Raw genomic sequence first — 461,373 nt, 5'->3', positions numbered from 1 at the left:
GGCTTTGACGCAGCGGCCAGCGGCTTTGCGTCCAACGGCTTTGGCGAACACTCTCCGGGCGGCTACTCAATGCTTTCGGCGATTGTCATCGAAATTGTGCTGACCTGCGGCTTCCTGCTGGTTATTCACGGCGCAACGGATAAAAACGCCCCGGCGGGCTTTGCGCCGATCGCTATCGGCCTCGCGCTGACCTTAATTCATCTCATCAGCATTCCGGTAACCAATACCTCCGTCAACCCGGCGCGTAGCACCGCGGTCGCTATCTTCCAGGGCGACTGGGCGCTGCAGCAGCTGTGGCTGTTCTGGGTTATGCCAATCATCGGCGGGATCCTCGGCGGCGTGCTCTACCGCACGCTGCTGGAAAAACGCAGCTAGTCTCAGCTTAGACTCGCGCTCAGGCCCGGCGATGCCGGGCCTTTCTTTTTGGTGACGGCTTTACTCGCTACAATGATTTGGGTAGTGTCAGTGGCGCTATTTTCATTCTGCAAGGACCAGGCCGTTCATGTTTTCGGGATTATTAATCATTCTGCTGCCGTTGATTATCGGCTATATCATTCCACTTCGTCAGCCGGTAGCGCTTAAAGTCATCGCGCGACTTTTAAGCTGGATTGTCTACGTTATCCTCTTTTTCATGGGGATCAGCCTCGCCTTCCTCGACAATTTAGCCAGCAACCTGCTTGCCATTCTTCATTACGCTGCGGTAAGCGTCGTCGTTATTATGCTGTGTAATATTGCGGCATTAATGTGGCTCGAGCAGAAGATGCCGTGGCGCAGCCAGCATCGGCAGGAGAAATTACCTTCGCGCGTGGCGATGGCAATGGAATCACTGCAGCTGTGCGGCGTGGTGCTTATTGGTTTTCTGATTGGCTTAAGCGGTCTGTCATTTCTGCAGCACGCCACCGAAGCCAGCGAATATACGCTGATCTTCCTGCTGTTCCTGATTGGTATTCAGCTGCGCAATAACGGCATGACCCTGCGGCAAATAGTGCTTAATCGTCGCGGAATGATTGTGGCGGTCGTCGTCATGGCCAGCTCATTACTCGGCGGGATGATCAACGCCTTTATTCTTGACCTGCCGCTAAAGACCGGCCTGGCAATGGCTTCAGGTTTTGGCTGGTATTCGCTATCAGGGATCCTGCTGACCGAATCCTACGGGCCGGTTATTGGCAGCGCCGCGTTCTTTAACGATCTTGCCCGTGAGCTGCTGGCGATTATGCTTATTCCCGGCCTGCTTCGCCGCAGCCGCTCAACGGCCTTAGGCCTCTGCGGCGCGACCTCTATGGACTTTACGCTGCCGGTATTACAGCGCTCCGGCGGCGTTGAAATCGTGCCGGCGGCGATTGTTCATGGTTTTATTCTCAGCCTGCTGGTGCCCGTGCTGATGGCCTTTTTCTCCGCTTAATACCCCCGTGGCGGTAGTCATCTACCGCCAAAATTGCGCTAAATCAATCTCCCTGTAAATTGTATTAGAAATACCTTTAATCCCTGCGCGCCCGGGCATAACCTTAAACATGTATCTAAAATATAACTTTAAAAAAGGTGTGACCATGTTTTGTGTGCAATGTGAACAAACCATCCGTACCCCGGCGGGGAACGGCTGCTCTTACGCGCAGGGTATGTGCGGTAAAACGGCCGAAACCTCCGATCTGCAGGATCTGCTGATTGCCTCCCTGCAGGGCCTCTCCGCCTGGGCCGTTAAGGCTCGTGAATATGGCATCGTTGACCATGAAATTGATAACTTTGCGCCGCGTGCCTTCTTCTCCACGCTGACCAACGTTAACTTCGACTCCCCGCGCATCGTTGGCTACGCGCGTGAGGCCATCGCGATGCGCGAGGCGCTGAAGGCCCAGTGCCTGAACGTTGACGCCGGCGCGGCGGTGGACAACCCGATGGCCAGCCTGCAGCTGGTTAGCGACGATTTGGGCGACCTGCAGCGTCAGGCGGCAGAATTTACCCCGAATAAAGACAAACCGGACATCGGCGAAAACATTCTCGGCCTGCGTCTTCTGTGCCTGTACGGCCTGAAAGGCGCCGCGGCTTATATGGAGCACGCTCACGTTCTGGGTCAGTACGACAACGATATCTACGCTCAGTACCACAAAATTATGGCGTGGCTGGGCACCTGGCCTGCCGACCTGAACGCTCTGCTGGAGTGCTCAATGGAAATCGGCCAGATGAACTTCAAAGTGATGAGCATTCTGGACGCCGGTGAAACCACCAAATACGGTCACCCGACCCCGACCCAGGTCAACGTGAAATCGGTTGAAGGTAAGTGCATCCTGATCTCCGGCCACGACCTGAAAGATCTGTATAACCTGCTGGAACAAACCGAAGGCACCGGCGTTAACGTCTATACCCACGGTGAAATGCTGCCGGCGCACGGCTACCCTGAGCTGCGTAAATTCAAACACCTGGTCGGTAACTACGGCAGCGGCTGGCAGAATCAGCAGGTTGAATTTGCCCGCTTCCCTGGCCCTATTGTGATGACCTCTAACTGCATCATCGATCCGACCGTTGGCGCCTATGACGACCGTATCTGGACCCGCAGCATCGTCGGCTGGCCGGGAGTGAGCCACCTTGAAGGCGAAAACTTCGCGCCGGTGATCGCCCAGGCGCAGCAGATGGCCGGCTTCCCGTATAGCGAAATTCCGCACCTGATTACCGTTGGCTTTGGCCGTCAGACCCTGCTGGGCGCGGCGGATACGCTGATCGACCTGGTCAGCCGCGAAAAACTGCGCCATATCTTCCTCGTCGGCGGCTGCGACGGCGCGCGCGGCGAGCGTAACTACTTCACCGACTTTGCCACCAGCGTTCCGGACGACTGCCTGATCCTGACCCTGGCCTGCGGTAAATATCGCTTCAACAAGCTGGACTTCGGCGACATCGAAGGCCTGCCGCGCCTGGTGGATGCCGGTCAATGCAACGACGCCTACTCGGCGATTATTCTGGCCGTCACCCTGGCTGAAAAACTGGGCTGCGGCGTGAACGACCTGCCGCTGTCGCTGGTGCTCTCCTGGTTCGAACAGAAAGCGATCGTGATCCTGCTGACCCTGCTCTCACTCGGCGTGAAAAACATCGTCACCGGCCCAACCGCTCCGGGCTTCTTCACCCCGGATCTGCTGGCTATTCTCAATGAGAAATTTGGCCTGCGCTCTGTGACTACCGTTGAACAAGACATGCAGCAACTGTTGAGCGCGTAAGGAGCGAACGAATGACTATGCCAACCAATCAGTGCCCGTGGCGGATGCAGGTACACCACATCCATCAGGAAACCCCGGACGTCTGGACGGTATCGCTGCTGTGCCACGACTACTATCCCTATCAGGCCGGGCAGTATGCGCTGGTCAGCGTACGCAACTCGGCGGATACGCTGCGCGCCTACACTATTTCCTCTACGCCGGGCGTCAGCGAGTACATTACGCTGACCGTGCGGCGTATTGATGACGGTGCCGGCTCTCAGTGGTTAACCCGTGACGTCAAGCGCGGTGACTACATCTGGCTGTCCGATGCGATGGGTGATTTTACCTGTGCAGATAAGCCGGCGGACCGTTTCCTGATGCTGGCAGCCGGCTGCGGCGTGACGCCGATTATGTCGATGCGTCGCTGGTTGGCGAAGTACCGCCCCGAGGCGGATGTGCAGGTCATTTTCAACGTGCGTTCGCCTGAGGACGTCATTTTCGCGGAAGAGTGGCGCCAGTATGCGGTCACCCTGGTGGCGGAAAACAACGCCACCCACGGCTTTGTTGCCGGCCGCCTGACCGCCGATCTGCTGAAAAGCGTGCCGGACCTGGCCTCGCGTACCGTGATGACCTGCGGGCCTGCGCCTTATATGGAAATGGTTGAGCGGGAGGTCAGCGCGCTGGGCGTCACGCGCTTCTTTAAAGAGAAGTTCTTTACGCCAGTTGCTCAGGCGGCCACCAGCGGGCTGAAGTTTACCAAACTGCAGCCGGCGCAGGAGTTCTATGCGCCGGTAGGCACCACCCTGCTGGAGGCGCTGGAAAGCAACAAGGTTCCGGTTACCGTCGCCTGCCGTGCCGGCGTCTGCGGCTGCTGCAAAACCAAAGTCGTTGCCGGCGACTATACGGTCAGCAGCACCATGACGCTGACCGGGCAGGAGATCGCCGACGGCTACGTGCTGGCCTGCTCCTGCCACCCGCAGGGCGATCTGGTTCTGGCCTAGCGGGGAACAATCCTTAACGGCAAGCCCCGCCCCGGCGGGGCTTTTTTTATTTCCACGCCGGGTCTTTTACCAGCGAGTAGCGACCGGCGCCCATAAAGGCAATCGCCAGCGCGCCGACAAAGAAGTAGACCAGGCTCTCAATCGCCCAGGCGCCGGTTTTATCCAGCTGCCAGGTTTCTCCCGTACCGACCATCAGCCACGCCACCACCATAGTAAAAGCCAGCACCAGCGCCGCCGGCCGGGTGAGGATCCCTAGTATCAGCAGGCACGGTGCCAGCACTTCCCCCACCAGCACGCCGTAGGCAATAAACCCCGGCAATCCCTTCGCCACCAGCATCCCGCTGATGCCCGCCACGCCGTCAAACAGCTTATGCAGCCCGTGGAACAGCATCAGCCCGCCCACGGCAAGTCGTAACAAGAGTTTGCCAAAATCGTCGTGAGTCAGCATTTTATTAACAGCATTTAACAGAGATTTAACCATTTGAAATGATTCCTGTTTACTCTTTTAGTGGTAACAGATTATGCGGAATTTTCGCGCAATAATACCAGCTGAAAATAGGAGGGGAATGCGGGCGTAACGATGAGTTTCATCTAAGCTTGTAAGCGTTATCACATAAAGGAGATGGAGAACCATGAAACAGACCGTGGCCGCATACGTAGCGAAAACTCTTGAACAGGCCGGCGTGAAGCGCATCTGGGGCGTCACCGGCGATTCACTCAACGGATTGAGCGACAGCCTGAACCGCATGGGTACGATTGCCTGGATGCCAACGCGTCACGAAGAAGTTGCCGCGTTTGCCGCGGGCGCCGAAGCCCAGCTTACCGGTGAACTGGCGGTATGCGCAGGCTCCTGTGGCCCGGGCAACCTCCATCTGATCAACGGTCTTTTTGACTGTCACCGCAATCACGTTCCCGTTCTTGCCATTGCCGCCCATATCCCCTCCAGCGAAATCGGCAGCGGCTATTTTCAGGAAACCCATCCGCAGGAGCTGTTCCGCGAATGCAGCCACTATTGTGAGCTGGTCTCCACCCCGGAACAGATCCCGCAGGTGCTGGCCATCGCCATGCGCAAAGCGGTCCTCAACCGCGGCGTTTCGGTGGTGGTACTGCCGGGAGACGTGGCGCTGAAAGCCGCCCCGGAAGGCGCCAGCAGCCACTGGTACTCCGCCCCGCTGCCGGAGGTGACGCCACCGGCGGAAGAAATAGCCAGCCTGGCGCAGCTGCTGCGCTACTCCAGCAACATTGCCCTGATGTGCGGCAGCGGCTGTGCCGGAGCCCATGAAGAGCTGGTAGAGTTCGCCGCCAGGCTCAAGGCGCCCATCGTCCACGCCCTGCGCGGCAAGGAGCACGTTGAGTACGACAACCCTTATGACGTCGGGATGACCGGGCTGATCGGCTTCTCGTCCGGCTTCCACACGATGATGAACGCCGATACCCTGGTGCTTCTCGGCACCCAGTTCCCCTACCGGCCTTTCTACCCCAGCAGCGCAAAAATTATTCAGATTGATATCAATCCCGGCAGCATCGGCGCGCACAGCAAAGTCGATATGGCGCTGATCGGCGATATCAAATCGACCCTAAAAGCGCTGCTGCCGCATCTGGAAGAGAAGACGGATCGCCGCTTCCTCGATAAAGCGCTTGAGCACTACCGCGAGGCGCGCAAGGGGCTCGACGATCTGGCTAAGCCCAGCGATAAGGCCATTCACCCCCAGTATCTGGCGCAGCAGATTAGCCGCTTCGCCGCTGACGACGCCATTTTCACCTGCGACGTCGGCACGCCAACCGTCTGGGCCGCCCGCTATCTGAAGATGAACGGCAGGCGCCGGCTGATCGGCTCGTTTAACCACGGCTCAATGGCCAACGCCATGCCGCAGGCGATTGGCGCCAAGGCAACGGCGCCGGAGCGTCAGGTGGTGGCGATGTGCGGCGACGGCGGCTTCAGCATGCTGATGGGCGACTTCCTCTCGCTGGCGCAGATGAAGCTGCCGGTAAAAATCGTGATCTTTAACAACAGCGTGCTGGGATTTGTGGCGATGGAGATGAAAGCCGGGGGCTATCTGACCGACGGCACCGAACTGCACGACACTAATTTCGCCCGCATTGCAAAAGCCTGCGGCATTAAAGGCATTCGCGTCGAAAAAGCCTCTGAGGTTGACGAGGCGCTGCAAACCGCGTTTAGCACCGACGGCCCGGTGCTGGTCGACGTGGTGGTCGCTAAGGAAGAGCTGGCGATCCCGCCGCAAATCAAGCTGGATCAGGCTAAGGGTTTCAGCCTGTATATGCTGCGCGCCATCATCAGCGGACGCGGGGATGAAGTTATCGAACTGGCGAAAACCAACTGGCTCAGGTAAAACATCCTTTTAAGCCCACACAACATCATTCATGATGCATCGAAGGCCCCGCTGGGGTGGTTTATGCGGCTAACGCGGATACAGCGTGAAGGATGAAACATTAACAAGGAAATGCCGTGATAGATCTCCGCAGTGATACCGTAACCCGTCCGGGGCGCGCCATGCTGGATGCCATGCTGTCAGCCCCGGTCGGCGACGACGTTTATGGCGACGACCCGACCGTTAACGCGCTCCAGCGCTACGCCGCAGAGCTGGCCGGCAAAGAGGCGGCGCTGTTCCTGCCGTCCGGCACCCAGGCGAATCTGGTGGGCCTGCTGAGCCACTGCCAGCGCGGCGAAGAGTATATCGTCGGCCAGGGCGCACATAACTATCTGTACGAAGCCGGCGGCGCGGCGGTGCTCGGCAGCATTCAGCCGCAGCCCATCGACGCGGCTGCGGACGGCACCCTGCCGCTGGATAAGGTCGCGGCAAAGATTAAGCCTGACGATGTCCATTTTGCCCCCACTCGCCTGCTGAGCCTCGAAAATACCCATAACGGCAAGGTGCTGCCGCGCGAATACCTCAAAGAGGCGTGGGAGTTTACCCGCGAACGCGGCCTGGCGCTGCACGTTGACGGCGCGCGCATCTTTAACGCGGTGGTGGATTACGGCTGCGAGCTGCGCGATATCGCCCAATACTGCGACTCCTTCACCATCTGCCTCTCGAAGGGGCTGGGAACGCCGGTGGGCTCGCTGCTGCTCGGCAGCCACGACTACATTCACCGCGCCACCCGCTGGCGTAAAATGGTCGGCGGCGGCATGCGCCAGGCCGGAATTCTGGCGGCTGCGGGCCTGTACGCTCTGCAAAATAACGTCGCGCGCCTGCAGGAGGATCACGACAACGCCGCGTGGCTGGCCGGGGAGCTGCGCGCCATCGGCGCTGACGTAACCCGTCACGACACCAATATGCTGTTCATCCGCGTTGGCGAAGAGCAGTCCCGGGCGCTGGGCGCGTTTATGCAGCAGCGCGGCGTGCTGATCAACGCCTCGCCGGTTGTGCGCCTGGTCACCCATATCGACGTCAATCGTCAGCAGCTGGCGGAAGTGGTTGGCCACTGGCAGGAATTTTTGAACCGCTAAGGAGTCAGGCGTGTCGCAACGAATTCTGGTGCTCGGCGCCAGCGGCTATATCGGCCAGCATCTGGTGCAGGCATTGAGCGATCGGGGCTATTGCGTGCTGGCGGCGGCGCGCCACGTTGAGCGGCTAAAGAAACGCAATCTCCCGGGGGTAAGCTGTCATCCCATCGACCTGACCCGGCCCCAGGGGCTCTCTGATCTGCTGGCGCAGGCGGACACCGTTTACTATCTGGTGCACGGCATGGGCGAAGGCGGCGACTTTATTCGGCACGAGCGCGAGGTGGCGCAAAACGTGCGCGACGCGCTGCGCGCGACGCCGGTAAAGCAGCTGATATTCCTCAGCTCGCTGCAGGTGCCGGCGGCGGAACAGTCTGACCATCTGCGCGCCAGGCAGGTTACCGCCGACGTTCTGCGCGAATCCGGCGTGCCGGTCACCGAGCTGCGGGCGGGTATCATCGTGGGCGCCGGCTCCGCTGCGTTCGAGGTGATGCGCGATATGGTCTACAACCTGCCGGTTTTAACCCCTCCGCGCTGGGTGCGCTCGCGCACCACGCCGATCGATCTCGAAAATCTGCTCTATTATCTGGTGCAGTTGCTCAATCACCCGGCCAGCGAACATCGCGTCTTCGAAGCCGCCGGACCGGAAGTGTTAAGCTATCAGCAGCAGTTCACCCGCTTTATGGCGGTCAGCGGCAAGCATCGCCTGCTGATCCCGATCCCTTTTCCCACCCGCTGGATTTCGGTGTGGTTCCTCAACGTGATTACTTCGGTTCCGCCCACCATCGCGAAGGCGCTGATTCAGGGGCTGAAGCACGATCTGATCGCCGACGATCGCGCGCTGCGGGCGCTGATCCCCCAGCCGCTAATCTCCTTTGACGAAGCCGTGCGCCGCACGCTGAAAGAAGAGGAGCAGCTCGTGAACTCCAGCGACTGGGGCTACGACGCCCAGGCCTTCGCCCGCTGGCGGCCGGAATATGGCTACTACCCTAAGCAGGCCGGCTGTACGGTCAGCACGTCCGCCAGCGCGGCGGCAATCTGGCAGGTCGTCAACCAGATTGGCGGCAAAGAGGGCTACTTCTTCGGCAACGCGTTGTGGAAAATTCGCGGCGCCATGGACCTGCTGGTGGGCCATCGCCTGGCGAAAGGCCGGCCGTCGCACGACCTTCTGCAGACCGGCGACGCGGTAGACAGCTGGAAGGTGATTATTGTCGAACCGGAAAAGCAGCTCACCCTACTCTTTGGCATGAAGGCGCCCGGCCTGGGGCGCCTGAGCTTTACCCTCAGCGATAAAGGCGACCACCGCGAGCTCGACGTCCGGGCCTGGTGGCACCCTCACGGTATGCCGGGGCTGTTCTACTGGCTGCTGATGATCCCCGCCCATCTGTTTATCTTTCGCGGCATGGCGCGGCGTATTGCCCGGCTGGCAGAGCAAATCACAGGCAAATAGGAAGTATCTACGTCATTCTGCTATCATTCTCATTGCATCGTGAGGAGAATCACGGAAAAATGCGCACGAAATTCTTTTCTGGGACAGTAGGTTGATATGAAGGTACTGGTTACCGGTGCGACCAGCGGCTTAGGCCGCAACGCGGTGGAATATCTGCGTAACAAAGGCATCAGCGTCAGAGCGACCGGGCGAAACGAAGCGATGGGCAAGCTTCTGAGCAAAATGGGCGCCGAATTTGTCCCCGCAGATTTAACCGAACTGGTTTCATCTCAGGCCAAGGTGATGCTCGCCGGTATCGATACCCTCTGGCACTGCTCAAGCTTCACCTCGCCGTGGGGCACGCAGCAGGCCTTCGATTTAGCCAACGTCCGCGCCACCCGTCGCCTTGGCGAATGGGCCGTGGCCTGGGGCGTTCGCAACTTCGTTCATATCTCCTCTCCTTCGCTCTATTTTGACTATCACCACCACCACGAGGTGCGGGAGGATTTCCGCCCTCAGCGCTTTGCCAACGAATTTGCCCGCAGCAAGGCGGCGAGCGAAGAGGTGATTAATCTACTGGCACAGGCGAACCCCAATACCCGCTTTGCCATCCTGCGCCCCCAGGGTCTGTTCGGCGCTCACGACAAAGTGTTCATCCCCCGCCTTGCGCAGATGATGCAGCATTACGGCAGCGTGCTGTTGCCCCGCGGCGGCAGCGCGCTGGTTGATATGACCTACTATGAGAATGCGGTGCACGCGATGTGGCTAGCCAGCCAGCCGCAGTGCGACCACCTGCCCTCCGCCCGGGCGTGGAATATCACCAACGGCGAACCGCGTACCCTGCGCAGCATTGTGCAAAAGCTGATTGATGAGCTGGGAATAAGGTGCCGTATCCGCTCGGTCCCCTATCCGATGCTGGATATCATCGCCCGCAGCATGGAGCATTTTGGCAATAAGTCAGCCAGGGAGCCGGCCTTTACCCACTACGGCGTCTCCAAGCTGAACTTTGATTTTACCCTTGATATTTCCCGCGCCCAGGAAGAGCTGGGCTACCGCCCGGTGGTGACGCTGGATGAGGGAATTATCCGCACCGCCGCCTGGCTGAAAGATCACGGCAAGCTGCACCGCTAGCGTCGAATTAACCCTGGCCGTATTTTTCCAGCAGCGCCTCGGCGATGGCCTGGGTTTCCGCATCGGCGACGCCGTCCCAGCGCGCCGGCCGGAAATGCATCTGAAAGGCCATAATCACCCGTTTCTGCTGCGCTGGCGTCATCTCTGGCGTCACCTGATAGCCGTAGCGGGCGAGTAGATCCAGCAGCTCCGCGCTATCGACCGGCTGCCAGGTCGGGCGATCGTTGAGATAAAACGCGACCCGGTCGCCATCCGGCCAGGCGCCAATGCCCTGTTCGGCCAGCTGGCGCCAGGGGAACAGCGGCCCAGGGTCGTCCTTGCGCTGCGGGGCAATATCGGCATGAGCCACCACGTTTTGCGCCGCAATGTGGTAGCGGGCGATAATATCCTTCGCCAGGGGGATCAGGGCATTAATCTGCGCCGGACTAAACGGCGTAAAGCTTTTCACCCCCGCCTCTTTCTGCCAGCCGCGGTTCTCCAGCTCAATGCCGATGGAGGTGTCGTTTATGCGCGTACTGCCGCGCCAGAAGCTAATCCCCGCATGCCAGGCCAAATCCTCTTCCGGCACCAGCTGCCAGATGCGCGGCTTGCCGCGGTGCAGAGGCGGTCGTTCAGGGATCAGGTAGTGGGAGCTCACCTGGTTGTCGGTTAAGGTCGCCAGCGAGACGTCAAAATCATCGGCGGTATAGTGAATGACCAGCACCTTCACCCGCGGGTAGGCGGCCTGCGCCGGATGGCGGGTATCCAGCTGATAGCCGTCACGATCGATAATCCCCTTTTCCGTTGCGCAGCCGGCCAGCAGCAGCGCAACGAGAACCATCCCTGCGCTGAGCTTCATCGGGAGGCCCTCCCGGCGCGTGCGGTGAAACATGCCATCAAAAAATCCTTCCTTTTGGCCTAAGAGAGCCTGAGCGTTCCGACATAAGGCGGGGCGAAGCGCTCAAAGGCGGCGTCAGCCAGCTCTCCCGCATTCGGTAAAAGATGCAACCGTTAACACGAAATTATAATAATTACGGACGGCAACAAAAACGTTTCCCCATTCGCGGCGGCGTTAATAACAACCTGTTTTATGATAAACGATAAGCGCGGCGCTGTCTGCCAACGGCGATTCAACGATCGGAACGGCCATTTTATATAAGATAAATTTATACTAACGACAGTTATAAAATGATGATAAGACGATGCTCAACCACGGGCATCATGCAGGTCGCCGCCTGCAATGAAGTCGGGTTCATCTTTTCCTTACGAATTCGCGAGTTAGCGGTCATGGTTTTGTAGTATTTTGCTTGAAATTTTTCCTTAGTTAATTCAGTCTTAATTCGCTCATGAGCAGTTAAAATAAGAGCATGATGATAGCAAGATAAACAATGGAGTTTAAAAAATGAAATATGCAGCTTTAGTAGCAGGTGCAGCATTGTTTTTGACCGCAAACGCTTTCTCCGCAGAAATCTTATCTAAAGAAGATTTTGCCAAGGTTGAGACTCAATATCAGAAAGTCGGTACGATCTCTTCTACCGGCCAGACCGCACCAAGCGATGCGCGCGCTGAGCTGATTAAGAAAGCCGATGAAAAAGGCGCAGACGTTATCGTTCTGTCCTCCGGCAACACTGATAAAAAGCTGCACGTCAGCGCCAATATCTATAAGAAGAAGTAATTAATTCTTCGCGAAAGAAACATTATCATCGGCAGATGATAATGTTTCCCATCCAGAACCGTGCGAGCAATATTTATTTTTAGATAGCATGGCTATTTACCGCTATCGCATTCTGTCATCAAATACCCGCAACGTCCCCGAATAAAACACTCAAACGTCACGCAGGAAGTAAATCGCTGCGCCGGCGTGTTCATGTTTTTCAGCAAACTCATATTTAAAAGCATAAGCCCCTGGCGGTGAGTCAATGCTCTCTATACTTCTGGCTATAAAAATGAGACTCAATTTTAAACATTGCAGGTAGAAAATGAAAAGAATCGCGTTAATTATCTCTGGGCTCCTCTACTCCGGTCTTTCGCAGGCAAGCGCGCTCTATTTTTATGAAATAGGCACAGAAGATGTCGGCCTCGCCGGCGCAGGCCAGGCCGCCAGGGCGCAGGATGCGTCAACGATCGTTACTAACCCCGCAGGAATGACCCGCCTGCCGGATCATATGTTCACCGGCGGGATGCAGGCGATGGGCGGGGATATCTCGTATCAGCTTAAAGATGAGAACGGCAGAAGCAGCCCCGGCAACGTGATGAACGTCTTTCCCAACGCCAGCGGCTTCTATATGCAAAAAATCAATGATGACCTTTACGCCGGCATTGGTCTCTACGGCAACTACGGCTTAGGGATCGATTTTGGCAACTGGGCGGGCGATCGGCTGATCAAGAAAAGCACCATGGTCGCGATGACGCTGAGCCCGTCGCTGGCCTACAAGCTCAACGACCGTCTCTCCATTGGCGCGTCCGCTAACCTTAACTACGGCTTCCTTTCCCTGACCCGCAGCGTTGATGGAACCGAGCAAAAGGACAAGGATCGCGACTGGGCCATGAGCTATCGTCTGGGCCTGCTGATGCAGCTGACGGAGCAAACCCGCGCCGGTATCACCTGGACCAGCAAGACGGACTACAGCTTCAATATTGACGGTAAGGCTCGCTTACCCAATCTGCCGAATACCGAGTACGACCTGCCGATTTCAGCCCAGGTTCGCGCACCGCAGCAGATCATGCTGAGCCTTGTGCACGACATCAACAAGCAGTGGTCGGTGATGGGGGATTTGGGCTGGCAGGACTGGAGCCAGTTCGGTAGCCCGCAAATCACCGTTGTCGGCAAGGAGAGCAACAAACAAAACCGCCTGAAGGACTCCTGGCATACCGCGGTGGGCGTCCAGTACCGGCCAACCGAGCAGTGGCGTTTGAACGCCGGGGTAGGTTTTGATAGCACGGTATACGATTCGCAGAGCGACGTGGCGCTCACTCTTCCGACCGGCGACGAATGGCGCTTTGCCACCGGCGCGCAGTATCAAATTACGCCGGCAAGCAATATCGGCGTCGCGGTCTCCTACCTGCACATGCAGTCGTCGCATGTGAAAACGCCGGAAATTATCGCCGGGGATTACGATCATCCGTACCTGTGGTTCGCCAGCGTCGACTACAGCTACCAGTTTTGATAGCGAATCTCGCCCGATGCTCCATCGCGCATCGGGCAATATTTGCATGGGCTTAAATCAGTTTGAATAGAAATCTCACCGGTTTTATCTGCAGAATATCCTGCCAGATTTTATGTAAATCAATCACTCCCGCCAGCCCCAGCAGTGCCAGCGTAATCAGTACCGTCGCGGCGGTAACGATCGGCATCAGGCGCACCATATTACGCTGAATTTTATCCTGCTGCTTCGCGCGGCGCTCATCCTTCTCATGCTCGACCAGGGTGGCAATGGCGTTTCCCTGGACTCTATATACGTTATTCTCTACCGCCAGCTCGCCGGAAAAAACCAGTGACGCCATTAACAACGTCACCTTTCGGCGAAACTGCTCGTTGCGAATATGCTGATACCACAGCTTGCCGTATAAAATATCGATAACTTCATCGACCGTAATCCCGGATGAGAGCCTTGAAGGCCGCTGGTGCACAAACTCGTTAACGATCAGACCGAGCAGATATATACGGTCCTGACTCCTCACCTCACGCTCGCGGAAAAAAGCGGACACCACCGCAGCCTTACCCCTTAAGAGGGCTGTTTTTATATTTAAAATAGGTAGATAGCAGTTAACAAAATAGCCAAAAACGTTAGCGAAGGTTATCTTCGCCATATTTTTTATAGCTAACAATCTCACTCTCCATTGCGGCCAGGCGGGCAACAGGAAAAGAAATATCGCAATTGGCAGCAGCCTCTGATGAATTTAAACAGCGTATGCTAACATCGCTGCCGTTAAAACCCGTTAACTGATAGCGGTTACGCTCAACGTCGGCAAAATAGACCGCGTAATAATCGTAAGGATCGCCGCCGCGTTCATTTTTGGCCACCAGCTTTGGTAAATGCGCGCCCAGATCCTGGCCTTCAGGCTGGCCAGCGTTTTTCTTAACATAATATGTTCCGTCGAGGTAGGTTTCATACTGCCTATAAATATAGCCTGAGATTGACTCAATCTTTTAGCATTAAGCCCGATCGCTGGTTTATTTTTAGCTAAGAATAGGTTTTACAAATCGGCATTTATCAATATAAAAATTGCGCTCTGGTTCCAGAAAATTGCGCGCGCTGAGCCAGATGCATTAATTCAATCTGATAACGGCGATAACTTAATAGCTTAGCTCTTAGAGTCAAGCGCATTCTGGAGCCAGTGCGCTATGCTTGAACAGAAACTAATAACGTAGTGAGCTTATAAGGAAATCATCATGCGCTACAAAATCATGGCCTTTATTATCCCCTGCGCGCTGGTACTTAGCGCCTGTACCACCGTTACGCCGGCCTATAAAGATAACGGTACCCGCAGCGGTCCCTGCATCGAAGGCGGCCCGGACGCGGTTGCGCAGAAATTTTATGATTATCAGATCCAGCACCGCAATAACGACCTGACGGCGCTGCGTCCCTACCTGAGCGACGATCTGGCGAAGCTGCTCAACGACGCGCGCCAGGATCCGTCCCGCAGCGCCGTGCTGCAGTCCAACCCGTTCTCCAGCTCGGCCACCCCGGCCGATAGCGCGGATGTCGCCAGCGCCTCCACCATCCCGAACAGCGATGCGCGCAATATTCCGCTGCGCGTTGAGTTCAGGCAGGGCAGCAAAGTCTGGAAAGATGAGGTGCTGATGATTCAGGAAGGCCAGTGCTGGGCGGTAGATGACGTTCGCTACCTCGGCATTAACGCCCACGCGCCGGCGGGTTCACTGCAACAGAGTCTCGAAAAACGCGGATAAGGGCGCTGAACCTGCTCTACAAAACCGATAACCCCGGTAAAATGTCGGTATTTCATGCGGTAATGCCGACATTTGCTCCCGCCTCCCCCACGAACCCATATTTTGTGCTAAGTTTAGAGGTAAATGCGGGTTACATTTAACTTTTAACGCATAAATATTGCATAACTATTCTGTCAAAGGTAGTATTTGCGGCCTCAATAGCTATTCGTATCAGACTGCCCAGATGAGTATTAAACTAAACGGCATTAACTGCTTCTACGGCGCGCACCAGGCGCTGTTCGACATCACGCTGGATTGCCCGCAGGGGGAAACGCTGGTGCTGCTCGGCCCAAGCGGCGCCGGGAAAAGCTCGCTGCTTCGCGTACTCAACCTGCTGGAGATGCCGCGTTCCGGTACGCTACATATCGCCGGTAACCACTTCGACTTTACCAAAGCGCCGTCTGACAAAGCCATCCGTGAGCTGCGCCAGAACGTCGGTATGGTTTTCCAGCAGTACAATCTGTGGCCGCACCTGACCGTGCAGCAAAACCTGATTGAAGCTCCCTGCCGCGTGCTGGGACTCAGCAAAGATAGCGCTCTGGCCCGCGCCGAGAAGCTGCTGGAACGTTTGCGCCTGAAACCCTACAGCGATCGCTATCCGCTGCACCTTTCCGGCGGCCAGCAGCAGCGCGTCGCCATTGCGCGAGCGCTGATGATGGAGCCGCAGGTGCTGCTGTTTGATGAGCCAACGGCGGCGCTCGATCCGGAAATTACCGCCCAGATCGTCAGCATTATCCGCGAGCTGGCGGGCACCGGCATTACGCAGGTCATCGTCACCCACGAAGTGGAAGTGGCGCGTAAAACGGCCAGCCGCGTGGTGTATATGGAAAATGGCCATATCGTTGAACAAGGGAATGCTGACTGCTTCGCGCATCCGCAGACCGACGCGTTTAAAAACTATCTTTCACATTGATGTTTTTCGGGGAAATGACGATGAAAAAAGTACTGATTGCCGCGCTTCTGGCCAGCATGAGCCTTTCTGCTACCGCAGCCCAGACCATCCGTTTTGCCACCGAGGCGTCCTATCCTCCGTTTGAAACGACCGACGCCAACAACAAAATCGTCGGCTTCGACGTCGATCTGGCTAACGCGCTGTGCAAAGAGATCGATGCCACCTGCACCTTTACCAACCAGGCTTTCGACAGCCTGATCCCAGGTCTGAAATTCCGCCGCTTCGACGCGGTGATGGCCGGGATGGACATTACGCCTGAGCGCGAAAAGCAGGTGCTGTTTACCGCCCCTTACTATGAAAACTCCGCGCTGTTCGTTGGCCAGCAGGGCAAATTTACCAGCATCGAGCAGCTGAAGGGCAAAAAGGTCGGCGTCCAGAACGGCACCACCCATCAGAAGTTCATTAACGACAAGCATCCGGAAATCACCACCGTTCCGTACGACAGCTACCAGAATGCGAAGCTGGATCTGCAAAACGGCCGCATCGATGCCGTATTTGGCGACAACGCCGTGGTCACCGAATGGCTGAAGAGCAATCCGAAGCTGGCAGCGGTGGGCGATAAGGTGACGGACAAAGACTACTTCGGTACCGGCCTTGGCATTGCGCTTCGTCAGGGCAATACCGAGCTGCAGCAGAAATTTAACGCTGCGCTGGAAAAAGTGAAAAAAGATGGGACTTACCAGACCATCTATAGCAAATGGTTTCAGAAGTAATCCTCAATGAACGAATTTTTTCCATTAGCAAGCGCCGCCGGGATGACCGTCGGCCTTGCGGTCTGCGCGCTGATTATCGGCCTCGCCCTGGCGATGCTTTTTGCCGTGCTGGAGTCAGTCAAATGGCGCCCGCTGGCGTGGCTGACCACCGGCGTGGTAACGATCCTGCGCGGGCTGCCGGAAATCCTGGTGGTCCTGTTTATCTATTTTGGATCGTCGCAGCTGCTGCTCACGCTCTCTGACGGCTTTACCATCAATCTCGGCTTTGCGCAGATCCCGGTGCAGATGCAGATTGAGAACTTCGACGTCAGCCCGTTTCTGTGCGGCGCGGTGGCGCTCTCTCTGCTGTACGCCGCCTACGCCTCGCAAACCCTGCGCGGCGCGCTGAAAGCGGTGCCGCAGGGACAGTGGGAGTCGGGCCAGGCGCTGGGGCTGTCGCAAAGCGCGATTTTCTTCCGTCTGGTGATGCCGCAAATGTGGCGCCACGCTCTGCCGGGACTCGGCAACCAGTGGCTGGTGCTGCTAAAAGATACCGCCCTGGTGAGCTTAATCAGCGTTAACGATCTGATGCTGCAAACCAAGAGCATTGCCACCCGCACCCAGGAGCCGTTTAACTGGTACATCATCGCGGCGGCAATCTACCTGGTGATCACTCTGCTCAGTCAGTACATCCTCAAGCGTATTGACCAGCGTGCGACGCGCTTTGAACGGAGACCCGGCTGATGCTTGACTACTTACCAGAACTGCTCAAAGGGCTGCATACCAGCCTGACGCTGACGGCGGCCTCGATCGTCGCCGCGCTGATTCTGTCGCTGATCTTTACCATCATCCTGACGCTGAAAACGCCGGTGCTGGTATGGATTGTGCGGGCGTATATCACGCTCTTTACCGGTACGCCGCTGCTGGTGCAGATCTTCCTGATTTACTACGGTCCGGGGCAGTTTCCGTCGCTGCAGGAGTACCCGGTGCTGTGGCATCTGATTTCCGAGCCGTGGCTGTGCGCCCTGATTGCCCTGTCGCTCAACAGCGCCGCCTATACCACCCAGCTGTTTTATGGCGCGATCCGCGCCATTCCCGAGGGTCAGTGGCAGTCCTGCGGCGCGCTGGGGATGAGCAAGAAGGACACGCTGGCGATCCTGCTGCCGTACGCCTTTAAGCGCGCCCTCTCCTCCTACTCCAACGAGGTGGTGCTGGTGTTCAAAAGTACCTCCCTGGCTTATACCATTACGCTGATGGAGGTGATGGGCCACAGCCAGCTGCTGTACGGACGAACCTACGACGTGATGGTCTTCGGCGCGGCCGGTATCGTGTACCTGATCGTCAACGGCCTGCTGACGCTGCTCATGCGTCTGGTGGAGCACAGGGCGCTGGCATTTGAGCGTCGAAGCTAACGTTCGAAAATGCATAAATAGTAAATAGAAAGGCGGGTAATGTTGATGACTTACCCGCCTTTTTTATATAAATAAAAAATACTTATACATCTTTATTGAATATAAATTCATTTGATGGCATTGTGAAACCCGGCCGCAAGCACGGCACAACATCATAAGATTGACCGACGGGAGTTCGACGATGAAAAAGTTAGTTCTGGCTGCACTGCTTTCCACTTTCGCTTTTGGCGCCGTTGGCGCAGAAAAAATCAGCTTTGGCGTCTCCGCTACCTATCCACCGTTTGAATCCATGGATGCCAATAATCAGATCGTTGGCTTCGATCTCGACCTGGCGAAAGCGCTGTGCAAACAGATGCAGGCGGAGTGTACCTTTACCAACCATGCCTTCGACAGCCTGATCCCGGCGCTAAAATTTAAAAAATATGATGCGGTGATTTCCGGCATGGACATTACCCCGGAGCGCAGCAAGCAGGTGTCGTTTACCGACCCGTACTACGCTAACTCCGCGCTGGTTATCGCCAAAAAAGACGCCTTCCACTCCTTTGCCGATCTGAAAGGCAAACGTATCGGCATGGAAAACGGCACTACCCATCAGAAATACCTGCAGGATAAGCATCCTGAAGTGAAAACCGTCGCCTATGACAGCTACCAGAATGCGTTTATCGACCTGAAAAACGGCCGTATTGATGGCGTATTTGGCGACACCGCGGTGGTTAACGAGTGGCTGAAAACCAACCCGCAGCTCGGCGCCGCCACGCCGAAAGTGACCGATGCGCAGTACTTCGGTACCGGCCTTGGGATCGCGGTTCGTCCGGATAACAAAGCGCTGCTGGAGAAGCTGAACGGCGCCCTGAAAGCGATTAAAGCGGACGGCACCTATCAGAAAATCAGCAGCCAGTGGTTCCCTGAGTAAGCGCAGGCCCTTCCCGGCCCCGGGCGTGAGCGCCGAAACGGACCGCCGGGAAAATCTTACAGCGGCAGGGTAAAGCGGAAGCTGGCACCTGCCGCCGCCTCCTGCAGGTGAATATCGCCCCCGTGCAGCTGCAGCATGCGGCGCACGATCATCAGTCCTAATCCCCCCGTAGACTCCCGGCGCTGGCCAGGCTCAAGTACCGAAGGTCGTTCAAAGAGGGTTGCCCGCAGCTCGCTGGCGACGCCGGGGCCGCTGTCCGCCACCTCAACGACTATCTGCGACGCCTGCTGGCGCGCCGTCAGGCGAATCACTCCTCCTTCCGGCGTGTGGCGAATGGCGTTATCGAGCAAATTGGTCAGCACCCGCTCCATCATCGATAAATCGGCCACCACCGGCGGCAATCCCTCGGCCAGCGACAGCTGTAAACCGATGCCGCGGGTGGCAATCGCCAAATCGAATTTCTGCGCCACGTCCTGAACCAGCTCGGCGAAGATAAACTTCTCCGGCTGCGGTTTGATGCCGCCATGTTCGAGCCGGGCCAGCTCAAACAGCTGCTGCGACAGATGGCGAACCTTATTGCCCTGGCGCAGCGCGATATTCAGATACTGCTGGCGATCCTCGGCGTTGAGCCGGTCGGCCTTCAGCGTCAGCGTCTCCAGATAGCCAAGCAGCGAGGTCAGCGGCGTGCGCAGATCGTGGGAGATATTGGCGATAAACTCGCGCCGCTGGCGGTCGCTATCGGCCAGACGATCCCACTGATCGGCAATCTGGCGGGCCAGCTCAATAAAGCGATTATGCAGGATCGCCACCTCATTCCCGGGATGCGGGTCGGGCGTCTGCGCCGCCAGGGCTTTGATCGCCACCATGCTGTCCGGGCCGGAGATCGCGACCTGGGCGGTCAACTGACGCACCGGGCGCGTGACCCAGAACCACGCCAGCCCGCCCGCCAGCAGGCCAAACAGCGCCACCAGCAGCAGCGTCCACAGCAGCAGGCTCCACAGCGTCTTCTGCCAGGCGGTGGCCGCCAGTTCGTTAAAGGTTTCGCCCTGCAGAATGATATAGAGATAGCCACGCAGCTGGCCCTCGAGGCGCAGCGGCGCAACGCTAAAGACTTTCTGCTGTCCGAGGCTGCGGGGATCGTCGCCGTAAACCGGCCACGCGGCGCCGGAGAGGAACGCCTGCACCGGCGCCAGATCGATGCGCTGGCGTTTGATATGGCCCGGCGGCGCGGCATCGGCTAACAGCTCGCCGTCGGGAGAAACCAGATAGAGCTCAACGCTGGGATTAAAAATCATCAGCCGGTCGAACAGCGGCTTCAGCGCCTGGCGATCGACCTCCCCCTGCGCATCCAGCAGCGGCTCGCGGGCAACAATTTGCTGCGCCAGGCCGGCGGAAAGACGCTGCACCATCGCGTTACCGTACTGCGCGCTGGTATAGAGCTGAACGAGGCACACCGCCGCCGCGCACAGCAGCAGCAGCGAGGTGAAGACCAGCGCCAGGCGCTGGCTCAGGCTGAGACGGCGCATCATTGCCCCACCTCCTTGCGCTCCACGGCAAACTTATAGCCCTTTCCCCACACGGTGAGGATAATTTCAGGCTCCGTCGGCTCGTGCTCGATTTTGCTACGCAGGCGGTTGATATGGGTATTGACCGTATGCTCATAGCCTTCGTGCTGGTAGCCCCAAACGCTGTCGAGCAGGGAGAGGCGAGAGAAGACCTCTCCCGGATGGCGGGCGAAGTAGTACAGCAGATCGAACTCGCGCGGGGTCAAATCGACAGGCTCGCCGCGCAGTCTGACCTCGCGCGACAGCGGGTCGATATTGAGGCCGTGGCAGGCGATGCGCCCGGCATCCATCAGCAGATTTATCCCCATCGCCTCCTGGCGGCGGAACACCGCTTTGACGCGGGCGATAAGCTCCAGAACGGAGAAGGGTTTGGCCAGATAATCATCCGCCCCCATCTCCAGCCCCTGCACGCGCTGGGTTTCGCTGGATCGGGCGCTGATGATGATCACCGGCAGATAGCGGGTCATCTGGCGGATGCGCCGGCAAATCTCCAGACCGTCAACGTTCGGCAGCATCAGGTCAAGGATCACCGCATCCCAGGGGCTTTTTTCCAGCAGCCTCAGGGCCTCTGCGCCGTCCGCTACGTGGGCAATCTGATACCCCTCGTCCTGCAAATTCAGGCGCAGCAGGGCGGCAATATCATCGTCATCTTCAACTAACAGGATTTTCTTCGCCACCGGTGTCGCTCCGCTAATATCATGCTCTTATTAGCAAAGCTTACCCGATTTTGGCCGGCAGAAGAGTTCACATTTTGTTTAAACTTCGCGGACCAGCAGCGTCAGCACCTCATAGTGCGCGGTGTGGGGGAACATATCGAACAGCTGCACCCGCTCGGTGCGATAGCCCGCCAGCTGAGCAATATCTTTCGCCATCGTGCGGGCATTGCAGCTGGAATAGATAATATAGGGCGGCGCCATGCGGCTTAAATAGTCGCACAGCTCGCTGCCAATTCCACGACGCGGCGGGTTCACCAGCACCAGCTGCGGAACTTCGCCCTCGCCGGTAGCAAAACGGGTGGAGTCCAGCGCCTGGAAACGGAGGTTGCTGAGGCCAAGCTCGGCGGCGGACTGCCGCGCGCAGGCGATGGCCTCTGGTGCAATCTCAATGCCGGTCAGCCGCATCTGCGGGGTGGCGCAGTGCAGGCCGAAACCGCCGACGCCGCAGAACAGATCCCACATATGGTCTACCGGCAGCTGGCGCACCCACTCCCGGGCGGTGGCGTACAGCCGGCTGGCGACTTCGGGGTTGGTTTGAAAGAAGCTTTGCGGGCGGATCCACAGCGGTACCTCGTTGAAGCGCTCCGCCAGCGCCTGCTGCGGGGTGAGGAAAATCTCCTGCTCCCCTTCCATAATCGCCATATGCACCGGCTGAATATTGGCGGTAATCACCTTCAGCTGCGGCAGCTGCGCCTGCAGCCACGGCAGCGCGGCGCGCAGCTGGGCGAGCTTCGCCTCAGAGCGCAGCACAAAGCGCAGCATCATGCCGCCGTCGAGGCGGCTTTCTGTGAGCAGCAGATACTTCAGCTCTCCGCGTCGGCGGGCCACCTGATAGGGCGTGAGGCCGGCGCGGGCAATAAACGGCTTCAGCAGGGCGAAGACCGGCGCAAAGCTTGCCGGGTAGAGCGGACAATCGGTGAGGTCTTCAGGATTGCCGTCGCGATGCAGCATGCCGAGCAGCGGGCGCTCAACGCTGCCGCTGACCACCATTTTGGCCTTATTGCGAAAGCCGGTTTCCGGACCGGAGACCGGTTCGCACCACGTCGCCACCGGGCGTTCTGCCAGCAGCGACCGCAGATCGGCCATTTTATCGGCGAGCTGTTGTGCTGGCGGCAGTTCCAGCCACTGACAGGAGCGGCAGCGGCCCGCGTCATAGAGTGCGCAGTGCATAAAAAGACCTTCAAAAAATCAGGGGCGGGGATTGTATCACCGTTACTGCAGTTGGAAAAAGCGTCGGCACGATGCCGGGATAAACAGCAGCGCCAGCACCAGCAGGTCCGGCAGCTTCTGCATCACCAGCGAACGGAAAATTTCCCGCTTCGATTCGCCGGCAATGCTAAAGAGTTCCGGGTAGCCGTAGCCCAGCGAGGCGGCCCACAGATAGCCGCTGACGATAATCTGCGTCAGCAGATAGATCCAGCGCGCCCGGTTCTGCCCTTTGACCAGTGAAAACGCGCACCAGATTTCAATAAATACCAGCAGCAGGCTTGAGAAGAAGACCAGCGTCAGGGGCCACGTCTGCACGCTGCGGTGGATAAACTCGCCGATCCCCCGCACGCCAAGCTGATTGAGGATCATCAGCAGGTCGAGGGCGCGGATTAAAATAATGGCGAACGCCGCCACCTGCACCAGCGCAGGGACGTTCAGGCGAGCATGAGATGAGCGAGCTTTAGTAAACAATCCCAACGGTTGAGTCTTCCATGAAAACGGCGTCGCACAATCGCGACGCCGGCACCAGGTCTTGCTATCGATTTTAGGGGCTTCAGCCGCGTCTTGCACGCTGGATATCGCGTACTCGCTGCTTTTCTGCGCGGGCCATCAAATACCAGGCGATAAAACCAACAATCCCGACCACGCCGAGGATAAGCGTCGCCAGGGCGTTGATTTCTGGATTGACGCCCATGCGCACGCTGGAGAAAACCAGCATCGGCAGCGTGGTGGCGCCAGGACCGGAAACAAAGCTGGCAATCACCAGATCGTCCAGCGACAGGGTGAATGCCAGCAGCCAGCCGGAAATCACCGCCGGCATGATCATCGGCAGCGTGATGATGAAAAATACCTTCAGCGGCGCGGCGCCCAGATCCATCGCCGCCTCCTCGATGGAGTGATCCAGCTCGCGCAGACGCGACGAAATCACCACCGCGACGTAGGCGGTACAGAAGGTCACGTGCGCCAGCCAGATGGTCAGCATCCCGCGATCCGACGGCCAGCCAATCGCGTGCCCCAGCGCGACGAAAAGCAGCAGCAGCGACAGCCCGGTGATCACGTCCGGCATCACCAGCGGCGCGGTAATCATAAACGCAAAGCCGCTCGACCCGCGGAAGCGGCCAAAGCGCACCAGCACCACCGCAGCGATAGTGCCGAGGATCGCCGCCGCCGTCGCCGCGCAGGTGGCGATAGTCAGGCTCAGACCCACGGCGCTCATCATCGCATCGTCGTGGAACAGCTCGCTGTACCAGCGCGTCGACCAGCCGGCCCACACCGTCACCAGCTTCGAGCTGTTGAACGAGTAGATAACCAGCATCAGCATCGGCGCATACAGGAAGGTAAACCCAATCACGAGGATTAATATTCGCCACGGCGAACGCACTACCGGCAAATCACTCATCCGTGTTCCCCTATCTGTTTTTGCTGATGCTTGTGGAACCACATAATCGGTACGATCAGCAGCAGCAGCATCACGATGGCCACCGCCGACGCTACCGGCCAGTCGCGGTTGTTAAAGAACTCCTGCCACAGCACGCGGCCGATCATGATGCTGTCCGGACCGCCGAGCAGCTCAGGGATAACGAACTCGCCCACGGCCGGAATGAAGACCAGCATCGAGCCGGCGATAATGCCGCCTTTGGTTAACGGTACGATCACCTGGAAGAAGGTTTTCAGCGGGCGGGCGCCCAGATCCAGCGAGGCCTCCACCAGCGAGTAGTCGATGCGCGTCAGCGCGGTATAAATAGGCAGCACCATAAACGGCAGGTAGGCGTAAACGATGCCGATATAGACCGCCAGGTTGGTGTGCAGGATCTCCAGCGGCTGATCAATGACCCCCAGCCACAGCAGAAAGTTATTCAGCACGCCGTTGCTTTTCAGCAGCCCCATCCACGCGTATACGCGGATTAAGAACGAGGTCCACGACGGCAGGATCACCAGCAGCAGCAGGATATTGCGCGTTGAGGGCTTGCTGTGCGCCACCGCCCACGCCAGCGGGTAGCCCAGCAGCAGGCAGCAAAACGTGGAGATCCCGGCCACCTGCAGCGACTGCAGATAGGCCTCAAAGTAGAGCGGATCGTCGGTGAGCTGCAGGAAGTTCGCCAGATTAAGGGTAATCGTCAGCTGACCGTCGGCCCACTCCAGCAGATCGGTATAGGGCGGAATAGCCCGCGCCATCTCCGCGAGGCTGATTTTAAAGACGATCAGGAACGGCAGCAGAAACAGCAGCGTCATCCACAGATACGGCAGCGCAATCACCAGCTTGCGGCCGTGGGCCATTTGCAGGCGCGTCAGCCACGGCGTCGCGGCGTCCGGCTTTTTCGCCCCTGCCGGTGGTTCTAATATACTCATCGCCCTCTCCTTACACCGTCAGAACGACGCAGCTGTCCGCGTCCCAGCATAAACGGACTTCATCACCCCAGGTTGGCGCGCCTTTGCGATGACGATGTTCGTTCTGCAGCTGGGCGCTGAGCATCTGCCCACTTTGCAGTCGCACGTGGTAGATAGACAGATCGCCGAGGTAGGCAATGTGGATCACTTCCCCGACGGCAAAGTTGTAGCCATCCGCCGGCGGCTCGTCGCAGAGCATGATCTTCTCCGGACGCAGGGCAACCCACACCGGCACGTTATCGACAACGGAAGCGTCGGGGTCAACCTTGAGCGGATGCACCAGCCCCGGAGACTTCAGCACCAGGCCGTCCTCCAGCCGCTCCTGCACCAGCCCTTCAAAGACGTTGACCGAGCCGATGAACTCCGCGCTGTAGCGGGTCGTCGGGTGCTCGTAGATCTCCTCCGGTTCGCCGATTTGCACGAACTTACCGCGATTCATGATCGCAATGCGCCCCGCCATGGTCATCGCCTCTTCCTGATCGTGGGTCACCATGACGCAGGTCGCCCCCACGCGCTCGAGGATGTCCACCACCTCCAGCTGCATTCGGTCACGCAGCTTTTTATCCAGCGCGCCCATCGGTTCGTCGAGCAGCAGCAGTTTCGGCCTTTTTGCCAGGCTACGGGCCAGGGCCACGCGCTGACGCTGGCCGCCGGAAAGCTGGTGCGGCTTGCGTTTGGCAAACTCCTGCATATGCACCAGCGCCAGCATCTCCTGCACCCTACTGGCGATTTCGGCTTTCGGCAGCTTGTCCTGCTTCAGGCCAAAGGCGATGTTCTGCTCTACCGTCATATGGGGGAACAGCGCGTAGGACTGAAACATCATGTTAATAGGCCGCTGGTACGGCGGGACGCGCGACAGGTCGACGCCATCGAGCATAATCTGTCCGGCTGTCGGCTGCTCAAAGCCCGCCAGCATGCGCAGCAGCGTTGATTTCCCGCAGCCGGATGCGCCCAGCAGGGCGAAGATTTCACCTTTATAAATCGTGAGATTGACGTCATCGACGGCGTGCTGACCATCGAACGATTTGGTCAGGTTACGGATTTCCAGCAGCGGGGTCAGCGCTTTGGGGGCTTTCATTTGTGGGCGGGAAATTAGGTCATTCACTTAAGCGCTCTCCGGCAAAAACTCACCACCGTATGGCCCGGTTGCCATACATCATTCTTTATCGTGCAGTCGCACCATCCTGGTGCGTTTTTTTAGCCGGGCATACTGCAATACTCCGGCTATTTATACCCTTTTCAGGCCCGGCGAACCGGGCCATCGGGTTTTATTTCCCGCTTTTTACCTTGGTCCACGCGCGGGTGCGCACGCGGTCGATTTTCGGCTCCTGAACCTTCAGGGTGAACAGCTTGGCGAACACGTCGGCCGGCGGATAAATTGCCGGATTGCTGCGGATGGCTTCGCTGACCAGCGGCGTTGAGGCCTTGTTGCCGTTGGCGTAGTACACCTGATCGCTAATCTTAGCGATGACTTCAGGGCGCATCAGATAGTTAAGGAACTGATAGGCTTCATCTTTATTCTTAGCATCTGCCGGCATCGCAAAGACGTCAAAGAACGCCATCGCCCCCTCTTTCGGAATAAAGTAGGAGACGTTGACGCCATTTTTCGCCTCTTTGGCGCGGTTTGCGGCCTGCCATACGTCGCCCGCCCAGCCGATCGCGACGCAGATATCGCCGTTGGCCAGGTCGTTAATGTACTGCGAGGAGTGGAAGTAGCGGATGTTCGGCCGCAGCTTGAGCAGCAGATCGGTCGCCGGACCGGTATAGTCATCGGCCTTCATGCTGTTCGGGTCTTTGCCGAGGTAGTTAAGCACGGTGGCAAAAATCTCTTCCGGTGCGTCAAGGAAGGAGACGCCGCAGCTTTTCAGCTTTTCGAGGTTTTCCGGCTTCAGCACCAGATCCCAGCTATCCAGCGGCGCGTCTTTACCCAGCACGGCCTTCACTTTATCGACGTTATAGCCAATCCCGGTGGTGGCCCACAGATACGGCATCGCGTATTTATTTTCCGGGTCGTGCTTAGCGACCAGCTTTAAGACTTCCGGGTCGAGGTTTTTCCAGTTGGGCAGCTTGCTTTTATCCAGCGGCTGGAACACGCCCGCCGCCAGCTGGCGCTCGAGGAAGCTGGCTGAGGGTACCACCAGGTCAAAACCGGTGCTGCCCGCCATTAGTTTGCCTTCCAGTACTTCGTTGGAATCAAAAACGTCGTACACCACTTTAATCCCGGTCTCTTTTTCAAAATCAGCCACCGTGTCCGGGGCAATATAATCAGACCAGTTATAAACGTGCAGGGTTTTCTGTTCAGCGGCAAGCGAACCGGCAGAGACGGCCATCAGCGCGCCGGTAACCAAGCCTGTTAACCATTTTTTACCAAAGGCGGTCATATCTCTTATTCCTTCTCAATGCCCGTTAAGCACGGACTTAATATACGCAATTATCCGCATGCAAAAATCATGCATATTTTTTCATTGTCTAAGAAAAGGAGAGAGGACCTCTCCCGGAATGGTTGCCCGCAACTGGAAGCAGCGTCAGAATAACTGTAGCCAGAATAAGAGGCTATAGCCCAGGTAAAATAACGGCTTTTATCAATTTTTTATGCAATATGGGTCTACGTGATAAGCCGAAAGCGGCAGAATGGCGGTGAAAAATTCTTTAATGGCGGGTTAATAGCAGAATAAAAGCGTGTAATACGCAGCCGCTCTGGCAGTGGCTGCGCTATTCACCGGCGAGGCTAGTGAAGAAAATGGTGCTGAACCTCCTGCACCGCGAGATCCTCTTCCTCATCGGCCTTATACAGCAGCTGGTTGGCCGCGGCTTCGAGGATAACCATCGAGATCTGCTCCTCGCCCTGGCGGAAGAACCAGCCGAACTGCTCGAGGGTAATGCCAACGCCCACCGGCAGCGCCTGACAAACCACCAGCTTGGGCAGATTGTCGTCCTGGATATCGAGGAAGGCTTTGGCGGTCAGCGAGCTGGCGTTAATCGCCGAGAGATCCGCCGCCAGAGGCAGCAGCGCGGACGGCTTCACCTCCGCCAGCGCGGAAAAGAGCACCACGTTATCCACCAGATCGAGCTTGGCGTCAAAAATGCCGTCGAAGTTCTGCATGTGCGGCAGGTGCAATGCCTGGCAGGAATCACACTCAAAAAAGCTGATGCCTAATTCGTCGAGCCAGTGACGTAACGTATCCAGACCCGGAACGACCAGAGAATCCATATGACCTGTAACCTCTTGCTGTGGAAAAACGACGTCATAGCTTACGCAAAAAACGCGGCGCATACCATGAAAGTGTCATCAATGCGCGCTATCCGCCCATTTTCAGGCAGAATTCCGGCGTCGCCTGGCGCTCAATCCAGGCAATCATGTGCCCGGCGATATCAACCCCGGTAGTGGTTTCAATGCCCTCAAGGCCCGGCGAGGCGTTAACCTCCATCACCAGCGGCCCGCGGTTGGCGCGCAGAATATCGACCCCGGCAACGTCCAGACCGAGCGTTTTCGCCGCCTTAATGGCGATCGCTCTCTCCTGCTCGCTAATCGTCGCCACCGTTGCTACCCCGCCGCGGTGCAGGTTGGAGCGGAAATCGCCCTCTTTCGCCCGTCGCTCAATGGCCGCCACGACCTCATCCCCCACCACCAGGCAGCGAATATCCCGCCCTTTCGCTTCGGCGATATACTCCTGCACCAGAATATGGGCGTTGAGCACGCGGAAGGCGTCAATCACGCTCTCCGCCGCCTGGCGGGTCTCTGCCAGCACCACACCTATCCCCTGCGTGCCCTCGACCAGCTTGACCACCAGCGGCGCGCCGCCGACCATGGCGATCAGATCGCTGGTGTCGTCCGGGGAGTGGGCAATACCGGTCAGCGGCAGATCGATCCCCTGACGCGCCAGCAGCTGCAGAGAGCGCAGCTTGTCACGTGCGCGGGTAATGGCGACGGATTCATTCAGCGGATAGCTGCCCAGCAGCTCGAACTGGCGCAGCGCGGCGGTACCGTAATAGGTGATGGCCGAGCCGATGCGCGGGATCACCGCATCGAAATGCGGCAGCTGGCGGCCTTTATAGTGAATCGATGAGGCCACCGGACTGACGTTCATATAGCAGGAGAGCGGATCGAGGATTTCCACCTGGTGGCCGCATTTGTGCGCGGCTTCAGTCAGGCGGCGACATGAATAGAGCGTCCCGTCCCGGGATAATATGGCAATTTTCACCCTGCACCTCGGCAAAAAGGCCCGTTCAGACGGGCCGTTGATAGCTGACAAGTCTCAACATTCGCGCTGGCCTGGCGCAACGCCCGGATGCCAGTCCGGCTGCAGTTTACACGCAATCAGCGCGTTGCCCAGCCCTGCTTATGCAGATAGTCGAGAATAAACGGGCGGCTCTCTTTAATGATGGTGCGGCGGATATGGTCGCTCCAGGTATCCCGGCGCGCGTTGCTGCTGCGCGACAGGTAGTACTGCGCCAGCTGCTCATCATACTGGGCCAGCACGTCGTCATCGACCGGCTGATAGCCGTTTTCATGGACCAGCATCGCCGCCGGCATGCGCGGCTTAACATCCGGATTATCGGCCGGCCAGCCGAGGCACATGCCAAACAGCGGCAGAACGTGCTGCGGCAGGTTCAGCAGCTCGGTCACCGCCTCAATGCTGTTGCGAATGCCGCCGATATAGACCCCGCCAAGGCCCAGCGACTCCGCGGCCACCAGCGCGTTCTGCGCCAGCATCGCGGTATCGACGGCGCCAAGCAGGAGCTGCTCCGCGAGACCCAACTGGGCGTCCGGGCAAATCTGCAGCAGGCGGTTAAAGTCGGCGCAGAATAGCCAAAACTCCGCCGCCTGCACCACGTGCTGCTGGCCGCCGCTCATCGCCGCCAGCTGCTCGCGCAGGCGCGGGTCGGTAATACGGATAATCGAAGTACACTGTAAAAAGCTGGAGCTGGAGGCTCCCTGCGCGCTGGCAATAATCGCCGCGCGCTGCTCATCGCTGACCGGTGCGTCGGTAAAGTGGCGAATGGAGCGGTGGCTACACAGCAGCTCAATGGTCGGCGTCATCTCGTTTTTCTCTGTCTGACAATGAAGAAGGTGTTTTTTTGCTTTCGGTTAGCTGGGGCGCAACGATCTTCGCCATCCGCCACACCAGCGCGATGGCGGCCGGGATCATGAGCAGGACGCCGGCAAAGATCATTATTAGCGCAGCGGCTGGGCTGGCAAAAGGCGCCGGCAGCTGCAGGTACTGATTAAGCGAGAGCCAGGCCAGCGTCAGCAGTACGATGCCGACGATCTCTATCACCAGAACGCTTTTGGGTAACACAGCGGGCGATCGCATCGCTCTCCTCCGGTCCGTGGGCTTAGCGCGGCGAAGTAAAAATCGTCGCGCAACGAGGTTAGTATAACGGTTTAAAAGCAAAGTCATTTATCAAACATAGCCTTAAACCATCGAAGCAAAAGGCAGAACCTTCTTTTACTCGCCGGCAGAACGCGGCATCATAGCGGTCATTCGCCATCCGGCTGAGATTTAAGGAGAGAAATAATGTTTACCGTAATTTTTGGTCGTCCAGGTTGCCCCTATTGCGTCCGTGCCAAAGAGCTGGCTGAAAAGCTGACCAACGAGCGCGACGATTTTAACTACCGCTACGTTGATATTCACGCTGAGGGCATCAGCAAAAGCGATCTGGAAAAGACCGTAGGTAAACCCGTTGAAACCGTGCCGCAGATTTTTGTCGATCAGAAGCACATCGGCGGCTGCACCGACTTTGAAGCCTGGGCCAAAGAGAACCTCGGCCTGTTTGCCTGAGACGGTTTAATGCTCCGATGAGTTGCTGCGTCTGGTATCGATCCAGGCGCAGATAAACATAAAGCACAGCGCGCCGAGCGCGCACCAGAATACCGCGCTAAACAGCCACGCCAGCTCCTGCCAGAACGTCCGTTGAGTAACAAAGAAAATCCGCATCATCGCCAGGCAAACCGGCGCCGCCAGAATTGCGCCAACCAGCGGCTGCATCACGCGTCGTCCCGGAGAGAGAGAGCTCGCCAGCGCGCCGGGCAGCAAAAAAAGCAGCAGCCCGAGCTCGGGGTTACCGCCGGCCCGAAAGGCGCCTTTCATATGCAACAACAGCGATAAACAGACCACGATAAACAGAAAAAATCCGCAGACGGCACCCGTCCAGGCACGCTCAGCTTTCACAACATCCTCCTGATTCTGCCTCTAACCCACTTCCAATTAGCCCAGTCAGATAAAGCATTCTGGCAATCCATGCCAATAAAGGCTCCCGCCGGAGTAAATACGATTGTGACTAGCCGCAGCATCCAGGAAGGATTAAACTATCGACTATATTTTTACCGGTTATAACGGGATGCCAAAATAGGGTTCGGGACAACGCGAACACTGGAGCAACCTTAGACCAAATAACCATTTCCTTCAACAACTTACTAGTAAATGAGAAGTTGGTTTTCGTGAATATAAACGTCGCAGATTTGTTAAACGGGAATTACATCCTGTTATTATTCGTTGTCCTTGCACTCGGTCTCTGTCTCGGGAAACTGCGCCTCGGGTCAGTACAACTTGGTAATTCCATTGGCGTTTTAGTGGTTTCCTTATTATTAGGCCAGCAGCATTTCAGTATTAACACTGATGCACTGAATCTGGGCTTTATGTTGTTTATTTTTTGCGTCGGCGTCGAAGCCGGCCCCAACTTTTTTTCTATTTTTTTCCGCGACGGGAAAAACTATTTGATGCTCGCCCTGGTGATGGTCGGCAGCGCGATGCTGCTGGCCTTAGGGCTGGGTAAACTCTTCGGCTGGGATATCGGCCTGACCGCCGGGATGCTCGCCGGCGCCATGACCTCCACGCCGGTGCTGGTGGGCGCTGGCGATACGCTGCGCCACTTCGGCCTGCCCGCCGACCAGCTGGCGCTTTCGCTCGATCATCTGAGCCTCGGCTATGCCCTGACCTACCTGGTTGGCCTGGTGAGCCTGATCGTCGGCGCGCGCTATATGCCCAAGCTGCAGCACCAGGATCTGCAAACCAGCGCCCAGCAGATTGCCCGCGAGCGCGGGCTGGATACCGACTCCAAGCGCAAGGTCTATCTGCCGGTGATCCGCGCCTATCGCGTTGGCCCGGAGCTGGTGGCCTGGGCGGACGGTAAAAATCTGCGCGAGCTGGGCATCTACCGTCAGACCGGCTGCTATATCGAACGCATTCGGCGTAACGGTATTCTGGCCAACCCGGACGGCGATGCGGTGCTGCAGAAAGGGGATGATATCGCGCTGGTGGGCTATCCGGACGCCCACGCCCGCCTCGACCCCAGCTTTCGCAACGGCAAAGAGGTCTTCGACCGCGACCTGCTGGATATGCGCATCGTCACCGAAGAGATTGTGGTGAAAAACCACAATGCGGTGGGCCGCCGTCTCGCCCAGCTGAAGCTGACCGATCACGGCTGTTTCTTAAACCGCGTGATCCGCAGCCAGATTGAGATGCCGATTGACGACAACGTGGTGCTCAACAAAGGCGACGTTCTGCAGGTCAGCGGCGACGCGCGGCGGGTAAAAACCGTGGCCGACCGCATCGGCTTTATCTCCATCCACAGCCAGGTCACCGACCTGCTCGCCTTCTGCGCCTTTTTCATCGTCGGCCTGATGATCGGGATGATCACCTTCCAGTTCAGCTCGTTCAGCTTCGGCATCGGCAACGCCGCGGGGCTGCTGTTCGCCGGGATCATGCTTGGCTTCCTGCGGGCCAACCACCCTACTTTCGGCTACATCCCGCAGGGGGCGCTGAATATGGTGAAAGAGTTCGGCCTGATGGTCTTTATGGCCGGGGTCGGCCTGAGCGCCGGCGCCGGGATTGGCCACGGCCTCGGCGCCGTCGGCGGACAGATGCTGGCGGCGGGCCTGGTGGTCAGCCTGGTACCGGTAGTTATCTGCTTCCTGTTCGGCGCCTACGTTCTGCGCATGAACCGCGCAATGCTGTTTGGCGCGATGATGGGGGCGCGAACCTGCGCGCCGGCGATGGAGATTATCAGCGACACCGCGCGCAGCAACATTCCGGCGCTGGGATATGCGGGAACCTACGCAATAGCCAACGTGCTGCTGACCCTCGCCGGGACGCTGATTGTCATCATCTGGCCAGGGCTTCAGTAATTTTTTGAGAAAAAAATGCACATCGGCAGAACTTTTCTTACGGGCATCAGTCATAAGTAGTGCCACTGCTTTTCTTTGATGTCCCCATTTTGTGGAGCCCATCAACCCCGCCACTTAGGTTCAAGGTTGATGGGTTTTTTGTTGCCTGAATTTTGGGAGTTTTGAAATCATAAAGTTAGAGCAAGATATGAATATGAGTGCAGACAAAATGGCGACAACGCTACGACAACCAAGGTAGCTCTAACCCGGAGGGCCCGTAGATATAGCCAGCGCTGATCCGACACTTCCCACCATACCTGGGACCATAAATATGATTACCGCTTATCCAGTATTTTCCGGAATTTCTCGGTCCATAAATGTAACCTCCTGAAATCCAGAAGCGGCCTGACTCTTTCGGGCCATAAATGTAGTTATTACTGATCCAATACTTACCAGAGCTCATAGTCTCATCCTTCTCGCTCGAGTTACCGACAGATGAGAAGAAAGCATGCTTTGTTTGCCTGAAATGATTTGCAAATAGCAAATTGACGTTCAGTCTTTCCGTTTACATGTCGGTCATGAATCATAAAAATCGTCCGCGGTGGATCAGAATCAGGAAGCGAATTGTTAACGGGATAGTTACAGGGAAGGCAACTATACTGGAAACAATCAGGCCATTCACAAAGTCAAAAACCACCTACACTATAAATAACCTGCATAGTATATAATCAGAATTTGGAGGTTTCTTTGTCTATTGCAATTTTCAACACTGTAGGCGCCGTTGCTGGTATCGGAGGCATTGCTTTTGCTGTTTTATACCTAACCTTTAAAGCAATCATTAAGAACCCAGCACTTTTTCCACAACTCCCCCCAGAATATGCATTTCGTATTTTGCGATTATTAATAATATTGACATTCTTTTCATTAGCCATAGGGGTATCAGCCTGGCTCATCTCTATCGCGATACCTTATTGGATTAATAACCACCCCGTGGTCGCGAGTGAAAAACGTTACTTAAATCAATACGGGGAAAATAATTCAGGAGTAGAGATCGTATATCCTGCAGATTGGATTGAGAAAGACGGAGGTACGGGTGTCCCCAGTCTTGTTCCCCCAACAAATTCAAGCGAAAAAAATCTTGGCTTAAATATAGACATAGCGGTTTACAGCATTCCCCGGTCCAGACTTGAGTCATACTCAGGAGCCGATTTGGCTGACCCTAAAAGAGATGCTGCAACGTTAAATGATGATGAGTTTATTGCTTATATTAAAAAATCTACCCAAGATATGATACCAGGTTCTGTAACATGGAAAGGCGAACGACTTGCTAGTGTCCCAGTGAACTCGGACACTAGCCCATCGCATGAATCCACATCAAGTAACGCATGGATTGTTGACTATATATCTGAGAACACTCACTTTAGAGAGTTCTATTTTCTTGAACAACCAGAACGTTACGCCGAACTTCCTGAAGATTATCCTGTAATTGTCATTACCTGTTCGGCACCAGAAGTTAATTTCAGACTAATCAGCGCGTCCTGTGATAAAATTTTTTCTGATACCACCATCATATCAAAAAGCTATTTTTCCGATTAAAAAATCACTTTCCCTAACACTCAGCATTAAATATTAATCTCGACCGAAACCCAGCAAATAATGATTTAAAAAAACTATACATGAAAGAAATTTCATCCGTATTCAATATCACTACATTCTCTTACAAGCGCTGATTTCGACAAAGTTCAGCCCCTGATGGAATACTGTCATCTCGCAGAAGTAGATCGTTCTCAGATTCACGATCATCAAACTCTCTAAAACTCTGTTCTTCCTCAATCTGCTGGCGCCACTGTGCTGAAATGTTCACTTTGTAGGGTTTTTCCGCCTCGGTTTGTTACACTCACCTTGCATAAAAAAGCCCTGCGCAGCCATGAATCAGGAATCTTTAGATGCTGGTGGCATGCGCACCTGGTAGTAGAGTAGTAATATGATGAATGTCCTTTTAATCGGGTAAATATGTTTATGAACGAACTGCAGCAGCTGGGATTTGAACTTCGTGTTAAAGCTAAAGAATTAGCTCTTTCAGCTTTGGCAAAGCATCCGGATGGACGCAGAAATGGCAAGGGAGTTAAGCAGGCTGAAGTGTTTAGACTCTGCGGTCTCGACTGGGGAGATTACCCTAAAGCCCCCAGTACCCAGCAACAATATTGGGCTGTAGCGTTGCTGCGAGAGCTTGAATCTGAAGGAATGGTCGAACAAGTCGAAGAAAAAGGGCCCTGGCGCTTGAGGTGACACGCTGTGTATGAAGTGGCAACAACGATTAGTACCGCCCCGTAATCGCCACTTTTTATTAATAAATTAATTCATTGATAAAATTACAATATTTTTTCATTAATTTTTCTCACCCTCTCCGCGGCCCGTTTGATGGCGCCAGCGGCGGCGTTCGCCATGACATTTGTTCCCCATAGTTTTGCACTAATGAGGCACAAGCTATCTTATTTAAAGACAGATCTTCGGCGCGCTACGCCTCCCCGGCCAGGCGGCCGACCATCAGGCGAATCGCCTCTTTTGACAGCGGCGCGCTGTCGGTGACGAAATGCAGGGTCATGCCCTCAATAAACGCATCCAGACCTCGGGCGGTCTGCGGTTCGAACCACTGCTCCAGCGTCTGCTGGCTGCGCTGCATCCAGCTCTGCATCACCGCCTTGAGCGCCGGGCGGCTGCTGCAGAAGGCATACAGCTGGTACATCAGCTCCATGTTGCGCGCGGTGGTCACCTGGGCGCTAAAAATAAGTTCGGCGATGGCGTCGCAGGCCTCATCGCGGCTGCTCACCTCGGCAAAAAACTGCTGATACTGGGCGGACATCTCAACGGTAAAAATGCAAAATGCCTCCTCAATCAGCGCGTCTATGCCGCTGAAATAGTAGGTCAGCGAACCCAGCGGGACTTCGGCGCAGCAGGCAATCTTACGGTGCGTAACCGCATGAATACCGTGGGCGGCAATCGTGTCCAGGGTCGCGTTCAAAATGCGCTCCCGACGCTGGGGGTCGTTCGGTCGACGGGCCATATTTATCTCTTTCCATTGCGCCCCATTCACAGATCATGATGGGAATAACGATAGCCAACTATTTGCTAACCTGAAGGCTATCCGGTGTATGTACAAATGTACACAAACTTGCTAGTGTTGTCTGCATCTTCTCTTTCACTGGCGTTTACGGATGACAGCGCAAAACTCCCGCAGAGCCCTCCAGCTTCGGCTATGGGCGCTATTTATGTTCTTCTTTATCCCCGGATTACTGATGGCCTCATGGGCCACGCGCACGCCGGCAATCCGCGATCTGCTGGCGCTATCGACGGCAGAAATGGGTATCGTCCTGTTTGGCCTGTCGATTGGCTCCATGAGCGGCATTCTCTGCTCGGCGTGGCTGGTTAAGCGCTTCGGCACCCGCAAGGTTATTCGTACCACCATGTCCTGCGCGGTGGTGGGTATGGCGGTGCTGAGCGTCGCGCTGTGGTTCGCTTCGGCGACCCTGTTTGCCATCGGGCTGGCGATTTTTGGCGCCAGCTTCGGTTCCGCAGAGGTGGCCATTAACGTCGAAGGCGCCGCCGTCGAACGCGAAATGAATAAAACCGTGCTGCCGATGATGCACGGCTTCTACAGCTTCGGCACCCTGATCGGCGCCGGTATCGGCATGGCGGTCACCGGCTTTGGCCTGCCCGCCGCGCCGCACATTCTGCTGGCCGCGCTGGTCGCCATCGCGCCCATTGCGATCGCCATTCGCGCGATCCCCGATGGCACCGGGAAAAATGCCGCCGAGGCCGCTCAGCAGGGGGAAAAAGGCCTGCCGGTCTGGCGCGACGCTCAGCTACTGCTGATTGGCGTCGTGGTGCTGGCAATGGCGTTTGCCGAAGGCTCCGCCAACGACTGGCTGCCGCTGCTGATGGTGGACGGGCACGGCTTTAGCCCAACCTCCGGCTCCTTAATTTACGCCGGATTCACCCTCGGCATGACCGTTGGCCGCTTTACCGGCGGCTGGTTCATTGACCGCTACAGCCGGGTAACGGTGGTGCGCGCCAGCGCGGTAATGGGCGCGCTGGGTATTGGTCTGATTATTTTTGTGGATAACCCATGGGTCGCCGGGATCTCCGTGCTGCTCTGGGGGCTTGGCGCTTCGCTCGGTTTCCCGCTGACCATTTCGGCGGCCAGCGACACCGGGCCGGATGCGCCGAAGCGCGTCAGCGTAGTGGCCATCACCGGCTACCTCGCCTTCCTCGTCGGGCCGCCGCTGCTGGGCTTCCTCGGCGAACATTTCGGCCTGCGCAGCGCCATGATGGTGGTGCTGGGGCTGGTCATGGTGGCGGCGCTGGTCGCTCGTGCGGTGGCTAAGCCGCAGCCTGAACCTGTCATGGAGAACAGCTAATGAGCATCAAACTGATTGCGGTAGATATGGACGGTACCTTTTTAAGCGATGCCAAAACCTATAATCGCCAGCGCTTCCTCAGCCAGTATCGGCGGATGCGCGAGCAGGATATCCGCTTCGTTGTCGCCAGCGGCAACCAGTACTACCAGCTGATTTCGTTTTTCCCCGAAGTGGCGGATGAGATTGCCTTCGTCGCCGAAAACGGCGGCTGGGTGGTCAACGCCGGAGATGACGTATTTAACTGCCAGATGCCGAAAGATCACTTTCACGCGGTCATCGAGTTTCTGCAGACGCTGCCGGAAATTGAAATTATCGCCTGCGGCAAGCGCAGCGCCTATACGCTCAATCGATACAACGATGAGCTAAAAGCGGTCGCGGCAAAGTATTATCACCGCCTTGAGCTGGTAGATGACTTCAATAACCTCGACGATGCGATCCTTAAGTTTGGCCTTAACGTGCCCGATAATCTGATCCCCGAGATGCAGCCTAAGCTGCATGCGGCGCTCGGCGAGATGGTCAATGCCGTCGCCACCGGCTACGGCAGCATCGACCTGATTATGCCCGGCGTGCACAAGGCCAACGGCCTGCGCATCCTGCAGGAACGCTGGGGAATTGAAAATCATCAGGTCGTCGCCTTTGGCGACAGCGGGAACGATATTGAAATGCTGCAACACGCCGGATTCGGCTACGCCATGGCCAACGCCGCCGCGCCGGTAAAAGCCGTCGCCGGTTACGATGCGCCGCATAACAATGAGGAAGGGGTGCTGCATATTATCGATAAGGTGCTGAATCGCGAAGCGCCGTTCGCCTGACGCGCTCCCGGGTGAGGCGCCGCGCCGCACCCGGGGTTGTTAGCATGCGCTACTGCGGATCGTGGCCGCTGCCGACGCTTTTATCGTGCAGGAAATAGATAATCATCGCCAGCCACAGCACGCCGCTTAGCAGGTTGAACAGGCTGAATATTCCGCTGCCCCCCAGCTCATAGGCATGTTTGCTGACTTCAATCCCGACGGTGAAAATCAGCATTTGCAGCATCCCCATCGCCGCCGACACCGTCCCTTTGCTCATATCACTGGCAAACAGCGTCAGGCGAACCAGGCCGGCGTTAGCCAGACCAATTCCGAAGGCGTAGACGCTCAGCCCGGCGGTCATCCACAGATAGGCGTGGGTCGACACCACCGTCGCCACCGCGGACAGCAGCAGGCCAAACATAATCGGCCAGCCGCCGAGGATAATCAGCGAGCGCACCGTGCGGCGGGAGGTCAGCCGCGCCAGCACCAGATTACCGGCAATCAGCGCGCCAAAGATAGGCACCTGCAGCAGGCCGTACTCATAGCTGGTCGCCTGCTCACCGCTGATAATAATGACCGGCGACTGGGCAATCCATGCCAGCAGCGGCAGGCTGACAAAACCGGTGGCCAGCGCCCCGGCGACAAAGCGCAGGTTCTTCAGCACCAGGCCGTAGTCGCGGCCCAGCTCTTTCATCGACAGCTTCTCACCCATGCGGGTGGCGGTTTCCGGCATCGCCCGCTGCAGCCCGAAGAAGGCGATGGCCGCCAGCACGGCAAACAGCACGAACATCATTTCCCACGGCAGGATGTGGACCCATGCCGCGCCGACCAGCGGCCCGAGCAGCGGCGCAATCAGCGCGACGTTAGCCATCAGGGCGGTGATTTTGATACACATCGCCTCATCAAACGACTCCTGAATCGCCGCGTAGCCAACCGCACCGATAAAGCAGAGGCTGATGCCCTGTAAAAAACGCAGCAGCGTGAACTGCTCGATGGACTGGGCCAGCAGCGTCGCCAGGCAGGTGACGATAAACCATACGACGCCGGTCAGCATCACCGGGCGGCGACCAATACGGTCCGACAGCGGGCCGAGCAGCCACTGTAAAAACATCCCGCCCGCAAGGTAGGCGGTCATGGACGTTGGAACCCACTCATTACCGACCTGAAACTCGGCGACCACCGAGAGCATGCCCGGCTGGATCATATCGTTGGCGATATAGGTGGAGAATTCGTATAAAACCAGGCACAGCGGGAAAAGTAGCGCCTGCCGTCCGAGGCGTTTGCCTGAAAGCGAATAATTCTGCATGAAATCTCTTATTTATAAAAAATCGCGCAAAGTTTAATGAAAGTCTTGTCGGGGAGATAGTGAATTGTGAGTGACAGTTAAAAAAATAGCACAACCTTTCTTCTGTCCCCCGCCCCGCGCAATTTTTATTATCCCTGTCTATATTTCGTTTATATTTCAATTAGGTTACAGGCCTTATACTCATTGCAGCCGGCGTGTTAGCAAAGGCGCCAGCCCAAAAATGAATCATAACAAGCTGATAATTAAGACAATACTGCTTTATTTCATCGCCATCGTCTCATAAGGTGGGCGGCTTATTGTTATCGGACCCCAAGAGCCTGAAAGAATGCTGGAAAATATCAACTACGCGCTGTTCGCCGCGATCAACGCCACGCCCGCCTCACCTTCGTGGGCAATTACGCTGGCCACCCTGATCGCCAAAGATTTGATTTTGATTGTTCCTCTACTGACGACCGCACTGTGGCTCTGGAGACCGAACCGGCGCCAGCTGGTATTTAAGGTGATGCTGGCCCTGGCAATAAGCCTGGCGCTGTCGTGGATATTCGGCCTTCTCTTCCCCCACGAGCGCCCCTTTGCCGCCGACGTCGGCTATCAGTTCCTGCACCATTCGCCGAATAACTCGTTCCCAAGCAACCACGGCACCATCAGCTTTACCTTCGCGCTGGCCTTCTTATTCTGGCATCGGCTGGGCTCCGGGGTCGCGCTGCTGGCCGCGGCGGCGGCTATCGCCTGGTCTCGGGTCTATCTCGGCGTGCACTGGCCGCTGGACATGCTCGGCGGCCTGCTGACCGCCATGTGCGGCTGCCTGGCCGCGCAGCTGCTGTGGCACAGCGGCGGCCGTCCGCTCTATCAATACCTGCAGCGCCTGTACCGCCTCTGTTTCTCCCTGCCAATCCGCAAAGGCTGGGTCCGCGAATAGCCCATGCCGGGCGGCCCCTCGTTCGGCGCGAATTGTAGACGCGTGACTAACCCCCTTCCGGCAGGTAAAATTGCCCACTGACGCCCTGCCAACGCAGGGCGATTTCAGCTTAGAGGGATTATGGAAACACGTCGTGATGAACGCATCAGCCAGCTTATTCAGGCACTCAAGCGCAGCGATAAGCTTCACTTAAAAGAAGCCGCAGCGCTGCTTGGCGTTTCTGAAATGACCATCCGTCGCGACCTGAACGGCCATAATGGCCCCGTTGTCCTGCTGGGCGGTTACATCGTCCTCGAGCCGCGCAGCGCCACGCACTACCTGCTTAGCGACCAGAAGACGCGCCTGGTGGATGAAAAACGCCGCGCCGCCCGCCACGCAGCCGGCCTGCTTGAAGCCCACCAGATGGCCTTTTTTGACTGCGGGACCACCACGCCGTGGATCATTGACGCGATTGATAACGCCCTGCCGTTTACCGGCGTCTGCTATTCGCTGAATACCTTTCTTGCGCTGCAGGAAAAGCCCCACTGTCGGGCCATCCTCTGCGGCGGAGAGTTTCACGCCAGCAACGCGATTTTTAAACCGCTGAGCCTGCAGGATACCCTGAGCCATCTGTGCCCGGACATCGCCTTCTACTCGGCGGCGGGAATTGACTGCGAGCAGGGAGCGACCTGCTACAACCTCGAGGAGCTGCCGGTTAAGCACTGGGCGATGAGCAGCGCGCGCTACCACGTGCTGGTGGTGGATCACAGCAAATTCGGTAAGGTCAGGCCGGCGAGGATGGGCGATTTATCGCGTTTTGACGTGATTGCCAGCGACGTCTGTCCGGACGACGACCTGCTGGCGCTGGCGAAGCAAAAACAGATTTCACTGCTGTACTGATCGCGCCCCGCAGGGCGCGACCGGCGGATTACGAGAACCAGCCGCCGAACCAGCCGTGCAGTTTCATCAGCACGAAGTCCATCATTCGGCTAAAGAAGCCGCCTTCGTTGACCGCTTCCATCACGATAAGCGGGCGCTGCTCAATGGTTTTGTCATTGAGCTTAAAGTCGATAGTCCCTACCACCTGCCCTTTGGTCAGCGGCGCCGTCAGCTGCGTATCCTTCAGGGCATAGCTGGCCTTCAGGTTCTTCATCTGGCCGCGCGGAATGGTAATCGAGCCGGCTTCACCCGCGCCGAGCTTCGCTTCGCTGCTGTCGCCAAACCACACGCGCTGGGTGATAAAGGTGGCGTCCGGCTTAATTGGCGTCACGGTTTCATAGAAGCGGAAGCCCCAGGTCAGCAGCTTTTCTGACTCGTTAAAGCGAATACGGTCGGTTTTGGTCCCCAGCACCACGGCAATCAGGCGCATATCGCCCTGCTTTGCCGAGGAGACCAGGTTATAGCCCGCGCCGGCGGTGGTGCCGGTTTTCACGCCGTCGGCGTTGAGGCTGGCGTTCCACAGCAGGCGGTTGCGGTTCGGCTGGCGAATCTTATTGAAGGTAAACTCTTTCTCTTTATGGATGGCGTACTCTTCCGGCACGTCGTGGATCATCGCTTTGGTCAGCAGCGCCATATCGCGGGCGGTACTGAACTGGCCCGGCGCATCAAGGCCGTGGACGGTCATAAAGGTGGTATTGGTCAGGCCCATTTTTTGCGCATAGCCGTTCATCAGGCTAACAAACGCGTCCTGGCTGCCCGCGACGTAGTCAGCAATCGCGATGCTGGCATCGTTGCCGGACTGAATGATGACGCCTTTATTGAGGTCCTCAACCGAGACCTGCATACCCGGCTTGAGGAACATCACCGACGAGCCGCGCAGCGCCGGGTTACCGGTGGCCCAGGCATCGCGGCCGACGGTCACCATATCGGTAGATTTAATCTTGCCCGCTTTCAGCGCCTGCCCGACGACATAGCTGGTCATAATTTTGGTCAGGCTTGCCGGATCGAGTTTTTCATCGGCATTGCCTTCGCTGAGCACCTTGCCGCTGGCGTAGTCCATCAGGACCCAGGCTCGCGCATCAATCGACGGGGCGTCGGGGAGTTGGTCTGCAGCCTGTACCGCAGGTGCAACGAGAACGAGAAGAGCACAGCCTGCCGCGAGGCCGCGAAGGGAAAAAGCATCATGCGTCATAAGAGCCACCCAAGTATCCTTTCCAAACAAAATATGCCGCAGCACTCTATCGGCGCAGCAGCAGCCGGTGAGTAAAGCGTACAAATGACCTTAAAGAAACAGCGAGTTGGTAAAGTTTTTAAAGTTTACGCAATAACCTCGCGTCTTGCTGAAAACAGAGCAATTTTTTTGATCGCGATTGCCTATATATTAACTTTATTCCAACATGATGACTCACCTTGCTGCAACGACGGCTCAATAACTAACGGGAACCGATATGATTACGCTATGGGGCAGAAACAATTCAACTAACGTGAAAAAAGTACGCTGGGTGCTGGAAGAGCTGGACCTTCCCTATCAGCAGATTTTGGCGGGGCTGGAGTTTGGTGTGAATCACGACGCGGAGTATCTGGCGATGAACCCGAACGGCCTGGTGCCGCTGCTGAAGGACGACGGCCTTGTGCTGTGGGAGTCGAACGCCATTATTCGCTATCTGGCGGCGCAGTATGGGCAAAACCGCCTGTGGGTCGACGATCCGGTACGGCGGGCGCAGGGCGACAAATGGATGGACTGGGCCAACGGCTCGCTCTCTCCCGCCCACCGTCCGGTATTGATGGGGCTGGTGAGAACGCCGGAGGAGAAACGCGATCCCGCAGCGATTGCCGCCGGTATTGCCGCCTGTGAAGCGCTCTTCGCCATCCTCGACGACGAGCTGGCGGCGTTCCCGTGGCTCTCCGGCGAATCATTCGGCCTCGGCGATATCGCCGTTGCGCCGTTCGTCTACAACCTGATGAGCATCGTCACGACCTGGCAACCGCGCCCGCACCTGCAGCGCTGGTATCAGCAGATTAGCGAACGCCAGGCCTGGCGCAGCGTGGTGGCGATCCCGGTCACCTGAGGCTAGCCCTGCGGGCTAACCTTCAGCAGTTCGCCGTTGGATTCGTCGGTCAGGACGTACAGATAGCCGTCGGGTCCGACGCGAACGTCGCGGATACGCTGGCCGCGATCGCGCAGAATCCTCGCCTCTTCGCTGACGCTATTGCCCTTGACGTCGAGGACAATCAGCGACTGGTCCTTCAGCGCGCCAATAAACAGCTTGTGCCGCCACTGGGGGAAGGTTGCCGAGTCGTAGAAGGCCATGCCGCTGACGGCGGGCGACGTTTTCCAGACAAACAGCGGCGCTTCGGTTCCGTCCACCGCCGTCCCCTTAGCTTCCGGAATAGGCAGGCCGCTATAATTTATGCCGTGCGTCGCCAGCGGCCAGCCGTAGTTCTTACCTTTCTGCGGGATGTTTATCTCATCCCCGCCGCGCGGACCGTGCTCGTTGAGCCACAGGGTATCGCTCCACGGATTGATCGCCATCCCCTGCGGGTTACGAATACCGTAGGCCCAAATCTCCGGCCTGGCGTCGGCGCGACCGACAAACGGATTGTCCGCCGGAACCTCCCCGGTCTCGGTCAAACGCACCACCTTTCCCTGCAGCTTATCGAGATCCTGGGCCGTTGCGCGCTGGTTATTCTCGCCTAAGCCGATAAACAAATGCCCCTTACCGTCAAATACCAGACGTCCGCCAAAGTGGTTGCCGGTGGAGAGCTTCGGCTGCTGGCGAAATACCACCCTGAAATTCTCCAGCCGCCGGCGATCCTCACTCAGGCGACCGTATCCTGCCGCGGTTCCCGCTTTGCCATCCTCCCCGGCCTCCGCGTAGCTCAGCCACACCCTGCGCGAGTGGGCAAAGTCCGGCGCCAGCGCCACGTCCAGCAATCCGCCCTGCCCGCTGGCCCACACCTGCGGTACGCCGGAAATAGCCGGCGAAAGCCCCTCTCCCTGACGCCAAAGCCTGAGCTCACCGCCGCGCAGGGTGATCAGTATCCCCTGCTGGTCGGGGAGAAACGCCAGCGCCCACGGATGGTCGAGCTTATTTTGCAGGACCTCGACGCGCACCTTCTCGGCGGCGACAGCGGCGGCAGGTAACAGCAGAGCGGCAAGGGTTATCAGGGCTACGGTCTGGCGCATGGCGAACTCCTTTTATCAGCAATGGGATAAGGGTAGCCAGCGCAGGGGATCGGCAGGAGGAGTTTTACATAACATTAAGCAGGGGGGCGTGCCCCCCTGAGTTCAGACGCGGGTCGTTGGCGCTGATGCATTCAGTTTATGAATGTTTAGCGACAAGCCCGCCAGGCAGCGTTCTAGCGTCTCTACGTTAACCGCAATGTAAGACGGACAATCGTGATGCCCGCTCATCAGGCAAACCGCCGCGGAAGCAACGGCTTCACCCGCAAGACGAAGAGCTTCCCTTTCCTCCGGCGTAACGGCGTGCTGCAATCGCGGCGCGCCTTCACGCAGTTCACGACAAAGCTCAAACAGGTTATCACGCAGATGCTCATTCTCGCTGACTGACATATAGCCTTTAGCTTTGCGAAGCTGCAGATAAGCGTCGAGATCAATGTTGGCATTAATCAGCTTATTCAAAAGGTTACGATACAGTCTGTCAACGGTCATCAGGGTTCCTCCTCTGTCATCCATTACCCTAATTATAATATGGTCGTTTTTTGCGCAAAATCATGCGCGAGGTCAATAATTCCCGGTTAATTAACATCATTTACAATGTTACAGCAATGTTTGACACTGCCCGCGCCCGACGCGCTGCTTCCGCGGTCACACAACCAACAAAAAACAATAATTTGTTATACGCTCTCATTATGAGCGTGATTATCATCGGTTGATAAAGTTGGAGTTAAAGCCATTTTTTGCAGTAAAGATCACAAATAACACTTATTAATGTTGCTCGTTAGTGCCGGCGGGTGTCATATCACCCCTCTAAATGTAATACGTATAACAAACAAATAAAAAACGCGAACATCTCCGCTTCGCGGCACTAACCTCTACCCGTTTGAAGGAACTGAAATGATTACGCCCGGCAAAAGAAACTATATCTTGTTGAGTCTTTTCGATTTCCTCTACCTGTTCGCCTGGTCATCTACCATGGCGTTCTTCGTTATCTGGACAACCCAGCATCTGGGCATCAGCGCCACCAAAACCGGCCTGCTGTACTCGGTAAACGCCTTTATCGCCCTGTTGATGCAGCCTTTCTTCGGCTTTATTTCTGATAAGTTCGGCCTGAAAAAGCGGCTGATCTGGATTCTGGTTGCCATGCTGCTGCCGGTTGGCCCGTTCTTTATCTATCTGTACGCCCCGCTGCTGGTCCACAGCTTCTGGCTGGGGGCGCTGCTGGGCGGGGTCTACCTGGGGATTATCTTTAACTCCGGCTGCGGGGTTATCGATTCCTATATCGATAAAATCTCCCGCCGCTATCACTTTGAGTATGGCCGGGTGCGGATGTGGGGCTCTTTAGGCTGGGCAGCGGCGGCATGGATCGTCGGAAAATATATCGATAGCAACCCCAACCTCGCCTTCTGGCTGGCCAGCACTGCCATCGTTATTGCCGCCCTGTGCTTCATGCTGACCAAAGTCGAGCTGACCGAGGCCGAGATTGAAAAAACCAGCGCCCTGAAGGTGAGCCACGCGCTGGAGCTCGCGAAGAATAGTCAGTTCTGGATGCTGCTAATCTTTACCCTGTTCGTTACGCAAATCTACGACACCTACGATCAGCAGTTCGCCCAGTACTTTTCCCTGCAATTTGCCACCCCGGAAGAAGGTAACCGCTGGTACGGCATCCTCGCCTCCATTCAGGTCTGCGGCGAAACGCTCTTTTTATGCCTGATGCCGTGGTTCGTGAACCGTACCGGCGCGAAATGGGTGCTGATTATCGCCGGAATGATTATGTCGGTCAGGATCGTCGGCTCCGCGATCCCGCTCGGCCCGGTGTGGATTGGCGCGGTGAAAATGATGCACGCCCTTGAAAAGCCGCTTATCCTGGTATCCGTGTTCAAGTTTATCGCCGCCAACTTTGATAATAAGCTGTCGTCCACGGTCTATTTACTGGTGCTGTTTGTCGCCTCTATTGCCACCGCCATCTACTCTCCGCTGGCGGGCTATCTGTACGACACCATCGGCTTCGCCCGCACCTATTATATCCTCGGCGGCATCGCCGGCCTGTTCACGCTGATCTCTGTTTTCACGCTGCGTGATAAGCGAGAGCCCCGCGCGCCGGGCACGGCGCCTGCGGGAGACGCCGCCCAATCCTAAAGTCTCATCGCGCCCGGGAGTCTTTCCCGGGCTTTTTCATCATCTGACGCACCATTGCTATACTTTTTTTGATAAACACCTGTAAAATCCCGCCCTGACACCTTCCTTTATGATGAATTTTTAAGCTATGAGCAATGTAACGCACCAGCCGAAGATCGGCTTCGTCTCCCTTGGCTGTCCGAAAAACCTTGTAGACTCAGAACGCATTCTGACCGAACTGCGCACCGAAGGGTATGACGTGGTTCCTACCTACGAGAACGCCGATATGGTTATCGTCAACACCTGCGGCTTTATCGATAGCGCCGTTCAGGAGTCGCTGGAAGCGATTGGTGAAGCTTTAAAAGAAAACGGCAAAGTGATCGTTACCGGCTGCCTGGGCGCAAAAGTCGACCAGATCCGCGAAGTTCACCCGAAAGTGCTGGAGATCACCGGCCCGCACAGCTACGAGCAGGTTCTTGAGCACGTCCACCACTACACGCCGAAGCCGAAGCACAACCCGTTCCTGAGCCTGGTGCCGGAACAGGGCGTTAAGCTAACGCCGCGCCACTACGCTTACCTGAAAATTTCCGAAGGCTGTAACCACCGCTGCACGTTCTGCATCATTCCGTCCATGCGCGGCGATCTGGTGAGCCGTCCAATCGGCGAAGTGCTGTCGGAAGCCAAGCGCCTGGCCGACGCCGGGGTGAAAGAGCTGCTGGTTATCTCTCAGGACACCTCCGCCTACGGCGTTGACGTGAAGCATCGCACCGGTTTCCACAACGGTATGCCGGTGAAAACCAGCATGGTCAGCCTGTGCGAAGAGCTGGCGAAACTGGGTATCTGGGTGCGCCTGCACTACGTTTACCCCTACCCGCACGTTGACGACGTGATCCCGCTGATGGCGGAAGGTAAAATCCTGCCGTATCTCGATATCCCGCTGCAGCACGCCAGCCCGCGGATCCTCAAGATGATGAAACGCCCGGGCTCCGCCGATCGCCAGCTGGCGCGCATCAAGCAGTGGCGCGAAGTCTGCCCTGACCTGACCCTGCGCTCGACCTTTATCGTCGGCTTCCCTGGCGAAACGGAAGAAGATTTCCAGATGCTGCTCGACTTCCTGAAAGAAGCCCGCCTTGACCGCGTAGGCTGCTTTAAATACAGCCCGGTCGATGGCGCAACCGCCAACGAGCTGGCGGATCAGGTAGAAGAAGAGGTGAAAGAGGAGCGCTGGAACCGCTTTATGCAGCTGCAGCAGCAGATCTCCGCCGAACGTCTGCAGGAGAAGGTCGGCCGCGAAATCATGGTACTGATCGACGAAGTTGACGAAGAAGGCGCCATTGGCCGCAGCATGGCCGACGCCCCGGAAATCGACGGCGCGGTGTACCTGAACGGCGAAACCAAAGTGAAACCGGGCGACGTGCTGCGGGTTAAAGTCGAGCACGCCGACGAGTACGACCTGTGGGGAAGCCGGGTTTAATCCGCTTCTTACTCCGGCTACGCGTCAGCGCCAGCCGGAGCCTTCCGGAGGCGGCGCGGCGCGCCCTCTCCGGACGTCTTCTCAGCCTATCCCTTTATTTTCGGATCCAGCGCATCGCGCAGGCCGTCCCCCAGTAGGTTAAACGCCAGCACCGTCAGAAAAATAGCGATCGCCGGGAACAGCGCCACGTGCGGCGCCATCACCATATCCGCCCGCGCTTCGTTCAGCATCGCTCCCCACTCCGGGGTCGGCGGCTGCGCGCCGAGGCCGAGGAATGAGAGGCTGGCGGCGGAGATTATCGACACCCCGATCCGCATGGTGAAATAGACCACAATCGACGACACCGTGCCGGGCAGAATATGGCTGAAGAGGATCGTCGCGTCGCTGGCGCCGATGCTGCGCGCCGACTCGATAAAGGTCTGCTGCTTGAGCACCAGCGTATTGCCGCGCACCAGGCGAGCAAACGCCGGAATGGAGAAGATCGCCACCGCGATGATCACATTCGACATCCCGCTCCCCATGACCGCCACCACGGCGATCGCCAGCAGGATCCCCGGGAACGCAAACAGCACGTCGCAGATGCGCATTATTATCCGGTCCCACCAGCCTTCATAGTAGCCGGCCAGCAGCCCGAGCACGGTGCCGATTGCCGCGCCGATCAGCACCGCCAGCACCCCGGCCGCCAGCGAAATCTGCGCCCCGACCAGCACCCGGCTGAAGATATCCCGGCCCAGCGAATCGACGCCGAACCAGTGCAGCGCCGACGGGCCGTCGTTGAGGCGATCGTAGTCAAAGTAGTTTTCCGCATCGAACGGCGCTACCCACGGCGCCACGACGGCTACCGCGATCAGCAGCAGCACAAACACGCCGGCGCCCATCGCCACCGGCTGACGGCGAAAGCGCCGCCAGAACTCGTGCCACGGCGTACGTATCTGACCGGGTTTTATCCCGGGCATGGCGTTAATAACCGCCTGCCTTCTCCAGTTGAGCAATCGCACCTTACTTGTACCTGATAGCCGGGTTAATGGCGGCGTACAGCACGTCCACCACTAAATTGATAAGAATAAATTCCAGCGAAAACAGCAGGACTTCCGCCTGAATCACCGGATAGTCGCGCATCTCGACCGAATCCACCAGCAGCCGGCCAAGCCCCGGCCAGTTGAAGACTTTCTCCACCACGATCGAGCCGCCGAGCAGGAAGCCAAACTGCAGCCCCATCATCGTCACCACCGGGATCATCGCATTGCGCAGGCCGTGCTTAAGCACCACCAGCGTCTCGCTGACCCCTTTCGCCCGCGCGGTACGCATATAGTCCTCGTGCAGCACATCGACGAAAGAGGCGCGGGTGAAGCGCGCCATCACCGCCGCAACCGCCGCCCCGAGGGTCACGGAGGGCAGAATATAGTGCCGCCAGCTATCGGCGCCCACCGTCGGCAGCCAGCCAAGTTCGACGGAGAAGACCTGCATCAGCAGCATCCCGAGGGCAAACGCCGGAAAGGAGATCCCGGTCACCGCCAGCGCCATCCCCAGCCTGTCCGGCCAGCGGTTGCGCCACACCGCGGCGGCAATCCCCGCCGCCATACCAAACACCACCGCCCAGCTCATGCTGGCCAGCGTCAGCCACAGCGTCGGCATAAAGCGGCTGGCGATCTCGCTGCTCACCGGGCGTCGCGAGGCCATCGAGATGCCAAAATCTCCCTGCAGCACGCTGGTGATATAGTGCCAGAACTGGACGTGCAGCGGCCGATCGAGCCCCAGCTGCTCGCGCACCATCGCGACAACCTGCGCATCGGCTTCCGGTCCGGCAATCAGCCGCGCCGGGTCGCCGGGCAGCATATGCACAAACAGAAAAACCAGCACCGCCACGATCAGCAGGGTGGGAATCAGCCCCAGCAGGCGTTTAAGCACATAATTTAGCATCGCCCCTCCTCACCCGCCCCCTCTGCGCGAACGGCAGAGGGAGCAAGGCCCGGCACCCTCTCTCCGGGAGAGAGGGTTGGGATAAAGGTAACCACCGTCACTGGGCTAAATCCGCCTGCTCAAAGCTGAATCCGGTATCCGGCTGGATATAAAAACCGCTCAGGTTCTTACTGTGTGCGGAGACCAGTTTTTCCACCACCAGCGGCACCCACGGCGACTCTTTCCAGATAATCTCCTGGGCCTGCTTGTAGAGCCGCGTTTTTTCCTGCGCGTCGGTCGTCTTCAGGGCGTCGGTGAGGTCTTTATCCACCTGCGGATTGCCGTAGAAGGCGGTATTAAACAGGGTTGGCGGCCAGTTTTGCGAGGCGAACAGCGGCGACAGCGCCCAGTCGGCTTCACCGGTCGAGGCCGACCAGCCGGTGTAGAACATGCGCACCCCGCTCTCTTTCTGTCCTTTACCTTCCACTTCCGCCGCGCGCTGGCCGGCATCCATCGCCGTCAGCTGCGCCTTAATGCCCACCTGCGCCAGCTGCTGCTGGGTAAACTGCAGCACCTTCTGGGCGGTGCTGTGGTTATGCGATGACCACAGCGTGGTGCTGAATCCGTTAGGGAAACCGGCCTCTTTGAGCAGCTCGCGGGCCTTAGCCGGATCGTACGGCCAGGGTTTAAAGGTCTCGGCATAGGCGATGGACGGCGGCACGACGCCGGTCGCCGGGGTGGCGTACCCGGCGAAGGCAACCTTCACCAGCGCCTGGCGGTTGATGGCGTAGTTAATCGCCTCGCGCACCTTCGGATTATCAAACGGCTTCTGCGTGACGTTCATGCTGATATAACGCTGCATGATCGACGGGCTGGCAACCAGCTCCAGCTTGTCGTTTTTCGCCAGCAGCGGCGCCTGCTCGTAGGGGATCGGGAAGGCAAACTGCGCTTCGCCGGTTTGCAGCATCGCGGCGCGGGTGTTGTTATCCACCACCGGACGCCAGGTAATAGAGTCCAGTTTCGGCAGGCCCGGCTGCCAGTAGCCGGCAAACTTCGTCACCTTCACAAAATCGGTCTGGTTCCAGGTATCGAGCTGATACGGCCCGGTACCGACGGGATGGAAGCCAATCTCTTTACCATATTTTTTCAGCGCCGCCGGAGAGATCATCGCCGTAGCCGGGTGGGCCAGGACGTTGATAAACGCCGAGAAAGGCTGCTTAAGGGTGATTTTCACCGTCGCCGGGTCAACCGCTTCGGTGCTGGCGATATTTTTGTACAGGTTATAGCGCTTGAGATGGTTTTCCGGATTGCTGGCGCGGTCGAGGTTGGCCTTCACCGCCTCGGCGTTAAAGTCGGTGCCGTCCTGGAACTTGACGCCCGGGTGCAGCTTAATAGTGTAGACCAGGCCGTCGGGCGAAACGGTATAGCTCTGCGCAAGAACGTTTTCCAGCTTCATCTCTTTATCAAGGCCGAACAGCCCCTGATAGAACGATTTGGCCACGGCCTGGGATAAGGTGTCGTTGGCATCATAGGGGTCGAGGGTCGTGAAGTTAGAGCCGACCGCCACCACCACATCTTTTGCGGCCAGCGCCGGCGCCGTCGCCAGCGCCGAAGCGACGCCCAGCGCCAGCAACCATTTGCGTGATACGCGTTGTGTCATGTTGTTCTCCTGAAATGCTGCGTTATTGGTGTCGTTGTTATCTGCCCAGCACGTCGGCGGCAGGTTCCCTGGCAACGAAATGCCCGGGCCCTACCTCTTGTAGCGGCGCGCTGGCTACCTCTTCCCCTCGCTTATAGATGTTGCCCGGCAGCTCGTCTGAAAGCAGAACGCGCTGCGGATGACGATGCGCCGGGTCGGCCACCGGTACGGCGGCCATCAGCTTGCGGGTATAGGGATGCTGCGGGTTTTCAAATACGGCGCGGCGCGGGCCAATCTCAACGATCCGCCCGCGATACATCACCGCAACGCGATGGCTGATGCGCTCAACCACCGCCATATCGTGGGAAATAAACAAAAAGGCGATGCCCATTTCACGCTGTAAATCGAGCATCAGGTTAATAATCTGCGCGCGAATAGAGACGTCGAGCGCCGAAACCGACTCATCGGCAATCACCACTTTGGGATTCAGCGCCAGCGCCCGCGCAATGCATACGCGCTGGCGCTGGCCGCCGGAAAACTCGTGCGGATAGCGCCAGGCGTGCTCCGGCTGCAGGCCGACGCGTTCAAGCAGCCAGGCCACGCGCTGACGGGCCGCTTCGCCTGCCAGCAGGCCGTGTACGCTCAGCGGCTCCATGATCGAGTAGCCCACCGTTTGCCGCGGATCGAGCGAGGCGTACGGGTCCTGGAAAATAAACTGTATATCGCGGCGCAGCGCCTGCAGCTTACCGCTTGCCAGGGTATCGATACGCTCGCCGTTAAACACGATAGTCCCGCTCTCGGTCGCCACCAGCCGCAGCAGCGCCCGACCGGTGGTGGATTTACCGCAGCCGGACTCACCGACCAGCGCCAGGGTTTCCCCCGGCCAGAGGTCAAAGCTGACTTTTTCAACCGCATGCACCTCGCGGGTCACCCGGTTCAAAATGCCGCTGCGCAGCGGGAAGCGCGCCACCAGGTCGCGCACCTGCAGAATCGGCTCGCCGGCGACAACGGTATCCTGTTCGCCGTCATCGGGCGCACTCTGGTTGAGCAGCGGGAAGCGGCGCGGCAGGTCGCTGCCGCGCATCGAGCCTAAGCGCGGAACGGCTGCCAGCAGCACCTGGGTGTAAGGATGCGCAGGCGCGCGGAAAATATCCTCCACCGTTCCGCTCTCCACCGCTTCGCCGCGGTACATCACCAGCACGCGGTCGGCAATATCGGCCACCACGCCCATATCGTGAGTAATAAAAATAACCCCCATCTCCATCTCTTTTTGCAGCACGGCAATCAGCTGGAGGATCTGCGCCTGGATGGTGACATCCAGCGCGGTGGTGGGCTCGTCGGCAATCAGCACCGCCGGACGGCAGGAGAGCGCCATGGCGATCATCACCCGCTGGCGCATCCCGCCGGAGAGCTGATGCGGATAGCGCGACAGCATCGCTTCCGCCTCCGGTATCCGCACCTGATCGAGCATTTTCTTCGCTTCGCGCAGGGCCTCGTCATGGCCCAGATTCTGGTGCAGGCGAATGGACTCGGCGATCTGTTCCCCGATGGTAAATACCGGATTCAGCGAGGTCATCGGCTCCTGGAAAATCATCGCGATATCCGCCCCGCGCACGTGGCGCATTGCCGAAGCGGACTGTTCGCTCAGCGCAATGACCTGACGATTGCGCCGGCGCAGCCACAGCGCGTCGCTGCTGACCTGGCTGGCGGCGTCATCGAGCAGGCGCATCAGCGCCAGCGCGGTGACCGACTTCCCCGAGCCCGACTCGCCCACGATGGCTAACGTTTCGCCGCGCCGCAGGTTGAACGAAAGATGCCGCACCGCAGAAAAGGTCTGCTGCTCCTGGCTGAACGCCACGTTCAGATCGCGCACCAGCAGCACATCATTGGCGTCGATTTCTTGACTATGCGGCAACGTCCCTACCCCCTTATTCCCGATAAATTCCAATAGTGGGCGTATCGCCCGCGTAGCACCAGGCCCGATACATGCCTTCGCTGTTAAACGGCAGCACCACGTTACCTTCTCTGTCGATGGCAATCAGGCCGCCGCTGCCGCCGAGGGCCGGCAGCTTCTCCATCACCACCCGCTCGCAGGCCTCATGCAGGCTCAGGTTCGCGTACTCCATCAGGGCGGCGATATCGTAGGCCGCCAGGGTGCGGATAAACACCTCGCCGGTGCCGGTACAGGAGACCGCCACGCTGGCGTTATTGGCGTAGCAGCCGGCGCCGGGCAGCGGGCTATCGCCAACGCGTCCAGGAAGCTTGTTGGTCATCCCGCCGGTGGAGGTCGCGGCGGCGAGGTTGCCGGCAATATCCAGCGCCACCGCGCCGACGGTGCCCATTTTATGCCGCTCGTCCAGCGGCGCGGCGCCGTGGTCGAGGAGTATCTCATCGTCCGCCTGCGCCTGCTGCAGCTGCAGGCGGCGCTCGGTCGTCGAGAAGAGATCGTTTTCCACCCGCGCCATCCCGTGAGAGGCGGCGAACGCCTCCGCCCCTTCACCAATCAGCAGCACGTGCGGGCTCTCCTCCAGCACCAGCCGCGCCGCCAGGATCGGGTTGCGCAGATGCTTAACGCCGGCAACCGCCCCGGCGTGCAGGCTGTTGCCGTCCATTACGCAGGCGTCGAGCTCATGGGTGGCGTCCCGGGTAAATACCGACCCGATGCCGGCGTTAAACAGCGGACACTCCTCCAGCTGGCGCACCGCCTCGGTTACCGTATCCAGCGCGCTGGCGCCCGCCGCCAGCATTTTCTGCCCGCTATCGACAATCGCCGACAGCGCCGCCACGAACTGCCGCTCGCGCTCCGGCGTCAGCTGCGAGCGGCTAATTGCCCCCGCGCCGCCGTGAATTGCTATCACCGCCTTGCTCATTCCGCTATTCCTTCCTGCTGCGCCGATCCGCCGTGGGTTGCGCTATTGATTCACGCCGCATCAGGTCTCTGCCCTCGCAAAGCGAGCTTAAATAATAAAGTGTATAGATATCATTATCGTGCTGACTGTCCTATACAATTTTTGAATATAGAAAGAGCGGACGGTGATGTAAAGCCTGTACCCAGGTGGCATATAGCCGCCCGCACTTTTCTGCCATAATAGGCGTTTTCGATGTTTGCCCGCAGGAGAAACCCATGGATTTTACCGCCGGACTGATGCCTCTCGACACAGCCCTGACCCAGATGCTCAACCGTATTACGCCGCTGAATGCGGTGGAAACCGTGCCGCTGTTGCAGGCCTTTTCGCGCGTCACCGCCCATGATCTCGTTTCGCCGCTGGACGTCCCCGGGTTTGATAACTCGGCCATGGACGGCTACGCCGTACGCCTTGCCGATCTTGCCGACGGCGCGGCGCTGCCGATCGCCGGGAAAGCGTTCGCCGGCCAGCCGTTCCACGCTGCCTGGCCCGCAGGCACCTGCATTCGCATTATGACCGGTGCGCCGGTGCCGCAGGGCTGCGATGCGGTGGTGATGCAGGAAGAGACCGAGCAAACCGCCGACGGCGTTCGCTTCATCGCCGCGGTAAAACCCGGCCAGAATATTCGTCGGCGCGGGGAAGATATCGCTCACGGCGCGGTGGTATTCCCGGCCGGTACGCCGCTGACCGTCGCGGAGCTGCCGGTGCTGGCGTCGTTGGGCATCGCCGACGTCGAGGTGGTGCGCAAAGTTCGCGTGGCGGTCTTCTCTACCGGCGACGAGCTGCAGCTGCCGGGCCAGCCGCTTGGCGACGGGCAAATCTACGATACCAACCGCCTGGCGGTGCACCTGATGCTCCAGCAGCTGGGCTGCGAGGTGATCAACCTCGGCATTATTGCCGACGACCCGGCAAAACTGCGGGCGGCGTTTATCGCCGCCGACCAGCAGGCCGACGTGGTGATTAGCTCGGGCGGCGTCTCGGTCGGCGAAGCGGATTACACCAAAGAGATCCTCGAAGAGCTCGGCGAAATCGGCTTCTGGAAGCTGGCGATCAAGCCCGGTAAACCTTTTGCTTTCGGCAAGCTCAGCAACAGCTGGTTCTGCGGCCTGCCGGGCAATCCGGTTTCCGCCACCCTCACCTTCTATCAGCTGGTGCTGCCGCTGCTGGCAAAACTGAGCGGCAGCGCGGCCAGCGCGCAGCCAATGCGCCTGCGCGTGCGGGCGGCGACGCGACTGAAAAAGTCTCCGGGGCGCCTCGACTTCCAGCGCGGCGTGCTGCAGCGTAACCCGGACGGCGAGCTGGTGGTGACGTCCACCGGCCATCAGGGTTCGCACATCTTCAGCTCCTTCAGCCAGGGTAACTGCTTTATCGTGCTGGAGCGCGAGCGCGGTCACGTGGAAGCGGGCGAGTGGGTCGAAGTCGAACCCTTTAACCACCTCCTCGGAGGGCTGTAATGGACGTTGAGCTGAGCGATGAGGAGATGCTGCGCTACAACCGGCAGATAATCCTGCGCAATTTCGATTTTGACGGTCAGGAGCGGCTGAAGGGCGCCCGGGTGCTGGTGGTCGGCCTCGGCGGTCTGGGCTGCGCTGCCGCCCAGTATCTGGCGGCGGCCGGCGTCGGCGAGCTTACCCTGCTCGATTTCGATAGCGTCTCGCTCTCCAATCTACAGCGCCAGACGCTGCACAGCGATGCCGCTATTGGTTTGCCGAAGGTGGACTCCGCCCGCAACTCGCTGGCGCGAATCAACCCTCACGTGCGGCTCACCCCGCTTAATGCGCTGCTCGACCAGCCGGCGCTGGCGGCGCAGATCGCCGCCCACGACCTGGTGCTCGACTGTACCGATAACGTGACGATACGCAATCAGCTTAACGCCGGCTGTTTTCAGCATAAAACGCCGCTGGTCTCCGGCGCCGCGATCCGCATGGAGGGGCAAATCAGCGTCTTTATGTATCAGGATAACGAGCCCTGCTATCGCTGCCTGAGCCGGCTGTTCGGCGAGAACGCCCTCACCTGCGTTGAGGCCGGGGTGATGGCGCCGCTGGTCGGCGTCATTGGCTCCCTGCAGGCGATGGAGGCCATTAAAGTCTTAACTCAGTACGGCACGCCTGCCGCAGGCAGGCTGGTCATGTACGACGCCATGACCTGCCAGTTCCGCGAAATGAAGCTAATGCGCGACCCGCAGTGCGAGGTTTGCGCCAGCCGCTAGCCCTTCTCCGGCGGCGGCCGTCGCCGGAAAATTTGTGACCGACCGCGACTTTCCCCTCTTCGCCTCAGCGGCCCGCCCCGCTTGTTGATTTGCATCAATGTAAGTTTCATTCGAAAGTAATTTAATCTTCATATGCAAAACAGGGGGGTCTCATGATTTTCAACATTCAGCGCTACTCAACCCATGACGGCCCAGGGATCCGCACCGTCGTATTCCTCAAAGGCTGCTCGCTGGGCTGCCGCTGGTGTCAGAACCCGGAAAGCCGCTCCCGCACCGCGGATCTGCTGTACGACCCCCGCCTGTGCCTTGCCGGCTGCAATCTGTGCCAGCAGGCGGCGCCGGATGCAATAACCCGCAGCCTCGACGGCCTGATTATCCACCGCCAGAAGCTCACCGCCGAAGGCTATGAGTCGCTGCGCGACTGCTGCCCGACCACCGCCCTCAGCGTATGCGGCGAAGAAAAAGAGGTGGCGCAGATTATGGCCACGGTGCTGCGCGATAAGCCTTTTTACGATCGCAGCGGCGGCGGGGTCACCCTTTCCGGCGGCGAGCCGTTTATGAATCCCGAGCTGGCGCAGCAGCTGCTGCAGGCCAGCCGCGCGGCGGGAATTCACACCGCGGTCGAAACCTGCCTGCACGTGCCGTGGAAATACGTTGAGCCCTCGCTGCCCTGGGTTGACCTGTTCCTCGCCGACCTCAAGCACGTCAACGAAGCCATTTTCAAAGAGTGGACCGACGGCAGCGCCGGTCGGGTGCTCGATAACCTGCAGCGCGTGGCGCAGGCGGGGAAAAAAATCATCATCCGCGTCCCGCTGATTCAGGGCTTTAACGCCGATGAGGCGACGATCGCCGCGATTACCGACTTTGCCGCCGACCGCCTGCGGGTTGGCGAGATCCACTTCCTGCCGTACCACACGCTGGGAATGAACAAATATCAGCTACTCAGTCAGCCCTATACCGCTCCGGACAAACCCCTTGCTGCCCCCGAGCTGCTCGCCTTCGCGCAGACCTACGCTCAGAGCAAAGGTTTAACGGCTACTCTACGAGGATAAAATGATGACCACTCTGAAACTGGATACGCTAAGCCCCCGCATTCAGGCGCATAAAACCGCGCTGGTACATATCGTTAAGCCGCCGGTATGCACCGAGCGCGCCCGTCACTATACCGCCGCCTGTCAGCAGCATCTGGATAAGCCGGTCCCGGTACGCCGCGCGCTGGCGCTGGCTCACCATCTGGCAGAGCGCACCATCTGGATCAAACACGACGAGCTGATCGTCGGCAACCAGGCCAGCGAAGTGCGCGCGGCGCCCATCTTCCCGGAGTACACCGTCAGTTGGATTGAGAAGGAGATTGACGATCTCGCCGATCGCCCAGGCGCCGGCTTTGCGGTCAGCGAAGAGAATAAGCGCATCCTGCATGACATCTGCCCGTGGTGGCGCGGTCAGACCGTGCAGGACCGCTGCTACGGGATGTTCACCGACGAGCAAAAAGCGCTGCTCGCCACCGGGATTATTAAGGCGGAAGGCAACATGACTTCCGGCGATGCTCACCTCGCGGTGAACTATCCGCTGCTGCTGGAAAAAGGCCTCGACGGCATGCGCGCTAAGGTCGCCGAACGCCGCTCGCGTATTAACCTGACCGTGCTGGAAGATCTGCACGGCGAGCAGTTCCTGAAGGCCATTGATATCGTGCTAGAGGCGGTCAGCGATCACAGCCGACGCTTTGCCGAACTGGCGCGCACCATGGCGGCGGAAGAAACCCGCGCCTCCCGCCGCGACGAGCTGCTGACTATCGCCGAAGGCTGCGAAATCATCGCCCACGAGCCGCCGAAAACCTTCTGGCAGGCGCTGCAGCTGTGCTACTTCATTCAGCTGATCCTGCAGATTGAATCCAACGGCCACTCGGTCTCCTTCGGCCGTATGGACCAGTACCTGTACCCGTACTACCGTCGCGACGTTGAGCTCCAGCAGTCGCTGGACCGCGAGCACGCCATCGAGCTGCTGCACAGCTGCTGGCTGAAGCTGCTGGAAGTGAACAAGATCCGCTCCGGCTCGCACTCCAAAGCCTCCGCGGGCAGCCCGCTGTATCAGAACGTCACCATCGGCGGCCAGACCCTGCACAACGGCCAGCCGCAGGATGCGGTAAACCCGCTCTCGTACGCGATCCTCGAATCCTGCGGGCGCCTGCGCTCGACCCAGCCTAACCTCAGCGTGCGCTACCACGCCGGGATGAGCAACGACTTCCTCGACGCCTGCGTGCAGGTCATTCGCTGCGGCTTCGGCATGCCGGCGTTCAATAACGATGAGATAGTGATCCCGGAGTTTATCAAGCTCGGGATTGAGCCGCAGGACGCCTACGACTACGCGGCGATCGGCTGCATCGAAACCGCCGTGGGCGGCAAATGGGGCTATCGCTGCACCGGGATGAGCTTTATCAACTTCGCCCGCGTGATGCTGGCCACGCTGGAAGGCGGCCGCGACGCCACCAGCGGCCAGGTGTTTCTGCCGCAGGAGCACGCGCTATCGAAAGGCAACTTCGGCAGCTTCGAACAGGTGCTGGCCGACTGGGATACCCAGATCCGCTACTACACGCGTAAGTCGATCGAAATTGAGTACGTCGTCGATACCATGCTGGAGGAGAACGTGCACGATATTCTCTGCTCCGCGCTGGTGGATGACTGCATCGAGCGGGCGAAAAGCATCAAGCAGGGCGGCGCGAAGTATGACTGGGTTTCCGGTCTGCAGGTCGGGATCGCCAACCTCGGCAACAGTCTGGCGGCGGTGAAAAAACTGGTCTTTGACCAGGGCGCCATTGGTCAGCAGCAGCTGGCGGAAGCCCTCGCGGAGGACTTCGAAGGGCTGACCCACGAGCAGCTGCGCCAGCGCCTGATCAACGGCGCGCCGAAGTACGGCAACGATGACGATAGCGTCGATACCCTGCTCGCCCGCGCCTACCAGACCTATATCGACGAGCTGAAGAATTATCATAACCCGCGCTACGGCCGCGGCCCGATTGGCGGCAACTACTACGCCGGGACCTCGTCGATTTCCGCCAACGTGCCGTTTGGCGCCCAGACGATGGCCACGCCGGACGGACGTAAAGCCCACTCTCCGCTGGCCGAAGGCGCGAGTCCGGCTTCCGGCACCGACCACCTCGGGCCAACCGCGGTCATCAACTCGGTCGGTAAGCTGCCCACCGGGGCGATTCTCGGCGGCGTGCTGCTGAATCAGAAGCTCAACCCGGCAACGCTTGAGAACGAGTCCGATAAGCAGAAGCTGATGGTGCTGCTGCGGACCTTCTTCGAGGTGCACAAAGGCTGGCATATCCAGTACAACATCGTCTCGCGCGAAACGCTGCTGGACGCGAAGAAACACCCTGACCAGTATCGTGATTTAGTGGTTCGCGTCGCCGGCTACTCGGCGTTCTTTACCGCCCTGTCGCCGGATGCCCAGGACGATATTATCGCCCGCACCGAGCATACGCTGTAGAGCGGACCCCGCATCACACAACACCCGGCTGGCACGATGCCCGGCCGGGCTACCCGCTTCCCCAGCGGGTTTGGCCGATAGGTTTTGAGCGGCAGTAAGCCGCAGAAGCCGGCGGATAAACTTTCATTCGAAATAAATTTGTGCTTTAGGTCACATTGTAATTAGAATGTTACTGGTCGCAGTTAAGCCAGGAGCACAGGTATGACCGTTAAAGTTATCGTCACTGATATGGACGGAACTTTTCTCAATGACGCCAAGCAGTATGACCGCTCGCGTTTTCTCGCGCAGTTCGCGCAGCTCAACAAGCAGGGTATTGAATTCGTTGTCGCCAGCGGCAACCAGTACTACCAGCTGATCTCCTTTTTCCCGGAAATTCGCGAGCAGATCTCTTTCGTCGCCGAGAACGGCGCGCTGGTCTACGAGCACGGCCAGCAGCTGTTTCACGGCGAGCTGACCCGCCATGAGTCGCAGATTGTGATCGGCGAGCTGCTCAAAGACCCGCAGCTCAACTTCGTCGCCTGCGGCCTTGAAAGCGCCTACGTCAGCGACCGCGCGCCCGACAGCTTCGTCGCGCTGATGTCAAAGCACTACCACCGTCTGCAGCGCATCGCGAACTACCATGATATCGACGACACGCTGTTTAAGTTCTCGCTTAACCTGCCGGACAGCGATATTCCCCAGCTCATTGATAAGCTGCACGTCTCGCTGGACGGCATCATGAAGCCGGTGACCAGCGGCTTTGGCTTCGTCGATTTAATTATCCCCGGCCTGCATAAGGCCAACGGCATCAGCCGCCTGCTGAAACGCTGGCAGATCTCGCCCCAGGAGTGCGTGGCGATTGGCGACAGCGGCAACGACGCCGAAATGCTTAAGCTGGTGAAGTACTCTTTCGCCATGGCCAACGCCGCCGATAGCATCAAGGCCATCTCCCGCTTTGCCACCGATGATAATAACCACCACGGCGCGCTGAATGTGATTCAGGCCGTGCTGGACCACGCCGCCCCCTTCAACGAATAGCCTGCCGCCGGGGCCCCCTGCCCCGGATTTTTCCATTTTGTGCACCTCATCCAATTTTTAAACTTGCATTAACTTAAATTTAACTTAAATTAACGTTTGTAAGATTTAATACTTTCGAATGAAAGAAAAGTGAGGTCATCATGACGGTTATCCATACCAGCGAAACGCTCCCCGCCGACCACAAAGCGGCGATTCGACAAATAAAACAGGATCTGCGCGCGCAAATTGGCGACGTGCAGGCCGTGTTCGATCGGCTGACGGCGCGAATTAGCGCGCGCCTCGACGAAATTGACGCCGTTAAGGCCCGCGGGGAAGAGGTCTGGCCGATAGTCCCGTTCAGCGATATTGCGCAGGGCAAAGTGAGCGATGCCCAGCGCGAGGCCATCAGGCGCCGCGGCTGCGCGGTGATCAGAGGCCACTTCTCCCGCGAGCGGGCGCTGGCGTGGGACAACTCGATGCTGGAATACCTCGACCTCAACCGCTTCGACGACGTCTACAAAGGACCGGGCGATACCTTCTTCGGCTCCCTCGACGCCTCGCGTCCGGAGATCTACCCGATTTACTGGTCGCAGGCGCAGATGCAGGCGCGGCAGAGCGACGAGATGGCCGCGGTGCAGTCGTTCCTTAACCGCCTGTGGACCTTCAGCCATGACGGCAAGCAGTGGTTCGACCCGGACGTCAGCGTTATCTATCCTGACCGCATCCGCCGCCGCCCGCCGGGCACCACCTCGAAGGGGCTGGGAGCGCATACCGATTCAGGCGCCCTCGAGCGCTGGCTGCTGCCCGCCTATCAGCAGGTGTTCGCCAACGTCTTTAACGGCAATATCGACGCTTACGACCCGTGGGATGCGGCGCACCGCACCGAGGTGGAAGAGTACACCGTCGACAACACCACCAAATGCTCGGTATTCCGCACCTTCCAGGGCTGGACGGCGCTCTCCGATATGATCCCGGACCAGGGCCTGCTGCACGTGGTGCCGATTCCGGAGGCGATGGCCTACGTTCTGCTGCGTCCGCTGCTCGATGACGTCCCTGACGACGAGCTGTGCGGCGTGGCGCCGGGTAAAGTGCTGCCGATTTCCGAGAAATGGCACCCGCTGCTGATTAAAGCGCTGAGCGCGATCCCGGCCATCAGCGCCGGCGATTCGGTGTGGTGGCACTGCGACGTGATCCACTCGGTGGCGCCGGTCGAAAACCAGCAGGGCTGGGGCAACGTGATGTATATCCCCGCCGCGCCGCTGTGCGAGAAGAATCTCGCCTACGCGCACAAGGTTAAAATCGCGCTGGAGAAAGGCGCGTCGCCGGGTGATTTTCCGCGTGAAGACTACGAAGCCGACTGGCAGGCGCGCTTTACCCTCGACGATCTCAACGTCCACGGCAAACGCGCGCTGGGCATCGAGGTTTAATCGTCGTACAGCCCCTGTTGCTCAACGGCGGTGCGGCGGCTGCCGGGCCGTATCCGCCGTACCGAATCCCGCACCGCCAGCGTGCCGTTTAGCAGCAGCGAGCCGCTCGGGGCCTGGGGGCGGATCAGCCGCTGCTGCAGAAGCTGCACCGCCTCCGTGCCGAGCTCATCGCGCGGGACGTGAACGGCGGTAAGCGGCACATCCTGGATGGCGGCGAGGTTAAACCCGTCGATGCTCATGACCGAGATGTCCTGAGGCACCCGCAGGCCGCGCTTTTGCAGCGCATTCACCGCCCCCACCGCCATATAGTCTCCGCCGACCAGAAAAGCCGTCGGCAGCGGCTTCCCGGCCTGAGCGTCAAGCCACTCCCCCACCTGCTCTTCCGTCTCCCTGGCGCTGAAGTTCGCCACGCCGATCAGATCCCGCCCGTCGGTGAAGCGCAGGTTGCGCGCGCGCCAGGCCTCCTTGATGCCCACCAGCCGCAGCTCCATGGTGTAGCGGCGCAGGCACATCACGTTCATGACCGCCCGATGCCCCATCTCAAACAGATAGCGCGCGGCAAACTGGCCGATCAGCCGGTGATCCGGGGCGATCGACGACAGGCGCATGCCCTCATCCCGGCAGTTGATCAGCACGCAGGGTTTGGCAAAATCGGCGGCCAGATCGTGAATATGCGGATCGTCAATGCCCAGCAGAATAGCCGCCTCGGTCTCCGCCTCGTTCATGCGGGCCAAAAACAGGTTGGCATCGCTGTCGTTCTCTTCCAGCGCGCAGGTCCGCAGGCGGACCTCATGCGGCGCCAGCGCATTATTAATGCTCTGAATCACGCGGTAGTAATAGATATCGGAGCGCTCATCAAACGCCCGGGAAGGGGCGAAAACCACCAGGCTGTTCAGCAGCATGCGCCCGGCGGCGAGCCCCTCCATCACCCCCATTTCGCGGGCGCACTGCAGGACCCGCTGACGCGCCTTTTCGCTAGTGTTCGCTTTACCCGCCAGCACCCGGGAAACGGTACTCGCCGACATCCCCGTGCGGGCCGCGATTTCGGCAATTCTCAGCTTTTTATCCATTTTGTGATCCAGCTCCATCTTACAAATGAAAGAATTTTCATGGCACCAAAAAGCAGTTTATCAAGCCAGATTCGCTATCTGTCGTGAGCATCTCCCCATCTCATGAAAAAACTTGCATAAATAAGGCTATTGGCCGCTCATTTTCTATCTTAACCTGAATTGGTCCGATAACTTCCATACTAGTTATACGGAAAAACAAATAAATAAAACAATAATATTCATAGTGTTAATAAAACAGGTATGACAACTCAGGGATTGAGCATCGGTCATTTCCCCCTACAAAGTTCTTGTGGAGAGTTCTATGAGCCAAGGCCTCAACAACGATATGGCGGTCAGCAAATCTCGCCGCGTGGTCAAAAACCTGCGCTGGTGGATGCTGACCCTGTTTCTGCTCGGCGTCACCGTTAACTACATTACCCGCAACTCTTTAGGCATTATTGCCCCCGAGCTGAAGACAACGCTGGGCATCACCACCGAGCAGTACTCATGGATCGTCGGCGCTTTTCAGCTGGCCTACACCCTCTTCCAGCCTCTCTGCGGCTGGCTGATTGACGTGATTGGCCTGAAGCTCGGCTTTATGATCTGCGCCACCCTGTGGGCCGTCGCCTGTATCGCCCACGCCGGTGCTGGCAGCTGGCTGCATCTGGCGATCCTGCGTTTTTTCATGGGCGGAGCAGAAGCCGCCGCCACCCCGGCCAACGCCAAAACCATCGGCGAATGGTTTCCAAAATCTGAACGCCCGATAGCCGCCGGCTGGGCCGGCGTCGGTTTCTCCATCGGCGCGATGCTGGCGCCGCCGATCATCTATTTTGCTCACGCCTCTTTCGGCTGGCAGGGCGCGTTTATGTTCACCGGGGTGCTGGCGCTGCTGTGGGTGATCCTGTGGTGGGCGTTTTACCACAATCCGGAGAAGCATCCGAATCTGGGCAAGTCGGAGCTGGAGTTCATCCGCCAGGACAACGAGCCGCCGGCGGTGAAGCTGCCGTTCTTTACCGCGCTGAAAACCGTGTCGAAAAATAAGCGTTTCTACGGTATTGCGATCCCGGCCTTTATGGCGGAGCCGGCCTGGGCGGTCCTGAGCTTTTGGGTGCCGCTGTACCTCGCCAAAGAGCACGGCATGGATCTCAAGCAAATAGCCATGTTCGCCTGGCTGCCGTTCCTCGCCGCCGATCTCGGCAGCGTGGTCAGCGGCTATCTGACCAAACTCTATACCCGCTGGTTCGGCTGTTCACGGGTTAATTCCGTGGTAGCAAGCTCGCTGACCGGCGCTTTCCTGATGATTTCTCTGGCCCTCGTCGCCATTACCCGCGACCCCTACATCACCATCATCCTGATCTCCATCGGCGGCTTCGGCCACCAGATTATCTCCTGCATGCTGAGCGCGCTGGTGGTGGAGTCGTTCGATAAGGGCCAGATGGCGACCGTCAACGGCATGCGCGGCTCCGCCGCCTGGATCGCCAGCTTCCTGTTCTCCTTATTAATCGGGGTGACCGCCGACAAGATTGGCTTCAACCCGCTATTCGTCGCCATGGGCTTCTTTGACCTGATTGGCGCGGTTTTCCTGGTGGCTTTTATTGCTGAACGTCGCGCCAAACGCGCCTGAGAGTGGATGTAAAAATGAAAACGTTGAAACACTGGAAATTACAACAGCAGCTGGCCCACTACGTCGAGCTGACGGTCGACGGGCAGCACACCCTGTGCCTGTACGTACTGGAAGAAAACCTGTTCCGCGTCCTGCTTAAGCGCAGAGGGGAGCTGGCGCTGGATCGTACCTGGAGCATCGCTCCGCAGCAGGACGTTCCCTGGGAGGGACGCAGCCGCGACGACGTCAGCGGATTTACCCTTCCCGCCTGGAGCCTGGAGCAGCAGCAGGAGACCCTGACGGTTGCCACCGAACGGCTGCGCGTCACCGTCCACCAGCCGCTGTGGCTGGAGTGGAGCTACCGCGACGATGCCGGAGAGTGGCAGCCGCTGGTTAACGACCGTCCGACCAGCGCCTATCTGGTCAACGCCCACGGCGACGGCGTCGCGCACTACCAGAGCCGACGTCAAGATGAACGCTTCTACGGTCTGGGCGAAAAGGCGGGCAACCTGCAGCGCAACGGGAATCGCTACGAGATGCGCAACCTGGATGCGATGGGCTATAACGCCGTCAGCACCGATCCGCTGTATAAGCACATCCCCTTCACCATCGCCCAGCGCAGCGATATCAGCTACGGCCTGTTCTACGATAACCTCAGCAGCTGCTGGCTGGATCTGGGCAACGAAATCGACAACTACCACACCGCCTATCGCCGCTGGCAGGCCGAAGCGGGCGATATTGATTACTACATGTTTACCGGCAAACGCGTGCTGGACGTCACCAAAGCCTTTGTCCGCCTGACCGGGAAAACGCTGTTCGGGCCAAAGTGGAGCCTGGGCTACAGCGGCTCGACGATGCACTACACCGACGCGCCGGATGCGCAAAACCAGCTGATGAACTTTATCCGCCTTTGCGAAGAGCACGCCATTCCGTGCGACTCCTTCCAGCTCTCCTCCGGCTATACCTCGATCGGCGGTAAGCGCTACGTCTTTAACTGGAATTACGACAAGGTTCCGCAGCCGAAGGTGATGAGCCAGCGCTTCCACGACGCGGGCATCAAGCTGGCGGCCAACATCAAGCCCTGCCTGCTGCAGGATCACCCGCGCTATAGCGAGGTGGCGGAGCGCGGGCTGTTTATTCAGGACTCCGAAAGCGAATCCCCGGAGCGCTCCAGCTTCTGGGATGACGAAGGGTCGCACCTCGACTTCACCAACCCACAAACCGTCGCCTGGTGGCAGGAGGGGGTCACCGCTCAACTGCTGGAGATGGGGATTGATTCGACGTGGAACGACAATAACGAATTTGAAGTCTGGGACGGCGAGGCGCGCTGCCACGGTTTTGGCCAGGAGATTGCCATCAAGCATATCCGTCCGGTGATGCCGCTGCTGATGATGCGCGCGTCGCTGGAGGCCCAGCAGCGCTTTGCCCCGGAGAAACGCCCGTACCTGATCTCGCGCTCCGGCTGCGCCGGGATGCAGCGCTACGTGCAAACCTGGAGCGGCGATAACCGCACCAATTGGGATACCCTGCGCTACAACACCCGCATGGGGCTGGGGATGAGCCTCTCCGGCCTCTATAACGTCGGTCACGACGTCGGCGGTTTCTCCGGCGATAAGCCGGATGCCGAACTGTTCGTGCGCTGGGTGCAGAACGGGGTGATGCATCCGCGCTTCACGATCCACTCATGGAACGACGATCGCACGGTTAACGAGGCGTGGATGTATCCGGCGGTCCTGCCGGCGATTCGCGGCGCGATTGAGCTGCGCTATCGCCTGCTGCCCTACCTCTACACCCTGCTGTGGCAGGCGCACGCTGACGATGAGCCGATGCTGCGCCCGACCTTCCTCGATCATCAGCATGACCCGCAGACCTTCGAGGAGTGCGACGACTTCCTGCTCGGCCGCGATCTCCTCGTCGCCAGCGTCGTGGAGCCCGGCCAGCGCCAGCGCCCGACGTGGCTGCCGGAAAACGAGTCCGGCTGGTACGACTTTTATAGCGGGGAGTGGTTCGCCGGCGGCCAGTGGATAACGCTCGATGCGCCGCTGGAGAAACTGCCGCTGATGGTGCGCGCCGGGGCGGGCCTGCCGCTCAGCGAGAGGATCGTCCACGTTGACGCCAAAAAAGACGACAGCCGCGAGCTGAAGCTGTTTCCGCTCAAGGGGGCGGGCTCGACGAGCGGCCTGATCTTTGAAGATGACGGCGAGAGCTGGGGCTATCGCGACGGCGATGCGCTGTGGCTGGGGTGGGAGATGACCTGCAGCGCCAGCTGCATCAGCCTGCAGGTGAACGCGCGCGGCCGCTACCGCCCGGCGTGGAAGGCACTGAAGATAACGCTCCCCGCCGGTGAAAAGCGCCGGCTGTCGGTGAATGGTAAAGACGTCGGCGAGTGGCTGCTGGACTAAGGGCAATAAAAAACTCCGGTCGCGCGAGGCTGACCGGGGCTTCTGTTTCACTCCCGGTAGCGCCGGGGCGGCGGACGGTTAGCCGTCGATGCCTTTGCTGCGCAGATAATCTTCGTAATTACCGCTAAAGTCGACGACGCGCTCCGGCGTAATTTCAATCACGCGGGTGGCCAGCGAGCTAACGAACTCGCGGTCGTGGGAGACGAAAATCAGGGTGCCCTGATACATCTCCAGCGCCATGTTCAGCGATTCGATAGATTCCATATCCAGGTGGTTGGTCGGTTCGTCCATCACCAGAATGTTGGGTTTCTGCATCATCAGCTTACCGAACAGCATGCGGCCCTTTTCGCCACCTGAGAGCACTTTTGCCGGCTTTTTGATATCGTCCTGGCTGAACAGCAGGCGGCCGAGGAAGCTGCGCACAACCTGCTCATCGTCACCATCCTGCTTCCACTGGCTCATCCAGTCGAAAACGCTCAGATCGTTATCGAAGTCTTCGGCGTGATCCTGCGCGTAGTAACCAATCTGCGCATTCTCAGACCATTTAACGCTACCGTTATCCGGCGTCAGTTCACCCACCAGGGTTTTCAGCATGGTGGTTTTACCCACGCCGTTGGCACCCAGAATGGCAATCTTCTCGCCCACTTCCAGCAGCAGATTGAATTTTTTAAACAGCGGGCCGTTATCAAAACCTTTCGCCAGCTCTTCAACAGCCAGCGCGTTACGGAACAGCTTCTTGTCCTGCTCGAAGCGGATGAACGGGTTCTGACGGCTGGAGGCTTTCACTTCGTCGAGCTTGATTTTATCAATCTGACGCGCGCGTGAGGTCGCCTGACGGGATTTAGAGGCGTTGGCGCTAAAGCGGCTGACGAAAGACTGCAGATCGGCAATCTGCGCCTTTTTCTTGGCGTTATCAGACAGCAGACGCTCGCGGGCCTGGGTGGCCGCGGTCATGTATTCGTCGTAGTTACCGGCGTAGACGCGCAGTTCACCGTAGTCGAGATCCGCCATGTGGGTACACACCATGTTGAGGAAATGACGGTCGTGCGAAATGATGATCATGGTACTGTCACGTTCGTTGAGCGTCTGCTCCAGCCAGCGAATGGTGTCGATGTCGAGGTTGTTCGTCGGTTCATCGAGCAGCAGGATATCCGGGTTAGAGAACAGCGCCTGGGCCAGCAGGACACGCAGCTTCCAGCCGGGAGCGACTTCGCTCATCGGGCCATAATGCTGTTCAACCGGGATGCCGACGCCGAGCAGCAGCTCGCCAGCGCGGGCTTCGGCGGAGTAGCCGTCCATCTCGCCGTAGGTCACTTCCAGATCCGCCACCTTATAGCCGTCGGCTTCGCTCATTTCCGCCAGGCCGTAGATGCGATCGCGCTCCTGCTTCACTTCCCACAGCTCGCCGTGGCCCATGATGACCGTATCCAGCACGGTGAACTCTTCGAACGCGAACTGGTCCTGACGCAGCTTACCGATACGCTCGTTCGGATCGAGGGACACGTTGCCCAGCGTTGGCTCCAGATCGTTGCCGAGGATCTTCATAAAGGTAGATTTACCGCTACCGTTGGCGCCAATCAGGCCGTAACGGTTGCCGCCGCCAAATTTGACGGAGATGTTTTCGAACAGCGGCTTACTGCCAAACTGCATGGTGACGTTGCTGGATACTAGCACGGGGTTATCCTGAAAAAAGAGAATGAGAAGTGTGACACATCGGACATTATGCCAGCAAAACCATCTCTTTTCACGGTCTGCGGTGAATTCCCTTACCGCTGGCGCCGCGTTCGGCGCCTTTAGCCCCCCGCCGCCGGCGTCCGGCAGGCCTCAGCGGCGGCCCGGCGGCACCAGGTATGCCGTGCGATCGCCCCTGCGACGGCGCGGCTTCGCCGGTTAAAGGACGACACTTGAAACAAGCGGCAAAAAAGTGTGATTTCGTACACATCTCATTTCCCTGTTGGCGGGAATGCACATATAATGCGCTCCCATCTACTCCCTGAAAAATCTAACAAAGGCCTGTGTGGCTTTAACATCGCACACGACATGATGAATATGAAATTATCGACACTCCTTGCGGCAGCCTTCGCCATCGTGGGCTTTTGCAACACAGCATCCGCTGTAACCTATCCTCTGCCGACCGACGGTAGCCGACTGATTGGCCAGAACCAGGTTGTCACGGTTCCGGACGACAACAAGCAGCCGCTGGAATACTTCGCCGCCAAATACCAGATGGGTCTCTCCAACATGCTGGAAGCGAACCCGGGCGTCGATACCTACCTGCCGAAAGGCGGTACCGTGCTGAATATCCCGCAGCAGCTGATTCTGCCGGACACCGTGCATGAAGGTATCGTGATCAACAGCGCGGAAATGCGTCTTTACTACTACCCGAAAGGCACCAACACCGTGATCGTGCTGCCGATTGGTATCGGCCAGCTGGGCAAAGATACGCCGATCAACTGGGTGACCAAGGTTGAGCGTAAGAAAGCCGGCCCGACCTGGACGCCGACGGCGAAAATGCACGCCGAATACGTCGCAGCCGGTAACCCGCTGCCGGCCGTAGTACCGGCCGGCCCTGACAACCCGATGGGCCTGTACGCGCTCTACATCGGTCGTCTGTACGCGATCCACGGCACCAACGCCAACTTCGGTATCGGCCTGCGCGTCAGCCACGGCTGCGTCCGTCTGCGCAACGACGATATCAAATTCCTGTTTGAGAACGTGCCGGTCGGCACCCGCGTCGAATTTATCGATGAGCCGGTGAAAGCCACCAGCGAGCCGGACGGCAGCCGCTATGTTGAAGTCCACAACCCGCTGTCGACCACCGAAGCCCAGTTCCAGGGCGGTGAAATCGTCCCGATTACGCTAAACAAATCCGTCCAGGCCGTTACCGGCCAGTCCGACGTCGATCAGAGCGTGGTTGAGCAGGCGGTGCAGAACCGTTCCGGTATGCCGGTTCGTCTGAACTGATCCTGAGCGCCATGCACAAAAAAGGGCGAGGTGAAAACCTCGCCCTTTTCTTTTTGCCTGACGTCAGCCGTTGTTCACGATAACGATGCCGCCGTGATCGTAGCGGTAGTGACAGTGGGCATACTCCAGCGGCGTACCGTCCTCCAGGTAGATAACCTGCTCAACTTCCAGCACCGGATCGCCGGCTTCGCACACCAGGTGCTGCTGTTCGAGCTCGCCGGGCTTAATGGCGCGCACCACGCGGTACGACCCCATTATCTTCAGCCCAAGCGTCTCAACATACTGGAATACGGAGCTTTCGAGGTGGCTTTTATTCAGACCGGGTACCAGATTCACCGGCATCACCGTGGCGTCCAGCGACATCGGCTCGTCGTTGAGCAGCCGCAGGCGCACGAAGTCATAAACCGGCGAATCGGCATTAATCAGCAGCGAAGTCTGCTCCTTCTCGCTGGGAAAGCGCAGCTCGAAGCGCACCACCTTGCTGCTAACCGCCCCCAGATGGGCCCAGGTTTTGGTGGCGCCAAAATAGTCGCTTCCCGGAAGATCCCACTGAGAAAGCTGAAGAAAGTTTTTACGCACGAAGGTGCCCTGCCCCTTGCGGGTATAAATCAATCCTTCAACAATAAGCTGGCGCATCGCCTGCTGGATGGTCATCCTGCTGGTGTTAAACTCCGCCGCCAGCGCAAACTGGTCGGGTAATGGCATGCTGGCGGGGTACTGCTGGCTGATAATCCGCTTTTTAATTTCCCGCGCGATCAAAAGATACTTCGCCGCCATCGTCCTTCCTTATTATTCATTTATCCCATTGTTTTTTAAGGCCACTCTCTCAGATATTTTGAGAAATGGCAGGTAGAAGAATACACCAAAGATGATGATTATCAACTGCACCACCACCGCCCGCCAGTCCCCCGCCGTTGCCAGCCAGGCGCTGAGTACCGGCGGCGTGGTCCACGGGATCATCACCACGCAGCGCGACATCAGCCCGAGCGTGGTACACACCCAGGCGAAAAAGATGCCGATGGCGGGCAGCAGCACGAACGGGATCATCAGCGGCACGTTGAAAACGATCGGCAGACCGAAAATCACCGGTTCGTTGATATTGAACAGCCCCGGGGTAATAGCCAGGCGCGCCACCTGCTTCGAGGCCTGCTGACGCGAGAAAAGAAAGATGGCGATCAGCAGAGAGATGGTGCTGCCGGTGCCGCCCACCATGCCGAAGGTCGGCACGAAAATATTGTTAATAATATGCGGAATCGGCTGGCCGCTGGCGTAGGCCAGCATATTCTCATTGGTATTAATCAGCAGGAACGGTTCCAGTACCACGCTATTCACAACCGATTGATGAATACCCAGCGTAAACAGGAAGTTGCCGAAGCTGTAGATAAAAATAGTTCCCGGCAGGCTGGTATTAATCAAGCGCAGCGGCTGCTGGATAAGCGTGGTGATCAGATGGATAAGATCGGTGTGCAGCAGGTTATTCAGCAGCGCCGCCAGCGCCGCAAACAGCGACAGCGTAAGAATGGCCGGGATGAGCGATGAAAACGATTGGCCCACCGCCGGCGGCACGTTCTCGCCAAGGTTGATGGTCAGGCGCTTGATCCCGGCGATGCGCATAAAGAGTTCCGTCGCCACCAGGCCGATGAGCACGCCGGCGAAAATGCCGGTAGAGCCGATATTGGCGAAGGTCAGTACCGACGTCAGGCTGACCGTCGCCTTCCCGCCAACCGGCACCAGATCCACCTGCATCGGCATCATAATAATAAAGCTGCAAATAGCGATAACGACGGTCGAAACCGGGTTAGCGAAGTTTTTGTTACGCGCCAGCGACCACGCGATCATCGGCGCAATCAGCAGCGCGGCGATATTCAACGTCCCGTTGATAATCGCATCGCCCCATACCTTAAAGCGCACCAGCGTCTCGCCCTCCAGGATCCAGGGAAACACCACGTTGTTCACCAGCACCGCCAGCCCTGCCAGAATGAAAATCGGCATTACCCCGGCAAACGCATCGCGCAGCGAACGCAGGTGTACCTGGTTGGCGATACGCGCGGAAAACTCAACAAAGCGATCGGTCAAAGACTGCATACTGGACGTTGTATTATCAGACATTTTGCAGAATCCTCTTCATCACTTACCCGTATTCCCCGTCAGGATGCAGGTGCTGCCTGACGGGGATAACCCGGTGCGGCCCGCGCGAACTACATCTCTTCGCCGTTGCTGTGGATCGCGCGTTTCAGCCATGCATAGCTTTTCTTCGGCACGCGGTTAAGGTCTTTCAGATCGTGGTTTTCACGGTTGACGTACACCACCCCGTAGCGTTTACGCATATCGCCCTGCGAGCTGAGAATGTCGATAAGCCCCCAGCCGAGATAGCCGATCACCTCCGCGCCATCCTCAAAAATCGCCTCTTTCATGGCGTTGATATGGTCGCGGTGATAGGCGATACGATAGTCGTCGGCAATCATGTTTTCGCCATCCCAGGACTCAATCACCCCGATACCGTTTTCAATCGGGAATACCGGCAGGCGCCAGTCGTTGTAGTAGCGGGTGATGATGGTACGAAAGCCGAGCGGATCGATTTGCCAGTTCCATTCCGTAGACTTCAGGTACGGGTTGTCCTTATCGCCGAACTGCATGTAGTAGTTCACCTCGGTGCCTTCCGGGATCGGATCGCTGCTCAGCGTGCGGCTGGCATAGTAGCTAAAGGCCATGTAGTCATTTTTATTCTGCGCAATCAGGGCTAAATCCTCTGCGCCGTAGATATCCTCGAAGCCTTCGCGGGCGACCACGGCCATGACCTCGGGGCTGTAGCCCTGGCCGGCATAGACGCGCAGCAGGTTCTGGTTGAGAAACTCATCATGCTGCTGAGCGCAGAAAATATCGCGCGGCCGGCAGGTCGCCGGGTAGATAAGCTGATGCGCCAGCATCCCCCCCATCAGCCTGCCGGGCTGGGTTTCATGCAGGTAAGCGGTCAGATGGACGTGCGCCATCATGGTGTAATGCTGGATCTCGTACAGCTCGCGGAGCGTTTCGTCGCCATGCATATAGCCCGCAATGCGGAACGCAATCGGCATGTGGAAAATATTCTGCTCATTGAAGGTCAGCCAGTACTTCACCTTGTCGCCGTAGCAGTCGATCATTTTCTTGCCGTAGCGCACAAACGCCTCCATCACGCGGCGATCGATAAAGCCGTTGTACTCATTCGCCAGCGCCAGCGGCATGTCAAAATGGTACAGGCAAATCATCGGCTCAATGCCGCGGGCAATCAGAGCGTCGATAAAGCGGTGGTAGAAGGCGATACCTTCTTCGTTGAACTCGCCATCGCCGGTCGGGCAAATGCGGCTCCACGAAATCTGGAAGCGGTAGCAGTTCATCCCTAGATCCTGCATTAAATCAAAGTCTTCCTCATAGCGATGGTAGGAGTCGGTCGCCACCTTCCAGTCAGAGGCAAACTCTGAGGGCTCGCGAATGTCGTATACCGACATCCCCTTTCCGCCTTCATTCCACGCCCCTTCCGTCTGCATGCTGGAAACCGAGTTGCCCCATAAAAAATCCTTTGCCAGTGTCTTCATCGTTCGCTCCGTTACTATGACTAGTCATTAAAAATTCATGACTAGTCATATAGAATGAAATGATAAATCACGCAAAGGGGTTGTGTCGTTTTTGTGAGCGATTTCGAAAAGAGAGGGCAGAAAGCGGCGGGACAGCGCCCGCCGTTGAGGAAAGGACAGGATTAATCGTTAAGCTGATTGCGGCGATATTCGCCCTGACGCTCGAGCATCCAGCCGGGATATTCGCGCGGCAGCGCGCTCACCGCATCCAGCCGCCTGAGATCCTCTTCGCCGAGCTGGATGTGAGTGGCGGCAATATTATCCGCCAGCTGATCCGCGCGTTTGGCGCCGATAATCACGCTGGTCACCGCCTGCTGATGGAGCAGCCACGCGAGCGCGACCTGCGCGACCGTCGCGCCTTTGGCGTCCGCCACCTCGCGCATCGCGTCCACGCAATCAAAGGCGCGATCCTTATTCACCGGCGGAAAATCAAATTCCAGCCGGCGGCCGCCCGCTTCTCCCTGGCCGTCGCGGGTGTATTTGCCGCTCAGCAATCCGCCCGCCAGCGGGCTCCAGACCATTAGCCCCAGCCCTTCGCTCTGCATCATCGGCACCAGCTCACGCTCGAGGTCGCGCCCGGCGATGGTGTAGTAAGCCTGCAGGGAGGCAAAGCGGGCCAGCCCGAGGCGTTCGGCAATCCCCAGCGCCTTGACGATTTGCCAGGCCGCCCAGTTCGATATGCCGATATAGCGGACGTGCCCCTGACGGACCAGGGTATCCAGGGCGTAGAGGGTCTCTTCGACGGGCGTCGCCGGATCGAAGCCGTGCAGCTGGTAGAGATCGATATGATCGAGCTGCAGGCGCCGCAGGCTCTCTTTGACGCTGCTGAGAATGTGGTAGCGGGAGCTACCGCGGGAGTTAACGCCGGCGGTGCCGGTTTCACCGAACACCTTGGTGGCGACCACCACGTTTTCGCGCGGGATCTTGAGATTTTTTAGCGCCTGGCCGGTTATCTCTTCCGAACGCCCTTCCGAATAGACGTTTGCGGTGTCGATAAAGTTAATGCCGGCATCCAGGGCGCTGCCCACCAGCTGCTCGGCTTCCGCCTGGCGCAGCTGGCCAATTTTGCCCCACATCCCCTCTTCACCGCCAAAGGTCATGGTGCCAAGGCACAGTTCAGAGACAAACAGACCGGTATTTCCGAGTTTTTTATAACGCATCGGACTCTCCTCATCAGGATAATTAACGTCAGCGCTATAGTTATACTCCCGCCTGCACGAGCGCGAATGGGGAGATCCTGTCCGTTTCTTGCCCAATCCTCCGAATATCAGAACCCGAAGTGCAGGATGGCGTAGCCCACCAGCGCCGCCCACAGCAGCATCGGCAGTGAGTAAAGATGAAAGCGCCACCAGATGCGCCGGTCCGCCGCCATGCGCAGGGCAATCAGGTTGGCCAGCGAGCCGGGCAGCAGGCCAAAGCCGCCGACGTTCACCGCCCAGGCCAGCAGCGTTGACGGCGGAACGTAGTTGAGCAGCAGAATGGTTGCCGGGACGTTGCTGATGAACTGCGACAGACCGATCGCCGTCAGCCACAGGCCGCCGGGGGAGAGCTGGCCGACGCTGCTCAGCAGCTGATGCAGCGCCGGCAGCTGGATCAGCAGGTGAACGTCAATAAACATCACCATAAAGACCAGCAGCAGGGACCAGTCAACGTTGATAATCACCGCCCGCGCCAGCAGCAAAAAGCCGATGACGATCAGCGCGAGGCCCCAAAGACCCTGCTTCATCTCTAACGCCGTGAGGAAAACCAGATACAGCGCCAGGCAGCCCCAGACCAGCTTTGGCTGCCAGGAGGGCACCCGCTCGCCGCTATGATAAGTGAGGCGTACGGCGGAAAAACAGCACCAGCACAGCGCCAGCAGCGTTACCATCATCGCCATCGCCAGCGGCAGCATCTGCCCGATAAATGCCGGGAAGCTGAGGCCGGAGCGTCCCCACAGCAGAATGTTTTGCGGATTGCCGATCGGCGTCAGCAGCGAGCCGGCGTTCACCGCCAGCGCCTCGAAAATAATCAGCCGGTTAACCGGAATGGCGCACCATTTTTTTAACGTCAGAGTGAGCGGAACGACGATAAAAAGCGCCACATCGTTGGTTAAGAAGGTGGAAAGCAGCGCCGCCGCCAGCACCATAAAGATGGCCAGCTGCCGTTCGGTCACAAACCGCCGCGCCATTTTGCGGCCCAGCACGTCAAAATAGCCGCTCAGCTCGACCCCTTTGGTCAGCAGCATCAGCCCGCTGAGGGTAATAATCGTCTGCCAGTCGATAGCCTGAGGCCAGCTGGCAGGGGCAAAGGGGACAAAAATGCTTAATACGCCGGCAATTATCAGCAGTAAATGGAGGAAGCGGTCACCCGCCAGCGCCTGAATAAAGGGCAGGTTCATTCTCCGTGCTGCCCGTACTTGAGCGTGAACTGGCTAAAAGCCTCCAGCGTCTCCTGACTCACGTGATGCTCCATCCCTTCGGCATCGCGACGGGCAATCTCCGGGCTGACGCCGATCACCAGCAGGAAGTTTTCCACAATCTGATGACGTTCGCGGCTTTCGTGCGCCAGCTTCTCGCCTTCCGGAGTTAAAAAGACGCCGCGCCACGGGATCTGCTCGATCAATCCTACGCTGGCCAGGCGCTTGAGCATTTTCGCGACCGTCGGCTGCGAAACGCCCAGACGCGCGGCCATATCGACCTGACGCGCTTCGCCCACCTCGCGGATCAGATCGGAAATCAGCTCAACGTAGTCGTCAATCAGCTCGCGACGATGCGCCTCGCGCACCTGACGAAACCCCTCAACGTGCTCTTCAACATTCACTAGCTGCGTCACTTTTTTTGTTATTTGTTTGCCTGCGCGACGGTTCATTGTGCTTCCTCAAATACGTGTGACGCAGCAAGCGTCATCTCAAAGAGGGCCATTGTAAATGATTGGGCCCGTAGCACAAAAAATTAACTTTTTAGCCATAGCTATAAAATATAGCCTGTGCTATATCTGTATGTAATGCAGACATCCTTCACCGAGCGAAGGACGAAAGCGCAGGAGGTTACGATGAACGAACTCAAGAGGTGCTTACAAGTGTTTACCCACTCTCCATTTAAAGTACGCTTAATGCTAATCGGCATGCTGTGCGATCTGCTCAACGGCAAAAAAGAGCAGGACAAACCGGGCAACTAACGCGGCGTCGCGGTACGCCGCTTCATTTTTTCGTCATAATTCCTCGTCATACTGGCCCGTTTGCCCTCCTTTCCCGGACTTTTTTCAAGTTTTGTAAGCTTTCTCCCAAAACAATCCGTTATGGCTAGTTGACCTTAGCATTTGCAAGCCCTATCTTTTGTCAGCCCTGCCACTACTGCGGCTCGCAGAGACCCTCTTCCGGCACTGTCCAGCAGGTTTTACCCCTTGATGCCAGGGGATGCACATGGCGTCTTTTTGATTGTTAACTATGAACCTCACCCTGAAAGAAACGCTGGTCGCTCGTGGGCTGGTCCTGAACCCGTGGACCGGATTCTACTTTTTACAGTCCCTGCTGATTAACCTGGCCCTTGGCTACGATTTTAGCCTGCTCTACGCCGTTGCCTTTACATGCGTGCTACATCTGCTGTGGCGCAGCTTCCCGCGCGCGCAGAAGGTGGTGGTCGGCGGCTACTCGCTGCTTGCCGCGCTCTATTATCCGTTTGGCCAGGCCTACGGTGCGCCCAATTTCAATACGCTGCTGGCGCTGCACGCCACCAACGTCGAAGAATCCACCGAAATTTTGACCATCTTCCCGTGGTACAGCTATCTGCTGGCGGTGTTTATTTTTGCGCTGGGCGTCATTGCCGTACGCCGCAAGCCGGACGAACGCAAGCGCTGGAGCAAAATGGAGAGCCTGGGACTGCTGTTCAGCGTCGGCATCTTCTTCCTGCAGCCGGTGCAGAATCTGGCGTGGGGCGGCGTCTTCAAAGTGATTGATACCGGCTACCCGGCCCTGCGCTTCGTCAAAGACGTGGTGGTCAATAACAATGAGGTGCTGGATGAGCAGGCGCGCATGGCGCAGCTGGCGAATATGAAAGATAGCTGGCACGTCGTGGCGGTGAAGCCCAAATATCACCTGTACGTGGTGGTGATTGGCGAAAGCGCGCGCCGCGACGCGCTCGGCGCCTTCGGCGGCCACTGGGACAACACCCCTTTCGCCAGCTCGGTGAACGGCTATCTGTTCAACGACTACATTGCGGCGAGCGGTTCAACGCAAAAGTCGCTGGGCCTGACGCTTAACCGCGTCGTTGACGGCAAGCCGCAGTACCAGGATAACTTCGTCACGCTGGCCAACCGCGCGGGCTTCCAGACCTGGTGGTTCTCGAATCAGGGGCAAATCGGCGAGTACGATACGGCGATTGCCAGTATTGCCAAGCGCGCCGACGAGGTGCAGTTCCTCAAAAACGGTGATTTTGAGGCCAATAAAAACACCCAGGATGAGCAGCTGCTGAAGCTAACCGAGCAGGTGCTCTCCACCCAGCGGACTCAGCCGCAGCTGATCGTCCTGCACCTGATGGGCTCGCACCCGCAGGCCTGCGACCGCACCAGGGGAAAATATACGGTATTCGTGCAGTCGAAGGAGACCTCGTGCTACCTCTACAGCATGACGCAAACCGACGCCCTGCTGGGCAAACTCTATAGCCAGCTGCAGAACTCCGGCGACAGCTTCTCGATGACCTATTTCTCCGATCACGGCCTGGCCTTCAAGGAGCGCGGGAAAGAGGTGCAGTATCTGGCGCACGACGATAAGTTCCAGCAGAACTTCCAGGTGCCGTTCATGGTGCTGTCCAGCGATGATAAAGCGCACAAGGTTATCAAAGCCCGCCGCTCGGCCAACGATTTCCTCGGCTTCTTCTCGCAGTGGACCGGGATCAGCGCCGAGGAGATAAAGCCGCGCTATCGCTTTATCTCTGAGCAAAAGGCCGGACCGGTTTTCATCACCAACTTCCAGCTGCAGAAAGTGGACTATACCCATCTGGGCAGCGACCTGTTCACCACCCAGTAGGCCACCTCATGCGCCATCGGGATGCTGATGGCGACGGGTTTGTCGAGTGACAGGCAAAAAAAATCCGCCCCTGTGAGGCGGATTTTTTATATCACCGAAGTGATTAGAAGCGGTAACCAACGCCCGCGATCCAGGTACCAACGTCAACGTTACGAATGCGAGACTGCTCGTAAGAGAAGTCCAGAGCAACGTTTTCGATCGGGTTGAACTGCAGACCAGCGCCGTAGGAGAAACCGTAGTCGCTCATGTCAGCTTTGTTCGGGTAGCTGTTGTCCTGGAATTTACCGTAACCAACACCCACTACGCCGTAGATGCTTGCCCAGTCGTTGATGCGGTAAGCCGGACCAGCGGTGATGCCGTAGTACTGGCCTTTTTCGTATACGCCAGATTCGGTGCGATCTTTTTCAGTGTAGGTGAAGGAACCGATAACACCCAGCGGGCTATTGTCTTGCTCGTAACGGTACTTCAGGTTGAAACCGCCTGCTTTATTCGCTTCGCCCTGCATGTCGCTCTGAGCATAACCACCGGTAACGGTAGAAGTTGCAGCGAACGCGGTACCTACGGATGCAGCCAGTACAACAGCCAGTGCTGAAAAACGTGCAATTTTATTCATAACCACCTCAAATGTGTTTCTAATAAGTCCTAAGTCTTAAATATATCAAAAACTTTCAGGAAACTCTTTCCGCTTTACACTGTCTAACATACTTTTTCATGTAACCAAAAGTTTCCACAAAACTATAACAAACTGGAAAACAACCGTTTTTAGCGGATACAATCATATTTATGCGCGTAGCTTGCCGGAGATGCATCCAGATTATTCCTAATCACCAGACGAGTGTTTCAGCGGCGCGCTTCTGATTGTACTCCCCTCGCCGAGGATTTTTTCAACATTAGCTCAACTGCGGTTGGGTAATTCATTTACACTGGAACCTTTACCGGTTTTGACAAATTTTGACAGGAGAAAGGATGCCCGGCTCGTCCCGAAAGGTCCCGGCGTGGTTGCCGACGGCAGTTATTTTAATCGCCATGATCTCTATTCAGAGCGGCGCGTCGCTGGCGAAATCGCTCTTTCCGCTGGTTGGCGCGCCCGGCGTGACGGCCCTGCGCCTGGCGCTAGGCACCCTGATTCTGGTGGTCATTTTCAAGCCCTGGAGGCTGCGCTTCGCCCGCGAACAGCGCCTGCCGCTGCTCTTTTACGGCCTCGCGCTGGGGGCGATGAACTATCTGTTCTATCTCTCAATTCAGCGCATACCGCTGGGCATTGCGGTGGCCCTCGAGTTTACCGGCCCGCTGGCGGTGGCCCTCTTTGGCTCGCGGCGTCCGCTCGACTTCGTATGGGTGGTTCTGGCGGTTCTGGGGCTATGGTATCTCCTGCCGCTGGGGCAGGACGTGGCGCAGGTCGATCTCACCGGCGCGCTGCTGGCGCTGGGCGCCGGGGCCTGCTGGGCGGTCTATATACTTACCGGCCAGCGCGCGGGCGAAGAGCACGGCCCGGCAACGGTGGCGATGGGCTCGCTCATTGCCGCGGTGATTTTTGTGCCGCTGGGTATGCTGCAGGCAACCGATACGCTATTCCAGTGGTCGCTGCTGCCGCTGGGCCTGGCGATCGCCGTGCTCTCTACCGCGCTCCCCTACTCGCTGGAAATGATCGCCCTCACCCGCATGCCGACCAAAACATTCGGCACGCTGATGAGCATGGAGCCCGCCCTTGCCGCGCTGTCGGGAATGGTGTTCCTTGGCGAGACGCTGACCTTCACGCAGACCCTGGCGCTGGGGGCGATTATCCTTGCCTCGATGGGTTCGACGCTGACGATGCGACGGGAAACGAAGCTGAAAAAAGTCGATATCGGCTAAATTGTCAGACGGTTCTGTACGGCCAACGCGCCGTACAGCGCTCACGCACAAATGCGCTCAACCCATTGAGTTAAATGCCTTTTCAAATTATCAACAAGCCTGCGCTATCAAACCGATAGAGACTACCGACACCGCCTTCTGCGTATCCGTTGCTATACTTGTTCCCATGAGTTACCGGGGACAAGCGCTCCATATAATTCGATTTGAAGTATGACGAGTATAAATATCAAGAGGATATGAAACTATGAGTACCGCAAAACTGGTTAAAACTAAAGCATCTAACCTGCTCTATACCCGCAACGATGTGACCGACAGCGAAAAGAAAGCCACCGTTGAGCTGCTCAATCGTCAGGTTATCCAGTTCATCGACCTGTCGCTGATCACCAAACAGGCTCACTGGAATATGCGCGGTGCCAACTTTATTGCCGTTCATGAAATGCTGGACGGCTTCCGCACGGCGCTGACCGAGCACCTCGATACGATGGCCGAACGCGCCGTCCAGCTCGGCGGCGTTGCGCTGGGCACCACTCAGGTTATCAACAGCAAAACTCCGCTGAAAAGCTACCCGCTGGACATTCACACCGTCCAGGACCACCTGAAAGAGCTGGCCGACCGCTACGCGATCGTGGCGAACGACGTGCGCAAAGCGATTAGCGAGGCAAAAGACGAAGATACGGCCGACATCTTCACCGCCGCTTCTCGCGATCTGGATAAATTCCTGTGGTTTATCGAATCTAATATCGAATAATCGCCACGCCGACTGCCGTCAGCCCCGCTGGCGGCATTTCCCTCCCTCCTCGCCTCACGTTTCCCGCTTTTTTTATCACCGCGCGCCATCGCACTCTTTTAGTGCATCACAATGGTCAAAATGCGTACTAAAGTAAATCAAATGTAATAATCACCTCACACAATCGTTACAGCAAGATTGTTTTCCCATCGGTGTTTGCGTTAAAAATGCTCTTGTTATTCGGCATATTTATGACGCACCAAAACAGCGCCCCGTTATGGTGCAGATTCCGTTTGCCAGACCCGAAAGCGTGCAACAGGAACCACCCTGGTTGTTATAAAACAACAAGTTGTAAAACTGGCACGATTTTTTCATAGGGTTACTCGTTCTCGCAGGGGATCGTCCCGTGGATATAAAAGGAAATGCTATGAAGTCTGTATTAAAAGTTTCACTGGCTGCACTGACCCTGGCTTTTGCGGTTTCTTCCCAGGCCGCTGAAAAACAACTGATTGTTGCGACCGATACGGCGTTTGTTCCGTTTGAATTTAAGCAAGGCGATAAGTACGTTGGCTTCGATGTCGACCTGTGGGCCGCCATCGCTAAAGAGCTGAAACTGGACTATACCCTGAAGCCAATGGATTTCAGCGGCATCATCCCGGCGCTGCAAACGAAAAACATCGACCTCGCGCTGGCGGGGATTACCATTACCGAAGAGCGTAAAAAAGCGATCGACTTCTCCGATGGCTACTATAAAAGCGGCCTGCTGGTGATGGTGAAAGCGAACAACAACGACATCAAAGACGTGAAGGATCTGAACGGCAAAGTGGTCGCGGTTAAAGGCGGCACCGGCTCCGTTGACTACGCTAAGGCCAACATCAAAACCAAAGACCTGCGCCAGTTCCCGAACATCGATAACGCCTACATGGAGCTGGGCACCGGCCGCGCCGATGCCGTGCTGCACGATACGCCAAACATCCTCTACTTCATCAAAACCGCCGGCCACGGCCAGTTCAAAGCGGTGGGCGACTCGCTGGAAGCGCAGAGCTACGGCATCGCGTTCCCGAAAGGCAGCGACGATCTGCGTGAAAAAGTGAACGGCGCGCTGAAAACCCTGCGCGAAAACGGTACCTACAACGAAATTTATAAAAAATGGTTCGGTACTGAGCCAAAATAATAATCAGACCGTATCCGCACGGATATATCTCTTACAGGCCTGCTGAGGTCTGGTAGCCCGGCACCGGCGCTTGCGCCCTCTGCCGGGGATCGCCTCGCAGCAGGCCTGAGTCATTTTTTCTCAGAGGACCATCCTCTGCTTTCGACACGGTAACAGGAACGAATTATGCAGTTTGACTGGAGTGCCATCTGGCCCGCCATTCCAATTTTGCTGGAAGGCGCCAAAATGACGCTGTGGATCTCGGTCCTCGGCCTGGCTGGCGGTCTGATAATCGGCCTCGTCGCCGGTTTCGCCCGCTGCTTTGGCGGCTGGATAGCGAACCACATCGCGCTGGTCTTTATTGAAATTATTCGCGGCACCCCGATCGTGGTGCAGGTCATGTTTATCTACTTCGCCCTGCCGATGGCGTTTAATGATTTACGCATCGATCCGTTCTCCGCCGCGGTAGTGACCATCATGATCAACTCCGGCGCCTACATCGCGGAAATTACCCGCGGCGCGGTGCTCTCTATCCACAAGGGCTTCCGCGAAGCCGGCCTGGCGCTCGGACTGTCACGAAGCGAAACGATTCGCCACGTGATCCTGCCGCTGGCGCTGCGCCGCATGCTGCCGCCGCTGGGCAACCAGTGGATCATCAGCATCAAAGATACCTCGCTCTTTATCGTCATCGGCGTTGCCGAACTGACCCGCCAGGGACAGGAGATTATTGCCGGTAACTTCCGCGCGCTGGAGATCTGGAGCGCCGTTGCCGTTATCTATCTCATTATCACCCTGGTTCTGAGCTTTATTCTGCGCCGTCTTGAAAGAAGGATGAAAATCCTGTGATTGAATTTAAAAACGTTTCCAAGCACTTTGGCCCAACCAAGGTGCTGCACGATATCGATCTGAAGATTAACAAAGGTGAAGTCGTGGTGATTATCGGGCCTTCCGGCTCAGGTAAATCAACCCTGCTGCGCTGCATCAACAAGCTGGAAGAGATAACCAGCGGCGAGCTGATCGTCGACGGCCTGAAGGTCAACGATCCGAAGGTAGACGATCGCCTGATCCGCCAGGAAGCCGGCATGGTGTTCCAGCAGTTCTATCTCTTCCCGCACCTGACGGCGCTGGAGAACGTCATGTTCGGGCCGCTGCGCGTGCGCGGCGCGAAGAAAGAGGCGGCCGAGAAGCTGGCGAAAGATCTGCTGGAAAAAGTGGGGCTGGCGGAACGCGCGCACCACTATCCTTCAGAGCTCTCCGGCGGCCAGCAGCAGCGTGTAGCCATCGCCCGCGCGCTGGCGGTGAAGCCGAAAATGATGCTGTTCGATGAGCCCACCTCCGCGCTGGATCCGGAGCTGCGCCATGAAGTGCTGAAGGTAATGCAGGATCTGGCAGAGGAAGGGATGACGATGGTTATCGTGACCCACGAAATCGGCTTCGCCGAAAAAGTGGCCTCGCGCCTGATCTTCATCGACAAAGGGCGTATCGCGGAGGATGGCGATCCGCAGGTTCTGGTCAAGAACCCGCCCAGCCCGCGCCTGCGCGAATTCCTGCAGCACGTTGCCTGATAGCCAACGGCTCCCCCGTCGCGGGGAGCCGCTTTCCAGATTCATCCCACCCCCGTCCTCCCGATATCGTCTTCTATACTTACTGGTTTGAGACGCAATGGAGGTGCTCGTGCCGTGGATCCTGTTACTGCTTGCCGCTCTATTTACCGCCCCGCTTTCGGCCGCAGCCCTGCCCGGCGTCCCGACCGCCGCCCCGCAGCAGTCCGCCAGCAACGAACCCGACCTTGAGAAGAAAAAGGCCGCCTACGCGGCGCTGGCCGACGTGCTGGATAACGACGCCGCTCGCCAGGAGCTCATCGACCAGCTGCGCACCGCCGCCGCCACGCCGCCGCCGGCCAGCGCGCCCACGCTGACGCCGCCGAAAGAGGAAGAGCAGCCGACGGTGCTGGAAAACGTCACCCACATCAGCCGCGAATACGGCGAGCGCTTCTCGTCGCGTTTCTCGCAGCTGTGGCGCAATATTACCGGCGCGCCGCATAAGCCTTTCCATGCCGATACCTTCCGCCACGCTGCGAGCACCTTCCTGATGCTGGCGGCGCTGGTCTTTGCCTTCTGGTGGCTGGTGCGGCTGGCCGCGCTGCCGCTGTATCGCAAAATGGGCCAGTGGGGGCGGCATAAAAACCACGATCGCAGCAACTGGCTGCAGCTGCCGGCCACGATTGCCGGGGCCTTTATCTTCGACCTGATCCTGCTGGCGCTCACGCTGTTCGTTGGCCAGCTGCTCAGCGACAGGCTCAACGGCGGCAACCGCACCATCGCCTTCCAGCAAAGTCTGTTCCTGAACGCCTTCGCGCTGATCGAGTTCTTCAAAGCTATTCTGCGGCTGATTTTCTGCCCACGGGTGGCGGAGCTGCGGCCGTTTAACCTCAGCGACGACGGTGCGAAATACTGGAACCTGCGCCTGAGCGCGCTCAGCAGCCTGATTGGCTACGGCCTGATCGTCGCCGTACCGATTATCTCTAACCAGGTCAACGTCCAGGTCGGCGCGCTGGCCAACGTGGCCATTATGCTGTGCATCACCCTGTGGGCGCTGTACCTGATTTTTCATAACAAACACGTGATTACCGAAGGGCTGATTCATCTGGCGGACCGCTCGCTGGCCTTCTTCAGCCTGTTTATCCGCGCCTTCGCGCTGGTCTGGCACTGGCTGGCCTGCGCCTATTTCATCGTGCTGTTTTTCTTCTCGCTTTTCGACCCGGGCAACAGCCTGAAGTTTATGATGGGCGCCACGGTGCGCAGCCTGGCGATCGTCGGCGCCGCGGCGCTGATCTCCGGCATTTTGTCGCGCTGGATAGCCAAAACCATCACCCTGTCGCCGCAAACCCAGCGCAGCTATCCTGAGCTGCAGAAGCGGCTCAACGGCTGGATCTCCGTGGCGCTGAAGGTGGCGCGCATTTTGGTGGTCGCCGTCGCCATTATGCTGCTGCTCAGCGCCTGGGGGCTGTTCGATTTCTGGAACTGGATACATAACGGCGCCGGGCAGAAGGCGGTGGATGTGATTATCCGCATCGCGCTGATCCTGTTCTTTTCCGCCATCGGCTGGACGCTGCTCGCCAGCCTGATAGAGAACCGCCTCGCCTCGGATATTCACGGCCGTCCGCTGCCCGGCGCCCGGGCGAGAACGCTGCTGACGCTGTTTCGCAACGCGCTGGCGGTGATCATCAGCACCATCACCGTGATGATCCTGCTCTCGGAAGTGGGGGTCAATATCGCTCCGCTGCTGGCGGGCGCGGGGGCGCTGGGGCTGGCAATCTCCTTCGGCGCGCAAACGCTGGTAAAAGATATTATCACCGGCATTTTTATTCAGTTTGAAAACGGGATGAACACCGGCGATCTGGTGACGATCGGGCCGTTAACCGGCACGGTGGAGCGGATGTCGATTCGCTCGGTCGGGGTGCGCCAGGATACCGGCGCCTACCATATTATTCCGTGGTCTTCGATCACCACCTTCGCCAACTTCGTGCGCGGGATCGGCTCGGTGGTGGCTAACTACGACGTCGACCGCCATGAGGATCTGGATAAGGCCAATCAGGCGCTGAAGGATGCGGTGGCGGACGTGATGGCCCAGGAGGAGGTGCGCGGGCTGGTGATTGGCGAGCCGTCGTTCGCCGGGCTTGTCGGCCTGAGCAATACCGCCTTTACCCTGCGGGTGACCTTTACCACGCTGCCGCTGAAGCAGTGGACGGTGCGTTTTGCGCTGGATACGCAGGTCAAAAGGCATTTCGACCTTGCCGGCGTGCGCGCCCCGGTGCAAACCTACCAGGTGCTGCCGATGACGCCCGCCGCCGTTGACGGGCCGCCGGCCCCGGCGGAGCCAACGCTATAGCGCCCCGGCTGCACGGAGCAGACCGGGGCGCCAGCAACGCTAAGCGGAGGTGCGGCCGGCGAACGGCTTAAAACGCGCGTCGGCGCTTTGCCTCATCCATAAAGGTCCAGGCGATAAAGCGGCTCTGCTTCTGCCCCTGCGCCATCTCTTTTTTCACCACCTTCACCGCGCCGACTTCTGTCAGGGCGCGATACAGCGGCGGCAGGTTGTCGCCGCGGGAGACCAGCGACGTAAACCATTTCACCTGGCGCCCAAACTGCTGGCTCTCCTCAATCATTCGGGTGATGAAGGCCACTTCGCCGCCTTCACACCACAGCTCCTGCTGCTGGCCACCAAAGTTCATCACGCTATCGGCGCCCAGGCCCAGGTTACGGCGTTTGCGCTCGCCGCCCGCCTGCGCGCTGGCGGCAGAGTCGTGGAACGGCGGGTTGCACAGCGTCGCGTCAAAGCATTCATTTTTATGGATCACGCCGGTAAAGATCGCCGTGGCGTCTTTTTGACGACGCAGGCGAATCTGGCGGCTCATTCCCGGGTTGCCGGCGATAATGGCCTGAGCGCTGGAGATCGCTTCCTGGCTGATTTCGCTGCCGGTAAAGCGCCAGCCGTATTCATGTGCGCCGATCAGCGGGTAGATACAGTTTGCGCCGGTGCCGACATCGAGAATGCTCGCGTTCTCAGGAATAGTGCCGGTATCCAGCGCCAGCAGGTCGGCGAGATGGTGGATATAATCCGCCCTTCCCGGCACCGGCGGACACAGGAAGCCATCCGGAATATCCCAGTGTTTCACCGCGTAAAAGTGCGCCAGCAGCGCCTTATTCAGCGCCTTCACCGCGAGTGGGTTGGCAAAGTCAACGGTCTGCTCGCCCGCCGGATTCAGGGTGATAAAACCCTCGAGCTCGGGATGAGCCAGGCAGAGCTCGGGCAAATCATAACGTTGATGGTGACGGTTACGCGGGTGTAACCCCGGTTTCTGGGCTTTCATGGCAATCTCCTTTGAACAGCCGCGTAAGATACCCGTTGACGGCGGCGCGGTAAATAAGGGAGTCTGGATATCTCCTCTTCGGTTACGGGTATTCTATGTATTTCTATCAACCTTCGCAGGGACACGGTCTGCCACACGACCCGCTCAACGCCATTATCGGGCCGCGCCCTATCGGCTGGATCGCCTCGCTGGATGCGGCAGGACAGCGTAATCTCGCGCCCTACAGTTTCTTTAACTGCTTCAACTATCGGCCACCAATTATCGGCTTTGCCAGCAGCGGTTGGAAGGATAGCGTACAGAATATTGTCGAAACGAAAGAATTTGTCTGGAACCTGGCGACCCGCCCGCTGGCCGAAGCCATGAACGAGACCTCTGCCAGCCTCCCGCGCCACGAAGATGAATTCACTCGCGCCGGGCTGACCGCCGCCGCCAGCCGGATCGTCGCCGCTCCGCGGGTTGCACAAAGCCCGGTGAACTTTGAGTGTCGCCTCTCGCAGTGTATCCGCCTGACCGCCGCCGACGGCACCCCCGTCGATAGCTGGCTGGTACTTGGCGAGGTTGTCGCGGTTCATATCGACGAGTCGCTGCTGGAAGAGGGCATCTATCAGACCGCCAAAGCCCAGCCGATCCTGCGCGCCGGTGGCCCGAGCGCCTACTACGGTATTGATGAAAGCCAGCGTTTTGACCTGATCCGCCCCGACGCCCGCTAGCGCCATCCCGGCGCCGACTCGCCGTCCGTCCGCCACGACGTTATTCGCGCGGGCGAGCGGCGTTTGCGCAAAAAAAATCGTTGTTTAGCCTCAATTTTTTATCCTGCTTATCCTCCGGCAAAGGCCTAAACTTAGAGTATGTCCCATGCCGTTAATGAGGATATGCTCATGAGAAAATCTCTGCTGCTACTCGCGACTGTCGCCCTTGCCGCCGCCTCCTTTACTGCCCAGCCCGCAGCCCCCCTCTCCGCTCCCGCCGATACCGGCCCGCTGCGGCCTTCAGGCACCGTCTCCGCCTCCGGCGCCAGCAATCTCGACGATCTGCAGGCCCAGCTGGCGCAAAAAGCGCATCAGCAGGGGGCGATAGCCTGGCGAATCAACTCTGCCGGCGGCACAAACAGGATGGCAGGCACCGCCATCATCTATAAATAACGTCCCGACGGCCCGGGCAGGGAGCGGACTTCCCACCGCCCTGGCCCACGTTCGCCCTGTTCTCTGCTGACAAAATCGGTTTATGTAGAAAAAATGCAGCGAATGTAAATAAATGTATTTATTTTTTTATAAATGAGTGATAGAAAATCTGCCGTTGTTTGATAATGCTTATCACAATCATTATCAAAAGCATTGTTGTTGTAACAAACACCTGCAGTGGTCGGGGGCACGGCATCGCTTTGCCTGCGGTCTTAATGGCTCAAATTAAAACTATAAGTTGCTCATTGAAATGGATAAAAAACACAATTTACCGTTCAGCAGTTTTGGCTCGCTGACGATCTTTACCGGCCTGTGTCTGAGCCTGTCGCCGACAGGCCAGGTGCTGGCAGCCGATAGCACTGAAAAAAACGGCGGTGAAACGCTGGTGGTAGAGGCGCAGGCGCCCTCGCTGTATGCCCCAACCCAATCCGCTGACCCCAAGTTTTCCCGCCCGCTGGCAGATACCACGCGGACGATAACGGTGGTTTCCGATCAGGTGATGAAAGATCAGGGCGTCACCAACCTCACCGATGCGTTGAAAAACGTCCCGGGCGTGGGGGCCTTTTATGCCGGTGAAAACGGTAGCTCATCAACCGGCGACTCCGTTTATATGCGCGGTGTCGATACGTCAAACAGCATCTACGTTGATGGCGTTCGCGATATCGGCAGCGTGACCCGCGATACCTTTAACACCGAACAGGTCGAAGTCATCAAGGGCCCATCGGGTTCTGACTACGGCCGCAGCGCGCCAAGCGGCTCGATCAATATGATCAGCAAGCAGCCGCGCCTGGACTCCGGCATTGACGCCTCCGCCAGCGTCGGCAGCGCCTGGTTCCGCCGCGGCACGCTCGACATCAACCAGGCGGTCGGCGAAACCAGCGCGGTGCGTCTGAACCTGATGGGGGAGAAAACCCACGACGCCGGTCGCGATAACGTTAAAAATGAACGCTACGGGATTGCGCCGTCGGCCGCCTTCGGCCTCGGCACGGAGAACCGTCTCTATCTCAACTATCTGCACGTGACCCAGCACAACACGCCGGACGGCGGTATTCCGACCATCGGCCTGCCGGGATACTCCGCGCCGAGCGCGGGAACCGCGGCCCTGAACCACTCCGGTAAAGTCGCGACCAGCAACTTCTACGGCACCGATTCGGATTACGACGATTCCACCACCGATACGGTGACCATGCGCTTCGAGCACGACCTGAGCGATACCACGACCATCCGTAACACCACCCGCTGGTCGCGCGTGAAGCAGGATTATTTGCTCACCGCGGTGATGGGCGGCGCGTCGAACATTACCCAGCCGGACCCAAACGACGTCGGCACCTGGACCTGGTCGCGCCTGGCGAACACCAAGGACGTCAGCAACAAAATTCTGACCAACCAGACTAACCTGACCTCAAAGTTCTATACCGGATCGATCGGTCATGACATCAGCGCCGGTTTCGAGCTGACCCGCGAAACGCAGACCAACTACGGCGTTTATCCCATCACGCCGCCGGCGGTGAATATTTACCACCCGAACAGCGCGGTCTCCATCGGCGGCCTGGATCGCAGCGGCGCCAACGCCAACGGCCAGACCGACACCTTCGGGGTATACGCCTTTGATACCCTGCAGATTACCCGTGATTTCGAGCTGAACGGCGGCATTCGCCTGGATAACTACCAGACCAAATACGACAGCGCCAGCCTGTGCGGCGGTACCGGACGCGGCGCCATTGCCTGCCCGGACGGCGTAGCCAAAAACAGCCCGGTGACCACCGTTGATACCTCCACCAGCGGCAATCTGGTGAACTGGAAAGCCGGCGCGCTGTATCACCTGACCGACAACGGCAACGTCTACGTCAACTACGCCATCTCCCAGCAGCCTCCGGGCGGCAACAACTTTGCCCTGGCGCAGAGCGGAACGGGAAATAGCGCTAACCGCACCGATTTCCAGCCGCAGAAAGCGAAAACCAGCGAAGTCGGCACCAAGTGGGAGCTGATGGACAAGCGCCTGCTGCTGACGGCGGCCCTGTTCCGTACCGATATTGAGAACGAAGTCGAGCAAAACGACGACGGCACCTATTCGCAGTATGGTAAGAAGCGCGTCGAAGGCTACGAGCTGTCGCTGGCCGGCAATATCACCCAGAACTGGCAGGTTATCGGCGGCTATACCCAGCAGCACGCCAGCGTTCGTGAGGGCAAAAACATCGCCCAGGACGGTACCAGCTCGCTGCCGTACACCCCTGAGCACGCCTTTACCGTCTGGAGCCAGTATCAGGCCACCGACGCCCTCGCCCTTGGCGCCGGCGCGCGCTATGTCGGCAGTATGCACCGCGGCAGCGACGGCGCCGTCGGCACGCCGTCCTATACCGAAGGCTACTGGGTGGCAGATGCGAAGGTCGGCTATCGCATTAACCGTAATCTCGATCTGCAGCTGAACGTCTATAACCTGTTTGATACCAACTATGTCGCCTCAATCAACAAGAGCGGCTACCGCTATCATCCGGGCGAACCGCGTACGTTCCTGCTGACCGCCAACGTGCACTTCTAATCCACACGCGGGGCGGCAACGCCCCGCTTGTTCAGGAGAAACAACCATGATGTACCATATCCCCGCCGTTCTCAGCCCGCAGGAAGTTGACGATTTTCGCGGGCAGCTGCAGCAGGCCGAGTGGGTTGACGGACGCGCAACCACCGGCGATCAGGGCGCGCAGGTAAAAAATAATCAGCAGGTCGACACCCGCAGCGCGCTGTACGACGAGCTGCAGGGTAAAGTGCTGGCGGCGCTCAACCGCAGCTCGCTGTTTTTCGCCGCCGCGCTGCCAAAAACCCTCTCCAGCCCGCTTTTCAACCGTTACCAGCAGAGCGAAACCTACGGTTTTCACGTTGACGGCGCGGTCCGCAGTCAGGCCCAGGGCGGCTGGATGCGGACCGACCTTTCCGCCACCCTGTTTCTGAGCGCCCCGGAGGAGTATATCGGCGGCGAGCTGGTCATCAACGATACCTACGGACAGCACGCGGTTAAGCTCCCGGCGGGCGATCTGGTGCTCTACCCTTCCAGCAGCCTGCACTGCGTGACCCCGGTAACCCAGGGCGCCCGCGTCGCCTCCTTCCTGTGGGTTCAGTCGATGATCCGCGATGATAAACGGCGCGCGATGCTGTTTGAGCTGGACGGCACTATCCAGGCGCTGAAGAGCCGCCACGGCGAGAGTGAAGAGGTCCTGTCACTGCTCAACCTGTACCATAACCTGCTGCGGGAATGGTCAGAGATCTAAGCCTTGTCTGACCCTTTTCTGCCCCCATCTTATCTATACTCTTCTTATTTCCGGCGGCCGTCGCGCGGATAAAGCGCGCTCACGCCGCGCCGTTTTCCACATACCGGGAAAGCGCGGACCCCGCCGCCGGGCGGCAGAGTGAACGACTTAGATTCTCTGTTAATTGATACAGCATCAGATGGGAGGTACATCATGGCATCAGGCTGGGCAAATGATGACGCGGTGCAGCAGCAGATCGACAGCACGATTGACGATGCGGTTGCGCGGGCGCGAAGCGAGCTGCCGGGCGGCGAGAGCCACAAATTTTGTGATGAATGCGGAGAGCCCATTCCTGAGGCCCGACGCAGGGCGATTGCCGGGGTCAGGTACTGCGTGAAATGCCAACAGGATAAAGACTTACATAACAATACATTTTCAGGATATAATCGCCGTGGTTCCAAGGATAGCCAGCTACGTTGACCTTCCTTTACCGTTCATTACCACAGATCGCATTATCTTTTCGCGCACGTTTTTTGGCGAATAAAGTAGCAAAATGTGCCCTAAAAGCCCGCAGCACTTCTTTGCCGAAGCCGGTGCCCCGTTTCTGATAAATAATTTATTAATAATCAATAAATTAATAATCATTCAAAAAATTCGATGGAGACTGTTAATTTCCTTCGATTTTATATCTCGCAAAAAAACGTGATACTTATCACATCGACGGAACATCGTCACCCTAACAGAACAACCTGCGAGAGATTAACTATGAAAACCATCAAATATGCTGCCGCTGCTATCGCCCTGTCCGCTCTGTCCTTTGGTGCCTTCGCCGCTCAGTCGGTCACCCCGGCTCAGGCAGAAAGCATGAACAAAATCGGCGTCGTTTCTGCTGAAGGCGCAACGACTCTGGATGGCCTGGAGGCCAAACTGGCTGCTAAAGCGGATGCCGCTGGCGCGACCGGTTACAGCATCACCTCCGCTAACACCAACAACAAAGTTAGCGGTACCGCGGTTATCTATAAATAATCGCCGCCCGACCCTGTAGTGCCACTGTATTACCCCTGAAATACCCTTTAATACCCTTGTTTTGCCCGTCCGTGCCACCGGACGGGCTTTTTTTTTGGGTTCTCGCAGGGCAGAGTGATACCTTCAGGCGGCGGTTTTGCGCAGCCTTATCGCGTGATTGACTTCTGTACATGCTCGCGCAGGGGGAATATTCCGTTCACTATGACCCCGCGCTCCCTGATGATCCCACAGCGTTGAGCTGTCCGCGCGCTACCAGCGCTCCGCAACCTTAGCCAGCCCCTCCTCCAGGGATGCCACCTCTCCGGTCGCCAGCAGACAGCACGCCAGCTGGATCCGCAGCGGCTGCGGCAGCGGCTCAAGCCCCGCCGCGCAGCGCTCGGTCCAGCGCGCGGTCACCGCAGGATCTTTTGACTCCGGCAGCGCTGGGACCTGCGCCGGCGTATCATTCTGCCGCTCGTACAGCGCCCGCGTTCCGCTCCCGTCAATCAGGCTAATTTGCGGACAGCGCTGAGGGTTGGCATACACCTCGCCTTCGGTACCGTGCATCAGCAGCGCGCGACCGCCGGTTTCGCTAAAGAATTTTGCCACCTTGCCGATGTATTCCGGATGCGACACGCTCGACAATCGCAGGGCCGCGTCTTCGGCAAACGGCGTCGCCAGCTTAGCCAGGGTATGCGCGCTGTTGCGAACGCCCAGCCGCCAGCGCAGAGCCAGCTGCTTCTCCAGCGGCGGACAGAGGGCACCCACGGGGATATAGACCGGCTCGTGGCCGTCCAGACGCGCCTGGGCCTGGCCGGCGTGCTGCGTAGTCGGGATCCCCATCAGCTCAAAAATCGTCTCCGTCAGCACCCGGGTTGGATCGTGGCTGACGCCGTGCACCAGCACCGGGAAGCCGAGCTTATGCAGCAGGACGGCAAGCAGCGGCGTCAGGTTAGCCTGCTTACGCGCGCCGTTGTAGCTGGGGATCACAATCGGCATCGGCCGCGCCACCGGCGGCGTCAGGCGCAGCGTTTGCTGCTGCATCGCCTCATAGAAGCCCCTCATCTCCGCTTCGCCTTCACCCTTAATGCGCAGGGCAATCAGAATCGCACCCAGCTCCAGCTCGGCAACCTCACCGTTGAGCATCCGCACGTACAGCGCGCGGGCGGTCTCCACATCCAGGTCGCGGGCGTGATTTTTCCCCCGCCCGACTTCTTTAACGATCTTGGTGTAATCCATCGAAGATTCCTCTTATCCGCCCTGCTTCACGCGATAAACGGCTGGCCGCAGTACCCTTGCGGCTGCTCTTTACCGATGCGCGAAGGAGGACGAGTCGTGCTGCTCACATTGCCGACCTGCGCCGCTAGCGACGTTTGCGACGCGTCTGTTTAGTTTTACTTTTTACTATAACCTCCGGGACGGCAGGCTGCTCTATCGGAAACACGGGTAATGCATTCAGTAAACGCTTGCCGTAATTTTTGGTCAACAAACGCTTATCGTAAATCACCACCTCCCCCCAGCAGCTGTGGCTGCGGATCAGACGGCCGACCTGCTGAATCAGGTTAAAGGAGGCGCTCGGCAGGCTTTGTACCTCGAAGGGGTAGCGGTTCAGGCTTTTAAGCCACTCGCCTTCGGTGATCACCACCGGGCTGTCTATCGGCGGGAAGGCTATTTTGTGGATATGGACCTGGCTCAGCAGCTCGCCCTTGAGGTCCAGCCCCTCGGCAAACGACTGCAGCCCGACCAGCACGCTACGCTCGCCGCTCTCCACCTTTTTACGGTGCAGCTCCACCAGCCGATAGCGGGGCTTATCGCCCTGAACCAGCAGCATCAGGCGCAGATCGGTGACGTGCTCGAGAAAACGCTGCATCGCCCGCCCGCTGGCAAACAGCACCAGCATCCCGAGGTGCTTTTTGCTCTCAACGTGCTCGCGAAAGCAGGCCGCCATTTCAGCAATATGCTGCTCTTCGTTGTCGATGACCGGCTCATAGTGCATCTGCGGGATGATAATTTTTCCCTGCTCGACGTGGTTGAAGGGCGAATCCAGGGCGACAAAGCGATCCCCGGCCTTCTCCTTGAGGCCGCTCATCTCCTGCAGGCGAGAAAAGCTGTTCAGCGAACGCAGGGTGGCGGAGGTGACGACAATATGCGGCACGCTGCGCCACAGCAGCCTTTCCAGCTGTTCACTGACGCGGATCCCGACGCAGTGGAACCAGATGTGCGCCTGGCCATCGCGCAGAACGCGGGAGGCCCATTTAGTGACCGGCGCGCCGGATGACTGCGCCAGCGACGCCAGTCGCCACAGCTTGCTCTGGCTTTCAAACATGCCCAGCGCGCGGTTCATTTGCAGCAGCACCCGGTGCAGGCGAACCACGTCATGGCTGCCGGTTTTTTCGCTGAGATCGTTAAGAAACAGCTCCGCCAGGCCGCGCAGCGTCTCGGTCAGTTTGGCCAGCCGCTGGCAGATATCCATCACCTCCTGCGGCAGCTCCCCCATCGGGAAACGATGCTCGGCTTCCTGAGCGGCGGGCATATACAGATTCAAAATGTTATTCAGCGAGGAGATGAGCTCGGACAGCTCCTCGCAGTGGGCGTTCAGGCGCTCGGGGTTCGCCAGCGGCGGCGTCGTTTTGGGGCGAAACTGCTCCATGCAGGTCGCCACCAGGCGGGTGAAAAGATCGAGCTGTAGCCGATACCAGGGGGCGGTAATTTCGGCGCTCATCTCCAGCGCATCCCGGGCGACGTCGGGCAGGTGGTGGCCCTCATCGAGCACCAGCAGCAGGTTTTTCGGCTCCGGCAGCACCGCTTCGCTCTCCATCGCCGCCATCACCAGCGCGTGGTTTGCCACCACTACTTCGGCCTCCTGAATCTCACGCCGGGCAACGAAGAACGGACATTCGCGATAGTAGTGGCAGTTGCGGTTCAGGCAGCTTGCCTTATCGGTGCTCAGACGGCCCCACAGCGCGTCATCGATGGCCTTGTCGCTGTGATCGCGCAGGCCGTCCCATTTATAGCTATCAAGATCGCTCTTCAGCGTGGCGCACAGCTTCTGCTCCGCCTGATTATTCGGCGTGAGATCGTCGTCTAGAAACGCCAGCAGGTCCTGCTGCGTGGGCTCGGTGCTGGCCATCGCGTTGAGGTTGCGCGGGCAAACGTAGCGCCCGCGGCCAAAGGCGGCGGTGAAGCGCAGGTCGGGAATAATTTTACGCAGCAGCGGCAGGTCTTTGCTGAAGATCTGGTCCTGCAGCGCAACGTTGGCGGTGCTGACCACCAGCGTTTTTTGCTCTTCGCGGGCGATGGCGATACCGGGGATCAGGTACGACAGGGTTTTCCCGACGCCGGTCGGCGCCTCAATCGCCAGGTGCCTTCCCTCTTCCCCGGCGAGCGTTTTCGCCACGTCAGCAATCATCTGCCGCTGCGGAGTACGGGGAATAAAGTCAGGAATCTGTTCCTGGAGCGCCTTATACCAGGCGGCGATTTGCGTTTTTAGCGCAGTGGTCAAAGCCATGAGAAAACCTGAATACTGTATAAACAGCCACTATTGTGACACTTTTTGCCTGGCTGGAGGAATTTCTTTCTGAGCAAACGGGGATCGTGCTCGAGGTTTAGCATCAGGCGGAAGAGTTCCGGGCAGGGAGACCCGCCCGGAGAAGCAAACCGATACCCTCGGGCAGCGCCGGGCTGCCGCGGGGATAGCGGGCTTGCGGAAGTGCTGTTACTCAGCGGCCGCTGGCTTGCGGGAGCGACGACGCTGCGGCTTGCCGTCCTGAGTACGCGCTTTCGGCGCGTCGCCGTCGCTGCGGCGCGGCGAAGACTGCTGACCACGACCCTGGCTCTGACCGCTGCGACCCTGACTCTGGCCGCCGCGACCCTGGCCCTGACCGCGACCGCCGCCACCGCCGCTGCGCTGCTGACGACCGTTTTGAATCGGCTCCGCGCGGATGGACGGATCCGGCTCATAGCCGGCAACGCTAATGCGTGGGATCTCTTTTTTCAGCAGGCGTTCGATATCGTGCAGCAGCTTATGCTCATCAACGCAGACCAGCGACAGCGCTTCGCCGGTAGCGGCGGCGCGGCCGGTACGGCCAATACGGTGGACATAATCTTCCGGCACGTTCGGCAGCTCGTAGTTCACCACGTGCGGCAGCTCTTCGATATCCAGGCCGCGCGCGGCAATGTCGGTCGCCACCAGCACGCGAATGCCGCCGGATTTAAAATCAGCTAATGCGCGGGTACGCGCGCCCTGGCTTTTGTTGCCGTGGATAGCGGCGCTGCGAATGCCGTCTTTGTTCAGCTGTTCCGCCAGGTGGTTGGCGCCATGCTTGGTACGGGTAAAGACCAGCACCTGCTGCCAGTTGCCTTCGCCGATCATCTGCGACAGCAGTTCGCGCTTGCGCTTCTTATCAACGAAATGCACGTACTGGCTGACCTGCTCGGAGGCCGTGTTGCGACGGGCGACTTCGATTTCCAGCGGGTTATGCAGCAGCTTTTCCGCCAGCGATTTAATCTCGTCGGAGAAGGTTGCCGAGAACAGCAGGTTCTGGCGCTTCGCCGGCAGCTTCGCCAGCACGCGGCGAATATCATGGATAAAGCCCATGTCCAGCATGCGGTCGGCTTCATCCAGCACCAGCACTTCAACCTTATCCAGGCTGACGGCGTTCTGGTGTTCCAGATCCAGCAGGCGACCCGGCGTTGCCACCAGGATATCGACGCCGCTGCGCAGTTTCATCATCTGCGGGTTAATGCTCACGCCGCCGAATACCACCAGCGAGCGAACGTTCAGATACTTGCTGTAATCACGGACGTTTTCGCCAATCTGAGCGGCCAGCTCACGCGTAGGGGTGAGGATCAGCGCGCGCACCGGGCGACGGCCCTTCGCGTGCGGTTCCTGCTGGATCAGATGCTGAAGCAGCGGCAGGGTAAAGCCCGCCGTTTTGCCGGTGCCGGTCTGGGCGCTGGCCATCAGATCGCGCCCCTGCAACACCGCAGGGATAGCCTGCTGCTGAATGGGGGTTGGCTCAACATAACCCTGCTCGGCTACGGCACGCAGGATTTCAGGATTAAGGCCAAGGGAATCAAAAGACATAACAACTCCAAACCGCCCCGGCCTTTTACAGGCGTAGTTTTCGGGGAGATTATTGCGAAAGAGATGGCAAAAACCACAATGCCATGAAGGGGCGCAGTCTAGCAGGTTTTGTGACGTATCGCATAAAAATCCCCTCGGTTTTTTCTGCGAAATCAAGCTCCTCTATTTTGGCGATAAATAGAGTATTCACCATTCTGGACAGTTCTGCGAATTGGTCATACTCTTAATCAATCGATTGATTAATTTTTTCAGGTGCGATGAATACCACTCCCGCGACCAGCAAAGGCGAACAGGCAAAAAGCCAGTTGATTAGCGCAGCCATCGCCCAGTTTGGCGAATATGGCCTGCATGCCACCACCCGCGATATTGCCGCCCAGGCCGGGCAAAACATCGCCGCAATCCCCTACTACTTCGGCTCAAAGGACGATCTCTATCTCGCCTGCGCCCAGTGGATAGCCGACTTTATTGGCCACAATTTTCGCCCTCACGCCGAAGCGGCGGAGCGGCTGCTTGCCGAACCGCACCCGGATAAAGAGGCCATGCGGACGCTGATCCTCGGCGCCTGCCGGAACATGATCCTGCTGCTCACCCAGGATGACACGGTCAACCTGAGCAAATTTATCTCCCGGGAGCAGCTGTCGCCCACCCCGGCGTACCAGTTAATCCATGACCAGGTGATCGCTCCGCTACACTGCTACCTGACGCGATTAATCGCCGCCTTTACCGGGCTTGAGGCGGACGACACGCGGATGGTCCTGCATACCCACGCGCTGCTGGGGGAGATCCTCGCCTTTCGCCTTGGCCGAGAAACCATTTTGCTGCGCACCGGATGGGCGCAGTTTGATACCGAAAAAACCGAGCAAATTTATCAGGTTATTACCTGCCATATCGATTTTGTTCTGCAAGGATTATCGCAAAGGAGTTTGGGATCATGAAAAAACCGCTCATCGTTGTCCTGGTGGTGCTGCTGCTGATCGTTGCTACGGGCGGCGGCTGGTGGTGGTATCAAAGCAGCCAGCCGAAGGGGCTGACCCTGTATGGCAACGTCGATATTCGTACCGTAAATATGAGCTTTCGCGTCGGCGGGCGGCTGGCCTCGCTGAGCGTGGACGAGGGCGATGCTATCAAGGCCGGGCAAACCCTGGGCCAGCTCGACCGCGCTCCTTACGAAAACGCGCTGCAGCAGGCGCAGGCCAACGTCTCAACCGCCCAGGCGCAGTATGACCTGATGATGGCCGGCTACCGGGCGGAAGAGATTGCCCAGGCCGCGGCGGCGGTCAACCAGGCGCAGGCCGCTTATGAATACGCGCAGAACTTCTACCAGCGCCAGCTGGGGCTGCGCAAAAGCAGCGCCATTTCCGTCAACGATCTCGACAACGCGCGATCCGCCCGCGACCAGGCTCAGGCAACGCTGAAATCGGCGCAGGATAAGCTGCGCCAGTATCGCGCGGGCAACCGTCCGCAGGAGATAGCCCAGGCCAAAGCCAACCTTGAACAGGCGCAGGCCGCCCTGGCGCAGGCGAAGCTCGACCTGCACGATACCACGCTGGCCGCCCCTTCCGACGGCACGCTGATGACCCGCGCCGTTGAGCCGGGCAGCATGCTCAGCGCCGGAGCCACCGTCATGACGCTATCGTTAACCCGCCCGGTATGGGTTCGCGCCTACATTGATGAAAAAAATCTCGGCAACGCGCAGCCAGGACGCGAGGTGCTGCTGTATACCGATAGCCGCCCCAATCAGCCCTGGCGCGGCAGGATTGGCTTCGTTTCGCCGACGGCTGAATTTACGCCGAAGACCGTAGAGACGCCGGACCTGCGAACCGACCTGGTCTACCGCCTGCGTATCGTGGTGACCGACCCCGACGACTCGCTGCGCCAGGGGATGCCGGTTACCGTCACCTTCAGCAGCGGAAACGAACATGAGTGAAGAGCTCATCACCCTTGACGGGCTGACCCGCAGCTTCGCCGGCATGACGCGGCCCGCCGTTGCCCCGCTGAGCTGCACCGTTCGCTCGGGCTACGTCACCGGGCTGGTCGGGCCCGACGGCGCGGGGAAAACCACCCTGATGCGCATGCTCGCCGGGCTGCTCAAGGCGGATAGCGGCAGCGCCAGCGTCATCGGCTTCGATCCGATTCGCGACGATAGCGCCCTGCACGCGGTGCTCGGCTATATGCCGCAAAAGTTCGGCCTGTATGAAGATCTGACGGTGATGGAGAACCTGACGCTGTATGCCGATCTGCGCAGCGTGACCGGCGAAGCGCGGCGGAAAATTTTCGACCGCCTGCTCGAGTTTACCTCCCTCGGCCCCTTCACCGACCGGCTAGCCGGTAAGCTCTCTGGCGGCATGAAGCAGAAGCTGGGGCTGGCCTGTACGCTGGTGGGCGAGCCGAAGGTGCTGCTGCTTGACGAACCGGGCGTCGGCGTTGACCCCATCTCGCGCCGCGAGCTGTGGCAAATGGTCCACGAGCTGGCGGGGGACGGAATGCTGATCCTCTGGAGCACATCGTACCTTGATGAAGCGGAGCAGTGCCGCGAGGTGCTGCTGATGAACGAAGGCCAGCTGCTGTATCAGGGGGAACCCCGCTCCCTGACCCAAACGATGGCCGGACGCAGCTTTTTGGTCTCCAGCCGGGAAGAGAACAACCGCCGTCTCCTGCAGCGGGCGCTGAAGCTGCCGCAAATCAGCGACGGCGTCATTCAGGGAAAATCGGTGCGCCTGATCCTCAAGAAGGAAGCCAGCATCGAGGAGGTGCGCAGCCACGCCAGCCTGCCGCCGCTGGAGATCGCCGAAACCTCGCCGCGCTTTGAGGATGCGTTTATCGACCTGCTGGGCGGCGCCGGGACCGCAGAGTCGCCGCTGGGGGCGATTATTCACAGCGTCGAAGGCTCCCATGATGAAACGGTTATCGAAGCGCAAACCCTAACCAAAAAATTTGGCGATTTCGCCGCCACCGACCACGTTGATTTCAAGGTTAAGCGCGGGGAAATTTTCGGCCTCCTCGGCCCCAACGGCGCGGGTAAATCAACCACCTTTAAAATGATGTGCGGCCTGCTGGTGCCCACCTCCGGTAAGGCGCTGGTGCTGGGCATGGATCTGAAGGTCAGCTCCGGCAAGGCCCGTCAGCATCTCGGCTATATGGCGCAGAAGTTTTCGCTCTACGGCAACCTGAGCGTTGAGCAGAACCTGCGCTTCTTCTCCGGCGTTTACGGCCTGCGCGGCCGGGTGCAGAACGAAAAAATTGAGCGCATGAGCGAAGCCTTCGGCCTGAAGGAGATAGCCAATCACGCCGCCGACGAGCTGCCGCTGGGCTACAAGCAGCGGCTGGCCCTGGCCTGCTCGCTGATGCACGAGCCGGATATCCTGTTTCTCGACGAGCCGACCTCCGGCGTCGACCCCCTCACCCGCCGCGAGTTCTGGCTGCATATCAATAGCATGGTCGATAAAGGCGTGACGGTGATGGTTACCACCCACTTTATGGACGAGGCCGAATACTGCGACCGAATCGGCCTCGTTTATCGCGGCAAGCTTATCGCCAGCGGCACCCCGGATGCGCTAAAAGCGCTGGCGGCCAGCGACGAGCAGCCGGACCCCACCATGGAGCAGGCGTTTATCACCCTGATTCACGACTGGGATAAGGAGAATAGCAGTGAGCGCTAAAATGCTGTCATGGCGGCGCGTGCGCGCCCTGTGCGTCAAGGAGACGCGGCAGATCGTGCGCGATCCCAGCAGCTGGCTGATTGCGGTGGTGATCCCGCTGATGCTGCTGTTTATCTTTGGCTACGGCATCAACCTCGACTCCAGCCGGCTGCGGGTCGGCGTGCTGCTGGAGCAGCAGAGCGAAGAGGCGCTGGATTTCGTCCACACTATGACCGGCTCGCCCTACATTGACGCCACCATCAGCGATAATCGCCAGCAGCTGATTCAGCTTATGCAGGCCGGGCGGATCCGCGCGCTGGTGACCATTCCGGTGGATTTTGACCAGAAGATGGCCCGCCCCGGCGACGATGCCCCCATTCAGCTCATTACCGACGGCAGCGAGCCCAATACCGCCAACTTTGCCCAGGGCTATATCGAAGGTATCTGGCAGATCTGGCAGCAGCAGCGGGCGGAGGATCGCGGTGAAACCTTTGAGCCGCTGATCGATGTACAAACCCGCTACTGGTTTAACCCGGCGGCGATCAGCCAGCATTTTATTATTCCCGGCGCGATCACCATCATTATGACGGTCATTGGGGCGATCCTCACCTCGCTGGTTATCGCCCGCGAATGGGAGCGCGGCACCATGGAGGCGCTGCTCTCCACCGAAATTACCCGCGTCGAGCTGCTGCTGTGCAAGCTGATCCCCTACTATTTTCTCGGCATGCTGGCGATGCTGCTGTGCATGCTGGTGGCGGTGTTTATTCTCGATGTACCCTACCGCGGCTCGCTGTTAATTCTGTTTTTCATCACCAGCCTGTTTTTGCTCAGCACTCTCGGGATGGGGCTGCTGATTTCGACCATTACCCGCAACCAGTTTAACGCCGCCCAGGTGGCGCTCAACGCCGCCTTTCTGCCGTCGATTATGCTGTCCGGATTTATTTTCCAGATAGACAGCATGCCGGCGATCATCCGCGCGGTGACCTACGTCATCCCGGCGCGCTATTTTGTCAGCACCCTGCAAAGCCTGTTCCTGGCAGGCAATATTCCGGTGGTGCTGCTGGTAAACGTGATGTTTCTGATCGCCTCGGCGGTGATGTTTATCGGCCTGACGTGGCTGAAAACCAAACGGCGGCTCGATTAGGGCATTAACCATTCCCCCCTGAGGTGGCTATCCGGGGCAGCGTAAAGAGAGAACTGAAGATGTTTCATCGCTTATGGACGTTGATTCGCAAAGAACTGCAGTCGCTGCTGCGCGAGCCGCAAACGCGGGCGATTTTGATTATGCCGGTGCTGATTCAGGTGCTGCTGTTCCCCTTCGCCGCGACGCTGGAGGTGACCAATGCCACCATTGCTATCTACAACGAAGACAATGGCAGGCACGCGGTTGAGCTGACGCAGCGCTTTGCCCGCGCCAGGGCCTTCACCCATATTCTGATCCTCAAAAGCCCGCAGGAGATCCAGCCCACCATTGATGAACAGAAGGCGCTGCTGCTGATCCGCTTCCCGGCGGATTTCTCGCGCAACCTCGATAGCTATCAGACCGCCCCGCTCCAGCTGCTGCTGGACGGCCGCAACTCGAACAGCGCGCAAATCGCCGCCAACTACCTGCAGCAAATCGTCAAAGAGTATCAGCAGGAGCTGCTGGAGGGGAAAGCGAAGCCCAACAACAGCGAGCTGGTCGTGCGCAACTGGTATAACCCCAATCTCGACTATAAGTGGTTCGTGGTGCCGTCGCTGATCGCCATGATCACCACTATCGGCGTGATGATCGTCACCTCGCTATCGGTTGCCCGCGAGCGCGAACAGGGCACCCTCGATCAGCTGCTGGTCTCGCCGCTGGCGACCTGGCAAATTTTCGTCGGTAAAGCGATACCGGCGCTGATCGTGGCCACCCTGCAGGCCAGCATCGTGCTGGGGGTCGGGATCTGGGCCTATCAGATCCCCTTCGCCGGCTCGCTGCTGCTGTTTTACTTTACGATGCTGATTTACGGGCTTTCGCTGGTGGGATTTGGCCTGCTGATTTCGTCGCTGTGCTCCACTCAGCAGCAGGCGTTTATTGGCGTATTTGTCTTTATGATGCCGGCAATCCTGCTCTCAGGCTACGTTTCACCAGTCGAAAACATGCCGCAATGGCTGCAGGACGTGACGTGGATAAACCCCATTCGTCACTTTACCGATATTACCAAGCAGATTTATTTGAAGGACGCGAGTCTGGAGATTGTGTGGGGAAGTTTGTGGCCGCTACTGGTCATAGCGGCCACCACGGGGTCAGCGGCGTATGCGATGTTTCGCAGAAAGATCGCCTGATCCCCGGATCCCCGTCATCGTTCAGGCTGCCTCGGCGTTGGCTTTCCTTACTCACCCCGGTCACATAGCTATCTATGCTCCCGGGGATTCGCTGCGTCGCCGCCTTGATGCAACCCGAACGCTTTAGGGGATCCCCGCCATTGCTCAGGCTGCCTCGGCGTTGGCTTTCCTTACTCACCCCGGTCACATAGCTATCTATGCTCCCGGGGATTCGCTGCGTCGCCGCCTTGATGCAACCCGAACGCTTTAGGGGATCCCCGCCATTGCTCAGGCTGCCTCGGCGTTGGCTTGCCTTTCTTTGCCCCCGGCCACATAGCTATTATCTATGCTTCGGCGGGTTCGCGGCGCTGCCGCCCTGATGCAGTCCAAACGCTTTAGGGTAGCGGTTTTTATCTTTCGCCAGCAGCGATACCACCGCCGGACCGGCCAGAATAACCAGCCCGGCGAGCGCCAGCAGCAGATTATTGTGCAGCACCCGTGACAGCAGCCACAGCACGATAACCGCGGCGCCAAAGTACCAGGTGGTGGTGAGTTCCTCAAGGAAATCACCGACATCGCGCCAGCGCTCTTCGTGGTGACGCTGTAAAAACAGCATCGACAGCAGCGTAACGCCGTACAGCACGCACAGCCCTAATCCGACACGAACCAGCGCGCCGCCCATCCAACCCATCACCAGTACTGCCACGACCAGTAGATGCAACATAATCTGCCAGCAACTGAGGCCAGTTGCGACGCGTACACGTTGTTGCCACTTCATGGCTTCTCTCCTGAAGGATCTTTATCTGTAACTCAGAGTACCGCACTTTACGGAAAATTCCGTATCACCGCATCTTTTTGTGACAGCTACTACACTATTTCATTCAGGAAAGAGATGTTAACCGGGGAAATATGGCCGAGAAAAACCCTTTATTCTCAGTAAACGTGCTGACAATTAACACCCATAAAGGCTTTACGACGTTTAACCGACGCTTCATTCTGCCCGAACTCCGCGACGCGGTACGCAGCATCGGCGCCGACATTGTTTGCCTCCAGGAGGTGATGGGCGCGCATGAGATTCACCCCCTGCATATCGAAAACTGGCCGGATACCACCCACTATGAGTTTCTCGCCGATGCGATGTGGAGCGATTACGCCTACGGGCGCAACGCGGTGTACCCGCAGGGACATCACGGCAACGCCGTGCTCTCCCGCTTCCCCATTGAATATTATGAGAATCTCGATATTTCCGTCGGCCAGAGCGAAAAGCGCGGCCTGCTCTACTGTCGGATCGTGGTGCCGGAAAGCGGCGTGAATCTGCATCTGATTTGCGCCCATTTAGGGCTCAGCGCGGGGCAGCGACGGGCCCAGCTAGCGATGCTGGCCAAGCGGGTTAACAGCCTGCCGGAGGGGGAGCCGGTGGTGGTCGCGGGTGATTTTAACGACTGGCGCCAGCAGGCTAACCGTCCGCTCAAGGCGCTGGCCGGACTGGAGGAGATCTTCACCCGCGCCCGCGGTCGCCCGGCGCGCACGTTCCCGGCGCGCTTTCCGCTGCTGCGCCTTGACCGCATCTATGTCAAAAACGTCCACGCCGGTCAGCCACGGGCGTTGGATCTTCAGCAATGGCGTCATCTTTCCGATCACGCCCCGCTCAGCGTGGAGCTTCATCTGTGAAATGCAGCTGGCAGAATGGAAACCGGATCCAGCTTCTGGAGAACGGCGATAGCTACTATCCGGCGCTGTTTCGCGCCGTCGACCGCGCAAAGCGCAAGGTGACCCTTGAAACCTTCATCTGGTTCGAGGACGACGTGGGCTGGCAGCTCCATGCGGTGCTGCTGAAGGCCGCGCGCCGCGGCGTCGAGGTGGAGGTTCTGCTCGACGGCTACGGCTCCCCTGACCTGAGCGATGGCTTCGTTAACGAACTCATCTCGGCGGGAGTGATATTTCGCTACTACGACCCGCGCCCGCGCCTGCTGGGGATGCGCACCAATCTGTTTCGCCGCATGCACCGTAAAATTGTCGTCGTGGATGACACCACGGCGTTTGTCGGCGGGATTAACTACTCCGCGGAGCATATGACCAACTACGGCCCGGAGGCTAAGCAGGACTATGCCGTGCAGGTGGAGGGGCCGGTGGTGCTGGATATTGCGCAGTTTGTGCAGCAAAACCTGCCCGCCAGCGAAGGCGGACGCCGTCGCTGGCGTCGACGTCGCCACCAGCCGGAGGTTAACCAGCATCCCGGCGAAGCGCAGGCGCTGTTCGTCTGGCGGGACAATCTCGAACATCGGGACGATATCGAACGTCACTACCTGAAAATGCTGGCCAACGCGCGGCGGGAGGTCATTATCGCCAACGCCTATTTCTTCCCCGGCTACCGGCTGCTGCACGCGATGCGCAGCGCCGCCCGGCGCGGCGTGCGGGTGAAGCTTATCGTGCAGGGCGAACCCGATATTCCCATCGTCAAGGTTGGCGCGCGGCTGCTGTACAACTATCTGGTGAAGGGCGGCGTGCAGGTTTTTGAGTATCGCCGCCGCCCGCTGCACGGCAAGGTCGCCCTCGCGGACGACCACTGGGCTACCGTCGGCTCCAGCAACCTCGACCCGCTCAGCCTGTCATTAAACCTCGAGGCCAACCTGATCGTGCACGACCGGGATTTCAACCAAACCCTGCGCGATAATCTGAATACGCTTATCCGGCAGGACTGCAAGCAGGTAGACCGCTCCATGCTGCCCAGGCGCAGCTGGTGGAATCTGGGCCGCAGCGTGCTGGCCTTCCACTTCCTGCGCCACTTCCCGGCGTGGGTAGGCTGGCTGCCCGCCCATACGCCGAAGATGGCGCAGGTCAAACCGCCGGCTCAGCCGGAAATAGAAACTCAGGATCGAACGCAGGCGCAGAGCCCGGAGGTAAAATCCTGATGGCCAAATCACACCCCCGCTGGCGGCTGGTCAAACGTATCCTCAGCGGACTTTTTTTTATCGCCGTTGCCGTACTGCTGGTGGTCTATGCGCAAAAAATAGACTGGCCAGAGGTATGGAAAGTGATTCGCGGCTACAACCGCGCGGCGCTGCTCGGCGCCTTTGGCCTGGTTATCGTCAGCTATCTGATCTACGGCTGCTATGACCTGCTCGGACGCGCCTACTGCGGGCACCGGCTGGCTAAGCGCCAGGTGATGCTGGTGTCGTTTATCTGCTACGCCTTCAACCTGACCCTCAGCACCTGGATCGGCGGGATTGGGATGCGCTATCGCCTCTACTCCCGCCTCGGCCTGCGCGGCGCAACCATTACCCGCATCTTTTCGCTGAGCATTACCACCAACTGGCTCGGCTACGTGGTGCTTGGCGGGGTGATTTTCAGCGCTAATCTGGTGCAGCTTCCCGCGCGCTGGTATATCAGCCAGGAGTCGCTGCGCATCATCGGTATTGCGATGCTGCTGGTTTCGGCACTCTATCTGTGGGCCTGCGCGTTCGCTAAACGCCGCCATCTGACGATAAAGGGGCAGCGGCTGGTGCTTCCCTCCTGGCGCTTCGCGCTGCTGCAGGCCGCGCTTTCCTGCGCCAACTGGCTGGTGATGGGGGTCATTATCTGGCTGCTGCTGGGTCAGGAGGTGAGCTACTTCCTCGTGCTGGGGGCGCTGCTGGTGAGCAGCATCGTCGGGGTGGTCGTTCATATCCCCGCCGGTATTGGCGTGCTGGAGGCGGTGTTTATCGCGATGCTCTCAGCGGAGCCTCTCTCCCGGGGAGCGGTGATTGCCGCCCTGCTCGCGTACCGCCTGCTCTATTACTTCCTGCCGCTGGCGATCGCCACGATGGGCTATCTGATTCTGGAAAGTCAGGCCAAAAAGCTGCGGGAGAAAAATCAGCGCAAGCTGGCGGGCGGATGAAAAGAGAGAAGAAGGGAGAAGAAGGGAAAAGAAGAGAGAACAAGAAAACCCCGGCGGCATAAGGCCTGCCGGGTTTTTTAGATCTTAACGGCGGTTGCCGAAAATACGCAGCAGCATCAGGAACAGGTTGATAAAGTCCAGATACAGCGTCAGCGCGCCGAGGATCGAATATTTGCGCAGCGTCGAGGTATCGCGGGTATCGATCTGCTCGCCGATATTTTTCAGCTTCTGGGTGTCATAGGCGGTGAGGCCCACGAACACAATCACCCCGATATAGGTCACCGCCCACATCAGCGCTTCGCTTTTCAGCCAGAAGTTCACCAGCGAGGCCAAAACGATACCTATCAGCGCCATAAACAGCATATTACCAAAGCCGCTGAGATCGCGTTTAGTGGTATAGCCGTAGAGGCTCATCGCGCCAAACATCCCGCCGCTGACCACAAAGGTGCTGGCAATCGACGAATAGGTGTAGACGATGAAAATGCTGGATAGCGTGAGCCCGGTTAGCGCCGAATAGAGCATAAATAGCGTCGTCGCCATGCCCGCGCTCAGGCGCTGCACCATCCCGGAGAGCACGAAGACCAGCGCCAGCTGGGCGATAATCAGCCCGAAGAAGGTAATTTTGCTGGAAAAGACAAACATCATCACCGCCGGCGTGTTGGCGGCAAACCAGGCGATAAACGCCGTTAGCAGCAGGCCGACCGTCATCCAGCCGTACACCTGGGCCATATAGGTTTGCAGGCCGCTGCGCGCCTGGACGATGGAATCGGAACGGGGGAATCTGTCCATGACTATCTCCTGATTAACGAAATTAACCCTTTAAGCGTATCATACTACCAGCGCTCTGCCGCCTGACGATCGCTGTCGCGCGCGTCAACCCAGCGTTCGCCTTCCGGCGTAGCCTCACGCTTCCAGAACGGCGCGCGGGTTTTCAGATAGTCCATAATGAATTCGCCGGCGGCAAAGGCGCTGCTGCGGTGCGCGCTGGTGACGCCGACAAACACAATCTCTTCGCCCGGCCACATTTCACCGATGCGGTGAATCACCGTGACCCGCCCCAGCGGCCAGCGCTCGCGCGCCAGGTCGACAATCTCCGCCAGCGATTTTTCGGTCATTCCCGGATAGTGTTCGAGGGTCAGCGCCTTCACGCTCTCGCCAAGATTGTGGTTACGCACTTTACCGGTGAAGGTGACGACGGCGCCGTCCTCATCGCGCTCGGCAAGCCACGGATATTCGTCGCCAACGCGAAAGCGCGCCGGGCTGACGATAATACGGGTTTGCGTCATCTTAGCCTCCGGTGACCGGTGGAAAAAACGCCACTTCGTCACCGGCGGTAACCGGATGGTCAAAGGCGGTCAGCGTCTGGTTCACCGCCGCCAGCAGCTTGCCCTCCTCCAGCGCCAGCGCCCAGCGGTCACCGCGGGTGATAAGCTGGCGGCGAACCGCCTCCACCGTCGAGGCTTCGCTCGCCTCGAGGGTTAACGCATCGGTACCCACCAGCTCGCGCACCTGGGCAAAAAACAGAACCTTAATCATGAGCCTCGTCCGCCTTAAAGTCGCCGGATTTGCCGCCGCTCTTCGCCAGCAGGCGCAGCGGGCCAATCACCATATCTTTCTGCACGGCTTTGCACATATCGTAAATCGTCAGCGCCGCCACGGAGGCCGCGGTCAGCGCCTCCATCTCCACGCCGGTTTTCCCGGTCAGCCGACAGAGGGATTCGATCCGCACCCGGCTATGTTCCGGCTGCGCCTGCAGGTTAACCTCCACCTTGCTCAGCATCAGCGGATGGCACAGCGGGATCAGCTCCCAGGTCCGCTTCGCCGCCTGGATCCCGGCAATGCGGGCGGTGGCGAAAACGTCACCCTTGTGGTGGCTGCCGTCGATAATCATCGCCAGCGTGGTCGCCTGCATGTCGACAAAAACTTCAGCCCGCGCCTCGCGAACCGTTTCGGCCTTCGCCGAGACGTCAACCATGTGCGCCTCGCCGGCGGCGTTAATATGGGTCAGTTGTGACATAAGTTATTTCTTCAAATGAGGGATAAAGTTACACGGGCGGGTGCGGGCATCGAGCTGGGGCGCAATGATATTTGCCCACGCGGTGCGGCAGGCTTTGGTCGAACCGGGCATCGCAAAAATAAGCGTGCCGTTGGCCACGCCGGCAACGGCGCGGGACTGCAGCGTCGAGGTGCCGATCTCTTCAAAAGAGAGCATGCGGAACACCTCGCCGAAGCCTTCAACTTCCCGGTCAAACAGCGGCAGCAGCGCTTCCGGGGCCTGGTCGCCTTCGGTAAAGCCGGTCCCGCCGGTAATGAGCACCACCTGAACGTCGTCACTGGCAATCCACGCCGAAACCCGGGCGCGAATGGCGTAGCGGTTCTCTTTCACAATCGCCTTATCCACAACCGCATGCCCCGCGTCCTGAGCCGCGTCGCGCAGCCAGTGGCCAGAGGTATCGTCCTCTTCGCCACGGCGGCTGGAAACGGTGAGAATAGCAATACGGGTCGGGATAAACTCAGCGCTGGCCTGACTCATCTGTTCGCTCCTTTAGAATCAATTATCCGCCAATATACGACAGGTTTTGCGTAATACCGGTGTTGCCCTGATGCAGGAAATGGGTTTGTTTTTTATGGGTTAACGCTTCGGAGATGCGCGCTTCCAGCACCGCCTGCTGGCAGTCCTCGGCCAGCAGATCGCGTAAATCTACCCCGCCGTCGCCGAACAGGCACAAATGCAGCTTGCCCACGGAGGAGACGCGCAGGCGGTTGCAGGTGGCGCAGAAGTCTTTTTCATAGGGCATGATCAGGCCGATCTCTCCGGCGTAGTCCGGATGGCAGAAGACCTGCGCCGGGCCGTCGCTGCGCTGGCTGATCTGGTGGATCCAGCCGCGTCGGAGCAGCTCGTCGCGCAGCACCATGCCGGAGATATGGTGCCGGCGGAACAGGTCGCTGCCCTCTCCGGTTTCCATCAGTTCAATAAAGCGCAGCTGGATGCGGCGCGGCTGGATCCAGGCGAGGAAGGTGTCGAGCTGGTGGTGGTTCACATCGCGCATCAGCACGGTGTTGACCTTCACTTTCTCAAAGCCGGCGGCGAAGGCGGCATCGATGCCGTCCATCACCTGCTGAAACTTATCCTGCCCGGTGATGGCGTGAAACTGGCGGGCGTCGAGGCTGTCCACGCTGACGTTGATGGCCGTCAGCCCGGCGTCGCGCCAGCGTTCGACGTCCCGCGCCAGGCGATAGCCGTTGGTGGTGACCGCAATCTGGCGAATGGCGCTGTTTTCACGCACGGCGGCGATAACGTCGGCGAAATCGCGGCGCAGCGAGGGTTCACCGCCGGTCAGGCGCACCTTTTCGGTGCCGAGGGCGGAAAAGGCACGCGTCACGCGACGCACTTCATCTACGCTGAGAAAGCCTTTGTTGGTCACCGGGCCGGGCTTATAGCCGTCCGGGAGACAGTAGGTGCAACGAAAGTTACACACGTCGGTAATCGACAGGCGCAAGTAGTAAAACTTACGCGCAAATGCATCGGTAAGCTGTGAGGCCATATACACCTTTCCAAATACGGGAGACGCGGTCATTTCTTCCCACGCCCTGGTGACAAGCTGAGCTGCCACGGCCAAAGCACCATATCTTGCGACACAGGCACAGAGGCTAGAGTGTTAACTGGTTTATGCCGATAGTAGCGCGGAAACGACCGTTTCGCCATTTTCGATTTCGCTATATAATTATGTATATATCGCTACAATCGTGCATTTTCGTAACAGAATAGCCAAAATTCAGGGTTTTGCATTGATGTCGGTCAGTTTGTCAGGATCGGAGCATCGTCTTTTAGGGGTAGATCGGTTACTGTGAGCCCGTTCATTTGAGATAAGGAATTAGTATGCGCAATCGGACTTTCGCCGACCTCGATCGGGTAGTGGCTCTTGGCGGAGGGCATGGTTTGGGCCGGGTGATGTCGTCACTCTCATCGCTCGGATCGCGCCTGACCGGCATCGTCACCACCACCGATAACGGCGGATCGACGGGGCGTATTCGCCGTGCCGAAGGCGGTATTGCCTGGGGGGATATGCGCAACTGTATTAACCAGCTGATCGCCGAACCCAGCGTAGCATCCGCCATGTTTGAGTACCGTTTTGCCGGTAACGGCGAACTTTCCGGGCATAACCTCGGAAACCTAATGTTAAAGGCCCTCGATCACCTTAGCGTCAGGCCTTTAGAGGCGATTAATTTAATCAGAAACCTGCTAAAAGTTGACGCATTCCTGATACCGATGTCCGAACAACCGGTGGACCTGATGGCGATTGACGACGAAGGACACGAAGTTTATGGCGAAGTCAATATCGACCAGCTTCCCCGCGTGCCGCGCGAGCTGATGCTGACCCCGCCGGTTCCCGCGACCCGCGAAGCGGTTGCGGCGATCGCTGAAGCCGATCTCATTCTGATCGGCCCCGGCAGCTTCTACACCAGCCTGCTGCCTATTTTGCTGCTCGACGATATGGCGCAGGCGCTGCGCCGCACGCCGGCGCCGATGGTTTTTATCGACAACCTCGGCAAAGAGCACAGCCCGGCCGCTACCCTGACGCTGGCGGACCGCATCGCGATTATGGAGCACCACGTGGGCAAGCGGGTGATTGACGCCGTGGTCGTCGGACCAAAGGCCGATATCCGCGGCCTTGAGGACCGGATGGTCATCCAGACGCCGCTGGATGCCAGCGACGTGCCCTATCGCCACGATCGCCTGCTGCTGCGCAACGCGCTGGAAAAAGCGATTCAGATACCCGGCTAATTCCGAATGGCTTCATAGCGTGGGGAGCGTCGACTCCCCACATTAAAATCTTAAGGTTGTCTTAAAAAAGAAGTGGCAGCATAGCGAGCATGTTTTCACCTGGACTTTTGCTATGTCGTTATTTCCACTGCGTCGACCGGTAGTGAGCCGCACGGTTTACCTGATTATCTTTGCCGCCTACGTCGGTCTGTTCCTCAATATTGCCTTCTACCGCCAGGTCTTCACCCTGCTGCCGGTCAATAACCTGCATAGCTGGCTGGTGTTCCTCAGCATGCCGCTGGTCGCCTTCAGCGTGATGAATATTCTCACCACCCTGGCCTCTTTCCTCAGGCTCGACCGCATCGTTATCAGCCTGTTTATTCTGCTTAGCGCCGCGGCGCAGTACTTTATCTGGACCTTTGGGATCATTATCGACCGGGCGATGATCACCAACATTCTGGATACCACGCCGGCGGAGAGCTTCGCCCTGATGTCGGGCAGCATGGTGCTGACGCTCGGGATTTCCGGCGTGCTGGCGGTACTGGCGGCCTGGTGGATTAAGGTGCGTAAGCCGAAAACCTTCGCCCGCGGCGTCGCCGTGCGGCTGCTCAACGTGGCGCTCTCGGCGCTCCTTATCATGCTGATTGCCGCCCTGTTTTATAAAGATTACGCCTCGGTGTTCCGCAATAATAAAGAGCTGGTGAAGTCGCTGAGCCCGTCAAACAGCATCGTGGCGATCAATTCGTGGTATGCACACAATAAGATGGACAATCTGCCGCTGGTCAAAATTGGCGAAGATGCGCAGCAGAAGCCGCAAATGCGCGACGGGCCGCGAAAAAACCTGACCATTCTGGTGCTGGGTGAGACCTCGCGGGCGCAAAATTTCTCCCTCGGCGGCTATCCCCGCGAAACCAACCCGCGCCTGCAGCAGGATAACGTTATCTATTTTCCCGACACCACCTCCTGCGGTACCGCCACCGCCGTTTCCGTGCCGTGCATGTTCTCCAACATGCCGCGCGAGCGCTATGATGAAGAGCTGGCGCATCACCAGGAGGGCGTGCTGGACATTCTGCAGCGCGCCGGTATTCAGGTATTGTGGAACGACAACGACGGCGGCTGTAAAGGCGCCTGCGATCGCGTGCCGCATCAGAACGTCACCGATCTCAAGCTGACGGGTCAGTGCATCGACGGCGAGTGCTACGATGAGGTCTTATTCCATAATCTGGAAAGCTACATCGACGGTTTGCAACAGGACGGCATTATCGTTCTGCACACTATCGGCAGCCACGGCCCGACGTACTACAATCGCTACCCGGCTGAATTCAAAAAATTCACCCCAACCTGCGATACCAATGAAATTCAGGGCTGCACGCAGCAGCAGTTGACCAACACCTACGACAACACCATTTTGTACGTCGATTACGTGGTGGATAAGGCCATCAAGCTGCTGCAGTCGAAGCAGGATAAATTTACCACCAGCCTGGTCTATCTTTCCGACCACGGCGAGTCGCTGGGCGAAGACGGCGTTTATCTGCACGGGCTGCCGTGGTCCATCGCGCCGGATACGCAAAAGCATGTCCCGATGCTGATGTGGCTGTCGCAGGATTACCAGCAGCGCTACGGTATTTCCAGCGAATGCTTGCAGCAAAAGGCAAAAACGGCGCCCTATTCGCAGGATAACTTGTTCTCTACCCTGCTCGGCCTGTTCGGGGTCAATACCCGTGAATACCAGGCGACAGACGATATTTTAACGCCATGCATAAGCGAGGCCGGCAGATGAAAATCTTAGTCATTGAAGACGACGCGCTCCTGTTACAGGGATTAATTCTGGCCATGCAGAGCGAAGGATACGCCTGCGACGGCGTCGCCAGCGCGCATGAGGCCGCGCTGTCGCTGGCCAGCAACCACTACAGCCTGGTGGTCCTCGACCTCGGGCTGCCGGATGAGGACGGCCTGCACTTCCTCGCGCGAATGCGGCGGGAGAAATTCAGCCAGCCGGTGCTTATCCTCACCGCCCGCGATACCGTCGAAGACCGCATCGACGGTCTCGATACCGGCGCCGACGACTATCTGGTGAAGCCCTTTGCGCTGGAGGAGCTTAACGCCCGCATCCGCGCGCTGCTCCGCCGCCACAATAACCAGGGCGACAGCGAAATGGTGGTCGGCAACCTGCGCCTCAATATCACCCGCCGGCAGGTGTGGCTGGGCGGGGATTCGCTGGAGCTGACGCCAAAAGAGTACTCCCTGCTGTCGCGCCTGATGATGAAGGCGGGCAGTCCGGTACATAGGGAAATTCTCTATAACGATATCTACAGCTGGGATAACGAGCCGGCGACCAATACCCTGGAGGTGCATATCCACAACCTGCGCGATAAGGTCGGTAAAGCGCGGATCCGTACCGTCAGGGGCTTTGGCTATATGCTGGTGAACAATACCGAATCGGAGTCATAAAGAGATGCCGCTGTTAGCCACCGAAAAATGGACCATGCGCTTTCGCCTGCTGCTGACCATCGGCACGATTCTGGCGGTCTGCCAGATTATCAGCGTGTTCTGGCTGTGGCATGAAAGCAAAGAGCAGATTCAGCTGCTGGTGGCCAGCGCCATCGAGGGGCACAACAACCAGAAGCACGTTGAGCACGAGGTGCGGGAAGCGGTCGCCAGCCTGCTGATCCCAAGCCTGCTGATTATCGGCCTCGCGCTCTATATCAGCCTGCTGGCGGTGAAAAAGATAACCCGCCCGCTCTCTCGCCTGCAGAGCGAGCTGGAGAACCGCACCCCGGATAATCTCCAGCCTATCGAGCTCAGCGAGTCGGTGCCGGAAGTGACCGCCGTAACCACCGCGCTGAATCAGCTGGTATCGCGCCTGAACCTGACGCTCGACCGCGAGCGCCTGTTTACCGCCGACGTGGCCCACGAGCTGCGCACGCCGCTGGCCGGGCTGCGCCTGCACCTCGAGCTGCTGGCCAAAGTGCACGGGGTGGGGGTCGACCCGCTTATTCAGCGCCTCGATCAGATGACCAACAGCATCTCCCAGCTCCTGCAGCTGGCCCGCGTAGGGCAGTCGTTTTCCGCCGGTAGCTACCAGCAGGTGCAGCTGATGGAGGATGTCGTTGAACCGCTCGAGGAGGAGCTGGAAGCGATGCTGGCGCCGCGCCGGCAAAAGCTTGAGATAGCCGGTGCGGACGAGGAGGTGATGGTGTCCGGCGACGCCACGCTGCTGCGCGTGGTGCTGCGCAATCTGGTGGAGAATGCGCACCGCTATAGCCCAACGGACTCTACGATCCGCGTCTCGATTCAGGCGGGGTCAACGCCGATTCTGGCGGTGGAGGATGAAGGGCCGGGAATTGATGAAGCGAAAAGCGGCGAGCTGAGCAAAGCGTTTGTTCGCATGGACAGCCGCTACGGCGGCATTGGTCTGGGATTAAGCATCGTCACCCGTATCGCCCAGCTGCACGATACCCAGTTCTTTTTGCATAACCGCCAGCCGGGCCCCGGCGTTCGCGCCTGGGTGCTCTTCCCGAGGCCTTCGCGTCAGAAGGTCAGCACCCAGTGATGGAAGAAGGCGACGACGATAATAAAGGCGCAGGTAATGGCCAGGTATTGGCGAAAGTGTAGTTTTTGCATGGCGCTATCCTCATTAGAATGAAGATAGTGTCCCTGAACAAGATTAAGCGGATATTAAGAGCCGGCCCCACCGGCTATTTTATTTGCCATTGTGACGCCGGGCAGCCCTCGCATCCGCAGGCGCTGCCCGTACGTTACGAGCGTTCCACACGGCCAGAGGCCAGTCTGGCCGCGGCATAGACGCCCGACGCGACGGGCGCCGGTCTACGACGCGGCGATAAACAGATCCCGCAGCTTATGCAGCTGGTCGCGGATCTGGGCCGCCTCTTCGAACTCCAGGTTCTGCGCGTGCTGCATCATCTGCCCTTCCAGCTCGTGAATTCGCTGCTGCAGCGCTTTTGGCGTCAGCACCGGCGTATCCGCCTCGACCGGTGAACGCGACTTGCCGCGCCCTTTGGCCTTGGTCTTCGCCAGGCCGCTGCCCAGCGCCAGGATATCGACCACCTTCTTATTCAGGCCCTGCGGGGTGATGCCGTGCTCTTCGTTATAGCGCTGCTGCTTCTCGCGACGGCGTTCGGTTTCGCTGATGGCCTTCGCCATCGAGGCGGTGATCCTGTCGCCGTAGAGAATCGCCTTACCGTTGATGTTACGCGCCGCGCGGCCGATGGTCTGGATCAGCGAGCGCTCGGAGCGCAGGAAGCCCTCTTTGTCGGCATCAAGGATTGCCACCAGCGAGACCTCCGGCATATCCAGCCCTTCACGCAGCAGGTTGATCCCAACCAGCACGTCAAACTCGCCGAGGCGCAGATCGCGGATAATCTCCATACGTTCGACGGTATCGATATCCGAATGCAGGTAGCGCACGCGCTCGCCGTGCTCTTCGAGGTACTCGGTGAGGTCTTCGGCCATCCGCTTGGTGAGGGTCGTCACCAGCACGCGCTCGTTGATGGCGGAGCGCAGGCGAATCTCCGACAGCAGATCGTCGACCTGGGTCCCCACCGGGCGCACTTCGATAACCGGGTCAAGCAGGCCGGTCGGACGGACCACCTGATCGACCACCTCATCGCCGGATTTATCCAGCTCGTAGGCACCGGGCGTCGCCGAAACGTAGATGGTCTGCGGCGCCAGCGCCTCAAACTCCTCAAACTTCATCGGGCGGTTATCGAGCGCCGACGGCAGGCGGAAACCGTACTCCACCAGCGTCTCTTTACGCGCCCGGTCGCCGCGATACATCCCGCCGATTTGCGGAATGGTCACGTGGGATTCATCGATAACCAGCAGGCCATCCGCCGGCAGATAGTCGAACAGCGTCGGCGGCGGCTCGCCCGGCCCGCGCCCGGAAAGATAGCGCGAGTAGTTTTCAATCCCCGAGCAGTAGCCCAGCTCGTTCATCATTTCGAGGTCGAACTGGGTACGCTGGCTCAGGCGCTGCTCTTCCAGCAGCTTGTTGTTTTCCAGCAGCACTTTACGCCGCTCCGCCAGCTCGACTTTTATCTCTTCCATCGCCTGAACGATCCGCTCGCGCGGGGTAACGTAGTGCGTTTTCGGGTAGATGGTGTAGCGCGGGATGGACGATTCAACCTGCCCGGTAAGCGGGTCAAAGAGCGACAGGCGCTCAACCTCTTCGTCAAACAGCTCAATACGCAGGGCAATATCGTCCGATTCCGCCGGGAAGACGTCAATGACCTCGCCGCGAACGCGGAAGGTCCCGCGCTGGAAAGCCTGATCGTTACGGGTGTACTGCAGCTCCGCGAGGCGACGCAGAATGGCCCGCTGGTCAATCAGCATGCCGGTGGTCAGGTGCAGCATCATCTTCAGGTACAGGTCAGGATCGCCGAGGCCATAAATAGCCGAGACCGAGGCCACCACGATGACGTCGCGGCGCTCCAGCAGCGCCTTGGTTGCCGACAGGCGCATCTGCTCAATATGTTCGTTGACCGAGGCGTCCTTCTCGATGAAGGTGTCCGAGCTCGGCACGTAGGCTTCAGGCTGGTAGTAGTCGTAGTAGGAGACGAAATACTCGACGGCATTCTCCGGGAAAAACTCCTTCATTTCGCCATACAGCTGCGCCGCCAGGGTCTTGTTGGGCGCGAGGACCATCGTCGGGCGCTGCAGGTCGGCAATGACGTTAGCGATGGTGAAGGTTTTACCCGACCCGGTTACCCCCAGCAGCGTTTGGTGCGCCAGACCATCTTCCAGCCCCTCTTCAAGGCGACGAATGGCTTCTGGCTGATCGCCAGAGGGACGGAAAGCGGAATGCAGCGTGAACGTTTTACTCATATGTCTGACCCTGAAGGAGGATGAAGCGCCCGGCGCGAAACGGCAGGTGTTTAATTCTACCCGTCGCCGGCGCTTTTGCCAATAAATAATACTGGATATAAAACCAGTATCGTATTACTGTTCGCTCTGTAAACCTTGCCCCGGGCGGCCGCATTTGGGCAAAAAAAGCGCGCCATGCGGAATAATCCGCCACTGTGTAAGGTTATCCCCAGAAAATTTTGTCATTTAACATTTGTCAAGCAAGGCGATGAATCTTTTATGGCAGCAGGTGACACTTTCCTTACAGCCATTGATTTTATACAACCAATTGATATTAAATAAAATTTAATAAAAGACGGGTTTCGCGCCAATTCAGCCGCAGGCCGCGTAATCTCTAGCTTACCGCAAGTTCTCTAACTCTAATACACAAGGTTATCCACAGGAATAGTGGATAACTCGCTGCAGGCCATGACCTCTGCCACCCGGCCGAAATTGCCCGCCGGCAAAAATCACGCGGCTAAAAAATATTATTGAATTATTTTTGATATTTATCAGCTAAGGACGCCCGCCTTTTTGCTGCTTTCTGCACCACGTTTCACGTCGTTTAGCACCGGGAAAGTGCAGCCGCTTCGCTGTTCCCCGCCGGCGGTGGCCGCCGCGACCTGCGCTGGCGAAAAAATGCCGTCACTTCTTTTTCCTGGCAAGAGATTTGCAGAATGTTTGTCTCGCTCGCCGTCGTCAAAAAGGAGAAAACGTCTATGTTGAGTCTACGCGCCGTCAATCAGTACTATGGAAGCCAGCACACGCTGTGGAACGTCGATCTTGAGCTCAGGTCAGGAGAGTGTACCTGCGTGATGGGAAGTCAGGGAATGGGGAAAACCACGCTGGTCAACTGCATTACCGGGAACCTCCCGGTCGCCAGCGGCAGCATCACCTGGCAGGAGCGCGGAGCGCCGCCCTGCGACCTGATGCCGCTCTCCGCCCATTCACGTAGCGTCATCGGGATCGGCTACGTGCCGCAGGACCGGCGCATCTTTTCGCAGCTCAGCGTAGAGGAGAATCTGCATATTGCGCTGGCGGCCGGAGGCACGCCCGGCGCGGTGGTGAATAGCGAGATTTACGATCTCTTTCCGCAGCTCTACGCCCTGCGCCAGAGCAAAGGCGCCGCGCTCTCGGAAGACGACAGGTACCAGCTGGCGCTGGCAAGAGCGCTGATCGTCCGACCGCGCCTGCTGATACTCGATGAGCCGTCGCGCGGCAGCGGGCAGCACTTTATGCATAAGCTGGGGGATCTGCTGGTGCGCCTGAACCGGGATATCGGTTTAACGGTGCTGCTCGCCGAGCAGCACCTGCCGTTCATTCGCCGGGTGGCCGACCGCTTCTGCCTGCTGCACCGCGGGCGCAGCGTGGCGCAGGGCGACGTTATACAGCTGGATGAGCCGCTGCTGGCGCAGTGGATGACGCCCGATCCAGCGCGCTAAGATCGAGGTACTGGCCGAGGTCTTCCCGCTGCGACGCCTCCTCCAGCCACGGGATCTCGCCCAGCATGGGCGCGGGCAGCAGCCGTTTGAGGGTCGCGAGGTATTCGCTATGCCGCTTCCCCGGCGGCTGGACGTCGTTGGCAATCCAGCCCACCAGCGGCAGCCCTGCCTGGCGCACCGCCTGAGCCGTCAGCAGGGCATGATTAATGCAGCCCAGCTTTATTCCCACCACCAGAATCACCGGCAGCCGCTCTTCCTGCACCCAGTCGGCAAAGCTCAGGGTTTCGGACAGCGGCGTAAACCAGCCCCCTGCCCCTTCCACCAGCAGCCAGTCGGTCAGCGGCTCCAGCTCGCGCAGCCCGGCGGAGAGCGCGGCGGCGGTAATGGGGCGCCCCTCATCGGCGCTGATAATATGCGGCGAAGTGGGTTCCGCAAAGGTTAACGGGTTAACCTGCTGATAGCTCAGCGCCACGCGGCTGTTGCGCTGCAGGGCCAGGGCGTCGTCGTTGCGCAGGCCCTGCTCCGTGTACTCACTACCGGAGGCCACCGGCTTATAGCCGGCGCTGTTCCGACCCCGCAGATTCGCCGCCTGCAGCAGGGCGCAGCTGCTCACCGTTTTGCCGACTTCAGTATCGGTTCCGGTGACGAAATAACGCTCAATCACGTTCAATTACTCCTGTAAAAAGATGGTAGGTCAGCGGGCACTGCCCGTGCCGTTTCGGCCACGCCAGCTGAAGCTGCTGCAGCTTTGTGCGGCTCAGGGGCGCCGCGCTGCGCCCCTGGTGTAAATGGGTGGCGCCGATGCCCTTTAGCGAACGCATGGCGCAGAGGGCGTCGGGGAACGGCAGCGTTACGGCATGTACCTGCGCCTCGCCCCGCCAGCCGCTCATCACGCTGCGTACCGCCTGCTCGCTGAGGAAACGATTGGCGTGCGGATGCCGGTCAATCGTCGCCCAGGCCTGGTTGAGCTCGGGGAGCGAACCGGCCAACAGGGTGCTGAAGGCCACCCGCCCGCCGGGACGCACGACCCGGTGCAGCTCAGCAAGCGCGGCGCCGAGGTCGTCGCACCACTGCACCGCCAGATTACTCCACGCCAGGTCTACGCAGGCCGCCGGCAGCGGCAGGGATTCAATATCGCCCTCGACGTAGCCGTGCGCGACCTGTTGGCGCCGGGCCTCCGCCAGCATATCAACGGAGATATCCAGCGCGGTGACGCGGCTGCCCGCCTCGCGCCAGTAGCGGCTCATGCTGCCGGGACCGCAGCCCGCATCCAAAACCTCGGCAAAGCGCCGGTCACCAAGCTGGCGCAGCAGCAGCCCGGCGCTGCGGCGCTGCAGCTCATCGTGCTGCGTATAGCGGCTCGCCGCCCGGCCGAAGGCGGCGGCCACCGCGCGTTTATTCACCGCCGTCATGCAGGACCTCCAGCAGACGCTCGATATCCGCAGATTCATGGGCCGCGCTCAGGGTCAGCCGCAGACGGGCGCTGCCGACAGGCACCGTCGGCGGGCGGATCGCCGTCGCCCAGCAGCCCTGCTCGCGCAGGCGCGCCGCCAGGCGCAGAGCCCGGGCGTTGTCTCCGACGATCAGCGGCTGAATGGCGCTGGTCGATTCGGTGAGCTGCCCCGGATAGTCGCGCATCCCGTCCCTGAACTGGGCAATCCGGCAGGCCAGCGCCTCCCGCCGCTGCTGGCCCTCATCGCCGCGGATAGTCCGCAGCGCGGCGCTGAGCGCAACGGCCTGGGCCGGCGGCATGGCGGTGCTGTAAATCAGGTGGCGGGCAAACTGCAATAGGTAGTCCGCCAGCGCATCGCTGCACAATACCGCCGCGCCGCTGACGCCAAAGGCCTTGCCGAAGGTCACCACCAGCAGCTCAGGGTGGACGTTTTGCGCATAGCAGCTGCCCCGCCCTTCGTCGCCGAGCACGCCAATGCCGTGGGCATCATCGACCAGCAGCCAGCCGCCGGCTTCAGCGGTCACCTGGTGGATCGGGCCGAGGGGCGCGCTATCGCCGTCCATGCTGAAGACGCCTTCGGTGATCGTCAGCTGCTGGCCCGCCAGCGGTTTCTCCAGCAGCGTTTTCAGCTGCTGAACGTCGTTGTGCTGAAAGCGCCGCAGCTGCGCCGGGCTGAGGCTGGCCGCCTCCAGCAGCGAGGCGTGGCTCAGACGGTCCGCTACCGCGCGATCGTCCTTGCCGAGCAGGGCGGCAATCAGCGCCTGATTAGCGGCAAAGCCGGAGATAAACAGCAGCGCGCGCGGATAGCCCAGCCAGTCGGCCAGCGCCTCCTCCAGCTCGCGATGCGCGTCGCTGTAGCCGCTGACGTGAGCCGAACCGCCGCTGCCGACGCCGTAACGTTCGGCGCCCTGCTGCCAGCCGGCAACGATCTGCGGATGCTGGCTCAGGCCGAGATAATCGTTGCTGGAAAAGTTGAGCCAGCGCTGCCCCTCGCGGGTCAGCCAGCGCCCGGCCCCCTGCGTCACCGGCTGGCGAGAGCGGAAAGCATCCGCCTGCCGTCGTTCGCTCAGCGCCTGCTCGATGCGTTGCTGCCAGCTCATAGCACCGCCGCGTTGTAATATTCCTCGGTATCCGGGTTATTCAGCGCGTGCTCCAGGCGCTGCTGCTGCTCGTTATCGCCTTCCAGCACCGCCGTCTGCTGCGGATTAAGCCCCAGCTTGCGGAAAAGCTGCAGGTCCTTATCCTCTTCCGGGTTCGGCGTCGTCAGCAGCTTGCAGCCGTAGAAAATGGAGTTGGCCCCGGCCATAAAGCACATCGCCTGGGTCTGTTCGTTCATCTGCTCGCGGCCGGCGGAGAGGCGCACGTAGGAGGTCGGCATCATGATCCGCGCCACCGCGATGGTGCGGATAAACTCAAACGCGTCGACGTCGTCGTTGTCCGCCAGCGGCGTGCCCTTCACCTTCACCAGCATGTTGATGGGCACGCTTTCCGGCGGCGTCGGCAGGTTGGCCAGCTGCAGCAGCAGTCCGGCGCGATCTTTTACCGTTTCGCCCAGCCCGACGATACCGCCGGAGCACACCTTAATTCCCGCGCCGCGCACTTTACCAAGGGTATCGAGGCGTTCCTGGTAGGTACGGGTGGTGATGATATTGCCGTAGAACTCCGGCGAGGTATCGAGGTTGTGGTTGTAGTAGTCGAGGCCGGCACCGGCGAGGCGCTGCGCCTGGCTATCGGTGAGAGTGCCGAGGGTCATACAGGACTCCAGCCCCAGCTCCTTAACCCCTTTGACCATCTGCTCAAGATACGGCATATCGCGTTCGTGCGGATTCTTCCACGCCGCGCCCATGCAGAAACGGGTCGAACCGGCATTTTTAGCCTGTCGCGCCGACTCCAGCACCTGTTCAACTTCCATCAGGCGCTCGGACTCCAGGCCGGTTTTATAGCGCGCGCTCTGCGGGCAGTATTTACAATCTTCCGGACAGGCGCCGGTCTTAATCGACAGCAGCGTGCTGACCTGAACCTGGCGCGGGTCAAAGTGCTGGCGGTGGACCTGCTGGGCTTCAAACAGCAGATCCAGCAATGGTTTATTAAATAACTCAGTGACTTGCGACATTGTCCAGCGTGCGTGGTGAGCCATTGGCTTCTCCAAAGGGTTTTGTTAACTGTCGGTTCGGTTTATACTCGTAAACCTAAATGTTTTCAAAATGGTTTACAAGTCGCTTATGACAATGGACGATCTCGCCTTCGATCGGCGCCACATCTGGCACCCCTACACTTCCATGATCTCTCCCCTGCCGGTTTACCCGGTGGCGGCCGCTCACGGCTGCGAGCTTTCACTGGCCGGCGGCGAACGGCTGATTGACGGCATGTCGTCATGGTGGGCGGCGATCCACGGCTACAACCATCCGCGGCTGAATGCGGCGATGAAAGCGCAGATCGACCAGATGTCGCACGTGATGTTTGGCGGCATAACCCACCCGTCGGCGGTCGCGCTCTGCCGCCAGCTGGTGGCGATGACGCCGGAATCGCTGGAGTGCGTGTTCCTTGCCGACTCCGGTTCCGTGGCGGTCGAAGTGGCGATGAAAATGGCTCTGCAGTACTGGCAGGCAAAGGGCGAACCGCGCCGGCGTTTTCTCACCTTCCGCAACGGCTATCACGGCGACACCTTCGGCGCGATGTCGGTGTGCGACCCGGACAACTCCATGCACAGCCTGTGGCAGGGCTATCTGCCGGACAACCTCTTCGCGCCAGCGCCGCAAAGCCGCTTTGACGGCGAGTGGGACGAGCTTGACATGGTGCCCTTTGCCCGCCTGATGGCCGCCCATCGCCATGAAATTGCCGCGGTGATCCTCGAACCCATCGTGCAGGGCGCCGGCGGGATGCGGATGTACCATCCGGAGTGGTTAAGGCGCATCCGTAAGATGTGCGATCGCGAAGGTATCCTGCTGATTGCCGATGAGATTGCCACCGGCTTTGGCCGTACCGGCAAGCTGTTTGCCTGCGAACATGCGGGCATTGCGGCGGATATACTGTGTCTCGGCAAAGCGCTGACCGGCGGGACCATGACGCTCTCCGCGACGCTGACGACCCGCTCTGTCGCGGAAACCATCAGCAACGGCGAGGCCGGCTGCTTTATGCACGGCCCGACCTTTATGGGCAACCCGCTGGCCTGCGCGGTGGCCGCAGAGAGCCTGAACCTGCTGGCAAGCGGCGAGTGGCAGGCCCAGGTTGCCGCCATCGAAGCGCAGCTGAAGGCCGAGCTGGCGCCGGCGCGCGACTCCGCGCTGGTGGCCGACGTGCGCGTGCTCGGCGCCATTGGGGTGGTGGAAACCCGCCGTCCGGTAAACATGGCCGCCCTGCAGCGCTTCTTCGTGGAGCAAGGCGTGTGGGTGCGCCCGTTCGGCAAGCTTATCTACCTGATGCCGCCGTATATCATTAGCGCCGAACAGCTGACGCGCCTGACCCGGGCGGTTAACGCCGCGGTGCTGGAAGAAACATTTTTTAGCGATTAAGAGACGGTAATGCCGCGCCCCGCGCGCTACACTTCTTTGCCAATCAGGCGATTAACTTGAGGAGAGACGATGAAACTCATCAGTCATGATTTGCAGGATGGCGAGAAGCTGCCCAACCGTCATGTATTCAACGGCATGGGTTACGCGGGGGACAATATTTCACCGCATCTGGCGTGGGATGATGTGCCGGCGGGCTGCAAAAGCTTTGTGGTGACCTGCTACGACCCCGACGCGCCGACCGGCTCCGGCTGGTGGCACTGGATTGTGGCGAACCTTCCTGCCGATACCCGCGTGCTGCCCCAGGGCGCCGGTTCCGGCCTGGCTCCGCTGCCGGAAGAGGCGGTTCAGACCCGGACCGATTTCGGTCAGACGGGCTACGGCGGCGCGGCGCCGCCGAAGGGTGAAAGCCATCGCTACATCTTTACGGTGCACGCGCTGGACGTTGATAAAATTGAGGTCGATGAAGGCGCAAGCGGCGCGATGGTCGGTTTTAACGTCCATTTCCACAGCCTCGGCAGCGCCTCAATCACCGCCCTGTTTAGCTAACTTCGGAACATCCCCGGGCCAGCGCTCACGCCTGACCCGGGCCTATCTGATTACTGCTCCGTCACCGCGACGACCGCGTTTTTACGCACCCGCGCATACCACACCACCGTCAGCAGACCCAGCCAGACCAGGCCGGCGATCAGCGCAATCCGCGTCTCTTCCACCATTCCCAGCACCGCAATCACCAGCCCCATAAACAGCAGGGTCAGCAGCGGCGCAACCGGCCAGAACGGCACCGGGAACGCGATATTACGCCGTTCTTCCGCCGACAGGCCGCGGCGCATCGCAAAGTGGGCCAGCAGGATCATCAGCCAGACCCACACCGTGGCAAACGCCGCCAGCGAGGCGATGAGCACGAAGATCTGCTCCGGCATCAGGTAGTTCAGCACCACCGCCGCCAGCAGCGCCACGCCCATCACCACCACCGTCATCCACGGCACGCCGTTGCTGGCGATACGCTGGAAGCTTTTCGGCGCCATGCCCTCTTTCGCCATGCCGTACATCATGCGCCCCGCGCCAAATATATCGCTGTTGATGGCCGAAATGCTGGCGCTAATGACGATAATATTGAGGATGGTCGCCGCCGCCGGAATCCCCAGCCCGCTGAAGATCAGCACGAACGGGCTGCCCTGCTCGCCAAAGCTGTTCCACGGGAAAATAGCCATCAGGATCGCCAGGGTGCAGACGTAGAACAGCACGATGCGCAGCGGGATGGTATTGATTGCCTGCGGGATCACCTTTTTCGGGTCCTGCGCCTCTGCGGCGGTGACGCCAATGATTTCGACCCCGCCGAAGGCAAACATCACAATCCCCAGCGAAGCGATAATCCCCTGCCAGCCGTTCGGCGCAAACCCGCCGTGGCTCCACAGATTCTCCAGCCCCGTCGCCGGAAACGCGTGGCCGAAGCCAAAGAAGATGATGCTGCCACCGGCAACGATCATCGCCATAATGGCCACTACTTTAATCAGCGAGAGCCAAAACTCCATCTCACCAAAAATTCGCACGTGGCACAGGTTCATCGCGCCGATGAAAAAGATAATGCTCAGCACCCAGATCCAGCGCGGAACGTCGGGATACCACAGCCCCATATAGATCCCAAACGCGGTCACGTCGGCGAGGGCCACAATGACCATTTCGAAGGTGTAGGTCCAGCCGGTGATAAACCCGGCCAGCGGACCGAGATACTGGCGCGCGTAGCTGCCGAAGGAGCCGGAGACGGGGTTGCGCACCGCCATTTCTCCCAGCGCCCGCATCACGATAAAGACCGCCGCGCCGCCGATAAGATAGGCCAGCAGCACCGCCGGACCGGCGGCCTTGATGGCCGCGGCCGAGCCGTAGAACAGCCCGGTGCCGATGGCGGAACCGAGCGCGATAAAGCGAATATGGCGAGCGTTCAGCCCGCGCAGCAGATGTGGCTTTTGTTGCGATTGTTGTTGCATATGCAAGTGTCCTGATAATTTTTATACGACGACAAATATGCGTGTAGGACGGCCGGGGGGAAGGCATCCCCCCGACGCGGGTACAGAGAACAGCGAATGGTTAGTTGTGATCGGGCAGTACGGCAGGCAGCAGTCGCGTCAGGTGACGCGCGGCCAAAAGCTCAATAGCGTGTTCAATATCCGGCGCGAAGAAGCGGTCTTCGGTGTAGTGCGGCACGCGTTCGCGCAGCAGATGGCGCGCCTTTTCCAGCAGCGGGCTGCTGGCAAGACCCTCGCGCATATCCAGCCCCTGAACGGAGGCCAGCCACTCGACCGCCAGCACGCCGCGGGTGTTTTCCGCCATCGCCCACAGGCGGCGACCGGCGGCCGGCGCCATCGAGACGTGATCCTCCTGGTTCGCGGAGGTCGGCAGGCTATCAACGCTATGCGGGTGCGAAAGCGCTTTGTTTTCGCTGGCTAACGCTGCCGCGGTCACCTGGGCAATCATAAAGCCGGAGTTGACGCCGCCGTTTTTCACGAGGAACGGCGGCAGCTGCGACATATGGCTGTCCATCATCAGCGCGATGCGACGCTCCGACAGCGAGCCGATTTCGGCTATCGCCAGGGCGATGTTGTCCGCCGCCATCGCCACCGGTTCGGCGTGGAAGTTGCCGCCGGAAATCACCTCATTCTCGCTGGCGAACACCAGCGGGTTGTCGGAGACCGCGTTGGCTTCAACCAATAACACTTCCGCTGCCTGGCGGATCTGCGTCAGGCAGGCGCCCATCACCTGCGGCTGACAGCGCAGAGAGTACGGGTCCTGCACCTTGGTGCAGCCGTGGTGCGACTGAGAAATCGCGCTATCGTCGGTCAGCACGTGGCGATAGAGCGCGGCGGCGTCAATCTGTCCGCGCTGGCCGCGAGCCTCGTGGATACGCGAGTCAAACGGACGACGCGAGCCCAGCGCCGCTTCGGTCGTCAGCGCGCCGCACACCACCGCCGAGGTAAACAGGTCTTCGGCTTCAAACAGGCCGCGCAGCGCGAACGCCGTCGAAGCCTGGGTGCCGTTAAGCAGCGCCAGCCCCTCTTTGGCCGCCAGCGTAATCGGCCTGAGGCCGGCTTTTTCCAGCGCCTGCGCGGCCGGCATCCACTCACCCTGCCAGCGGGCTTTCCCTTCCCCCAGCAGCGTCAGCGACATATGCGCCAGCGGCGCCAGGTCGCCGGATGCTCCCACCGAGCCTTTCGCCGGGATCCACGGCGTAACGCCTTTGTTCACCAGCTCCGCCAGCGCCTGGATCACGCTCAGACGAATGCCGGAAAAGCCGCGGGAGAGGCTGTTAATCTTCAGCACCATAATCAGCCGCGCCATCGCCTCATCCAGCGGCTCGCCGATGCCGGCGGCATGGGACAGCACCAGCGAGCGCTGGAGGTTTTCCAGATCTTCGGTCGAGATGCGGGTTTGCGCCAGCAGGCCAAAACCGGTGTTGATGCCGTAAGCGGTGCGCCCTTCCGCGAGGATCGCGTTGACGCAGGCCACGCTCTCGTCAATCGCCGCAAAGGCGCTCTCATCGAGCGCGACGTTTAGCGGGTGGCTATAGATATCGCGCAGCTGCGTCAGGCTCAGCTGGCCGGGAATAAGAGTTAAAGTTTTCATTTCAGCGTTGCCCCTGCGTTGCTGACACCATAGGAAGATTCAGTCCTTGTTCCGCTGCGCATTCAATCGCAATCTCATAGCCCGCATCCGCGTGACGCATCACGCCGGTTGCCGGGTCGTTATGCAGAACGCGAGCAATTCGCGCGGCCGCTTCGTCGGTTCCGTCGCAGACGATAACCATTCCGGAGTGCTGAGAGAAGCCCATGCCAACGCCGCCGCCGTGGTGCAGCGAAACCCAGGTCGCGCCGCTGGCCGTATTCAGCAGGGCGTTGAGCAGCGGCCAGTCGGACACCGCGTCGGAGCCATCGCGCATCGATTCGGTTTCGCGGTTCGGGCTGGCAACCGATCCGGAATCCAGGTGGTCGCGACCGATAACGATCGGCGCGGAGACTTCGCCGCTGCGGACCATTTCGTTAAAGGCCAGGCCCAGCTTCTGGCGCCACTCGAGGCCAACCCAGCAGATACGCGCCGGCAGGCCCTGGAAGCTGATGCGCTCGCGCGCCATATCCAGCCAGTGGTGCAGATGCTTGTCGTCTTTGACAATCTCTTTCACTTTGGCATCGGTCTTATAAATATCCTGCGGGTCGCCGGAAAGCGCCACCCAGCGGAACGGGCCGATACCGCGGCAGAACAGCGGGCGAATATAGGCGGGCACGAAGCCCGGGAAATCGAAGGCCTTGTCGACGCCCATTTCCTGAGCCATCTGGCGAATGTTGTTGCCGTAGTCGAAGGTCGGAATGCCCATCTCATGGAAGGCCAGCATGGCCTGAACGTGGTCGGCCATCGAGCGTTTGGCGGCCTGAATAGTGCCCTGCGGGTCGGAGACCGCTTTTTCCTGATACTCTTCCCAGCTCCAGCCTTTCGGCAGATAGCCGTGCAGCGGGTCGTGGGCGCTGGTCTGGTCGGTGACCATGTCCGGGCGCACGCCGCGTTTCACCATTTCCGGCACGATGTCGGCGGCGTTGCCGCACAGCGCGATAGAGACGGCGCGGCCTTCGGCGGTATATTTCTTGATGCGGGCCAGGGCGTCATCCAGCGACGTCGCCTGCTCGTCAACGTAGCGGGTACGCAGGCGGAAATCGATACGGCTCTGCTGGCACTCAATGTTCAGCGAGCAGGCGCCCGCCAGGGTCGCGGCCAGCGGCTGCGCGCCGCCCATGCCGCCCAGGCCGGCGGTCAGGACCCAGCGGCCTTTCAGACTGCCTTCATAGTGCTGGCGCCCGGCTTCGACGAAGGTTTCGTAGGTTCCCTGCACGATGCCCTGGCTGCCGATATAAATCCAGCTCCCGGCGGTCATCTGGCCGTACATGGCCAGGCCTTTGGCGTCGAGTTCGTTGAAGTGTTCCCAGGTTGCCCAGTGCGGGACCAGGTTAGAGTTGGCGATCAGCACGCGGGGTGAGTTTTCATGGGTTTTAAATACCCCCACCGGCTTGCCGGACTGCACCAGCAGGGTCTCATCGTTCTCCAGGTTTTTCAGCGCCTTCACGATAGCGTCATAGCATTCCCAGTTACGCGCCGCGCGCCCAATGCCGCCGTAAACCACCAGCTCATGCGGGTTTTCGGCGACGTCCGGATCGAGGTTATTCATTAACATACGCAGCGGCGCTTCGGTCAACCAGCTCTTCGCACTCAGCGTGGTGCCTCGCGGTGCACGTACGTCCAGCTGGCGGTATTTGCTTTGCGACATCGGGGTTTCTCCTGACAATTAACGTTGTTTACGTAGATACATATACTTGTCTATACAACTCTACGCAAGCCAGGATTTAACAGAAATGATACAATTTTGTTATATTGCGTCAGCAATCACGCTTTTGCCGACGCGCGGAGGATCAGGATCCGAAACGCCCCTGCAGGCGATAGCGGCTGCCGGGAAACAGCAGGCGGGCGTGGGAAACAATGTGCGTCGTCGACCAGGTGCGGCGACGAATCATCAGGCAGGGATCCTGGGCATGAATGTGCAGCAGCTCGCACTCCTTCGCGCTCGCCTGCACCGCTTCGACAATATGCTCCCCCTCGGTTAGCGGGGCAATCAGCGACAGGTAGTCGTGCGGCGTGGTGGCGGTGTAGTCCTGGCGCAAATAGTCCGGCACCACGGTGGCGTTGACGCAGCGGTCCTCAATTTGTACCGGTACGTCGTTTTCGAAATGCACCATCAGGGAGTGAAATATCCGCGTGCCTTCGGCGACGTTGAGCGCCGCCGCCTGGATAAGGTCGGCCCGGGTCTCCTCCAGCAGCAGCACCTCACAGCGGTGCTGGTGCTGGCGGGAGACGATTTCATCGGCGATGCTGCGGACTTCAAACAGCGCCGACTGCCCCTTCGGCTCCGCCACGAAGGTCCCCACGCCCTGCAGGCGCACCAGCAGGCCTTCGTCGGTGAGCTCGCGAAGCGCGCGGTTAATGGTCATCCGGCTAAAACCAAACTGCGCCACCAGCTCCGCCTCCGAAGGGATGCGATCGTGCGGGCGCCAGACGCCGCTTTGGATCTTTTCGCTGATCGCCTGCTTCACCTTTTCATAGAACGGTGCCGGCGCGGAGCGAGATTGCTGTGAAAACATAGCCTGGCTTTCCTTATTCTCAATGGGCGGCGAAACGAGCAGAATATACTGAATCGTCAGCGCCACCAATGGGCGATTTGCCATGCCAGCCGGGCCGCCGTGCGGGCGCCCTGGCTATCGATGTCAAACTGCGGATTAAACTCCACCAGATCCACCGCCTGCAGCTTGCCGCTGCGGCACAGCGGCTCAACGATGCGCAGCAGCGCGGTCAGCGGCACGCCCAGCGCTGCGGGAGCCGAGACCGCCGGCATTTCGCGGGCCGGCATGACGTCAAGGTCGATGGTCAGGTAGAGGCGATCGTAGAGGGCTATCTGGCGCGCGATTTCCGGCGCAACCCGTTCTTCATAGGCCTGCAGCACGTCCAGATCCTCAATGACCCGCACCTCGCGACGCGCCGCCTCATCCCACAGGGCCTGGGTATTCGCCGCCCGGCTGGCGCCGATGCAGGCGTAGTGAAAACCGCGCCCCTGCGCCTCGCACTCCAGCGCCAGCTGGCGGAACGGCGTCCCCGAGCTGGCCCGTTCGGCAAAGCGTAAATCGAGATGGGCATCGAGGTTGATAATGCCGACCTTTTCATCGGGGAACGCGTCCAGCACGCCGGCGCCGTGGCCAAAGGCGGTTTCGTGGCCCCCGCCCAGCACCAGGGTGCGTTTGCCGGCGCGCTGGCAGGCGGCCACCGCCTCGCGCAGCGCCCGCTGCGCCTCTTCCAGCGCCTCGCCCACCACGCTAATGCTGCCCATATCCACGCAGCGGTCGTGGCCGCTGTGGCTGGCCATATTCGCCAGCGCCCGCCGCAGCGTCTCGGGCCCCTTTTCTGCCCCCGTGCGCCCGAGGTTGCGCCGTACGCCCTCGTCGCAGGCGAAGCCCAGCAGGGCAATCTCGCCCGGCTGCTCGTCGGGGGCGAAGCGGTCCGCCCGCGCTATCGTCTGAAACAGGCGCAGCGCGTTGGCGGCTTCGCCGCTGTCGTCGCGCCCTTGCCACAGCCCGGCGGGCGTCGGTTGCCACAGCTTCATTGCATTTCTCCTCGTACCACGCGATGCCAGAGCGGACTGCGCCCTGGTTCATACACCATCTCTACCGGATGTTCGGCGTCCCAAATGGCAAAATCGGCGACAAATCCCGCCGCCAGCTGGCCGTGGCTCGCCTGACGCCCCAGCGCCCTCGCCGCGTGGCGGGTCACGCCGGCCCACGCCTCCTCCGGCGTCAGGCCAAACTTGACGCAGGCCATATTCATCGCCAGATGCAGGCTGGCGAACGGGCTGGTGCCCGGGTTGTAGTCCGTCGCCACCGCCATCGGGACCTGATACTGCCGCAGCAGCTCTACCGGCGGCCGGCGGGTCTCGTTGAGGAAATAGAAGGCGCCGGGCAGCAGCACCGCGACCGTCCCGCTGCGGCTCATCGCCGCCACGCCCTCTTCCGTCAGATATTCGATATGGTCGGCAGAGAGCCCGCGATAGCGGCTGACCAGCTCGGCGCCGCCGAGGGAGGAGAGCTGTTCGACGTGGCCCTTCACCGGGATTCCGCGAGCCTGCGCCGCCTGGAATACCCGTTCGGTCTGCTGCGGGCTGAAGCCGACGTTTTCACAGAACACGTCGACGCTTTCAAACAGCCCCTCTTCCCACAGCGTCGGCAGCAGGGTTTCGCAGACCAGGGTGATATAGCCGTCGGGATCGCCTTTATACTCCGGCGGCGTGGCGTGGGCGGAGAGCAGCGTGGCCGACAGCTCAAACGCATTGCTTTCGCTCAGCCGTCGCGCCACGCGCAGCATCTTGCGTTCGCTTTCCAGATCCAGCCCGTAGCCGGACTTAATTTCAACCGTCGTGACCCCTTCACGCAGCAGGCGATCGAGGCGCTGCTGCGCCAGCGCCAGCAGCTGCGCTTCGCTGCTTTCGCGGGTGGCGCGCACCGTCGAGTTAATGCCGCCGCCGTTAGCGCTGATGGTCTGGTAAGAGACGCCGTTGAGCCGCTGCTCCCACTCCTGCGCCCGGCTGCCGCCGAAGATCAGGTGGGTATGGCAATCAATCAGCCCCGGCGTCACCAGCCTGCCGCCAAGGTCAACGCTGCGCCCTGCCGGGGCGTCGCTTTCGGGGATTGCGGCCTCAATCCGGCCATTGCGCACCAGCAGCGCGTGGCGATCCAGCAGGCCATAAGGCCGCGAGTCCTGTGGGTTCAAGGTGGCGAGGCGGGCGTTTCGCCAGATAACGAGATCGGAAGTGGCTTCAGTCATAGCGGTCAACTTGTCATGGGTTGTATAGACATTTATTTTCATTCCATCGAAAATGTCAATAAAAGCAGGGATTATTGTTATTTTTTTGTGACTACGAGCGGCCCCGCCTGCGGGTGCAAAACAGCATAACGCTAACTTTTTAGCTCAGCGTCTTCCCGTTTTGCTCAACTTAGTATAAAAAAGCAGGTTTTAAAGAGCTTATCTATTCACACACCCCAAATAATTCGGCCCGTATCGAGGTGGCAGGCGCACGCTGCCAGCAAAGAAGCGGCTTGAAGTATGGCGGGTATAGCTAATTGATTCTTGCCCGGAGCAACATGAACACATTTTCAGTTTCCCGACTGACGCTGGCGCTGGCCTTCGGCGTGACGTTATCCGCCTGCAGCTCAACCCCTGCCGATCAGCAACCCTCTACCCAGGCAGCGCCGGGTACCGCCTCTCGCCCCGTTTTAAGCGCCGATGAAGCGAAGAATTTCCTGCCGGCGAGCTATTTCCAGTCGCTCAATCCGAACGCCGCAGCGTGGACGCCGGCGGCGATTGCCGCGCCGGCCCAGCCTGACTTCGTCGTCGGGCCTGCGGGGACTCAGGGCGTGACCCACACCACGATCCAGGCCGCCGTCGATGCGGCAATTGCCCGTCACTCCGACCGCCGTCTGTTCATTGCGATTATGCCGGGTGAATATACCGGTACCGTGTATGTCCCGGCCGCCCCCGGCGCACTGACCCTTTACGGTACCGGCGAGAAGCCGCTGGATGTGAAAATTAGCCAGGCGATCGATTCGGAAATGGACGTCACCAGCTGGCGTCACCTGGTCAACCCGGCCGGGAAATACATGCCAGGCAAACCGGCGTGGTATATGTTCGACAGCTGCCAGAGCAAGCGTACGGCCACCGTCGGCGTGCTGTGCTCCGCGGTCTTCTGGTCGCAGAATAACGGCCTGCAGCTGCAGAACCTGACCATCGCTAACAATCTCGGCGATAGCGTTGATGCCGGCACCCACCAGGCCGTCGCGCTGCGCAGCGATGGCGACCAGGTGCAGATTAACAACGTCAATATTCTCGGCCGTCAGAACACCTTCTTCGTGACCAACAGCGGCGTGCAGAACCGTCTGCAGAACGATCGCCAGACCCGCACGCTGGTCAGCAACAGCTATATTGAAGGCGACGTCGATATCGTTGCCGGCCGCGGCGCCGTTGTCTTTGATAACACCGATTTCCGCGTCGTGAATTCCCGCACGCAGAAAGAGGGCTACGTCTTCGCCCCGGCGACGCTGAAGAGCGTCACCTACGGCTTCCTCGCCATCAACAGCCGCTTCACCGCTTCCGGCGATGGCGTCGCGCAGCTGGGCCGCTCTCTGGACGTTGACGGCAACACCAACGGTCAGGTGGTTATCCGCGATAGCGTGATTAACGAAGGCTTTAATATCGCGAAGCCGTGGGCCGATGCGGCAGCCTCTAACCGCGCCTTCAGCGGTAATACCGGCGCGGTAGACGCCAAAGGCGTTGTGCAGCGTAACCTCAACGACGACGGCTTCAACCGCATGTGGGAATACAACAACCGCGGCGTGGGAAGCGTTATCGTGGCGGAACCTAAGCAGTAATCGTCCTGCCTAAAGGGGGGAGCCGCTCCCCCCTTTGTCCCCCCTCTTCCCGCCCGGCTTTCCCCTGCGCAAAAAAACGTTTTTTAGGCGAATAAAAACGCCCGCTGGCGCGTTTACACCATGCAAGACCATGACGGCGCTTAACCCCTGCGGTTCGCCTGTACGCCCGGTCGCGCATTCGCCCATTCTGGAGACTAAAATGAACGTACTTTCATCCGTATTACGCCCCGCCTCGCGCCGCATGGCCGTTCCGGCACTGCTATTTTTCCTGTCCGTGCCGCCGGTGTTTGCCATGGGCGATAATAGTACCGAGAGTAAAACCCCTGACTGCCCGAGCGGACAGGTTTATGACAGCGCCACCAAACAGTGCGTGCCGGAGAAAACCAGCAGCCTCAGCGACCAGGATAAAACCAACTACGCCTACCATCTGGCGAAAAAAGGCGAATACCAGACGGCGCTGAACCTGCTGGATTCGTTAAAAAACAGCAATACGGCCGAGGCCTGGAACTACCGCGGCTACGCGACCCGCAAGCTCGGACGTACGGACGAAGGCATTGGTTACTATCAGCGTTCGCTGGCGCTTGAGCCGAACTATGCCAAAGCCCGGGAGTATCTGGGTGAAGCGTGGATGATAAAAGGTCGTGCGGATCTGGCGAAGGAGCAGCTGAAGGTGATTGCCGGGATCTGCGGCCAGGGCTGCGAGGAGTATCGCGATCTGCAGGCGGCCATTAACGGGCATCCTGAATCCTGATAATCGTCACGAGGGTAAGAAAATCACAACCAGTGAAGTTCGCTCACAGCTTGCCGCCCATCTCTCGCGCCTTTGGCGCTACGGGCTGGTCCTGTCGCGCAGCCGCGATGTCGCCGAGGAGCTGGTACAGTCCACCTGCGTACGCGCGCTCGAAAGGAGCGCGCAGTATACGCCGGGCACGCGTATCGACAGATGGCTGTTTTCTATTCTCCACTCCATCTGGATTTCAGAGCTGCGCGCGCGCCACGTGCGGATGGGGCAAGGATTCGTCGACAGCGAAGAGCTGGTCGCGCCGGATTCTCGTGAAATGGCGGAAGATAGCCTGCAGTACCGGCAAATTATGCGCCGCGTGGGCGCGCTGGCGGAAGCCCAGCGCAACGCCGTATTTTTGGTGTATGTCGAAGGCTTTACCTATCAGGAGGCGGCTGACACCCTGTCGGTGCCGGTCGGTACCATTATGAGCCGGCTGGCGGCGGCAAGGCTGACGCTGGCAAAATCGATAGCTACCCCGCCCTCAGCGAAGGAGAAACGCTCTTGAAATCGTTAAGTTTTACGCCTCCCTATAACGATGAGGCTATCGTTGCCTGGCTGGACGGTGAGATGAGCGACGCCGACGCCCGCAGCTTCGAGGCGGCGTTCAAGAGCGATGGGCAGCTTGCCGCCCGCACCGCCGAGCTGATGAGCAGCAATCAGAACTATCGCCAGGCCTTTGCGCCCCTGCTCGATGAGGCGCCGCTGGAGCGCATGCAGGCAAGGCTCGACGCGCAGCTGGCGCAGCTGGCGCAGGCCGAGGATAGCCGTGCGCCCGCGCCGCGCCCGTCGTTCAGCCGCCGCGCAATGATTGCCGCCTCGCTCAGCTTTTTGCTGATAGGCAGCGGATTAGGCTACCTGGCGCGCCCGGCGGCGGAAGAGCAGGATGAGAGCGAAAATATTCGCGATCTTGAGGCCCGCTACATGTCGCTCTACAGCGCCGAAACGCTGCTCGATCTCGACAGCTCGCCGCCGCTGCTGCAGCGCGGGCTGGCGCGCACCGCCGAGGATCTTGGCCTGCATCTCAATGAACAGCAGCTCAGGCTGCAGGGCGCGGAGCTTAAAATGGTCCGCATGCTGCGCTACGACAGCACCTCCATCGCGCAGATTGCCTGGATGCACGCCGAGTATGGCCCCATGGCGCTGTGCATCTCCCCCCAGCGTCAGCCGGGCAGCGCGGAGATTAGCGGCGAGCGGCGCCACGGGATGAATCTCGCCTGGTGGAACGATCGGGGATATCAGTTCGTATTAATTGGCCGCAATCCCGGCGCAGAGCTGCAAAACAGCGCCCGCACGCTGCAGACGGCGCTGTCATAAGCGCAGCGCGGCCCCGATCGCAAGGCGGCGCCTGCCGCCTCGCTCGACGCATAAAAAAACCTCGCCGCAGCGAGGTTTTGTCGGCCGCTTTGGCTTAGTGAGCGTTAACAACGACCCACATCGGCCCCTGGCCGACGGCATAGCGCCCTTTCTCCTGCAGCAGACCCTGCTCGCCGCTGATTTCATACACCGCGACGTGGTGGGATTTCTGCCCAGCGGCAATCAGGTATTTGCCGCTGTGATCGAGGTTAAAGCCGCGCGGCTGGGCCTCGGTCGGCTGGTAGCCTTCAATCGCCAGCACGCTGCCGTCTTCGGAGACGCTGAAGATGGTGATAATACTGGCGGTACGATCGCAGGCGTAGAGATGACGGCCGTTGGCGGTCAGGTGGATATCCGCCGCCCAGCGCACGCCGGTAAAGTCGGCAGGCATCATATCCAGCGTCTGCACGCACTCAATTTTGCCGTGCGGATCCTTCAGCTCCCAGACGTCAACGGAGCTGTTCAGCTCGTTCACGCAGTAGCCGTACTGCTGGTTCGGATGGAACACCATATGACGCGGGCCCGCGCCTTCGACGGTGGTCACTTCCGCCGGATCCTGTGCGGCCAGGAAACCGTCATCGCTGAGGGTAAACAGGCAGATGCGGTCCTGCTTGAGCGCCGGAACCCACAGCGTGCGGTTATCCGGAGAGATATTGGCAGAGTGGCAGCCTTCCAGGCCTTCAACCACCGCCACCGTTTCACCCGGCAGACCGTCGGTCAGCGGAGTGACGCTCACGCAGCCCGAATTATACGAGGCGCTGAACACAAAGCGGCCCAGCTGGTCGGTGGAGATATGCGTCGGGCTTCCCGGCAGCGCGGCTTCACCGGCAAAGGTCAGCGCCCCGTTATCTGGCGCAATGCGGTAGGCCAGTACGCGAAACTCCGGACGCACGCCGACGTAGAGATACTCTTTATTCGGGCTCACCACCATCGGCTGCACCTGGCCCGGGGCGTCGACAACCTGCACCAGGGTCAGCTTTCCCTCAAGATCCAGGCTCCAGACGTGGATCTGCTGGCTTTCCGGGCTGGCGGTATAAACGGTTTGTTTCATGACTGCTCCTTTCCTCACTGCACGTGGAAAACTTATACATTTCATTCATCAAACTGCTGGTTCGATGCAATGTATAGACTCTTTTAACGGTAGATGCTGAAAAATTTGCCCCTGAGGCACAGCGGTGTACCATCATGGCCTGCTCACTTTTCACCATTAACCGGAAACAACACATGACCTCACGCGTGATTGCCCTGGATTTAGACGGCACCCTACTGACCTCCAGCAAGACCATTCTGCCCGCCTCGCTTGAGGCGCTGGCGCGTGCCCGCGCGGCCGGTTACCGGGTGATCGTCGTCACGGGTCGACATCACGTCGCGATCCATCCTTTTTATCAGGCACTGGCTCTGGATACACCTGCAATTTGTTGTAATGGCACTTATTTGTATGATTATCAGGCAAAAAAGGTTCTGCAGGCCGATCCGATGGCGGTCGATAAGGCGCTGAGCCTCACCGGGATGCTCGCCGACCACGACGTTCACGGCCTGATGTACGTCGACGACGCCATGCTCTACGAGCACCCGACCGGACACGTCATCCGTACCGCCCGCTGGGCAGAGTCGCTGCCGCCGGAGCAGCGCCCGGTCTTCACCCAGGTTGACTCCCTGGCGCAGGCGGCGCGCGAGGTGAAGGCAGTGTGGAAGTTCGCCCTCACCGACGAAAACATTCCTAAACTGCAGCAGTTCGCACAGCACGTCGGCCAGACGCTGGGGCTGGAGTGCGAGTGGTCGTGGCACGATCAGGTCGATATCGCCCGCGCCGGCAACAGCAAAGGCAAGCGCCTGGCGCAGTGGGTTGAGGCCCAGGGGCTATCAATGCAGGACGTAGTGGCCTTCGGCGACAACTATAACGACCTCAGCATGCTGGAAGCCGCCGGTACCGGCGTGGCGATGGGTAACGCGGTCGACGAAGTCAAAGCGCGTGCGAACGTGGTGATTGGCGAGAACGAAAGCAACAGCATTGCCGACTTTATCAACCGCAACCTGCTGTAATCAGGCGCTAATCGACACGCTCTTGATTTGCGCATACAGCCACTGACCTGGCTTCACCCCCAGGTCATCTCTGGCCCACGGGCTGATGCGCGCCCACAGCGTACGGCCGCTGACCTCCAGCTGCACCTCAATCTGTCCGTTGGTTTCAATACACTGCACGACCTGCGCGCGTAAAATATTGCGAATGCTGGTCCGCTGCGGTTGCTCCAGCACCAGCGATACGTCGGAGGCCTGAACGCGAATGCGCGCCGACTCGCCCGCAGGCCGCTCAAGCTGATTAACCCACAGCCGCTGCTCGCCGAGGGCCAGAGCGGTCATCGCATACTGCGGATGCTGGGCAACAACCGAAACCGTCAGAATCGTGCTCTGCTGGTCCTGCGGCAGCCACGGGTGCATCACGCTGCTGCTCCACACCTCTTCGAGATCGCCAAACGCCTTCACGCTGCCGTTTTCCAGCACCAGCACCTTATCCGCCAGATGCTGGATCTCATCCAGCGAATGGCTGACGTACAGCATCGGGATATTGATTTCGCGCGCCAGCCGCTGCAGGTAGGGCAGCAGCTCGCGCTTGCGCGGAATGTCCAGCGAGGCCAGCGGCTCATCAAGCAGCAGCAGCTCGGGGGCGGTCAGCAGCGCCCGACCGATGGCCACCCGCTGCTTCTCGCCGCCGGAGAGCCCGCCCGGCAGACGATCGAGCAGCGGCTCAATCCCCAGCAGCGCCACCAGCTTATCGAACTGCCCGGCCATACTCTTCGCCATGCCGTACTGCAAATTGCCGCGCACTTTGTAGTGCGGGAACAGGCGGGCGTCCTGGAAAACGTAGCCAATGCGCCGTTTTTCCGGCGCCAGGCAGATGCGCTTTTCGACATCGTTCAGCACCCTGCCGTTGAGCACGATGCGCCCTTTCTGCGGCCGGGTCAGGCCGCTGATTGCGTTGATAAGCGAGGTTTTACCGGCGCCGGATACGCCAAACACCGCGGTAATACCGCTGGCGGGCAGCGTCTCCTGAATGCTCAGGCAATGGGTTCCCAGCGTCTGGGTAAAATCGAGTTCAAGCATCGTTATTTGCCCATTCGCGCGCGGCTGAGGCGCGCCAGCCATTCGGAAACCAGCAGCGAGATCAGCGCCAGCACGATGGAAATTAAGCATAAGCGCGCGGCGGCGCCCTCCCCGCCCGGGGTTTGGATCAGGGTATACATGGCGGAGGGGATGGTGCGCGTTTCGCCGGGAATATTGGAAACGAAGGTAATGGTCGCGCCAAACTCGCCCAGCGAGCGGGCGAAGGCCAGCACGGTGCCGACGATAATGCCCGGCAGCGTCAGCGGCAGGGTGATGGTAAAGAACACCCGCCAGCGCCCGGCGCCCAGGGTGCGCGCCGCCTGCTCCAGCTTGATATCGACCCCTTCAAGCGCCAGGCGAATCGCCCGCACCATCAAGGGAAACGACATCACCGCCGCCGCCAGCACCGCGCCGCGCCAGCTAAAGGCAAACGTCAGACCAAACCAGTCATACAGCCAGCTGCCGATAAAGCCGCGCCTGCCCATTGCAATCAGCAGCAGGTAGCCAACCACCACCGGCGGCAGCACCAGCGGCAGGTGGAGAAGGCTGTCGAGCAGCGCTTTTCCGGGGAAGCTGCGCCTGACCAGCAGCCAGGAAAAGAAGATCCCGAAAGGTAAGCTAAACACCACCGCCAGGGATGATACTTTGAGGCTCAGCAGCACCGCCTGCCATTCGGGATCGCTTAAAATCATTGGCGCGTAGTAAATCCGTATTGTTTGAAGATGGCTGACGCCTCGGGCCCTTTCAGGTAGTCATAGAATGCGCTGACGGTTGCATTTTTATGTCCATCAACGATAGCCAGCGGATACTCAACCTTCTTATGCGAATCTTCCGGGAAGGTGCCCACGACTTTAACCCCTTTGCTGGCAACCGCATCCGAGCCGTAAACAATGCCCAGCGGCGCTTCGTCACGTTCAACCAGCGCCAGCGCCCCGCGCACGTCTTCCGCCGGAGCCAGCTTCGCTGACAGGGTATCCCACGCGCCCAGCTTCTGCAGCGCTTCTTTAGCATAAATCCCGGCCGGCACGTGCTCCGGATCGCCCACCGCCAGACGACCGCCCTTCAGCAGGCTGGTCCAGTCGGTCTTGCTGCTGATGGTAATATCGCCCTGCGCGCTGGCCTTAGGCGCGACGACGACCAGGCTGTTACCCAGCAGCGTTGCGCGCGTGGCGGTATCAATCGCTTTTTTCTCGACCGCGTAATCCATCCACTTCTGGTCTGCGGAGATAAACAGGTCAGCAGGCGCGCCCGCTTCAATTTGCCGTGCCAGCGTTGAAGAGGAGGCGAAGGATGAAACCACATCAACCTTTTTCTCCTGCTTATAGGCCTTCGCGATATCCTGCATCGCGTTGGTTAATGAAGCCGCCGCGAAGACCGTTATCTTCCCCTCTTCTGCCAGCGCCTGCCCGGCGACGGAGAGCGTTAACGTTGCTCCAACAAAAAAACGTAACCATTGACGTGCCATCTGAAACTCCTTTGCATGCGTTATGTACGGGCTAATATAACGACAAGGTTGGGGTTTTCCCAGTGCGAATTGGTGGTAACCAGATGAGGATCAAAAGGAAGGGATAAAAAAACGCCCGGAGGAACCGGGCGTCAGGAAATCAGTTTTTTTGCTGGCCGCGATCTTTATGACCGACGCCGGAGAAGATGTTGAACACTTCGCCCAGACCGTAAATCAGACCGAGGATGATAGCCATCACCACCGGGACCATGACCACGGCAAAAACCAGACTTTTCAATAGCTCTAACATAGTGGGCTCCAGAAAGTACGAATGCTTAAGTGTAACCGTTTCAGCAGGAAAAACACGCCCCATTTGTGCGATGCCTCGCCGGCTACGGTCATAGATCTATCTTGCAAGATGCTCGCTATCGGTCACAATACCCTTTTTGCCAGGATATTATTATGCAGGCCGAAATTCTCCTCACCCTGAAATTACAGCAGCGCCTGTTCGCCGACCCTCGCCGCATCTCCCTGCTAAAGCAGATTGACCAGACGGGTTCCATTAGCCAGGGCGCGAAAAATGCCGGCATCAGCTATAAAAGCGCGTGGGATGCTATTAACGAAATGAATCAGCTCAGCGAGCAGGCGCTGGTTGACCGCGCCACCGGCGGTAAAGGCGGCGGCGGCGCGGTGCTGACCCGCTACGGCCAGCGGCTGATTCAGCTTTACGACCTGCTGGCGCAGATTCAACAGAAAGCGTTTGACGTCCTGAGCGACGACGACGCGCTGCCCCTCGACAGCCTGCTCGCCGCCATCTCCCGCTTCTCCCTGCAAACCAGCGCCCGTAACCAGTGGTTTGGCACCATCACCGGCCGCGACCATCAGCAGGTGCAGCAGCACGTTGAGGTTTTGCTGGCCGACGGACAGACCCGCTTTAAAGTCGCGATCACCGCCCGGAGCGCCGAACGGCTCGGCCTGGATGAAGGCCAGGAGGTGCTGGTTTTGCTGAAAGCGCCGTGGGTCGGTATGACCCAGGACCCGACTGTGGCGGCAGAGGCCGACAACCAGCTGACGGGACGGATCGGCCATATTGAATACGGGCCGGAGCAGTGCGAAGTGCTGATGACGCTGCCGGACGGTCAGAACCTGTGCGCGACCCTGCCGCGGGAGCAGACCGCAGGGCTGGCTGAAGGTGCCGAGGCGATCGCCTATTTCAATGCCGACCGCATCATTCTTGCCACCTTGTGCTGACGGGATTGACATTGCCCGCCTGAAGACGTATCCCTGAAGTATATTGCTGCAAAAAGTGGGATACACAATGTCATCATTGCAAATATCGCAAGGCACGTTCCGCCTGAGCGACACAAAAACGTTAAATATTGAACACCTCACCGTTGGCGCCGGCGAAAGCTGGGCATTCGTCGGTAGCAACGGCAGCGGTAAATCCGCGCTGGCCCGCGCGCTATCCGGCGAACTCACCCTGCTCTCCGGCGAGCGTGAAAGTGATTTTACCCGCATCACCCGCCTCTCCTTTGAACAGCTACAGAAGCTGGTCAGCGACGAGTGGCAGCGCAACAACACCGATCTGCTCAGCCCGGGTGAAGACGACACCGGCCGCTTTACCCATGAGATAATCCAGGATGAGTATAAGGATGCCTCCCGCTGCGCGCATCTTGCCGGGCTGTTTGGCATTTCCGGCCTGCTACAGCGCCGTTTTAAATATCTCTCTACCGGCGAGACGCGCAAAACGCTGCTGTGCCAGGCGCTGATGGCGAAGCCGGATTTGCTGATCCTCGATGAGCCCTTCGACGGTCTTGACGTGGCCTCCCGCCACCAGCTGGCCGAGCTGCTGGCTACCCTGCACGGCGAGGGCATCGCCCTCGTGCTGGTGCTCAACCGGTTCGACGAGATCCCCGCCTTCGTCCAGTTTGCCGGCGTGCTGGCGGACTGTACGCTAAGCGAAATCGGGGAGAAGCAGACCCTGCTGCAGCAGGCGCTGATCGCTCAGCTGGCCCACAGCGAGCGGCTTGACGGGATCGCACTGCCGGAGCCGGATGCTCCCGCCGCCCGCCACTCTCTGGTCGCCGATACGCCGCGCATTATCCTCAACGACGGGGTGGTGTCCTATAACGACCGGCCAATCCTCAATCACCTTAGCTGGCAGGTCAATCCCGGCGAACACTGGCAGATAGTCGGGCCCAACGGCGCCGGGAAATCAACCCTGCTCAGCCTGATAACCGGCGATCATCCGCAGGGATACAGCAACGATCTGACCCTGTTTGGCCGCCGTCGCGGCAGCGGCGAAACCATCTGGGATATCAAAAAGCATATCGGCTACGTCAGCAGCAGCCTGCACCTGGAGTACCGCGTCAGCACCACCGTGCGCAACGTCATTCTGTCGGGCTATTTCGACTCGATAGGCATCTATCAGGCCGTTTCCGATAAGCAGCGCAAGCTGGTGCAGACCTGGCTGGATATTCTGGGTATCGACGGCCGCACCGCCGACGCCCCGTTCCACAGCCTGTCGTGGGGCCAGCAGCGCCTGGCGCTGATTGTGCGCGCGCTGGTGAAACACCCGACGCTGCTGATCCTCGACGAGCCGCTGCAGGGGCTCGACCCTCTCAACCGCCAGCTGGTACGCCGCTTTGTTGACGTGCTGATTAGCGAAGGGGCAACCCAGCTGCTGTTCGTCTCCCACCACGCTGAAGATGCTCCGGACTGCATCACCCACCGCCTTGAGTTTATCCCTAGTGGAGGCGGTTACACTTATCAAATCGGTCCGCTGGCAAAATAGGCCAATTCAGGGGTCTGCAGATCCCTGAATTTTTTCAGAAAAAGTTCACAAAAAACAATTAAGCTCATGTTTTAAAATGATAATTATTTAAATATAGCGTTTATGTATTTTAGTGTAAGCGATACCACCAATTTGGTCTGTGTCACACTTTTTCGTTCTTTGATATGCTATCGTCTTCACATACGATAAGCCTATTGGAGCGAGTCATGAAAGTATTGGTTACAGGTGGTAGCGGTTACATTGGAAGTCATACCTGCGTGCAGCTGCTGCTGCAGGGGCATGAGGTGATTATCCTCGACAACCTCTGCAACAGTAAGCGCAGCGTGCTGCCGGTGATTGAGCGTCTTGGCGGGAAAAAAGCGACCTTTGTTGAGGGCGATATCCGCAATGAAGCGTTGATGACCGAGATCCTGCACGATCACGCCATTGAGGCGGTGATCCACTTTGCCGGACTGAAAGCCGTCGGCGAATCCGTCGCCAAACCGCTGGAATACTACGACAATAATGTGACCGGCACGTTAAAGTTAGTTTCCGCCATGCGCGCCGCCGGCGTCAAAAACTTTATTTTCAGCTCCTCCGCCACCGTCTACGGCGACCAGCCAAAGATCCCTTACGTTGAAAGCTTCCCGACCGGCACGCCGCAAAGCCCGTACGGCAAAAGCAAGCTGATGGTCGAGCAAATTCTTACCGACCTGCAGAAAGCCCAACCGGACTGGAGCATTGCGCTGCTGCGCTACTTCAACCCGGTTGGTGCTCACCAGTCCGGCGATATGGGCGAAGACCCGCAGGGCATCCCTAACAACCTGATGCCGTACATTGCGCAGGTGGCGGTGGGTCGTCGCGAATCGCTGGCGGTATTCGGTAACGACTATCCGACCGAGGATGGCACCGGCGTGCGCGACTATATCCACGTCATGGACCTCGCGGACGGGCACGTTGCGGCGATGGAAAAACTGGCCGGTAAGTCAGGCGTGCATATTTATAACCTTGGTGCAGGCGTGGGCAGCAGCGTCCTGGACGTCATTAATGCCTTCAGCAAAGCCTGCGGCAAACCGATTAACTACCACTTCGCGCCGCGCCGTGAAGGCGATCTCCCGGCCTACTGGGCTGACGCCGAAAAGGCCGACCGTGAACTGAACTGGCGCGTCACGCGCAACCTTGACGAGATGGCACAGGACACCTGGCACTGGCAGTCCCGTCATCCGCAGGGTTACCCAGACTAAGGAATCGTCATGAGCGTATTTAACCCCGTCGACCATCCGCACCGTCGCTATAACCCGTTAACCGGGCAGTGGATTTTGGTTTCCCCGCATCGCGCCAAGCGCCCCTGGCAGGGGGCGCAGGAAACGCCGGCAAAACTGACCTTGCCCGCGCACGATCCGGACTGTTTCCTGTGCCCGGGTAACACCCGCGTCACCGGTGATACCAACCCGAACTACGCCGGCACGTACGTGTTTACTAACGACTTTGCGGCCTTGATGACCGATACCCCGGACGCGCCGGAAAGCGACGATCCCCTGATGCGCTGTCAAAGCGCGCGCGGGACCAGCCGGGTCATCTGCTTCTCGCCAGACCACAGCAAAACGCTGCCTGAGCTGAGCGTTGAAGCCCTGGAAGGCGTGGTTAAAGCGTGGCAGGAACAGACGGCCGATCTCGGCCAGCACTACCCGTGGGTGCAGGTGTTTGAGAATAAAGGCGCCGCGATGGGCTGCTCCAACCCGCATCCGCACGGCCAGGTCTGGGCCAACAGCTTCCTGCCGAACGAAGCCGAACGCGAAGATCGCCTGCAGAAAGCGCACTACGCCGACTACGGCACGCCGATGCTGGTGGATTACGCCCGGCGTGAGCTCGCCGACGGCAGCCGCACGGTGGTCGAAACTGAACACTGGCTGGCCGTCGTTCCCTACTGGGCGGCCTGGCCATTTGAGACCCTGCTGCTGCCGAAGGCGCACGTCCTGCGCCTGACCGACTTAACCGACGCGCAGCGCACCGATCTTGCGCTGGCGCTGAAAAAGCTGACCAGCCGTTACGACAACCTGTTCCAGTGCTCATTCCCCTACTCGATGGGCTGGCACGGCGCGCCGTTTAACGGTGAAGACAATAATCACTGGCAGCTTCACGCCCACTTTTATCCGCCGCTGCTGCGTTCCGCTACGGTACGCAAATTTATGGTCGGCTACGAAATGCTGGCCGAAACCCAGCGTGACCTGACGGCGGAACAAGCCGCCGAGCGTCTGCGCGCGGTCAGCGACGTTCATTTTCGCGAATCCGGAGAGTAACAATGAGTCTGAAAGAGAAAACCCAAGCCCTGTTTGCCGAGAAATTTGGCTACCCTGCCAGCCACACCATTCAGGCTCCGGGCCGCGTGAATTTGATCGGCGAACATACCGACTATAACGACGGTTTCGTGCTGCCCTGCGCCATTGATTATCAAACGGTCATCAGCTGTGCGCCGCGCGCGGACCGCGTGGTACGCGTGATCGCCGCCGATTATGAAAATCAGTCCGACGAGTTTTCGCTGGATGCGAAAATTGTCAGCCACGATACCCAGCAGTGGTCCAACTACGTGCGCGGCGTGGTGAAGCATCTGCAGAAGCGCAACAGCCATTTCGGCGGCGCGGATCTGGTTATTGCCGGAGACGTTCCCCAGGGCGCCGGCCTAAGCTCCTCGGCTTCGCTGGAGGTTGCCGTCGGCACCGTATTCCAGCAGCTCTATCATCTGCCGCTGGACGGCGCGCAAATCGCGCTGAACGGTCAGGAGGCGGAAAACCAGTTCGTCGGCTGTAACTGCGGCATAATGGACCAGCTGATCTCCGCGCTGGGCAAGAAGGATCACGCCCTGCTGATTGACTGCCGCACGCTGGGCACCAGGGCCGTCTCAATGCCAAAAGGCGTGGCGGTGGTGATCATCAACAGTAACTTTAAACGCACCCTGGTCGGCAGCGAATACAATACCCGCCGCGAACAGTGCGAAACCGGCGCGCGCTTCTTCCAGCAGCCGGCGCTACGTGACGTCACCCTTGCCGAGTTCAACGCCGTGGCCGCGGAGCTGGATCCGGTCGTTGCTCAGCGCGTTCGCCACGTGCTGACCGAAAACGCCCGTACCGTCGAAGCGGCAACCGCACTGGAGAAAGGCGACCTGAAGCGGATGGGCGAGCTGATGGCGGAATCTCACGCCTCGATGCGCGATGATTTTGAAATCACCGTTCCGCAAATTGACGCTCTGGTTGAGATCGTTAAAGCCACCATCGGCGACAAAGGCGGCGTACGCATGACCGGCGGCGGCTTCGGCGGCTGCATCGTCGCGCTGGTGCCGGAAGAGCTGGTGGATACCGTTCAGCAGGCCGTTGCCGCGCAGTATGAAGCGAAAACCGGGATTAAAGAGACCTTCTACGTTTGCAAACCTTCCCAGGGAGCCGGCCAGTGCTAAATCAAACCACAGAACGCGCGCCGGATGGCCAGCCGTGGCAGCTCATTACCCTGCGCAACGATGCCGGGATGGTGGTCACGCTGATGGACTGGGGCGCGACGCTGCTCTCCGCCAGGGTCACTCTGGCCGACGGCAGCGTCCGCGAAGCCCTGCTCGGCTGCGCTTCGCCGGAACAGTATACCCGCCAGGCGGCCTATTTCGGCGCCTCGGTCGGCCGCTATGCCAACCGCATCGCCAACAGCCGGTTTATGCTCGATGGCCATACCGTCAACCTGGTGCCGTCTACTGACGCCGGCCACCAGCTGCACGGCGGGCCGGACGGATTTGATAAGCGTCGCTGGCAGATCGTCAGCGCCGACGAGCGTCAGGCGCTGTTTTCACTCTCTTCCGCCGACGGCGACCAGGGATTCCCGGGGGCTTTGCAGGCGACGGCGCACTATCGCCTGACCGACGATAACCGTATTGCCATTGAGTACCGCGCCACCGTCGATCGGCCCTGCCCGGTGAATCTGACCAACCACGTCTACTTCAACCTCGATGGCCAGCAGACCGACGTTCGCCAGCATCGGCTGCAGCTCTTCGCCGACCGCTACCTGCCGGTAGAGAGCGACGGGATCCCCGGCGGCGATCTGCGCGACGTTGCCGAAACCAGCTTTGACTTCCGCGAGCCTCGGGTGCTGGCGGAGCGCTTCCTGAGCGATGACGATCAGCGCAAGGTGAAAGGCTACGATCATGCGTTCCTGCTGCAGGCGCAGGGCGACGCCGGCCGGCCGGCGGCTCACCTGTGGTCGCAGGATGAGAAGCTGCAGATGACGGTCTACACCTCCGCCCCGGCGCTGCAGTTCTATTCCGGCAACTACCTTGACGGCACGCCGTCGCGCACGGAGCAGGACTACGCGGCCTGGCAGGGCCTGGCGCTGGAGAGCGAATTCCTGCCCGACTCGCCAAACCACCCGCACTGGCCGCAGCCGGATTGCGTATTGCGCCCGGGCGAGGAGTACGTCAGCCTGACGGAATACCAGTTCATCGCCAGATAATGCCCCCGCCCTCCTGATGGAGGGCTTTTTTTCGCCACTTTGGCGTAAATTGCGCCACCCGCCGACAAAAATATAACCGCTGATTTACAAGCATCTTACACTGAGCCACTATTTTCGCTATGGTTAGGGATAAGCGTTGCCGTGAGGCAAATCACGGCAATATAATGAGAATAGTTATCAATCAATAAACGCATACACCGCAGCATTCGGGTTGTATCGATTCGGCTACTGAGTGAGTCCCGCAAAACATAGTCTCGCTATGCTCGCAGGGGGAACGAAGGCGGCCGCTGAGCCACAGCGCGAAGGACGGCGTGTTGTATTGAGGAGTGAGAGAATGGCTGTAACTAAGCTGGTACTGGTCCGTCACGGCGAAAGCCAATGGAACAACGAAAACCGCTTCACCGGTTGGTACGATGTCGATCTGTCCGAGAAAGGCGTGGGTGAAGCAAAAGCGGCAGGCAAACTGCTGAAAGAGGAAGGCTTCAGCTTCGACTTTGCTTATACCTCTGTGCTGAAACGTGCCATCCATACCCTGTGGAACGTGCTGGACGAACTGGATCAGGCCTGGCTGCCGGTTGAAAAATCCTGGAAACTGAACGAACGCCACTACGGCGCGCTGCAGGGTCTGAACAAAGCTGAAACCGCTGAAAAATACGGTGACGAGCAGGTTAAGCAGTGGCGCCGTGGTTTTGCCATTACGCCGCCGGAGCTGACCAAAGACGACGAGCGCTTCCCGGGCCACGACCCGCGTTACGCGAAGCTGACCGATGCCGAGCTGCCGGTAACTGAAAGCCTGGCGCTGACCATCGAGCGCGTGGTGCCTTACTGGAATGAAACTATTCTGCCGCGTCTGAAAAGCGGCGAGCGCGTTATCATTGCCGCTCACGGCAACTCCCTGCGTGCGCTGGTTAAATACCTCGACAACATGGGTGAAGAAGAGATCCTCGAACTGAACATCCCGACCGGCGTACCGCTGGTTTATGAGTTCGACGAAAACTTCAAGCCGATCAAACACTACTATCTGGGCAACGCTGACGAAATCGCGGCCAAAGCGGCGGCAGTAGCGAACCAGGGTAAAGCGAAGTAATTTTCGCTGGCATTAAAAAAGCGTGGATTGCTCCACGCTTTTTTTTGTTCTTAATTCCGCCCGCGCTTCGCGCAAGGACAGCGAACGGCGCTATCCGCGGCGGGCTTTCACCGCATCCGCCAGCTGGCGCAGGATGATATCCGTGTCTTCCCAACCAATGCAGGCATCGGTCACGCTCTTACCGTAGGTCAGCGGCTCTCCGCTCTCCAGGCTCTGGCTCCCTTCCACCAGATGGCTTTCAATCATCACGCCCATGATCGCCTGCTCGCCGCCGGCAATCTGCTGGCAAACGTCGCTACCCACGTCCATTTGTCTTTTAAACTGTTTGCTGGAGTTGGCGTGGCTGAAATCAATCATGATCTGCGCCGGCAGACCCGCTTTCGCCAGCCCGACCTTCACTTCGGCAACGTGCTTCGCGCTGTAGTTCGGCTCTTTGCCCCCGCGCAGGATGATATGGCAGTCGCTGTTGCCGCTGGTGTTCACAATCGCTGAATGACCCCACTTGGTCACCGACAGGAAGCAGTGCGGCGCCCCGGCGGCGTTAATCGCATCAATCGCGACTTTAATCGTCCCGTCGGTGCCGTTTTTAAAGCCAACCGGGCAGGAGAGGCCTGAGGAGAGCTCGCGGTGAACCTGAGATTCGGTGGTGCGCGCGCCGATTGCGCCCCAGCTCATCAGGTCAGCCACGTACTGAGGCGTGATCATATCAAGGAATTCGCCCGCCGCCGGCAGCCCGCTGTCGTTAATCTCCAGCAGCAGCTTACGCGCAATGCGCAGGCCGTCGTTGATGCGGAAGCTGTTATCCATGTGCGGATCGTTGATCAGCCCCTTCCAGCCGACGGTAGTGCGCGGTTTCTCGAAATAGACGCGCATCACCACTTCCAGCTCGCCTTTCAGCTCTTCTCGCAGGGTCAGCAGGCGCTCAGCGTACTCTTTCGCCGCCGCCGTATCGTGAATTGAGCAGGGCCCAATCACAACCAGCAGGCGATCGTCGTTGCCCTTGAGGATCTGGTGGATCGCTTTACGAGCATGCGCCACGGTATTAGCAGCATTTTCGGTCGCGGGGAATTTTTCGAGGAGCGCAACGGGAGGGAGTAATTCGTTGATCTCTTTAATGCGTAAATCGTCGTTCTGATAATTCATTTTCTTTCCAGCTCTGCCATCTTATCTATTTAAATGCAATCCCTCCAATCTATCTCTTCGCTCAAAAAGTGTAAACATGATTTTACAGTGACAACAGATTAATCCTGAAAATAGATTAAAATTCGCAATAAAGAAGCGAAAAACAGGCCATGAGCTACAATTTTTAACTGTTAAGACCAATCTTCACGCTGCTAATCAGTATTCCGTGCTGATGTAACTTATTGATGTGAAGCTTTTAACCATAGAGCGCGAGCGAGCGCTGGCACATGCACTGTTGGAAGAGGTTATCCGACATATCGACCATAACAGGAGCATCCTATGAAAATGACCATCCTCACCCCACTCTTTTTAGCCGCCACCCTTGGCCTGAGCAGCGCCGCCGCGCTGGCTGCAGATACCGGTGCCCAATCCAACAACGGGCAGGCCAACGCCTCCGCCGATGCCGGGCAGGTCGCACCTGATGCCCGCGCCAACGTCGCGCCAAACAAGGTTGATAACGACAAGATCAACTCTGGCGACAAGATGCTTAACTCCGACGGTTCAACCATGAACCATGATGGGATGACCAGCGACGAAGCGCATAAAAACGCGATGTGCAAGGACGGCCGCTGCCCTGAAAGCACCCCGAGCGATAACGGCAGCAAAACGGACGGCACGACACAGTAGTATCCACGCCAGAAATAAGGGCTGAAAATAAGGGGAGCCGCGGCTCTCCTTTTTTATTTTATTCACCGAAAATCGGTATGATGTCATACAGTAATAATGATAATAATCAGGGGATGACACCATGGCGCACTCGCATACTTCAGCTCAGCAGCCGCAGGATAATAACGCTCGCCGCCTGCTGCTGGCCTTTATCATCACCGCCGGCTTTATGGTGGTTGAAGCCATTGGCGGTGTGCTCTCAGGCTCTCTGGCGCTGCTGGCCGACGCCGGCCATATGCTCACCGACTCCGCCGCCCTGCTCTTCGCCCTGCTGGCCGTCCGTTTTGCCCGTCGCCCGCCCAACACCCGCCATACCTTCGGCTGGCTGCGTCTGACGACCCTCGCCGCCTTCGTCAACGCCATCGCGCTGGTGGTGATTACCATTCTTATCGTATGGGAAGCGATTCAGCGTTTTAATCATCCACAGCCCGTCGCCGGGGCGCCGATGATGGCGATAGCCGTTGCCGGGCTGCTGGCCAATATTATGGCCTTCTGGATCCTTCACCGCGGCGGCGAGGAGCGCAACCTTAACGTTCGCGCCGCGGCGCTGCACGTGCTGGGTGATTTACTCGGTTCGGTAGGGGCGATCGTCGCCGCAATAGTGATTTTAACCACCGGCTGGACGCCGATTGACCCGATTCTGTCGGTGCTGGTCTCATGCCTGGTGCTGCGCAGCGCCTGGCGCCTGCTGCAGGAGAGCCTGAACGAGCTGCTGGAAGGCGCGCCGCGTTCGCTGGATGTTGAAGTCCTGAAGCGTGACTTACGCCGCTCGGTGGCCGAAGTCCGCGACGTGCATCATGTCCACGTCTGGCTGGTCGGAGAAAAAACGGTGATGACGCTGCACGTCCAGGTTATCCCGCCGCACGATCACGACGCCCTGCTGAATCGTATTCAGGAATTTTTACACCACAAGTATGACGTTGAGCACGCGACCGTGCAGATGGAGTATCAGCCCTGCAGCGGCCCGGAGTGCCGCCTTAACATGGCTCACTCCGGACACGCCCATCAGCATCATCATTAACGAGAAAACGCGTGAGAACCCCGCTCACGCGCGCTGTTGATCCACATCCGGCTACCGTTGAGGGCAATAAAGGTCAGCAGCAGGTATTCCAGCGACATCGCATAGACGCCCTGGCGCGCAAAAATGACCACGCTGATCACGTTAATGATCACCCACAGCAGCCAGTTCTCAACGTATTTGCGGGTCATCAGGATCATGGCGGCTATCGACAGCACCATCATGCAGGAGTCCCAGAACGGGAAGGCATCCGGCTGTAGCTCCGGCATCGTCACCTGCAGCCCCAGCCCCTGCATCAGCGTCACCGCCACCCGCGTCAGGAACGCGAATACCGGATCGATAAATACCGTCATCAGGCCAATCGCCACCGCGCATGCCGCCAGCCAGCCCAGCGCTTTTGGCAGCGGTAGCCAGCGGATTTGCAGCGCGGCCTCATGGCTGCTGGTCTGCCGCGACCAGGCGTACCAGCCGTAGACGTTGGCTACGAAGAAAAATACCTGCAGCAGCAGGCTGGCATAGAGCTGGATCTGAAAGAAGATAATGGCGAACAGGGTGACGTTAATCAGCCCAAAGGCATAGTTGCCGATCTTTTCCAGACTCGCCAGCCAGATGCACAGCAGTCCGGCAATCGTCCCGACGGCCTCAATCCAGGAGAGGTCGTATCCCCCGGCGCCAATGGGTATATGTACCAAAATATTCTGCGTACTTAAAAAATCCATCTTATCCCCAGAGCGTATTGCACGCGTTGTCGGTTATCCCCGTAGTGTAGCCGCAAAATCCAGCATTCTGTTAAGCGGGATTAATGCGCCGGTCCGCAGCTGCTCGTCAACCTGAATCTCGTGCGCCGCGCCGCCGTGCTCGAGACCTTCGGCAATCGCCTTCAGGCCGTTCATCGCCATCCACGGGCAGTGGGCGCAGCTGCGGCAGGTAGCGCCTTCACCGGCCGTCGGCGCTTCCAGCAGCTCTTTCTCCGGTACCGCCTGCTGCATTTTATAGAAGATACCGCGATCGGTGGCGACAATCAGCTGGCGCTGAGGCAGCGTTCTCGCCGCATTGATGAGCTGGCTGGTAGAACCGACGGCATCGGCCATATCAACTATCGACTGCGGCGATTCCGGATGCACCAGCACCGCGGCGTCGGGGTACAGCGCCTTCATTCGGGTCAGCGCCTGGGTTTTAAACTCATCGTGAACAATACAGGCGCCCTGCCAGCACAGAACGTCTGCGCCGGTCTGTTTCTGCACGTAGTTGCCCAGATGGCGGTCCGGCGCCCAAATGATTTTTTCGCCCAGGCTATCAAGGTGCTCAATCAGCTCAACCGCAATGCTGGAGGTCACCACCCAGTCAGCGCGGGCCTTAACCGCCGCGGAGGTATTGGCGTAGACCACCACGGTGCGATCAGGATGCGCATCGCAAAATTGACTGAACTCATCAATGGGGCAGCCGAGATCGAGGGAGCACTCGGCGTGGAGCGTCGGCATCAGGATCGTTTTTTCCGGGCTAAGGATTTTTGCCGTTTCCCCCATGAAACGCACGCCGGCGACCAGCAGCGTGGACGCCGGGTGCCGGGCGCCAAAGCGCGCCATTTCAAGAGAGTCAGAGATGCACCCGCCGGTCTCTTCCGCCAACTGCTGAATTTCTGGGTCGGTATAGTAGTGGGCAACCATGACCGCATCGCGTTCGCGCAGCAGGCGCTTTATCTTTTCGCGATAAAAGTGCTTTTCATCGCGGCTTAACGGCATCGGCTTGGGGGGAAAAGGATAAATCGCCGTTTCAGGGTCAAACATTACGCTCATCTTGCAATCTCGTTTTACTGGCTTAACTCAAAGACCGTTAAAATGCCTTCACGCGGCACCGGGACGGCCGTAGTGTTTTATATGCTAAACAAGATAGCCGATTGTACAGAAAATGTCGTGGGGAATTTATCCGCAGAAAAAGGGGTAACGCGGCGGGCTGAAGCTTGTCTATCGCAGATAGCAAAAAGGCGCCCTTTTACATTGGTGGGTCGTGCAGGATATCACTCGTCTCATCCTGAGACTCGCCCTGTGGGTCGCCACAAGTGGCTATGCAAAATCGCTCCCGCCGATTTTGTCGAACCTGCACGGTTGAGCATAGTGCGCAGAAACGAAAAAAGCGCCTGAAGGCGCTTTTTTCTAAATTTGGTGGGTCGTGCAGGATATCACTCGTCTCATCCTGAGACTCGCCCTGCGGGTCGCCACAAGTGACTATGCAAAATCGCTCCCGGCGATTTTGTCGAACCTGCTGCAGGTTCTCATCCTGCACGGTTGAGCATAGTGCGCAGAAACGAAAAAAGCGCCTGAAGGCGCTTTTTTCTAAATTTGGTGGGTCGTGCAGGATTCGAACCTGCGACCAATTGATTAAAAGTCAACTGCTCTACCAACTGAGCTAACGACCCCTTGCGGGTTTACTACTTTAATCATTCAGGCTGGTGGGTCGTGCAGGATGACTCGGCTTTGCCTCGCCCTACGGGCCGTTGCTGCGCAACGTTATCCTTCACTGTCTCTACCGGTAAATACCTTAAGCGTTGGTGGGTCGTGCAGGATTCGAACCTGCGACCAATTGATTAAAAGTCAACTGCTCTACCAACTGAGCTAACGACCCGCTCGGGTACTACCTGAATCATTTTTTACTCGTCACCAACAAAGTTGGTGGGTCGTGCAGGATGACTCGCTTGCGCTCGCCCTACGGGCCGTTGCTAATGCAACGTTATCCTTCACGCTTAACATCTGAGTTAGACGTTAAAATTGGTGGGTCGTGCAGGATTCGAACCTGCGACCAATTGATTAAAAGTCAACTGCTCTACCAACTGAGCTAACGACCCGAGTGGTGGGTGATGACGGGATCGAACCGCCGACCCCCTCCTTGTAAGGGAGGTGCTCTCCCAGCTGAGCTAATCACCCGATACTACGCTGGATACTGCTACTAATTAACTTAGTAATTAGCAAGTGGTGGGTCGTGCAGGATGACTCGGCTTCGCCTCGCCCTACGGGCCGTTGCTAATGCAACGTTATCCTTCACGTTTTACTATCGCGTTCCACCAGAACGATTGGTGGGTCGTGCAGGATTCGAACCTGCGACCAATTGATTAAAAGTCAACTGCTCTACCAACTGAGCTAACGACCCACTTTTTTCGTCGCTTCAGGCTTATTCGATATCCCTTGGCAACGGCGGCATATATTACTGATTTAAGAATTCAGCGCAACAAGTATTTCGATAAAAAACATCTGACTGCTTAGGATTCACGCGACACGACCAGAAATACTGCAATTTCTGGTCATGGCATAATCATCCAAGCGCGTTAAGACGTTTCTGCGCTTGTTTCGCGCCGTCGGTACCGGGAAATTTACCGACCACCTGCTGGTAAACTGCCTTCGCTTTTGCGGTATCACCTTTGTCCTGCATGATCACGCCGACTTTAAACATCGCATCCGGCGCTTTTGGGGATTTAGGGTAATTCTTCACCACCGAAGCAAAATAGTAGGCCGCATCGTCCTTTTTCCCCTTGTTGTAATTCAACTGACCGAGCCAGTAGTTGGCGTTCGGTTGATACGTTGAATCCGGGTACTTTTTAACGAAATTCTGAAACGCAGCCATGGCATCATCCTGGCGGGACGAATCCTTCACCAGCGCAATCGCGGCGTTGTAATCGGTGTTGGCATCTCCGGTCAGCGCCGGAGCGCCGGAGTTCGCCGCTGGAGCCGCCGTAGCGGCCGCTGCGCCCTGCGCGTCGCCGGACGATGCCGCCGGCGTCTGCGCACCCGCCGCCGCCCCGCCGCTGCTTAGACCGTCAATCTGCAGCAGGATCTGTTTCTGGCGCTCAACAACCTGATTAAGCTGATACTGACTTTCCTGAATCTGGCCGCGCAGGGAATCAATATCGTTCTGGTTATCGGAGAGCTGTTGCTGAAGCTGAGTTAAAAGCTGACTGTGAGCGTTAGAAATACGCTCGAGTTGAGTGACGCGGTCTTCGACCGAGCCTGAGCCGACACTACTGATTGGCGCCTGAGCAAAAGCGGCCCAGGGGGCCGCTATGCCAACCAGTAACGACAGACTCAACAGATGATGTCTGAAGTTACTGCTCATGCAATTCTCTTAGTAAACCAGTACGGCGCGACGGTTTTTAGCGTAAGCCGCTTCGTCGTGACCCAGTACTGCAGGTTTTTCTTTACCGTAAGAAACGATGGAGATCTGGTCAGCAGAAACACCTTTGCCCTGCAGATACATCTTAACGGCGTTAGCACGACGCTCACCCAGAGCGATGTTGTATTCCGGAGTACCGCGCTCATCCGCGTGACCTTCAACGGTCACTTTATAGGACGGGTTGCTACGCAGGAAGTTAGCGTGCGCATCCAGCATTGCAGCGAAGTCAGAACGGATATCGTACTTGTCCAGATCGAAGTAAACGATGTTGTTCTGCTGCAGCTGCTGCATCTGCAGACGAGCCTGCTCTTCGGAAGACATGTTGCCGCCGTTAGCGTTAGCATCCATACCAGTGCCGGCACCCAGCATGCCTTCACCGCTCTGGTCGTTGCTGGCGTTCTTGTTGGAAGAACACGCCGCGATTGCCATAACCGGCAGAGCGATCATCAGCCCTTTCAGCACTTTGTTCAGTTGCATTTCTTTGATTCCTTTAATAATCAATTATTTATTATCACAGATACGGAGACCAGGCAGGGAATTTGACCTGTCCATCAGTCGCCGGAAGACGCGCTTTGAAACGCCCATCTGTAGAAACCAGATTCAGCACGGATCCCATCCCCTGAGAAGAGCTGTAGATTACCATAGTGCCGTTAGGTGCCAGACTTGGCGTTTCATCCAGGAACGTTGACGACAGAACTTGTACGCCACCCGCTACCAGATCTTGTTTGGCAATGTGCTGCTGGCCGCTGGCCGAGCTCACCATTACCATAAATTTACCGTCACTGCTGACGTCCGCATCCTGGTTTTGCGAACCTTCCCAGGAAATACGCTGCGGAGTACCGCCGCCAACGCTGACTTTGTACACCTGCGGACGACCGGCCTGGTCAGAAGTAAAGGCCAGGTTCTGACTGTCCGGGAACCAGGTTGGTTCGGTGTTGTTGCTGCGACCGTTGGTCACCTGACGAATCTGACCAGAGCCCAGATCCATCACGTACAGGTTCAGGCTACCGGTTTTCGACAGCGCGAAGGCCAGCTTGCTGCCGTCCGGCGAGAACGCCGGCGCGCCGTTATGCTGCGGGAACGAGGCAATCTGACGCACCGCGCCGTTAGCCAGGGTCTGAACGACCAGCGCAGAACGACCGCTTTCGAAGGTGACGTAAGCCAGCTTAGAGCCGTCCGGAGACCATGCCGGAGACATCAGCGGCTGCGGCGAACGGTGGACAACAAACTGGTTGTAGCCATCGTAGTCGGAAACGCGCAGCTCATACGGGAACTGGCCGCCGTTGGTCTGTACAACGTAAGCAATACGGGTACGGAACGCGCCCTTAATAGAGGTCAGCTTCTCAAATACCGCATCGCTGGCGGTGTGACCCGCATAGCGAAGGTACTGTTTAGTCACCTTATAAGAGTTTTGTGCCAGAATCGTACCCGGCGCACCGCCGGTGTCGACCAGCTGGTAGGCAACGTTGTAAGAACCGTCCGGGTTTGGCGTGACCTGACCTACGACCACGGCGTCAATACCCAGCGCGGACCATGCGGCAGGTTGAACTTCCTGCGCGGTTCCCGGCTGTTGAGGCAGACGCGAGCGATCCAGCGGGTTGAATTTACCGCTGTTGCGCAGGTCGGCCGCCACCACACCGCCAATATCCTCAGGTGCAGCACCCGGTCCGGCCCACTGGAACGGGACAACGCCGATCGGGCGTGCCGAGTCCACCCCTTGGGTGATCTCGATACGTACTTCTGCGTGCAGCACAGCCGCCCACAGCATTAAAAAACCAAATGCTACTCGTAATGCCTGCTTCATCATATCTCCCTTATCCGGGCGGAAAGCCCACGATAATTTAGCAGAATGTTAACAAACTCAAATACACAAAACTACCAAAACCCGGTGACAACCATAGATTGTTTTGCCCCGTTTTCACGGGGAAAACATCATTATGGTTTAAAGTCCAGAGGCGCGTTTTTGAATGTCTCATAAACAGCCTGCGACGGCGGTTTCGGGAACTTGCTCATCCGGCTGGTTGCCGCCAGCATCTGCTGACAGAAAGCAGGATCGCCTCCCTCTGACTTCACGTTCAATAACGTCCCGTCCTGGGCTATGTTCACGCGTAACGTACATGTTTTACCTTTGTACGTGTCCCAGTCATAGAGATGCCCTTTAATCGCCGCCTGAACCTGCGAAATATAGCTGGCAATTTCAGCCTGAGACGCGCCCCCCTGCCCCGGTTTACTTCCTTTAGCAGGAGATGAGCCTCCATTGCTACCGCTGGTGTTACCTTTCGGCGCATTCTTACCCGAGCTCAGGTCGCCGAGCAGGTCGTCAACGCCGTCAGCTTCTTTAGCCGCCGCGGCCTTCTTCGCGGCAGCGGCTTTACCGGCTGCGGCTTTCGCTGCGGCGGCCTTAGCCGCTTTTTCTGCGGCAGCTTTTTCGGCGGCCTCGGCTTTGGCTGCTGCTGCCTTCTCTGCAGCCGCTGCGGCTTTATCAGCCGCGGCCTTTTCAGAGGCGGCTTTGGCTGCAGCCGCTTTCTCTGCGGCTTTCTCTGCCGCAGCCTTCTCGGCGGCGGCCTGTTTAGCCGCGTCCTGCTGGGCTTTCTTCTCAGCCTGCTGCTGCGCTTTTTTAGCCGCATCGGCCTCAGCTTTCTTCTGCGCGTCTGCCGCAGCTTTCGCCTCGGCCTTCTTCTGCGCGTCAGCTGCGGCTTTCGCCGCTTCAGCTTCCGCCTGCTTTTTCGCATCTGCTGCGGCCTTAGCTGCCGCAGCTTCTGCTACTTTAGCCTGGGCATCAGCCTTCGCTTTTGCATCGGCAGCGGCTTTCGCCGCCGCTTCCTGCGCTTCTTTAGCCTGAGCGTCAGCTTGCGCTTTCGCCGCTGCAGCCGCTTTCTCTGCGGCCTCTTCAGCCTGCTTCTGCTGTTCTTTCGCTTCTTTAGCCGCTTCCTGAGCCTGCAGACGATCCTGCTCCAGCTGCTTCAGGCGCTCCTGCTCTGCGGCTTGTTTTTCACGCAGCTCTTCGGCCTGCTGCTGAGCCTGCTTTTCGCGTTGCTCAGCGGCGCGGCGCGAACTGGCCTGCTGCTGCTGCTGACGGTTGTAGTTGTTAACGACCGCCCCAGGATCGACCATCACCGCATCAATGGAAGAACCTCCTCCTCCACCGGCCGAAGTATCCAGATGCTCATCGAACGAACTCCAGATCAGCAGCGCGATCAGAAAGATGTGCAGCACGACTGAAACTATGATGGCTCGTTTAAGCTTGTCGTTTTGTTCGGTTGCCTTTGACACTATCGGTTCCCAAAAACTGTTCGCCTGTTCCCGCTGTTCTCGCAGGCGACGAGCCTGTTTCTCTCGTCGCCTGCGTCCTGCGGGCGCACATATCTGAAGCGATTAAATAGGCTTGGTCATTAAGCCAACCGATTTAACCCCTGCGCTATGCAACAGGTTAAGCGCTTTAATAATTTCATCGTAAGGTACGTCCTTCGCACCGCCGATCAGGAACACCGTTTTCTCATTGGCCTCGAGTCGGCGCTTCGCTTCGGCAATAACCTGCTCCGGCGGCAGCTGCGACAGCGTTTCCTGGCCAACTTTCACGCTGTACTGCCCGACGCCTGAAACTTCAACGATCACCGGCGGTTCGTCGTTGCTTTTAACCGCCTGCGATTCGGTAGCATCCGGCAGGTCGACCTCTACGCTCTGCGTAATGATCGGCGCTGTTGCCATAAAGATCAGCAGCAGCACCAACAAGACATCCAGCAGCGGAACGATGTTGATCTCGGACTTCAGTTCGCGACGTCCGCGTCCACGTGCTCTGGCCATGGCTTACCCCTTATTGCTTTCGCTGCTGGTAAACGCCTGACGGTGCAGAATCGCGGTGAACTCTTCCATAAAGTTGTCGTAGTTCAGTTCAAGTTTGTTCACCCGCTGGTTCAAACGGTTGTAGGCCATTACCGCCGGGATTGCGGCAAACAGACCGATTGCCGTGGCGATAAGCGCTTCGGCGATACCCGGCGCAACCATCTGCAGAGTCGCCTGTTTCACCGCCCCGAGGGCGATGAAGGCATGCATAATCCCCCAAACGGTACCAAACAGGCCGATATACGGGCTGATGGAGCCGACGGTTCCGAGGAACGGGATATGCGTTTCCAGGGTTTCCAGCTCGCGGTTCATGGAGATACGCATGGCGCGCGACGCCCCTTCAACCACCGCCTCTGGCGCATGGTGGTTTGCGCGATGCAGGCGGGCAAACTCTTTGAAACCACTATAGAAAATCTGTTCCGAACCGGCCAGGTTATCGCGACGCCCCTGGCTTTCCTGATACAGGCGAGAAAGCTCAATACCCGACCAGAACTTGTCTTCAAAGGCCTCAGCCTCGCGGGTTGCGGTATTGAGGATACGCGTTCTCTGAATAATGATAGCCCAGGAAGCGATAGAAAAACCAATCAAAATCAACATGATAAGTTTAACCAGAAGGCTGGCCTTCAGGAACAAATCAAGGATATTCATGTCAGTCACTGCTTAAACTCCGCGACAATAGACTTGGGAAGCGCACGAGGCTTCATTAAGAGTGGATCAACGCACACAATGAGAACCTCAGCTTCGTTTAACACTGTATTCTCGGCGTTGACGATTCGCTGCGTGAAGACCAATGAGGTGCCTCGCATCGAAGATATTTCCGTCTGGATTTCGAGCATGTCGTCGAGTCTGGCGGGCGCAAAATATTCAAGCGTCATTTTGCGAACCACGAAGGCAACTCGCTCAGCCAACAAAACCTGCTGACTGAAGTGATGGTGACGCAGCATCTCCGTACGTGCTCTTTCATAAAAAGCGACGTAGCTGGCGTGGTAAACCACACCACCGGCATCGGTATCTTCGTAGTAGACCCGAACCGGCCATCGAAACATATACTTATTCATTCCTGCTGCCTCTTTGTTGGCTTCGTCCGCTCACGCCAGTCACTTACTCTTGTAAGCTCCCGGTGAGTTGCGTACCTGCCGCCGCGATGCATTGAGAATGCCGTTGTATATCGCGTTGTGTTCACTTTACATCCCGGTAATGCAAAAAAAGATTAGTGCTTTCAAACTTCGCTACTATACGCGCGGGAATCGTGGTTTGGAATGGGAGAAAGTAAACGGCGAGTAAATTTTTATGGGCTTATGCAAGCCCATGAGGTTACCAGAGTTCTCTTATACTTTTATCGTTCAAAAGAAGAAAAAGAAAAGCCCGGTAATGAGGACAATATCAGCGATAAGTGGACAGAAAATCCCCTGCCAGAAGACGGCGCGCGGACGAAAGCCCACGCCGTGGATAACGCCGGCACAAACGGCCCACATCAGCAGGAAACCATGCCAGATTTCAAGCTCGCTGGTTTTCGCCGCAAAGCGCGACGGATCCCAGAAAATGCAGCCCGCCAGCAGCAGCGCCATCACCAGAGAAAGCGCCCTGAGCGGGCGCTTATCCATTATCGCATAGATATATTTTATCATTCGTGTTGCCTCCTTGTTGGCTGCGCCCGCTTACCCCAGTCGCTTACCTCCGTAAGCTCCCGGGGATTCCCAGGCTTGCCGCCTCGATGCAACCCGACTGATTTCGTATATCGCGTTGCGATAACTATCATCAGTGTTCTTCTTTACCTGCTTTGGTGGCTTCCACGTGCTCAAGCGCCAGCGCGGTGATAACCCCAAAAGCACAGGCAAGAAGCGTTCCCAAAATCCATGCGAAATACCACATATATATAGCTCCTTACCTTAGTACAGCGAGTGGGTGTTCTTTTCGATGTCTTCTCTGGTGATGCGGCCAAACATTTTCCAGTAACACCAGCTGGTGTAGCCCAGAATAATCGGCACGAAGACAATCGCCACATAGGTCATCAGGTTCAGCGTCAGCTGGCTGGAGGTCGCATCCCACATGGTCAGGCTAACGTTCATCATCGAGCTGGACGGCATGATGAACGGGAACATAGCGATACCCGCAGTCAGGATGATACACGCCAGGGTAATGGAGGAAGAGACAAACGCCAGGGCGCCCTTCTCCAGACGTGAAGTCAGAATAGTCAACAGCGGCAGCACGACGCCCAGCGCAGGGATTGCCCACAGCGACGGCATGTTGTTGAAGTTAACCATCCACGCGCCGGCCTGACGCGCCACTTCTTTGGTCAGCGGGTTAGACGGCGCCGCACGGTCGATAACCGAGGTCACCACGTAACCATCGATACCGTAGACCACCCAAACGCCCGCCAGCAGGAAGCAGACCAGCGTGACCAGTGCCGCAACCTGTGAGGTGACGCGAGCGCGCAGGTGCAGTTCACCGACGGTACGCATCTGCAGATAGGTCGCGCCCTGGGTCAGGATCATCGCCACGCTCACTACGCCGGCCAGCAGGCCAAACGGATTCAGCAGCTGGAAGAAGTTACCCGTGTAGTACAGGCGCATGTATTCATCCATGTGGAACGGCACGCCCTGCAGCAGGTTACCGAACGCCACGCCGATCACCAGCGGCGGCACGAAGCTACCGATGAAGATGCCCCAGTCCCACATGTTACGCCAGCGGGTGTCCTCAATCTTCGAGCGGTAGTCGAAACCAACCGGACGGAAGAACAGAGACGCCAGCACCAGAATCATTGCCACATAGAAGCCGGAAAACGCCGCGGCATAGACCGTCGGCCAGGCGGCAAACAGCGCGCCGCCCGCGGTAATCAGCCATACCTGGTTTCCGTCCCAGTGTGGAGCAATGGAGTTGATCATGATTCGACGCTCGGTGTCGTTACGACCGAGGAAGCGGGTGAGCATGCCCACCCCCATGTCGAAGCCATCGGTGACGGCAAAACCAATCAGCAGAATGCCGATCAGCAGCCACCAGATTAAACGCAATACTTCATAATCGATCATTTGACGACTCCTGTCTTAGCGTGCCGGCTGAGTAGTCGCGGAAGACTGCTCAAAATGGTAGCGACCGGTTTTCAGGCTGCTTGGGCCACGGCGTGCGAATTTGAACATCAGGTACAGCTCCGCCACCAGGAACAGGGTGTACAGACCGCAAATCAGCAACATCGAGAAGATCAGGTCAGCGGCGGTCAGCGAGGAGTTCGCCACCGCGGTCGGCAAGACCTCACCTATCGCCCACGGCTGACGGCCATATTCAGCAACGAACCAGCCGGATTCGATGGCAATCCACGGCAGAGGAATCGCGTAAAGCGCGATGCGCAGCAGCCATTTTTTCTCGCCAACCTGATTACGGATAACCGTCCAGAAGGAGGCCGCAATGATACCCAGCATCAGGATGCCGCAGGCAACCATGATACGGAAGGCAAAGTACAGCGGAGCCACGCGAGGGATCGAGTCCTTCGTTGCCAGCGCAATCTGAGCTTCCGTCGCGTCGGAGACGTTAGGCGTATAACGTTTCAACAGCAGCCCGTAGCCAAGGTCTTTCTTGACGCTGTTGAATTGGTCGCGAACGGCCTGATCTTTCGAACCGGCGCGCAGCTCTTCAAGCAGGGTGTAGGCTTTCATGCCGTTGCGGATACGCGCTTCGTGCTGAACGAGCAGCTCTTTCAGACCGGTAACCTGCTTATCCACGGAGCGGGTGGCAATAATCCCCAACGCATACGGAATTTGAATCGCGAAGCGGTTTTTTTGCGCATCCTGATCGGGAATACCAAACAGGGTGAAGGCGGCCGGTGCCGGCTGAGTTTCCCATTCGGCTTCGATAGCCGCGAGTTTGGTCTTCTGCACGTCGCCCATTTCGTAACCGGACTCATCACCGAGAACGATAACGGAGAGAATAGCGGCCATACCGAAGCTTGCCGCGATGGCAAAGGAGCGTTTAGCGAAGGCGAAGTCGCGACCGCGCAGCATATAGTAGGAGCTGATGCCCAGAACGAACATCGCGCCGCAGACGTAACCAGAGGCGACGGTGTGGACAAACTTCACCTGAGCTACCGGGTTCAGCACCAGCTCGGAGAAGCTGACCATCTCCATACGCATGGTTTCGAAGTTGAAGTCCGAGGCGATCGGGTTTTGCATCCAGCCGTTAGCAACGAGGATCCACAGTGCGGAAAGGTTGGACCCCAGAGCCACCAGCCAGGTCACCGCCATGTGCTGTACTTTGCCCAGACGATCCCAGCCGAAGAAGAACAGACCGACAAAGGTAGATTCGAGGAAGAAGGCCATCAGCCCTTCAATGGCCAGCGGCGCACCGAAGATATCGCCCACGTAGTGCGAGTAATAAGACCAGTTTGTCCCGAACTGGAACTCCATGGTCAAACCGGTTGCTACACCCAGCGCAAAGTTGATACCAAACAACTTGCCCCAGAATTTGGTCATATCTTTATAAATCTGTTTGCCGGAAAGGACGTAAACCGTTTCCATGATGGCCAGCAGGAACGCCATACCGAGCGTCAGTGGCACAAAAAGGAAGTGGTACATCGCGGTCAAGGCAAACTGTAAGCGCGACAGTTCGACTATATCTAACATCATGACTCCTTGCTCATCGCATGAAGACTCCGAGAGTGAACCCCGTTAGAAAGGGTCACACACATGCCCCAATACAAATTTATTTGCGCCCTTTCGCCGTACCCTTTCTTCCGGAGAGGAAACGGTAATGGAGAAAAGTTACAAACATGTTAAAAAAACACCCAAATTGATCCCGTGGTTATATTACGCTGCAAATCCCTTACAATAAATAGGTTTTTATTGAGATAAATTTGCGCTTTTCGACAGCGATCAATTTATAGCGAAAATACCGGTTTTCGGCCAATTTGATCGGCGACAATTTAACTCCATTTCTCATTTTTTTCCAACAGTTAAACATTGATTTAAATCAATTTTCATTTTGAATGTTAATTATGTTTACTATGTGCAACGCTAGTAAACGATAGGTTAAGGATATGTTTTGCGAAGGTGTCATCAGTTACTGAAAATGATAGTCGATTTATTTAAAGCCGGATCCTCTTTTAAGCTGAAGGAACAATGCCGGGACGAGAGACTATCGGCAAATAATGTCGCATAGCTCACGGATTTTTTTTATCAAGTTATTAGCCGTTTATTTTCAACTTATTTTATTTATCATTGTTTTTACCAACACTTAACACCGCTGGGGAACTATCCCACAATCAACGAAGCAGGGATGCCGCTCCGCTACCGCTACGAAGTTCTGGCCATGCCTCGCGCCACAACGCTGACGGCGTAAGAATAATGCTCAATGCTGGTCAGCCCTCCCCTCTCCCGCCCTACAAAAAATAAATATATAACAAAGGGTTCCGCCATCACCTCCGGCGTTTAAAAAAACATATGCAGAAAACCGCCCTCGCCCAGGCACTGTTTTATACCCGTTGAGAATTAATTTAAAAACGATTTAATAACGTCATTAAATAGTTATTTTACATCGCCGATAAAAATAACAGTCCGCGTGTAAATATAAACCCGGGCTTATTTAAGCCGCTGTTCATAGCCCTTACCCTGTAAACGAAATGAAAGTAACCCCTTGATTAACATTGATTTAAATGAGGTTATTAAACCTTCAGGTGGTCCTGCATTGATAGTCAATGCTCCTGAGGAGAGCGCGTAAAAAAACGGCCCGAGTCACGGGCGTTATTGAGCACCGTAGTCGGCGCAACGGAAAAGATCGGAAATATCAGCGGGAGCGGCATAAAAAAGGCCACCGGAAGGTGGCCAACCATGTCGAAACTGGACCGGCCCCGGTCTATTCAATAGCAAGCATCAAATAGCAGGGGCCGTTTTATTACATTTACTTAATGATAGATTTCAGCGCTTCGCCGATGTCTGCCAGGCTACGGACGGTTTTCACACCGGCCGCTTCCAGGGCAGCAAACTTCTCGTCAGCCGTGCCTTTACCGCCGGCGATGATGGCGCCAGCGTGGCCCATACGCTTGCCTTTCGGCGCGGTCACACCGGCGATATAACCCACTACCGGCTTGGTCACGTGCTCTTTGATGTAGGCTGCCGCTTCTTCTTCAGCGCTGCCGCCGATCTCACCGATCATCACGATCGCTTCGGTCTGCGGGTCTTCCTGGAACAGCTTCAGGATATCGATGAAGTTAGAACCCGGGATCGGGTCACCGCCGATACCGACGCAGGTAGACTGGCCGAAGCCGTAGTCAGTAGTCTGCTTAACCGCTTCATAGGTCAGCGTACCGGAACGGGAAACGATGCCCACTTTACCCGGCTGATGAATGTGGCCCGGCATGATGCCGATTTTGCATGCGCCTGGGGTGATAACGCCCGGACAGTTAGGGCCGATCATGCGTACGCCGGCTTCATCAAGCTTCACCTTCACGGTCAGCATATCCAGCGTCGGGATACCTTCGGTGATGGTGATGATCAGCTTAATGCCCGCATCGATAGCTTCCAGAATGGAGTCTTTGCAGAACGGAGCCGGTACGTAGATAACGGTCGCGGTAGCGCCGGTTGCGTCAACGGCTTCGCGCACGGTGTTGAACACCGGCAGGCCCAGATGCGTGGTGCCGCCTTTGCCCGGCGTCACGCCGCCGACCATTTGCGTACCGTAAGCGATCGCTTGTTCAGAGTGGAAAGTCCCCTGGCTACCGGTGAAGCCCTGGCAGATAACCTTGGTGTTTTTATCAATTAAAATGGACATTATTTCCCCTCCACTGCAGCAACAACCTGCTGCGCTGCGTCCGTCAGACTTTTCGCTGCAATAATATTCAGGCCGCTGTCAGCCAGTTTCTTCGCGCCCAGTTCGGCGTTGTTACCTTCCAGACGAACGACCACCGGAACGTTAACGCCCACTTCCTCTACCGCGCCGATAATGCCGTCAGCGATCAGGTCGCAACGCACGATACCGCCGAAGATGTTAACCAGTACGGCTTTAACATTGCTGTCGGAAAGGATGATTTTGAACGCTTCGGTAACGCGCTCTTTGGTTGCGCCGCCGCCAACGTCAAGGAAGTTAGCCGGTTCGCCGCCGTGCAGCTTAACGATGTCCATGGTACCCATCGCCAGGCCTGCGCCGTTAACCATACAGCCGATGTTGCCGTCCAGCGCAACGTAGTTCAGCTCCCACTGTGCAGCCTGGGCTTCACGCGGATCTTCCTGAGACTGGTCGCGCATTTCACGCAGGTCCGGCTGACGGAACAGGGCGTTGCCATCAGCGCCCAGCTTGCCGTCGAGGCAGATCAGGTCGCCCTGTTTGGTGATAACCAGCGGGTTGATTTCGATCAGTGCCAGATCGCGCTCCAGGAAAATGTTCGCCAGGCCCATGAAGATTTTGGTGAACTGCTGAACCTGCTTACCTTCCAGACCCAGTTTGAACGCCAGCTCACGGCCCTGGTAAGGCATCGGGCCCGCCAGCGGGTCGATAGCAATTTTGTGGATCAGGTGCGGCGTCTCTTCCGCCACTTTTTCGATTTCCACGCCGCCTTCGGTGGAAGCCATGAACACAACGCGACGGGAGCTACGGTCAACCACGGCGCCAAGATAGAGCTCTTTGGCGATATCGGTCGCCGCTTCAACCAGGATTTGGTTAACCGGCTGGCCGTGCGCATCCGTCTGGTAGGTCACCAGGCGTTTGCCCAGCCAATGTTCAGCAAATGCGCGAATGTCTTCTTTGCTGTTAACTACTTTCACACCGCCCGCTTTACCGCGGCCGCCAGCGTGAACCTGACATTTCACTACCCACGGACCCGCACCGATTTTTGAAGCGGCTTCTTCTGCTTCGCGCGGAGTAGTACAGGCATAACCCACCGGCGCCGGTAAGCCATAGCGGGCAAACAGTTGTTTTGCCTGATATTCATGTAAGTTCATGTGTTCAGTCCATCCTTCAGGTAATCGTTATCATTGAGTCTGTAAGGCGATAAATCGCGGTTTACAGCGCTGATGATGTTTTTATTGGCCCGGCACGCTGAACGCTGCCGGGCCATGTTCGCTACACGTCCAGCAGCAGACGAGTCGGGTCTTCCAGCAGCTCTTTAATCGCTACCAGGAAGCCTACCGATTCACGTCCATCGATCAGACGGTGGTCGTAGGAGAGCGCGAGGTACATCATCGGCAGAATTTCTACCTTGCCATTGACCGCCATCGGACGATCTTTAATAGCGTGCATACCCAGAATTGCGCTCTGCGGTGGGTTGATGATTGGCGTAGACATCAGAGACCCGAAGACGCCGCCGTTGGTAATGGTGAAGTTACCGCCGATCAGATCGTCTACGGTCAGCTTGCCGTCGCGACCTTTCAGTGCCAGCTCTTTAATATTCTTTTCGATATCCGCCATACCCAGCAGATCCACATCGCGCAGAACCGGCGTTACCAGGCCACGCGGCGTCGATACGGCCATGCTGACGTCGAAGTAGTTGTGATAAACCACGTCGTCGCCATCGATGGAGGCGTTCACTTCCGGATAGCGCTTCAGCGCTTCCACGACCGCTTTCACGTAGAAGGACATAAAGCCCAGGCGGATGCCGTGACGTTTTTCGAACGCGTCGCCGTACTGCTTACGCAGATCCATAATCGGCTTCATGTTGACTTCGTTGAAGGTCGTCAGCATGGCGGTAGAGTTTTTCGCTTCCAGCAGACGCTCGGCTACGCGTTTGCGCAGGCGGGTCATCGGAACGCGTTTTTCAGAGCGGTGGCCCAGCTGAGCAACCGGAGCTGCGGCCGCAGCCGGCGCCTTGGTTTCCGCTTTAGCCGGCGCTGCCGCCAGATGTTTTTCAACATCTTCACGGGTCAGACGGCCGCCAACGCCGGAGCCTTTGATCGCGCTCGCATCGAGGTTATGTTCAGCCAGCAGGCGACGGATCGCCGGGCTGAGCGCATCGTTACTCTGCTCTTCCAGGGAAGCCTGCTGACGCTGAGCCGGGGTGGACTCTTTCGCATCGGCCTTCGCACCGGACTCTTTGCCCGCGCTGTTGCCTTCACGCAGGCGGCCCAGAATCTGACGAGAAAGCACGGTTGCGCCTTCGTCTTCCAGCACTGCTTCCAGAATGCCGTCCGCTGATGCCGGTACTTCCAGTACCACTTTGTCAGTTTCGATTTCCACCAGCACTTCATCACGCTGGACGCTATCGCCCGGTTTTTTATGCCAGGTCGCAACGGTCGCGTCAGCTACGGACTCAGGCAGGTCGGGAACCAGAATATCTACGCTACTCATTATGTATCCTTTAATTAATCGACGTTCAGCGCGTCATTGACCAGATCTTGTTGCTGTTTCTGGTGAACGGACATATATCCTACCGCCGGAGAGGCGGAGGCCGGGCGGCCTGCATAACGCAGAGAGGCCCCAAACGGAATCACTTCGCGGAAGTGATGCTGGCTGCAGTACCACGCGCCCTGGTTGAGCGGTTCTTCCTGACACCAGACAAAATCATGCACCTGCGCATAAGGCTTCAGCGCTTCCTGTACCGCCTGATGCGGGAACGGATAGAGCTGCTCTACGCGCACGATAGCGACATCTTTTTGGTCGTTCTTACGACGCTGCTCCAGCAGGTCGTAATAAACTTTACCAGAGCACAGTACCACGCGCTTCACGGCTTTCGGGTCGAGGTCGTCCACTTCGCCAATCGCCGGCAGGAAGGTGCCGTTTGCCAGTTCGTCGAGGCTGGACACCGCCAGCGGGTGGCGCAGCAGCGACTTCGGTGACATCACCACCAGCGGACGGCGCATACCGCGCAGCGCCTGACGACGCAGCATGTGGTAAACCTGTGCCGGGGTAGACGGGACGCAAACCTGCATGTTCTGCTCGGCGCAGAGCTGCAGATAGCGCTCCAGACGCGCGGAGGAGTGCTCCGGGCCCTGACCTTCGTAGCCGTGCGGCAGCAGCATCACCAGGCCACACATCCGGCCCCATTTCTGCTCGCCGGAGCTGATGAACTGGTCAATAACAACCTGGGCGCCGTTGGCGAAGTCGCCGAACTGTGCTTCCCAGATAGTCAGAGTGCGCGGCTCAGCGGTGGCATAGCCGTATTCAAACGCCAGTACCGCTTCTTCAGAGAGCACGGAGTCCCAGACTTTGAAATGCTCCTGGCCGTTGTGCACGTGCTGCAGCGGAATATAGGTTGAGCCGTTCACCTGGTTATGAATAACCGAGTGGCGGTGGAAGAAGGTGCCGCGACCGGAGTCCTCACCGGACAGACGAATCGGAATGCCTTCATCGACCAGCGTCGCGTAGGCCAGGTTTTCCGCCCCGCCCCAGTCAAACAGCTTCTCGCCGGCCGCCATCGCCTGACGATCGCCGTAAATTTTGGCGACGCGAGACTGCATTTCAATGCTTTCAGGCACGGTGCTGATGCGCTTAGCCAGTTCCTGCAGGCGCTTCATCTCTACCTTGCTCGGGTAGCTCTCATCCCACTCGTGGTTGAGGTACGGCGACCAGGTAAAGGAGTGCAGGTTCATCGGGCGCCACTCTTCTACCACGCATTCGCCGGCATCCAGCGCGTCGCGGTAGAGGTTGACCTGCTCGGTGGCGTCTTCCAGCGTCGAAACTTTGTCCTGCTCGAGTTTGTCAGCATAGATTTTGCGCGGAGTCGGATGCTTTTTGATTTTCTGATACATCAGCGGCTGGGTTGCGCTCGGCTCGTCGGCTTCGTTATGGCCGTGACGGCGGTAGCACACCAGGTCGATCAGAACATCGCGTTTGAAGGTATTGCGGAAATCCAGCGCCAGGCGGGTAACGAAAGCCACGGCTTCCGGGTCATCCGCGTTAACGTGGAAGATAGGCGCCTGAACCATCTTACCGATATCGGTGCAGTACGGCGTAGAGCGCGCGTCCAGCGGGTTCGAGGTCGTGAAGCCCACCTGGTTGTTGATAACAATACGTACGGTACCGCCCACTTCGTAACCGCGGGCTTTCGACATGTTCAGGGTTTCCTGAACTACGCCCTGACCGGTGATCGCGGCGTCGCCGTGAATGGTAATTGGCAGCACTTTATTGCTGCTTGGCTCGTCCAAACGATCCAGACGGGCGCGCACGGAACCGATAACCACCGGGCTGACGATTTCGAGGTGCGACGGGTTAAACGCCAACGCCAGGTGCACCAGACCGCCTTCGGTTTCCATATCGGAAGAGAAGCCCATGTGGTACTTCACGTCGCCGGTGCCGAGGTGTTCTTTATGCTTGCCGGCGAACTCGTCAAACAGATCCTGCGGCTTTTTACCGAGGACGTTGACCAGCACGTTCAGACGGCCGCGGTGCGCCATGCCCAGCACCACTTCGCGGGTGCCGCTTTTGCCAGCGTGGCGGATCATCTCTTTGAGCATCGGGATCAGCGCATCGCCGCCTTCCAGCGAGAAGCGTTTCGCACCCGGGAATTTCGCGCCGAGGTAGCGTTCCAGACCTTCAGCGGCGGTCAGTTCGCTTAGGAAGCGTTTTTTCTCTTCAGCGGTAAAGCTGGCTTTCCCTGCTACCGATTCAATACGCTGCTGGATCCAGCGCTTCTCTTCGGTAGAGGTGATATGCATGTATTCCGCGCCGATAGCGCCGCAGTAGGTCTGTTTGAGCGCTGACAGCAGCTCGCCCAGCTTCATCGTATCTTTCCCGATGGCAAAGGAACCTACGTTATAACTTTCCTGGAAATCGGCCTCGGTCAAATCGTGGTATGCCGGGTCTAAATCCGCCACTCTATCCTGTTTCCACAGTCCCAGCGGATCGAGATTCGCATGCTGGTGACCGCGGAAGCGATAGGCGTTGATGAGCTGCAGGACTTTAACCTGCTTCACATTGGTGTCAGGGTCGGAAATCGAAGAAGTGTAACGTGAGGCATCCTTCGCCAATCGACGGAAATAATCACGCGTTTTGGAATGAAATTGATCCGGTTTGACTCCGGTGCCAGGTAACTGCTGGAACATAGAACGCCAGTTGGCGTCAACAGAGTCAGGATCGGTTAAGAAGTCTTCATAGAGCTGTTCTATCCAGCTCTGGTTCGAACCAGAGAGGTAAGAAGAGTCCAGCCAGGCTTTCATTGCGCCGTTCTGCATCGTGATCCCTTAAGCATTTATATGCTTATTTCGCCGTAGAAACTACCACGCACATGGATTGTACGTGCCGGGGTTCACTCATTACGGACGAGTTGTGGCTTCTGCGTCCGCTAAGGAACCTTTAAAAACTGCCATTAATCTTCGGCGTTCAGGCTGCGGTTGCGTTAGCTGCCTTCACTTACCCCGGTCACATAGTTCACTATGCTCCCGGGGATGCGTTCAGTTGCCGCCTTACCTCGCTCTGAACGCCTTGATTACTGGTACATATTTGGCGGTTTTTAAAGATTTCCTGCCATCCCCTTCATACTTCAAGTTACATGTGCGTTGGCTTTCCTCACTCACCCCAGTCACTTACTTGAGTAAGCTCCTGGGGATTCGCGGCGTCGCCGCCTTCCTGTAACTCGAATTATTTAGGGTATTCATTTCCCGGCGGCACAAACGCTGCCGGGGCTACTGCTTCGGATAGCCCGGATAAGCGATAGCGCCATCCGGGACAGACCGGGTTACTTACGCACTGCGCTGCAGCAGCATCGACTTAATATGGCCGATGGCGCGCGTCGGGTTCAATCCCTTAGGACAAACACTGACGCAGTTCATAATGCTATGACAGCGGAATACGCTGAAAGCATCGCTTAACCCTTCCAGGCGGCTGTCGGTTTCGGTATCGCGGCTGTCGATCAGGAAGCGATACGCCGCCAGTAAGCCCGCCGGGCCGACAAATTTGTCCGGATTCCACCAGAACGACGGGCAGGACGTTGAACAACATGCGCACAGAATACACTCGTACAGCCCGTCGAGTTTCTCACGCTGTGCCGGCGACTGCAGATGCTCACGAGCCGGAGGATTTTGCCCATTATTCAACAAGTAAGGCTTAATCTTCTCATATTGTGCATAGAATTGCCCCATGTCTACAACCAAATCGCGGATAACCGGTAAACCTGGCAGCGGACGGATAACAATTTTCTTGCCCGGCTGATTCAGCGCGGAGATCGGCGTGATGCACGCCAGACCGTTTTTACCATTCATGTTCAGACCGTCGGAGCCACAGACCCCTTCACGGCAGGAACGACGAAATGAGAGCGACGGGTCTTTTTCCTTCAGCTGCATCAGCGCATCAAGCAGCATCATGTCGCGACCTTCTTCCGCTTCCAGGGTGTAATCCTGCATATGCGGAGCATCGTCAACGTCCGGGTTATAACGATAAATTGAAAACTCGAGTTTCATTTTCCTGTCTCCGCATTAATAAGTACGAATCTTCGGCGGGAATGCCGGGCGCAGTTTCGGTTGCATGTTGACGCTACGACGCGTCATCGCTTCCGACTCTGGCAGGTACAGGGAATGGCACAGCCAGTTTTCATCGTCACGTTCCGGGAAGTCGAAGCGGCTATGCGCGCCACGGCTTTCGGTACGGAAGTTTGCCGACACCGCGGTGGCGTAAGCAGTTTCCATCAGGTTATCCAGCTCCAGGCACTCGACGCGCTGGGTGTTGAACTCGCTGGAGGTATCGTCCAGACGCGCATTTTTCAGACGCTCGCGGATCGCCTTCAGCTGCTCAAGCCCTTTTGCCATCGCATCACCTTCGCGAAACACCGAGAAGTTGTGCTGCATACATTCCTGCAGCGCTTTGCGGATCTCGGCCGGGTCTTCACCGTTACGGTTGCCGTTCCAGCGGTTGAGGCGCGCCAGGGAAGCGTCGATCTCTTCTTCCGTAGCGTCGCGCAGATCGCCCTGTTCGGCGATAGATTCCTGCAGATGCACGCCGACCGCGCGGCCGAACACCACCAGGTCAAGCAGCGAGTTGCCGCCCAGGCGGTTAGCGCCGTGGACCGATACGCAGGCGATTTCACCGACGGCGAACAGCCCAGGAATAACCACATCTTCGCCCTGCTCATTAACGGTCAGCGCCTGGCCGCTTACGCGGGTCGGAATACCGCCCATCATGTAGTGGCAGGTTGGGATAACCGGAATCGGCTCTTTCACCGGGTCAACGTGCGCAAAGGTGCGGGACAGTTCGAGGATACCCGGCAGGCGGGATTCGAGAACCTCTTTACCCAGGTGGTCAAGCTTGAGCTTGGCGTGCGGGCCCCACGGACCGTCGCAGCCGCGACCTTCGCGGATTTCGATCATGATGGAACGCGCCACCACGTCACGACCCGCCAGGTCTTTCGCATTCGGCGCATAGCGCTCCATGAAGCGCTCGCCGTGTTTATTCAGCAGATAGCCGCCTTCACCGCGGCAGCCTTCGGTGACCAGAACCCCTGCCCCGGCGATACCGGTTGGGTGGAACTGCCACATTTCCATATCCTGCACCGGCACGCCGGCGCGGATCGCCATCCCAACGCCGTCACCGGTATTGATGTGGGCGTTAGTGGTGGATTGATAAATACGACCTGCACCACCGGTAGCCAGCACGGTTGCGCGGGCCTTGAAGTACACCACTTCACCGGTTTCGATACACAGCGCGGTACAGCCAACGATGGCACCGTCGGCGTTTTTCACCAGATCCAGCGCGTACCATTCGGAGAAGATAGTGGTGTGGTTTTTCAGGTTTTGCTGATACAGCGTATGCAGCAGGGCGTGGCCGGTACGGTCAGCTGCCGCCGCGGTACGTGCCGCCTGCTCGCCGCCGAAGTTTTTCGACTGGCCGCCAAACGGACGTTGATAAATGGTGCCATCTTCGAGACGCGAGAACGGCAGGCCCATATGATCCAGTTCGAGAATCGCTTCCGGACCGGTTTTGCACATATATTCGATGGCGTCCTGATCGCCAATGTAGTCCGACCCTTTAACGGTGTCGTACATGTGCCATTCCCAGTTATCTTCATGGGTATTACCGAGCGCAACGGTGATGCCACCCTGCGCGGAAACGGTATGGGAACGAGTAGGGAACACTTTGGAGAGCAGCGCACAGGACTGGCCGCTCTGGGAAATCTGCAGCGCCGCGCGCATACCTGCGCCACCGGCACCAATCACAACAGCATCAAATTCTCTGACAGGCAATTTCATTACACACCCCACACCACAACAAATCCATAAAGAACGTAAGCCACCAGCGCAACAACGATAAGCAGTTGCAGAACCAGGCGCACAGCCAGTGGTTTAACGTAGTCTGTCAGTACCTGCCACATACCGATCCAGGCGTGGATCAGGATGGAGACGAGGGCCAACAGGGTGAAGACTTTAGTGAACGCGGAGGAGAAAAAACCCGTCCAGACTTCCCATGAGATTTCACCCGTGGTGGCAAAAAAGCCGACCATATAGATGATGTAGAGGGTCAGAACGATAGCGGTGGCACGAACCAGAATGAAGTCATGTACGCCGTTGCGTCCCAGTGCTGAGGCGTTGCTTACCATACGAGGACTCCTGCGAGAAGTGAAAGCACGACAGTAATAACAAAAGAAATCTTGGCGGAGCGTGTCCCTACTTCGAGGGTTTCTTCCAGGTAGCCAAAGTCCATCATCAGGTGGCGGATACCGACCACGGCGTGATAAGCCAATGCGGTCAGAATGCCCCACATAATGAATTTCACGAAGAAGCTATCCATAATGGATGCCGCAGTGAGGAAACCTTCAGGAGAGGAAAGGCTGGTGCCCAGCAGCCAAAGCAGAATCCCGACCGCCACGAAGGTGATCACACCGGATACGCGATGGAGAATGGACGCTATCGCCGTGATTGGGAACCGGATCGTTTGCAGATCCAGATTGACAGGTCTTTGTTTTTTCACATTTCTTACCATGAATAACGCCCACATGCTGTTCTTATTGTTTCCTTCCTCCGGTCTGCTTGCGGGTCAGACAGCGTCCTTTCTATAACCTGTAGTCATGAATAAACTCCTTTTCAGGAGCGAAAACGTGACCAAACAACGCTGGGTGGCTCGGGATTGCAGGGTGTTCCGGAGACCTGGCGGCAGTATAGGCCGTTCACAAAATCATTACAATTAACCTACATATAGTTTGTCGGGTTTTGTCCCGAACAGTGATCAAAGTCACGATAACAACATTATTTTAAAATTTAATCACCTGATTTGACAAATATTAAACATTCTTGTTACAACCATTACCAGATAAATGCAATAATGCTCAAAAGTTATGGGGTCACTCTTTCACCTGAGAATAAGTTATGCAACAGTGTGACGGTATTGACCAATGTAATCAGGACGGTTATTAGTGGTATAACGATTTTTAAATTCGGGCTGCTAAAACGCTGATTTGCTGTTATTTCGTCGTAAACTGAAAACGTTCCATCAAGCGCCTTTGCTCTGTACCCTGCCAATTCCGCTGTCGCAGAGCTGTGTGCAACATAACAAACTGGTAACGTAATCAGGCACGAGCCGAAGGCAAATCCCCCCCGGCAGTCTTAAGCAATAAAGGCGCTAAGGAGACCATAAATGTCTGATGCAAAAGCAAAAATCACCCTAGGTGGTGATACTGCTATCGAACTGGATGTGCTAAAAGGCACGCTAGGCCAGGATGTTATTGATATTCGTAGTCTTGGTTCAAAAGGCGTATTTACCTTTGACCCTGGTTTCACTTCAACCGCATCGTGTGAATCTAAAATCACCTTTATCGACGGTGATGAAGGTATTCTGCTCCACCGTGGTTTCCCGATCGATCAGTTAGCGACCGAGTCCAACTACCTTGAAGTCTGCTACATCCTGCTGAACGGCGAAAAGCCGAATCAGGCCCAGTACGAAGAGTTCAAAACCACCGTTACCCGCCACACCATGATCCACGAGCAGATTACCCGTCTGTTCCACGCGTTTCGTCGCGACTCGCACCCGATGGCGGTGATGTGCGGTATTACCGGCGCGCTGGCTGCGTTCTATCACGACTCCCTGGACGTGAATAATCCACGCCACCGTGATATCGCGGCGTTCCGCCTGCTGTCCAAAATGCCGACAATGGCAGCGATGTGTTACAAATATTCAATCGGCCAGCCTTTTGTTTATCCGCGCAACGACCTCTCCTACGCGGGTAACTTCCTGAATATGATGTTCTCCACGCCGTGTGAAACCTACGAGGTTAATCCGGTACTGGAACGCGCCATGGACCGTATTCTGATCCTGCACGCTGACCACGAGCAGAACGCTTCAACCTCAACCGTCCGTACCGCAGGCTCCTCAGGCGCGAACCCGTTCGCCTGTATCGCTGCGGGCATCGCCTCCCTGTGGGGACCGGCGCACGGCGGCGCGAACGAAGCGGCGCTGAAGATGCTGGAAGAGATCAGCTCCGTTGAGCACATTCCGGAATTCGTTCGTCGCGCGAAAGATAAAAATGACTCTTTCCGCCTGATGGGCTTTGGCCACCGCGTGTACAAAAACTACGACCCGCGCGCCACCGTCATGCGTGAAACCTGCCATGAAGTGCTGAAAGAGCTGGGCACCAAAGACGATCTGCTGGAAGTGGCGATGGAGCTTGAGCACATTGCGCTCAACGACCCGTACTTCATCGAGAAGAAACTCTATCCGAACGTCGATTTCTACTCCGGTATCATCCTGAAAGCGATGGGTATTCCGTCCTCCATGTTTACCGTTATCTTCGCGATGGCACGTACCGTAGGCTGGATTGCCCACTGGAACGAAATGCACAGCGACGGCATGAAAATTGCCCGTCCGCGTCAGCTGTACACCGGCTACGACAAGCGTGATTTCAAGTGCGACATCAAGCACTAAGCCAGATTTCGGCAACAAAAAACGCGCCTTCAGGGCGCGTTTTTTTATGGCTGCTGTCGTCGATAAGCCCGCACACTCCGCCCCTTTTCCCGCAGGATTCGCGTACAGGGCGCGCGCTTTAATGCTGGCAGCCGGGGCACCAGTAGAACGGCCTGGAGGAGAGCATGGTTCTCTCGATAAGCGTGCCGCAGCGTTCGCAGGGCTCGCCGTCGCGGTGGAAAACCTTAAAGCGAAACAGCGCCCCGTGGTGCCGATTTTCATCCACCTGGCCGCGGGTAGTGTAGGAGAGACGCGGGATCGCCAGCAGCGCCTGCGCCAGGGCATCGAGCTGGCTGTCCGTCAGCGCCGAGGCCTTGTGCCGCCCGGTCAATCCCACCTGCCAGAGGATCTCAACGCGCAGATAGTTGCCCAGCCCGGCGAGGAATGCCTGGTCCAGCAGCAGGCCGGAAAACTGACGCTGGCGGAATTTTGCCGACAGCAGACGGGCCTTTACCTCTTCAGGCGTCAGGGTCATATCCAGCACGTCGGGGCCCACCCGGAGTAAGAAAGGGTGTACCGCCAGCTGCGCCGGGGTCAATATTTCAATATCCGAAGCGCTGTAGAGCAGCACCGCCTTCTCCGCCGTCTGCAGCCTGACGCGCAGAATGCGGTTGGTCGACGGCTGCTCTCCTGCCGCGACCACACGCCACACTCCGTACAGCTGATTGTGGCTGTACAGCGTCAGCCCGCCGGAGAAATGCGTCAACAGCGCTTTACCGCGCGTCTCAATGTGCGTCACCTGCTGGCCCACCAGCTCAGACTGCCAGGGCTGCAGCTGCGGGAAGGCAAACCAGACCTCGGTCAGAGGTTTGCCTTTAATCGCCAATTCCAGGCTATCCGCCGCGCGGCGGATTTCCGGACCTTCCGGCATAATATCGTCCTTCTGTTAGTGCGTCGCGCCGCCGGTAACGCTGAGATCGTCGTCGTGAGTCAAGGATACGGCAATCGCCGTTTCCAGCGCCGCTCGTATCGTTTCCAGCGCCATACTCGCCTCGCCGGGATGGGCCGCAGCCTGCTCCGGCAGATACGGAATATGGATAAAACCGCCTTTTACGCCCGCCTGACCCTGCAGCTTGTGCAGCAGACCGTACATAACGTGATTACACACGAAGGTCCCCGCCGTCTGTGATACCGAAGCGGGAATGCCCTGCTGGCGCAGCGCGGCGACGATCGCTTTGATCGGCAGGCTGCTAAACCAGGCGGCCGGACCATCGGCCACGATCGGCCGATCGATCGGCTGCTGGCCCTTGTTATCCGGGATCCGCGCATCGTCGACGTTGATCGCCACGCGTTCAACGGTAATATCAGCCCGCCCTCCCGCCTGACCAATAGCAAGGGTTAACGCGGGCCTGAATTCATCCAGCGCGGCGTGAAGCGCCGTCAGCGCCTCATTAAAAACGCAGGGCAGCTGCCGCGCCACGACGCGCTCTCCGGCAATGATAGCGCCATCGAGTCGCTTTACCACTTCCCACGAAGGGTTAACCGCTTCGCCGTCAAACGGTTCGAAACCGGTGATCAATACGCCAGCCATGCTCCCTTCTCCTCTCCCGGCATCGTTATGGTATGTTGTAACTAACTACTTGACTAGTCTTCCACCGCCGCGCTGACCTGAACGTGACGTCCGGCAAACGCCGCCCGTAGACGGCGGGCAAACTCCAGCGCGTGCTCCCCGTCGCCGTGCAGGCAGACGGTTTCCGCCATAACGTGTGCCCACTCGCCGGTGATGCTACGCACCCGGTGGTGCTGCACCATTTCCAGGGTCTGCGCCAGCGCCTGCTCCTCATCGGCAATCAGCGCGCCGGGCTGTGAACGCGGCACCAGGCTGCCGTCGGCCAGGTATCCCCGGTCGGCAAACACCTCCTGGCGGGTGGGTAGCCGGTAATGCTGGCCCGCCCGAATCAGCTCGCTCCCCGCCAGCCCCACCAGCACCAGCTCGGGGTTAAAATCGCGAACGGCTCTGGCAATCGCATCCGCCAGCGGAGCCTCTTTTGCCGCCTGGTTGTACAGCATGCCGTGCGGCTTGACGTGCCGCAGCTCGCCGCCCTCGGCGCGAACTATCGCCGCCAGGGCGCCAATCTGGTATAGCGTCTGGACGTAAACCGTCTCCGGCGGCAGCTGCATCGCGGTGCGGCCGAAGTTTTCCCGGTCCGGGAAGCTGGGGTGCGCCCCGACGGCAACGCCGTATTTTAGCGCCTCGCGCACGCACTGGTGCATCAGCAGCGCACCGCCGGCGTGAAAACCGCAGGCGATATTGGCGGAAGAGACCAGCTGCAAAAGAGCGCTGTCGTTGGCACAGCCTTCGCCAAGATCGGCATTAAGATCAATTATCATCGTTAAGCCTCCACGCCAGCTGGTCCAGGTAGCGCTGGCGGTCGGCGCGCGCTTTCAGCGCCTCCTCCAGCGAGCAGGGAACAAAGTGAATGGGCTGACCCAAAGGAATTTGCGCCAGCTGGTACATATCCGCCTCAATGATGCTCGCAATCCGCGGATAGCCGCCGGTGGTTTGCGCATCGTTCATCAGCACAATCGGCTGACCGCTATGCGGCACCTGCACCACGCCGGGCAGCAGGCCGTGAGAGAGCATTTCGCGATCGGTGGTGCGTACGAGCGGCTGTCCCTGCAGGCGGTAGCCCATTCGGTTGCTCTGCGCGCTCAGCTGCCACGGCGAGCGCCAGAAGGAGGCCTGCGAGGCGCTGTCGAACTCATGATATTCCGGCCCCGGCAGCGCGCGAATGCGGTTGCCGATCGGCAGCTGCCTGACACCCTGCGGCCCGCTGAACTCACGGGACGCTTTGCCCAGTTTCAGCCGATCGCCGTCCTGCAGACGTCGCCCTTCCAGCCCGCCAATGCCGACCTTCAGGTCCGTACTGCGCGATCCCAGCACCACCGGTACGTCGATGCCCCCCGCCACCGCCAGATAGCTGCGGATACCGTACTGAGGGTTTTTTAGCACCAGATGCTGGCCGGCTTTCGCCGCCGTCCGCCAGCCGACCCATACCGGCCTGCCGTCCACCGTCGCCTCACAGGCGGCGCCGGTCAGCGCAAACCAGCAGTCGCGTTCAAACTCAATATCCACCTGCCCAAGGGTGATCTCCAGGGCGGCCGCATTGGCGTCATTCCCCACCAGCAGGTTAGCGATCGTCAGCGACGGCTTATCCAGCGCGCCGCAGCGGCTGATGGCCGACCGACGCTGACCTTCCCGTCCGCCGTCCTGCACCGAGGTGTACATTCCGGCGCGGATCATCTTCAACATAGGCCCTCCTTTTGCGGCACAAAGCGCACCCGGTCGCCAGAGCGCAGCAGCGCCGGCTCTTTACGCTGCGCATCAAATAGCGCCAGCGGCGTGCGCCCCAGCAGCTGCCAGCCGCCCGGCGTTGCCAGCGGATAGACGCCGGTCTGCGCGCCGCCAATGCCGACTGACCCCGCAGCAACCTGCAGGCGCGGCTCCGCGCGGCGCGGCATTGCCAGCTGCTCCGGCAGGCCGCCGAGATAGGGGAAGCCCGGCTGGAAGCCGAGGAACCACACCACGTACTCCACCGACGAGTGCAGCTCGACCACCTGCTTCTCCGTCAGCCCGCAGTGGCGCGCCACCTCGCCGAGGTCGGGGCCCGCTTCTCCGCCGTAGATGACCGGGATCGCAATCTCCCGCGACTCAGGCTCAAGGGCTTCACTCTCTTCCCACCAGCGCTGTAAACGTTCAATCGCATCCCACGCCATGAGCTGCGGATGGCGCAGCACCACGGTGATATTGTTCATCCCCGGTATCACATCCACCGCATCTTCATGGTCCGCCAACCGCTGGGCCAGGCGCCAGATGCGCTTTTGGCTTTCCAGCGTCACCGGGGGCTCGAGCTCCAGCACTACCGCCGTTTCGCCTAGCAGATAACAACGCGCTCGCTGCACTTTTCTCTCTCCCTTAGGCCGGGTTGGGGATATCAATAAACGTGACGTCCAGATCGGTATTTTCCGTCAGCCATTCGCTGAGGGCGCGAATACCGCCGCGCTCGGTGGCATGGTGCCCGGCGGCATAAAAATGCAGCGACTGCTCGCGCGCAGAGTGGATGGTTTGCTCCGACACTTCGCCAGTAATAAAAGCATCGACGCCAAAGCGCGCCGCGCTGTCGATAAAGCCCTGACCGCCGCCGGTGCACCACGCCACCCGGGAGACTTTTTCCGGCCCGGTATCGCCGCACCACAGCGGTTTACGTCCCAGACGCGCTTCAACCCACGAGGCCAGCTCGAGGCCGGAGACCGGCATCGACAGTTCGCCCCACGGCACCAGGGGCTCAATTTCCCCCATAATGGTGATACCCAGCAGCTGGGCCAGCTGCGCGTTATTGCCCAGTTCAGGGTGAGCATCCAGCGGCAGGTGCCAGCCGTAGAGGTTGATATCGTTGGCCAGCAGGGTTTTCAGGCGCTGGCGCTTGATGCCGCGGATAGCCGGCGCCTCGCCCTTCCAGAAATAGCCATGATGGACAATTACCGCATCCGCCTGCAGGCGCACGGCCTCATCCAGCAGCGCCTGGCTGGCGGTTACGCCGGTAACGATTCTTTGCACCGTCTCGCGTCCTTCCACCTGCAGGCCGTTCGGCGCATAGTCGCTGAAGGCCGCACTATTGAGCTTTTCGTTAATGAGTTGTTCCAGTTCGCTATTTTTCATTGCCGCTCCATCAGGTCGTCAGGTTATCTGCGAAGATAACATAACGATAACCTCGCTGACCGTCGATAGCACGCTCGCAGCGCGCTCTATTTTGACTTTTAGCTTAAAGCCGCAATTTGTCTACCCTCCCCTTCGCGCATTCGTGTATATTTATGCACTATTACAGCATATTAAATAATCAGAAAGCCTTTTAGACCATGAATCTCACTACTAAATAGCCATTCATGCAGGAAGATCGACTTTCGTTTTACGGCAGGAACTGAGCGTTACATGAACACACAATCATCGCAGCCGCGCGCTATCTACTACGTCGTCGCGCTGCAAATCTGGGAATATTTCAGTTTTTACGGTATGCGGGCGCTGCTGATTTTGTACCTCACCAATCAGCTTAAGTATGATGATAACCACGCCTACGCCCTCTTCAGCGCCTACTGTTCCCTGGTTTACGTTACGCCGATCCTCGGCGGTTTTCTGGCTGATAAGCTGTTAGGCAACCGCATGGCGGTGATGATCGGCGCGCTGCTGATGGCCGTTGGCCACCTGGTGCTCGGCGCCAGCGAAATCGCCCCCGCCTTCCTCTACCTGTCGCTGGCCATTATCGTTTGCGGCTACGGGCTGTTTAAGTCCAACGTCAGCTGCCTGCTCGGCGAGCTATACGAGCCGACCGATCCGCGCCGCGACGGCGGCTTCTCGCTGATGTACGCCGCGGGCAACATCGGCTCGATTATCGCGCCTATCGCCTGCGGATACGTGCAGGAAGAGTACAGCTGGGCGATGGGCTTCGCGCTGGCGGCCATCGGCATGATCGCCGGGCTGGTGATTTTCCTCTGCGGCAGCCGTCATTTCCGCCACACCTCCGGCGTCAATCGCGAGGCGCTGCGCTCCCGCCGCTTTCTGCTGCCGAACTGGGGCTGGCTGCTGGTGCTGCTGGTGGCTACGCCGCTGCTGATTACGGTGCTGTTCTGGCAGGAGTGGTCGGTCTATGCGCTGATTGTCGCCACCGTCATTGGCCTGGCGGTGCTGGCAAGGATCTATCTGCGGGCGGAAACCGCCAAACAGCGCCGGGATCTGCGGCTGATTATTATCCTGACCGGCTTCAGCCTGCTGTTCTGGGCCTTTGCCCAGCAGGGCGGCAGCTCCATTAGCCTGTACATCGACCGCTTCGTTAACCGCCACGTGATGAGCTACGAAGTCCCGACCGCAATGTTCCAGTCGGTGAACGCCTTTGCGGTGATGCTCTGCGGAATGGTGCTGGCGTGGCTGGTCAAAGAGAATATCAGCGGCAACCGCACCGTGCGCATCTGGGGCAAATTTGCGCTGGGCCTTGGCCTGATGAGCGCCGGCTTTTGTATCCTGACGCTAAGCGCCCTCTGGTCGGCAACCTACGGCCACTCCTCAATGCCGCTGATGGTGCTGGGGCTGGCGGTCATGGGCTTTGCCGAGCTGTTTATCGATCCGGTGGCGATGTCGCAGATTACGCGGATTGAAATACCCGGCGTCACCGGCGTGCTGACCGGCATCTACATGCTGCTCTCCGGTGCCATCGCCAACTATCTGGCGGGGGTTATCGCCGATCAGACGTCGCAGGCTTCGTTCGATTCGGCCGGGGCGGCACACTACGCGATTGAGGCCTACGTCGACGTGTTCAGCCAGATTACCTGGGGCTCGCTGGCCTGCGTCGGCCTGGTGCTGGCAATCTGGCTCTATCACTCCCTGCGGGTCAGGACCCGCCGCCTGGCGCTGGAGTAGCGCCTTTGCTGGCGGCTTCCCAGGCGGCCAGCGTCTCCAGCCGCGCCTGCTTGTGATCGACCAGCGGGCGCGGGTACGCCAGGGTTACACCCTGCTTATCGGCCCAGACCCACGGCTGGTGCAGGGCCTTTTCCGGCACCGCTGCCAGCTCCGGCAGCCATTGGCGAATAAACCCTCCCGCTTTATCAAACTTCTCGCCCTGAGTCGTGGGGTTGAAGATGCGGAAATAGGGCGCCGCATCGGTGCCGGTAGACGCCGCCCACTGCCAGCCGCCGTTATTGGCGGCTAAATCGCCGTCGATCAGCTGGCTGATGAAATAGCGCTCGCCGGCGCGCCAGTCGACGCGCAGATCCTTCACCAGAAAGCTGGCGACAATCATCCGCAGGCGGTTGTGCATCCAGCCCGTCGCGGTGAGCTGACGCATCGCGGCATCGACAATCGGAAAGCCGGTGCGCCCCTCCTGCCACGCCTGCAGCCCCGGCGCATCGTCGCGCCACGCCACCCTGTCGGTCCAGGCGATAAACGGCCGCCCCTTGCACAGCCCCGGGTAGTAAACCATCAGGTGGCGATAAAACTCGCGCCAGATAAGCTCGTTGAGCCACACCGACCCGCCCTCGCCATCCAGCGCGCCGGGCAGCTCCGCCAGCAGACGATGCAGGCACTGGCGCGGCGAGAGCGCGCCAATCGCCAGGCACGGCGAAAGCCGGCTGGTGCCCTCCAGCGCCGGGAAGTCGCGCTGCTGGTCATAACCGGCGGCCTTATGCTGGCAAAAGGCGCGCAGGCCAGCGATGGCCGCTTTTTCGTCGGCGGCAAACAGCAGCGGATCGAACGCCGTCTGGGGGTAGTCAATCTCCGGCAGGGCGGCGGGCGTCAATGGCCCGCTTTTACGCACCTTCGGCGCCGCCACGCACTCCGGCAGCGTCTCGCGCAGGCGGCGGATGAAGGCGTTTTTGAAGGGCGTGAACACCTTATACATTTCACGACTGCCGGTCAGCACGCTGCCGGGCGGCAGCAGCAGACTATCGTCAAACCCCTGGCACACCGCGCGGCTCAGCGTTTTCTCCGCAGCCGCGTCGCGCTGGCGCTCGTTAATTTCATACTGGTAGTTGTAAAACAGGTGGCTGACCTGCTGCTCCTCGCAGAAGCGGGCCAGCAGGTCGACGCTGGCGGAGAAATCTGTCGCCTGCGCCACCTGCAGGGCGATACCGCGCTCGGCCAGCGCGGCCTGCAGGCTGCGCAGATGGCTGACGATAAACGCCGCCTGACGCGGCGCCATCCCGTGCTGACGCCACTGTTCGGGCGTGGCGATAAACAGCGCCAGAACCCTGGCGTCGGGATCGCGGCAGGCCGCAGCCAGCGCCAGATTATCGTGAATGCGCAGATCCGCGCGAAACCAGACCAGATGGGTGGCCATAAAACTCCTGCTCTTATGCTCTAAATAACGTCTCGTTAGCCCTGCGCCTCGGGCCAGGGATTGAAATAGCGCTGGTCGGCGAGCCAGGGATCGGGAAATTCGCTCATATAGTGTTGGAGGAGGCTCACCGGCGCAAGCAGCGGCTGCTGACCGCGGCGATATTCATCGATCAGCGACGTTAGCTCCTGCTTCTGCTGCGCGGTTAAATGTTCGCGGAAGTAGCCCTGAACGTGCATCAGCACGTTGGTGTGGTTGGCGCGGGTAGAGGGATGGGCCAGCAGCTTCACCAGCCGCTCGCGGTAGGCCACAAAAAACGCCTCCAGTGACGGCCAGCGGGCGATCTCCGCCACGAAGGGACCAATCTGGCGGTATTCAGGCTGTGAATGGGCCAGCAGCAGCAGCTTATAGCGGCTGTGAAAATCCATCAGCCGGCCGCGGGTCAGTCCGTCACGGTGCAAATTATCCAGCTCGCGCAGGGTGTAAATACGAGTTTGCTCATCGTCCTCTAGCCAGTGATCGCTCATGACGGCTCCTTTATCGTTAAGAGCTTTCAGTGTAAGCCACTACGGGCGAAAAAAAACCGCCGGTTTTCCGGCGGTTGCTTTATCAGTCGACAGGCTGGCTATCAGTAAAAATCAGCAGCGGCCTTTTCGGCCTGCGCCATCCATACCGGCTGTTCGCTGGTCTTAGCCCATACGCGGTGCAGCCAGCTGTAGTAGCGGGCTCTGTCTTTCCAGAACAGCATCACCGGAAGTGCCGCAACGCCGGCCACGACGGCGAAAGCACGACGTAAGAAGACGACGTGAGCAGGATAGGTTTTGTATAACGCCATAATTTCTCTCCCTTATGTCAGGCCGGCAATCAGCGCCGGTAAAGTTTCAATGTTTCTCTGTGCAAAATAATAGCGCTTTGGCTGTAATTTTACTACTCATCCGACCACTAAAAACGGCCTATTTAGCCTTTATTTACATTCATCCGGTAATTGAGTTACATAAAAGTTAAATTAATACTAACCATTAGTTAAATAATGGTCTTTGCATTTTTATACTTTTTTTACACCGCCCCCGCCGATTTTTGCAAAATCTTTGCGCCGTAATTCCTATCCTGCAGATAAATCGTAAATACACCCGGAGGTGGATTGTGAGTGCAGGCGTAATCGCTGGCGTGGCGCTGGTGTTCCTGTTGCTGGCTTACTTGGTTTATGCCCTGATCAACGCGGAGGCATTCTGATGGCCGCTCAAGGATTTTTACTTATCGCCAGTTTTATTCTGCTGCTGATGGTTCTGGCCCGCCCGCTGGGAACGGTGCTTGCCAGAATGATCGCCGACACCCCGCTGCCCGGCCTCGCCGGGATAGAGCGCGGGATCTGGCGCGTCGCAGGTATTCGTTCGCAGGAGATGAACTGGTATCAGTATCTCTTCGCCATTCTGCTGTTTAACGCTCTCGGGCTGGTGGCGCTGTTTGTTCTGCTGATGCTGCAGGGATCGCTGCCGCTTAACCCTCAGCATCTGCCCGGCCTCTCCTGGGACCTGGCGCTGAACACCGCGGTGAGCTTTGTCAGCAACACCAACTGGCAGGCCTACGCCGGTGAAACCACCATGAGCTATCTCAGCCAGATGGTGGGCCTGGCGGTGCAGAACTTCCTCTCGGCGGCAACCGGCATTGCGGTGATCTTCGCCTTCACCCGCGCCTGGTCACGCCAGCAGGTGAGCACCCTCGGCAACGCCTGGGTCGACCTCACCCGCATCACGCTCTGGCTGCTGCTGCCGATCTCGCTGCTGATCGCCCTGTTCTTTATTCAGCAGGGGGTGCCGCAAAATCTGCTGCCGTACCAGGCGTTCACCTCCCTGGAGGGCGTGCGCCAGTCGCTGCCGATGGGGCCGGTGGCGTCGCAGGAGGCGATTAAAATGCTGGGGACCAACGGCGGCGGATTCTTTAACGCCAACTCGGCGCACCCGTTCGAAAACCCGACGGCGCTAAGCAATATGGTGCAGATGCTGGCGATCTTCCTGATCCCGGCGGCGCTGTGCTTTGCCTTCGGTGAAGCGGTGGGCGATCGCCGTCAGGGCCGGGCAATTTTGTGGGCCATGACGCTTATCTTCATCGTCTGCGCGGCGGTAGTGATGTGGGCGGAAACCCACGGCAACCCTCACCTGCTGGCGCTTGGCGCCGATAGCAGCGTCAATATGGAGGGTAAAGAGAGCCGCTTTGGCATTTTAGCCAGCAGCCTGTTTGCGGTGGTGACCACCGCCGCCTCCTGCGGCGCGGTGAACGCGATGCATGACTCCTTTACCGCCCTCGGTGGCATGGTGCCGATGTGGCTGATGCAGATCGGCGAGGTGGTCTTCGGCGGCGTCGGATCGGGCCTGTACGGCATGCTGCTGTTCGTCATGCTGGCGGTGTTTATCGCCGGACTGATGATCGGCCGGACGCCGGAGTATCTGGGTAAAAAGATCGACGTGCGCGAGATGAAAATGATCGCCCTGGCGATCCTCGTCACCCCGACCCTGGTTCTGCTCGGCACCGCGCTGGCGATGATGACCGATGCCGGACGGGCGGCGATGTTTAACCCCGGTCCGCACGGCTTTAGCGAGGTGCTGTACGCCGTCACCTCGGCGGCCAATAACAACGGCAGCGCCTTCGGCGGCCTGAGCGCGGCCACCCCGTTCTGGAACCTGCTGCTGGCGTTCTGCATGCTGGTCGGTCGTTTCGCGGTCATCATTCCGGTGATGGCGATTGCCGGCTCGCTGGTCGGCAAGAAAATTCAGCCCGCCAGCACCGGCACGCTCGCCACCCATGACGTGCTGTTTATCGGCCTGCTGATCGGTACCGTGCTGCTGGTTGGCGCCCTGACCTTTATCCCCGCGCTGGCGCTCGGCCCGCTGGCGGAACACTTATCCTTACTTTAAGCGATGCGGAGCAACCTGTTATGAGTCGCAAACAATTAGCCCTGCTGGAGCCGACGCTGGTGCGCCAGGCGCTGCTGGACGCGGTGAAAAAACTCAACCCTGCGGTGCAGTGGCGTAACCCGGTGATGTTCATTGTCTGGATCGGCAGCCTGGTCACCACCCTGCTCGCCGTCGGCATGACCAGCGGACATATCGCCGGCAGCGCCGGTTTTACCGCCGCCGTGAGCGTCTGGCTGTGGTTTACCGTGCTGTTCGCCAACTTTGCCGAAGCAATGGCCGAGGGGCGCAGTAAGGCCCAGGCCAACAGCCTGAAAGGCGTGAAAAAGACCTCCTTCGCCCGCAAGCTGCGCGCCCCGCAGCACGATGCCCGGATCGACCATATTCCGGCCGAGGACCTGCGCAAAGGCGACGTGGTGCTGGTGGAAGCCGGGGATATCATTCCCTGCGATGGCGAGGTGATCGAAGGCGGCGCGTCGGTGGATGAGAGCGCCATCACCGGCGAATCGGCGCCGGTGATCCGCGAATCCGGCGGCGACTTCGCGTCGGTCACCGGCGGGACGCGCATTCTCTCCGACTGGCTGGTGATCCGCTGCAGCGTTAACCCCGGCGAAACCTTTCTTGACCGGATGATCGCGATGGTGGAAGGCGCCCAGCGGCGCAAAACGCCGAACGAGATCGCGCTGACGATCCTGCTCATCGCCCTGACGCTGGTGTTCTTGCTGGCCACCGCCACTATCTGGCCCTTCTCCGCGTGGAGCGGCAGCGCGGTCAGCGTAACGGTGCTGGTGGCGCTGCTGGTATGCCTGATCCCGACGACCATCGGCGGCCTGCTGTCGGCCATCGGCGTCGCCGGGATGAGCCGCATGCTCGGCGCGAACGTTATCGCCACCAGCGGGCGCGCGGTTGAAGCCGCCGGCGACGTTGACGTCCTGCTGCTGGATAAAACCGGCACCATTACCCTCGGCAACCGTCAGGCCTCGGCCTTCCTGCCAGCCCGCGGCGTGGAGGAGCGAACCCTCGCCGATGCGGCGCAGCTCTCATCCCTGGCCGATGAGACCCCCGAAGGCCGCAGCATCGTGGTGCTGGCTAAACAGCGGTTCAATCTCCGCGAACGCGACCTGCAGTCGCTGCAGGCGACCTTCGTGCCCTTCACCGCCCAGACGCGGATGAGCGGCATCAACATCGACCAGCGCATGATCCGCAAAGGCTCGGTCGATGCCATTCGTCGCCACGTCGAGGCCAACGGCGGCCACTTCCCGGCGGACGTCGATAAGCAGGTGGAAGAGGTCGCCCGCCAGGGCGCCACGCCGCTGGTGGTGGCCGAAGGCGAGCGCGTGCTGGGGGTTATTTCGCTGAAAGACATCGTCAAGGGCGGGATCAAAGAGCGCTTTGCCCAGCTGCGCAAGATGGGCATCAAAACGGTGATGATCACCGGCGATAACCGCCTGACCGCGGCGGCGATTGCCGCCGAAGCGGGGGTCGATGATTTTCTCGCCGAAGCCACGCCGGAAGCCAAGCTGGCGCTGATTCGCCAGTACCAGTCAGAGGGCCGGCTGGTGGCGATGACCGGCGACGGCACCAACGATGCCCCGGCGCTGGCCCAGGCCGACGTCGCGGTGGCGATGAACTCCGGCACCCAGGCGGCAAAAGAGGCCGGAAATATGGTCGACCTCGACTCCAACCCGACCAAATTAATTGAGGTGGTGCATATCGGTAAGCAGATGCTGATGACCCGGGGTTCGTTAACCACCTTCAGCATCGCCAACGACGTGGCGAAATACTTTGCCATTATTCCTGCCGCCTTTGCCGCCGTTTACCCGCAGCTCGCCATGCTCAACGTGATGCGCCTGCACTCGCCGTCATCGGCGATCCTCAGCGCGGTTATCTTTAACGCGCTGATTATCGTCTTCCTGATCCCGCTGGCGCTGAAGGGCGTGAGCTATCGCCCGCTGTCGGCATCGGCCATGCTGCGCCGTAACCTGTGGGTCTACGGTCTTGGCGGGCTGCTGGTGCCGTTTGTCGGCATCAAAATCATCGATCTGCTGCTGACCCTGACCGGGTTGGTGTGAGGAAAATACCATGTCATTCATTCGTCCGGCCGTTGTGCTATTTATCCTGTTAACGCTGCTCACCGGCGGGCTCTATCCGCTGCTCACCACCGCTCTGGGGCAGTGGTGGTTCCCCCAGCAGGCGAACGGTTCGCCGATCCGCATTGATGGCGAAGTGCGCGGCTCCAGCCTGATTGGGCAAAATTTTACCGCCGCAGGCTATTTCCAGGGACGTCCTTCGGCCATCGCCCAGACGGCGGACAGTCCGCTGGCGTCCGGCGGAAGCAACCTCGCCGCCAGCAACCCGGCGCTGGATAAAGCCATCAGCGAACGGGTCGCGGCGCTGCGCCGCGCCAACCCGGACGCCAGCCCGCGGGTGCCGGTGGAGCTGGTCACCGCCTCGGCGAGCGGGCTGGATAACGGCCTGACTCCGGCGGCGGCGCTGTGGCAGGTTCCGCGCATCGCCAAAGCCCGCAATCTGAGCGCGGAGCAGGTCACCCGGCTGGTGAATGAGGCGACGCAAAAACCGCTGGTCAGTTTTCTCGGCCAACCTGTGGTAAATATACTGCAGCTGAATATGGCGCTGGATGCCCTGAAGGATAACTAAAAATGAGTGACGAGCCGCTGCGCCCGGACCCTGACCGTCTGTTGCAACACGCCGCCGAGCCGCATCGCGGGAAGCTGAAGGTGTTCTTTGGCGCCTGCGCGGGCGTCGGTAAAACCTGGGCGATGCTGGCGGAGGCGCAGCGGCTGCGCGCTCAGGGGCTCGATATTCTGATTGGCGTGGCGGAAACCCACGGGCGTAAAGAGACGGCGGCGATGCTGGAGGGGCTGAGCACCCTCCCCCCGCGCCGTTTCTCCCACCGCGGGCGCTACGTTCACGAATTCGATCTCGACGCCGCCCTGGCCCGCCGCCCGGCGCTGATTCTGGTCGATGAGCTGGCGCACAGCAACGCCCCCGGCTCACGCCACCCTAAGCGCTGGCAGGACGTCGAAGAGCTGCTTGAAGCCGGAATCGACGTCTTTACCACCGTTAACGTCCAGCATCTGGAAAGCCTGAACGACGTGGTCAGCGGCATCACCGGCGTGCAGGTCCGCGAAACCGTCCCCGACCCGTTCTTTGATGCCGCCGATGACGTGGTGCTGGTCGATCTCCCGCCCGACGATCTTCGCCAGCGCCTTAATGAAGGGAAGGTGTATATCGGCGGCCAGGCCGAACGCGCCATCGAGAACTTCTTTCGCAAAGGTAACCTGATTGCCCTGCGCGAGCTGGCGCTGCGCCGCACCGCCGACCGGGTCGATGAGCAGATGCGCGCCTGGCGCGACCGCCAGGGCCAGGAAAAAGTCTGGCACACCCGCGACGCTATCCTGCTGTGCATCGGCCACAATACCGGCAGCGAGAAGCTGGTCCGCGCCGCCGCCCGCCTCGCCGCCAGGCTCGGCAGCGTCTGGCACGCGGTCTACGTTGAAACCCCCTCGCTGCATCGCCTGCCGGAAGCCAGGCGGCGGGCGATCCTCGCGGCGCTCAGGCTCGCCCAGGAGCTGGGCGCGGAGACCGCCACCTTGTCCGATCCTTCGGAAGAGAAAGCGGTTTTGCACTATGCGCGAGAACATAACCTCGGCAAGATCGTTATTGGCCGTCAGCGTCAGCGCCGCTGGTGGGATCGGCAGGGTTTTGCCGACCGCCTGGCCCGCCACGCGCCGGACCTCGACCTGGTAGTGATCGCCCTTGATGAAAAGAGCTCCCCCCTACCCACCCGCGCCGGCGATAGCCGCACCACGATGGATAAGTGGCGGCTGCAGCTGCAGGGCTGCTGCGTCGCGGTGGCCATCTGCGCGGTGATTACGCTCGTCGCCATGCAGTGGCTGGTGGCCTTTGAGGCCGCTAACCTGGTGATGATCTACCTGCTCGGGGTGGTGGTTATCGCCCTGCTGTACGGCCGCTGGCCGTCGGTGCTGGCGACGGTTATCAACGTTGTCAGCTTCGATCTGTTCTTTATCGCCCCGCGCGGGACGCTGGCGGTTTCCGACGTCCAGTATCTCCTGACCTTCGGGGTCATGCTCACCGTTGGCCTGGTGATCGGTAACCTCACCGCCGGCGTGCGCTACCAGGCCCGCGTGGCCCGCTACCGCGAGCAGCGCACCCGTCATCTGTATGAGATGTCAAAAGCGTTGGCGGTCGGGCGCAGCCGGGAAGATATTGCGCTGACCAGCGAGCGCTTTATCGCCTCTACTTTCCACGCCCGCGGCCAGCTCCTGCTGCCCGACGAGAGCGGAGCTCTGCGGCCGCTGACCCAGCAGACGGGGCTCACCTCGTGGGATGATGCGATTGCGCGCTGGAGTTTCGATAAAGGCCAGCCCGCCGGCGCGGGCACCGATACGCTGCCCGGCGTTCCCTACCAGATCCTGCCGCTGAAAAGCGCCGCCCGCAGCTGGGGGCTGCTGGTGGTTGAGCCGGATAACCTGCGCCAGCTGATGATCCCCGAGCAGCAGCGGCTGCTGGAGACCTTTACCCTGCTGGTGGCCAGCGCCCTTGAGCGGCTGACGCTCACCGCCAGCGAAGAGCAGGCCCGGCTCAACAGCGAACGCGAAAGCCTGCGTAACTCCCTGCTGGCGGCGCTGTCGCATGATTTACGCACCCCGCTGACTATCCTCTTCGGTCAGGCGGAGATTCTGACCCTCGACCTGGCGAGTGAAGGATCGAAGCACGCGCCGCAGGCCAACGAAATTCGCCAGCACGTGCTCAACACCACCCGGCTGGTGAATAATCTGCTGGATATGGCGCGGATCCAGTCCGGCGGCTTTAATTTACACAAAGAGTGGCTCACCCTCGAAGAGGTGGTCGGCAGCGCGCTGCGGATGCTGGAGCCGGGTCTCGGCGGCCAGCATATTCAGCTGGCGCTACCCGACCCGCTGCTGCTGGTTCACGTTGACGGGCCGCTGTTTGAGCGGGTGCTGATCAATCTGCTGGAGAATGCGCTGAAGTACGCCGGCCCGCAGGCGCAAATCGGCATTACGGCGCAGGCCGACGATCGCCAGCTGCAGCTCGACGTGTGGGATAGCGGCCCGGGGATCCCCCAGGGCCAGGAACAGGCTATCTTTGATAAGTTCGCCCGCGGTCATAAAGAGTCAGCCATCCCAGGCGTAGGGCTGGGGCTGGCGATCTGCCAGGCGATCGTCGAGGTCCACGGCGGCACCATCGGTGCGCAAACGCGCCCTGAGGGCGGCGCCTGCTTCCGTGTTACACTGCCGCGAGAGGCGCCGCCGGAGCTGGATGAGTGGTGCGGCGACGCGCGAACTGACTGAAAGCACTAGCCGAGGAACCGTGATCAACGTTCTTATTATTGAAGATGAACATGCTATTCGTCGCTTTCTGCGCACCGCGCTGGAAGCCGACGGCATGCGCGTATTTGAAGCCGAAACTCTGCAGCGCGGTCTTCTCGAAGCCGCAACCCGCAAGCCTGACCTGACGATCCTTGATCTTGGCCTGCCCGATGGCGACGGCAGCGATTTTATTCGCGAAGTGCGCCAGTGGAGCCAGATGCCGATTATCGTGCTGTCGGCGCGCACGGAAGAACAGGATAAAATTGCCGCCCTCGATGCCGGCGCCGATGACTACCTGAGCAAGCCGTTTGGCATTGGCGAGCTGCAGGCGCGGCTGCGGGTCGCGCTGCGCCGTCACGCCGGTGCCCAGGCCGATGAGCCCATCGTCCGCTTCTCCACTATTCAGGTTGATATTCCGGCGCGGCGGATCCTGCGCGGCGAGGAGGAGATTCATCTTACCCCGATTGAGTTCCGCCTGCTGGCTGCGCTGCTGAATAACGCCGGCAAGGTGCTGACCCAGCGCCATCTGCTGAATCACGTCTGGGGGCCGAATGCGGTGGAGCACAGCCACTATCTGCGAATCTATATGGGGCATCTGCGACAAAAGCTGGAGGTTGATCCTGCGCGACCGCAGCATCTGCTGACCGAGACCGGCATTGGCTATCGCTTTATGCCTTAGGTTCGGTTGGAAGAGCGTCGGGCCGCGGCGAAAGCGCCGGGCCCGAGCGGGAGCGTCCCCTCTTCCCGGCTAGCGTTGCGCAATCGGGAGAGGGAACACCAGGCTATCAGGCGTTTTTCAGCACTTCGCTGACAATTTCTACCGCCTCTTTCTCAATCTGCTTGCGATGTTCTTCGCCGAGGAAGCTTTCGCAGTAGATCTTGTAGGCGTCTTCCGTGCCTGACGGACGAGCGGCAAACCAGCCGTTGTCGGTCATCACCTTCAGACCACCGATCGACGCACCGTTACCCGGCGCGGCGGTCAGGCGAGCGGTGATCGGATCGCCCGCCAGCGTGCTTGCGCTAACCATCTCCGGCGACAGCTTCGACAGCGCCGCTTTCTGCGCGGAGGTTGCCGATGCCTGCAGGCGGTTATAGCTCGGCGCGCCGAAGCGTGCGGCCAGCTCGTCATAGTGCTGCTGCGGGTTTTTACCGGTGACGGCGGTGATTTCCGCGGCCAGCAGGCACATGATGATCCCGTCTTTATCTGTAGACCACGGCGTGCCGTCAAAACGCAGGAACGAAGCGCCCGCGCTCTCTTCACCGCCAAAGCCAAAGCTGCCGTCAAACAGGCCGTCAACGAACCACTTAAAGCCCACCGGCACTTCCACCAGCTTACGGCCAAGATCGCCGACCACGCGGTCGATCATCGCCGAAGAGACCAGCGTTTTGCCGACGGCAACCTCTTTGCCCCACTGCGGACGGTGCTGGAACAGATAGTTAATCGCCACCGCCAGATAGTGGTTCGGGTTCATCAGCCCGGCCGGGGTTACGATGCCGTGACGGTCGTAATCCGGATCGTTAGCGAAGGCCAGATCAAACTTGTCGCGCAGCGCCAGCAGGCCGGCCATCGCGCACTCGGACGAGCAGTCCATGCGGATGGCGCCGTCTTTATCCAGGTGCATAAAGCGGAAGGTTTGATCGACATGATCGTTAACGATGGTCAGATTCAGCTTGTAGTACTCGGCGATGCGCTTCCAGTATTCAATCCCGGAGCCGCCCAGCGGATCGACGCCAAGCTTAAGGCCCGCTTTTTGAATCGCCGCCATATCGACGATATCCGCCAGACCTTCAATAAACGGCTGAACCAGATCCTGCTCTTTCACGTGGCCGGAGGCCAGAGCGGCATCGAGAGAGATGCGCTTCACGCCCTGCAGGCCGGAAGCCAGCAGTTCGTTAGCCCGGTTCTCCACCACCTTGGTGACGTTGGTATCAGCCGGACCGCCGTTCGGCGGGTTGTACTTGATACCGCCATCTTCCGGCGGGTTATGCGACGGCGTAATTACGATGCCATCCGCCAGCGGGCCACCCTTTTTGTTGTGCACCAGAATGGCGTTGGAAATCGCCGGCGTCGGGGTGAAGCCGTTGTTTTCCTGCACGATCACATCAACACCGTTAGCCGCCAGTACTTCCAGTACGGAAATAAAGGCCGGCTCGGAGAGCGCGTGGGTATCCTTACCGACGTAGCATGGACCGGTAATCCCGTTCTTCGCGCGATCTTCCGCAATCGCCTGAGCAATCGCCAGAATATGCTGCTCGTTGAAGTTATGGCGACCTGCGCTGCCGCGATGGCCAGAGGTCCCGAACTTCACCGCATGCTCCGCGTTGCCTGCTTCTGGCTTCAGTACGTAGTACTGGGCAGTCAGCTGGGCGACGTTAATCAAATCACTCTGTTGTGCAGGCTGACCCGCACGCTTATCGATTGCCATTGCCTGATCCTTCTGATGCAAAGGTGAATAAAGCTAGATCGTGCCGCAAACCTTCTCAATCAACTCCGCAGGGAATTGCATTGACTGCATGATATGTTCAATCATGCTGCATTTGCGGCCAGTGTTGGTATTGGTGATCACCCACCACGGCGTGCCGGGGACCTGCTTAGGCTTGGTCTGATTGCCGCTTTTCAGCAGAATGCGGGCATCTTCAGCAAAATAGGTCCGCGTACGCCCGTGCAGAGACTCGGTGGCCGCAGCAAACGCTTTGCTGTCCAGCGAGTACAGCGTCGTCAGCACCAGCATAAAGCGGTTTACCGCGCGCTTTTGCTCGGCGTATTCATCAGATAACAGCAGTTCGCGCACGGCGCGGACTTTATCCTTCACCGGGTTAGCAGGCCTGGCCTCAACAACGGCGGTCGGAGCCGGGGCCGGCGCGGCTTTCGCAACGGCGGTGGCAGTCTGGGAAGCGGCGGAAAATTTCAGCATGCGCCGTAAAATGTCGGATGCACTCTCACCAATATGCTGGGTGTGGCTGGCAATATAGCGATAGAGATCATCATCAACTTCAATTGTTTTCATCTTAATCCAGTGCGATATCTTATTCTGAATACAAGTTGTCAGGATTATAAGGACAAATCCTAACCGCGGATAGCGTCAAACCAGGATGGCGGTAAAACTCAGATAGCTCTGGGTCTTGCAGCCGGATGGCAGAATGTCCAACATAATACCCTAACCCGACGGAGCGAAAAAAAGAACTTTGCCATGAAATTAAATAGCCGCGCGCAATCTGCACAAAATCCGCACAATAATTCCCCTGTGGTCCTGGTTCACGGTCTGTTTGGCAGCCTTGATAACCTGGGTATCCTCGCACGCGACCTGGTCGCCGACTACGATATCCTGCAGGTCGATATGCGCAATCACGGTCTTTCCCCGCGCGATCCGCAGATGACCTACGCCGCGATGGCTCAGGATCTGCTTGACACCCTTGACGACCTGCAGCTGGAAAAAGCGACCTTTATCGGCCACTCAATGGGCGGTAAAGCGGTGATGGCGCTGAGCGCCCTCGCGCCGGAACGCATCGATGGCCTGGTGGCTATCGATATCGCGCCGGTGGATTATCACGTGCGCCGCCACGACGAAATCTTTGCCGCCATCAACGCCGTGACCGCCGCCGGCGCCGCAACCCGTCAGCAGGCGGCGGCAATTATGCGCGAGCATCTGCAGGAAGAGGGCGTGATTCAGTTTCTGCTGAAGTCCTTCGTTGACGGCCAGTGGCGGTTTAACGTGCCGGTCCTGTGGGATCAATATAGCCATATCGTTGGCTGGCAGCCGGTTCCCGCCTGGCCGCATCCGGTCCTGTTTATCCCGGGCGGCAACTCCCCCTACGTGACCGATGAGTATCGCGACGCGCTGCTGGCGCAGTTCCCGCAGGCCCGCGCGCACGTGATTGCCGGCGCGGGCCATTGGGTCCATGCGGAGAAACCGGAGGCGGTACTGCGCGCAATTCGCCGATATCTCTCCTCTTTAGCGGCATAACTGGCTAAAAACTGCCCGACCGCGCCGCAGAATGCCCGCGGTCGTTGGCGCAGCGGTTCGCCTGATGTATTATGGCGCGCTATCTGTGTCGGCAATGGCCCGACAACTCGTTTCCCCGAAGTCACTCTGAATCATGGCAAAAGAACAAACGGACCGTACGACATTAGATTTGTTCGCAACCGAGCGTCGCCCGGGTAGACCAAAGACCAATCCGCTTTCGCGCGACGAGCAACTGCGCATCAATAAACGCAACCAGCTTAAACGCGACAAAGTTCGCGGCTTAAAGCGCGTGGAGCTCAAGCTCAACGCTGAAGCGGTTGATGCGCTCAATGAGCTAGCTGATGCCCGCAATATGAACCGTAGCGATCTGATTGAAGAGATGTTGATGAACCAGCTTGCAGCCCTACATAGCCAGGGTAAAGTCTGAGAAACCTCAAAAACAGCACTTTCGTGTAGCAGAGTGTGCAGTCGGGCATGATTGCTGTTTCCGCGCCCTTCCCTGTTCTGCTATGATTGCCGTTATCTGCGGGCATTACGCCACTACCACATCATTAAGTTTCAAGAGGTTATTTTACTCATGGCAATCATCGGCATCTTTTTTGGCAGCGACACCGGCAACACCGAAAATATTGCAAAAATGATCCAAAAGCAGCTCGGTAAAGACGTTGCTGATGTTCACGACATTGCCAAAAGCAGCAAAGAAGACCTGCAGGGTCATGACATTCTGCTGCTGGGCATCCCAACCTGGTACTACGGTGAAGCGCAGTGTGACTGGGATGATTTCTTCCCGACGCTGGAAGAGGTCGACTTCAACGGTAAGCTCGTCGCCCTATTTGGCTGCGGCGACCAGGAAGACTACGCTGAATACTTCTGTGACGCGCTGGGGACCATTCGCGACATCATCGAACCGCGCGGTGCAACCATCGTCGGCCACTGGCCAACGGCGGGCTACCATTTCGAAGCCTCTAAAGGTCTCGCCGATGACGACCATTTCGTCGGTCTCGCTATCGATGAAGACCGTCAGCCTGAGCTGACCAACGAGCGCGTTGAGAAATGGGTTAAGCAGATTTCTGAAGAACTTCATCTCGAAGAAATCAAAAATGCCTGATGGTTAAACGACGATGCCTTCGGGTATCGTCGTATTAATAGGTAAAAGCAATAAAACTAATAGCTACAAGTTTTTAACTTTTAATCACATATCTGTACAATGTCCTCTGATTTAACGAGGAGACGTGACACAGTTTGTAGCCTGTGCCTCGTTTTTGACAGCATACAAGGCTCGATGCTTGCGGTTTTCATTTCATCATGGCAGTTCTATAATGAGACGCGTTACATCGGGTGATTCTCTGTATTACTTCCGCTAATGGAAGTAGATCGTTTAGCAACAGGACAGATTCCGCATGACTGACAACAATACCGCATTGAAGAAGGCTGGCCTGAAAGTCACACTTCCACGATTAAAAATTCTGGAAGTGCTGCAGGGGCCGGATAACCATCACGTCAGCGCGGAAGATTTATACAAACGCCTGATCGACATGGGGGAAGAGATCGGTCTGGCTACCGTTTATCGCGTACTGAACCAGTTTGATGATGCCGGCATTGTTACCCGCCATAATTTTGAAGGCGGTAAATCCGTTTTCGAACTGACGCAGCAGCATCATCACGATCACCTGATTTGCCTAGATTGTGGCAAAGTGATCGAATTCAGCGATGACTCCATCGAAGCGCGTCAGCGTGAAATTGCCCACCGTCACGGTATCCGCCTGACCAACCACAGCCTGTACCTGTACGGTCACTGTGCTGAAGGCGACTGCCGCGAAAATGAACACGCGCACGACGCGGTGGAAAAGTAGTTTCCCACAGCGTAAGCAGCAAAAAGCCAACCTGAAGGTTGGCTTTTTTTATGCCCGCAAATACGGAGTACGAGGGAAATCAGGGCCGGGTATTGTTGCTGCGGATCTCTTTCCAGATCTGGTCGCAGCGGGCTTTGACCGCCTGATCGTTGCCGGTGCGGGTCGCCAGGATACACTGCTGATAATCCAGCACCCGTACGCTTTCCTGGGTGGCGAACTGCTGGTGCTGCTTATCCTCTTTAAGAACGTTCAGCACGCTCTGGCAGGCCTGAACTTTATCCGGATTCCCTTCTGCCGTATTGATGCAGGCGCTGTAGGCATCCTTCAACTTAGTATCTTCTTTTGGCGCCGGTGACTGCGCACAGGCCACCAGACCCGATGCCATGATGGCGATGAGCAATAGCTTTTTCATAATCAACCTCACAGGCTGGCGGCAGGCTTACGCCCGCCGCTGCGGCATCAGAAAATAGTGAACGGGGCAATAACCATAAACTTCACGTCGCGCTCATCCTGGAAGATGTTGCCGTAACCGCCGCTCCAGCTTGGAATATCGGAGTGGTTGTCGTACTGGGTGAAGTGGAGTTTGAACAGCGTTCCTTTTGCCCGGCCGTCCTGTACGGTATACATGGCGTCGAGGCTGTAGGCCGACTCTTCCAGACGTTTGTCGGCGTTGTAGTACGCGTCAGGCGTCGCCATTTTGCCCGGTTTCGCATCCCATGCGTAAACGTAAGATGCACCAAACGCCCAGCCCGGCATATTCCAGTTTTTCATGTCGTACATCGCGCCAAAGAACACGGCCTTTTCGCCGTTGGCGTTAAAGTCGGAGCGGTTATCCCACCACACGTCCAGGCGGCCGTTAGAGGAGGCGTAGGTTGGGGTCATGCGCTGCAGGAAGTAGCCCTGCTGGCCCTCGGCCTTAACCCAGGTACCTTCCAGACGCAGGTCCAGCACGTCGGCAACCTTGTAGCCAAAGGTCAGCGCCTGCAGCCAGGCAGTGCCGTCGTAAATATCGTTGGCGCCGCCGTTGCTGACCTTATCGCGGGTGCCGTAGAACTGATAGCTGGTGTTTAACGGGGTACCGGCAACGTCAAATTTATAGCTGGCCTTGGCAAAATACTGGTCGATATACCCCTGGGCCTGGCCAAACGCGGCCTCCAGCACGAGGTCGTTTTTAAAATCATATTTGGCGCCCAGCGAGTGCAGATAATCGACTTTCGTCTTCTTATCGTTCTGGTAGAACTCATCCATCTCAATGTGCCACGGCGCTTTGTATTCGTTCGTCCACATGTAGGAGAAACTCAGCGCGCCGGAATCACCGTAATCAAAGTTTGCTCCGGCTTCAGCACCTTGATAAGTGCCCGGCATAAAGCTCCAGTGCGGAGCCAGCAGCGTTTGCCCGGTTGGCTGAATGTAGCCAGCGCGCGCCCACGTCGGGCCATACTTAAATTTTGCCGCCGCTTTATAGAGGCTGATCCCGCTCTTATCGCCGGAGTAATCTTCGTCGTAGGCTTTATTTCTGGAGGAGAAGGCAATTTCGTTCGGGTGACCGCTTTCGCTGCTTTCCGCCATTTCAATGGCGGTAAAGGCCGCCACGTCGATACCAAACATATCGGCGGCATAGCCGGACTGGAAGTCCAGGTTGGCGTTCCAGGTTGAATGCGAAAGGTTGGTTTTGTACTTATCGCCGTCGGTGACGTCTTTACGGTCGCGCTCACGCTGCCAGTAATAGATACCGCCGGTTAATGTGGAATCATCAATAAAACCTGCTGCGCTGGCCTGCGGAACAACGATCCAGCTCGACATCGCGGTGACGGCGGCAATAGCCAGCGCCAGCGTACTACGTTTGCCACTAAACGTACGCATGTGCATATCCTCTTTGACGTTTTAAAACGCGGAGCCAAAGGCAAGCCGCGAAAAATAAATAAAACTGCTAAAAAGCGGTGCGGAAAAAAGTCCGCAAATCCACTCTGGATAGACTATTTTTCGTGACGCGAATTATCAATCTCTTTCGCCGATCAAAGCTTAAGATTATGACAAAGCGCACATATTCTATGTCTTTTTGTTACAGCCTTAAATTTCGTAGATTTAGCACTGAAGTGTTTGAAAAATCAGGATAAAACTGGAAATGGAAACGCTTACAGCGGTTTTTTACGCGAAAATCTCCGACGGGCCCGACGGGATATATTACAGGTTGTAAACAAGATTAATTCGCATCGCGAAAATAACCAGATTCGGCCACGAAAGACGGAAATAAAAAACGCCGCGGAGGCGGCGTTTTTGCTGACGAGGCGGGGACGCGGGCTTATGCGCCGGTCTTCGCCCAGGTATCGCGCAGGCCAACGGTGCGGTTAAACACCAGACGGTCAGCGGTAGCATAGCGGCTGTCGAGGCAGAAGTAGCCTTCGCGCTCGAACTGCAGCGCCTTGCCGACCTGCGCCTGCGCCAGGCTCGGCTCGGCAAAGCCGTGCTTGATAACCAGCGATTCAGGGTTCATTACGGCCAGGAAGTCCTCTTCGGCGCCCGGATTCGGCACGCTGAACAGACGGTCGTACAGGCGAATTTCTACCGGCAGCGCGTGCGCCGCGCTCACCCAGTGGATAACGCCCTTGACCTTGCGGCCGTCAGCAGGATCTTTGCTCAGCGTATCGGCATCATAGGTGCAGAAGATGGTGGTGATATTGCCCTCTGCATCCTTCTCTACGCGCTCGGCTTTGATCACGTAGGCATTGCGCAGGCGAACCTCTTTGCCCAGCACCAGACGCTTGTACTGCTTGTTGGCTTCCTCACGGAAGTCAGCGCGATCGATCCAGATCTCACCGCTGAACGGCACGTCGCGGCTGCCCATTTCCGGCTTGCTCGGATGGTTCGGCATGGTCACATTTTCACTGCCGCCCTGCGGATAGTTTTCGATAACCAGTCTTACCGGATCGATAACGGCCATTGCGCGCGGGGCGTTTTCGTTAAGATCTTCACGAATGCAGGACTCCAGCGACGCCATTTCAATGGTGTTGTCCTGTTTGGTCACGCCGATGCGCTTACAGAACTCGCGAATCGATTCGGCGGTGTAGCCGCGGCGACGCAGGCCGGAAATCGTCGGCATACGCGGATCGTCCCAGCCCTCAACGTGCTTATCGGTGACCAGCAGGTTGAGCTTGCGCTTGGACATCACGGTATATTCGAGATTCAGGCGCGAGAATTCGTACTGGCGCGGGTGAACCGGGATGCTGATGTTATCCAGCACCCAATCGTACAGGCGACGGTTATCCTGGAACTCCAGGGTACACAGAGAGTGTGTAATACCTTCCAGCGCATCGCTGATGCAGTGGGTAAAGTCATACATCGGGTAGATGCACCACTTGCTGCCGGTCTGATGGTGATCGGCGAACTTAATGCGGTACAGCACCGGATCGCGCATGACGATAAACGGCGAAGCCATATCGATTTTCGCACGCAGGCAGGCTTTACCTTCCGCAAAACCACCGGCGCGCATTTTTTCAAACAGCGCCAGGTTCTCTTCTACGCTGCGATCGCGGTACGGGCTGTTTTTGCCCGGCGCTTTCAGCGAGCCGCGGTATTCGCGGATCTCTTCAGCCGACAGCTCGTCAACGTAGGCCAGACCTTTATTGATCAGCTCAACGGCGTAGCTGTGCAGCTGATCGAAATAATCAGACGAGTAGCAAACTTTCCCGGACCAGTGGAAACCTAACCACTGCACGTCGTTTTTAATCGACTCAACGTATTCGATATCTTCTTTCACCGGATTGGTGTCATCGAAGCGCAGGTTGCATTGGCCTTGATAATCCTGAGCAATGCCGAAGTTCAGGCAAATTGATTTCGCGTGGCCAATGTGCAGATAGCCGTTCGGCTCCGGCGGGAAGCGCGTATGAACGGTGGTGTGCTTACCAGTAGCCAGATCTTCATCGATGATCTGACGAATAAAGTTAGTTGGGCGGGCTTCTGCCTCACTCATCGTGGGTTCCTCAAAGCGTAAACAACGTATAACGGGACATGATCTTACAAGCAGGACGTGGAGACAACTATTAGTTACTGAAAATACGTATCTGAAGGAGATTATGGGGTCATTTGCTGCAAAAAAAAGCGGCGGAGGTTTCCCCCCGCCGCACAGGCATAAACTCTACTCAGGAGCCCTACTTGCCTTTAATCTCATACAGTGGCGTCTGGCCGGCGACAACTTTACCGCTCGCCTGAATCACCAGCGCGCTGTAATCGTCGCTGTTGCTGCAGACTACCGGGCTAATCATCGAGCGGGCGTTCGCGTTGAGGAAGTCCAGATCCATTTCCAGAATCGGCTGGCCTGCCTTCACTTCCGCGCCCTCTTCGACCAGGCGCTTGAAGCCCTGGCCGTTCAGCGCGACGGTATCAATGCCCATATGGACAACGATTTCCGCGCCGTTTTCCGTTTCCAGACAGAACGCGTGGTTGGTATTGAAGATCTTAACGATGGTGCCCGCAGCCGGGGAGACCACAATCTTATCCGTCGGTTTCACCGCCACGCCGTCACCGACGGCTTTGCTGGCGAACGCTTCGTCCGGAACCTGCTCCAGCGCCACGATATCACCGGTAATCGGCGACACCAGCGCGGCGATGGTTTTCGCGTTAGCCACGGCCTGCGGTTTTGCAGCCGCAGCGGCGACAGGCGCGCTGTCGGTTGTGGTGGCCGTGGCGGCTACCGGGCCGCGCGCAACCACTTTTTTCATCTCATCACCGACCGACTCTGCTTTCGCACCGACGATAACCTGGATGGTTTGTTTGTTCAGCTTAACCACGCCGGAAGCGCCAAGGCGTTTACAGGCCGCATCGTTAACGCGCGCGGAATCCGCAACGGTCAGACGCAGACGGGTAATACAGGCATCAATCGCTTTCAGGTTGTCAGTCCCGCCGACGGCCGCAATGTACTGCGTAGCCAGCTGGGTCAAACCCTCTTCGGTGTTGCTGTTGGCTTCCGAAGTTACCACGTCGTCAGTTTTATCTTCACGACCCGGCGTTTTCAGGTTGAACATGCGGATTACTGCGGTGAACAGCAGGAAGTAGATGAAGAAGAACACCACGCCCATGACAATCAGCATCCAGACGTTTTTGCTGGCTGCCGGCAGGCTGTACATCAGAACGTAGTCAATGGCCCCTGCGGAGAAGGAGAAGCCCGCATGGATACCCAGCGACGTGGCCACAAACAGGCTGATGCCGGTCAGGACGGCGTGCAGGAGGTACAGCAGCGGAGCCAGGAACATGAACAGGAATTCCAGCGGCTCGGTCACACCGGTCAGGAAGGCGGTGATAGCGACCGACAGCAGCATACCGCCAACCATCGGACGACGCTCTTTCGGCGCAGCGAAGTACATCGCCAGCGCCGCACCCGGCAGACCGAACATCATGATCGGGAAGAAGCCGGACATGAACATCCCCGCGGTGCCGTCACCGGCGTAGAAGCGGTTGATGTCGCCGTGGAACACCGCGCCTGCGGCGTTGGTGAACTCACCGATCTGGAACCAGGCAATGGTGTTCAGCACCTGATGCAGGCCGGTTGGGATCAGCAGACGGTTGATGAAACCGAAGATACCGGAACCCAGCGCGCCCTCGGCCACGATCCACTCGCCGCCGGCGTGAATAGCGTGCTGTACCGGAGGCCAGACGTAGCCGAAGATGGCCGCCAGCACCAGACAGAAGAAGCCGGTCGCGATAGGAACAAAACGTTTCCCGCCGAAGAAGCTCAGGAAGTCAGGCAGCTTGATGCCAGACCAGCGGTTATAAACGGCACCGGCAACCAGACCGGTAATGATCCCCGCCAGCACGCCCATGTTAATTTCTGGGTTGATGGTGACCATGGCTTTGGTTAATACGAAATAACCTACCGCACCGGCCAGCGCCGCCGCGCCGGCGCTGTCTTTAGACCAGCTGGACGCCACGCCGATCGCAAAAATCAGCGCCAGATTATCAAAGATTGCCCCGCCTGCCTGCGCGATGAACGCCACGTTAAGCAGATCGGGTTGACCGAATCGCAGCAGCAGCGCTGCGACGGGCAGCACGGCGATAGGGAGCTGTAACGCCCTACCTAGCCGCTGAAAAAAACCTAAAATATTCATCTTATTCCCCCTATGAGACCCCGATGAGGCTCACTCAAAGCCATTTTTTTATTGTGTAAAAAGGTCAGTTTTTTAACTTACCCGCAAAGTGTGTGAAAATTTAATTCGTATCGCAAATTAAACGCGTATTTTTTGTGACTATAATCACCAAATATCGTATTAACCCCTCCCCTGGACTGGCTAACAACGAAAACTTATTTTATCATTCAAAAAATCAACACGGATTGAGCCGGTCGGCGTAGTTACTGCAATACTCTTCATAGAGTACTGGCGCCAATCCGCCAGGTTATAATTTAACTATAGAGGTGAAGAATGAGACTGATTCCCCTGGTAACAGCTGAACAAGTAGGTAAATGGGCTGCTCGCCACATCGTTAACCGCATCAATGCGTTCAAACCGACTGCGGACCGTCCGTTTGTACTGGGTCTGCCTACCGGTGGTACACCTCTTACCGCCTACAAAGCTCTGGTTGAGATGCACAAAGCGGGCCAGGTTAGCTTCGAACACGTTGTCACTTTCAACATGGATGAGTACGTTGGCCTGCCGAAGGAGCATCCGGAGAGCTATCATAGCTTTATGCACCGCAACTTCTTTGATCACGTTGATATTCAGGCAGAAAACATTAACCTGCTCAACGGTAATGCGCCAGACATCGATGCAGAATGTCGCCGCTATGAAGAGAAAATCCGCTCCTACGGCAAAATTAACCTGTTTATGGGCGGCGTGGGTAACGACGGCCACATCGCGTTCAACGAGCCGGCCTCTTCTCTGGCTTCCCGTACCCGCATTAAAACCCTGACCCATGATACCCGCGTGGCAAACTCCCGCTTCTTCGACGGCGACGTTGACCTGGTACCGAAATATGCGCTGACCGTGGGCGTTGGCACCCTGCTGGATGCCGAAGAGGTGATGATTCTGGTGCTGGGCCATCAGAAAGCGCTGGCGCTGCAGGCGGCGGTAGAAGGCAACGTCAACCACATGTGGACCATTACCTGTCTGCAGCTGCACCCGAAAGCAGTGATCGTTTGCGACGAGCCGTCCACCATGGAACTGAAAGTGAAGACGCTGAAATACTTCAACGAATTAGAAGCCGAAAACGTCAAAGGGCTGTAATCTGGTCCCGTCCTGCGGCTACCCCCGCGGGACATTTCTTTTTTTCTGATGCACAAAATCATTCAGGCGGCAGTAAAACGGTCAGTTAACGGTCTGCTAAAGAGGCTGGCTTGAAGGATAGCGTGCGTAAACCGGGGGTCGTATGTATGCATTAACCCAAGGCCGGATCTATACCGGTCATGAAATTCTGGATGACCATGCGATAGTTATCGCTGATGGCCTTATCGAACGAATCTGTTCCCTGGCTGATTTACCGTCCGAGATTGAGCAACGCTCGGTCAATGGCGCCATTCTCGCCCCCGGTTTTATCGACGTCCAGCTGAACGGCTGCGGCGGCGTGCAGTTTAACGACAGCCCGGATGCGGTGACCGTCGAAACGCTGGAAATCATGCAGAAGGCCAACGAACGATCCGGCTGTACCAGCTATCTGCCAACGCTGATTACCTCCAGCGACGATCTGATGAAACAGGGCGTGCGCGTCATGCGTGAGTACCTGCAAAAATATCCTAACCAGGCGCTGGGCCTGCATCTTGAAGGCCCGTGGCTGAACATCGTCAAAAAAGGGACCCACAACCCGGACTACGTGCGTAAACCGGACGCCGCGCTGGTAGAGTTCCTGTGCGAAAATGCCGATGTCATCACCAAGGTGACCCTTGCGCCGGAGCGCGTCGGGCCAGAAGTGATTCGCCAACTGGTCAACGCCGGGATTGTCGTCTCCGCAGGGCACTCCAACGCCACCCTTAAGGAAGCCAAAATCGGTTTCCGCGCGGGCATCACCTTTGCGACCCATCTGTACAACGCCATGCCGTATATTACCGGACGCGAGCCGGGCCTGGCGGGCGCTATTTTTGACGAGCCGGACGTTTACTGCGGTATTATCGTCGACGGTATGCACGTTGATTATGCTAACGTACGCAATGCGAAGCGCCTGAAGGGCGACAAGCTGTGCCTCGTGACCGACGCCACCGCGCCGGCGGGTGCCAATATTGAGCAGTTCATTTTTGCTGGTAAAACAATATACTACCGTAACGGACTGTGCGTAGATGAAAACGGTACCCTCAGTGGTTCTTCGCTGACCATGATTGAAGGCGTGCGTAATCTCGTTGAACATTGCGGTATCGCGCTGGAAGAAGTGTTGCGAATGGCAACCCTCTACCCTGCGCGCGCCATTGGCGTGGAAAAGCAGCTCGGCAGCATTGCGCCGGGAATGGTCGCTAACCTGACCGCCTTTACCCGCGACTATAAAATCATCAAGACCATCGTTAATGGTAACGAGGTCGTCACTGAGTAAGTAAAAGTATGACAGCAGGCGGACATGCTCAAATTGGTAACGTTGATCTCGTAAAACAGCTGAACAGCGCGGCCGTATACCGCCTGATTGACCAGCATGGCCCCATCTCGCGCATTCAGATCGCGGAACAAAGCCAGCTTGCCCCTGCCAGCGTGACTAAAATCACGCGTCAACTGATTGAACGCGGGCTGATCAAAGAAGTCGATCAGCAGGCCTCCACCGGAGGCCGCCGCGCTATCTCCATTATTGCCGAGACCCGCAGCTTCCAGGCCATTGGCATACGCCTCGGCCGCCACGACGCCACCCTGACCCTGTACGATTTAAGCAGCAAGACGCTGGAAGAGGAGCACTTCCCGCTGCCGGAGCGCACCCAGGAAACCCTCGAGCACGCGCTGCTGAACATCATTGCCGCCTTTAGCGAACGCTGCCAGCGCAAGATCCGCGAACTCATCGCCATCTCGGTGATTTTACCCGGCCTTGTCGATCCGGAAAGCGGCGTTATCCGCTACATGCCGCACATTCAGGTAGAGAACTGGGGTCTGGTAGAGGCGCTGGAAAAACGCTTTAAAGTCACCTGTTTTGTCGGCCATGATATCCGCAGCCTGGCGCTGGCTGAGCACTACTTTGGGGCAAGTCAGGACTGCGAGGACTCTATTCTGGTGCGCGTCCACCGCGGCACCGGGGCGGGAATCATCTCCAACGGACGCATTTTTATCGGCCGCAACGGTAACGTGGGCGAGATCGGCCATATCCAGGTCGACCCGCTCGGCGAACGCTGCCACTGCGGCAACTTCGGCTGCCTGGAGACCGTTGCCGCCAATGCGGCCATCGAACAGCGGGTGCGCCACCTGCTGGAACAGGGCTATCAGAGTCGCCTTAGCGTCGATGAGTGCAATATAAAAGCCATCTGCAAAGCCGCCAATAAGGGCGATACCCTGGCCTGCGAGGTTATCGAACACGTCGGTCGCCACCTGGGGAAAACCATTGCCATCGCCATTAACCTGTTCAACCCGCAGAAAGTGGTGATCGCCGGTGAAATCATCGAAGCCGAAAAGGTTTTGCTCCCGGCCATCGAAGGCTGTATTAACGCTCAGGCGCTAAAAGCGTTTCGTAAAAATCTGCCGGTGGTGCGTTCCACGCTCGATCATCGTTCGGCGATCGGCGCCTTTGCGCTGGTGAAGCGCGCGATGCTCAACGGGATCCTGCTCCAGCGCCTGCTGGAAAGTTAGCGTATTCTGGTTCACGAATTTCTGCTTTTCTTCAACGATGTCGGACTGTCCATGACCATTCAAAACGTAATTTGTGATATTGACGGCGTGCTGATGCACGACAATGTGGCCGTACCGGGCGCTGCTGAATTTATCAAACGCATTCTCGAAAAAGATATGCCGCTGGTGATGTTGACCAACTATCCGTCCCAGACCGGCCAGGATCTGGCAAACCGCTTCTCCACGGCGGGCATTGACGTCCCGGATAGCGCCTTTTATACCTCAGCTATGGCGACCGCCGACTTTCTGCGCCGTCAGGAAGGCAAAAAAGCCTACGTTGTGGGTGAAGGCGCGCTGATCCACGAGCTTTATAAGGCTGGCTTCACCATCACCGACGTCAACCCGGATTTTGTCATCGTCGGCGAGACCCGCTCCTTCAACTGGGAGATGATGCACAAAGCGGCCTTCTTCGTGGCAAACGGCGCGCGCTTTATTGCCACCAATCCGGACACCCACGGCCGCGGCTTCTACCCGGCATGCGGCGCGCTGTGCGCGGGGATTGAGAAGATCTCCGGCCGCAAGCCGTTTTACGTCGGCAAGCCGAGCCCGTGGATTATCCGCTCCGCGCTGAACAAGATGCAGGCGCACTCCGAGCAAACCGTGATTGTCGGCGATAACCTGCGTACCGATATTCTGGCGGGCTTCCAGGCCGGGCTGGAAACGATCCTCGTGCTGTCCGGCGTCTCGACGCTCGACGATATCGACAGCCTGCCGTTCCGACCGTCGTGGATCTATCCGTCGGTGGCCGAAATCGATATTTTCTAAGCCAAACCACGTCCCAGGACGTGGTTTTTCATTTTTCACTCATAATGAAAAGCCTTCATCTAATAAAAGCGGCTTATTTTTGAATATCCGTCAATAAAGTCGCTCAAAACATATTCTTTTTTTAATATTCAACAATCGCCATTGCGTTTTTTCCTGTTGCCCCCGTAAAAGCCTTGCACCGCCCTCTCCTTTGCGGCATTTTCTTAAGCACGCACTAAGACCTCGCAACAAGACGACGTCTGCACAACATCAAATACGACAGGGTAACGGAGAAGGCTATGTGTTCAATTTTCGGCGTACTGGATATTAAAACTGACGCGGTAGAACTGCGTAAAAAGGCACTGGAGCTTTCCCGCCTGATGCGCCACCGCGGGCCGGACTGGTCCGGCGTCTACGCCAGCGATAAAGCCATTCTGGTACATGAACGTTTGTCTATCGTTGACGTTAACGCCGGCGCTCAGCCGCTGTATAACCAACAAAAAACTCACGCCCTGGCGGTAAACGGCGAAATTTATAACCACCAGGCGCTGCGCGCAGAATACGGCGACCGCTATACCTTCCAGACCGGTTCGGACTGCGAAGTCATCCTCGCGCTGTATCAGGAAAAAGGTCCGGCCTTCCTCGACGATCTGCAGGGAATGTTTGCCTTCGCGCTGTACGACAGCGAGAAGGATGCTTATCTGATCGGCCGCGACCATATCGGTATTATTCCGCTGTATATGGGTCACGACGAACACGGTAACTTCTACGTCGCATCAGAAATGAAGGCGCTGGTTCCGGTGTGCCGCACCATTAAAGAGTTCCCGGCCGGCAGCTACCTGTGGAGCAAAGATGGCGAAATCCGCGAATACTACCAGCGCGACTGGTTTGATTACGACGCGGTAAAAGACAACGTTACCGATAAAAACGAACTGCGTCAGGCTCTGGAAGAGTCGGTGAAAAGCCACCTGATGTCCGACGTTCCTTACGGCGTGCTGCTTTCCGGCGGTCTGGACTCTTCGGTCATTTCCGCAATCACCAAAAAGTTCGCCGCCCGTCGCGTTGAAGATCAGGAGCGTAGCGAAGCCTGGTGGCCGCAGCTGCACTCCTTTGCCGTCGGCCTGGTCGGATCGCCGGATCTGAAAGCCGCGCAGGAAGTGGCAAACCACCTGGGCACCGTGCACCACGAGATCCACTTCACCGTGCAGGAAGGCCTCGACGCCATTCGCGACGTGATTTATCACATCGAAACTTACGACGTGACCACCATCCGCGCGTCGACGCCGATGTACCTGATGTCACGTAAAATCAAAGCGATGGGCATCAAAATGGTGCTGTCAGGCGAAGGTTCTGATGAGGTCTTTGGCGGCTATCTCTATTTCCACAAAGCGCCAAACGCCAAAGAGCTGCATGAAGAAACCGTGCGCAAGCTGCAGGCGCTGCATATGTTTGACTGCGCCCGTGCGAACAAAGCGATGTCCGCGTGGGGCGTGGAAGCCCGCGTGCCGTTCCTCGACAAGCAGTTCCTCGACGTCGCCATGCGCATCAACCCGCAGGATAAAATGTGCGGCAACGGCAAAATGGAAAAGCATATCCTGCGCGAATGCTTTGAATCCTACCTGCCGGCAAGCGTGGCGTGGCGCCAGAAGGAGCAGTTCTCAGACGGCGTCGGCTACAGCTGGATTGATACGCTGAAAGAAGTGGCGGCCGGGCAGGTTTCCGACCAGCAGCTGGAAACCGCCGCCTTCCGCTTCCCGTACAACACGCCGTCGTCGAAAGAGGCGTATCTGTACCGTGAAATCTTCGAAGAGCTGTTCCCGCTGCCGAGCGCCGCGGAGTGCGTCCCCGGTGGCCCGTCGGTCGCCTGCTCTTCGGCTAAAGCGATCGAATGGGATGAAACGTTCAAAACCATGAACGATCCGTCAGGACGCGCGGTAGGCGTGCACCAGTCGGCCTATAAATAATCACGCCAGACGACAAACGGACCCCGCGGGGTCCGTTTTTTTATGCCTTTATTTACGGCTTAAAAGCGATAAATAACCAATAATTGCCGATTATTACACCACGCTGCTCGCAACCTAACCAAACAGTCACATTCCAGCGATTTTCCTTGAAAAAGAGGTTGACGCTCGCAGGCCCAATACGCATAATGCGCCCCGCAACGCCGATAAGGTAACGCGAAAAAAAAGATGGCTACGTAGCTCAGCTGGTTAGAGCACATCACTCATAATGATGGGGTCACAGGTTCGAATCCCGTCGTAGCCACCATCTTTTTTTTGCGGGAGTGGCGAAATTGGTAGACGCACCAGATTTAGGTTCTGGCGCCGCAAGGTGTGCGAGTTCAAGTCTCGCCTCCCGCACCATTCACCGAAAGCGTTGCACGGATGGGGTATCGCCAAGCGGTAAGGCACCGGTTTTTGATACCGGCATTCCCTGGTTCGAATCCAGGTACCCCAGCCATATTTCTTCGAGGTTAGCGGTTCACCGCGACGGTTATTGGGGTATCGCCAAGCGGTAAGGCACCGGTTTTTGATACCGGCATTCCCTGGTTCGAATCCAGGTACCCCAGCCATAGAAGAATGTGATAAGATTTGGCTACGTAGCTCAGCTGGTTAGAGCACATCACTCATAATGATGGGGTCACAGGTTCGAATCCCGTCGTAGCCACCAGATAGGGAATTATTGATTCAGTTCGATAAATCCAAAAAAATTGTTGGGGTATCGCCAAGCGGTAAGGCTCTGGTTTCTGATACCAGCATTCCGAGGTTCGAATCCTCGTACCCCAGCCAATTTAAAAAAGTCGTTCACTTGTGAGCGCACCCGTTGGGGTATCGCCAAGCGGTAAGGCTCTGGTTTCTGATACCAGCATTCCGAGGTTCGAATCCTCGTACCCCAGCCACTTAGTAACAAAAAAGCTCGCTTCGGCGAGCTTTTTTGTTTTTGTCGTCCGCCGCGTTCAGCGCACGATGATAGCAACGCGGCTCCCCGGCTTTGCATCGCGCAGGCCGGGGAGCCTCTTCGCTACAGCCCCAGCGCGTACTTCAGCGCCTGACGCTTTAAAATACCCGCCCGCGCCGCCGCCATCAGGCCGATATTGCGCAGCGCGCGCACCGGCGCCAGATCGTTGCTGAAGCCAACGTAAAACAGATCCATCCCCGACTGCATAATGAAATTATCGGTTCTGCGCCGCGTCTGATAGCGTTTAAGCACCGGCAGGCTGTCCCACTCCTCACCGCGATCCCGCGCGCGCGTTAAGACATCCAGCATCGCATCGACGTCGCGATAGCCGAGATTCACTCCCTGCCCCGCCAGCGGATGAATGGTGTGCGCCGCGTCGCCCACCAGCGCCAGCCCCGGCTGCACGTACTGCAGCGCGTGGCGGCGGGTCAGCGGAAACGCGCCGGCGCTTAGCGGCGTGACCTCACCGCAGCGCGACGGAAAGTGGCGCCCGATCTCCTGCTGGAGCTGCGCCATGCTCATCCCCTGCAGCTGACGAATTCGCGCGGGGGTGTCGTACCAGACCAGCGAGGCCCAGCGATCGAACAGCGGCAGAAACGCGCGCGGCCCGGAGGGCGTAAACTGCTGCCAGGTGCTGTCGCCGGGATCGTCGGCGCACTGGACGCTAATCAACATGCAGGATTGCTGGTACTGCCATGCCTGTACGCCAATCCCGGCCAGCCGACGCACCTCGGAGTTTGCGCCGTCGGCGCCAATAACCAGCCGGGCCGCGCACTCGCTGCCGTCGCTCAGGCGCAACAGCGTATGCGCAGATTCACGCTGCAGCGCCTGCAGCGAAACGCCAACCCGCAGCGTAACCTGATCATGCGCCTCCAGCGCCTGCCACAGAGCCAGCTGCAGCACGTTATTCTCCACCATATAGCCCAGCTCAGAGAGCGCCAGCTCCGCGGCGTCGAAGGAGACGTGAGCCGCTTCCCACTCCCAGGTCTCCAGCCGACGATACGGATGCACGCGCATCGCGCGTATCGTCTCCCAGACGCCGAGGCTTTTTAATAGCCCGACGGAAGAAGAGCCGATCGCCGAAATGCGCACGTCCGGCGGCTGCGTCGGGTCAAAAGCCGCCGGCGCGGCCTTCTCGATGACCGTTACCGTAAAACCGTGCTGTGCCAGCCCTAGCGCCAGGGCGCCGCCGACCATTCCACCGCCAATAATGGCGACATCCGTTGCGTGAGTTGTCATGGCAATTATCCTTAAAACCTCAATCCATTCAGTTTACCGGATTTTCAGGCGCCTGCGGTGATTACGCTCGCGCTGGTCAGGGCCCCCCCAAAGCATTACAATGTGCCCCCTGCAATCCTGGCTATACTCGTCGTTTTTCAAATTGCAGGTGCCCTGGCTGCACCCGCTCGCCCCAGTCGCATAGCGACCTATGATGCTGGGACCTCCCGGGCCTGCCGCCTGCAATTCGAAATTCATAGAGCGTCTGTACCCGTCATTTTGGATATCTATAATTGAGCATGAGCATGTCGATGACAAAAAAACTCCATATTAAAACCTGGGGCTGTCAGATGAACGAATACGATTCATCAAAGATGGCCGATCTGCTGGATGCCACGCACGGGTATCAGCTCACTGAAATCGCGGAAGAAGCGGACGTTCTGCTGCTCAATACCTGCTCAATTCGCGAGAAGGCCCAGGAAAAAGTCTTCCACCAGCTGGGCCGCTGGAAATTACTGAAAGAAAAAAATCCCAACCTGATTATCGGCGTCGGCGGCTGCGTCGCCTCGCAGGAGGGCAAGCTCATCCGTCAGCGCGCCCACTATGTCGATATTATTTTTGGTCCGCAGACGCTCCATCGTCTGCCGGAAATGATTAACTCGGTGCGCGGCAACCGCCGGCCGGTGGTTGACGTCAGCTTCCCGGAGATCGAAAAGTTTGACCGCCTGCCGGAACCCCGCGCCGACGGGCCAACCGCGTTCGTCTCGATTATGGAAGGCTGCAACAAATACTGTACCTACTGCGTGGTGCCCTATACCCGCGGTGAAGAGGTCAGCCGTCCTTCGGACGATATCCTGTTCGAGATTGCCCAGCTGGCGGCTCAGGGCGTCCGCGAGGTCAACCTGCTGGGGCAGAACGTTAACGCCTGGCGCGGCGAAAACTACGACGGCACCACCGGCAGCTTTGCCGATCTGCTGCGTCTGGTGGCGGCGATCGACGGGATCGATCGCATTCGCTTCACCACCAGCCACCCGATTGAATTTACCGATGACATTATCGAGGTCTATCGCGACACTCCGGAGCTGGTAAGCTTCCTGCATCTGCCGGTACAGAGCGGCTCTGACCGCGTGCTGAACCTGATGGGGCGCACCCACACGGCGCTGGAATATAAAGGCATCGTGCGCAAGCTGTACGAAGCGCGGCCGAATATCCAGATAAGCTCCGACTTTATCGTCGGCTTCCCCGGTGAAACCAACGACGATTTCGAGAAGACCATGAAGCTGATTGCTGACGTGAATCTCGACGTCAGCTACAGCTTTGTCTTCTCCGCGCGCCCGGGCACGCCGGCGGCGGATATGGTCGACGATGTCCCGGAAAAAGATAAAAAACAGCGCCTCTATATTCTGCAGGAGCGCATCAACCAGCAGGCGATGGCCTGGAGCCGCCGGATGCTCGGCACCACCCAGCGTATTCTGGTCGAAGGCACCTCCCGCAAGAGCATTATGGAGCTCACCGGGCGCACCGAAAATAACCGGGTCGTCAACTTCGAAGGGACGCCGGATATGGTCGGCAAGTTTGTCGACGTTGAGATCGTCGACGTCTATACCAACTCGCTGCGCGGAAAAATCGTGCGTACCGAAGAGGAGATGGGCCTGCGCATTGTGGAATCACCGCAATCCGTTATCGCGCGGACCCGCAAAGAAAACGATTCGGGCGCCACGCTTTATCAGCCTTAATCCGTTCAGGCCTGCCGGCTCCGGCAGGCCTTGTATTTCCTCTCCCGGACCCAATATTCATAGCAATGCTTGCGCCATATTCCCGTGACGTGAATAATTTCCTTACCCGCCGGGGTATCGCCTGCAAGATGGCGGCTATACCCGTTTATCGCCCGGCAAAACGCAGATAAGAGGAACAGCTTGAACACAGAAACTCGCGAAATCACCCTGGAACCAGCGGACAACGCACGCCTGCTTGGACTGTGCGGCCCGTTTGACGACAACATCAAACAGCTTGAGCGCCGGTTGGGCATCGAAATCAGCCGCCGCGACAACCACTTTAAGCTGACCGGACGCCCAATATGCGTCAACGCGGCGGCGGATATTCTGCGCAGCCTGTACGTCGATACCGCCCCCATGCGCGGGCAGATTAACGATATCGAGCCGGAGCAGATTCACCTTGCTATCAAAGAGGCCCGCGTGCTCGAGCAGAGCGCCGAGAGCGTCCCGGAGTACGGCAAGGCCATTAATATCAAGACCAAGCGCGGCGTGATTAAGCCCCGCACGCCAAACCAGGCGCAGTACGTCGCCAACATCCTCGACCACGATATCACCTTCGGGGTCGGTCCTGCCGGCACCGGGAAAACCTATCTGGCGGTTGCCGCCGCGGTCGATGCCCTGGAGCGTCAGGACGTGCGCCGTATTTTGCTGACCCGCCCCGCCGTTGAGGCCGGTGAGAAGCTGGGCTTCCTGCCGGGGGATCTGAGCCAGAAGGTCGATCCCTACCTGCGCCCGCTGTACGACGCGCTGTTCGAAATGATGGGCTTTGAGAAAGTTGAGAAGCTGATCGAGCGCAACGTGATTGAAGTCGCGCCGCTGGCCTATATGCGCGGCCGTACGCTGAACGACGCCTTTATCATTCTCGATGAGAGCCAGAACACCACCATCGAGCAGATGAAGATGTTCCTGACCCGTATCGGTTTTAACTCTAAAGCGGTGATTACCGGCGACGTCACCCAGATTGACCTGCCGCGCAGCACCAAATCCGGCCTCCGCCACGCCATCGAAGTTCTGGCGGAAGTCGATGAAATCAGCTTCAACTTCTTCAATAGCGAAGACGTCGTGCGCCACCCGGTGGTGGCCCGCATCGTTAACGCCTATGAGGCGTGGGAAGAAGCGGATCAAAAACGTAAAGCAGAACTGGCCGCCGAGCGCAAACGCGAAGCCCAGGAACAGGAGCAAAAATGAGTCAGGTTATTCTCGATTTACAGCTGGCTTGCGAAGAGAACGGCGGGCTGCCGGATGAAGCGCAGTTTCAGCGCTGGCTGGATGCCGTGATCCCGCAGTTCCAGGAAGAGTCGGAGGTGACCGTTCGCCTGGTAGACGAAGCCGAGAGCCACGAGCTAAATCTGACCTATCGCGGCAAGGATAAGCCGACTAACGTGCTGTCATTCCCCTTCGAAGCGCCACCGGGCATCGAACTGCCGCTGCTCGGCGATTTGATCATCTGCCGCCAGGTGGTTGAGCAGGAAGCGAAAGAGCAGGAAAAACCGCTGGAAGCGCACTGGGCGCATATGGTGATTCACGGCAGTCTGCACCTGCTGGGCTATGACCATATCGTTGATGAAGAAGCGGAAGAGATGGAAAGCCTCGAAACAGAGATAATGCTTGCTCTGGGCTATGAGGATCCGTACATTGCCGAGAAGGAATAACCTGCCGCCGGCTTTGCCGGCGACTGGCCGCTATGCCGGGCGCTGAGTATACGCGCGACGGGCGACGATTTAACTAACATGAGAACCCACACGACGCCATGAGCGACGACAACTCACACAGTAGTGACACAGTAAACAGCAAAAAGGGATTCTTCTCCCTGTTACTCAGCCAGCTCTTTCACGGAGAACCCAAAAACCGTGATGAACTGCTGGCGCTGATCCGTGATTCCGGGCAAAACGACCTTATCGACGAAGATACGCGCGATATGCTCGAAGGGGTAATGGATATCGCCGACCAGCGCGTCCGCGATATTATGATCCCCCGCTCGCAGATGATTACCCTGAAACGCAACCAGACCCTGGACGAGTGCCTCGATGTCATCATCGAATCCGCCCACTCGCGTTTCCCGGTGATCAGCGAAGACAAAGATCACATCGAAGGGATTCTGATGGCCAAAGATCTGCTGCCGTTTATGCGCAGCAATTCCGAAGCCTTCAGCATGGAACAAGTGTTACGCCCGGCGGTTGTCGTGCCTGAAAGCAAGCGGGTTGACCGCATGCTGAAAGAGTTCCGCTCCCAGCGTTATCATATGGCTATCGTTATCGATGAGTTTGGCGGCGTCTCCGGTCTGGTGACCATTGAAGACATCCTTGAGCTTATCGTCGGTGAAATCGAAGACGAATACGATGAAGAAGAAGATATCGATTTTCGTCAGCTGAGCCGCCACACCTGGACGGTCCGCGCGCTGGCCTCGATTGAAGACTTCAACGAAGCCTACGGCACCCACTTCAGCGATGAAGAGGTTGATACCATTGGCGGGCTGGTGATGCAGGCCTTTGGCCATCTGCCGGCTCGCGGCGAGTCTATCGACATTGATGGTTACCAATTCAAGGTCGCAATGGCCGATAGCCGACGTATTATCCAGGTACATGTCAAACTTCCTGACGACGCGCCGCAGCCGAAGCTGGAAGACTAATCACACGGGACGATTAACCTAAATGGTATTTGCCTCTCTTCTCGAACGCCAGCGCGTACGTCTGCTGCTGGCGCTGTTATTCGGAGCCAGCGGAACGCTGGCTTTTTCTCCTTATGACATCTGGCCCGCGGCGATTATTTCGCTCATCGGCCTGCAGGGCTTAACCCTTAACCGTCGTCCTTTGCAGAGCGCCTGGATTGGTTTCTTCTGGGGCATGGGGCTGTTCGGCTCGGGGATCAACTGGGTCTACGTCAGCATCGCGCAGTTTGGCGGCATGCCTGGCCCGGTCAACGTGTTCCTCGTGGTGCTGCTGGCGGCGTATATGTCGCTGTACACCGGGCTGTTCGCCGGCCTGCTCTCCCGCCTGTGGCCTAAAACCAGCTGGCTGCGCGTCGCCATCGCCGCGCCGGTAGTCTGGCAAATCACCGAGTTCCTGCGCGGCTGGGTGCTGACCGGCTTCCCGTGGCTGCAGTTTGGCTACAGCCAGATTGACGGCCCGCTGAAGGGCTTAGCCCCGATCGTGGGCGTCGAGGCGATTAACTTCCTGCTGATGGTGGTCAGCGGCCTGCTGGCGCTGGCCGCCGTCGAGCGTCGCTGGAAACCGCTGATTATCGCCGCGGTGCTCTTCGCCCTGCCCTTCCCGCTGCGCTACATTCAGTGGTATCAGCTGCTGCCCGAGCGCGCGACCGAAGTGTCGCTGGTGCAGGGGGATATTCCGCAGGCCCTGAAGTGGGATGAAAAGCAGCTGTTCAACACGCTGAAGACCTATCTGGATCTGACCCAGCCGCATATGGGCTCATCCCAGCTGATTATCTGGCCCGAATCCGCCATTCCGGATCTGGAGATCAATCAGCAGAATTTCCTCACCATGATGGATGACCTGCTGCGGTCGAAAAACAGTTCGCTGGTCACCGGCATCGTCGATGCCCGACTGAACAAGCAGAACCGATACGACACCTACAACACCATCATTACGCTGGGCAAGGATAACCCTTACAGCTACAACTCCACGGATCGCTATAACAAGAACCATCTGGTTCCGTTTGGTGAATTTGTGCCGCTGGAATCGATTCTGCGCCCGCTGGCGCCGTTCTTCGATCTGCCGATGTCCTCCTTTAGCCGCGGCCCGTACGTTCAGCCGCAGCTGGTGGCGCATAACCTGAAGCTAACGGCCGCAATCTGCTACGAGATAATCCTCGGCGAGCAGGTGCGCGATAATTTCCGCCCGGATACCGACTTCCTGCTGACCATCTCCAACGACGCCTGGTTTGGCAAGTCGATAGGCCCGTGGCAGCACTTCCAGATGGCGCGCATGCGCGCGCTGGAGCTGGCGCGTCCGCTGCTGCGCAGCACCAATAACGGCATTACCGCCGTCATTGGCCCACGGGGTGAAATTCAGGACATGATCCCGCAGTTCACCCGCGCCGTGCTCACCGCTAAGGTCACTCCGACGACGGGCCTGACGCCGTACGCCCGCACCGGCAACTGGCCGCTGTGGGCGCTGACCGCGCTGTTTGGCTTTGGCGCCCTGCTGATGAGCCTGCGTCAGCGCCGCCGCTAATCCCTGCTTAGCGGATACTCTCCGCCTGCCCCGGTGATGCCCGTCACCGGGGAATTCTCCCCCTCCCGCCCAATCTGGCACGCTCATTGCTTAATATACTTACGTCGCGCCGCTATGGCTGCTGGTACAACCGGGTTGCACCACAGGCAGACCTGCCGCGCGCCATTTTGGTGCAATGAGCGATTTTTGCCTTTAAATGGTGCGGAGCACTTCGCAAAAATAAACAATATCACAGCAAAATCTTTACATTAAGCCAAACTAAATGCTAACAAACACATACAAACGCTGCACTTAAAGGCGGCAGCGATAATAAAGCTCACACACAATCACAATGGGCATCAATGGCGTCCCTGGCGCTGCGGATAAGGAGTTGGATATGCAATTACGTAAACTGGCCACAGCTATGCTGGTCATGGGTATGACCGCCGGCCTGGCGCACGCGGAAGATGCCGCACCGGCTACAGGCCAGAGCACTCTGGATAAAATTGCCAAAAACGGCGTGATCGTCGTTGGCCATCGCGAATCATCCGTACCGTTCTCCTACTACGATAACCAGCAGCAGGTCGTCGGCTACTCGCAGGATTACTCCAACGCCATCGTCGATGCTATCAAGAAGAAGCTGAACAAACCTGACCTGCAGGTAAAACTGATTCCGGTCACCTCGCAGAACCGTATTCCGCTGCTGCAAAACGGCACCTACGATTTCGAATGCGGCTCCACCACCAACAACCTGGAGCGGCAGAAACAGGCGGCTTTCTCTGACACCATTTTTGTCGTCGGCACCCGCCTGCTGGCGAAAAAGGGCGGCGCGATCAAAGACTTTGCTGACCTGAAAGATAAAGCCGTGGTGGTGACTTCCGGGACCACCTCAGAAATTCTGCTGCACAAGCTGAACGATGAGAAAAAAATGAATATGCGCATCATCAGCGCCAAGGATCACGGCGACTCCTTCCGTACCCTGGAAAGCGGCCGCGCGGTGGCCTTTATGATGGATGACGCGCTGCTGGCCGGCGAACGTGCCAAGGCCAAGAAGCCGGACAACTGGGAAATCATCGGCACGCCGCAGTCCAAAGAGGCCTACGGCTGTATGCTGCGTAAAGATGACCCGCAGTTCAAAACCCTGGTAGACGACACCGTTGCCAAGGCGCAGACCTCTGGCGAAGCGGCAAAATGGTTCGACAAGTGGTTCAAAAACCCAATCCCGCCGAAGAACCTGAATATGAACTTCGAACTCTCTGAAGATATGAAGGCGCTGTTCAAATCACCAAATGACAAGGCTCTTAACTAATTAAAACAACAAGGGGCGGGAAATCCTGCCCTCCCGATTGTTGTCACAGCACGGACAGACTATACGGCGGCTGGTCGTTCCCCAGCCGCCGCGAATACCGAAGTACGCTGGGCAAGGATCTTCGAGGGTAGCGCTGCTACCCTTTTTTTTCCAGGAGTCATTTATGTCAATAGACTGGAACTGGGGGATATTCCTGCAACAGGCCCCGTTCGGCAACACCACCTATCTGGGCTGGCTATGGAGCGGCTTTCAGGTCACCGTCGCCCTGTCGGTTACCGCCTGGATCATCGCTTTTTTCGTCGGCTCGCTATTCGGTATTTTACGTACCGCGCCTAATCGACTGTTATCCAGCATCGGCACCTGCTACGTCGAACTGTTCCGTAACGTTCCGCTGATCGTGCAGTTCTTTACCTGGTACCTGGTGGTGCCGGAGCTGCTGCCGGAAAATATCGGCATGTGGTTTAAATCCGAGCTGGACCCAAATATTCAGTTCTTTATCTCCTCCATGCTCTGCCTCGGGCTGTTTACCGCCGCACGCGTGTGTGAGCAGGTGCGGGCGGCAATCCAGTCGCTGCCGCGCGGGCAGAAAAACGCCGGGCTGGCAATGGGCCTCACCCTTCCGCAAACCTACCGCTACGTGCTGCTGCCCAACGCCTATCGGGTTATCGTCCCGCCGATGACGTCGGAAATGATGAACCTGGTAAAAAACTCGGCCATCGCCTCCACCATCGGGCTGGCGGACATGGCGGCGCAGGCGGGCAAGCTGCTGGACTACTCCGCCCACGCCTGGGAGTCGTTTACCGCCATTACCCTCGCCTATGTGTTCATTAACGCGGTGATTATGCTGATTATGTATGTGGTTGAGCGCAAAGTTCGCCTGCCGGGCAATTTGGGGGGCAAATAGCTATGTATGATTTTGACTGGAGTTCTATCGTTCCATCCATGCCGTATCTGCTGGCGGGACTGGTTATCACCCTGAAAATCACCGTTATCGCCATCGTTATCGGTATCGTCTGGGGCACCCTGCTGGCGGTCATGCGTCTGTCGAGCTTTTTACCGCTGGCGTGGTTTGCCAAAACCTACGTCAACGTCTTCCGCTCCATTCCGCTGGTGATGGTGCTGCTGTGGTTTTATCTGATTGTTCCCGGCTTTTTACAGAACGTGCTTGGCCTGTCGCCGAAGACCGATATCCGGCTTATCTCAGCCATGATTGCGTTCTCCATGTTTGAAGCAGCGTACTATTCGGAAATTATCCGCGCCGGCATCCAGAGTATCTCCCGCGGCCAGTCCAGCGCCGCGCTGGCGCTGGGGATGACCCACTGGCAGTCGATGAAGCTGATTATCCTGCCGCAGGCCTTTCGCGCGATGGTGCCGCTGCTGTTAACCCAGGGGATCGTCCTGTTCCAGGATACCTCGCTGGTCTATGTTCTGAGCCTGGCAGATTTCTTCCGCACCGCGTCCACTATCGGCGAGCGTGACGGAACCCAGGTCGAAATGATCCTGTTCGCAGGTGCCGTTTATTTTGCAATTAGTCTCAGCGCATCGCTGTTGGTCAGCTGGTTGAAGAAAAGGACTGTGTAATGATTACCCTGAAAAACGTTTCAAAATGGTATGGTCACTTTCAGGTGCTGACCGACTGCTCCACGGAAGTGAAAAAAGGTGAAGTGGTGGTGGTTTGCGGGCCGTCCGGCTCGGGAAAATCAACGCTGATTAAAACCGTTAACGGCCTGGAGCCGATTCAACAGGGCGAGATAACCGTTGACGGCACTCAGGTGAACGATAAAAAGACCAACCTCGCGAAGCTGCGCTCCCGCGTCGGGATGGTATTCCAGCACTTTGAGCTGTTTCCGCATCTGTCGATTATCGACAACCTGACGCTGGCGCAGGTAAAAGTGCTCAACCGCGATAAGGCCGCTTCCCGCGCCAAAGGCCTGAAGCTGCTGGAGCGCGTGGGGCTTTCCGCCCATGCGGAAAAATATCCGGCGCAGCTTTCAGGCGGCCAGCAGCAGCGCGTCGCCATCGCCCGCGCGCTGTGCATGGACCCGATTGCCATGCTGTTTGACGAACCAACGTCGGCGCTGGATCCGGAGATGATCAACGAAGTGCTCGACGTCATGGTCGAACTGGCAAACGAAGGCATGACCATGATGGTCGTCACCCACGAAATGGGCTTCGCGCGCAAGGTGGCCAACCGGGTGATCTTTATGGATGAAGGGAAGATCGTCGAAGATGCTGACAAGGAAGCATTTTTTGCCAACCCGCAGTCCGATCGCGCCAAAGACTTCCTCGCCAAAATCCTTCACTAACGGTCAGGCGCGCACGGGCTCTCGTGCGCGCTGTTTACGGCTATACTCAACGCGGAATATCAAGGCTCAAACGGCCGGCGCTGGAACTGATCGTGGCCGCACTTCGGGCAGCGCGGCAGCACGTCCGGGGTGTAAACCGCCAGATGGTGGTGGCACTTCTCGCACACCAGATTGCCCAGCCCGACCACCTCGCCGCTCTGGTACACGCCGTGGTGATTCAGGTCCTGAAACACCTCGCGCCACTCAAGCTGGGTTTTATCGGTAATATCGGCCAGCTCCTGCCACAGGCTCTCCTTTATAACCCGCATAAATACGCTGTCCGTTAGCTCATCATGGCTCTCTTCATAACTGCGGGCGAACTCTTCCAGATCGCGCCTTACCGCCTTAGTCAGCGTCTCAACTTCGCGATGCGTTAACTCACCGGACTGGCTGATTCTCACCCGCGCCTGCTCCACCAGCGCGTCTATATCACGCTCTCCACTGCGTAACCGTTCGCTGAGCGTTGACACCAGCTCGCGGTAGAATTGAGCAACCTTGTTCATCATTTCGCCTCCTGTGTGGTTAACTTATTCTAATAATAGACGTTATCTGCCGGTTGCTTTGCCATTCAGGCCACAGAGTCGCTAAATATTCTGCGTCGCTTTTGCCGATGTTAATGTGCGAAAGGCTGTTTTGACGTGGGCGTTTGGGCTATGCTATGCCGATCTGAGATAACACATCCATTGGCTACATTTGTAGCTGTATTGAAAACAGGACCACTGGCTGCCATGCAAGAGCAATACCGCCCGGAAGAGATAGAATCGAAAGTCCAGCTTCACTGGGACGATAATCGTACATTTGAAGTCACTGAAGACGAGAGCAAAGAGAAGTACTACTGCCTGTCGATGCTACCTTATCCTTCTGGCCGACTACACATGGGCCACGTGCGTAACTACACCATCGGCGATGTGATTGCCCGCTACCAGCGTATGCTCGGTAAAAACGTCCTGCAGCCCATCGGCTGGGATGCGTTCGGCCTGCCTGCAGAAGGCGCGGCGGTGAAAAACAATACGGCGCCGGCGCCGTGGACCTATGACAACATCGCCTACATGAAAAACCAGCTGAAAAAGCTGGGCTTCGGCTACGACTGGAGCCGTGAAGTGGCGACCTGCACCCCGGAATACTACCGCTGGGAGCAGAAGTTCTTCACCGAACTGTATAAAAAAGGCCTGGTATATAAGAAAACCTCCGCGGTGAACTGGTGCCCTAACGACCAGACCGTGCTCGCCAACGAACAGGTTATCGACGGCTGCTGCTGGCGCTGCGATACCAAAGTTGAGCGTAAAGAGATCCCACAGTGGTTTATCAAAATTACCGCCTACGCCGACGAGCTGCTGAGAGATCTGGATAATCTGGATCACTGGCCGGATACCGTCAAGACCATGCAGCGCAACTGGATCGGCCGTTCTGAAGGGGTCGAAATCTCCTTCAACGTTAACGACTACGCCGACAAGCTGACCGTCTACACCACGCGTCCTGATACCTTTATGGGCTGCTCCTACCTGGCCGTAGCCGCGGGCCACCCGCTGGCGCAGCAGGCGGCGGCCAATAATCCGGCGCTGGCTGCGTTTATCGACGAATGCCGCAACACCAAAGTCGCAGAAGCTGAAATGGCGACGATGGAGAAAAAAGGCGTCGATACCGGCTTTAAAGCCATTCACCCGCTGACCGGCGAAGCTATTCCGGTATGGGCGGCCAACTTCGTGCTGATGGAGTACGGTACCGGCGCGGTGATGGCGGTTCCAGGCCACGACCAGCGCGACTATGAGTTTGCCACAAAATATGGCCTCAACATCAAGCCGGTTATCCTCGCGGCAGACGGCTCTGAGCCAGATCTCTCCGAACAGGCGATGACGGAAAAAGGCGTGCTGTTCAACTCCGGCGAATTCAGCGGGCTGAGCTTTGAAGCGGGCTTCAACGCCATCGCCGACAAGCTGGCGCAGATGGGCGTCGGCGAGCGTAAGGTGAACTACCGTCTGCGCGACTGGGGCGTATCCCGTCAGCGCTACTGGGGCGCACCGATCCCGATGGTTACCCTGGAAGACGGCACCGTAATGCCGACCCCGGAAGATCAGCTGCCGGTTATTCTGCCGGAAGATGTGGTGATGGATGGCATCACCAGCCCGATTAAGGCCGACCCTGAGTGGGCTAAAACCACCGTCAACGGCCAGCCTGCGCTGCGTGAAACCGACACCTTTGATACCTTTATGGAATCCTCCTGGTACTACGCGCGCTACACCTGCCCGCAGTACGACCAGGGCATGCTGGACCCGGAAGCGGCGAACTACTGGCTGCCGGTTGATATCTATATCGGCGGTATTGAACATGCGATCATGCACCTGCTGTACTTCCGCTTCTTCCACAAGCTGATGCGCGACGCGGGCATGGTTAACTCTGACGAGCCGGCTAAGCAGCTGCTGTGTCAGGGGATGGTTCTGGCGGACGCGTTCTACTACGTCGGCGAAAACGGCGAGCGTAACTGGGTCTCCCCGGTTGATGCCACCGTCGAGCGCGACGAGAAAGGCCGTATCGTTAAGGCCTTCGATCCGCAGGGCCGCGAGCTGGTGTATACCGGCATGAGCAAAATGTCCAAGTCGAAGAACAACGGCATCGACCCGCAGGTGATGGTTGAGCGCTACGGCGCGGACACCGTGCGTCTGTTCATGATGTTCGCCTCTCCGGCGGATATGACTCTCGAATGGCAGGAGTCCGGCGTTGAAGGGGCAAACCGCTTCCTCAAGCGCGTCTGGAAGCTGGTGTACGAGCACACGACTCAGGGCCCGGCCATCGCCCTCGACGCTGCCAGCCTGAGCGAAGATCAGCAGGCGCTGCGCCGCGACGTGCACAAAACCATCGCGAAAGTGACCGATGATATCGGCCGCCGTCAGACCTTCAACACCGCGATCGCGGCGATCATGGAGCTGATGAACAAGCTGGCGAAAGCGCCGCAGGAAGGCGAGCAGGATCGCGCGCTGATGCGTGAAGCGCTGCTGGCGGTGGTGCGTATGCTCAACCCGTTCACCCCGCACGCGAGCTTCACCTTATGGCAGGAGCTGGGCGGTGAAGGCGATATCGACAGCGCACCGTGGCCGGTCGCCGACGAGCGCGCCATGGTTGAAAATACTACCCTGGTCGTCGTCCAGGTTAATGGTAAGGTTCGTGGTAAAATTACCGTACCGGTCGATGCCACCGAAGATCAGGTCCGCGCCCGCGCGGGTCAGGAACATCTGGTCGCGAAGTATCTCGACGGCGTCACCGTACGTAAAGTGATCTACGTTCCGGGCAAACTGCTCAATCTGGTCGTTGGCTAAGCGCAGGAGGAAGCGTGCGATATCTGGCAACATTGTTGTTATCTCTGGCGGTGTTAATCACCGCCGGATGCGGCTGGCACCTGCGCAGTACTACCCAGGTCCCAACCGCAATGAAAACCATGATCTTCCAGTCGGGCGATCCGAACGGGCCGCTGAGCCGTTCGGTGCGTAACCAGCTGCGTCTGAACGGGGTTGAACTGATCGATGGCAGCACGCTGCGTAAGGATGTTCCTTCTCTGCGTCTGGAATCATCGTCTATTCAGAAAGATACGGCCTCCATTTTCCAGGACGGACGTACCGCTGAGTACCAGATGGTGATGACGGTTCACGCCAGCGTGCTGATCCCGGGTCATGATATCTATCCGATCACGACGAAAGTCTACCGCTCGTTCTTCGATAACCCGCAGGCGGCGTTAGCGAAGGATGCCGAGCAGGATATGATTATCCAGGAGATGTACGACAAAGCGGCAGAGCAGCTGATTCGTAAGCTGCCAAGCGTTCACGTTGCGGATGTCGAAGCCACCAAAGGCGAGGAGAAGCCGGTCACCACGACCCCCGCCTCCTCCACCTCCGGTGGTCGCGTTTCCACCACGCTGGGTAACTGATGATTCGGTTGTACCCGGAACAGCTCCGCGCGCAGCTCAATGAAGGGCTGCGCGCGGCCTATTTACTGCTGGGTAGCGATCCTCTGCTGCTGCAGGAGAGTCAGGATGCGATTCGCGAAGCCGCTGCCGTTCAGGGCTTTATCGAACACCATACCGCGACGATTGACGCCAGCACCGACTGGCACGCTCTCTTCTCGCTGAGTCAGGCAATGAGCCTGTTCTCCAGCCGCCAAACGCTGCTCCTGATCCTGCCTGAAAATGGCCCCAATGCGGCCATTAACGAACAGCTGGCAACCCTTATCGGCATGCTGCATGACGATTTGCTGCTGATTGTGCGCGGCAATAAGTTGACCAAAGCGCAGGAGAACGCCGCCTGGGTCACCGCCCTCGCCAGCCGTGCGGTGCAGGTAAGCTGCCAGACGCCGGAATATGCTCAGCTGCCGCGCTGGCTGGCCGCGCGCGCTAAGCACAATAGCCTGCAGCTTGACGACGCGGCCAGCCAGCTGCTGTGCTACTGCTACGAAGGCAACCTGCTGGCGCTATCTCAGGCGCTGGAACGGCTGTCACTGCTGTGGCCGGACGGCAAGCTCACGCTGCCGCGCGTAGAGCAGGCGGTAAACGATGCCGCCCACTTTACGCCGTATCACTGGGTCGATGCGCTGCTGGCGGGCAAAAGCAAGCGCGTGCTGCATATTCTGCAGCAGCTGCGCCTGGAGGGGAGCGAACCCGCGATCCTCCTGCGCACGCTGCAGCGAGAGCTGCTGCTGCTGGTAAACCTGAAGCGCCAGTCGGCCCATACGCCGCTGCGCTCGCTGTTCGATAAGCATCGCGTGTGGCAAAACCGCCGACCGCTGTTAACCGACGCGCTCACCCGCCTCGGCAGCGATCAGCTGCGTCAGGCCGTTACCCTGCTTACCCGAGCGGAGCTCACCTTCAAGCAGGACTACGGAACCAGTATCTGGCCCGAATTAGAGAGCCTTTCTTTACTGCTCTGCCACAAAGCGCTGGCGGACGTGTTTATCGATGGTTGATATGACTCAGCTGCAGGCCATGTACGGAGGCACCTTCGATCCGGTGCATTACGGTCACCTCAAACCGGTCGAAATTCTGGCGAATCAGATAGGCCTGGGAAAAGTGATTATCGTTCCTAACAACGTGCCGCCGCATCGTCCCCAGCCCGAGGCAACCAGCGCCCAGCGCTGGCATATGCTCGAACTGGCTATTGCTGATAAGCCGCTGTTCGTGCTCGACGATCGCGAGCTGCAGCGCCAGACGCCGTCCTGGTCGGCGCAAACGCTGCAGGAGTGGCGCCAGGAGCAGGGGCCAAAGCCGTCGCTCTCATTTATCATCGGCCAGGACTCTTTGCTCACCTTCCCCACCTGGCACAACTACGCCAGCATTCTGGATAACGTGCATCTGATCGTCTGCCGGCGTCCGGGCTATCCGCTGGTGATGCAGCGCCCGGAGGACCAGCAGTGGCTCGATAAGCATTTGACCCACGATGTCGAGCAGCTGCGCCGCCGCCCCGCCGGGGCTATCTATCTGGCGGAAACCCCGTGGTTTGATATTTCGGCCACCCTCATTCGCCAGCGCCTTGAACGCGGCGAATCCTGTGCCGATATGCTGCCGGCGGCCGTCCTGGACTACATTCATCAGCAAAAGCTTTATTGCTAATCCTCGGCGCCGCCGGGTAATTTAGCGTCTCACCTTTCGGCTCAGTGAGGATAATCATGAAACTATGGTTAGTTCGTCATGGCGAAACCCAGGCTAACGCAGCCGGTCTGTACAGCGGACGCGCGCCCACTCCCCTCACCGAACGCGGCGAGGCCCAGGCCCTCCGGCTTGGTCAGCAGCTGCAGGCGGTGGCGTTTGACCGCGTTCTTTGCAGCGAGCTTGAGCGTACCCAGCGCACCGCCGACCTGCTGCTGGGCGAGCGGGCGATCCCCCGCGAAATTATTCCCGACCTCAACGAGATGTTCTTCGGCGACTGGGAAATGCGCCACCATCGGGATTTGCAGCATGAAGATGCGGAAAACTATGCCGCCTGGTGCGCGGACTGGCAGCACGCGGCGCCCACCAACGGCGAAAGTTTTCAGAGTTTTTCCCGGCGGATCGCGGCATTTAGCGAGGCGCTGGCGCAGTATCAGCATCTTGACCATCTGCTCATCGTCGGCCATCAGGGAGCGCTTAGCCTGTTAATCGCCCTGCTGCTGGAGATGCCGGCGGCGGCGATGTGGCGTTTCCCCATCGAGCACGGCGCGTGGAGCATGCTCGATCTGCGCGCAGATTTCGCCGCGCTGCGGGTACTAAATAGCCGGGCCGTCTGGCGGGCGGAAGAAGAATTCAGTCCAGACCATTGACAGGTCGGAGCAGGCTGCTATTCTCCGCAGCCTGAAGGTATCCGCCATACAGATGTTTTACAAAAATGGCGATGCAATCAGCGGCGATGGATGGGATGATAGCCGCCTCCAACGCCGGTTGGCAGACATTTATCCCGACTTTTTTATGAGTTCAGGTATACTGCCGGGCTGTTTATTATTTTCACTCTTCACTCACCCAGGGGGAACTCTTGCAGGGTAAAGCACTCCAGGATTTTGTTATCGACAAAATTGATGACCTGAAAGGTCAGGACATCGTAGCCATTGACGTTCATGGCAAATCCAGCATTACAGATTGCATGATTATCTGCACCGGCACGTCTACGCGCCACGTAATGTCCATCGCCGACCACGTGGTACAAGAGTCTCGCGCCGCCGGCATGCTGCCGCTGGGCGTCGAAGGTGAAAGCGCCGCCGACTGGATTGTTGTCGATCTTGGCGACGTCATGGTTCACGTCATGCAGGAAGAGAGCCGTCGTCTTTACGAGCTGGAAAAACTCTGGAGTTAATGCGTGAAGCTGCAGCTGGTGGCCGTTGGCACCAAAATGCCGGACTGGGTTCAGACCGGCTTTAGTGAATATCTGCGTCGTTTTCCAAAAGATATGCCGTTCGAGCTGTTGGAAATCCCCGCCGGTAAGCGCGGTAAAAATGCCGATATCAAGCGTATCCTCGAAAAAGAAGGGGAGATGATGCTGGCAGCCGCGGGTAAAAACCGCATCGTGACCCTGGATATTCCGGGGAAACCCTGGGATACGCCGCAGGTAGCGCGTGAGCTGGAGCGCTGGAAGCAAGATGGCCGCGACGTCAGCCTGCTGATCGGCGGCCCCGAGGGGCTTTCTCCGGCGTGTAAAGCCGCGGCGGAACAGAGCTGGTCGCTCTCCACCCTGACCTTGCCTCACCCGCTGGTTCGCGTACTGGTTGCGGAGAGTCTGTATCGGGCGTGGAGCATTACAACCAACCACCCTTACCACCGTGAATGATGATGACCAGGGTAGACTAAGCAGCGAATGAAATTACAGAATTCTTTCCGCGACTATACGGCTGAATCCTCGCTGTTTGTGCGCCGGGCGCTGGTCGCTTTTTTGGGGATTTTGCTGCTTACCGGCATACTGGTTGCCAATCTTTATAACGTACAGATAGTCCGTTACACGGACTACCAGACGCGCTCGAACGAAAACCGCATCAAGCTGGTTCCCATCCCGCCAAGCCGCGGCATTATCTATGACCGTAACGGCACGCCGCTGGCGCTGAACCGCACCATCTATCAGCTGGAAATGATGCCGGAGAAGGTCGATAACGTGCAGCAGACGCTGGACGCGCTGCGTGACGTCATTGACCTCACGGATGATGATATTGCCGGTTTTAAAAAGGAGCGCTCGCGTTCCCACCGCTTCACCTCTATTCCGGTCAAGGTTAACCTGACCGAAGTGCAGGTTGCCCGCTTCGCGGTCAATCAGTACCGCTTTCCCGGCGTCGAAGTGAAAGGCTATAAGCGCCGCTATTATCCCTACAACTCCGCCCTCACCCACGTTATCGGCTATGTCTCAAAAATTAACGATAAAGACGTCGATCGCCTGGATAAAGAGGGCAAGCTGGCTAACTACGCTTCAACCCACGATATCGGCAAGCTGGGTATCGAACGCTACTATGAGGACGTCCTGCACGGGCAGACCGGCTACGAAGAGGTCGAGGTCAACAACCGCGGCCGCGTCATTCGCCAGCTCAAAGAGGTGCCGCCGCAGGCCGGGCGCGATATCTATTTAACCCTCGATCTCAAGCTGCAGCAGTATATTGAAACGCTGCTGGCCGGCAGCCGCGCCGCGGTGGTAGTCACCGACCCGCGCACCGGCAGCGTTCTGGCGCTGGTTTCCACCCCGAGCTACGATCCAAACCTGTTCGTGGACGGGATCTCCAGCAAGGACTACTCCGGGCTGCTCAACGATCCGAATACGCCGCTGGTCAACCGCGCCACGCAGGGGGTCTATCCGCCGGCCTCGACGGTGAAACCTTACGTTGCCGTCTCGGCGCTGAGCGCCAACGTCATCACCCGCAATACCAGCCTGTTCGATCCCGGCTGGTGGCAGCTGCCCGGTTCGGACAAACGCTATCGCGACTGGAAAAAATGGGGCCACGGGCACCTGAACGTGACCAAAGCGCTGGAAGAGTCTGCGGATACCTATTTCTATCAGGTTGCCTATGATATGGGCATCGACCGCCTGTCGGAATGGATGAATAAATTCGGCTACGGCCACTATACCGGCATCGATCTGTCAGAAGAGCGCTCCGGGAATATGCCCACTCGTGAATGGAAGCTGAAGCGCTTTAAAAAGCCCTGGTATCAGGGGGACACCATTCCGGTCGGTATCGGCCAGGGCTACTGGACCGCCACGCCGATTCAGATGAACAAGGCGCTGATGATCCTGATTAACGACGGCGTGGTAAAAGTGCCCCATCTGCTGCAAAGCACCGTCGAAGACGGCAAGCAGGTACCCTGGGTTCAGCCGCACGAGCCGCCGGTGGGCGATATTCACTCCGGCTTCTGGGAGATAGCCAAAGACGGCATGTTCGGCGTGGCCAACCGCGGCAACGGTACCGCGCATAAGTACTTCGCCAGCGCGCCTTACAAAATCGCGGCGAAATCCGGTACGGCCCAGGTATTCGGCCTGAAGGCCAATGAAACCTATAACGCGCACAGAATCGCTGAGCGCCTGCGTGACCATAAGCTCATGACGGCGTTTGCTCCTTACAACAACCCCCAGGTTGCCGTGGCGATCATTCTCGAGAACGGCGGCGCAGGCCCGGCGGTCGGGACGATTATGCGTCAGATTCTCGATCACATAATGCTGGGTGATAACAATACGAATCTGCCGAGTGAAAATCCGGCGGTGACGGCGGGGGAGGATCAATAATGACCGATAATCCAAACAAAAAATCGCTGTGGGATAAAATCCATCTCGATCCCACCATGGTGCTGATACTGCTGGCGCTGCTGACCTATAGCGCGCTGGTTATCTGGAGCGCAAGCGGCCAGGATATCGGGATGATGGAACGTAAAATTGGCCAGATCGCGATGGGTATCGTGATTATGATCGTCATGGCGCAAATCCCGCCGCGCGTGTATGAAGGCTGGGCGCCCTATCTCTATATCTTCTGTATTATTTTACTGGTGGCGGTGGATGCCTTCGGCGCTATCTCGAAAGGCGCCCAGCGCTGGCTGGATCTCGGCGTCGTCCGTTTTCAGCCCTCGGAAATTGCTAAAATCGCCGTTCCGCTGATGGTGGCGCGCTTTATTAACCGCGACGTCTGCCCGCCCTCGCTGAAAAATACCGCCATTGCGCTGGTGCTGATTTTCCTGCCGACCCTGCTGGTTGCGGCGCAGCCTGACCTTGGGACCTCAATCCTTATCGCCCTGTCCGGCCTGTTTGTGCTGTTCCTTTCCGGGCTGAGCTGGCGCCTGATCGGCGTTGCGGTGGTGCTGGTCGCCGCGTTTATCCCGATTCTGTGGTTTTTCCTGATGCACGACTACCAGCGTCAGCGCGTTATGATGCTGCTCGATCCGGAAACTGACCCGCTGGGCGCCGGCTATCACATTATCCAGTCTAAAATTGCTATTGGCTCCGGCGGACTGCGGGGGAAAGGCTGGCTACACGGCACCCAGTCGCAGCTGGAGTTTCTGCCGGAGCGCCACACCGACTTTATCTTCGCGGTCCTGGCCGAAGAGCTTGGGCTGATTGGCGTGCTGGTTCTGCTGGCGCTCTATATCCTGCTCATAATGCGCGGGCTGTGGATCGCCGCCCAGGCGCAAACCACCTTTGGCCGGGTCATGGCCGGTGGTTTAATGTTGATTTTATTCGTTTATGTCTTCGTAAATATTGGTATGGTGAGTGGTATTTTGCCAGTGGTGGGGGTACCGTTGCCGCTGGTCAGCTACGGGGGCTCAGCCCTGATCGTATTGATGGCCGGGTTTGGTATCGTAATGTCGATCCACACCCACAGAAAAATGTTGTCGAAAAGCGTTTAAGGGGTTCGCAATGCGTAAGCAATGGCTGGGGATCTGCATAGCAGCAGGGCTGCTGGCGGCATGTTCGGGTGAAGACGTTCAACAAAAAACCGTCAGCACACCGCAGCCGGCGGTTTGTAATGGCCCAAGCGTAGAAATCAGCGGCGCCGATCCGCACTATGAAGCGCCGAATCCGACGGCAAATCAGGATTACGAACGCGACGGTAAAAGCTATAAAATCGTGCAGGACCCGTCTAATTTTACCCAGACCGGCCTGGCGGCGATTTATGACGCTGAGCCCAACAGCAATCTGACCGCATCCGGCGAGGCCTTCGATCCTACCCAGCTCACCGCCGCGCACCCTACGCTGCCGATCCCCAGCTACGCGCGTATTACCAACGTCGCAAACGGCCGCATGATCGTGGTGCGTATCAACGATCGCGGCCCGTACGGCAACGATCGCGTGATATCGCTTTCACGCGCCTCCGCCGACCGGCTGAACACCTCGAATAATACCAAGGTGCGCATCGATCCTATTATCGTCGCGCAGGACGGTTCGCTCTCGGGTCCGGGAATGGCCTGTACCACCGTGGCGAAACAAACTTATGCCTTGCCGGCGCGTCCGGACCTGGACGGCGGTAGCGGTGCCTCGACCGATCAGCCGGTGCAAACCGACGTGCGCGCTATCAGTAACTCAACGCTGAAATCCGACGATAGCGTCGGCGCGCCGGTCAACAGCAGCGGCTTCCTCGGCGCCCCAACGCCGTTGAATAACGGCGTGCTGGAGGGCAGTGAGCCCGTCGCTCAGGCCGCCGCGTCAACCGCACCGGTCACCGCGCCGGGATCCATCCAGGGCAGCGTTGCGCCGGCCGCCGCCGCGACGACTGCGGTTGCCGCCGCCTCTACCTCGACCAGCGCTGCTGCCAGCGGCGACTATGTGGTACAGGTTGGCGCCGTTAGCGACCAGGCCCGCGCTCAGCAGTACCAGCAGCGCCTGAGCCAGCAGTTCTCCGTTCCCGGCCGCGTGGTGCAAAACGGCGCGGTGTGGCGTATTCAGCTGGGCCCGTTCGCCAGCAAGCCACAGGCCAGCACCGTACAGCAGCGCCTGCAGAGCGAGGCTCAGCTGCAGTCATTTATTACTCACGCCAACTAAACGCGTCGGACCGCCGTCCGTATCGCATTGCGCATGACAAAATCGTTAACAAAGTCATGCGCAATGTCGGATGCCGGTCCGTAGAGCATTTGTTATAGTAAGGCACTTTTTTAACTCCATCACGGATGCCGTTGTTCAGACCATGAAGATCTCTTTCACCGCACGTTTACTCGTTACGGCCCTCTCCGTTGCCGCGCTCTCCTCCGCAGCCCACGCCGATGACCTGAATCTTAAAACCATGATCCCAGGCGCGCCGCAGATTGACGCCGAATCCTGGATACTTATCGATTACAATTCAGGCAAAGTGCTGGCGGAAAATAACGCCGATTCCCGCCGCGACCCGGCGAGTCTGACCAAAATGATGACCAGCTACGTCATTGGTCAGGCCATGAAAGCGGGTAAATTCAAAGAGTCCGATCTGGTCACCGTGGGCAACGACGCGTGGGCAACCGGTAACCCGGTATTTAAAGGCTCCTCCCTGATGTTCCTCAAGCCAGGCATGCAGGTGCCGGTTTCTCAGCTGATTCGCGGTATCAACCTGCAGTCAGGCAACGACGCCTGCGTCGCGATGGCGGACTTCGTTGCCGGTAGCCAGGACGCTTTCGTCAGCCTGATGAACAGCTACGTCAACGCCCTCGGCCTGAAAAACAGCCACTTCCAGACCGTTCACGGCCTGGATGCCGAAGGTCAGTTCAGCTCCGCGCGCGATATGGCGCTGATTGGCCAGGCGCTGATCCGCGACGTGCCGAACGAATACACCATCTACAAAGAAAAAGAGTTCACCTTTAACGGCATCCGCCAGCTCAACCGTAACGGGCTGCTGTGGGATAACAGCCTCAACGTCGACGGCATAAAAACCGGCCACACGGATAAAGCGGGCTATAACCTCGTCGCTTCGGCAACCGAAGGCCAGATGCGCCTGATCTCCGCCGTGATGGGGGGGCGCACCTATAAGGGTCGTGAATCCGAAAGCAAAAAGCTGCTGACCTGGGGCTTCCGCTTCTTTGAAACCGTCAATCCGCTGAAAGCGGGCAAAGAGTTTTCCTCCGAGCCGGCCTGGTTTGGCGATAGCGATCGCGCATCGCTGGGCGTCGATAAAGACGTGTATCTGACCATTCCGCGCGGCCGCATGAAAGATCTGAAGGCCAGCTACGTACTGAACAATACCGAACTGCACGCACCGCTGCAGAAAAACCAGGTTGTCGGCACCATTAACTTCCAGCTGGACGGCAAAACTATCGATCAGCGCCCGCTGGTGGTGCTGCAGGAAATCCCGGAAGGTAATTTCTTCGGCAAAATGATTGATTACATTAAGTTAATGTTCCACCACTGGTTTGGTTAAAAATCGAACGCTTGAAAGTGTGATTTACATCCCCATATACTAACTATCAAAGTAACCTGATAACTCCCGCATCTTGTGGGAGTTATTATTTTTTGTCGTAACACCGGAGCTGACATGAAAACCAAACTTAACGAACTGCTTGAATTCCCTACTCCATTTACTTACAAAGTAATGGGGCAGGCGTTGCCTGAGCTGGTTGATCAGGTGGTGGAAGTGGTACAGCGCCATGCGCCTGGTGATTACTCTCCGCAGGTAAAGCCGAGCAGCAAAGGTAACTACCATTCGGTTTCTATCACCATCAACGCTACCCATATCGAGCAGGTAGAAACCCTGTACGAAGAGCTGGGTAATATTGAGATCGTCCGGATGGTGCTGTAACCCATTCTGCTACCCGGCCTCGCGCCGGGTCATCCCCTTCCCCCCTGTGATATACTCGCTGCCTTAAATCACTTCTCTGTGCGGAGACGTTGTTTTGCAGCACAATAAAATCCTCATTCGGCAACTCGGCCTGCAGCCTTACGCCCCTGTCTCGCAGGCAATGCACGACTTTACCGACTCGCGCGATGAAACAACCCTCGATGAAATCTGGCTGGTTGAACATCATCCGGTCTTTACCCAGGGCCAGGCGGGAAAAGCGGAACACGTTCTGGTGGCGGGCGATATTCCGGTCATTCAAAGCGATCGCGGCGGCCAGGTGACCTACCACGGGCCGGGGCAGCAGGTGATGTACGTCCTGCTCAATCTCAAACGCCGCAAGCTTGGCGTACGCGAACTGGTGACGCTGCTCGAGCAGACCGTGGTTAATACCCTGGCGGAGTACGCTATTGAGTCGCACCCGCGCGCCGATGCGCCCGGCGTTTACGTCGGTGAGCAAAAGATCTGCTCCCTGGGCCTGCGCATTCGCAAAGGATGCTCGTTCCACGGCCTGGCGCTCAATATCGCGATGGACCTTTCGCCGTTCCTGCGGATTAATCCCTGCGGCTACGCCGGAATGGAGATGGCGCAAATGCGCCAGTGGCAGCCCGAAGCGGCGCCGCAAATCGTCGCACCACGACTGGTTGCCAACCTGCTGGCGCTGCTCGACAACCCGCCGCACGAGTTCATTTCCGCAAAGTAAATCCGAGCGTCCCGGCTTCCCGGGGCGCGTTTTGCGCCTGACTTCTGTTAAGCCATTCTATTTGCAATTAATTGCCACAAACGGCGGCGTCGCTGACCGCTATACTTGCGCTATTCGCTATGACAGGAGGCGCAGAGTGGAAAAAAATCATCCGCAACCGGAGCCCACTGAACGGCTCGACGATCGCCAGGTATTCCGCATTCTGCGTAATATTGACCTCAACTTACTGACCATTTTCGAAGCCGTGTACGTACACAAGGGCATCGTGAATGCGGCTAAGGTGCTGAATATCACCCCCTCGGCCATTAGCCAGTCGATTAACAAACTCCGCGCGCTTTTTCCCGACCCGCTGTTTATTCGCAAGGGCCAGGGCGTGACGCCGACCGCCTACGCGACGCACCTCCATCAGTACATCAGTCAGGGAATGGAAGCCTTTCTCAGCGCGCTGGATTTAACCGGCAGCCCGCATCAGCAGCGGGTCATGACCATCGCCACCTCGCCCACCGTCGGCGCGCTGGTCATGCCGACGATTGCGCAGGCGCTGAAGCCTCGCTTCCCCCAGGTGCTGCTGCACAATATCGCCATTACCGATGCCCCCAGCCAGCTTAACCAGCGCCAGGTGGACCTGCTGATCGACAGCTACGCGCACAGCGGCCAGTCTATCGTGCACCATGTTCTGTTCCAGGATCGGGTGATGATGTACTGCCGTGAGGCGCATCCGGCGCTGGCTATGCCGCACAGCGAAGAGCATCTTCGTCAGTACGAGTTTGCCCTGCTGCTGCCCGAGGGCCAGCGCTATCCGGCGCTGCACCGCCGGCTGCAGGAGCAGCTAGGGGAGCGGCGCTGCGGCTTTAGCAGCTACAACCTGTTAACTCAGGCCGCGCTGGTGAGCGCCAGCGATATGCTTGGGCTGATGCCGAACCGGATGTTTTCGCTGTTGGCCAAAACCTGGCCGCTGGCGGCGCTGGACTACCCGCCTCTCGCCGATGAAACCATCGACATTTCGCTGCATTACAACAAGCTCAGCGCCCAGGAACCGCTGCTCCATGAGGTGATTGAGGCGGTTCGTCAGGCTTTTTAAGTCATACCGCACGTGAGGGAAAGCATAAAACAACAACTATTTTACAATTTGCCGAACAGGCAGGCTGCTTTCTGGTCCGTATCAATGGTATACTGCCTATCCTTGATTCAAAAATAGTTGATAAATACAACATTTACTTGAATTAATTCGTTTTCCTTCGTACTCGCAACTGGAACACGCACGCTATGAGTAAACCCATTGTGATGGAACGCGGTGTTAAATATCGCGACGCCGATAAAATGGCCCTTATCCCGGTGAAAAACGTGGCAACTGAGCGTGAAGCTCTGCTCAGAAAACCGGAATGGATGAAAATCAAACTTCCGGCTGACTCGTCCCGTATCCAGGGTATCAAAGCAGCGATGCGTAAGAACGGTTTGCACTCCGTGTGCGAAGAAGCTTCTTGCCCGAATCTTGCGGAATGCTTCAACCACGGAACGGCAACCTTTATGATCCTCGGTGCTATCTGCACCCGCCGCTGCCCGTTCTGCGATGTCGCCCACGGTCGTCCGGTGACGCCGGATGCTAATGAACCGCAGAAGCTCGCGCAAACCATCGCCGACATGGGTCTGAAGTACGTCGTTGTCACCTCCGTCGACCGCGATGACCTTCGCGACGGCGGTGCTCAGCATTTCGCCGACTGCATCAGCGCCATCCGTGAGAAAAACCCGTCGATTAAGATTGAAACCCTGGTTCCGGACTTCCGCGGCCGTATGGATCGCGCCCTGGATATCCTCAAGGTGACGCCGCCGGACGTCTTTAACCACAACCTGGAAAACGTGCCGCGTCTCTATCGCCAGGTACGCCCAGGCGCCGATTACAACTGGTCGTTAAAGCTGCTGGAAAGCTTCAAAGAAGCGCATCCGGAGATCCCAACCAAATCGGGTCTGATGGTCGGCCTCGGTGAAACCAACGCTGAAATCGTTGAAGTTATGCGCGACCTGCGTCGCCACGGCGTGACGATGCTGACCCTCGGTCAGTATCTGCAGCCGAGCCGTCACCACCTGCCGGTACAGCGCTACGTTAGCCCGGACGAGTTCGAAGAGATGAAAGCCGAAGCGATGGCCATGGGCTTCACCCATGCTGCCTGCGGCCCGTTCGTCCGCTCGTCCTATCATGCCGACCTGCAGGCCAAAGGGATGGAAGTGAAGTAGTTCACGCCGTCCTCGACCGCTGCGCGTTTCCCGCGTGCAGCGGTCAGCTCTCCTTGCGCTACCTCATCTTTTTCCCCTCAATAAATCCGCCGGCGCGGTTACAGTCGGTTGCATTTTTTCAGCCAATGACCTTGCAGGATACAAAAAGAGGCCGCAACGATAATCGCTGCGGCCTCTTATCCGTGCAGGCGGATAGCCTGCCGGCAGCCTGCTCCCGCTGTCGGGGAGCAGGCGTTTAATTACTCTTTATGAGAGAGCTTCTGTGCCGGAGTTTCTTCTTCCGCACTGGTTTTCTTCACGCTATCGTCGTCGTTCATGGCCTTCTTAAAGCCTTTGATAGCCGAACCCAGGTCTCCACCCAGCGTACGTAGTTTTTTGGTACCAAACACTAAAATAATCAGTGCTGCGACAACCAGCAGTTTGGTAATACTAATCTCACCCATAGCTAACCTTCTTCTCTAAAACAATCTGCGAATACGCCATCATACACGCGAACAATTAACGGCTATTTGACGCGCGGACACAATAGCAATCTGTAACAAGGTGAATCAAGCTCTGTTTAAAAAAACGTCACAATAATTGCGGTGGCGCAAAGCGGCGGTTCTGCAGCACCGGCAAGCGCTCGCGCACCTGGCGTAGATAATCCACGGAAACGTCGGCAAAAATCATCTGCGGCCGATCCGCCGCGCCGGCCAGCGTCGTGCCGAGGGGATCGATAATTCGACTCTGGCCAATATTACGGTTGCCGCACTCTCCCGCCGCCACGATATAGCAGGTCGTGTCCAGCGCGCGGGCGGCCAGCAGCGTCGCCCAGTGATGCTCCTTCATCGGCCCTCTCACCCACGCGGTCGGGAGAACGAGGATCTCAGCGCCGCTCAGCGCGAGACTTAACGCCAGCTCCGGGAAGCGCAAATCATAGCAGGTCATCAGGCCAACCCGAACCCCGTCGACGTCAATCAGCGCCGGGATCTGCAGGCCGGCATCAACGCGCCGTGACTCCTGTATATTAAACGCATCGTATAAGTGTAGCTTCTGGTATTGTGCGATAACCTCGCCGCGGCGTATCGCCACCAGCGTATTAGCCGCGCGTCCCTCGCCGGAAGGCACGTGAATCGTCAGCACGGTGGTTAAGCCGTTATTACGGCTCTCCTCACGCAGCAGCCGCAGGAAGCCGCCGTCTATCTCCTGCGCCGATTTAACCGAGAGATCCGGGTCACTATCGTCGCGCGCCAGCAGCGCCTCGGGCAGCACCAGCAGCGACGCGCCCTGCTCAGCGGCCTGGGCCATCAGCGCTACGCAGGTCCGCGCATTCGCCCGCCAGTCAGGGGTGACGGCAAATTGTCCAGCAGCAACTAGCATCTTAATCTCCCGTTCGCGAATTCATAGCCAGCGATGCATTTTGCGCGCTACACTCATTCCCAGTATTAACCAAATAGCAGGGAATGAGAGTGTCACAACTACTTTTAGCCGTTTTTCTTGGCGGCGGTACCGGCAGCGTATTGCGCTGGTGGCTAGGAATGAAGTTTAACCCCATGCACCATGCCATTCCCATTGGCACGCTAACGGCCAACCTGCTGGGCGCATTTATCATTGGCGCCGGCCTGGCCTGGTTTAACCGCCTGACCGATATCGACCCAATGTGGAAGCTGCTCATCACCACCGGCTTTTGCGGCGGATTGACGACCTTCTCCACCTTCTCAGCGGAAGTGGTATTTCTGCTGCAGCAGGGGCGCTTCAGCTGGGCGCTGCTCAATATTCTGGTCAACCTGCTGGGCTCATTCGCCATGACGGCGGCAGCATTCTGGCTCTTCTCTCATGCCGCCAGCCGTTAAAAACAGGCAAAAAAAAACCCGCAAATTGCGGGTTTTTATATTCTACTGACGCGTTGCTTAGATAGCGTTTACGTTTGCAGCAGAAGGGCCTTTGGCACCGTTAGTGATTTCGAACTCTACGCGCTGACCTTCAGCCAGAGTTTTGAAACCGTTGGACTGGATTGCAGAGAAATGTACGAATACATCTTTGCTGCCATCTTCCGGAGTAATGAAACCGAATCCTTTGGACTCATTAAACCACTTAACGTTACCTTTAATCTTAGACATCAAAATTACCTTTATATGAAAAAAAGACACTGATACTGTGTCGCGTTCCAGTACATCAATTGTGGTGCCTTTTGTCCAGTCGAACTTTGCTAAAAAGTGACAAAAGTCGCTATCTTTTTTAGTGGTTGCGCTTTAGTTATTGTTTTTCCACATAACATAATGCTCAGCTCTTTTATCACTAAGCTAGTGCGGATTAAAACTGAAAGCGGGCCCAGGCAAAGTAAACGTTACCGTTGTTATAGGTACCGGGGATGTAGGTCATCTGGAACGTCGCCGGACCGTAGCCGATAGACGCCATCGGCAGTACCACCGGCAGCGGAATATAGTTCCAGTTATCGCGCGCGGTTACCCCGAGCGTATAGCCGAGCCCAAGATGAAAGTTATCGTCGGCCAGCGGACGCCAGGTTTTCTCCCAGCCGTAGCCAGCGATAGGTTCCCACTTGTTAAATGAGTCCTTAAACGCCATCAGGTAGAGACCGTGCCAGTTACCTTTATCATCCCAGCGCGACACGCCGAAACCGGCCCCCCAGGGACGCTCGTTATACGCATCGGTTTTTTCTTTGTCATAGGCAAATCGGGCGTGCCAGGTGATCGCGGGAACATACAGGTCGTAGTGTTCTGGCTCCTGCCAGGTCTCAGCAACGTTATCGCTTAAGGTGTTATAGCCGTCGCGAATCGTCGAGCTGAATGACGCATTTGCTATCCCGCTGGAGAGCAGCAGCCCGGAAAAACTGAGCAAAAACAGTACAACATAACGTAGTCTTAACACTTCTCAATTACCAACATCTATTTTAATAGCGTAATAAAGTAGCAAATATAATCTTAATATTACCTTAACGAAATACGGCAAAGTCTTGATTTTCCGCCCACCAAATCGCAACAACCCTGCCTGTCGACTTTGTGATAGCGCCCGCGCGCCGGGCGCTGATTAGGCAATTCTCATCGGTTTATTGATTTGCATCAGCATGTTTCGTCGATTTATTCGGCACATTCCCTCCCTTAATTTTTGCACAACCTTATTTATCAGCAGATTCTTTGGGTTAATGGTTCAGGGGTAAAATAATGCTTACGCTAGTTGAGATCCTTATTGGGGTCGTGGTCATTGTGGGCGTCGCCCGCTATATCATCAAAGGGTACTCCGCCACCGGCGTGCTCTTTGTTGGCGGTCTGACGCTGCTTATCGTCAGCGCGCTGATGGGACATAAAATTTTACCCGGCGAGGCGAAAAGCACGGGCTATTCCGCAACCGACATCATCGAATACATCAAAATTCTGCTGATGAGCCGCGGCGGCGACCTCGGCATGATGATCATGATGCTCTGCGGATTTGCCACCTACATGACGCATATCGGCGCCAACGATATGGTGGTCAAACTGGCCTCGAAGCCCCTGCGCTACATTAACTCCCCCTACCTGCTGATGATCGCCGCCTATTTTGTCGCCTGCCTGATGTCGCTGGCCGTCTCTTCGGCGACCGGACTCGGCGTCCTGCTGATGGCAACGCTGTTCCCGGTGATGGTCAACGTCGGGATCAGCCGCGGCGCGGCGGCGGCCATTTGCGCCTCCCCGGCGGCGATTATCCTCTCCCCGACCTCCGGCGATGTCGTTCTCGCGGCGAAGGCCGCCGAAATGCCGCTCATCGATTTTGCCTTTAAAACCACGCTGCCGATCTCCATCGCGGCGATTATCGCCATGGCGATCGCCCACTTTTTCTGGCAGCGCTATCTGGATAAGAAAGAGAACGTCGCCCACGAAATGCTCGACGTCAACGAGATAACCACCACCGCCCCTTCCTTCTATGCCATTCTGCCCTTCACGCCCATTATCGGCGTGCTTATCTTCGACGGGAAATGGGGCCCGGAGCTGCATATTATTGCCATCCTGGTGATGTGCATGCTGCTGGCAGCGGTGCTGGAATTCTGCCGCGGCTTTAACACCAAAAACGTCTTCAGCGGGCTAGAAGCCGCCTATCGCGGGATGGCCGACGCCTTTGCCGGCGTGGTCATGCTGCTGGTCGCCGCCGGCGTGTTTGCCCAGGGCCTGAGCACCATCGGCTTTATCAATAGCCTGATTTCGATTGCGACCTCGTTTGGCTCCGCCAGCATCATTCTGATGCTGGTGCTGGTCGTGCTGACGATGCTGGCAGCCATGACGACCGGTTCAGGTAACGCCCCGTTTTACGCCTTCGTTGAGATGATCCCCAAGCTGGCGCACTCGTCGGGTATTAACCCGGCCTATCTGTCGATCCCGATGCTGCAGGCATCCAACCTTGGCCGGACCATTTCCCCGGTATCGGGCGTGGTGGTTGCCGTGGCCGGGATGGCAAAAATCTCGCCGTTTGAGGTGGTGAAACGGACCTCGGTACCGGTTCTTGTCGGCCTGCTGGTGGTGATTATCGCCACCGAAATTCTGGTGCCCGGAACCACCGTTCAATAAACGTGAAAAGGCGCCAGCAGGCGCCTTTTTTATGCTTTAATAATTCGAGGAACTCATGACCATCCACTATCAGGAATAAAAATGTTCAGGAAGGATTTCGTCGCCATTGCCCTCTTGCTAACGGCAACTCAGGTCGGCGCTGAACCGCTCACCGCAACACAATACGGCGATTTCGACCGCTACGTACTGGCCTTATCCTGGCAAACCGGTTTCTGCCAGAGCATGCATGACCGGAACCGCGGCGAACCGGAAGAGTGCCGCCTGCAGCAGGAAACGGCCAACAAAACCGATTATCTCACCGTGCACGGCCTGTGGCCGGGTCTGCCGAAATCCATCGCCGCTCGCGGCGTGGACGATCGCCGCTGGATGCGTTTTGGCTGCGCCACGCGCCCGGTACCCAATATGCCGGAGGTCAAAGCCGGGCGGAAATGCCAGGCAGCAGAAACCGGCCTGTCGCTGGAGATGGCCAATAAGCTCAACAGTGTGATGCCCGGCTCCGGCGGCAACTCCTGCCTTGAGCGCTACGAATACGCAAAACACGGCGTCTGTTTTGGCTTCGATCCTGACAGCTACTTCGGCACCATGGTCCGCCTCGGCGGCGAAGTGAAGCATAGCGCCATCGGGACATTCCTCGCGAAGCACTACGGACAGAGCGTCAGCCGCGACGACTTCGATGCGGCCATCGCCGAGGCCTGGGGAAAACAGAGCGTTAAGGCGTTCAAGCTGACCTGCAGCGGCAATCCGGCCTATTTAACCGAAATACAAATAGCCATCAAGGCCGCGGCCATCAATACGCCGCTCTCCGCCGACGCCTTCCTGCCCCAGCCCCATCCGGGCAACTGCGCTAAGCAGTTTGTTCTCGATAAGGTCGGCAGTTAATCATGCGGCGGTGCCAGCCGCCGCAGGGGCTTCATTCGCGAATAAACGCCAGTAAATCCTGATTAATCTGATGCTTGTGGGTCGTGCAAATCCCGTGCGACCCGCCTTTGTAGACGGTTAATCTGGCGTCAGGCAATATTTGCGCCGCCGCTTTACCGCAGGTTTCGAAAGGCACGATCTGGTCGTCATCGCCGTGGATAACCAGGGTTGGGATAGTCATCTTGCGCAGATCCTCGCGCAGATCGGTTTCCGAGAAGGCTTTGATACAGTCATAAAGCGCCTTAATCGACCCCTGCAGCCCCTGCTCGACGAACCCTTCGCGCACCGCTTTTGACTCTTTGGCCCCATCGCGGTTGTAGCCGTAGAACGCGGCGGTCAGCTCATAGAAGAACGCGCCGCGGTCCTCGATAACGCCCTCTCTGATGCCGTCAAATACCTCTTTGGGCACGCCGTCCGGGTTGAAATCCGTGCGGATCATTATCGGCGTCACGGCGCTGATAAGCACCGCTTTGGCCACCCTTTCGGTCCCGTGGCGCCCGATATAGCGCGCCACCTCGCCACCGCCGGTGGAGTGGCCCACGTGCACCGCATCGCGCAGGTCGAGGTGCGCCGTCAGCTGAGCCAGGTCATCAGCATAGGTATCCATGTTGTGGCCGTCCCAGGGCTGAGCCGATCGGCCATGGCCACGGCGATCGTGGGCTATCGCCCGAAATCCGTTATCGGCCAGAAACAGCATCTGGTCTTCGAAAGCGTCAGCCGTTAGCGGCCAGCCGTGGCTAAATACAACCGGCTGCCCGCTCCCCCAGTCTTTGAAATAGAGATAGCTGCCGTCATCGAGAGTAAGTTTGTCAAAACCGCTCATAGAGTCCTCCTGCATGTATTGGAAAGGACGTGCCTGATACCGCCTAAAAAGGATAAGACAATTTTTCTGGCTGTGACGGCAGCAGCATAAATTTCATCTGGCTCCTTTGGCGATCGTTGCTGAATGTGCGTTTAATCACTTCAAACCACCGACAAGTCTCAGTATGATGGGAAGACATTAACCCTTGCCCTTTTCGGTGAGGGTTTTCTTTTACGGACAGGTTCCTGGATAACATGGAGTATGCAATGACCAGACCCACAATCATCATTAACGAGTTCGATGCCGAACGCATCGACAGGCTGCTCGAGCAGCCGGCGTTCGCCAGTTCTCCGGTCGCCGATGCGCTGAACGACGAGCTGGATCGCGCGCAAATGCTGGCGCCGGAAGCGATGCCACATGATGTTGTCAGCATGAACAGCACCGTCAGATTCCGTGATTTATCCAACGGCGAAGAGCGCGTGCGCACCCTGGTTTTCCCCTCCCAGGTCACCGATAGCGCCACTCAGCTTTCGGTACTCGCCCCCGTCGGTGCCGCACTGCTCGGCCTGAAGGTCGGCAGCGCCATTCACTGGGAATTACCGGGCGGCGCCTCTGCGCACCTCGAAGTCCTCGAGCTGCTGTACCAGCCGGAAGCCGCGGGTGAATTTCACCGCTAACTCTCCCGCCGCCTGAGGCGTTCTGCGCTTTATCAGAGGGTGTCTTTGCATCCTCTTTCTGCCCTCCCCGCCCTGACAAACTTTTACGCCTCCCTGAACCCGATCTGACAGTTTTGCGACCTGAATGGCACAATGTATTTGTATAATATGTTGATATAGAAACAGTCGAACAAGGAGGAATGCATATGTATAAAACAATCATTATGCCGGTTGACGTTTTTGAGATGGAGTTAAGCGACAAAGCCGTCCGCCACGCGGAGTTTTTGGCCCAGCAGGACGGAATTATTCACCTGCTCCACGTATTGCCAGGCTCATCCAGCTTCACCATGAGTCGATTCACCGCCGACCTGCGCCGCTTTGAAGAGCATCTGCAGCATGAGGCGGAAACGCGGCTAACCACCATGGCCGGGCACTTCAGCATCGATCCCTCACGCATTAAAAAGCACGTACGCTTCGGCAACGTACGGGATATGGTGAACGAGCTGGCTAACGAAATTAACGCCGACGTGGTCGTCATTGGCTCACGCAATCCGTCTATCAGCACCCATTTGCTCGGTTCTAATGCCTCGAGCGTCATTCGCCACGCGCATATCCCGGTAATGGTTGTCCGATAAGCGGGAGACGCCGCTTCGCCTGCGACGACGTGAAGAAAGGCGATAAAAAAAGAGGCTACCGGTGGGTAGCCTCTTTGCTGTGCAGGTCGCTCTTACTTTCTTTTATTATGCGGTTTTGGTACGAATCAGATAATCGAACGAGCTCAGAGACGCTTTTGCCCCTTCGCCGGCGGCGATAATAATCTGCTTGTACGGTACGGTGGTGCAGTCGCCCGCGGCAAACACGCCCTTGACGTTAGTTTCGCACTTCGCATCGATGATAATTTCACCCATCCGGTTACGCTCAATCGCGCCTTCCAGCCAGGTGGTATTAGGCAGCAGGCCAATCTGTACGAAGATCCCCGCCAGCTCGACGTGATGCTCATCACCGCTCAGCCGATCGCGATACTGCAGTCCGGTCACCTTGCTGCCATCGCCGACCACTTCCGTCGTCTGCGCGTTAAGAATAATGTCGACGTTTTTCAGGCTGCGAACTTTGTCCTGCAGCACCTGGTCCGCCTTCATTTCAGGGGCGAATTCCAGCAGCGTCACGTGTTCAACCACGCCCGCCAGATCGATTGCCGCCTCGACGCCGGAGTTGCCGCCGCCGATCACCGCCACGCGCTTGCCTTTAAACAGCGGGCCGTCGCAGTGTGGGCAATAGGTCACCCCTTTCGTCCGGTACTGGTCTTCACCCGGCACGTTCATGTTGCGCCATTTAGCGCCGGTAGCGATGATGATACTGCGCGCCTTCAGCACCGCGCCGGAGGCGGTTTCAATCTGATGCAGGCCGCCTTCTACCGCCGCCGGAACCAGTTTCGACGCGCTCTGGGAGTCAATGACGTCCACATCATATTCACTGACGTGAGCCTTCAGCGCCCCGGCCAGCTTCTGACCTTCGGTTTTCGGTACCGAAATGTAGTTTTCGATATCTACGGTATCCAGCACCTGGCCGCCGAAGCGTTCGCCCATCAGGCCGGTACGAATCCCTTTACGCGCCGAGTAAACCGCCGCCGCCGCGCCGGACGGGCCGGAGCCGACGATCAGCACGTCGTAAGCGTCGCGCTTGTTCAGCTCTTCCGCGGCACGTTTCTCCGCACCGGTGTCAACTTTCGCGACGATCTCCGCCAGCGTCATGCGCCCCTGGCCAAACTCCTTGCCGTTGACAAAGACCGCCGGAACGCCCATCACGTTACGATCGGTAATCTCATTCTGGAACGTCCCGCCATCAATCGCCGTATGCTTAATACGCGGGTTCAGCACCGCCATCAGGTTCAGCGCCTGCACCACGTCCGGGCAGTTATGGCAGGTGAGCGAGTAGTAGGTTTCAAACTCAAAATCACCGTCAAGGTCGCGGATCTGTTCCAGCAGGGCCTGGGCCTCTTTCGACGGATGACCGCCGGTCCACAGCAGCGCCAGAACCAGAGAGGTAAACTCGTGCCCCAGCGGAGAGCCGGCAAAGCGCGGCCCCTGGTTAGAACCTGGATTCGTAATCAGGAAAGACGGTTTGCGCACGGCGAGCGTGTTGTCTTCTTTAAACGTCACTTTCTCAGACAGCTCGGCGATTTCTGCCAGCAGCTCTTTGATTTCTGCCGATTTAGCGCTGTCGTCCAGCGTAGCAATCAGCTCAACGGGCTTAGTCAGTTTCTCAAGGTAGGCCCTGAGCTGGGTTTTCATGTTTGCTTCGAGCATCTCGTTATCCCTCTCTTAAAACGTCATCATGCAAGCGGCCTCGCGGCTGCCTGAATGCGGCTTGCATCATGGGGTTTGGAAGAAAAACGGGCGTAATAAAACACCCGTTATTCGGTATCAATTTCCCTTTGGATTTCGCGTCAGGGCAAGGCGGCTAGCCTGGGAATCCCCGGGAGCTTACATACGTAAGTGACCGGGGTGATCAGGTGTCGCCAACGCCGCCATGGCGTGAAAAACATGGAAATTTTAGATTTTACCGACCAGATCTAAGGACGGAGCCAGAGTCGCATCGCCTTCTTTCCATTTCGCCGGGCAAACTTCGCCTGGGTGGGAAGCAACGTACTGCGCCGCTTTGATTTTACGCAGCAGGTCAGACGCATCGCGGCCGATACCTTCAGCGGTAACTTCGATAGCCTGAATGATGCCCTGCGGGTCAACGATAAAGGTGCCGCGGTCGGCCAGGCCTTCGTCTTCACGCATGTTTTCGAAGTTACGGGTCAGGGCGCCAGTCGGGTCACCAATCATCGCATACTTGATTTTAGCGATGGTGTCAGAGCTGCTGTGCCATGCTTTGTGAGTAAAGTGGGTATCGGTGGAAACAGAGTAGACGTCTACGCCCAGCTTCTGCAGCTCTTCGTGATGGTCAGCAACGTCGCCCAGTTCAGTCGGGCATACGAAGGTGAAGTCAGCCGGATAGAAGAAGAAAACGCTCCAGCGGCCTTCGGTGTCTTTCTCGGTAACTTCGATGAACTCACCGTTTTTGAACGCCTGGTTTTTGAAAGGTTTGATTTTAGTGTTAATTAAGGACATCTATACTTCCTCCGTGTTTTCGTTGAGGTCTAAGGTAACGAATTTTTCCTGACCCGACCAATGCGTTTGCATTATCAAATCAATAAGCAATATCTAACAACCGCAACAAGACAGCTTTGTGAACCCGTCGAGACAAGTCGCGCAATCGGCCGTACTCGCCTGGCCGATAAAGTAAAAAGGCCGCCCTTTCAGGCGGCCCTATTACCTGAAATACCCGAGGGTAGATTCAGGGCCAGGCAGGCTGGCTATGCGTTGCGCTCTACATTACCTTAATGTAACAGCATGGGCGATTACACCATCCGCCCTGGCAAAGGGCAATCTGTCCGGGCGCAGGTCTTGCCTATAGCTGCGATAGGTTCCATCATCTGCCGTACCTTCTCCATTGATTTTACAAGGAATAATCATGTTAAAACGTCTGCTTTTCCTGGGTCTTTTACCCTTATGCAGCTATGCAGAAGAGCTCCCTGCCCCCGTAAAAGCGATAGAAAAACAGGGTATTACCATCATTAAACCCTTCGAAGCGCCGGGCGGAGTGAAAGGCTGGCTGGGTAAATATCAGGACATGGGCGTCGCTATCTATCTCACCCCCGACGGCAAGCACGCCATTTCCGGCTACATGTATGACGAAAACGGCGCCAACCTTAGCGAACAGCTGTTCCAGAAGGAGCTCTATACGCCGGCAGGCCAGCAGATGTGGAAGCAGATGGAGGCCGCCAGCTGGCTGCTTGACGGGAAAAAAGAGGCGCCGATCATTCTCTACGTCTTCGCCGACCCCTTCTGCCCGTACTGCAAGCAGTTCTGGCAGCAGGCTCGGCCCTGGGTAGAGTCGGGGAAAGTGCAGATTCGCACGCTGCTGGTCGGGGTTATCAAACCGGAGAGTACGCCGGTGGCCGCCGCCATTCTCGCCAGCCGCGACCCGGCAAAAACCTGGCACGATTACGAAAAATCGGCCGGAAAAATGGACATTGCGATCCCGGCGAACCTCCCCGAGGACAAAATACGCACCCTCAACCAGAACCAGCAGCTGATGGACCAGCTGGGGGCGAACGCCACGCCGGCTATTTACTATATGAATAAAGAAAATATGCTGCAGCAGGTTGTCGGCCTGCCGGAAGCGGATAAGCTGCAGGTGATGATGGGCGAAAAATAAAGCGTCCCGTCATATTTCGCATAGCCAGACTATTCGCCACAAAAGGGTCTGGCTAAATCACTTTTGGTCATATACATTCAGAGTCACCAATAAACCCGACCTTAAATAATTCAGCCCATCAATCACCGCACAAATTAAATACAATAGACAAATAAAATAAAAATAATAATTCGCACCGGACACAGCAACGGAAAGGATGCTAGCCATGGCTAAACTTTACGAACTCAAAAAGTTCGATCTTAACCTACTGGTTATTTTTGAATGTATTTACCAGCATTTAAGTATCAGCCAGGCCGCGGGAACCTTATTTATTACCCCTTCCGCCGTCAGCCAGTCGCTGCAGCGCCTGCGCAATCAGCTCAACGATCCGCTGTTTATCCGCTCCGGTAAAGGGATGAGCCCCACCACCCTGGCGGTGAACCTTCATCGCCATCTCGAGCAAAACCTCAACCAGCTGGAGCAGACGATTAATATCGTCCACGGCGCCGAGCTGAGTAAACGCTTTGTTATTTACAGCCCGCAGTTTTTCCTCTCGCCCTGCTCGGCAACGCTTATCAGCGCGCTCTACGGCGACCCCAACCTGCAGGTGGAGCACCACGACCTTCAGCTCGCCTCGGAGTCGGCGGAGAGCCTGCTCGCCTACCGCAAAGCCGACCTGATTTTTAGCCTCTCGCCGCTTGCCACTCCCACTACCCTGTGCCTGCCGTTTGCGGAAATAGAGATGGTGCTGGTCTGCCGGCGCAATCATCCGCGCATAGCCGACCTCACCTCTGCGAAAGCCATTGCTCGCGAGCGCTTTACCGACTATCTGACCAAAGAAGCCGGAATGCAGGCGGTTGACTACCGGCTTGAAAAACTGTTCCCCGAGCGGAATATCGCCTTCAGCAGCGACTCACACATTGCCATCCTCAATATTATTAGCCAGACTGATTTTATCGGTTTTATTCCCAAAGTCGCCTCAGGCCCACCGCTATTTGACCACCGGCTGAAAGTGCTCCCTGCGCCGGCGGATATTCCCCGGGCGATGATTCATATGATTTATAATCGGGTGCAAATGGCCCACCCGGTTTTAGCTTCGCTGATTGAAAAGGCGGCATTGCGATAATAGCGGCCGCCGTTAATTATCGGCCATGTAAATATCTGTCAATAAAGCGGAAAAATTAAAATAATGAAAGCGGTAATAAGCGAGAATTAACGATCGACCTATCACGCCCGGCGATCGTTAATTCTCTCAGCGACCTGATTTCCGCGCGCTACAGCTGGCGCAGACGCTCCGCGGCGGCCAGCAGGGTTGCCGGCTGCTTGGCAAAGCACAGCCGAATCAGCCTGTGCGGGAACGGATCGGCGCAGAACACCGACAGCGGGATCGCCGCCACGCCGATTTCCGTCGTCAGCCAGCGGCAAAAGCTGACGTCGTCGAGATCGGAAACCGCGCTGTAGTCTGCCAGCAGGAAGTAGGTGCCCTCGCAGGGTAATATCTCCAGGCGACTGGCGCGCAGGGCCTCGATAAACAGGTCGCGACGCTGCTGATAGAACGCAGGCAGCTGACGATAGTGCTCCGGTTCGTGACGCAGCATATCGGCGATGGCCAGCTGCGCCGGCGTGTTCACCGAGAACGTCAGATACTGATGCACTTTACGCAGCTCGGCGCTGATCGCCGCAGGCGCGACGCAGTAGCCGACCTTCCAGCCGGTCATATGGAAAGTTTTACCAAAGGAAGAGACCGCTACCGCCCGCTCGCGCAGCTGCGGATGGGCCAGCACGCTGGCGTGTCCCTGCGCCGCAAAGCAGATATGCTCGTAGACTTCATCGCTGACCACGTAAATCTCACGCTCGGCAATCGCCTGCCACAGCGCGGCGAAATCCTCATGCTGCCAGACCGTCGCCGACGGGTTGTGCGGGGTATTGAGGATCACCAGCCGGGTACGCTCGCTCAGCGCGGCGGCAAACTCCTGCCAGTCAACGCGAAAATGCGGCGGCTGCAGGGCAATGCGCTTCAGCACGCCACCGGACAGCTCAACCGCCGGGGCATAGCTGTCGTAGCTCGGGTCAAAGCAGATCACCTCATCCCCGCTACGCACCAGGGCGGTAATGGCCGCATACAGGGCCTCGGTTGCGCCCGCCGTAACGGTCACATCGCTGTTGGCGTCCGGTCGGTAGCCGTAAAGCTCGGCGGTTTTATCGGCGATGGCTTCGCGCAGCGCCGGTACGCCGGTCATCGGGGCGTACTGGTTGGCGCCCTGGGCGACATGAAAAGCCAGTCGCTCCTGCAGGTAGCGCGGCCCGTCAAAATCCGGGAAGCCCTGCGAAAGATTTATCGCCTGATGCTGCTGCGCAAGCGCGCTCATCTGGCTAAAAATAGTGGTGCCCAGTGAAGGGAGTTTACTCTCAGGAATCAGTGGCTTATTGCTCATTTTGTTATTACCGATTGTAATGCCGTTGTTGAAGCCACTATAACACGATGTTAATATTTGGCAATCGAGACGCTTAGACGTCTATATGCGCCGTTATGCAAAAAAGCCGCAGCGCGCTTTGCACAATGCCGTGTATAAATAATGAGGTCTGGCCGGCTACCGTCTGCCGCCACCGTCAATGCGGCGTAACGCCCACTCTGGAGAAACCATGATCCGCGCCATCGTGACCGATATTGAAGGTACCACCAGCGACATTCGCTTCGTACACAACATTTTGTTTCCGTACGCCCGTGAACGGTTAGCAGGCTTCGTGACCGCCCAGCAGTACGCTGAGCCGGTCAAAACGATCCTTGATAACCTGCGTCACGAAATCGCCGCCCCCGCTGCCAGCACCGCCGAGCTTGTCGAGACGCTGTTTGCCTTTATGCAGGAGGATCGCAAATCCACCGCGCTGAAGGCGCTGCAGGGGATTATCTGGCGCGATGGCTACCTGAACGGCGACTTTACCGGCCATCTGTACCCTGATGTTCTGCCGGCGCTGGAAAAGTGGAAGTCACAGGGGATTGATTTATATGTATATTCCTCAGGCTCGGTCGCTGCGCAGAAATTGTTATTTGGCTACAGCGACGAAGGTGATATTACTCATCTGTTCAGCGGCTATTTCGATACCCTGGTAGGGGCGAAGCGTGAAGCGCAGTCCTACCGCAACATTGCTGAACAGCTGGGTCATCACCCCGCCGCCATCCTGTTCCTTTCCGATATCCATCAGGAGCTGGATGCCGCCGAGGAGGCCGGTTTTCGCACCCTGCAGCTGGTACGCGGCGATCGCGACCCCGCCAGCCATCATCCGCAGATTCAGCGTTTTGACGACATTCATCCGGAGCAGATACCTGCATGAGCGCATTAACGATTTTTTCTGACCACGACGCCGCAACCGCCATCTGGCACAGCACCGACGGCGAAGAGATTCAGCAGCAGCTAAACGCCAAAGGCGTCCGCTTTGAACGCTGGCAGGCCGACCGCGACCTGGGCATCGCGCCAGCGCCGGAAACGGTGATTGAAGCCTACCAGCACGCCATTGACAGGCTGGTTGCCGAAAAGGGTTACCAGAGCTGGGACGTTATCAGCCTGCGCGCGGACAACCCGCAGAAAGAGGCGCTGCGCGCGAAGTTTCTCAACGAACATACCCACGGTGAAGACGAAGTGCGTTTCTTCGTCGAGGGCGCCGGGCTGTTTTGCCTGCATATCGGCAATGAGGTGTTCCAGGTACTGTGCGAGAAGAACGATTTAATCTCCGTCCCCGCCGACACGCCGCACTGGTTTGATATGGGCTCGGAACCGAACTTCACCGCCATCCGCATTTTCGATAATCCGGAAGGCTGGGTGGCGAAGTTTACCGGGGATGATATTGCCGACGCCTACCCGCGCCTGGCGTAGTCGTCTTCGTCCAGCCCGGCGGCTCTGCGCCGCCGGGCTGCCGTTCAGGACAGCGCGTCCGCGCTGATAAACGCCGGCGGATCGAACGCGGTAATGGGCGGCAGCGCCTCACGCCACGGGACAATCTCAACCCAGCAGCTCTGCGCGCTACAGCCCTGACCCAGTCGCGAGCTGCCGCGATCTTCGGTCAGCACGTTCGGATTACCGTGCTTATCCAGGGAGCCTTTTTCGCTGGGGTTCAGCGGATCGTACCAGGCGCCGGTGGCCATCTGCACTACCCCCTGACGGATCCCTTCGCTGAGATGCACCCCGGCCAGAATCGCGCCGCGGGCGTTATGCACCTTCACCACGCTGCCTTCGGTTACACCCCGCGCCTGCGCATCCTGGGGATGCATCCACAGCGGCTCGCGCCCCTGAATTTTGGTCGCCCGGCTGACGCTACCGTGATCGTACTGGCTGTGCAGACGCGTGCGCGGCTGGCTGGAGAGCAGATGCAGCGGCCAGCGGCTGGCCTCTTCCCGCTGCCAGCTCGCCTCTTCTTCGTCCCACCACGGATGGCCCGGGCACTCGCGGTAGCCGAAGTCGGCGACGGTTTGCGAGAAGAGCTCAATCTTGCCGGACGGCGTGGAGAGCGGCGAGCCCAGCGGGTCGGCGCGAAAGTCGGCCAGAAAGACCTGCGGCTGCTCCGGCGCGCTGTACTCCAGCACCCCCTGCTGCCAGAAATCATCAAACGACGGCAGCTCAATGCCCTCTTCCCGGGCCCGCGGGCGCGACTCATCATAAATATGCCGCAGCCACTCCTCGACGCTGCGCCCTTCGCTGAAGCGCTCGCCGCAGCCTAAGCGGGCGGCAAGATCGCAGAGAATCGCGTAGTCGTCGCGGGCTTCCGCCACCGGCGGGATCTGCGCGCTCATGGCAATCATAAATCCGTCGTGCCCGCCGCTGCCGATATCCTCCCGCTCGAGGGAGGTGGTCACCGGCAGCACAATGTCGGAAAACTTGGCCTGCGCGGTCCAGTACTGCTCGTGCACCACTACCGTTTCCGGCCGTCGCCACGCCTCGCAGAGCTGGTTAAGGTCCTGATGGTGGTGAAAGGCGTTGCCTCCCGCCCAGTAGACCAGGCGGATATCGGGGTAGCGCAGATGCTGGCCGTCAAACTCATATTCGCCGCCGGGATGCAGCAGCATATCCGCCAGCCGGGCCACTGGGATCGCGCTGTTAACCGCATTTTTCCCCGCCGGCAGACGAGGGCCGGAAAAGGCTTTGCGCGCCGCGCCCGCCAGGTTGGTACAGGCGTAGCCGAAGCCCAACCCGCCGCCCGGGGTGCCTATCTGTCCCAGCAGCGCGGTCAGGGCGACCGTTGCCCAGTAGGCCTGCTCCCCCTGGCGGGCGCGCTGGATGGACCAGGAGATATTAACCATCGTGCGCTGGCTGGCCATCTCGCGCGCCAGGGAGATAATCTGCTGCTCGGAAATCCCCACGATTTCCGCCGCCCAGCGCGGCGTTTTTGCCACCCCGTCGCGCTCTCCCAGCAGATAGGCGCGGTAGGGAGCAAAGCCCACCGTGTGGCTGGCCACAAAGCCGCTGTCGTACAGGGATTCGGTAACCAGGACGTAGCACAGCGCCAGCAGCAGCGCGGTATCGGTCCCCGGATGCACCGGCAGCCACTGCGCCGAGCTCACGGCGCTCAGATCGTTGCTGACCGGGCTGATATTGACGAAGCGCGTGCCGTTGGCCTGCATCTTCTCCAGCCAGTGCTTCAGCATATGATCGTTGGCGCCGCCGCCGCTCACCTGAGAGTTGCGCAGCGGCAGGCCGCCAATCGCCACGAACAGCTGACACTCCCGCGCCAGCTCAGAGAAGTGCGTATGCTGACGATGCAGCGGGCTAAGGGGCCCCAGCACGTGCGGCAAAATACGCTCGCCGGCGGCGCTGCTGTAGGTATTGGTACTGGCGGTGTAGCCGCCGAAAGATTTCAGGAAACGATGCAGCTGGCTCTGGGCATGGTGGAAGCGCCCGGCGCTGGCCCAGCCGTAGGAGCCGCCGTATATGGCTTCGTTCCCGCAGCGCGCCTTCACCGAAGTGAGTTCACGGGCCAGCAGGTCGAGGGCGACCTCCCAGCTCACCTCGACAAAGGGCTCTTTGCCGCGACCTTCTCGCGACGCGGGGCCGTTTTTCAGATAGCCGGCCCGCACCGCCGGACGACGAATGCGCGTATTGCCGGTGACCGCATCGGTGAGGGACTGACCGATGCGCGAGGGATTTTTATCCCAGGCGACCGGCACGACGGCGTCAATGGCGCCATCGCGGGTTTGCACCTGCCAGGTCCCCCAGTGCATCACCGCCAGATTATGTTGTTTATTCATGTTGCCCGTTTTGTTGTCACCCGATAAAGGCCGCTATAATAAGTCGGGAGCTGGCTGAAGATAAAATGCCGATGACACTATAATATCCTGTCACTTTAGCCGATAACCATCCGCATGACGCGAGCCCTGGGTTATATTCACCATATCCCACCATAAATATAGCCATCATTAAGCAGCAATTACCGTTTGCAATAAAAGTCGGCGCTTTTACCTTATACCCACAATATAAACATGCCTTAATTTCAGCATCATGAAATATTTTCAGGTTATAGCGGGTAAAATTAAGTTTTCCTGCCCTATTCCGTCGATATACCATTATTGGTATAACTTAGACATATTTTGTATTTGAGGTTGCGTGGTCGTTATTGTCATGCTACGAATCCGCAAACACCTTCATCACAGGACTATAATAAGAATGTCGCAGAGAAAAAAATTACTGCCCGCCGCCCTGGGTCTGATGACGCTCGTCTCCGTCAGCGCCTCCGCCGCAGAACCCTTGTCGCTACAGGGGAAAACCATCGGCGTCGCCGTTGTCGGTACCCAGCACTTCTGGGATCGTGAAGCCTATAAAGGCGCCACCGAAGAGGTTGAAAAACTGGGCGGTAAAGTCATCGGCGTTGACGGCGGTCGTGATAATCAGGTACACGCCAATAACCACGATATTTTATTATCACGCAAGGTTGATGCCGTAATTAGTATTCTCGGTGACAGCGCCGTTGAACCTAAATTTAAAGCGCTGCGCGATGCCGGCATCCCGGTATTTACCGTGGACCACGTGTCTAAATACTCCGTCAATAACACGACCTCCGACAACTACACCCTGGGTTCAACCATTGGCCGCTATATGGCCGATGAATTAGGCGGCAAAGGCAACGTTGCGGTATTTAATGCGTTCTCCAGCTCGCTGCGAATTTGCGGCATCCGCTACGACCAGTGGAAATATGTCCTTAAGGATTATCCGGATATTCATATTATTCAGCCGGAGCTGGCCGAACAGTTTGCCAACTCCCCGGAAGATGCGCGTAAGAAAACCCTCGAACTGCTCAGCCAGTATCCGAAAGGCAAACTGGACGCTATCCACGTCGCCTGCTGGGATCAGCCGGCCATCGGGATCGTGCAGGCTCTGGAAGAGACCGGCCGCGATAAGGACGTGAAGGTCACCGCCATCGACGCCGGTCCGGAAACCCTGGAGATTATGGCCGAGCCCGGCAGCCCGTTCGTCGCTAACGTCGCCCAGCAGCCGCATCTGATTGGCCAGACGTCGGCCGACAACGTCGCGCACTACTTCGCTAAGCAGGCTCTGCCGCTGCAAACCTTTATTCCGGTGGTCCCGGTGAAGGGCCCGCAGGAAGCGAAAGCGGTCTACAAACAGCTGGGATATGGCGAACTGCAGTGATTAATCAACCCCTCGGCGGGGAGCGCCCCGCCGCTGGTCTGGTCATGAGCCAGATCGGCAAAAGCTTTGCCAACGTGACTGCATTAAATGCGGTCACGCTGCTTCTTAACCCCGGTGAAATTCACGGTCTGATCGGTGAAAACGGGGCCGGAAAATCCACCCTGATCAAGATCCTTGCCGGCGTGTACCAGGCCGATAGCGGCAGCGCCACCCTCGACGGCGCGCCGATCCCGTTCGGCAACCCTGCCGCCATTGAAGCGATGGGCATCCGGGTTATCCACCAGGAGCTCAACCTGATCGCCCATTTCACCGTGGCGGAGTCCGTTTTTCTCGGCCAGGAGTATCGCCACCGCTGGGGCGCGCTGGACAGAAAGCGCATGAACGCCGCCACCGAGGCCTTTTTCCGCGATAGCTGGCAGCTGAGCATTAACCCGCGGCGGCTGATTCGCGATCTCAGCCTTGCCGAACGTAAGCTGGTGCAAATCGCCCGGGCGCTGATCGACGGCGCCGCGAAGCTGGTGGTGTTTGACGAGCCTACCGCGCCGCTGGAAGCGCAGGAGGCCAGCCTGGTCTCCTCGGCGATCCTACGCCTGCGCGAGCAGGGGATCGCCATTCTCTATATTTCCCACTATCTGAACGAAATCGCCGCCCTCTGCGATCGCGGAACCGTGCTGCGCAACGGCGAGGTGGTGGGCAACCCTGACCGCTCGCTGCTGCAGGATACCGATGCGCTGATCAAAATGATGGTCGGCCGGGAAATCGAGCAGCTCTATACCCCGCGCCAGTCCGCGCCGCCTGAAGCCGACGCCAGCGCGCCGCTGCTGTCGGTTCGCGCGCTCGGCGACGGCCATCAGCTGCGCGATATTACCTTTGATATTCAGCCCGGCGAAATCGTCGGTATCGCCGGGCTGCTGGGCGCCGGGCGCGACGTGCTGGTTGACCTTCTCTATGGACTCAAGCGCGTGGACGGCGGCGTCATTAGCATCGACGGTCAGCCGCGTCGCATCCGCACGCCGAAGCAGGCGATTCGCGCCGGCATGGCGCTGGTGCCCCGCGACCGCCGCCATCAGGGGCTGATCCTCCCCTTCTCCACCGCCGATAACATTAACCTGGCCTCCCTGTCGGACACCGCCACCCTCGGCTGGGAGCACCGGGGCCGGGCGCTGGAGAAAGCCCGCAGCTGGATTGAGCAGCTCTCTATCCGCCCCGGCCGCCCGGAGCTGCCGGTGCGCTTGATGAGCGGCGGCAACCAGCAAAAGGCGATTCTGGCCCGCTGGCTGGGCACCGATGCGCGGCTCTTTATTCTCGATGAACCGACCCTCGGGGTCGATATCGGCGCCCGCAGCGATATCTATCAGCGTACCCGCCAGCTGGCGGATCGCGGACGCGCGGTGCTGGTCTCCTCCAGCGATGCGCCGGAGCTGCTGGGATTATGCGATCGGATCCTCGTGATGTGGCGCGGCGAGCTGGTGGCGAATCTCACCACCCGGGGGCTGACGCTCGACGCCCTGCTGGCAACGATTAACGGTGGACAGGAACAACAGCTATGAGTACGGGTATCCAGCGCCGCGGCCTGCCGGGCATGACGACGCTTATTGAAAAATTTCCGCTGATCCTCTTCTTTGCCCTGCTGGTCTGGCTCAGCCTCCAGTCGCCCTTCTTTTTAAGCTGGCAGAATATCAGCATGATGCTGGTGCAGAGCGTGCCGCTGGCCATTCTCTGCTTCGGACTGGTTTGCGTGATTGCCGTCGGCGGCGATGACGTGGTCACCGGCGGGATCGACCTCTCGCTGCCCGCCATCGCGGTGCTCGGGGTCGCGCTTCTGAGCCTCGGCATGGTGGAGTGGCAGATCTCCTATCTGTGGCTCCTCCTCCTGCCGCTGGCGGTGTGCCTCGCCTGCGGGGCGATCAACGCCGGGCTGGTGCTGGTCGCCGGGCTGCCGCCGCTGCTGGCAACGCTCTCAACCTCCGTGGCCTTTACCGGCCTGACCGATTTGCTCACCGGCCAGCGGCGCATTGCGGTCAGCGATCCGCTGATGGTCGCTTTTCGCGACCAGTCGCTGCTCGGCATCCCCTGGCCGCTGATCTACCTGCTGGCGGTATTCGCCCTGTTCCAGCTGCTGGTACACCACTCGCGCTTCGGCCAGCATCTGCAGGCGGTCGGCGGCAACCGCGATATGGCGCAAATGAGCGGGCTTAACGTGCGCCGGCTGACGATTTACGTCTGGCTGCTGGCCGGCATCGCCGCCGGCCTGGCGATCCTGCCGCTCTTAAGCCAGGGCTCGGGCAGCTCCAGCGGTACCGCCACGCCGCTGCTGCTGGAGACCGTACTGGCAACCTTTATCGGCGCCGCCTTCTCGCGCCGGCGCGTCGTCACCATCTGGGGCGCGCTGCTTGGCGCGGTGCTGGTCAACGCCCTCTCCAACGGCCTCGGGCTGCTGGGGGTCAATATTTTCTGGATGGGCGCCATCAAAGGCACCCTGATCCTTATCGTGCTGGCGGCGTCTGCGGTCAGACATCACGGAGGCAATCAATGAGCCAGCTGACGCTCAAATCCTCATCGCCGCAGCAGACCGCCGGCGGCCCGCTGGCCTATCTGTCGCGGGCGGGCTTCGGCATTATCACCCTGCTGGCCATTGCCCTGTTCGGCTGGGCCAACCCGGTATTTCTCACCGTTGATAACTGGGCCAACCTGCTCCAGGGCAGCGCGATTCTGCTAATTGTGGCGATGGCGATGACCCTTATCGTCAGCACCGGGGCCATCGATCTCTCGGTGGGCGTCGCGCTCGACTTTGGCGCCGCCTTTGCGCTGGTGGCCCTGAAAACCTGGCACCTGCCGTGGCAGGCCGCGGTGGGCTACGCCCTGCTTGGCGGGACGATCATCGGTCTGCTGAACGCCTTTCTGATCCTGATTTGCCAGATCCGCCCGTTCCTTGCCACCCTCGGGACCTGGTTTATTGCCAGCAGCGTCGAGCGGATCTACACCGACGGCGGCGGCTCGATCGCCTATCGCCGGATGGCGCCGGAGTACCACGATCTGGCAGTGGGCAATATCGCCGGCATTCCGACGCCGGTGGTTATCGTGCTGGCGCTGTGGCTGGTGGCGTGGCTGATTACCGAACGCACGCTCTTCGGCAAGTACGTTCGCGCCATTGGCCAGAACGGGGAAGCAGCGCGGATCGCCGGGATCCGCGATCGGCTGACCATGCTGTGGGTGCTGGTGGCGGCTTCCGCCATGTGCGCCATCGGCGGCGTGATCCTCTCCGCTAATCTGCGGCAGTTTACGCCGCTGGCCGGCCAGTCCTATCTGATGGATGCGATTGCCGCCGTCTTTATCGGCACCGCCTTTAACCGCCAGGGCCGGGCCAGTATCGCCGGTACCCTCGGTGGGGTGCTGTTCCTCGCCATCATTGATAACGGCCTGAACCTGATGGGTCTTAACTACCTGGTCAAAGACGCGCTGGTCGGCGTCATTCTGGTGGTCGCGCTGGCCCTCTCTTTCTGGCAGGCGCGTCTGCGTCAGCAGCATCGTTAACGGAGTATCTATGGCAGCCTTTGACGCCGTTTTTGTCGGCCTGACGATCCTTGATATCGCCGGCCGTCCGGTTCTCGACATCCCGCCCCGCGGCGGGGTGGCCTTTATCGAACAAATTCGTCTTAACCCGGCGGGCACCGCCGCGGGGGCGAATATCAACGCCGCGAAGCTCGGCGTTCGCACCGCCGCCGTCGCCTGCCTTGGCCACGATGAAAAGGCCGATTTTATTCTCGCCAGCTACGCGCGCCTGGGAATTGACTGCTCGCTGATCCAGCGCACGACGCAAAAGGAAACCTCGGCAACCATCCTGCCTATCCGCCCGAACGGCGAGCGGCCCGCGCTGCACTGTCGCGGCGCCTCGGATGCACTGTTTGTCAGCGAAGAGGCCTTTGCCTCGATTCTCGACTGTCGCTTCCTGCATCACGGCGGCACGGGTCTGCTGGCGGCGATGGACCAGGGTCAGAGCGCGCGGCTGCTGGCGGCGGCTAAAGCGCGCGGCGTCACCACCAGCTTCGACCTGATCGCCCCCGATGAGCGAACCCTGGATCTGCTGCGCCCGCTGCTGCCGTCGGTAGACTACTTTATGCCCTCGCTGGAGGAGGCCGCCTATCTGTCGGGACGCAGCGAGCCCGCCGAAATCGCCCGTTTCTTCTTCGACCTCGGCGTCGGGACCTGTATTTTGAAAGACGGCGCCAACGGCTCCTGGCTGCTGACTCGTGACGGTCGCGTCGAGCATATCGCCCCCTGGCGCGTAGAGGCGGTGGATACCACCGGCTGCGGCGATAGCTACTGCGGCGGCTTTATTGCCGCCCTGGCCCGCGGGTTGAACGAAAAAGAGGCCTGCGAAGTGGCATCGGCCGTGGCGGCGCTGGTCGCCACCGGCCTGGGATCGGATGCGGGCGTGATCGACTGGGACCACACCCTGGCATTTATGGCCGCGAATCGGGCCGCATAGCCTGCGGCCCCGCGCTTAGCGCCACTGGTATAACAGCGGCTCGCCGGCGGCGTAGCGCTGGAGATCGGCGGCAATCATCGCCGTATGCTTGCTGATGCTTTCGCGGGTCGCGCCGGCAATATGCGGGGTGATAATCACGTTAGCAAACTCGGTGACAAACGGGTGATCGCGCCACAGCGGTTCGCGATGATAAACGTCCAGCGCCGCGCCGCCCAGCGGCCCGTGGCGCAGGGCGTGAATGAGCGCCTCCTCGTCAACCACCGCCGCGCGGGAAGTGTTAATCAGCAGCGCGCCGGGCTTCATGCTGTTCAGCAGCGGCGCGTTTACCAGGCCGTCGCTGCCGGCACCGCTGCTCAGATGCAGGCTGACGATATCCGCCTCGCGGAACAGCGCTTCGAGAGTGGTTTTGCGCAGCCCCGGCTCGTTGATATCCTCGCCCGCCACGAACGGGTCCACCACCAGCACCGCCATACCGAACGCGCGGGCGATACGCGCCACCCGGCGACCAATATTCCCGTAGCCAATCAGCCCCAGCGTTTTATTGCGCAGCTCGCTGCCTTTAAACACCTCGTAAGGGCTCTGCGGGCTCACGTCCCACACCACGTCGCGGCGCAGCCCGGCCTGAGTGACCGCCGCCGCGTTGTCGGCGTTGGTAAACTCGCCGCGCTTCAGCGCCGCGTGCGCCTGCGGGATATGCCGCGCCAGGCTCAGCATCAGCCCAAGCGTGAGCTCCGCCGCCGCGTCGGCGTTGCGGCCCGGCGTGTAGAGCACGCGAATGTCGCGCGCCGCCGCGGCTTTAACGTCGATATTCACCGGATTGGCGCGGGTACAGGCAATCACCTTCAGGCGCGGGCAGGCGGCGATCACCTCTTCCGTCACGTCGTCGTAGCTGGTCACCAGCACTTCGGCATCGTGAGCCAGATCGATCAGCTGGTCGGCGCTGAGCTTCGGTTTGCCCAGCGCCCATCCCTCAACCCGCAGATCGCCCAGCTGGTGGAACGCCGCAAGATCGCCGGAGTGTTCAGCGGTAAATACAATTTTCATTGGTCTGATTCCTGAGAAATACGTTGAAGCGCCTCCTGCCTGGCCTGCCAGACGGGCAGCATCTGTTCGCGTAGCAGGCGATAAACCGGATAGAGCGCGGCGTAGCGGGCGTGCGCCCGCGGATCTGGCTGATAGCGCGTCTGCTCCAGCTGCGGGTAGTGCGAGAGTCCGTTAACGCTGCGGGCTGCCAGAATCGCCGCCCCGCGGGCGCTGAGTTCGTTAAAGGTGCTGGAGACCACCGTTCTGCCGCTGCAGTCGGCAATAATCTGTAGCCAGGTCGCGGAGGCCGCGCCGCCGCCGGTCAGATACAGTTCGCCGCCCTGCGGATAGCCCTGCAGCGAGTCGACAATAGCGTATGCCAGCCCTTCAAACACCGCCCGCTGCAGCTCGGCGCGGGTGGTGTGCTGGCTGATGCCAAAATAGCCGGCCCGCGCGTCCGGGCTATAAAACGGCGCGCGCTCGCCGTTCAGATAGGGCTGCCAGAACACGCCCCCGCTGCCCGGCTCGACGTCGGCAATCGCCCGCTCAAGCTGCTGGAGGTCCGGGCTCAGGGAGATATGCTGCTGCAGCCAGTCGATATTCGGCGTTCCGGCCTGCATCGGGAAGAGGTTAATAAAGCTCCCCGCTTCGGTATGGGTGACGTAGCGCGTTCCTTCGTTCACCGTCTGACGACCGTGGCACACGATGCCGGTACAGCAGGTGGTGCCGAGGATCGTATAGATATCGCCGTCGTTCACCGCGCCGCAGCCGAGCGCCGCGCTGCACACGTCGAGCGCGCCGGCGGCCACCGGCGTACCGGCCACCAGCCCGGTCAGCTCCGCCACCTCGTCGCGCAGGGCGCCGGCCTGCGCATCCGGCGCCAGCAGCGGCGGGAAGAGATGCTGCAGGTCGGCAAGCCCCATTTCATTCAGCACCACCGCCGACAGCTCCCCGCTCTGCTGATTGAGCAGCGAGGTGCTGGCATCGGTGATATCCAGCGCCGCGACGCCGGTCAGGCGAAAGCGGATCCAGTCTTTAGCAAAAAACAGATAGCGCGCCGCCGCCAGCCGCTCCGGCTGATAGTGCCGGAGCCAGCATAGCTGCATGCTGGTATTGCACGGCTGCAGGTGGGTGCCGGTCTCGGCAAAAAAGCGGCGATCGAAGTCCGGGCGGCGCAGCAGATCGCTCATCAGCTCCCGGCTGCGGGTATCGCTCCACAGGATCCCCGGCCCGACCGGCTCGCCCTCGGCATCGCTTAGCCACACCCCTTCGCCCTGCCCGGCAAGGCCAATGGCCCTTAAGCGCCCGCCCTGCAGCTCTGGGCGTTGCGCAATCTGGCGCAAAATAGCGATCACCGACTGCCACAGCTGCGCCATATCCTGCTCGGCGTAGCCGTTAGCCGACAGACGCGGCCCGGTATTCTCCGCCGCGCTGGCCCGCGCCTGAAAATGCTCATCAAACAGCACCGCCTTGACGCGCGAGGTGCCGATATCGATACCCAGATAAAAATCCATGCCTGATCCGATCGCTTATTGAAAATTAGTCGCGCTCGTAGCGGCGACGCATCAGCTCGCACTCGAACAGGAATTCCAGACCTTCCAGCTGACGGCGCGCCTCGTTAATATCTTTCCCCCAGCAGGTCAGACCGTGGCCGCGCAGCAGGAAGCCGTAGCGCAGCGGGCGGGTTTGCGCATAATCTTCGATGCGCGCCGCCAGGGCGTCGATATCCTGATCGTTATCGAAAATCGCCACCGGGACGGTGTCGAGATGGCTGTGCTGGCCGGTCAGCGTTTTCTGCATTTCGTAGCCCTGCAGCGCCAGCGTCCCGCTCTTCTCGATGCGCGACAGCACCGTCGCGTTGACGGTATGGACGTGCAGCACGACGTTGGCCTCGGGGAACAGGCGATAGACCAGGGTATGCAGCCCGGTTTCCGCCGAGGGCTTGCGCCCGGAAGGCGCGGTATTGCTGGCAATATCCACCTGCAGAAAATCTTCGCTGGTCAGGCTGCCCTTATCGCGTCCCGACTCGCTGAGCCAGCACCAGGTCTCATCCTGGCGCACGGACATATTGCCGCCGGTCGCCGGCGCCCAGCCCTTCGCACCGATCCAATGACAGGTGGTGACCAGTTGCGCGAGTCTTTCTTGCCACATAGCAGTTCCTTAGTTTAGCGATGGTATTTGGAGAACCTTTACGCTCGGGGGATGCTGCGGCAGGCAGCGGCGTCGCTGCGCTAAGGCAAAACGGCCAGCAGGATAACCCGAACCAAGGTTCTTTAGCCGTCTAAATGGCTATTTATCCGATACTAACACCGCCTGCCCGGCTGAACAATATTTCAGGAAAGGCTTACATTAAGAATGGTTATATCAGAAACGCATATGAAATTACCGTTTTTAACAGTGATACAACTGAACGTTTTCATAACGCCAATATTACCCGCTGCGGGTCGCTAAAAAGACGGGGGATCGTTCTGCGTACGGCTGGCGTAAATTTCAGCGCCAGCGATAGCGACCGCGCGCGATGGCAAAGTCCGAACGGCTGCTCCACGCTGGTGCAAAACTTTGCACCCTGCACACCATTCTGGCAAAACGGCGCCGTTTAACGCCTTTTTATGTGCACACTGCCCACCCCAATATGTTCCCGTTGCCCCGCTTTTTTTGGCACACCTCTTGCTACCCCTCTGGCATCGCCATTCGGGTGACCACTCAGAGGTTCCACTATGTCAAACAGCAACGATTTCCCGCTCGTCGAAGCGCCGGCCTCAGGACGCAAGGGCCTGTTTTCAATCTCCATGGTTCTGTTCAGCTTTACCTTTTTTACCGGCACGATGTTCGCGGGCGGGAAGCTCGGCGTCTCCTTTTCCATCGTTAACCTGCTGTGGATTGCGGTTATCGGCAACTTTCTGCTGGCCCTCTACGCGGCGTCGCTCGGCTGGATTGCCGCCCGCAGCGGGCTGAACACCGTACTGATGGGGCGTTTTTGCTTCGGCGAGATCGGTAGCAGGCTCGCCGATTTTATTCTCGGCTTCGCCGAGCTGGGCTGGTACGCCTGGGGTACCGCCACGGTGGCTATTTCGCTGGTCAAAATCCTTGCCCTGCCCGAGGCGATGACCATTCCGCTGATGGTGCTGTTCGGCATCCTGTTCTGCGTCACCGCGCTCGTGGGCTATAAGGGGCTGGATGCGCTCTCGCGGGTTTCGGTTCCGCTGATGTTTATCCTGCTGGTGGTCTCGATGTACCTTGCCGCCCACCACGCCGGCGGCTGGCAGGCGATGACCAAAATCGAACCGGGCGAAACCATGACCTGGTCGGCGGCCATCACCATGGTATTTGGCACCTTCGCCAGCGGCGCGACCCAGGCGACGAACTGGACGCGGCTGGCTAACTCCAGCCGCACCGCCATCCTCGCCAGCATGGGCAGCTTCCTTATCGGTAACGGGCTGATGATTGTGGCCGGGGCCTGGTGCGCCATCGTTTATCAGCAGGCCGATATTGTGGAAGTGCTGATTTTGCAGGGGCTCTCCGTCGCTGCGGTGGTCATGCTGTGCCTCAATCTGCTGACGATTCAGGGGCCGACAATCTATAACGTTTCGGCCGCCGCCTGCCACCTGCTGCGCAGCGAACGCCGCCGGACCCTGACCGTTGTCGCCGCCGGCGTCGGCATTCTGCTGGCCATTGGCGGGATGTACGAAATGCTGATCCCGTTCCTGGTTCTGCTGGGCAGCATCATCCCGCCCATCGGCGGCGTGATCCTCGCCGACTACTGGTTTTATCGCGGCGGACGCTATCCTCTGCTGCAAACCGCGCGCTTACCGCGCTTCAACTGGCTGGGCCTGGGCGCTTATGCCGTCGGCGCGCTGGTGGCTTACCTGTCGCCGTGGGTTGCGCCGCTGGTGGGCATCTCCGTCTCCGCGCTGGTCTATATCGTCCTGACCCGCCTGAGCAAACGCCAGCCCGCGGCTGACGCGGCCGCGGAGCAGTAGCCATGAGCCTGACGGTCAGCGAAATCCTCGCGCTGGAGGGACTCTCGGCGATGCGGCTGCGCGCGGGGCGGCAGGGGCTCCAGCTGGCGGTACGCTGGTACTACGTCGCGGAAAATGAAAATATCGCCGAGTGGATCATGGGCGGAGAGCTGGTGTTTATCACCGGAATCAACCATCCCCGCAGCGAGGAGAACCTGATTCATCTGCTGATGGAGGGCAAGCAGCGCGGGATCGCCGGCATGGTGATCCTGACCGGCGACGCCTATATCCAGACGATCCCTCCGCGGTTGATCGCGCTGGCCGACGAGCTGGGCATTCCGCTGATCGAACAGCCCTATCTGCTCAAAATGGTGATCGTCACCGAGCGCATCGGTACCGCGCTGGTGCGCAGCGAAAACGCGCTGCAGTCGCAGCGCGATATTCTGCTACAGCTGTTAACCGGCGACTATCCCGACCTGCAGATCCTGCATCAGCGCGCGCTTCATCAGCAGCTGGATTTTACCCGCCCGCTGCGGGTGGCGGCGCTGCGCCTTGAGGGGATTCAGCGCCTGTTTCGCCAGTTTCCGCCGGAGCAGGCCGAAGCCTGGCTGCAGCAGGCCCGTCGCACCGTGCGCCAGCGGCTGCAGCAGCAGCTTAACCAGCAGGGCAACCCCTTTCCGCTGGTTGAGCGCAGCAATATGTTTCTCTTCCTGCTCCCGGATGAGGAAGGCGAATTTTATCAGCAGAAAAAGTGGCTACAGCAGTGGCTGCTCCAGCTTGCGGAGGGCGATGACGGGCTGTCGCTGCTGTGCGGCCTCTCCGCGCCGGTGCAGGAGCTGCAGGGCTATCAGCGGGCGCTGTCGCAGGCGCGCCAGGCGCTGGATCTCAGCGATACCCTGCGCCCGGCTCAGCGCATCAGCGACTATCAGCAGCTGGGCTTTATCAAGCTGCTCTCCGCCGTCGGCGATCCCACGCTGCTGAGCGATTTTATGCACGACACCCTTGGCTGCCTGATCGAACCCGATCGCAAAAGCCCGTGGCTGCTCATGGAGACCCTGGAAACCCTGCTCCAGGAGAACGGCAACGTGATGAGGGCCGCCGAGCGGCTGGGCATTCACCGCAACACCCTGCATCAGCGTATCCAACGTATTGAAAAGCTGACCCGCTATCCGGTCAGCCATCCGCAGTTTCATCTCAACGCCTCGGTCGCCCTGGCTATCTGGCGTATGTCGCAAAACCATTTACGGGAACAACCATGAAAATTATCAACGCGCGCCTGCGCCATAAAGAAGCTCTCTATACCCTTGAGTTACAGGACGGCATGATTAAAAGCATCGCCCCGCAGGCCGCCGCGCGGGCGGCTGACGCCAGCGATATCGACGCGCAGCAAAAGCTGGTTATCCCGCCGTTCGTCGAGCCGCATATCCATCTGGACGCCACCCTGACGGCAGGCGAGCCGGAGTGGAATATGAGCGGCACGCTGTTTGAGGGCATCACCCGCTGGAGCCAGCGTAAAGAGAGCGTCACGGTAGAAGATACGCGCCAGCGCGCGCTGAAGACCATCGGTATGCTGCGCGATAACGGCGTGCAGCACGTGCGCACCCACATCGACGTCACCGACCCTTCCCTGACGGCGCTGGAGGCGATGCTGGAGGTGAAAAAAGAGGCTGCCGATCTTATCGACCTGCAAATCGTCGCCTTCCCGCAGGAGGGGATCGAGTCGTTCCCCGGCGGACGAGAGCTGATGACCCGCGCCATTGAAATGGGCGCCGACGTGGTGGGCGGCATTCCGCACTACGAGAACACCCGCGACAAGGGCGTCAGCTCGCTGGTCTTTCTGATGGATCTGGCCCAGCGCCACGGCTGCCTGGTGGACGTGCACTGCGATGAAATCGATGACCCGCAGTCGCGCTTTCTCGAAGTGCTGGCGGAAGAGGCTCGGGTACGCGGCATGGGCGCGCAGGTCACCGCCAGCCATACCTGCGCGATGGGTTCCTACGATAACGCCTACTGCTCGAAGCTGTTCCGCCTGCTCAAGGCGTCGGGCATCAACTTTATCTCCTGCCCAACCGAAAGCATTCACCTGCAGGGGCGCTTCGACAGCTGGCCAAAACGCCGCGGCGTGACGCGGGTGGCGGAGCTGGACCGCGCCGGGATTAACGTCTGCTTTGCCCAGGACTCCATTCAGGACCCCTGGTACCCGCTGGGCAACGGCAACATCATGCGCATCCTCGATGCCGGGCTACACATCTGCCATATGCTGGGGTATGAAGATTTGCAGCGCTGTCTCGATTTGATTACCGATAACAGCGCCCGGGCGCTGTGCCTCGGCGATAATTACGGTATCGCCGAAGGCCGCCCGGCGAACCTGCTGATCCTCGATGCGGAAAATGACTATGACGCCGTGCGGCGTCAGGCCAAAGTGCTGACCTCCATTCGCCGCGGCAAAATCATTCTGCAGCGCCAGCCGGAGCAGATTCGCTATCCGGCGGCAGACCCGCGCCGTTAGCCAATATTTGGCGCAAATGCGCCGGCCGCCACCTGCTCGCGGGTAACGACGCCGCTGTCCAGCACCCAGCCGCTGATTAATGCCGCAGGCGTGACGTCAAACGCCGGGTTATAAACCGATGCATCCGCCGGCGCCCACTGCACCGCGCCGAAGCTGCCGGCCACGCCGGTCACTTCCGCCGCCGCGCGCTGTTCAATAGGAATGGCCTCGCCGTTCGGGCAGCCGCGGTCGAGCGTGGTTTGCGGCGCGGCGACATAGAACGGAATACCGTGATATTTCGCCAGCACCGCCAGCGAATAGGTACCGATTTTGTTCGCCACGTCGCCGTTGGCGGCAATGCGATCGGCGCCAACCCACACCGCATCGACCTGCCCTTTAGCCATCAGGCTGGCGGCCATCGAATCGGTAATCAGCTGATAGGGCACCCCCAGCTCGCCCAGCTCCCATGCGGTCAGACGGCCGCCCTGCAGCAGCGGGCGCGTCTCGTCGACCCACACGTTCGCCACCAGGCCGCGCTGATGGGCCAGCGCGATCACCCCTAACGCCGTGCCCACCCCTGCGGTCGCCAGGCCGCCGGTGTTGCAGTGGGTCAGCAGGCGACTGCCCGCTTTGACCAGGCTGACGCCGGTTTCCGCGATGCTGGCGCACAGCTGCTTATCTTCAGCGATCAGGCGCAGCGCTTCTTCTTCAAGGGCCGGAATATAGTTCTCTTTCGCCAGCGCCAGCTTCATGCGGTCGAGATTATTCATCAGGTTGACCGCCGTCGGACGCGCGGCGCGCAGCGTATCCAGCGCCTGCGATAGCTCATCGCGGGTCAGGCCGCGCTGCGCCAGAAGCGCTAACAGCAGACTGGCAGAGAGACCGATTAACGGCGCGCCGCGTACCCGCAGAGCGTGAATATGGTCAACCAGTAACGAAACGTTATCTGCCGCCAGCCAGCGTTTTTCCTGCGGCAATGCCTGCTGGTCAAGAATAAAAAGCTGATTTTCGCTTACCCGCAGGCTGGTGGTCTGTAGTGTCTGCATGTCGTTAAATCCCTGTTGCGTTGTTGTATCACATTGTGTCAGGATGGAATCCAGAAGTATAGACGTCTGAACGGCTTAACCGGAACTTTTGAGGATCGAGGCAATGTCGCAATACCATACCTTCACGGCCAGCGATGCGGTGGCTTATGCACAACAATTTGGCGGTCTCGACGACCCGTCGGAACTGGTGTCCGCGCAGGAAGTGGGTGACGGTAACCTCAACCTGGTATTTAAAATTTTTGATACCCAGGGCGTGAGCCGCATTGTCGTTAAGCAGGCGCTGCCCTACGTCCGCTGCGTCGGAGAGTCCTGGCCGCTGACGCTCGATCGCGCCCGACTCGAGGCGCAGACGCTGGTGACCCACTATCAACACTGCCCGCAGCACACGGTAAAAATTCACCATTTCGATCCCGAGCTGGCGGTGATGGTGATGGAAGATCTGTCCGATCACCGCATCTGGCGCGGCGAGCTTATCGCCAACGTTTACTATCCGCAGGCGGCGAGCCAGCTGGGCGAATACCTGGCCCAGGCGCTGTTCCATACCAGCGATTTTTATCTCCATCCTCACGATAAAAAAGCCCAGGTCGCGCGCTTTATTAACCCGGAGATGTGTGAAATAACCGAGGATCTGTTCTTCAACGACCCCTACCAGGTTCATGAACGCAACAGCTATCCGCCGGAGCTGGAGGACGATATTGCCGCCCTGCGCCACGATAGCCAGCTCAGGCTGGCGGTGGCCTCGCTCAAGCACCGCTTCTTTTCCCAGGCGGAAGCGCTGCTGCACGGCGATATTCACAGCGGCTCCATTTTCGTTGCCGAGGGCAGCTTTAAAGCCATCGACGCCGAGTTCGGCTATTTCGGCCCGATTGGCTTTGATGTCGGCACCGCCATCGGCAACCTGCTGCTCAACTACTGCGGCCTGCCGGGCCATCTGGGCATTCGCGACGCCGCCGCCGCGCGCGAACAGCGCCTGAACGATATTCAGGCGCTGTGGACGACCTTTGCCGAACGCTTCCAGGCGCTGGCGGCGGAGAAGAGCCGCGATGCGGCGCTGGCCTATCCCGGCTATGCCTCAGCGTTCCTGAAAAAAGTGTGGGCGGATGCGATTGGCTTCTGCGGAACCGAGCTGATTCGCCGCAGCGTCGGCCTGTCGCACGTCGCTGATATCGACAGCATTGCCGATGAGGCCATGCGCCACGAATGCCTGCGCCACGCGATTTCGCTCGGCAAAGCGCTGATCGTGATTGCCGAACGCATCGACGGCGTCGACGAGCTGATCGTCCGCATTCGCCAGTACGGCTAATCCCTTCCCGGTCGTTCCCGGGCAGCGCGCTGCCCGGGCTCTCCATTCACCGCCCTTCCCTACCCCAAATACTCGATCACCGACAGTCCGCCGTTATAGTCGGTGCTGTAGATAATCCCCTGCGCGTCAACGAACACGTCGCAGGACTGGATCACCTGTGGGCGACCCGGACGGGTATCCATCATCTTCGCCGGCGCCGCGGGCACCAGCGCCCCGGTTTCTACCGTCCGGTAGGGGTCGGAGATGTCGTAGGCCCGCACCCCCGCGTTTTGGTAAGTGGCGAAAATCAGCGTCGAGCTGACAAAACTCCCGGGGCGATTCTCATGCAGATTATGCGGGCCAAAATGCGCCCCTTTCGCCACATAGTCGCTCTCCCGCGGCTGCGGGAAGGTCGAGATGCTGACCGGATTCGCCGGGTCGCGGATATCGAACAGCCAGATCAGCTTCTCGCCGTCCTGCTGGTTGTCGAGCACCGCCTCGTCCAGCACCACCAGTAAATCGCGATCCGGCAGCGGCAGCGCGGTATGGGTGCCGCCGCCAAACGGCGGGCTCCAGTTGCGGTGGCTAATCAGCTTAGGCTGGGTGCGGTCCTTGACGTCGAGCAGGGTCAGACCGCCGTCGCGCCAGCTGCCGTAGGCGGTATCTCCGGCGATAATGGCGTGATGCAGGGCGTAGCGTTTACCCTGCGGCCAGCTCGCCGTCTCCCCTGCCGCCTGGTTCATCCCCGGCAGCCACCAGCGCCCGGCGACCTGCGGCTTGCGCGGATCGGCGAGATCGATAGTCAGGAAGATATAGTCGCTAAAACCGTCGATCAGCGCGGAAACGTAGGCCCAGCGGCCGCCGACGTACCAGATCCGGTGAATGCCGATCCCGTCGAGCGACAGAAAGCTGATTTCACGCGGCTTATCCGCAACGGAGATATCAAAAATACGCAGCCCGGCGCTCCAGCCCTTCTCCCGTACGTCGCTGACCGTCTCGCCCACCGAACGGGTATAGTAGACCTTCTCGTCGGCGAAGCGGGCGTCGGCAAAGAGATCCCGGGCGTTGATCACCAGCAGCAGATCGTCGTGCGCCTGCAGGTGGACGTTCCAGGTGCCGGGCGGCGCGGCGACGTAGTTCACCGCTTTGGGGTTTTTCGGGTCGCGAACGTCCACCACCGAAAAACCCTGGGACACCATGTGGCCGATATAGGCAAAACCACGATGCACCATCAGCTGGACGCCGTCCGGGCGTCCGCCCTGATCGCTATGCCCAATCAGCCGCATATTGCGGCTGTAGTCGGGACGCGGGAGTTCCGTCGCCATACCTGCTCCTTACTTGTTTTTGGCTTCCAGGGTGGCGAACCACGGGGCGATAAAGTCTTCGGTCTGGCCCCAGCCCGGAATGATTTTGCCAAGCGACGCCACGTTCACTGCCCCAGGCTGCGCGGCCAGCAGCGCCTGAGGAATTGCCGCCGCTTTAAAATCGTAGGTCGCAGGCGTCGGTTCTCCGGCAATCTTGTTAGCCACCAGGCGCACGTTGGTTGCCCCGATAAGCTTCGGATCGACGGCCACGCTCACCTTCCACGGGCTGCCGGATTCGCGCATCAGCTGCAGATCCTGGTTAGAGATATCAATGCTGTAGAGCTTAATTTCGGTGCGCCCGTTCTCTTTCAGCGCCTTATAAGCCCCCTGGCTGAAGGCGTCCCAGGTGCCCCAAATCGCGTCAATTTTGCCTTTCGGGTATTTCGCTAAGATCGCCCCGACCTTGTTGGCGGTATCGCCCTGGACGTCGGAGGAGACGGCACCGATCGACTCCATCTCTTTGATGCCCGGGTTCTGCTTGAGCAGCGCCTGGTAAGCCACCTGACGGCGCTCCATCGGCGGGAAGCCGGCGACCCACAGCTTGATAATGTTGGCTTTACCGTTGAAATCTTTCACCAGCTGACCAAAGGAGAGATCGGTCAGGGAGGCGTCATCCTGCTGGGTCACGGTCACGCCCGGGATCTCGCCGCTGACGGCGGTGTCGAATACCGCGACCTTAATCCCGGCGTCCACCGCCTTCTTCACCAGCGCGGTCGAGTAGGGATCGCGCCCCTGGGAGAGAATAATGCCGTCATATTTCTGGCTAATGGCCTGATTGACGAAGTCCTGGAATTTCGCGTCGTCGCCGTTGCTCAGGAAGGTGCTCATTTTAAAGCCGAGCTTCTTGCCTTCCTGGATAGCCCCGGACACAAACTGGGTGGTGTTATCATCGGAACCCAGGTTACGGATCACCGCAATGCGGATCGGCCCTTTATGTTCAGCGATAGCGGCCGGCACCGGCGTTGGCGTCTCAGCATAGGCGGCTACGGAGTTGAGCAGCCCCAGCGCGATAAGAGAAAGCGTTATTTTTTTCATCATGTTTACCCTGTTTATAATTAGGTGCGGCGCTGAAAATAGGTCAGTGCTAACGCGCCAGCCAGCACCAGCCCTTTAATAATGTCCATTGCGTAGTACGGAACCGAGAGCATCACTAGGCCGTTGGAGAGCACCCCGAGGATCACCGCCCCCACCAGCGTGCCCAGCGCGTTCGGTTTGCCCGAGCCCGCCAGCGAGAAGCCGATCCACGCCGCCGCCACCGCGTCCATCAGGTAACCGCCGCCGGCGTTCACCTGGGAGGAGCCGATGCGCGACGCCAGCAGAATGCCGCCGAGGCCCGCCAGCAGCGAAGCGATAACGTACGCCGCCACCTTGTAGCGCGTGATGCGCAGGCCGGAAAGACGCGCGGCCTCCGGGTTGCCGCCGATGGCGTACATCCGGCGCCCGTGGGTGGTGAAAGAGAGCGCCAGCTGGGCAACCACGGTCACCGCCAGCATAATGATGACAATCGTCGGCACCTGCCCCAGCAGGCCGAACGCCGCCGGAATGGCCCCTTCAGCCATCTCGCCGCTCGGCAGCACCATGTTCTCGGTAATCGAGCCGCCGTAGCTGTAGGTCATCGCCACGCCCTGAATCACGAACAGGCTGGCGAGGGTCGCGAGCATGTCGGGAATGCGCAGCACCACGATCAGAAAGGCGTTAAACAGCCCCACCAGCGTACACAGCGCCAGGGTGATCAGAATCGCCTCGGTGGTGCCAAATCCGTGCCAGACGAACAGCGAAATCACCAGCGCGTTCGCCAGCGAGGCGGTCGAGCCGACCGACAGGTCGAATCCGCCGATGGTGAGCGAAATCGACACCCCGATGGCGATCACCGTCACGATGGCAATCGAGCGCAGAATGTTGATGATGTTGAACGGGTCGAGGAAGTTATCCGATGCGAGGCCAAAAACGGCGATCAGCAGCACAACGGTCAGCAACATGCCCCATTTGTAGAGAAAATCGAAAAATCGCTGACGGCTCGATGCCGTCGCGGTAGCGGTCAGGGCCTTGCTCACGCTGCTGCTCCTCCGGTGGAGTAATAAAGTAGGGTCTCTTCGCGGGCCTCTGCGCCCGCTATTTCTGCCACAATGCGGCCATCCCACAGCACGCAAATACGGTCGCACAAACCAACCAGCTCCGAGAATTCGCCCGAGGCGTAGATCACCCCTTTGCCTTCTCGCGCCAGCCCGTCGATCAGGTTGAACAGGTCGGTCTTTGCCTTCACGTCGACGCCTTTGGTCGGCTCATCAAAAATCAGCACGTTAGCGCTGCCGCGCAGCCATTTACCGATGGCCACCTTCTGCTGATTGCCGCCGGAAAGACGACGCAGCGTCTGGCCCGGGCCGGTGGTGCGAATACCGATCCGGGCCACCACCTCCTCCGCCCAGCGCCACGCCTGGCGATGGCCAAACAGGCTCCAGCGCGAAAAGCTGCTATCGGCGCTCACCGCGAGGTTCATAGCGATAGGCTCTTCGATAAAAATCCCCTCCTTGCGCCGCTCCTCTGGCACCAGCGCCAGCCCGCGGGTGACGGAGTCCGCCGGGTCGCGCGGGCGCCACGGCTGGCTATTCAGCTCGCCGCGCGTCAGGCGGCTTTTGCTGGCGCCGAACAGCGCCTTACATAGTTCGGTTTTACCGGCTCCCGCCAGCCCGGCGATGCCGAGAATTTCGCCTTTGCGCAGGCGCAGAGAGATATCCTGCAGCAGCCCCTCGTCGTGCAGCCCTTCCACCTGGAGCAGCACCTCTTCACCGTGCGGCGGGCGCTTCGGCGGAAAAATATCGCTAAGCTCATGGCCGAGCATCTTTTCCACGATCTGCTCGCCGCTGAGCTCCGCCATCGGGCCGCTTTCGATCAGCCGTCCGTCGCGCAGTACCGTTAAGGTGTCGCAAATGGCCTTCAGCTCATGAATGCGGTGGGAGATAAACACCACGCCGATCCCCTGCTGCTGCAGGCGGCGCACCACGGTGAACAGGCGTTCGCTTTCGTGACGATCCAGCGGCGCCGTCGGTTCATCAAGGATCAGGAAGCGGCAGTGGTGCGACAGGGCCCGCGCCAGCAGAATTTGCTGCTTCTCGGCCAGAGAGCAGCTATCGATAGAACGCCGCACGTCAAGAACGATATCCAGCTGGGCCAGCGCGGCCCGGGCCTGCTCGCGGAGCCGCCGCCAGCTAAAGCCCTGGCCCGGCAGCGCCAGCCGGTCCAGCATGATGTTCTCGGCAATGCTCAGGCCGGGAACCAGCGCCACGTCGACTTCCTGCTGCACCAGATGAATGCCAAGCTGCTTTGCATCGCGTGGAGAACGAATATTGACCGGCTGATTATTGATGACAATCTCGCCCTCATAATGCGCGTGCGTCCCGCAGAGCACCGCCATCAGCGTCGATTTTCCCGCGCCGTTGGCGCCGGTCAGCGCGTGCACGGTCCCCCCCTTCAGGGAAAACGCCACGTTGTTCAGCGCCCGAAAGCCGGAAAAGGCCAGGTTAATGTTGTGCATCTCGAGGCGATTGGCTGTCATCCCCTGCTACCCTTTACGATTAATATTTTGATTTAATGAATTTTTCACAGCCGCCCTTGACTGACAACTGCGTAAAAGGCATAAGATAAAACGAAATAATATTAGCCATCCGGATGTCCAGACATAACATCAGGTTAGCGAAACGACAATAAGGTCAGCCTCTATGAGCAACAGCGATATCCGCGTGGTCCCCGGCCCCGCCAACTACTTCTCCCATCCCGGCAGCCTCGCGCGGCTGAATGATTTTTACAGCGCAGAGCAGCTTTCCCGGGCGCTGTGGATCTACGGCGAGCGGGCAATCGCCGGCGCAGAACCCTTTTTACCCGAGGCCTTCAATGCGCCCGGCGCCAAAAAAATCCTCTTTAAGGGCCACTGCAGCGAAAGCGACGTCGCCCGGCTGGTCCACGAGGCGGGTGAAGACCGCTCCGTGGTGATTGGCGTCGGCGGCGGCGCGCTGCTGGATACCGCCAAGGCGGTGGCCAGGCGGCTTGCGCTACCGGTGGTGGCGATCCCAACCATCGCCGCCACCTGCGCGGCGTGGACTCCGCTGTCGGTGTGGTACAACGACGCCGGCCAGGCGCTGCATTTTGAAATTTTCGACGACGCCAACTTCCTGGTGCTGGTGGAGCCGCGGATCGTCCTCAACGCGCCTGAGGAGTATCTGCTGGCGGGGATCGGCGATACGCTGGCGAAATGGTATGAGGCGGTGGTGCTGGCACCGCGGCCGGAAACCCTGCCGCTGACCGTACGCCTGGGGATTAACGGCGCGCTGGCGATCCGCGACGTCCTGCTGGAGAGCAGCGAAACGGCGCTCGCCGACCGGCAGCGCGGCGAGCTGAGCCAGCCGCTGCTGGACGTTATCGATGCGATTATCGCCGGCGGCGGGATGGTCGGCGGCCTGGGCGAGCGCTACACCCGGGTTGCGGCGGCCCACGCGGTGCACAACGGCCTGACGGTGCTGCCGCAGACGGAGAAGTTTCTCCACGGCACCAAGGTCGCCTACGGCATTCTGGTGCAGAGCGCCCTGCTCGGCCAGGACGAGGTTTTAGCCCAGCTGGTGAGCGCATATCAGCGTTTTAACCTGCCGACCACCCTGGCGGCGCTGGATATCGATATCAACAACCGGGGCGAGCTGGATCGGGTCATTGCCCATACCCTGCGCCCGGTCGAGTCCATCCACTTCCTGCCGGTGGAGCTGACGCCGCAGACCCTGTACGCCGCCTTCGCGAAGGTGGAAAATTTTAGCCACGCCTGATGCGACGACGCCGGTCGTGAAAACGGCCGCGGCAAAAAGAGGCGGTTTGAAGGATTACGTATATACCTAATGATGCATCTCAACGCTCACGTCACGAGGTCATCATGCAGATCGATTTAACAGGTAAGAAGGCGCTGGTTACCGGAGCCAGCCGGGGGTTAGGCCGCGCGATTGCACTATCGCTGGCGCAGGCCGGGGCCGATGTCGTTATCACCTACGAAAAGTCCGCCGACAAAGCCCAGGCGGTTGCCGACGAGATTCGCGCTCTCGGCCGCCGCAGCGAGGCGGTGCAGGCCGATAGCGCCAGCGCGCAGGCCATTCAGCACGCCGTCGCCCGCACGGTGCAGAGCCTCGGAGGGCTGGATATTCTGGTTAATAACGCCGGGATCGCCCGCGGCGGGCCGCTGGAGTCGATGTCCCTGGAGGATATCGATGCGCTGATCAACGTCAATATTCGCGGGGTGGTTATCGCGATTCAGGCGGCAATCCCCCATCTGCCGGACGGCGGGCGGATTATCAATATCGGCAGCTGTCTCGCCAACCGCGTCGCGTCTCCCGGCATTGCGGCGTACGCGATGACTAAATCGGCGCTTAACTCCCTGACCCGCGGCCTGGCGCGCGATCTGGGGCCGCGCGGCATCACCGTTAACCTCGTGCACCCGGGGCCAACCGACAGCGATATGAACCCGGCGGACGGCGAACAGGCCGAGCCGCTGCGGCAGCTTATTGCGCTCGGACATTACGGTCAGCCTGAGGATATCGCCGCGGCGGTGACCTTTCTGGCAAGCTCGGCGGCCGGACAGATTTCCGGTACCGGTCTGGACGTAGACGGGGGACTTAACGCCTGAGGGGATGGCCTAGCAGCACTTCGCGCCGCCCTTGCCGCCGTAGCGCGCGTCCTGGCGCTCGCGAAAGAATTCTTCGTAGGTCATCGGCGTCTGCTCAGGGTGGGTCTGGCGAATATGGGCGACGTAGTTATCGTAATCAGGCACGCCAATCATCATCTTTGCCGCCTGGCCTAAGTATTTTCCCGCTTTCGAAAGGGTATCGAACATTTTTCTCTCTCACATCATCCTCTCCCTTACGGGAGAGGATTAGGCTAACAAAAACCGGCTGGCTAATGCGCGCGTTTCGCCTGGGTGACCAGGCTCTCAGCATCGGCGGGCATCGCTTCGTACGGCGTCTCTCTGGCGGTAGGATGCTCCTCTTTCAGCGCCGCCAGCGCGGTTTTGATTGAGAACAGCGCCAGCACTACCACCACCACCATAAAGAAGATGGTCAGACCGGCATCCAGGCGGTTGTTAAAGACCAGCTGCGCCAGCTGGGATTCGGTGTACTGCGGCGGGATAGAGCCGCTGTCGATCATCGCCTGGAACTTATTGGCGATCGCCAGGAAGCCAACTTTGGTATCCGGACTGAACGACTTCTGCCAGCCGGCGGTCAGGGTACAAATCAGCAGCCACGACGTGGGCAGCAGCGCGACCCATGCATAGCGCTGACGTTTCATTTTAAACAGTACCACCGCACAGAGCATCAGCGCCATCCCTGCCAGCATCTGGTTGGCGATGCCGAACAGCGGCCACAGGGTGTTAATCCCGCCGAGCGGGTCCACCACCCCCTGGTGCAGGAAGTAGCCCCACGCCAGCACGCACAGCGCCGTCGCCAGCAGGTTCGCCGGCAGCGAGCTGGTTCTCTTCAGCCCCGGGCTTATCACGCCGAGCAGATCCTGCAGCATAAAGCGCGCCGCGCGGGTGCCGGCATCCACCGCCGTCAGAATAAACAGCGCTTCAAACAGAATGGCGAAGTGGTACCAGAAGGCGACGTCCATCAGGCCGCCCAGCGAGCCGTGCAGGATGTAGGCCATCCCGACCGCCAGCGTCGGCGCGCCGCCAGCGCGGGAGATAATCGACTGTTCGCCGACCTCGCTGGCTATCTGGCGCAGCGTATCCGGGGTGATGCTAAAGCCCCAACTGCTGACCACCTGCGCGGCGGACGCCACCACGTCGGTGGTTCCGGCCGGCGCCAGCACCGCCATCGGGCTGTTCATCGCAAAGTAGACGCCGGGGTCGATAACGCAGGCCGCCACCAGCGCCATAATGGCGACGAAGGATTCCATCAGCATGCCGCCATAGCCGATAAAGCAGGCCTGGCCTTCGTTGGCCAGCATTTTCGGCGTGGTGCCGGAGGCGATCAGCGCGTGGAAGCCCGACACGGCGCCGCAGGCGATGGTGATAAACAGGAACGGGAACAGGCTGCCGCTCCACACCGGGCCGGTGCCGTCAATAAATTTGGTCAGCGCCGGCATGGTTAGCGTCGGGCGCATGATCAGAATACCGATCGCCAGCCCGACGATGGTGCCGATTTTCAGGAAGGTCGAGAGGTAGTCGCGCGGGGCCAGCAGCAGCCAGACCGGCAGCACCGAGGCGATAAAGCCGTAGCCCACCAGAATCCAGGTCAGCTGCACGCCGGTGTAGTCAAACCACGGCGCCCAGGTCGCGCTTTCGGCAACCCATCCGCCGGAGACGATGGCAAACACCAGCATCACCAGGCCAATCACCGACACTTCGCCAATGCGCCCCGGGCGCAGATAGCGAATATAGATCCCCATAAAGACCGCCAGCGGGATGGTGAAGGCGACGGTGTAGGTTCCCCACGGGCTGTGGGTCAGCGCTTTCACCACGATCATCGCCAGCACCGCGAGGATGATCACCATGATCATAAAGCAGGCCACCAGCGCCAGCACCCCGGCGGTGGGCCCCATCTCCTCTTTCACCAGCTCGCCGAGCGAGCGGCCGTCGCGGCGGGTCGAGACGAACAGCACCATAAAGTCCTGCACGGCGCCGGCCAGCACCACGCCGGCGAGGAGCCAGATCATCCCCGGCAGGTAGCCCATCTGCGCCGCCAGCACCGGCCCAACCAGCGGTCCGGCGCCGGCAATGGCCGCAAAATGGTGACCGAACAGCACTTTCTTATCGGTCGGAACGTAGTCGAGGCCGTCGTTGTGCCGCACCGCGGGCGTCATCCGCGTCGGGTCAACCGCCAGCACGTTTTTGGCGATGTAGAGGCCATAGAAGCGATAGGCAATCAGATAGATACAGACCGCCGCCACGACAATCCATAGCGCATTAATCTGTTCGCCGCGGTTTAAGGCTATGTAGCCGAGGGCAAAGGCTCCAATGACGGAGAGCAGTGTCCAGATGAGGTATTTCCCTGAATTATTCATTATCGGGTTCCACGGGTAGGGTAATCAATCTGTTACATTTTGTTTCTAGAACACAACGCAGATTTTAACAACGTCGAAACCCTGGAGATGTCGCCCGAAGGCAGGGATTTGTCTCACATTGCTAGCGAGATCACTTCTGGCAGGAAAATAGATGAAAACAGCAGGGTCGGAAAGACGCTCGCGCCGCGCCCGAACGGGCTACAGAAATAAAACCGTAGCCTGAACGGGACGCGGCGCGAACCGGAGGATGGTGGAGCGCTAGCCGAGCACCGAAGTACCCAGGCGGCAGGTGCAGCAGCGCCGTCCGCGTTCGTCGAAGACGGCAATTTCCCAGCTTTGCCCCTGGCGGCCGAGGTGCAGAGGGCGGCACTCGCCGCGAACCTTCCCGCTGGAAACCGCCCGATGATGGGTGGCGTTCAGCTCGGTGCCGACCACGCACTGGCCCTCTTCGGTCATCAGCCAGCCGGCCATCGAACCCAGCGTCTCCGCCAGCGCCGCCGACGCGCCGCCGTGCAGCAGGCCAAAGGGCTGATGGGTGCGGGCATCGACCGGCATTTCGGCCTCCAGCAGGCCCTCTTCCAGCCGGGTATAGACAATACCGAGATGGGCCACCATCGTATTCGCGCTGGTGGCGTTAAGCGCCTCCAGCGTCAGCTGACGTTTCCAGGCCATCTATGCCCCCAGCGTCGAGCCGCCGTCAACCACGATATCCTGCAGCGTGATATGGCTGGCGTGATGAGAGGCGAGGAACAAAATGGTGCTGGCGATCTCCTGCGGCCGGGCGATCTTACCCAGCGGAATGCCGAGCTTGAACTGCTCGCCAAAACCGCGAATGCGCTGCTGCTCGGCGTCATCGCTGACCCACAGCGTGCGCTGCATATCGGTGTCGGTTGAGCCCGGCGAGACGAGGTTGCAGCGCACTCCGCTGCCCGCCAGCTCAAGCCCGACGGTCAGCGCCAGGCTCTTCAGCGCCGCTTTCGATGCGCCGTAGGCGCTCATCCCGATGCGCGGCGTATGCGCGGCGTCGGAGGCCACGGTGACGATTGCCCCGCCCCGCTGGCGGCGGAACTGGGCCATCGTCTGCTGGAACAGGTTAAACGCACCGCCAACGTTAACGGCAAAGGTCTGCTGCCACTCCTCAACGCTCAGCGCATCGGTCGCGCCCATGCGTAAAATACCCGCCGCGTTGACCAGCACGTCGAGACGCTCAATGCCGTTCAGCAGGCGCCCACACACCTCAGCCACCTGCGGCGCGTCGGCCACGTCCAGCGTCTCGGTGGCGAACGGATAGCTTTCGCCCGCGAAGGCGAGGTCAAAACCGGTGACCTGCGCCCCGGCCTCAACGAAAGCCAGGGCGGTGGCGTAGCCGATGCCCTTACCCGCCCCGGTCACCCATACGGTCTGACCCTGAAAATCGAGCGCGGCCACTACTTCACCTCGCGGGAGAGCAGCGCCCACCAGGCATCAATCGACGGATTTTTCGCCAGCATCACGAAGTCGATATCGCCGTGCACTTTGCGCCAGCGCGCGGCCAGCGCCATCATGCGCACCGAATCCAGGCCGTAGTCGATGAGATTTTCATCATCCATCGGCTCGTCGGACTCGTCGAGCAGCGGCAGCACCAGCGCGCGCAGCGCCGCCTTTGACGCCGGCAGCGGCAGCAGCTCTTCGGTCATCACCACCCGACCGCAGCGTCCGGCAACGTATTTCAGCGCCATCAGATGCTCTTCGCGGCTAAAGTCCGCCAGCGCGTCGGCAACGAAGAACGGCTTGATGTCGCGCATAAAGGCGTCGGTCGCGGTCGTCATGCAGCCGATATGGGCATAGACGCCGGTGACGATCAGCTGATCGCGCCCGGCCTCTTTCAGCATCTCTTCCAGCGGCGAACGGTGGAACGCGCTGTAGCGCCACTTCACCAGCACAGTGTCGTTTTCGTCCGGCGCCAGGGCGGCAATCACCCGCTGCTGCTCCGGCGAGCGGGTCAGGCCCGGTCCCCACATATCGTTCAGCAGGGCGCGGTCTTCATCGCTCTGCTCCTTCGGCTGCGCGGTGTAGAACACCGGGATATCGTGCTGCTTGCAGAAATCGCGCAGCGCGGCAACGTTGGCGACCACTTTCGCCATCATCGCGCTATCTTCACCCCAGAAGTTGAGGAAATACTCCTGCATATCGTGGATAAGCAGCGCGGCGCGGGACGGCTCAAAGGCCCAGCTCACTTTGTTCGCCGGGATATCGCTGGCTTCCGGCAGCGCGTAAGCCTGTAATTGAGGAATGGCCATTCTGTCTTCTCCTTCAGCCCAGCTTGCGTTCAGCCAGCCACTGACGTAATTGTTTTTTATCGACTTTGCCCACCGGCGTCAGCGGCAGCGCGTCCACGCACTCCACCCGATCCGGCAGCTTAAATTCAGCCACGCCCTGCTCGCGCAGGAAGCGACGTACCGCGACCGCGCGCAGCGGCTCTTTGACCACCAGGTACGCGCAGCTTTTCTCCCCCAGCAGGCTATCCTCCATGCTCACCAGCGCGGCATGGATCGTCGCCGGGTGGCGCAGCAGCAGGTTTTCAATCTCTTCCGCGGCGATCTTCTCCCCGCCGCGGTTGATCTGATCTTTCTCGCGCCCCTGCACGGTGATATAGCCGTCTTCGTCGATCGAGATCAGATCCCCCGAGCAGTAGAAGCCGTCGGCGTCAAACGCCTCCAGGTTATGCTGCGGGCTTTTATAGTAGCCGCGGAAGGTATAGGGCCCGCGGGTCATCAGGCGGCCGACTTCGCCGCGCGGCAGCGGGTTGCCTTCGGCATCGGCGACCCACACTTCGTCGTCAGGGCTCATCGGGCAGCCCTGGGTATTGATAATGCGCTGCTGGCTATCGTTGAGGCGGGTGTAGTTCACCAGCCCTTCCGCCATGCCGAAGACCTGCTGCAGCTGGCAGCCAATCTCGGCCGGAATGCGCGCGGCGAGCGTCGCGGACAGGCGCGCTCCGCCAACCTGCAGCAGCTGCAGCGACTGCAGCTGCGCATTGCTGCCCCATTCGTGGATCGCCTGCAGCCACAGGCTGACCGCCGGCGGCACCAGCGAGGCAACGTTAATCTGATGCTTTTCAATCAGCGGGAAGCAGAGCGTGGCGCTCGGGTCGGCGGCAAGGATCACCCGGCCTCCGGCCAGAAACACCCCCAGCGATCCCGGCGAGCTCATCGCATAGTTATGCGCCGCGGGCAGCGCGTTGAGATAGCGCGTCTCGGCGCTAATCGCGCAAATTTCATTGCTGCGGCGAATGCTGTATTCGTAATCGTTATGGGTGCGCGGGATAAGCTTAGGCGTGCCGGTGCTGCCGCCGGAGAGCTGGAAAAACGCCACCTCATCGGCAGGCGTTGGGTTGGCGATAAAGCCCTCGGCGGGCTGGGCGATCGCCGCGGCAAGGTCATACTCGCCGCTATCGCCGCGCAGCAGCGCCACCCGCACCGACGGATGCTGCTCAATAAAGCCGTTGAGGAAGCTATCGTCGGCAAATAGCGCGTGCTGGCGATCGGCCACCAGCAGCGCCGGTTCAATCTGCGTGGCGTAGGCGTTGAGCTCGCTGCGCTGATGGCTGAACAGCGCGTTGACCGGCGCCACGCCGATGCGCAGCAGCGCAAAGAAGGTGATATAGAATTCGGCGACGTTGCCCAGCTGTACCAGCGCGGTTTCACCGCGTTTGAGCCCCATGCCCTGCAGGGAGCAGGCGAGATTATCCACCAACCGGTTGAACTGGCGATAGCTGTACTGGACTTCGCCGTCGATAATCGCCACGGCATCGCTCGCCGCGTGACGGGTAATCAGCTGAGTTAACGGCAGATCCTGCCAGTAGCCTTTTTCACGGTAGCGGGCGGCAAAACTTTCCGGCCAGCGGTTAAATGCAATCATCATCGCCTCTTAATACAAGCCGAACACGTTCAGCATAGTGGTCAGTTTGACGCCGGTTTCGCGCCACTCCCCCAGCGGAGAGGAGGCCGGAACGATCCCTGCGCCGGCAAACAGGCGCAGCGTGTGCTGATGCAGGCGGGCGCAGCGAATGGTCACAACCCACTCACCGTTGCCTTCGTCATCACACCAGCCGACGATGCCGCCGAACAGCTGGCGATCGAACGGTTCCAGTTCGCGGATCAGGCGCGTGGCGGCCTGGTGCGGGAAACCGCTGAGGGCCGGCGTCGGATGCAGCAGGCAGGCCAGCGACATGGCGTTTTCCCCGGCCGCGGCGGTCCCGGCAATGGGCGTCGCCAGATGCCATAAGGTTGGGGTGGTGATCAGCTGCGGAGAGTCCGGCAGCGACAGCTCGCGGCTGCGCGGCGCAAGCACCGCCTTCATCGCCTGGGTCACCAGCTCGTGCTCGTGGCGATCTTTGCCGGACGCCAGCAGCTTATTGCCCGCCTCGCGATCCAGCACATCGTCCGGCTGACGCCGGGCCGAGCCCGCCAGCGGCAGGGAGCTAAAGCTATCGCCCTCTTTACGCAGCAGCAGCTCCGGGCTGGCGCCGAGCAGAACGCCGCCGTCCGAGAGCGGCACGTGGAAGTTATAGCTGGCGGGGTTTTGCGCGATCAGGCGCTCCAGCAGCGCACCGCTGTCCACGCGATCGCGGGTAGTGATATCGATCAGGCGCGACAGCACGACCTTATCGACTTCCGGCGTAGCGGTCAGCGCGGCGGCGCGCTCGACCATCGCCATAAATGCGTCCTGCTCGGGGATCTCCTGGCGGGCCACCACGTCCATCGCCGCCTGGCCCGACGCGTAGCGCGCGGAGCGCTGCTTGCCGGTGCGGGAGAAGGTTTCCCAGCGCTCGGGAATAAACAGTTCGGACGGCTGGCGGGTATCGAAGGGGATCGCGCCGACCATCACCGGCTTGCTGATCCCGGCGGCTTTCGCCTCCTGGAACGCGGCGGCCATTTTTTGCTGGAATTCACCGGACAGCGCATCGCCGTCGGCGGCGGAATGAGAGAAGCGCCTGAAACAGCCTGAAGTGCTAAAACTGCGGTACGGCGACATAAAGAAGAAGCTTTCTGGTGCCAGGGTCATTTTTTGTTCCCGTACATCTTCGGCCATTGACGTTTCCATATCATCCTCCAAAAACGATAAAGATATTACGAATAATTATCATTTATATTTTGGTTGGCTAACCTAAAAGGTATTGCTCTACATGTCAACCGTATAAACAGCATGTTGTGCTACTTAGGCTTGCATCCCTGCGGCACAAAGCTGAAAATGAGACGCATTTATCTCAACTCAATCAGGACGCAAATTCGTGAATTTCTCCACTTTGTGCCGCCGTACCCTGCTGGCCTGCGGGCTGGCGTATTTAGGAATTACCTCAGCGTTCGCCGCCGACTGGCCGCGTCAGATTACCGACAGCCGCGGCGCGCACACCCTTGAACAGCGGCCGCTGCGCATTGTTTCCACCAGCGTTACCCTCACCGGCTCGCTGCTGGCGATTGATGCCCCGGTGGTCGCCAGCGGGGCCACCACGCCGAATAACCGCGTGGCCGATGGCCAGGGATTCCTGCGCCAGTGGAGCACAGTCGCCCGGGATCGTAAGCTGGCGCGGCTCTATATCGGCGAGCCGAGCGCCGAGGCCGTGGCCGCACAGATGCCGGACCTGATCCTGATTAGCGCCACCGGCGGCGATTCCGCGCTGGCGCTCTACGATCAGCTTTCTACTATTGCGCCGACGCTTATCATTAACTACGACGATAAGAGCTGGCAGGCGCTGCTCACCCAGCTCGGAGAGATTACCGGCCAGGAGAAGCAGGCCGCGGTGCGCATCGCCGAATTTGATAAGCAGCTGGCGGCGCTGAAGCAGCAGATGAAACTGCCGCCGCAGCCGGTTAGCGCGCTGGTTTATACCGCCGCGGCCCATAGCGCCAATCTGTGGACGCCGGAGTCGGCCCAGGGCCAGATGCTCGAACAGCTGGGCTTTACGCTGGCTACCCTTCCCGGCGGGCTGCATGCCAGCCAGAGTCAGGGTAAACGCCACGATATCATCCAGCTGGGCGGGGAGAACCTGGCCGCCGGCCTCAACGGCCAAAGCCTGTTCCTGTTCGCCGGCGACGAGAAGGACGCTCAGGCGATTTACGCCAATCCGCTGCTCGCCCACCTGCCTGCGGTCGAAGCCAAACGCGTCTATCCGCTGGGCATCGAAACCTTCCGTCTTGACTACTACAGCGCCATGCTGGTGCTGCAGCGCCTCGCAGCCTTCTTCGGCTAAATCCTCTTCCCGGCCGGCGTAACGCTGGCCGGGAAGCAGCCTCAGCTTTCGCTCACCGTCTCCGGGCGCTGAAAGCGGCGCAGTTCGCTCAGCAGCCCAATCAAAATCGCACCAACGATAACCAGCACCCAGCCGCTGGCGCTTGCCGACGCGACCGGGGTCATCATCACACCGAGGCCGCCCAGCAGCGCGGCGCCAACGGCATCGCCGGTGACGTTCTGCGCGGTCCACAGGCCGTTGATGCGCCCAAGCATCGCCTCCGGCGTCTGGGTTTGAATCAGGGTGTACTGCAGCAGCGAACTGATGGCGCTCAGCCAGCCAAACAGCGCCAGGCACAGCGCGCCCAGCTGCCACAGCGGCATCAGGCTAAACAGGGCAATGGCGACAAAGGAGCCAACGGTGGTGGTCAGCATCAGCGCGCCCGGCCTGGCGGTTTGCGCCAGCTGGCCGCTGGTGAGCGCCCCGAGCGCTGCGCCCAGCGGGATCGCGGCGTACAGCAGGCCAATTTGCGAGGCCGACATCTGCCAGCCTTCGGCCAGCGCCGGATAGAGTACGCGCACCGCGCTCGCCATCGTCAGCAGGCCGCCGAGCAGCGCAATACCGCCAATCAGCGGGCTATTAAAGAGGAACTTAAGCCCCGCCAGCAGCGACTTCAGCGGATGCTCGCGCGGCTGAGGCGGCGGCGGGAGCTGCGGTAAACACAGCAGGGTCAAGGTGGTGATAAAGGTGCCGGCCGCCGCCAGGCCGTAGTTCCAGGACACGCCGCCGGTCGCCAGCAGCAGGCCGCCGATCATCGGCGAAATCACCGAGCCCAGGCGCACCGTCAGCATGGTAATCGCCCCGGCCTGCATCAGATTTTCCCGGCCAACCAGCGCGGGGGTTGCCGCCAGCAGCGCCGTGATGCCCAGCGAGGCGAAGAAGCCGTCCCAGATGCCCAGCAGGTAGATGGCCGCCAGCGAAGGCTCGGGCAGCATGGCGTTGAGGCACAGGCCGACAAAACCGACCCCGCAGGTGCCGCGCGCCAGCAGGATCAGGCGCTTGCGCTCGTAGCGATCCGCCAGCACGCCCCCCACCATCAGGCCGATAAACATCGAGGCGCCGGTCAGGGTGACCGAGAGCCCCACCTGCAGGGTGGAATGGGTCATCATCTGGATTTGTACCGGGATAGCAACGCCCAGCAGGCCAAGCGAGAGGATAGAGATAAAGCGGGCGATAAAGACGGCGCGAAACGCCGGATGCGTTTTCAGCAGGCTCAGGTTCAGCAGCCGGGATTGTCGGTTCATTACAACACCTTGTTATTATTTTCCATCGATACTCGTTATACGTCGGGCGACAGATGCGCTGGCGGCAGCCGGTCAATCCCGGCCTCGCGATAGCGGCGCGTCGGCCGCCGGGCGCTGACCGCTCGGGCACTCACGCCCTGCCGTCGCGATGCATCCCGAATGATTTGCGTATACCATTCTTAGGGGCCGCCATGCTAACATAACTGAATAGAATCGATAACGATAATTACTATCATTATCATGTCAGGGATGTGAACTATGTCGTTTTCTACGACCAGGGCGCGCGCCGTCGCCGTGCCGGGTCTGCTGCTGATCTTAGCCGTTGCGATTGCGCTCAGCCTGCTCGTTGGCGCCAAACCTCTTCCACTCAACGTCGTTGTGGATGCCTTTACCGGCACCTGTCAGAGTGCTGACTGCACCATCGTGCTCGATGCCCGCCTGCCGCGCACCCTTGCCGGGCTGCTTGCCGGCGTCGCGCTGGGGCTGGCGGGAGCGCTGATGCAAACCCTCACCCGCAACCCGCTGGCCGACCCCGGTATCCTGGGCGTCAACTCCGGCGCCAGCTTCGCGATCGTGCTGGGCGCCGCGCTGTTCGGTATTCATTCACCGCAGGAGCAGCTGCTGATGGCCTTTTGCGGCGCCTTTGCCGCCTCGCTGCTGGTAGCCTTCACCGGCAGCCAGGGCGGAGGCCAGCTTAGCCCGGTGCGCCTGACGCTGGCCGGCGTCGCCCTGGCGGCGGTGCTCGAAGGGCTCTCTAACGGCATTGCGCTGCTTAACCCCGACGTTTACGACCAGCTGCGCTTCTGGCAGGCCGGCTCGCTGGATATCCGCACCCTGCAAACGCTAAAAATCGTTCTGCTCCCGGTACTGATCGCCGGCGCGGTGACGCTGCTGCTCAGCCGGGCGCTGAACAGCCTGAGCCTCGGCAGCGACACCGCCACCGCCCTCGGCAGCCGGGTGGCGCGCACGCAGTTTATCGGCCTGCTGGCGATCACCGTCCTGTGCGGCAGCGCTACGGCGGTGGTCGGCCCCATCGCCTTTATCGGCCTGATGATGCCGCACATGGCGCGCTGGCTGGTGGGCGCCGACCACCGCTGGTCGCTGCCGGTCACCCTGCTGGCCACCCCGGCGCTGCTGCTGTTTGCCGATGTTCTTGGCCGCCTGCTGGTGCCCGGAGAGCTGCGGGTCTCGGTGGTCAGCGCCTTTATCGGCGCCCCGGTGCTGATCTGGCTGGTGCGTCGTCAGCCGCGCGGAGGTGCAATGTGACCGCCCCTTCCCGTCGTTTGCTGCTCAGCTGTTTTATCCTGATCGTCGCCAGCGTGGTCGTCTCCCTCTGGGGGCTCGGCAGCGGCCTGGTGCCGCTGCGGGTGGAGCAGGTTATCTCCGCGCTGCTGGGCGACGCCCCGCGTAATATCACCATGGTGGTCACCGAATGGCGGCTGCCGCGGGTGCTGATGGCGCTGCTGATCGGCGCGGCGCTGGGCGTTAGCGGCGCGATTTTTCAGTCGCTGATGCGCAACCCGCTGGGCAGCCCGGACGTGATGGGCTTCAACACCGGCGCGTGGAGCGGCGTGCTGGTGGCGATGGTGCTCTTTGGGCAGAACCTGACGGCCATCGCGCTGGCGGCGATGGTTGGCGGGGTGCTGACCGCCCTGCTGGTCTGGCTGCTGGCCTGGCGTAACGGGATTGAAACCTTCCGGCTGATTATTATCGGTATCGGCATCCGCGCGATGCTGGTGGCGTTCAATACCTGGCTGCTGCTGCGCGCGTCGCTGGAGACCGCGCTCTCCGCCGGGCTGTGGAACGCCGGTTCGCTCAACGGGCTGACGTGGGGTAAAACCTGGCCGTCGGCGCCGCTTATTGTGCTGATGCTGGCCTGCAGCGTGCTGCTGGTGCGGCGCATGCGCCTGCTGGAAATGGGTGACGATACCGCCTGCGCGCTCGGCGTGCGGGTCGAGCGCTCTCGCCTGCTGCTGATGCTGGTGGGGGTGGTGCTGACCGCCGCCGCCACCGCGCTGGCGGGTCCGATCTCCTTTATAGCGCTGGTGGCCCCGCATATCGCCCGCCGCCTCAGCGGCACCGCGCGCTGGGGTCTGACCCAGTCGGCGCTGTGCGGCGCGCTGCTGCTGGCGCTGGCCGACTATAGCGCCCAGCGCCTGTTTATGCCCTATCAGCTGCCGGTGGGGGTCGTCACCGTCAGCCTCGGCGGTATCTATCTCATCGCACTGTTAATTCAGGAGTCCCGCAAAAAATGACCGCTGTAACCCCCCGTTTGCGCGGCGACCAGTTGACCCTGGCATACGGCAAAAAGATCATCGCCGAATCGCTGAACGTGACCATTCCCGACGGCCACTTCACCGCCATCATTGGCCCCAACGGCTGCGGAAAATCGACGCTGCTGCGCACCCTCAGCCGCCTGATGACCCCGACCAGCGGTCATGTTTACCTCGACGGCGAGCAGATCCAGCGCTACGCCAGCAAGGACGTCGCCAGACGCATCGGCCTGCTGGCGCAAAACGCCACCACCCCGGGCGATATTACCGTCCAGGAGCTGGTCGCCCGCGGCCGCTATCCGCATCAGCCGATGTTCACCCGCTGGCGGAAAGAGGACGATGAGGCGGTCAATCAGGCGATGCGCGCCACCGGCATCACCGACCTTGCGCAGCAGAGCGTTGATACGCTCTCCGGCGGCCAGCGCCAGCGCGCGTGGATTGCGATGGTGCTGGCGCAGGAAACCGCCATCATGCTGCTCGACGAGCCGACGACCTGGCTGGATATCAGCCATCAGATCGATCTCCTCGAGCTGCTGAGCGAGCTGAACCGCGAGAAGGGTTATACCCTGGCGGCGGTGCTGCACGACCTCAACCAGGCCTGCCGCTACGCCACCCATCTGATTGCCCTGCGCGACGGCAAAATTATCGCCGAAGGGGCGCCGAAAGAGATCGTGACCGCCGAGCTTATCGAGCGGATTTACGGCCTGCGCTGCACCATCATCGACGACCCGGTCGCCCACACGCCGCTGGTGGTGCCGCTGGGCCGCCGCTAGCCTCTGATCTTCCCCCGGCTAAAGCATAAAAAAAAACCCGGCTCGCGCGACGCTGACCGGGGCTACAGAGCGATGTGCAGAGGTCGTCCGGAAACCTCCGGACGACGCGCGACCTATCCCAGAATCTCCCGCACCACCGGACCTATCGACTCAAAGGCCTGGGGAGAGATAATCTCCACGTGCGCGCAGGCCTGGCTGAAGACCTCCAGCTCTCCGACCCACGGCCCCCACAGCACCTGCGGGTCCATCCCCGGCTGGCGCGTTTTTTCCGCCACGAACAGGGTCGCCTTGCCGTCGAACTTCGCGCTGTGCGCGGTGGTCAGCAGGCGCACCGCGTCGGCGTAGTTGCCCTCGATGGTGCTAAACAGCTCGCCGGACGGCTGCCCCTGCTGCGCGGCAAGGAACGCTTCCCGCTCGCGGTCAATTTCCGCCAGTACCTGCGGGTCGAGGCCGTTGGCCTCTTTTTCCGCCCAGTTTTGCGACTCCGGCGGCCAGGTATCCAGCAGCCCGAGGAACGCCACCGCTTCACCGCGCTGGCGCAGGCGCGCGGCAATTCCCTGCGCCAGGGTGCCGCCGAGGGAATAACCGAACAGGTAGTACGGCCCGTGCGGCTGCTGCGCCAGTAACGTCTGCAGATGGGACTCGCAGACCTCATCCAGGCTGGCGGCGTTCGCCATCGGCCCCTGCGGGCGCGGCGACTGAATGCCGGTAATTGACCAGCGCGGGTCGAGGTAGCGCGCCAGCACGCTGAACTGCCAGGCAAAGCCGGAGGCCGGATGGAAGCAGAACAGCGTCGGGCCGTCGCTTTTGCGCAGGGGCAAAATCGCATCAAAGCCCAGGCGCTGCGCCTGCTCGTCGCTGAGATCGGACGCCAGCAGCGCGCTCAGCTGGCCGACCGTCGAGGCGACCATCACCTGTCCCGGCGTCACCTGACGCGCAAACCGGCGGCTCAGCTGCGCCGCCAGGCGCATCGCCAGCAGCGAGTGGCCGCCAAGCGCAAAGAAATCGGCTTCGATATCGTTCACGTCGCAGCCCAGCAGCTGGCTGAACGCCTCGGCGACCGCACGCTCGCTCTCCGACTCCGGCGGCCGGCCGCGGCGTTCCTGGCTCAGCGTTGGCAGCGGGAGCGCTTTACGATCCAGCTTGCCGTTAGCGCTCAGCGGCAGCGCCGGCAGTTGGATCAGCACTACCGGCACCATGTGCGGCGGCAGCTGTTCGCCGAGGCGCGCCTTCAGCGCCGCGGTATCGAGCGGCAGCCCGGATTCAGAGACCAGGTAGCCGACCAGCTGGCGCGCATCGCCGCCGGTGGCCGCCGCCTGATTAAAGACGCAGGCGTGGGTGACCGCCTGGGCCACGTCCGGCAGCGCCGCCATGACGCGATCTATTTCGCCGAGCTCAATGCGCTGGCCGCGAATTTTCAGCTGATCGTCGCTGCGCCCCAGATACTCCACCGCTCCGCTGTCGAGCCAGCGCGCCACGTCGCCGGTGCGGTACATGCGCTCGCCCGGGCTAAACGGGTCGGCAATAAAGCGGCTGGCGGTCAGGTCCGGTCGGCCGAGATAGCCCTGCGCCAGCTGGATGCCGGTGAGGTACAGATCCCCCGCCACGCCGGGCGGTACCGGGCGCATAGTGGCGTCAAGAATGCGTAATCCGGTGTTCCATACCGGCCAGCCGATCGGCACGCTGCTGCCGGTCACCGCCGCCAGCTCCGCGCCGCAGGCCGGGTACCAGCTGACGTCTACCGCCGCTTCGGTCGGGCCGTAGAGGTTATGCAGCGCCACGCCGGTCAGGGCCTCCCATTCGCGGCACAGCCCGGTCGGCAGCGCTTCGCCGCTGCAGAATACCCGCCGCAGCGTGTGGCAGGCGGTGACGTTTTTCGCGTCGAGCGCAGCGACGAACGCCGCCAGCATCGACGGCACAAAGTGGGTGGTGGTCACGCCGTAGCGGGCGAAGAAGCGCTGCATCGCCAGCGGATCGCGATGCGCTTCGGGCTCCGCCATCACCAGCCGGGCGCCGGCGATAAACGGCCACCAGAACTCCCACACCGAGACGTCAAAGCTGCACGGCGTTTTCTGCGCCACCACGTCATCGGCGCCGAGCGGATAGTGGTTCTGCATCCACAGCAGGCGGTTGACGATCGCGGTCTGTCCCACCATCACCCCTTTCGGGCGGCCGGTGGAGCCGGAGGTAAAGATGATATAGGCGGTATGCTCCGGCGCTGAGAGCGCCAGCGGCGCGTCATCCCCCGCCGCCAGCGGCTGCTGATAGCACAGGCTGGTAAGCCCGGGGATATCGCTAAAGCGCGCCAGCTGATCGTCGGAGGTCAGCAGCAGCGTCGGGCGCGCGTCTTCGAGCATCATGCGCAGGCGATCGTCAGGATAGCCGGTATCAAGCGGCAGCCAGGCGGCGCCCGCTTCAACGATGGCGTGCAGCGCCAGGGTGAGGAAGACCGAACGCGGCAGCGCCACCGCCACGCTATCGCCGGGCTTAACCCCGCGCGCGCGCAGCGCCTCGGCCAGCGCCACCACCTGCTGGCGCATTTCGCGGTAGCTGAACTGCCAGCGGGCGTCCGCCAGCGCGGGGGCGTCCGGGGTCTTCAGCGCCTGTTCCGCCACCAGCGCGCTCAGCGTCGTGGCGGGCAGCGCGATGCCGGTATTATTGATTTCCGCCAGCCGCTGCGTTTCCCGCGCGGACAGCATGTCCGCTTCGCCGCAGCGCAGCGCCGGGTCGGCGGCAAACTGGGCCAGCAGCGCGGAGAGGCGCTCAACGTGCGCGCGCAGCGTGGCCTCATCGTAGCGCTGCTTATTGGCCAGCACTTCCAGCGACAGGCCGCCGGATTCGTCCGGGAACAGCGCCAGCTCAAGATCGTTAACCGGGCCGGTCGCCAGGGTGTGCGTCACCGCCTGCACGCCGTCGATATCGAGGACGTAATCGAAAACTTTGATATTTAATACCGGGCCAAACAGCGGCTCATCGCCGGCGGCCCTGCCGCTATCGCGGACAATTTGTTCCGCATCATAGCGCTGGTGACGGCGCATTTTTTTCAGCTGTCCGGCAAGGCGCAGCGCCAGCTCGGCCAGGGTTTCCTGGGCATCGATGTTGATCGCCAGCGGCAGGACGTTAAGCACCGGCCCGGTCGCGGTCAGCGCCGCCGATCCCATGCGGCGCATAAAGATAAAGCCGGCGGCATAGTCCATCCGCCCGCACAGGCGCCCCAGCCACAGCGCGGCCAGCGCCAGCGCCAGGTCGGCGCGCTGGCACTGCGGGGCGCCGGCGGCGAGGCGGCTGAACGTCGCGGCGTCAGCGTCAAGCTTCAGGCGCCAGATCTCCGTGCCCGTTGCCCGTCCCGCCAGCGGCGCGTCGGAGAGCGAAACCGGCGCCGGCAGCGTCCTGCGCTGCTCCTGCCAGAACTGCTTGTCCCGCTGCCAGCCGTCGCTGCCGTAGTAGCGCTGATACTCTTCCACCACCTCGGCGAACGGCGTAAACGGCGACTCCGGCGTCGCCTCTCCGCGCTGCCAGGCACGGTAAATAGCGGCGATCTGGCGGGTAATGGCAGGGAAACTGAAGCCATCGACGAGTAAGTGATGATAGCGCTGATACCAGTACCAGCGATTATCCGCCGTGCGCAGCAGCCGGTGACAGACCAGAGGATTACCGCTATCGACGCGCAGGTTCTGTTCAAGGTCGGCCCGCATAATGGCCAGCGCGGCCGCGTGCGGATCGTCCGCCTCGCGCAGATCATGGTGCTGCGGTTCGTCGAAGCGACGGGCCTCATCGACCCACTGCCAGGCTTCGCCGTTGTCTTCGCAAAAGCGCAGGCTTAGCGTGTCGGCCTGGGCCAGGCCGGCGACGATCGCCCGGCCGAGCAGCGCCGGATCGAGGCTGCCGCTGAGCTCAACGTAGTGAGCGACGCTCCAGGCGCCGGGCAGCGTTGACAGCCGCTCCGCCATCCAGATCCCCGGCTGCGCTGCAACCAGCGGTAAACGAGTGGTCATCATCGGCTCCTTAGGACGCGTAGTGCGCGGGGGTGAGGGTTGACCAGTTCGCCGCCAGCCAGGCATTGCACGCTTCCAGCGACTGCGGCGAACACTCTACCGTCCAGCCCTCCGGCAGCGCGCAGTGATGGGGCCACAGGCTGTACTGCTGCAGCTCGTTACGCAGAATGTAAAACTGCCCTTGCGGATTATCGAAGGGGTTACTGAATTGCATTTCAAACTCCTGTTAATACTCGCTATCCTGCTGGCCGCATCCGCAGCCCTCGCGCACGATCAATGATTGGGTTCCGAAGGGGCGGATTCTGTAGATTGCCACAGCTGAATCAGTCCCGCCGTCAGCCCGCCGCGCCAGCACAGCGCATCGTGCCCGCCGTCAACCTGGCGCCAGAAAACCGACCGTTTTGGCGGCGGCAGCTGGGCTAAAAGCGCCTGATTGGCGCGGAAAATAAGGGGCTCCCGCTCGCCGGCTTCGAGCCAGATTCGCAGCCCGTCGGCGCGCAGTTCGCCCGATTTCAGGCCTTCAATCAGCGCACCATCCTGCGCGCCGCCGCGGTGCGGCCACCAGTAGGAGCCGGACTGGCTGAGCACGCAGCCAAAACGCTGCGGCCAGTTCAGGGCGGCGAACATTGCCGCCAGGCCGCCAAAGCTCTGTCCGGCCACGACGGTACGCTCGGCCCGGTCGCTAAATTCCGCGATTTGGCGCACCTGCGGCAGGATCTCCTCCTGTACCGCCAGCCAAAAATCGCGGTTGCACGGCAGCTCGCGGCCGCGGTGCGCGTTATCAATCACGTCGATCAGCAGATATACCGCCGCCGGCAGCCGGCCCTCGCGGGTCAGTCCGGCCAGCGGCGACCATACCGGCATGCTCTCGGCCCAGAACTGGCCGTCCAGCAGCACCGCCAGCGGGCGCTCTTTTGCCGCGCCGCCGCCGGTGGCATAAACCCACACCCGACGGCTGTTGCCAAGCCGCGCGCTGCGCCACTGGATGCAGACCGGCGGGGCATAGTTTTCATCGCGCAGCGCCCAGCCGGGCTGCTCCGGCGCCTGCGCAAGCTCCAGCGCGGAGACCGCGTGGCCGCGCCCGCCCTTCCAGCTTTGCACATTGAGCGGGTCGGCTACCGCGCTCGGCAGCAGGCGTCGCCAGCCCTCGCGCAGCAGGGTGCGGTCCGGCGCGTCACCGTTAAAAATCTCGGGAGCAAAATCGTCATCGCGTTCGGAGGGGATAAAACAGTAGCTGCCGCGCCAGGTCGGCGAGAGCGTGGTCTGCCATTGCCAGGCATCGGTGCCCGGGATGCGACGTAGGGTTTGCGGAACGGCATTTTGGTGGTGGTCGGTGACGCCGGTGATGTAAATCCACACCCGCCGCGTCGCCGAGGTGGCCTCGCTGCCCGCCGGGTCCCGCCACCAGAACGTCACCCGGTACGCATCGCCAGACGCCTCCGACTGCGGGCCGCTCAGGCTCTGCCACCAGTCATCGCTTCCTGTTTTTAACATTAAATAACCCTATGTTTATCGTGATATTTATCAATAAACGTAATATTTTGTTGATAATATTATTGATAACTATTTGCATTTGCAATAGCGTATTACCGCGCGTAGGAATGAGTAACTTCTAAAAACATGTCAGAGATGGCGGGCATCTGTCCTCTACTGACAACATTTGTGCATGCCGTCACCTCTCCCGCTGGGAAGAGGTCTTTGGGGAAAGCGGCAACAGACAGCTGGATGATATTAAAATGAATAACAGGATCAAATCCCTGGCCTTGCTGGTCAATCTGGGAATTTATGGTGTTGCCTTCCCGCTGTGCGCGGAAGAGACCACAGACAGCAAACAAACGGCCGCCGAAGAAACCATGGTGGTTACCGCAGCGGAGCAGAACCTGCAGGCGCCCGGCGTCTCCACCATCACCGCCGATGAAATTCGTAAACGTCCGCCGGCCCGCGATGTTTCAGAAATCATCCGCACCATGCCGGGCGTTAACCTGACCGGCAACTCAACCAGCGGCCAGCGCGGCAACAACCGCCAGATTGATATTCGCGGCATGGGCCCGGAAAACACCCTGATCCTGATTGACGGTAAGCCGGTCACCAGCCGTAACTCCATTCGTCTCGGCTGGCGCGGCGAGCGCGATACCCGCGGCGATACCAGCTGGGTGCCGCCGGAAATGATCGAACGCATTGAGGTCATCCGCGGCCCGGCGGCGGCGCGCTACGGCAACGGCGCGGCGGGCGGCGTGGTCAATATCATCACCAAAAAAGGCGGCAACGAGTGGCACGGTTCATGGAATGCCTACATGAACGCCCCGGAGCATAAAGACGAGGGCGCCACCAAGCGCACCGACTTTAGCCTTAGCGGCCCGCTGGGCGGCGATTTCAGCTTCCGCCTGTTCGGCAACCTCGACAAAACGCAGGCCGACGCCTGGGATATCAACCAGGGACATCAGTCCGAGCGTACCGGTATTTACTCAGATACCCTGCCGGCCGGGCGCGAAGGTGTCGAGAATAAAAACATCAACGGCGTCGTGCGCTGGGACTTCGCGCCGATGCAGTCGCTGGAGTTTGAGTCGGGCTACAGCCGCCAGGGCAACCTCTACGCGGGCGACACGCAGAACACCAACACCAACGACCTGGTGAAAGAGAACTACGGTAAAGAGACCAACCGCCTCTATCGTCAGACCTACTCCGTCACCTGGAACGGCGGCTGGGATAACGGTATCACCACCAGCAACTGGGCGCAGTACGAGCACACCCGCAACTCGCGTAAGGGCGAAGGCCTGGCCGGGGGCACGGAAGGGATCTTTAATAGCGATAAGTTTAGCGATATCGACCTTTCCGACGTAATGCTGCACAGCGAAATCAGCATTCCATTCGACCTGTGGGTCAATCAGAACCTGACCCTGGGGAGCGAATGGAACCAGCAGCGGATGAAGGATAACGCCTCCAATACCCAGACCTTTATGGGCGGCGATATTCCGGGCGCAAGCAGCACCGGCCGTAGCCCGTACTCGCAGGCGGAGATCTTCTCGCTGTTTGCCGAAGACAACGTTGAGCTAACCGATTCCACCATGCTGACGCCAGCGCTGCGTTTCGATCACCACAGCATCGTCGGCAATAACTGGAGCCCGTCGCTTAACCTGTCCCAGGGACTGGGCGACGACTTTACCCTGAAGATGGGTATTGCCCGCGCCTATAAAGCGCCGAGCCTGTATCAGACCAACCCGAACTACATCCTGTACAGTAAGGGCCAGGGCTGCTACGCCAGCGCAACCGGCACCGGCTGCTATATGGTGGGTAACGATGACCTGAAGGCAGAGACCAGCATCAACAAAGAGATTGGCCTCGAGTTTAAACGCGACGGCTGGCTGGCCGGGGTGACCTGGTTCCGCAACGACTACCGCGACAAAATCGAAGCGGGCTACGCTCCGCTCTCCTCTACATCAAGCGGTAAGGTGAAAACCGATATTTACCAGTGGGAGAACGTGCCGAAAGCGGTGGTTGAGGGCCTGGAAGGGACGTTAAACGTGCCGGTTAGCGAGACCGTTAACTGGACCAATAACATCACCTACATGCTGCAGAGTAAGAACAAAGAGACCGGCGATCGCCTGTCGATTATCCCGGAATATACCCTGAACTCAACCCTCAGCTGGCAGGTATACGACGATGTTTCCGTGCAGTCGACCTTTACCTGGTACGGCAAGCAGGAGCCGAAAAAGTATAACTACAAGGGCGAACCGGTTACCGGCAGCGAGAAGAACGAGGTTAGCCCATACAGCATCCTCGGCCTGAGCGCGACCTGGGACGTCACCAAAAACGTCAGCCTGACCGGCGGCGTGGATAACGTCTTCGATAAGCGCCACTGGCGTGCGGGTAACGCCCAAACTACCGGCGGCACCACCGGTTATATGTACGGCGCGGGTGCCGAAACCTATAACGAATCGGGCCGTACCTGGTATATGGGCATCAACACTCACTTCTGATTGCTCGCCTGAATCCCGCCGCCCTCTGGCCATAGAGGGCGGCGGGCAAATCGGTTAACATCCTTTCATGCACACACGTCACAGCACGCTTCTCCTTGCCGGCCATCTGCTTCAGCGGATTGATTTCGACCCTGCCAGCTTCCAGCCCGCGGATCTGCTGTGGCTGCCCCATCACGCCCTGCTCGCCGCAGGCGGCCGCAAGCGCCAGACCGAACACCTTGCCGGGCGCATCGCCGCCGTGCACGCCCTGCGCGAAGTTGGCGAAAAAGTGCCGCCGCCGCCCGGCGAGCAGCGCCAGCCGCAGTGGCCCACGCCGTGGTTCGGCAGCATCAGCCACTGTGAAAACAGCGCCCTGGCGGTGGTCTCCTCTTACCCGATAGGGATTGATATTGAGCGGCGCTTTACCCCGGCGCTGGCGGCGGAGCTCGAAAGCAGCATTATCAGCGCCGCGGAAAAACCGCTGCTGGCGGCCAGCGGCCTGCCCTTTGCGCTGGCGCTGACGCTGGCGTTCTCGGCGAAAGAGAGCTGGTTTAAGGCGCTCCCCCTTCCCCGTCAGAGCGGGATGGATTTTCTGCGCATGCGGATAACGTCTATAAAGGAGGGAATGCTGCGGATGCAAATTGATGATGAGAGCGTTGAGGTTCACTGGCTGCAAAGCGACGCGCGGGTCATCACCCTCTGCGGGCAGCGCAAATAGCGCCACCCGCACGGGTTTTTAGCGCTACGGTTAGCCCAGAGTCCGGGCCAGTGCCGCGATCGCCGGCGCATCGAAACCGTGGTGCTGACGAAGCCAGCCGCGGTCCGCCGCCGCCGCGTACTCGCCGTCCGGGATCCCCAGGCGCTTCAGGGGAATGGCGGCGGCGCCTTCGGCCAGCACTTCGGCAACCAGGCTGCCAAGTCCGCCATTGACGTTGTGCTCTTCAACCGTAATGACCGCGCGGCAGCCCTGCAGCGCCGCCAGCAGCGCCTGAGTGTCGCAAGGGCGAATCGACGGAACGCTCACCACCTTCGCTTCAATGCCCTGCTCGGCCAGCAGCTCCGCAGCGTCAACGATTTCATGCACCGTCGAGCCCGTCGCAACCAGCGCAATATCCCGGCCTTCGCGCAGGGTAATCACCGCCCCGGGCACAAAGCGGTAGTTCTCGTCGTGCAGCTCCGGCAGCGCCTTGCCGTCCAGGCGGATATAGACCGGCCCCTGGTGCTGGATGGCGTAGTCGATTATCTGCCGGCACTCGCGCGGCGTAGAGGGGGCAAAGATCTGGATATTGCCGAACCCACGCATCACGGCAAGGTCGTCAATAGAGTGATGGGTGCTCGCCAGCGGGCCGTAGCTGGCCCCGGCGTTGAGGCCGAACAGCTTAACGTTGGTGTTGTTGTAGCAGACGTCAACTTTGATCTGCTCATTGGCGCGCGAAATCAGGAAGGGCGCGGCGTTACAGGTCACCGCAACTTTCCCGCCCAGCGCCAGCCCGGCCGCCATGCCGACCATACTTTGCTCGGCAATCCCGACGTTAACCAGACGGCCGGGGAATTGTTTAATAAAGGGCGCAATTTTCGCCGTCGAAGTGGAATCAGCAACGACCGGCACCAGATCGACGCCGCTTTCTACCGCGTCAATAAACGCCTGCACCATTACGCTCGCCAAGTGTTCTGCATTACTCATCTTTCAGTTCCTCCAGTGCCAGTTCAATCTCTTCGCCTTTCGGTACCCGGTGGTGCCATTCCGGACGCCCCTGGATAAAGGAAATACCGGCGCCTTTTGTGGTGTTGGCAATAATGACGTTAGGTTTACCCGCCTGCTGCAGCCCTTCCAGAGCGGCCACTACTGAGGCCATATCGTTTCCCTGACACTCGGTCACGGTCATGCCAAACGCTTTCCACTTTTCAGCAAGCGGGTCAGTATTCATAATCTCGCGGGTCGGCCCGGCGAGCTGCAGGTTGTTTTTATCGTTGATAATAATCAGGTTATCGAGCTCGTAGTGCGCCGCAGCCAGCGCCGCCTCCCAGTTGCTGCCCTCGGCCAGCTCGCCATCGCCGGTAATTAAAAAGATGCGGCGGCGGCTGTTGCTCTTTTTCGCCGCCAGCGCCAGCCCCACCGCAACCGGCAAACCGTGGCCCAGCGCGCCGGTATTCAGCTCGATGCCGGGGGTTTTTTGGCGAACCGGGTGGCCGGGAAGATGCGAGTTCGCGTGCTGATAGGTCGCCAGCCATTCGACCGGGAAAAAGCCGGCTTCCGCCAGCACGCAGTAGTAGCACCCTACCGCGTGGCCTTTAGACTGGATGTAAATATCCCGCTCGGGGTCGGCAATCTGCTCGGGGGAGACGTTCAGCTCGTGGAAGTAGAGCGCGGTCAGGAGCTCTACCTGCGACAGGTCGGCGCCGGTATGCCCCCCGGCGGGGCTGTTGGCATTCAATCTGATAATGTGGCGGCGAACCGCGCGAGCTTGACGCTCAAGAGCCTGGACATCGTAGCTATAGGGATTCATTTAATACCTCTGAATTTAATTTCAACTTGGAATATTTATTCCGTCAGGGACTAAAAAAACCAGACATCCCCAGGCAGCGCATCATCAGGCTTCCGCCGCTGCATCATACTCAGGAACATTCTGCCTCCTTAACTATCAGGCCCGTCTGTGCCTGGATAAGTTTTCAGTTGACTTGATATCACCATGAATATATATTCAATAATGATTCTTTATTCAATTATGCCGTGACTGTTTTGTTTTTGTCCACCGCTGATTTTGAGGATTGATAAAAGTTAGAGTTTCATCACACTTAGTTCTCTTTCTTTTTCACGTATGATAAAAGCCTCTATACCCTGAATTATTCGCCCTGCAGTCTGCTCAGGCAGAGGGCCGGCGCGGTTAACGCGCGGCGCCAACAGACATGCGGTTTTGGCATGACGGGTATAACATAATGGATGTACGTTAATGATTTTCGGGGATATATATGGCTAAGCAGGATGAACAAAGGCTGTTAGTTAAGATTGCCACGCTTTACTATCTTGAAGGACGAAAGCAGTCCGACATTGCACAACTTCTTTCGCTCTCCCAGTCATTTGTCTCCCGCGCCATCACCCGCTGCCAGAAAGAAGGGGTGGTAAAAATTAGCGTCGTTCAGCCCTCGAATATTTTTCTCAACCTCGAAAAAGGCATCGAAGATCGCTACGGAATTAAGCAGGCTATCGTCGTCGATACCGAAGAGGATGCCAGCGATCACACCCTCAAGCGCGCGATTGGATCCGCTGCGGCCCACTATCTGGAAACCCGCCTGCGGCCGAAAGATCTGATCGGCGTCTCCTCATGGAGCTCGACCATCAGAGCGATGGTCGATGAGGTTCACGCGCAGAACTTAAAGGCCAGCGGAGTCATCCAGCTGCTCGGCGGCGTCGGACCGAACGGCAACGTCCAGGCCACCATCCTGACCCAGACGCTCGCCCAGCATCTTAACTGTCAGGCCTGGCTGCTTCCTTCGCAGAGCATTGAGGGCTCGATGGCGGAGAAAAACCGCCTCATCGCCAGCCAGGACGTCGCCGACGTGGTTTCACGCTTCGACGAGGTTGATATTGCCATCGTCGGGATCGGTATTCTCGAACCCTCACAGCTGCTGAAAACGTCCGGTAACTACTACCACGAAGATATGCTGCAAGTGCTGGCCGAGCGCGGCGCGGTGGGGGATATCTGCCTGCACTACTACGACAAAAAGGGCCGGGCCGTGTTAAGCGATGATGAAGATCCTGTTATCGGCATGGCGCTGGAAAAAGTAAAAAAATGCCCCAACGTCGTGGCGCTGGCCGGCGGTAGCGATAAGGTTGCGGCGATCAAAGGCGCCCTCTCCGGCGGCTATATCGACGTTTTAATCACCGATTACCCGACCGCGAGGCTGCTGGTCACCGGCTAATTTTCCATCAGATATCTTTTTTGCATGCCTTTGCGCCCCCCCTTCAGATGCCGAGGCGTGCGAAATAAACAGTTATATTTCAATATGCTGATCGAATATCTCCGCGCTTGCCTCCTCTGCCCTCCAGGCATTTATCCATTCAGATAAGTGTGATTGCCAGCACAATTGATAACTTTCCCTCTAGCCCCGGGGAAAGTTTCTGGCTAAGGTATTAAATAAATAATCACTATCGAATATATATTCAGTGATTAAAAAAGTGATAACGAAATGTCACATCATGGCCTGCTCAGTCGCAACGCGATAGCGAGGAATGTTCGCCCCTCAGCGCCAGGACGCAGTGTGACTCAGGAGACTATCTAATGCCGGCAACACAGCAAGAGTTCATTATTGCGCTCGACGAGGGGACGACCAACGCCAAAGCAGTCGTGCTCGACGGCCGCGGCAACGTTATTGTCAAGTTTTCACAGCCCCTGGCGATTCAAACCCCGCGCGATGGCTGGGTAGAGCAATCCGGCGAGACGCTGATTGAGGCCTCCCTCGCGGTGATTGCCAAAGCGGTTGAGCACGTTGGCGCGGACAACGTGGCCGCACTCGCCATCAGCAACCAGCGGGAAACCGCCATCGGCTGGTATCGCCACAGCGGGAAGCCGGTTAACGCCGCCATCACCTGGCAATGCACCCGCAGCGCCGCGTTTTGCGACGAGCTGCGCCATGCGGGCAAAGAGCAGCAGATTAAAACCACCACCGGGCTGCCGATTGCGCCCCTGTTTTCCGCCTCCAAAATGCGCTGGCTGCTGGAGTCGATCCCCGAGGGTCGCCTTCTCGCCGAACGCGGCGAGATCTGTCTCGGCACCATCGATAGCTGGCTGCTGTGGAACTTAACCCACGGCGACGCCTTCTGCTGCGACTACTCCAACGCCGCGCGCACCCAGCTGCTCAATCTGCAGAGCGGGCAGTGGGACGACGATATGCTGGCGCTGTTCCAGATCCCCCGCGCCGCGCTGGCGGAGATTAAGCCCTCCAGCGGGCTGTTTGGCTACACCCGCGGGCTCGCGGCGATACCTGACGGCATTCCGATCATGTCGATGGTCGGCGACTCCCACGCCGCGCTTTTTGGCCATGCGCTGGGGGAACTCGGGTGCGTGAAGGCCACCTACGGTACCGGCTCATCGGTGATGGCGCCGGTTAAATCAGCCCAGTGCGACATTGACGCGCTGGCCACCACCATTGCCTGGCACGACGGCGAGCGCATCACCTACGGGCTGGAAGGGAATATTCCCCACACCGGCGATGCCGTGGCGTGGATGGCCGACAGCACCGGCCTGAGCGAGCTCTCCGCCGACGAGCTGGCCCACGAGCTGAACACCCTGCCCGCTTCGGTTTCGTCGACGATGGGGGTCTATTTTGTGCCGGCGCTGACTGGGCTTGGCGCGCCGTGGTGGGACGATAGCGCCCGCGGCGTGATTTGCGGGCTGAGCCGCGGCGTTAAGCGCGCGCACCTGATCCGCGCCGCGCTGGAATCCATCACCTACCAGATTGCCGATGTGGTGGTCGCCATGCGTCAGCACGATGATTTCAGCCTCTCGGCGCTGATGGTCGACGGCGGACCGACCAAAAACGACTGGCTCATGCAGTACCAGGCCGATCTGCTGGGCTGCCCGGTGATGCGCAGCGACGTGCCGGAGCTCTCGGCCATTGGCGCAGCCCTGCTTGCCCGCAAGGCGCTCAATCCCGATGAACCGGTCGACCTGGCGGCCTTTTTAACCGCACACGGTGAATTTAGCCCCGACATGGCCCGCCACCAGCGCCTGCAGGCAAGATATCAGGAGTGGCGCCATGCGGTGGACAGAACATTATGGAAACCGGCTACGTCCGCCTGACGCCCACCAGGGAATCCGCGGGTGACGAACCTTAATCACTAACAGAAGGAGAATTCCGGCCCATACAACCGCCTTTCCGGCCTTACGTTGTTTCACCGTACCCGACAATAACAACACAGAGAGAACATTGTCATGAAATTACGTTTAACGCTTTTAACTGCTGCAACCCTGACCGCGTTTTCTTTTACTGCTCAGGCAGTAGAAAAAGGCACCATCATGATCATGGTTAACTCGCTGGATAACCCGTATTACGCTTCTGAAGCCAAAGGGGCCAGCGAGAAAGCAAAAGAACTCGGATATAAAACAACCATTCTGTCTCATGGCGAAGATGTAAAAAAACAGAACGAATTGATTGATACCGCCATCGGTAAAAAAGTTCAGGGCATTATTCTGGATAACGCCGACTCAACCGCCAGCGTCGCGGCGATTGAAAAAGCGAAAAAGGCGGGTATTCCGATCGTATTAATTAACCGGGAAATTCCTGTCGACGACGTGGCCCTTGAACAGATTACGCATAATAACTTCCAGGCCGGTTCGGAAGTGGCTAACGTTTTTGTCGAGAAAATGGCGGAAAAAGGCAAATACGCCGAACTGACCTGCAACCTTGCGGATAATAACTGCGTCACGCGCTCTAAATCATTCCACCAGGTCATTGACCAGTATCCGGATATGGTCAGCGTCGCCAAACAGGATGCCAAAGGTACGCTCATTGACGGCAAGCGCATTATGGACAGCATTCTGCAGGCCCATCCTGACGTCAAAGGCGTGATCTGCGGCAACGGACCGGTGGCCCTTGGCGCTATCGCCGCCCTCAAGGCGGCCAACCGGACTGACGTCGTGGTCGTCGGCATCGACGGCAGCAACGACGAGCGCGATGCGGTTAAGGCCGGCACGCTGCAGGCAACCGTGATGCTGCAGGCCCAGTCGATTGCGGCGCAGGGCGTTACCGACCTCGATAACTACCTGCAAAAAGGCGTCAAGCCCGCCAAGCAGCGCGTCATGTTCCGCGGCATTCTGATAACCAAAGATAACGCAGATAAAGTTCAGGACTTCAACATCAAATCCTGAGTTCGGGTTGTTGCGCCCCTTCGGGGGCGCGTAGGAGAGTGATATGTACAAAAAAACCTGGCTGGCACTGGCCGTTCTTACTCTTGGGGGCTGTCGTATCGTCTCCCAGCAGGAGCTGGCCGATCTTAAATCCCCGCCCAATCCGCACATGGCAAATATCGATCAAACCTGGCAGAACAACATCGTGCCGCAGGTTGTGGCGCAGGCCCGTCCGGTCAGCGAACTGATGGCCGCCCTGCGCGCCGCTAAAGATTTCGACAGCGCCTGTCAGGCTCTGGGCTACCGCTCTCAGGAGGAGAACCCGTGCATTTTTTACGTCACGGTAGCGGGTAAAATCGGCAAAATCGACGCCACCTCCCGCAGCGGCAAAATGACGGTTGCAGATAGCGCCGCCGGCCCGGTAGTGGTGCAGATTGGCCCGACGCTTCGCGGCACCCAGCTGCGCGATGGCTATAAAGGCACCAGCTATCAGGATTTTAATGACCAGGTGCTGTTTGGTGAATACGGCCGGGCCATTAATGAACAGGCGCTGAAAATGATCCAGACCGCGCAGGTAAAAAGCGGCGAAACGATCCAGGTATATGGCGTCTTCTCCGCCTGGGATATTCCGCAAACGGTTCCCGACATTACGCCAGCAAAAATCGTACGCTCCGGAGGACAATAAGATGCCGTCGCAACCCATCGTCGCTCCCCAACCAGTCGAATCTGAAGTTATTATCGAAACGCGCGAGCTGTCCCGCGTTTATCCGGGGGTTATCGCCTTAGATAACGTTAATTACCGGGTATATCGAAATAAAGTAAACGTTCTGATCGGAGAAAATGGTGCGGGTAAATCCACCATGATGAAAATGCTTGCCGGTGTCGAAACGCCCTCCTCCGGACAGATTATTCTCGACGGTGCCGAAGTTTCATTAAGCTCAACTCACCAGGCCGAACGTCAGGGGATCAGCATTATTTTCCAGGAGCTTAATTTATTCCCCAATATGAACGTCATGGATAATATTTTCATGGCTAACGAATTTTTCCAGAAAGGCCGAATTAACGAAAAATATCAGTACGAACTGGCGAAATCGCTGCTGGAAAGGCTCGAGCTTGATGTCGACCCCTACACCCCGCTGGGCGAGCTGGGGATCGGCCATCAGCAGCTGGTGGAAATCGCCCGCGCGCTGTCAAAGGATACCCGGGTGCTGATTATGGATGAGCCCACTTCGGCGCTCAGCCAGTCGGAAGTTAAGGTCCTGTTTAACGTTATTGAGCAGCTAAAACGACGCGGCGTCACCATTATTTATATCTCCCATCGCCTGGAAGAGCTGATGGAGATTGGCGACCACATCACTATTTTCCGCGACGGCCGCTTTATCAGCGAACGCACCGTCAGCGACGCCAGCATTCCCTGGATCATTGAGCAGATGGTCGGGGATAAGAAAAAGCACTTCGACTATCAGCCGGCGCCGCAGGGCGAGGCGGTGCTTGCCGTCGAGGGCCTGACCGCGCTGCATCACAGCGGCGGCTACAAGCTTAACGACGTGACCTTCACGCTCAATAAAGGCGAAGTCATCGGCATCTATGGCCTGCTGGGCGCCGGGCGCACCGAGCTGTTTAAGGGGCTGATCGGCCTGATGACCTGCCAGACCGGCAGCGTCCATCTCAACGGCGAGAATATCGGCAAAGCCCACTTTCAAACCCGCTTAAAAAAGGGGCTGGCGCTGGTACCGGAAGACCGCCAGGGCGAAGGCGTGGTGCAGATGATGTCCATTCAGTCCAACATGACGCTCTCTGACTTTAGCCTGCAGGGCTTTAGACGGGCTTGGAAGTGGCTGAATCCGCATAAAGAGAGCGCCAGCGTGAAGGAGATGATCCGCCAGCTCGCTATCAAGGTCAGCGACCCCGAGCTGCCCATTACCTCCCTGAGCGGCGGCAACCAGCAGAAGGTCGTGCTGGGTAAAGCGCTGATGACGCAGCCGCAGGTGGTGTTCCTCGATGAACCCACCCGCGGGATTGACGTCGGCGCTAAAACGGACGTCTATCACCTGATCGGCAAAATGGCGCATCAGGGGCTGGCCGTCATGTTCTCCTCCTCGGAGCTGGATGAGGTTATGGCCCTGGCCGACCGCATTCTGGTGATGGCCGATGGCCGTATTACCGCCGATTTGCCGCGCCATGCGGTTACCCGCGAAAAGCTTATCGCGGCTTCAACACCCCAAGATTAATCAGGCTGGAAACCATCATGAACCAGAAATATATGATTTATATGTACCTGCTGAAGGCCAGAACGTTTATCGCTCTGCTGCTGGTTATTGCATTCTTCAGCGTGATGGTACCGAATTTCCTGACCGCCTCTAACCTGCTGATCATGACCCAGCACGTGGCGATTACCGGCCTGCTGGCCATTGGGATGACGCTGGTGATCCTCACCGGCGGTATCGACCTCTCGGTCGGAGCCGTCGCCGGGATCTGCGGCATGGTCGCCGGCGCCCTGCTGACCAACGGGCTGCCCCTGTGGAACGGCAGCGTGATCTTCTTTAACGTCCCCGAAGTGATCCTCTGCGTGGCCATTTTTGGCATCCTGGTCGGCTTTATTAACGGCGCCGTGATCACCCGCTTTGGCGTGGCGCCTTTTATCTGCACGCTCGGCATGATGTACGTCGCCCGCGGCTCCGCGCTGCTGTTTAACGACGGCAGCACCTACCCTAACCTCAACGGCATGGAAGCGCTGGGTAATACCGGCTTCTCGATCCTCGGCTCCGGCACCGTGCTCGGCATTTATCTGCCCATCTGGCTGATGATCGCCTTCCTCGTGCTCGGCTACTGGCTGACGACCAAAACGCCGCTGGGTCGCTACATCTACGCGATCGGCGGCAACGAGTCCGCGGCGCGCCTCGCCGGGGTGCCTATCGTGAAGGCGAAGATCTTCGTCTACGCCTTCTCCGGCCTCTGCGCCGCCTTCGTTGGGCTGATCGTCGCCTCCCAGCTGCAAACCGCCCACCCGATGACCGGCAACATGTTTGAAATGGACGCCATCGGCGCCACCGTGCTCGGCGGCACGGCGCTGGCGGGCGGCCGGGGTCGGGTCACCGGCTCGATTATTGGTGCCTTCGTTATCGTATTCCTCGCCGACGGCATGGTCATGATGGGGGTCAGCGATTTCTGGCAGATGGTCATTAAAGGCGTGGTCATTGTGACCGCCGTCGTCGTTGACCAGTTCCAGCAAAAGCTGCAGAACAAAGTCATCCTGATGCGTCGTCACGAAGAGAAGCAGGCCGCAGCGCTGCCCGGCGGCGCCGCCTCCAGCTAATACGCCGACGGACAACACTCATTGCGCCGGGCGTCGCCCGCCCGGCCTCGCTAAAGGGAAACTAATATGAACAGAAATTTTCACAACAAAACGATTGTTATTACCGGAGCCTGCCGCGGCATTGGCGCGGGGATCGCCGAGCGCTTTGCGCGCGATGGCGCCAGGCTGGTGATGGTCTCTAACGCCGCTCGCGTCCATGAAACCGCGGAAACCCTGCGCCAGCGCTACCAGGCGGAGATTCTCTCCCTCGAGGTCGACGTCACCGACGAGGCCCAGGTTCAGTCTCTGTATGAGCAGGCCGCCGCGCGCTTTGGCACCATTGACGTCTCCATTCAAAATGCCGGGGTAATCACTATCGACTACTTCGACCGTATGCCAAAGGCCGATTTTGAGAAGGTGCTGGCGGTCAACACCACCGGCGTCTGGCTGTGCTGCCGCGAAGCGGCTAAGTACATGGTCAAGCAGAACCACGGCAGCCTGATTAATACCTCTTCGGGCCAGGGCCGCCAGGGCTTTATCTACACCCCGCACTACGCCGCCAGCAAGATGGGCGTTATCGGGATCACCCAAAGCCTCGCCCACGAGCTGGCGCCGTGGAATATCACCGTTAACGCCTTCTGCCCCGGGATTATCGAGAGCGAAATGTGGGACTACAACGACCGCGTGTGGGGAGAAATCCTCAGCAGCGATAGCAAGCGCTACGCCAAAGGCGAGCTGATGGCGGAGTGGGTTGAAGGTATCCCGATGAAGCGCGCGGGGAAACCGGAAGATGTCGCCGGGCTGGTGGCGTTTCTCGCCTCCGACGACGCGCGCTACCTCACCGGACAAACGATTAACATCGACGGCGGCCTGATTATGTCCTGATCCCCGCGGGGGAATGTCGGGCAGCGAGGCTTCACTACGGATGGTCCGGATACCGCGCCGGGCCACGGAATATTCATTAACAGAGTAACGACTATGATCGCCAAAGATTTTGCTCAACAGCTGTTTAATCTACAGGGACGCGTCGCCTTCGTCACCGGCGCGGGCAGCGGGATCGGCCAGACCATTGCTTACGGGCTGGCCAGCGCCGGTGCGCGGGTCCTGTGCTTCGATCTGCGGGAAGACGGCGGCCTAACCGAGACCGTGAATAACATCGAAGCCATCGGCGGCCAGGCCTGCCTGTATACCGGGGACGTGCGCCAGCTCGGCGATCTCCGCGCCGCCGTCGCGCTGGCAAAAAGCCGCTTCGGCCGCCTGGATATCGCCGTGAACGCCGCCGGTATCGCCAACGCCAACCCGGCCCTGGAGATGGAAGCCGAGCAGTGGCAGCGGGTGATTGATATCAACCTCACCGGGGTGTGGAACTCCTGTAAAGCCGAGGCGGAGCTGATGCTGGAATCCGGCGGCGGCTCGATCATTAATATCGCCTCCATGTCCGGCATTATCGTTAACCGCGGCCTTGAGCAGGCGCATTACAACAGCTCTAAAGCGGGCGTCATCCATCTGTCAAAAAGCCTGGCGATGGAGTGGGTCGGCAAGGGGATCCGCGTGAACTCCATCAGCCCCGGCTATACCGCCACGCCGATGAACACCCGTCCGGAGATGGTCCATCAGACCCGCGAATTCGAAAGCCAGACGCCGATTCAGCGGATGGCGAAAGTTGAGGAGATGGCGGGCCCGGCGCTGTTCCTCGCCAGCGACGCCGCGTCATTCTGCACCGGCGTCGACCTGGTGGTCGACGGTGGATTTATCTGCTGGTAAACCGCGCCGCCTCTTCGACCGCATCAGCCCTTTGACGCGGCCCGCTACGCGCCTCCCCCTCCGGTTATTCAGGCGGGGGAGAGCGCTTCCCGGAACTCATCCAGCCGCTTTATCTGCCGCCCCTCGGCATCGAAGTTGTCCGCCGCCAGCCACGCCCGCAGTTCGGCGTCGCGCTGCGGCCATTCGCCGTCGATAATCGACAGCATGTCGCTGTCGCGGCTGCGCGCCTTGCGCACCATCTTCTGGCGCAGGCGCCCCTCCCAGGTAAAGCCCAGCCGCTCGGCGGCCCGGCGGGAGGCGATATTCATCGAGTCGCACTTCCACTCCAGGCGCCGGTAGCCGGCGGCAAACGCGTACTTCAGCAGCAGCCAAACCGCCTCGGTGCCCAGCGGGGTATTTTTCATCTTTCGCGACCAGGTGACGTGGCCGATCTCCACCGAGCCCATCGCCTGCTCAATCGCCATAAAGCTCACCAGCCCCACCGCCTGACCGGAGCCGAGATCGATAACCGCAAAGGGGACCAGCGCGTCGTCGCCGACTTTGCCTGCCACCCAGTGCGCCGTGGCCTCCACGGTTTCGGGGCGCGTGCTGGCAAGCCAGGTCCAGTCGCTGCCGTCACCCAGGGCGTAGGCGGCAAACAGATCGGCGGCGTGTCGCCGGGTATCCAGCGGCTCAAGCCGGCAATAGCGTCCCGTTAACGCGCTGCGCTTTAGCACGCTGGCGCCCTGCCAGCCAACGACCACATCGTTCACCTGCTGGCCATACTGATTGATTTCCGGCATTTTCACGTTCCGTTAAATTGTGATCGAATTGTTATATCAAGAAGCGCGGCGTGCAGAAAGCCGGCGGCGTAACTTTTCACTCATCGCCCGATGATATTGATTATGCTTTTTAAGCATAAGCTTATCCGCATTTTGACTTTACGCCTTTGGTGAAGGGGCCTAATTTAGCGGCACATCAATAATCAAAACATCATTTTTCAGGGATTGCTCATGACTAAAAAACTGCTGTCATTACTGGTGCTGACCGCGCTATCCGCCGCCGTCCATGCCGCCACGCCGCCAACCACCCTGGTGGTTGCCCAGGGCCTCGACGACATCGTCAGCCTCGACCCGGCGGAAGCCAACGAACTCTCCAGCATTCAAACGGTACCGAGCCTCTACCAGCGTCTGGTGCAGCCGGACCGCGACAACCCTGAAAAAATCACCCCCGTTCTGGCCGAAAGCTGGCAGGCGGACCCGGCGGCGAAAACGCTGACCGTGAAGCTCAAGCCCGACGCGAAGTTCGCCTCCGGCAACCCGGTACGCCCGGAAGATATTATCTTCTCCTACACCCGCGCGGTGACCCTGAATAAATCCCCGGCCTTTATCCTCAACGTCCTCGGCTGGCAGGCGGACAACATTGCCGGCCAGCTGAAAAAGGTGGATGACCACACGCTGGTGCTGCACTGGACCGCCGAGGTGAGTCCGGCGGTGGCGCTGAATATTCTCTCCACGCCTATCGCCTCTATCGTCGATGAAAAGCTGGTGGCGCCGAATGCCAAAGATAACGATTTCGGCAACGGCTGGCTGAAGATGCACTCGGCGGGCAGCGGGGCCTTTAAAATGCGCGTTTACCAGCCGCATCAGGCCATCGTGCTGGAGGCCAACGACAGCTCGCCCACCGGCGCGCCGAAGCTGAAAAGCATCATCATCAAAAACGTGCCCGATCCGGCCTCCCGCCGCCTGCTGATCCAGCAGGGTGACGCCGACGTGGCGCGCGACCTGGGCGCCGATCAGATTGCCGCCCTGCAGGGCAAGCCCGGCGTGAAGGTGCTGAGCATTCCGTCGGCGGAACAGAACTACCTGGCGTTTAACACCGGCAACGCCGCCAACCCGCTGCTGAAAAACCCGGCGCTGTGGGAGGCCGCGCGCTGGCTGGTGGATTACGACGGCATCACGAAGGACCTGCTCAAGGGCCAGTATTTCGTCCATCAGAGCTTCCTGCCGGTGGGTCTGCCGGGGGCGCTGGACAACAATCCGTTTAAATTCGACCCGGCGAAGGCCAAAGCGATCCTCGCCAAAGCCGGAATTAAAGACGCCCACTTCACCCTTGATGTCGAAAACAAACCGCCGTTTATCACCATCGCCCAGTCCATGCAGGCCAGCTTCGCCCAGGGCGGCGTGAAGATCGACCTGCTGCCGGCGGCCGGTAGCCAGGTATACGCCCGGGTGCGGGCGAAGCAGCATCAGGCGGCGATTCGCCTGTGGATCCCCGACTACTTCGACGCCCACTCCAACGCCAGCGCCTTTGCTTACAACGACGGGAAGTCGAGCACCGTGGCCGGTCTTAACGGCTGGCAAATCCCGGAGCTGAATAAAGCCACCCTCGCGGCGGTGGCCGAGCCGGATGCCGCCAAACGCCTCGGACTCTATAAACAGATGCAGGAAGAGCTGCAGCGCAGCTCGCCGTACGTGTTTGTCGATCAGGGAAAAACGCAGATCGTGGTCCGCGACAACGTCAAGGGCTACCAGCAGGGGCTGAACGCCGATATGGTCTGGTACGATCGGGTCAGCAAATAGCGATATTTTAGTCACCCGGATCCGGCGTTACGCTGCGGTCCGGGGATTTTACCCGCAACGGTTACACTGCACTCTTTACCTACGGAATAACCATGTCTGCTGTTTCACCCACCGGAGCGGAGCGGCGCGCAAAGCGCCCTCTGCTCGCGCTATTTCAGGGGCTGCTGACCCTCGCGCTGACTCTGCTCGGCCTGCTTCTGGTGACCTTCGCGCTCTCGGCGCTGTCGCCGGTTGACCGGGTTTTGCAAATCGTCGGCGACCACGCCAGCCAGTCCACCTACGATCAGGTACGCCATCAGCTCGGCCTTGACCGGCCGCTGCCGGTCCAGTTCTGGCACTATCTGACCCGGCTCGCGCACGGCGATCTTGGCACCGCCAGCGCGACCGGCCAGCCGGTGCTTCACGACCTGCTCTCCACCTTCCCGGCGACGCTCGAGCTGGCGACGCTGGCGCTGATTATTGGCGCCCTGCTTGGCGTGACTGCCGGCGTGCTCTGCGCCCGCTACGTCGGCTCGCCCTGGGATCTGGCGGTACGCACCTTTACCCTGCTCGGCAACTCGGTGCCGATTTTTTGGCTCGGCCTGCTGATGCTGGCGCTGTTCTACGCCAGGCTGCAGTGGACGCCTGGCCCCGGGCGGCTGGACGATATCTATCAGTACAGCGTCGAGCCGCGCACCGGGTTTGCGCTGATTGACACCTGGCTGTCCGGTGATAGAGAGGCGTTTAAAAATGCCGTCGGCCACCTGCTGCTGCCGGTGCTGCTGCTGGCCTACTACTCGCTGGCCAGCATCACCCGCCTGACGCGATCCGCCTGTCTGAGCGAGATGAACAAAGAGTACGTCCTGCTGGCGCGCGCCAAAGGGGCCGGCGAAATGACGATCCTCTTTCGCCACGTGCTGCCCAATATTCGCGGCACCCTGCTGACGGTCATAGCTCTGGCCTGGACCGCCATGCTGGAAGGCGCGGTGCTCACCGAAACCGTCTTCTCATGGCCGGGAATCGGGCGCTATCTCACCACCGCGCTGTTTGCCGGCGACACCACGGCGATCATGGGCGGCACGCTGCTGATTGGCGTCAGCTTCGTCCTGATTAATAACCTTACCGACCTGCTGGTACGGTTAACCGACCCGAGGGTGCGCTGATGCCGACCTGGTTGTTTTTACGCCGCCTGCGCCGTTCCCCCGCCGCCTTCTGCGGGCTGGTGATTATTCTGCTACTGGTGCTGGTGGCGCTGTTCGCGCCGTGGCTGGCGCCGCTGGACCCCAACTGGCAGGATGCCGCCGCCCGCCTTCAGGGGCCGAGCGCCCAACACTGGCTCGGCACCGACAGCTACGGCCGCGACCTGCTTTCGCGCCTGATTTACGGCACCCGGCCGGCGCTGGGGCTGGTGGCGCTGGTCACCCTGATCACCCTTCCCGCCGGCCTGCTGGTGGGTATTCTCTCCGGCTACTACGGCGGCTGGCTGGAGCGCGGGCTGATGCGCTTTACCGACGTGGTGATGTCGATGCCGCGGCTGATTCTGGCCTTCGCCTTTGTCGCCATGCTCGGCCCGGGGCTGGTTAACGGCGCGCTGGCGCTGGCGCTCACCGCCTGGCCGGCCTACGCCCGCCAGGCGCGGAGCGAAATTCAGCGCCTGCGCCACAGCGACTACCTGGCGGCGGCGGAAATGATGGGCATTGGCGGCCGGCGGCTGCTGATGGGCCATATTCTCCCGCTGTGCCTGCCTTCGGCCATCGTGCGCCTGGCGCTGGATCTGGCAGGCATTATCCTCGCCGCCGCCGGACTGGGCTTTCTCGGCCTCGGCGCCCGCCCGCCGATGGCGGAATGGGGGGCGATGATCGCCGATGGGATGCAGGTGATTTTCGACCAGTGGTGGATTGCCGCCGCGCCCGGGGCGGCAATCCTGATTGCCAGCCTGGCGTTTAACCTGCTGGGCGACGGCCTGCGCGACGTACTGGAGCCACAACATGACTGATATCCGACTCAACGTCCAGGGACTCTCCATTGACTACCCCGGCGCCCGGGTAGTGAACGATTTAAGCTTTACGCTCGGCAACGAACGCCTGGCGCTGGTGGGCGAGTCGGGCTCCGGGAAATCGATGACCGCCCGCGCCCTGATGGGGCTGGTGCGCAGGCCGGGCGTGGTCAGCGCCGGCGCGCTCAACGTGCTGGGCCGCGACGCGCTCACCCTCAGCAGCCGCGGCTGGCGCGCGCTGCGCGGCAACGATATGGCGATGGTGCTGCAGGACCCGCGCTATGCGCTAAACCCGGTGCTCAGCATTCAGGCACAGCTGGAGGAGGCGCTTACGCTCCACCAGCGCCTGAACCGCCGCCAGCGGCTGGAGGCGGTGAAAGCCGCCGTGGCCGCCGTGGGCCTCGATTTACCGGTGCTCGGCCGCTATCCGGGGGAGCTCTCCGGCGGCATGGGCCAGCGGGTGATGATCGCCCTTGCGCTCCTTAATAACCCGAAGGTGCTGATTGCCGATGAGCCCACCTCGGCCCTCGACGCCCGCCTGCGCAACCAGATCCTCGAGCTGCTGGTCGAACAGTGCGAGCAGCGGCAGATGGCGATGCTGCTGATCAGCCACGATCTGCCGCTGGTGGCCGAGCACTGCCATCGGGTGCTGGTGATGTATCAGGGGGCGCAGGTCGATGGGATGGTGGCGCGCGACCTGCCTGCGGCCACCCACCCCTATACCCGCACGCTGTGGACCTGCCGTCCCGACGCGCAGACCTACGGCCGGATGCTGCCGACCCTCGACAGAAATCAATCTTTTACGGAGGCGACGCATGACGGTCGTTAATCTCGCGGCGTTACGGGTAATTTTCGGCGCTAAAACGGCGGTTTCCGCCGCCAGCTTCAGCGTTGACGCCGGGGAAACCTTCAGCCTGATCGGCGCTTCCGGCTGCGGAAAATCCACCATTTTGCGGGTACTCGGCGGCCTGCAGCGCGACTGGAGCGGCGACGTCGCGCTGTTCGGCAAAGCCATTACGCCGGGCGTTCGCTTTCAGGGCCAGCTGCGGCGCAACGTGCAGATGGTGTTTCAGGACCCCTACGCCTCGCTGCATCCAAACCATACCCTGTGGCGCACCCTCGCCGAGCCGCTGGAGATTCACGGCATCAGCGATATTGCGCAGCGGGTGACGACCGCCCTGGAGCAGGTTAGGCTGCCCGCCGATGCCGCGCGCCGCTATCCGCACCAGCTTTCCGGCGGCCAGCGCCAGCGCGTGGCGATTGCCCGCGCGCTGCTGCTGCGCCCGCAGATTCTGCTGCTGGATGAGCCGACGTCGGCGCTGGATATGTCGGTACAGGCGGAGATCCTCAACCTGCTGAACCGGCTGAAGCAGGAGCACGGTATGACCTACCTGCTGGTGAGCCACGACGCCGACGTGGTGGCCCATATGTCGGACCGGGCGGCGTTTATGGCTGAAGGGGCGATCCAGCGCTTCTTCGACCGCGAAGCGCTGGTTAACGGCGAGCATCGGATGAGCTGAGGTTTCCGAACCGCGGGCCGCTCCCGGCGTAAATGCCTTATCCGGAAAGCGGCCGCGGCGTCTGTTCTACTCCGCCAGAGCGGCAAACCGGGCGAATACCGCGTCAAAAATAGCCAGCCCCTTGGCGACCTGCTCCGCGCTGATGGTGCACGGCGGCACCACGTGGATGCGGTTTTCCACCACGAAGGCCAGCAGGCCGGCCTCGGTTAATGCGCCCTTGATCGCCGCCATATCGGAGGCCGCCAGCGGCGTTTTCCGCGCACGGCTGCTGACCAGCTCCAGCGCCTGGAACAGCCCGCGCCCGCGCACCTCGCCGATGATAGCGTGCTTCTGTGCCAGCGCCTCCAGCCCCTCGCGCAGCACGCCGTTGCCAATCGTCGCCGCGTTTTCGACGATCTTTTCCTCTTTCATCGCGTCGATAGTGGCCACGATAGCCGCCATCGCCAGCGGGTGGCCGGAGTAGGTCAGACCGCCGGCAAAGAAGTGGTCGTCAAAGTGGCGGGCGATCGGCTCGCTAATCAGCACCCCACCCGCGGGCACGTAGCCGGCGTTAACCCCTTTGGCGAAGGTCACCAGATCCGGCACAATCCCATCCTGCTCAAAGGCAAACCAGCTGCCGGTGCGGCCAAAGCCGGCCATCACTTCATCGAGGATCAGCACGATGCCAAACTCGTCGGCCAGCGCCCGCACGCCCTGCATATAGCCATCCGGCGGCACAAGGATCCCGGCGGTGCCCGGAATAGATTCCAGCAGGATCGCGGCAATCGCGCCGGGACCTTCGCACTCGATCATTCTGCGCAGGTGCGCCAGCGCGCGCTGGCACTCCTCCTCTTCGCTGGCGGCATTGAATTCGCTGCGGTAGAGGTACGGGTTGAAGAAGTGAACGTGGCCGCGTGAATACTCGTTCGGCACCCGGCGCCAGTCGCCGGTGGCGGCAATCGCGCTGCCGGTATTGCCATGATAGGAGCGGTAGGCGGAGAGCACCTTATCGCGCCCGGTATACAGCCGCGCCATGCGGATCGCGTTTTCGTTGGCGTCCGCGCCGGCGTTGGTAAAGAACACCTTGCTAAAGCCTTCCGGCGCCAGCTCCACGATCCGCTTCGCCGCTTCGCCGCGGGCGAGGTTGGCGGTAGCCGGCGCGATGGTCACCAGCTCCTCCAGCTGCGCCTTCATCGCCGCCAGCACCCGTGGATGCTGATAGCCGATATTGACGTTGACCAGCTGGCTGCTGAAATCAAGGTACGTTTTACCTTCGTAATCCCACAGCTCGCAGCCTTTGGCTCCGGCAATCACCAGCGGGTTCAAATTGCCCTGCATCGACCATGAGTGAAATACGTAAGCGCGATCCAGTTGGCGTACGTCATCGTTGCTTACCGATACATCGTCTTGTAGTGCCAGCTTCATACCCTGCCCCTCTGATGGCGTTGTTGTTGTCACTATCATTGGGCGCATTGGCAAAAAAGGGATAGAGCCAGTGCGCGGCAGGCGTTGTGACACGGTGTCACATCGCCGCATGACGACTGGCCCTGTGCGCGCCCGCCGCCGGTTTTTATAGTGGGTGAACCAGGCACACAGGAGAATGAAATGACGACCAACAACGTGGTATTTATTACCGGGGCAACCTCGGGTTTTGGCGAAGCGGCGGCGCAGGTTTTTGCCGAGGCCGGCTGGTCGCTGGTGCTCAGCGGCCGCCGTCTGGCGCGGCTGGAGAAGCTGAAGGATGCGCTGAGCCAAAAGGTGCCGGTGCATATTATCGAGCTCGACGTGCGCGACGGCGACGCGGTGGAGGCGGCGGTGGCCGCGCTGCCGGCGGCCTTCGCCGATATCAAAACCTTGATTAACAACGCCGGGCTGGCGCTGGCGCCGCAGCCGGCGCAAAAGGTTGACCTGCAGGACTGGAAAACGATGATCGATACCAACGTCACCGGGCTGGTCAACGTCACCCACGCGCTGCTTCCGACGCTGATTAAGCACGGCGCCGGGGCCTCGATTATCAACATCGGCTCGATCGCCGGCCAGTGGCCCTATCCGGGCAGCCACGTCTACGGCGCAAGCAAGGCGTTCGTGAAGCAGTTCAGCTACAACCTGCGCTGCGACCTGCTGGGGACCGGGGTGCGGGTCACCGACCTCGCGCCGGGGATCGCCGAGACCGAATTCACCCTGGTACGCACCAAAGGTGACCAGGCGGCATCCGATAACCTCTATCGCGGCACCACGCCGCTGAGCGCGCAGGATATTGCCGGGCAGATGTTCTATATCGCCACCCTGCCGGATCATATGAATATCAACCGCGTGGAGGTGATGCCGGTACGTCAGGCCTGGCAGCCGTTCGCCATCGATCGCGATTAAAGCAGCGTATTAAGAAAGCCCGGTCGGCCAGCCGACCGGGCTTTTTAGCGCTAGCGGCTGCTCTGCAAAAACTGCCGCACCCGCTCGGAGTCCGGGTTAGTGAAGAACTTCTCCGGCGGCGCTTTCTCGATCAGCAGCCCCTTATCCAGAAACACCACCTCGTCGGAGACCTGGCGGGCAAAGTCCATCTCGTGGGTCACCACCACCATGGTGTAGCCCTCGGCCGCCAGCGCTTTCATCACCCCCAGCACTTCGTTGACCAGCTCGGGGTCCAGCGCCGACGTCGGTTCATCGAACAGGATCACCTCCGGCGACATGGCCAGCGAGCGGGCAATCGCCACCCGCTGCTTCTGCCCGCCGGAGAGGGTAATCGGCCAGGCGTCGGCCTTGTGCGCCATGCCAACCTTCTCCAGCTGGCGCAGGGCTATCTCGTTGGCTTCGCCGCGCTTCATGCCCTTCACGTGCAGCAGGGCTTCGCTGACGTTCTGCTGCACGGTCAGGTGCGGCCACAGGTTAAAGCTCTGGAAGACCATGCCCACCCGCTCTCGCACCTTCGACAGCTGGCGGTGGGACATCGCCCGGCCGCTGCGTTCATCGACCCCGAGGCGCAGGCCGCCGATATGGATCTCGCCGCGATCCGGCTGCTCCAGCCAGTTCATGCAGCGCAGCAGCGTCGATTTTCCGGAGCCCGACGACCCCAGAATGCTGACCACCGAGCCTTTTTCAACCGTCAGGTTGATGTCGCGGAGCACTTCAATATTATCGAACTGTTTGGAGACGTTTTTAATGCTGACAGCGGTTGAATCAGGCATGGCTCATTCCTCTTTTCGCTCCCCAGGCGCTCAGCCGCTTAATCAGCAGCTCCAGCAGAATGCCGATCGCCCAGTAGAGCGCAATGGCGACGATAAACGCGTTAAACGGGATAAACCAGGTCGCCTGGACGCTGTTGGCGGCGGCGGTAATTTCCTGGACGGTGATAATGCTCAGAAACGCGGTATCTTTCAGGCAAATAATCAGCTGGTTGCCCATCAGCGGCAGCGATGATGAAACGATATTGGGCAGAATAATGCGGGTAAATATTTTGTAGCGCGAAAAGCCCTGGGCCACCGCCGCCTCAATATAGCCGCTGGAGAAGACCCGCCGCTGGCTGCGCAGTATTTCAAAGAAATAGGCGCCGTGATAAATAATCAGCGCCACCAGCCCCGCCGTCCAGGCCTCGAGGCTAATACCGATTTCCGGCAGTCCGTAATAAAGCAGATACGCGAGAATTAAAAAAGGAATGGCCCGCATCAGGCTGACGAAGCCAATAATGAGCCGGTTAAGGAACTTCTTCTGATATTCGCTGAGATAGCACAGCGCAATCCCGATAAATAAACCGGCCAGCGCCGCGATGATAAAGAGTTCAAGGGTGGCAAGCAAACCGGCAATAAAGCTCTCGCGCACCGACCAGATAACGGCCCACTGATTCATAGGATCTCCTGTTTTAGCGCGCCAGGCGTTTAGCTTTGCGTTCCGCCATACTCTGCAGCTTCAGCAGCAGCCCGATAATGACCACATACAGCAGCCCCGCGGCGAGGATCGGCGATAAAGGTTCGTAGGTCACCGAGGAGATACGGTTTGTGACGCGGGTTAAGTCCACCACCCCAATCACCGCAATCGCCGGGCTGCCTTTGATCAGAAAGGACATTTCGTTCACCAGCGCCGGCAGGCTCTCGATCCACATTTGCGGCAGCATGATGTAGCGGAAGTAGGTCCAGCGCCGCATGCCGACGGACTCGGCGGCCTCGCGCTGGTCGCGGGGGAAAGTGCGAAACGCGTTGCGCCAGATCTCGGCGTTAAAGGCCGAGGTATTCAGCGTCAGCGCCGCGATTGCCGACAGGTTCTTATCGAGGTTAATCCCCATCGTCGGTAGCGAAAGGAACAGAAACAGCACCAGCGTCACCAGCGGCGTGGCGCGGGCGAGGCTGATATAGACGACCAGCAGCTGATCGACAAGCGGAATTCGCATCATCCGCACCAGGGCGATCAGCAGGCCAATCACCACCCCGAGGGCGATGGCGATGGCCGAAATCCAGAGGGTCGTCCACGCGCCTTCAATCAATAACTGCCAGGAAATTGCATCCATGTTGCCCTCCTTCGCATCAACAGGCGGCGGTTGCCCGCCGCGACGTGTTACAGACCCGCCAGCTTATGGAACTGCTCAGGACTGGTTATCGCCTCCGTAGGGAGGTTATCGTAGGTCTCGCCAAACCATTTTTTCTGCAGCTCGGCCAGACGCCCCGTTTCACGCATATGGTTGATAAATTTGGTCATATAGGCCAAAAGCTGCGGTGAGTTTTTAGGAATAGGCCACGCCATATAGCCCGGACCGGACACCGCCAGCCCTTTGGCAAAGACCTTAGGCTTCGACTTCGCCAGGTCGTTTACCGAAATCACCACGTTAATTACGTAGTCAAGGCGCTTGTTGGCGAGATCGGCATAGGCTTCCGGATAGGAGGGATACTCCACCACTGGCCCAAGCTTGCCGCCGGTTTTCTCCAGCATCGCTTTCAGCTCCGGCAGCCGCGCCAGCAGCGCGCTGCCGGCCTGCAGGCCGACCTTTTTGCCGCTGAGGGCGGCGATGGTGTCGAGGGAGTCGTCCCCGGCGCGTTTCACGAAGTAGTGCTGGGCCGACGCCCACGGCGGAGTGAAGTCAAACACCTTCAGCCGGTCGTCGGTAATCACCGCGCCGGTAAGGGCCATATCGTACTGGCCGGTTGAAACCGCCGCCAGCAGGCCGGTCCACGGCAGGATGCTCTGGTCAACGTTGAATTTCGCGTATTTGCGTAACTCATCGAGCATATCTTTGTTAAAACCATCCGCCTGGCCATTATTCATAAAGTTAAAAGGCGCGTAATCATCCTCGGTCGCAACCTTCAGGGTGCCCGCTTTTTCGATTGCCGGCAGATCGGCAGCGGCTGCGTGATAAGAAAAGGCCATTGCCATAACGGCGCCCAGACAAACTGAACCCAATGATTTGTTCATCAATCTACCCCTTATTAATTCGCCAGACTGGTTCACTCCGGAACACGGAAAGGTTTTGCAAAATATGTGCCGACGGACGTTCCGGTCCACGACCGATAGACGGTTTCTTACTGTAGGGAGCGTTTTCAATTTCTGGATAGAGCCAGATTCGCCGCGCAGATGTGTCAGTCATTTTCAGGGTGGTATGGAGTTTGCAGCATGCCCGATACCCTATTTGCGTAAGGAGCTGAGCATGATCCGTCACCTTTTACACGTTGATTTCGACCCGCATCGCGGGCTGCAGGAACAGGTGCGAGAGACGCTGATTGACGCCATTCTGAGCGGCTTCTTCGCCGCCGATACCCCGCTCCCCTCCTGCCGTCAGCTGGCCAGCCAGCTGCGGGTCTCGCGCAATACCACGGCGCTGGTTTTTGAAAGCCTGGTCAACGAAGGCTATCTCATCAGCCGGCCGCGCAGCGGGTTCTATCTGCACCCGGACTACCTGCAGCCCGCCGCCGGCGCCGCCGTGCAGAGTGCACCGGAAGACGAGGCCGCTGCACCACGCTGGGGCGCCCGGCTGCAGATGACGCCCAGCCAGCAGGAGTCGATCCTCAAACCCGCCGGCTGGATGAACTACCGCTATCCGTTTATCTACGGCCAGCCGGATACCCGCCAGTTCCCGCTGGCCACCTGGCGCTCGGCGGCCAACTGGCTGCACGGCGGCGTGCGCGATCCGGCGTGGGTGGTCGATCACGTTGACCAGGACGTGCCGATGCTGATTGAGCAAATCCGCACCCGGGTGCTGCCGAAGCGCGGGATTGTCGCCGCCGCGGATGAAATTCTGATCACCCTCGGTTCGCAGAACGCGCTGTACCTGCTCACCCGCCTGCTGATGTCCTCCGCCACCCGGGTCGGCGTGGAGAATCCCTGCTTTCGCGAGGCGATCAATACCTTCCTGCTGGCGGATGCCGACATCGTGCCGCATCCGGTGGATGACGAAGGGATTGTGCTCAACGAGGCCCCCTGCGATTACTACTACGTGACCCCCGGCCACCAGGTCCCCACCGGCGTGGCGATGAGTAAGGCCCGGCGCAGCCAGCTGCTGGAGTACGCCGCGCGCCACGACGCGGTGATCGTGGAGGATGATTACGATTCGGAGAGTAACTTTATGCTCAACCCCCTGCCGGCGCTGAAGGCCAGCGATCGCAGCGGGCGGGTGGTGTACGTCAGCAGCCTGTCAAAGGCGCTGTCGCCGGGGCTGCGCCTGGGCTTTATGGTGGCCGACCCGGATCTTATCGACGAGGCGCGGGCGCTGCGGCGCCTGATCTATCGCCATCCGCCCACCAATATTCAGTATCAGATGGCGCACTTCCTCGCCCAGGGGCACTATGAAACGCACCTGCGGCGCTACCATTACGATTCGGCCCAGCGCTGGGATCGGCTCAATAGCGCCCTGCAGAACCATCTCCCGGAGTGCCGGATCATACCCGGCAGCGAGTACGCCAACGCCTTTTGGCTGGCGACGCCGGAACATATCAATACCCAGCAGCTCACCTGGCGCGCCGCCCATGCGGGAGTGCTGATTGAGCCCGGCGCGCGCCATTTTCTCAGCGACGCGCCGCCGGATAACTTCTTTCGTATGGGGTTCCACGCCATCAACCCCGACGCCATCGAGCAGGGGGTTGAGGTGCTGTGCGGCCAGCTGGAGCAGATGGGGTAGCCCGGCTAAGGGCTACCGTTGCGCAGGACTATAGCGCCCGGGCGTACTGCAGCATCACCTGCAGCAGCACGTTGGCGCCGGCGGTGACGTGTTCCGGCGAGGCGTACTCGATTTCGTTATGGCTGATGCCGTCCCTGCAGGGGATAAAAATCATGCCGGTGGGCGCCAGATAGCTCATGTACACCGCGTCATGACCGGCACCGGAGACGATCTCGCGGGCCGGATAGCCCAGCCGCTGCGCCGCGGCGGCAATCGCGGCCTGACAATCAGGATGGAACGGCGCGGCCGGATAGTGGCTGACCTCTTTCAGCGCCACCGCGAGGCCGCTCTCCTGTTCGATTTTGGCGATAAACTCCCGTAGCTGGCGGTCCATCTCATCCACCAGCGCGTCGCTGAGATTGCGCATATCAATAGAGAAGGTCACTTCACCCGGCACCACGTTGCGGCTGTTGGGATAGACCTGCACCCGGCCAACGGTCCCGCGCCCCTCTTCGCTGCGTCCGGCGATCGCCACCACCTCCTGCATAATGTGGGTTGCCACCTGCAGGGCGTCTTTGCGCAGGCGCATCGGCGTCGGCCCGGCGTGAGACTCCTGGCCGCTGACCACGCAGTCGTACCAGCGAATACCCAGCACGCCCTGCACCACGCCAATCACCTTCTCTTCGGCTTCGAGGATCGGGCCCTGCTCAATATGCGCTTCAAAGTAGGCGCCGACCGGCCGATCCCCCGGCGTCTGGCTGCCGATATAGCCAATGCGCGCCAGCTCTTCGCCCACCGTTTTCCCTTCCGCATCCTGCACGGCATAGATATCTTCCAGCGCAAACACGCCGGCAAAGACCCCGGAGCCCATCATCACCGGTACAAAGCGCGAACCCTCCTCGTTGGTCCAGAACACCACCTCAATCGGCGCTTCGGTTTCGATATCGAGGTCGTTCAGCGTGCGCACCACCTCCAGCGCCGCCAGCACGCCGTAGTTGCCGTCAAACTTGCCGCCGGTGGGCTGGGTATCAATATGGCTGCCGGAAACGATCGGCGGCAGCTGAGGGTTGCGCCCTTCCCGGCGCATAAAAACGTTGCCGATTTTATCAACGGTGACGCTCAGCCCGGCCTCTTTCGCCCAGCCGATCACCAGATCCCGCCCCTGCCTGTCGAGATCGGTTAAGGTCAGACGACAGCAGCCGCCTTTCGCCGTCGCGCCAATCTCCGCCAGCGCCATTAACGAATCCCACAGCCGTTCGCCGTTGACCCGACCGGCGTCAACCCCGGCGACCGGGGTAAAAAGGACATCACTGCTCATTGTCTTCTCCTTGCACAAAAGCGGCGGCCAGCTCCACCAGCAGACGATCGCTGCCGCGCGGCCCCAGGAATGAAATACCCAGCGGCAGGCCGCCCACCAGGGCGACCGGCAGCGTCACCTGCGGGCGCCGGGTCATAACGGAAATCAGCAACAGATCGTGCGACAGGCGGCGCACCGCCTCAATTTCAGCGGCCTGCGCCGTCAGCAGCGGCGCGCCGTCGGGCACCGTCGGCAGCACTAAGATGGCCTCGCCCAGCTGCCGATCCCACCAGGCGCTGAAGCGGGCCCGCAGCCGGCAGGCGCTGTCGAACTGCGCCGCCGTCACCGCTTTCCCCCACAGGAACCGCTCGCGCACGTCCGGCCCCAGCTGCAGCCCGTAGCGCTCAATCGTCTCTCCCTGCGCCTGCCAGGCTTCATAACCCTGAATCTGGCGGAAGGCGAGATAGATCTCATCGACGTCCGGCAGCGGCGCGCTGAGCGAGGCGATTTCACCAAAAGCGCGGCCCAGGCGCTGGCGTACCGGCAGCAGCGCCTGCTGGCTGCGCAGCGGCAGACGCGAAAACAGCGCCTCGTGGCTGGCCAGCCTGACGCCATCTACCGCCGGGCGCTCGCCGCCGAGCAGGCATTCGGCGACGGCGCGAAAGACCTCCGCCGAGCGGGCAAAGAAGCCGCAGGTGTCCATGGTGGCGCACAGCGGCTGGCAGCCGTCGAGGGAGATCCCCCCGTGGGTTGGCCGCAGGCCGAACAGCCCGCAGTAGCTCGCCGGCGTGCGCACCGAACCACCGGTGTCGGTGCCGAGGGCAAAATCGCAGGCCGCACTGGAGACCGCCGAGGCCGACCCCGAGGAGGAGCCGCCGGGAATATGATTCGGCGCCGCGCCGTTGCGCGGGGTGCCGTAATGCACGTTGTGGCCGCTCATCGAATAGGCCAGCTCGCTGGTGTGGGTTTTACCCATAAAGCGGGCGCCGCTATCCAGCAGCCTCTGCACGACCGGCGCGGTGCGGCTTTTAATCCCCGAGAGCGCCAGCAGATGCGGATTGCCGCCGCCGGTCGGGTAGCCCGCCACGTCGAACAGATCTTTTACCGCAAAGGTCATGCCGCTCAGCGGCCCGCTGTGCGCGTGCGGAACCGGGTGCGCCGGATAGGGCATAAACGCGCGAATATCATCCTGCATGCTTGTCTCCTTATTGCTTCAGGCGTACTGCGCCTGGTTCTCGACGCTGGCGGCCAGCTCCCGCCAGCGATGGCAGCTCACCACGTGACGCTGACCAACCTGCTCCGTCGCCGGCTGGCTTTGCCCGCAGACCGCCCTCGCATGGGGGCAGCGGTCGGCAAACGCGCAGCCCGCCGGCAGGCGCGCTAAGTCCGGCGGCGAGCCGGGGATGCAGCGCAGCGCGTCGCCTTTTTTAAGCCCCTCTTTCGGGCGGCTGCCCAGCAGAACCTGGGTATAAGGGTGGCGCGGACGGTAGAGAATATCCTCCATCGACGCCTCTTCGACGATGCGCCCGGCGTACATCACCGCCACGCGGTCGGCAATTTCCACCGCGGCGCCGATGTCGTGGGTAACAAAGATAATCGACAGCCCGCGCTCCTTTTGCTGCTCGCGCAGCAGGATCAGGATCTGGATCTGCACCGTCGCATCGAGGGCGGTGGTCGGTTCATCCGCCAGCAGCAGCTGCGGGTTGCACGACAGCGCGAGGGCGATCATCGCCCGCTGGCGCATCCCGCCGGACATCTCGTGCGGATAGGCATCCAGCCGCCGCTCGGGGCTAGGAATGCGCACCTGACGCAGCGCCTCCAGCGCCCGCTCCCTAGCCGCCGGGCGCGAAAGCCCTTCATGGCGGCGCAGGCCTTCGACGATCTGCTGGCCGACGGTATACACCGGATCGAAGGCCAGCAGCGGCTCCTGAAATATCATTGCGCAGCGCGCGCCGCGATAGCGCCGCAGCCGGGAAGCGCTCATCTCCAGCACCGCTTCGCCATCCACCCGCAGGGTTCCGGAAAGGACGCTGCTTTTGGGAGGATGCAGGCGCATCAGCGCTCTGAGGGTCACGCTTTTTCCGGAGCCGGACTCGCCAATCAGCGCCAGCACCTCGCCCTTTTGCACATCAAAAGAGACGCCGTTTACCGCATTGATCGTCTGACCGTCGCGGCGGAATTCAACCCGCAGATCGCGGATATGGACAAAGGCTTCATGCGACATGGCGTACCTCCCGTACGGCGATAGCGTGATGCCAGGGCGACGCCGGCTGCGCCATCAGGCAGGCGCTTTGATGCCCCTCCCCCACGCTTTCGAGGGCGGGTTTCACCTCGGCGCAGACCGTTCTGGCGTGCGGGCAGCGGGTATGGAAACGGCAGCCCGCCGGGGGTGAAATCGGGCTGGGCGGATCGCCGCTGAGCGGCGAGGTCAGGGTGCGGTTTTTCGGGTCCATTGACGGCATCGAACTCAGCAGCGCCCGGGTATAGGGATGGGCCGAGGCGGTAAACAGCTGCTCCGCTGGCCCGATTTCCACCACCTCGCCGAGATACATCACCAGGATCCGATCCGACAGCCAGCGCACCACGTGCAGATCGTGGCTGATAAATACGTAGGTCAGCTCCAGCGTGCGCTTCAGCTCCTGCAACAGCTGCAGCACCTGCGCCTCCACCGATTTATCCAGCGCCGAGACCGCTTCGTCGAGGATCACCAGCCGCGGCTTCATCGCCAGCGCGCGGGCAATATTCACCCGCTGGCGCTGGCCGCCGGAAAGCTCGTGCGGATAGCGGTGGGCAAAGCGCCCCGGCTCAAGGCCAACGTGCGCCAGCAGATAGCGCGCGTACTCGCTGGCCTCCTTCGCGCTGACCCCGTGCACGCGCTGGCCGAAGGCAATGCTCTCCTCCATAGTCATCCGCGGGTTGAGCGAGGCGTAGCTATCCTGAAACACCATCTGCACCTGGCGACGGTACTCTTTCATCGGCAGGCGGGATGATCCCACCTCAAGTCCGTCGAAAACCAGCTCGCCGCGATCCTGGTTCAGGAGCTGCATCAGCAGCCGCGCGGTGGTTGATTTCCCGCAGCCCGACTCTCCGACGACGCCCAGCGTTTCGCCTTTGACCACCGTAAAGCTGACGTCATCCACCGCCTGCACCACTTCATGTCCCTTTCCGCCGCCGGCGCGAAAGTACTTCAACAGATTGTTGACCTGCAGCAGCGGCTGGGCCGGGCCGCCGAGGTCAATATTGACAAAAGGTTGCATCGTTTACTCCTTGATCGCCATCGCCGCGCGCAGGCGGTCCGCGAGGATATTGAACGAAATGGAGGTGATAAAAATCATCAATCCCGGCAGGGCCGCCACCCACGGCTGGGTATAAATCGCCGTGCGCAGCGTGTTGAGCATCAATCCCCACTCCGGCTCAGGCGGACGCACGCCCAGCCCAAGGAACGAGAGCCCGGAGGCGAGGATCATGCAGACCGAAATTAAACCGGTTGAGAAGACGAAGATCGGTCCCAGCACGTTGCCTAACACCTGAACCCGGATAATCGTCAAAGCGCTGGCCCCGGTTGCCCGGGCGGCGTCGATATAGTCCATGTGCCGCACCTGGGCGGTGACGCTTTCGGCAATGCGCGCCACCTGCGGGACGAAAACCAGCGTTAACGACAGCAGCGCGTTGCCAATGCCCGCCCCCAGCGCGCCGGAGAGCGCAATCGCCAGCAGGACGGAGGGAAAGGCGTAAAACACGTCGATGGTGCGCATGATGATGGTGTTGGTTTTACCGCCCGCGTAGCCGGCGACGATGCCGATCGCTCCGCCGATGAAAAAGGCGAAGACCACCGGGACAATTCCCATAAACAGCGACAGCCGGGTGCCGAGAATCAGCCGCGACAGCATATCCCGGCCCAGCTCGTCGGAGCCCAGCGGAAAGCCGTCGGTGCCAATCGGCTTCAGGCGCAGAAACATCGACGTCTGGTAAGGGTCTTTCATTATCAGCCACGGGCCAAACAGCGCCAGAATAAGCAGCAGCAGAATAATTGACCCGACCGCCACGCCGCCGGGATCGCGCAGCAGGCGGCGGAATACGCCGCGCCAGTAGCCCTGCCGGGCGGGAATGGCCGGGGAAGCGGGTCGCGCTTTCGTCGTCAAGGTATCCACCATTGTCAGCTCCTCTTAATGCGCGGATCGAGGGCGGTTTGCAGAATATCCACCAGCAGATTGAGCAGCACAAAGAACAGCGCCAGCACCCAGATGGTGCCCTGCAGCAGCGGCAGATCGCGTTGGAAGATAGCGGTGTTGAGCAACAGACCGGTGCCGGGCCACGAGAATACCGTTTCCACCAGAATCGAGCCCCCCATCAGATACCCCACCTGCAGCCCCATGACCGCCAGCGCGGTGGGGGCGGCATTTTTCACCACGTGGAGGAAAATGCGCGATTCGCCCAGCCCGCGAGCGCGCAGCCCGACGATAAACTCCTGGCTCAAAATGTCGGCGACCTGCGAACGCACGGTGCGGGCAATGATCCCGGTCGGGATCACCGACAGGGTGATCGCCGGCAGCAGCATAAACTGCAGATGATCCCAATCCCACTGCCAGCCGATTTCGCCGATCGGCCCGCCGCCGGTGGCGGGTAAGACCGCCAGCTTGACGCTAAAGGCAATCACCAGCAGCATTCCCAGCCAGTAGTGCGGCACGCTGACGCCAAACACCGAGAGCACCGATGCCAGACGATCGATGATGCTGTTGCGAAAATAGCCGGCGACAAAGCCAAACAGGCTGCCGAGCACGAAGCCGATAATCGTCGCCAGCAGCGCCAGGCGCAGGGAGTAGCTGACGGCGGTCATCACTTCGCCGATCACCGGTCGTCCGGTGGCTACAGACATCCCTAAGTCGCCGTGCAGCGCCCGCCACAGCCAGTGAACGAACTGCAGCGGCAGCGGTTTATCAAAACCGTAGGCCTGCATCAGCGTCTGGCGCAGCGCCTCCGAGGCGTCCGGCGGCATCACCGACACCAGCGGATCCCCCGGCGCAATCTGCACCAGCATGAAACAGATTACCGCCACGCCGAGCATGGTCGGCACGGCCAACAGAACGCGGTATAGCAGCGTATTGATCATCTTTGGCTCCCGTCACGATTACTCTTTCTTACTCACCAGGCTGAGATCGATAAACCAGCTCTGCGGCTGCACCACGCCGCTAACCGCCGGCGAAATGGCCCGCGGTCCCACGTCATGCGCGACGAACAGGAACGGAACCTGGTCCACCAGCGCGGCGTGGAGCTCGCCGGCCGCTTTGTTCATCTCTTCGGGGGTAAAGGCGTGCTTCACCGCCGTTGCCAGCTTTTCGGTTTCCGGGGTGGAGAAATAGCCCCAGTTGGTCGCCACCGGCGGGAAGGCTTTGGCGGTCGAGAAGCGGATCATGCCGAAGTAAGGGTCGTTAACCGCCGCGCTGACGTTGATGGCATCAATGCCTTTCGCCGAAGGATCTTTTGCCCCGAGGCGCCAGTTGGTGAACAGGGTGTTCCATTCGGTCACCTTGATGTCGACGTTAAAGAAGCAGCTTTTCAGGCTCTGCTGAATGTACTCGTTCATCGGCAGCGGCTGCATCTGTCCGGAGCCGGAGGCCGAGGTGGCGACGGTAACGTGCAGCGGTTTACCGGTGCTGTACCCCGCTTCGGTCATCAGCTTACGGGCGGTTTCCGGGTCGTATTTGATCTGGAAGATGGGCTTGCCGTGCCACGGGCTGTCGGCCTCATAGACGCCGGTCGCTTCGGTCATATAGCCGCCAAGGTAGCTCTTCAGCTCCGCGCGGTTAAGGCACAGGTTGGCCGCCTTGCGCACGCGAATATCCTGCCACGGCGAGCCCTCTTCGAATGAGAACTGCCACGGCCACAGGTGCGGCTGGGTGTTGGCGTAGATTTTAAAGCCCTGGGCTTTGATTTGATCCACCGCGTCCGGGGCCGGAGCCTCAATCCAGTCCACCTGCTTCGACAGCAGCGCCGCGGTGCGGGCATTGGCCTCCGGGAGCGGGATCAGCACCACCTTATCGACCCGCGGGATGCGGTCTTTATTCCAGTAGTCCGGGTTTTTATCGAGAATCAGCTGCTGGCGGGGAACCAGTTTTTCCATTTTGAACGGGCCGCTGCCCACCGCATGGGCGGCGAACTCCGTCCACGCCAGCTTGCTGCGCGCGGCGGTATCGCCGGCGCTGGCCGGCACCGCGGCATACAGCTTCTGCCATGCCGTCGGCGAGACGATAAACAGGTTGGTAATGTTGTACGGCAGCAGGGCATCGGCTTCGGAAGTGGTGAGCGCGACGGTGCGATCGTCAATTTTTTCGGCCCCGGTCAGCGTCGGCATGCGGGACAGCGTATTGCCGATCTGCCCTGGGGCATACTGCGGCGCATTTTTGTTTAAGACCTTATCGACGTTCCAGACGATGGCGTCAGCGTTAACGTCGGTACCGTCATGAAACTTCACCCCGGGGCGCAGGGTAAAGATCCAGAGGGTCTGATTTTGCGGGTCAACGTGCCACTCCGTCGCCAGGCCCGGCACCAGCCCGCTCGGTTTCTCCCCCTGCGAGAGGTCCCATTCCACCAGCGCGTCATACAGCGGGATGCCGGTAAAGCGGTTGCCTTCATAGCCCTGGTCAGGCTGGCCGAGGGTTAACGGGATATCGGCGGCGGTCATCGCGATCCGCAGCGTTGAGGCGCTCGCCTGCAGGGAGGTCAGCAGCGCCAGCGCGCCGGCCGCGGCGACGAGGGGGCGTTTACGCAAAGGTACGGTATTTTTGAGCATCACATTGTCCCTGTTAAATAAAAAGTCGTTATTTAACAGGCAAGATGCATACCACTTCTGAAAGCAAGGAAAATAAGTGTGAAAGCGCTTATAAAATAAGAATAAATTATACTATCTACATGATATGTATTAATAAAATAATAACAGCTTATTCTTACGCACCGCCGTTGTGAAATATGTTGCAGAACTGCACCAGCCTATTTTGTCGCGGCAGGTAATAATAACGCAGCGGAAGCTTATATAAAATAAATTCATAATTCCCCTCAATTTATAAGCGTTTGTCCCACTCATCCAACGGGACAGGCTCTAAGCCGGAAAAATTTTACCTATACTTCCTGCATATCCGTACGCAAGGAATCGCCATGTCATTACCTGATTTTCACGTTTCGGACCCTTTTACGCTCGGTATCGAGCTGGAGCTGCAGGTGGTCAACCCGCCGGGATACGATCTGAGCCAGGACTCCTCGGCGCTGATTGCGGCCGTGGAGGACGCCATTCCTGCCGGGGAGGTTAAGCACGATATCACCGAGAGCATGCTGGAGGTGGCGACCGGGATTTGCCGCGACATTCACCAGGCGATGGCGCAGCTGACCACTATTCAGCAGGAGATACTGCGCGCCGGCGCGCAGCAGCATCTGCAAATCTGCGGCGGCGGCACTCATCCGTTTCAGGCCTGGCAGCGCCAGCAGATCAGCAGCAACCCGCGCTACCTGAAGACCGTCGAGCACTTTGGCTACCTCGCCCAGCAGTCAACGGTGTTCGGCCAGCACGTCCACGTTGGCTGCCAAAACGGCGACGATGCGATTTATCTTGTCCACGGATTGTCGCGCTACGTGCCACATTTTATTGCCCTTAACGCGGCATCGCCCTGGCTCGACGGGGCCGACAGCGGATTCGCCACCGCCCGCCTGAACCTCTTTTCCGCCTACCCCGACAACGGTCCGATGCCGTGGGTTACCGACTGGCAGGCGTTTAACGGGCTGTTCCGGCGCCTCAGCTATACCAGCATGATCGACAGCATGAAGGATCTGCACTGGGACATTCGCCCCAGCCCGCGCTTCGGCACCGTTGAGGTGCGGGTGATGGATACCCCGCTGACCGTGGCGCAGGCGGTGAATATCGCCGGCTATATTCAGATAATTGCCTGCTGGCTGCTGGCGGAAAGGCCATTTAAGCCGCAGCCCGAGGACTATCTGCTCTATCCCTTCAACCGCTACCAGGCCTGCCGCTACGGCCTCGAGGGGATCGTCACCGACGTCCACTCCGGGGAGCAGCGCAGCGTCCGGGAAGAGATTCTACGCCTGGCAGAGCGCCTGGCGCCCTTCGCCCACCGGCTCAACGCCACCAGCGCCCTTGACGCCATCGTCCGCCAGGCGCAGCGGGATCGCAGCGAGGCCCAGCGGATGCGCGAATTTGTCGCTAACGGCGGCTCGCTGATCGGCCTGGTGCAAAAGCACTGCGAGATCTGGGCTGCGTAGCGGCGGCAAAAAGGTATACTGCCCGCCTTTGCCGCCTCAAGGAATGCCCATGGCCCCGCGCCTCTCGCCGCGACTCGTCGCGCTTATGCTGTTGCCGTTTTCGGCCTTTGCCGCCGCAAAATGCGCCCTCACCGACCCGTCGCTGACGCTGCAAAGCTACGCCGTCAATCCGCAGCAGGAGCGGATCGCCATGTACTGGAAAAACGACGCCGGCAGCGCCTGGGGCTCCCTGCGATCGCTGCTGGCGGATATCAATCGCGACGGCCGGGTGCGGATGGCGATGAACGGCGGGATTTACGATAAGGCCTATGCGCCGCTGGGGCTGTATATCGAAAAGGGCAAACGGCTGACCGCGCTCAACCGCGCCTCCGGCGGCGGCAACTTTTTCATTCGTCCCGGCGGGGTCTTTTTTGTTAAAGGCCAGCAGGCGGGGATCGTCAGCATCGATAAATACCGGCCGTCGCCGGCCATCGATTACGCCGTGCAGTCCGGCCCGATGCTGATTGAAAACGGCAGGATTAACTGGCGGCTGAAGCCGTCCGCCGGGTCGCGCAAGCTGCGCAACGGCGTCGGCCTCACCCGCCAGGGTCAGGTGATATTCATGCTCAGCGAGCGCGAAACCAACTTCTACGATTTCGCCTGCTACGCGCAGTCAAAGCTCAACGTCCGGCAGATGCTCTACCTCGACGGCACCATTTCGAAAATGTACCGGCAGGGCGGCGGCGTGCCCTGGCAGTACCATCCGTTCGTCAGCATGATTACGGTGGAAGCCCGCTAGCGCCGGGCCGACATCCGGCGGTGCCCCCACTCGCGCAGGCGCTGAAAAAGCACAAACAGCGTGGGGATAAACAGAATGCCGATTACCGTCGCCACCAGCATGCCGCTGAACACGGTGGTGCCGATAATCCGCCGACTCTGCGCTCCGGCGCCGGTGGCGAACATCATCGGCACGATCCCGATAATAAACGAGACCGCGGTCATCAGCACCGCGCGGAAGCGGCGGGTGGCCCCTTCGCGGGCGGCATCGGCTATCGACATCCCCTCTTCGCGCTTCGCGCGGGCAAACTCGACGATCAGGATCGCGTTCTTCGCCGCAAGGGCAATGAGCAGCACCAGGCCAATCTGCACGTACACGTCGTTGGCGTAGCCGGCTGCCCACAGCCACAGCAGCGCCCCGCCGATGGCGAACAGCACCGACAGCATCACGCTCGCCGGCAGCGTCCAGCTTTCATACTGCGCGACGAGGAACAGCCACGCCATCGCCACCGCCGCCAGCACGATCCAGATAGCCTGGTTGCCGGTCTGCTGCTCCTGCCACGAGATCCCGCTCCAGGCGTAATCGTAGCCCTGCGGCAGATGGGCCTGCAGAATCTCCGCCATCGCCGCCATCGCCGCCCGGCTGCTGACGCCCTCAGCCGCCGATCCGCTTATCGACACCGACGGGGACTGATTGTACTGCTGGATAAACGGCGCCCCCACCGCCGGGGTGACGGTGACCAGATTGCTCAGGCGCACCCGATCGCCGTGGTTGCTGCGCACGTAGAGCTCGCTTATCTGTTCCGCCCGCTCGCGCCACTGCATCTCGTTTTGTATCACCACGTGGTAGACCCGATTATTGATGCTAAAGTCCCCGGCGCGGGTGCCGCCAAATGCCGTCTGCAGGCTGCTGAAGATCCGCGCAACCGGGACATCCAGCCGGGCGGCGCGGTCGCGGTCGACGGTAAGCGTCAGCTGCGGCACGCGGCTGCTCCAGGTGGTAAAGACCCGGCTCAGCTGCGGATGCTGGTTGGCGATTTGCAGCACCCGCAGCGCCACGCTCTCCAGCTCCGCCGACGATTGCCCGGCCTGGGCCAGGATGCGCAGGTTAAAGCCCGAGGCGTTGCCCAACCCCGGCAGCGTCGGCGGCGCAAAGGCCATAATCGTCGCCTCCGGCAGAGCCAGCAGCTGCCCCTGCAGCTTGCTCATCACCTGCTCCAGCGGCGGCCGCCGGTGCCAGTCTTTCAACATCACCGAGATAAAACCGCCGTTTGAGGCGCTGGTGCCGTTCAGAATATTGAAGCCCGACACCTGAATGACGTCCTCCACCGCCGGATTGGCCAGCAGCAGCTCGCGCGCCTGGGCCATCACCGCCTCGGTGCGCTCCAGCGAAGCCGCCTCCGGCAGCTGGACGCTGGCGAAGAAGTAGCCCTGATCTTCCTCGGGCAGAAAGCCCTTCGGCATGCTGCTGAAGCTGAACGCCACCGCCCCGGCGACCAGCGCAACCGCCGCCAGCGCCAGCCACGGACGACGGTTCATGCGGGCGACGAGCGCCCCGTAGCCGTCGCGCAGGCCGGCGAGGCCGCGATTGAACAGCCGCCAGACGGCCGCGGGCTGCGCCGGACGCGGGCGCAGCAGCAGCGCGCACAGGGCCGGCGTCAGCGTCAGCGCCACGACGCTCGACAGCGTGACCGCCGTGGAGAGGGTGACCGCAAACTGGCGATAGAGCTCGCCGACAATGCCCGGCAGCAGCGCCACCGGCACGAACACCGCCAGCAGCACCAGGGTGGTGGCGATAACCGGCCCGGCGATTTGGCGCAGCGCCTGGGCGGTGGCCTCAAGGCGGCCCAGGCCTTCCGCCATCTGGCTCTCGACGCTCTCCACCACCACGATGGCGTCGTCCACCACCATCGTCAGGGCGAGGATCGCCGCAAACAGGCTGAGGGTATTGGCGCTGTAGCCCAGCAGATAGAGCAGCGCGAAGGTGCCGATCAGCGAGACCGGGATCGCCAGCGCGACGATCAGCGTCGCCCGCCAGCTTTGCAGGAACAGCGAAACCACCGCCACTACCGCCAGCAGGGTGAGCACCAGCGAAACGGCAATCTCTTTGATTGTCGCCGCCACGAAGCGCGTGGTGTCGAACTTCACCTCCCAGGTGAGATCCGGCGGGAAGCGCGCGTGTAGCCGCGTGAGCTCGGCGCGCACCGCGCTGGCAACCTGCAGCGCGTTGGCGGTCGGCGTCGGATAAACCCCGAGATAGGCCGAGTCGCGACCGTTGAGCTGCGCGCCGGAGCTGTAGCTGCGGGCGCCGAGCTCGATGGTTGCCACCTCGGCCAGGCGCACCAGCTGCCCCTGCTCGCCGCTGCGGATCGCTATCTGTCCGAAGCTTGCCGCATCGCTCAGGCGCCCAATACCGTTGATGGTCAGCGTTTGCTGCTGGCCGTTAAACACCGGCGGCGTTCCCACCCGCCCGGCGGCGCCCTGCACGTTCTGCTCCCGCAGCGCCTGGGCGATATCTTCGCTGGTGACGTTGAGCGCATTCATGCGATCCGGACGCAGCCAGACGCGCATGCTGTAGTCGCGGGCGCCGAACATCTGCACCTCGCCGACGCCCGGCAGCCGGGCCAGCGCCTCGCGCACCTGGGTACTGGCATAGTTGCTGACAAACAGCGGCGAGAGCGTTTCCGTCGGCGAATAGAGGCTGATCCCCATCAGCAGATTGGTCGCCCGCTTGCGCACCTGCACCCCGTTCTGCTGCACCTCGGCGGGCAGCTGCGCCACCGCCTGCGAGACGCGGTTCTGCACGTCGATCACCGCCAGGTCGGCGTCGGTGCCGGCCGCAAAGGTCAGGCTCAGGCTGTAGGCCCCTTCGTCGGAGCTGGTGGACTCCATGTAGAGCATATGGTCAACGCCGTTGAGCTGGGTTTCCAGCGGCGCGGCGATGGCCTCGGCCACGTCTGCCGCGCTGGCGCCCGGCCAGCTGGCGCTGACGCTAATCACCGGCGGCGTAATCTGCGGATACTGCTCAACCGGAATCAGCTTCAGCGCCACCGCGCCGGCAAAGGTTATCAGCAGCGCAATCACCATCGCGAAGCGCGGGCGACGGATAAAAAACGTCAGCATCCCTTCTCCTTTCTTATTTCAGTAGCCGCACGGCGGCGCCGTCACGCAGGCGCTGTACGCCTTCCGTCACCACGCGCTCGCCAACGTCCAGCCCCTGTGCGACCGCATAGCGCTGTCCCTGCTGCTCGCCGAGCGTCAGCCGACGCAGCGCGGCGGTGTTATCTTCCGTCAGCACCCAGCTGTAGAAGCCCTGCGCGTCCTGCTGCACCGCCGCCAGCGGGATGGTCAGGCTCTCCTGCTGCTGGCGCGGGCGCAAAATCACCGTCACGCTGCCGCCCGGCAGCAGGCGATGCTGCGGATTAGCAAACTCGGCGCGCATCACCACGCTGGCGGTGCGGCTGTCGATGCGGTTATCCACCGAGGTCAGCACCCCCTCTTCGCGCGCGCCGCCGGGGGCAATCAACGCCTGCCACGCCTGCTTCAGCGCGCTAATATCGTCGTGCTGCCCCGCCTTACTGTAAAAAGCGTTTTCATCTAATGCGAAAGAGACGCGGATCGGGTCGAGCTGGACGATATCCACCAGCGCGCCGCTGGCCGGATTCACCAGGCTGCCGACGTGAAACAGGCTGTGGCCCACGCGCCCGGTCACCGGCGAATCAATGCGGGTATAGCCGAGCGTAATCTGCTGCGCGGCAACGCGCGCCTGCGCCTGCTCCACCGCGGCGGCGGCGACATCGCGCTGCATCTGCGCGTTATCGACATCGTTGCGGCTAATCGAGTGGTTGTTTTTCAGGCGCTGATAGCGGCTCAGCAGCTGTTCTGCCTGGCGCAGCGAAGCCCGGGCGCTTTTCAGCTCGGCCTGCGCCAGCGCCAGCGCGGCGCGCGGCTGGGCGTCATCGAGGGTAAAGAGGCGGTCGCCCTGCCTGACGTACTGTCCGTCCGCAAAATGGCGCTGAACGATAGCGCCTTCGGTACGGGCGCGGATCTCGACCGCGTGAATCGCCTCGACGCGTCCGGGGATCTGCCGCTCATCGACGTGGGCGGCGCGTTCGACGGTCGCCACGCGGATCGGGATCGCCGGCGCCGCGGCGGCGCTGAGGGCGTAGCCGGCCAGGCCGCAGGCCAGGAAGGCGTAGCGGAACATTTTTTTCATAGGGGGAATTCCTTGCTGACGTTATCGCGCCCCTCCCGGAGGGGAAGGGCGCGAAGGTTCAGGCGGTTTTACGCCAACGGCGGGTCAGGCGTTTCTCAACCTCCACCACCAGGAACATCACCATGCCGATGGCAAGAGTGACAAACCAGTAGCGCAGCGGCAGCCCTTCAGTACCGAACATCGTCTGCATCAGCGGGACGTAGATGATGACCAGCTGCATCAGCAGCAGCACGCCGCTCACCAGCCAGATGCCTTTATTGCGTAGCAGGCCCATGTTCAGCGAGAAGCTGTCGCTGCTGCGGCAGTTGATCATATAGACCCACTGGGCGGTCACCAGCATCTGCAGCAGCACGGTGCGGATAAACTCCGGGCTGTGGCCGCGCGGCGCCAGCCAGGCCTCAAGGATAAAGGCGGCGACGGCGATCATCGTGCCGACGAACGCCACCCGCCAGACGGCAAAGGCATCCATCACGTGCTGGCCGGTTTTACGCGGCGGACGGTTCATGGCGTTGCGCTCGGCGGCTTCAAAGGCGAGGCCGAAGGAGAGCGTGGCGGAGGTCGCCATGTTCATCCACAGGATCAGCACCGGCGTCAGCGGAATAATGTTCCCCGCCAGCAGGGCGATGATAATCAGCAGCCCCTGCGCCAGGTTGGTGGGCATGATAAACAGGATGGTTTTCTTCAGGTTGTCGTAGACCCGACGCCCCTCTTTTACCGAGCTGGCGATGGTGGCAAAGTTGTCGTCGGTCAGCACCATATCGGCGGCTTCTTTGGTGACCTCCGTCCCTTTGATCCCCATCGCAATACCGACGTCGGCCTGACGCAGCGCCGGCGCGTCGTTAACGCCGTCGCCGGTCATCCCGACCACTTCGCCGTTATCCTGGAGAGCCTTCACCAGGCGCAGCTTATGCTCCGGGCTGGTGCGGGCGAAAATATCGTACTCTGCGGCGACTTTTGTCAGCTCGGCGTCATCCATGTGCTCCAGCCGGTAGCCGGTCATCGCCTGGCTGCTGTTGGCGATCCCCAGCATCTGGCCGATGCTCATCGCCGTCTGCGGGTGATCGCCGGTGATCATCTTCACGCGGATCCCCGCGTTCTGGCAGGCGTGAATGGCGTCGATGGCTTCCGGACGCGGCGGGTCCATCATCCCGGCGATGCCGAGGAACACCAGGCCTTCGTGCAGATCATCGTGGGTCAGCGTCGCGCTGCCGGCGGCCGCCGGCTTGCTGGCGGCGGCAACCATACGCAGGCCCTGACGGGCGAAGCGCGCCATCTCATCTTCCCAGTACTGCAGCTCGAACGGTACCGCGCCCTGCTTGCTCATCTGCTGGCGGCACATGGCGAAAATAACGTCCGGCGCGCCGGTAATCAGCACCCGCGCCTCATCGCCAATCTGCTGCAGGGTGGCCATATATTTGTACTGCGAGTCGAACGGAATTTTGGCAATCAGGCGCGTGTCAACCGGCGCCAGCTGCGCTTTCGCCGCCAGCACCTTCAGCGCGCCTTCGGTTGGCCCGCCGGTAATGCCCCACAGCCCGCGCTCGTCCTGAATAATCTGGCTGTCGTTGCACAGGTCGATGGTGCGCAGCCAGCTTTCCAGCACGCTGCCCGGCTGAATCTGCACCGGCTCGTCGCTGCCTTCGAGGCAGATATCGCCCCGCGGCTCGTAGCTGTCGCCTTCGACGCGGTAGCAGCAGTCGGCGGTCACGATCGCTTTGACGGTCATTTCGTTCATCGTCAGGGTGCCGGTTTTATCCGAGCACACCACGGTCATCGCCCCGAGGGTTTCGACGGTCGGCAGCTTGCGGATAATCGCCCGCTGCCGCGCCATCGCCTGTACGCCCAGCGATAAAATAATCGAGATGATGGCCGGTAAACCTTCCGGTACCGCCGCCACCGCGAGGCTAATCAGCGACAGCAGCAGTTCGCCAAGCGGGATGTCACGCAGCGCCAGGCTAAAGAGGAACAGCGCGGCCATCATCGCCAGGATGATGACGAAAATCGCCTTCCCGAGCTTGTCCATCTGCACCAGCAGCGGCGTGCGGTGCTTCTCAATCCCCGCCATCATCTGGTTGATATGGCCGAGCTCGGTCTGCTGGCCGGTGGCGGTCACCACGCCAACGCCGGCGCCGGCGCTGATGGTGGTGCCGGAGAAGAGCATATTGGTGCGATCGCCCAGCGGCAGCTCGCCCTGCAGCGCGTCGGTGGTCTTATCCACCACCGTCGATTCGCCGGTCAGGATCGCCTCCTCCACCCGCAGGCTGTGGGTTTCAATCAGCCGCATATCCGCCGGGACGCGGTCGCCAGCGCGCAGAATAACGATATCGCCCGGCACCAGCTCGCGGGTCGCCACGGTTTCGTGCCTGCCGCTGCGCTGCACCCGCGCATCGCTGGAGAGCATGTTGCGAATGCCCTGCAGGGATTTTTCGGCGTTGCTCTCCTGCACGTGGCCAATCAGGGCGTTGATCACGGTGACGCCAAGAATAACCAGCGTATCCACCCAGTGGCCCATCACCGCGGTGAGCGCGGCAGCGGCCAGCAGGACAAAGATCAGGACGTCGTTAAAATGCGCGAGAAAGCGCAGCCAGCCCGGCTTGCCTTTCTTTTCCGGCAGCGCGTTAGGGCCCCAGCTTTCCAGGCGCTCTGCGGCCTGGGCGGAAGTCAGGCCCTCGGCACGGCTCTCTTGCTGCGCCAGTATTTCAGCCACGGTCTGCTGATAAGCCTGACGGGATGCGGCCTCCCCTGAAGGGGGCGTATTACGGGGATTTATCTTTTTGGTCAAAATAAATTTTCCTTATAAATTCCGTGAAGCGGAAAGCCTGAAATCATTTCTGGCCAATGAAAGATTATAATTTCACGGGGCGAGAGAAATGACCCTGGGGAAATTTTTAATCTCTCGCAAAATTCAAAATATGTGATAAGTTATTTCTCAGGCCAACTATTACAGAAGATTAATAAACCTATATTAAACGAGGGGCAATATGACTAAAATCTACCGCGGAAGCCGCCTGGCGCTGTACGTTGTGCTGGCTATCCTGATTGCCACGCTGGTGGGCTACAGCACCTATAGTTTTGTAAAGGCGATGCTCTAATAATGACTTTAATTTACATTAAAGCGTTATTAAATTAATCACAAAAGTCTCGATTAAAATTAACAGAAAAATTAAAACCGAGGTATCAGATATAATACAAAGAGGGGCAAATAATAGCCGGTGAAATAATATTGCGTTAAAGAATATTTTACCCGACAATATGTTTTTTAACTGACGATTAACAAGTAATGAAACATCCGCTTGAAACGCTGATCTCCGCCGCCGGTATTCTGCTGCTGGCTCTGCTCTCCTGCCTGCTGCTGCCGGCCCCCTCCCTTGGGCTGACGCTGGCGCAGAAGCTGGTTGCGACCTTTCACCTGCTCGATCTCAACCAGTTCTACACCCTGCTGTTTTGCCTGTGGTTTTTAGCGCTGGGCGCGATTGAATACCTGGTGCTGCGCTGGGTCTGGCGCCGCTGGTTTTCCCTTGAGCGTTAGGCCGGTGAAATCGCGCATTCCCGCCACCAGCGCCTCGCACCACGCGGCATAGTCGTGGCCGCTGGAGGAGGGGTGGAAGCTGACGCGATAGCCTTTGTCGCGCAGCACCTGCCCGAACTCCAGCGTATTGGCATAAATCCCGCCGTCCGGCCCCGAGGTCTCAAACTTGCCCGCCTGCAGCCAGAAGCGCACCGGGTAGCGCGGCGACTGCTGGTACTGCCGCGTCAGCCAGCTCGCCTCCTCCCCCTTCGGCGCCCACCAGTACGACCCCGACAGGCTGAGCACGTTGGCAAACTGACGCGGATAGCGTAGCGCCACCCATGAAGCGGCCAGGCCGCCGTAGCTCGAACCGGCGACCACGGTTTTTTGTCGCGTCGGGTTCAGCCCCTGCTGGCGCAGCCAGGGCAGCAGCTCGTGGGCCATAAAGTCGGCGAAGAAGGGATTGGGCGGCAGCTCTTTGGCCCGCCGCGGGTGGTCGAGGCTGTCGATAAACACCACGTTAATCGGCGGCAGCGCGTGGCTGGCGATCAGGCTATCGAGGACGTTAGCGAAGTGGTATTCATCCTGGTAGGTTTTGCCATCAAACAGCATCAGGGTCCAGCGCGCCGGCTGCGGCAGGCGCGGGCGATAGATCGATACCTCCCGGCTATTTTGCAAAAAGTCGCTGTGCAGCTGATGGCGGGTCAGGGTGCCGTAGCGCAGCGGCTGCGCCATCCGCTGCGGGGTGCAGAAACGCGCCGGGTTGAGGGCCAGCAGCGAATAGCGGTTCCAGCGATCGCGGGCGGCGTTGACGCTCTGCGGATTCAGCGGATCGGCCTGGGCGCTGACCAGAATTGCCCGCCGCTGATCGCGCGCGCTGCCGTCAATCACCGGCACGTCCGGCGCCAGCTTGTACTGCATCAGCGTATCCGCCGGGACCACGTAGCTGCGGAACCAGACGTCGGAGCTGCCGAGACGAAACAGCGGATCGTGATCGCCAGCCGGCGATCCCAGCAGAAACACGTTGCGGCTCGCCCCGCGCCACAGAAAGGTAACGCGCTTATGGCCGGCGTCCAGCGCCTCAACCATCGGCGTCCCCTCCTGCTCACGCTCCTGCCAGAAGCCCGCCGTTGAGCCTCCCGCCGCCAGCTCCCGCATCAGCAGCTGCAGACGCGGGCTAACGGGGTCCAGAGGCTGGTTTTTTGCCAGCGCGGTCGTCTCCTTCATCCGCCACTGAAAGCGCCAGCGGGCCCCCTCTTCGCCGTGCAGCACCAGCGCCGAAGGGCGGTTAACCGGCAGAGAAAACAGCACCGTCTGCTCGCCGTCCGCCGGTCCGCCCGCCAGCAGCGTGCGCAGACGGCGGTTGTGCTCATCCAGCAGGCGGGCATCCGTTACGCCGGAGAGGGTCGCGGTGACGTAGTTTTCCCCCAACGTCGGCAGGTCAAAACAGACCTCACCGCTGGCATCGAATTTTCCCTGCAGCTCTCCCTGCAGCGAGGGAGACTCGCAGTTCATTGCCGCCGCCGGTAGCGCGCTCATCCCCACCAGCAGACCACTCCATGCCATCTTCATTGCCCGATTATCCCTGTAAGAATTTGTTACCAACGCTAATGCAAATAGGAATGATTTGCAATAACATCTGGGCGGTTGGTGATGACCGTTACATTTTCCCCTGGCGGAAAAACGGGTTTCTATGGCAATTAAAACCAAGGATGTAGCTAAAAATATGTTTAACAATAATAAGATAACAAAAATCTGGGTCACGGGTATGGCGCTGGCTTCATGCGCGGGGCAGGTGCAGGCGGCGGAGGAGACGCTGGTGGTCACCGCGGGCAGCGGGGAAGATCCTACCGCGCCGCTGAAGGGCATCGTGGCGACAAAAACGCTCTCGGCTACCAAAACCGCCGCCGAGCTTATCAAAACGCCGCAGTCGGTCTCGGTGGTCACCCGCGATCAGATGCAGGCCCTCGACGTCACCTCGGTATCCCAGGCGCTGCGCTACAGCGCCGGCGTCTTTACCGAGTATCGCGGGTCGTCCAACCGCAACGACGAGGTCTTCGTTCGCGGCTTCAGCTACGTGCCAAAGTATCTCGATGGCCTGAGCTACGGTGCCACCGCCTCCTCGCAAACCGGCACCGTTGACCCGTGGCTGCTGGAGCGCGTGGAGCTGGTACGCGGCCCGGCCTCGGTGCTGTTTGGTCAGGTCAATCCCGGCGGGCTTATCAGCATGACCAGCAAACGCCCCACCGCCCAGCCGGTTCACGAGGTGCAGTTCCGCACCGGCAACAACCATCTCGCCGAAGGCGCCTTTGATTTTGGCGGCCCGCTGAGCGATGACGGCAGCCTGCTGTACCGCCTGAACGGTATCGCCCGCACGCAGAATAACCAGGTTGACGACTACAAAGAGACGCGGATGGCGATTGCGCCGGCGCTGACCTGGTATCCCAACCAGGCCACCCGCTTCACGCTGCTCACCAGCTATCAAAAAGTTCCCGATGCCGGCTACCGCAACTTCCTCCCGCGCTACGGCACCGTCAGCAGCGTCGACGGGAGCTATATTCCGCGCGATTTTAACGTCAGCGACCCTAACTATGACCAGTCGTGGCGCGAACAAACGGCGATCGGCTATGAGTTTGAGCATCAGCTCAACGACACCTTTACGCTGCGCCAGAACGCCCGCTACGCCACCATCAAGCAGAAGTATCGCTATCTGGTGTACACCACCAGCGACGCCAACAGCTCGGTACTGTCCCGCCGCGCCCAGCGCGAGGAGCGCCAGACCGATGAGTTCGGCATTGATAACCAGCTTGAGGCGCAGTTTACCAGCGGCCAGCTGGCGCATACCGTCATCGGCGGGCTGGACTATAAGACCAGCAAGGATAAACAGTACCTCGGCCGCGCCGGCGGCGCGCAGTACGATATCGACTGGCGCCATCCGGCGTACGGCGTTAACGTCGACGAAAGTACCTTCAGCACCGCCAGCGACGAGCAGCAGAATCTCGACCAGATGGGGGTCTACCTGCAGGATCAGCTGAGCTGGGAGAGCTGGGAGCTGCTGCTTTCCGGCCGCTACGACTGGGCGGAGGTGCGAACGACCGACTTTACCGACGCCAGCCGCAGCCAGAAAAACGACAGCAAGTTCACCTGGCGCACCGGCCTGCTGTATGCCTTTGATTTCGGCCTCTCTCCGTACATCAGCTACAGCACCTCCTTTGAACCTAACCTGCAAACCAACCGGGCGCCGGGGGTGGGTCCGTTCGACCCGAGCGTGGGCAAGCAGCTGGAGGTGGGCCTGAAGTATCAGCCAAACCAGAATGCGCTGATGACCCTGGCGATGTACGACCTGACGCAGAGCAACGTCGCCACCTACAACAGTGCGGCGGGATGGTTTGAAAACAGCGGCAAAGTGCGTTCGAAAGGGATTGAGGCCGAGGCGCACGCCACGGTATTCGACAACCTGAACCTGATTGCGTCCTACACCTGGACGGACGCCGAAACCGTCAGCACCACCGTGGCGGGAACCGAAGGGAAAACGCCGGCGCGCATCCCGACGCATATGGCGTCGGCCTTCACCAGCTATACGCTGCCGGACGGCGCGCTGAAAAGCCTGACCGCCGGGGTAGGCATGCGCTATATCGGCACCAGCTACGGTGACGCCAAAAACACCTTCAAGGTGCCGGCGGTGGATCTGTATGACGCCATGGTGAGCTATGAGCTAGGCGAGCTGAGCCCGCGCCTGCAGGGGGCGAAGGTGCAGTTCAACGTGAATAATATCGCCGATACCAAATACGTCGCATCATGCGCCAGCGATAGCGCGTGTTTCTACGGTATTGGCAGAACGGTAACGGCGACGGTGAACTACGCCTGGTAAGAAAAGCATCCGCCGGTCTCCCCCGGCGGATGCGTCTCAATGGGCGCGATGGTGGTTTTCTTTACGGTAGGCGCCCGGCGGCTGGTTAAAGGTCCGGGTAAAAATGCGGGTAAACGTCTGCTGTGAATCAAAGCCGTATTTCAGGCAGATATCGTAAACCCGCTGGTCGGTATCGCGCAGATCGCGCGCCGCCAGCCGCAGCTTACGTTCACGAATATAGCGCCCCAGACTCTCCCCTTTATATTGTAAAAACAGTCGTTGCAGATGCCATTTTGAGTAACCGGAGTGGCGAGCAATATCATCAATACGCAGCGGCTGATGCAAATTGTCATCAATCCACCCGACGATAGTCTCAATCACCTGAGCGGAAATAGTCATAAGTCCTCTCTCCTCTTGAACCATACTGGCGATTACTGCCACCAGGCATTAAATGATTGTTTCTTATCAGCGACCCAAACCGGCTCGCCCAGCATTGGCGTCAGCAAACGCCATGCGCGTTTTTCACTGGCCGCAGCCAGCCGTTTATAGGGGTCGTCCCAGCTGTGCTTTGCCAGCACGAAACGCCCGGCATGTCCCGGCAATACCGCGCGAGCGCCGAGATCGTCGGCAGCCTGCGCCGTCTCATCCGGCATCATATGAATATATTTCCAGTCCTGGTCGTACTGGCCGTTTTCCATAATCGCCAGATCCACCGCGCCAAACCGCTCGCCGATGGCCTTGAAATGCGGGCCGTAGCCGCTGTCGCCGCTGTAGTAAATTTTCTGCTGCGGCGTCACCAGCATAAAGCTGGCCCACAGCGTCTGGTTGCGCTTGAGGCCGCGCCCGGAGAAGTGGCGGGCCGGCAGCACGTGCACGGTGAACTCATCGCTGATCTTCACCGACTCGTTCCAGTCCGCCTCGCTGATAATCGCCCCGTCCATTCCCCAGTAGCGCAGGTGTGAGCCGACGCCAAGCGGCGTAACCACGCGCTTAATTTTCGGCATCAGCGCTTTGATGGTGGCGTAATCGAGATGGTCGTAGTGGTCGTGCGAGATAATCAGCAGATCGATTTCCGGCATCTGCTCGGCGCGCCACGGGTAGTCACCCGGGAAGGCTTTGTTGATAAACGAAAACGGCGCGGCATAGTTGCTGAAGACCGGGTCAATCAGGATACGTTTGCCCGCCAGCTGCAAAAACCAGGAGGAGTGGCCGAGCCACACCATCGCGTCCTGCCCCGCCGGAAGGCTGGCAAGATCGGTATTGACCAGCGGCAGCGGCTGCTGCGGCCTGGCGTTTTCGCGTTTGGTCACCAAAAAATCCCACATCGCGGCCAGCATATTTTTCTGCCCGGTAAAGCTCGGCGTGGACAGCTGGTTATGAAACTGGCCGTCATGATAGTGCGGCGATTGTTCAACGAGGCTAAGCTGTGCGCCCTGTGGCGCCTTACCAAACCCGGCATTTAACACAAACGGTAAAGCTGTTGCTGAGGCTAATAACATGATGGCGACCACGCTGACAATGACACGGTTCATATTCGGACCAGGCTAAACCCTCTGTCCCAAAGGTTTTGCTATAAGACTTGATTATGAGTGAGTAAGCACTCATTATTAGGAAGAAGACGAAAGTCGTCAAGACGATTTTCAATTTTTGACATACACCGTTGCAGTGCCATCACCAGGCATGCTTAGATCCGGGTTTAATTACGTGTGAGGTAAAGCGCAGTGGCTCGTCCTAAGAGTGAAGATAAAAAGCAGGCGTTACTGGAGGCCGCAACCGCCGCCTTCGCCCAGTCAGGTATTGCCGCCTCAACGTCGGCCATAGCCCGCAGCGCGGGGGTTGCCGAGGGGACGCTGTTCCGCTATTTCGCCACCAAGGACGATCTGCTCAACGAGCTGTACCTCTCTATCAAAACCGGTCTGGTTGCCTCGATGGTGGCCGGGCTGACGCCGAACGAGAAGCGGCCAAAAGAGAACGCGCGCAACATCTGGAACGGCTATATCGACTGGGGTATTCGCCACCCGATGGAGAACAAGGCCATCCGCCGGATGGCGCTTAGCGAAAGGATCACCGACGAAACGCGCACCCGCGTTAAAGAGATGTTCCCCGAGCTCAACGAGATGTGCCAGCTGTCGATCAAGGCTATCTTCCAGAGCGACGCCTATCGCGCCTTCTGCGACGCGCTGTTTCTGTCGCTGGCGGAAACGACCATCGAATTTGCCAGCCACGACCCGCAGCGCGCCAGGGAGCTGATCGCACTCGGGTTTGAGGCCATGTGGCAGGCGCTGCATGAGGATGCCGCCTGATGACTCCCGATTCACTGCACGACAGCGCCCGGCGAATCGCGCTGACCTACCCGTTTACCGAGCACTGCTGGCCGTTCGGCCCGGAGTACGACGTGTTCAAAGTAGGCGGACGCATTTTTATGCTGACCACCCACGTTCGCGGCCGGGCGCTGGTGAACCTCAAGGCCGAGCCGCAAAAATCGCTGCTGAATCAGGAGATTTATCGCAGCATTGAGCCGGGCTACCACATGAACAAGAAGCACTGGATTACCGTGGTTCCCGGCGCCGATATCAGCGAAGATCTGCTGGCAGAGCTAATTGACGATTCGTGGAACCAGGTGGTGAACAAACTGCCGAAAAAGGTCCAGCAACGGCTGCGCCCTGAATGATTTTCAGCGCAGCGCGATAAGTGTTATCGCATTTTTGTCTCTTATCATTTCCCCGGCATCGCTGTACTCTTCCTTCACTGAATGCTCCGTAAGGGGCTGTAAACTCAAATTATCTTGAGATTAAACCTGAGGAAGAGTTATGGATATCGTTGCCGTCGCCCTAAAGCGCCACTCCACCAAGGCATTTGATGCCAGCAAGAAGTTGACCGCAGACCAGGCGGAAAACCTGAAAACGCTGCTGCAGTTCAGCCCGTCGAGCACCAACTCCCAGCCGTGGCACTTTATCGTTGCCAGCACCGACGAAGGCAAAGCGCGGGTGGCTAAAGCGGCCAGCGGCACCTACGTGTTCAACGAACGTAAAATCCTCGATGCATCCCACGTGGTTGTTTTCTGCGCCAAAACCGAGCTGGACGATGCCTGGCTGGAGCGCGTGGTCGACCAGGAGGAGGCCGACGGCCGCTTCGCGACGCCGGAAGCCAAAGCGGGTAACCACAAGGGCCGCACCTTCTTCGCCGATATGCACCGCAAAGATCTTAACGACGCGAACCACTGGATGGCAAAACAGGTCTATCTGAACGTCGGCAACTTCCTGCTCGGCGTGGCCGCGATGGGCCTTGATGCGGTGCCGATTGAAGGCGTCGATTTCGCCATTCTGGACGCTGAGTTCGACCTCAAGGCGCAGGGCTATACCAGCCTGGTGGTGGTGCCGGTTGGCCATCATAGCGTCGAAGATTTCAACGCCGCGCTGCCAAAATCACGCCTGCCGCAGGCGACCACCATTACCGAGATTTAATCGCCCCCGGCACGCCGCTCGCCGGCGTGCCAGATTCTTTCCGCGTAGCGGCCGAGCACGGCCAGCGACGCCGCCAGAATCAGGAAGAACACCACCTTATGCATGCTCCCCCAGAAATACTCGAAAAAGCGGGTATAGAGATTTATGGCGAGGAACGTCAGGCCAAACCCCCGCAGCATGCCGTCATCGGTTTTCAGGCTAATAGCGATACAGAGAGCCGCCGCCACGCCAAACAGCAGCGCCCACGGCAGCAGCTGCGTCGGCGAAAGGCCGTACCAGCTATCCAGATCGTGGTTGCCAAAAATCGACAAAATCCATAGCGCAATAAACAGATAGGTCAGGCCCGTCGCCTTGCTGACGCTAAACAGCCGCCGCTGGCGCAGCCGCTTTTGCAGCGCAAAACAGAGCGCCAGCAGCGCGCCGCCAAACAGCACGAAGCGAATCGGGTAGCTCATCCCCAGCCAGTAGGCGCCCCACCCTGATACATAGCCGGTTTCCGCCCCGAACCAGTTGCCGAGCGCCAGCAGAAAAAATAGCCATACCAGCCCGGAGCGGCCGGCGTAGCCAATGGCGCCGTAAATCGCACAGCCGACGAGGAACAGCGGGGCGATATGGCCGCTGCCGTCATCCAGCCGTACGCCGAGCTGCCAGAGCGCCACCGCGGTAAACACAACGCCGGTAAAGAGAATCGCCTCGGTGCTGTAGTGCCACTGCGCTTCTCGCCGCTGGCGGCGAAAGCCCCAGGCATAACACGCCAGGGCAATCACCGCCGGCAGGGCAATACGCGCCAGCGCCGAGTCGCTAAACAGGCCCACCAGCCAGGCGATCGCGTCGCTATCGGCGAACAGGCTGCCCAACGCAATGAGCAGGCAGGCCAGCGCCGTCCAGAAGGCGTAGCGGCTCAGGCGCTGCCAGTCGAAGGGGGAACGAACTAGATGCGCGTTTAAATGCTGCTGCATCCGCTCGTCGATAACGTTATCTTCCCGCCAGCGGCTCACGGCCGCGCGAATAATCTTTTCCTGTCTGCGCGTCACTTTCATTGATAGTCATATCCCTACGGCAATATCGCGTAAGTATGACACGGAAAGTGCGCCGCGGCCTGCCGGCACGGAGCGGCGGCAGGCGAAGCCCTCTCAGCCCTGATTATCCAGCCACGCCAGCGCCCGCTCGCCGGCCTCATCCATCGGCAGATAGACCAGCAGCCGCGAGCCGTTGCGCGGCGCCGAGTACCAGTACATCTGCTGCAGGCTAAAGCGACCCAGCTGCGGATGGTTGAAGTTCTTCACCTGATTCTCCACGCCGCGGACCTCGTAGCGCTGGTGCCAGAGCGCCTCAAACTCCGCCGAGGCGGCGAAAAATCGCGCCAGCTTATTTTCCCACAGCGGATCGCCCCGATGCTCGGCCATCGCCGCGCGGAAATAGGAGACAAAGGTCGCCAGCACGTCGCGGTTTTCAATCCGGCTGCGCCAGGTTTCGTTGGTCAGATACAGGTAGATACAGTTGCGGTCCTCTTCCGGGAGGCTCGCAAAATCGAGGCCCATCAGGCGGCAGAAGCTCTCGTTCCACGCCACGATATCGAAGTTCGGCTTCTGGATACTGGCCGGCTGCGGCATCAGGCTGTCGAGCATCCGCCGGGTGCCGGGGCTGATCCCTTCGCATACCGGCACCTGGGCGGCTTCCGGCGGCGTCACTCCCGCCAGCACAAACAGGTGCCGGGTCTCCAGCGGGCTGCACTGCAGCGCATTCGCCACCGCGGCCAGCACCGATTCCGAGGGATTAACGTCCCGCCCCTGCTCCAGCCAGGTGTACCAGGTGACGCCGACGTCGGCGAGCATCGCCACCTCTTCGCGGCGCAGGCCGGGCGTTCGCCGCCTCCCGACGCGCGGCAGGCCGAGACGCTGCGGATCGAGGCTCTCGCGGCGGGCGCGCAGAAAGGCGCCCAGCTGCTTACGGCTGTCGTCGGGCGCGACCGGCAGCGGCGCGCGTTGCGGCATTACGGTCATATGACCTCCAGCATGGTAGTGTCAATACCAGTATAAGCAGGAACTGGTACCCGTTTAATTTATCGTTGATGCTACGACCATCCGCTGAATGACGCAATGGAGAGATCCAATGAATTCGTCTGCTGTTTCACCCGGCCGCGCCGGTTTATTCCTGCTGTTAACCGGTCAGATGCTGCCGCTGATCGATACCTCAATCACCAACGTCGCGCTGGATTCCATCACCCGCTCGCTGGACGCCAGCGCCACCCAGCTGGAGCTGATCGTCGCGCTCTACGGCGTCGCCTTTGCGGTGTGCCTGGCGATGGGCAGCAAGCTCGGCGATAACTACGGTCGCCGGCGCCTGTTTATGTGGGGCGTGACGCTGTTCGGCGTCGCTTCTCTGCTCTGCGGGATGGCCAGCTCCATCGGCGAGCTGCTGGCGGCGCGTACCCTGCAGGGCGCCGGGGCGGCGCTGATCGTCCCGCAGATCCTCGCCACCCTGCACGTCACCCTCAAGGGCAGCGCCCACGCGCGCGCCATCAGCCTCTACGGCGGCATCGGCGGGATTGCGTTTATCGTCGGCCAGATGGGTGGCGGCTGGCTGGTCTCGGCGGATATTGCCGGGCTGGGCTGGCGCAACGCGTTCTTTATCAACGTGCCGATCTGCCTGCTGGTGCTGGCCTTTAGCCAGCGCTACGTGCCGGAAACCCGGCGCGAAGGCCACTCGACAATCGACTGGCAGGGCACCTTCAGCCTGGCGCTGATCCTCTGCTGCCTGCTGTTCCCGATGGCGCTGGGGCCGGAGCTGCACTGGCCGTGGACGCTGCAGCTGATGCTGGTGGCGGTGCTGCCGCTGCTGGTATGGATGCGCGCGAGCGCGCTGCGCAAACAGCGTCGCGGCGAGCAGCCGCTGCTGCCTCCGCGCCTGCTCAGGCTCACCAGCATTCGCTTCGGCATGGCGACCGCCCTGCTGTTTTTCAGCGCCTGGTCCGGGTTTATGTTCTGCATGGCGCTGACCATGCAGGCCGGGATGGGAATGGCGCCGTGGCAGTCGGGCAACAGCTTTATCGCCCTTGGGGTGGCCTATTTCGTCTCCGCGCTGTACGCGCCGAAGCTGATTGCCCGCTACAGCATGGGCCGCATTTTGCTGATCGGCCTGACGGTACAGATTATCGGCCTGCTGCTGCTGATGGCGACCTTTTATCATTTCGCCACCCGCACCTCGGCCCTGGCGCTGGTGCCTTCCACCGCGCTGGTCGGCTACGGCCAGGCGCTGATCGTCAATAGCTTTTACCGTATCGGGATGCGCGACATTAGCGCCAGCGACGCCGGAGCCGGCAGCGCGATCCTCAGCACCCTGCAGCAGGCCTCGCTGGGGTTGGGCCCGGCGCTGCTCGGTTCGCTCTTTTTAGCCCTCGCCCGGCGCAGCGGCGGCGACTACGCGCTGGCGCTGATCGACTTTCTGGCGGTTGAGGTGGTGATGATGCTGCTGCTCGGCGCCATCGCCCTGCGCCTGCGCCATCATCTGAATATTCGCCCGCTGGTCGTCGCCTCATAATTCATCGGCGCGCAGCCGGAGATTTGCATAATAGGCATCCAGCGGTCATCATAACCGCTGGATGTAAAGGAGACGTTATGCAGGAATTAATATCGCAAATCGCCGCAGCCGGCATCAAAATTACCCCGACGACCTCGCTCATTATTATCTTCGGCATTATTTTTCTGACTGCCATTGTTGTCCATTTAATATTGCACAAGGTGGTACTGCGGACCTTCGAAAAGCGCGCGCAGGCCAGCAGCCACCTGTGGCTGCAGATCATTACCCAGAACAAGCTGTTTCATCGGCTGGCCTTTACCCTTCAGGGTATTATCGTCAACGTGCAGGCGGTTCTCTGGCTGCAAAAAGGCAGTGAAGCCGCCGACATATTAACCACCTGCGCTCAGCTGTGGGTAATGATATATGCCCTGCTGTCCTTCTTCTCGCTGCTGGACGTGGTGTTCAACCTCTCGCAAAAATTCGCCACCGCGTCGCAGCTGCCGCTGAAGGGCATATTCCAGGGCGTAAAGCTGGTCAGCGCTATTATCATCGGAATTCTGGTGATTTCGCTGCTGATTGGCCAGTCGCCGGCCATTCTGATTAGCGGCCTTGGCGCCATGGCCGCGGTCCTGATGCTGGTGTTTAAGGACCCGATTCTCGGCCTGGTGGCCGGTATCCAGCTCTCCGCCAACGACATGCTCAAGCTCGGTGACTGGCTGGAGATGCCGAAATACGGCGCCGACGGCGCGGTTATCGATATCGGCCTGACGACGGTCAAAGTCCGCAACTGGGATAACACCATCACTACCGTGCCGACCTGGTCGCTGGTTTCTGACTCCTTTAAGAACTGGAGCGGCATGTCGGCCTCCGGCGGCCGTCGAATTAAGCGCAGCCTGAATATTGACACCACCAGCATCCATTTTCTCGATGAGCAGGAGCAGCAGCGTTTAGTACAGGCGAAGCTGCTGAAACCCTATATGGACTCGCGGCATGAGGAAATCAGCCTGTGGAATCAGCAAAACGCCGCCGATCTCTCGGTGCTGAACCTGCGCAAGATGACCAATATCGGCACCTTCCGCGCCTATTTGCAGGAGTATCTACGCAACCATCCGCGGCTGCGTAAAGATATGACGATGATGGTGCGCCAGCTGGCCCCGGACGCCAACGGCCTGCCGATTGAGATCTACTGCTTCACCAGCACCGTGGTGTGGGCGGAGTATGAGAGCATTCAGGCCGATATTTTCGATCACATCTTCGCCGTGGTCGACGAGTTTGGCCTGCGCATTCATCAGTCGCCTACCGGCAACGACATTCGTTCGCTGGCCGGGCATATCGGCGCCTGACCTCAGGTACTGGCGCGGGTAATCACGCGCCAGTCCATCATCACCCGCTCGGCTTCCGCCGTCGGGTTATCGATTTTCTTCAGCAGCAGGGTCACCGCCGTGCGGCCAATATCGCGCGACGGCTGCTCAACGGTGGTCAGCTGGGGCGAGACCATCTCCGCCAGCTCGGTGCCGTCAAAGCCGATCACCGCGATATCTTCCGGCACCCGCAGTCCGGCCTGGGCAATGGCCCGCAGCGCGCCGGCGGCCAGCGAATCCGCCACCGCAAAAACCGCATCAGGCCGCTCTTTCGCCGCCAGCAGGCTTTCCATCGCCGCCTTTCCGGCCGCCGCGCTGAGATCGCTGGCGTAGGCCACCTGCTGATAGCTGAGATCCCGCACGTGCAGCACGCTTTTATAGCCGCGCTCGCGCAGGCGGGCGTAGCGATAGCTCAGGTCGTGGTTAATCAGGGCGATTCGCTGGCGACCGCCCTGCGCCAGGCGCAGCACCGCCCCCTGCGCCGCGTCAAGATCGTTGATCCCCACGCAGGAGATATTGCCGGCGTCGGCGTACTCGGCGCACTGCACCCAGGGCGCGTCGCCGATAAGCGTGGTCAGCTCCGGCAGGCTGGCGAGCGCGTTCATCGTAATCACGCCATCGACCATTTTCCCGGAAAGCAGCTGCAGCCCGGAGGTCGAGCGCGCCAAATCGGAGCCGGAGTGGCAGAGCAAAATACGATACCCGTGCTTTTCGGCCTCCTCTTCTATCCCCTTCACCACCTCGGCGCAAAAGGGATTGGCGATATTTGAGACCATCACCAGGATCATGTAGCTGCGGGCGGTGCGCAGCTGGCGGGCCAGCAGATTGGGCTGATAGTTGCTTTCCTCAATTGCCTGCAGCACGCGCTCGCGGTTTTTCGCTTTAACGGTCTCGCTGTTGTTGAGCACGCGCGATACCGTCGCCACCGAGACGCCCGCCAGACGAGCAATTTTCTGAATTGACATAGGGGCTGCACTTCCTGCGATAAGCGTAATATGACGCAGGCTATCATAAATGAGCGTGCCGCAGGCATCCAGCGTCGTCGGGAGCGGCGTGATGGCCCGCCCGGGCCGTAAAATCCTTCGCCGGGCCGGCCGCGGCGAAAACTATCAATTATCAGGGCTCTTATCTTCTGGCGTTTACGCTGTCTTTTTTTTATGCAAAATAGGGCTCAAAGAAGATGCCAGCGGTGCGTTAGCTGCGCCTTCGATAAATAGATAATTATTATATTTTCAATAAGTTAACAAACTCATAATTAGGGATGATGTTACCAATGAAATTAAAATCAACGATTATCGCTCTCGGCTGCGCGGCGGCCCTTCTTTCCGGCTGCAGCGCCTCAAAGCCTTCGCCCGAACGCCACGCCTACTACTTTGTCTCCCACCGCTCCGATTTTGTCGGCGGCAACTTTGCCGTCAATGTCCAGGATAATTACCGCTTAAACCTGCCGACGTTCAGCAAAATCTATCAGCTCGGCAAAGAGGATCGCGCGGCGGGAATGAGTGAAAGCGATGCCAGAAGCCGGGCCGAGCAGATTAAGCAGCAGGCCAGCCAGGGGACGAAGACCGAGCACTCTTTTGACGGTAAGGCGGACGATAAGTGGACCTCATCGATGGAGGATAAAGACGCCCAGCTGTTTGGCCGCGAGCTCTCCGGCGCCTATCTCGATGGTTATCTCGGCGTGAAATAGCCAGGCCATGCGCCACCCGAGGTGGCGCATCTCCCTCGCTACCGCTCTACGCTAACCCAGCGCTGCTGCTGATGGCTGCGCAAAATAGCCTCAACGATATACATCACGTCCGCCCCTTCATAAAACGATGCGAACCGCCGGGAGCGCGCATCCGGCATTGCCCCGGCGCGCACCGCCTGGTAGAAGCTCAGCATCATGTTTTTGAAGGCGTCGGGCCAGCCTTCGATATGACCGGCGGGGAAGTGCGCGCTGCCGGCAACGTCCCGCTGCATCAAGGCCGGGTCATCGCTTAGGATCTGGTTTGGCTGCCCGCGCTGGCCGACCCATAGCCGCTGGGGGATCTCCTGATCCCACGCCAGGGCGCAGGCGCTGCCGCTGATTTCAACCGTCAGCTGATTCTTCCTGCCGGCGCTCACCTGCGAGACGCTGAAGCAGCCTTTGCTGCCGTCATCAAAGCGCACCAGCACCGATCCCCGATCTTCGGTATCCACCGCCCGCTCCTCGTGGCCCCGGCCGTCGCCCTGCTGGCTGAAGGTGGCATCGCCCTGCAAAGCCGCCCGGCGGGTCGGCCACACCGTCGAGAGGTCGGCCATGACCTCGGTGATGCGGCGTCCGGTCATAAACTGCACCGTATCGCACCAGTGCGAGCCGATATCCGCCATCGCCCGCGACGCCCCGCCCAGCTCTGACTCCACCCGCCAGTTGTAATCGGTTTGCAGCAGCATCCAGTCCTGTAAATAGCTGCCGTGCGCCGAAAACAGCCGCCCGACCAGCCCCTCACGGATCATGCTGGCCGCCTGCTGGACCATCGCAAACTGGCGGTAGACAAAGCTCACGCCGTGCACCACCCCGGCCTTTTCCGCCAGCGCCACCAGCTCGCGCGCCTCCTCCGGGCGCATGCACAGCGGCTTTTCCGAGAAGACGTGCAGCCCGGCGCGCAGGATCTGGCGATTAATCCCGGCATGCAGATGGTTCGGCGTGCAGTTGTGCACCACCTGCAGGCCCGGATGCGCCAGCAGGCCTTCGACGCTACCGTAGGCATGGGCTACGTTCAGCTGCCGGGCCTTTTGCTCCGCCTGCGCCAGGCTATGGTCGCCCAGCGCCACCACCTCTATATCGCCCACCCGGCGCAGCGCCTCAATATGCGCCGGGCCGATAAACCCGCTGCCAATAATGCCGACCTGAATCATCCCTGCACCTCGCTTCCGGCGGCAAAATCGTCAAACGCGCGCCCGGAGGCCGGAATGATATGGCGGCGGATAAATTCGCTGCCCTCGCGGGCGCCGGCCTCAGCCTCTTTCAGGCAGCACTCCCACTCCAGCACCGCCCAACCGGCATAGCCGTACTCGGTGAGCTTGCTAAAAATCCGCTTAAAATCGATCTCCCCATCCCCCGGCGAGCGGAAGCGCCCCGCCCGCTGGAGCCAGTTCTGGTAGCCGCCGTAAACGCCACAGCGGCCGTCGCGGCGGAACTCCGCGTCCTTAACGTGAAAGGCTTTTATCCGCTGATGATAGATGTCGATGTAGGCCAGGTAGTCCATCTGCTGCAGATGCAGATGGCTGGGGTCGTAGAGCATATTGCAGCGCGGATGGTTATCCACCAGCTGCAGAAAACGCTCGAAGGTCACGCCATCGTGCAGATCTTCCCCGGGATGAATTTCGTAGCACAGATCCACTCCCTGCTGGTCAAAGCCGTCGAGGATCGGCCGCCAGCGGCGGGCCAGCTCGCTAAACGCCTCCTCGAGCAGCTGCGGGTTGTGCGGCGGCCAGGGGTAAAAATAGGGCCACGCCAGCGCCCCGGAGAAGGTCGCGTGCGCCGTCAGGCCTAAGCGCCCGGAGGCGATCGCCGCCTGCTGCAGCTTTTCGCAGGCCCAGCGCTGCCGCGCCTGAGGATTTCCGCGCAGCGCGGGGGGCGCAAAGCCGTCAAACGCCGCGTCGTAGGCCGGATGTACTGCCACCAGCTGCCCCTCCAGGTGCGTAGAGAGCTCGCTAATCACCAGCTCGTGCGCCGCCAGCCGTCCCTTAACCTCGTCGCAGTAGGTCTGGCTCGCCGCCGCCTGCTCGAGGTCAAAGATAGCCGGATGGTTGCACGGGATCTGCAGCGCCCGATAGCCCAGCCCCGCGGCCCACTCCGCCAGCCCGTCGAGGGTGTTAAACGACGGCTGCGTGCCGATAAACTGCGCCAGAAAGATGCCCGGCCCCTTGATAGTTCTCATCACCACCTCCGAAAAAATTAGCGCGGCTCTTTCTCGTTATACTGGAAAGAGAAAAGGAAAATCAGTGCGATAACCGCCGCCGCAACCGCCGGGATCCACCAGAAGGTGACCCACGCCTGCGGTACGGCCTGTCCGGCAACCAGCTGGTTATACAGCGCGCCGGAGATTTGCGAACCGAGCAGCATGCCGATGCCGTAGGTAAACATTACAATCATGCTCTGCGCCTGGCCTTTTACCTTCTCTCCCGCCACCCGGTCGGTATAGATAAAGCCGACGACGAAGAAAAAGTCGTAGCACACGCCGTGCAGCAGAATGCCGAGATAGAGCAGGAAGCGCCCCTCTTCGCTGACGCCGAGGGCAAAGAAGGCGTAGCGGACGAACCACGCCAGCATCCCCACCAGCAGCATATATTTCACCCCGAGGCGGCGGAACAGCAGCGGGATCACCAGCATAAAGACGATTTCTGACATCTGACCGAACGACATCGCGGTGCTGACGTCAGCCACGCCGGCATCCGCCAGGTATGAGGCGGTGTAGGCGTAGTAGGTCCCCAGCGGAATGGAGATCAGCGTGGCGCACAGGCAGAAGATAAAGAAGTGGCGCGTTTTCAGCAGCGCAAAGGCGTCGGCACAGAGCAGATCGCGCAGCTTTACCGGCATCCCCTTCGCCGGCGCCGGCGTATGGGGCAGCGTCAGGCTGTAGAGCGCCAGCGCCACCGAGCACAGCGCCGCAAGGCTGAAGATGGCGGTGGTGTTGGAAATACCGGTCACCCCGATGCAGATCCCGGCGATAATCCAGCCGATGGTGCCGAAGACGCGTACCACCGGAAAGGTTTTATCGACGTTCGCCAGGCTATGGAAAGCGATATTATTGGTCAGCGCCAGCGTCGGCATATAGCACAGCGTATAGCCAAACAGCAGGCCGATCAGCAGCGCGCCGTTTTGCGCGACCAGCGCCTGCGGGACAAACCACAGAATCGCCGCCCCCGCCAGGTGCATCACCGCCATCACCTTCTGCGACGGGAAGAAGCGATCGACCAGCATCCCCAGCACAAACGGCGATAAAATGGAGGCAATCGGCCCGGCGGAGAACGCGTCGCCGATCAGCAGCGCCATATCGTAGCGCGTCATCACCAGGCCGAGGGTGACCGACCAGCTCCCCCAGATAAAGAACTGCATAAACATCATTAACGACAGGCGCGGCACCAGAAACCGGTGCTGCACGCGAACACTTTCACGACCTTCAGCTGTTGATACCATTTTGACCGCCCTCAAAAAGTAATCGATTACAAAGCATCTCGATGGACAAAGTAATCGATTACAAAAAGAAGATCCTTAAGCAAATGCGCTAAGCGCGAAGAAGATCACAATAAAGAATTACGGCTCCGTCGGACGACGGAGCCGCGGGCGTTACGCCGGACGGCGCAGCAGCTTGAAGACCACAAACAGGAACAGGATCCACACCGGCAGCAGAACGGCCGACAGGCGCATTCCGTCGATCGTGCACATCAGCACCAGAATCAGCCCCAGGAAGGCGATGCAGAGATAGTTTCCGCCAGGCGCCAGCAGCGCTTTGAACTTCGACTCGCGTCCCTTACGACGCTGCGCGGCGCGGAATTTCAGATGCGCCATGCAGATCATTATCCAGTTCAGCAGCAGCGTCGCCACCACCAGCGCCATCAGCAGGCCTAGCGCCTTTTGCGGCAGCAGGTAGTTGAGCAGCACCACCAGGGAGGTAATCACCCCGGAGAGGATCAGCGAGTTGACCGGCACGCCGCGCTTGCTGACCCGGGCGAGAAACTTCGGTGCGTTGCCCTGCACCGACAGGCCGAACAGCATCCGGCTGTTGGAATACACGCCGCTATTGTAAACCGACAGCGAGGCCACCAGGATGACGAAGTTAAGCGCAGAAGCCACCACGTTGCTGTCGAGATTATGAAAAATCATCACGAACGGGCTGCTGTCAGATTTAACGTCCACCCACGGATAGAGCGCCAGCAGCACCACCAGCGAACCGATATAGAACAGCAGGATACGGTAGACCACCTGGTTCACCGCTTTCGGGATGCTCTTTTCAGGATTCTGCGCTTCCGCGGCGGTGATGCCGATAAGCTCCAGGCCGCCAAAGGAGAACATAATCACCGCCAGCGACATCACCAGGCCATGCCAGCCGGTGGCCAGAAAGCCGCCGTGACGCCACAGGTTATCGAATCCCGCCTTGCTGCCGCCGTGGCCGCCGAACAGCATCCACAGGCCGAAGCCGATCATCCCGACAATTGCCAGTACCTTAATCAGCGCGAACCAGAACTCCGCCTCGCCGTACAGGCGCACGTTCACGAGGTTAACGGCGTTGATGATAATAAAGAAGACCGCGGCCCACACCCAGGTCGGCACGTCCGGCAGCCAGTACTGCATGTAGATGCCGGCGGCGGTCAGCTCCGCCATGCCCACCAGCACGAACATTACCCAGTAGTTCCAGCCGGAAAGAAAGCCGGCAAACGGGCCCCAGTATTTATAGGCAAAGTGGGCAAACGAGCCGGATACGGGCTCTTCGACAACCATTTCGCCAAGCTGGCGCATGATCAGAAAGGCGATAATCCCGGCGATGGCGTAGCCAATCAGGACCGCCGGTCCCGCCATTTGAATAGCCGGGCCAATGCCGAGAAACAGGCCGGTGCCGATTGCGCCGCCGAGGGCGATGAGCTGGATATGTCGGTTCTGTAAACCGCGATGAAGCGTCGGGCCGCCGTGTTCTACGGTATCCGACTGCGTTGACGCGTCTTTCACGTCGATCCCCTGTCATTTTTAGTGAAGGGGCACCTTTTACACTTATGCTCGTCCGACTTCAAGCCGCAGATGCGTTTGTTGCCGGCAACGAGGGGCGAGCCGTCCGGGCCCGCCCCCGCGCTTTGGCCTTAGAAATCGTAGCTCATCGATACGCGAAGGGTACGCGGATCGCCCACCGACAGGTAGGTGCCGGAATCATCGACGCCGGACCAGTACTTCTCGTTGGTGACGTTAGTGACGCCCGCGCGCCAGACCATTTCATTGCGATCGGCGTTGAGGCGCATACGGTAGCGAACGCCCAGATCGAGGGTGGTATAGCTGTCGAGCTTCTTCGTATTCGCCGCATCGGCGTACTGCGAACCGGTGTGGTTCACGCGAGCGGTGGCCGTCAGGCCCTCGACCGGCTTGATATCATACTCGGCCCCCAGCACCGCATAGAAGCGCGCCACGCCAACCGCGTCTTTTCCGTCGTTGACGCCCTTAGCCGTTTTGGTCTGCTCGGGATCGAGCCACTGCGTGCTGCCGTTGAGGCGCAGCCCCAGCATCGGCTCGCCAAAGACGTTCAACTCGGCGCCGCGGTTGCGCTGCTCGCCGTCCAGCCCGTAGTAGCCGTTAGCATCGGAAATCGCGTTCGGCTTTTTGATTTGAAACAGCGCCAGCGACCCGCCGACGGTACCGTAGTCAACCTTCACGCCCACTTCATCCTGCTTCGAGTGCGCGATCCCGGTGCTCTGCCCGGCGTTAGCGGCGGTATTCGGCGCCACGCTGCCCGGCTGCAGCGCTTCGGTGTGGTTGGCGTACAGCGACAGCGTTTCCCACGGCTTGTAGACGAGGCCCACGGTCGGCGTCCAGCGGCTTTGGGTATAGAGCGAAGCGGGGTCCTCCACGCCGGTTTTATTGCTGTAGTTACGCACCACCACCTTCTGATGACGGGCGGCGGCGGTCAGCAGCACCTTGTCGTTGAAGAAGCCCAGCGTATCGCTCAGCAGCCAGCCCTGAGTGCGGCTGCGCGAGGTGGTCAGCGGGTCGAAGTAGTTGCCGCCAAACAGGGTGTTATCCGGCATCGGCACGTCGTGGCCGTCATAAATATTGGTGGTCGGGTTTTTCGTCGACATCCGCCACGCGGTTTTATCGCGCTTGATCTGCGCCGAGTAGCCGACGTTGACCTGATGGGAAATTGCGCCGGTGTTGAAATTGCCGCGCACGCCGCCCATGCCGCTGAAGGCGTCGATAATCCGGTTGGTATCCAGACGCCCGGCGGTGGCGTCGCCGTTTTTATTCAGCAGCTTCGCCGTGCTGTAGGTGCCGGTCTCGTGCGCGTGCTGGCCGCCGAGGGCGCCGTACAGCGTCCAGCTGTTGCTGAGATCGTACTCCGCCTTCGCCATCCCGAATTCGTTTTCGATATCGCTGTAGCCCCACTTCTGGCCATAGTTTTTGCGGTTATCCGGCACCGCGGGCACGAAGTCGACGCCGCTGACGTTCACCCCCATCTCGCCGCCGTGGAAGGTTTTTTTCTGGTAGCCAAAGTCGAGCGATGAACGGAAGCGGTCGCTGCGGTAGTCCAGCCCCAGGGAGGCCAGCGTCGTGCGGCGGCGGTCGTTTTCCACCGCCGACTCACCTTCGCGATGCACCAGGTTGACGCGCGCGCCGAACTGGTTGTCGTCGCCAAAACGACGGCCGAGGTCGAGGCTGCCGCCGATCTGAGAATCGGAGGTATAGTCGACGCCCACCCGAGCGGTGGGAATATCCTCAGCCCGCTTCGGTTCAAGGTTGATCATCCCGCCGACGCCGCTGCTGGCTGCGCCGTTGAGCAGGCCGTTGGCGCCCTTAAAGATCTCCACCCGCTCCAGCATCTGGGTATCCATCACCTGACGCGGCACCACGCCGGCGAGGCCGCCCATGGTCATGTCGTCGCCGTCGAGCTTAAAGCCGCGAATGCGGTAGGTTTCGGCAAAGTTGCCGTAGCCCTGCACCATCTGGATCCCCGCATCGTTGCCGACCACGTCGGCAATGGTGTGCGCCTGCTGGTCCTGAATCAGCTTTGCGGTGTAGCCGATGACGTTAAAGGGGACGTCCATCGCCTTTTGTTCGCCGAGCATGCCCAGTCGGCCGCCGTGGGCAATCTGCCCGTCGAGGAAGGCCGGAACCACCAGGTCGCCGCCGGCTTTAAAGTCGCCGCCTTCGCTCGCCTGGACGACCATAACCTCTTCGTTTTTTTTGCCGGCGCTGGCGTCGTCCGCCGCCGCAGCGCCCTGGGCTATGGCGCCAATCGTTAACGCCAGCAGCGTTTTACGTAGCGGAAAGGATGAAGTATGAGTGACGTGCATAATGTGTCCCTGGAGGAGAAAAAGAAGTGAAACAAAGGGCCCGCTGCCGGGCCAATTTTATTTATTTACTCGTCAGGTCGATGCGGGCAACGCTGTCCGGGCCTTTGGTCGAATGATCTTTATTAAACGGCTGCTTGACGGTCACAAACAGCGTCTGACCATCGGCAGAGAGCAGCAGGCTGTTGGGGTTGGCCGGGATATCCCACTGACGCTTCTGCGCGTAGCTGGTGCCGTCGAGGCTGATGACCTTGCCGGACTCGCGCTGGGAGATATAAATCTCGTTGCGTTTCGGGTTGAACAGCACCGCCAGAGAATCGCCCACGTCGAGCTGCTTAATCACTTTGCCGCTGTGAATATCCAGCACCAGGGTGGTTTTCGCTTTTGAGTTATCGGTGACGAACAGGCGGCCGGTCTCGCTATCTTCGGCGATATTCAGCAGCAGCGCCGGCTTGTCGCCCAGCGGCTTCCAGCGCTGTTCAATACGGTTATTGCGCGGGTTGATCACGAGGATTTCCCCGCCGCCGTTGGCCGCATACAGACGCCCGGTTTGCGCGGAATAGTGCAGGCCGGTCATCCATTTGCCGGTATTTTTAATCCGCGCTTTCAGCTTCAGCGTATTGGCATCAACCACCCAGATTTGCGCCGGGTCGGCAACCGCCCCCACGTAGAGGGTATCGTTCAGCAGCAGGATCTGGCGCGCGCCGTACGGCAGCCCCTTCTCGTTGCGCTCGCTAAACAGCAGGCGCTTTTTGACTTTGCCGGTGGCGGTGTCAATGGCGCTGATGCCGCCGTCAAGCGAGTTGGTGACGAACAGCGTTGCGCCATCCGGCGTTATCTGGACGGCAAAGTTTTTCAGGTCGGTGTAGCTCAGGCCGATGGTCTTCAGGGTTTTCGGGTCGAGCTTATAGACCGCCCCGCCCTGCACGTCTTTAAAACCTTCGGCGCTGGCAACGTACAGCGCATCGCCTTTCGGGCTCAGCGCCATTTCATAGAGGCCTTCGGCCAGCTCGCGCTTCAGCGGCTGCGCCACGGTAGCAGCGGCGGCGCTTTCGACAGCCGGTTGAGCAACGGGAGGGGTATGGGTAGCGGCGCAGCCGCTTAAGACCGCAGAGATAGCCAGCGCGAGGGCCGGGATAGCGTATTTCACAGGAGGAATCCTTTACATAATCAATGACCTGATGGAAGCTCCTGGCCGATATTTTTTGCTTCAGCCTTGCCGTACCGAGCCCCACCCTATGCCTTCGCTGTTTCCCTGTGAGCGACTCACTGACGCAGGTTATTCCCTACTTAGCCTGCAAACAAAAAGAAGAATGAGAACTATACTCATTATCGACACTCAGGCAAGCGTAATCGCTTCCGTTGCGGGCAAAAACAATAATCTGCTGATTTTAGAACATGATACGCGGAGGGATTTGTCGCCGGATTAGCGCCGGGACGGGCAGCCGGATTTAACGCCTCCCGGACCGCCGCCTGCGCCGCCGTCCGGGAGGCTATCTCACCTTTAGTGCAGCTTGAGGTGCGGACGAATGATGCGGTTGATCTCGCCGGAGAGCATCAGCAGGCCGGTTTTCACGTAGCCGTGCAGCGTCACCTGATGCATACGGTACAGCGAATCGTAGACCAGGCGCGCGAGCCTGCCCTCCACCATCATCGGCCCCACCGGCAGATGGCCCATAATGCTCCCCAGAGTGGTATAGCCTGAGAGCGAGACCAGCGAGCCGCGGTCGCGATAGACGAACGATTTCAGCGGTCGGCCCTTCAGCTGCGCAATAATGTTATTCGCCGTGAAGAGCGCCATCTGGTGAGCCGCCTGGCCGCGCGGAGGAATAAATCCGCCCTCCGGACGCGGGCAGGCGGCGCAGTCGCCGAAGGCAAAAATATTGGCATCGCGCGTCGTCTGCAGCGTCGGCTCAACGACCAGCTGGTTAATCCGGTTGGTCTCAAGGCCCGCAATTTCGCGCATAAAGTCCGGCGCCTTGATGCCGGCCGCCCACACCATCAGATCCGCGCTAATTACGCTGCCGTCTTTGGTATGCAGGCCCTGCGCGTCGGCGCGGGTAATCAGGGTTTGGGTCATCACGTTGACGCCCAGCTTCGTCAGCTCGTCGCGCGCGGCCAGGGAGATGCGCTCCGGCAGCGCCGGCAGAATACGCTCGCCGGCTTCAACCAGGCTGACGTTCAGCGCCTCGTTGGTCAGACGCTTATAGCCGTAGCGCTGCAGCTCTTTCACCGCATTGTGCAGCTCGGCCGACAGTTCGACGCCCGTCGCCCCGCCGCCGACAATCGCAATATTCACCTTACCGAGGTTCTGCGGGTTAGCCGAATGCCTGAGAAACAGGTTAAGCATCTGCTGATGGAAGCGTTTTGCCTGCTCGGCGCTGTCGAGAAAAATACAGTTCTCTTTTACCCCGGGGGTATTAAAGTCGTTGGAGGTGCTGCCCAGCGCCATCACTAAGGTATCCCAGCCGAGGGTGCGTTCGGCAACCAGCAGCTCGCCGTTTTCATCGCGCAGCTCCGCCAGGACGAGGGTTTTCTCGTCGCGATTAATATCGATAACGGCACCGTGCTGGAACTCAAAATAGTGCTTACTGGCATGCGCCATAAAGCTCAGGGCGTCCACGCCGGCATCGAGCGATCCGGTCGCCACCTCATGCAGCAGCGGCTTCCACAGGTGGCTGTGGCTGCGATCGACGAGGATAATCTGAGCCTTATTACGTCGACCAAGCTTATGCCCCAGCTGCGTGGCCAGCTCCAGCCCGCCGGCACCGCCGCCGACAATGACAATTTTTTTTAATGGCGCAGTCACTGCGACCTCCTAAAAATAAAAAACAAATGTTAATTAAAAATTATTAATTAATGTTTAATTAACAACAGTTCGCCGAATAGCGATAAGCAAAAGAAATAATTCCGCAGGCTGTAGTAATAATGCCGAAATGGATAAGCAGCCATTTTTAATCCGCTTATTATTGTACAAGTTTTCGCTGAATTCTCTGGCACACATATATGAGGTAAATAAAAAGGCCACTAAGTTGTTAGCTAGTGGCCGGAGGGAGGATGATTTAAATATTAGCCCAAAGTATTATTTTATTTGCGACAAGAGTTAAACCCTAAAGAGTATATTTCGTCAGGCCCGTCGGCTATTAATAGCGGACCATCACGGATTTAAGTTCAGTGTAATCATCAATAAACGCGCTGCCAAACTCGCGCCCGAGGCCCGAGCCTTTCATGCCGCCAAAGGGAACCGCCGGGTCGAGGAAGGTGTGCATGTTGATCCATACGATACCGGCATCAATAGCCTGCGAATAGCGCAGCGCCTTGCGAATATTATCCGACCAGACGCTGGCGGCGAGGCCAAACGGCGAGGCGTTGATGCGGGACAGCGCATCCTCTTCGCTATGATAGCCAATAAAGCTGCACACCGGGCCGAACGTCTCTTCATGCATCAGGGTGCTGCTTTCGCTACGCACCCTGACCGCCGCCGGAGAGATAAAGTAGCCGTCGCCGGGCAGCGCTTCGCCGCCGCATACGATGGTGTCGCCCTCTTCCCGCGCCGTCTGCAGCAGGCTCAGTACCTTTTCATACTGTACCCGGTTAGCCAGCGGCCCCATTTGCGTGCGCTCATCCAGCGGCGAGCCCGGCTGGAAAGCCGTCAGCCGCTGCTTCAGCAGATCCAGCACGCGATCCAGCTTGCCCTGCGGCAGATAAAACCGCTCGGCGGCGGCGCAGATCTGCCCCTGATTGAGATAGCCCGCTTCGATAACGCCGTCCGCCATCGCCTCCGGGCTGAGATCGTCGAGAAACAGGGCGGCGTTTTTCCCTCCCAGCTCAAGGGTGACGCGCTTTCCGCCGGCGGTCGCCGAGCGCTGCACCTTCTCGCCGGTCGCCACCGAACCGGTGAAACTGACCTTGGCGCAGGCCGGATGGCTAATCAGGCGCTGGGCTATCTCACCCCCCGCGCCGTTGACCACGTTGATGACCCCGGCGGGGATCCCCGCCTCCGTCGCCAGCTCCGCCACCCGCAGCAGGGTTAGCGGAGTGTATTCGCTCGGCTTCAGGACGATGGTGCAGCCGCAGACCAGCGCCGCCGCCAGCTTCCAGATGGCGATCATTATCGAGAAATTCCACGGCACAATCCCGACCACCACCCCGACCGGCTGGCGATGGGTAAAGGCGGTGTATTTCTCCCCGGCCATCGACGGCAGCGAGACGTCGAGGGTTTCGCCGGTAACCTTGCCCGCCCAGCCGGCAAAGTAGCGCAGGAACGCCACCGACTGATCCAGTTCGAGCATCCGCGCCAGCATGATGGTTTTCCCCGAACAGAGGCTCTCGAGCTGCGCCAGCTCTTCGCGGTGGGCCGCCAGGCTATCCGCCAGCTTCAGCAGCAGGGCGCCGCGCTGCAGCGCCGGCAGCGCGCGCCAGCCGGAGAAGGCCTCACGGGCGCTCTCCATTGCCCTGGCGGCCTGCCCGCCATCCGCCTCCGTCACCTCAGCAATCGCTCTGCCGGTTGCCGGGTTAATCACCGCCAGCGTCCGGCCGCGGCCCGCCAGGGCTTCTCCGGCAATAAACTGCCCGTGGGGCCGGGCTAAAAAGGCGCTGACTTCTGCAAGTAAAGTGACTTCGTTCATCGGTGACACCCGTTTTTTTCAGGAAATTCCCGCCATCACAGCACCTGCTTCGCGCGCTGAATATCGTTCTAAAGAACGTCATTCTTCCGAACGATATTCAGCCGGTTCCCGGCATGCTGTGATGTTGGCCTTAGCCAGGCGAGACAGGGTAACGCTATGAATATCAAAATCGATGCGCTGAACTACTACGGTGCGACGAAAAAATACCAGCTCCATTTTCCGGCGCTGCAGGAGGACATTGAAGCCGACGTGGTGATTATCGGCGGCGGATTTTCCGGCATTAACACCGCCCTGGAGCTGGCGGAACAGGGGATCACCAACGTGGTCGTACTCGAGGCCCGCCATTTAGGCTACGGCGGCACCGGGCGCAACGGCGGTCAGGTGATGGCCGGGATCGGCCACGACATCGAGGCGGTGAAAAAGCACGTCGGTAAAGAGGGGCTGGAGACGCTGTTTAAGATCTCTAACCTCGGCGCAGGGATCATTCGCGAACGGATTAAGAAATACAATATCGATGCGGATTTCGTGCCGGGCTACGGCTACCTCGCCTATAACCAGCGGCAGCTGAAAACGCTGCAGCAGTGGGAAAAAGAGTTCAAGGCGGCGACCCCGGATGAGGATATCGCCCTCTATACCGGCAAAGAGGTGCAGCAGATCGTCGGCTCCGAGGTTTACTGTGGCGCCCTCAAGCACATGGGCGGGGGGCAGATCCACTCGCTGAATATGCTGCTCGGCTCGGCGACGGCGGCGCACTCCCTGGGGGTGAAGATTTTTGAATCCTCGCCGGTAGTCGAGGTGAATTACGGCAAAGAGGTGCGCGTGCGCACCGCGATGGGCAGCGTGCGGGCAGCAAAGCTGCTGTGGGCCTGCGACAGCTTCCTCAACAATCTGGAGCCGGAGATCTATAACAAGACCCTGGTGACCTACTCCTGGCAGGTGTCGACGGCTCCGCTGTCCGATGCGCTGATCGAGCGTATCAGCCCGCTGCGCGGCGCCTTCAGCGATATTCGCCCGGTGATTAACTACTACCGCATTACCAAAGAGAACCGCCTGCTGTTCGGCAGCGCCACGCGCTATGTCGAATATACGCCCAACGATTTTGCCGCCTGGAACCGCACGCTGCTGGGGCAGGTATTCCCCTACCTCAAGGATGTCAAAATCGACTTTGCCTGGGGCGGCCCGATGGCCTGCAGCGCCAACCTGTTCCCGCAAATTGGCACCCTGCGCGAGCACAACAACGTCTTTTACGTTCAGGGGTACTCCGGCTTTGGCGTCACCCCCTCGCACATCGTGTGCAAAATTCTCGCCGAGGGGATCAGCGGCGGCTCGGACCGCTACCGCCTGATGAGCAGCATCCCCCACGCGACAATCCACGGTCGTGACAGCCTGCGCCTGCTGCTGGTCACCGCCGGAAAACTGATGCACCAAACCGCCGGCTACTGGAAAGGCCGGAGTTAACCAGGAGAACGCTATGCACGCTTTTAAACTCAATCAACCGGTCCCCGAACTGCAGCCTATCGGCAGCGTCAGCCTGCTGGGCGCCACGCCAACCGAAGGCGACCCGCAGGTTGCCGGGGCGATGATCTACGGCGAACCGCAGGATGCCTTTACCTGCGGTCTGTTTTCGTCCACTCGCGGGAGCTTTACCATGACCTATCCGTTTACCGAACACGCCACCGTGCTGGAGGGCGAAGTTGAGCTGACCGTCGCCGGCGGCGCGGCCCAGCGCTTCGTCCCCGGCGATAGCTGGTTTGTTAAGCAGGGAACCGAAGTGGAGTGGAAGATCCTCACCCCGCGCTTCGTGAAGCACTACCTGGCCAACGTCGAAGGCCGCTAGTTTCCCACACGCCGCCCCCGACAGCGGGGCGGTAATCATGCACTGCGTCACAGAATCAACCGCCGCTCTCCACCTTCAGGACGATATTCGTTGAGCCGGATACCAGCCTAAATTATGACTATCCGGAATGGCTGTTCCCACGCGGCCACTCCCTGCCCTCCCCTATATTGCGCAGAGGTTGACTATGTTCAGTAACAGGCTCGCCCGCCATCTCGAACGCGGCGTTGTCGGCTTTCCCACCACGCTGGCCAGCTCCGTCGGGCTGATTATGGCCAGCCCGGTCATTCTGACCGTCACCAGCGGTTTCGGCATGGGCGGCGACACCTTCGCGCTGGCGGTGCTGCTGGCATTTATCATGATGCAGGCGCAGGTCACCACCTTTGCCGAAGCCGCGACGCTGATCCCGACCACCGGTTCGGTATATGACTATATCGCCTGCGGCATGGGCCGCTTTTTCGCCATTACCGGCGCGCTGTGCGCCTATCTGATCGTGCATATTTTTGCCGGCACCGCCGAGACCATTCTCGCCGGGATCATGGCGCTGGTGAACTTCGAGTCGATCAACGCCCAGATGGCGGCGCACCAGAATACCTGGATGGTTGGCGTCGGGATGGTGGTGATTTTCGGCCTGCTGAACGCCGTCGGCGTCGAGGTCTTCGGCAAGGTCGAAGTGGTGCTCACCTTCGGGATGTGGACCACCCTGACCATCTTCGGCCTGTGCGGCATTTTTATGGCCCCGGTGACCCACCTCGCCGGCTGGTTCGGCACCCCGCTCAACGTCAGCGACATCTCCGGCCTGTTCGGCTATATCGGTATGGCGATGTTTATGTTCGTCGGCTGCGAGCTGGTGACGCCGATGGCGCCGGAGATTAAGCAGGCCCACCGCACCATTCCGCGGGCGATGGCCCTCGGCCTGTTCGGCGTGGCGAGCTGCATGTTTATCTACGGCGCGGCGATTAACCGTCAGGTGGAGAACGTGGTGCTGGATGCGGCCAATAACGTCCACCTGCTGGATACGCCGATGGCGATCCCGGCATTTGCCGAACGGGTCATGGGCCACGCCGGACAGTACTGGCTGGGCGTCGGGCTGCTGCTGGCGGGCTGCGCCACCATCAACACCCTGATGGCGGCGGTGCCGCGCATCATCTACGGGATGGCGCTGGACGGCGCCCTGCCCCGCTTTCTCACCTGGCTGCATCCGCGCTTTAAGACGCCGGTGATCGCCATTGCCATCGGGGTGGCGATCCCCTGCCTGCACGCCTGGTATCTGAACGGCGACCTCGACCGCATCGTGCCGCTGATCCTCGCCGCCGTCTGCGCGTGGGGCGTCGCCTATCTGCTGGTCACCCTGTCGGTGGTGGCGCTGCGCATTCGCCGTCCGGACCTCCCCCGCGCCTACCGCTCACCGTGGTTCCCGCTGCCGCAGATTATCTCCAGCGTCGGGATTATTATCGCCATCTTCAACATTACGCCGCCGGGAATGGACAGCCGCGAAGTGCTGGTGCCGTTCGGCATTATGCTGGGGATCACCGCCGCCTACGCCCTGTTCTGGACGGTGTGCGTCCAGCGCGTCAATCCGTTCCGACCGCTGGAAGTGGAAGAGGTGGTGGAGCGTGCGATGAGCCACTATGAGAGAAACGCTGCCGGGGAGATAGCGCCTGATGCCCTCCGCCCTCTGGTTTGAGACGCCGTTAATGAACGCCGTGCAGCGCGACCTCGCGGGCTGGCGCAGCGAAAAGCTCAGCGAGCGGAGCGCGGTTTTACACCTCACGCCCACCGCGAAAGTGACCTATAGCGTTCGCCAGAAACGGCTGTTTATGGCGAGCATCCACAGCTGCGAGTTTGTCATCGAGGGGCCGCTGTCCCGGCCCGCTCAGGGCAGGATCCGCGCCCATCAGCCCGGCTGGCTGAAGCGCCGACCGATCCGCTTTCGCGGCAGAGAGGGCACCGCCGATCTCGCCGACTATCTCAATCGCTTTCCCAATCTGCAGCAGACCCTGAGCGAGCTGGACTACCGGCGCTTCTCTCTGACCTGCAGCGGGCAGCGCTGGCGCTGCTGCATTGAGCCGTGGGCGGCCAGCGAAGTGGTGTGTAAAATGCCGCCGCTGCGGCGCTATCTGCGGCTCGAAAAGCAGCAGCGCATGCTGCTGCTGAGCGTCATGAATATGCTCGATCGGGCCATCGGTCGATGGATGCAGCGGGAGGGAGATTAGGCGAAACGGGAGCGCGTCTCTCCCCCGCATTGGCGGAGAGACGCAGAGCGCTTACTGCAGGCCAAACCGGCTCGCCAGCTCATCAATCGCCCGGCGCTGGAAGCGGGTAAAGGCCTCTCGCGGCTGCTGCTGCTGAATAAACGCCAGCAGCGGATCCTGTACCTCGGTTTTTATCCCGCTCAGGGTTTCCATCACCGCCAGGCCGCAGAACGGCACGTAGGATTCCGCGTAGCCCCCTTCGTGCACCATCACCAATCTGCCGCCGCACAGGCGATCCGCCGCCTGCTGCACCAGCCCGGTCATAGCGCGAAAGCTGTCGCTGTGCAGCTGCATCCGCGCCAGCGGGTCCATGGCGTTAGCGTCGTAGCCGCAGGCAACGATAATCAGCTGCGGCTCAAAGCGCTCCAGCGCCGGAATAACGATCGTTTCCAGCGCATAGCGCCAGCTGTCGTCCCCGGCGCCGGCCATCAGCGGAATATTGATATTGTAGCCTTCACCCGCGCCGATGCCGCGATCCTCCTCTCCGGCGTAGCCCGGCGGGAAGCAGCCGTCCTGATGCACCGAGATGGTCAGCACATCGTCGCGCTGCAGGTAGATATGCTGGGTGCCGTTGCCGTGGTGCACGTCCCAGTCGAGGATCGCCACCCTGCCGAGGCCGTGCAACGCTTTCGCGCGCTCGACGGCGATGGGAATATTGGCGAGGAAGCAGAAGCCCATCGACTGGTCCGGCAGGCAGTGGTGCCCCGGCGGGCGCGACAGGGAGTAGGCGTTATCCAGCTCGCCGCGCAGTACCGCCTCCACGGCGGCGCAGGCCAGCCCGGCGGAGAGGCAGGCAATTTCATAGCTCCCCGGCCCCAGCGGCGCCTCTTTGCCCAGCATGCCGCCGCCGCTGTCGCTGATCGCCTTAAAACGCTCCAGATAGCTATCGGGGTGGATACGGCGTAAATCCTCCTCGCTGGCGGCATCGGCGCTGCGCAGCTGCAGCTGCGGGGTCAGCCCCGACACGTCCATCAGGTTTTTCATCCGCCGCTTGGTTTCCGGCGATTCCGCGTGGCCGCCTCCCGCAGGAGGCTGGACCCAGCCGCCGACCGGCAGCGTCACCGCGTGCAGGCCGGTACTGTGCCAGAAACAACGTTCATCAAAGAAGAAACCGGTTTTTCTTTTCACTCTATCCTCCGTTGGCTAACCCTTTCCCGTCGGACGAAGCCGCGAGAATCAATCCTGCAGAGACCAGCGCGCAGCCGCCCGCCGCGGCGAGCAGCGCGTCGGCGCTGGCGAAATGTTGCAGCAGCGCGCCGGCCAGCGCCGGGCCGGCCGCCATCCCGCCGCCAATCACCAGGTTGATGCTGTTCATCAGGCGACCGCTGTTATCCAGCCCGGCGACGCGCGCGAGAATAAAAGGCAGGACAAAGGTCCAGGTAAATTTGAACAGCACCGCCGCCAGCGCGAAGCGCATCAGCAGCGGGTGGCCGACCAGCAGCGCGATGCTGGCGATCAGCAGGGCGTAGCCCAGCCATACCGGGATGCGGTCCGGGCGCCGGGTGCCGCGCAGCGCCGCCCCTCCCGCGCCGACAATGCCGAACACCGTTGCCGCCGCCAGCACCATGCCAATGTGCGACGGGGTCAATCCTGCCGCGCTGCCGATGGTGCCGATAAAGGTCCACACCGCGCTGAGGCTGATATAAAAGGTCAGTACCGCCAGCACCGCCAGCACCTTGCGCAGCGGCGCCACCGGGGGGCGAAGGCCGGAGGCGGACATCGGCTGAAAGCGCAGAGGAAATGCCGCAACCAGCGGCAGGCAGCAGAGCATAATGGCCGCCAGGATCAGGTACACCGCCTTCAGGCCGAAGCTGGCAAACAGGCCGGGGAGGATCAGCAGCCCGAGCACCCCCAGCAGCAGCTGGCCGAGCACCCAGAAGGCATATACCCGCGAAGGGTTGGCGGTACCCGCCGCGCAGCTGATACACAGAATCATCAGCGTGCCGCCCGCCAGCGAGGCGACAAAGCGGGCGATCAGCAGCGTTTCATACTGGCTGACCGTCGCCGAGACCAGGTTCGCCACCAGAAACACCGCGCAGGCGCACAGCGCGACGCGGCGCCAGCTGAGGCGGCTCATCCACCACCAGGCCGGCAGCGTCGCGAGGCTCATCGCCCCCAGCTCCGCGGAGAAGAGATAGCCGATTTGCCCGGGGCTTAGCCGCCATTCGCTGGCCAGCTGCGCCGCCACCGCCGGCGCGGTCATCAGGATCCCCGGCGCAATGGCGGCAAAGATGACAATCGCCGCCAGCAAACGTGCGGTGAAGGCCAGCCCGGACGGCTGGGTTAAGGCGTGTTCGGTCACGGGCGTGCTCGACATCGTGATGCGTGCTCCAGTCAAAAAGTCTCCCCCCGGATAATTATCCAGGGAGTGATACCGTCAGGCATCAGGAAAACGCCGCGGTCGGCGGCGCGCGCGGGATGCGATGGGTCAGATTACGGATGCAGCGTGCGCTGAGCGGAGGGCATCCAGGTTCGGCAAACGAGTTCGGTGCGGTTGACCACTTCCGTCTTGGCGAAAATGTTGCGTAAGTGGGTCTTGACGGTGGAGAGCGAGATATCCAGCTGGCGGGCAATCAGCTTGTTGCTGGCCCCTTCCCGCACCATACCGACAATTTCACGCTCCTTGGCGGTGAGCATTGCCGGCAGATCGTCCTCGTCCTGCAGAAAATCATGGATCGCCAGCTCCACCAGCGGCAGCACGGCCTGGGCGCGCAGGCGCTCTTCGCTGGAGAAAGGCACGTCGCGCATCAGGGAGATACCGGCAATAATCCGCCGCTCCCGGCGAATAAAGACCTCGGTCATGTCACGGACGTTATTAGGCAGCATAAACTCATGGTAATAGTGGCGATGGCGATCGCAGACGCCGGGCGTCATCGCCGCCATGGTAATCGCCTGATGGCTAAAGCGGGACGGCAGCAGCGGGTCCAGCGGCTGAAAACACTCCAGATATTGCCGGTGCGTAGTCGCGGAAATATTATGCAAAATATAGTGTTCGGGTTTTAAACAATTATTAACCCGATAAAAAACCGCCGACGACAGTGGAATTAACTGGGAAATAGTCTGTAGACAACGGGTAATTATCGCATCATTACGACCGGCTTTTAATAACGCAGACATGAGCTTCTCCCGGCGAAGTAAAAGTACGCGAAACGCGGATAACCAACACTATCTCAAAGCATACATTTCACATTTAAGTAACACAATCATTAACATGTTAACAATGTGATATGGGTTACAATATTTTATTTAACATACTGTTATTTAATAAGTTAATAATCAGCATAGCCTTGCGTTATCGACCAGGCGATAAAACATAAACAGAAGTTATTAACTTTTCCGTCGCGGATTTTTTTACCGCTTAACGCACGCGTTTTTTTGTTACGTTCTCGTCCTTTAGAACGATAGCCTTTTAAAACCACTTCTCTATACCTAATGGACATTGCCGCAATAATTATCCTCAGGCGCTTAATCATGATGCAGGCCCTGGCTTTTCTGCTGCGCGAATAATCTCGCCGGCGGAAATAATAAATAGGATCTAAACGATGCTGAATATCGCCGCGCTACGCCAACAGCGAATTCCGCTGGCCGTTGAACCGCGGGCGCAGGTGCCCTTTCATATCCTGATTCCCCCCTGGCCCGGCCTGCAACCTCACCTGTCGCGACTGCGATTGTCCGCAGACGATGCGGCCGGCTCCGGCCTTCGTTCTTTTGAACGATAGCCGGGCGGCGATCCCCTTCATAAGGTAGAAAGACGATGCTTTCGGGAGAGATGAAATGGGCAAAGTGGTGGTAATAACCGGCGGAGGAAGCGGCATTGGCGCCGCCTGCGCCCGGCTGATGGCCGCGGCGGGCGACAGGGTGGTGATTATCGGCCGCCGTCAGGCCCCCCTGCAGGCGCTGGCGGCGGAGACCGGCGCCGTGGCGCTGACGGGGGATGCCGCCAGCGGCGACGAGTGGCGGCAGCGCCTGCTGCCGGCGATTAGCGAACGGGCGGGCCGGATCGACGTTTTAATCTGCAGCGCCGGCGGAATGGGCTACGGCGCCGCCGCCGACACCAGCGACCCGCAGTGGCGAGCGGCGCTCGACGGCAACCTCAACAGCGCCTTTGCCAGCGTCCGCGCCTGCCTGCCGTCGCTGATCGCCAGCCGGGGCTGCGTGCTGTTCGTCGCCTCGATTGCGTCCCTCGCCGCCGGGCCGCAGGCCTGCGGATACGTTACGGCCAAGCACGCGCTGATCGGCCTGATGCGCTAGGTAGCGCGGGACTATGGCCCGCAGGGGGTGCGCGCCAACGCTATTTGCCCCGGCTGGGTCACCACCCCGATGGCCGACGAGGAGATGCAGCCGCTGATGGCGGCGCAGGGCTTCAGCCTCGAGCAGGCCTATCAGCAGGCGTGCCGCGACGTGCCGCTGCGTCGCCCCGCCAGCCCGCAGGAGATTGCCCTCGCCTGCCGGTTTCTCTGCTCCTCTCAGGCGTCGATTATCAGCGGCTCAACGCTGGTCGCCGACGGCGGCGCCAGCGCGGTGGATGTTCCCACGCTGGCGTTTTCTTAACCCTCTTAAACCCTAAGGAACCCTATGACTGCAGAAGCTGTGTTTATTCAGGTCGGCGCGCTTGCCGACGGCTTTGCGCCCCACGGTAACCTCCTGGACGACGTCGCGCTGCCCGCCGGGAAGTCCCTGACCTTCTCTCTCGCCGACGGCGGCGAGCAGCAGCTGGTGATTGAAGACGCCCGGACGCTGCGCTGGAACGGGCGGCCCGTCGCCTGGCGCGCGACGGCTATTCGTCCCGATATTCTGTTTATCGACTTCCTCGATCCCGACGCCGAAAACGCCAGCATTAGCGCCATTTGCAACCTCAGCGCGGGCAACGCCACCCTCGTTTACGGCCAGCTGCCGACGGAGCCCGCCGCCCGCCTCGACGCCTTTAGCCGCGTCGAGCAGGGGCTCCCGCTGACCGCCGTTGCCGCGACGTTCCACTTTGCGCGCCTCGACCGCCGCCCGGGGCCGCTGCCGGCCTTTAGCCGGGCGCTCATCGGCATGCGCAATCAGTACATCTACAGCCCGACGGAGCGCTACGAGCACATTTATCTCAATGAGAATCTGTACGCCTGGCAGTGCCTGGACGGCGTGGAGAAGGGGCTGGCGGATGTCGATCGCTGTCACTACGTGGCGGTCGCCGACGATCTGTATCTCTTCGTCTGGCGGGAGAAAATTATTCCGACCCTTGGGGTGATCCTTATCGATCTGCAGCAGATGCGTACCGACGGGAAGATCATGGGCTATCAGGGAAGTGACTTTAGCGCGATCAGCAACTTCCCGGTCGGCGCCAGCGCGCAGGTGCTGAACGTAACGACGCACCGCTAGCCGGGAAAAGCCGGAGCCCGACGGCTCCGGCAGGCGGCCATCAGGCGCTGGCGATCTCGAGCCGCGCCAGCTGCGCGGCGTTGAGCGTCAGCCCGGCGGCGCGGGCAAAGCTCTCAACCTGGGCGACGCTGGTCGCGCTGGCGATCGGCGCGGTCACCCCTTCCCGGCTCATCAGCCAGGCGAGGGCCACCTCCGCCGGCTTAGCGTTGTGCTGCCCGGCAACCTCTTCGAGGGTATCGAGAATGCGCATCCCGCGCGGATTGAGGTATTTGGCGATGCCGCCGCCGCGCTGGCTCTGCGCCAGGTCGGCCTGCTGGCGGTATTTGCCGGTTAAAAAGCCGGAGGCCAGGCTGTAGTAGGTCACCACGCCAATCTCGCGGCTGATGCAGAGATCGCAGAGCGCGCCTTCGAAGGCGGAGCGGTGATAGAGATTATATTCCGGCTGCAGCACCTGCCAGGCCGGCAGGCCGCCCTTGCGCGCCACCTCCAGCGCCGCCGACAGCTGCTGCGCGTCGAGGTTCGACGCGCCGGTCGCGCGGATTTTTCCCGCCTGCTGCAGGGCCTGGAACGCTTCCAGGGTTTCCGCCAGCGGAGTTTGCGGATCCGGCCAGTGGGCAAAATAGAGATCGATATAGTCGCTATTCAGGCGGCGCAGGGAGCGTTCTACCGCCTGCTGGATCCAGGCTTTGCTCAGCCCTTTTTGCCCGTCGGGCCCCATATCTGCGCCGACCTTGCTGAAGATTTTGACTCTATCGCGCATCCCCGGCCGCGCCTGCAGCCAGCGGCCGATTATCGTTTCCGACTCACCGCCCTGATTGCCGTCCGCCCAGCGGGAGTAAACGTCCGCCGTATCGATAGCGTCAAAGCCGTGGTCAACGAAAGCATCAAGAATGGCAAAACTGGTTTTTTCATCGCAGGTCCAGCCGAAAACGTTGCCGCCAAAGACCAGCGGCGCAATGGAAAATCCGGTTTTGCCCAATGGACGTGTCATCATGCCGTTCACTCCTTATTGACCCGTCGTCCTTCAGGTTGCCCGCGCCCGGCCTGGTTCAACTCGAATGAGTGAGGGTCTCGTTTATATTCTGCGTCCTGCGTTATCGGGCCAGGGTCAGAAATGATAGTAGAGAAAGGAAGCCTGAGGCGGGCTTTCCGTGCCCGCCGCCTGCATAACCGCATTATGTCCCGGAATAGACGTCAAAGCTAAAATATTTCCCGGCCAGTTTTTTATAGGTGCCGTCGGCAAGAATTTTGGCAATCGCGCCGTTAATCTCCTGACGCAAGGCGTCGTCGTCCTTGCGCAGGCCAATGGCCGCCCCGGCGCCAAACAGCTTATCGTCCTGCAGATGACCGCCAACGAAGGCGAAATCTTTGCCCTGCGGCTGCTGCAGGAAGCTGTAGTCCGCCATCATTCCGGAGAGCACCGCGCCGTCGATACGCCCGGACTCCAGATCCCGCACCACGCTGTCGGCGCCCTGGTAGGCCACGATATTAATTCCCGCCGGACGCCAGTGCTGATTCACGTAGGTTTCCTGCGCCGAGCCCTGCTCCACGCCGATGGTTTTGCCCTTCAGCTGCTCCGGCGTATTGCCGCTCAGCGTATTTTTGCGCGCCACGAGGAACACCGGGCCGTTGTAGAGCTTGTCGCTAAAGCCAATCTGCTCTTTACGTTTCTCGGTCATATACATACCGGAGAGAATGGCGTCAAATTTACGCGCCTTCAGCGCCGGAATGATGCCGTCGAAGTTGCTTTCCACCCACACGCATTTGGCCTGCAGCTGCTGGCAGATGGCGTTGCCTAAATCAATATCGAAACCCGCCAGCTTGCCCTGCGGATCCTTCCATTCAAACGGCGCAAAAGTCGGATCGACGCCAAAGCGAATTTCCTTATTTTCCGCGGCCAGCGCCGACGTTGAGGCCATCAGCGCAACCCACAGCAGAAGTGATTTTTTCATTATTTACGAGCTCCAGAGATCAGCGGCAGTGCGTTTCAACTAACCGGGCGAAAAGCGTCGCGCCGGTGCTAATAATGTCATCGTTAAAGTCGTAGCCTGGGTTATGCACCATGCAGCTGCCCTTGCCGCCCTTCTCGCCGTTGCCCAGCAGGAAGTAGCAGCCCGGACGCGCCTGCAGCATAAAGGCAAAATCTTCACTGGCGTTCATCGGTGAAATCGACGGCAGCACCTTCTCGCTGCCGAAGACCTCCAGCGCCAGCGCCCTGGCAAACGCCGTCTCCTCCTCGCTGTTGGTCAGCACCGGATAGGAGTCATAAACCTCGATCTCGCTGGTTGCGCCGTAGCTTTTGGCGGTGAACTCGGTGATTTCGTGGATGCGTTTAATCAGCAGATCGCGGACCTCGGGCTTCATCGCCCGTACGGTCAGCTCCATCACCGCGCTTTCAGGAATGACGTTGGAGGCGATGCCCGACTGGAAGGTGCCGACGGTGACAACGGCGGTTTCTCCCGGCGGCACGTTGCGCGCGACGATGCTCTGCAGGGCCATCACCAGCGCCGCGCCGGCCAGAATCGGGTCAACCGTGCGGTCAGGATGAGCGCCGTGGCCGCCGTAGCCGTGAACGGTGATTTTGACCGTATCCGCCGAGGCCATAAAGTTGCCGGCATAAAAACCGAGCTTGCCGACCGGCAGCCCCGGCATGTTGTGCAGCGCAAAAATTCGCTCGCAGGGGAAGCGATCGAACAGCCCGTCTTTAATCATTAAATCCGCCCCGCCGATGGCCTCTTCCGCAGGCTGGAAAATAAGGTGCACGGTGCCGTTAAACTCGCAGGCCGGAGAAGCGATATACTTCGCCGCCGCCAGCAGGATGGTGGTGTGGCCGTCGTGGCCGCAGGCGTGCATTTTTCCCGCCACGGTGCTGGCCCAGGGCAGGTCGGTGGTTTCAAAAATCGGCAGCGCGTCCATATCGGCGCGCAGCCCGATGGTGCGCGGCGAATCGCCCTTGCGCAATGAACCGACCAGCCCGGTTTTTCCCAGCTCGCGGGTCACCTGATATCCCCACTCCGCCAGCTTTCCGGCCACCAGCTCGCTGGTATTAAACTCTTCGAGGCTTAATTCCGGATTGGCATGTAAATAATGACGGATCGCAATCATTTCATCTTCAGCTGCTTTAATTTCTGGAATTACAAAATCGGTCATGCCGGTCTCCGGGAAATAAGATATACCCGCCGTCATTCTGCCTGCATCCGCGTTGGCAATAGTCCGGCCGCTTGCCGTTTTCGCCCGTCGGGCACGGTGTACGGCCGCTAATCCGGGTAAACGCCTGGGCGTTCGCCGCGCTGCAGAGCAAAATCCATTGGGTCAGAATATCTTCAATAATTGACGTTCCGACGGCGCCGAAACCTGAAGGATGAAGAATATACTCAGAGTGAATAACTTATCTGGATAAGCGGTTATTGCAAGCAGCATTTCTAATTCCTGAGGGAGCCATCATCTTATTTACTAATGATTATTCAGCGCCTTATCAAAGGCGCCGGGGAAAATACGCCGGCGCCTGGCGCATTAAAGAACGCGCCGCCGGGCAGGCTATTTCACCCCGACAGAGAACAGAGTAATAAGCTAATAAACAGGCAAAATTTAAATATAAACTTTTAAGTTCTGGGTCTTTATCGCAACTTCATTCTACGATCGCCGGCCTTAATCCCGTTTATCGCAACCCATACGGCAGATTGTAAAATGAAATATCAGCTCCTTTTTCTGGCATCGGCGCTGGCGATCGCCGGCTGCAGCGCGCAGGGCGATACCGCCAGCCAGCAGCGCGCCAGCATTCAAAAAATGCGTAACGAAACGCTGAGCAAACTTTATTCCCTGCACCCGGAAGCCCGCGCCGATATTCAGCATGCCGACGGCTACGCGGTATTTGCCAGCAACAGTAGCAAAATCCTGCTGTTCGGCTTTGGCAGCGGCTATGGCGTCGTTAAAGATATCCGCAGCGGTAAAGATACCTATATGAAAATGGCCCAGGGCGGTGCCGGCGTGGGAATGGGGGTAAAACAGCAGCGCACCGTGGTGGTCTTCCACGATAAAGCGGCGCTGAATAATTTTATCACCCGGGGCTATGTCGTCGGAGCCGATGCCAACGCGGCGGCAAAATATGACGATAAGGGCATTGCGCCGGTCGGCGCCTCGGCCAACGGCGTCGCCAAGGACGCCGCGTCCCTGCCTTCGAAAGTTAACGTCTACGAAATGACCGAAAAAGGGCTGGCCGCCCAGGCGATGATTAACGGCTATAAGTACTGGCCGGATGACGAGCTGAATAAAAGATAGGGCAGCCGCGCCGCCGCAGGCTCGCGAAAGGCGCTCCCGGAGACGGCACGCAGTACCGCTCCGGGATGCCGCTGGCTTAGTTGTTGAGCAGACCATTCACCAGAATTGAGGTGATGATCCCGGTCGCCGCCGCGATCAGAACGTAGTTGCCGTCAATATAGGACCAGTGCTGCCCCTGAGGAGGTGCCGGCAGGCCGCGATCGTTCCAGTTATTAATCCGGTACGCGCTGCCGCGATAGCGCTCAGGCGCGGGCTGGCCTTTGCGGAAGTCGTGGCCGTTCCAGGCGAAATGCTCCTGCTCGTGGCGATCCTGACGATGCTGCTGCTCGCCGCGATTCGATCCGCGATGATTGCCGTTATCCTGATGGCCGTTCGCCTGGTTTGCCTGCGGCCCGTTGCCGGGCCCCTGCTGGCGATTGCCGTCGCCTTTTCCGTGCCCGGACTCATTTTGCCATACCTGCTGCTGGCCGGGACCGTTGCCGCCATTCGGGCCGTCGGCGTAGGCCAGCGACGTGAGCGTGCAGGATAAAATAACTGCCAGAGTAATAATCTTTTTCATTGTCCACCTCCTGATATATTTCCTTTTTACCGGCGGAATGTGGAGAAACGGTGAGTATCGGAATAACCAGGAGTATTCCTGGCATATTGTCGCGGGCGGTAACCTTAATAATCTGGCGGATATGGCGTCTGCAGGAACCCAATGAAAAAGGCCGCTTGCGCGGCCCTTTTATTATGCAGAACAGTCAGTGATTACTCAGTGACTTTCTTTTTCAAATCGTCAGCACCCTGCCTGGTTTTATCCCAGCCTTCCTCGGTGGCGGCTTTGGTTTTATTCCAGCCTTTTTCAGTGCCTTCTTTGGTCTTATCCCAACCCTTCTCGGTACCTTCTTTGGTCTTGTGCCAGGTTTTCTGCGTGCCTTCGCTGACCTTGCTGCCCAGGCTATCGCTTTTGCCTTCAGCCGCGTGCTGAGACTTGAGCTTCAGCTCATCGCCTTCATTCTGGGCCTTATGCAGCTTTTCCTTCGCCGTGTTAGCCCCTTCATGGGCCGCCGCGACGGTTTCATCAGTAGCGTGTGTGGTGGTGGTTGCAGCAAAAACGGGGGCTGCTACCAGAATCGCAGATAACGCAATCATTGCCTTTTTCATAATTTCCTCTCTAACGTGCTTAGTGTTATGAGTCGCATTCAGCATGGCACAAGATTCTGCCGTTTGGCTTTAGGGATAGTTCTTAAAACTACCTCTGACGCTGACTGACTGTTTTTTAGGCAGTTAACCACAGATCGCGGCCGTTCTTATAAACTCCAGCAAAGTTGTTACATTTTATGAAATCGACGTTTCATATATCTGCCGTTTATTTTCACACGAGAATAATTATCAAAATCATTATATTTATAATTAGCAAACGGAACTCACATTATGGCAATAAAATCAGTAAGTTCGCTTATTCTTACTGCGCTAATCTCCGCCCCGCTGTCCGGCTATGCCACCCAGTATCCGCTCACCGTGACCGACCTCGACGGCCGCAGCATTACTCTCCAGCACGAGCCGCAGCGCATCATCCTGCAGGACGGCCGGGATATTATGGCGCTGGCGCTTCTCGACCGCGACAACCCCTTTAAGCGGCTGGTTGCCTGGAATAATCTGGCGAAAAAACAGGATGTTGAAACCTGGAAGATGCTGCAGCAGAAGTGGCCGCAGTCGGCGAGCATTCTGGATATGGGCTTTAGCGATAAGGGCAATATTGACCTTGAAAGCGTGATTTCCCGCCAGCCGGAGCTGATGATTGCCCAGCTGCGCGCGAAGCCGGCGCTGGAAGAGAGCGGCATTATCAGCAAGCTCGGCGCGCTCAATATTCCGGTGCTGTTTGTCGATTACGAGGTGAATCCGGCGAAGGATACCGCCCCGAGCATCGACCTGCTGGGCCAGGTGCTCAACCGCGAAGACAACGCCAAAGCCTATACCGACTACTATCGCCAGCAGCTGCAGGACATTCGCCAGAAAACCGCCGCCATCACGCCGAAGGCGAACGTCTTCGTCGAGGCGCTGGCGGGCAACAGCGACGCCTGCTGCTTTACCCACGGACATAGCGGCTGGGGCGGGCTGGTTGAAGCGGTCGGGGCCAATAACATCGGCGCGCAGGTGCTGCCAGGCGCCTCCGGCTTTGTGGCGCTGGAGAAGGTGATTAGCATGAAGCCCGACGCCTACATCATGACCGGCTCGAAACGCGGCAACAGCCAGGTTCTGCCGCTGGGCTACCGGGTTAACCAGCAGGAGGTGAACGCCCAGGCTCAGGTTCTGCTCTCGCGGACCGGCGTCAGCGCTATCCCGCCGGTGAAGGCCGGGCGGGCCTATGGGATCTATCACCACTTCTACAACCATCCGTGGAATATCGTCGGCATGGAGTATCTGGCGAAAGATATCTATCCGCAGACCTTTAGCAGCCTCAGCCCGGATGACAGCTACCGCTATATCGTGCGCCATTTCACCACCCTGCCCGACCTGCCCTTCGTCTTTTCCTGGAAACAAGGTGAGTAAGCGCCCATGAGCTCGACGACTGAATCCGCCCTCGTAGCCCAAGGCGTCGGGCGGGACGTGATGACCAACTACCGCCGGATCGTCCGCCGCCGCATCGGTTTTATGCTGCTGCTGGCGGCGCTGATTATCACCTCGCTGCTGCTCGATTTTATGATGGGTCCGTCCGGGATGCCGCTGCAGACGCTGTGGCAAACCCTGATCGATCCGGCCGGCGCCAGCGCCGGAACGCGGGTTATCGTCTGGGATATCCGCCTGCCGTACGCCCTGATGGCGATTATTGTGGGCCTCGCGCTCGGCCTCGCCGGCGCGGAGATGCAGACCATCCTCAACAATCCGCTGGCCAGCCCCTTTACCCTCGGCGTTTCGTCGGCGGCGGCCTTCGGCGCGGCGCTGGCCATCGTGCTGGGGATCGGCATTCCGGGGATCCCCAGCCAGTGGTTTATCTCGGCCAACGCCTTTATCTTCGCGCTGCTGGCCGCCCTGCTGCTGGACGGCATTACCCGCTGGACGCAGGTGGCCTCCTCCGGGGTGATCCTGTTCGGCATCGCGCTGGTCTTTACCTTTAACGCGCTGGTCTCGATGCTGCAGTTTGTCGCCAACGAAGACACGCTGCAGGGGCTGGTGTTCTGGACCATGGGCAGCATTGACCGCGCCTCGTGGCAGAAGGTCGGCATCCTGCTGGCGGTGCTGGCGGTAGTGATGCCGCTATCGATGCTGAGCTCATGGAAGCTGACGGCGCTGCGCCTCGGCGAAGATCGGGCCATGAGCTTCGGGATTAACGTGCGCCGCCTGCGCTTAACCACCCTGCTGCGGATCAGCATCCTGTCGGCGATTTCGGTGGCCTTCGTCGGCCCGATTGGCTTTATCGGCCTGGTCGCTCCGCACATCGCACGCCTGATTTTCGGCGAAGATCACCGCTTTTATCTCCCTGCCAGCGCCCTGATCGGCGCGCTGGTGCTGTCGCTGGCCTCCGTGGCGTCGAAGAATCTGATCCCCGGCGCCATTATTCCGGTCGGGATCGTCACCTCGCTGGTTGGCGTTCCGTTCTTTCTGAGCATCATTCTGCGCCATCGGGGGAACGTATGAATCCGCACATCTCTACGGGGCTGGCGCTGTCGCGCTTTAGCGCCGGCTATCCTAAGCGCCAGGTGATCCGCGACCTGACGGTACCGCGGCTGCCGCGCGGTGAAATCACCGCCCTGCTGGGCCCCAACGGCAGCGGCAAATCGACCCTGATGCGGGCGATGGCCGGCCTGGGCCCCTCGACGGGAGAGCTGTCGCTTGACGGGGAAAACCTGCTGGCGCTGCCGTTTGCCCGGCGGGCGGAAAAAGTCGTCTATCTGCCGCAAACGCTGCCGGCGGGGGTCCATCTGCACGTGCTGGAGTCGATTATCGTCGCCCAGCGCGCGGCCGGCGGCGTGCACGACGCGCAAAGCCAGCAGCAGGTGATGTCCCTGCTGCGCCAGCTGGGCATTGAACATCTGGCGCTCAGCTACCTCGACCGGCTTTCCGGCGGGCAGAAGCAGCTCGTCGGCCTGGCGCAGTCGCTTATCCGCCAGCCGGCGCTGCTGCTGCTCGATGAGCCGCTCAGCGCGCTGGATTTGAACTATCAGTTCCACGTGATGGATCTGGTGCGCAGAGAGACCCGAAAACGCAATATCGTCACCCTGGTGGTGGTGCATGACATTAATATCGCCCTGCGCCATGCCGATCGCGTGCTGATGCTAAAAGAGGGACGTCTGCTGGCCGAGGGGGCGCCGTCGCAGGTGATTACGCCGGAGATCTTAGCCGAGGTGTACGGCGTGCGGGGGCGCATTGAGCCCTGCTCGCAGGGGGTCATGCAGGTGATTATTGACGGACTGGTCGGCAGCGCGGTGCCGGCGTAGGCGGCGGTGGCCTTGAGCAGCGCCGGCGCCCTGAACCGGGGCGCCGGCCTGAGGCGGCGATTAATGATCGAGGTAGAGGTAGTTTTCCCAGCTTTTCATGCGGATCAGGATCTTACGAATAAGCGACAGGTGCTCGAAGTGTCCGGAATAGACCGCCGCTTCAACGTCGGTCCCCTGCGGTAAACGGTAATTTTGCAGGCGCGGATCGCTCACTTTGAAGACCACCAGCGCCCGGCCGTGGGCGTTTAACGCATCGGTGGTCAGCAGCTTGCCCTGACCCTGGAACTGGCTTTCACCGATTGCCGGCAGAACCTCGACGACCTCCGCGCGGAAAACGGTGCCCGGGATCGCCGGGAACAGCAGCTCCGCCTTCTCCCCGGCCTGCAGGCGCTGCAAAGAGTTCTGCCGGAATGCCGCGACGTATTCACGGGACTGATTCCCCGTCACCGGCACAAAGGTCATGACCGGCGCGAGGCCCAGGGCCGTCGACATGGTGCCGGGCCGCAGACCCACGGTGCTCACGTAGCCGTCAGACGGCGCGCGCACCACGGTATTCTCCAGCTTAAATTCGGCTTCCCGCAGCTGCGCCAGCAGCGAGGCAACCCGGGTATTTTCCCCGTGAACCACGGAGTGCAGGGCATTACGCGCCTGGACAACGTTCTCTTTTGCGGCCGCTACCGCGGCTTCGTCCGCTTTCCACGTCTGACGACGGGTATCGACCATCTGATCGGAAAAGGCCCCCTTGTCATGGCCGGCGGCAAAACGGGCATACTCCCGCTGGGCTCGGTCGCGCTCGGCGCTGGCTTTATCCAGGCTGGCCCGGGCGCTATTTAGCGCCGAGTCGAGCGATAGCGCGTCCTGGCTGGCCGCTTTTACCTGCGCCTTGAGGTCATCCACTTTGGCCTGGAACGGAGTGGGGTCAATAGTAAACAGCACGTCGCCCTGCTTCAGCATCTGATTAGACTGAACCGGAACGCTGGTCACGCGGCCCCGCGTCTGAGACACGATGGGCACCGTACGAAATACCTGCTTGCCCGTTTCGGTATAGGGGAAGTTATAATTCATGCCTAAAATAAGCGCTCCGATAATAACGACCCCACCTAATACCGCGGTCGGTACCGTCCATTTATTGAGTGGAATACGAAATATTTTAAAAATAGCGATACAGAGTGCGGAATAGCACAGCAGCAGCAGCGTTTCCATTATTTATCCTCCTTCGTGGCGATGCCTTCAGCAGCCACCGACAGCGAATGATGGCCTTTCAGGGTATTTAATTCCTGCTGCAGCGTATCCAGCCGCGTTAATACCTGAGTCAGGTGCCGATGCAGATCGCCACTTTCCTGCTGCACCTTCTGCATTCCCCAGCCGCGGTCCTCGCGCCACAGCGTCGCCCAGATCCACAGCAGCGGCCACAGCACGTGAAGCGTAAACAGGCTGACCCAGCCGGCGTAGTGAATAGCATCCTGGTGCGGATGATTTCTTTTCTTGGCAATTTCGTACGGGATATCGTGGATCACAATTATCCCGTAAAATAGAATCAGCACCACCGCAATCAGGATGGCCAGAGCGACATAGTCAAGAGTCATCGAATACTCCAGAGTTGAATAAGAGAAATAAATACCATCCCGACGGCGTGCCGAGGCCGGGCGGGAATAGAGATATAGCGTGCTGCGAGTTTATTTTACGCGGCAGCCTGCGGGAGAGAGTAAATAACCACTCGCGGAATAATTAAAATTTATCAGGGATTTTTCGGTCGATAGATATTAGCCGGCCCTTTTTCACCGTAATATATCCCCCCTCTTTCAGAGCCGCCAGTACCTGATAAACGTAGCTGCGCGAAAGGTTGGTGCGTTTGATAATAAAGGCGGACAGGCTTTCACGCTGCCCGGCGTCAATCCCGGTCCGGAACAGGTAGCGGGAAAGCATCGATTTGATGGTCTGAAAACCCGACAGATTACCCCGTTCGTTGTGGGCATCAATCGCCAGGATGCCCATATAGACCAGAATAGTGGTCAGCTCTTGCATATATTTTGGCGACGAGTGAAAGAATATGCGCTCAAAATCGGCGACCGTGACTTTAGCAAAACGACACGGGTCCTGGCACTGATAGAGCCAGTTCAGCTGCGGAAAGTAGCGTTCCGGCAGGCCGATCGGCATATGCTCAATCACAATCCCTAACAGATTTTGCGCATCGCCCACCGCCAGCGTCATTTGCCCCTGCAAAAGGAAGTAGATGTACCCCTCTGCGGGCTGAAAGCGCGCGCCGGCGGCACATTCAACCTCCTCGCCGCAGGCGACAACCTCGGGGAGATGCGTGCTCAGCTCGAGATTCTGGTAGGAAGAGTAGATATCGCCAAAGCTGCTATTCACCCCGTTATTTCCCCGTCAGAAAAATCTGCTGAACAAATCATTGCCAGACAAAATATACATAAGATTAATAGAGAGTAAAAGTCCACAGCTGGAGTTCCTGCCGCGATCGGCGCCCGGTTTGCGGCGTCAACCCTCGGGCCGCGTTTTTTTGTCCTGTCTCCCACTTTAGGCATCACGGCGTTTCGATCTGCACGGGGCTATGCTTTAATAAAGCTAAACCGGTTTAATATAGTTTAGCAACGAGGTGGAATGAGCATGAACGCAAAAGTTTGGGTGGTCGGAGATGCGGTGGTGGACCTGCTGCCGGAGAGCGGAGGGCGGCTGCTGCAGTGTCCCGGCGGTGCGCCAGCCAACGTCGCGGTAGGCGTTGCCCGCCTCGGCGGAGAGAGCGGATTTATCGGTCGCGTCGGCGACGATCCCTTCGGCCGCTTTATGCACCAGACGCTAAGTCAGGAGCGGGTCGACGTGAGCCATATGCGCCTCGACCCGCAGCAGAGAACCTCAACCGTGGTGGTCGACCTCGACAGCCACGGTGAGCGCACCTTTACCTTTATGGTGCGCCCCAGCGCCGACCTCTTTTTGCAGCCGGAGGATCTCCCGGCCTTCGCGCCCCGCCAGTGGCTCCACGTCTGCTCTATTGCCCTCAGCGCTGAGCCTAGCCGGAGCACCACCTTCGCGGCGATGGAGCAGATCAAAAGCGTCGGCGGCTGGGTAAGCTTCGACCCCAATATTCGCGAGGACCTGTGGCAGGACCCGGCGCTGCTGCAGGCCTGTCTCGACCGGGCGCTGTCGCTTGCCAACGTGGTGAAGCTCTCCGAGGAGGAGCTGGTCTTTATCAGCGGCAGCAGCGATCTGGCGCAGGGTATCGCCATCTTAACCCAGCGCTACCGGCCGGAGCTGCTGCTGGTCACCCAGGGAAAAGCCGGCGTGCTGGTGGCCTTCCAGCAGCAGACGATCCACTTTGCGGCAAAACCGGTGGTCAGCGTCGATACCACCGGCGCGGGCGACGCCTTCGTCGCCGGGCTGCTCTCCGGCCTCGCCGCCAACGGCATACCGGCCGACCTGGCGTCGCTGGAGCCCGCGCTGCAGCTGGCGCAAACCTGCGGCGCGCTGGCGACCACCGCCAAAGGCGCCATGACCGCCCTCCCCTGGCAGCACGATCTCAATCGCCAGTTTTGATCCCCCCGGGCCGTCCTCAACGGCCCGCTTTGTTGCCTCCGTCACAATTATTAAATCGGTTTAGCAAAACTTGTTTCGCTATGTTACGTGTCGCGTTTAACATATCAATTAAACCGGTTTAGCAAAAAACAACACATCATTCAATTTCACTTTTGGGATGCGAACAGCATGTATAAAAAAAGCACACTTGCCGTCCTTATCGCTTTGCTAACCGGAGCCGGTTCGGTCCATGCGCAAACGGATTTAAGCACCATCGAAGCCCGCCTGATAGCCCTGGAAAAACGCCTGCAGGATGCGGAAAACCGGGCGCAGACCGCGGAAAACCGCGCCGACTCGGCCGAGAAGAAAGTTGAGCAGCTCACCACGCAGCAGCAGAAAACCCAGGACAACACCCGGCAGGTGGCCCAGCGCACCGCCCAGCTGGAGAAGAAAGCCGATGAAAAGAGCGGCTTTGAGTTCCACGGCTACGCCCGCTCCGGCCTGCTGATGAACGACGCGGCCTCCAGCAGCAAAAGCGGTCCTTACCTGACGCCAGCCGGCGAAACCGGCGGCGCGATTGGCCGCCTCGGCAACGAGGCCGATACCTACGTCGAACTCAACCTGGAGCATAAGCAGACGCTGGATAACGGCGCGACCACCCGCTTCAAGGCGATGCTCGCCGACGGGCAAAAAACCTATAACGACTGGTCGGCCGACTCCAGCGATTTGAACATTCGCCAGGCGTTCGCCGAGCTGGGCAATCTCCCGAGCTTCGACGGGCCGTTTAAAGGCTCCACCCTGTGGGCCGGTAAGCGCTTCGACCGCGACAACTTCGACATCCACTGGCTGGACTCCGACGTGGTCTTCCTCGCCGGGACCGGCGGCGGTATCTACGACGTGAAGTGGAGCGACAGCGCGCGCAGCAACTTCTCGCTCTACGGGCGCAACTTTGGCGACCTCGAGCAGGTCGACAACAACGTGCAGAACTACATTCTGAGCATGAACCACTTCGTCGGCCCGGTGCAGGTGATGGTCAGCGGCCTGCGGGCAAAGGATAACGACGACCGTAAAGACGCCAACGGGGACGCCATCCAGACCGACGCCGCCAACAACGGGGTTCATGCGCTAGTCGGGCTGCACAACGACAGTTTTTACGGCCTGCGTGAAGGGACCAGCAAAACGGCGCTGCTCTACGGCCACGGCCTGGGCGCAGAGGTTAAGGGCATAGGCTCCGACGGCGCGCTGCTCTCCCAGGCCGATACCTGGCGCTTCGCCAGCTACGGCACCACGCCGCTTAGCGAGCGCTGGCATATCGCCCCGGCGGTGCTGGCGCAAAGCAGCAAAGACCGTTACGTCAAAGGCGACAGCTATGAATGGGTGACCTTCAACATGCGCCTGATCCAGGAGGTGACGCAGAACTTTGCCCTGGCGTATGAGGGAAGCTACCAGTACATGGATCTGCATCCGGAAGGATATAAAGATCGCAACGCCGTTAACGGCAGTTTCTATAAACTGACCTTCGCGCCAACGTTTAAAGTCGGCAAAATTGGTGATTTCTTTAACCGCCCGGAGCTGCGCCTGTTCGCGACCTGGATGGACTGGAGCAAAAAGCTGGACAACTACGCCAGCGATGACTCCTTTGGCAGCAGCGGTTTCAACGCCGGCGGCGAATGGAACTTCGGTATTCAGATGGAGACCTGGTTCTGACGGCAAGGGTCTGAAACCAGCTTAAAACCGCGGCATCAGTCCTCTGCTGCCGCGGAAATAAAACCAACAAATAATAATGCATTCAGAGGGTACTATGGATTTCGAACACATTTCCCGCTCGCTGCTTCCGCTGTTGGGAGGTAAGGAAAATATCGCCAGCGCCGCGCACTGCGCCACGCGTCTGCGCCTGGTGCTGGTCGATGATTCGCTGGCCGACAAGAAGGCCATCGGCGAAATTGAAGGGGTGAAGGGCTGCTTTAATAACGCCGGTCAGATGCAGATTATCTTTGGCACCGGCATCGTCAACAAAGTCTACGCCGCGTTTATCCAGGCCGCCGGGATCGGCGAGTCCAGCAAGTCGGAAGCCGCCAATATTGCGGCGAGAAAGCTCAACCCCTTCCAGCGCATTGCGCGCCTGCTGTCGAACATCTTCGTCCCTATTATTCCGGCTATCGTCGCCTCCGGCCTGCTGATGGGCCTGCTGGGGATGGTCAAAACCTACGGCTGGGTCGATCCGAGCAACGCCATCTATATCATTCTCGATATGTGCAGCTCGGCGGCCTTTATCATTCTGCCGATCCTGATTGGCTTCACCGCCGCGCGCGAATTTGGCGGCAACCCCTATCTCGGCGCGACCCTCGGCGGCATCTTAACCCACCCGGCGCTCACCAACGCCTGGGGCGTGGCCGCCGGCTTCCATTCGATGAACTTTTTCGGTCTGGAAATCGCCATGATCGGCTACCAGGGCACGGTATTCCCGGTGCTGCTGGCGGTGTGGTTTATGAGCATCGTCGAGAAGCAGCTGCGCCGGGTCATTCCTGACGCCCTCGATCTGATCCTGACGCCGTTCCTGACGGTTATCATCTCCGGCTTTATCGCCCTGCTGATTATCGGCCCCGCCGGCCGCGCGCTGGGCGACGGCATCTCGTTTATCCTTAGCACCCTGATCGCCCACGCCGGCTGGCTGGCCGGGCTGCTGTTCGGCGGCCTCTACTCGGTTATCGTGATCACCGGTATTCACCACAGCTTCCACGCCATTGAGGCCGGACTGCTGGGCAACCCGTCGATCGGCGTCAACTTCCTGCTGCCGATTTGGGCCATGGCCAACGTTGCCCAGGGCGGCGCCTGTCTGGCGGTCTGGTTTAAAACCAAAGATGCCAAAATCAAAGCCATCACCCTGCCCTCGGCCTTTTCCGCGATGCTCGGGATCACCGAAGCGGCGATATTCGGTATTAACCTGCGCTTCGTGAAGCCGTTTATCGCGGCCCTGATCGGCGGCGCGGCGGGCGGCGCGTGGGTGGTTTCGATGCACGTCTACATGACCGCGGTCGGGCTGACGGCGATCCCGGGTATGGCTATCGTGCAGGCCAGCTCGCTGCTGAACTACATCATCGGGATGGTTATCGCCTTCGGCGTGGCCTTTACCGTTTCCCTGCTGCTGAAATACAAAACGGACGCTGAATAATGTCACTTCCTTCACGTTTGCCGGCAATTTTACGCGCCGTGATGCAGGGCCAGCCGCGCGCGCTGCGCGATAGCCACTATCCGCAGTGGCACCTGGCCCCCACCACCGGCCTGATGAACGATCCTAACGGCTTTATCGAATTTGCCGGGCGCTATCACCTGTTTTACCAGTGGAACCCGATAGCCTGCGATCATACGTTCAAGTGCTGGGGGCACTGGAGCTCCGCCGACCTGCTGCACTGGCAGCATGAGCCCATCGCGCTGATGCCGGACGAAGAGTACGACCGCAGCGGCTGCTACTCGGGGAGCGCCGTCGATAACGACGGAAAATTGACCCTGTGCTACACCGGCAACGTGAAGTTTGAAGACGGCAGCAGAACCGCGTGGCAGTGCCTGGCAACGGAAAACAGCGACGGCACCTTTAGCAAAACCGGGCCGGTGCTGGCGCTGCCGAAGGGCTATACCGGCCACGTTCGCGACCCGAAGGTTTGGCAGCACGAAGGCCGCTGGTTCATGGTCCTCGGCGCCCAGGATCTGCAAAAGCGCGGTAAGGTGCTGCTGTTCAGCTCCGCGGATCTGCACCGGTGGGAGGCGGAAGGCGAAATTGCCGGCAGCGACCTCAACGGCCTGCACGACGCCGGCTATATGTGGGAGTGTCCGGATCTGTTCCCGCTCGCCGACCGGCATATCCTGATCTGCTGTCCCCAGGGTATCGCCCGCGAGGCCGATCGCTACCTCAACACCTATCCCGCCGTGTGGACGGCGGGCCGCTTCGACTACGCCAGCGCCCGCTTTGACCACGGCGCGCTTTATGAGCTCGATGCCGGCTTCGAATTTTACGCCCCGCAGACCATGCTGGCCGCCGACGGCCGGCGGCTGCTGGTCGGCTGGATGGGGGTTCCGGACGGCGAAGAGATGCGCCAGCCGACCCTCGCCCACGGCTGGATCCACCAGATGACCTGCCTGCGGGAGCTGGAGCTGCGCGACGGCAAACTCTACCAGTATCCGCTGCGCGAGCTGGCGGACCTGCGCGGCGAAGCCCGCGGCTGGCAGGGGCCAGGCCTGCCGCTGACGCCGATGGACATGGTCTTTGAGGTGGCGCCAGGCGACGCGCTGGGGATTGATTTCGGCGGCGCCCTCAGGCTCACCCTCGACGCCGACGGCATTCGCCTCGAACGCCGCAGCCTGGCCTGCAACGAGGCGCTCTACCGCTACTGGCGGGGAGAGGTGCGTGCGCTGCGGATCTTATGCGACAGCTCAAGCATTGAGATTTTCATTAACGGCGGAGAAGGCGTGATGAGCAGCCGCTATTTCCCGCAGTATCCTGGGCAAATGATTTTCAGCGGTGCGACGCCGGCTGCATTCTGCTACTGGCCGCTGCGGCCATGCATGGTAGAATCAGCGTTTTAATTTCTCGGGCGTATGCTGTCGTGATGAAAACCAAACGCGTTACCATTAAAGATATCGCCGAGCTGGCGGGCGTCTCGAAGGCGACTGCCAGCCTCGTGCTGAACGGGCGAGGCAAAGAGCTGCGCGTGGCGCAGGAGACCCGCGAACGCGTCCAGACCATCGCCCGCGAGCAGCACTATCAGCCGAGCATTCACGCCCGCTCGCTGCGCGATAACCGCAGCCATACCATCGGACTGGTGGTGCCGGAAATCACCAACTACGGCTTCGCGGTCTTCTCCCATGAGCTGGAAATGCTGTGCCGCGAGGCGGGCGTGCAGCTGCTTATCTCCTGCACCGACGAAAACCCGGCCCAGGAAAGCATGGTGGTCAATAATATGATTGCCCGCCAGGTTGACGGCCTGATCGTCGCCTCCTGCATGCACAACGACGCGGATTACCTCAAGCTCAGCGAGCAGCTGCCGGTGGTATTATTTGACCGCAGCCCCAGCGGCAGCAGCCTGCCGCTGGTGATGACCGACTCCATCACCCCTACCGCCGAGCTGATCTCACGGATTGCTCCCCAGCACGCCGACGAGTTCTGGTTTCTCGGCGGCCAGCCGCGGCTTTCGCCTTCGCGGGACCGGCTGGCCGGCTTTACCCAGGGGCTGGCGCAGGCGGGCGTTGAGCTCCGCCCTGAATGGGTGATTAACGGCAACTATCATCCCAGCTCAGGCTACGAAATGTTTGCCGCGCTCTGCGCGCGGCTGGGGCGGCCGCCTCAGGCGCTGTTCACCGCCGCCTGCGGCCTGCTGGAAGGGGTGCTGCGCTATATGAGCCAGCATAATTTACTCGATTCCGGCATCCACCTCGCCAGCTTCGACGATCACTATCTGTACGACTCGCTGTCGCTGCGCATTGATACCGTCCAGCAGGATAATCGCCAGCTGGCCTGGCACTGCTATGACCTGATCAGCCAGCTTATCGACGGCGCCGCCCCGGAGCCGCTGCAGCGCTATCTGCCGGCGACCCTGCAAATTCGCCACCGCTAGCCTACCCGAGGCGCTTACTTCAGCGCCTCGCCGCGCAGCCAGCTCTGCAGCAGCCTGCCGTTAGGCGTCATTTCGCTGTCCTGGCGCACGCACAGGTAGTAATCCCGGCCGTCATCGATGGCCGCGTCAAAGATTTTCACCAGCTCGCCGCTGTTCAGATACGGCGCGATCAGCGGCTCGCGCATCAGCGCGCAGCCCAGCCCGGCCTGCACGCCGGCGAGGGTTAACAGCCCGTCCTCAAACAGCGGCCCCGTCGATCGCGGCGGGCGCTTCACGCCCTGCTGCACAAACCACTGGTTCCAGGTGCTGCGCTCCTCGTCGTGGAGCAGCGGCATCTGCAGCAGCTGCTCCGGGGTATCAATATGTCCGTGCAGGCGGATAAACGCCCGGCTGCATACCGCCACCATTCTGCCGGAAATCAGCTTTTCGCTCTGATATCCCGCCCACCGCCCGTTGCCGAAGCGAATCGACATATCCGAGGCGTCGCTGAGGTAGTTGCGGTGGTTGGCGTAAACCACGTTGATTTCGGTCTGCGGGTTGGCGTGAACGAACGACGGCAGGCGGGGAATAAACCAGCCCATGCCAAACAGCGGGATCAGGCTGATCGTGACCTGCTGGCTCTGGACCTGATCGACCAGATGCTCGGTGGCCTGGCGCAGAACGTTAAACGCCGCGCGAATGGAGCGGTAGTATTCCCGCCCCTGCAGGCTGAGGGTCAGCCGTCGCCCCTGGCGCTCGGTAAGCGGGATCTGCAGGTATCCCTCCAGCACCTTCAGCTGATGGCTGACCGCCGACGGCGATATCGCCAGCTCCTGAGCGGCCTGGGTGATGCTGCCGAGGCGGGCGATGGCCTCAAAGGCGCGCACCGCCCGCAGCGGCGGATCGTTGGCCAGGCCGCTTTCCGCCCAGCCTTCCCGCTCCGCCGATTGTTCTGTTTTTTTCATATATTGATTTTCTTAGCGCTAAGTGAGATCCGACACGTCATTTAATTATAATAAATATCATAAAGATAAATAAATTCGCGATCATAATAAGAAAGAATATATCCGTATTTTACAATTTAATTCATTTATTGGATGGTAGCCGTAATTTGAGCACATTGTCGGGTAAATCGGTTGGACACACTCATACAGCAATTCATCAATGGCATCATGCTGGGAAGCATCTATGCCCTGATCGCGCTCGGCTACACCATGGTGTACGGCATCCTGCGCATCATTAACTTTGCCCACGGCGATATTCTGATGGTCGGCGCCCTGACGACGCTGTCGGCAATGAACGCGCTGAACGCCCATTTTCCCGGCCTGCCGCCGCTGGCCCAGCTGAGCCTGGCGCTGATGCTGGCCATGGTAGTCTGCGCCCTGCTGGCGATGGCGGTTGAGCGCTTTGCCTACCGCCGCCTGCGCAACGCTCCGCGCCTGGCGCCGCTGATCTCGGGGATCGGCGTGTCGGTGCTGCTGCAAACCGTGGCGATGATTATCTGGACCCGCAACCCGCAGATGTTCCCGCAGATCCTGCCGATGGAGCCGATCGCCGTGACCCACGGCAGCGCGGCGCATCCGCCGGCGATCGTCACCGTGACCGGCATCGTCACCGTTGCGCTGGCTTTTGCGGTCATGCTCGGCCTGTGGCTGCTGGTGGAATTTACCCGCTTAGGCCGCGGCATGCGCGCGGTGGCGGAGAACCCGCGCATCGCCACGCTGATGGGGGTCAACCCCAACGCCATTATCACCCTCACCTTCGCCATCGGCGGCGCGTTTGCGGCGCTGGCGGGCGTCATGATGGCCAGCAACTACGGCAGCGCCAGCTTCTCAATGGGTTTTCTCCCCGGCATTAAGGCCTTCACCGCGGCGGTGCTCGGCGGCATCGGCAATATTCGCGGCGCGATGCTCGGCGGCCTGCTGCTGGGGATCATCGAATCGCTGGGCGCCGGCTATCTCGGCGACCTGACCCACGGCGTCTTCGGCAGCAACTATCAGGATATCTTCGCCTTTATGGTGCTGATTGTGGTGCTGGTGTTCCGTCCCGCCGGTTTACTCGGCGAGCGCGTCGCGCATCGGGCATAGGAAAAAATATGACAACGGCACAACTCGTCGCGGCCCCCGCCGCCTCCCGTCGCTTCTGGTCCGGCATGGCCCTGTTTATCTGCGCGCTGCTGGTGGCGCCGATGGTCGCCAGCCAGCTCGGCGGCAACTACTGGGTGCGGGTCATCGACTTCGCCCTGCTGTACATCATGCTGGCGCTGGGTCTCAACATCGTGGTCGGCTACACCGGCCTGCTGGATATGGGCTTTATTGCCTTCTACGCCGTCGGCGCGTACCTGGCGGCGCTGCTGGCCTCCCCGCATCTGCTGGAGGCGTTCCCGCAGCTTCTGGCCTGGTTCCCGGACGGCCTGCACACCTCCTGGCTGCTGATTATTCCGTTCGCCGCGCTGGTGGCGGCGGGCTGCGGCATCGTGCTGGGCACGCCGACCCTCAAGCTGCGCGGGGACTACCTGGCCATCGTCACCCTCGGCTTTGGCGAGATTATCCGCATTCTGATGCGCAACCTCGATCGCCCGGTGAATATTACCAACGGCGCAAAGGGTATTTCCGGCGTCGATACGCTGAGCCTGTTCGGCCTTAAATTTAGCGGCGTCTATCACTGGTTCGGCGTTAAGGTCCCGGCGCTGTGGCTGTGGTACTACCTGCTGATGCTGGTGATTGTGGCGATTATTTTCGTCTGCCTGCGCCTGCAGCACTCGCGGATCGGCCGCGCCTGGCACGCCATCCGTGAGGATGAGGACGTTGCCCGGGCGATGGGCATTAACCTGCGTAACTATAAGCTGCTGGCGTTCGCCATCGGCGCCTCGTTCGGCGGCGTCGCCGGGGCGCTGTTCGGCGCCTTCCAGGGCTTCGTCTCCCCCGAATCCTTCACCCTGCAGGAGTCGATTGCGGTGCTGGCGATGGTGGTGCTTGGCGGGATGGGGCATATCCCGGGCGTTATCCTCGGCGCCGTGCTGCTGACCGCCCTGCCCGAGCTGCTGCGCAGCCAGGCCGCCCCGCTGCAGCAGGCGCTGTTTGGCGAAGTGCTGATTGACCCGGAAATTCTGCGCCAGCTGTTCTACGGCCTGGCGCTGGTGCTGGTGATGCTGCTGCGCCCGCAGGGCATCTGGCCCGCCGGACATAAAGGAGCCAAAGCATGAACCTGCTCAGCGTTAGCCATATGTCCAAACGCTTCGGCGGCCTGACGGCGGTCGATAACGTCTCGCTCGCCATCAACGAGGGCGAAATCTACGGTCTTATCGGCCCCAACGGGGCGGGTAAAACCACCTGCTTTAACCTGATAACCGGGCTCTATCCGGCGGACAGCGGCGAGTTCGCCATCGCCGGTCAGCCCTACTTCCCGAAGAACATAGAGAAAGTCACCGCCGCCGGCATCGCCCGTACCTTCCAGAACGTGCGGCTGTTTAACCAGATGTCGGTGCTGGAAAACGTGATGGTCGGCCGCCACGTACGCACCCGCAACGGCCTGTGGGCGGCGCTAAGCCGCCACCGCCGCGCCCGCGCCGAAGAGGCGCAAACCCGCGAGCTGGCGTGGCACTGGCTGGAGTATACCGGCATCGCGCAGTTCGCCCACTACCGCGCCAGCGACCTCGCCTACGGCCACCAGCGGCGTCTGGAGATTGCCCGCGCGCTGGCTACCGATCCGCGTCTGCTGGCGCTGGATGAGCCGGCCGCTGGGATGAATGCCGCGGAAAAAGTGGCGCTTGGCGAGCTGCTGCTGCGCATCCGTAACGACGGCAAAACGCTGCTGATGATTGAGCATGACGTCAAGCTGGTGATGGGGATCTGCGATCGCCTGATGGTGCTGGACTATGGCAAAACGCTGGCCAGCGGCCCCCCTGAAACCGTACGTCGCGACCCGGCGGTTATCGCCGCCTGGCTGGGAGGAAATGCGCATGTCTGATCTGTTAACCGTCAGCGGTCTTGGGGTGCACTACGGCGGCATCCAGGCGGTACGCGAGGTGTCGTTTAGCGTCCAGGAGGGCGAGCAGACGACGCTTATCGGCGCCAACGGCGCGGGCAAAAGCTCCACCGTCCGCGCCGTTACCGGCCTGGAGCCGTTTAGCGGCGACATCTTCTTCAACGGCAGGCCGGTACGCAAACGCCGGGCCGAAACGCTGCTGCGTGAAGGGCTGGTGATGGTGCCGGAAGGCCGCGGCATTTTCGCCCGCATGACGGTGCTGGAAAATCTGCAGATGGGCGCCTGGCTGCGCCGCGACGGCGCGGCGGTGAAGCGGGAGATGGACGACATCTTCAGCCAGTTTCCCCGCCTCGGCGAGCGCCAGCATCAGCTGGCCGGACTGCTCTCCGGCGGCGAACAGCAGCTGCTGGCGCTGAACCGCGCCCTGCTCAGCCGCCCGCGACTGCTGATCCTCGACGAGCCGTCGATGGGGCTGGCGCCGCTGATGGTGGAGAACGTTTTTCGCGTTATCGCCACCCTGCGCCAGCGCGGCGTGGCGCTGCTGCTGATCGAGCAGAACGCGCGCCTGGCGCTGGAGGCCACCGACAGCGCGTGGGTGATGGACAGCGGCAGCATCGTTGAGCGCGGCGCATCGCAGGCGCTGCTGGCCGACGACCGCATTGCACAGATTTATTTGGGCGAAATGCCCGTTTAACACACCAACCAACATCAGGGAAAAACAATGAAAACAGCAAAAATCAGTGCGCTCAGCGCCGCTATTGTGCTCAGCGGTTTTGCCTCTTCCGCCGCATGGTCCGCCGCCGGCGAAACCGTCACAATCGGCCTTGCCGGCCCGCTGACCGGCCCTTCCGCGCGTATTGGTAAGGATCTGGAAAACGGCGCTCAGCTGGCCATTGACGATATCAACAAGCAGCACCCGACGATCGGCGGCAAGGCGGTGACCTTTAAGCTGCAGTCGGAGGACGACCAGTCTGACCCGCGCACCGCGGTCGCCGTCGCCCAGCGCCTGGTGGATAGCGGCGTGGCGGGCGTGGTCGGCCACTGGAATACCGGCACCAGCATTCCGGCGGCGCGGGTCTATCACGACGCCGGGATCGCCCAGGTTGCGCCGGTGGCGACCGGTCATGCGTATACCAAACAGGGCTTCGATACCAGCTTCCGGGTGATGGGCCATGACGATGACGGCGGCCAGTTTGCCGGCCAGTACGCGGTGCAAACCCTGAAGGCCAAACGCATTGCGGTGATCGACGATCGTACCGCCTTCGGCCAGGGCCTGGCGGATGAGTTTATTAAGTCGCTGAAGGCCCAGGGGATCGATATCGTCGATCGTCAGTACGTCGATGACAAAACGGTGGACTTCAGCGCCGTGCTGACGGCGATCCGCAGCAAAAACGCCGATCTGATCTTCTTCGGCGGCGTCGATAGCCAGGCCGCACCGCTGGCGCGCCGCATCAAGCAGCTGGGGCTCAGCGCCACCCTGATGGGCGCGGGCGGCTTCGTCAGCCAGACCTTCCTGCAGCTGGCGCAAAAAGAGGGCAACGGCGTGGTGGCGCTGGAGCCGGGGCTGCCGGTAGAGCAGATGCCGGGCGGCAAGGCCTTTGAGCAGGCCTATCAGTCGCGCTATCACACCCATATCGAGCTGCACGCGCCGTTCGCCTACGACGCCACTCGCGTACTGGTCGCGGCGATGGAAAAAGCCGACTCCGTCGATCCGGCCGTCTACCTGCCCGCCCTGCGCGCCATCAGCTACTCCGGCGTCACCGGGCAGATCGCCTTTGATAAAGAGGGCAACCTGAAGTCGCCAACCTTTACCGTCTACAAAGTCGTTGACGGTAAATGGCAGCCGCAAACCGTACTCGGCGGCGCCGCCACGAAGTAACGCAGTGAGGCAATGTGATGAGTGATAATAATGAGCTGGGCATTCTCGCCCGCCGCAAAATTGAAGCTGAGATTATTAAGCCGATTTACGACATCCTGGTCCGCGAGATTGGCAAAGCTCGCGCCCAGGCGGTCATCGGCGAGGCGATTGAGAACGCCGCCATTGAGGCGGGGAAAGCCTTCGCCGCCAAAGAGCCCAACGGCGCGGATATCCAGAGCTTTGTCGCCCTGCAGTATCTGTGGGAAAAGGACAATGCGCTGGAGGTCACCGTGCTGGATGCCGACGACCGGCAGTACAACTACAACGTTAACCGCTGCCGCTACGCCGAAATGTATCACCAGATGGGCCTCGGCGAGATTGGCCACCTGCTCTCCTGCGCCCGCGATGACAAGTTTATCGTCGGCTATGCGCCGGAGGTTGAGCTGACCCGCACGACGACCATTATGCAGGGCGCGCCGTGCTGTGATTTCCGCTATCGCGTAAAGAAGGACCCATCATGATAACCGTTAACGGCGAACGCCTGTGGGCAACGCTTAACGCAATGGCGACCATCGGCGCGACGCCCGCCGGCGGCGTCACCCGACTGACGCTGAGCGAAGAGGACCGCCAGGCCCGGGATCTGCTGCGCGACTGGGCGCTGGAGGCGGGATTTGGCTACCGGGTCGATAGCATGGGCAATATGTTTATCCGCCGGGCGGGTAAAAACCCGGCGCTGGCGCCGGTACTGACCGGTTCGCACGTCGACTCCCAGCCGCTGGGCGGCCGCTATGACGGTATCTACGGCGTGCTGGCGGGGCTGGAGGCGCTGCGGGTGCTTAACGAACGCGGCATCGAAACCGAGCGCGATATCGTGCTGGTGAACTGGACCAACGAAGAGGGCGCGCGCTTTGCCCCGGCGATGCTCGCCTCCGGCGTGTGGGCCGGGCAGTTCAGCGAAGAGTGGGCCCTTGCCCGGGAAGATCGCAGCGGCGTCAGCGTCGGCGCGGCGCTGGAGGCGATCGGCTATCGCGGCCAGCACCCGACGGCGGCGTTTCCCCTGCACGCCTGCTACGAGGTGCATATCGAACAGGGGCCGATTCTGGAAGACGAAGGGATTGATATCGGCCTGGTGCACGCGGCGATGGGCCAGCGCTGGTTCAACCTCACCCTGACCGGCTTCGCCGCCCACGCCGGCACCACGCCGATGGGCAGCCGTCGCGATGCGCTAACCGCTTTTGCCGAGCTGGCGCTGGCGGTGGAAGAGATCGGTATTGCCCACCAGCCAGACGGCCGCGCAACGGTCGGCACCGTGCAGGTGACGCCGGGGTCGCACAACGTGGTGCCCGGCCGCGTTGAATGCAGCGTCGAGTTTCGCCATCCGCAAAGCGACGCCCTCGAAGCGATGGAGCTCGCGCTGCGCCGCGCCGCCGCGGCGCTGGGCCAGCGCGGCGTAGCGGCAGAGGTCGAGCGCATTTTTGACTACGCGCCTATCGCCTTCGACCCCGAGTGCCTGGCGCGCAGCGAGCGGGCCGCCCTGGCGCTCGGCTACAGCGCTAAACGGATGGTTTCCGGCGCCGGACACGATACCTGCTATATCAGCAAAGTGGCCCCCGCCAGCATGATATTTATCCCCTGCGAGAAGGGGATTAGCCACAATGAGGCCGAAAACATTCTCCCTCAGTGGGCCGAAAAAGGGGCCAACGTCCTGCTTAACAGCGTGCTTAGCGCCGCGCGCGAATCCTCCTGATCCCCGTCTGTCGTCATAGCAAACGCATTGCGCATGGCGACAAACGCTCTCCTCGCCGGGGGCCGCACGGCGCGCCCGCGGAGAGGAAAACCCCAGCATAAATAAATTAAAACAGCATCTTACCCGACGCTTAAAGACGTTTATTTTTGGATTCTCTACTAAAATTAGCAGGAAGATCGCCTATAGTATGGCCAATGTACGCAGGGAAAGAAGCGGCGTCTGGCGGGCTTAAGGCCAACGTGCCGGCACTCTGCCGGGTCATACTCGCCGCGAAAATAGCCTGCTGGGATCGCCTCTTACTGCTGACGCCGGGTACGTGTGAAAACGAAAAAAAAAGCCGCCGCATCGTCCAACGTACTCCGCTATATCTGGGGGTCTGCGTTAGCGACAATCTGTTTAACCACCATTCTCTCCTTCTGGCTGCTCTCCGGCTCATGGTCGATGTGGAAAAGCGCGCATAACAACGTTATTCAGTTCGACATATTTTACCGCATCCTGCAGGTCTCCAACGATTTAGCCGGCGAACGCGCCTTCGCTAACGAGCTGGTATTAAGCCCGCAGGCGGATAAAGAGCGGCAGTGGCAGGCGCTGGAGGCCCACCGCCGGGTCACCGATCGCGATATGCAAAGCATTCCGCAGCATCTGCTCTCCCCCGAGCTGATGGTGGAAATGCAGCATCAGTTGGCCCACGCCAGACGCCTCGCCGATACCTTCCGCAGCCGGGAGCTCGGCGATCCGGAGACGGCAGAGCACGCCATCCGCGATATGGTTGTGGCGACCGACTTTTACCATCAGGCGCTGTTTGAGCGCACCGCCGAGTTTTTACTGCTGGAGCCCAGCGCGCTGGGGCCCATTCTGCGTGCCCAGGCGCTGGGCGAGCTGCGCGACGCCACCGGCAGGCTCGGCTCGCAGCTGCTGATCCCGCTGGCGACCCAAACGAAGATCCCCGAGGCGAACCGCGAAGGGATCACCCGCGGCATTGAGCGGATTAATACCGCCTGGTGGCTGCTGCGAACCCAGGGCGACGAGGCGAGCTATATTCCGCACTTCCAGCGCCAGCTGGAGAATACCCGCCAGGCCTTCGAAACGCAGGGGATTGGTTTAATTAATCGCTTAAAAGCGGAGAGCGACGGCAATCAGCCCTACAGCATTAGCGCCGAGCGCTTCGCCATTGATTATCACGCCAGCCTCGGCGCTTTTGATAATCTGCTGAATACCTACATGACCGGCGTCAAAAAGCACTACACCGCCACGGAGCGTCTGGCGCTGCGGAATTTGCTCATCCGTTCGCTGGTTCTGACCCTGGTCTACGCCCTGACGATCGCGATGATTTTCTATATTCGCTCGCGGGTTTTGCGCCCTATTCTGCGCTTAAATAATATTGCCGCCGATCTGATCGCCGGCAGGCAGGCGCACGTCCAGATCGATGACGACACCGCGGAAGAGGTGCAGGAGCTGTTCTCATCCCTCGGCACCCTCGGGAAAAAGCTGCGCGAAGACGCGCGCATCAGCCGCCAGTACCAGCGCCAGTCGGAGGAGGACCCGCTCACGCACCTGTTTAACCGCCGGGCGTTCAATAGCCGGGGCGAGGCGCTGCTGCGTCAGTCGAGCGAGGCCCTCAGCGCCTGGCTTATTATGCTGGACGTCGACCGCTTCAAGTCGATTAACGATAGCTGGGGACACCCGATGGGCGACGAAGTGCTGGTGGCGCTGGCAAAAACGCTGAGCAAGTTTAGCCGCCCGAGCGACGTCGTGGGTCGTCTCGGCGGCGAGGAGTTTGCGGTGCTGTTTCTGGCCCCGACGGCGCAGGACGTTGCCCGCTACGCCGCGCGGATTCAGCACAAAATCCGCAAGCTGACCTTCCACACCAGCGGCGGCGAGACCTTTAAGGTCACCGCCAGCTTCGGGGTTTCTCAGGGCTGGCAGTGCCCGCTGGAGGAGCTGCTGTCGCGGGCAGATAGCGAACTGTATAAGGCGAAAAACAGCGGCCGGGACCGGATCTGCGGCCTGCCCTGAGCGCGGGCCGGGGCCCTGCGCTCGGGCATTGCCGATGAGGTGGGCTAGTGCTTCTTACGGTTACGGCGCATATCGATGGTCACCGCGGCGACAATAATGATGCCCTTAATAATATCCTGCACGTAGGCATCGACGCCGACGAAGGTGAATCCGCTTTTAATCAGCCCCAGAATCACCGCCCCAATCAGCGTTCCGGTAATCCGCCCAACGCCGCCCATCAGGCTGCTGCCGCCGATCACCGCGGCGGCGATGGCATCCAGCTCATAGGACATCCCCATGCTCGACTGGCCGCTGCTGACGCGCGCGGCTAATACCACGCCGGCCAGACCGGAGAGGGCGCCGGCAATGGTGTAAACGATGACCAGGTACTTGTTGACGTTGATGCCGGACACTTTTGCCGAGGTCATGTTGCCGCCGATGGCGTAGACGTATTTACCGTAGCGGGTATGCTTGAGCGCGATATGGAACAGCGCGGCGATGACGAAGAAGATAATGACCGGCATCGCCCCCTGACCCACGGCGGTAAAGCTGTCGGACAGGAAGCTAATCGGGTTTCCCTGGGTGTAATACTGCGCGAGACCGCGCGCGGAAACCATCATCCCCAGGGTCGCGATAAACGGCGGGATCCCGGTACGGGTCACCAGAAAACCGTTGGTTAACCCACAGAGCAGGCCGACGCCGATCCCGGCCAAAATGGGGATCGCCGCCGGCAGGTTGACCAGCGACGGAAACATCGGCGTGAGGCTGTCCGAGGTCTGCGCCAGGCTCGCCGCCACCACCGCCGCAAGGGCGATAACCGAGCCGGAGGAGAGGTCGATCCCGGTGGTAATAATCACCTGGGTCACCCCCACGGCGATAATACCGATAATCGCCACCTGTAAAACGATCAGCACCAGGCGGTTGCTATTCATTAAAAATGATTGGTCGCGAACGAACCAGCCGGCAATTTCAAACGTCAGGGCAATCGCCACCATGACGATAAATATCCCGGTATCTTTCGGCATTTTATGCCGTAGCTGACTCAAGAAAGAGGGTTTCTCATTTACGGGAGCTGCGGTCAATTTCATATTGCTCATTCTCTACGCCTCAATTGGATGCCAACGACAAAATGGTTTCCTGATCGGCCTCATCTTTTTCAAGGATGCCGGTAATACGCCCTTCGTGCATGACCATCACGCGGTCACTCATCCCGAGGATTTCCGGTAGTTCAGAGGAAACCATAATCACCGCGACGCCACGGTTCGCCAGTTCGCTAATCAGATGGTAAATTTCAGCCTTCGCGCCCACGTCAATACCGCGGGTCGGCTCATCGAGAATCAATATTTTGGGCTGGGCTAAGAGCCAGCGGGCAATCAGTACTTTTTGCTGATTACCGCCGCTGAGGTTATTAATAATTTGATCCATCGTCGGGGTTTTAATATTCAGACGGCGGATCTGCTCCATACAGTCTTCCGCCATTTTCACATGCTTAACAAACCCGCTTTTGCCGACATATTCCGGCATATTGACGATGCTCATATTCTCCAGCACCGACAGGACGAGGAACAGGCCGGACTTTTTGCGATCCTCGGTCAGCAGCGCCATCCCCTTTTCGATGGCCACGGAAGGAGAATCTATCTTCACCGGGACGCCATCAATCAGCACCTCTCCTTCGTCAAAGCTCTCCATACCGAACAGGCACTCCATCACCTCGCTGCGCCCGGCCCCGACCAGCCCGGCAACCCCGAGGATTTCGCCGCGCCGCACGCTGAAGCTGACGTCGTCAAAGTAGCCCTTGCGCGACAGATTGCGCACGCTCAGGACGTCCTCGCCGATCGTATTATTGAATTTTGGGAACAGCTGGGTTAATTCGCGCCCGACCATCTGAGTGATTAACGACTGGCGGGTATATTCCGCCGTCTGCTGGCTGGCGACCCAGCTGCCGTCGCGAAAGACGCTGATTTCATCGGTAATCGCAAAAATCTCATCCATCTTATGGCTGATATAGATGATGGCTTTGCCCTGCGCGCGGAGGTCGCGAATAATCGTAAACAGGTGCGCCACCTCCCCTTCGGTTAACGCCGAGGTCGGCTCATCCATAATCACGATATCGGCGTTCCACGAGACCGCTTTGGCAATTTCGACCATCTGCTGGGCGGCGATGCTCAGATCGCCCACCAGCCGATCGGCAGCGAGGCGGATATTGAGCTTATTCAGCAGCGCCTGGGTCTGGCGGATCAGCTGGCGGTGATCGACGAAGCCGTACTTCATCGGCTCGCGGCCGAGCCAGATATTTTCCGCCACCGTCATATGCGGCACCAGGTTAAGCTCCTGGTGGATCATCGAGATCCCCGACCGCAGCGCATCCATGGTGTCCTGAAACTGAACCGGCTGGCCTTTGACTTTTATCGCGCCCTTATCGGGACGGTAAATCCCGATAAGGCATTTCATCAGCGTGGATTTACCGGCCCCGTTTTCGCCCATCAGCGCGTGCACCGTTCCAGGGCGCACGCGCAGTGAGACATTATCGAGCGCCTTCACGCCGGGAAAGAACTTGCTGATACCTTCGGCTTCTAGGGCAAAAGCGTTCATAGAAAAACCTCCGTACCGCTGGGCCAGGAATCGTTATTTTTGGTTGCGGCTGACGAAATCAGACATGTTTTCTTTGGTGATCAGCTGGTAGGGGACGTCGATGACCTTTTCGACTTTTTCACCGTTAGCCAGCTTGATGGCGGCGTTGACCGCGCCCTCGCCCTGACCCTTCGCATCCTGGAAAATCGTGGCGATCATCTTGCCGTTTTTGAGCATCTGCAGCGCGTCGGGGGTGCCGTCAACGCCGGCGATCAGAATGTGGTTCGGGTTGCTGCCCAGCGCCTGCAGCGCGCCGATGGCCATTTCATCGTTGTTTGAGGCAATGGCCTGGATGTCTTCCCCGCTGGTCATCCAGTTGCTCACCACGTCAACCGCGTCGTTACGCATAAATTTGGCGGTCTGCTTCTGCACGATTTTAATATTCGGGTATTTCGCCACCACCTCTTCCACGCCCTTGGTCCGGTCACGGGTCGATTCATTGGCCAGGTCGCCCAGCAGGATCGCGACGTTTCCTTTACCGTTCATCGCCTTCGCCAGCGCTTCCATCTGCAGGCGCCCGGCGAGGACGGAATCCGAACCGACGTAGGCCATTTTGTCCGTCAGCGGCAGCTGCGGGCGGCGGTTAACGAACACCAGCGGGATACCGGCTTTGGTCGCCTGATCTATAATCGGTTTCACCGCGTTGGTGTCGACCGGGGCAACGATGATGGCATCAACGCCCTGGCCGATGAAGTTCTGTACCTGCTGCAGCTGCTGCGCCACGTCGCCCTTGGCGTCTTCAACCTGCGACTTAACGCCATCTTTTTGCATCTCTTTTTGCATGGCGTTACGCAGGATGGTCAGAAAGTTATCATCAAAAAGCGCCATCGAAACGCCGACGGAAATATCTTTTGCCATCACAACCGCAGGCAACATACAGGCTAACAAAGAGGCAACAATCGTTTTCTTGATATTCACAGTTGATCCTTGAGCGTCGTTGATACGCCAGTTTATTGAGATAAATGAAAAATTCATTTCATAAAAAACGGGTCAAACACCTGCCTGCCTTTCGGCCAGAGAACGCGTCTCCGCCAGCGCCGTCGGCCTTTCTTTTGTCAAAAACCGCTAAAATCGGTTGATTTTTAATGGATTATTAAAACAGCAGTTCATTAACCATCTACGCCTGGGGTCACCCGATTTCAGTTAGTTTGTTTCATTAACAACTTATTTGAAACTTTTATAATTAAATAACTGAAATGAAAATTTTAAAACTACGCAGTAACAGAACTTTGACAGATATCTAACATTGCCGCATAAACGAGCGAAAAATGAGAGGCAACCAGCAGTTTGCTCACGAGCCGAGGGCACGGGACTGGCATTCAGCAGGAGATGATTTGATTGGGGAATCATTCATGAATGGACAAGCTTTATCATAGACAGACACTGGAGAGAGGCGCCGCCGGCGGCGTAAACTGTGCCCTCTGCGTTCTGCTTAGCCCAACAGGCCTCTTATGCCGCGTTCCTCTCTCTTTCAACCGCTGATATTCGCAGCGGCGCTATCGCTGTCCGCTGTCGCACAGGCCGCACCTGACGTTGAGGTGGGCTTTTCACCTGAGGGGTCGGCCCGGCAGTTGGTTCTACAAACCATTAATCAGGCCCACGTCTCGATCCGCATGATCGCCTACGCCTTTCAGGCTCCAGATATTGCCCGTGCGCTGGTGGCCGCCAGGGATCGCGGCGTTGACGTGCGGATCGTGGTGGATAAAAAGCGCAACCGCGCGAAAGCCAGCCGGCTCATGATGCAATATATGGTGCAACATGGCGTGCCGCTCCGCGTCGATGGCCACTATCACATTCAGCACGACAAGACGATTATCGCCGATGGCGCAACGGTGGAAACCGGGTCATTTAACTACGCCCCTTCGGCGGAAACGATGAATAGCGAAAACGTGGTGGTTATTCGTAACCGGCCGGAGATTGCCAGGAAGTATATCGCGCACTGGCGATCGCGGTGGGCGCTGGGTACTCCCGCCGGCGGGCTATAAGCGCACTAAATAGCCGCCCGCGGGCGGTTGTGCCGGGGCTGGCTAGTGGATAATTTTAAACGTCAGCTCGTAGGGGCTGGTTTTTCCCTCATCGCGCGCGCCGCCCATTTGGTACACGCGAACGGTATATTTGCCGCCGGTCGCCAGGCGCTGCTCGAAATCGCCGTCACGCATGGCGCCATTAAAAATCGTTTCATTAGCGGGGTTAATGACGTTGAAATAGGGATGGTGGGCGCCGCGTTTCATACTGACGCGCATCGTCTGGCCTGCCTTAGCCACCAGCGTATAGTCTTTCACATCGGCTCCGCTCACCGTATTATGAATAGCGGTGCCGCTGGTGCCTTTATCGAAATGAATCGGCTGGGTATTTATTTTATAGCTTGCCATCGATACTACTGGCGTTAATAAATAACCAGCGCAGATCAGGCTACCAACAATTAACTTAAATTTTTGCATTTAATTAACACCTTATGTTTTTATACGCGCTGTTATATCACATAAAGCGGCCGGCCCTGCTGCCATTATTTCCCGCGATGGAGCAAATCCTGATAAATAGCGGTCAATACGCCCCCCGGACGAAACTCCTTTTTAATCCACTGGGTCACCTGCCCGGTCGCCGCGTGCTGGGTGGCAAGCAGCATTCCCGAGTCCTGGCGCGGGTTGTGGATCTGGCGCGTCACCAGCAGCCGCTCGTCCATCGCTTCATTGACCATATAATCCGGCAGGAAGCCAATTCCCTCGCCGAGGATCTGGCACTGGCACTTGGTATTAAAATCCGGCACCAGGATCGCCTCCTGGCCGTGCAGCAGCCAGCCGACCTTTTTATTAATCGTATTCGCGGTGTCTTCCACCATGATATTCGGATAGAGGCGCAGCTGGCTTTCGGAGATCGGTTCCGGCATAAACGCCAGCGGGTGATCCGGCGCAATGGCGAACACCCAGCGAATGGCGCCGATTTCGGTGTAATCAATGCCGCCGCCGTCGAGCAGCGTATCCGGCGCGCCGATGGCAATGTTGGCCTGGTTATTAATAATGGCGTCCCAGACGCCGTTGTAGACCTGGGTGGTGACGGTTATCTGGCAGGTGGGGAACTGTTTTTTAAGCACCTGCAGCAGGCGCGCGGTGTGCCGCGGGGTATAGAGCAGCTGATTAATACAGATTCGCACCCGCGCCTCGATGCCCTGGGCGATAGTATCGATGCTGCGCTTGATGGCGTGGAAATCATTCAGCAGGTCGGTGGCTTTGCGAAAAAGGTAGTAGCCGGATTCGGTGAGCTCAATGCTGCGGGTATTGCGGGTAAACAGCACCACGTCCAGCCCCGTCTCCATGCGCTTAATGGTGTAGCTGATGGCGGAGGTTGTGAGCCCCAGCTCATCCGCCGCCTTACTAAAGCTGCCAAAGCGCGCCGCCGTGGTGAACGCCTGCAGATTCTCTTCGGTAAAAATTGAGTTCATTTGCCCGCTCCTGCTCTCGTCAACCGGCCATCCGCTAAATTCTCATGCTGAATGTATTTGCCAGGTGGATGATTGGGCAACCATTTTTGAATAACTTTTAACACCACGCTCGCAATCTGCCTGAAAGAACGCGGGTTCTCTCAGGCCGCGGCGGCGCTTCAGGCTTCGGGCTTCGACGTCGCTTCACTCAGCCGACGGCCGGTATATTCGGAAATGAGGCCAACGCAGTTGCCGGCAAAAAAGCCCAGCAGCGTCACCGGCCAGTTCAGCCCGGAGGCGAAGAACAGCGTCATGCCGAGGAAGCCGCCGGGAATAAACGACGTCAGAGAAAACCGCCCCTGCCAGACGATCGCCGCCGAGAACGGCACCGTCACGATGACGCTGGCCCAGAAGCCCGATATGCCGCTCAGCGCGGCGAGCCAGCCCGAGGCCAGCGCCGCAAGAAACGCCCATACCGCCCCGGAGTAGTTAACAAACAGGCTCCTGACGAACCCCGCTTTCCCCCCTCCCGCGGCATAAAAACTGCAGAAGGCCACGAAGCCAATCGTGCCTAATAATTCCCAGCCGTGCTCAAGCCCAACCTGCGAGGAGATAAGCTGCCAGACGCCAGCGCTAATTCCGACAGTAATCCCCGTAGCCGTGAGTCCGTTCATCTTGTCCTCCTCCGGATAATCGTTTCCAGGCGTCGTTATTACGTTCGGCAACTATATATAAATAAAACCCGATTGCATTAAGGGGAATACGAAGAAACCAGCAAAGGGTGCACCACCGCACAGCCTGCATCCATTATTAAATAATATTCAACAATCAGCCGCTTTCCGGCGAATAAATTTTAAGCGGGTTCTTTTATCATTTTTTCATTGCTATCCTCAGCCCATCAACCAAAATCGTCAGCGCAAATTATCCGGAGCCGGTTTATGTCCAGGGAAAATCTTATCACTGAATACCTGTTAGCGGCGGAGCAAGGCAACCTCGCACAGTTAAAGCAGTGCCTGCTCAAGGGCGTTAATATTAATAGCGTTAACCGCCACGGCCAGACGGCAGTTGTCCTTGCCAGCTTACATCAGCACTATGACTGCGTGGCGCAGCTAATTGCCGCGGGGATCGATATTAATAAACAGGACCAGACCTGTTTAAACCCCTTCCTGATAAGCTGCCTGAATAATGATTTAACGCTGCTGCGCTTAATTCTTCCCGCCGCTCCGGACCTCAACTGCTTAACGCGTTTTGGCGGCGTCGGCCTGACGCCGGCCTGTGAAAAAGGCCATCTGGCGATCGTCAAAGAGCTGCTGACGCAGACCGGGATTAACGTTAATCACACCAACTTTGTCGGCTGGACGCCGCTGCTGGAAGCCATCGTGCTCAACGACGGCGGCAGCACGCAGCAGGAGATCGTTGCGCTGCTGCTGGAGCACGGCGCCAGCCCGCATATGACCGATAAATACGGCAGGACTCCGCTGGAGCTGGCGCGGGAAAAGGGCTTTAGCGAAATAGCCCGGCTGCTGACTGACGCGGGCGCCTAGCCGAGGAGAACCGCTATCGACACCTCCGGACGGCGGTGTGTGCAAGCGCTAACTGCGGACGAAAGGTTTCTCGCGCAGCGCGGCAGCGGACGGGTTGAACAGCGCTTTTCCCGGGCGGTAAACCTGTTTGTTCCGGGTCCGCAGCGGATGCTGACGCTGCTCTGCGCAGATTACGACAACGCGCCCAACAGCTGTAGGTTGGCACTCACACACTTTGACAACCTGTTCCGGCCCGGCCAGCCGGTTCGCTTTCTTGATTCAGGCATCGCGTTTGGCGAGAGCGGATGGATAGAGACATCGCAATGCCGGCGCTGGCAAATGGCCAAACCCACGCTGAGCGACGAACGCCTGCGGCATATTCCATGGCGGCGCTGGAGCCAAACGCTCCGCCAGCAGCTGCACGACGATGAAACCTTATTTCTCTACCGCGGCAATAATCCTTTTCATCGGGAAATTAGCCGGCAATTACAGCAACGCCGCCGCGCTTTATTAGCGGCCCTGCAGCAGGGAGAGGAAATTACGTCCTCGGTCTCCTCAATGATCGGGCTGGGTATTGGCCTGACGCCGTCGGCGGATGATTATCTGGTTGGCATGAGCACTATTTTATTACTCCCCGGACATCCGCGGGAAAAATACCGGGATGATTTTTTATTGGCCCTGCGGCGCGCCGGGAATAATACCACGGCGCTCAGCGCCATAACCTTAGAAGCCGCCTTAAACCAGCGTTACCGAGAAAGTATTGCGCGATTTATTCATTATTTACTGAATGAACCAGCGTCCTTTTCTATCGAGGCTATTGCCGATATTAAAAATATTGGCTCAAGCTCCGGCTGCGACATGCTGTACGGCATGGCGGACGCCTGCGCCCTGAGCCAAACGTATGGAGGAAATGATGTCAGTTAAAATAATCGTTAAGCCAAATACCTATTTTGATTCCGTTTCGCTGATGTCGATTTCGACCCGGGCCAATCAGCTCGACGGCGTCGAGCAGGCGTTTGTGGCGATGGCCACGGAGATGAACAAAGGGGTGCTGAAAAATCTCGGGCTGCTGACGCCGGAGCTGGCGGCAGCGAAAAACGGCGACCTGATGATCGTCATTAACGGTCGCGACGGCGCGGACAACGAACAAACCCTGGCGGCCATCGAAGAGCTGTTCCACAACAAGGCGCAGAGCGGCCAGCATGAAGCCCGCTACGCGACGCTTGCCAGCGCCAAAAAGCATCTTCCCGAGAGCAATCTGGCGGTGATTTCGGTCAACGGCCTGTTCGCCGCCCGGGAGGCCCGCCAGGCGCTGCAAAACGACCTTAACGTTATGCTGTTCTCCGATAACGTCACGCCAGAAGAGGAGCTGGCGCTGAAGCAGCTGGCCCATGAAAAAGGTCTGCTGATGATGGGGCCGGACTGCGGCACCGCCATTATTAACGGCACCGCCCTGTGCTTTGGCAACGCGGTGCGCCGCGGCAATATCGGGATTATCGGCGCTTCCGGCACCGGCAGCCAGGAGCTGAGCGTCAGGATCCACGATTTCGGCGGCGGCGTGTCGCAGCTTATCGGCACCGGCGGCCGCGATCTGAGCGAAAAAATCGGCGGCCTGATGATGCTGGACGCCATCGGGATGCTGGAAGACGATCCGCAGACCGAAATCATCGTCCTGATCTCCAAACCCCCGGCTCCGGCGGTGGCGCGCAGGGTCATTGAACGCGCCCGCGCCTGCCGCAAGCCGGTGGTGGCCTGCTTCCTCGGTCGCGCCGAAGCGCCTGCGGATGAGAGCGGCCTGCAGTTTGCCCGCGGCACCTACGAAGCGGCGCTGAAGGCGGTCGCGCTCTGCGGCATTACGCCCGCAGACGACGATCGCCAGGCTGCCGATCGGGCGCTGATTGCCGAGGTTCGCGCGCGCCTGACTCCGCAGCAAAAGTATATTCGCGGCCTGTTCTGCGGCGGCACCCTGTGCGATGAAACGATGTTTGCGCTGCTGGAACAAGAAGCCGAGGTCTACAGCAATATCCAGCCCGACCCGGCGCTGCGCCTGACGGACATCAACCGCAGCGTCGGGCATACCTTCCTCGACTTCGGCGATGACGACTTCACCAACGGCAGGCCGCATCCGATGATCGACCCGACCAGCCGCATCCAGCGGCTATTGCAGGAGGCCCGCGATCCGCAGGTCGCCGCTATCGTTATGGATTTCGTGCTCGGCTTCGGCTCCCATGAGGATCCCGCCGGCGCGATTCTGGAGGCGATTAAGCAGGCGCAGGCCATTGCCGCCGCCGACGGGCGCCCGCTGGCGATCCTCGGCTACGTGCTGGGCACCGACCTCGACGCCCCTTCCCTGGAGCAACAGCGCCGCATGCTTAGCGATGCCGGCGTCATTTTGGCCAGCAGCAGCAGCCATACCGGCCTGCTGGCGCGCGAGTTTATCTGCAAAGGAGAGAAAGCCTGATGAGCCAGCCACTATTCAACCAGCCGCTGAACGTGATTAACGTTGGGATCGCCCTGTTTAGCGAGGATCTGAAAAAGCAGCACGCTGCCGTTACCCAGCTCGACTGGACGCCGCCGGGTCAGGGCAATATGCAGGTCGTGCAGGCGCTGGACGCCATCGCCGACTCCGCGCTGGCCGACAAAATCGACGCCGCCAACCGGCAGGCGCTGGAGCGCATTATTCAGTCGCACCCGGTGCTGACCGGCTTCGATCAGGCCATTAACGTGGTTCCCGGCATGACCGCCAAAACCATCCTCCACGCCGGGCCGCCGGTGCAGTGGCAGCAGATGTGCGGCGCGATGAAGGGCGCGGTGACCGGGGCGCTGGTGTTCGAAGGCCTGGCGCAGGATCTGGATGAGGCCGCAGAGCTGGCGGCCTCCGGGGAGATCATCTTCTCGCCGTGCCACGAGCACGACTGCGTCGGCTCAATGGCGGGCGTCACCTCGGCCTCAATGTTTATGCATATTGTCGAGAATAAAACCTACGGCAACGTCGCGTTTACCAACATGAGCGAGCAGATGGCGAAGATCCTGCGCATGGGGGCCAACGACCAGAGCGTGATCGATCGCCTTAACTGGATGCGCGACGTGCAGGGGCCGATGCTGCGGGAGGCGATGAAGATCGTCGGCGAAATCGACCTGCGCCTGATGCTGGCTCAGGCTCTGCATATGGGCGACGAGTGCCACAACCGCAACAATGCGGGCACCACCCTGCTGATCCAGGCGCTGACGCCGGGCATTATTCAGGCCGGCTATTCCGTCGAGCAGCAGCGCGAAGTCTTCGAGTTTGTCGCCAGCAGCGACTACTTCTCCGGCCCGACGTGGATGGCGATGTGTAAAGCGGCGATGGATGCGGCCCACGGCATTGAGTACAGCACCGTGGTCACCACCATGGCGCGCAACGGCGTCGAGTTCGGCCTGCGGGTCAGCGGCCTGCCGGGAGAGTGGTTTACCGGCCCGGCCCAGCAGGTTATCGGCCCGATGTTTGCCGGCTATAAACCGGAAGACTCCGGGCTGGATATCGGCGATAGCGCGATTACCGAAACCTACGGCATCGGCGGCTTTGCAATGGCGACGGCTCCGGCCATCGTCGCGCTGGTGGGCGGCACGGTTGAGGAGGCTATCGACTTTTCACGGCAGATGCGTGAAATCACCCTCGGTGAAAACCCCAACGTCACCATTCCGCTGCTCGGCTTTATGGGCGTCCCGACCGCCATCGATATTACCCGCGTCGGCAGCAGCGGCATTCTGCCGGTGATCAATACCGCCATCGCCCATAAGGATGCCGGGATCGGCATGATCGGCGCCGGCATTGTCCACCCGCCGTTCGCCTGCTTTGAAAAGGCCATTTTGCGCTGGAGCGAGCGCTACCTCGCGTAGCCAGGGGTTCCCCGGGGGCGGCGCTCCCGGGCAACGGCGAACAACCATAACTCTCTTACCCTCTGTAGCGGAACCCGGACAATGAAAGAACTCGTGGTCGTTGCCATTGGCGGCAACAGCATCATCAAAAATAACGCCAGCCAGTCGATTGAGCATCAGGCCGAAGCCGTGAAAGCCGTGGCGGATACGGTGCTGGAGATGCTGGCATCGGACTATAACATCGTGCTCACCCACGGCAACGGGCCGCAGGTTGGGCTGGATCTCCGTCGCGCCGAAATCGCCCACGAGCGCGAAGGCCTGCCGCTCACGCCGCTGGCCAACTGCGTCGCCGATACCCAGGGCGGCATCGGCTATCTGATCCAGCAGGCGCTTAATAATCGCCTGGCCCATCGCGGCGAGCAGAAGGCGGTCACCGTCGTCACCCAGGTTGAGGTGGACAAAAACGATCCCGGTTTTGCCCATCCCACCAAGCCGATTGGCGCATTTTTTAGCGCCGCCCAGCGCGATGAGCTGCAGCTGGCGCATCCCGACTGGCGCTTCGTCGAAGATGCCGGGCGCGGCTATCGCCGGGTGGTGGCCTCGCCGGAGCCAAAGCGCATCGTCGAGGCCGAGGCGATTAAAACCCTCACCCGCCAGGGCTTCCTGGTGATCGGCGCCGGCGGCGGCGGCATTCCGGTGGTGCGCGGCGAAGGCGGCGATTATCAGAGCGTGGATGCGGTCATCGATAAAGACCTCTCCACCGCGCTGCTGGCGCGGGAAATTCACGCCGACGTGCTGGTTATTACCACCGGCGTTGAAAAGGTGTGCATTCATTTTGGCAAAGCCAACCAGCAGGCGCTGGGAACGGTGACGGTCGGCGAGATGACCCGCTATATGCAGGAGGACCACTTTCCGGCGGGCAGCATGCTGCCGAAAATCGTCGCCAGCCTGGCATTTTTAGCCCACGGCGGCAGCCGGGTCATTATTACCACCCCCGAACGCCTGCCCGCCGCGCTGCGCGGGGAAACGGGCACCCATATTGTGCATAACTAACGGCGCATAGCTTAAGGAAGAAAGATGAATAACGACAATAGCCGCCGGGAGTTTCTCACCCGCAGTGGAAAAATAGCCGCCGCCGCGGCCCTGCTCGGCGCAGCGTCGCCCTCCGCCTACGCGGACGGCAGCAGCCCGGCCGCCTGCAGCGATCCCAAGGGGGCCACGAGCCTCGGCGACAGGCACTACTACCTCGACAACGTGCTGCTGGAGAGCGGCTTCGAGTATGAAAACGGGGCGGTGGTCCATACCCGCACCGAGCTGCAGACCCTGGAGATTCGCGACGGGAAGATAGCGGCCCTGCGGAGCAATAAAAGCCATCCCGATGCCACCCTCCCCCGCTACGACGCGGCGGGCATGCTGATGCTCCCGGCGATGCGCGACATGCATATTCACCTCGATAAAACCTTTTACGGCGGCCCGTGGCGCTCCCTGAACCGCCCGGCGGGCACCACGATTCAGGATATGATTAAGCTTGAGCAGAAGCTGCTGCCGGAGCTGCAGCCCTATACCCAGCAGCACGCAGAGAAGCTTATCGATCTTATCCAGTCCAAAGGCTCCACCGTGGCCCGCAGCCACTGCAATATCGAACCAACCTCGGGACTAAAAAACCTCGAAAACCTGCAGGCGGTGCTGGCGCGGCGCAGTCCGGGATTCGAATGTGAAATCGTCGCCTTCCCGCAGCACGGCCTGCTGCTGTCGCACTCCGAGTCGCTGGTACGCGAAGCGATGCAGGCCGGGGCGCACTATGTCGGCGGCCTCGATCCGACCAACGTTGACGGCGCGATGGAGAAGTCGCTCGATACCATGTTCCAGATCGCGCTGGACTATGACAAAGGGGTGGATATTCATCTGCACGAAACCAGCCCGGCGGGCGTGGCGGCGATAAACTACATGGTAGAAACCGTGGAGAAGACCCCGCAGCTGAAAGGCAAGCTGACCATCAGCCACGCCTTTGCCCTGGCGACCCTCAGCGAACGGCAGGTCGATGCGATTGCCGGGCGCATGGCGGCGGCGCGGATAACCATCGCCTCCACCGTGCCGATCGGCACCCTGCATATGCCGCTCAGCCAGCTGCGCGAGAAAGGCGTGTTTGTGATGACCGGTACCGACAGCGTCATCGACCACTGGTCGCCGTACGGCCTCGGCGACATGCTGGAAAAGGCCAACCTCTACGCCCAGCTCTACATTCGTCCGAATGAGCAGACGCTCTCCCGCTCGCTGGCGATTGCCACCGGCGACGTGCTGCCGCTGAACGATAAGGGCGAGCGCGTGTGGCCCAGGGTCCAGGACGACGCCAGCTTCGTGCTGGTTGACGCCTCCTGCTCCGCCGAAGCGGTGGCGCGCATTTCGCCGCGCACCGCAACCTTCCACCGGGGCCAGATGGTCTGGGGCCGCGTAGGCCGCGCCTGACGGCAGGCGGACATAAAAAAGCCCCGGGACGCCGACGCGCCTCGGGGCTTTGCTTTTTACGCTGGCTTATTTCTGCGGACGCATCGCCGGGAACAGGATCACGTCGCGGATGGTGTGGCTGTTGGTAAACAGCATCACCATTCGGTCGATGCCGATGCCCAGACCGGCGGTCGGCGGCAGGCCATACTCCAGCGCGGTCACGTAGTCTTCGTCGTAGAACATCGCTTCGTCGTCGCCGGCGGCCTTGGCGTTCACCTGGTCGAGGAAGCGCTGCGCCTGGTCTTCGGCGTCGTTGAGCTCGCTGAAGCCGTTGCCGATTTCACGTCCGCCGATGAAGAACTCAAAGCGGTCGGTGATCTGCGGATTGGCGTCGTTACGCCGCGCCAGAGGCGACACTTCTGCCGGATACTCGGTGATGAAGGTCGGCTGAATCAGGTGCGCTTCCGCCACTTCGTCAAAGATTTCGGTGACGATGCGGCCCAGGCCCCAGCTCTTCTCAACGTTGATGCCGATAGATTCGGCAATCGCTTTCGCCGCATCGAAGTTATCCAGATCCGCCATCTCGGTTTGCGGACGATATTTCTTGATAGCCTCGCGCATGGTCAGCTTTTCAAACGGCTTGCCGAAGTCGAAAACCTGGTCGCCGTAAGGCACTTCGGTTTTACCCAGCACGGTCTGCGCCAGGGTGCGGAACAGCGACTCGGTGAGTTCGATCAGGTCTTTGTAATCCGCGTACGCCATATAGAGTTCCATCATGGTGAACTCGGGGTTATGGCGCACGGAGATGCCTTCGTTACGGAAGTTACGGTTGATCTCAAAGACGCGCTCGAAGCCGCCTACGACCAGCCGTTTAAGGTACAGTTCCGGCGCAATGCGCAGGTACATGTCCATGTCCAGCGCGTTGTGGTGGGTGATAAACGGACGGGCGGAGGCGCCGCCGGGGATCACCTGCATCATCGGGGTTTCGACTTCCATAAAGCCGCGAGCCACCATGAACTGACGCATCGTCGCGAGGATCTGCGAACGCACCTTAAAGGTGTGGCGCGAGGCGTCGTTGGAGATCAGATCCAGATAGCGCTGGCGATAGCGCGCTTCCTGATCCTGCAGGCCGTGGAATTTGTCCGGCAGCGGGCGCAGGGCTTTGGTCAGCAGACGCAGCTCGGTGCAGTGGATCGACAGCTCGCCGGTTTGGGTTTTGAACAGCTTGCCGCGGGCGGCGATGATGTCGCCGAGGTCCCACTTTTTAAACTGCTCGTTGTAGACGCCTTCCGGCAGATCGTCACGCGCCACGTACAGCTGGATGCGGCCGCCAACGTCCTGCAAGGTCACGAAGGAGGCTTTACCCATGATACGACGGGTCATCATGCGGCCAGCCACGGAGACTTCGACGTTCAAGGAGGTGAGCGCTTCGTTGTCCTTGCCGTCAAATTCAGCGTGCAGCTGGTCAGAGGTATGGTCACGGCGAAAATCGTTCGGGAACGGGATACCCTGCTCGCGCAGCGCAGCCAGCTTTTCACGACGGCTTTTCAGTTCATTATTAAGGTCAATTGCCTCATCGGCACTTTGTGCTTGTTGTTCAGACATGTTGGTTCCTCATAACCCTGCTTTCAAACTTGCTTCGATAATTGAACCAGGTCCCCCCTCCGGCGCGGCCCGTCTCGGGCGCCATCGCCGAAGAACAATCTTAATGAACCTGGCTTCACTTCCGGCTGATCTCACTCAACCATCGCTTCACTAACGATTTTTTATCTCAGGCCTCCGCTACAGCCAGAATATCCTCCTCCTGATTATTGAACGGTGCAAGGAGCGTATGCCGCTCCCGCACCTGAGATAGCCTCATGGCTTACGCGCCGCCGCCGGGAATTTCGCCGGCGGCGCGACGTTTGCCGAGGCTGCAGGTTGCGGCAAACGCCAGCAGCACGATCGCCGCCACGCAGCCGAGCGTCCATGCGCCCATCTGGGAGAAAAAGTGTTGATAAGCGGCAATGGCCGTTTCGCTGATTTGCGATTCGGTGGTCTGCTGCGCCACCATCCCCGCCAGCCAGTTGGCGACCGCGCCGGTGGCGAGCATGTAAATACCGGTCAGCACCCCGGTCACGCCGGGCATGTTGAGGCGGGTAATCTGCGCCATCGCCACCGGGTCGATAAACAGCTCGGCAAACCCCATCAGCGCCAGCCCGCCGACCATCAGCCCCATTGAGGCCTGGCCGTCGACGGCTGCGTGGCGGGCATTAAGCGCCAGCAGCATAAATCCGCAGCCCATCAGCACCAGGCCAAAGGCGAATTTCAGCCATACCCGCAGCGCGGAGCGGGTGGCGCCTTCCGGACGCATCAGCCACGCCAGCGCCACCCCCGCCGCCATCACCGCCACCGCGTTGACCGACTGGAACAGCGCCGTCGGCACTTCAATATTCAGCAGGCGACGGTTAACGAAGTGGTCGATAAACAGGCTAATCGAGCTGCCGCCCTGCTGTGCCAGAACCCAGAACAGCGTCCCGGTCAGCATCAGCAAAACGATTTGCCACAGCGCCCGGCGGTGCTGCGGGGAGGCGATCATGATCCGCGCCACCATCTGGGCGGCAAAGACGCAGACGATCGCCAGCAGATAGCCGGACCAGTTATTTTGCAGCAGCAGCGTAAAGAACACCGGCGCCACGCACAGCATCACCACCAGCCAACCCCAGGTGGGCAGCACAAACTTCACCGCCCGCAGCGCCTGCTTGTCGACGCCGCGGGTGTGGCGGAAGTAGCGGCCGCCGCTTAAGAAAATCAGCAGACCGATAAACATGCCGATCCCCGCCAGCGCAAAGCCGATGTGCCAGCCGTACCACTGGGCGGTCAGCCCGCAGGCAATCGGCGCGGCGATTGAGCCGACGTTCCCCGCCGCGTAGAGCAGCGAAAAACCGCCGTCGCGACGATGGTCGTCAACGGCATAGAGCTCGCCAAGCAGGCAGCTGATGTTGGATTTGAACAGACCATAGCCGCAGATGATGATCGCCAGCGCGAGGTACAGGCTCCAGGTTGCATCGGATTCGACGCCGAGCACCACGTGGCCGAGCGTCATCAGCAGCGCGCCGGCAATGACCGCCGTGCGGTTGCCGAGCAGGCGGTCGGCAAGCCAGCCTCCGAGAATAGGGGTAACGTAAACCAGAGAGGCGTAGGCGCTAAACAGGCTGATGGCGTGGCTGTCATCAAAGCCAAGCTGATGGGTGAGGTAGAGGATAAGTAGGGCACGCATGCCGTAAAAGCTGAAGTATTCCCAGATTTGAATCGCTACGATGTAATAGATCGCGCGCGGCTGTGAGGGTGTTTTCATGAGGTCTCCTTGCAGCGTGAAAAAGGGAAGTGGCAGGCCACTTCCCTTTGGTGCTTCAGTTACTTGGTATTTTCGTCTTTCAGCACCTTAACGGTGTAGCGGCCATCCGCCTGACGATATGCGCCGTGGATATCGGTTTCGAAGCCCGGGTAGTGGGCGCCGATTTCGCACAGCATCTGCAGGAACTCCAGCACCGGACGGCTCTCTTCGGTGATCATCTCACCCGGCATGACCAGCGGAACTCCCGGAGGATACGGCAGGATCATGTTGGCATTGACGCGACCAACCATCTCTTCGAGATAGACCTCTTCGGTCTGAGCGTGCAGCTCTTTCTGGAACGCGGCGTACGGCGTCACCATCATTTTTGGCAGCACTTCGAACGCGCGGAACATCAGGTCCGGCAGGTTGTGATGCTCCACCAGTTTGTGAATGTTCTGCGCCAGCTCCTGAACGCGCATGTTTTCATAGAATTCAGGATCTTCACGGTACAGAGACGGCAGCATGTTTTTCACACGCAGGTTCAGGTCGAACGCGCGTTTGAAGTCGGTCAGCGCGCGCAGCAGGCTCAGGGCCTTGGTTTTGTCGATACCAATGCTGAACAGGAACAGCAGGTTGTACGGACCGGTTTTCTCCACCACGATGCCGTGTTCGTCGAGGTATTTCGCCACGATACTGGCCGGAATACCGAACTCATCCATGGTGCCGTCTTTTTTCATCCCCGGAGTCAGCAGAGTGACCTTAATTGGGTCGAGGTACATGTGCTCGTTATCGATGTTTTTGAAACCGTGCCATGCGCTGTCGGAGCGCAGCGGCCAGCATTCGGCGCCGTCGATATGCTCCGGCTGCCATACGTCGAAGAACCAGCCTTCAGACTCGCCTTTCAGACGCTTGATCTCTTTACGGAACTTGATTGAACGCTCAATAGAGCCGTCGATCAGACGCTTACCGGCGTTGCCTTTCATCATCGCCGCGGCGGTTTCGGTGGAGGCCACGATCCCGTAGTGCGGAGAGGTGGTGGTGTGCATCATGTAGGCTTCGTTAAAGGTTTCTTCGTTGATGTCACCTTTCACGTGGATCATTGAAGCCTGGGAGAACGCCGCCAGCAGCTTGTGGGTGGACTGGGTTTCGTAAATGATTTTCCCTTCCACGCGGCCGCCGCTCATCCCGCATTTGCCGGCATAGATTGGTGAGAAGTTGGTGTAAGGCACCCACGCTGAGTCAAAGTGGATGGATTTCACATCGAGGGTTTTCTTGATGAAGTCGGTGTTGTACAGCAGACCATCGTAGGTGGAGTTGGTGATAACCGCGTGCACCGGCCAGGTCGCGTTCGGGGTCTCTTTAACGCGCTTCGCGATGGTCGCGTGCTGGAATTCGCTCTGCGGGATGCCGCCGAGGATACCGTAGGCGTTACGGGTCGGGCGGAAGTAGATTGGCGTAATGTCGCTCATCATCATCAGATGGGTCAGCGATTTGTGGCAGTTACGGTCAATCAGCACGGTGCTGCCGGCCGGAGCCGAGTACATACCGACGATTTTGTTGGCGGTAGAGGTGCCGTTGGTCACCATGTAGCTGCGTTCAGCGTTAAAGACGCGGGCGATATACTCTTCCGCCTCTTTATGCGGGCCGCTGTGATCGAGCAGGGAGCCGAGCTCGGAAACCGAAATCGAGATATCCGACTTCATGGTGTTCGGGCCAAAGAAATCGTAGAAGATGCTGCCTACCGGGCTTTTCTGGAAGGCGGTACCGCCCATGTGGCCTGGGGTACAGAAGGTGTATTTGCCTTCACGCACGTATTTGAACAGCGCCTTGGTCAGCGGCGGCAGAATCGCATCGATATACTCATCGGTGTTCTGTTTGATTTTGTCGGCGATGTCGTCGGCCGCGCCCAGCGCATATTCGAAGAAGCGCACCTGCATGCGCAGATCGTTCAGACTTACGTCCAGCGTAGAGTAGGTGTTGGCGAAAGCGTACAGCGGCATATATTCGTTCAGCTTGCTGATCTCTTCGCACAGCTCAAGATTGTATTTATCCCAGTCGAAGATAACGCCGCACAGGCGGGAGTTATTTTCGATAAGTTTCAGTAAATCTTCGCGGTCGTTCGGATAGACAATACGGAAGTCCAGGCGTTCAAGGGCACGATGCAGTTCACGGATAGGCTCTTCTTTAAAGTAGACGCCCATGTGATTCATGATTGCGATAACGTTCATAGTCAAATCTCCAGATAGAGAAAGCCCCTCCCGTCGCGTGGTGACAGGTGCAGGAAGGAGCTCCAGGAAAAGGGGTTACTGCTTAATGCGCGCCAGCGGTAGAGTTGTCAGCAGGGTCATTTTCATGCTGGCGCTGGTGCATTTTGCGGCCGTAGAACATCAGGATAATCAGGCTGACGATAAAGGTACCGGCCAGTTCGAAGGAGCTTGCCCCCATCAGGGCGATGAAGCAGAAGCCGCAGCCCAGCACCGAACAAATCAGGCTGACCAGGTTACGGATGTTGATGCCTTCGAAGCGAATCAGATCAACGCAGGAGTAGAAGTAAGGCAGCATGGTCAGCAGTACGGCGATACCGGTCAGCTCACCGAACAGGTCAGAGGCTTTACCGCCGCTGGAGTTCATCAGGGTAATCAGCACCATCAGCACGGTCATTTTCACCGCCGCCAGCAGCAGGCCTTTTTTCGGGTTACCGTTGCTATCAAGCTCGCCGTAGATTTTCGGGAAGTTGCCGTCGTTGGCGGCACGTACGCCGGCCTGTCCAACCAGCATCATCCAGGAACCGAGAGACGTCAGGCAGGCAAAGGCGGTGAAGGCGGAAACCATCGGAGCCGCCCAGCCGCCGAGGATAGTTGAAGCGCTAATGGCGAACGGTGCGCCCGATGCGGCCATCTGGGCTGCAGGGTACATCCCGGCAATCACCTGAGTTGCGGCGATATAAACGATACCTGCCAGCGCGGTACCCAGCATGGTCGCCAGCGGTACGGTACGTTTCGGGTTTTTCACCATCCCGGTACTGACGGCGGCGGATTCTACGCCGACGAAGGCCCACAGGCACAGCAGGATACTTTTCACGACCGCGTGGCTGTCGGTGGTGCTGGAGGTGTTCCAGTTTGCCTGATAGGTGGCAGCGTCAAACCAGTGCCAGCCGACAACCGCCGTCATGACCACCGGAATTAATACCAGCACCAGACCAATGGTGGTCAGGCGGCTTACCCAGGTCCCTCCGAGCATATTAACGAAGGTAAATATCCAGACGATTGCAATACAGGCGATACCGGCTGGAACCGGGTTATTTAATATAGGGAAGAATGTCGACAGGTAGGATACGGCGGTAATCCCGATCGCCAGGTTACCAATCCAGTTGGCATGATAATAAAGCACCCCGGTCTGAAAACCGAACGCCGGAGATATTTCACCGGCGTACGCAATTGGCCCACCCTGCTGCGGATTTTTGGTCGCCAGTCGGGCATAAACATAAGCCAGAGACATTGCGCCAATAATAGAAATCACCCACCCCCAGATTGCAATTGAACCAATACTGGCGAGGTTCGCAGGTAATAATGCAATACCGCTCCCCATCATATTACCGGCAACCACGCCGGTACAGGCAAATAGCCCGATCTTCTTGGCAGAACTCATGTTTGCTTTTCTCCTAAGTTTATTTGGGAGGTACAGATCATGATAGTGAACCTTTTATTGACCCGACCAACTGCCAACCAGATTACTGATTCAAAGAAGATAAGTCCTAAAGATAAAGTGAAATAACGGAAAACATCAGACAAATGATATTTTGACCTTTTTTGATTAACATATCAGGATGACATATTGATATCATAAAAAGATAAACATCATTAAATTACAGACAGTTGCGATAGAGTTTTCATGTTGGAAATGTGTTGCAAGCGGTAGCTAAATTACTCCATAAATATAACAATCACCGGCCTCATGAGAAACATAAGTTTAACCTCACCATGCCCAAAACTATTCACACGGTGAGGGTTTACTTATTCTGAAGAGAGGAAGTTATCGAGATACGGCACCACCCGGGTAACCGAGGTCTGGAATACCGCGTTTTCAATCCAGTAAAAGGTATTTTCGCCTGGGCGCAAATTAAAAGCGGTCAGGTAAGCATCGGCCGCTTCCCGGTTCTCGCCCTTCATCTCGTAGACTTTACCCAGCAGCACGTAATTCATCCACGACATTTCAAGGTCAATGCCGGTATTAATCGCGTGGTACGCTTCGTCTACTTTCCCCTGCCCCAGCATATCCACGGCTTTAATTTGATAAAACACCGCCAGATCTTTAATACCCGGCATATCGCCAACCCGGTTTATTTCCGCATACAGCGCCGCGAGCTGCTGTTCATCCAGCGGCTGTTGCGAATGACGTAATACGTCCACCAGCGCCTTTTCCGCATACGCGTAGGTAAAGTCAGGAGCCTGTTTAATCACGTCATCAAGCAGCGCGCTGGCTTTTCCTAATGATTCGACATCACCATTCATTAATAGCTGATGCGCCTGGTAGAAGTGGGTCAGCGCGACGCTTTGCGAAGGCTGGTACTGCTTAAGCATGGTCTGCATGCGTTCCGGCCACGGCTGCTTCAGCGCTTCCGACAGGCTATTGAGCAGATCGTTTTGAATCGACAGCTGGTTGTCGCTGGTGATGAAGTAGCGCTTGTCCATCATGGTGGAACCGTCGGCGTTATCCACCATCTGCACCGACATAAAGCACTGCTGGGCGCGATAGTGGCGCTGGTTGACGAACTCAATGGTCAGCGTTTTACCCGAGCTGCTCGGCTCGTTGATGTTGTAGTTGGTTTTGTCATGCACCATAAAGGTGGAGAAGGTATTCAGCGAGGTGGTGACCAGGCTGCCAAGCCCCACCGCGTAAGAGTGCTGAGACGCCCAGTTGGTGCAGGAGTTGCCGTTAAGCAGGTGGATATCGATGTCGCGCGGGTTTAACAGCAGGCGGGCTTTATTGACCGGCGGGCGCGATTCGATGGTCGATAGCGCCACCAGCGCCACGCAGGTTGCCAGCGCCAGCAGGAACAGCCCCCAGACGATAAAGGTGCTGATCCGCTTGCGTCTCTCCGGACTGGCCGGGGGCTGAACGCCGGGCGCGGATGGCGCAGATGGCACAGCGGCTTCCGGCATCGCCTGCGGCGCGAGCGGCGAAAGGAGCGGCGTCAGCTCTTCCCCCTCCTCCGTACACCAGATGACCGGCACCGTCAGCTTATAGCCGCGTTTCGGTACCGTTGCGATATATTCGAGGCTGCTATCGTCGCCGTCCTTCAACGACTTGCGCAGTTCAGAAATGCTCTGGGTGACGACGTGGCTGGTCACAACGTTGCGCGTCCAGACATTATCAATCAGCTCGTCCCTGCTGAGCACTTCGCCAGGATGGCGGGCAAAGAAAACCAGAAGATCGATTAAGCGCGGTTCAAGAGTGAGCTGGCGTCCCTTCCGGCTAATTTGGTTAACAGAGGGGGTAACCAGCCATTCTCCAACGCGAACAACAGGTTGTTGCATAAAAAGGGCCCAAACGAAAAGGGAAAGGCGCGATGATACCATATTTACCCTACCTATTTATGATAGGGGTCATGACCTTGAACGCGTTATATCGCTCTGCGTTTATTAAGTTTAGCCATTTTTTGTTTTTAGACAAAATCAGCAATAGTTTATTAACACTTTTGCCATTTCATTAAAAATATCCCGAAACTATTCTACGTTCATCGTTTATTCAGCGTTCATTCCCTCAGACGCGACGGTTTGCGCGCCGGGAGCGAACGGGCTCCACGGAGACGCATCATGCTATTTAATCCCTGCTCTTTACCGGCGCTGACGCTGAAAAATCGTATTGTTATGCCCCCGAGCGCTCTTCGGCGGGGTCAGGCAGGCTATCGTGACTACCCCGCCGTCGCGGCGAAGTAAAGCGGCACTCGCCCGCAGCCCTTTTGCTGCGGGATTTTCACGCGTTAGCGGCGGCGGCGCACCGCCTGCTCCAGCGCCGTAATATCCTCCCCGGACAGCAGCGGCTGCAGCGCCAGCAGGTCGTCCTCCGGCAAAGCGTAGAGGTTCAGCGCCAGCAGGCGCTGAATATCCGACTCGGCAAAGCGGTATTTGATAAATTTGGCCGGGTTACCGCCCACCACCGCATACGGTGGCACGTCTTTAGTCACCACCGCGCCTGCGGCAACCACCGCCCCTTCGCCTATCGTCACTCCGGGCATAATCATCGCCCGCATGCCAAGCCAGCAGCCATCGTGGAGCACCGTATCGCCGCGGTGCTGGTACGATGCGGCAATGGACTCCATAAACGGATAGAGGCTGATCCAGTCGATCCGATGGGTGCTGTTGCCGCCCATCAGGATCGCCGTTTCCGCGCCGATGCAGACGAAATTGCCGATGATGAGCTTATCCAGCTGCCCTAAGGGCTGCCACTGCTGGCTAACCGCATCCCCGTGCAGGTAGCGCACCACGGAGCGCTCAAAGCCGTTGTCCCAGCAGTCGCTGTAGTAGCTGTGGGTGCCTTTAATAATGATATTCGGATTGGTCACCGTCTGGTGCAGACGTTCGGTTCTCGACCAGTGTTTGTCGGTCATGGGGCATTCCTTTCGCGTTAATATGTCCTGTTAGTCAGGACATATCATAAGCCGGAAACGCTCAACCGGCGCTCAATAGCGCGAAGCGACGCCGTCGGGGCAGGTTTTAAAGCGGCGATGGAGCCACATATATTGCTCCGGCGCCATCAGGATGCACTTCTCGACGATCTTATTCATCCACGTCGCCGTGGTTTGCGGATTCTCCAGCGGCGGCCTCGACTCAGGGATCATAGAGATGAGCTCGTATCCTCCGCCGTTTGGCTTACGCCGCGGGACGAAGGGGACGATCGTCGCCTTCGACATTTTGGCCAGCACCCAGGTACCGGTTGTCGTTGCCGCCTGCTCCACGCCAAAAAATGGCGCAAACACGCTGCTGCCTGGCCCGTAGTCATGATCGGGCGCGTACCACAGAATTTCGCCCTCCTTCAGCACCCGCACCATTCCCTTCAGGTTTTTGCGATCGAGCATCGTCTTATTGGAACGCAGCCGCCCGCAGGTCTGCAGCCAGTCAAGCACCGGGTTGTCATTGGGGCGGTACACGCCGATCCCCGGCGTATGCATGCCGAACATTCGCGCCCCGAGCTCAAGGGTCAGAAAATGGACGCCGATAAGCAGCACTCCCTGCTTTTGCGCCTGCAAATCGATGACCGCCTCCAGCCCGCTGGTCTCGGTCCAGCGGGCAATCCGCCGCTCCGGCCAGAACCACGCCATGCCGGTTTCCATTACCCCCATGCCCAGCGATTCAAAATTCTGCACCACCATCTGGTGGCGCTGCGCGACGCTCATTTCCGGGAAGCAGAGTTCGACGTTACGCCGGGCAATGCACGCACGACGCGTCATAAAGCGCATCGCCAGGCGGCCAATCGAGGTCCCGAGGCGGTAAATAAGCGGATACGGCAGCTGCACAACCAGCCACAGCAGGCCGGCCCCCAGCCATATCAAGCCGTAACGAGGGTGCAGCAGGGATGCGGAAAACTTCGGTAACTGGGTCATATTATTCCTGTTAATTCAGTCAAATATTTCGACGCTTTGATTTATAAGACCAGATGACGGGCATACCGTTTAGCAATAAACAGGTCGTGAATTTATCGTGCGCAAGTTTCTTTCCGCACAGGCCGAGCGCCATTTTCTGCCGGGGATCATAGGTCTTTCACCGCCATAAAACGACTTAATCCCGGTCACAAATTTATTATTAACTAAATAATCGCGTTTTTTACAGCAATAGTAAAATGGGCTTACGAGGAAATTTATCGGCAATAGCATCAGCAATTAATAAAGCGCATTATCAATTTAATTTTACCAGAAATTTATTATCCAAAATTAAATAACCCGTTTGTAGTTTCAGCAAACAGGCGTGGTACAAAGCAGGCTATTTTATTCTGCTGACAGGCTCTACCATGGTTAAAATGCTTATACTCAGCGCGGTGCTGCTTCTGACATCGTGCATGGGGAGCGCGCCAGGAACGGCGCCGGAGGCTTTGGGTCGCTCTCCTGAAGCAAACGGGCTTCCTCGGTGCCATGACCTTGATAAGCTTATTATCTGCGACTGGGGCCGCGACCGGTAAATGCGCTCAAAAACGCCGCATCAGGCCGGCTGGCCGCGGTCCTATCCGCCTTCCCCGCGCGCAGCGGCCTCCTCTGAGTCGGCAAAGCGCCCGCTTCCCTCGTATTTACTGTGACCGAGCCAACGTCCTGAGAAATGACCGTCGGCCGCGGGGTGTACAAATACCCTGAACCGTTCATACTTACCGGTATAGATGAGTCATTGATTTTTAATATTAAATTAGCATCAGCACTGTCGTGTAGCAGAATAAATAAAAAGGAAGACCGGCCAATGAAATACAAATTAGTCAAACAGGTTATGGATAATGATGCCCTGAGGAACAGCTTCATTGACCTGGCTATTAAGACCTTTGATCTCTCATTCAAAGACTGGTACAAAAAAGGCTACTGGACCGAGTCATACATTCCCTACGCTTTCGTTGATAATAATAAGGTGATTGCTAACGCCTCCGCCAACGTCATCGACCTCAAGTGGCAAGGGAAGCTCGTTCACTATATTCAGATAGGCACCGTGATGACCGATACCGACCATCGCGATAAGGGCCTTGCGACGCAGTTGATTAACCATATTCTCGATGACTGGAAGGATAAGGCCGACGCGATTTTTCTGTTTGCTAACTCCACCACCGTCGATTTCTATCCGAGATTTGGCTTCGAGCAGTACGATGAGTATCAGTATACCCTGCCGGTGACCCCGGCCGAGGGCGACTTCCGCCGGCTTGATATGGATAAAGAGAGCGATGTGGCAATTCTCAGGCACTATTATCAGAAATCCAATCCCTTCTCTCAGCTCTCGGCGCACAATAACTTCGGCCTGCTGATGTTCTACTGCTCGGCGTTTATGAAGCACTTCGTCTACTATTCGGAAAAAAATAGCGCCGTGGCCATCGCGATGCAAAACGATCGCGCGCTGATCTGCTTTGATATTTTCTGCGACGCCAGCGGTTCGATGTCGGCTATCGTCAATGAGCTCGCCGACCAGCGCACCCAGCTGGCGATTTTAGGCTTCACTCCCGTCGAAGGTCGCATCGGCGAGTATGAAAAAATAGAGGGCGACGACTTCTTATTTATCTCTACGGCCAAAGAGAACATTTTTAAGGGCAACAGGCTGATGTTCCCGACGCTATCCCATGCCTGAGCCGCGGTGGCCTGCTGTCTTATCTCGGCGCAAAATCCCCTCATGAGAAGTCATGAGGGGCAAAACCAGGACAGAGCTGAGAAAGAGCTGAGAAAAGGCTGAATCAAAACCGGGACAAAACGGGAGCAATGAAGGGACAACGCAGGGATAAAACGGCGGGTGAGCGCCTCCCCGCTGCCACTTATGATTTATCGCCATCATTAATCACCTCGCTTTATTTCAATTTATCGCGGCACAACGTTTTAAATAAGCGCTCAATAAGGCATAAATAGGATTGACTTCATCTGCAGCCTGATAGAGGATCCCTTAATTATAAGCCGTCCTGACGGCAACGGCGAAAGTAAACGGTCGGTTTCTCTTCCCCTCGCGCCAAAACAGAGAGCGCCAGCCCTTAAGATAGCGCGCGATCGCAACCCGCATTAAAAACAATTAAAAATGTCAATGATGCAAATCAGCATCTAAAGAAAAATAAGAAATAAAAAGATCTGAGATTCAGTAATTAAAATAACAATTTCCCTTACTAAAGATTACTTAAGATAAATTAACTACCCAAAACAATATCACCCGCCTTATGATTTTTCCCCATGAGTTCAGACGCTCTCAGTGAACAATTAAAATTGCAGGCATTCCCTATGCATGAACAAATAAGCGCATCCGGTCAACAGAGTAAGATAATTAAACCCGATACGGAACACTACGCTTACTTAGATCTTGAGCTATTGTTGAAAAACTATAGCGGCGGCAGCCTTACGGATATCCCACCGGCAACGGCGATCTCTGCATATTCCTATATGGCGAACCAGTACCTCAGCGACGGCCTTGAGACGCTAAAAGAGTCGATACGACCCAGCGGCGCCGGGGATCTCTTTGTTCTTGAAGAAAGCTACTTCCCTAATATCCGTGCTCTTCTCACGGTTATTCAGGTGCTGATTATTCGCGGTAACGCATCGATATTAATTATCAGCGACCGCAAAATAAAAGACGGCATGGCCGATTTCTTTATCTCTAAGCAGGCCGGATTACGTGAGTGGCGTAGAAAGCTCAAGGGCAATAACGCCGCCAGCATCGGTAAGTTGCTGAGATATTATGGCGAACTGCGCAGCGGCGGCCTCTTAACAAAAAGAGAGTATGACGTTATGCGCGCCGCATATACTTCACCGTCCCGCGGCGGCGTCGAACGGATGCTCTCCATGAGCAATAAGCAGGTCTCCCATTACTATCTGAGAATAAAAGACAAGCTCGGCGTAAATAATAAAATCGCGATGCTCAACTATATCGGCTGGCTATTCCCTTAGCCAGCGTGGGGCCTGCCCCCTTTAACCTACGTTTAATAACCAGGAGGGCTGGTGAAGAAGATAAATCTCGACATAGATGTTCTTGATGCGGCGCTGCTTCGCCTCGACTGGGTGTTTGAATCATTTGAGCAGGTTTGTTTATCTTTCTCTGGGGGCAAGGACTCAACCGTCCTGTTTCACCTGGCGGCAACCGTTGCGCGCAAGAAGCGCAAAAAGTTCGTGGTCCTGTTTATCGACTGGGAGGCGCAGTATTTATTAACCATTGAGCATGTCGCAAAAATGCGGGCCCTCTATCAGGACGTCATCAGCCACTTTTACTGGATTGCCCTGCCGCTGACCACGGTAAGCGGCGTATCGCAGCACCAGCCGGAGTGGATCTGCTGGGAGCCCGGCGTCGAATGGGTGCGCCAGCCGCCGGCGGGGGCAGTCACCCGCGCCGCCGACCTCCCCTTCTATCACTATCCGATGACCTTTGAATCCTTTGTGCCGGCGTTCATTCAGTGGCTGGCCGCCGGGCGCAGCCTGGCCTCGCTGATCGGCATTCGCACCGACGAGTCGCTACACCGCTATATGGCGCTGACATCGCAGACAAAATCGCGTTTTGCTGATGACAAACCCTGGACGACGGCGCTGCCGGGAGGCGAAAGCTATACCTGCTACCCTCTGTACGACTGGCGTACTCGGGATATCTGGATCTTCAACGCCAAATCGAAGCTCCCCTATAACCCGCTGTATGACCTGATGTACCGTGCCGGCGTGACGCTGAAAAACATGCGCGTGTGCGAACCCTTTGGCCCGGAGCAGCGCCGCGGGTTATGGCTTTACCACACGCTCGAACCGGACACCTGGGAGAAAATGTGTCGCCGGGTGTGCGGCGCGCACGGCGCGGCGAAATATGCTAACGAAAGCGGCGATTATTTTGCCCTCAGAACGCAGATGCGCAAGCCGGAGCAGCATACCTGGCGCAGCTACGCGCTGTTCCTGCTCGACAGTATGCCGGATACAACCGCAGAGCATTACCGCAACAAGATAGCCATCTATCTGCACTGGTATCAGACGCGCGGCTTTCCGCAGGATATTCCTGATGCCCAGGAGAAGGACCTTGGCTTTCGCGATATTCCCTCCTGGCGCCGGATCTGCAAAACGATCCTCAAGAATGATTACTGGTGTCGGACGCTGTCATTCAGCCCGACCAAATCCCAGCATTACGAACGTTACTGCAACAATATCAATAATAAACGAAAGACATGGGGGACTCTGTAATGTCGAAGGATATCAGCAAGGTCGTGGCCGAATACCTTGAATCTTTCTCAGATATGAAAAGTAAGATTGACGCCATAAACCAGCTCAAGACGCTTATCCACCGGCACAGCCCCTTCCGCGACGAGCCCGTAGATTGCGTATTATGGGTTGATGCCGAATCGGTCACGGCGAATGACTATAACCCCAATAGCATGAGCGCAACGGAAAAAAAACTGCTGGAACGCTCGGTTGAAATGGATGGCTTCACCCAGCCGGTGGTGGTCGCTCGCCAGCAGGAGCAGTATCTGGTTGTCGATGGCTTTCATCGGCATCTGATAAGCGCGGCCAACCCGCAGATTCACCAGAGGCTGCATGGTCATCTGCCGGTTACGCTGATCAACGCATCGCGTCAGGGGAAGAAGGAGCGCATCGCCGCCACCATTCGCCACAACCGCGCCCGGGGCAAGCACCAGATCGCCGCCATGTCGGATATCGTTCGCGATCTTTACCGCCTGGGCTGGGACGATCGGCGCATCGGCCAGGAGCTGGGAATGGACAGCGATGAGGTATTACGCCTGAAGCAGATTAGCGGGCTGGCGGAGATCTTTATCAACGATAGCTTCAGCCAGGCCTGGACGGTTGAATAGCCCGGCGGCCGGAGTCGCCTGCGCGCAGAGCGTTACCGCCGGTGCAGGACTCGGCGGTGGTCAGGAGCAATCCTCGCCGGGTCAGCGCCCCGGCCACCCGAGCCGTCAGCTGTGAGGTGGCGTTGCCAGAATCCGGCATGATGATGCGCTCCTTACTCTTCTGCCGGGATAACCGATATATGGCCGTTGCGCTCCAGAATGGCATATTTTATTTTGCGAAATTCCGTGATGCCTTGATTTTGACGCGCGGCGACCAGGATGTCGTCGCAGGAGACATCGACCTTTTTCAGGTTATCGGTTAACGGTACCCCGTCGGCCACCAGCACCACGGGGGAGCCATCGAGCGCGGACTCCGCGCCGGAAATATACTTTTTCATTAGCCCAAACAGGATATCGACCACCACCAGCGTAATAATCGTCAGCATCGCCCCGGTAACCGAAAAATCGTTGCCGAGCAGGGCCTGCTGCGTCGCCTCGCTGATAATCAGCAGCAGGATCAGGTCGAAGCTGGTCATTTGCAGCAGCGCCCGGCGGCCGGCAATTTTAAATACCACCAACAGGATTAAATAAATGGCTAACGCCCGGAAGACCATCTCCATAGCAACCCCCTAAGGATAAATAAACTGCCAAAAGCGGATTTCAGGCTCGGCGTTCACCTGGATAGAATTCTCCGACCTTCCCGGCTTCGCCGGCGTGACGTATAGCCAGATGGTGAAGTCGCCTTTATTTTTCACGTTGTTGTAGATCAGATACAGCGTCTTTCCCTGGCTGTACATCCCATCCGGCTGCGGCCAGATGCTGCCAGGCTCATAGCTTTCATTAAAATCGCCGCCGAGGCTGAAGACATATTTATCGCCACGGTGCGGGTGCGCCGTGATTTTGAGGCGAAACTCTTTCTGCAGCCGGCCAAAATACTCGTAGTCGAGCTTTACCGTCCCCGGCGGATTGGTTTTTTCAGCCTCGCTGAAATAGCCGACAGAAAATCCGCCGGCCAGCGCCACGCAGATAATAGCCAGCAGAATAACCAGGCCGACGTTCCTCGAAGCGGCCTCGAAATTCAGCAGGCGCTGACTCTCTTTAATCCCGGGCAACTTCACCTTATTCTCCACCATTCATCACCCCACCGCTTCGCCCACAGACTATAAACTATATATTTTACAATTAGATACTGCTTTAAGGCTCATATTCTTTGCCTGATTAAGCAATAGCAAGCGCGCTTAAGATGTCAAGCCGATCGCCGCGGGAAGGCAATGCGAGGTTATTGGCGTTGGCGCTATTGTGTTCGCTTTTAGTCGCGACGCACTGGCTGCATTCGCGGAGGGATATGCCGGGACGCCGCTTCGTTCAGAGCCTTTAAAATAGCCGCGCTATTTAATATGTCATATTTAAGGTATAAAACGCGTTCCGCCGCCGCTGCCCAGATACACAGCGAGCGGCGGCGTAAAAGAGTTTTAACTATAATCACCCTGCTCCCACATTTTCAGCGAGGCCCGCCGTGTTAGCCAATCTCCTTATCGCCCTGGTGGCCGCCATCCACCTCTACATACTGATCCTCGAGATGTTTCTATGGGATACCAAAACTGGTCACAAAGCCTTTAACCTGAGCGCTGATTTTGCGCGCGACACCCGGGTGCTGGCCGCGAACCAGGGGCTGTACAACGGTTTTTTAGCCGCGGGCCTGCTGTGGGGGCTTTGGGCGGGAGAGAGCGGGTTTCAGCTTAAAGTCTTTTTCCTGTCCTGCGTTGTGCTTGCCGGAATATACGGCTCGATCACCGCAAGCAGGAAAATACTCTACGTTCAGGCTTTGCCCGCCATCGCGGCGCTGGCGGCCCTGTTTATCGGCTGACGGCGGATAAAATAAGCCGGCGCTTCCGGCCTGCTGCAAATTGCGCTAAGTTGCTTAATAATCAGCCGCTCCTTAATTACGGCCGGCTTTTCTTACTCTTCGCGGAGGTCATCCTGAACACGTTCAGTATTATTGCCATACCTTTTTTCACCCTTGCCGTTGTTCTCTTAACCCTGGGTGCGACCAGGAAGAACCGGGCGTGCGTTATCGTTGGCGGCGTGCTGATGTCCTCCGCCGTTGTCAACGCGGTGATTGGAATGTCGCTTTAGCAGGACGCCGGAAAAACGCCCTGACCAGCGGCTAAAACGAGCGCGCCGTCCGGCATTTGATGCGCGATCTCCCGCCTGAGCGAAAAGGTCCGCGCTTATCAAAACCGCCAGGCGACAAACAGGACGCCGTTAACCTGCCCTGACTTTTGCGTAACGGGGCTGTCGGCGGCGTCGTTTTGCAGACGCTGCGCGCTGACTCGGGCGCCGATCAGCCATGCCGGCGTCACCGAATAGTCCATACCCAGCTGCCAGCCCACTTTCTCCAGCCCGGCCCCGCCGTCGTAGCGTGACAGGCCGCTGCGCGCCGACTGAGCGGCGGTGACGCCGTACTGCGTCTGCATATAATCGCCGTCCCCCCAGCTCAGGCTGGGGCCGGTATAAAAGCGCAGGCTCTCGAGCGGCCGCCACTGCAGGTGCGCCCAGGAGATGAGCCTCAAGCCCTGCCGATCCCCACCGATATCCTGGGTCAAAATCACGCCGCCGTTGAAGAGCGTATTTTCATAAACCGCCGAGCTAAAGGCGCGCGGCGAGACGCTAATATCGCCCAGCCCTCGGAGGTGTTCGTCATCGGACTCCTGGCGAGGAGAGAGATCCGCACCCACGCCGAGCGAAAAGGTCCAGCGATCGGTGCGGGCAAACTCCCACCCCAGCGCCGTAAGATCGTCCACTCCGCCGACAAAAAACGGTCCGTAAGCCAGCTTTATTGCGGGTACGAACGTCGTTTTGGACTCTTTGGCGCCGGAATACTTCGGCTTTACGCCCACGCCGCCGCCGATAAAGCCGGAGAATCCGTTTTCGGCGGGCTCGGCGACGGCGGAAAAGGCTGCCGCAGAGAGCAGACACAGGAGCGTAAAGGGTTTAGCCAGGGTGGATAGCATGCAGATGATCCTTACCGTTACAGGAAGCCGACAATGAGATTGGCTTATTCAAACAGGCTCCTGTAACCCCTCTTTTTACCTCAGGTAAAGTTATGTAACAGCGACTGGGATGCGTACCTGGAAACAGGCTCCGCCGCCGCGGCGGTTGCGGACCGCAAGGGTTCCCCGGTGGTATTCAGTGATTGAACGGACCAGCGCCAGGCCAAGACCGCAGCCGTTTCCGCTGCTGCTGAGCCGATAAAACGGCTCAAAGATACGTTCTATTTCCGCTTCAGGAATGCCGGGGCCGCGATCTTTCACCTCGAGGGTGAAGTACTCCCGGTCGGTAAGCTTCAGGACGACCGAAATATCATGACCCGCATAGCGCTGCGCATTTTCAATCAGGTTGCGCAGCAGGCGGCGTATTAACCGCGCGTCCACCTCGGCGAGCACGTGCTCGGCGCACAGCTCAATCTGCGCGCTGGCGCACTCCTCCGCCGCAATGGCGGTGATATCCGCCGGCCGGAAGTCGCCGGTAATCACGCCGGTCGCCTGAGTCAGGCGGCTCAGCGTCAAAATCTCCTCCACCAGCGCATCCAGCTCGCCGACGCTGCGCCGCAGCTCGCGGGAGGCGGGCGACTCCTTCTGCACTAACAGAGCCGCCGCCATTTGAATACGCATCAGCGGCGAACGCAGCTCGTGCGAGGCGTTGGCCAGCATGGTTTTTTGTGACTGAACCAGCTGCTCAATCTGCGCGGCGGCGCGGTTAAAACTGGCCGCGAGCTGTGCCACCTCATCGCGTCCGGTAACCTGCACGCGCGCGTCGAGGTTGCCTTTGCCGAGCGACTCGACGCTCTGCTGTAACGACTCCAGGCGGGCGGTCAGGCGGCGGATCACCGGAAACGACACCAGCACCACGCTGGCCGCCATGCCCAGCAGCAGCAGGATAAACAGCCACGGGCGCTTTTGCCGGTCGCTGCTGAGCTGAATGACCAGCACGCGCTTATCCTTGAGCTGCCAGACAAAACGCGTGCCGTACCAGTCATCAAACAATCCTCCCGACGCCACGCGCAGCGGAAAAGAGAGCGGAGGTGCCAGCGGGCGGCTAAGCGGAGAGCCGTCGGCGGCGTACAGGGAGAAGCGGGTATGGGTACGCTGGATCCAGCTATCAATGGCCAGAGACTGCGCGGCGCGCGGCGCGGAGGCCGGGGGAAGGTTTTGCTCTACCAGCTCGGAAAAGGTAGCGAACGCCTTTAGATGACGGTTGTTATCGTTGTTCCACAGCCACAGCGCGATAGTGCAGGTCACCACCAGCGCCAGGGCGCAGCTAAAGGCGAAAAAAATCTGCAGATGCATGGGAAAGCAGGCGAGCCGCTTCATGGGTGGGGCAAGGCGGAGAAGACGTAGCCGACGCCGCGCACGGTAATAATGCGCTGCGGTACCTGCGGATCGTCCTCGATGGCCTGACGAATGCGCCCGATATGGACATCGATGGCGCGATCGAAGCTGTCGTAACTTTCGCCGCGCACCGACTGCCAGATCTGTTCGCGGTTAAGCACCCGGCCCGCATTGCGCGCCAGCGCGACCAGCAGGTCAAACTGTAGGGAGGTCAGGCTACAGCGCCGCTGGTTAAGCGTGACGCTGCGCGCCGCGGTATCAATCTCCAGCGCGCCGGAGCGAATAACGCCGTCGCCGCCCGACGCCGCACCGGGCCTCATGCGCCGCAGCACCGCGCGCATGCGCGCCAGCAGCTCGCGCGGCTCAAAGGGTTTTGCCAGATAGTCGTCGGCCCCCACTTCGAGTCCGATAATCCGATCCGCCGGATCTCCTCGCCCCGTCACCATAATAATCGCCGGGTCGTGCCGGAGCTGGGTGCGAATTTGCCGACACAGCGCCAGGCCATCGGCGTCGCCCAGCATCAGGTCCAGCAGCACGACGTCAAAGGCGCGCTGCTTCAGCTTATTCTCCGCGTCCTGTGCGCTGGCGCTGTGTACCACGCTAAATTCGTACTGGGTAAGGTAGGGCATCAGCATACCGGCCAGCCGGCTATCATCCTCAATCAACAAAACGGACGTCATCTTTATCTTCCACACCAAAAGCATTGCGCCAATGAATTAAAGACAGCGTTAGCTATCAGTTAGTTTCAGGCTGCAGCGCGGCTGCCGCTAATTACTTTTCCCGGGGCGCCTTTATCTCCCTTTCGCATGTGCTACCCGGCGGCTATGCTTGCCCGCTCACGGCCTAAAACCGGACCCGCCGCGGTAGGCGGGTCCGGCGCATAACGTCAGTCTCAGGATTTAACGAACGCCAGCAGGTCCGGGTTAATGACCTCAGGGTGGGTGGCAAACATCCCGTGCGACAGTCCCGGGTAGATTTTCAACGTCCCGTGCTTCAGCAGCTTGATTGATTTGCGCGCGGCGTCATCGACAGGCACCACCTGATCGTCTTCGCCGTGCATTACCAGTACCGGTACATCAATCGCCAGTAAATCCTGCGTAAAGTCGGTTTCAGAGAACGCTTTGATACAGTCATATTGCGCTTTGGCGCCGCCTGCCATGCCCTGACGCCACCAGTTATCGATCAGGCCCTGGCTGATTTTGGCCCCCGGGCGGTTAAAGCCGTAGAACGGACCCGACGGCACGTCAATGAAGAATTGCGCGCGATTAGCGGCGAGCGCGGAGCGGAAGCTATCAAACAGGGATAGCGGGAGCCCTTCCGGGTTAGCGGCCGTTTTTAGCATAATCGGCGGGACCGCCCCCATCAGCACCGCCTTCGCCACGCGGCCTTTTTCGGCCCTGGCGACATAGCGCGCCACTTCTCCGCCGCCGGTAGAGTGGCCGATATGGATGGCATTGTTAAGATCCAGCGCACCGGCAAGTTCAGCGACGTCGGCGGCATAGGTATCCATCTCGTTGCCGGTATCGGTCTGGTCGGAACGCCCGTGGCCGCGACGGTCGTGGGCAATCACCCGATACCCCTGCGATAAAAAGAACAGCATCTGATTATCCCAGTCGTCGGCGCTTAACGGCCAGCCGTGGTGGAAAACGACGGGCTGCGCGTTTTTAGGGCCCCAGTCTTTATAGAAAATTCGGGTACCGTCTTTGGTGGTAATAATGCCGTTGCTCATAGAAATATCTCCTGTCTGTGATGAGAGTGAGGTCATACCCCGGGCGAAGGGCGAAAGTGACAGCCCGATACCGGCAGACAACGTGCCGCTGAGGATCAGCAGACGCCGTCGTGAAATCTCAAACCGTTCGTCTGGCATAGCTGCTCCTTTATCGTTCAGGTCATCGCTGTTGTTGTCCGATGGGGCTATTGTTATGCAATACGTCGGGAGATAGAATTGTCAAAAATGACACTATAAAAGGCAAAAATGACAAATGAAGCCTTCTGTTGAAAAGAGCATCGTGGCGGAAGTGGGCCTGCTGATATATCCCGAATGCCAGCTGGCTGCGGTGTATGGATTGACGGATATGTTCAGGATTGCGGCGGACTGGGCGGTGAGTATCTCCGGCGAGGAGCGCGTTCGCGCGATCCGGGTGTCGCACTGGCAGGTCATGCCCGACGGCGATACGGTGGCGTGCGTCTGGGACAGCCATCCGGATGAGCCGCATCGCCTGAGCCATGTGATAGCCCCGCCCAGCCTGGTCATGCCCGCGCAGATGAAGCCTATGGCGGCCCCTGCCGCCTGGATGAGCGCCCTGTATCATGACGGCGTAACGCTCTGTTCGGTTTGTGCCGGAGCGTTCGTGCTGGCGGAGACCGGGCTTATCGATCATCGTCGCGCAACGACGCACTGGGCGTTTGCTCAGGCCCTGTCGGAGCGTTTCCCGGAGATTGACGTCGCGGCGGAAAATATGGTTATCGACGACGGCGATATTATCACCGCCGGCGGTATTTTTGCCTGGACGGATCTGGGCCTGACGCTGATAGAGAAGCTGCTGGGAAACGGTACCATGCTGGCGACGGCGCGTTTTTTACTTATCGATCCTCCCCGCCGCAAGCAAAACACCTATTCGGCATTTATTCCGCATTTCGACCACGGCGACCTCGTCATTCTGCGCGTCCAGCACCACCTCCATGCGACATATTCTGAACAGCAGAGCATCGATGAAATGGCGGCGCTGGCGGGAATGACCCCGCGGACATTTCTGCGCCGCTTTCAGAAAGCGACGGGCGTGCGGCCAACGGAGTACCTGCAGCAGGTTCGCATCATGAAGGCGCGGGATGCCCTTGAGTTAACCGGGCGTTCGGCCGACCGTATTGCCTGGGAAGTGGGATATACCGATCCCTCAGCCTTCCGCAAAATTTTTCGCAAAATCACCGGCGTAACGCCGGGCCAGTACCGGCAGCGTTTTGGCCTGGAATAAAGCGGCTTGCCGCTGCCCCGGCTTAATTTTAATTAGCTGACAAAGCCGCCAGACATATTATTTAATTGCCGCCGGATAAGAAATTAAGCAGCAATGTTTATAACTTGATGTTTTCTTTTTTCAATTGTATGATTATCGTAATAATATTCTTAATATGATGAAGGCTGTTAAATGTTCGACGTAAAAATCCGTGAAGTTAGTCACGAACTATCTGCCAAAGAACGGAATGTCGCCAATTACATCATTGAAAACAAACAGTCATTGAAAAGTATGAGTATTCAGATGCTTGCTAAGGTAAATGGCGTAAGCACCACCACTATTTTACGCTTATGCCACAAGCTAGGTTATCAGGGGTTCAGCGATCTTAAAATTGATTTGATGACCTCATCCAGCGCGGTAACCAATAATAAATTCCTCCAGGAAGATATTTGCCTCGATGATTCAGTTGAGGCTGTCAATGCTAAAATCCTGCAAATAGAGAAATCATCAATCGATGAGACGCACGCGCTTGCTAATGCCGGCACGCTTCTTGAAGCCAATGAGCTGATCAGGAAAAGCCATAAAATTGTTATTTATGGTGCCGGCAGCAGCGGCCTTGTGGGAAAAGAGCTTGAATACCAGCTAATCAAAATTAAAAAAGATGTCAGCTGTCATCTGGACTACAGTATTCAGTTTAGTATTGTTAATACCCTGGATGAAAACGATCTGCTGATTATTATCTCGCATTCTGGTGAAAACCAGGAAGGCGTCATGCTCCTGACCCTGGCGCAGCAGCTCGGCGTGCCCTCCATTGCCATTACTAAAATGGGGCAAAGCCGTATTTCCACCCTTGCCGATATCGTCCTGCACACGGTTTCTACGGAAAGCGTTTCACGCCTGATACCCATCCGCTCCAAAATGTCGCAGCTGGCGGTGATTAACATGCTGGTGACCAATCTTTTCGTCCAGCAATATGACGAGCGCCTGCTCAAACAAATCCAGATGCGCGCCGAGCGTTTTTATCGTCAAAATCATAAGCCCTGAAGCGGCCGCCGCGAAGCCGATCGCCTTCCGCGGCTGAGATTCCCCCCCAACGCCGTCGGTGTTCCGCCGCTCCCCACGCCTTAAGCTCGCCTTTATTCCTCGCTACCCGGCCGAAAAACGGCTTCTGAAAGCTCAAGCTGACTCATTGCCAAAGAGCGATCGTTATCACATATCGGTCAAAATAGTGTTTCATGGTATTTCCTTAAGCCAAAAGTAATAGTATTACTATAATTAAATTAAATCGTAGTAATAATGTCACAAAAAAAAGGAAAGCTATGTCAGCCGAACTTCCCGTCATCTTGATAAGCCACGGCCCCTTTGCCCAGGGAGCCCTCACCTGCGCGGAGATGCTCATTGGTAAGCAAAGTCATGTTTTGGTTATTTCCATCGAGGAAGAGAGCAATATCAACGACGTGCGCGCGCGGCTGGCCGAGGCCTATCGTGCGCTAAATAAAGAAAATGGCGTTCTCATTCTGGTTGATATGCTGGGCGGATCGCCCTGTAATTTAGCCAGCGAGCTGGTATTAACCTATGATGACGTTGTTTTATTCTGCGGGTTTAACATTCCAACGCTGCTTGAAGTCTTTAACAACCGCGACCAGCCGCTGCCTGCGGTTAGCAAACTTATTGCTGAAGTATTTCCGCAAAGCTGTTTCAACGTCGGGGATATTTTAAACGAAGAACGGCAGCAAGCCGCCGATCTCTAAGGGGAATATCATGCCAGTTAATGTTGCAAGAATAGACGACCGCCTTATCCACGGCCAGGTCATTACAACCTGGGTAAAAAATCATGATATCGAGCAGGTGCTGATTATTAACGATAAGGTCGCAGGCGATAAAGTTCAGCAGTCCGTGCTGACCATGTCCGCGCCACCTGAGCTGAAGGTCCTCGTTTTTGGAGTACAAAAATTCATTGATGTTCTGAAAAAAACGGAAATAAAGAAACGCACTATGTTGCTATTCACCAATAGTATTGACGTGAATATTCTGGTGGAAAACGGTTTGAAAATTACCACCCTGAACGTCGGCGGTATGCGGATGCAGGAAGGGCGTAAAAGCCTGACCCGCGCGGTTGCCGTTACGCCGGAAGAAGAGGCGGCGTTTAAATCCCTTATCGCCAAAGATATTACCGTAGAAGTGCAAATGGTGCCTAAAGACCCCGTTATTGAGCTTCACACGTTACTTAAATAAGTACCCGGAACATTTATTTTATAATAAATGAGGAATAGCAAATGTTAATTGAAGCTCTTTTAGTCGCTATCTGGGCAGGTATTTGCTCAATGGATGATGTGGGTCCGCAGATGCTTCGCCGGCCTCTGTTAACCGGCACCGTTGCCGGTATTATCATGGGCGATACGGTCCAGGGACTGGCGATCGGCGCCACGCTTGAGCTGATGTGGATGGGTATCGGGAACGTTGGCGCCTACTCCGCCCCTGATATTATTGCAGGCTCTATTATCGGCGTCGCTTTGGGGATTGCCTCCAAAGGGGGGATTGCCGCAGGGATTGCGCTTGCGGTCCCGGTCTCTATTTTATGCCAGCAGCTGCTTATCGTATGGCGCTCTTTCGCCAGCTTTCTTAACCTCTGGGCAGAAAAATCGATCCATGATGGCGACTACCGAGGGCTGGTTAAAGTTCATTACTTTTCCACGCCGCTGTGGTTTTTAATTCGCGCCGTACCCTGTTTTCTGGCGATCTACTTCGGCGGCGATCTGGTGAGCAAAATTTTAGCGGCGATCCCTGAAAACGTTTTGACCGGTATGGGCGTGGCATCAAAAATGATCCCGGCCGTCGGCGTATGTATCCTGCTATTGATGTTATTAAAAGGCAGAATGTGGTTTTTCTTCCTGCTCGGTTTCATCCTGACAACGTATTTGAAACTGCCGATTATTCCTATCACCTTTATTGCCCTGGCGTTTGCCGTTTTGTATGACATGGCCTACACCAACGGAATTAACAACGCTAACAATACGACGCCGGACGAAAAAAACTCCGCCGCGACATCTGAAGAAGAGTACGATTTATGAATACCGAAAATACCTGTCCAGACGTTAGTGAAGAAGACCTTCCCTGCGAACGTAAACTCAATAAAAAAGATCTGAATCGTATTTTTTGGAATCTGCAAACAATGTCATTTTCATATAACTATGAAAAATTGCAAACTATCGGCTTTGCACACTGCATGATCCCGGTTCTTGATAAACTCTATGCCCAAGCCGATAAAGAAACGCGAATCAAGGCGATGCAGCGCCATTTCGAGTTTTTTAACTCGCAAATAAATACCGGGGCTCTTATTTTAGGGGTCACCGCCGCGCTGGAAGAAAAGACCACCGAAGAAGAAAAGGATGCTGTGGTTTCCGTTAAGGCCGGATTGATGGGACCGCTTGCGGGTTTAGGTGACAGCCTGCTCAAGTTTACCTGGCTACCCATCTGCGGAAGTATTGGCGCGGCCTTTGCTCTGCAGGGTAATCTCATTGGCCCAATCCTGATGTTTCTTTTATTTAATATCGTCAACATTGGCACCAAATATTTCTTTATCCACTATGGCTATAACAAGGGCGTCGACTTAATCGAACAGTCGAAAAACTCAAATATTATTCAGAGAATTACTAATATCGCCAACGTTGTCGGGGTTATGGTGCTCGGTTCTTTAATCGCCACGACGGTCAAAATATCGACACCGCTGGTTATTGCGGTAGGTGAACAGTCCATCAAAGTGCAGGAGATGTTTGATAAAGTTACGCCTAATTTATTAACCCTGCTTTTCTCCTTAGGCGTGTTCTTCCTCGTCAAAAGGCTGCGCGGGAAATATACCGTATCACTCATTATTTCGATGATGGTGCTTGGCGTTATATGTTCAACTTTCGGTATTTTAGCTTAAGGATAAAAAATGAGTTTATGTCAGATCCCGTCAGTATGCAGAAATAATAAAAATTATCTCACGCTTTCTTTTACCGCTCCCGCGGAAAACGTAGCGCTGTACTGGACCAAAGATAATGATGTCAAAACAAAAGAGCGCTACCTTATTACTCAACATGCCGTCAGCCCGTATGAACTGGAGGACCCTTTACAAGCCGAGCAGCGGATCTATTTTATTCTGGAGCACAGCGGCCAGCCAGTACTTTTCGCCGAACGAACGCTGCCGGTTTCTGGATTAAATAACTTTCGGGATTTTGGTGGTTATCCCGCAGCCGAGGGGAAAACCGTAAAATGGGGCATGCTATTTCGCTCCAACCATTTGTACAACCTCGATCGGCAGGCATTGGCCTACATCCAACGCCTTAACATTCAGTCAATCATCGATTACCGAAGTGAAAATGAAATCGCCAAAAGCCCGAACGACCACGTCGGTGAAAAGAGAACCTACCATTTAAACGCAACGGCACAAACGGCGGAGCTGGCGGCACAGTTCTCTGCCGAACCCAGTAATGAAGATCGAGCTTTAATCGAAAGCGTGATACGGGACATTCCCGCAGAATTAATTAATGGTCGAGGCGAACAGGTTTTAGAGCAATATCGTAACTTTGTGACCAGCGAAAAATCGAAGCGTGCATTTAAGCACATGATCGATGTGCTGCTCGATCCCCATAACGCGCCCAATATCCAGCACTGTCGTGGGGGAAAAGACCGCACCGGTTATGGCGTTCTTCTGGCACTATCGATGCTCGGCGTATCCGAAGAGGATATTATCGCCGATTATATGGTCACGCAGGCTAATCGCATGGAGCGTAATGCTATCAAAATGGACGCCTACCGAAAAATAACCAATGATGAGGACGTCCTTGCCTATCTTCACACGTTAATCGATACGCGTGAATCCTTTATTATTGAAGTACTTAACACCATCAAAGCCCATTCAGGCAGCGTCGCTAACTATATCTGCAGCGAGCTGGGCTTTTCACAACAGGCCTTTGATCAGATGCGGCAGAACTATTTAACCGATGATTAACGGGCCCGCTATTTGTAAGCACGCCTGCGGCGCTGGCTCAGGATCGCCGCCGGAACTGCACCATCCGGTCAATCACGATCGCGCAGATCAGGATCGCCAGTCCCGCGAGTATACCTTTACCCTGGGCTGCGTACTGCAGCGCGGAAAGGACATCCTCACCTAAGCCTTTTGCGCCGATCAGCGCCGCAATGACCACCATCGACAGGCTCATCAGCACCGTCTGGCTGACGCCTGCGAGGATCGCCGGGCGGGCAATAGGCAAATCAACTTTAAATAGCATAAACCCCCGCCCGGCGCCAAAGGCCAGGGCCGCCTCCCGCACGGCGGGCGGAACGTTGGCAATACCAAAGGCCGTCTGGCGAATCACCGGGGCGATGCCGAAGATGATAGTGGCAATAATCCCGGCGGTCTTACCGATACCGAACAGGGCGATGATCGGGATCAGGTAGACGAAAGCGGGCGTGGTTTGCATAAAATCAAGGACCGGTCGGATAACGGACGCCACGCGCCGGCGATAGCCGCTCCAGATGCCGAGCGGGATGCCGACGGCGACGGCGATAAACGATGCCGTCCCCAGCAGCGCAACGGTTTGCATCGCTTTGGTCCAGTAGCCGAAAGCGAGGATATAGGCCAGCCCCACCCCGACGCCAAATGCCAGGCGCCAGCCGCCGCGCTGCGCGGCAAAGGCGAGAAGCACGATAAACACCACCGGCCACGGCGTGGCGATCAGCGCATATTCCAGGGCACCCAGCAGCGCATCGATGACCCCGGATATATGCTGCGCGGCGGGAGCAAGGGCGGCGGCCAGCGACCCCATCCCCTCGTCGATCCACTGCGATGCGTTCGACGCCAGCTCGGGTAACCCGGCGGGGTTGAAAATCTGAGCGGGGATCGCGCCGGCGTAGTTTAAGAGCGCCATCGGCACGATCGCCAGCCAAATCAGCGCCGCGAAGAGGGCGGCGCCGGTCGAACAGGTCATGCCGCTAAAATCCTCCGTCAGGCGCGCTCTGCGCAGCCGCCCCGCCATCAGCGGCACGGCGGCAAATCCTAAAATAACGCGCGCGCTCAGCAGCGCGGCCAGCCCACCGAGGATAAGGCCACGCCCTCCCCGCTCGGCCTCAAGCGCCGCGCGCGCATCGCTGGCGGCTCTGCTCAGCGACGCGGCGGAGCGCTCCAGGGATTGGGTCATCGCACTCTGCGGGTCCTGCCTGTGGGCCGCGGCGGCCTCCTGCGCCCGCTGGCTCGCGAGCTCGACCAGGGTGGTCACGCGCGCCTGCTGGTCGCGCGACAGGCCGTGGCTCAGCGCAAGCACGATCAGCGCCGCCCCGATCAGCTCGGCGCTTAAAAACAGCCAGAACAGTCCCCGAAAGCGGTGTGCGCCAAGCCAGAGGCTGCCGAACAGCGCCGCTTTGCGATGAAAAGGCGGCAGCCTGCGCGATTCATCCTGCAGTTGGCTAAACGCGCGCTGGTAAAACGGCGTCACGACATCCGTCTGGTGCATCATGTGGTCTCCTCTGCTCTCGCCATGCCAATGCGGATAAAGCGGGCGACATATTCATTGGCCGGACGGGCCAGAAGCTCCGCCGGCGTGGCCAGCTGCTCGAAGCGGCCCTGCCGCATAACGGCGATACGATCCGCGATGCGCAACGCTTCGGCGACATCATGGGTAATAAACAGCGTGGTTTTATTGAGATCGCGCGACAGGCTGCGAAACTCGGTCTGCAGGTCGTCGCGGATCAGCGGGTCCAGGGCGCTGAAGGGCTCATCCATCAGCAACACGTCCGGATCGGAGGCCAGCGCGCGCGCCAGCCCAACCCGCTGCTTCATCCCGCCGGAGAGCGTGTCGATCCCGCGCTGCCCCATCCCGGCAAGCCCCAGTCGTTCCAGAAGCGCTTCGGCGCGCGCTTCGCGCCGGGCGCGGGCAACCCCGAGGATTTCCAGCGGCAATGCCACGTTTTCCTGAATGCTCATATGTTCGATGAGAGCGTGGCTCTGGAACACCATCCCGATACGGCGGGCGCGCAGCTCGCGCAGCCTGGCGGGCGACAGCTCGGCAATCGCCTCCCCGGCGATGCGCACGCGGCCGATGCTGGGCGCGATCAGGTGGTTCACCATGCGCAGAAGCGTGGACTTGCCGCACCCGGAGAGGCCTAAAATGCATAGCAATTCGCCGCGCTCGACGTGCATATCGATACCGCGCACCGCCGCCAGGCCGCCTGCGGGCAGGCGGGCGTCGGGGTCGCGCCGCAACGCCGTGACGGCATGCTGCGGATCGCAACCGAATACCTTCCAGACATTTTCCAGCTGAATCATTTCGCGCTCAGCCAGTCAGCCACGCGCGCCTTATTCGCATCCAGCCAGCCGCGCGCCGCCTGCTCCGGCGTCTTCCCTTCGACGGCGATCGCATAGGCCAGGGCGCTGACGTCCTGGGTGTCGAAATGGACCGCTTCAACGATTTTCACCCCATCAGGGTTCGTTTGGGCAAAGTGATTGCTGTAGGCGATGTGGATCGCCGCATCGCCATAGCCGGTGCTGATGCGTGATTTCGTTAACCAGTCCGGGTCCGACTGATCCGCAACCTGCCAGGTCGTCGGCGTATGCTTAGGCTCCTGCAGATTGGTGAGCTTGTAGCGGACGTAGTTCTGATGCGGCGCATAGCAGTAGCCGATCCAGGCGCCGCCCGTTTTCGCGGCGTTATCCAGCGCCGCCGTCGCCACCGCCTCATCGGAACGGGTCAGGTCGAAGAACGGCGCGAAGCCGTAGGTTCGGGCGCGGATCTCTTCATAATTGGTGGACAGCCAGCCCGCCGCGCCCAGCCAGATCTGCCCGCGATCCGACCCCTTCGGTGCAAAAACTTTTGCTTTGTCAGGGTCGGTCAGATCGTAGACGGAATGAATGTTGTGCGCCTCGGCGGTCGCCGTCAGGGTGCAGTAACCCTGGGTTCCGGCATAGGCGTTTTTCGCCAGAGTGACGTTCTTGCCGGCCCCGGCGTATTTCGCCACCAGCGCGTCCTGGTTCGGTAGCCAGACGTCTGTCCAGATATCGATCTCGCCGTTGTTGCGGTTCAGCCCTTCCCAGATAACCGGCACGGAAGAGACGGGCACAATTTTGGTCTCCGCCCCCGTCTGATCTTCGAGCAGCAGCTTGACGACATACGCCGTGCCCTGAGCGGTAGCATAGCCGGCATCCACAATGCTGACGGCGTGGGCTGCGGGTGTCGCCAGCAGAAGGGCGACAATCATTTTCTTCGCTAAAAATTTCATCTGGTTATCATCCTTCCGGGTCAATATTGTGTGTGAGATGAGGTTGCGGGACGGGCAGACGGAGCCTCTCGCGCAGCGTGCCGCTAAATTCCAGCGGCGTCAGCAGACCGCGCTCGCGAAGCAGGGGAACCACATCGGAAATAAAGAGGTCCAGCCCTTCCGGGAAGGTGGGAGGCAGCAGCATAAAGCCGTCCGCCCCGCCCGCTTCGTGCCAGCGGATCATCTCCGCCGCCACCTGCTGCGGGGTGCCGACGATCTGCAGGTGGCCGCGCGCGCCGGCAATGCGCCGCGCCAGCTGCAGCACGCTGAGGTTTTCGCGCTCCGCCAGCTCCCGCAGCAGCTGCTGGCGGCTGGCAATGGAATTGGACGCGGGCAGCGGTGGCAAAGGGCCGTTGGGATCGACATCCGTTAAATCAATATCGCCGAGATAGCTCCCCAGCAGCGCCAGCGCGACCTCTTCGGCGATCAGCCCCTGCAGCTGGTCAAACTTCGCCTGGGCCTCAGCCTCGGTTTTGCCAATCACCGGAAAAATGCCGGGCAGAATATACAGGTCGTCGCTGCTGCGGCCGGCCGCTTTACGGCGGGCGTGCAGATCCTGGCGATAGGCAACCGCCTCTTCCAGGGTGGGCGCCGCAACGAAAATCACTTCCGCATGGCGGGCCGCAAGATCCCGTCCCGCGGGCGACGCCCCGGCCTGCACCAGCACCGGCTGTCCCTGCGCCGAGGGCAAGACGTTCAGCCCGCCCAGCGCGCGGAACCAGCGCCCCTGAAAGCCGGGCTCACGCAGCGCATCGGCTTCAAAAAAAACGCCGCTTTGCTTATCGCGCGGAAAGTTCGTGACGTTCCAGGAACCCCACAGCGCCCGCACCGCCGCAATAAACTCCTCTGCGCGCGCGTAGCGTTTATCGTGGCGAAACTCCGTCGGGTTAAAATTCGTGGCCTCACTCGACAGGCCCGACGTCACGATATTCCAGCCCAGGCGTCCGCCGCTGATAAGATCGAGCGAAGCCAGCTGGCGCGCCAGGTTGTAGGGTTCATTGAAGGTGGTGCTGGCGGTGACGACGATGCCGATACGCTGCGTGGTGGCCGCAACCGCCGCGGCCAGCGTCAGCGCCTCGAAGCCGTGCGACCACTCATCCACCCGCCGCGTCGCCTCGAGGGGTCCGGCGGGAATGCCGAGGCGGTCCGCAATAAAGGTGATATCAAACCCCGCGGCCTCGGCGGCGCGCGCGCTGGCAATATAGCTATCGACGGAGATATTGGCCTTTGGATCCGTATCCGGATGGCGCCACGCGGCGACATGATGGCCGCTCGGGTACTGCAGCAGCGAAAGCACCAGCGGCTTTTTCACGCGATTCATAGAAGCGGGTTCCGATTGTTGGCGACCGTAGACGCGGCGGCCTGGGATAAACAATCAGCTAAACTTATTGGAATAAGAAACACCGCTCAAATACCATTTTGATATATTTTATACGCCATCGACAGGCAGCAGGCGCCTCGATTACGCTCCGGCGGTGAGCCGCATTTTTTCCCTTAACAGCGGCAATAAATAGCTGCAGCGGCCGCGACAGATACCGTCGGCTGGGATATACAATGCTTACAGGCGGGTCGGCATCACTTCGCATAAAACTCCTGCGGCCAGCTATTCGCTCACATCATATTCAGGGATCTGAATCATACCCATGCCAGATGCGCAGGCCGCAATATAGGCCCCGGGCTGTTTACCGTCAGGTGGCTGCTGACGGCGGCGCTGGAAAAACTCTTACGTTGACTACCTACCTACTAGTAGGTTAATGTTTGTTCATTGAGCAGGAACATCACGCGACGAACCGCTCATGCAGCTCGCCCCGGGCTGCTTTGCACTCAGGTTAGTCCCCGCGCGTAAGCGGCGGCGGTACCACCCGATATTCTACCTACTAATAGGTCGCCAGTGATTTTTATTACCTGACGGCCTGGAGAGCTGACATGCAAAACGCCCCTGCAACCCCGAATCGATTTCTGAACCAATGGCTCCAGACCTACTACTTTCTGCGAACTGGGGTCTCGATTGCCTGGATCGCCCTTGCCGTTTTCGTGGGCAAGCACAATCCCGCCGTGGGCGCGGCCCTGCTGATTCTGTATCCGGCCTGGGACGCGTTCGCGAACTATCTGGACGCCCGCAGAAGCGGTGGCCTTGGCGCGAATCCATCGCAAAAGTTTAACTTTGTGGTCAGCATCATTATCGCCCTCGCCGTCTGCGGAGCGCTTACCGTCGGTATGCCTACGACGATCGCGGTGTTCGCCGCCTGGGCTATCTTCTCCGGCCTGCTGCAGCTGGCGACGGCCGTGCGGCGCTGGAAAACGACGAGCGGCCAATGGCCGATGATCCTCAGCGGTGCCCAGTCCGCGCTCGCCGGCGTCTTCATGTTTCAGCAGGCGCATAGCGGCATGGCGCTGGACGTGACCACGGTCGCGCCCTATGCGGCCTTCGGCGCGTTCTACTTCCTCGTCTCCGCCATCTGGCTGACCGTCAAGAACGTTCGCCAGCGCGCCGCGCTCGCCGACTGAACGATCCTCCCCGCTGGACGGCGGCTCGCCGGAGACAAAGTGGAGCGATAAGCACGAGGACGACTTTTCCTGTGCTTATCTTCACCGCTGCGGTAGTGTTGCTGAGGCGTTAGCAGCGCCAAAGCCGACCGATAACAACCGCATAAATGGGAAGCGATAGCATGAACGATCGACAGATTGTGCCAGACGAGAATAGCTGGGACTCCTGGAGCCCTGCCGAGCTCTCCCGTCGGCTGAGCCGCGTATCGAGGCCGTGGTGCGTCGTGGGCGGCTGGGCGCTCGATCTGTGGCACGGGAAGAAGACGCGCGAGCATGAGGATATCGAGTTCACGATCCTGCGCAAGGATCTGCCCCTTTTTCGCCGCGAGCTGCGCGATATGGAGTTTTACACCGTCAGCGACGGCGTGCTTGAGCGGCTGGCGGCCGACCGGCAACCGGAGGCCGAGATTTCCCAGATCTGGTGCTTCGACCGCCCCGCTGACCGCTGGCGGGCGGATATGATGATTGAGCCGGGAACGGATGAGCGCTGGGCCTATAAGCGCGATCCGCAGCTCACGCGACCGCGCAGCGAAATGGTCGCGCTGGCCGCGGGCGGCATTCCTTACCTCAGCCCCTCAGCCGTGCTGCTGTTCAAGGCAAAGCACCGCCGGCCGAAGGACGAGGAGGATTTCGCCCGGACCATACCGGGGTTACTCCCGTCCGAGCGCTTATGGCTGCGGGAGTGTCTCGAGCGCCTGCACCCGAACCATCCGTGGGCAGACATGCTGTAACGGCCAGGATAGCGCCCGTCCGATCATCCCACCGACGCGGGAAAGCCGCGATCTCTGGCCGACCACGCCACCAGCAGCGTGGCCAGCAGCAGCACCAGCAGCGCAGGAGAGAATGCCCCGACGCCAAAACGGTCCAGCAGCACGCCGCCAACGATACCTCCGCTGGCAATAGCCGCATTCCAGGCGGTCACCAGCATCGACTGCGCGATATCGGCCGCATCGCCGGCGCTCCTCGCCAGCGCGGTCTGAAACAGGGTCGCCGCCCCGCCGAAAGCCAGCCCCCACGCCCCTACCGCCGCGTAGACCGCGACAGGATCGCCACCGGCCATACCCAGCGTCAACGCCGCCGCGCCGAACAGGAGCGCGCTCGCCAGGGTTAGCCGGCGCAGGTAGCGATCGATCAGCACGCCGACGATCCAGATACCCGCTACCGACGTCCCGCCAAAAACCAGCAGTACCACATCCGTGCGCTCCACCATTCCCGCCTTCACCAGAAACGGAGCGATATAGGTGTAGAGGATGTTATGCGCCAGAACGAAGGCCAGCACCACGAACAGCACCGGACGGATCCCCGGCAGGGTGAACACCTGGCGCAGCGACAGGCGCTTGCCCGCCGGCTGCCCGGCGAAGTCCGGCACTTTCAGCCTCACCCAGCCCATCAGCAGTAGCGCCAGCAGGCTGATGATGCCAAAACACATCCGCCATCCCAGCAGATTGCCGAGCAACGTACCGGCAGGCACGCCCAGAGAAAGCGCCAGCGGCGTACCCACCATGGCGATAGCGATGGCGCGGCCCTTCTGCTGCTCCGGCACCATCCGCGCCGCGTAGCCGGCCAGCAGAGCCCACAGCAGGCCCGCCGAGACGCCCGCCACGAAGCGTGCCGCTAGCGTCAGCGCATAGCTGACGGAGAGCGTCGTGACCGTGTTGGCGATGGCGAATCCGCCAATGGCGGCCAGCAGCAGCGGCCGGCGACGAACGCCTTGAGTGGCGGCGGTCAGCGGAATGGCGGCCACCAGAGAACCGATGGCATAGACAGTCACCGTCTGGCCGACCCACGCCTCGGAGACGGCCAGGCCTTGCGCCATCTGGGGCAGCAGGCCGGCCGGCAGCGCTTCGGTCAGGATGGTGATGAAAGCCGCCATCGCGAGCGCCAGCAGCGACGCGACGGGCATGCGATGCCCGGTCGTCGAATTCATCGCTCAGCCTCCAGGGCGCCGTAGACCGCATCGCGCAGATCGCCGACGAAACGGCCCGACATCCCTTCGTATAGGGTGTTCGTGAAGGCGACGACGCTCAGCCCCCGCGTCCGATCCACGAACCACGAGTGGCCGTAGGCGCCTCCCCAGCGCCAGGTGCCTTCTGATTCAGGCGAAGCGGCCAGCGTCCGATCGCGCAGGACCGAAAAACCGAGCCCAAAGCCGCAGCCCGGCGCGTTGGGCAGCTCCAGATTTTCCGTCCGATCCCGCGCCATTTCCGCAATCAACTCATCCGGCAGGATCGCGCCGCCCCCCTGACGCAGAGCCTCCAGCAGGCGCAGGAAGTCTTCGGCGGTTCCCGCCATGCCCGCGCCACCCGAGGGAAACGCCTGCGGGTCGAAGATGCGCGCAGGGCTGTAGGGAATACCGACCGCCCCCTCGAAGGGCGAAACGATTTCACCTTCCGCCAGCGGATGCGGCTGAGGCACATCGTTCACGTAGGCGGTCGCCACACGCTTCGCATCCCGCGCGATAAAGCCGGTATCGGCCATGCCCAGCGGGCCGGTCACCAGCTGGCGCACGGCTGCGTCAAGCGGTTCGCCCTGCACTCGCTCGATCAACGCGCCCAGCACGTCGGTCGCCAGCGAGTAGCCCCAGCCCGTACCGGGCTCGTACAGCAGCGGCACGCTGGCGATGCGGCGCAGGTTCTCCGCCAGGCTGATACCGGACGCATCCATGCCGTCCGATACGCCGGCCCGCGCATAGGGGCCGTTGGCATCGGCCTCGAAGAATCGATAGCCCAGCCCGGCCGTATGGCTGAGCAGCTGCCGTACGGCGATCCGCGCGGGCTGGCCGTCGGGCAGCAGCGGCCTGAACTCAGGCAGCCAGCGCTCGAGGCTGTCGTCCAGGCCGAGCCTTCCCTGCGCCACCAGCACCAGCGCCGCCGTTGAGACGATAGGCTTGCTTACCGATGCCAGACGGAAGACCGCATCCGCGGCCATCGTCCGACCGCTTTCACGATCGGCCCAGCCGGCGGCCTGGCGGTAAATAAGCGCGCCGTCGCGGGCCACCAGGACCACGGCGCCGACCAGACGCCGTTCGTCCAGCGCCCGTTGAACGGCGGCCTGAATGCGGGTGGAGAGCTGCGCAGGCGCAACGCCTGCGTGCAGCGAAAATGCGGGAACCGACATGGGAAATTCCTTTCATCAGTGAACGTTCCCGCCATGATAGAAACGCGGCTATTAAAGAAAAAGTAGGGTACAGTTCCTGTCTTAGCGGAACTCTATGTCCGCAATGGAGGAGTGAAGTGGACAACCTTAACGGCTTCGTGGTGTTCGTACGGGTCGCCGAAACGCGCAGCTTCGTCGCGGCCAGCCGGCTGCTGGGCGTTTCGGCATCGGCCATCGGCAAAAGCGTGGCGAGGCTGGAAGAGAAGCTCGGCGTGCGTCTGTTTCACCGCAGCACCCGCAGCGTGACGCTGACGGCCGAGGGCACGCTGTTTCTGGAGCGCAGCCGGCGCATTCTTGCCGAGATCGAGGCGGCGGAGCTGGAGCTGTCGCAGGCAACGGCCGCGCCGCGCGGTCGGCTGCGGGTCAGCCTGCCCCTGGTCAGCTCGCTGGTGCTGCCGGTGCTCGGCGAGTTCATGCGCGAATATCCGGCCATCGAGCTGGATCTGGACTTCACGGACCGGCTGGTCGATGTGATTGAAGAAGGCTTCGACGTGGTGGTCAGAACGGGACACCCGACGGACTCGCGCCTGTCGGCGCGCAGGCTGGGCACCTTCCGCTCGATGCTGGTCGCCTCGCCCGATTACCTGGCACGACGGGGTCTCCCCGTCGCGCCTGCCGATCTGCTGGCGCATACCTGCCTGCACTATCGCTTTCCCAACAGCGGCAAGCTGGAGCCGTGGGCGCTACGGCTGACGCCCGGAGACCCTGAGCTGCAGCTTCCCACCTCAATGATCTGCAACAACATTGAGACGCGAGTGTGCTTTGCTCTGCAAGGTCTGGGGATCGCCTATCTGCCGGAATTCGCAATTGCGGAACCGCTGGCGGATGGCCGGCTGCTCGCCGTTCTGGCCGACCGGGTGGAACGCACCGGCGTTTTCCACGTGCTCTGGCCCGCCAGCAGGCACCCCTCGCCGAAGGTTCGGGCGCTGGTCGATTTCCTCTGCGCCAGGGTGTTTCCGCCCGCCAGCGCCGGGAGATCAATCAGCAGCAGAGGCTGAGGCTAAGTGCTGATCCGGGGCTACGGGATGAATAGCTACAGGTAGTAAATCATTTCATCGCGCGAATTGGCTGGATATTGGGCAGAGGAACGCAAATATGACGCAAGGGGAAAATCAAGCGGGATTAAAGTTAGTGTAACTTACTGATTTAAATGGTACGCCCTACAGGGCTCGAACCTGTGACCTACGGCTTAGAAGGCCGTTGCTCTATCCAACTGAGCTAAGGGCGCACTGAGAAGCGGGAGCTTCATGATGTGCAATCGCCGGGAATTATACGGTGCATGCCTGATGAGTCAATGCATTTTGCCATCAAACTGTTTTCTGCGGCCGACTTGTCTACTTATGCACCAGGCGACGCATAAGGATTATCCAATCCGCTTCGTCATTTCCCCGTATAACATCGGCTTAAATGTCCGCCGGTTCGTCGTGTATGGATCTTCATCGCGTCGCAACGGCAGGGCTTATCGCCCCTCCGCGCGCCGAAAAGCGATAAAAAATCAAACGAGGACTGACAGAGAGGCTGGCTTCTGACAAAATATCCGCAACCCCCTTTCGTTAAGATACAGATGGAATCCTCTCTCTGATGGCAGCAAAAATTATTGACGGTAAAACGATTGCGCAGCAGGTGCGCTCTGAAGTCGCGGAAAAAGTGAAGGCGCGCACTGCGGCCGGAAAACGCGCCCCAGGGTTAGCCGTCGTGCTGGTTGGCAGCAACCCGGCATCGCAGATTTATGTCGGCAGCAAGCGCAAGGCGTGTGAAGAGGTGGGGTTCATCTCCCGCTCATACGATCTCCCGGAAACCACCAGCGAAGCGGAGCTGCTGGAGCTTATCGATACGCTGAATGCCGATTCGGCTATCGACGGTATCCTGGTACAGCTGCCGCTGCCTGCCGGGATCGATAATGTGAAAGTACTGGAACGCATTGCGCCGGACAAAGACGTCGATGGCTTCCATCCCTACAACGTCGGCCGCCTGTGCCAGCGCGCTCCGCGTCTGCGCCCGTGCACGCCGCGCGGTATCGTGACGCTGCTTGAGCGTTACAACATCGATACCTACGGCCTGAATGCCGTGGTGATCGGCGCCTCTAACATCGTCGGCCGTCCGATGAGCATGGAGCTGCTGCTGGCAGGCTGCACCACCACCGTGACCCACCGCTTTACCAAAAACCTGCGCCAGCACGTCGAAAATGCCGATCTGCTGATCGTCGCGGTCGGT

The 461,373-nt window shown here is 59.2% G+C and carries 418 protein-coding genes, 13 tRNA genes, 3 pseudogenes and 1 riboswitch (2 of these 435 only partly in view); of the genes and pseudogenes, 227 read left to right on the top strand and 207 right to left on the bottom strand.

From position 1 onward, the window contains the following. From aqpZ to hcr, 4 genes are all read left to right on the top strand, one after another. A protein-coding gene (gene aqpZ / locus EDF75_RS03305) for an aquaporin Z (protein WP_133597049.1) crosses the window boundary here: on the top strand, positions 1-375 show its 3' portion. Its footprint begins 321 nt before the window's first position; 375 of the gene's 696 nt are visible here — the last part of the coding sequence; the start codon falls outside the window, past its left edge; its stop codon occupies positions 373-375. A 127-nt stretch (positions 376-502) separates the two neighbouring features. Further along, positions 503-1,402 (top strand): LysO family transporter, encoded by a 900-nt coding sequence (locus EDF75_RS03300; RefSeq protein WP_133597047.1) that lies wholly within the window; start codon positions 503-505, stop codon positions 1,400-1,402. 145 nt (positions 1,403-1,547) lie between these two features. Further along, entirely contained in the window at positions 1,548-3,200 is a 1,653-nt protein-coding gene (hcp, locus tag EDF75_RS03295; RefSeq protein ID WP_133597045.1) for a hydroxylamine reductase, read from the top strand. Between the two features lie 11 nt (positions 3,201-3,211). Next, entirely contained in the window at positions 3,212-4,180 is a 969-nt protein-coding gene (gene hcr / locus EDF75_RS03290) for an NADH oxidoreductase (protein ID WP_133597043.1), read from the top strand. 46 nt (positions 4,181-4,226) lie between these two features. Here hcr and EDF75_RS03285 read toward each other — a convergent pair whose 3' ends face one another. Then, the gene (locus EDF75_RS03285; RefSeq protein WP_133597041.1) at positions 4,227-4,661 is read right to left on the bottom strand and encodes a DoxX family protein; all 435 of its coding nucleotides are present in this window, start codon (positions 4,659-4,661) and stop codon (positions 4,227-4,229) included. Positions 4,662-4,812: 151 nt separating this feature from the next. On the opposite strand from EDF75_RS03285, the gene poxB reads away from it, so the two are divergent. The 4 genes from poxB to EDF75_RS03265 all read left to right on the top strand — a co-directional run bounded on the left by poxB (position 4,813) and on the right by EDF75_RS03265 (position 10,203). After that, positions 4,813-6,531 carry a ubiquinone-dependent pyruvate dehydrogenase gene (gene poxB, locus EDF75_RS03280; RefSeq protein WP_133597039.1) on the top strand — a complete coding sequence of 573 codons (1,719 nt, stop codon included), beginning with the start codon at positions 4,813-4,815 and terminating at the stop codon, positions 6,529-6,531. Positions 6,532-6,647: 116 nt separating this feature from the next. Continuing rightward, entirely contained in the window at positions 6,648-7,649 is a 1,002-nt protein-coding gene (gene ltaE, locus EDF75_RS03275) for a low-specificity L-threonine aldolase (protein ID WP_133597037.1), read from the top strand. A gap of 10 nt (positions 7,650-7,659) precedes the next feature. After that, positions 7,660-9,093, top strand: a complete 1,434-nt coding sequence (locus tag EDF75_RS03270) for an SDR family oxidoreductase (protein WP_133597035.1) — start codon at positions 7,660-7,662, stop codon at positions 9,091-9,093. A gap of 96 nt (positions 9,094-9,189) precedes the next feature. After that, on the top strand, positions 9,190-10,203 hold the full coding sequence (locus EDF75_RS03265) for an NAD-dependent epimerase/dehydratase family protein (protein WP_133597033.1): 1,014 nt from the start codon (positions 9,190-9,192) through the stop codon (positions 10,201-10,203). 7 nt (positions 10,204-10,210) lie between these two features. Here the strand turns inward: EDF75_RS03265 and EDF75_RS03260 are convergent, their stop codons facing one another. Then, positions 10,211-11,041, bottom strand: coding sequence for an N-acetylmuramoyl-L-alanine amidase (locus EDF75_RS03260; RefSeq protein WP_133597032.1), 831 nt, complete (start codon positions 11,039-11,041; stop codon positions 10,211-10,213). Positions 11,042-11,584: 543 nt separating this feature from the next. Here EDF75_RS03260 and yahO point away from each other — a divergent pair. Next, positions 11,585-11,857 carry a DUF1471 family periplasmic protein YahO gene (yahO, locus tag EDF75_RS03255; RefSeq protein ID WP_041147562.1) on the top strand — a complete coding sequence of 91 codons (273 nt, stop codon included), beginning with the start codon at positions 11,585-11,587 and terminating at the stop codon, positions 11,855-11,857. 304 nt (positions 11,858-12,161) lie between these two features. Further along, complete coding sequence (locus tag EDF75_RS03250; protein ID WP_133597030.1) at positions 12,162-13,349, top strand: OmpP1/FadL family transporter; 1,188 nt, start codon at positions 12,162-12,164, stop codon at positions 13,347-13,349. Positions 13,350-13,401: 52 nt separating this feature from the next. Here EDF75_RS03250 and EDF75_RS27215 read toward each other — a convergent pair whose 3' ends face one another. Together EDF75_RS27215 and EDF75_RS27210 are read right to left on the bottom strand one after the other, a co-directional pair. After that, a complete protein-coding gene (locus tag EDF75_RS27215) occupies positions 13,402-13,890 on the bottom strand; it encodes a hypothetical protein (protein WP_243733497.1) in 489 nt (162 codons plus the stop codon). 79 nt (positions 13,891-13,969) lie between these two features. Next, positions 13,970-14,206 (bottom strand): hypothetical protein, encoded by a 237-nt coding sequence (locus tag EDF75_RS27210; protein WP_243733496.1) that lies wholly within the window; start codon positions 14,204-14,206, stop codon positions 13,970-13,972. Positions 14,207-14,575: 369 nt separating this feature from the next. Between EDF75_RS27210 and EDF75_RS03240 the strand changes: the two genes are divergently transcribed. From EDF75_RS03240 to artJ, 6 genes are all read left to right on the top strand, one after another. After that, entirely contained in the window at positions 14,576-15,094 is a 519-nt protein-coding gene (locus EDF75_RS03240; RefSeq protein ID WP_133597029.1) for a lipoprotein, read from the top strand. A gap of 223 nt (positions 15,095-15,317) precedes the next feature. Continuing rightward, positions 15,318-16,046, top strand: coding sequence for an arginine ABC transporter ATP-binding protein ArtP (artP, locus tag EDF75_RS03235; RefSeq protein WP_041144760.1), 729 nt, complete (start codon positions 15,318-15,320; stop codon positions 16,044-16,046). 20 nt (positions 16,047-16,066) lie between these two features. After that, on the top strand, positions 16,067-16,798 hold the full coding sequence (gene artI, locus EDF75_RS03230) for an arginine ABC transporter substrate-binding protein ArtI (RefSeq protein WP_041147560.1): 732 nt from the start codon (positions 16,067-16,069) through the stop codon (positions 16,796-16,798). Between the two features lie 6 nt (positions 16,799-16,804). Further along, positions 16,805-17,521, top strand: a complete 717-nt coding sequence (artQ, locus tag EDF75_RS03225) for an arginine ABC transporter permease ArtQ (protein WP_123707160.1) — start codon at positions 16,805-16,807, stop codon at positions 17,519-17,521. Then, the gene (gene artM / locus EDF75_RS03220) at positions 17,521-18,189 is read left to right on the top strand and encodes an arginine ABC transporter permease ArtM (RefSeq protein ID WP_133597027.1); all 669 of its coding nucleotides are present in this window, start codon (positions 17,521-17,523) and stop codon (positions 18,187-18,189) included. The genes artQ and artM overlap by 1 nt, the downstream gene beginning before the upstream one ends. 181 nt (positions 18,190-18,370) lie before the next feature. After that, a complete protein-coding gene (gene artJ, locus EDF75_RS03215) occupies positions 18,371-19,102 on the top strand; it encodes an arginine ABC transporter substrate-binding protein ArtJ (RefSeq protein WP_076945035.1) in 732 nt (243 codons plus the stop codon). Between the two features lie 56 nt (positions 19,103-19,158). On the opposite strand, the gene EDF75_RS03210 is transcribed toward artJ, so the two are convergent. From EDF75_RS03210 to EDF75_RS03155, 12 genes are all read right to left on the bottom strand, one after another. Next, positions 19,159-20,631 (bottom strand): sensor histidine kinase, encoded by a 1,473-nt coding sequence (locus EDF75_RS03210; protein WP_133597026.1) that lies wholly within the window; start codon positions 20,629-20,631, stop codon positions 19,159-19,161. Then, the gene (locus EDF75_RS03205; protein WP_133597024.1) at positions 20,628-21,344 is read right to left on the bottom strand and encodes a response regulator transcription factor; all 717 of its coding nucleotides are present in this window, start codon (positions 21,342-21,344) and stop codon (positions 20,628-20,630) included. The genes EDF75_RS03210 and EDF75_RS03205 overlap by 4 nt, the downstream gene beginning before the upstream one ends. 78 nt (positions 21,345-21,422) lie before the next feature. Next, entirely contained in the window at positions 21,423-22,553 is a 1,131-nt protein-coding gene (gene rlmC / locus EDF75_RS03200; protein ID WP_133597023.1) for a 23S rRNA (uracil(747)-C(5))-methyltransferase RlmC, read from the bottom strand. A 42-nt stretch (positions 22,554-22,595) separates the two neighbouring features. Then, positions 22,596-23,069, bottom strand: coding sequence for a YbjO family protein (locus EDF75_RS03195; RefSeq protein WP_045854613.1), 474 nt, complete (start codon positions 23,067-23,069; stop codon positions 22,596-22,598). A gap of 76 nt (positions 23,070-23,145) precedes the next feature. Further along, the gene (gene potI, locus EDF75_RS03190; RefSeq protein WP_123707153.1) at positions 23,146-23,991 is read right to left on the bottom strand and encodes a putrescine ABC transporter permease PotI; all 846 of its coding nucleotides are present in this window, start codon (positions 23,989-23,991) and stop codon (positions 23,146-23,148) included. Beyond that, the gene (gene potH / locus EDF75_RS03185; RefSeq protein WP_133597021.1) at positions 23,988-24,941 is read right to left on the bottom strand and encodes a putrescine ABC transporter permease PotH; all 954 of its coding nucleotides are present in this window, start codon (positions 24,939-24,941) and stop codon (positions 23,988-23,990) included. The genes potI and potH overlap by 4 nt, the downstream gene beginning before the upstream one ends. Positions 24,942-24,951: 10 nt before the next feature. Beyond that, a complete protein-coding gene (gene potG, locus EDF75_RS03180; protein WP_133597020.1) occupies positions 24,952-26,085 on the bottom strand; it encodes a putrescine ABC transporter ATP-binding subunit PotG in 1,134 nt (377 codons plus the stop codon). A 163-nt stretch (positions 26,086-26,248) separates the two neighbouring features. After that, complete coding sequence (potF, locus tag EDF75_RS03175) at positions 26,249-27,361, bottom strand: spermidine/putrescine ABC transporter substrate-binding protein PotF (RefSeq protein WP_133597018.1); 1,113 nt, start codon at positions 27,359-27,361, stop codon at positions 26,249-26,251. Positions 27,362-27,708: 347 nt separating this feature from the next. Next, complete coding sequence (locus EDF75_RS03170; RefSeq protein WP_045854609.1) at positions 27,709-28,191, bottom strand: type III secretion system chaperone family protein; 483 nt, start codon at positions 28,189-28,191, stop codon at positions 27,709-27,711. Positions 28,192-28,279: 88 nt separating this feature from the next. Beyond that, positions 28,280-29,182, bottom strand: coding sequence for a 30S ribosomal protein S6--L-glutamate ligase (rimK, locus tag EDF75_RS03165; RefSeq protein ID WP_041144748.1), 903 nt, complete (start codon positions 29,180-29,182; stop codon positions 28,280-28,282). 116 nt (positions 29,183-29,298) lie between these two features. After that, the gene (nfsA, locus tag EDF75_RS03160) at positions 29,299-30,021 is read right to left on the bottom strand and encodes a nitroreductase NfsA (protein ID WP_133597016.1); all 723 of its coding nucleotides are present in this window, start codon (positions 30,019-30,021) and stop codon (positions 29,299-29,301) included. After that, positions 30,005-30,295, bottom strand: coding sequence for a YbjC family protein (locus EDF75_RS03155; RefSeq protein WP_133597014.1), 291 nt, complete (start codon positions 30,293-30,295; stop codon positions 30,005-30,007). Before EDF75_RS03155 ends, nfsA begins: the two co-directional genes overlap by 17 nt. Before the next feature lie 204 nt (positions 30,296-30,499). Here EDF75_RS03155 and EDF75_RS03150 point away from each other — a divergent pair, with 204 nt between their 5' ends. Continuing rightward, positions 30,500-30,763 (top strand): GrxA family glutaredoxin, encoded by a 264-nt coding sequence (locus tag EDF75_RS03150; protein ID WP_004859945.1) that lies wholly within the window; start codon positions 30,500-30,502, stop codon positions 30,761-30,763. 6 nt (positions 30,764-30,769) lie between these two features. Here the strand turns inward: EDF75_RS03150 and ybjM are convergent, their stop codons facing one another. Then, positions 30,770-31,153 (bottom strand): inner membrane protein YbjM, encoded by a 384-nt coding sequence (ybjM, locus tag EDF75_RS03145; RefSeq protein WP_133597012.1) that lies wholly within the window; start codon positions 31,151-31,153, stop codon positions 30,770-30,772. Positions 31,154-31,422: 269 nt separating this feature from the next. Here ybjM and EDF75_RS03140 point away from each other — a divergent pair, with 269 nt between their 5' ends. The 3 genes from EDF75_RS03140 to EDF75_RS03125 all read left to right on the top strand — a co-directional run bounded on the left by EDF75_RS03140 (position 31,423) and on the right by EDF75_RS03125 (position 35,376). Next, positions 31,423-33,108, top strand: coding sequence for an aspartate:alanine antiporter (locus EDF75_RS03140; RefSeq protein ID WP_041147558.1), 1,686 nt, complete (start codon positions 31,423-31,425; stop codon positions 33,106-33,108). Positions 33,109-33,834: 726 nt separating this feature from the next. Then, positions 33,835-34,683, top strand: a complete 849-nt coding sequence (locus EDF75_RS03135; RefSeq protein ID WP_133597010.1) for a hypothetical protein — start codon at positions 33,835-33,837, stop codon at positions 34,681-34,683. A 423-nt stretch (positions 34,684-35,106) separates the two neighbouring features. Then, the gene (locus tag EDF75_RS03125; RefSeq protein ID WP_133597008.1) at positions 35,107-35,376 is read left to right on the top strand and encodes a hypothetical protein; all 270 of its coding nucleotides are present in this window, start codon (positions 35,107-35,109) and stop codon (positions 35,374-35,376) included. Positions 35,377-35,605: 229 nt separating this feature from the next. Here EDF75_RS03125 and EDF75_RS03120 read toward each other — a convergent pair whose 3' ends face one another. Further along, on the bottom strand, positions 35,606-36,151 hold the full coding sequence (locus EDF75_RS03120; protein WP_041144744.1) for a TetR/AcrR family transcriptional regulator: 546 nt from the start codon (positions 36,149-36,151) through the stop codon (positions 35,606-35,608). A 151-nt stretch (positions 36,152-36,302) separates the two neighbouring features. Here EDF75_RS03120 and EDF75_RS03115 point away from each other — a divergent pair, with 151 nt between their 5' ends. Together EDF75_RS03115 and EDF75_RS03110 are read left to right on the top strand one after the other, a co-directional pair. Further along, on the top strand, positions 36,303-37,505 hold the full coding sequence (locus tag EDF75_RS03115; RefSeq protein ID WP_041144743.1) for an MFS transporter: 1,203 nt from the start codon (positions 36,303-36,305) through the stop codon (positions 37,503-37,505). Further along, positions 37,505-38,317 (top strand): Cof-type HAD-IIB family hydrolase, encoded by an 813-nt coding sequence (locus EDF75_RS03110; protein WP_133597006.1) that lies wholly within the window; start codon positions 37,505-37,507, stop codon positions 38,315-38,317. The genes EDF75_RS03115 and EDF75_RS03110 overlap by 1 nt, the downstream gene beginning before the upstream one ends. 49 nt (positions 38,318-38,366) lie before the next feature. On the opposite strand, the gene EDF75_RS03105 is transcribed toward EDF75_RS03110, so the two are convergent. Beyond that, the gene (locus EDF75_RS03105) at positions 38,367-39,602 is read right to left on the bottom strand and encodes an MFS transporter (protein ID WP_045854603.1); all 1,236 of its coding nucleotides are present in this window, start codon (positions 39,600-39,602) and stop codon (positions 38,367-38,369) included. Positions 39,603-39,927: 325 nt separating this feature from the next. On the opposite strand from EDF75_RS03105, the gene ybjG reads away from it, so the two are divergent. Beyond that, positions 39,928-40,521: an undecaprenyl-diphosphate phosphatase gene (ybjG, locus tag EDF75_RS03100; protein ID WP_133597004.1), complete on the top strand. Its 594-nt coding sequence runs from the start codon at positions 39,928-39,930 to the stop codon at positions 40,519-40,521. A gap of 120 nt (positions 40,522-40,641) precedes the next feature. Then, complete coding sequence (gene deoR, locus EDF75_RS03095; protein ID WP_045854601.1) at positions 40,642-41,400, top strand: DNA-binding transcriptional repressor DeoR; 759 nt, start codon at positions 40,642-40,644, stop codon at positions 41,398-41,400. A gap of 28 nt (positions 41,401-41,428) precedes the next feature. Here deoR and dacC read toward each other — a convergent pair whose 3' ends face one another. Further along, a complete protein-coding gene (gene dacC, locus EDF75_RS03090) occupies positions 41,429-42,631 on the bottom strand; it encodes a serine-type D-Ala-D-Ala carboxypeptidase (RefSeq protein WP_045854600.1) in 1,203 nt (400 codons plus the stop codon). Positions 42,632-42,887: 256 nt separating this feature from the next. On the opposite strand from dacC, the gene EDF75_RS03085 reads away from it, so the two are divergent. Then, positions 42,888-43,508, top strand: coding sequence for a glutathione S-transferase family protein (locus EDF75_RS03085; protein ID WP_133597002.1), 621 nt, complete (start codon positions 42,888-42,890; stop codon positions 43,506-43,508). Between the two features lie 2 nt (positions 43,509-43,510). Here the strand turns inward: EDF75_RS03085 and EDF75_RS03080 are convergent, their stop codons facing one another. Both EDF75_RS03080 and bssR read right to left on the bottom strand, forming a co-directional pair. Then, the gene (locus tag EDF75_RS03080) at positions 43,511-44,626 is read right to left on the bottom strand and encodes a PQQ-dependent sugar dehydrogenase (protein ID WP_133597000.1); all 1,116 of its coding nucleotides are present in this window, start codon (positions 44,624-44,626) and stop codon (positions 43,511-43,513) included. 102 nt (positions 44,627-44,728) lie between these two features. Next, positions 44,729-45,112 carry a biofilm formation regulator BssR gene (bssR, locus tag EDF75_RS03075; RefSeq protein WP_133596998.1) on the bottom strand — a complete coding sequence of 128 codons (384 nt, stop codon included), beginning with the start codon at positions 45,110-45,112 and terminating at the stop codon, positions 44,729-44,731. Positions 45,113-45,520: 408 nt separating this feature from the next. Here bssR and EDF75_RS03070 point away from each other — a divergent pair, with 408 nt between their 5' ends. Both EDF75_RS03070 and rimO read left to right on the top strand, forming a co-directional pair. Next, positions 45,521-46,759 (top strand): oligosaccharide MFS transporter, encoded by a 1,239-nt coding sequence (locus tag EDF75_RS03070; protein ID WP_166646132.1) that lies wholly within the window; start codon positions 45,521-45,523, stop codon positions 46,757-46,759. Positions 46,760-46,886: 127 nt separating this feature from the next. Then, on the top strand, positions 46,887-48,212 hold the full coding sequence (rimO, locus tag EDF75_RS03065; protein ID WP_133596995.1) for a 30S ribosomal protein S12 methylthiotransferase RimO: 1,326 nt from the start codon (positions 46,887-46,889) through the stop codon (positions 48,210-48,212). Positions 48,213-48,298: 86 nt separating this feature from the next. On the opposite strand, the gene gsiD is transcribed toward rimO, so the two are convergent. The 5 genes from gsiD to iaaA form a co-directional block, all read right to left on the bottom strand. Further along, positions 48,299-49,210: a glutathione ABC transporter permease GsiD gene (gsiD, locus tag EDF75_RS03060; RefSeq protein WP_045854591.1), complete on the bottom strand. Its 912-nt coding sequence runs from the start codon at positions 49,208-49,210 to the stop codon at positions 48,299-48,301. Position 49,211: 1 nt separating this feature from the next. Further along, entirely contained in the window at positions 49,212-50,132 is a 921-nt protein-coding gene (gene gsiC / locus EDF75_RS03055; protein ID WP_041144732.1) for a glutathione ABC transporter permease GsiC, read from the bottom strand. A gap of 97 nt (positions 50,133-50,229) precedes the next feature. After that, on the bottom strand, positions 50,230-51,771 hold the full coding sequence (gene gsiB, locus EDF75_RS03050; RefSeq protein WP_133596993.1) for a glutathione ABC transporter substrate-binding protein GsiB: 1,542 nt from the start codon (positions 51,769-51,771) through the stop codon (positions 50,230-50,232). Between the two features lie 37 nt (positions 51,772-51,808). Further along, complete coding sequence (gsiA, locus tag EDF75_RS03045) at positions 51,809-53,665, bottom strand: glutathione ABC transporter ATP-binding protein GsiA (protein ID WP_133596991.1); 1,857 nt, start codon at positions 53,663-53,665, stop codon at positions 51,809-51,811. Positions 53,666-53,678: 13 nt separating this feature from the next. Continuing rightward, a complete protein-coding gene (gene iaaA / locus EDF75_RS03040; RefSeq protein WP_133596989.1) occupies positions 53,679-54,620 on the bottom strand; it encodes a beta-aspartyl-peptidase in 942 nt (313 codons plus the stop codon). A 254-nt stretch (positions 54,621-54,874) separates the two neighbouring features. Here iaaA and moeA point away from each other — a divergent pair, with 254 nt between their 5' ends. From moeA to EDF75_RS03010, 6 genes are all read left to right on the top strand, one after another. Beyond that, positions 54,875-56,110, top strand: a complete 1,236-nt coding sequence (gene moeA, locus EDF75_RS03035; RefSeq protein ID WP_133596987.1) for a molybdopterin molybdotransferase MoeA — start codon at positions 54,875-54,877, stop codon at positions 56,108-56,110. Beyond that, positions 56,110-56,865 carry a molybdopterin-synthase adenylyltransferase MoeB gene (moeB, locus tag EDF75_RS03030; RefSeq protein WP_133596985.1) on the top strand — a complete coding sequence of 252 codons (756 nt, stop codon included), beginning with the start codon at positions 56,110-56,112 and terminating at the stop codon, positions 56,863-56,865. Before moeA ends, moeB begins: the two co-directional genes overlap by 1 nt. Before the next feature lie 152 nt (positions 56,866-57,017). Then, positions 57,018-57,917 (top strand): glycyl-radical enzyme activating protein, encoded by a 900-nt coding sequence (locus EDF75_RS03025; RefSeq protein ID WP_133596983.1) that lies wholly within the window; start codon positions 57,018-57,020, stop codon positions 57,915-57,917. A gap of 4 nt (positions 57,918-57,921) precedes the next feature. Beyond that, positions 57,922-60,354, top strand: coding sequence for a formate C-acetyltransferase/glycerol dehydratase family glycyl radical enzyme (locus EDF75_RS03020; protein ID WP_133596981.1), 2,433 nt, complete (start codon positions 57,922-57,924; stop codon positions 60,352-60,354). Positions 60,355-60,555: 201 nt separating this feature from the next. After that, on the top strand, positions 60,556-61,371 hold the full coding sequence (locus tag EDF75_RS03015; RefSeq protein ID WP_133596979.1) for a Cof-type HAD-IIB family hydrolase: 816 nt from the start codon (positions 60,556-60,558) through the stop codon (positions 61,369-61,371). A 140-nt stretch (positions 61,372-61,511) separates the two neighbouring features. Further along, positions 61,512-62,777: a DUF1479 domain-containing protein gene (locus tag EDF75_RS03010; protein WP_133596977.1), complete on the top strand. Its 1,266-nt coding sequence runs from the start codon at positions 61,512-61,514 to the stop codon at positions 62,775-62,777. On the opposite strand, the gene EDF75_RS03005 is transcribed toward EDF75_RS03010, so the two are convergent. Next, on the bottom strand, positions 62,774-63,847 hold the full coding sequence (locus EDF75_RS03005) for a LacI family DNA-binding transcriptional regulator (RefSeq protein WP_041144723.1): 1,074 nt from the start codon (positions 63,845-63,847) through the stop codon (positions 62,774-62,776). The genes EDF75_RS03010 and EDF75_RS03005 overlap by 4 nt on opposite strands. A 301-nt stretch (positions 63,848-64,148) precedes the next feature. Between EDF75_RS03005 and EDF75_RS03000 the strand changes: the two genes are divergently transcribed. Both EDF75_RS03000 and EDF75_RS02995 read left to right on the top strand, forming a co-directional pair. Continuing rightward, a complete protein-coding gene (locus EDF75_RS03000) occupies positions 64,149-65,450 on the top strand; it encodes an MFS transporter (protein WP_133596976.1) in 1,302 nt (433 codons plus the stop codon). Between the two features lie 14 nt (positions 65,451-65,464). Then, the gene (locus EDF75_RS02995; RefSeq protein ID WP_133596974.1) at positions 65,465-67,831 is read left to right on the top strand and encodes a glycoside hydrolase family 31 protein; all 2,367 of its coding nucleotides are present in this window, start codon (positions 65,465-65,467) and stop codon (positions 67,829-67,831) included. A 78-nt stretch (positions 67,832-67,909) separates the two neighbouring features. On the opposite strand, the gene EDF75_RS02990 is transcribed toward EDF75_RS02995, so the two are convergent. Further along, on the bottom strand, positions 67,910-69,505 hold the full coding sequence (locus EDF75_RS02990) for an ABC-F family ATPase (protein WP_095095416.1): 1,596 nt from the start codon (positions 69,503-69,505) through the stop codon (positions 67,910-67,912). A gap of 369 nt (positions 69,506-69,874) precedes the next feature. Between EDF75_RS02990 and ldtB the strand changes: the two genes are divergently transcribed. Further along, complete coding sequence (gene ldtB / locus EDF75_RS02985; RefSeq protein WP_115193996.1) at positions 69,875-70,795, top strand: L,D-transpeptidase; 921 nt, start codon at positions 69,875-69,877, stop codon at positions 70,793-70,795. Positions 70,796-70,858: 63 nt separating this feature from the next. Here ldtB and EDF75_RS02980 read toward each other — a convergent pair whose 3' ends face one another. The 6 genes from EDF75_RS02980 to mntR form a co-directional block, all read right to left on the bottom strand. Further along, positions 70,859-71,572: a GntR family transcriptional regulator gene (locus EDF75_RS02980; RefSeq protein ID WP_076945013.1), complete on the bottom strand. Its 714-nt coding sequence runs from the start codon at positions 71,570-71,572 to the stop codon at positions 70,859-70,861. 12 nt (positions 71,573-71,584) lie between these two features. Next, on the bottom strand, positions 71,585-72,904 hold the full coding sequence (locus EDF75_RS02975; RefSeq protein ID WP_133596972.1) for a PTS sugar transporter subunit IIC: 1,320 nt from the start codon (positions 72,902-72,904) through the stop codon (positions 71,585-71,587). 89 nt (positions 72,905-72,993) lie between these two features. Further along, positions 72,994-74,367: a glycoside hydrolase family 1 protein gene (locus EDF75_RS02970; protein WP_133596971.1), complete on the bottom strand. Its 1,374-nt coding sequence runs from the start codon at positions 74,365-74,367 to the stop codon at positions 72,994-72,996. A gap of 161 nt (positions 74,368-74,528) precedes the next feature. Further along, positions 74,529-75,566: an aldo/keto reductase gene (locus tag EDF75_RS02965; RefSeq protein ID WP_133596969.1), complete on the bottom strand. Its 1,038-nt coding sequence runs from the start codon at positions 75,564-75,566 to the stop codon at positions 74,529-74,531. Positions 75,567-75,673: 107 nt separating this feature from the next. Further along, positions 75,674-76,786: an anion transporter gene (locus EDF75_RS02960; RefSeq protein WP_133596967.1), complete on the bottom strand. Its 1,113-nt coding sequence runs from the start codon at positions 76,784-76,786 to the stop codon at positions 75,674-75,676. Then, on the bottom strand, positions 76,783-77,256 hold the full coding sequence (gene mntR, locus EDF75_RS02955) for a manganese-binding transcriptional regulator MntR (protein WP_133596965.1): 474 nt from the start codon (positions 77,254-77,256) through the stop codon (positions 76,783-76,785). Before mntR ends, EDF75_RS02960 begins: the two co-directional genes overlap by 4 nt. Before the next feature lie 183 nt (positions 77,257-77,439). Here mntR and mntS point away from each other — a divergent pair, with 183 nt between their 5' ends. Both mntS and EDF75_RS02945 read left to right on the top strand, forming a co-directional pair. Continuing rightward, a complete protein-coding gene (mntS, locus tag EDF75_RS02950; RefSeq protein WP_041144714.1) occupies positions 77,440-77,565 on the top strand; it encodes a manganase accumulation protein MntS in 126 nt (41 codons plus the stop codon). A 268-nt stretch (positions 77,566-77,833) separates the two neighbouring features. Then, positions 77,834-79,411: a phosphoethanolamine transferase gene (locus tag EDF75_RS02945; protein WP_133597981.1), complete on the top strand. Its 1,578-nt coding sequence runs from the start codon at positions 77,834-77,836 to the stop codon at positions 79,409-79,411. Between the two features lie 103 nt (positions 79,412-79,514). Here EDF75_RS02945 and ompX read toward each other — a convergent pair whose 3' ends face one another. Beyond that, the gene (gene ompX / locus EDF75_RS02940; protein WP_041144712.1) at positions 79,515-80,024 is read right to left on the bottom strand and encodes an outer membrane protein OmpX; all 510 of its coding nucleotides are present in this window, start codon (positions 80,022-80,024) and stop codon (positions 79,515-79,517) included. A 353-nt stretch (positions 80,025-80,377) separates the two neighbouring features. On the opposite strand from ompX, the gene rhtA reads away from it, so the two are divergent. From rhtA to ybiO, 6 genes are all read left to right on the top strand, one after another. Beyond that, on the top strand, positions 80,378-81,265 hold the full coding sequence (rhtA, locus tag EDF75_RS02935; protein WP_076945007.1) for a threonine/homoserine exporter RhtA: 888 nt from the start codon (positions 80,378-80,380) through the stop codon (positions 81,263-81,265). A gap of 244 nt (positions 81,266-81,509) precedes the next feature. Further along, positions 81,510-82,013, top strand: coding sequence for a DNA starvation/stationary phase protection protein Dps (dps, locus tag EDF75_RS02930; RefSeq protein ID WP_045854568.1), 504 nt, complete (start codon positions 81,510-81,512; stop codon positions 82,011-82,013). A gap of 406 nt (positions 82,014-82,419) precedes the next feature. Then, on the top strand, positions 82,420-83,166 hold the full coding sequence (gene glnH, locus EDF75_RS02925) for a glutamine ABC transporter substrate-binding protein GlnH (RefSeq protein ID WP_133596963.1): 747 nt from the start codon (positions 82,420-82,422) through the stop codon (positions 83,164-83,166). A 165-nt stretch (positions 83,167-83,331) separates the two neighbouring features. Then, on the top strand, positions 83,332-83,991 hold the full coding sequence (gene glnP / locus EDF75_RS02920) for a glutamine ABC transporter permease GlnP (protein ID WP_041144708.1): 660 nt from the start codon (positions 83,332-83,334) through the stop codon (positions 83,989-83,991). Next, positions 83,988-84,710, top strand: a complete 723-nt coding sequence (glnQ, locus tag EDF75_RS02915; RefSeq protein WP_045854565.1) for a glutamine ABC transporter ATP-binding protein GlnQ — start codon at positions 83,988-83,990, stop codon at positions 84,708-84,710. The genes glnP and glnQ overlap by 4 nt, the downstream gene beginning before the upstream one ends. A 109-nt stretch (positions 84,711-84,819) precedes the next feature. After that, positions 84,820-87,036, top strand: coding sequence for a mechanosensitive channel protein (ybiO, locus tag EDF75_RS02910; protein ID WP_133597979.1), 2,217 nt, complete (start codon positions 84,820-84,822; stop codon positions 87,034-87,036). A gap of 67 nt (positions 87,037-87,103) precedes the next feature. Here ybiO and rlmF read toward each other — a convergent pair whose 3' ends face one another. Then, complete coding sequence (gene rlmF, locus EDF75_RS02905; RefSeq protein WP_045854563.1) at positions 87,104-88,018, bottom strand: 23S rRNA (adenine(1618)-N(6))-methyltransferase RlmF; 915 nt, start codon at positions 88,016-88,018, stop codon at positions 87,104-87,106. 95 nt (positions 88,019-88,113) lie between these two features. On the opposite strand from rlmF, the gene EDF75_RS02900 reads away from it, so the two are divergent. The 6 genes from EDF75_RS02900 to ybiJ all read left to right on the top strand — a co-directional run bounded on the left by EDF75_RS02900 (position 88,114) and on the right by ybiJ (position 93,467). Further along, the gene (locus EDF75_RS02900) at positions 88,114-88,728 is read left to right on the top strand and encodes a flavin reductase family protein (RefSeq protein ID WP_076945005.1); all 615 of its coding nucleotides are present in this window, start codon (positions 88,114-88,116) and stop codon (positions 88,726-88,728) included. Between the two features lie 168 nt (positions 88,729-88,896). Then, on the top strand, positions 88,897-89,160 hold the full coding sequence (locus EDF75_RS02895) for a YdgH/BhsA/McbA family protein (protein ID WP_133596961.1): 264 nt from the start codon (positions 88,897-88,899) through the stop codon (positions 89,158-89,160). A gap of 289 nt (positions 89,161-89,449) precedes the next feature. Beyond that, positions 89,450-91,738, top strand: a complete 2,289-nt coding sequence (locus tag EDF75_RS02890; protein WP_133596959.1) for a catecholate siderophore receptor Fiu — start codon at positions 89,450-89,452, stop codon at positions 91,736-91,738. A 46-nt stretch (positions 91,739-91,784) separates the two neighbouring features. Then, on the top strand, positions 91,785-92,462 hold the full coding sequence (gene ybiX, locus EDF75_RS02885; protein ID WP_133596957.1) for a PKHD-type hydroxylase YbiX: 678 nt from the start codon (positions 91,785-91,787) through the stop codon (positions 92,460-92,462). A 192-nt stretch (positions 92,463-92,654) separates the two neighbouring features. Then, positions 92,655-92,921: a DksA/TraR family C4-type zinc finger protein gene (locus tag EDF75_RS02880; protein ID WP_041147552.1), complete on the top strand. Its 267-nt coding sequence runs from the start codon at positions 92,655-92,657 to the stop codon at positions 92,919-92,921. A gap of 285 nt (positions 92,922-93,206) precedes the next feature. Then, positions 93,207-93,467 (top strand): DUF1471 family protein YbiJ, encoded by a 261-nt coding sequence (gene ybiJ, locus EDF75_RS02875; protein ID WP_041144702.1) that lies wholly within the window; start codon positions 93,207-93,209, stop codon positions 93,465-93,467. A gap of 249 nt (positions 93,468-93,716) precedes the next feature. On the opposite strand, the gene ybiB is transcribed toward ybiJ, so the two are convergent. The 3 genes from ybiB to rhlE all read right to left on the bottom strand — a co-directional run bounded on the left by ybiB (position 93,717) and on the right by rhlE (position 98,532). Continuing rightward, positions 93,717-94,685: a DNA-binding protein YbiB gene (gene ybiB, locus EDF75_RS02870; protein WP_133596955.1), complete on the bottom strand. Its 969-nt coding sequence runs from the start codon at positions 94,683-94,685 to the stop codon at positions 93,717-93,719. A gap of 124 nt (positions 94,686-94,809) precedes the next feature. Then, the gene (gene dinG / locus EDF75_RS02865; protein WP_133596953.1) at positions 94,810-96,954 is read right to left on the bottom strand and encodes an ATP-dependent DNA helicase DinG; all 2,145 of its coding nucleotides are present in this window, start codon (positions 96,952-96,954) and stop codon (positions 94,810-94,812) included. A gap of 207 nt (positions 96,955-97,161) precedes the next feature. Continuing rightward, positions 97,162-98,532, bottom strand: coding sequence for an ATP-dependent RNA helicase RhlE (gene rhlE / locus EDF75_RS02860; protein ID WP_133596951.1), 1,371 nt, complete (start codon positions 98,530-98,532; stop codon positions 97,162-97,164). A 257-nt stretch (positions 98,533-98,789) separates the two neighbouring features. On the opposite strand from rhlE, the gene cecR reads away from it, so the two are divergent. Genes cecR through EDF75_RS02835 form a run of 5 tightly spaced genes read left to right on the top strand, consistent with a single transcriptional unit; the run spans position 98,790 to position 104,480 of the window. Beyond that, positions 98,790-99,467 carry a transcriptional regulator CecR gene (gene cecR, locus EDF75_RS02855; RefSeq protein WP_076945000.1) on the top strand — a complete coding sequence of 226 codons (678 nt, stop codon included), beginning with the start codon at positions 98,790-98,792 and terminating at the stop codon, positions 99,465-99,467. Next, positions 99,464-100,459, top strand: coding sequence for a secretion protein HlyD (gene hlyD, locus EDF75_RS02850; RefSeq protein WP_133596949.1), 996 nt, complete (start codon positions 99,464-99,466; stop codon positions 100,457-100,459). Before cecR ends, hlyD begins: the two co-directional genes overlap by 4 nt. Beyond that, positions 100,452-102,191 (top strand): ATP-binding cassette domain-containing protein, encoded by a 1,740-nt coding sequence (locus EDF75_RS02845; protein WP_045854553.1) that lies wholly within the window; start codon positions 100,452-100,454, stop codon positions 102,189-102,191. Before hlyD ends, EDF75_RS02845 begins: the two co-directional genes overlap by 8 nt. Before the next feature lies 1 nt (position 102,192). After that, positions 102,193-103,314 carry an ABC transporter permease gene (locus EDF75_RS02840; RefSeq protein ID WP_133597977.1) on the top strand — a complete coding sequence of 374 codons (1,122 nt, stop codon included), beginning with the start codon at positions 102,193-102,195 and terminating at the stop codon, positions 103,312-103,314. A gap of 59 nt (positions 103,315-103,373) precedes the next feature. Then, positions 103,374-104,480 carry an ABC transporter permease gene (locus tag EDF75_RS02835; protein WP_133596947.1) on the top strand — a complete coding sequence of 369 codons (1,107 nt, stop codon included), beginning with the start codon at positions 103,374-103,376 and terminating at the stop codon, positions 104,478-104,480. 319 nt (positions 104,481-104,799) lie between these two features. On the opposite strand, the gene EDF75_RS02830 is transcribed toward EDF75_RS02835, so the two are convergent. Next, positions 104,800-105,237, bottom strand: coding sequence for a YbhQ family protein (locus tag EDF75_RS02830; RefSeq protein ID WP_095095307.1), 438 nt, complete (start codon positions 105,235-105,237; stop codon positions 104,800-104,802). A gap of 131 nt (positions 105,238-105,368) precedes the next feature. On the opposite strand from EDF75_RS02830, the gene EDF75_RS02825 reads away from it, so the two are divergent. Genes EDF75_RS02825 through EDF75_RS02815 form a run of 3 tightly spaced genes read left to right on the top strand, consistent with a single transcriptional unit; the run spans position 105,369 to position 108,336 of the window. Then, complete coding sequence (locus EDF75_RS02825) at positions 105,369-106,130, top strand: endonuclease/exonuclease/phosphatase family protein (RefSeq protein WP_133596945.1); 762 nt, start codon at positions 105,369-105,371, stop codon at positions 106,128-106,130. After that, positions 106,127-107,371: a cardiolipin synthase ClsB gene (clsB, locus tag EDF75_RS02820; RefSeq protein WP_133596943.1), complete on the top strand. Its 1,245-nt coding sequence runs from the start codon at positions 106,127-106,129 to the stop codon at positions 107,369-107,371. Before EDF75_RS02825 ends, clsB begins: the two co-directional genes overlap by 4 nt. Next, positions 107,371-108,336: a lysylphosphatidylglycerol synthase domain-containing protein gene (locus EDF75_RS02815; RefSeq protein WP_133596942.1), complete on the top strand. Its 966-nt coding sequence runs from the start codon at positions 107,371-107,373 to the stop codon at positions 108,334-108,336. Before clsB ends, EDF75_RS02815 begins: the two co-directional genes overlap by 1 nt. A gap of 84 nt (positions 108,337-108,420) precedes the next feature. Here EDF75_RS02815 and EDF75_RS02810 read toward each other — a convergent pair whose 3' ends face one another. The 6 genes from EDF75_RS02810 to moaA form a co-directional block, all read right to left on the bottom strand. Continuing rightward, positions 108,421-109,125 (bottom strand): Bax inhibitor-1/YccA family protein, encoded by a 705-nt coding sequence (locus tag EDF75_RS02810; protein WP_095095297.1) that lies wholly within the window; start codon positions 109,123-109,125, stop codon positions 108,421-108,423. 44 nt (positions 109,126-109,169) lie between these two features. After that, positions 109,170-109,622: a molybdopterin synthase catalytic subunit MoaE gene (moaE, locus tag EDF75_RS02805; protein WP_133596940.1), complete on the bottom strand. Its 453-nt coding sequence runs from the start codon at positions 109,620-109,622 to the stop codon at positions 109,170-109,172. Between the two features lies 1 nt (position 109,623). Beyond that, positions 109,624-109,872 carry a molybdopterin synthase sulfur carrier subunit gene (gene moaD / locus EDF75_RS02800; protein WP_133596938.1) on the bottom strand — a complete coding sequence of 83 codons (249 nt, stop codon included), beginning with the start codon at positions 109,870-109,872 and terminating at the stop codon, positions 109,624-109,626. Further along, positions 109,865-110,353 (bottom strand): cyclic pyranopterin monophosphate synthase MoaC, encoded by a 489-nt coding sequence (moaC, locus tag EDF75_RS02795; protein WP_133596936.1) that lies wholly within the window; start codon positions 110,351-110,353, stop codon positions 109,865-109,867. Before moaC ends, moaD begins: the two co-directional genes overlap by 8 nt. 3 nt (positions 110,354-110,356) lie before the next feature. Further along, on the bottom strand, positions 110,357-110,869 hold the full coding sequence (moaB, locus tag EDF75_RS02790) for a molybdenum cofactor biosynthesis protein B (RefSeq protein ID WP_133596934.1): 513 nt from the start codon (positions 110,867-110,869) through the stop codon (positions 110,357-110,359). 22 nt (positions 110,870-110,891) lie between these two features. Then, positions 110,892-111,881, bottom strand: a complete 990-nt coding sequence (gene moaA, locus EDF75_RS02785) for a GTP 3',8-cyclase MoaA (protein WP_133596932.1) — start codon at positions 111,879-111,881, stop codon at positions 110,892-110,894. After that, positions 111,869-112,007: riboswitch (molybdenum cofactor riboswitch) on the bottom strand. It overlaps the preceding gene by 13 nt. A 209-nt stretch (positions 112,008-112,216) precedes the next feature. Between moaA and yvcK the strand changes: the two genes are divergently transcribed. From yvcK to pmrB, 4 genes are all read left to right on the top strand, one after another. Beyond that, positions 112,217-113,122, top strand: a complete 906-nt coding sequence (gene yvcK / locus EDF75_RS02775) for a uridine diphosphate-N-acetylglucosamine-binding protein YvcK (protein ID WP_133596930.1) — start codon at positions 112,217-112,219, stop codon at positions 113,120-113,122. A 112-nt stretch (positions 113,123-113,234) separates the two neighbouring features. Continuing rightward, positions 113,235-114,881: a phosphoethanolamine transferase EptA gene (eptA, locus tag EDF75_RS02770; RefSeq protein ID WP_133596928.1), complete on the top strand. Its 1,647-nt coding sequence runs from the start codon at positions 113,235-113,237 to the stop codon at positions 114,879-114,881. Next, complete coding sequence (gene pmrA / locus EDF75_RS02765; RefSeq protein WP_045854540.1) at positions 114,878-115,552, top strand: two-component system response regulator PmrA; 675 nt, start codon at positions 114,878-114,880, stop codon at positions 115,550-115,552. Before eptA ends, pmrA begins: the two co-directional genes overlap by 4 nt. 4 nt (positions 115,553-115,556) lie before the next feature. Beyond that, positions 115,557-116,654: a two-component system sensor histidine kinase PmrB gene (gene pmrB / locus EDF75_RS02760; RefSeq protein ID WP_133596927.1), complete on the top strand. Its 1,098-nt coding sequence runs from the start codon at positions 115,557-115,559 to the stop codon at positions 116,652-116,654. Between the two features lie 275 nt (positions 116,655-116,929). Here pmrB and uvrB read toward each other — a convergent pair whose 3' ends face one another. Beyond that, positions 116,930-118,945 carry an excinuclease ABC subunit UvrB gene (gene uvrB, locus EDF75_RS02755; RefSeq protein WP_133596925.1) on the bottom strand — a complete coding sequence of 672 codons (2,016 nt, stop codon included), beginning with the start codon at positions 118,943-118,945 and terminating at the stop codon, positions 116,930-116,932. A gap of 737 nt (positions 118,946-119,682) precedes the next feature. Between uvrB and EDF75_RS02750 the strand changes: the two genes are divergently transcribed. After that, positions 119,683-120,405, top strand: coding sequence for an ABC transporter ATP-binding protein (locus EDF75_RS02750; RefSeq protein ID WP_041144679.1), 723 nt, complete (start codon positions 119,683-119,685; stop codon positions 120,403-120,405). On the opposite strand, the gene bioD is transcribed toward EDF75_RS02750, so the two are convergent. From bioD to bioB, 4 genes are read right to left on the bottom strand one after another with little or no spacing between them, the layout of a single operon-like run. Continuing rightward, a complete protein-coding gene (bioD, locus tag EDF75_RS02745) occupies positions 120,347-121,069 on the bottom strand; it encodes a dethiobiotin synthase (protein ID WP_133596923.1) in 723 nt (240 codons plus the stop codon). The genes EDF75_RS02750 and bioD overlap by 59 nt on opposite strands. Continuing rightward, positions 121,062-121,817 (bottom strand): malonyl-ACP O-methyltransferase BioC, encoded by a 756-nt coding sequence (gene bioC, locus EDF75_RS02740; protein ID WP_133596921.1) that lies wholly within the window; start codon positions 121,815-121,817, stop codon positions 121,062-121,064. The genes bioD and bioC overlap by 8 nt, the downstream gene beginning before the upstream one ends. Further along, positions 121,801-122,958 (bottom strand): 8-amino-7-oxononanoate synthase, encoded by a 1,158-nt coding sequence (gene bioF, locus EDF75_RS02735; RefSeq protein ID WP_133596919.1) that lies wholly within the window; start codon positions 122,956-122,958, stop codon positions 121,801-121,803. Before bioF ends, bioC begins: the two co-directional genes overlap by 17 nt. Beyond that, positions 122,955-123,995, bottom strand: a complete 1,041-nt coding sequence (gene bioB / locus EDF75_RS02730; protein WP_133596917.1) for a biotin synthase BioB — start codon at positions 123,993-123,995, stop codon at positions 122,955-122,957. The genes bioF and bioB overlap by 4 nt, the downstream gene beginning before the upstream one ends. Before the next feature lie 85 nt (positions 123,996-124,080). Here bioB and bioA point away from each other — a divergent pair, with 85 nt between their 5' ends. Both bioA and EDF75_RS02720 read left to right on the top strand, forming a co-directional pair. Further along, positions 124,081-125,370: an adenosylmethionine--8-amino-7-oxononanoate transaminase gene (bioA, locus tag EDF75_RS02725; protein ID WP_133596915.1), complete on the top strand. Its 1,290-nt coding sequence runs from the start codon at positions 124,081-124,083 to the stop codon at positions 125,368-125,370. 69 nt (positions 125,371-125,439) lie between these two features. Then, positions 125,440-125,916 carry a kinase inhibitor gene (locus EDF75_RS02720; protein WP_133596913.1) on the top strand — a complete coding sequence of 159 codons (477 nt, stop codon included), beginning with the start codon at positions 125,440-125,442 and terminating at the stop codon, positions 125,914-125,916. A gap of 50 nt (positions 125,917-125,966) precedes the next feature. Here EDF75_RS02720 and EDF75_RS02715 read toward each other — a convergent pair whose 3' ends face one another. From EDF75_RS02715 to hutI, 6 genes are all read right to left on the bottom strand, one after another. Further along, positions 125,967-127,355 (bottom strand): amino acid permease, encoded by a 1,389-nt coding sequence (locus tag EDF75_RS02715; protein ID WP_133596912.1) that lies wholly within the window; start codon positions 127,353-127,355, stop codon positions 125,967-125,969. Between the two features lie 100 nt (positions 127,356-127,455). Continuing rightward, complete coding sequence (gene hutH, locus EDF75_RS02710) at positions 127,456-128,988, bottom strand: histidine ammonia-lyase (RefSeq protein WP_133596910.1); 1,533 nt, start codon at positions 128,986-128,988, stop codon at positions 127,456-127,458. Position 128,989: 1 nt separating this feature from the next. Further along, positions 128,990-130,675: a urocanate hydratase gene (gene hutU / locus EDF75_RS02705; RefSeq protein WP_045854530.1), complete on the bottom strand. Its 1,686-nt coding sequence runs from the start codon at positions 130,673-130,675 to the stop codon at positions 128,990-128,992. Positions 130,676-130,817: 142 nt separating this feature from the next. Beyond that, positions 130,818-131,543, bottom strand: a complete 726-nt coding sequence (locus EDF75_RS02700) for a histidine utilization repressor (protein ID WP_133596907.1) — start codon at positions 131,541-131,543, stop codon at positions 130,818-130,820. Positions 131,544-131,599: 56 nt separating this feature from the next. Continuing rightward, the gene (gene hutG / locus EDF75_RS02695; protein ID WP_133596905.1) at positions 131,600-132,556 is read right to left on the bottom strand and encodes a formimidoylglutamase; all 957 of its coding nucleotides are present in this window, start codon (positions 132,554-132,556) and stop codon (positions 131,600-131,602) included. Further along, a complete protein-coding gene (gene hutI, locus EDF75_RS02690) occupies positions 132,553-133,812 on the bottom strand; it encodes an imidazolonepropionase (RefSeq protein ID WP_166646110.1) in 1,260 nt (419 codons plus the stop codon). The genes hutG and hutI overlap by 4 nt, the downstream gene beginning before the upstream one ends. Before the next feature lie 275 nt (positions 133,813-134,087). Here hutI and EDF75_RS02685 point away from each other — a divergent pair, with 275 nt between their 5' ends. From EDF75_RS02685 to EDF75_RS27180, 4 genes are all read left to right on the top strand, one after another. Further along, entirely contained in the window at positions 134,088-135,371 is a 1,284-nt protein-coding gene (locus EDF75_RS02685) for a putative acyl-CoA thioester hydrolase (RefSeq protein WP_133596901.1), read from the top strand. A 199-nt stretch (positions 135,372-135,570) separates the two neighbouring features. Beyond that, entirely contained in the window at positions 135,571-136,122 is a 552-nt protein-coding gene (locus EDF75_RS02680) for a tetratricopeptide repeat protein (protein WP_133596899.1), read from the top strand. After that, positions 136,109-136,660 (top strand): RNA polymerase sigma factor, encoded by a 552-nt coding sequence (locus tag EDF75_RS02675; protein WP_133597975.1) that lies wholly within the window; start codon positions 136,109-136,111, stop codon positions 136,658-136,660. The genes EDF75_RS02680 and EDF75_RS02675 overlap by 14 nt, the downstream gene beginning before the upstream one ends. Further along, on the top strand, positions 136,657-137,469 hold the full coding sequence (locus tag EDF75_RS27180) for an anti-sigma factor family protein (RefSeq protein WP_208113306.1): 813 nt from the start codon (positions 136,657-136,659) through the stop codon (positions 137,467-137,469). Before EDF75_RS02675 ends, EDF75_RS27180 begins: the two co-directional genes overlap by 4 nt. A gap of 94 nt (positions 137,470-137,563) precedes the next feature. On the opposite strand, the gene pgl is transcribed toward EDF75_RS27180, so the two are convergent. Beyond that, positions 137,564-138,559, bottom strand: coding sequence for a 6-phosphogluconolactonase (pgl, locus tag EDF75_RS02665; protein ID WP_133596897.1), 996 nt, complete (start codon positions 138,557-138,559; stop codon positions 137,564-137,566). A gap of 173 nt (positions 138,560-138,732) precedes the next feature. On the opposite strand from pgl, the gene EDF75_RS02660 reads away from it, so the two are divergent. Beyond that, the gene (locus EDF75_RS02660) at positions 138,733-139,551 is read left to right on the top strand and encodes a pyridoxal phosphatase (protein ID WP_133596895.1); all 819 of its coding nucleotides are present in this window, start codon (positions 138,733-138,735) and stop codon (positions 139,549-139,551) included. On the opposite strand, the gene modC is transcribed toward EDF75_RS02660, so the two are convergent. The 4 genes from modC to EDF75_RS02640 form a co-directional block, all read right to left on the bottom strand. Beyond that, entirely contained in the window at positions 139,552-140,610 is a 1,059-nt protein-coding gene (gene modC, locus EDF75_RS02655) for a molybdenum ABC transporter ATP-binding protein ModC (RefSeq protein WP_133596893.1), read from the bottom strand. A 2-nt stretch (positions 140,611-140,612) separates the two neighbouring features. Next, entirely contained in the window at positions 140,613-141,302 is a 690-nt protein-coding gene (gene modB, locus EDF75_RS02650) for a molybdate ABC transporter permease subunit (protein WP_041144661.1), read from the bottom strand. Further along, positions 141,299-142,075, bottom strand: a complete 777-nt coding sequence (gene modA / locus EDF75_RS02645) for a molybdate ABC transporter substrate-binding protein (RefSeq protein WP_133596891.1) — start codon at positions 142,073-142,075, stop codon at positions 141,299-141,301. The genes modB and modA overlap by 4 nt, the downstream gene beginning before the upstream one ends. A gap of 139 nt (positions 142,076-142,214) precedes the next feature. Beyond that, complete coding sequence (locus EDF75_RS02640; RefSeq protein ID WP_041144659.1) at positions 142,215-142,364, bottom strand: AcrZ family multidrug efflux pump-associated protein; 150 nt, start codon at positions 142,362-142,364, stop codon at positions 142,215-142,217. Positions 142,365-142,516: 152 nt separating this feature from the next. On the opposite strand from EDF75_RS02640, the gene modE reads away from it, so the two are divergent. From modE to gpmA, 7 genes are all read left to right on the top strand, one after another. Then, positions 142,517-143,305 carry a molybdenum-dependent transcriptional regulator gene (gene modE, locus EDF75_RS02635; RefSeq protein WP_133596889.1) on the top strand — a complete coding sequence of 263 codons (789 nt, stop codon included), beginning with the start codon at positions 142,517-142,519 and terminating at the stop codon, positions 143,303-143,305. Between the two features lie 67 nt (positions 143,306-143,372). After that, positions 143,373-144,848 carry a molybdate ABC transporter ATP-binding protein ModF gene (gene modF, locus EDF75_RS02630; RefSeq protein ID WP_133596887.1) on the top strand — a complete coding sequence of 492 codons (1,476 nt, stop codon included), beginning with the start codon at positions 143,373-143,375 and terminating at the stop codon, positions 144,846-144,848. Between the two features lie 206 nt (positions 144,849-145,054). Then, positions 145,055-146,071 (top strand): UDP-glucose 4-epimerase GalE, encoded by a 1,017-nt coding sequence (gene galE / locus EDF75_RS02625; RefSeq protein ID WP_133596885.1) that lies wholly within the window; start codon positions 145,055-145,057, stop codon positions 146,069-146,071. A gap of 9 nt (positions 146,072-146,080) precedes the next feature. After that, a complete protein-coding gene (gene galT / locus EDF75_RS02620) occupies positions 146,081-147,127 on the top strand; it encodes a galactose-1-phosphate uridylyltransferase (protein ID WP_041144655.1) in 1,047 nt (348 codons plus the stop codon). Between the two features lie 2 nt (positions 147,128-147,129). After that, a complete protein-coding gene (gene galK, locus EDF75_RS02615) occupies positions 147,130-148,278 on the top strand; it encodes a galactokinase (protein ID WP_133596883.1) in 1,149 nt (382 codons plus the stop codon). Beyond that, positions 148,272-149,315 (top strand): galactose-1-epimerase, encoded by a 1,044-nt coding sequence (galM, locus tag EDF75_RS02610; RefSeq protein WP_133596881.1) that lies wholly within the window; start codon positions 148,272-148,274, stop codon positions 149,313-149,315. Before galK ends, galM begins: the two co-directional genes overlap by 7 nt. A gap of 334 nt (positions 149,316-149,649) precedes the next feature. Continuing rightward, complete coding sequence (gpmA, locus tag EDF75_RS02605) at positions 149,650-150,402, top strand: 2,3-diphosphoglycerate-dependent phosphoglycerate mutase (protein WP_041144652.1); 753 nt, start codon at positions 149,650-149,652, stop codon at positions 150,400-150,402. A 90-nt stretch (positions 150,403-150,492) separates the two neighbouring features. Here the strand turns inward: gpmA and aroG are convergent, their stop codons facing one another. Further along, positions 150,493-151,545 carry a 3-deoxy-7-phosphoheptulonate synthase AroG gene (gene aroG, locus EDF75_RS02600; RefSeq protein WP_095095194.1) on the bottom strand — a complete coding sequence of 351 codons (1,053 nt, stop codon included), beginning with the start codon at positions 151,543-151,545 and terminating at the stop codon, positions 150,493-150,495. Positions 151,546-151,863: 318 nt separating this feature from the next. Between aroG and EDF75_RS02595 the strand changes: the two genes are divergently transcribed. Next, a complete protein-coding gene (locus tag EDF75_RS02595; protein ID WP_041144650.1) occupies positions 151,864-152,211 on the top strand; it encodes a YbgS-like family protein in 348 nt (115 codons plus the stop codon). A 121-nt stretch (positions 152,212-152,332) separates the two neighbouring features. Beyond that, positions 152,333-153,271, top strand: a complete 939-nt coding sequence (gene zitB, locus EDF75_RS02590) for a CDF family zinc transporter ZitB (RefSeq protein WP_133596879.1) — start codon at positions 152,333-152,335, stop codon at positions 153,269-153,271. On the opposite strand, the gene pnuC is transcribed toward zitB, so the two are convergent. The 26 genes from pnuC to sdhC all read right to left on the bottom strand — a co-directional run bounded on the left by pnuC (position 153,268) and on the right by sdhC (position 177,109). Further along, complete coding sequence (gene pnuC, locus EDF75_RS02585; RefSeq protein ID WP_133596877.1) at positions 153,268-153,987, bottom strand: nicotinamide riboside transporter PnuC; 720 nt, start codon at positions 153,985-153,987, stop codon at positions 153,268-153,270. The two genes, zitB and pnuC, sit on opposite strands and share 4 nt — an antisense overlap. A gap of 33 nt (positions 153,988-154,020) precedes the next feature. Beyond that, on the bottom strand, positions 154,021-155,064 hold the full coding sequence (gene nadA, locus EDF75_RS02580) for a quinolinate synthase NadA (protein ID WP_133596876.1): 1,044 nt from the start codon (positions 155,062-155,064) through the stop codon (positions 154,021-154,023). A gap of 544 nt (positions 155,065-155,608) precedes the next feature. Next, positions 155,609-155,684: transfer RNA gene (locus tag EDF75_RS02575), tRNA-Lys, on the bottom strand. Positions 155,685-155,814: 130 nt separating this feature from the next. Further along, positions 155,815-155,890 (bottom strand) — tRNA-Lys (locus tag EDF75_RS02570). A 144-nt stretch (positions 155,891-156,034) separates the two neighbouring features. After that, a tRNA-Lys gene (locus EDF75_RS02565) sits at positions 156,035-156,110 on the bottom strand. Positions 156,111-156,113: 3 nt separating this feature from the next. Further along, a tRNA-Val gene (locus tag EDF75_RS02560) sits at positions 156,114-156,189 on the bottom strand. A gap of 147 nt (positions 156,190-156,336) precedes the next feature. Continuing rightward, a tRNA-Lys gene (locus tag EDF75_RS02555) sits at positions 156,337-156,412 on the bottom strand. A gap of 162 nt (positions 156,413-156,574) precedes the next feature. Further along, on the bottom strand, positions 156,575-157,372 hold the full coding sequence (cpoB, locus tag EDF75_RS02550; protein WP_133596874.1) for a cell division protein CpoB: 798 nt from the start codon (positions 157,370-157,372) through the stop codon (positions 156,575-156,577). A 9-nt stretch (positions 157,373-157,381) separates the two neighbouring features. Beyond that, the gene (gene pal / locus EDF75_RS02545) at positions 157,382-157,906 is read right to left on the bottom strand and encodes a peptidoglycan-associated lipoprotein Pal (RefSeq protein ID WP_004859700.1); all 525 of its coding nucleotides are present in this window, start codon (positions 157,904-157,906) and stop codon (positions 157,382-157,384) included. A 34-nt stretch (positions 157,907-157,940) separates the two neighbouring features. Continuing rightward, positions 157,941-159,233 carry a Tol-Pal system beta propeller repeat protein TolB gene (gene tolB / locus EDF75_RS02540; RefSeq protein ID WP_041144645.1) on the bottom strand — a complete coding sequence of 431 codons (1,293 nt, stop codon included), beginning with the start codon at positions 159,231-159,233 and terminating at the stop codon, positions 157,941-157,943. A 131-nt stretch (positions 159,234-159,364) separates the two neighbouring features. Continuing rightward, entirely contained in the window at positions 159,365-160,702 is a 1,338-nt protein-coding gene (gene tolA / locus EDF75_RS02535) for a cell envelope integrity protein TolA (RefSeq protein ID WP_133596872.1), read from the bottom strand. 102 nt (positions 160,703-160,804) lie between these two features. Further along, a complete protein-coding gene (tolR, locus tag EDF75_RS02530) occupies positions 160,805-161,233 on the bottom strand; it encodes a colicin uptake protein TolR (protein ID WP_015367661.1) in 429 nt (142 codons plus the stop codon). Positions 161,234-161,236: 3 nt separating this feature from the next. After that, positions 161,237-161,929: a Tol-Pal system protein TolQ gene (tolQ, locus tag EDF75_RS02525; RefSeq protein WP_133596870.1), complete on the bottom strand. Its 693-nt coding sequence runs from the start codon at positions 161,927-161,929 to the stop codon at positions 161,237-161,239. After that, complete coding sequence (gene ybgC, locus EDF75_RS02520; RefSeq protein ID WP_041144642.1) at positions 161,926-162,330, bottom strand: tol-pal system-associated acyl-CoA thioesterase; 405 nt, start codon at positions 162,328-162,330, stop codon at positions 161,926-161,928. The genes tolQ and ybgC overlap by 4 nt, the downstream gene beginning before the upstream one ends. Positions 162,331-162,615: 285 nt before the next feature. Continuing rightward, entirely contained in the window at positions 162,616-162,900 is a 285-nt protein-coding gene (gene ybgE / locus EDF75_RS02515) for a cyd operon protein YbgE (protein WP_041144641.1), read from the bottom strand. Positions 162,901-163,030: 130 nt separating this feature from the next. After that, positions 163,031-163,144, bottom strand: a complete 114-nt coding sequence (gene cydX / locus EDF75_RS02510) for a cytochrome bd-I oxidase subunit CydX (RefSeq protein WP_004100325.1) — start codon at positions 163,142-163,144, stop codon at positions 163,031-163,033. Positions 163,145-163,161: 17 nt separating this feature from the next. Continuing rightward, positions 163,162-164,301, bottom strand: coding sequence for a cytochrome d ubiquinol oxidase subunit II (gene cydB / locus EDF75_RS02505; RefSeq protein WP_133596868.1), 1,140 nt, complete (start codon positions 164,299-164,301; stop codon positions 163,162-163,164). A 15-nt stretch (positions 164,302-164,316) separates the two neighbouring features. Continuing rightward, positions 164,317-165,885, bottom strand: coding sequence for a cytochrome ubiquinol oxidase subunit I (gene cydA, locus EDF75_RS02500; RefSeq protein ID WP_133597973.1), 1,569 nt, complete (start codon positions 165,883-165,885; stop codon positions 164,317-164,319). Between the two features lie 1,273 nt (positions 165,886-167,158). After that, positions 167,159-168,028 (bottom strand): succinate--CoA ligase subunit alpha, encoded by an 870-nt coding sequence (sucD, locus tag EDF75_RS02495; RefSeq protein ID WP_041144638.1) that lies wholly within the window; start codon positions 168,026-168,028, stop codon positions 167,159-167,161. Continuing rightward, entirely contained in the window at positions 168,028-169,194 is a 1,167-nt protein-coding gene (gene sucC / locus EDF75_RS02490; protein WP_041144637.1) for an ADP-forming succinate--CoA ligase subunit beta, read from the bottom strand. The genes sucD and sucC overlap by 1 nt, the downstream gene beginning before the upstream one ends. Before the next feature lie 121 nt (positions 169,195-169,315). After that, positions 169,316-170,536 carry a 2-oxoglutarate dehydrogenase complex dihydrolipoyllysine-residue succinyltransferase gene (gene odhB, locus EDF75_RS02485; protein ID WP_133596866.1) on the bottom strand — a complete coding sequence of 407 codons (1,221 nt, stop codon included), beginning with the start codon at positions 170,534-170,536 and terminating at the stop codon, positions 169,316-169,318. Between the two features lie 14 nt (positions 170,537-170,550). After that, positions 170,551-173,358 carry a 2-oxoglutarate dehydrogenase E1 component gene (sucA, locus tag EDF75_RS02480; RefSeq protein ID WP_045854500.1) on the bottom strand — a complete coding sequence of 936 codons (2,808 nt, stop codon included), beginning with the start codon at positions 173,356-173,358 and terminating at the stop codon, positions 170,551-170,553. 507 nt (positions 173,359-173,865) lie between these two features. Then, positions 173,866-174,582: a succinate dehydrogenase iron-sulfur subunit SdhB gene (sdhB, locus tag EDF75_RS02475; RefSeq protein ID WP_133596864.1), complete on the bottom strand. Its 717-nt coding sequence runs from the start codon at positions 174,580-174,582 to the stop codon at positions 173,866-173,868. Between the two features lie 15 nt (positions 174,583-174,597). Further along, positions 174,598-176,364 (bottom strand): succinate dehydrogenase flavoprotein subunit, encoded by a 1,767-nt coding sequence (sdhA, locus tag EDF75_RS02470; RefSeq protein WP_133596862.1) that lies wholly within the window; start codon positions 176,362-176,364, stop codon positions 174,598-174,600. Further along, positions 176,364-176,711: a succinate dehydrogenase membrane anchor subunit gene (sdhD, locus tag EDF75_RS02465; RefSeq protein ID WP_041144632.1), complete on the bottom strand. Its 348-nt coding sequence runs from the start codon at positions 176,709-176,711 to the stop codon at positions 176,364-176,366. The genes sdhA and sdhD overlap by 1 nt, the downstream gene beginning before the upstream one ends. After that, positions 176,705-177,109, bottom strand: a complete 405-nt coding sequence (sdhC, locus tag EDF75_RS02460; protein ID WP_045854497.1) for a succinate dehydrogenase cytochrome b556 subunit — start codon at positions 177,107-177,109, stop codon at positions 176,705-176,707. The genes sdhD and sdhC overlap by 7 nt, the downstream gene beginning before the upstream one ends. A 324-nt stretch (positions 177,110-177,433) precedes the next feature. Between sdhC and EDF75_RS27530 the strand changes: the two genes are divergently transcribed. Together EDF75_RS27530 and gltA are read left to right on the top strand one after the other, a co-directional pair. After that, positions 177,434-177,565 (top strand): hypothetical protein, encoded by a 132-nt coding sequence (locus EDF75_RS27530; RefSeq protein WP_421672170.1) that lies wholly within the window; start codon positions 177,434-177,436, stop codon positions 177,563-177,565. A gap of 180 nt (positions 177,566-177,745) precedes the next feature. Then, a complete protein-coding gene (gene gltA, locus EDF75_RS02450) occupies positions 177,746-179,029 on the top strand; it encodes a citrate synthase (protein WP_041144630.1) in 1,284 nt (427 codons plus the stop codon). Between the two features lie 118 nt (positions 179,030-179,147). Here the strand turns inward: gltA and nei are convergent, their stop codons facing one another. From nei to EDF75_RS02420, 6 genes are read right to left on the bottom strand one after another with little or no spacing between them, the layout of a single operon-like run. Next, positions 179,148-179,939 carry an endonuclease VIII gene (gene nei / locus EDF75_RS02445; protein WP_133596860.1) on the bottom strand — a complete coding sequence of 264 codons (792 nt, stop codon included), beginning with the start codon at positions 179,937-179,939 and terminating at the stop codon, positions 179,148-179,150. A 15-nt stretch (positions 179,940-179,954) separates the two neighbouring features. Beyond that, positions 179,955-180,599: a pyroglutamyl-peptidase I gene (gene pcp / locus EDF75_RS02440; RefSeq protein ID WP_133596858.1), complete on the bottom strand. Its 645-nt coding sequence runs from the start codon at positions 180,597-180,599 to the stop codon at positions 179,955-179,957. Positions 180,600-180,652: 53 nt separating this feature from the next. Further along, on the bottom strand, positions 180,653-181,399 hold the full coding sequence (pxpA, locus tag EDF75_RS02435; protein WP_133596856.1) for a 5-oxoprolinase subunit PxpA: 747 nt from the start codon (positions 181,397-181,399) through the stop codon (positions 180,653-180,655). After that, on the bottom strand, positions 181,389-182,321 hold the full coding sequence (gene pxpC, locus EDF75_RS02430) for a 5-oxoprolinase subunit PxpC (RefSeq protein ID WP_133596855.1): 933 nt from the start codon (positions 182,319-182,321) through the stop codon (positions 181,389-181,391). Before pxpC ends, pxpA begins: the two co-directional genes overlap by 11 nt. Further along, positions 182,315-182,971 carry a 5-oxoprolinase subunit PxpB gene (gene pxpB, locus EDF75_RS02425; protein WP_045854492.1) on the bottom strand — a complete coding sequence of 219 codons (657 nt, stop codon included), beginning with the start codon at positions 182,969-182,971 and terminating at the stop codon, positions 182,315-182,317. Before pxpB ends, pxpC begins: the two co-directional genes overlap by 7 nt. Positions 182,972-182,984: 13 nt before the next feature. After that, positions 182,985-183,728, bottom strand: coding sequence for a type 2 GTP cyclohydrolase I (locus EDF75_RS02420; protein WP_133596853.1), 744 nt, complete (start codon positions 183,726-183,728; stop codon positions 182,985-182,987). Between the two features lie 270 nt (positions 183,729-183,998). Here EDF75_RS02420 and dtpD (EDF75_RS02415) point away from each other — a divergent pair, with 270 nt between their 5' ends. After that, positions 183,999-185,477: a dipeptide permease DtpD gene (dtpD, locus tag EDF75_RS02415; protein WP_133596851.1), complete on the top strand. Its 1,479-nt coding sequence runs from the start codon at positions 183,999-184,001 to the stop codon at positions 185,475-185,477. Here the strand turns inward: dtpD (EDF75_RS02415) and phrB are convergent. The 3 genes from phrB to EDF75_RS02400 form a co-directional block, all read right to left on the bottom strand. After that, the gene (gene phrB, locus EDF75_RS02410) at positions 185,449-186,891 is read right to left on the bottom strand and encodes a deoxyribodipyrimidine photo-lyase (RefSeq protein ID WP_133596849.1); all 1,443 of its coding nucleotides are present in this window, start codon (positions 186,889-186,891) and stop codon (positions 185,449-185,451) included. The two genes, dtpD (EDF75_RS02415) and phrB, sit on opposite strands and share 29 nt — an antisense overlap. 35 nt (positions 186,892-186,926) lie before the next feature. Further along, positions 186,927-187,415, bottom strand: a complete 489-nt coding sequence (locus EDF75_RS02405) for a YbgA family protein (protein WP_133596847.1) — start codon at positions 187,413-187,415, stop codon at positions 186,927-186,929. A gap of 101 nt (positions 187,416-187,516) precedes the next feature. Beyond that, positions 187,517-187,723: a DUF2517 family protein gene (locus EDF75_RS02400; protein WP_004859627.1), complete on the bottom strand. Its 207-nt coding sequence runs from the start codon at positions 187,721-187,723 to the stop codon at positions 187,517-187,519. Positions 187,724-188,031: 308 nt separating this feature from the next. Here EDF75_RS02400 and kdpF point away from each other — a divergent pair, with 308 nt between their 5' ends. From kdpF to kdpE, 6 genes are read left to right on the top strand one after another with little or no spacing between them, the layout of a single operon-like run. Then, complete coding sequence (gene kdpF, locus EDF75_RS02395; protein WP_015584874.1) at positions 188,032-188,121, top strand: K(+)-transporting ATPase subunit F; 90 nt, start codon at positions 188,032-188,034, stop codon at positions 188,119-188,121. Continuing rightward, positions 188,121-189,800 (top strand): potassium-transporting ATPase subunit KdpA, encoded by a 1,680-nt coding sequence (kdpA, locus tag EDF75_RS02390; protein ID WP_133596845.1) that lies wholly within the window; start codon positions 188,121-188,123, stop codon positions 189,798-189,800. Before kdpF ends, kdpA begins: the two co-directional genes overlap by 1 nt. A gap of 20 nt (positions 189,801-189,820) precedes the next feature. Further along, the gene (gene kdpB, locus EDF75_RS02385) at positions 189,821-191,869 is read left to right on the top strand and encodes a potassium-transporting ATPase subunit KdpB (protein ID WP_133596844.1); all 2,049 of its coding nucleotides are present in this window, start codon (positions 189,821-189,823) and stop codon (positions 191,867-191,869) included. A 10-nt stretch (positions 191,870-191,879) separates the two neighbouring features. Next, positions 191,880-192,455 (top strand): potassium-transporting ATPase subunit KdpC, encoded by a 576-nt coding sequence (gene kdpC, locus EDF75_RS02380; RefSeq protein WP_133596842.1) that lies wholly within the window; start codon positions 191,880-191,882, stop codon positions 192,453-192,455. Positions 192,456-192,457: 2 nt separating this feature from the next. Next, the gene (gene kdpD, locus EDF75_RS02375; RefSeq protein ID WP_133596840.1) at positions 192,458-195,154 is read left to right on the top strand and encodes a two-component system sensor histidine kinase KdpD; all 2,697 of its coding nucleotides are present in this window, start codon (positions 192,458-192,460) and stop codon (positions 195,152-195,154) included. A gap of 19 nt (positions 195,155-195,173) precedes the next feature. Next, the gene (gene kdpE, locus EDF75_RS02370) at positions 195,174-195,851 is read left to right on the top strand and encodes a two-component system response regulator KdpE (RefSeq protein ID WP_041144615.1); all 678 of its coding nucleotides are present in this window, start codon (positions 195,174-195,176) and stop codon (positions 195,849-195,851) included. A 106-nt stretch (positions 195,852-195,957) separates the two neighbouring features. Here kdpE and pgm read toward each other — a convergent pair whose 3' ends face one another. Next, positions 195,958-197,598 (bottom strand): phosphoglucomutase (alpha-D-glucose-1,6-bisphosphate-dependent), encoded by a 1,641-nt coding sequence (gene pgm, locus EDF75_RS02365; RefSeq protein WP_041144614.1) that lies wholly within the window; start codon positions 197,596-197,598, stop codon positions 195,958-195,960. Between the two features lie 33 nt (positions 197,599-197,631). Beyond that, on the bottom strand, positions 197,632-198,180 hold the full coding sequence (gene seqA / locus EDF75_RS02360) for a replication initiation negative regulator SeqA (RefSeq protein WP_128878772.1): 549 nt from the start codon (positions 198,178-198,180) through the stop codon (positions 197,632-197,634). 183 nt (positions 198,181-198,363) lie between these two features. Here seqA and ybfF point away from each other — a divergent pair, with 183 nt between their 5' ends. The 4 genes from ybfF to fur all read left to right on the top strand — a co-directional run bounded on the left by ybfF (position 198,364) and on the right by fur (position 200,990). Further along, complete coding sequence (gene ybfF / locus EDF75_RS02350; protein WP_133596838.1) at positions 198,364-199,137, top strand: esterase; 774 nt, start codon at positions 198,364-198,366, stop codon at positions 199,135-199,137. Positions 199,138-199,270: 133 nt separating this feature from the next. Continuing rightward, positions 199,271-199,564 carry a LexA regulated protein gene (gene ybfE / locus EDF75_RS02345; protein ID WP_041144611.1) on the top strand — a complete coding sequence of 98 codons (294 nt, stop codon included), beginning with the start codon at positions 199,271-199,273 and terminating at the stop codon, positions 199,562-199,564. Between the two features lie 150 nt (positions 199,565-199,714). Further along, positions 199,715-200,245: a flavodoxin FldA gene (gene fldA, locus EDF75_RS02340; protein WP_148250773.1), complete on the top strand. Its 531-nt coding sequence runs from the start codon at positions 199,715-199,717 to the stop codon at positions 200,243-200,245. A 292-nt stretch (positions 200,246-200,537) separates the two neighbouring features. After that, positions 200,538-200,990 carry a ferric iron uptake transcriptional regulator gene (gene fur, locus EDF75_RS02335; protein ID WP_045854481.1) on the top strand — a complete coding sequence of 151 codons (453 nt, stop codon included), beginning with the start codon at positions 200,538-200,540 and terminating at the stop codon, positions 200,988-200,990. Positions 200,991-201,069: 79 nt separating this feature from the next. Here the strand turns inward: fur and EDF75_RS02330 are convergent, their stop codons facing one another. The 4 genes from EDF75_RS02330 to nagE all read right to left on the bottom strand — a co-directional run bounded on the left by EDF75_RS02330 (position 201,070) and on the right by nagE (position 207,091). Then, a complete protein-coding gene (locus EDF75_RS02330) occupies positions 201,070-201,402 on the bottom strand; it encodes a ChiQ/YbfN family lipoprotein (protein ID WP_045854480.1) in 333 nt (110 codons plus the stop codon). 47 nt (positions 201,403-201,449) lie between these two features. Continuing rightward, positions 201,450-202,853: a chitoporin ChiP gene (gene chiP, locus EDF75_RS02325; RefSeq protein WP_123707018.1), complete on the bottom strand. Its 1,404-nt coding sequence runs from the start codon at positions 202,851-202,853 to the stop codon at positions 201,450-201,452. A 439-nt stretch (positions 202,854-203,292) separates the two neighbouring features. Continuing rightward, a complete protein-coding gene (gene glnS, locus EDF75_RS02315) occupies positions 203,293-204,960 on the bottom strand; it encodes a glutamine--tRNA ligase (protein WP_133596836.1) in 1,668 nt (555 codons plus the stop codon). Between the two features lie 178 nt (positions 204,961-205,138). After that, entirely contained in the window at positions 205,139-207,091 is a 1,953-nt protein-coding gene (gene nagE / locus EDF75_RS02310; protein ID WP_133596834.1) for a PTS N-acetyl glucosamine transporter subunit IIABC, read from the bottom strand. A 312-nt stretch (positions 207,092-207,403) separates the two neighbouring features. Between nagE and nagB the strand changes: the two genes are divergently transcribed. From nagB to EDF75_RS02250, 12 genes are all read left to right on the top strand, one after another. After that, on the top strand, positions 207,404-208,204 hold the full coding sequence (nagB, locus tag EDF75_RS02305; protein WP_045854476.1) for a glucosamine-6-phosphate deaminase: 801 nt from the start codon (positions 207,404-207,406) through the stop codon (positions 208,202-208,204). Positions 208,205-208,346: 142 nt separating this feature from the next. Continuing rightward, positions 208,347-209,495, top strand: coding sequence for an N-acetylglucosamine-6-phosphate deacetylase (gene nagA, locus EDF75_RS02300; RefSeq protein WP_133596832.1), 1,149 nt, complete (start codon positions 208,347-208,349; stop codon positions 209,493-209,495). An 8-nt stretch (positions 209,496-209,503) separates the two neighbouring features. Further along, on the top strand, positions 209,504-210,724 hold the full coding sequence (nagC, locus tag EDF75_RS02295) for a DNA-binding transcriptional regulator NagC (protein WP_123707013.1): 1,221 nt from the start codon (positions 209,504-209,506) through the stop codon (positions 210,722-210,724). Between the two features lie 51 nt (positions 210,725-210,775). Beyond that, complete coding sequence (locus EDF75_RS02290; protein WP_133596830.1) at positions 210,776-211,528, top strand: HAD-IIA family hydrolase; 753 nt, start codon at positions 210,776-210,778, stop codon at positions 211,526-211,528. Positions 211,529-211,806: 278 nt separating this feature from the next. Beyond that, a complete protein-coding gene (asnB, locus tag EDF75_RS02285) occupies positions 211,807-213,471 on the top strand; it encodes an asparagine synthase B (RefSeq protein WP_133596828.1) in 1,665 nt (554 codons plus the stop codon). A 227-nt stretch (positions 213,472-213,698) separates the two neighbouring features. Continuing rightward, a tRNA-Met gene (locus EDF75_RS02280) sits at positions 213,699-213,775 on the top strand. A gap of 10 nt (positions 213,776-213,785) precedes the next feature. Next, a tRNA-Leu gene (locus tag EDF75_RS02275) sits at positions 213,786-213,870 on the top strand. A 22-nt stretch (positions 213,871-213,892) separates the two neighbouring features. Next, positions 213,893-213,967, top strand: a tRNA-Gln gene (locus EDF75_RS02270). Positions 213,968-214,004: 37 nt separating this feature from the next. Then, positions 214,005-214,079 (top strand) — tRNA-Gln (locus EDF75_RS02265). 21 nt (positions 214,080-214,100) lie between these two features. After that, a tRNA-Met gene (locus EDF75_RS02260) sits at positions 214,101-214,177 on the top strand. A gap of 44 nt (positions 214,178-214,221) precedes the next feature. After that, positions 214,222-214,296, top strand: a tRNA-Gln gene (locus EDF75_RS02255). 35 nt (positions 214,297-214,331) lie between these two features. Next, positions 214,332-214,406: transfer RNA gene (locus EDF75_RS02250), tRNA-Gln, on the top strand. A 122-nt stretch (positions 214,407-214,528) separates the two neighbouring features. Here the strand turns inward: EDF75_RS02250 and ubiF are convergent. Further along, a complete protein-coding gene (ubiF, locus tag EDF75_RS02245) occupies positions 214,529-215,704 on the bottom strand; it encodes a 3-demethoxyubiquinol 3-hydroxylase (RefSeq protein ID WP_133596826.1) in 1,176 nt (391 codons plus the stop codon). Between the two features lie 290 nt (positions 215,705-215,994). On the opposite strand from ubiF, the gene miaB reads away from it, so the two are divergent. The 9 genes from miaB (at position 215,995) to EDF75_RS02195 (ending at position 225,242) form a co-directional block, all read left to right on the top strand. After that, a complete protein-coding gene (gene miaB / locus EDF75_RS02240; RefSeq protein WP_133596824.1) occupies positions 215,995-217,419 on the top strand; it encodes a tRNA (N6-isopentenyl adenosine(37)-C2)-methylthiotransferase MiaB in 1,425 nt (474 codons plus the stop codon). A gap of 180 nt (positions 217,420-217,599) precedes the next feature. Beyond that, positions 217,600-218,646 carry a PhoH family protein gene (locus EDF75_RS02230; protein WP_095095051.1) on the top strand — a complete coding sequence of 349 codons (1,047 nt, stop codon included), beginning with the start codon at positions 217,600-217,602 and terminating at the stop codon, positions 218,644-218,646. Continuing rightward, positions 218,643-219,110, top strand: coding sequence for an rRNA maturation RNase YbeY (ybeY, locus tag EDF75_RS02225; protein ID WP_041144593.1), 468 nt, complete (start codon positions 218,643-218,645; stop codon positions 219,108-219,110). The genes EDF75_RS02230 and ybeY overlap by 4 nt, the downstream gene beginning before the upstream one ends. A gap of 98 nt (positions 219,111-219,208) precedes the next feature. Further along, on the top strand, positions 219,209-220,087 hold the full coding sequence (corC, locus tag EDF75_RS02220; protein WP_041144592.1) for a CNNM family magnesium/cobalt transport protein CorC: 879 nt from the start codon (positions 219,209-219,211) through the stop codon (positions 220,085-220,087). A 22-nt stretch (positions 220,088-220,109) separates the two neighbouring features. Further along, positions 220,110-221,648 carry an apolipoprotein N-acyltransferase gene (gene lnt / locus EDF75_RS02215; RefSeq protein ID WP_133596820.1) on the top strand — a complete coding sequence of 513 codons (1,539 nt, stop codon included), beginning with the start codon at positions 220,110-220,112 and terminating at the stop codon, positions 221,646-221,648. Between the two features lie 376 nt (positions 221,649-222,024). Next, positions 222,025-222,936, top strand: coding sequence for an amino acid ABC transporter substrate-binding protein (locus EDF75_RS02210; RefSeq protein WP_041144590.1), 912 nt, complete (start codon positions 222,025-222,027; stop codon positions 222,934-222,936). A 163-nt stretch (positions 222,937-223,099) separates the two neighbouring features. Continuing rightward, positions 223,100-223,840: an amino acid ABC transporter permease gene (locus tag EDF75_RS02205; protein WP_133596818.1), complete on the top strand. Its 741-nt coding sequence runs from the start codon at positions 223,100-223,102 to the stop codon at positions 223,838-223,840. A 2-nt stretch (positions 223,841-223,842) separates the two neighbouring features. Further along, positions 223,843-224,517: a glutamate/aspartate ABC transporter permease GltK gene (gene gltK, locus EDF75_RS02200; RefSeq protein ID WP_041144588.1), complete on the top strand. Its 675-nt coding sequence runs from the start codon at positions 223,843-223,845 to the stop codon at positions 224,515-224,517. After that, positions 224,517-225,242: an amino acid ABC transporter ATP-binding protein gene (locus tag EDF75_RS02195; protein WP_133596816.1), complete on the top strand. Its 726-nt coding sequence runs from the start codon at positions 224,517-224,519 to the stop codon at positions 225,240-225,242. Before gltK ends, EDF75_RS02195 begins: the two co-directional genes overlap by 1 nt. A 59-nt stretch (positions 225,243-225,301) precedes the next feature. On the opposite strand, the gene EDF75_RS02190 is transcribed toward EDF75_RS02195, so the two are convergent. Continuing rightward, the gene (locus EDF75_RS02190) at positions 225,302-225,784 is read right to left on the bottom strand and encodes a zinc ribbon-containing protein (protein ID WP_041147547.1); all 483 of its coding nucleotides are present in this window, start codon (positions 225,782-225,784) and stop codon (positions 225,302-225,304) included. Between the two features lie 225 nt (positions 225,785-226,009). Here EDF75_RS02190 and leuS point away from each other — a divergent pair, with 225 nt between their 5' ends. The 15 genes from leuS (at position 226,010) to lipA (ending at position 241,419) form a co-directional block, all read left to right on the top strand. Further along, on the top strand, positions 226,010-228,592 hold the full coding sequence (gene leuS, locus EDF75_RS02185) for a leucine--tRNA ligase (RefSeq protein WP_133596814.1): 2,583 nt from the start codon (positions 226,010-226,012) through the stop codon (positions 228,590-228,592). Between the two features lie 14 nt (positions 228,593-228,606). Then, positions 228,607-229,197: an LPS assembly lipoprotein LptE gene (lptE, locus tag EDF75_RS02180; protein WP_041144585.1), complete on the top strand. Its 591-nt coding sequence runs from the start codon at positions 228,607-228,609 to the stop codon at positions 229,195-229,197. Then, on the top strand, positions 229,197-230,228 hold the full coding sequence (holA, locus tag EDF75_RS02175) for a DNA polymerase III subunit delta (RefSeq protein WP_133596812.1): 1,032 nt from the start codon (positions 229,197-229,199) through the stop codon (positions 230,226-230,228). Before lptE ends, holA begins: the two co-directional genes overlap by 1 nt. After that, entirely contained in the window at positions 230,221-230,871 is a 651-nt protein-coding gene (gene nadD, locus EDF75_RS02170) for a nicotinate-nucleotide adenylyltransferase (RefSeq protein WP_045854464.1), read from the top strand. Before holA ends, nadD begins: the two co-directional genes overlap by 8 nt. 56 nt (positions 230,872-230,927) lie before the next feature. Further along, positions 230,928-231,557, top strand: coding sequence for an adenosylcobalamin/alpha-ribazole phosphatase (locus EDF75_RS02165; protein WP_133596810.1), 630 nt, complete (start codon positions 230,928-230,930; stop codon positions 231,555-231,557). A gap of 209 nt (positions 231,558-231,766) precedes the next feature. Next, a complete protein-coding gene (rsfS, locus tag EDF75_RS02160; RefSeq protein WP_004859547.1) occupies positions 231,767-232,084 on the top strand; it encodes a ribosome silencing factor in 318 nt (105 codons plus the stop codon). A gap of 3 nt (positions 232,085-232,087) precedes the next feature. Beyond that, positions 232,088-232,555, top strand: coding sequence for a 23S rRNA (pseudouridine(1915)-N(3))-methyltransferase RlmH (rlmH, locus tag EDF75_RS02155; protein WP_041144581.1), 468 nt, complete (start codon positions 232,088-232,090; stop codon positions 232,553-232,555). A gap of 27 nt (positions 232,556-232,582) precedes the next feature. Beyond that, a complete protein-coding gene (mrdA, locus tag EDF75_RS02150) occupies positions 232,583-234,484 on the top strand; it encodes a peptidoglycan DD-transpeptidase MrdA (RefSeq protein WP_041144580.1) in 1,902 nt (633 codons plus the stop codon). Continuing rightward, on the top strand, positions 234,484-235,596 hold the full coding sequence (mrdB, locus tag EDF75_RS02145; protein ID WP_128878784.1) for a peptidoglycan glycosyltransferase MrdB: 1,113 nt from the start codon (positions 234,484-234,486) through the stop codon (positions 235,594-235,596). Before mrdA ends, mrdB begins: the two co-directional genes overlap by 1 nt. 10 nt (positions 235,597-235,606) lie before the next feature. Then, positions 235,607-236,728: an endolytic peptidoglycan transglycosylase RlpA gene (rlpA, locus tag EDF75_RS02140; protein WP_133596808.1), complete on the top strand. Its 1,122-nt coding sequence runs from the start codon at positions 235,607-235,609 to the stop codon at positions 236,726-236,728. Between the two features lie 142 nt (positions 236,729-236,870). After that, a complete protein-coding gene (gene dacA, locus EDF75_RS02135) occupies positions 236,871-238,070 on the top strand; it encodes a D-alanyl-D-alanine carboxypeptidase DacA (protein WP_045854459.1) in 1,200 nt (399 codons plus the stop codon). 114 nt (positions 238,071-238,184) lie between these two features. Beyond that, positions 238,185-238,448, top strand: coding sequence for a DUF493 family protein YbeD (gene ybeD / locus EDF75_RS02130; protein WP_041144576.1), 264 nt, complete (start codon positions 238,185-238,187; stop codon positions 238,446-238,448). A 94-nt stretch (positions 238,449-238,542) separates the two neighbouring features. Further along, positions 238,543-239,187, top strand: a complete 645-nt coding sequence (gene lipB, locus EDF75_RS02125) for a lipoyl(octanoyl) transferase LipB (RefSeq protein ID WP_133596806.1) — start codon at positions 238,543-238,545, stop codon at positions 239,185-239,187. 136 nt (positions 239,188-239,323) lie between these two features. Continuing rightward, entirely contained in the window at positions 239,324-240,268 is a 945-nt protein-coding gene (locus EDF75_RS02120; RefSeq protein WP_133596804.1) for a YbeF family transcriptional regulator, read from the top strand. A 185-nt stretch (positions 240,269-240,453) separates the two neighbouring features. Continuing rightward, positions 240,454-241,419, top strand: a complete 966-nt coding sequence (gene lipA / locus EDF75_RS02115; RefSeq protein ID WP_045854456.1) for a lipoyl synthase — start codon at positions 240,454-240,456, stop codon at positions 241,417-241,419. Between the two features lie 239 nt (positions 241,420-241,658). On the opposite strand, the gene tatE is transcribed toward lipA, so the two are convergent. Next, entirely contained in the window at positions 241,659-241,862 is a 204-nt protein-coding gene (gene tatE / locus EDF75_RS02110; protein ID WP_133596802.1) for a twin-arginine translocase subunit TatE, read from the bottom strand. A 127-nt stretch (positions 241,863-241,989) separates the two neighbouring features. Next, positions 241,990-242,778: a deaminated glutathione amidase gene (locus tag EDF75_RS02105; RefSeq protein WP_045854455.1), complete on the bottom strand. Its 789-nt coding sequence runs from the start codon at positions 242,776-242,778 to the stop codon at positions 241,990-241,992. A gap of 89 nt (positions 242,779-242,867) precedes the next feature. On the opposite strand from EDF75_RS02105, the gene crcB reads away from it, so the two are divergent. Further along, positions 242,868-243,251 carry a fluoride efflux transporter CrcB gene (gene crcB, locus EDF75_RS02100; protein ID WP_123706997.1) on the top strand — a complete coding sequence of 128 codons (384 nt, stop codon included), beginning with the start codon at positions 242,868-242,870 and terminating at the stop codon, positions 243,249-243,251. 57 nt (positions 243,252-243,308) lie between these two features. Here the strand turns inward: crcB and cspE are convergent, their stop codons facing one another. Together cspE and pagP are read right to left on the bottom strand one after the other, a co-directional pair. Beyond that, complete coding sequence (gene cspE / locus EDF75_RS02095; protein WP_004859511.1) at positions 243,309-243,518, bottom strand: transcription antiterminator/RNA stability regulator CspE; 210 nt, start codon at positions 243,516-243,518, stop codon at positions 243,309-243,311. 193 nt (positions 243,519-243,711) lie between these two features. Continuing rightward, complete coding sequence (pagP, locus tag EDF75_RS02090; protein WP_133596800.1) at positions 243,712-244,287, bottom strand: lipid IV(A) palmitoyltransferase PagP; 576 nt, start codon at positions 244,285-244,287, stop codon at positions 243,712-243,714. A 293-nt stretch (positions 244,288-244,580) separates the two neighbouring features. On the opposite strand from pagP, the gene dcuC reads away from it, so the two are divergent. Both dcuC and rna read left to right on the top strand, forming a co-directional pair. Then, complete coding sequence (dcuC, locus tag EDF75_RS02085) at positions 244,581-245,954, top strand: anaerobic C4-dicarboxylate transporter DcuC (protein ID WP_045854452.1); 1,374 nt, start codon at positions 244,581-244,583, stop codon at positions 245,952-245,954. An 81-nt stretch (positions 245,955-246,035) separates the two neighbouring features. After that, positions 246,036-246,833 (top strand): ribonuclease I, encoded by a 798-nt coding sequence (rna, locus tag EDF75_RS02080; RefSeq protein WP_133596798.1) that lies wholly within the window; start codon positions 246,036-246,038, stop codon positions 246,831-246,833. A 31-nt stretch (positions 246,834-246,864) separates the two neighbouring features. Here the strand turns inward: rna and EDF75_RS02075 are convergent, their stop codons facing one another. Continuing rightward, entirely contained in the window at positions 246,865-247,695 is an 831-nt protein-coding gene (locus tag EDF75_RS02075) for an alpha/beta fold hydrolase (RefSeq protein WP_133596796.1), read from the bottom strand. A gap of 245 nt (positions 247,696-247,940) precedes the next feature. On the opposite strand from EDF75_RS02075, the gene rnk reads away from it, so the two are divergent. Continuing rightward, positions 247,941-248,351: a nucleoside diphosphate kinase regulator gene (rnk, locus tag EDF75_RS02070; RefSeq protein ID WP_133596794.1), complete on the top strand. Its 411-nt coding sequence runs from the start codon at positions 247,941-247,943 to the stop codon at positions 248,349-248,351. Positions 248,352-248,536: 185 nt separating this feature from the next. Then, a complete protein-coding gene (gene uspG, locus EDF75_RS02065) occupies positions 248,537-248,965 on the top strand; it encodes a universal stress protein UspG (RefSeq protein ID WP_045854448.1) in 429 nt (142 codons plus the stop codon). Positions 248,966-249,070: 105 nt separating this feature from the next. On the opposite strand, the gene ahpF is transcribed toward uspG, so the two are convergent. Together ahpF and ahpC are read right to left on the bottom strand one after the other, a co-directional pair. Further along, on the bottom strand, positions 249,071-250,636 hold the full coding sequence (ahpF, locus tag EDF75_RS02060; protein ID WP_133596792.1) for an alkyl hydroperoxide reductase subunit F: 1,566 nt from the start codon (positions 250,634-250,636) through the stop codon (positions 249,071-249,073). Positions 250,637-250,882: 246 nt separating this feature from the next. Then, entirely contained in the window at positions 250,883-251,446 is a 564-nt protein-coding gene (gene ahpC, locus EDF75_RS02055) for an alkyl hydroperoxide reductase subunit C (protein WP_045854446.1), read from the bottom strand. A 403-nt stretch (positions 251,447-251,849) separates the two neighbouring features. Between ahpC and dsbG the strand changes: the two genes are divergently transcribed. Next, positions 251,850-252,596: a thiol:disulfide interchange protein DsbG gene (gene dsbG / locus EDF75_RS02050; RefSeq protein WP_133596790.1), complete on the top strand. Its 747-nt coding sequence runs from the start codon at positions 251,850-251,852 to the stop codon at positions 252,594-252,596. Between the two features lie 205 nt (positions 252,597-252,801). Next, positions 252,802-253,701, top strand: a complete 900-nt coding sequence (gene citR, locus EDF75_RS02045; protein WP_133596788.1) for a DNA-binding transcriptional repressor CitR — start codon at positions 252,802-252,804, stop codon at positions 253,699-253,701. 148 nt (positions 253,702-253,849) lie between these two features. On the opposite strand, the gene EDF75_RS02040 is transcribed toward citR, so the two are convergent. Further along, positions 253,850-254,995, bottom strand: coding sequence for a pyridoxal phosphate-dependent aminotransferase (locus tag EDF75_RS02040; RefSeq protein ID WP_166646131.1), 1,146 nt, complete (start codon positions 254,993-254,995; stop codon positions 253,850-253,852). A 223-nt stretch (positions 254,996-255,218) separates the two neighbouring features. Between EDF75_RS02040 and mtnC the strand changes: the two genes are divergently transcribed. Together mtnC and EDF75_RS02030 are read left to right on the top strand one after the other, a co-directional pair. After that, positions 255,219-255,908, top strand: a complete 690-nt coding sequence (mtnC, locus tag EDF75_RS02035) for an acireductone synthase (protein WP_133596786.1) — start codon at positions 255,219-255,221, stop codon at positions 255,906-255,908. Then, positions 255,905-256,447 carry a 1,2-dihydroxy-3-keto-5-methylthiopentene dioxygenase gene (locus tag EDF75_RS02030; RefSeq protein ID WP_133596784.1) on the top strand — a complete coding sequence of 181 codons (543 nt, stop codon included), beginning with the start codon at positions 255,905-255,907 and terminating at the stop codon, positions 256,445-256,447. Before mtnC ends, EDF75_RS02030 begins: the two co-directional genes overlap by 4 nt. A gap of 44 nt (positions 256,448-256,491) precedes the next feature. Here the strand turns inward: EDF75_RS02030 and EDF75_RS02025 are convergent, their stop codons facing one another. Continuing rightward, entirely contained in the window at positions 256,492-258,813 is a 2,322-nt protein-coding gene (locus tag EDF75_RS02025; protein WP_133596782.1) for a molybdopterin-dependent oxidoreductase, read from the bottom strand. 415 nt (positions 258,814-259,228) lie between these two features. Between EDF75_RS02025 and EDF75_RS02020 the strand changes: the two genes are divergently transcribed. From EDF75_RS02020 to EDF75_RS02000, 5 genes are read left to right on the top strand one after another with little or no spacing between them, the layout of a single operon-like run. Beyond that, entirely contained in the window at positions 259,229-260,209 is a 981-nt protein-coding gene (locus tag EDF75_RS02020) for a sugar ABC transporter substrate-binding protein (RefSeq protein ID WP_076944913.1), read from the top strand. A 44-nt stretch (positions 260,210-260,253) separates the two neighbouring features. After that, entirely contained in the window at positions 260,254-261,759 is a 1,506-nt protein-coding gene (locus tag EDF75_RS02015; protein ID WP_166646130.1) for a sugar ABC transporter ATP-binding protein, read from the top strand. Further along, complete coding sequence (locus EDF75_RS02010; protein WP_133596779.1) at positions 261,756-262,745, top strand: ABC transporter permease; 990 nt, start codon at positions 261,756-261,758, stop codon at positions 262,743-262,745. The genes EDF75_RS02015 and EDF75_RS02010 overlap by 4 nt, the downstream gene beginning before the upstream one ends. Then, the gene (locus EDF75_RS02005; protein WP_133596777.1) at positions 262,742-263,743 is read left to right on the top strand and encodes an ABC transporter permease; all 1,002 of its coding nucleotides are present in this window, start codon (positions 262,742-262,744) and stop codon (positions 263,741-263,743) included. Before EDF75_RS02010 ends, EDF75_RS02005 begins: the two co-directional genes overlap by 4 nt. Positions 263,744-263,753: 10 nt before the next feature. Beyond that, on the top strand, positions 263,754-264,698 hold the full coding sequence (locus EDF75_RS02000; protein ID WP_133596775.1) for a carbohydrate kinase family protein: 945 nt from the start codon (positions 263,754-263,756) through the stop codon (positions 264,696-264,698). A 15-nt stretch (positions 264,699-264,713) separates the two neighbouring features. Here EDF75_RS02000 and EDF75_RS01995 read toward each other — a convergent pair whose 3' ends face one another. Genes EDF75_RS01995 through EDF75_RS01985 form a run of 3 tightly spaced genes read right to left on the bottom strand, consistent with a single transcriptional unit; the run spans position 264,714 to position 267,872 of the window. Next, on the bottom strand, positions 264,714-265,742 hold the full coding sequence (locus EDF75_RS01995) for a 2-hydroxyacid dehydrogenase (protein ID WP_133596773.1): 1,029 nt from the start codon (positions 265,740-265,742) through the stop codon (positions 264,714-264,716). After that, positions 265,739-267,235, bottom strand: coding sequence for an FGGY-family carbohydrate kinase (locus tag EDF75_RS01990; protein WP_133596771.1), 1,497 nt, complete (start codon positions 267,233-267,235; stop codon positions 265,739-265,741). The genes EDF75_RS01995 and EDF75_RS01990 overlap by 4 nt, the downstream gene beginning before the upstream one ends. Positions 267,236-267,260: 25 nt before the next feature. Continuing rightward, positions 267,261-267,872: a methylthioribulose 1-phosphate dehydratase gene (locus EDF75_RS01985; RefSeq protein WP_095094944.1), complete on the bottom strand. Its 612-nt coding sequence runs from the start codon at positions 267,870-267,872 to the stop codon at positions 267,261-267,263. A 134-nt stretch (positions 267,873-268,006) separates the two neighbouring features. Between EDF75_RS01985 and EDF75_RS01980 the strand changes: the two genes are divergently transcribed. The 4 genes from EDF75_RS01980 to codA all read left to right on the top strand — a co-directional run bounded on the left by EDF75_RS01980 (position 268,007) and on the right by codA (position 272,189). Next, positions 268,007-268,321 (top strand): hypothetical protein, encoded by a 315-nt coding sequence (locus tag EDF75_RS01980; protein WP_133596769.1) that lies wholly within the window; start codon positions 268,007-268,009, stop codon positions 268,319-268,321. Between the two features lie 117 nt (positions 268,322-268,438). Then, positions 268,439-269,701: a cytosine permease gene (gene codB, locus EDF75_RS01975; protein WP_133596768.1), complete on the top strand. Its 1,263-nt coding sequence runs from the start codon at positions 268,439-268,441 to the stop codon at positions 269,699-269,701. A gap of 2 nt (positions 269,702-269,703) precedes the next feature. Further along, complete coding sequence (locus tag EDF75_RS01970; RefSeq protein WP_133596766.1) at positions 269,704-270,939, top strand: PucR family transcriptional regulator; 1,236 nt, start codon at positions 269,704-269,706, stop codon at positions 270,937-270,939. Next, a complete protein-coding gene (codA, locus tag EDF75_RS01965) occupies positions 270,936-272,189 on the top strand; it encodes a cytosine deaminase (RefSeq protein ID WP_133596764.1) in 1,254 nt (417 codons plus the stop codon). The genes EDF75_RS01970 and codA overlap by 4 nt, the downstream gene beginning before the upstream one ends. Here the strand turns inward: codA and mtnA are convergent. Beyond that, the gene (gene mtnA / locus EDF75_RS01960) at positions 272,186-273,214 is read right to left on the bottom strand and encodes an S-methyl-5-thioribose-1-phosphate isomerase (protein ID WP_095094934.1); all 1,029 of its coding nucleotides are present in this window, start codon (positions 273,212-273,214) and stop codon (positions 272,186-272,188) included. The two genes, codA and mtnA, sit on opposite strands and share 4 nt — an antisense overlap. 103 nt (positions 273,215-273,317) lie before the next feature. On the opposite strand from mtnA, the gene mtnK reads away from it, so the two are divergent. After that, the gene (gene mtnK / locus EDF75_RS01955) at positions 273,318-274,517 is read left to right on the top strand and encodes an S-methyl-5-thioribose kinase (RefSeq protein WP_133596762.1); all 1,200 of its coding nucleotides are present in this window, start codon (positions 273,318-273,320) and stop codon (positions 274,515-274,517) included. A gap of 59 nt (positions 274,518-274,576) precedes the next feature. Here mtnK and EDF75_RS01950 read toward each other — a convergent pair whose 3' ends face one another. The 4 genes from EDF75_RS01950 to EDF75_RS01935 are packed head-to-tail and all read right to left on the bottom strand — an operon-like array spanning position 274,577 to position 279,413. Continuing rightward, entirely contained in the window at positions 274,577-275,821 is a 1,245-nt protein-coding gene (locus EDF75_RS01950) for an LVIVD repeat-containing protein (protein WP_133596760.1), read from the bottom strand. Between the two features lie 9 nt (positions 275,822-275,830). Further along, positions 275,831-276,895, bottom strand: a complete 1,065-nt coding sequence (locus EDF75_RS01945) for a sugar ABC transporter substrate-binding protein (RefSeq protein ID WP_133597969.1) — start codon at positions 276,893-276,895, stop codon at positions 275,831-275,833. 20 nt (positions 276,896-276,915) lie between these two features. Next, positions 276,916-277,914, bottom strand: a complete 999-nt coding sequence (locus tag EDF75_RS01940) for an ABC transporter permease (RefSeq protein WP_133596759.1) — start codon at positions 277,912-277,914, stop codon at positions 276,916-276,918. Beyond that, positions 277,911-279,413, bottom strand: coding sequence for a sugar ABC transporter ATP-binding protein (locus EDF75_RS01935; protein WP_133596756.1), 1,503 nt, complete (start codon positions 279,411-279,413; stop codon positions 277,911-277,913). Before EDF75_RS01935 ends, EDF75_RS01940 begins: the two co-directional genes overlap by 4 nt. 163 nt (positions 279,414-279,576) lie before the next feature. Here EDF75_RS01935 and EDF75_RS01930 point away from each other — a divergent pair, with 163 nt between their 5' ends. Continuing rightward, positions 279,577-280,668, top strand: a complete 1,092-nt coding sequence (locus tag EDF75_RS01930; protein WP_133596755.1) for an oxidoreductase — start codon at positions 279,577-279,579, stop codon at positions 280,666-280,668. Between the two features lie 104 nt (positions 280,669-280,772). Continuing rightward, positions 280,773-281,516 (top strand): SDR family NAD(P)-dependent oxidoreductase, encoded by a 744-nt coding sequence (locus EDF75_RS01925; RefSeq protein WP_133596753.1) that lies wholly within the window; start codon positions 280,773-280,775, stop codon positions 281,514-281,516. A gap of 9 nt (positions 281,517-281,525) precedes the next feature. Here EDF75_RS01925 and EDF75_RS01920 read toward each other — a convergent pair whose 3' ends face one another. The 7 genes from EDF75_RS01920 to entC all read right to left on the bottom strand — a co-directional run bounded on the left by EDF75_RS01920 (position 281,526) and on the right by entC (position 288,976). Further along, positions 281,526-281,723, bottom strand: coding sequence for a YbdD/YjiX family protein (locus EDF75_RS01920; protein ID WP_041144534.1), 198 nt, complete (start codon positions 281,721-281,723; stop codon positions 281,526-281,528). Positions 281,724-281,785: 62 nt separating this feature from the next. Beyond that, a complete protein-coding gene (cstA, locus tag EDF75_RS01915) occupies positions 281,786-283,891 on the bottom strand; it encodes a pyruvate/proton symporter CstA (RefSeq protein ID WP_133596751.1) in 2,106 nt (701 codons plus the stop codon). A gap of 258 nt (positions 283,892-284,149) precedes the next feature. Further along, positions 284,150-284,563 carry a proofreading thioesterase EntH gene (entH, locus tag EDF75_RS01910; protein WP_041144532.1) on the bottom strand — a complete coding sequence of 138 codons (414 nt, stop codon included), beginning with the start codon at positions 284,561-284,563 and terminating at the stop codon, positions 284,150-284,152. Next, positions 284,564-285,319 (bottom strand): 2,3-dihydro-2,3-dihydroxybenzoate dehydrogenase EntA, encoded by a 756-nt coding sequence (gene entA / locus EDF75_RS01905; RefSeq protein WP_133596749.1) that lies wholly within the window; start codon positions 285,317-285,319, stop codon positions 284,564-284,566. Continuing rightward, the gene (locus tag EDF75_RS01900; protein WP_045854420.1) at positions 285,319-286,170 is read right to left on the bottom strand and encodes an isochorismatase; all 852 of its coding nucleotides are present in this window, start codon (positions 286,168-286,170) and stop codon (positions 285,319-285,321) included. The genes entA and EDF75_RS01900 overlap by 1 nt, the downstream gene beginning before the upstream one ends. A 13-nt stretch (positions 286,171-286,183) precedes the next feature. Further along, complete coding sequence (gene entE / locus EDF75_RS01895; RefSeq protein ID WP_133597967.1) at positions 286,184-287,791, bottom strand: (2,3-dihydroxybenzoyl)adenylate synthase EntE; 1,608 nt, start codon at positions 287,789-287,791, stop codon at positions 286,184-286,186. A gap of 9 nt (positions 287,792-287,800) precedes the next feature. Further along, on the bottom strand, positions 287,801-288,976 hold the full coding sequence (gene entC / locus EDF75_RS01890) for an isochorismate synthase EntC (RefSeq protein WP_133596747.1): 1,176 nt from the start codon (positions 288,974-288,976) through the stop codon (positions 287,801-287,803). Positions 288,977-289,163: 187 nt separating this feature from the next. On the opposite strand from entC, the gene fepB reads away from it, so the two are divergent. Beyond that, positions 289,164-290,123 (top strand): Fe2+-enterobactin ABC transporter substrate-binding protein, encoded by a 960-nt coding sequence (gene fepB, locus EDF75_RS01885; RefSeq protein ID WP_133596745.1) that lies wholly within the window; start codon positions 289,164-289,166, stop codon positions 290,121-290,123. 41 nt (positions 290,124-290,164) lie between these two features. Here fepB and entS read toward each other — a convergent pair whose 3' ends face one another. Continuing rightward, positions 290,165-291,406, bottom strand: a complete 1,242-nt coding sequence (gene entS, locus EDF75_RS01880) for an enterobactin transporter EntS (protein WP_133596743.1) — start codon at positions 291,404-291,406, stop codon at positions 290,165-290,167. A 258-nt stretch (positions 291,407-291,664) separates the two neighbouring features. On the opposite strand from entS, the gene fepD reads away from it, so the two are divergent. Genes fepD through fepC form a run of 3 tightly spaced genes read left to right on the top strand, consistent with a single transcriptional unit; the run spans position 291,665 to position 294,452 of the window. Continuing rightward, positions 291,665-292,672 carry a Fe(3+)-siderophore ABC transporter permease gene (gene fepD / locus EDF75_RS01875; protein WP_133596741.1) on the top strand — a complete coding sequence of 336 codons (1,008 nt, stop codon included), beginning with the start codon at positions 291,665-291,667 and terminating at the stop codon, positions 292,670-292,672. Next, positions 292,669-293,661 (top strand): iron-enterobactin ABC transporter permease, encoded by a 993-nt coding sequence (fepG, locus tag EDF75_RS01870; protein WP_041144525.1) that lies wholly within the window; start codon positions 292,669-292,671, stop codon positions 293,659-293,661. The genes fepD and fepG overlap by 4 nt, the downstream gene beginning before the upstream one ends. Continuing rightward, the gene (gene fepC / locus EDF75_RS01865) at positions 293,658-294,452 is read left to right on the top strand and encodes an iron-enterobactin ABC transporter ATP-binding protein (RefSeq protein WP_045854415.1); all 795 of its coding nucleotides are present in this window, start codon (positions 293,658-293,660) and stop codon (positions 294,450-294,452) included. Before fepG ends, fepC begins: the two co-directional genes overlap by 4 nt. 113 nt (positions 294,453-294,565) lie before the next feature. Here fepC and entF read toward each other — a convergent pair whose 3' ends face one another. The 3 genes from entF to fes are packed head-to-tail and all read right to left on the bottom strand — an operon-like array spanning position 294,566 to position 299,941. Then, on the bottom strand, positions 294,566-298,447 hold the full coding sequence (gene entF / locus EDF75_RS01860; protein ID WP_133596740.1) for an enterobactin non-ribosomal peptide synthetase EntF: 3,882 nt from the start codon (positions 298,445-298,447) through the stop codon (positions 294,566-294,568). Between the two features lie 10 nt (positions 298,448-298,457). Further along, entirely contained in the window at positions 298,458-298,661 is a 204-nt protein-coding gene (locus EDF75_RS01855; protein WP_045854413.1) for an MbtH family protein, read from the bottom strand. Positions 298,662-298,720: 59 nt separating this feature from the next. Beyond that, entirely contained in the window at positions 298,721-299,941 is a 1,221-nt protein-coding gene (gene fes, locus EDF75_RS01850) for an enterochelin esterase (RefSeq protein WP_133596738.1), read from the bottom strand. 242 nt (positions 299,942-300,183) lie between these two features. Here fes and fepA point away from each other — a divergent pair, with 242 nt between their 5' ends. Both fepA and entD read left to right on the top strand, forming a co-directional pair. After that, on the top strand, positions 300,184-302,424 hold the full coding sequence (gene fepA / locus EDF75_RS01840; RefSeq protein WP_133596735.1) for a siderophore enterobactin receptor FepA: 2,241 nt from the start codon (positions 300,184-300,186) through the stop codon (positions 302,422-302,424). Between the two features lie 67 nt (positions 302,425-302,491). Continuing rightward, the gene (gene entD, locus EDF75_RS01835; protein ID WP_133596733.1) at positions 302,492-303,121 is read left to right on the top strand and encodes an enterobactin synthase subunit EntD; all 630 of its coding nucleotides are present in this window, start codon (positions 302,492-302,494) and stop codon (positions 303,119-303,121) included. 30 nt (positions 303,122-303,151) lie between these two features. On the opposite strand, the gene EDF75_RS01830 is transcribed toward entD, so the two are convergent. Together EDF75_RS01830 and EDF75_RS01825 are read right to left on the bottom strand one after the other, a co-directional pair. Continuing rightward, entirely contained in the window at positions 303,152-304,087 is a 936-nt protein-coding gene (locus EDF75_RS01830; RefSeq protein ID WP_133596731.1) for a transketolase family protein, read from the bottom strand. After that, entirely contained in the window at positions 304,080-304,910 is an 831-nt protein-coding gene (locus EDF75_RS01825) for a transketolase (protein ID WP_133596729.1), read from the bottom strand. The genes EDF75_RS01830 and EDF75_RS01825 overlap by 8 nt, the downstream gene beginning before the upstream one ends. Before the next feature lie 463 nt (positions 304,911-305,373). Here EDF75_RS01825 and EDF75_RS01820 point away from each other — a divergent pair, with 463 nt between their 5' ends. From EDF75_RS01820 to EDF75_RS01785, 8 genes are all read left to right on the top strand, one after another. After that, positions 305,374-306,324: a sugar-binding transcriptional regulator gene (locus EDF75_RS01820; RefSeq protein WP_076944882.1), complete on the top strand. Its 951-nt coding sequence runs from the start codon at positions 305,374-305,376 to the stop codon at positions 306,322-306,324. A gap of 359 nt (positions 306,325-306,683) precedes the next feature. Next, positions 306,684-308,204 (top strand): FGGY family carbohydrate kinase, encoded by a 1,521-nt coding sequence (locus tag EDF75_RS01815; RefSeq protein ID WP_133596727.1) that lies wholly within the window; start codon positions 306,684-306,686, stop codon positions 308,202-308,204. A 132-nt stretch (positions 308,205-308,336) separates the two neighbouring features. Continuing rightward, complete coding sequence (locus EDF75_RS01810) at positions 308,337-309,272, top strand: D-ribose ABC transporter substrate-binding protein (protein ID WP_045854405.1); 936 nt, start codon at positions 308,337-308,339, stop codon at positions 309,270-309,272. A gap of 43 nt (positions 309,273-309,315) precedes the next feature. After that, positions 309,316-309,936 (top strand): DUF2291 family protein, encoded by a 621-nt coding sequence (locus EDF75_RS01805; RefSeq protein WP_133596725.1) that lies wholly within the window; start codon positions 309,316-309,318, stop codon positions 309,934-309,936. Between the two features lies 1 nt (position 309,937). Then, on the top strand, positions 309,938-311,482 hold the full coding sequence (locus tag EDF75_RS01800) for a sugar ABC transporter ATP-binding protein (protein ID WP_041144513.1): 1,545 nt from the start codon (positions 309,938-309,940) through the stop codon (positions 311,480-311,482). Positions 311,483-311,499: 17 nt separating this feature from the next. After that, positions 311,500-312,567, top strand: coding sequence for an ABC transporter permease (locus EDF75_RS01795; protein ID WP_045854402.1), 1,068 nt, complete (start codon positions 311,500-311,502; stop codon positions 312,565-312,567). A 66-nt stretch (positions 312,568-312,633) separates the two neighbouring features. Beyond that, complete coding sequence (locus EDF75_RS01790; RefSeq protein ID WP_133596723.1) at positions 312,634-313,431, top strand: SDR family oxidoreductase; 798 nt, start codon at positions 312,634-312,636, stop codon at positions 313,429-313,431. 93 nt (positions 313,432-313,524) lie between these two features. After that, the gene (locus EDF75_RS01785; protein WP_133596721.1) at positions 313,525-314,310 is read left to right on the top strand and encodes an SDR family oxidoreductase; all 786 of its coding nucleotides are present in this window, start codon (positions 313,525-313,527) and stop codon (positions 314,308-314,310) included. Between the two features lie 68 nt (positions 314,311-314,378). Here the strand turns inward: EDF75_RS01785 and EDF75_RS01780 are convergent, their stop codons facing one another. Then, positions 314,379-315,092 carry a GNAT family N-acetyltransferase gene (locus EDF75_RS01780; protein WP_133596719.1) on the bottom strand — a complete coding sequence of 238 codons (714 nt, stop codon included), beginning with the start codon at positions 315,090-315,092 and terminating at the stop codon, positions 314,379-314,381. 210 nt (positions 315,093-315,302) lie between these two features. Between EDF75_RS01780 and EDF75_RS01775 the strand changes: the two genes are divergently transcribed. The 5 genes from EDF75_RS01775 to EDF75_RS01755 all read left to right on the top strand — a co-directional run bounded on the left by EDF75_RS01775 (position 315,303) and on the right by EDF75_RS01755 (position 320,366). Beyond that, complete coding sequence (locus EDF75_RS01775; RefSeq protein ID WP_133596717.1) at positions 315,303-316,871, top strand: ABC transporter substrate-binding protein; 1,569 nt, start codon at positions 315,303-315,305, stop codon at positions 316,869-316,871. 92 nt (positions 316,872-316,963) lie between these two features. Continuing rightward, positions 316,964-318,013: an ABC transporter permease gene (locus tag EDF75_RS01770; RefSeq protein WP_234577424.1), complete on the top strand. Its 1,050-nt coding sequence runs from the start codon at positions 316,964-316,966 to the stop codon at positions 318,011-318,013. Next, entirely contained in the window at positions 318,013-318,846 is an 834-nt protein-coding gene (locus EDF75_RS01765) for an ABC transporter permease (RefSeq protein WP_045854396.1), read from the top strand. Before EDF75_RS01770 ends, EDF75_RS01765 begins: the two co-directional genes overlap by 1 nt. After that, positions 318,839-319,675: an ABC transporter ATP-binding protein gene (locus EDF75_RS01760; RefSeq protein WP_133596715.1), complete on the top strand. Its 837-nt coding sequence runs from the start codon at positions 318,839-318,841 to the stop codon at positions 319,673-319,675. The genes EDF75_RS01765 and EDF75_RS01760 overlap by 8 nt, the downstream gene beginning before the upstream one ends. Continuing rightward, the gene (locus tag EDF75_RS01755) at positions 319,662-320,366 is read left to right on the top strand and encodes an ABC transporter ATP-binding protein (RefSeq protein WP_133596713.1); all 705 of its coding nucleotides are present in this window, start codon (positions 319,662-319,664) and stop codon (positions 320,364-320,366) included. The genes EDF75_RS01760 and EDF75_RS01755 overlap by 14 nt, the downstream gene beginning before the upstream one ends. Before the next feature lie 66 nt (positions 320,367-320,432). On the opposite strand, the gene EDF75_RS01750 is transcribed toward EDF75_RS01755, so the two are convergent. Next, entirely contained in the window at positions 320,433-321,770 is a 1,338-nt protein-coding gene (locus EDF75_RS01750) for an aspartate aminotransferase family protein (protein WP_133596711.1), read from the bottom strand. Positions 321,771-321,950: 180 nt separating this feature from the next. Here EDF75_RS01750 and EDF75_RS01745 point away from each other — a divergent pair, with 180 nt between their 5' ends. Further along, on the top strand, positions 321,951-322,715 hold the full coding sequence (locus EDF75_RS01745) for an SDR family NAD(P)-dependent oxidoreductase (protein WP_133596709.1): 765 nt from the start codon (positions 321,951-321,953) through the stop codon (positions 322,713-322,715). Between the two features lie 50 nt (positions 322,716-322,765). Here the strand turns inward: EDF75_RS01745 and EDF75_RS01740 are convergent, their stop codons facing one another. Genes EDF75_RS01740 through EDF75_RS01725 form a run of 4 tightly spaced genes read right to left on the bottom strand, consistent with a single transcriptional unit; the run spans position 322,766 to position 325,739 of the window. Next, positions 322,766-323,527, bottom strand: coding sequence for an amino acid ABC transporter ATP-binding protein (locus EDF75_RS01740; RefSeq protein ID WP_133596707.1), 762 nt, complete (start codon positions 323,525-323,527; stop codon positions 322,766-322,768). Then, on the bottom strand, positions 323,520-324,185 hold the full coding sequence (locus EDF75_RS01735) for an amino acid ABC transporter permease (RefSeq protein WP_133596705.1): 666 nt from the start codon (positions 324,183-324,185) through the stop codon (positions 323,520-323,522). The genes EDF75_RS01740 and EDF75_RS01735 overlap by 8 nt, the downstream gene beginning before the upstream one ends. Before the next feature lie 13 nt (positions 324,186-324,198). Next, entirely contained in the window at positions 324,199-324,840 is a 642-nt protein-coding gene (locus EDF75_RS01730) for an amino acid ABC transporter permease (RefSeq protein WP_045854390.1), read from the bottom strand. 47 nt (positions 324,841-324,887) lie between these two features. After that, complete coding sequence (locus EDF75_RS01725; protein ID WP_133596703.1) at positions 324,888-325,739, bottom strand: transporter substrate-binding domain-containing protein; 852 nt, start codon at positions 325,737-325,739, stop codon at positions 324,888-324,890. Positions 325,740-325,971: 232 nt separating this feature from the next. Between EDF75_RS01725 and pdxR the strand changes: the two genes are divergently transcribed. Continuing rightward, positions 325,972-327,438 (top strand): MocR-like pyridoxine biosynthesis transcription factor PdxR, encoded by a 1,467-nt coding sequence (pdxR, locus tag EDF75_RS01720; RefSeq protein ID WP_133596701.1) that lies wholly within the window; start codon positions 325,972-325,974, stop codon positions 327,436-327,438. Between the two features lie 28 nt (positions 327,439-327,466). On the opposite strand, the gene EDF75_RS01715 is transcribed toward pdxR, so the two are convergent. From EDF75_RS01715 to EDF75_RS01685, 7 genes are read right to left on the bottom strand one after another with little or no spacing between them, the layout of a single operon-like run. Beyond that, positions 327,467-328,735: a Zn-dependent hydrolase gene (locus EDF75_RS01715; RefSeq protein ID WP_133596700.1), complete on the bottom strand. Its 1,269-nt coding sequence runs from the start codon at positions 328,733-328,735 to the stop codon at positions 327,467-327,469. Beyond that, positions 328,725-329,909: an amidase gene (locus EDF75_RS01710; RefSeq protein ID WP_133596698.1), complete on the bottom strand. Its 1,185-nt coding sequence runs from the start codon at positions 329,907-329,909 to the stop codon at positions 328,725-328,727. Before EDF75_RS01710 ends, EDF75_RS01715 begins: the two co-directional genes overlap by 11 nt. Positions 329,910-329,927: 18 nt before the next feature. Next, positions 329,928-330,938 (bottom strand): ABC transporter ATP-binding protein, encoded by a 1,011-nt coding sequence (locus EDF75_RS01705; protein ID WP_095094823.1) that lies wholly within the window; start codon positions 330,936-330,938, stop codon positions 329,928-329,930. Then, a complete protein-coding gene (locus EDF75_RS01700) occupies positions 330,928-331,971 on the bottom strand; it encodes an ABC transporter ATP-binding protein (RefSeq protein ID WP_095094821.1) in 1,044 nt (347 codons plus the stop codon). The genes EDF75_RS01705 and EDF75_RS01700 overlap by 11 nt, the downstream gene beginning before the upstream one ends. 3 nt (positions 331,972-331,974) lie before the next feature. Beyond that, entirely contained in the window at positions 331,975-332,868 is an 894-nt protein-coding gene (locus EDF75_RS01695; RefSeq protein ID WP_095094819.1) for an ABC transporter permease, read from the bottom strand. A gap of 2 nt (positions 332,869-332,870) precedes the next feature. Then, positions 332,871-333,824: an ABC transporter permease gene (locus EDF75_RS01690; protein WP_045854382.1), complete on the bottom strand. Its 954-nt coding sequence runs from the start codon at positions 333,822-333,824 to the stop codon at positions 332,871-332,873. An 18-nt stretch (positions 333,825-333,842) separates the two neighbouring features. Further along, positions 333,843-335,504, bottom strand: a complete 1,662-nt coding sequence (locus EDF75_RS01685) for an ABC transporter substrate-binding protein (RefSeq protein ID WP_133596697.1) — start codon at positions 335,502-335,504, stop codon at positions 333,843-333,845. 362 nt (positions 335,505-335,866) lie between these two features. On the opposite strand from EDF75_RS01685, the gene EDF75_RS01680 reads away from it, so the two are divergent. Both EDF75_RS01680 and EDF75_RS01675 read left to right on the top strand, forming a co-directional pair. Further along, entirely contained in the window at positions 335,867-336,982 is a 1,116-nt protein-coding gene (locus EDF75_RS01680) for a YbdK family carboxylate-amine ligase (RefSeq protein ID WP_133596695.1), read from the top strand. Between the two features lie 49 nt (positions 336,983-337,031). Next, positions 337,032-337,760, top strand: a complete 729-nt coding sequence (locus tag EDF75_RS01675) for a phosphodiester glycosidase family protein (protein ID WP_133596693.1) — start codon at positions 337,032-337,034, stop codon at positions 337,758-337,760. Here EDF75_RS01675 and EDF75_RS01670 read toward each other — a convergent pair. Genes EDF75_RS01670 through EDF75_RS01660 form a run of 3 tightly spaced genes read right to left on the bottom strand, consistent with a single transcriptional unit; the run spans position 337,757 to position 344,736 of the window. Then, entirely contained in the window at positions 337,757-340,861 is a 3,105-nt protein-coding gene (locus tag EDF75_RS01670) for an efflux RND transporter permease subunit (RefSeq protein ID WP_133596691.1), read from the bottom strand. The genes EDF75_RS01675 and EDF75_RS01670 overlap by 4 nt on opposite strands. Before the next feature lie 13 nt (positions 340,862-340,874). Further along, on the bottom strand, positions 340,875-341,954 hold the full coding sequence (locus EDF75_RS01665) for an efflux RND transporter periplasmic adaptor subunit (RefSeq protein WP_133596689.1): 1,080 nt from the start codon (positions 341,952-341,954) through the stop codon (positions 340,875-340,877). Between the two features lie 58 nt (positions 341,955-342,012). Next, positions 342,013-344,736 (bottom strand): cation-transporting P-type ATPase, encoded by a 2,724-nt coding sequence (locus EDF75_RS01660; protein WP_133596687.1) that lies wholly within the window; start codon positions 344,734-344,736, stop codon positions 342,013-342,015. A gap of 498 nt (positions 344,737-345,234) precedes the next feature. Here EDF75_RS01660 and EDF75_RS01655 point away from each other — a divergent pair, with 498 nt between their 5' ends. Then, the gene (locus EDF75_RS01655; protein ID WP_041144484.1) at positions 345,235-345,483 is read left to right on the top strand and encodes a DUF1158 domain-containing protein; all 249 of its coding nucleotides are present in this window, start codon (positions 345,235-345,237) and stop codon (positions 345,481-345,483) included. Here EDF75_RS01655 and EDF75_RS01650 read toward each other — a convergent pair. Further along, positions 345,412-347,034 carry an alpha/beta hydrolase-fold protein gene (locus EDF75_RS01650; RefSeq protein ID WP_133596685.1) on the bottom strand — a complete coding sequence of 541 codons (1,623 nt, stop codon included), beginning with the start codon at positions 347,032-347,034 and terminating at the stop codon, positions 345,412-345,414. The two genes, EDF75_RS01655 and EDF75_RS01650, sit on opposite strands and share 72 nt — an antisense overlap. 154 nt (positions 347,035-347,188) lie before the next feature. Between EDF75_RS01650 and EDF75_RS01645 the strand changes: the two genes are divergently transcribed. Continuing rightward, positions 347,189-349,333, top strand: a complete 2,145-nt coding sequence (locus EDF75_RS01645; RefSeq protein ID WP_133596683.1) for a TonB-dependent siderophore receptor — start codon at positions 347,189-347,191, stop codon at positions 349,331-349,333. Between the two features lie 36 nt (positions 349,334-349,369). Here the strand turns inward: EDF75_RS01645 and EDF75_RS01640 are convergent, their stop codons facing one another. Both EDF75_RS01640 and EDF75_RS01635 read right to left on the bottom strand, forming a co-directional pair. Further along, the gene (locus tag EDF75_RS01640; protein ID WP_041144482.1) at positions 349,370-349,711 is read right to left on the bottom strand and encodes a RamA family antibiotic efflux transcriptional regulator; all 342 of its coding nucleotides are present in this window, start codon (positions 349,709-349,711) and stop codon (positions 349,370-349,372) included. Between the two features lie 32 nt (positions 349,712-349,743). Beyond that, positions 349,744-350,844: an MBL fold metallo-hydrolase gene (locus EDF75_RS01635; protein ID WP_133596681.1), complete on the bottom strand. Its 1,101-nt coding sequence runs from the start codon at positions 350,842-350,844 to the stop codon at positions 349,744-349,746. Positions 350,845-351,033: 189 nt separating this feature from the next. Between EDF75_RS01635 and EDF75_RS01630 the strand changes: the two genes are divergently transcribed. From EDF75_RS01630 to nfsB, 3 genes are all read left to right on the top strand, one after another. After that, entirely contained in the window at positions 351,034-351,615 is a 582-nt protein-coding gene (locus EDF75_RS01630; RefSeq protein WP_133596679.1) for a TetR/AcrR family transcriptional regulator, read from the top strand. Beyond that, complete coding sequence (locus EDF75_RS01625; RefSeq protein WP_041144479.1) at positions 351,615-351,983, top strand: MmcQ/YjbR family DNA-binding protein; 369 nt, start codon at positions 351,615-351,617, stop codon at positions 351,981-351,983. The genes EDF75_RS01630 and EDF75_RS01625 overlap by 1 nt, the downstream gene beginning before the upstream one ends. Before the next feature lie 139 nt (positions 351,984-352,122). Then, positions 352,123-352,776 (top strand): oxygen-insensitive NAD(P)H nitroreductase, encoded by a 654-nt coding sequence (gene nfsB, locus EDF75_RS01620; RefSeq protein ID WP_133596677.1) that lies wholly within the window; start codon positions 352,123-352,125, stop codon positions 352,774-352,776. Here the strand turns inward: nfsB and EDF75_RS01615 are convergent. Both EDF75_RS01615 and EDF75_RS01610 read right to left on the bottom strand, forming a co-directional pair. Beyond that, positions 352,773-353,735, bottom strand: coding sequence for a DUF2157 domain-containing protein (locus EDF75_RS01615; RefSeq protein ID WP_463671421.1), 963 nt, complete (start codon positions 353,733-353,735; stop codon positions 352,773-352,775). The two genes, nfsB and EDF75_RS01615, sit on opposite strands and share 4 nt — an antisense overlap. Positions 353,736-353,909: 174 nt before the next feature. Next, positions 353,910-354,779 (bottom strand): helix-turn-helix transcriptional regulator, encoded by an 870-nt coding sequence (locus EDF75_RS01610; RefSeq protein ID WP_133596673.1) that lies wholly within the window; start codon positions 354,777-354,779, stop codon positions 353,910-353,912. Positions 354,780-354,888: 109 nt separating this feature from the next. Between EDF75_RS01610 and EDF75_RS01605 the strand changes: the two genes are divergently transcribed. Both EDF75_RS01605 and EDF75_RS01600 read left to right on the top strand, forming a co-directional pair. Then, complete coding sequence (locus EDF75_RS01605) at positions 354,889-356,316, top strand: MFS transporter (RefSeq protein WP_133596671.1); 1,428 nt, start codon at positions 354,889-354,891, stop codon at positions 356,314-356,316. A gap of 77 nt (positions 356,317-356,393) precedes the next feature. Beyond that, entirely contained in the window at positions 356,394-357,638 is a 1,245-nt protein-coding gene (locus EDF75_RS01600; RefSeq protein ID WP_133596670.1) for a mechanosensitive ion channel family protein, read from the top strand. Positions 357,639-357,640: 2 nt separating this feature from the next. Here EDF75_RS01600 and EDF75_RS01595 read toward each other — a convergent pair whose 3' ends face one another. Continuing rightward, positions 357,641-358,621: a LacI family DNA-binding transcriptional regulator gene (locus tag EDF75_RS01595; protein ID WP_133596668.1), complete on the bottom strand. Its 981-nt coding sequence runs from the start codon at positions 358,619-358,621 to the stop codon at positions 357,641-357,643. Positions 358,622-358,929: 308 nt separating this feature from the next. Between EDF75_RS01595 and EDF75_RS01590 the strand changes: the two genes are divergently transcribed. Beyond that, entirely contained in the window at positions 358,930-359,346 is a 417-nt protein-coding gene (locus EDF75_RS01590; RefSeq protein WP_133596666.1) for an Exc2 family lipoprotein, read from the top strand. 38 nt (positions 359,347-359,384) lie between these two features. Here EDF75_RS01590 and EDF75_RS01585 read toward each other — a convergent pair whose 3' ends face one another. From EDF75_RS01585 to EDF75_RS01550, 8 genes are all read right to left on the bottom strand, one after another. After that, positions 359,385-360,536, bottom strand: coding sequence for a Gfo/Idh/MocA family protein (locus EDF75_RS01585; RefSeq protein WP_133596664.1), 1,152 nt, complete (start codon positions 360,534-360,536; stop codon positions 359,385-359,387). Then, complete coding sequence (locus EDF75_RS01580; protein ID WP_133596662.1) at positions 360,533-361,561, bottom strand: sugar phosphate isomerase/epimerase family protein; 1,029 nt, start codon at positions 361,559-361,561, stop codon at positions 360,533-360,535. Before EDF75_RS01580 ends, EDF75_RS01585 begins: the two co-directional genes overlap by 4 nt. 17 nt (positions 361,562-361,578) lie before the next feature. Then, on the bottom strand, positions 361,579-362,784 hold the full coding sequence (locus tag EDF75_RS01575) for an MFS transporter (RefSeq protein ID WP_166646129.1): 1,206 nt from the start codon (positions 362,782-362,784) through the stop codon (positions 361,579-361,581). A 186-nt stretch (positions 362,785-362,970) separates the two neighbouring features. Then, a complete protein-coding gene (pheP, locus tag EDF75_RS01570; protein WP_133596658.1) occupies positions 362,971-364,347 on the bottom strand; it encodes a phenylalanine transporter in 1,377 nt (458 codons plus the stop codon). Positions 364,348-364,475: 128 nt separating this feature from the next. Then, complete coding sequence (locus tag EDF75_RS01565) at positions 364,476-366,674, bottom strand: TonB-dependent receptor (protein WP_133596656.1); 2,199 nt, start codon at positions 366,672-366,674, stop codon at positions 364,476-364,478. Between the two features lie 61 nt (positions 366,675-366,735). Beyond that, the gene (locus EDF75_RS01560; RefSeq protein WP_133596654.1) at positions 366,736-367,821 is read right to left on the bottom strand and encodes a YncE family protein; all 1,086 of its coding nucleotides are present in this window, start codon (positions 367,819-367,821) and stop codon (positions 366,736-366,738) included. 354 nt (positions 367,822-368,175) lie between these two features. Continuing rightward, complete coding sequence (locus tag EDF75_RS01555) at positions 368,176-369,480, bottom strand: NAD(P)/FAD-dependent oxidoreductase (protein ID WP_133596652.1); 1,305 nt, start codon at positions 369,478-369,480, stop codon at positions 368,176-368,178. Between the two features lie 334 nt (positions 369,481-369,814). Beyond that, positions 369,815-371,299: an aldehyde dehydrogenase family protein gene (locus tag EDF75_RS01550; RefSeq protein ID WP_133596650.1), complete on the bottom strand. Its 1,485-nt coding sequence runs from the start codon at positions 371,297-371,299 to the stop codon at positions 369,815-369,817. 156 nt (positions 371,300-371,455) lie between these two features. On the opposite strand from EDF75_RS01550, the gene EDF75_RS01545 reads away from it, so the two are divergent. The 4 genes from EDF75_RS01545 (at position 371,456) to EDF75_RS01530 (ending at position 375,349) form a co-directional block, all read left to right on the top strand. Beyond that, entirely contained in the window at positions 371,456-372,757 is a 1,302-nt protein-coding gene (locus EDF75_RS01545) for an NAD(P)/FAD-dependent oxidoreductase (protein ID WP_133596648.1), read from the top strand. A 13-nt stretch (positions 372,758-372,770) separates the two neighbouring features. Beyond that, positions 372,771-373,136, top strand: a complete 366-nt coding sequence (locus EDF75_RS01540; RefSeq protein WP_133596646.1) for a cupin domain-containing protein — start codon at positions 372,771-372,773, stop codon at positions 373,134-373,136. Between the two features lie 184 nt (positions 373,137-373,320). Further along, a complete protein-coding gene (locus tag EDF75_RS01535; RefSeq protein WP_133596644.1) occupies positions 373,321-374,820 on the top strand; it encodes an APC family permease in 1,500 nt (499 codons plus the stop codon). Then, positions 374,798-375,349, top strand: coding sequence for a DUF3156 family protein (locus EDF75_RS01530; protein WP_133596642.1), 552 nt, complete (start codon positions 374,798-374,800; stop codon positions 375,347-375,349). The genes EDF75_RS01535 and EDF75_RS01530 overlap by 23 nt, the downstream gene beginning before the upstream one ends. 51 nt (positions 375,350-375,400) lie before the next feature. Here EDF75_RS01530 and EDF75_RS01525 read toward each other — a convergent pair whose 3' ends face one another. The 4 genes from EDF75_RS01525 to EDF75_RS01510 form a co-directional block, all read right to left on the bottom strand. Further along, positions 375,401-376,516 carry a class II histone deacetylase gene (locus EDF75_RS01525; RefSeq protein WP_133596640.1) on the bottom strand — a complete coding sequence of 372 codons (1,116 nt, stop codon included), beginning with the start codon at positions 376,514-376,516 and terminating at the stop codon, positions 375,401-375,403. A 1-nt stretch (position 376,517) separates the two neighbouring features. Then, the gene (locus EDF75_RS01520; protein WP_133596638.1) at positions 376,518-377,705 is read right to left on the bottom strand and encodes an MFS transporter; all 1,188 of its coding nucleotides are present in this window, start codon (positions 377,703-377,705) and stop codon (positions 376,518-376,520) included. A 116-nt stretch (positions 377,706-377,821) separates the two neighbouring features. Continuing rightward, entirely contained in the window at positions 377,822-378,505 is a 684-nt protein-coding gene (locus tag EDF75_RS01515) for a helix-turn-helix transcriptional regulator (RefSeq protein ID WP_123706908.1), read from the bottom strand. A gap of 152 nt (positions 378,506-378,657) precedes the next feature. Continuing rightward, positions 378,658-378,861, bottom strand: a complete 204-nt coding sequence (locus tag EDF75_RS01510) for a hypothetical protein (protein WP_133596637.1) — start codon at positions 378,859-378,861, stop codon at positions 378,658-378,660. Between the two features lie 69 nt (positions 378,862-378,930). Here EDF75_RS01510 and EDF75_RS01505 point away from each other — a divergent pair. From EDF75_RS01505 to EDF75_RS01495, 3 genes and pseudogenes are all read left to right on the top strand, one after another. Further along, positions 378,931-379,078 (top strand): annotated as a pseudogene (locus EDF75_RS01505) (anaerobic sulfatase maturase); the annotation flags it as partial. 84 nt (positions 379,079-379,162) lie between these two features. After that, positions 379,163-379,939, top strand: a pseudogene (locus tag EDF75_RS01500) (SDR family NAD(P)-dependent oxidoreductase). A gap of 24 nt (positions 379,940-379,963) precedes the next feature. Further along, the gene (locus tag EDF75_RS01495; protein ID WP_133596635.1) at positions 379,964-380,752 is read left to right on the top strand and encodes a MoaF C-terminal domain-containing protein; all 789 of its coding nucleotides are present in this window, start codon (positions 379,964-379,966) and stop codon (positions 380,750-380,752) included. 40 nt (positions 380,753-380,792) lie between these two features. On the opposite strand, the gene EDF75_RS01490 is transcribed toward EDF75_RS01495, so the two are convergent. The 3 genes from EDF75_RS01490 to EDF75_RS01480 form a co-directional block, all read right to left on the bottom strand. Then, positions 380,793-381,746, bottom strand: coding sequence for an aldo/keto reductase (locus EDF75_RS01490; protein ID WP_133596633.1), 954 nt, complete (start codon positions 381,744-381,746; stop codon positions 380,793-380,795). A gap of 181 nt (positions 381,747-381,927) precedes the next feature. Further along, the gene (locus EDF75_RS01485) at positions 381,928-382,704 is read right to left on the bottom strand and encodes an ABC transporter substrate-binding protein (protein WP_041144462.1); all 777 of its coding nucleotides are present in this window, start codon (positions 382,702-382,704) and stop codon (positions 381,928-381,930) included. Between the two features lie 19 nt (positions 382,705-382,723). Continuing rightward, a complete protein-coding gene (locus tag EDF75_RS01480; RefSeq protein WP_133596631.1) occupies positions 382,724-383,902 on the bottom strand; it encodes a M20 aminoacylase family protein in 1,179 nt (392 codons plus the stop codon). A 537-nt stretch (positions 383,903-384,439) separates the two neighbouring features. Between EDF75_RS01480 and EDF75_RS01475 the strand changes: the two genes are divergently transcribed. Then, entirely contained in the window at positions 384,440-385,030 is a 591-nt protein-coding gene (locus tag EDF75_RS01475; RefSeq protein WP_133596629.1) for a lipid-binding SYLF domain-containing protein, read from the top strand. A gap of 76 nt (positions 385,031-385,106) precedes the next feature. Here the strand turns inward: EDF75_RS01475 and EDF75_RS01470 are convergent, their stop codons facing one another. Next, entirely contained in the window at positions 385,107-385,589 is a 483-nt protein-coding gene (locus EDF75_RS01470) for an RcnB family protein (protein WP_133596627.1), read from the bottom strand. 191 nt (positions 385,590-385,780) lie between these two features. Continuing rightward, positions 385,781-386,176 (bottom strand): hypothetical protein, encoded by a 396-nt coding sequence (locus tag EDF75_RS01465; RefSeq protein ID WP_133596625.1) that lies wholly within the window; start codon positions 386,174-386,176, stop codon positions 385,781-385,783. 270 nt (positions 386,177-386,446) lie between these two features. Between EDF75_RS01465 and EDF75_RS01460 the strand changes: the two genes are divergently transcribed. From EDF75_RS01460 to EDF75_RS01450, 3 genes are read left to right on the top strand one after another with little or no spacing between them, the layout of a single operon-like run. Further along, entirely contained in the window at positions 386,447-387,565 is a 1,119-nt protein-coding gene (locus tag EDF75_RS01460) for an ABC transporter substrate-binding protein (RefSeq protein ID WP_133596623.1), read from the top strand. Between the two features lie 57 nt (positions 387,566-387,622). After that, positions 387,623-388,651 carry a FecCD family ABC transporter permease gene (locus EDF75_RS01455; protein ID WP_166646128.1) on the top strand — a complete coding sequence of 343 codons (1,029 nt, stop codon included), beginning with the start codon at positions 387,623-387,625 and terminating at the stop codon, positions 388,649-388,651. After that, a complete protein-coding gene (locus EDF75_RS01450; protein WP_133596620.1) occupies positions 388,648-389,451 on the top strand; it encodes an ABC transporter ATP-binding protein in 804 nt (267 codons plus the stop codon). The genes EDF75_RS01455 and EDF75_RS01450 overlap by 4 nt, the downstream gene beginning before the upstream one ends. Positions 389,452-389,511: 60 nt before the next feature. Here EDF75_RS01450 and EDF75_RS01445 read toward each other — a convergent pair whose 3' ends face one another. From EDF75_RS01445 to EDF75_RS01435, 3 genes are all read right to left on the bottom strand, one after another. Further along, positions 389,512-390,654 (bottom strand): HlyD family secretion protein, encoded by a 1,143-nt coding sequence (locus tag EDF75_RS01445; protein WP_133596618.1) that lies wholly within the window; start codon positions 390,652-390,654, stop codon positions 389,512-389,514. Further along, a complete protein-coding gene (locus tag EDF75_RS01440; protein WP_133596616.1) occupies positions 390,654-391,037 on the bottom strand; it encodes a DUF3302 domain-containing protein in 384 nt (127 codons plus the stop codon). Before EDF75_RS01440 ends, EDF75_RS01445 begins: the two co-directional genes overlap by 1 nt. Positions 391,038-391,179: 142 nt before the next feature. Then, on the bottom strand, positions 391,180-391,821 hold the full coding sequence (locus tag EDF75_RS01435; protein WP_133596614.1) for a helix-turn-helix domain-containing protein: 642 nt from the start codon (positions 391,819-391,821) through the stop codon (positions 391,180-391,182). Between the two features lie 255 nt (positions 391,822-392,076). Between EDF75_RS01435 and EDF75_RS01430 the strand changes: the two genes are divergently transcribed. The 5 genes from EDF75_RS01430 (at position 392,077) to EDF75_RS01410 (ending at position 398,588) form a co-directional block, all read left to right on the top strand. Beyond that, positions 392,077-393,000, top strand: a complete 924-nt coding sequence (locus EDF75_RS01430; RefSeq protein ID WP_133596612.1) for an aminoimidazole riboside kinase — start codon at positions 392,077-392,079, stop codon at positions 392,998-393,000. A 168-nt stretch (positions 393,001-393,168) separates the two neighbouring features. Continuing rightward, a complete protein-coding gene (locus EDF75_RS01425) occupies positions 393,169-394,686 on the top strand; it encodes a carbohydrate porin (protein ID WP_133596610.1) in 1,518 nt (505 codons plus the stop codon). Between the two features lie 94 nt (positions 394,687-394,780). Continuing rightward, positions 394,781-396,151 (top strand): sucrose-specific PTS transporter subunit IIBC, encoded by a 1,371-nt coding sequence (locus tag EDF75_RS01420; protein WP_095094749.1) that lies wholly within the window; start codon positions 394,781-394,783, stop codon positions 396,149-396,151. Beyond that, a complete protein-coding gene (locus EDF75_RS01415) occupies positions 396,151-397,560 on the top strand; it encodes a sucrose-6-phosphate hydrolase (RefSeq protein WP_133596608.1) in 1,410 nt (469 codons plus the stop codon). The genes EDF75_RS01420 and EDF75_RS01415 overlap by 1 nt, the downstream gene beginning before the upstream one ends. 23 nt (positions 397,561-397,583) lie before the next feature. After that, positions 397,584-398,588, top strand: coding sequence for a LacI family DNA-binding transcriptional regulator (locus EDF75_RS01410; RefSeq protein WP_133597965.1), 1,005 nt, complete (start codon positions 397,584-397,586; stop codon positions 398,586-398,588). 14 nt (positions 398,589-398,602) lie between these two features. On the opposite strand, the gene EDF75_RS01405 is transcribed toward EDF75_RS01410, so the two are convergent. Next, complete coding sequence (locus tag EDF75_RS01405) at positions 398,603-399,532, bottom strand: LysR substrate-binding domain-containing protein (RefSeq protein WP_133596606.1); 930 nt, start codon at positions 399,530-399,532, stop codon at positions 398,603-398,605. Positions 399,533-399,739: 207 nt separating this feature from the next. Between EDF75_RS01405 and EDF75_RS01400 the strand changes: the two genes are divergently transcribed. The 8 genes from EDF75_RS01400 to EDF75_RS01365 all read left to right on the top strand — a co-directional run bounded on the left by EDF75_RS01400 (position 399,740) and on the right by EDF75_RS01365 (position 408,175). Beyond that, positions 399,740-400,654, top strand: coding sequence for a branched-chain amino acid ABC transporter permease (locus EDF75_RS01400; protein WP_227697854.1), 915 nt, complete (start codon positions 399,740-399,742; stop codon positions 400,652-400,654). A gap of 8 nt (positions 400,655-400,662) precedes the next feature. After that, entirely contained in the window at positions 400,663-401,772 is a 1,110-nt protein-coding gene (locus EDF75_RS01395) for a branched-chain amino acid ABC transporter permease (RefSeq protein WP_133596604.1), read from the top strand. Beyond that, complete coding sequence (locus tag EDF75_RS01390) at positions 401,769-402,536, top strand: ABC transporter ATP-binding protein (RefSeq protein WP_133596602.1); 768 nt, start codon at positions 401,769-401,771, stop codon at positions 402,534-402,536. The genes EDF75_RS01395 and EDF75_RS01390 overlap by 4 nt, the downstream gene beginning before the upstream one ends. Beyond that, entirely contained in the window at positions 402,529-403,248 is a 720-nt protein-coding gene (locus EDF75_RS01385) for an ABC transporter ATP-binding protein (protein ID WP_095094733.1), read from the top strand. Before EDF75_RS01390 ends, EDF75_RS01385 begins: the two co-directional genes overlap by 8 nt. Positions 403,249-403,275: 27 nt before the next feature. Next, complete coding sequence (locus EDF75_RS01380) at positions 403,276-404,433, top strand: branched-chain amino acid ABC transporter substrate-binding protein (RefSeq protein WP_133596601.1); 1,158 nt, start codon at positions 403,276-403,278, stop codon at positions 404,431-404,433. A 17-nt stretch (positions 404,434-404,450) separates the two neighbouring features. Then, positions 404,451-404,933 (top strand): L-2-amino-thiazoline-4-carboxylic acid hydrolase, encoded by a 483-nt coding sequence (locus EDF75_RS01375; RefSeq protein WP_133596599.1) that lies wholly within the window; start codon positions 404,451-404,453, stop codon positions 404,931-404,933. Beyond that, positions 404,930-406,159, top strand: coding sequence for a Zn-dependent hydrolase (locus tag EDF75_RS01370; RefSeq protein ID WP_133596596.1), 1,230 nt, complete (start codon positions 404,930-404,932; stop codon positions 406,157-406,159). The genes EDF75_RS01375 and EDF75_RS01370 overlap by 4 nt, the downstream gene beginning before the upstream one ends. Positions 406,160-406,477: 318 nt before the next feature. Next, positions 406,478-408,175, top strand: coding sequence for a GGDEF domain-containing protein (locus EDF75_RS01365; RefSeq protein WP_133596594.1), 1,698 nt, complete (start codon positions 406,478-406,480; stop codon positions 408,173-408,175). A 44-nt stretch (positions 408,176-408,219) separates the two neighbouring features. Here EDF75_RS01365 and EDF75_RS01360 read toward each other — a convergent pair whose 3' ends face one another. The 3 genes from EDF75_RS01360 to EDF75_RS01350 are packed head-to-tail and all read right to left on the bottom strand — an operon-like array spanning position 408,220 to position 411,703. After that, positions 408,220-409,242: an ABC transporter permease gene (locus EDF75_RS01360; protein ID WP_181955384.1), complete on the bottom strand. Its 1,023-nt coding sequence runs from the start codon at positions 409,240-409,242 to the stop codon at positions 408,220-408,222. 19 nt (positions 409,243-409,261) lie between these two features. Next, on the bottom strand, positions 409,262-410,746 hold the full coding sequence (locus EDF75_RS01355; protein WP_133596593.1) for a sugar ABC transporter ATP-binding protein: 1,485 nt from the start codon (positions 410,744-410,746) through the stop codon (positions 409,262-409,264). Between the two features lie 33 nt (positions 410,747-410,779). Then, the gene (locus EDF75_RS01350) at positions 410,780-411,703 is read right to left on the bottom strand and encodes a sugar ABC transporter substrate-binding protein (protein ID WP_041147543.1); all 924 of its coding nucleotides are present in this window, start codon (positions 411,701-411,703) and stop codon (positions 410,780-410,782) included. A gap of 533 nt (positions 411,704-412,236) precedes the next feature. Here EDF75_RS01350 and EDF75_RS01345 point away from each other — a divergent pair. Further along, positions 412,237-412,770: a phospholipase D family nuclease gene (locus EDF75_RS01345; protein ID WP_133596591.1), complete on the top strand. Its 534-nt coding sequence runs from the start codon at positions 412,237-412,239 to the stop codon at positions 412,768-412,770. A 42-nt stretch (positions 412,771-412,812) separates the two neighbouring features. On the opposite strand, the gene EDF75_RS01340 is transcribed toward EDF75_RS01345, so the two are convergent. From EDF75_RS01340 to EDF75_RS01330, 3 genes are all read right to left on the bottom strand, one after another. After that, the gene (locus EDF75_RS01340; protein WP_241782481.1) at positions 412,813-413,157 is read right to left on the bottom strand and encodes a DNA breaking-rejoining protein; all 345 of its coding nucleotides are present in this window, start codon (positions 413,155-413,157) and stop codon (positions 412,813-412,815) included. 134 nt (positions 413,158-413,291) lie between these two features. Continuing rightward, positions 413,292-414,224, bottom strand: coding sequence for a LysR substrate-binding domain-containing protein (locus tag EDF75_RS01335; protein WP_041144432.1), 933 nt, complete (start codon positions 414,222-414,224; stop codon positions 413,292-413,294). Between the two features lie 158 nt (positions 414,225-414,382). Further along, complete coding sequence (locus tag EDF75_RS01330) at positions 414,383-414,877, bottom strand: DUF1097 domain-containing protein (protein WP_133596586.1); 495 nt, start codon at positions 414,875-414,877, stop codon at positions 414,383-414,385. A gap of 264 nt (positions 414,878-415,141) precedes the next feature. Between EDF75_RS01330 and EDF75_RS01325 the strand changes: the two genes are divergently transcribed. From EDF75_RS01325 to EDF75_RS01300, 6 genes are all read left to right on the top strand, one after another. Beyond that, positions 415,142-415,747: an ankyrin repeat domain-containing protein gene (locus tag EDF75_RS01325; protein ID WP_133596584.1), complete on the top strand. Its 606-nt coding sequence runs from the start codon at positions 415,142-415,144 to the stop codon at positions 415,745-415,747. Between the two features lie 39 nt (positions 415,748-415,786). Further along, on the top strand, positions 415,787-416,650 hold the full coding sequence (locus tag EDF75_RS01320; RefSeq protein WP_133596582.1) for an oxamate carbamoyltransferase subunit AllH family protein: 864 nt from the start codon (positions 415,787-415,789) through the stop codon (positions 416,648-416,650). Continuing rightward, entirely contained in the window at positions 416,640-418,187 is a 1,548-nt protein-coding gene (fdrA, locus tag EDF75_RS01315; protein ID WP_133596580.1) for an acyl-CoA synthetase FdrA, read from the top strand. Before EDF75_RS01320 ends, fdrA begins: the two co-directional genes overlap by 11 nt. Then, positions 418,187-419,605 (top strand): YlbE family protein, encoded by a 1,419-nt coding sequence (locus EDF75_RS01310; protein ID WP_133596578.1) that lies wholly within the window; start codon positions 418,187-418,189, stop codon positions 419,603-419,605. Before fdrA ends, EDF75_RS01310 begins: the two co-directional genes overlap by 1 nt. Before the next feature lie 81 nt (positions 419,606-419,686). Next, a complete protein-coding gene (locus EDF75_RS01305; RefSeq protein WP_133596576.1) occupies positions 419,687-420,637 on the top strand; it encodes a carbamate kinase family protein in 951 nt (316 codons plus the stop codon). A gap of 24 nt (positions 420,638-420,661) precedes the next feature. Continuing rightward, on the top strand, positions 420,662-422,050 hold the full coding sequence (locus EDF75_RS01300; RefSeq protein WP_133596574.1) for an amidohydrolase family protein: 1,389 nt from the start codon (positions 420,662-420,664) through the stop codon (positions 422,048-422,050). Positions 422,051-422,116: 66 nt separating this feature from the next. Here the strand turns inward: EDF75_RS01300 and lysS are convergent, their stop codons facing one another. The 7 genes from lysS to EDF75_RS01265 all read right to left on the bottom strand — a co-directional run bounded on the left by lysS (position 422,117) and on the right by EDF75_RS01265 (position 432,948). Beyond that, a complete protein-coding gene (gene lysS / locus EDF75_RS01295) occupies positions 422,117-423,634 on the bottom strand; it encodes a lysine--tRNA ligase (RefSeq protein WP_133596572.1) in 1,518 nt (505 codons plus the stop codon). Positions 423,635-423,893: 259 nt separating this feature from the next. Continuing rightward, the gene (gene dtpD / locus EDF75_RS01290) at positions 423,894-425,366 is read right to left on the bottom strand and encodes a dipeptide permease DtpD (RefSeq protein ID WP_133596570.1); all 1,473 of its coding nucleotides are present in this window, start codon (positions 425,364-425,366) and stop codon (positions 423,894-423,896) included. Positions 425,367-425,425: 59 nt separating this feature from the next. Continuing rightward, on the bottom strand, positions 425,426-427,573 hold the full coding sequence (cadA, locus tag EDF75_RS01285) for a lysine decarboxylase CadA (RefSeq protein ID WP_133596568.1): 2,148 nt from the start codon (positions 427,571-427,573) through the stop codon (positions 425,426-425,428). A gap of 82 nt (positions 427,574-427,655) precedes the next feature. Then, complete coding sequence (gene cadB, locus EDF75_RS01280) at positions 427,656-428,993, bottom strand: cadaverine/lysine antiporter (protein ID WP_133596566.1); 1,338 nt, start codon at positions 428,991-428,993, stop codon at positions 427,656-427,658. Between the two features lie 365 nt (positions 428,994-429,358). Further along, complete coding sequence (gene cadC, locus EDF75_RS01275; RefSeq protein ID WP_133596564.1) at positions 429,359-430,882, bottom strand: lysine decarboxylation/transport transcriptional activator CadC; 1,524 nt, start codon at positions 430,880-430,882, stop codon at positions 429,359-429,361. Positions 430,883-431,328: 446 nt separating this feature from the next. Beyond that, a complete protein-coding gene (locus EDF75_RS01270) occupies positions 431,329-431,955 on the bottom strand; it encodes a CatB-related O-acetyltransferase (RefSeq protein WP_133596563.1) in 627 nt (208 codons plus the stop codon). Between the two features lie 72 nt (positions 431,956-432,027). Next, the gene (locus EDF75_RS01265; protein ID WP_133596561.1) at positions 432,028-432,948 is read right to left on the bottom strand and encodes a Kdo(2)-lipid IV(A) acyltransferase; all 921 of its coding nucleotides are present in this window, start codon (positions 432,946-432,948) and stop codon (positions 432,028-432,030) included. 841 nt (positions 432,949-433,789) lie between these two features. Between EDF75_RS01265 and EDF75_RS01260 the strand changes: the two genes are divergently transcribed. The 4 genes from EDF75_RS01260 to EDF75_RS01245 all read left to right on the top strand — a co-directional run bounded on the left by EDF75_RS01260 (position 433,790) and on the right by EDF75_RS01245 (position 437,840). Beyond that, positions 433,790-434,656, top strand: a complete 867-nt coding sequence (locus EDF75_RS01260) for a GNAT family N-acetyltransferase (protein ID WP_133596559.1) — start codon at positions 433,790-433,792, stop codon at positions 434,654-434,656. A 632-nt stretch (positions 434,657-435,288) separates the two neighbouring features. Beyond that, complete coding sequence (locus tag EDF75_RS01255) at positions 435,289-435,951, top strand: hypothetical protein (protein ID WP_133596557.1); 663 nt, start codon at positions 435,289-435,291, stop codon at positions 435,949-435,951. Positions 435,952-436,011: 60 nt separating this feature from the next. After that, on the top strand, positions 436,012-437,214 hold the full coding sequence (locus EDF75_RS01250; protein WP_463671420.1) for a phosphoadenosine phosphosulfate reductase: 1,203 nt from the start codon (positions 436,012-436,014) through the stop codon (positions 437,212-437,214). Next, on the top strand, positions 437,214-437,840 hold the full coding sequence (locus tag EDF75_RS01245) for an IbrB-like domain-containing protein (protein WP_133596553.1): 627 nt from the start codon (positions 437,214-437,216) through the stop codon (positions 437,838-437,840). The genes EDF75_RS01250 and EDF75_RS01245 overlap by 1 nt, the downstream gene beginning before the upstream one ends. A 19-nt stretch (positions 437,841-437,859) precedes the next feature. Here the strand turns inward: EDF75_RS01245 and EDF75_RS01240 are convergent. From EDF75_RS01240 to EDF75_RS01230, 3 genes and pseudogenes are all read right to left on the bottom strand, one after another. After that, positions 437,860-437,979, bottom strand: a pseudogene (locus EDF75_RS01240) (competence protein ComA); the annotation flags it as partial. A 13-nt stretch (positions 437,980-437,992) separates the two neighbouring features. Further along, a complete protein-coding gene (locus EDF75_RS01235) occupies positions 437,993-438,439 on the bottom strand; it encodes a DUF421 domain-containing protein (RefSeq protein ID WP_041144412.1) in 447 nt (148 codons plus the stop codon). Positions 438,440-438,448: 9 nt separating this feature from the next. Further along, the gene (locus EDF75_RS01230) at positions 438,449-438,952 is read right to left on the bottom strand and encodes a hypothetical protein (RefSeq protein WP_133596551.1); all 504 of its coding nucleotides are present in this window, start codon (positions 438,950-438,952) and stop codon (positions 438,449-438,451) included. Positions 438,953-439,335: 383 nt separating this feature from the next. Here EDF75_RS01230 and EDF75_RS01225 point away from each other — a divergent pair, with 383 nt between their 5' ends. Further along, on the top strand, positions 439,336-439,686 hold the full coding sequence (locus EDF75_RS01225; protein ID WP_133596549.1) for a DUF1304 domain-containing protein: 351 nt from the start codon (positions 439,336-439,338) through the stop codon (positions 439,684-439,686). 367 nt (positions 439,687-440,053) lie between these two features. Here EDF75_RS01225 and EDF75_RS01215 read toward each other — a convergent pair whose 3' ends face one another. The 4 genes from EDF75_RS01215 to EDF75_RS01200 form a co-directional block, all read right to left on the bottom strand. Continuing rightward, positions 440,054-440,833, bottom strand: coding sequence for a MipA/OmpV family protein (locus tag EDF75_RS01215; RefSeq protein WP_133596545.1), 780 nt, complete (start codon positions 440,831-440,833; stop codon positions 440,054-440,056). 90 nt (positions 440,834-440,923) lie between these two features. Next, on the bottom strand, positions 440,924-442,168 hold the full coding sequence (locus EDF75_RS01210) for a sensor histidine kinase (protein ID WP_159235951.1): 1,245 nt from the start codon (positions 442,166-442,168) through the stop codon (positions 440,924-440,926). A 20-nt stretch (positions 442,169-442,188) separates the two neighbouring features. Next, positions 442,189-442,890 carry a response regulator gene (locus EDF75_RS01205; protein ID WP_181955380.1) on the bottom strand — a complete coding sequence of 234 codons (702 nt, stop codon included), beginning with the start codon at positions 442,888-442,890 and terminating at the stop codon, positions 442,189-442,191. A 212-nt stretch (positions 442,891-443,102) separates the two neighbouring features. Continuing rightward, entirely contained in the window at positions 443,103-443,939 is an 837-nt protein-coding gene (locus EDF75_RS01200; protein WP_133597961.1) for an alpha/beta fold hydrolase, read from the bottom strand. A 253-nt stretch (positions 443,940-444,192) separates the two neighbouring features. Between EDF75_RS01200 and EDF75_RS01195 the strand changes: the two genes are divergently transcribed. From EDF75_RS01195 to EDF75_RS01165, 7 genes are all read left to right on the top strand, one after another. Then, complete coding sequence (locus EDF75_RS01195) at positions 444,193-445,182, top strand: GlxA family transcriptional regulator (RefSeq protein ID WP_123706851.1); 990 nt, start codon at positions 444,193-444,195, stop codon at positions 445,180-445,182. Between the two features lie 171 nt (positions 445,183-445,353). Beyond that, positions 445,354-446,205 carry a MurR/RpiR family transcriptional regulator gene (locus EDF75_RS01190; RefSeq protein ID WP_133596541.1) on the top strand — a complete coding sequence of 284 codons (852 nt, stop codon included), beginning with the start codon at positions 445,354-445,356 and terminating at the stop codon, positions 446,203-446,205. A 275-nt stretch (positions 446,206-446,480) separates the two neighbouring features. Beyond that, on the top strand, positions 446,481-446,912 hold the full coding sequence (locus tag EDF75_RS01185) for a PTS sugar transporter subunit IIA (RefSeq protein WP_045854309.1): 432 nt from the start codon (positions 446,481-446,483) through the stop codon (positions 446,910-446,912). A gap of 10 nt (positions 446,913-446,922) precedes the next feature. Beyond that, positions 446,923-447,396, top strand: coding sequence for a PTS sugar transporter subunit IIB (locus EDF75_RS01180; protein ID WP_133596539.1), 474 nt, complete (start codon positions 446,923-446,925; stop codon positions 447,394-447,396). A gap of 41 nt (positions 447,397-447,437) precedes the next feature. Then, the gene (locus tag EDF75_RS01175; protein WP_133596537.1) at positions 447,438-448,232 is read left to right on the top strand and encodes a PTS mannose/fructose/sorbose/N-acetylgalactosamine transporter subunit IIC; all 795 of its coding nucleotides are present in this window, start codon (positions 447,438-447,440) and stop codon (positions 448,230-448,232) included. Continuing rightward, on the top strand, positions 448,229-449,086 hold the full coding sequence (locus EDF75_RS01170) for a PTS system mannose/fructose/sorbose family transporter subunit IID (protein WP_133596535.1): 858 nt from the start codon (positions 448,229-448,231) through the stop codon (positions 449,084-449,086). Before EDF75_RS01175 ends, EDF75_RS01170 begins: the two co-directional genes overlap by 4 nt. A 9-nt stretch (positions 449,087-449,095) precedes the next feature. Continuing rightward, positions 449,096-450,154, top strand: a complete 1,059-nt coding sequence (locus EDF75_RS01165; RefSeq protein ID WP_133596533.1) for a tyrosine-protein phosphatase — start codon at positions 449,096-449,098, stop codon at positions 450,152-450,154. A gap of 37 nt (positions 450,155-450,191) precedes the next feature. Here EDF75_RS01165 and EDF75_RS01160 read toward each other — a convergent pair whose 3' ends face one another. The 4 genes from EDF75_RS01160 to EDF75_RS01145 are packed head-to-tail and all read right to left on the bottom strand — an operon-like array spanning position 450,192 to position 454,777. Next, on the bottom strand, positions 450,192-451,658 hold the full coding sequence (locus tag EDF75_RS01160) for an ABC transporter permease (RefSeq protein WP_133596531.1): 1,467 nt from the start codon (positions 451,656-451,658) through the stop codon (positions 450,192-450,194). Next, a complete protein-coding gene (locus EDF75_RS01155; protein WP_159278954.1) occupies positions 451,655-452,404 on the bottom strand; it encodes an ATP-binding cassette domain-containing protein in 750 nt (249 codons plus the stop codon). The genes EDF75_RS01160 and EDF75_RS01155 overlap by 4 nt, the downstream gene beginning before the upstream one ends. 59 nt (positions 452,405-452,463) lie before the next feature. Continuing rightward, positions 452,464-453,417, bottom strand: a complete 954-nt coding sequence (locus tag EDF75_RS01150) for a glycine betaine ABC transporter substrate-binding protein (RefSeq protein WP_133596529.1) — start codon at positions 453,415-453,417, stop codon at positions 452,464-452,466. A 7-nt stretch (positions 453,418-453,424) separates the two neighbouring features. Further along, positions 453,425-454,777 (bottom strand): NtaA/DmoA family FMN-dependent monooxygenase, encoded by a 1,353-nt coding sequence (locus EDF75_RS01145; RefSeq protein ID WP_133596527.1) that lies wholly within the window; start codon positions 454,775-454,777, stop codon positions 453,425-453,427. A 605-nt stretch (positions 454,778-455,382) separates the two neighbouring features. On the opposite strand from EDF75_RS01145, the gene EDF75_RS01140 reads away from it, so the two are divergent. Together EDF75_RS01140 and EDF75_RS01135 are read left to right on the top strand one after the other, a co-directional pair. After that, on the top strand, positions 455,383-455,964 hold the full coding sequence (locus EDF75_RS01140; protein WP_133596526.1) for a DUF308 domain-containing protein: 582 nt from the start codon (positions 455,383-455,385) through the stop codon (positions 455,962-455,964). A gap of 161 nt (positions 455,965-456,125) precedes the next feature. Continuing rightward, positions 456,126-456,734: a nucleotidyltransferase domain-containing protein gene (locus EDF75_RS01135; protein ID WP_133596524.1), complete on the top strand. Its 609-nt coding sequence runs from the start codon at positions 456,126-456,128 to the stop codon at positions 456,732-456,734. Between the two features lie 23 nt (positions 456,735-456,757). Here EDF75_RS01135 and EDF75_RS01130 read toward each other — a convergent pair whose 3' ends face one another. Further along, entirely contained in the window at positions 456,758-457,930 is a 1,173-nt protein-coding gene (locus EDF75_RS01130) for an MFS transporter (RefSeq protein ID WP_133596522.1), read from the bottom strand. Beyond that, positions 457,927-459,120, bottom strand: a complete 1,194-nt coding sequence (locus tag EDF75_RS01125; protein WP_133596520.1) for a serine hydrolase domain-containing protein — start codon at positions 459,118-459,120, stop codon at positions 457,927-457,929. Before EDF75_RS01125 ends, EDF75_RS01130 begins: the two co-directional genes overlap by 4 nt. Positions 459,121-459,236: 116 nt before the next feature. Here EDF75_RS01125 and EDF75_RS01120 point away from each other — a divergent pair, with 116 nt between their 5' ends. Beyond that, the gene (locus tag EDF75_RS01120) at positions 459,237-460,157 is read left to right on the top strand and encodes a LysR family transcriptional regulator (protein WP_133597959.1); all 921 of its coding nucleotides are present in this window, start codon (positions 459,237-459,239) and stop codon (positions 460,155-460,157) included. Between the two features lie 153 nt (positions 460,158-460,310). Here EDF75_RS01120 and EDF75_RS01115 read toward each other — a convergent pair. Next, a tRNA-Arg gene (locus EDF75_RS01115) sits at positions 460,311-460,387 on the bottom strand. A gap of 353 nt (positions 460,388-460,740) precedes the next feature. Between EDF75_RS01115 and folD the strand changes: the two genes are divergently transcribed. Next, positions 460,741-461,373, top strand: the 5' portion of a protein-coding gene (folD, locus tag EDF75_RS01110; RefSeq protein WP_041144398.1) for a bifunctional methylenetetrahydrofolate dehydrogenase/methenyltetrahydrofolate cyclohydrolase FolD. The gene runs 234 nt beyond the window's last position; 633 of the gene's 867 nt are visible here — the first part of the coding sequence; the start codon lies at positions 460,741-460,743; its stop codon lies beyond the right edge, outside the window.

The organism is Klebsiella sp. BIGb0149 (assembly GCF_004362605.1).
GTDB lineage: Bacteria > Pseudomonadota > Gammaproteobacteria > Enterobacterales > Enterobacteriaceae > Klebsiella > Klebsiella terrigena.
This window is presented reverse-complemented; position numbering and strand designations above follow the sequence as displayed.

Excerpts from the sequence above, each read along its gene's own strand:
- EDF75_RS02685 (WP_133596901.1), top strand. The coding sequence starts at position 134,088 with ATGAACACATTTTCAGTTTCCCGACTGACGCTGGCGCTGGCCTTCGGC.
- EDF75_RS01305 (WP_133596576.1), top strand. The coding sequence starts at position 419,687 with ATGAAAGAACTCGTGGTCGTTGCCATTGGCGGCAACAGCATCATCAAA.
- nei (WP_133596860.1), bottom strand. The coding sequence starts at position 179,939 with ATGCCGGAAGGTCCGGAAATCCGCCGCGCGGCGGATAGCCTGGAATTG.
- EDF75_RS01655 (WP_041144484.1), top strand. The coding sequence starts at position 345,235 with ATGAAACATCCGCTTGAAACGCTGATCTCCGCCGCCGGTATTCTGCTG.
- sucA (WP_045854500.1), bottom strand. The coding sequence starts at position 173,358 with ATGCAGAACGGCGCAATGAAAGCCTGGCTGGACTCTTCTTACCTCTCT.
- hutG (WP_133596905.1), bottom strand. The coding sequence starts at position 132,556 with ATGAAGCTGTGGCAACCGACGCCCGCCGGGCTGTGGCAAGGGCGCGAC.
- entE (WP_133597967.1), bottom strand. The coding sequence starts at position 287,791 with ATGATTGCATTTAACCGCTGGCCGGAAAGTTTTGCCGCCCGCTACCGT.
- EDF75_RS02750 (WP_041144679.1), top strand. The coding sequence starts at position 119,683 with ATGTTGAGTCTACGCGCCGTCAATCAGTACTATGGAAGCCAGCACACG.
- modB (WP_041144661.1), bottom strand. The coding sequence starts at position 141,302 with ATGATTTTAAGCGATCCCGAATGGCAGGCGGTGCTGCTGAGCCTCAAA.
- EDF75_RS03000 (WP_133596976.1), top strand. The coding sequence starts at position 64,149 with ATGAGCCAAGGCCTCAACAACGATATGGCGGTCAGCAAATCTCGCCGC.
- ybiX (WP_133596957.1), top strand. The coding sequence starts at position 91,785 with ATGATGTACCATATCCCCGCCGTTCTCAGCCCGCAGGAAGTTGACGAT.
- EDF75_RS01340 (WP_241782481.1), bottom strand. The coding sequence starts at position 413,157 with ATGGCAAGCTATAAAATAAATACCCAGCCGATTCATTTCGATAAAGGC.
- EDF75_RS02680 (WP_133596899.1), top strand. The coding sequence starts at position 135,571 with ATGAACGTACTTTCATCCGTATTACGCCCCGCCTCGCGCCGCATGGCC.
- pgm (WP_041144614.1), bottom strand. The coding sequence starts at position 197,598 with ATGGCAATCGATAAGCGTGCGGGTCAGCCTGCACAACAGAGTGATTTG.
- EDF75_RS02205 (WP_133596818.1), top strand. The coding sequence starts at position 223,100 with ATGTCAATAGACTGGAACTGGGGGATATTCCTGCAACAGGCCCCGTTC.
- EDF75_RS01645 (WP_133596683.1), top strand. The coding sequence starts at position 347,189 with ATGTTTAACAATAATAAGATAACAAAAATCTGGGTCACGGGTATGGCG.
- EDF75_RS03265 (WP_133597033.1), top strand. The coding sequence starts at position 9,190 with ATGAAGGTACTGGTTACCGGTGCGACCAGCGGCTTAGGCCGCAACGCG.
- EDF75_RS03125 (WP_133597008.1), top strand. The coding sequence starts at position 35,107 with ATGAACGAACTGCAGCAGCTGGGATTTGAACTTCGTGTTAAAGCTAAA.
- EDF75_RS02830 (WP_095095307.1), bottom strand. The coding sequence starts at position 105,237 with ATGAAGTGGCAACAACGTGTACGCGTCGCAACTGGCCTCAGTTGCTGG.
- EDF75_RS01710 (WP_133596698.1), bottom strand. The coding sequence starts at position 329,909 with ATGCAGGATGATATTCGCGCGTTTATGCCCTATCCGGCGCACCCGGTT.
- artM (WP_133597027.1), top strand. The coding sequence starts at position 17,521 with ATGCTTGACTACTTACCAGAACTGCTCAAAGGGCTGCATACCAGCCTG.
- EDF75_RS01740 (WP_133596707.1), bottom strand. The coding sequence starts at position 323,527 with ATGCCTGATTCAACCGCTGTCAGCATTAAAAACGTCTCCAAACAGTTC.
- artP (WP_041144760.1), top strand. The coding sequence starts at position 15,318 with ATGAGTATTAAACTAAACGGCATTAACTGCTTCTACGGCGCGCACCAG.
- rnk (WP_133596794.1), top strand. The coding sequence starts at position 247,941 with ATGACCAGACCCACAATCATCATTAACGAGTTCGATGCCGAACGCATC.
- EDF75_RS01690 (WP_045854382.1), bottom strand. The coding sequence starts at position 333,824 with ATGATCAATACGCTGCTATACCGCGTTCTGTTGGCCGTGCCGACCATG.
- EDF75_RS02845 (WP_045854553.1), top strand. The coding sequence starts at position 100,452 with ATGAGTGAAGAGCTCATCACCCTTGACGGGCTGACCCGCAGCTTCGCC.
- sdhD (WP_041144632.1), bottom strand. The coding sequence starts at position 176,711 with ATGGTAAGCAACGCCTCAGCACTGGGACGCAACGGCGTACATGACTTC.
- EDF75_RS01755 (WP_133596713.1), top strand. The coding sequence starts at position 319,662 with ATGACGGTCGTTAATCTCGCGGCGTTACGGGTAATTTTCGGCGCTAAA.
- sucC (WP_041144637.1), bottom strand. The coding sequence starts at position 169,194 with ATGAACTTACATGAATATCAGGCAAAACAACTGTTTGCCCGCTATGGC.
- EDF75_RS01520 (WP_133596638.1), bottom strand. The coding sequence starts at position 377,705 with ATGTCGAGCACGCCCGTGACCGAACACGCCTTAACCCAGCCGTCCGGG.
- EDF75_RS01665 (WP_133596689.1), bottom strand. The coding sequence starts at position 341,954 with ATGAAAAAAATGTTCCGCTACGCCTTCCTGGCCTGCGGCCTGGCCGGC.
- EDF75_RS03260 (WP_133597032.1), bottom strand. The coding sequence starts at position 11,041 with ATGAAGCTCAGCGCAGGGATGGTTCTCGTTGCGCTGCTGCTGGCCGGC.
- EDF75_RS01545 (WP_133596648.1), top strand. The coding sequence starts at position 371,456 with ATGAATATCAAAATCGATGCGCTGAACTACTACGGTGCGACGAAAAAA.
- EDF75_RS02660 (WP_133596895.1), top strand. The coding sequence starts at position 138,733 with ATGACCTCACGCGTGATTGCCCTGGATTTAGACGGCACCCTACTGACC.
- EDF75_RS02720 (WP_133596913.1), top strand. The coding sequence starts at position 125,440 with ATGAAACTCATCAGTCATGATTTGCAGGATGGCGAGAAGCTGCCCAAC.
- EDF75_RS01685 (WP_133596697.1), bottom strand. The coding sequence starts at position 335,504 with ATGCTCAAAAATACCGTACCTTTGCGTAAACGCCCCCTCGTCGCCGCG.
- EDF75_RS01680 (WP_133596695.1), top strand. The coding sequence starts at position 335,867 with ATGTCATTACCTGATTTTCACGTTTCGGACCCTTTTACGCTCGGTATC.
- ybfF (WP_133596838.1), top strand. The coding sequence starts at position 198,364 with ATGAAATTAAATAGCCGCGCGCAATCTGCACAAAATCCGCACAATAAT.
- artI (WP_041147560.1), top strand. The coding sequence starts at position 16,067 with ATGAAAAAAGTACTGATTGCCGCGCTTCTGGCCAGCATGAGCCTTTCT.
- EDF75_RS02595 (WP_041144650.1), top strand. The coding sequence starts at position 151,864 with ATGAAAATGACCATCCTCACCCCACTCTTTTTAGCCGCCACCCTTGGC.
- cydA (WP_133597973.1), bottom strand. The coding sequence starts at position 165,885 with ATGTTAGATATAGTCGAACTGTCGCGCTTACAGTTTGCCTTGACCGCG.
- pgl (WP_133596897.1), bottom strand. The coding sequence starts at position 138,559 with ATGAAACAAACCGTTTATACCGCCAGCCCGGAAAGCCAGCAGATCCAC.
- EDF75_RS01185 (WP_045854309.1), top strand. The coding sequence starts at position 446,481 with ATGTCAGCCGAACTTCCCGTCATCTTGATAAGCCACGGCCCCTTTGCC.
- EDF75_RS01125 (WP_133596520.1), bottom strand. The coding sequence starts at position 459,120 with ATGTCGGTTCCCGCATTTTCGCTGCACGCAGGCGTTGCGCCTGCGCAG.
- dacA (WP_045854459.1), top strand. The coding sequence starts at position 236,871 with ATGAAGATCTCTTTCACCGCACGTTTACTCGTTACGGCCCTCTCCGTT.
- EDF75_RS01375 (WP_133596599.1), top strand. The coding sequence starts at position 404,451 with ATGAGTGATAATAATGAGCTGGGCATTCTCGCCCGCCGCAAAATTGAA.
- fur (WP_045854481.1), top strand. The coding sequence starts at position 200,538 with ATGACTGACAACAATACCGCATTGAAGAAGGCTGGCCTGAAAGTCACA.
- moaC (WP_133596936.1), bottom strand. The coding sequence starts at position 110,353 with ATGTCACAACTGACCCATATTAACGCCGCCGGCGAGGCGCACATGGTT.
- pcp (WP_133596858.1), bottom strand. The coding sequence starts at position 180,599 with ATGGCTGGCGTATTGATCACCGGTTTCGAACCGTTTGACGGCGAAGCG.
- EDF75_RS01925 (WP_133596753.1), top strand. The coding sequence starts at position 280,773 with ATGCAGATCGATTTAACAGGTAAGAAGGCGCTGGTTACCGGAGCCAGC.
- EDF75_RS01730 (WP_045854390.1), bottom strand. The coding sequence starts at position 324,840 with ATGGATGCAATTTCCTGGCAGTTATTGATTGAAGGCGCGTGGACGACC.
- modE (WP_133596889.1), top strand. The coding sequence starts at position 142,517 with ATGCAGGCCGAAATTCTCCTCACCCTGAAATTACAGCAGCGCCTGTTC.
- ldtB (WP_115193996.1), top strand. The coding sequence starts at position 69,875 with ATGAATATGAAATTATCGACACTCCTTGCGGCAGCCTTCGCCATCGTG.
- pxpA (WP_133596856.1), bottom strand. The coding sequence starts at position 181,399 with ATGATAATTGATCTTAATGCCGATCTTGGCGAAGGCTGTGCCAACGAC.
- nfsA (WP_133597016.1), bottom strand. The coding sequence starts at position 30,021 with ATGACGCCGACCATTGAGCTGCTGTGTAGCCACCGCTCCATTCGCCAC.
- EDF75_RS02210 (WP_041144590.1), top strand. The coding sequence starts at position 222,025 with ATGCAATTACGTAAACTGGCCACAGCTATGCTGGTCATGGGTATGACC.
- EDF75_RS01830 (WP_133596731.1), bottom strand. The coding sequence starts at position 304,087 with ATGAGTAATGCAGAACACTTGGCGAGCGTAATGGTGCAGGCGTTTATT.
- EDF75_RS02000 (WP_133596775.1), top strand. The coding sequence starts at position 263,754 with ATGGCAGCCTTTGACGCCGTTTTTGTCGGCCTGACGATCCTTGATATC.
- bioA (WP_133596915.1), top strand. The coding sequence starts at position 124,081 with ATGACAATGGACGATCTCGCCTTCGATCGGCGCCACATCTGGCACCCC.
- EDF75_RS02715 (WP_133596912.1), bottom strand. The coding sequence starts at position 127,355 with ATGCAACAACAATCGCAACAAAAGCCACATCTGCTGCGCGGGCTGAAC.
- ybeD (WP_041144576.1), top strand. The coding sequence starts at position 238,185 with ATGAAAACCAAACTTAACGAACTGCTTGAATTCCCTACTCCATTTACT.
- EDF75_RS02835 (WP_133596947.1), top strand. The coding sequence starts at position 103,374 with ATGTTTCATCGCTTATGGACGTTGATTCGCAAAGAACTGCAGTCGCTG.
- EDF75_RS02420 (WP_133596853.1), bottom strand. The coding sequence starts at position 183,728 with ATGAAAAATAGCGAACTGGAACAACTCATTAACGAAAAGCTCAATAGT.
- EDF75_RS03015 (WP_133596979.1), top strand. The coding sequence starts at position 60,556 with ATGACCGTTAAAGTTATCGTCACTGATATGGACGGAACTTTTCTCAAT.
- EDF75_RS01625 (WP_041144479.1), top strand. The coding sequence starts at position 351,615 with ATGACTCCCGATTCACTGCACGACAGCGCCCGGCGAATCGCGCTGACC.
- iaaA (WP_133596989.1), bottom strand. The coding sequence starts at position 54,620 with ATGAGCAAGGCGGTGATAGCAATTCACGGCGGCGCGGGGGCAATTAGC.
- EDF75_RS01935 (WP_133596756.1), bottom strand. The coding sequence starts at position 279,413 with ATGACAGCCAATCGCCTCGAGATGCACAACATTAACCTGGCCTTTTCC.
- EDF75_RS01765 (WP_045854396.1), top strand. The coding sequence starts at position 318,013 with ATGCCGACCTGGTTGTTTTTACGCCGCCTGCGCCGTTCCCCCGCCGCC.
- cstA (WP_133596751.1), bottom strand. The coding sequence starts at position 283,891 with ATGAATAATTCAGGGAAATACCTCATCTGGACACTGCTCTCCGTCATT.
- zitB (WP_133596879.1), top strand. The coding sequence starts at position 152,333 with ATGGCGCACTCGCATACTTCAGCTCAGCAGCCGCAGGATAATAACGCT.
- EDF75_RS01440 (WP_133596616.1), bottom strand. The coding sequence starts at position 391,037 with ATGACTCTTGACTATGTCGCTCTGGCCATCCTGATTGCGGTGGTGCTG.
- moaA (WP_133596932.1), bottom strand. The coding sequence starts at position 111,881 with ATGGCCTCACAGCTTACCGATGCATTTGCGCGTAAGTTTTACTACTTG.
- rhtA (WP_076945007.1), top strand. The coding sequence starts at position 80,378 with ATGCCCGGCTCGTCCCGAAAGGTCCCGGCGTGGTTGCCGACGGCAGTT.
- ybgC (WP_041144642.1), bottom strand. The coding sequence starts at position 162,330 with ATGAATAAGTATATGTTTCGATGGCCGGTTCGGGTCTACTACGAAGAT.
- hcp (WP_133597045.1), top strand. The coding sequence starts at position 1,548 with ATGTTTTGTGTGCAATGTGAACAAACCATCCGTACCCCGGCGGGGAAC.
- EDF75_RS02030 (WP_133596784.1), top strand. The coding sequence starts at position 255,905 with ATGAGCGCATTAACGATTTTTTCTGACCACGACGCCGCAACCGCCATC.
- EDF75_RS03115 (WP_041144743.1), top strand. The coding sequence starts at position 36,303 with ATGACAGCGCAAAACTCCCGCAGAGCCCTCCAGCTTCGGCTATGGGCG.
- mtnC (WP_133596786.1), top strand. The coding sequence starts at position 255,219 with ATGATCCGCGCCATCGTGACCGATATTGAAGGTACCACCAGCGACATT.
- EDF75_RS02895 (WP_133596961.1), top strand. The coding sequence starts at position 88,897 with ATGAGAAAATCTCTGCTGCTACTCGCGACTGTCGCCCTTGCCGCCGCC.
- lipA (WP_045854456.1), top strand. The coding sequence starts at position 240,454 with ATGAGTAAACCCATTGTGATGGAACGCGGTGTTAAATATCGCGACGCC.
- rna (WP_133596798.1), top strand. The coding sequence starts at position 246,036 with ATGTTCAGGAAGGATTTCGTCGCCATTGCCCTCTTGCTAACGGCAACT.
- EDF75_RS01515 (WP_123706908.1), bottom strand. The coding sequence starts at position 378,505 with ATGTCTGCGTTATTAAAAGCCGGTCGTAATGATGCGATAATTACCCGT.
- EDF75_RS01785 (WP_133596721.1), top strand. The coding sequence starts at position 313,525 with ATGATCGCCAAAGATTTTGCTCAACAGCTGTTTAATCTACAGGGACGC.
- hutU (WP_045854530.1), bottom strand. The coding sequence starts at position 130,675 with ATGTCGCAAAGCAAATACCGCCAGCTGGACGTACGTGCACCGCGAGGC.
- moeB (WP_133596985.1), top strand. The coding sequence starts at position 56,110 with ATGGACGTTGAGCTGAGCGATGAGGAGATGCTGCGCTACAACCGGCAG.
- EDF75_RS01390 (WP_133596602.1), top strand. The coding sequence starts at position 401,769 with ATGAACCTGCTCAGCGTTAGCCATATGTCCAAACGCTTCGGCGGCCTG.
- EDF75_RS03080 (WP_133597000.1), bottom strand. The coding sequence starts at position 44,626 with ATGCGCCAGACCGTAGCCCTGATAACCCTTGCCGCTCTGCTGTTACCT.
- EDF75_RS01585 (WP_133596664.1), bottom strand. The coding sequence starts at position 360,536 with ATGATTCAGGTCGGCATTATTGGCAGCGGGTTTATCGGCCCGGCGCAT.
- ybjG (WP_133597004.1), top strand. The coding sequence starts at position 39,928 with ATGCTGGAAAATATCAACTACGCGCTGTTCGCCGCGATCAACGCCACG.
- gpmA (WP_041144652.1), top strand. The coding sequence starts at position 149,650 with ATGGCTGTAACTAAGCTGGTACTGGTCCGTCACGGCGAAAGCCAATGG.
- EDF75_RS03120 (WP_041144744.1), bottom strand. The coding sequence starts at position 36,151 with ATGGCCCGTCGACCGAACGACCCCCAGCGTCGGGAGCGCATTTTGAAC.
- dcuC (WP_045854452.1), top strand. The coding sequence starts at position 244,581 with ATGCTTACGCTAGTTGAGATCCTTATTGGGGTCGTGGTCATTGTGGGC.
- ompX (WP_041144712.1), bottom strand. The coding sequence starts at position 80,024 with ATGAATAAAATTGCACGTTTTTCAGCACTGGCTGTTGTACTGGCTGCA.
- EDF75_RS01985 (WP_095094944.1), bottom strand. The coding sequence starts at position 267,872 with ATGTGGCAAGAAAGACTCGCGCAACTGGTCACCACCTGTCATTGGATC.
- bioC (WP_133596921.1), bottom strand. The coding sequence starts at position 121,817 with ATGACGGCGGTGAATAAACGCGCGGTGGCCGCCGCCTTCGGCCGGGCG.
- tolB (WP_041144645.1), bottom strand. The coding sequence starts at position 159,233 with ATGAAGCAGGCATTACGAGTAGCATTTGGTTTTTTAATGCTGTGGGCG.
- EDF75_RS01480 (WP_133596631.1), bottom strand. The coding sequence starts at position 383,902 with ATGACCGATTTTGTAATTCCAGAAATTAAAGCAGCTGAAGATGAAATG.
- EDF75_RS01310 (WP_133596578.1), top strand. The coding sequence starts at position 418,187 with ATGAGCCAGCCACTATTCAACCAGCCGCTGAACGTGATTAACGTTGGG.
- EDF75_RS01260 (WP_133596559.1), top strand. The coding sequence starts at position 433,790 with ATGAAATACAAATTAGTCAAACAGGTTATGGATAATGATGCCCTGAGG.
- EDF75_RS01795 (WP_045854402.1), top strand. The coding sequence starts at position 311,500 with ATGAACCAGAAATATATGATTTATATGTACCTGCTGAAGGCCAGAACG.
- EDF75_RS01210 (WP_159235951.1), bottom strand. The coding sequence starts at position 442,168 with ATGCATCTGCAGATTTTTTTCGCCTTTAGCTGCGCCCTGGCGCTGGTG.
- EDF75_RS01605 (WP_133596671.1), top strand. The coding sequence starts at position 354,889 with ATGAATTCGTCTGCTGTTTCACCCGGCCGCGCCGGTTTATTCCTGCTG.
- entH (WP_041144532.1), bottom strand. The coding sequence starts at position 284,563 with ATGGCCTGGAAACGTCAGCTGACGCTGGAGGCGCTTAACGCCACCAGC.
- EDF75_RS01670 (WP_133596691.1), bottom strand. The coding sequence starts at position 340,861 with ATGCTGACGTTTTTTATCCGTCGCCCGCGCTTCGCGATGGTGATTGCG.
- cadA (WP_133596568.1), bottom strand. The coding sequence starts at position 427,573 with ATGAACGTTATCGCAATCATGAATCACATGGGCGTCTACTTTAAAGAA.
- EDF75_RS03240 (WP_133597029.1), top strand. The coding sequence starts at position 14,576 with ATGCGCTACAAAATCATGGCCTTTATTATCCCCTGCGCGCTGGTACTT.
- EDF75_RS01640 (WP_041144482.1), bottom strand. The coding sequence starts at position 349,711 with ATGACTATTTCCGCTCAGGTGATTGAGACTATCGTCGGGTGGATTGAT.
- modA (WP_133596891.1), bottom strand. The coding sequence starts at position 142,075 with ATGGCACGTCAATGGTTACGTTTTTTTGTTGGAGCAACGTTAACGCTC.
- EDF75_RS02815 (WP_133596942.1), top strand. The coding sequence starts at position 107,371 with ATGGCCAAATCACACCCCCGCTGGCGGCTGGTCAAACGTATCCTCAGC.
- entS (WP_133596743.1), bottom strand. The coding sequence starts at position 291,406 with ATGAACCGACAATCCCGGCTGCTGAACCTGAGCCTGCTGAAAACGCAT.
- EDF75_RS02975 (WP_133596972.1), bottom strand. The coding sequence starts at position 72,904 with ATGTCTGATAATACAACGTCCAGTATGCAGTCTTTGACCGATCGCTTT.
- EDF75_RS01400 (WP_227697854.1), top strand. The coding sequence starts at position 399,740 with ATGCTGGGAAGCATCTATGCCCTGATCGCGCTCGGCTACACCATGGTG.
- EDF75_RS01760 (WP_133596715.1), top strand. The coding sequence starts at position 318,839 with ATGACTGATATCCGACTCAACGTCCAGGGACTCTCCATTGACTACCCC.
- EDF75_RS01825 (WP_133596729.1), bottom strand. The coding sequence starts at position 304,910 with ATGAATCCCTATAGCTACGATGTCCAGGCTCTTGAGCGTCAAGCTCGC.
- EDF75_RS01430 (WP_133596612.1), top strand. The coding sequence starts at position 392,077 with ATGAACGCAAAAGTTTGGGTGGTCGGAGATGCGGTGGTGGACCTGCTG.
- sdhA (WP_133596862.1), bottom strand. The coding sequence starts at position 176,364 with ATGAAATTGCCTGTCAGAGAATTTGATGCTGTTGTGATTGGTGCCGGT.
- ybeY (WP_041144593.1), top strand. The coding sequence starts at position 218,643 with ATGAGTCAGGTTATTCTCGATTTACAGCTGGCTTGCGAAGAGAACGGC.
- kdpC (WP_133596842.1), top strand. The coding sequence starts at position 191,880 with ATGTCATTCATTCGTCCGGCCGTTGTGCTATTTATCCTGTTAACGCTG.
- mrdB (WP_128878784.1), top strand. The coding sequence starts at position 234,484 with ATGACCGATAATCCAAACAAAAAATCGCTGTGGGATAAAATCCATCTC.
- EDF75_RS02900 (WP_076945005.1), top strand. The coding sequence starts at position 88,114 with ATGTATTTCTATCAACCTTCGCAGGGACACGGTCTGCCACACGACCCG.
- gltK (WP_041144588.1), top strand. The coding sequence starts at position 223,843 with ATGTATGATTTTGACTGGAGTTCTATCGTTCCATCCATGCCGTATCTG.
- dinG (WP_133596953.1), bottom strand. The coding sequence starts at position 96,954 with ATGGCTTTGACCACTGCGCTAAAAACGCAAATCGCCGCCTGGTATAAG.
- fdrA (WP_133596580.1), top strand. The coding sequence starts at position 416,640 with ATGTCAGTTAAAATAATCGTTAAGCCAAATACCTATTTTGATTCCGTT.
- seqA (WP_128878772.1), bottom strand. The coding sequence starts at position 198,180 with ATGAAAACAATTGAAGTTGATGATGATCTCTATCGCTATATTGCCAGC.
- EDF75_RS01205 (WP_181955380.1), bottom strand. The coding sequence starts at position 442,890 with ATGACGTCCGTTTTGTTGATTGAGGATGATAGCCGGCTGGCCGGTATG.
- EDF75_RS02995 (WP_133596974.1), top strand. The coding sequence starts at position 65,465 with ATGAAAACGTTGAAACACTGGAAATTACAACAGCAGCTGGCCCACTAC.
- EDF75_RS01610 (WP_133596673.1), bottom strand. The coding sequence starts at position 354,779 with ATGACCGTAATGCCGCAACGCGCGCCGCTGCCGGTCGCGCCCGACGAC.
- glnH (WP_133596963.1), top strand. The coding sequence starts at position 82,420 with ATGAAGTCTGTATTAAAAGTTTCACTGGCTGCACTGACCCTGGCTTTT.
- aroG (WP_095095194.1), bottom strand. The coding sequence starts at position 151,545 with ATGAATTATCAGAACGACGATTTACGCATTAAAGAGATCAACGAATTA.
- EDF75_RS01810 (WP_045854405.1), top strand. The coding sequence starts at position 308,337 with ATGAAATTACGTTTAACGCTTTTAACTGCTGCAACCCTGACCGCGTTT.
- EDF75_RS01140 (WP_133596526.1), top strand. The coding sequence starts at position 455,383 with ATGCAAAACGCCCCTGCAACCCCGAATCGATTTCTGAACCAATGGCTC.
- EDF75_RS01485 (WP_041144462.1), bottom strand. The coding sequence starts at position 382,704 with ATGAAAAAATCACTTCTGCTGTGGGTTGCGCTGATGGCCTCAACGTCG.
- EDF75_RS03250 (WP_133597030.1), top strand. The coding sequence starts at position 12,162 with ATGAAAAGAATCGCGTTAATTATCTCTGGGCTCCTCTACTCCGGTCTT.
- EDF75_RS01380 (WP_133596601.1), top strand. The coding sequence starts at position 403,276 with ATGAAAACAGCAAAAATCAGTGCGCTCAGCGCCGCTATTGTGCTCAGC.
- sdhB (WP_133596864.1), bottom strand. The coding sequence starts at position 174,582 with ATGAAACTCGAGTTTTCAATTTATCGTTATAACCCGGACGTTGACGAT.
- potI (WP_123707153.1), bottom strand. The coding sequence starts at position 23,991 with ATGAGTGATTTGCCGGTAGTGCGTTCGCCGTGGCGAATATTAATCCTC.
- EDF75_RS02700 (WP_133596907.1), bottom strand. The coding sequence starts at position 131,543 with ATGTTTTCACAGCAATCTCGCTCCGCGCCGGCACCGTTCTATGAAAAG.
- ybfE (WP_041144611.1), top strand. The coding sequence starts at position 199,271 with ATGGCAAAAGAACAAACGGACCGTACGACATTAGATTTGTTCGCAACC.
- cadC (WP_133596564.1), bottom strand. The coding sequence starts at position 430,882 with ATGCAACAACCTGTTGTTCGCGTTGGAGAATGGCTGGTTACCCCCTCT.
- citR (WP_133596788.1), top strand. The coding sequence starts at position 252,802 with ATGGCTAAACTTTACGAACTCAAAAAGTTCGATCTTAACCTACTGGTT.
- uvrB (WP_133596925.1), bottom strand. The coding sequence starts at position 118,945 with ATGAGTAAAACGTTCACGCTGCATTCCGCTTTCCGTCCCTCTGGCGAT.
- EDF75_RS01130 (WP_133596522.1), bottom strand. The coding sequence starts at position 457,930 with ATGAATTCGACGACCGGGCATCGCATGCCCGTCGCGTCGCTGCTGGCG.
- modC (WP_133596893.1), bottom strand. The coding sequence starts at position 140,610 with ATGCTTGAACTCGATTTTACCCAGACGCTGGGAACCCATTGCCTGAGC.
- asnB (WP_133596828.1), top strand. The coding sequence starts at position 211,807 with ATGTGTTCAATTTTCGGCGTACTGGATATTAAAACTGACGCGGTAGAA.
- EDF75_RS02810 (WP_095095297.1), bottom strand. The coding sequence starts at position 109,125 with ATGGACAGATTCCCCCGTTCCGATTCCATCGTCCAGGCGCGCAGCGGC.
- fldA (WP_148250773.1), top strand. The coding sequence starts at position 199,715 with ATGGCAATCATCGGCATCTTTTTTGGCAGCGACACCGGCAACACCGAA.
- modF (WP_133596887.1), top strand. The coding sequence starts at position 143,373 with ATGTCATCATTGCAAATATCGCAAGGCACGTTCCGCCTGAGCGACACA.
- EDF75_RS01700 (WP_095094821.1), bottom strand. The coding sequence starts at position 331,971 with ATGCAACCTTTTGTCAATATTGACCTCGGCGGCCCGGCCCAGCCGCTG.
- EDF75_RS01475 (WP_133596629.1), top strand. The coding sequence starts at position 384,440 with ATGAAATATCAGCTCCTTTTTCTGGCATCGGCGCTGGCGATCGCCGGC.
- EDF75_RS02400 (WP_004859627.1), bottom strand. The coding sequence starts at position 187,723 with ATGGCGTTATACAAAACCTATCCTGCTCACGTCGTCTTCTTACGTCGT.
- EDF75_RS01330 (WP_133596586.1), bottom strand. The coding sequence starts at position 414,877 with ATGAACGGACTCACGGCTACGGGGATTACTGTCGGAATTAGCGCTGGC.
- lnt (WP_133596820.1), top strand. The coding sequence starts at position 220,110 with ATGGTATTTGCCTCTCTTCTCGAACGCCAGCGCGTACGTCTGCTGCTG.
- EDF75_RS03155 (WP_133597014.1), bottom strand. The coding sequence starts at position 30,295 with ATGCGATCGCCCGCTGTGTTACCCAAAAGCGTTCTGGTGATAGAGATC.
- gsiB (WP_133596993.1), bottom strand. The coding sequence starts at position 51,771 with ATGACACAACGCGTATCACGCAAATGGTTGCTGGCGCTGGGCGTCGCT.
- hutH (WP_133596910.1), bottom strand. The coding sequence starts at position 128,988 with ATGAAAACTTTAACTCTTATTCCCGGCCAGCTGAGCCTGACGCAGCTG.
- EDF75_RS01370 (WP_133596596.1), top strand. The coding sequence starts at position 404,930 with ATGATAACCGTTAACGGCGAACGCCTGTGGGCAACGCTTAACGCAATG.
- leuS (WP_133596814.1), top strand. The coding sequence starts at position 226,010 with ATGCAAGAGCAATACCGCCCGGAAGAGATAGAATCGAAAGTCCAGCTT.
- kdpD (WP_133596840.1), top strand. The coding sequence starts at position 192,458 with ATGAGTGACGAGCCGCTGCGCCCGGACCCTGACCGTCTGTTGCAACAC.
- EDF75_RS01135 (WP_133596524.1), top strand. The coding sequence starts at position 456,126 with ATGAACGATCGACAGATTGTGCCAGACGAGAATAGCTGGGACTCCTGG.
- odhB (WP_133596866.1), bottom strand. The coding sequence starts at position 170,536 with ATGAGTAGCGTAGATATTCTGGTTCCCGACCTGCCTGAGTCCGTAGCT.
- EDF75_RS03285 (WP_133597041.1), bottom strand. The coding sequence starts at position 4,661 with ATGGTTAAATCTCTGTTAAATGCTGTTAATAAAATGCTGACTCACGAC.
- EDF75_RS02840 (WP_133597977.1), top strand. The coding sequence starts at position 102,193 with ATGCTGTCATGGCGGCGCGTGCGCGCCCTGTGCGTCAAGGAGACGCGG.
- eptA (WP_133596928.1), top strand. The coding sequence starts at position 113,235 with ATGTCGTTATTTCCACTGCGTCGACCGGTAGTGAGCCGCACGGTTTAC.
- EDF75_RS01650 (WP_133596685.1), bottom strand. The coding sequence starts at position 347,034 with ATGAAGATGGCATGGAGTGGTCTGCTGGTGGGGATGAGCGCGCTACCG.
- EDF75_RS01770 (WP_234577424.1), top strand. The coding sequence starts at position 316,964 with ATGTCTGCTGTTTCACCCACCGGAGCGGAGCGGCGCGCAAAGCGCCCT.
- EDF75_RS01405 (WP_133596606.1), bottom strand. The coding sequence starts at position 399,532 with ATGAAAAAAACAGAACAATCGGCGGAGCGGGAAGGCTGGGCGGAAAGC.
- gltA (WP_041144630.1), top strand. The coding sequence starts at position 177,746 with ATGTCTGATGCAAAAGCAAAAATCACCCTAGGTGGTGATACTGCTATC.
- EDF75_RS01445 (WP_133596618.1), bottom strand. The coding sequence starts at position 390,654 with ATGGAAACGCTGCTGCTGCTGTGCTATTCCGCACTCTGTATCGCTATT.
- EDF75_RS02945 (WP_133597981.1), top strand. The coding sequence starts at position 77,834 with ATGAACCTCACCCTGAAAGAAACGCTGGTCGCTCGTGGGCTGGTCCTG.
- EDF75_RS01190 (WP_133596541.1), top strand. The coding sequence starts at position 445,354 with ATGTTCGACGTAAAAATCCGTGAAGTTAGTCACGAACTATCTGCCAAA.
- EDF75_RS03210 (WP_133597026.1), bottom strand. The coding sequence starts at position 20,631 with ATGATGCGCCGTCTCAGCCTGAGCCAGCGCCTGGCGCTGGTCTTCACC.
- EDF75_RS01415 (WP_133596608.1), top strand. The coding sequence starts at position 396,151 with ATGTCACTTCCTTCACGTTTGCCGGCAATTTTACGCGCCGTGATGCAG.
- EDF75_RS03110 (WP_133597006.1), top strand. The coding sequence starts at position 37,505 with ATGAGCATCAAACTGATTGCGGTAGATATGGACGGTACCTTTTTAAGC.
- EDF75_RS01420 (WP_095094749.1), top strand. The coding sequence starts at position 394,781 with ATGGATTTCGAACACATTTCCCGCTCGCTGCTTCCGCTGTTGGGAGGT.
- kdpB (WP_133596844.1), top strand. The coding sequence starts at position 189,821 with ATGAGTCGCAAACAATTAGCCCTGCTGGAGCCGACGCTGGTGCGCCAG.
- cpoB (WP_133596874.1), bottom strand. The coding sequence starts at position 157,372 with ATGAGCAGTAACTTCAGACATCATCTGTTGAGTCTGTCGTTACTGGTT.
- EDF75_RS01450 (WP_133596620.1), top strand. The coding sequence starts at position 388,648 with ATGAATCCGCACATCTCTACGGGGCTGGCGCTGTCGCGCTTTAGCGCC.
- nagA (WP_133596832.1), top strand. The coding sequence starts at position 208,347 with ATGTATGCATTAACCCAAGGCCGGATCTATACCGGTCATGAAATTCTG.
- EDF75_RS01535 (WP_133596644.1), top strand. The coding sequence starts at position 373,321 with ATGTTCAGTAACAGGCTCGCCCGCCATCTCGAACGCGGCGTTGTCGGC.
- EDF75_RS01600 (WP_133596670.1), top strand. The coding sequence starts at position 356,394 with ATGCAGGAATTAATATCGCAAATCGCCGCAGCCGGCATCAAAATTACC.
- EDF75_RS02025 (WP_133596782.1), bottom strand. The coding sequence starts at position 258,813 with ATGAATAAACAACATAATCTGGCGGTGATGCACTGGGGGACCTGGCAG.
- EDF75_RS01470 (WP_133596627.1), bottom strand. The coding sequence starts at position 385,589 with ATGAAAAAGATTATTACTCTGGCAGTTATTTTATCCTGCACGCTCACG.
- fepA (WP_133596735.1), top strand. The coding sequence starts at position 300,184 with ATGAATAACAGGATCAAATCCCTGGCCTTGCTGGTCAATCTGGGAATT.
- EDF75_RS02640 (WP_041144659.1), bottom strand. The coding sequence starts at position 142,364 with ATGTTAGAGCTATTGAAAAGTCTGGTTTTTGCCGTGGTCATGGTCCCG.
- bioF (WP_133596919.1), bottom strand. The coding sequence starts at position 122,958 with ATGAGCTGGCAGCAACGCATCGAGCAGGCGCTGAGCGAACGACGGCAG.
- EDF75_RS01270 (WP_133596563.1), bottom strand. The coding sequence starts at position 431,955 with ATGACCGACAAACACTGGTCGAGAACCGAACGTCTGCACCAGACGGTG.
- EDF75_RS27530 (WP_421672170.1), top strand. The coding sequence starts at position 177,434 with ATGCTCAAAAGTTATGGGGTCACTCTTTCACCTGAGAATAAGTTATGC.
- moaD (WP_133596938.1), bottom strand. The coding sequence starts at position 109,872 with ATGATTAAGGTTCTGTTTTTTGCCCAGGTGCGCGAGCTGGTGGGTACC.
- uspG (WP_045854448.1), top strand. The coding sequence starts at position 248,537 with ATGTATAAAACAATCATTATGCCGGTTGACGTTTTTGAGATGGAGTTA.
- EDF75_RS02190 (WP_041147547.1), bottom strand. The coding sequence starts at position 225,784 with ATGAACAAGGTTGCTCAATTCTACCGCGAGCTGGTGTCAACGCTCAGC.
- potF (WP_133597018.1), bottom strand. The coding sequence starts at position 27,361 with ATGACCGCCTTTGGTAAAAAATGGTTAACAGGCTTGGTTACCGGCGCG.
- holA (WP_133596812.1), top strand. The coding sequence starts at position 229,197 with ATGATTCGGTTGTACCCGGAACAGCTCCGCGCGCAGCTCAATGAAGGG.
- rlmC (WP_133597023.1), bottom strand. The coding sequence starts at position 22,553 with ATGCACTGCGCACTCTATGACGCGGGCCGCTGCCGCTCCTGTCAGTGG.
- EDF75_RS01230 (WP_133596551.1), bottom strand. The coding sequence starts at position 438,952 with ATGGTGGAGAATAAGGTGAAGTTGCCCGGGATTAAAGAGAGTCAGCGC.
- rhlE (WP_133596951.1), bottom strand. The coding sequence starts at position 98,532 with ATGTCTTTTGATTCCCTTGGCCTTAATCCTGAAATCCTGCGTGCCGTA.
- EDF75_RS01410 (WP_133597965.1), top strand. The coding sequence starts at position 397,584 with ATGAAAACCAAACGCGTTACCATTAAAGATATCGCCGAGCTGGCGGGC.
- poxB (WP_133597039.1), top strand. The coding sequence starts at position 4,813 with ATGAAACAGACCGTGGCCGCATACGTAGCGAAAACTCTTGAACAGGCC.
- rlmF (WP_045854563.1), bottom strand. The coding sequence starts at position 88,018 with ATGAAAGCCCAGAAACCGGGGTTACACCCGCGTAACCGTCACCATCAA.
- pmrA (WP_045854540.1), top strand. The coding sequence starts at position 114,878 with ATGAAAATCTTAGTCATTGAAGACGACGCGCTCCTGTTACAGGGATTA.
- EDF75_RS01465 (WP_133596625.1), bottom strand. The coding sequence starts at position 386,176 with ATGAAAAAGGCAATGATTGCGTTATCTGCGATTCTGGTAGCAGCCCCC.
- EDF75_RS02290 (WP_133596830.1), top strand. The coding sequence starts at position 210,776 with ATGACCATTCAAAACGTAATTTGTGATATTGACGGCGTGCTGATGCAC.
- cecR (WP_076945000.1), top strand. The coding sequence starts at position 98,790 with ATGAATACCACTCCCGCGACCAGCAAAGGCGAACAGGCAAAAAGCCAG.
- fepC (WP_045854415.1), top strand. The coding sequence starts at position 293,658 with ATGACCGCTGTAACCCCCCGTTTGCGCGGCGACCAGTTGACCCTGGCA.
- EDF75_RS01180 (WP_133596539.1), top strand. The coding sequence starts at position 446,923 with ATGCCAGTTAATGTTGCAAGAATAGACGACCGCCTTATCCACGGCCAG.
- EDF75_RS01930 (WP_133596755.1), top strand. The coding sequence starts at position 279,577 with ATGAGCAACAGCGATATCCGCGTGGTCCCCGGCCCCGCCAACTACTTC.
- EDF75_RS01215 (WP_133596545.1), bottom strand. The coding sequence starts at position 440,833 with ATGCTATCCACCCTGGCTAAACCCTTTACGCTCCTGTGTCTGCTCTCT.
- EDF75_RS01245 (WP_133596553.1), top strand. The coding sequence starts at position 437,214 with ATGTCGAAGGATATCAGCAAGGTCGTGGCCGAATACCTTGAATCTTTC.
- ahpC (WP_045854446.1), bottom strand. The coding sequence starts at position 251,446 with ATGTCCTTAATTAACACTAAAATCAAACCTTTCAAAAACCAGGCGTTC.
- EDF75_RS01750 (WP_133596711.1), bottom strand. The coding sequence starts at position 321,770 with ATGAAGCTGGCACTACAAGACGATGTATCGGTAAGCAACGATGACGTA.
- hcr (WP_133597043.1), top strand. The coding sequence starts at position 3,212 with ATGACTATGCCAACCAATCAGTGCCCGTGGCGGATGCAGGTACACCAC.
- pxpC (WP_133596855.1), bottom strand. The coding sequence starts at position 182,321 with ATGTTGAAGATGATCCGCGCCGGAATGTACACCTCGGTGCAGGACGGC.
- EDF75_RS02010 (WP_133596779.1), top strand. The coding sequence starts at position 261,756 with ATGAGTACGGGTATCCAGCGCCGCGGCCTGCCGGGCATGACGACGCTT.
- dps (WP_045854568.1), top strand. The coding sequence starts at position 81,510 with ATGAGTACCGCAAAACTGGTTAAAACTAAAGCATCTAACCTGCTCTAT.
- EDF75_RS03020 (WP_133596981.1), top strand. The coding sequence starts at position 57,922 with ATGACCACTCTGAAACTGGATACGCTAAGCCCCCGCATTCAGGCGCAT.
- cspE (WP_004859511.1), bottom strand. The coding sequence starts at position 243,518 with ATGTCTAAGATTAAAGGTAACGTTAAGTGGTTTAATGAGTCCAAAGGA.
- pal (WP_004859700.1), bottom strand. The coding sequence starts at position 157,906 with ATGCAACTGAACAAAGTGCTGAAAGGGCTGATGATCGCTCTGCCGGTT.
- EDF75_RS03085 (WP_133597002.1), top strand. The coding sequence starts at position 42,888 with ATGATTACGCTATGGGGCAGAAACAATTCAACTAACGTGAAAAAAGTA.
- mtnK (WP_133596762.1), top strand. The coding sequence starts at position 273,318 with ATGTCGCAATACCATACCTTCACGGCCAGCGATGCGGTGGCTTATGCA.
- entC (WP_133596747.1), bottom strand. The coding sequence starts at position 288,976 with ATGGAAACGTCAATGGCCGAAGATGTACGGGAACAAAAAATGACCCTG.
- sdhC (WP_045854497.1), bottom strand. The coding sequence starts at position 177,109 with ATGTGGGCGTTATTCATGGTAAGAAATGTGAAAAAACAAAGACCTGTC.
- EDF75_RS01255 (WP_133596557.1), top strand. The coding sequence starts at position 435,289 with ATGCATGAACAAATAAGCGCATCCGGTCAACAGAGTAAGATAATTAAA.
- EDF75_RS02195 (WP_133596816.1), top strand. The coding sequence starts at position 224,517 with ATGATTACCCTGAAAAACGTTTCAAAATGGTATGGTCACTTTCAGGTG.
- EDF75_RS01725 (WP_133596703.1), bottom strand. The coding sequence starts at position 325,739 with ATGAACAAATCATTGGGTTCAGTTTGTCTGGGCGCCGTTATGGCAATG.
- EDF75_RS03105 (WP_045854603.1), bottom strand. The coding sequence starts at position 39,602 with ATGCAGAATTATTCGCTTTCAGGCAAACGCCTCGGACGGCAGGCGCTA.
- mntR (WP_133596965.1), bottom strand. The coding sequence starts at position 77,256 with ATGAACCGTCGCGCAGGCAAACAAATAACAAAAAAAGTGACGCAGCTA.
- EDF75_RS02890 (WP_133596959.1), top strand. The coding sequence starts at position 89,450 with ATGGATAAAAAACACAATTTACCGTTCAGCAGTTTTGGCTCGCTGACG.
- codB (WP_133596768.1), top strand. The coding sequence starts at position 268,439 with ATGTCAAACAGCAACGATTTCCCGCTCGTCGAAGCGCCGGCCTCAGGA.
- EDF75_RS01820 (WP_076944882.1), top strand. The coding sequence starts at position 305,374 with ATGGCTAAGCAGGATGAACAAAGGCTGTTAGTTAAGATTGCCACGCTT.
- glnP (WP_041144708.1), top strand. The coding sequence starts at position 83,332 with ATGCAGTTTGACTGGAGTGCCATCTGGCCCGCCATTCCAATTTTGCTG.
- EDF75_RS01705 (WP_095094823.1), bottom strand. The coding sequence starts at position 330,938 with ATGTCGCATGAAGCCTTTGTCCATATCCGCGATCTGCGGGTTGAATTC.
- artJ (WP_076945035.1), top strand. The coding sequence starts at position 18,371 with ATGAAAAAGTTAGTTCTGGCTGCACTGCTTTCCACTTTCGCTTTTGGC.
- EDF75_RS01780 (WP_133596719.1), bottom strand. The coding sequence starts at position 315,092 with ATGCCGGAAATCAATCAGTATGGCCAGCAGGTGAACGATGTGGTCGTT.
- pmrB (WP_133596927.1), top strand. The coding sequence starts at position 115,557 with ATGCCGCTGTTAGCCACCGAAAAATGGACCATGCGCTTTCGCCTGCTG.
- bioB (WP_133596917.1), bottom strand. The coding sequence starts at position 123,995 with ATGGCTCACCACGCACGCTGGACAATGTCGCAAGTCACTGAGTTATTT.
- EDF75_RS01615 (WP_463671421.1), bottom strand. The coding sequence starts at position 353,735 with ATGCAGCAGCATTTAAACGCGCATCTAGTTCGTTCCCCCTTCGACTGG.
- pnuC (WP_133596877.1), bottom strand. The coding sequence starts at position 153,987 with ATGGATTTTTTAAGTACGCAGAATATTTTGGTACATATACCCATTGGC.
- glnS (WP_133596836.1), bottom strand. The coding sequence starts at position 204,960 with ATGAGTGAGGCAGAAGCCCGCCCAACTAACTTTATTCGTCAGATCATC.
- gsiC (WP_041144732.1), bottom strand. The coding sequence starts at position 50,132 with ATGCTAAATTATGTGCTTAAACGCCTGCTGGGGCTGATTCCCACCCTG.
- dtpD (WP_133596851.1), top strand. The coding sequence starts at position 183,999 with ATGAACACACAATCATCGCAGCCGCGCGCTATCTACTACGTCGTCGCG.
- artQ (WP_123707160.1), top strand. The coding sequence starts at position 16,805 with ATGAACGAATTTTTTCCATTAGCAAGCGCCGCCGGGATGACCGTCGGC.
- fes (WP_133596738.1), bottom strand. The coding sequence starts at position 299,941 with ATGTTAAAAACAGGAAGCGATGACTGGTGGCAGAGCCTGAGCGGCCCG.
- EDF75_RS01360 (WP_181955384.1), bottom strand. The coding sequence starts at position 409,242 with ATGAAATTGACCGCAGCTCCCGTAAATGAGAAACCCTCTTTCTTGAGT.
- EDF75_RS01540 (WP_133596646.1), top strand. The coding sequence starts at position 372,771 with ATGCACGCTTTTAAACTCAATCAACCGGTCCCCGAACTGCAGCCTATC.
- tatE (WP_133596802.1), bottom strand. The coding sequence starts at position 241,862 with ATGGGTGAGATTAGTATTACCAAACTGCTGGTTGTCGCAGCACTGATT.
- EDF75_RS01335 (WP_041144432.1), bottom strand. The coding sequence starts at position 414,224 with ATGAACTCAATTTTTACCGAAGAGAATCTGCAGGCGTTCACCACGGCG.
- EDF75_RS01815 (WP_133596727.1), top strand. The coding sequence starts at position 306,684 with ATGCCGGCAACACAGCAAGAGTTCATTATTGCGCTCGACGAGGGGACG.
- rimO (WP_133596995.1), top strand. The coding sequence starts at position 46,887 with ATGAGCAATGTAACGCACCAGCCGAAGATCGGCTTCGTCTCCCTTGGC.
- nadD (WP_045854464.1), top strand. The coding sequence starts at position 230,221 with ATGGTTGATATGACTCAGCTGCAGGCCATGTACGGAGGCACCTTCGAT.
- ybiB (WP_133596955.1), bottom strand. The coding sequence starts at position 94,685 with ATGGATTACACCAAGATCGTTAAAGAAGTCGGGCGGGGGAAAAATCAC.
- EDF75_RS02075 (WP_133596796.1), bottom strand. The coding sequence starts at position 247,695 with ATGAGCGGTTTTGACAAACTTACTCTCGATGACGGCAGCTATCTCTAT.
- EDF75_RS01695 (WP_095094819.1), bottom strand. The coding sequence starts at position 332,868 with ATGGTGGATACCTTGACGACGAAAGCGCGACCCGCTTCCCCGGCCATT.
- EDF75_RS02015 (WP_166646130.1), top strand. The coding sequence starts at position 260,254 with ATGAGCCAGATCGGCAAAAGCTTTGCCAACGTGACTGCATTAAATGCG.
- EDF75_RS03300 (WP_133597047.1), top strand. The coding sequence starts at position 503 with ATGTTTTCGGGATTATTAATCATTCTGCTGCCGTTGATTATCGGCTAT.
- EDF75_RS01990 (WP_133596771.1), bottom strand. The coding sequence starts at position 267,235 with ATGGATTTTTATCTGGGTATCGATATCGGCACCTCGCGCGTCAAGGCG.
- cydB (WP_133596868.1), bottom strand. The coding sequence starts at position 164,301 with ATGATCGATTATGAAGTATTGCGTTTAATCTGGTGGCTGCTGATCGGC.
- nagB (WP_045854476.1), top strand. The coding sequence starts at position 207,404 with ATGAGACTGATTCCCCTGGTAACAGCTGAACAAGTAGGTAAATGGGCT.
- tolR (WP_015367661.1), bottom strand. The coding sequence starts at position 161,233 with ATGGCCAGAGCACGTGGACGCGGACGTCGCGAACTGAAGTCCGAGATC.
- EDF75_RS03005 (WP_041144723.1), bottom strand. The coding sequence starts at position 63,847 with ATGGATAAAAAGCTGAGAATTGCCGAAATCGCGGCCCGCACGGGGATG.
- EDF75_RS01590 (WP_133596666.1), top strand. The coding sequence starts at position 358,930 with ATGAAATTAAAATCAACGATTATCGCTCTCGGCTGCGCGGCGGCCCTT.
- EDF75_RS01200 (WP_133597961.1), bottom strand. The coding sequence starts at position 443,939 with ATGAGCAACGGCATTATTACCACCAAAGACGGTACCCGAATTTTCTAT.
- EDF75_RS01635 (WP_133596681.1), bottom strand. The coding sequence starts at position 350,844 with ATGAACCGTGTCATTGTCAGCGTGGTCGCCATCATGTTATTAGCCTCA.
- EDF75_RS01580 (WP_133596662.1), bottom strand. The coding sequence starts at position 361,561 with ATGAGAACTATCAAGGGGCCGGGCATCTTTCTGGCGCAGTTTATCGGC.
- EDF75_RS03025 (WP_133596983.1), top strand. The coding sequence starts at position 57,018 with ATGATTTTCAACATTCAGCGCTACTCAACCCATGACGGCCCAGGGATC.
- pdxR (WP_133596701.1), top strand. The coding sequence starts at position 325,972 with ATGATCCGTCACCTTTTACACGTTGATTTCGACCCGCATCGCGGGCTG.
- EDF75_RS01950 (WP_133596760.1), bottom strand. The coding sequence starts at position 275,821 with ATGGCGACGGAACTCCCGCGTCCCGACTACAGCCGCAATATGCGGCTG.
- EDF75_RS01195 (WP_123706851.1), top strand. The coding sequence starts at position 444,193 with ATGAAGCCTTCTGTTGAAAAGAGCATCGTGGCGGAAGTGGGCCTGCTG.
- lysS (WP_133596572.1), bottom strand. The coding sequence starts at position 423,634 with ATGTCTGAACAACAAGCACAAAGTGCCGATGAGGCAATTGACCTTAAT.
- EDF75_RS02970 (WP_133596971.1), bottom strand. The coding sequence starts at position 74,367 with ATGAAGACACTGGCAAAGGATTTTTTATGGGGCAACTCGGTTTCCAGC.
- phrB (WP_133596849.1), bottom strand. The coding sequence starts at position 186,891 with ATGGCCACCCATCTGGTCTGGTTTCGCGCGGATCTGCGCATTCACGAT.
- mntS (WP_041144714.1), top strand. The coding sequence starts at position 77,440 with ATGAACGAACTCAAGAGGTGCTTACAAGTGTTTACCCACTCTCCATTT.
- sucD (WP_041144638.1), bottom strand. The coding sequence starts at position 168,028 with ATGTCCATTTTAATTGATAAAAACACCAAGGTTATCTGCCAGGGCTTC.
- EDF75_RS01980 (WP_133596769.1), top strand. The coding sequence starts at position 268,007 with ATGGCTATTTATCCGATACTAACACCGCCTGCCCGGCTGAACAATATT.
- EDF75_RS02960 (WP_133596967.1), bottom strand. The coding sequence starts at position 76,786 with ATGAACCTGCCCTTTATTCAGGCGCTGGCGGGTGACCGCTTCCTCCAT.
- cydX (WP_004100325.1), bottom strand. The coding sequence starts at position 163,144 with ATGTGGTATTTCGCATGGATTTTGGGAACGCTTCTTGCCTGTGCTTTT.
- entF (WP_133596740.1), bottom strand. The coding sequence starts at position 298,447 with ATGACCACTCGTTTACCGCTGGTTGCAGCGCAGCCGGGGATCTGGATG.
- rlpA (WP_133596808.1), top strand. The coding sequence starts at position 235,607 with ATGCGTAAGCAATGGCTGGGGATCTGCATAGCAGCAGGGCTGCTGGCG.
- potH (WP_133597021.1), bottom strand. The coding sequence starts at position 24,941 with ATGAGTATATTAGAACCACCGGCAGGGGCGAAAAAGCCGGACGCCGCG.
- EDF75_RS02105 (WP_045854455.1), bottom strand. The coding sequence starts at position 242,778 with ATGCTAGTTGCTGCTGGACAATTTGCCGTCACCCCTGACTGGCGGGCG.
- EDF75_RS01855 (WP_045854413.1), bottom strand. The coding sequence starts at position 298,661 with ATGCAATTCAGTAACCCCTTCGATAATCCGCAAGGGCAGTTTTACATT.
- EDF75_RS03010 (WP_133596977.1), top strand. The coding sequence starts at position 61,512 with ATGACGGTTATCCATACCAGCGAAACGCTCCCCGCCGACCACAAAGCG.
- galT (WP_041144655.1), top strand. The coding sequence starts at position 146,081 with ATGAGCGTATTTAACCCCGTCGACCATCCGCACCGTCGCTATAACCCG.
- EDF75_RS02980 (WP_076945013.1), bottom strand. The coding sequence starts at position 71,572 with ATGGCGGCGAAGTATCTTTTGATCGCGCGGGAAATTAAAAAGCGGATT.
- codA (WP_133596764.1), top strand. The coding sequence starts at position 270,936 with ATGAAAATTATCAACGCGCGCCTGCGCCATAAAGAAGCTCTCTATACC.
- EDF75_RS01355 (WP_133596593.1), bottom strand. The coding sequence starts at position 410,746 with ATGAACGCTTTTGCCCTAGAAGCCGAAGGTATCAGCAAGTTCTTTCCC.
- nadA (WP_133596876.1), bottom strand. The coding sequence starts at position 155,064 with ATGAGCGTAATGTTTGACCCTGAAACGGCGATTTATCCTTTTCCCCCC.
- mtnA (WP_095094934.1), bottom strand. The coding sequence starts at position 273,214 with ATGCAGACACTACAGACCACCAGCCTGCGGGTAAGCGAAAATCAGCTT.
- EDF75_RS01805 (WP_133596725.1), top strand. The coding sequence starts at position 309,316 with ATGTACAAAAAAACCTGGCTGGCACTGGCCGTTCTTACTCTTGGGGGC.
- chiP (WP_123707018.1), bottom strand. The coding sequence starts at position 202,853 with ATGCGTACGTTTAGTGGCAAACGTAGTACGCTGGCGCTGGCTATTGCC.
- bssR (WP_133596998.1), bottom strand. The coding sequence starts at position 45,112 with ATGACCGTTGACAGACTGTATCGTAACCTTTTGAATAAGCTGATTAAT.
- EDF75_RS03170 (WP_045854609.1), bottom strand. The coding sequence starts at position 28,191 with ATGGATTCTCTGGTCGTTCCGGGTCTGGATACGTTACGTCACTGGCTC.
- EDF75_RS01265 (WP_133596561.1), bottom strand. The coding sequence starts at position 432,948 with ATGACCCAGTTACCGAAGTTTTCCGCATCCCTGCTGCACCCTCGTTAC.
- EDF75_RS01145 (WP_133596527.1), bottom strand. The coding sequence starts at position 454,777 with ATGAATCGCGTGAAAAAGCCGCTGGTGCTTTCGCTGCTGCAGTACCCG.
- EDF75_RS02825 (WP_133596945.1), top strand. The coding sequence starts at position 105,369 with ATGGCCGAGAAAAACCCTTTATTCTCAGTAAACGTGCTGACAATTAAC.
- EDF75_RS01715 (WP_133596700.1), bottom strand. The coding sequence starts at position 328,735 with ATGAGCAGTGATGTCCTTTTTACCCCGGTCGCCGGGGTTGACGCCGGT.
- ybgE (WP_041144641.1), bottom strand. The coding sequence starts at position 162,900 with ATGATAAAATATATCTATGCGATAATGGATAAGCGCCCGCTCAGGGCG.
- mrdA (WP_041144580.1), top strand. The coding sequence starts at position 232,583 with ATGAAATTACAGAATTCTTTCCGCGACTATACGGCTGAATCCTCGCTG.
- EDF75_RS01460 (WP_133596623.1), top strand. The coding sequence starts at position 386,447 with ATGGCAATAAAATCAGTAAGTTCGCTTATTCTTACTGCGCTAATCTCC.
- kdpA (WP_133596845.1), top strand. The coding sequence starts at position 188,121 with ATGGCCGCTCAAGGATTTTTACTTATCGCCAGTTTTATTCTGCTGCTG.
- EDF75_RS01160 (WP_133596531.1), bottom strand. The coding sequence starts at position 451,658 with ATGATGCACCAGACGGATGTCGTGACGCCGTTTTACCAGCGCGCGTTT.
- cadB (WP_133596566.1), bottom strand. The coding sequence starts at position 428,993 with ATGAGTTCTGCCAAGAAGATCGGGCTATTTGCCTGTACCGGCGTGGTT.
- EDF75_RS01300 (WP_133596574.1), top strand. The coding sequence starts at position 420,662 with ATGAATAACGACAATAGCCGCCGGGAGTTTCTCACCCGCAGTGGAAAA.
- moeA (WP_133596987.1), top strand. The coding sequence starts at position 54,875 with ATGGATTTTACCGCCGGACTGATGCCTCTCGACACAGCCCTGACCCAG.
- EDF75_RS01495 (WP_133596635.1), top strand. The coding sequence starts at position 379,964 with ATGACTGCAGAAGCTGTGTTTATTCAGGTCGGCGCGCTTGCCGACGGC.
- EDF75_RS01425 (WP_133596610.1), top strand. The coding sequence starts at position 393,169 with ATGTATAAAAAAAGCACACTTGCCGTCCTTATCGCTTTGCTAACCGGA.
- EDF75_RS01790 (WP_133596723.1), top strand. The coding sequence starts at position 312,634 with ATGAACAGAAATTTTCACAACAAAACGATTGTTATTACCGGAGCCTGC.
- galK (WP_133596883.1), top strand. The coding sequence starts at position 147,130 with ATGAGTCTGAAAGAGAAAACCCAAGCCCTGTTTGCCGAGAAATTTGGC.
- EDF75_RS01175 (WP_133596537.1), top strand. The coding sequence starts at position 447,438 with ATGTTAATTGAAGCTCTTTTAGTCGCTATCTGGGCAGGTATTTGCTCA.
- EDF75_RS01945 (WP_133597969.1), bottom strand. The coding sequence starts at position 276,895 with ATGAAAAAAATAACGCTTTCTCTTATCGCGCTGGGGCTGCTCAACTCC.
- ybiJ (WP_041144702.1), top strand. The coding sequence starts at position 93,207 with ATGAAAACCATCAAATATGCTGCCGCTGCTATCGCCCTGTCCGCTCTG.
- dtpD (WP_133596570.1), bottom strand. The coding sequence starts at position 425,366 with ATGAAAACACCCTCACAGCCGCGCGCGATCTATTACATCGTAGCGATT.
- nfsB (WP_133596677.1), top strand. The coding sequence starts at position 352,123 with ATGGATATCGTTGCCGTCGCCCTAAAGCGCCACTCCACCAAGGCATTT.
- EDF75_RS01745 (WP_133596709.1), top strand. The coding sequence starts at position 321,951 with ATGACGACCAACAACGTGGTATTTATTACCGGGGCAACCTCGGGTTTT.
- galE (WP_133596885.1), top strand. The coding sequence starts at position 145,055 with ATGAAAGTATTGGTTACAGGTGGTAGCGGTTACATTGGAAGTCATACC.
- EDF75_RS01900 (WP_045854420.1), bottom strand. The coding sequence starts at position 286,170 with ATGGCCATTCCTCAATTACAGGCTTACGCGCTGCCGGAAGCCAGCGAT.
- EDF75_RS01920 (WP_041144534.1), bottom strand. The coding sequence starts at position 281,723 with ATGTTCGATACCCTTTCGAAAGCGGGAAAATACTTAGGCCAGGCGGCA.
- EDF75_RS01800 (WP_041144513.1), top strand. The coding sequence starts at position 309,938 with ATGCCGTCGCAACCCATCGTCGCTCCCCAACCAGTCGAATCTGAAGTT.
- EDF75_RS01530 (WP_133596642.1), top strand. The coding sequence starts at position 374,798 with ATGCCCTCCGCCCTCTGGTTTGAGACGCCGTTAATGAACGCCGTGCAG.
- EDF75_RS01150 (WP_133596529.1), bottom strand. The coding sequence starts at position 453,417 with ATGAAATTTTTAGCGAAGAAAATGATTGTCGCCCTTCTGCTGGCGACA.
- EDF75_RS01775 (WP_133596717.1), top strand. The coding sequence starts at position 315,303 with ATGACTAAAAAACTGCTGTCATTACTGGTGCTGACCGCGCTATCCGCC.
- EDF75_RS01510 (WP_133596637.1), bottom strand. The coding sequence starts at position 378,861 with ATGATTAAGCGCCTGAGGATAATTATTGCGGCAATGTCCATTAGGTAT.
- EDF75_RS01550 (WP_133596650.1), bottom strand. The coding sequence starts at position 371,299 with ATGAACGAAGTCACTTTACTTGCAGAAGTCAGCGCCTTTTTAGCCCGG.
- hlyD (WP_133596949.1), top strand. The coding sequence starts at position 99,464 with ATGAAAAAACCGCTCATCGTTGTCCTGGTGGTGCTGCTGCTGATCGTT.
- moaB (WP_133596934.1), bottom strand. The coding sequence starts at position 110,869 with ATGAGTCAGGCCAGCGCTGAGTTTATCCCGACCCGTATTGCTATTCTC.
- hutI (WP_166646110.1), bottom strand. The coding sequence starts at position 133,812 with ATGAAAATAAATGTCTATACAACCCATGACAAGTTGACCGCTATGACT.
- EDF75_RS01345 (WP_133596591.1), top strand. The coding sequence starts at position 412,237 with ATGCCGCGTTCCTCTCTCTTTCAACCGCTGATATTCGCAGCGGCGCTA.
- EDF75_RS02020 (WP_076944913.1), top strand. The coding sequence starts at position 259,229 with ATGTCGCAGAGAAAAAAATTACTGCCCGCCGCCCTGGGTCTGATGACG.
- ubiF (WP_133596826.1), bottom strand. The coding sequence starts at position 215,704 with ATGACAACTCACGCAACGGATGTCGCCATTATTGGCGGTGGAATGGTC.
- miaB (WP_133596824.1), top strand. The coding sequence starts at position 215,995 with ATGACAAAAAAACTCCATATTAAAACCTGGGGCTGTCAGATGAACGAA.
- moaE (WP_133596940.1), bottom strand. The coding sequence starts at position 109,622 with ATGACGCAAACCCGTATTATCGTCAGCCCGGCGCGCTTTCGCGTTGGC.
- EDF75_RS01595 (WP_133596668.1), bottom strand. The coding sequence starts at position 358,621 with ATGTCAATTCAGAAAATTGCTCGTCTGGCGGGCGTCTCGGTGGCGACG.
- EDF75_RS02005 (WP_133596777.1), top strand. The coding sequence starts at position 262,742 with ATGAGCCAGCTGACGCTCAAATCCTCATCGCCGCAGCAGACCGCCGGC.
- EDF75_RS01395 (WP_133596604.1), top strand. The coding sequence starts at position 400,663 with ATGACAACGGCACAACTCGTCGCGGCCCCCGCCGCCTCCCGTCGCTTC.
- EDF75_RS03150 (WP_004859945.1), top strand. The coding sequence starts at position 30,500 with ATGTTTACCGTAATTTTTGGTCGTCCAGGTTGCCCCTATTGCGTCCGT.
- EDF75_RS01170 (WP_133596535.1), top strand. The coding sequence starts at position 448,229 with ATGAATACCGAAAATACCTGTCCAGACGTTAGTGAAGAAGACCTTCCC.
- EDF75_RS02165 (WP_133596810.1), top strand. The coding sequence starts at position 230,928 with ATGAAACTATGGTTAGTTCGTCATGGCGAAACCCAGGCTAACGCAGCC.
- yahO (WP_041147562.1), top strand. The coding sequence starts at position 11,585 with ATGAAATATGCAGCTTTAGTAGCAGGTGCAGCATTGTTTTTGACCGCA.
- EDF75_RS01490 (WP_133596633.1), bottom strand. The coding sequence starts at position 381,746 with ATGATGACACGTCCATTGGGCAAAACCGGATTTTCCATTGCGCCGCTG.
- EDF75_RS01235 (WP_041144412.1), bottom strand. The coding sequence starts at position 438,439 with ATGGAGATGGTCTTCCGGGCGTTAGCCATTTATTTAATCCTGTTGGTG.
- EDF75_RS01165 (WP_133596533.1), top strand. The coding sequence starts at position 449,096 with ATGAGTTTATGTCAGATCCCGTCAGTATGCAGAAATAATAAAAATTAT.
- EDF75_RS01995 (WP_133596773.1), bottom strand. The coding sequence starts at position 265,742 with ATGAAAATTGTATTTACCGCTGAACACTCCGGCGATCTTGCGGCGTTC.
- dsbG (WP_133596790.1), top strand. The coding sequence starts at position 251,850 with ATGTTAAAACGTCTGCTTTTCCTGGGTCTTTTACCCTTATGCAGCTAT.
- EDF75_RS01970 (WP_133596766.1), top strand. The coding sequence starts at position 269,704 with ATGAGCCTGACGGTCAGCGAAATCCTCGCGCTGGAGGGACTCTCGGCG.
- EDF75_RS01565 (WP_133596656.1), bottom strand. The coding sequence starts at position 366,674 with ATGCACGTCACTCATACTTCATCCTTTCCGCTACGTAAAACGCTGCTG.
- ahpF (WP_133596792.1), bottom strand. The coding sequence starts at position 250,636 with ATGCTCGAAGCAAACATGAAAACCCAGCTCAGGGCCTACCTTGAGAAA.
- EDF75_RS01675 (WP_133596693.1), top strand. The coding sequence starts at position 337,032 with ATGGCCCCGCGCCTCTCGCCGCGACTCGTCGCGCTTATGCTGTTGCCG.
- nagE (WP_133596834.1), bottom strand. The coding sequence starts at position 207,091 with ATGAATATTTTAGGTTTTTTTCAGCGGCTAGGTAGGGCGTTACAGCTC.
- dacC (WP_045854600.1), bottom strand. The coding sequence starts at position 42,631 with ATGACGCATGATGCTTTTTCCCTTCGCGGCCTCGCGGCAGGCTGTGCT.
- EDF75_RS02880 (WP_041147552.1), top strand. The coding sequence starts at position 92,655 with ATGGCATCAGGCTGGGCAAATGATGACGCGGTGCAGCAGCAGATCGAC.
- EDF75_RS02330 (WP_045854480.1), bottom strand. The coding sequence starts at position 201,402 with ATGAAAAAGCTATTGCTCATCGCCATCATGGCATCGGGTCTGGTGGCC.
- EDF75_RS01385 (WP_095094733.1), top strand. The coding sequence starts at position 402,529 with ATGTCTGATCTGTTAACCGTCAGCGGTCTTGGGGTGCACTACGGCGGC.
- EDF75_RS01735 (WP_133596705.1), bottom strand. The coding sequence starts at position 324,185 with ATGAATCAGTGGGCCGTTATCTGGTCGGTGCGCGAGAGCTTTATTGCC.
- corC (WP_041144592.1), top strand. The coding sequence starts at position 219,209 with ATGAGCGACGACAACTCACACAGTAGTGACACAGTAAACAGCAAAAAG.
- EDF75_RS02405 (WP_133596847.1), bottom strand. The coding sequence starts at position 187,415 with ATGAGCGATCACTGGCTAGAGGACGATGAGCAAACTCGTATTTACACC.
- EDF75_RS01325 (WP_133596584.1), top strand. The coding sequence starts at position 415,142 with ATGTCCAGGGAAAATCTTATCACTGAATACCTGTTAGCGGCGGAGCAA.
- entD (WP_133596733.1), top strand. The coding sequence starts at position 302,492 with ATGCACACACGTCACAGCACGCTTCTCCTTGCCGGCCATCTGCTTCAG.
- deoR (WP_045854601.1), top strand. The coding sequence starts at position 40,642 with ATGGAAACACGTCGTGATGAACGCATCAGCCAGCTTATTCAGGCACTC.
- yvcK (WP_133596930.1), top strand. The coding sequence starts at position 112,217 with ATGCGCAATCGGACTTTCGCCGACCTCGATCGGGTAGTGGCTCTTGGC.
- fepD (WP_133596741.1), top strand. The coding sequence starts at position 291,665 with ATGTCGTTTTCTACGACCAGGGCGCGCGCCGTCGCCGTGCCGGGTCTG.
- nagC (WP_123707013.1), top strand. The coding sequence starts at position 209,504 with ATGACAGCAGGCGGACATGCTCAAATTGGTAACGTTGATCTCGTAAAA.
- EDF75_RS02965 (WP_133596969.1), bottom strand. The coding sequence starts at position 75,566 with ATGCGTTATAAAAAACTCGGAAATACCGGTCTGTTTGTCTCTGAACTG.